435 protein-coding genes, 2 tRNA genes, 1 other RNA gene, 4 pseudogenes and 2 riboswitches (2 of these 444 cut by a window edge) are annotated in these 461373 nt (G+C 56.4%); of the genes and pseudogenes, 222 read left to right on the forward strand and 220 right to left on the reverse strand.

What is annotated here, in order from left to right; translation table 11 throughout:
• Positions 1–759, forward strand: the 3' portion of a protein-coding gene (gene umuC / locus K3169_RS04645; RefSeq protein ID WP_263270284.1) for a translesion error-prone DNA polymerase V subunit UmuC. It extends 522 nt beyond the left edge of the window; 759 of the gene's 1281 nt are visible here — the last part of the coding sequence; its start codon lies off the left edge, out of view; its stop codon occupies positions 757–759.
• Positions 760–1169: 410 nt separating this feature from the next.
• Here umuC and K3169_RS04650 read toward each other — a convergent pair whose 3' ends face one another.
• Genes K3169_RS04650 through K3169_RS04660 form a run of 3 tightly spaced genes read right to left on the reverse strand, consistent with a single transcriptional unit; the run spans position 1170 to position 3360 of the window.
• Positions 1170–2183: a YiiX/YebB-like N1pC/P60 family cysteine hydrolase gene (locus tag K3169_RS04650; RefSeq protein ID WP_263270286.1), complete on the reverse strand. Its 1014-nt coding sequence runs from the start codon at positions 2181–2183 to the stop codon at positions 1170–1172.
• Positions 2184–2198: 15 nt separating this feature from the next.
• Positions 2199–2930, reverse strand: coding sequence for a hypothetical protein (locus tag K3169_RS04655; RefSeq protein ID WP_263270287.1), 732 nt, complete (start codon positions 2928–2930; stop codon positions 2199–2201).
• 58 nt (positions 2931–2988) lie between these two features.
• Entirely contained in the window at positions 2989–3360 is a 372-nt protein-coding gene (locus K3169_RS04660) for a histone-like nucleoid-structuring protein, MvaT/MvaU family (protein ID WP_263270288.1), read from the reverse strand.
• Between the two features lie 84 nt (positions 3361–3444).
• On the opposite strand from K3169_RS04660, the gene K3169_RS04665 reads away from it, so the two are divergent.
• Entirely contained in the window at positions 3445–4452 is a 1008-nt protein-coding gene (locus tag K3169_RS04665; RefSeq protein WP_263270289.1) for a PIN domain-containing protein, read from the forward strand.
• Positions 4453–5018: 566 nt separating this feature from the next.
• Positions 5019–5408: a DUF3742 family protein gene (locus K3169_RS04670; RefSeq protein WP_263270306.1), complete on the forward strand. Its 390-nt coding sequence runs from the start codon at positions 5019–5021 to the stop codon at positions 5406–5408.
• A 51-nt stretch (positions 5409–5459) separates the two neighbouring features.
• Here K3169_RS04670 and K3169_RS04675 read toward each other — a convergent pair whose 3' ends face one another.
• From K3169_RS04675 to K3169_RS04700, 6 genes are all read right to left on the reverse strand, one after another.
• Positions 5460–6998, reverse strand: a complete 1539-nt coding sequence (locus tag K3169_RS04675) for a conjugal transfer protein TraG N-terminal domain-containing protein (protein WP_263270308.1) — start codon at positions 6996–6998, stop codon at positions 5460–5462.
• Positions 6995–7369, reverse strand: a complete 375-nt coding sequence (locus K3169_RS04680) for a hypothetical protein (RefSeq protein ID WP_263270310.1) — start codon at positions 7367–7369, stop codon at positions 6995–6997. The genes K3169_RS04675 and K3169_RS04680 overlap by 4 nt, the downstream gene beginning before the upstream one ends.
• Positions 7370–7371: 2 nt before the next feature.
• Positions 7372–8760, reverse strand: coding sequence for an integrating conjugative element protein (locus K3169_RS04685; RefSeq protein ID WP_263272218.1), 1389 nt, complete (start codon positions 8758–8760; stop codon positions 7372–7374).
• A complete protein-coding gene (locus K3169_RS04690; protein WP_263270312.1) occupies positions 8760–9698 on the reverse strand; it encodes a TIGR03756 family integrating conjugative element protein in 939 nt (312 codons plus the stop codon). Before K3169_RS04690 ends, K3169_RS04685 begins: the two co-directional genes overlap by 1 nt.
• Entirely contained in the window at positions 9695–10153 is a 459-nt protein-coding gene (locus K3169_RS04695) for a TIGR03757 family integrating conjugative element protein (RefSeq protein ID WP_263270314.1), read from the reverse strand. Before K3169_RS04695 ends, K3169_RS04690 begins: the two co-directional genes overlap by 4 nt.
• Before the next feature lie 110 nt (positions 10154–10263).
• Positions 10264–13863, reverse strand: coding sequence for an SIR2 family protein (locus tag K3169_RS04700; protein WP_263270315.1), 3600 nt, complete (start codon positions 13861–13863; stop codon positions 10264–10266).
• 277 nt (positions 13864–14140) lie between these two features.
• Between K3169_RS04700 and K3169_RS04705 the strand changes: the two genes are divergently transcribed.
• From K3169_RS04705 to K3169_RS04735, 7 genes are all read left to right on the forward strand, one after another.
• Positions 14141–14470, forward strand: a complete 330-nt coding sequence (locus K3169_RS04705) for a hypothetical protein (protein WP_263270316.1) — start codon at positions 14141–14143, stop codon at positions 14468–14470.
• Between the two features lie 663 nt (positions 14471–15133).
• A complete protein-coding gene (locus tag K3169_RS04710) occupies positions 15134–15595 on the forward strand; it encodes a hypothetical protein (protein WP_263270318.1) in 462 nt (153 codons plus the stop codon).
• An 86-nt stretch (positions 15596–15681) separates the two neighbouring features.
• Positions 15682–16080, forward strand: a complete 399-nt coding sequence (locus K3169_RS04715) for a hypothetical protein (protein ID WP_263270320.1) — start codon at positions 15682–15684, stop codon at positions 16078–16080.
• 120 nt (positions 16081–16200) lie between these two features.
• On the forward strand, positions 16201–16425 hold the full coding sequence (locus tag K3169_RS04720) for a hypothetical protein (RefSeq protein ID WP_263270322.1): 225 nt from the start codon (positions 16201–16203) through the stop codon (positions 16423–16425).
• A gap of 113 nt (positions 16426–16538) precedes the next feature.
• Complete coding sequence (locus tag K3169_RS04725) at positions 16539–16763, forward strand: hypothetical protein (RefSeq protein ID WP_263270324.1); 225 nt, start codon at positions 16539–16541, stop codon at positions 16761–16763.
• Between the two features lie 15 nt (positions 16764–16778).
• Positions 16779–17051, forward strand: coding sequence for a hypothetical protein (locus tag K3169_RS04730; RefSeq protein WP_263270326.1), 273 nt, complete (start codon positions 16779–16781; stop codon positions 17049–17051).
• Between the two features lie 90 nt (positions 17052–17141).
• Entirely contained in the window at positions 17142–18452 is a 1311-nt protein-coding gene (locus K3169_RS04735) for an acyltransferase family protein (RefSeq protein ID WP_263270328.1), read from the forward strand.
• A 72-nt stretch (positions 18453–18524) separates the two neighbouring features.
• Here K3169_RS04735 and K3169_RS04740 read toward each other — a convergent pair whose 3' ends face one another.
• The 12 genes from K3169_RS04740 to K3169_RS04795 form a co-directional block, all read right to left on the reverse strand.
• Positions 18525–19934: a DNA cytosine methyltransferase gene (locus K3169_RS04740; protein ID WP_263270330.1), complete on the reverse strand. Its 1410-nt coding sequence runs from the start codon at positions 19932–19934 to the stop codon at positions 18525–18527.
• Between the two features lie 415 nt (positions 19935–20349).
• Positions 20350–21057: a DsbA family protein gene (locus K3169_RS04745; protein ID WP_263270332.1), complete on the reverse strand. Its 708-nt coding sequence runs from the start codon at positions 21055–21057 to the stop codon at positions 20350–20352.
• The gene (locus K3169_RS04750) at positions 21054–21353 is read right to left on the reverse strand and encodes a hypothetical protein (protein ID WP_231672310.1); all 300 of its coding nucleotides are present in this window, start codon (positions 21351–21353) and stop codon (positions 21054–21056) included. Before K3169_RS04750 ends, K3169_RS04745 begins: the two co-directional genes overlap by 4 nt.
• Positions 21350–24352: a conjugative transfer ATPase gene (locus K3169_RS04755; protein ID WP_263270335.1), complete on the reverse strand. Its 3003-nt coding sequence runs from the start codon at positions 24350–24352 to the stop codon at positions 21350–21352. Before K3169_RS04755 ends, K3169_RS04750 begins: the two co-directional genes overlap by 4 nt.
• Positions 24352–24807, reverse strand: a complete 456-nt coding sequence (locus K3169_RS04760; protein WP_263270337.1) for a TIGR03751 family conjugal transfer lipoprotein — start codon at positions 24805–24807, stop codon at positions 24352–24354. Before K3169_RS04760 ends, K3169_RS04755 begins: the two co-directional genes overlap by 1 nt.
• Positions 24785–26272, reverse strand: a complete 1488-nt coding sequence (locus tag K3169_RS04765; protein WP_263270339.1) for a TIGR03752 family integrating conjugative element protein — start codon at positions 26270–26272, stop codon at positions 24785–24787. Before K3169_RS04765 ends, K3169_RS04760 begins: the two co-directional genes overlap by 23 nt.
• Entirely contained in the window at positions 26262–27185 is a 924-nt protein-coding gene (locus K3169_RS04770) for a TIGR03749 family integrating conjugative element protein (RefSeq protein WP_263270341.1), read from the reverse strand. Before K3169_RS04770 ends, K3169_RS04765 begins: the two co-directional genes overlap by 11 nt.
• The gene (locus tag K3169_RS04775) at positions 27182–27844 is read right to left on the reverse strand and encodes a PFL_4703 family integrating conjugative element protein (RefSeq protein ID WP_263270343.1); all 663 of its coding nucleotides are present in this window, start codon (positions 27842–27844) and stop codon (positions 27182–27184) included. The genes K3169_RS04770 and K3169_RS04775 overlap by 4 nt, the downstream gene beginning before the upstream one ends.
• Positions 27841–28233 (reverse strand): TIGR03750 family conjugal transfer protein, encoded by a 393-nt coding sequence (locus K3169_RS04780; protein ID WP_263270345.1) that lies wholly within the window; start codon positions 28231–28233, stop codon positions 27841–27843. The genes K3169_RS04775 and K3169_RS04780 overlap by 4 nt, the downstream gene beginning before the upstream one ends.
• A 15-nt stretch (positions 28234–28248) precedes the next feature.
• Positions 28249–28617: a TIGR03745 family integrating conjugative element membrane protein gene (locus K3169_RS04785; protein ID WP_263270347.1), complete on the reverse strand. Its 369-nt coding sequence runs from the start codon at positions 28615–28617 to the stop codon at positions 28249–28251.
• Between the two features lie 20 nt (positions 28618–28637).
• Positions 28638–28877: a TIGR03758 family integrating conjugative element protein gene (locus K3169_RS04790; protein ID WP_231672318.1), complete on the reverse strand. Its 240-nt coding sequence runs from the start codon at positions 28875–28877 to the stop codon at positions 28638–28640.
• On the reverse strand, positions 28874–29236 hold the full coding sequence (locus K3169_RS04795; protein ID WP_263270349.1) for an RAQPRD family integrative conjugative element protein: 363 nt from the start codon (positions 29234–29236) through the stop codon (positions 28874–28876). The genes K3169_RS04790 and K3169_RS04795 overlap by 4 nt, the downstream gene beginning before the upstream one ends.
• Before the next feature lie 1054 nt (positions 29237–30290).
• On the opposite strand from K3169_RS04795, the gene K3169_RS04800 reads away from it, so the two are divergent.
• Complete coding sequence (locus K3169_RS04800; protein WP_263270351.1) at positions 30291–34100, forward strand: SIR2 family NAD-dependent protein deacylase; 3810 nt, start codon at positions 30291–30293, stop codon at positions 34098–34100.
• An 83-nt stretch (positions 34101–34183) separates the two neighbouring features.
• Here K3169_RS04800 and K3169_RS04805 read toward each other — a convergent pair whose 3' ends face one another.
• The 25 genes from K3169_RS04805 to K3169_RS04925 form a co-directional block, all read right to left on the reverse strand.
• Positions 34184–34480, reverse strand: coding sequence for a DUF4177 domain-containing protein (locus tag K3169_RS04805; protein ID WP_263270353.1), 297 nt, complete (start codon positions 34478–34480; stop codon positions 34184–34186).
• A 9-nt stretch (positions 34481–34489) separates the two neighbouring features.
• On the reverse strand, positions 34490–35953 hold the full coding sequence (locus K3169_RS04810) for a UvrD-helicase domain-containing protein (protein ID WP_263270356.1): 1464 nt from the start codon (positions 35951–35953) through the stop codon (positions 34490–34492).
• 9 nt (positions 35954–35962) lie between these two features.
• Positions 35963–36712 (reverse strand): TIGR03747 family integrating conjugative element membrane protein, encoded by a 750-nt coding sequence (locus tag K3169_RS04815; protein WP_263270358.1) that lies wholly within the window; start codon positions 36710–36712, stop codon positions 35963–35965.
• 39 nt (positions 36713–36751) lie between these two features.
• Positions 36752–38911, reverse strand: a complete 2160-nt coding sequence (gene traD, locus K3169_RS04820) for a type IV conjugative transfer system coupling protein TraD (protein ID WP_231673986.1) — start codon at positions 38909–38911, stop codon at positions 36752–36754.
• 11 nt (positions 38912–38922) lie between these two features.
• On the reverse strand, positions 38923–39429 hold the full coding sequence (locus K3169_RS04825; RefSeq protein ID WP_263270361.1) for an integrating conjugative element protein: 507 nt from the start codon (positions 39427–39429) through the stop codon (positions 38923–38925).
• Complete coding sequence (locus K3169_RS04830; RefSeq protein WP_263270363.1) at positions 39426–39983, reverse strand: lytic transglycosylase domain-containing protein; 558 nt, start codon at positions 39981–39983, stop codon at positions 39426–39428. The genes K3169_RS04825 and K3169_RS04830 overlap by 4 nt, the downstream gene beginning before the upstream one ends.
• On the reverse strand, positions 39968–40714 hold the full coding sequence (locus K3169_RS04835) for a TIGR03759 family integrating conjugative element protein (protein WP_263270365.1): 747 nt from the start codon (positions 40712–40714) through the stop codon (positions 39968–39970). Before K3169_RS04835 ends, K3169_RS04830 begins: the two co-directional genes overlap by 16 nt.
• Before the next feature lie 8 nt (positions 40715–40722).
• Complete coding sequence (locus K3169_RS04840) at positions 40723–41436, reverse strand: hypothetical protein (protein ID WP_263270367.1); 714 nt, start codon at positions 41434–41436, stop codon at positions 40723–40725.
• A 324-nt stretch (positions 41437–41760) separates the two neighbouring features.
• Positions 41761–42810, reverse strand: coding sequence for a hypothetical protein (locus tag K3169_RS04845; protein ID WP_263270369.1), 1050 nt, complete (start codon positions 42808–42810; stop codon positions 41761–41763).
• A gap of 293 nt (positions 42811–43103) precedes the next feature.
• Complete coding sequence (locus K3169_RS04850) at positions 43104–43757, reverse strand: hypothetical protein (protein WP_263270371.1); 654 nt, start codon at positions 43755–43757, stop codon at positions 43104–43106.
• Positions 43747–44220 carry a hypothetical protein gene (locus tag K3169_RS04855; protein WP_263270373.1) on the reverse strand — a complete coding sequence of 158 codons (474 nt, stop codon included), beginning with the start codon at positions 44218–44220 and terminating at the stop codon, positions 43747–43749. The genes K3169_RS04850 and K3169_RS04855 overlap by 11 nt, the downstream gene beginning before the upstream one ends.
• Before the next feature lie 661 nt (positions 44221–44881).
• Positions 44882–47134 carry an SNF2-related protein gene (locus tag K3169_RS04860; RefSeq protein WP_263270375.1) on the reverse strand — a complete coding sequence of 751 codons (2253 nt, stop codon included), beginning with the start codon at positions 47132–47134 and terminating at the stop codon, positions 44882–44884.
• Positions 47135–47233: 99 nt separating this feature from the next.
• Entirely contained in the window at positions 47234–48688 is a 1455-nt protein-coding gene (locus tag K3169_RS04865) for a DUF6094 domain-containing protein (RefSeq protein ID WP_263270377.1), read from the reverse strand.
• Between the two features lie 53 nt (positions 48689–48741).
• Positions 48742–49350: a hypothetical protein gene (locus K3169_RS04870; protein WP_263270379.1), complete on the reverse strand. Its 609-nt coding sequence runs from the start codon at positions 49348–49350 to the stop codon at positions 48742–48744.
• Between the two features lie 90 nt (positions 49351–49440).
• On the reverse strand, positions 49441–50028 hold the full coding sequence (locus tag K3169_RS04875) for a DUF3275 family protein (RefSeq protein WP_263270381.1): 588 nt from the start codon (positions 50026–50028) through the stop codon (positions 49441–49443).
• 99 nt (positions 50029–50127) lie between these two features.
• On the reverse strand, positions 50128–50847 hold the full coding sequence (locus K3169_RS04880) for an ABC transporter substrate-binding protein (RefSeq protein ID WP_263270383.1): 720 nt from the start codon (positions 50845–50847) through the stop codon (positions 50128–50130).
• Between the two features lie 69 nt (positions 50848–50916).
• Positions 50917–51291, reverse strand: coding sequence for a hypothetical protein (locus tag K3169_RS04885; protein ID WP_263270385.1), 375 nt, complete (start codon positions 51289–51291; stop codon positions 50917–50919).
• Positions 51292–51410: 119 nt separating this feature from the next.
• Positions 51411–51959 (reverse strand): STY4534 family ICE replication protein, encoded by a 549-nt coding sequence (locus tag K3169_RS04890; RefSeq protein WP_263270387.1) that lies wholly within the window; start codon positions 51957–51959, stop codon positions 51411–51413.
• Positions 51960–52057: 98 nt separating this feature from the next.
• Complete coding sequence (locus K3169_RS04895; RefSeq protein ID WP_263270389.1) at positions 52058–52288, reverse strand: hypothetical protein; 231 nt, start codon at positions 52286–52288, stop codon at positions 52058–52060.
• 285 nt (positions 52289–52573) lie between these two features.
• Positions 52574–52939 (reverse strand): hypothetical protein, encoded by a 366-nt coding sequence (locus tag K3169_RS04900; protein WP_263270391.1) that lies wholly within the window; start codon positions 52937–52939, stop codon positions 52574–52576.
• Positions 52940–53094: 155 nt separating this feature from the next.
• Entirely contained in the window at positions 53095–53322 is a 228-nt protein-coding gene (locus K3169_RS04905; RefSeq protein ID WP_263270393.1) for a hypothetical protein, read from the reverse strand.
• Positions 53323–53412: 90 nt separating this feature from the next.
• Positions 53413–53751: a hypothetical protein gene (locus K3169_RS04910; RefSeq protein WP_263270394.1), complete on the reverse strand. Its 339-nt coding sequence runs from the start codon at positions 53749–53751 to the stop codon at positions 53413–53415.
• 405 nt (positions 53752–54156) lie between these two features.
• A complete protein-coding gene (locus K3169_RS04915) occupies positions 54157–54429 on the reverse strand; it encodes a hypothetical protein (RefSeq protein ID WP_263270395.1) in 273 nt (90 codons plus the stop codon).
• A 25-nt stretch (positions 54430–54454) separates the two neighbouring features.
• Entirely contained in the window at positions 54455–54673 is a 219-nt protein-coding gene (locus tag K3169_RS04920; protein WP_263270397.1) for a hypothetical protein, read from the reverse strand.
• A gap of 314 nt (positions 54674–54987) precedes the next feature.
• Positions 54988–55287, reverse strand: coding sequence for a chorismate mutase (locus tag K3169_RS04925; protein ID WP_004668039.1), 300 nt, complete (start codon positions 55285–55287; stop codon positions 54988–54990).
• Between the two features lie 192 nt (positions 55288–55479).
• Between K3169_RS04925 and K3169_RS04930 the strand changes: the two are divergent.
• Both K3169_RS04930 and K3169_RS29575 read left to right on the forward strand, forming a co-directional pair.
• Positions 55480–55688, forward strand: a pseudogene (locus K3169_RS04930) (transposase domain-containing protein); the annotation flags it as partial.
• A 54-nt stretch (positions 55689–55742) separates the two neighbouring features.
• Positions 55743–55874: pseudogene (locus K3169_RS29575) on the forward strand (N-acetyltransferase); the annotation flags it as partial.
• Here the strand turns inward: K3169_RS29575 and K3169_RS04935 are convergent.
• The 6 genes and pseudogenes from K3169_RS04935 to K3169_RS04960 all read right to left on the reverse strand — a co-directional run.
• Positions 55874–56032: pseudogene (locus tag K3169_RS04935) on the reverse strand (GFA family protein); the annotation flags it as partial. The pseudogenes K3169_RS29575 and K3169_RS04935 sit on opposite strands and share 1 nt — an antisense overlap.
• Positions 56033–56135: 103 nt before the next feature.
• Positions 56136–57719 (reverse strand): IS66 family transposase, encoded by a 1584-nt coding sequence (gene tnpC / locus K3169_RS04940; RefSeq protein WP_122324940.1) that lies wholly within the window; start codon positions 57717–57719, stop codon positions 56136–56138.
• A 61-nt stretch (positions 57720–57780) separates the two neighbouring features.
• Positions 57781–58116 (reverse strand): IS66 family insertion sequence element accessory protein TnpB, encoded by a 336-nt coding sequence (gene tnpB / locus K3169_RS04945; RefSeq protein ID WP_024669638.1) that lies wholly within the window; start codon positions 58114–58116, stop codon positions 57781–57783.
• Positions 58113–58445 carry an IS66-like element accessory protein TnpA gene (gene tnpA / locus K3169_RS04950; RefSeq protein WP_122324941.1) on the reverse strand — a complete coding sequence of 111 codons (333 nt, stop codon included), beginning with the start codon at positions 58443–58445 and terminating at the stop codon, positions 58113–58115. Before tnpA ends, tnpB begins: the two co-directional genes overlap by 4 nt.
• Before the next feature lie 107 nt (positions 58446–58552).
• A pseudogene (locus K3169_RS04955) lies at positions 58553–58678 on the reverse strand (carbon storage regulator); the annotation flags it as partial.
• Between the two features lie 100 nt (positions 58679–58778).
• A complete protein-coding gene (locus K3169_RS04960) occupies positions 58779–59282 on the reverse strand; it encodes a hypothetical protein (RefSeq protein WP_263270402.1) in 504 nt (167 codons plus the stop codon).
• A 420-nt stretch (positions 59283–59702) separates the two neighbouring features.
• Between K3169_RS04960 and K3169_RS04965 the strand changes: the two genes are divergently transcribed.
• On the forward strand, positions 59703–60746 hold the full coding sequence (locus K3169_RS04965) for a hypothetical protein (RefSeq protein WP_263270404.1): 1044 nt from the start codon (positions 59703–59705) through the stop codon (positions 60744–60746).
• A gap of 760 nt (positions 60747–61506) precedes the next feature.
• Here the strand turns inward: K3169_RS04965 and K3169_RS04970 are convergent.
• The 11 genes from K3169_RS04970 to K3169_RS05020 form a co-directional block, all read right to left on the reverse strand.
• On the reverse strand, positions 61507–63528 hold the full coding sequence (locus K3169_RS04970) for a DNA topoisomerase III (protein WP_263270406.1): 2022 nt from the start codon (positions 63526–63528) through the stop codon (positions 61507–61509).
• A gap of 98 nt (positions 63529–63626) precedes the next feature.
• The gene (gene pilM / locus K3169_RS04975) at positions 63627–64067 is read right to left on the reverse strand and encodes a type IV pilus biogenesis protein PilM (RefSeq protein WP_263270407.1); all 441 of its coding nucleotides are present in this window, start codon (positions 64065–64067) and stop codon (positions 63627–63629) included.
• Between the two features lie 113 nt (positions 64068–64180).
• Positions 64181–65509: a shufflon system plasmid conjugative transfer pilus tip adhesin PilV gene (gene pilV, locus K3169_RS04980; protein WP_317633753.1), complete on the reverse strand. Its 1329-nt coding sequence runs from the start codon at positions 65507–65509 to the stop codon at positions 64181–64183.
• The gene (locus K3169_RS04985; protein WP_263270408.1) at positions 65506–66438 is read right to left on the reverse strand and encodes an ATPase, T2SS/T4P/T4SS family; all 933 of its coding nucleotides are present in this window, start codon (positions 66436–66438) and stop codon (positions 65506–65508) included. Before K3169_RS04985 ends, pilV begins: the two co-directional genes overlap by 4 nt.
• A gap of 2 nt (positions 66439–66440) precedes the next feature.
• A complete protein-coding gene (locus K3169_RS04990) occupies positions 66441–66965 on the reverse strand; it encodes a type 4 pilus major pilin (protein ID WP_231672450.1) in 525 nt (174 codons plus the stop codon).
• A 37-nt stretch (positions 66966–67002) separates the two neighbouring features.
• On the reverse strand, positions 67003–68094 hold the full coding sequence (locus tag K3169_RS04995; RefSeq protein ID WP_263270411.1) for a type II secretion system F family protein: 1092 nt from the start codon (positions 68092–68094) through the stop codon (positions 67003–67005).
• Positions 68087–69721, reverse strand: coding sequence for a GspE/PulE family protein (locus K3169_RS05000; RefSeq protein ID WP_263270413.1), 1635 nt, complete (start codon positions 69719–69721; stop codon positions 68087–68089). The genes K3169_RS04995 and K3169_RS05000 overlap by 8 nt, the downstream gene beginning before the upstream one ends.
• Positions 69718–70320: a type IV pilus biogenesis protein PilP gene (pilP, locus tag K3169_RS05005; protein WP_263272219.1), complete on the reverse strand. Its 603-nt coding sequence runs from the start codon at positions 70318–70320 to the stop codon at positions 69718–69720. The genes K3169_RS05000 and pilP overlap by 4 nt, the downstream gene beginning before the upstream one ends.
• On the reverse strand, positions 70310–71668 hold the full coding sequence (pilO2, locus tag K3169_RS05010; RefSeq protein ID WP_263270415.1) for a type 4b pilus protein PilO2: 1359 nt from the start codon (positions 71666–71668) through the stop codon (positions 70310–70312). Before pilO2 ends, pilP begins: the two co-directional genes overlap by 11 nt.
• A 1-nt stretch (position 71669) precedes the next feature.
• The gene (locus K3169_RS05015; protein ID WP_263270417.1) at positions 71670–73403 is read right to left on the reverse strand and encodes a PilN family type IVB pilus formation outer membrane protein; all 1734 of its coding nucleotides are present in this window, start codon (positions 73401–73403) and stop codon (positions 71670–71672) included.
• Complete coding sequence (locus tag K3169_RS05020; RefSeq protein WP_263272221.1) at positions 73403–74539, reverse strand: TcpQ domain-containing protein; 1137 nt, start codon at positions 74537–74539, stop codon at positions 73403–73405. The genes K3169_RS05015 and K3169_RS05020 overlap by 1 nt, the downstream gene beginning before the upstream one ends.
• 176 nt (positions 74540–74715) lie before the next feature.
• Here K3169_RS05020 and K3169_RS05025 point away from each other — a divergent pair, with 176 nt between their 5' ends.
• Positions 74716–75246 carry a hypothetical protein gene (locus K3169_RS05025; RefSeq protein WP_263270419.1) on the forward strand — a complete coding sequence of 177 codons (531 nt, stop codon included), beginning with the start codon at positions 74716–74718 and terminating at the stop codon, positions 75244–75246.
• Between the two features lie 276 nt (positions 75247–75522).
• Here the strand turns inward: K3169_RS05025 and K3169_RS05030 are convergent, their stop codons facing one another.
• The 6 genes from K3169_RS05030 to K3169_RS05055 all read right to left on the reverse strand — a co-directional run bounded on the left by K3169_RS05030 (position 75523) and on the right by K3169_RS05055 (position 81889).
• Complete coding sequence (locus K3169_RS05030; RefSeq protein ID WP_263270421.1) at positions 75523–77478, reverse strand: DEAD/DEAH box helicase; 1956 nt, start codon at positions 77476–77478, stop codon at positions 75523–75525.
• 2 nt (positions 77479–77480) lie between these two features.
• Positions 77481–79367: a hypothetical protein gene (locus tag K3169_RS05035; protein ID WP_263270423.1), complete on the reverse strand. Its 1887-nt coding sequence runs from the start codon at positions 79365–79367 to the stop codon at positions 77481–77483.
• Positions 79368–79471: 104 nt separating this feature from the next.
• Positions 79472–79651 carry a CrpP family ICE-associated protein gene (locus tag K3169_RS05040; protein ID WP_263272223.1) on the reverse strand — a complete coding sequence of 60 codons (180 nt, stop codon included), beginning with the start codon at positions 79649–79651 and terminating at the stop codon, positions 79472–79474.
• A 423-nt stretch (positions 79652–80074) separates the two neighbouring features.
• Positions 80075–80524 carry a single-stranded DNA-binding protein gene (locus tag K3169_RS05045; RefSeq protein WP_263270425.1) on the reverse strand — a complete coding sequence of 150 codons (450 nt, stop codon included), beginning with the start codon at positions 80522–80524 and terminating at the stop codon, positions 80075–80077.
• A gap of 1 nt (position 80525) precedes the next feature.
• A complete protein-coding gene (locus tag K3169_RS05050) occupies positions 80526–81110 on the reverse strand; it encodes a DUF3158 family protein (RefSeq protein WP_263270427.1) in 585 nt (194 codons plus the stop codon).
• Complete coding sequence (locus K3169_RS05055) at positions 81107–81889, reverse strand: PFL_4669 family integrating conjugative element protein (protein WP_263270429.1); 783 nt, start codon at positions 81887–81889, stop codon at positions 81107–81109. Before K3169_RS05055 ends, K3169_RS05050 begins: the two co-directional genes overlap by 4 nt.
• 153 nt (positions 81890–82042) lie before the next feature.
• Here K3169_RS05055 and K3169_RS05060 point away from each other — a divergent pair, with 153 nt between their 5' ends.
• A complete protein-coding gene (locus tag K3169_RS05060) occupies positions 82043–82447 on the forward strand; it encodes a mucin 17-like protein (protein ID WP_263270431.1) in 405 nt (134 codons plus the stop codon).
• Positions 82448–82509: 62 nt separating this feature from the next.
• On the opposite strand, the gene K3169_RS05065 is transcribed toward K3169_RS05060, so the two are convergent.
• Genes K3169_RS05065 through K3169_RS05115 form a run of 11 tightly spaced genes read right to left on the reverse strand, consistent with a single transcriptional unit; the run spans position 82510 to position 91341 of the window.
• Positions 82510–83880, reverse strand: coding sequence for an STY4528 family pathogenicity island replication protein (locus K3169_RS05065; RefSeq protein WP_263272224.1), 1371 nt, complete (start codon positions 83878–83880; stop codon positions 82510–82512).
• Positions 83880–84623 carry a DUF2857 domain-containing protein gene (locus K3169_RS05070; protein ID WP_263270433.1) on the reverse strand — a complete coding sequence of 248 codons (744 nt, stop codon included), beginning with the start codon at positions 84621–84623 and terminating at the stop codon, positions 83880–83882. The genes K3169_RS05065 and K3169_RS05070 overlap by 1 nt, the downstream gene beginning before the upstream one ends.
• Before the next feature lie 36 nt (positions 84624–84659).
• A complete protein-coding gene (locus K3169_RS05075) occupies positions 84660–86423 on the reverse strand; it encodes a ParB family protein (RefSeq protein WP_263270435.1) in 1764 nt (587 codons plus the stop codon).
• Positions 86424–86425: 2 nt separating this feature from the next.
• Positions 86426–86740, reverse strand: coding sequence for an Arc family DNA-binding protein (locus tag K3169_RS05080; RefSeq protein WP_263270437.1), 315 nt, complete (start codon positions 86738–86740; stop codon positions 86426–86428).
• Positions 86676–86921 carry a hypothetical protein gene (locus K3169_RS05085; RefSeq protein ID WP_231672466.1) on the reverse strand — a complete coding sequence of 82 codons (246 nt, stop codon included), beginning with the start codon at positions 86919–86921 and terminating at the stop codon, positions 86676–86678. Before K3169_RS05085 ends, K3169_RS05080 begins: the two co-directional genes overlap by 65 nt.
• Positions 86918–87340 (reverse strand): hypothetical protein, encoded by a 423-nt coding sequence (locus tag K3169_RS05090; RefSeq protein WP_263270441.1) that lies wholly within the window; start codon positions 87338–87340, stop codon positions 86918–86920. The genes K3169_RS05085 and K3169_RS05090 overlap by 4 nt, the downstream gene beginning before the upstream one ends.
• A 1-nt stretch (position 87341) precedes the next feature.
• Positions 87342–87683: a hypothetical protein gene (locus K3169_RS05095; RefSeq protein ID WP_263270442.1), complete on the reverse strand. Its 342-nt coding sequence runs from the start codon at positions 87681–87683 to the stop codon at positions 87342–87344.
• Positions 87680–89026 (reverse strand): replicative DNA helicase, encoded by a 1347-nt coding sequence (dnaB, locus tag K3169_RS05100; RefSeq protein WP_263270444.1) that lies wholly within the window; start codon positions 89024–89026, stop codon positions 87680–87682. Before dnaB ends, K3169_RS05095 begins: the two co-directional genes overlap by 4 nt.
• A complete protein-coding gene (locus tag K3169_RS05105) occupies positions 89023–89727 on the reverse strand; it encodes a DUF2786 domain-containing protein (protein ID WP_263270446.1) in 705 nt (234 codons plus the stop codon). Before K3169_RS05105 ends, dnaB begins: the two co-directional genes overlap by 4 nt.
• Positions 89724–90479, reverse strand: a complete 756-nt coding sequence (locus tag K3169_RS05110) for a hypothetical protein (RefSeq protein WP_263270448.1) — start codon at positions 90477–90479, stop codon at positions 89724–89726. The genes K3169_RS05105 and K3169_RS05110 overlap by 4 nt, the downstream gene beginning before the upstream one ends.
• 1 nt (position 90480) lies before the next feature.
• On the reverse strand, positions 90481–91341 hold the full coding sequence (locus tag K3169_RS05115) for a ParA family protein (protein ID WP_263270449.1): 861 nt from the start codon (positions 91339–91341) through the stop codon (positions 90481–90483).
• A 244-nt stretch (positions 91342–91585) separates the two neighbouring features.
• Here K3169_RS05115 and K3169_RS05120 point away from each other — a divergent pair.
• From K3169_RS05120 to K3169_RS05140, 5 genes are all read left to right on the forward strand, one after another.
• A tRNA-Pro gene (locus tag K3169_RS05120) sits at positions 91586–91662 on the forward strand.
• Positions 91663–92548: 886 nt separating this feature from the next.
• Positions 92549–93412 (forward strand): alpha/beta fold hydrolase, encoded by an 864-nt coding sequence (locus tag K3169_RS05125; protein WP_027900131.1) that lies wholly within the window; start codon positions 92549–92551, stop codon positions 93410–93412.
• Positions 93413–93511: 99 nt separating this feature from the next.
• Positions 93512–94738: an efflux RND transporter periplasmic adaptor subunit gene (locus tag K3169_RS05130; protein ID WP_263270452.1), complete on the forward strand. Its 1227-nt coding sequence runs from the start codon at positions 93512–93514 to the stop codon at positions 94736–94738.
• Entirely contained in the window at positions 94735–95835 is a 1101-nt protein-coding gene (locus K3169_RS05135) for an efflux RND transporter periplasmic adaptor subunit (protein ID WP_263270453.1), read from the forward strand. Before K3169_RS05130 ends, K3169_RS05135 begins: the two co-directional genes overlap by 4 nt.
• A complete protein-coding gene (locus K3169_RS05140; protein ID WP_263270454.1) occupies positions 95832–98873 on the forward strand; it encodes an efflux RND transporter permease subunit in 3042 nt (1013 codons plus the stop codon). Before K3169_RS05135 ends, K3169_RS05140 begins: the two co-directional genes overlap by 4 nt.
• A gap of 277 nt (positions 98874–99150) precedes the next feature.
• Here K3169_RS05140 and K3169_RS05145 read toward each other — a convergent pair whose 3' ends face one another.
• Positions 99151–100545 carry an ATP-binding protein gene (locus K3169_RS05145; protein ID WP_027900128.1) on the reverse strand — a complete coding sequence of 465 codons (1395 nt, stop codon included), beginning with the start codon at positions 100543–100545 and terminating at the stop codon, positions 99151–99153.
• A complete protein-coding gene (locus K3169_RS05150; protein ID WP_099271000.1) occupies positions 100542–101204 on the reverse strand; it encodes a response regulator in 663 nt (220 codons plus the stop codon). The genes K3169_RS05145 and K3169_RS05150 overlap by 4 nt, the downstream gene beginning before the upstream one ends.
• 169 nt (positions 101205–101373) lie before the next feature.
• On the opposite strand from K3169_RS05150, the gene K3169_RS05155 reads away from it, so the two are divergent.
• The 6 genes from K3169_RS05155 (at position 101374) to mntP (ending at position 107186) form a co-directional block, all read left to right on the forward strand.
• Positions 101374–101643, forward strand: coding sequence for a PepSY domain-containing protein (locus tag K3169_RS05155; protein ID WP_263270457.1), 270 nt, complete (start codon positions 101374–101376; stop codon positions 101641–101643).
• Positions 101643–102188 (forward strand): cytochrome b/b6 domain-containing protein, encoded by a 546-nt coding sequence (locus K3169_RS05160; protein WP_099270999.1) that lies wholly within the window; start codon positions 101643–101645, stop codon positions 102186–102188. Before K3169_RS05155 ends, K3169_RS05160 begins: the two co-directional genes overlap by 1 nt.
• Before the next feature lie 38 nt (positions 102189–102226).
• Complete coding sequence (locus K3169_RS05165; RefSeq protein ID WP_263270459.1) at positions 102227–103525, forward strand: sialidase family protein; 1299 nt, start codon at positions 102227–102229, stop codon at positions 103523–103525.
• The gene (locus tag K3169_RS05170) at positions 103522–104151 is read left to right on the forward strand and encodes a hypothetical protein (protein ID WP_263270461.1); all 630 of its coding nucleotides are present in this window, start codon (positions 103522–103524) and stop codon (positions 104149–104151) included. The genes K3169_RS05165 and K3169_RS05170 overlap by 4 nt, the downstream gene beginning before the upstream one ends.
• A gap of 23 nt (positions 104152–104174) precedes the next feature.
• A complete protein-coding gene (locus tag K3169_RS05175; protein ID WP_263270462.1) occupies positions 104175–106208 on the forward strand; it encodes an LTA synthase family protein in 2034 nt (677 codons plus the stop codon).
• Positions 106209–106441: 233 nt separating this feature from the next.
• A riboswitch (yybP-ykoY riboswitch) is annotated at positions 106442–106613 on the forward strand.
• Between the two features lie 6 nt (positions 106614–106619).
• On the forward strand, positions 106620–107186 hold the full coding sequence (gene mntP, locus K3169_RS05180) for a manganese efflux pump MntP (protein WP_263270464.1): 567 nt from the start codon (positions 106620–106622) through the stop codon (positions 107184–107186).
• Between the two features lie 148 nt (positions 107187–107334).
• On the opposite strand, the gene K3169_RS05185 is transcribed toward mntP, so the two are convergent.
• From K3169_RS05185 to K3169_RS05200, 4 genes are all read right to left on the reverse strand, one after another.
• On the reverse strand, positions 107335–108840 hold the full coding sequence (locus K3169_RS05185; RefSeq protein WP_263270465.1) for a methyl-accepting chemotaxis protein: 1506 nt from the start codon (positions 108838–108840) through the stop codon (positions 107335–107337).
• A 445-nt stretch (positions 108841–109285) separates the two neighbouring features.
• Positions 109286–110584 (reverse strand): NAD(P)/FAD-dependent oxidoreductase, encoded by a 1299-nt coding sequence (locus tag K3169_RS05190; RefSeq protein WP_099270993.1) that lies wholly within the window; start codon positions 110582–110584, stop codon positions 109286–109288.
• A 282-nt stretch (positions 110585–110866) separates the two neighbouring features.
• A complete protein-coding gene (locus K3169_RS05195) occupies positions 110867–111376 on the reverse strand; it encodes an MOSC domain-containing protein (protein ID WP_122397690.1) in 510 nt (169 codons plus the stop codon).
• Positions 111373–112002 (reverse strand): DUF1780 domain-containing protein, encoded by a 630-nt coding sequence (locus tag K3169_RS05200; RefSeq protein ID WP_027902141.1) that lies wholly within the window; start codon positions 112000–112002, stop codon positions 111373–111375. The genes K3169_RS05195 and K3169_RS05200 overlap by 4 nt, the downstream gene beginning before the upstream one ends.
• Before the next feature lie 216 nt (positions 112003–112218).
• Between K3169_RS05200 and K3169_RS05205 the strand changes: the two genes are divergently transcribed.
• Positions 112219–113277 (forward strand): IS110 family transposase, encoded by a 1059-nt coding sequence (locus tag K3169_RS05205; protein WP_231678247.1) that lies wholly within the window; start codon positions 112219–112221, stop codon positions 113275–113277.
• A 649-nt stretch (positions 113278–113926) separates the two neighbouring features.
• The gene (locus K3169_RS05210; protein ID WP_027902142.1) at positions 113927–114394 is read left to right on the forward strand and encodes a hypothetical protein; all 468 of its coding nucleotides are present in this window, start codon (positions 113927–113929) and stop codon (positions 114392–114394) included.
• 37 nt (positions 114395–114431) lie between these two features.
• Here K3169_RS05210 and yacG read toward each other — a convergent pair whose 3' ends face one another.
• The 5 genes from yacG to pilB are packed head-to-tail and all read right to left on the reverse strand — an operon-like array spanning position 114432 to position 119041.
• Positions 114432–114632: a DNA gyrase inhibitor YacG gene (gene yacG, locus K3169_RS05215; protein WP_027902143.1), complete on the reverse strand. Its 201-nt coding sequence runs from the start codon at positions 114630–114632 to the stop codon at positions 114432–114434.
• Positions 114629–115252, reverse strand: a complete 624-nt coding sequence (coaE, locus tag K3169_RS05220) for a dephospho-CoA kinase (protein ID WP_263270468.1) — start codon at positions 115250–115252, stop codon at positions 114629–114631. The genes yacG and coaE overlap by 4 nt, the downstream gene beginning before the upstream one ends.
• Positions 115249–116121 (reverse strand): prepilin peptidase, encoded by an 873-nt coding sequence (locus K3169_RS05225; protein WP_263270470.1) that lies wholly within the window; start codon positions 116119–116121, stop codon positions 115249–115251. The genes coaE and K3169_RS05225 overlap by 4 nt, the downstream gene beginning before the upstream one ends.
• 2 nt (positions 116122–116123) lie before the next feature.
• The gene (locus K3169_RS05230; RefSeq protein WP_231667864.1) at positions 116124–117344 is read right to left on the reverse strand and encodes a type II secretion system F family protein; all 1221 of its coding nucleotides are present in this window, start codon (positions 117342–117344) and stop codon (positions 116124–116126) included.
• Between the two features lie 2 nt (positions 117345–117346).
• Positions 117347–119041, reverse strand: coding sequence for a type IV-A pilus assembly ATPase PilB (pilB, locus tag K3169_RS05235; protein WP_231667863.1), 1695 nt, complete (start codon positions 119039–119041; stop codon positions 117347–117349).
• 224 nt (positions 119042–119265) lie between these two features.
• On the opposite strand from pilB, the gene K3169_RS05240 reads away from it, so the two are divergent.
• Positions 119266–119697: a pilin gene (locus K3169_RS05240; RefSeq protein WP_231667862.1), complete on the forward strand. Its 432-nt coding sequence runs from the start codon at positions 119266–119268 to the stop codon at positions 119695–119697.
• A gap of 415 nt (positions 119698–120112) precedes the next feature.
• Here K3169_RS05240 and nadC read toward each other — a convergent pair whose 3' ends face one another.
• Positions 120113–120961, reverse strand: coding sequence for a carboxylating nicotinate-nucleotide diphosphorylase (nadC, locus tag K3169_RS05245; RefSeq protein ID WP_263270475.1), 849 nt, complete (start codon positions 120959–120961; stop codon positions 120113–120115).
• A gap of 358 nt (positions 120962–121319) precedes the next feature.
• On the opposite strand from nadC, the gene K3169_RS05250 reads away from it, so the two are divergent.
• The 3 genes from K3169_RS05250 (at position 121320) to ampE (ending at position 125217) form a co-directional block, all read left to right on the forward strand.
• On the forward strand, positions 121320–123572 hold the full coding sequence (locus tag K3169_RS05250) for a DUF1631 domain-containing protein (RefSeq protein WP_122708265.1): 2253 nt from the start codon (positions 121320–121322) through the stop codon (positions 123570–123572).
• A gap of 243 nt (positions 123573–123815) precedes the next feature.
• Positions 123816–124364, forward strand: a complete 549-nt coding sequence (gene ampD, locus K3169_RS05255; RefSeq protein WP_122708262.1) for a 1,6-anhydro-N-acetylmuramyl-L-alanine amidase AmpD — start codon at positions 123816–123818, stop codon at positions 124362–124364.
• 16 nt (positions 124365–124380) lie between these two features.
• On the forward strand, positions 124381–125217 hold the full coding sequence (gene ampE, locus K3169_RS05260) for a regulatory signaling modulator protein AmpE (RefSeq protein ID WP_099270982.1): 837 nt from the start codon (positions 124381–124383) through the stop codon (positions 125215–125217).
• A gap of 134 nt (positions 125218–125351) precedes the next feature.
• Here the strand turns inward: ampE and K3169_RS05265 are convergent, their stop codons facing one another.
• Both K3169_RS05265 and cra read right to left on the reverse strand, forming a co-directional pair.
• On the reverse strand, positions 125352–126137 hold the full coding sequence (locus K3169_RS05265; RefSeq protein WP_263272226.1) for a TatD family hydrolase: 786 nt from the start codon (positions 126135–126137) through the stop codon (positions 125352–125354).
• On the reverse strand, positions 126134–127129 hold the full coding sequence (gene cra, locus K3169_RS05270; protein WP_099270980.1) for a catabolite repressor/activator: 996 nt from the start codon (positions 127127–127129) through the stop codon (positions 126134–126136). The genes K3169_RS05265 and cra overlap by 4 nt, the downstream gene beginning before the upstream one ends.
• A gap of 327 nt (positions 127130–127456) precedes the next feature.
• Here cra and ptsP point away from each other — a divergent pair, with 327 nt between their 5' ends.
• From ptsP to K3169_RS05295, 5 genes are all read left to right on the forward strand, one after another.
• Entirely contained in the window at positions 127457–130318 is a 2862-nt protein-coding gene (ptsP, locus tag K3169_RS05275; protein WP_263270478.1) for a phosphoenolpyruvate--protein phosphotransferase, read from the forward strand.
• Positions 130318–131259, forward strand: coding sequence for a 1-phosphofructokinase (gene pfkB / locus K3169_RS05280; protein WP_027902208.1), 942 nt, complete (start codon positions 130318–130320; stop codon positions 131257–131259). Before ptsP ends, pfkB begins: the two co-directional genes overlap by 1 nt.
• 149 nt (positions 131260–131408) lie before the next feature.
• Entirely contained in the window at positions 131409–133139 is a 1731-nt protein-coding gene (locus tag K3169_RS05285; RefSeq protein WP_255886749.1) for a PTS fructose-like transporter subunit IIB, read from the forward strand.
• 298 nt (positions 133140–133437) lie between these two features.
• A complete protein-coding gene (locus K3169_RS05290; RefSeq protein ID WP_263270482.1) occupies positions 133438–135000 on the forward strand; it encodes an alkaline phosphatase D family protein in 1563 nt (520 codons plus the stop codon).
• 269 nt (positions 135001–135269) lie between these two features.
• Entirely contained in the window at positions 135270–136211 is a 942-nt protein-coding gene (locus tag K3169_RS05295; RefSeq protein ID WP_231675179.1) for an AEC family transporter, read from the forward strand.
• Here the strand turns inward: K3169_RS05295 and K3169_RS05300 are convergent.
• The 5 genes from K3169_RS05300 to gatC form a co-directional block, all read right to left on the reverse strand.
• On the reverse strand, positions 136208–137275 hold the full coding sequence (locus K3169_RS05300) for a calcium/sodium antiporter (protein ID WP_263272228.1): 1068 nt from the start codon (positions 137273–137275) through the stop codon (positions 136208–136210). The genes K3169_RS05295 and K3169_RS05300 overlap by 4 nt on opposite strands.
• A 29-nt stretch (positions 137276–137304) precedes the next feature.
• Positions 137305–137682, reverse strand: a complete 378-nt coding sequence (locus K3169_RS05305; protein WP_122397675.1) for a septal ring lytic transglycosylase RlpA family protein — start codon at positions 137680–137682, stop codon at positions 137305–137307.
• 150 nt (positions 137683–137832) lie between these two features.
• On the reverse strand, positions 137833–139278 hold the full coding sequence (gene gatB / locus K3169_RS05310; RefSeq protein ID WP_027902214.1) for an Asp-tRNA(Asn)/Glu-tRNA(Gln) amidotransferase subunit GatB: 1446 nt from the start codon (positions 139276–139278) through the stop codon (positions 137833–137835).
• 12 nt (positions 139279–139290) lie between these two features.
• Positions 139291–140742, reverse strand: coding sequence for an Asp-tRNA(Asn)/Glu-tRNA(Gln) amidotransferase subunit GatA (gene gatA, locus K3169_RS05315; protein ID WP_099270973.1), 1452 nt, complete (start codon positions 140740–140742; stop codon positions 139291–139293).
• Between the two features lie 15 nt (positions 140743–140757).
• Entirely contained in the window at positions 140758–141045 is a 288-nt protein-coding gene (gene gatC, locus K3169_RS05320) for an Asp-tRNA(Asn)/Glu-tRNA(Gln) amidotransferase subunit GatC (RefSeq protein ID WP_027902216.1), read from the reverse strand.
• Between the two features lie 208 nt (positions 141046–141253).
• Here gatC and mreB point away from each other — a divergent pair, with 208 nt between their 5' ends.
• From mreB to tldD, 8 genes are all read left to right on the forward strand, one after another.
• Positions 141254–142291 (forward strand): rod shape-determining protein MreB, encoded by a 1038-nt coding sequence (mreB, locus tag K3169_RS05325; RefSeq protein WP_020292894.1) that lies wholly within the window; start codon positions 141254–141256, stop codon positions 142289–142291.
• A 219-nt stretch (positions 142292–142510) separates the two neighbouring features.
• Entirely contained in the window at positions 142511–143596 is a 1086-nt protein-coding gene (gene mreC, locus K3169_RS05330) for a rod shape-determining protein MreC (RefSeq protein WP_411567044.1), read from the forward strand.
• Complete coding sequence (mreD, locus tag K3169_RS05335; protein WP_027902218.1) at positions 143589–144080, forward strand: rod shape-determining protein MreD; 492 nt, start codon at positions 143589–143591, stop codon at positions 144078–144080. Before mreC ends, mreD begins: the two co-directional genes overlap by 8 nt.
• 72 nt (positions 144081–144152) lie before the next feature.
• Complete coding sequence (locus tag K3169_RS05340; RefSeq protein ID WP_263270487.1) at positions 144153–144752, forward strand: Maf family protein; 600 nt, start codon at positions 144153–144155, stop codon at positions 144750–144752.
• On the forward strand, positions 144749–146206 hold the full coding sequence (gene rng, locus K3169_RS05345) for a ribonuclease G (protein WP_027902220.1): 1458 nt from the start codon (positions 144749–144751) through the stop codon (positions 146204–146206). Before K3169_RS05340 ends, rng begins: the two co-directional genes overlap by 4 nt.
• A gap of 177 nt (positions 146207–146383) precedes the next feature.
• On the forward strand, positions 146384–150202 hold the full coding sequence (locus K3169_RS05350) for a YhdP family protein (protein WP_263270488.1): 3819 nt from the start codon (positions 146384–146386) through the stop codon (positions 150200–150202).
• Between the two features lie 202 nt (positions 150203–150404).
• Positions 150405–151256, forward strand: coding sequence for a carbon-nitrogen hydrolase family protein (locus K3169_RS05355; protein WP_099270969.1), 852 nt, complete (start codon positions 150405–150407; stop codon positions 151254–151256).
• 2 nt (positions 151257–151258) lie between these two features.
• Complete coding sequence (gene tldD, locus K3169_RS05360; RefSeq protein ID WP_027898155.1) at positions 151259–152698, forward strand: metalloprotease TldD; 1440 nt, start codon at positions 151259–151261, stop codon at positions 152696–152698.
• Positions 152699–152748: 50 nt separating this feature from the next.
• On the opposite strand, the gene yjgA is transcribed toward tldD, so the two are convergent.
• Positions 152749–153270 carry a ribosome biogenesis factor YjgA gene (gene yjgA / locus K3169_RS05365; RefSeq protein ID WP_263270489.1) on the reverse strand — a complete coding sequence of 174 codons (522 nt, stop codon included), beginning with the start codon at positions 153268–153270 and terminating at the stop codon, positions 152749–152751.
• 107 nt (positions 153271–153377) lie between these two features.
• Between yjgA and pmbA the strand changes: the two genes are divergently transcribed.
• The 8 genes from pmbA (at position 153378) to K3169_RS05405 (ending at position 159748) form a co-directional block, all read left to right on the forward strand.
• Positions 153378–154724, forward strand: a complete 1347-nt coding sequence (gene pmbA / locus K3169_RS05370; RefSeq protein ID WP_122708235.1) for a metalloprotease PmbA — start codon at positions 153378–153380, stop codon at positions 154722–154724.
• A gap of 240 nt (positions 154725–154964) precedes the next feature.
• On the forward strand, positions 154965–155363 hold the full coding sequence (locus tag K3169_RS05375) for a hypothetical protein (protein ID WP_027897853.1): 399 nt from the start codon (positions 154965–154967) through the stop codon (positions 155361–155363).
• Positions 155356–156732 (forward strand): class II fumarate hydratase, encoded by a 1377-nt coding sequence (locus tag K3169_RS05380; RefSeq protein ID WP_099270967.1) that lies wholly within the window; start codon positions 155356–155358, stop codon positions 156730–156732. The genes K3169_RS05375 and K3169_RS05380 overlap by 8 nt, the downstream gene beginning before the upstream one ends.
• A 30-nt stretch (positions 156733–156762) precedes the next feature.
• Positions 156763–157224: a hypothetical protein gene (locus K3169_RS05385; protein ID WP_027897851.1), complete on the forward strand. Its 462-nt coding sequence runs from the start codon at positions 156763–156765 to the stop codon at positions 157222–157224.
• A gap of 1 nt (position 157225) precedes the next feature.
• Complete coding sequence (locus tag K3169_RS05390; RefSeq protein ID WP_027897850.1) at positions 157226–157837, forward strand: superoxide dismutase; 612 nt, start codon at positions 157226–157228, stop codon at positions 157835–157837.
• A gap of 29 nt (positions 157838–157866) precedes the next feature.
• Positions 157867–158751, forward strand: coding sequence for a ZIP family metal transporter (locus K3169_RS05395; RefSeq protein WP_122708233.1), 885 nt, complete (start codon positions 157867–157869; stop codon positions 158749–158751).
• Positions 158752–158839: 88 nt separating this feature from the next.
• Complete coding sequence (locus K3169_RS05400; RefSeq protein ID WP_027897848.1) at positions 158840–159184, forward strand: zinc ribbon domain-containing protein YjdM; 345 nt, start codon at positions 158840–158842, stop codon at positions 159182–159184.
• A gap of 216 nt (positions 159185–159400) precedes the next feature.
• Positions 159401–159748, forward strand: coding sequence for a type II toxin-antitoxin system RelE/ParE family toxin (locus K3169_RS05405; protein ID WP_263270490.1), 348 nt, complete (start codon positions 159401–159403; stop codon positions 159746–159748).
• Between the two features lie 2 nt (positions 159749–159750).
• Here the strand turns inward: K3169_RS05405 and K3169_RS05410 are convergent, their stop codons facing one another.
• From K3169_RS05410 to K3169_RS05460, 11 genes are all read right to left on the reverse strand, one after another.
• A complete protein-coding gene (locus tag K3169_RS05410) occupies positions 159751–160068 on the reverse strand; it encodes a helix-turn-helix domain-containing protein (protein WP_027897846.1) in 318 nt (105 codons plus the stop codon).
• A gap of 91 nt (positions 160069–160159) precedes the next feature.
• Positions 160160–160432, reverse strand: coding sequence for an HPr family phosphocarrier protein (locus K3169_RS05415; RefSeq protein WP_122394941.1), 273 nt, complete (start codon positions 160430–160432; stop codon positions 160160–160162).
• A gap of 16 nt (positions 160433–160448) precedes the next feature.
• Positions 160449–161306 (reverse strand): RNase adapter RapZ, encoded by an 858-nt coding sequence (gene rapZ / locus K3169_RS05420; protein ID WP_122394942.1) that lies wholly within the window; start codon positions 161304–161306, stop codon positions 160449–160451.
• A 2-nt stretch (positions 161307–161308) separates the two neighbouring features.
• Entirely contained in the window at positions 161309–161773 is a 465-nt protein-coding gene (gene ptsN / locus K3169_RS05425) for a PTS IIA-like nitrogen regulatory protein PtsN (protein WP_027897843.1), read from the reverse strand.
• A 12-nt stretch (positions 161774–161785) separates the two neighbouring features.
• Positions 161786–162094: a ribosome hibernation-promoting factor, HPF/YfiA family gene (gene hpf / locus K3169_RS05430; RefSeq protein ID WP_027897842.1), complete on the reverse strand. Its 309-nt coding sequence runs from the start codon at positions 162092–162094 to the stop codon at positions 161786–161788.
• 131 nt (positions 162095–162225) lie between these two features.
• Complete coding sequence (locus K3169_RS05435) at positions 162226–163719, reverse strand: RNA polymerase factor sigma-54 (RefSeq protein WP_099270963.1); 1494 nt, start codon at positions 163717–163719, stop codon at positions 162226–162228.
• A gap of 185 nt (positions 163720–163904) precedes the next feature.
• Entirely contained in the window at positions 163905–164630 is a 726-nt protein-coding gene (gene lptB, locus K3169_RS05440) for an LPS export ABC transporter ATP-binding protein (RefSeq protein WP_027897840.1), read from the reverse strand.
• Positions 164631–165176, reverse strand: a complete 546-nt coding sequence (gene lptA / locus K3169_RS05445) for a lipopolysaccharide transport periplasmic protein LptA (RefSeq protein ID WP_027897839.1) — start codon at positions 165174–165176, stop codon at positions 164631–164633.
• Positions 165163–165735 carry an LPS export ABC transporter periplasmic protein LptC gene (gene lptC, locus K3169_RS05450; protein ID WP_027897838.1) on the reverse strand — a complete coding sequence of 191 codons (573 nt, stop codon included), beginning with the start codon at positions 165733–165735 and terminating at the stop codon, positions 165163–165165. Before lptC ends, lptA begins: the two co-directional genes overlap by 14 nt.
• Before the next feature lie 13 nt (positions 165736–165748).
• Positions 165749–166273 (reverse strand): KdsC family phosphatase, encoded by a 525-nt coding sequence (locus K3169_RS05455; RefSeq protein WP_231675187.1) that lies wholly within the window; start codon positions 166271–166273, stop codon positions 165749–165751.
• Positions 166274–166286: 13 nt separating this feature from the next.
• Positions 166287–167261, reverse strand: a complete 975-nt coding sequence (locus tag K3169_RS05460) for a KpsF/GutQ family sugar-phosphate isomerase (RefSeq protein ID WP_231675188.1) — start codon at positions 167259–167261, stop codon at positions 166287–166289.
• Between the two features lie 287 nt (positions 167262–167548).
• Here K3169_RS05460 and K3169_RS05465 point away from each other — a divergent pair, with 287 nt between their 5' ends.
• From K3169_RS05465 to hisC, 10 genes are all read left to right on the forward strand, one after another.
• Positions 167549–168358 (forward strand): ATP-binding cassette domain-containing protein, encoded by an 810-nt coding sequence (locus tag K3169_RS05465; RefSeq protein WP_027897835.1) that lies wholly within the window; start codon positions 167549–167551, stop codon positions 168356–168358.
• Complete coding sequence (mlaE, locus tag K3169_RS05470) at positions 168358–169155, forward strand: lipid asymmetry maintenance ABC transporter permease subunit MlaE (RefSeq protein ID WP_027897834.1); 798 nt, start codon at positions 168358–168360, stop codon at positions 169153–169155. Before K3169_RS05465 ends, mlaE begins: the two co-directional genes overlap by 1 nt.
• On the forward strand, positions 169155–169622 hold the full coding sequence (gene mlaD / locus K3169_RS05475; RefSeq protein WP_027897833.1) for an outer membrane lipid asymmetry maintenance protein MlaD: 468 nt from the start codon (positions 169155–169157) through the stop codon (positions 169620–169622). Before mlaE ends, mlaD begins: the two co-directional genes overlap by 1 nt.
• Before the next feature lie 11 nt (positions 169623–169633).
• Positions 169634–170278 carry a phospholipid-binding protein MlaC gene (locus K3169_RS05480; RefSeq protein WP_027897832.1) on the forward strand — a complete coding sequence of 215 codons (645 nt, stop codon included), beginning with the start codon at positions 169634–169636 and terminating at the stop codon, positions 170276–170278.
• A complete protein-coding gene (locus tag K3169_RS05485) occupies positions 170275–170580 on the forward strand; it encodes a lipid asymmetry maintenance protein MlaB (protein WP_027897831.1) in 306 nt (101 codons plus the stop codon). The genes K3169_RS05480 and K3169_RS05485 overlap by 4 nt, the downstream gene beginning before the upstream one ends.
• Before the next feature lie 112 nt (positions 170581–170692).
• Positions 170693–170932 carry a BolA family protein gene (locus tag K3169_RS05490; protein ID WP_027897830.1) on the forward strand — a complete coding sequence of 80 codons (240 nt, stop codon included), beginning with the start codon at positions 170693–170695 and terminating at the stop codon, positions 170930–170932.
• 22 nt (positions 170933–170954) lie between these two features.
• A complete protein-coding gene (murA, locus tag K3169_RS05495) occupies positions 170955–172220 on the forward strand; it encodes a UDP-N-acetylglucosamine 1-carboxyvinyltransferase (RefSeq protein ID WP_027897829.1) in 1266 nt (421 codons plus the stop codon).
• A 175-nt stretch (positions 172221–172395) separates the two neighbouring features.
• Positions 172396–173031 carry an ATP phosphoribosyltransferase gene (gene hisG / locus K3169_RS05500; protein WP_027897828.1) on the forward strand — a complete coding sequence of 212 codons (636 nt, stop codon included), beginning with the start codon at positions 172396–172398 and terminating at the stop codon, positions 173029–173031.
• Positions 173032–173156: 125 nt separating this feature from the next.
• The gene (gene hisD, locus K3169_RS05505; protein ID WP_263270495.1) at positions 173157–174485 is read left to right on the forward strand and encodes a histidinol dehydrogenase; all 1329 of its coding nucleotides are present in this window, start codon (positions 173157–173159) and stop codon (positions 174483–174485) included.
• A 2-nt stretch (positions 174486–174487) separates the two neighbouring features.
• The gene (hisC, locus tag K3169_RS05510; RefSeq protein WP_263270497.1) at positions 174488–175540 is read left to right on the forward strand and encodes a histidinol-phosphate transaminase; all 1053 of its coding nucleotides are present in this window, start codon (positions 174488–174490) and stop codon (positions 175538–175540) included.
• A gap of 153 nt (positions 175541–175693) precedes the next feature.
• Here hisC and algW read toward each other — a convergent pair whose 3' ends face one another.
• Positions 175694–176857 carry a Do family serine endopeptidase AlgW gene (gene algW, locus K3169_RS05515; protein WP_027897825.1) on the reverse strand — a complete coding sequence of 388 codons (1164 nt, stop codon included), beginning with the start codon at positions 176855–176857 and terminating at the stop codon, positions 175694–175696.
• Between the two features lie 170 nt (positions 176858–177027).
• Here algW and K3169_RS05520 point away from each other — a divergent pair, with 170 nt between their 5' ends.
• From K3169_RS05520 to K3169_RS05540, 5 genes are all read left to right on the forward strand, one after another.
• Positions 177028–177786 (forward strand): Nif3-like dinuclear metal center hexameric protein, encoded by a 759-nt coding sequence (locus K3169_RS05520; protein WP_027897824.1) that lies wholly within the window; start codon positions 177028–177030, stop codon positions 177784–177786.
• A 152-nt stretch (positions 177787–177938) separates the two neighbouring features.
• The gene (cysD, locus tag K3169_RS05525) at positions 177939–178856 is read left to right on the forward strand and encodes a sulfate adenylyltransferase subunit CysD (RefSeq protein WP_099270954.1); all 918 of its coding nucleotides are present in this window, start codon (positions 177939–177941) and stop codon (positions 178854–178856) included.
• Between the two features lie 58 nt (positions 178857–178914).
• Positions 178915–179256 (forward strand): four helix bundle protein, encoded by a 342-nt coding sequence (locus K3169_RS05530; protein WP_095096900.1) that lies wholly within the window; start codon positions 178915–178917, stop codon positions 179254–179256.
• Positions 179257–179309: 53 nt separating this feature from the next.
• Positions 179310–181208 (forward strand): sulfate adenylyltransferase subunit CysN, encoded by a 1899-nt coding sequence (cysN, locus tag K3169_RS05535; protein ID WP_231675190.1) that lies wholly within the window; start codon positions 179310–179312, stop codon positions 181206–181208.
• Positions 181209–181602: 394 nt separating this feature from the next.
• Positions 181603–182091, forward strand: coding sequence for a hypothetical protein (locus tag K3169_RS05540; RefSeq protein ID WP_231675191.1), 489 nt, complete (start codon positions 181603–181605; stop codon positions 182089–182091).
• A 342-nt stretch (positions 182092–182433) separates the two neighbouring features.
• Here K3169_RS05540 and K3169_RS05545 read toward each other — a convergent pair whose 3' ends face one another.
• Positions 182434–182871 carry a YhcB family protein gene (locus tag K3169_RS05545; protein ID WP_027898485.1) on the reverse strand — a complete coding sequence of 146 codons (438 nt, stop codon included), beginning with the start codon at positions 182869–182871 and terminating at the stop codon, positions 182434–182436.
• A 145-nt stretch (positions 182872–183016) separates the two neighbouring features.
• Here K3169_RS05545 and K3169_RS05550 point away from each other — a divergent pair, with 145 nt between their 5' ends.
• The 3 genes from K3169_RS05550 (at position 183017) to zapE (ending at position 186176) form a co-directional block, all read left to right on the forward strand.
• Positions 183017–183646, forward strand: coding sequence for an alpha/beta hydrolase (locus K3169_RS05550; RefSeq protein ID WP_231675192.1), 630 nt, complete (start codon positions 183017–183019; stop codon positions 183644–183646).
• A gap of 24 nt (positions 183647–183670) precedes the next feature.
• Entirely contained in the window at positions 183671–185020 is a 1350-nt protein-coding gene (locus K3169_RS05555) for a tryptophan--tRNA ligase (RefSeq protein ID WP_263270501.1), read from the forward strand.
• Between the two features lie 61 nt (positions 185021–185081).
• Complete coding sequence (gene zapE, locus K3169_RS05560) at positions 185082–186176, forward strand: cell division protein ZapE (RefSeq protein WP_027898482.1); 1095 nt, start codon at positions 185082–185084, stop codon at positions 186174–186176.
• Positions 186177–186297: 121 nt separating this feature from the next.
• On the opposite strand, the gene K3169_RS05565 is transcribed toward zapE, so the two are convergent.
• Together K3169_RS05565 and K3169_RS05570 are read right to left on the reverse strand one after the other, a co-directional pair.
• Positions 186298–187218 (reverse strand): GlxA family transcriptional regulator, encoded by a 921-nt coding sequence (locus K3169_RS05565; protein WP_176560700.1) that lies wholly within the window; start codon positions 187216–187218, stop codon positions 186298–186300.
• 453 nt (positions 187219–187671) lie between these two features.
• Positions 187672–188709, reverse strand: a complete 1038-nt coding sequence (locus tag K3169_RS05570; RefSeq protein ID WP_122394955.1) for an NADP(H)-dependent aldo-keto reductase — start codon at positions 188707–188709, stop codon at positions 187672–187674.
• A 256-nt stretch (positions 188710–188965) separates the two neighbouring features.
• Here K3169_RS05570 and rplM point away from each other — a divergent pair, with 256 nt between their 5' ends.
• The 7 genes from rplM (at position 188966) to K3169_RS05605 (ending at position 193914) form a co-directional block, all read left to right on the forward strand.
• Positions 188966–189394, forward strand: coding sequence for a 50S ribosomal protein L13 (gene rplM / locus K3169_RS05575; RefSeq protein ID WP_027900224.1), 429 nt, complete (start codon positions 188966–188968; stop codon positions 189392–189394).
• A 14-nt stretch (positions 189395–189408) separates the two neighbouring features.
• Positions 189409–189801 (forward strand): 30S ribosomal protein S9, encoded by a 393-nt coding sequence (gene rpsI / locus K3169_RS05580; protein ID WP_002555064.1) that lies wholly within the window; start codon positions 189409–189411, stop codon positions 189799–189801.
• A 251-nt stretch (positions 189802–190052) separates the two neighbouring features.
• Positions 190053–190646 carry a ubiquinol-cytochrome c reductase iron-sulfur subunit gene (gene petA / locus K3169_RS05585; protein ID WP_099270946.1) on the forward strand — a complete coding sequence of 198 codons (594 nt, stop codon included), beginning with the start codon at positions 190053–190055 and terminating at the stop codon, positions 190644–190646.
• Positions 190646–191857 carry a cytochrome b gene (locus K3169_RS05590; RefSeq protein WP_122394956.1) on the forward strand — a complete coding sequence of 404 codons (1212 nt, stop codon included), beginning with the start codon at positions 190646–190648 and terminating at the stop codon, positions 191855–191857. The genes petA and K3169_RS05590 overlap by 1 nt, the downstream gene beginning before the upstream one ends.
• A complete protein-coding gene (locus tag K3169_RS05595; RefSeq protein WP_027900227.1) occupies positions 191857–192639 on the forward strand; it encodes a cytochrome c1 in 783 nt (260 codons plus the stop codon). The genes K3169_RS05590 and K3169_RS05595 overlap by 1 nt, the downstream gene beginning before the upstream one ends.
• A gap of 226 nt (positions 192640–192865) precedes the next feature.
• Positions 192866–193483 (forward strand): glutathione S-transferase N-terminal domain-containing protein, encoded by a 618-nt coding sequence (locus K3169_RS05600; RefSeq protein WP_027900228.1) that lies wholly within the window; start codon positions 192866–192868, stop codon positions 193481–193483.
• 17 nt (positions 193484–193500) lie between these two features.
• The gene (locus K3169_RS05605) at positions 193501–193914 is read left to right on the forward strand and encodes a ClpXP protease specificity-enhancing factor (RefSeq protein WP_027900229.1); all 414 of its coding nucleotides are present in this window, start codon (positions 193501–193503) and stop codon (positions 193912–193914) included.
• A 65-nt stretch (positions 193915–193979) separates the two neighbouring features.
• Here the strand turns inward: K3169_RS05605 and K3169_RS05610 are convergent, their stop codons facing one another.
• The 4 genes from K3169_RS05610 to K3169_RS05625 form a co-directional block, all read right to left on the reverse strand.
• The gene (locus K3169_RS05610; protein WP_099270943.1) at positions 193980–194558 is read right to left on the reverse strand and encodes a BON domain-containing protein; all 579 of its coding nucleotides are present in this window, start codon (positions 194556–194558) and stop codon (positions 193980–193982) included.
• On the reverse strand, positions 194555–195148 hold the full coding sequence (locus K3169_RS05615) for a phosphoheptose isomerase (RefSeq protein ID WP_027900231.1): 594 nt from the start codon (positions 195146–195148) through the stop codon (positions 194555–194557). The genes K3169_RS05610 and K3169_RS05615 overlap by 4 nt, the downstream gene beginning before the upstream one ends.
• 176 nt (positions 195149–195324) lie before the next feature.
• Entirely contained in the window at positions 195325–195696 is a 372-nt protein-coding gene (locus K3169_RS05620) for a YraN family protein (RefSeq protein ID WP_263270535.1), read from the reverse strand.
• Positions 195697–197511, reverse strand: coding sequence for a penicillin-binding protein activator (locus K3169_RS05625; protein WP_231675199.1), 1815 nt, complete (start codon positions 197509–197511; stop codon positions 195697–195699). It abuts the gene before it with no gap.
• Between the two features lie 283 nt (positions 197512–197794).
• Between K3169_RS05625 and rsmI the strand changes: the two genes are divergently transcribed.
• The 19 genes from rsmI (at position 197795) to K3169_RS05720 (ending at position 218499) form a co-directional block, all read left to right on the forward strand.
• Positions 197795–198667, forward strand: a complete 873-nt coding sequence (gene rsmI, locus K3169_RS05630) for a 16S rRNA (cytidine(1402)-2'-O)-methyltransferase (protein WP_263270537.1) — start codon at positions 197795–197797, stop codon at positions 198665–198667.
• 72 nt (positions 198668–198739) lie between these two features.
• Positions 198740–199098: RNase P RNA component class A (rnpB, locus tag K3169_RS05635), an RNA gene on the forward strand.
• A 307-nt stretch (positions 199099–199405) separates the two neighbouring features.
• Positions 199406–199861: a division/cell wall cluster transcriptional repressor MraZ gene (mraZ, locus tag K3169_RS05640; RefSeq protein ID WP_263270539.1), complete on the forward strand. Its 456-nt coding sequence runs from the start codon at positions 199406–199408 to the stop codon at positions 199859–199861.
• A gap of 2 nt (positions 199862–199863) precedes the next feature.
• The gene (gene rsmH, locus K3169_RS05645) at positions 199864–200805 is read left to right on the forward strand and encodes a 16S rRNA (cytosine(1402)-N(4))-methyltransferase RsmH (protein WP_080238117.1); all 942 of its coding nucleotides are present in this window, start codon (positions 199864–199866) and stop codon (positions 200803–200805) included.
• On the forward strand, positions 200802–201095 hold the full coding sequence (ftsL, locus tag K3169_RS05650) for a cell division protein FtsL (protein WP_027900236.1): 294 nt from the start codon (positions 200802–200804) through the stop codon (positions 201093–201095). The genes rsmH and ftsL overlap by 4 nt, the downstream gene beginning before the upstream one ends.
• Positions 201092–202828, forward strand: a complete 1737-nt coding sequence (locus tag K3169_RS05655) for a peptidoglycan D,D-transpeptidase FtsI family protein (protein ID WP_027900237.1) — start codon at positions 201092–201094, stop codon at positions 202826–202828. The genes ftsL and K3169_RS05655 overlap by 4 nt, the downstream gene beginning before the upstream one ends.
• Positions 202828–204291, forward strand: a complete 1464-nt coding sequence (locus K3169_RS05660; RefSeq protein ID WP_263270542.1) for a UDP-N-acetylmuramoyl-L-alanyl-D-glutamate--2,6-diaminopimelate ligase — start codon at positions 202828–202830, stop codon at positions 204289–204291. Before K3169_RS05655 ends, K3169_RS05660 begins: the two co-directional genes overlap by 1 nt.
• On the forward strand, positions 204284–205654 hold the full coding sequence (locus K3169_RS05665) for a UDP-N-acetylmuramoyl-tripeptide--D-alanyl-D-alanine ligase (protein WP_231671662.1): 1371 nt from the start codon (positions 204284–204286) through the stop codon (positions 205652–205654). The genes K3169_RS05660 and K3169_RS05665 overlap by 8 nt, the downstream gene beginning before the upstream one ends.
• Positions 205654–206736, forward strand: coding sequence for a phospho-N-acetylmuramoyl-pentapeptide-transferase (gene mraY / locus K3169_RS05670; RefSeq protein WP_027900240.1), 1083 nt, complete (start codon positions 205654–205656; stop codon positions 206734–206736). The genes K3169_RS05665 and mraY overlap by 1 nt, the downstream gene beginning before the upstream one ends.
• A gap of 5 nt (positions 206737–206741) precedes the next feature.
• Positions 206742–208088 (forward strand): UDP-N-acetylmuramoyl-L-alanine--D-glutamate ligase, encoded by a 1347-nt coding sequence (gene murD, locus K3169_RS05675; RefSeq protein WP_263270544.1) that lies wholly within the window; start codon positions 206742–206744, stop codon positions 208086–208088.
• The gene (gene ftsW, locus K3169_RS05680) at positions 208085–209299 is read left to right on the forward strand and encodes a putative lipid II flippase FtsW (RefSeq protein WP_027900242.1); all 1215 of its coding nucleotides are present in this window, start codon (positions 208085–208087) and stop codon (positions 209297–209299) included. The genes murD and ftsW overlap by 4 nt, the downstream gene beginning before the upstream one ends.
• The gene (murG, locus tag K3169_RS05685; RefSeq protein WP_231675202.1) at positions 209289–210359 is read left to right on the forward strand and encodes an undecaprenyldiphospho-muramoylpentapeptide beta-N-acetylglucosaminyltransferase; all 1071 of its coding nucleotides are present in this window, start codon (positions 209289–209291) and stop codon (positions 210357–210359) included. The genes ftsW and murG overlap by 11 nt, the downstream gene beginning before the upstream one ends.
• Positions 210352–211812 (forward strand): UDP-N-acetylmuramate--L-alanine ligase, encoded by a 1461-nt coding sequence (gene murC / locus K3169_RS05690; protein WP_231675203.1) that lies wholly within the window; start codon positions 210352–210354, stop codon positions 211810–211812. The genes murG and murC overlap by 8 nt, the downstream gene beginning before the upstream one ends.
• A complete protein-coding gene (locus tag K3169_RS05695; protein ID WP_263270546.1) occupies positions 211809–212768 on the forward strand; it encodes a D-alanine--D-alanine ligase in 960 nt (319 codons plus the stop codon). Before murC ends, K3169_RS05695 begins: the two co-directional genes overlap by 4 nt.
• A 3-nt stretch (positions 212769–212771) precedes the next feature.
• Positions 212772–213638 (forward strand): cell division protein FtsQ/DivIB, encoded by an 867-nt coding sequence (locus tag K3169_RS05700; RefSeq protein WP_027900246.1) that lies wholly within the window; start codon positions 212772–212774, stop codon positions 213636–213638.
• 14 nt (positions 213639–213652) lie between these two features.
• The gene (gene ftsA, locus K3169_RS05705; protein ID WP_027900247.1) at positions 213653–214912 is read left to right on the forward strand and encodes a cell division protein FtsA; all 1260 of its coding nucleotides are present in this window, start codon (positions 213653–213655) and stop codon (positions 214910–214912) included.
• Between the two features lie 67 nt (positions 214913–214979).
• A complete protein-coding gene (gene ftsZ / locus K3169_RS05710) occupies positions 214980–216167 on the forward strand; it encodes a cell division protein FtsZ (protein ID WP_027900248.1) in 1188 nt (395 codons plus the stop codon).
• A 112-nt stretch (positions 216168–216279) separates the two neighbouring features.
• Positions 216280–217191 (forward strand): UDP-3-O-acyl-N-acetylglucosamine deacetylase, encoded by a 912-nt coding sequence (lpxC, locus tag K3169_RS05715; RefSeq protein ID WP_027900249.1) that lies wholly within the window; start codon positions 216280–216282, stop codon positions 217189–217191.
• 351 nt (positions 217192–217542) lie between these two features.
• A complete protein-coding gene (locus K3169_RS05720; RefSeq protein WP_263270550.1) occupies positions 217543–218499 on the forward strand; it encodes an alpha/beta fold hydrolase in 957 nt (318 codons plus the stop codon).
• A 35-nt stretch (positions 218500–218534) separates the two neighbouring features.
• Here K3169_RS05720 and tatC read toward each other — a convergent pair whose 3' ends face one another.
• From tatC to tatA, 3 genes are read right to left on the reverse strand one after another with little or no spacing between them, the layout of a single operon-like run.
• Positions 218535–219302, reverse strand: coding sequence for a twin-arginine translocase subunit TatC (tatC, locus tag K3169_RS05725; protein WP_122394965.1), 768 nt, complete (start codon positions 219300–219302; stop codon positions 218535–218537).
• On the reverse strand, positions 219299–219589 hold the full coding sequence (gene tatB / locus K3169_RS05730) for a Sec-independent protein translocase protein TatB (RefSeq protein ID WP_122394966.1): 291 nt from the start codon (positions 219587–219589) through the stop codon (positions 219299–219301). The genes tatC and tatB overlap by 4 nt, the downstream gene beginning before the upstream one ends.
• Positions 219589–219798 carry a twin-arginine translocase TatA/TatE family subunit gene (gene tatA / locus K3169_RS05735; protein WP_049826930.1) on the reverse strand — a complete coding sequence of 70 codons (210 nt, stop codon included), beginning with the start codon at positions 219796–219798 and terminating at the stop codon, positions 219589–219591. The genes tatB and tatA overlap by 1 nt, the downstream gene beginning before the upstream one ends.
• Positions 219799–219958: 160 nt before the next feature.
• On the opposite strand from tatA, the gene gspK reads away from it, so the two are divergent.
• A complete protein-coding gene (gene gspK / locus K3169_RS05740) occupies positions 219959–220921 on the forward strand; it encodes a type II secretion system minor pseudopilin GspK (protein WP_231675206.1) in 963 nt (320 codons plus the stop codon).
• 51 nt (positions 220922–220972) lie between these two features.
• Here gspK and K3169_RS05745 read toward each other — a convergent pair whose 3' ends face one another.
• Positions 220973–222994, reverse strand: a complete 2022-nt coding sequence (locus K3169_RS05745; RefSeq protein WP_263270553.1) for a PhoX family protein — start codon at positions 222992–222994, stop codon at positions 220973–220975.
• Positions 222995–223226: 232 nt separating this feature from the next.
• Between K3169_RS05745 and K3169_RS05750 the strand changes: the two genes are divergently transcribed.
• The 12 genes from K3169_RS05750 to K3169_RS05805 all read left to right on the forward strand — a co-directional run bounded on the left by K3169_RS05750 (position 223227) and on the right by K3169_RS05805 (position 234008).
• Complete coding sequence (locus K3169_RS05750; RefSeq protein ID WP_099270928.1) at positions 223227–224879, forward strand: lipoprotein UxpA; 1653 nt, start codon at positions 223227–223229, stop codon at positions 224877–224879.
• Entirely contained in the window at positions 224876–225304 is a 429-nt protein-coding gene (locus K3169_RS05755) for a pilus assembly protein PilZ (RefSeq protein ID WP_411567027.1), read from the forward strand. The genes K3169_RS05750 and K3169_RS05755 overlap by 4 nt, the downstream gene beginning before the upstream one ends.
• 62 nt (positions 225305–225366) lie before the next feature.
• Positions 225367–227253 (forward strand): type II secretion system secretin GspD, encoded by a 1887-nt coding sequence (gene gspD / locus K3169_RS05760; RefSeq protein ID WP_122394984.1) that lies wholly within the window; start codon positions 225367–225369, stop codon positions 227251–227253.
• 5 nt (positions 227254–227258) lie between these two features.
• Positions 227259–228707 carry a GspE/PulE family protein gene (locus tag K3169_RS05765; RefSeq protein ID WP_122394985.1) on the forward strand — a complete coding sequence of 483 codons (1449 nt, stop codon included), beginning with the start codon at positions 227259–227261 and terminating at the stop codon, positions 228705–228707.
• 3 nt (positions 228708–228710) lie between these two features.
• The gene (gene gspF / locus K3169_RS05770) at positions 228711–229913 is read left to right on the forward strand and encodes a type II secretion system inner membrane protein GspF (RefSeq protein ID WP_231675208.1); all 1203 of its coding nucleotides are present in this window, start codon (positions 228711–228713) and stop codon (positions 229911–229913) included.
• 18 nt (positions 229914–229931) lie between these two features.
• A complete protein-coding gene (gspG, locus tag K3169_RS05775; protein WP_122394971.1) occupies positions 229932–230369 on the forward strand; it encodes a type II secretion system major pseudopilin GspG in 438 nt (145 codons plus the stop codon).
• A 2-nt stretch (positions 230370–230371) separates the two neighbouring features.
• Positions 230372–230821, forward strand: coding sequence for a type II secretion system minor pseudopilin GspH (gspH, locus tag K3169_RS05780; protein ID WP_099270926.1), 450 nt, complete (start codon positions 230372–230374; stop codon positions 230819–230821).
• Positions 230818–231183: a type II secretion system protein gene (locus tag K3169_RS05785; RefSeq protein WP_122394972.1), complete on the forward strand. Its 366-nt coding sequence runs from the start codon at positions 230818–230820 to the stop codon at positions 231181–231183. Before gspH ends, K3169_RS05785 begins: the two co-directional genes overlap by 4 nt.
• A complete protein-coding gene (locus tag K3169_RS05790; RefSeq protein ID WP_122394973.1) occupies positions 231180–231770 on the forward strand; it encodes a type II secretion system protein J in 591 nt (196 codons plus the stop codon). The genes K3169_RS05785 and K3169_RS05790 overlap by 4 nt, the downstream gene beginning before the upstream one ends.
• Positions 231771–231784: 14 nt before the next feature.
• Positions 231785–232903 carry a type II secretion system protein GspL gene (locus K3169_RS05795; RefSeq protein ID WP_147471334.1) on the forward strand — a complete coding sequence of 373 codons (1119 nt, stop codon included), beginning with the start codon at positions 231785–231787 and terminating at the stop codon, positions 232901–232903.
• Positions 232900–233337, forward strand: coding sequence for a type II secretion system protein GspM (gspM, locus tag K3169_RS05800; RefSeq protein ID WP_122394975.1), 438 nt, complete (start codon positions 232900–232902; stop codon positions 233335–233337). The genes K3169_RS05795 and gspM overlap by 4 nt, the downstream gene beginning before the upstream one ends.
• On the forward strand, positions 233334–234008 hold the full coding sequence (locus K3169_RS05805) for a type II secretion system protein N (RefSeq protein ID WP_263270559.1): 675 nt from the start codon (positions 233334–233336) through the stop codon (positions 234006–234008). The genes gspM and K3169_RS05805 overlap by 4 nt, the downstream gene beginning before the upstream one ends.
• A 528-nt stretch (positions 234009–234536) precedes the next feature.
• On the opposite strand, the gene K3169_RS05810 is transcribed toward K3169_RS05805, so the two are convergent.
• Positions 234537–234992 (reverse strand): DUF721 domain-containing protein, encoded by a 456-nt coding sequence (locus tag K3169_RS05810; RefSeq protein ID WP_027900263.1) that lies wholly within the window; start codon positions 234990–234992, stop codon positions 234537–234539.
• 307 nt (positions 234993–235299) lie between these two features.
• Here K3169_RS05810 and secA point away from each other — a divergent pair, with 307 nt between their 5' ends.
• From secA to K3169_RS05830, 4 genes are all read left to right on the forward strand, one after another.
• Positions 235300–238032 carry a preprotein translocase subunit SecA gene (gene secA, locus K3169_RS05815; protein ID WP_231675209.1) on the forward strand — a complete coding sequence of 911 codons (2733 nt, stop codon included), beginning with the start codon at positions 235300–235302 and terminating at the stop codon, positions 238030–238032.
• Positions 238033–238164: 132 nt separating this feature from the next.
• Entirely contained in the window at positions 238165–239382 is a 1218-nt protein-coding gene (gene argJ / locus K3169_RS05820) for a bifunctional glutamate N-acetyltransferase/amino-acid acetyltransferase ArgJ (protein ID WP_099270919.1), read from the forward strand.
• Between the two features lie 195 nt (positions 239383–239577).
• Positions 239578–240210, forward strand: coding sequence for a glutathione S-transferase family protein (locus tag K3169_RS05825; protein WP_027900266.1), 633 nt, complete (start codon positions 239578–239580; stop codon positions 240208–240210).
• The gene (locus K3169_RS05830) at positions 240207–241151 is read left to right on the forward strand and encodes a Nudix family hydrolase (protein WP_263270563.1); all 945 of its coding nucleotides are present in this window, start codon (positions 240207–240209) and stop codon (positions 241149–241151) included. Before K3169_RS05825 ends, K3169_RS05830 begins: the two co-directional genes overlap by 4 nt.
• 117 nt (positions 241152–241268) lie before the next feature.
• Here K3169_RS05830 and K3169_RS05835 read toward each other — a convergent pair whose 3' ends face one another.
• The 3 genes from K3169_RS05835 to K3169_RS05845 form a co-directional block, all read right to left on the reverse strand.
• Positions 241269–241844, reverse strand: a complete 576-nt coding sequence (locus K3169_RS05835; RefSeq protein ID WP_231675213.1) for a cob(I)yrinic acid a,c-diamide adenosyltransferase — start codon at positions 241842–241844, stop codon at positions 241269–241271.
• Positions 241845–241857: 13 nt separating this feature from the next.
• Positions 241858–243894, reverse strand: coding sequence for a sensor histidine kinase (locus tag K3169_RS05840; protein ID WP_027900269.1), 2037 nt, complete (start codon positions 243892–243894; stop codon positions 241858–241860).
• 76 nt (positions 243895–243970) lie between these two features.
• The gene (locus K3169_RS05845; RefSeq protein ID WP_263270566.1) at positions 243971–244891 is read right to left on the reverse strand and encodes a putative 2-dehydropantoate 2-reductase; all 921 of its coding nucleotides are present in this window, start codon (positions 244889–244891) and stop codon (positions 243971–243973) included.
• 157 nt (positions 244892–245048) lie between these two features.
• Between K3169_RS05845 and K3169_RS05850 the strand changes: the two genes are divergently transcribed.
• Positions 245049–245534 carry a YajQ family cyclic di-GMP-binding protein gene (locus K3169_RS05850; protein ID WP_122394981.1) on the forward strand — a complete coding sequence of 162 codons (486 nt, stop codon included), beginning with the start codon at positions 245049–245051 and terminating at the stop codon, positions 245532–245534.
• A 120-nt stretch (positions 245535–245654) separates the two neighbouring features.
• Positions 245655–246500: a mechanosensitive ion channel family protein gene (locus tag K3169_RS05855; protein ID WP_099270914.1), complete on the forward strand. Its 846-nt coding sequence runs from the start codon at positions 245655–245657 to the stop codon at positions 246498–246500.
• Positions 246501–246604: 104 nt separating this feature from the next.
• Here K3169_RS05855 and K3169_RS05860 read toward each other — a convergent pair whose 3' ends face one another.
• Entirely contained in the window at positions 246605–248161 is a 1557-nt protein-coding gene (locus K3169_RS05860; RefSeq protein WP_263270569.1) for an AmpG family muropeptide MFS transporter, read from the reverse strand.
• 42 nt (positions 248162–248203) lie between these two features.
• Positions 248204–248533 (reverse strand): MGMT family protein, encoded by a 330-nt coding sequence (locus K3169_RS05865; protein ID WP_122708340.1) that lies wholly within the window; start codon positions 248531–248533, stop codon positions 248204–248206.
• Between the two features lie 198 nt (positions 248534–248731).
• Here K3169_RS05865 and K3169_RS05870 point away from each other — a divergent pair, with 198 nt between their 5' ends.
• The 10 genes from K3169_RS05870 (at position 248732) to K3169_RS05915 (ending at position 258095) form a co-directional block, all read left to right on the forward strand.
• On the forward strand, positions 248732–249739 hold the full coding sequence (locus tag K3169_RS05870; protein ID WP_099270912.1) for a DUF481 domain-containing protein: 1008 nt from the start codon (positions 248732–248734) through the stop codon (positions 249737–249739).
• Between the two features lie 489 nt (positions 249740–250228).
• The gene (locus tag K3169_RS05875) at positions 250229–250960 is read left to right on the forward strand and encodes a HugZ family protein (protein WP_231666314.1); all 732 of its coding nucleotides are present in this window, start codon (positions 250229–250231) and stop codon (positions 250958–250960) included.
• A 66-nt stretch (positions 250961–251026) separates the two neighbouring features.
• The gene (locus tag K3169_RS05880) at positions 251027–251509 is read left to right on the forward strand and encodes an FxsA family protein (RefSeq protein WP_099270911.1); all 483 of its coding nucleotides are present in this window, start codon (positions 251027–251029) and stop codon (positions 251507–251509) included.
• 258 nt (positions 251510–251767) lie between these two features.
• Positions 251768–252061 (forward strand): co-chaperone GroES, encoded by a 294-nt coding sequence (locus K3169_RS05885; protein WP_020292988.1) that lies wholly within the window; start codon positions 251768–251770, stop codon positions 252059–252061.
• A gap of 51 nt (positions 252062–252112) precedes the next feature.
• Entirely contained in the window at positions 252113–253759 is a 1647-nt protein-coding gene (gene groL, locus K3169_RS05890; protein ID WP_027900278.1) for a chaperonin GroEL, read from the forward strand.
• Between the two features lie 542 nt (positions 253760–254301).
• Positions 254302–254985 (forward strand): two-component system response regulator ColR, encoded by a 684-nt coding sequence (colR, locus tag K3169_RS05895; protein WP_027900279.1) that lies wholly within the window; start codon positions 254302–254304, stop codon positions 254983–254985.
• Positions 254975–256255: a sensor histidine kinase gene (locus tag K3169_RS05900; RefSeq protein WP_099270910.1), complete on the forward strand. Its 1281-nt coding sequence runs from the start codon at positions 254975–254977 to the stop codon at positions 256253–256255. The genes colR and K3169_RS05900 overlap by 11 nt, the downstream gene beginning before the upstream one ends.
• Before the next feature lie 210 nt (positions 256256–256465).
• Positions 256466–257146: a class I SAM-dependent methyltransferase gene (locus K3169_RS05905; protein ID WP_263270576.1), complete on the forward strand. Its 681-nt coding sequence runs from the start codon at positions 256466–256468 to the stop codon at positions 257144–257146.
• Positions 257147–257151: 5 nt separating this feature from the next.
• The gene (locus K3169_RS05910) at positions 257152–257868 is read left to right on the forward strand and encodes a lipopolysaccharide kinase InaA family protein (RefSeq protein ID WP_263270578.1); all 717 of its coding nucleotides are present in this window, start codon (positions 257152–257154) and stop codon (positions 257866–257868) included.
• Positions 257868–258095, forward strand: a complete 228-nt coding sequence (locus K3169_RS05915; RefSeq protein ID WP_099270907.1) for a hypothetical protein — start codon at positions 257868–257870, stop codon at positions 258093–258095. The genes K3169_RS05910 and K3169_RS05915 overlap by 1 nt, the downstream gene beginning before the upstream one ends.
• 95 nt (positions 258096–258190) lie before the next feature.
• Here the strand turns inward: K3169_RS05915 and K3169_RS05920 are convergent, their stop codons facing one another.
• The 9 genes from K3169_RS05920 to K3169_RS05960 all read right to left on the reverse strand — a co-directional run bounded on the left by K3169_RS05920 (position 258191) and on the right by K3169_RS05960 (position 269536).
• Positions 258191–259288 (reverse strand): DUF1513 domain-containing protein, encoded by a 1098-nt coding sequence (locus K3169_RS05920; protein WP_263272232.1) that lies wholly within the window; start codon positions 259286–259288, stop codon positions 258191–258193.
• A 16-nt stretch (positions 259289–259304) separates the two neighbouring features.
• On the reverse strand, positions 259305–260369 hold the full coding sequence (locus tag K3169_RS05925) for an imelysin family protein (RefSeq protein WP_263270580.1): 1065 nt from the start codon (positions 260367–260369) through the stop codon (positions 259305–259307).
• Between the two features lie 33 nt (positions 260370–260402).
• Complete coding sequence (locus tag K3169_RS05930) at positions 260403–261830, reverse strand: di-heme oxidoredictase family protein (protein WP_263270582.1); 1428 nt, start codon at positions 261828–261830, stop codon at positions 260403–260405.
• 341 nt (positions 261831–262171) lie between these two features.
• Positions 262172–262957 (reverse strand): hypothetical protein, encoded by a 786-nt coding sequence (locus K3169_RS05935; RefSeq protein WP_263270584.1) that lies wholly within the window; start codon positions 262955–262957, stop codon positions 262172–262174.
• Positions 262958–263029: 72 nt separating this feature from the next.
• Positions 263030–263488 carry a thiol-disulfide oxidoreductase DCC family protein gene (locus K3169_RS05940; RefSeq protein ID WP_263270585.1) on the reverse strand — a complete coding sequence of 153 codons (459 nt, stop codon included), beginning with the start codon at positions 263486–263488 and terminating at the stop codon, positions 263030–263032.
• 188 nt (positions 263489–263676) lie between these two features.
• Positions 263677–265038, reverse strand: coding sequence for an imelysin family protein (locus K3169_RS05945; protein WP_027900291.1), 1362 nt, complete (start codon positions 265036–265038; stop codon positions 263677–263679).
• Between the two features lie 492 nt (positions 265039–265530).
• Positions 265531–267582, reverse strand: coding sequence for a putative bifunctional diguanylate cyclase/phosphodiesterase (locus tag K3169_RS05950; protein ID WP_255877998.1), 2052 nt, complete (start codon positions 267580–267582; stop codon positions 265531–265533).
• A gap of 304 nt (positions 267583–267886) precedes the next feature.
• A complete protein-coding gene (locus K3169_RS05955; RefSeq protein ID WP_027900293.1) occupies positions 267887–268468 on the reverse strand; it encodes a superoxide dismutase in 582 nt (193 codons plus the stop codon).
• A gap of 465 nt (positions 268469–268933) precedes the next feature.
• Positions 268934–269536 (reverse strand): LysE/ArgO family amino acid transporter, encoded by a 603-nt coding sequence (locus K3169_RS05960; RefSeq protein WP_122394644.1) that lies wholly within the window; start codon positions 269534–269536, stop codon positions 268934–268936.
• A 117-nt stretch (positions 269537–269653) separates the two neighbouring features.
• Here K3169_RS05960 and K3169_RS05965 point away from each other — a divergent pair, with 117 nt between their 5' ends.
• The 3 genes from K3169_RS05965 to K3169_RS05975 all read left to right on the forward strand — a co-directional run bounded on the left by K3169_RS05965 (position 269654) and on the right by K3169_RS05975 (position 272759).
• The gene (locus K3169_RS05965; RefSeq protein WP_263270589.1) at positions 269654–270553 is read left to right on the forward strand and encodes a LysR family transcriptional regulator ArgP; all 900 of its coding nucleotides are present in this window, start codon (positions 269654–269656) and stop codon (positions 270551–270553) included.
• A 280-nt stretch (positions 270554–270833) separates the two neighbouring features.
• Positions 270834–271826 carry an NAD-dependent epimerase/dehydratase family protein gene (locus K3169_RS05970; RefSeq protein WP_263270591.1) on the forward strand — a complete coding sequence of 331 codons (993 nt, stop codon included), beginning with the start codon at positions 270834–270836 and terminating at the stop codon, positions 271824–271826.
• A 78-nt stretch (positions 271827–271904) separates the two neighbouring features.
• Positions 271905–272759, forward strand: a complete 855-nt coding sequence (locus K3169_RS05975) for a hypothetical protein (RefSeq protein WP_027900297.1) — start codon at positions 271905–271907, stop codon at positions 272757–272759.
• A gap of 98 nt (positions 272760–272857) precedes the next feature.
• Here K3169_RS05975 and K3169_RS05980 read toward each other — a convergent pair whose 3' ends face one another.
• The 3 genes from K3169_RS05980 to K3169_RS05990 form a co-directional block, all read right to left on the reverse strand.
• Complete coding sequence (locus tag K3169_RS05980; RefSeq protein WP_263270592.1) at positions 272858–273907, reverse strand: alkene reductase; 1050 nt, start codon at positions 273905–273907, stop codon at positions 272858–272860.
• Between the two features lie 21 nt (positions 273908–273928).
• Positions 273929–275095: an MFS transporter gene (locus tag K3169_RS05985; protein ID WP_263270594.1), complete on the reverse strand. Its 1167-nt coding sequence runs from the start codon at positions 275093–275095 to the stop codon at positions 273929–273931.
• A gap of 124 nt (positions 275096–275219) precedes the next feature.
• On the reverse strand, positions 275220–275534 hold the full coding sequence (locus K3169_RS05990; RefSeq protein WP_231675224.1) for an ArsR/SmtB family transcription factor: 315 nt from the start codon (positions 275532–275534) through the stop codon (positions 275220–275222).
• A 160-nt stretch (positions 275535–275694) separates the two neighbouring features.
• Here K3169_RS05990 and K3169_RS05995 point away from each other — a divergent pair, with 160 nt between their 5' ends.
• Positions 275695–276291: an ACP phosphodiesterase gene (locus K3169_RS05995; RefSeq protein ID WP_231675225.1), complete on the forward strand. Its 597-nt coding sequence runs from the start codon at positions 275695–275697 to the stop codon at positions 276289–276291.
• Here K3169_RS05995 and K3169_RS06000 read toward each other — a convergent pair.
• Together K3169_RS06000 and olsB are read right to left on the reverse strand one after the other, a co-directional pair.
• Positions 276252–277091: a lysophospholipid acyltransferase family protein gene (locus tag K3169_RS06000; protein ID WP_263270596.1), complete on the reverse strand. Its 840-nt coding sequence runs from the start codon at positions 277089–277091 to the stop codon at positions 276252–276254. The genes K3169_RS05995 and K3169_RS06000 overlap by 40 nt on opposite strands.
• Positions 277091–277846: an L-ornithine N(alpha)-acyltransferase gene (gene olsB / locus K3169_RS06005; protein WP_263270598.1), complete on the reverse strand. Its 756-nt coding sequence runs from the start codon at positions 277844–277846 to the stop codon at positions 277091–277093. The genes K3169_RS06000 and olsB overlap by 1 nt, the downstream gene beginning before the upstream one ends.
• 459 nt (positions 277847–278305) lie before the next feature.
• Between olsB and K3169_RS06010 the strand changes: the two genes are divergently transcribed.
• The 6 genes from K3169_RS06010 to K3169_RS06035 all read left to right on the forward strand — a co-directional run bounded on the left by K3169_RS06010 (position 278306) and on the right by K3169_RS06035 (position 283095).
• Complete coding sequence (locus tag K3169_RS06010; RefSeq protein ID WP_263270600.1) at positions 278306–279361, forward strand: serine hydrolase domain-containing protein; 1056 nt, start codon at positions 278306–278308, stop codon at positions 279359–279361.
• A 130-nt stretch (positions 279362–279491) separates the two neighbouring features.
• On the forward strand, positions 279492–279824 hold the full coding sequence (locus K3169_RS06015) for an amidase (protein ID WP_231675229.1): 333 nt from the start codon (positions 279492–279494) through the stop codon (positions 279822–279824).
• 80 nt (positions 279825–279904) lie between these two features.
• Positions 279905–280486, forward strand: coding sequence for a YceI family protein (locus K3169_RS06020; protein WP_122708138.1), 582 nt, complete (start codon positions 279905–279907; stop codon positions 280484–280486).
• A 3-nt stretch (positions 280487–280489) separates the two neighbouring features.
• Positions 280490–281647, forward strand: coding sequence for a phospholipase D-like domain-containing protein (locus tag K3169_RS06025; RefSeq protein ID WP_231675230.1), 1158 nt, complete (start codon positions 280490–280492; stop codon positions 281645–281647).
• Positions 281648–282004: 357 nt separating this feature from the next.
• Complete coding sequence (locus tag K3169_RS06030) at positions 282005–282409, forward strand: antitoxin Xre-like helix-turn-helix domain-containing protein (RefSeq protein ID WP_099270889.1); 405 nt, start codon at positions 282005–282007, stop codon at positions 282407–282409.
• Positions 282403–283095: an RES family NAD+ phosphorylase gene (locus K3169_RS06035; protein WP_231675231.1), complete on the forward strand. Its 693-nt coding sequence runs from the start codon at positions 282403–282405 to the stop codon at positions 283093–283095. Before K3169_RS06030 ends, K3169_RS06035 begins: the two co-directional genes overlap by 7 nt.
• A 178-nt stretch (positions 283096–283273) precedes the next feature.
• Here the strand turns inward: K3169_RS06035 and K3169_RS06040 are convergent, their stop codons facing one another.
• Positions 283274–284797 (reverse strand): fumarate hydratase, encoded by a 1524-nt coding sequence (locus K3169_RS06040; RefSeq protein ID WP_122708130.1) that lies wholly within the window; start codon positions 284795–284797, stop codon positions 283274–283276.
• A 378-nt stretch (positions 284798–285175) separates the two neighbouring features.
• Between K3169_RS06040 and K3169_RS06045 the strand changes: the two genes are divergently transcribed.
• Together K3169_RS06045 and K3169_RS06050 are read left to right on the forward strand one after the other, a co-directional pair.
• Positions 285176–286294 carry a sensor domain-containing diguanylate cyclase gene (locus tag K3169_RS06045; RefSeq protein ID WP_231675242.1) on the forward strand — a complete coding sequence of 373 codons (1119 nt, stop codon included), beginning with the start codon at positions 285176–285178 and terminating at the stop codon, positions 286292–286294.
• Positions 286287–287225 (forward strand): iron-sulfur-binding ferredoxin reductase, encoded by a 939-nt coding sequence (locus K3169_RS06050; RefSeq protein ID WP_263270604.1) that lies wholly within the window; start codon positions 286287–286289, stop codon positions 287223–287225. The genes K3169_RS06045 and K3169_RS06050 overlap by 8 nt, the downstream gene beginning before the upstream one ends.
• A gap of 144 nt (positions 287226–287369) precedes the next feature.
• Here the strand turns inward: K3169_RS06050 and pyk are convergent, their stop codons facing one another.
• On the reverse strand, positions 287370–288821 hold the full coding sequence (gene pyk, locus K3169_RS06055; protein ID WP_027900593.1) for a pyruvate kinase: 1452 nt from the start codon (positions 288819–288821) through the stop codon (positions 287370–287372).
• Between the two features lie 176 nt (positions 288822–288997).
• Between pyk and K3169_RS06060 the strand changes: the two genes are divergently transcribed.
• The gene (locus tag K3169_RS06060) at positions 288998–289372 is read left to right on the forward strand and encodes a tetratricopeptide repeat protein (RefSeq protein WP_027900594.1); all 375 of its coding nucleotides are present in this window, start codon (positions 288998–289000) and stop codon (positions 289370–289372) included.
• Between the two features lie 234 nt (positions 289373–289606).
• Positions 289607–289966 (forward strand): PilZ domain-containing protein, encoded by a 360-nt coding sequence (locus K3169_RS06065; protein ID WP_099270879.1) that lies wholly within the window; start codon positions 289607–289609, stop codon positions 289964–289966.
• 110 nt (positions 289967–290076) lie between these two features.
• Here the strand turns inward: K3169_RS06065 and K3169_RS06070 are convergent, their stop codons facing one another.
• Genes K3169_RS06070 through K3169_RS06095 form a run of 6 tightly spaced genes read right to left on the reverse strand, consistent with a single transcriptional unit; the run spans position 290077 to position 296946 of the window.
• Entirely contained in the window at positions 290077–291408 is a 1332-nt protein-coding gene (locus K3169_RS06070; protein ID WP_263272234.1) for a DUF58 domain-containing protein, read from the reverse strand.
• An 8-nt stretch (positions 291409–291416) separates the two neighbouring features.
• Positions 291417–292478, reverse strand: coding sequence for an AAA family ATPase (locus K3169_RS06075; protein ID WP_231666323.1), 1062 nt, complete (start codon positions 292476–292478; stop codon positions 291417–291419).
• Positions 292475–293686 (reverse strand): DUF4350 domain-containing protein, encoded by a 1212-nt coding sequence (locus K3169_RS06080; RefSeq protein WP_263270608.1) that lies wholly within the window; start codon positions 293684–293686, stop codon positions 292475–292477. Before K3169_RS06080 ends, K3169_RS06075 begins: the two co-directional genes overlap by 4 nt.
• Positions 293683–295257 (reverse strand): DUF4129 domain-containing protein, encoded by a 1575-nt coding sequence (locus K3169_RS06085; protein ID WP_263270610.1) that lies wholly within the window; start codon positions 295255–295257, stop codon positions 293683–293685. Before K3169_RS06085 ends, K3169_RS06080 begins: the two co-directional genes overlap by 4 nt.
• Positions 295244–296224 carry a stage II sporulation protein M gene (locus tag K3169_RS06090; protein WP_122395841.1) on the reverse strand — a complete coding sequence of 327 codons (981 nt, stop codon included), beginning with the start codon at positions 296222–296224 and terminating at the stop codon, positions 295244–295246. Before K3169_RS06090 ends, K3169_RS06085 begins: the two co-directional genes overlap by 14 nt.
• Positions 296221–296946, reverse strand: a complete 726-nt coding sequence (locus K3169_RS06095; RefSeq protein ID WP_122395842.1) for an RDD family protein — start codon at positions 296944–296946, stop codon at positions 296221–296223. Before K3169_RS06095 ends, K3169_RS06090 begins: the two co-directional genes overlap by 4 nt.
• Positions 296947–297126: 180 nt before the next feature.
• Between K3169_RS06095 and sbcB the strand changes: the two genes are divergently transcribed.
• On the forward strand, positions 297127–298557 hold the full coding sequence (gene sbcB / locus K3169_RS06100; RefSeq protein WP_263270613.1) for an exodeoxyribonuclease I: 1431 nt from the start codon (positions 297127–297129) through the stop codon (positions 298555–298557).
• Between the two features lie 90 nt (positions 298558–298647).
• Here the strand turns inward: sbcB and mvaT are convergent, their stop codons facing one another.
• A complete protein-coding gene (gene mvaT / locus K3169_RS06105; RefSeq protein ID WP_027900603.1) occupies positions 298648–299028 on the reverse strand; it encodes a histone-like nucleoid-structuring protein MvaT in 381 nt (126 codons plus the stop codon).
• A 359-nt stretch (positions 299029–299387) separates the two neighbouring features.
• Between mvaT and purU the strand changes: the two genes are divergently transcribed.
• Together purU and K3169_RS06115 are read left to right on the forward strand one after the other, a co-directional pair.
• Complete coding sequence (purU, locus tag K3169_RS06110) at positions 299388–300239, forward strand: formyltetrahydrofolate deformylase (protein ID WP_027900605.1); 852 nt, start codon at positions 299388–299390, stop codon at positions 300237–300239.
• A gap of 191 nt (positions 300240–300430) precedes the next feature.
• Positions 300431–300616 carry a hypothetical protein gene (locus K3169_RS06115; RefSeq protein ID WP_122708115.1) on the forward strand — a complete coding sequence of 62 codons (186 nt, stop codon included), beginning with the start codon at positions 300431–300433 and terminating at the stop codon, positions 300614–300616.
• Between the two features lies 1 nt (position 300617).
• Here the strand turns inward: K3169_RS06115 and K3169_RS06120 are convergent, their stop codons facing one another.
• On the reverse strand, positions 300618–301613 hold the full coding sequence (locus K3169_RS06120) for a lysylphosphatidylglycerol synthase transmembrane domain-containing protein (protein WP_099270871.1): 996 nt from the start codon (positions 301611–301613) through the stop codon (positions 300618–300620).
• Between the two features lie 380 nt (positions 301614–301993).
• Between K3169_RS06120 and K3169_RS06125 the strand changes: the two genes are divergently transcribed.
• Positions 301994–303484 carry a helicase HerA-like domain-containing protein gene (locus K3169_RS06125; protein WP_231675239.1) on the forward strand — a complete coding sequence of 497 codons (1491 nt, stop codon included), beginning with the start codon at positions 301994–301996 and terminating at the stop codon, positions 303482–303484.
• Positions 303485–304186: 702 nt separating this feature from the next.
• On the opposite strand, the gene K3169_RS06130 is transcribed toward K3169_RS06125, so the two are convergent.
• Positions 304187–305659 carry an inorganic phosphate transporter gene (locus K3169_RS06130; protein WP_231677784.1) on the reverse strand — a complete coding sequence of 491 codons (1473 nt, stop codon included), beginning with the start codon at positions 305657–305659 and terminating at the stop codon, positions 304187–304189.
• A 232-nt stretch (positions 305660–305891) separates the two neighbouring features.
• Positions 305892–306089: a hypothetical protein gene (locus K3169_RS06135; protein ID WP_099268604.1), complete on the reverse strand. Its 198-nt coding sequence runs from the start codon at positions 306087–306089 to the stop codon at positions 305892–305894.
• Between the two features lie 886 nt (positions 306090–306975).
• Here K3169_RS06135 and pcaR point away from each other — a divergent pair.
• From pcaR to K3169_RS06160, 5 genes are all read left to right on the forward strand, one after another.
• Positions 306976–307818, forward strand: a complete 843-nt coding sequence (gene pcaR / locus K3169_RS06140; RefSeq protein ID WP_027900611.1) for a pca regulon transcriptional regulator PcaR — start codon at positions 306976–306978, stop codon at positions 307816–307818.
• A 143-nt stretch (positions 307819–307961) separates the two neighbouring features.
• Positions 307962–308819, forward strand: coding sequence for a CoA transferase subunit A (locus tag K3169_RS06145; RefSeq protein ID WP_099268603.1), 858 nt, complete (start codon positions 307962–307964; stop codon positions 308817–308819).
• Entirely contained in the window at positions 308819–309598 is a 780-nt protein-coding gene (locus tag K3169_RS06150; protein WP_027900613.1) for a CoA-transferase subunit beta, read from the forward strand. The genes K3169_RS06145 and K3169_RS06150 overlap by 1 nt, the downstream gene beginning before the upstream one ends.
• Positions 309595–310797 (forward strand): 3-oxoadipyl-CoA thiolase, encoded by a 1203-nt coding sequence (gene pcaF / locus K3169_RS06155; RefSeq protein WP_263270617.1) that lies wholly within the window; start codon positions 309595–309597, stop codon positions 310795–310797. Before K3169_RS06150 ends, pcaF begins: the two co-directional genes overlap by 4 nt.
• A 305-nt stretch (positions 310798–311102) precedes the next feature.
• Positions 311103–312392 (forward strand): MFS family transporter, encoded by a 1290-nt coding sequence (locus K3169_RS06160; protein WP_027900615.1) that lies wholly within the window; start codon positions 311103–311105, stop codon positions 312390–312392.
• A 77-nt stretch (positions 312393–312469) separates the two neighbouring features.
• On the opposite strand, the gene adeC is transcribed toward K3169_RS06160, so the two are convergent.
• Genes adeC through K3169_RS06175 form a run of 3 tightly spaced genes read right to left on the reverse strand, consistent with a single transcriptional unit; the run spans position 312470 to position 318246 of the window.
• Positions 312470–313930, reverse strand: a complete 1461-nt coding sequence (gene adeC / locus K3169_RS06165) for an AdeC/AdeK/OprM family multidrug efflux complex outer membrane factor (RefSeq protein WP_231677787.1) — start codon at positions 313928–313930, stop codon at positions 312470–312472.
• A complete protein-coding gene (locus tag K3169_RS06170) occupies positions 313927–317088 on the reverse strand; it encodes an efflux RND transporter permease subunit (protein ID WP_231666332.1) in 3162 nt (1053 codons plus the stop codon). Before K3169_RS06170 ends, adeC begins: the two co-directional genes overlap by 4 nt.
• A 3-nt stretch (positions 317089–317091) precedes the next feature.
• The gene (locus K3169_RS06175) at positions 317092–318246 is read right to left on the reverse strand and encodes an efflux RND transporter periplasmic adaptor subunit (protein ID WP_027900618.1); all 1155 of its coding nucleotides are present in this window, start codon (positions 318244–318246) and stop codon (positions 317092–317094) included.
• 249 nt (positions 318247–318495) lie between these two features.
• On the opposite strand from K3169_RS06175, the gene K3169_RS06180 reads away from it, so the two are divergent.
• The 3 genes from K3169_RS06180 (at position 318496) to K3169_RS06190 (ending at position 321490) form a co-directional block, all read left to right on the forward strand.
• A complete protein-coding gene (locus tag K3169_RS06180; RefSeq protein WP_099268598.1) occupies positions 318496–319128 on the forward strand; it encodes a TetR family transcriptional regulator in 633 nt (210 codons plus the stop codon).
• A gap of 253 nt (positions 319129–319381) precedes the next feature.
• The gene (locus K3169_RS06185) at positions 319382–320539 is read left to right on the forward strand and encodes a DUF3396 domain-containing protein (protein WP_263270622.1); all 1158 of its coding nucleotides are present in this window, start codon (positions 319382–319384) and stop codon (positions 320537–320539) included.
• A gap of 96 nt (positions 320540–320635) precedes the next feature.
• Positions 320636–321490 carry a cache domain-containing protein gene (locus K3169_RS06190; protein WP_099268596.1) on the forward strand — a complete coding sequence of 285 codons (855 nt, stop codon included), beginning with the start codon at positions 320636–320638 and terminating at the stop codon, positions 321488–321490.
• A 139-nt stretch (positions 321491–321629) separates the two neighbouring features.
• On the opposite strand, the gene K3169_RS06195 is transcribed toward K3169_RS06190, so the two are convergent.
• From K3169_RS06195 to K3169_RS06205, 3 genes are all read right to left on the reverse strand, one after another.
• Positions 321630–323147, reverse strand: a complete 1518-nt coding sequence (locus K3169_RS06195; RefSeq protein ID WP_263270625.1) for an MDR family MFS transporter — start codon at positions 323145–323147, stop codon at positions 321630–321632.
• A 126-nt stretch (positions 323148–323273) separates the two neighbouring features.
• The gene (locus K3169_RS06200) at positions 323274–323444 is read right to left on the reverse strand and encodes a hypothetical protein (protein WP_200866036.1); all 171 of its coding nucleotides are present in this window, start codon (positions 323442–323444) and stop codon (positions 323274–323276) included.
• A 358-nt stretch (positions 323445–323802) separates the two neighbouring features.
• On the reverse strand, positions 323803–324732 hold the full coding sequence (locus K3169_RS06205; RefSeq protein ID WP_231666335.1) for an AraC family transcriptional regulator: 930 nt from the start codon (positions 324730–324732) through the stop codon (positions 323803–323805).
• Positions 324733–325049: 317 nt separating this feature from the next.
• Between K3169_RS06205 and K3169_RS06210 the strand changes: the two genes are divergently transcribed.
• Together K3169_RS06210 and K3169_RS06215 are read left to right on the forward strand one after the other, a co-directional pair.
• Complete coding sequence (locus K3169_RS06210) at positions 325050–325379, forward strand: antibiotic biosynthesis monooxygenase family protein (RefSeq protein ID WP_122708100.1); 330 nt, start codon at positions 325050–325052, stop codon at positions 325377–325379.
• 52 nt (positions 325380–325431) lie between these two features.
• Complete coding sequence (locus tag K3169_RS06215; protein ID WP_263270628.1) at positions 325432–325671, forward strand: hypothetical protein; 240 nt, start codon at positions 325432–325434, stop codon at positions 325669–325671.
• Here the strand turns inward: K3169_RS06215 and K3169_RS06220 are convergent, their stop codons facing one another.
• From K3169_RS06220 to bglX, 6 genes are all read right to left on the reverse strand, one after another.
• On the reverse strand, positions 325672–326295 hold the full coding sequence (locus K3169_RS06220) for a flavin reductase family protein (RefSeq protein ID WP_027898068.1): 624 nt from the start codon (positions 326293–326295) through the stop codon (positions 325672–325674). It abuts the gene before it with no gap.
• A 140-nt stretch (positions 326296–326435) separates the two neighbouring features.
• Positions 326436–326855: a hypothetical protein gene (locus tag K3169_RS06225; protein ID WP_027898067.1), complete on the reverse strand. Its 420-nt coding sequence runs from the start codon at positions 326853–326855 to the stop codon at positions 326436–326438.
• Between the two features lie 358 nt (positions 326856–327213).
• On the reverse strand, positions 327214–328539 hold the full coding sequence (locus tag K3169_RS06230) for an MFS transporter (RefSeq protein WP_027898066.1): 1326 nt from the start codon (positions 328537–328539) through the stop codon (positions 327214–327216).
• A 449-nt stretch (positions 328540–328988) separates the two neighbouring features.
• On the reverse strand, positions 328989–330317 hold the full coding sequence (locus K3169_RS06235) for a sigma-54-dependent transcriptional regulator (RefSeq protein WP_231677790.1): 1329 nt from the start codon (positions 330315–330317) through the stop codon (positions 328989–328991).
• Positions 330311–332080, reverse strand: a complete 1770-nt coding sequence (locus tag K3169_RS06240; RefSeq protein WP_255880884.1) for an ATP-binding protein — start codon at positions 332078–332080, stop codon at positions 330311–330313. The genes K3169_RS06235 and K3169_RS06240 overlap by 7 nt, the downstream gene beginning before the upstream one ends.
• A gap of 157 nt (positions 332081–332237) precedes the next feature.
• Positions 332238–334547, reverse strand: coding sequence for a beta-glucosidase BglX (gene bglX, locus K3169_RS06245; protein WP_231670242.1), 2310 nt, complete (start codon positions 334545–334547; stop codon positions 332238–332240).
• Between the two features lie 365 nt (positions 334548–334912).
• On the opposite strand from bglX, the gene K3169_RS06250 reads away from it, so the two are divergent.
• A complete protein-coding gene (locus tag K3169_RS06250; protein WP_263270634.1) occupies positions 334913–336130 on the forward strand; it encodes a class I SAM-dependent methyltransferase in 1218 nt (405 codons plus the stop codon).
• Between the two features lie 279 nt (positions 336131–336409).
• Complete coding sequence (gene yiaY, locus K3169_RS06255; protein ID WP_263270636.1) at positions 336410–337558, forward strand: L-threonine dehydrogenase; 1149 nt, start codon at positions 336410–336412, stop codon at positions 337556–337558.
• Between the two features lie 364 nt (positions 337559–337922).
• Here yiaY and K3169_RS06260 read toward each other — a convergent pair whose 3' ends face one another.
• From K3169_RS06260 to K3169_RS06275, 4 genes are all read right to left on the reverse strand, one after another.
• A complete protein-coding gene (locus tag K3169_RS06260) occupies positions 337923–339554 on the reverse strand; it encodes a methyl-accepting chemotaxis protein (protein ID WP_099268586.1) in 1632 nt (543 codons plus the stop codon).
• A gap of 270 nt (positions 339555–339824) precedes the next feature.
• Positions 339825–340067, reverse strand: coding sequence for a pyocin activator PrtN family protein (locus K3169_RS06265; protein WP_099268585.1), 243 nt, complete (start codon positions 340065–340067; stop codon positions 339825–339827).
• Between the two features lie 290 nt (positions 340068–340357).
• Positions 340358–340609 carry a DUF1654 domain-containing protein gene (locus K3169_RS06270; RefSeq protein ID WP_164706238.1) on the reverse strand — a complete coding sequence of 84 codons (252 nt, stop codon included), beginning with the start codon at positions 340607–340609 and terminating at the stop codon, positions 340358–340360.
• A 155-nt stretch (positions 340610–340764) separates the two neighbouring features.
• The gene (locus tag K3169_RS06275) at positions 340765–341472 is read right to left on the reverse strand and encodes an XRE family transcriptional regulator (protein ID WP_027901684.1); all 708 of its coding nucleotides are present in this window, start codon (positions 341470–341472) and stop codon (positions 340765–340767) included.
• 197 nt (positions 341473–341669) lie between these two features.
• On the opposite strand from K3169_RS06275, the gene K3169_RS06280 reads away from it, so the two are divergent.
• The 20 genes from K3169_RS06280 (at position 341670) to K3169_RS06375 (ending at position 357489) form a co-directional block, all read left to right on the forward strand.
• Positions 341670–342086, forward strand: coding sequence for a hypothetical protein (locus K3169_RS06280; protein WP_263270638.1), 417 nt, complete (start codon positions 341670–341672; stop codon positions 342084–342086).
• Between the two features lie 472 nt (positions 342087–342558).
• Positions 342559–342927: a putative holin gene (locus K3169_RS06285; protein ID WP_099268581.1), complete on the forward strand. Its 369-nt coding sequence runs from the start codon at positions 342559–342561 to the stop codon at positions 342925–342927.
• Positions 342920–343213: a phage holin family protein gene (locus K3169_RS06290; protein WP_049827083.1), complete on the forward strand. Its 294-nt coding sequence runs from the start codon at positions 342920–342922 to the stop codon at positions 343211–343213. Before K3169_RS06285 ends, K3169_RS06290 begins: the two co-directional genes overlap by 8 nt.
• 132 nt (positions 343214–343345) lie before the next feature.
• Positions 343346–343936: a hypothetical protein gene (locus K3169_RS06295; RefSeq protein ID WP_263270639.1), complete on the forward strand. Its 591-nt coding sequence runs from the start codon at positions 343346–343348 to the stop codon at positions 343934–343936.
• Positions 343933–344124, forward strand: coding sequence for a DUF2635 domain-containing protein (locus tag K3169_RS06300; RefSeq protein WP_099268579.1), 192 nt, complete (start codon positions 343933–343935; stop codon positions 344122–344124). The genes K3169_RS06295 and K3169_RS06300 overlap by 4 nt, the downstream gene beginning before the upstream one ends.
• Positions 344121–345617 (forward strand): phage tail sheath C-terminal domain-containing protein, encoded by a 1497-nt coding sequence (locus tag K3169_RS06305; protein ID WP_263270640.1) that lies wholly within the window; start codon positions 344121–344123, stop codon positions 345615–345617. Before K3169_RS06300 ends, K3169_RS06305 begins: the two co-directional genes overlap by 4 nt.
• Before the next feature lie 60 nt (positions 345618–345677).
• Positions 345678–346025: a phage tail tube protein gene (locus K3169_RS06310; protein WP_087264743.1), complete on the forward strand. Its 348-nt coding sequence runs from the start codon at positions 345678–345680 to the stop codon at positions 346023–346025.
• Complete coding sequence (locus K3169_RS06315; protein WP_087264742.1) at positions 346025–346324, forward strand: phage tail assembly protein; 300 nt, start codon at positions 346025–346027, stop codon at positions 346322–346324. The genes K3169_RS06310 and K3169_RS06315 overlap by 1 nt, the downstream gene beginning before the upstream one ends.
• 129 nt (positions 346325–346453) lie before the next feature.
• A complete protein-coding gene (locus K3169_RS06320) occupies positions 346454–348601 on the forward strand; it encodes a phage tail tape measure protein (RefSeq protein ID WP_263270642.1) in 2148 nt (715 codons plus the stop codon).
• A 24-nt stretch (positions 348602–348625) separates the two neighbouring features.
• Complete coding sequence (locus K3169_RS06325; RefSeq protein ID WP_263270643.1) at positions 348626–349867, forward strand: DNA circularization protein; 1242 nt, start codon at positions 348626–348628, stop codon at positions 349865–349867.
• Positions 349868–349870: 3 nt separating this feature from the next.
• The gene (locus K3169_RS06330; RefSeq protein WP_263270644.1) at positions 349871–350914 is read left to right on the forward strand and encodes a phage baseplate assembly protein; all 1044 of its coding nucleotides are present in this window, start codon (positions 349871–349873) and stop codon (positions 350912–350914) included.
• 41 nt (positions 350915–350955) lie between these two features.
• The gene (locus K3169_RS06335; RefSeq protein WP_231677744.1) at positions 350956–351492 is read left to right on the forward strand and encodes a phage baseplate assembly protein V; all 537 of its coding nucleotides are present in this window, start codon (positions 350956–350958) and stop codon (positions 351490–351492) included.
• A gap of 8 nt (positions 351493–351500) precedes the next feature.
• Complete coding sequence (locus K3169_RS06340; RefSeq protein WP_373562210.1) at positions 351501–351896, forward strand: phage GP46 family protein; 396 nt, start codon at positions 351501–351503, stop codon at positions 351894–351896.
• Positions 351886–352929 carry a baseplate J/gp47 family protein gene (locus K3169_RS06345; RefSeq protein WP_263270646.1) on the forward strand — a complete coding sequence of 348 codons (1044 nt, stop codon included), beginning with the start codon at positions 351886–351888 and terminating at the stop codon, positions 352927–352929. Before K3169_RS06340 ends, K3169_RS06345 begins: the two co-directional genes overlap by 11 nt.
• Positions 352920–353525, forward strand: coding sequence for a YmfQ family protein (locus K3169_RS06350; protein ID WP_049827079.1), 606 nt, complete (start codon positions 352920–352922; stop codon positions 353523–353525). Before K3169_RS06345 ends, K3169_RS06350 begins: the two co-directional genes overlap by 10 nt.
• A complete protein-coding gene (locus K3169_RS06355; protein WP_263270648.1) occupies positions 353525–354628 on the forward strand; it encodes a phage tail protein in 1104 nt (367 codons plus the stop codon). The genes K3169_RS06350 and K3169_RS06355 overlap by 1 nt, the downstream gene beginning before the upstream one ends.
• Before the next feature lie 183 nt (positions 354629–354811).
• On the forward strand, positions 354812–355894 hold the full coding sequence (locus K3169_RS06360) for a phage tail protein (protein ID WP_263272235.1): 1083 nt from the start codon (positions 354812–354814) through the stop codon (positions 355892–355894).
• A gap of 8 nt (positions 355895–355902) precedes the next feature.
• The gene (locus K3169_RS06365; protein ID WP_263270650.1) at positions 355903–356472 is read left to right on the forward strand and encodes a tail fiber assembly protein; all 570 of its coding nucleotides are present in this window, start codon (positions 355903–355905) and stop codon (positions 356470–356472) included.
• A gap of 88 nt (positions 356473–356560) precedes the next feature.
• On the forward strand, positions 356561–356998 hold the full coding sequence (locus K3169_RS06370) for a cell wall hydrolase (protein WP_263270651.1): 438 nt from the start codon (positions 356561–356563) through the stop codon (positions 356996–356998).
• Positions 356995–357489 (forward strand): lysis protein, encoded by a 495-nt coding sequence (locus K3169_RS06375; protein ID WP_263270653.1) that lies wholly within the window; start codon positions 356995–356997, stop codon positions 357487–357489. The genes K3169_RS06370 and K3169_RS06375 overlap by 4 nt, the downstream gene beginning before the upstream one ends.
• A gap of 59 nt (positions 357490–357548) precedes the next feature.
• Here K3169_RS06375 and K3169_RS06380 read toward each other — a convergent pair whose 3' ends face one another.
• From K3169_RS06380 to K3169_RS06390, 3 genes are all read right to left on the reverse strand, one after another.
• On the reverse strand, positions 357549–357956 hold the full coding sequence (locus K3169_RS06380) for a type II toxin-antitoxin system HicB family antitoxin (RefSeq protein WP_122708054.1): 408 nt from the start codon (positions 357954–357956) through the stop codon (positions 357549–357551).
• Positions 357957–357978: 22 nt separating this feature from the next.
• Positions 357979–358161, reverse strand: coding sequence for a type II toxin-antitoxin system HicA family toxin (locus K3169_RS06385; RefSeq protein WP_263270654.1), 183 nt, complete (start codon positions 358159–358161; stop codon positions 357979–357981).
• Between the two features lie 561 nt (positions 358162–358722).
• Positions 358723–359544, reverse strand: a complete 822-nt coding sequence (locus tag K3169_RS06390; RefSeq protein ID WP_263270656.1) for an alpha/beta fold hydrolase — start codon at positions 359542–359544, stop codon at positions 358723–358725.
• A 646-nt stretch (positions 359545–360190) separates the two neighbouring features.
• On the opposite strand from K3169_RS06390, the gene K3169_RS06395 reads away from it, so the two are divergent.
• A complete protein-coding gene (locus tag K3169_RS06395; protein ID WP_263270657.1) occupies positions 360191–361045 on the forward strand; it encodes a suppressor of fused domain protein in 855 nt (284 codons plus the stop codon).
• Positions 361046–361339: 294 nt separating this feature from the next.
• Here the strand turns inward: K3169_RS06395 and K3169_RS06400 are convergent, their stop codons facing one another.
• Positions 361340–362230 carry a LysR family transcriptional regulator gene (locus K3169_RS06400; RefSeq protein ID WP_027901660.1) on the reverse strand — a complete coding sequence of 297 codons (891 nt, stop codon included), beginning with the start codon at positions 362228–362230 and terminating at the stop codon, positions 361340–361342.
• Between the two features lie 168 nt (positions 362231–362398).
• Between K3169_RS06400 and K3169_RS06405 the strand changes: the two genes are divergently transcribed.
• The 4 genes from K3169_RS06405 (at position 362399) to K3169_RS06420 (ending at position 367765) form a co-directional block, all read left to right on the forward strand.
• Positions 362399–363484 carry a 4-oxalomesaconate tautomerase gene (locus K3169_RS06405; protein WP_027901659.1) on the forward strand — a complete coding sequence of 362 codons (1086 nt, stop codon included), beginning with the start codon at positions 362399–362401 and terminating at the stop codon, positions 363482–363484.
• An 88-nt stretch (positions 363485–363572) separates the two neighbouring features.
• Positions 363573–364883, forward strand: coding sequence for a dicarboxylate/amino acid:cation symporter (locus K3169_RS06410; protein WP_122396277.1), 1311 nt, complete (start codon positions 363573–363575; stop codon positions 364881–364883).
• 113 nt (positions 364884–364996) lie between these two features.
• A complete protein-coding gene (locus K3169_RS06415; RefSeq protein ID WP_027901657.1) occupies positions 364997–366301 on the forward strand; it encodes a CitMHS family transporter in 1305 nt (434 codons plus the stop codon).
• 195 nt (positions 366302–366496) lie between these two features.
• A complete protein-coding gene (locus K3169_RS06420; RefSeq protein WP_406643982.1) occupies positions 366497–367765 on the forward strand; it encodes an OprD family porin in 1269 nt (422 codons plus the stop codon).
• A gap of 440 nt (positions 367766–368205) precedes the next feature.
• Here the strand turns inward: K3169_RS06420 and K3169_RS06425 are convergent, their stop codons facing one another.
• On the reverse strand, positions 368206–368997 hold the full coding sequence (locus tag K3169_RS06425; protein WP_027902427.1) for a substrate-binding domain-containing protein: 792 nt from the start codon (positions 368995–368997) through the stop codon (positions 368206–368208).
• A gap of 158 nt (positions 368998–369155) precedes the next feature.
• On the opposite strand from K3169_RS06425, the gene K3169_RS06430 reads away from it, so the two are divergent.
• From K3169_RS06430 to K3169_RS06440, 3 genes are all read left to right on the forward strand, one after another.
• Positions 369156–369833, forward strand: coding sequence for a response regulator transcription factor (locus K3169_RS06430; RefSeq protein WP_263270659.1), 678 nt, complete (start codon positions 369156–369158; stop codon positions 369831–369833).
• On the forward strand, positions 369817–371187 hold the full coding sequence (locus K3169_RS06435) for a sensor histidine kinase (protein ID WP_263270661.1): 1371 nt from the start codon (positions 369817–369819) through the stop codon (positions 371185–371187). Before K3169_RS06430 ends, K3169_RS06435 begins: the two co-directional genes overlap by 17 nt.
• A gap of 168 nt (positions 371188–371355) precedes the next feature.
• A complete protein-coding gene (locus tag K3169_RS06440; RefSeq protein ID WP_231666362.1) occupies positions 371356–372471 on the forward strand; it encodes a D-alanyl-D-alanine carboxypeptidase family protein in 1116 nt (371 codons plus the stop codon).
• A gap of 232 nt (positions 372472–372703) precedes the next feature.
• Here K3169_RS06440 and K3169_RS06445 read toward each other — a convergent pair whose 3' ends face one another.
• Positions 372704–373117, reverse strand: a complete 414-nt coding sequence (locus tag K3169_RS06445; RefSeq protein ID WP_027902431.1) for a type II toxin-antitoxin system HicB family antitoxin — start codon at positions 373115–373117, stop codon at positions 372704–372706.
• A 494-nt stretch (positions 373118–373611) separates the two neighbouring features.
• Between K3169_RS06445 and K3169_RS06450 the strand changes: the two genes are divergently transcribed.
• On the forward strand, positions 373612–374127 hold the full coding sequence (locus K3169_RS06450; RefSeq protein WP_231677756.1) for a Bro-N domain-containing protein: 516 nt from the start codon (positions 373612–373614) through the stop codon (positions 374125–374127).
• A 780-nt stretch (positions 374128–374907) separates the two neighbouring features.
• On the opposite strand, the gene K3169_RS06455 is transcribed toward K3169_RS06450, so the two are convergent.
• The 3 genes from K3169_RS06455 to K3169_RS06465 form a co-directional block, all read right to left on the reverse strand.
• Positions 374908–375393 carry an OsmC family protein gene (locus K3169_RS06455; RefSeq protein ID WP_263270664.1) on the reverse strand — a complete coding sequence of 162 codons (486 nt, stop codon included), beginning with the start codon at positions 375391–375393 and terminating at the stop codon, positions 374908–374910.
• A 102-nt stretch (positions 375394–375495) separates the two neighbouring features.
• A complete protein-coding gene (locus K3169_RS06460; protein WP_263270666.1) occupies positions 375496–376437 on the reverse strand; it encodes a hypothetical protein in 942 nt (313 codons plus the stop codon).
• Between the two features lie 119 nt (positions 376438–376556).
• Positions 376557–377924 carry a DUF1963 domain-containing protein gene (locus K3169_RS06465; protein ID WP_263270667.1) on the reverse strand — a complete coding sequence of 456 codons (1368 nt, stop codon included), beginning with the start codon at positions 377922–377924 and terminating at the stop codon, positions 376557–376559.
• A 292-nt stretch (positions 377925–378216) separates the two neighbouring features.
• Here K3169_RS06465 and K3169_RS06470 point away from each other — a divergent pair, with 292 nt between their 5' ends.
• The gene (locus tag K3169_RS06470; protein WP_263270669.1) at positions 378217–378855 is read left to right on the forward strand and encodes a hypothetical protein; all 639 of its coding nucleotides are present in this window, start codon (positions 378217–378219) and stop codon (positions 378853–378855) included.
• Positions 378856–378989: 134 nt separating this feature from the next.
• On the opposite strand, the gene K3169_RS06475 is transcribed toward K3169_RS06470, so the two are convergent.
• From K3169_RS06475 to K3169_RS06545, 15 genes are all read right to left on the reverse strand, one after another.
• Positions 378990–379063, reverse strand: a tRNA-Gly gene (locus K3169_RS06475).
• 165 nt (positions 379064–379228) lie between these two features.
• Positions 379229–380122 carry an alpha/beta fold hydrolase gene (locus K3169_RS06480; protein WP_027899747.1) on the reverse strand — a complete coding sequence of 298 codons (894 nt, stop codon included), beginning with the start codon at positions 380120–380122 and terminating at the stop codon, positions 379229–379231.
• Positions 380123–380423: 301 nt separating this feature from the next.
• Entirely contained in the window at positions 380424–381116 is a 693-nt protein-coding gene (locus K3169_RS06485) for a pseudouridine synthase (RefSeq protein WP_263270671.1), read from the reverse strand.
• Between the two features lie 341 nt (positions 381117–381457).
• On the reverse strand, positions 381458–381691 hold the full coding sequence (locus tag K3169_RS06490) for a cysteine-rich CWC family protein (protein WP_263270673.1): 234 nt from the start codon (positions 381689–381691) through the stop codon (positions 381458–381460).
• Positions 381688–383169 (reverse strand): sensor domain-containing diguanylate cyclase, encoded by a 1482-nt coding sequence (locus K3169_RS06495; protein WP_263270675.1) that lies wholly within the window; start codon positions 383167–383169, stop codon positions 381688–381690. Before K3169_RS06495 ends, K3169_RS06490 begins: the two co-directional genes overlap by 4 nt.
• 131 nt (positions 383170–383300) lie before the next feature.
• Positions 383301–386426, reverse strand: coding sequence for a dermonecrotic toxin domain-containing protein (locus K3169_RS06500; RefSeq protein WP_263270677.1), 3126 nt, complete (start codon positions 386424–386426; stop codon positions 383301–383303).
• A 75-nt stretch (positions 386427–386501) separates the two neighbouring features.
• Positions 386502–386894: a hypothetical protein gene (locus K3169_RS06505; RefSeq protein ID WP_263270678.1), complete on the reverse strand. Its 393-nt coding sequence runs from the start codon at positions 386892–386894 to the stop codon at positions 386502–386504.
• Positions 386895–386993: 99 nt separating this feature from the next.
• Complete coding sequence (gene atzF / locus K3169_RS06510) at positions 386994–388811, reverse strand: allophanate hydrolase (RefSeq protein WP_263270680.1); 1818 nt, start codon at positions 388809–388811, stop codon at positions 386994–386996.
• A 28-nt stretch (positions 388812–388839) separates the two neighbouring features.
• The gene (locus tag K3169_RS06515; protein WP_263270683.1) at positions 388840–392925 is read right to left on the reverse strand and encodes a 5-oxoprolinase/urea amidolyase family protein; all 4086 of its coding nucleotides are present in this window, start codon (positions 392923–392925) and stop codon (positions 388840–388842) included.
• 247 nt (positions 392926–393172) lie between these two features.
• Entirely contained in the window at positions 393173–393793 is a 621-nt protein-coding gene (locus K3169_RS06520; protein WP_027899752.1) for an urea amidolyase associated protein UAAP2, read from the reverse strand.
• 11 nt (positions 393794–393804) lie between these two features.
• On the reverse strand, positions 393805–394527 hold the full coding sequence (locus tag K3169_RS06525; RefSeq protein WP_122398366.1) for an urea amidolyase associated protein UAAP1: 723 nt from the start codon (positions 394525–394527) through the stop codon (positions 393805–393807).
• A gap of 12 nt (positions 394528–394539) precedes the next feature.
• A complete protein-coding gene (locus K3169_RS06530) occupies positions 394540–395313 on the reverse strand; it encodes an ABC transporter ATP-binding protein (protein ID WP_263270686.1) in 774 nt (257 codons plus the stop codon).
• Entirely contained in the window at positions 395310–396125 is an 816-nt protein-coding gene (locus K3169_RS06535; RefSeq protein ID WP_027899755.1) for an ABC transporter permease, read from the reverse strand. The genes K3169_RS06530 and K3169_RS06535 overlap by 4 nt, the downstream gene beginning before the upstream one ends.
• Positions 396126–396152: 27 nt before the next feature.
• Positions 396153–397223 (reverse strand): putative urea ABC transporter substrate-binding protein, encoded by a 1071-nt coding sequence (locus tag K3169_RS06540; RefSeq protein WP_122708026.1) that lies wholly within the window; start codon positions 397221–397223, stop codon positions 396153–396155.
• A 59-nt stretch (positions 397224–397282) separates the two neighbouring features.
• A riboswitch (guanidine-I (ykkC/yxkD leader) is annotated at positions 397283–397384 on the reverse strand.
• Between the two features lie 66 nt (positions 397385–397450).
• Positions 397451–397705 (reverse strand): hypothetical protein, encoded by a 255-nt coding sequence (locus tag K3169_RS06545; RefSeq protein ID WP_263270689.1) that lies wholly within the window; start codon positions 397703–397705, stop codon positions 397451–397453.
• Here K3169_RS06545 and K3169_RS06550 point away from each other — a divergent pair.
• Positions 397683–398183: a hypothetical protein gene (locus K3169_RS06550; RefSeq protein ID WP_231677808.1), complete on the forward strand. Its 501-nt coding sequence runs from the start codon at positions 397683–397685 to the stop codon at positions 398181–398183. The two genes, K3169_RS06545 and K3169_RS06550, sit on opposite strands and share 23 nt — an antisense overlap.
• A 99-nt stretch (positions 398184–398282) precedes the next feature.
• On the opposite strand, the gene K3169_RS06555 is transcribed toward K3169_RS06550, so the two are convergent.
• From K3169_RS06555 to K3169_RS06565, 3 genes are all read right to left on the reverse strand, one after another.
• Positions 398283–398624, reverse strand: a complete 342-nt coding sequence (locus K3169_RS06555) for a type II toxin-antitoxin system HicB family antitoxin (RefSeq protein WP_122398368.1) — start codon at positions 398622–398624, stop codon at positions 398283–398285.
• Positions 398621–398872 (reverse strand): type II toxin-antitoxin system HicA family toxin, encoded by a 252-nt coding sequence (locus tag K3169_RS06560; protein ID WP_099268543.1) that lies wholly within the window; start codon positions 398870–398872, stop codon positions 398621–398623. Before K3169_RS06560 ends, K3169_RS06555 begins: the two co-directional genes overlap by 4 nt.
• An 86-nt stretch (positions 398873–398958) precedes the next feature.
• Positions 398959–400071 (reverse strand): enoyl-CoA hydratase/isomerase family protein, encoded by a 1113-nt coding sequence (locus tag K3169_RS06565; protein WP_263270692.1) that lies wholly within the window; start codon positions 400069–400071, stop codon positions 398959–398961.
• 164 nt (positions 400072–400235) lie between these two features.
• Here K3169_RS06565 and ung point away from each other — a divergent pair, with 164 nt between their 5' ends.
• Positions 400236–400928, forward strand: a complete 693-nt coding sequence (ung, locus tag K3169_RS06570; protein WP_263270694.1) for a uracil-DNA glycosylase — start codon at positions 400236–400238, stop codon at positions 400926–400928.
• A 94-nt stretch (positions 400929–401022) separates the two neighbouring features.
• Here the strand turns inward: ung and K3169_RS06575 are convergent, their stop codons facing one another.
• The 4 genes from K3169_RS06575 to K3169_RS06590 all read right to left on the reverse strand — a co-directional run bounded on the left by K3169_RS06575 (position 401023) and on the right by K3169_RS06590 (position 405077).
• Complete coding sequence (locus K3169_RS06575) at positions 401023–402057, reverse strand: AbrB family transcriptional regulator (protein WP_263270696.1); 1035 nt, start codon at positions 402055–402057, stop codon at positions 401023–401025.
• Positions 402050–403564: a tripartite tricarboxylate transporter permease gene (locus K3169_RS06580; protein ID WP_027899762.1), complete on the reverse strand. Its 1515-nt coding sequence runs from the start codon at positions 403562–403564 to the stop codon at positions 402050–402052. The genes K3169_RS06575 and K3169_RS06580 overlap by 8 nt, the downstream gene beginning before the upstream one ends.
• 3 nt (positions 403565–403567) lie before the next feature.
• Positions 403568–404026 carry a tripartite tricarboxylate transporter TctB family protein gene (locus K3169_RS06585; RefSeq protein WP_027899763.1) on the reverse strand — a complete coding sequence of 153 codons (459 nt, stop codon included), beginning with the start codon at positions 404024–404026 and terminating at the stop codon, positions 403568–403570.
• A gap of 61 nt (positions 404027–404087) precedes the next feature.
• Complete coding sequence (locus K3169_RS06590) at positions 404088–405077, reverse strand: Bug family tripartite tricarboxylate transporter substrate binding protein (protein ID WP_164581656.1); 990 nt, start codon at positions 405075–405077, stop codon at positions 404088–404090.
• 459 nt (positions 405078–405536) lie between these two features.
• Here K3169_RS06590 and K3169_RS06595 point away from each other — a divergent pair, with 459 nt between their 5' ends.
• Together K3169_RS06595 and K3169_RS06600 are read left to right on the forward strand one after the other, a co-directional pair.
• Positions 405537–406214 (forward strand): response regulator, encoded by a 678-nt coding sequence (locus K3169_RS06595; RefSeq protein WP_027899765.1) that lies wholly within the window; start codon positions 405537–405539, stop codon positions 406212–406214.
• Positions 406201–407589, forward strand: a complete 1389-nt coding sequence (locus tag K3169_RS06600; protein ID WP_231677811.1) for a sensor histidine kinase — start codon at positions 406201–406203, stop codon at positions 407587–407589. The genes K3169_RS06595 and K3169_RS06600 overlap by 14 nt, the downstream gene beginning before the upstream one ends.
• Before the next feature lie 372 nt (positions 407590–407961).
• Here K3169_RS06600 and K3169_RS06605 read toward each other — a convergent pair whose 3' ends face one another.
• On the reverse strand, positions 407962–408783 hold the full coding sequence (locus K3169_RS06605; protein WP_027899767.1) for an HDOD domain-containing protein: 822 nt from the start codon (positions 408781–408783) through the stop codon (positions 407962–407964).
• 106 nt (positions 408784–408889) lie between these two features.
• Entirely contained in the window at positions 408890–409831 is a 942-nt protein-coding gene (locus tag K3169_RS06610; protein ID WP_263270699.1) for a YgfZ/GcvT domain-containing protein, read from the reverse strand.
• 143 nt (positions 409832–409974) lie between these two features.
• Between K3169_RS06610 and K3169_RS06615 the strand changes: the two genes are divergently transcribed.
• Positions 409975–410229: a succinate dehydrogenase assembly factor 2 gene (locus K3169_RS06615; protein ID WP_027899769.1), complete on the forward strand. Its 255-nt coding sequence runs from the start codon at positions 409975–409977 to the stop codon at positions 410227–410229.
• On the forward strand, positions 410213–410680 hold the full coding sequence (locus tag K3169_RS06620; RefSeq protein WP_263270700.1) for a protein YgfX: 468 nt from the start codon (positions 410213–410215) through the stop codon (positions 410678–410680). Before K3169_RS06615 ends, K3169_RS06620 begins: the two co-directional genes overlap by 17 nt.
• On the opposite strand, the gene nadB is transcribed toward K3169_RS06620, so the two are convergent.
• On the reverse strand, positions 410649–412265 hold the full coding sequence (nadB, locus tag K3169_RS06625) for an L-aspartate oxidase (protein ID WP_263270701.1): 1617 nt from the start codon (positions 412263–412265) through the stop codon (positions 410649–410651). The genes K3169_RS06620 and nadB overlap by 32 nt on opposite strands.
• Before the next feature lie 495 nt (positions 412266–412760).
• Between nadB and rpoE the strand changes: the two genes are divergently transcribed.
• From rpoE to pdxJ, 11 genes are all read left to right on the forward strand, one after another.
• Entirely contained in the window at positions 412761–413342 is a 582-nt protein-coding gene (gene rpoE / locus K3169_RS06630; protein WP_020288878.1) for an RNA polymerase sigma factor RpoE, read from the forward strand.
• Between the two features lie 31 nt (positions 413343–413373).
• Positions 413374–413964 carry a sigma-E factor negative regulatory protein gene (locus K3169_RS06635; RefSeq protein WP_027899772.1) on the forward strand — a complete coding sequence of 197 codons (591 nt, stop codon included), beginning with the start codon at positions 413374–413376 and terminating at the stop codon, positions 413962–413964.
• Positions 413965–413972: 8 nt separating this feature from the next.
• The gene (locus K3169_RS06640) at positions 413973–414935 is read left to right on the forward strand and encodes a MucB/RseB C-terminal domain-containing protein (RefSeq protein WP_231677064.1); all 963 of its coding nucleotides are present in this window, start codon (positions 413973–413975) and stop codon (positions 414933–414935) included.
• Positions 414936–415285: 350 nt separating this feature from the next.
• A complete protein-coding gene (locus K3169_RS06645; protein WP_373562208.1) occupies positions 415286–416674 on the forward strand; it encodes a DegQ family serine endoprotease in 1389 nt (462 codons plus the stop codon).
• Between the two features lie 170 nt (positions 416675–416844).
• Positions 416845–418641, forward strand: coding sequence for a translation elongation factor 4 (gene lepA, locus K3169_RS06650; protein ID WP_027899775.1), 1797 nt, complete (start codon positions 416845–416847; stop codon positions 418639–418641).
• A gap of 9 nt (positions 418642–418650) precedes the next feature.
• Complete coding sequence (lepB, locus tag K3169_RS06655) at positions 418651–419505, forward strand: signal peptidase I (protein WP_027899776.1); 855 nt, start codon at positions 418651–418653, stop codon at positions 419503–419505.
• Positions 419506–419619: 114 nt separating this feature from the next.
• Positions 419620–419997, forward strand: coding sequence for a DUF4845 domain-containing protein (locus tag K3169_RS06660; protein ID WP_027899777.1), 378 nt, complete (start codon positions 419620–419622; stop codon positions 419995–419997).
• Entirely contained in the window at positions 419994–420683 is a 690-nt protein-coding gene (gene rnc / locus K3169_RS06665; protein WP_027899778.1) for a ribonuclease III, read from the forward strand. The genes K3169_RS06660 and rnc overlap by 4 nt, the downstream gene beginning before the upstream one ends.
• Positions 420676–421578, forward strand: coding sequence for a GTPase Era (gene era / locus K3169_RS06670; protein WP_027899779.1), 903 nt, complete (start codon positions 420676–420678; stop codon positions 421576–421578). The genes rnc and era overlap by 8 nt, the downstream gene beginning before the upstream one ends.
• Before the next feature lie 78 nt (positions 421579–421656).
• Positions 421657–422343, forward strand: coding sequence for a DNA repair protein RecO (recO, locus tag K3169_RS06675; RefSeq protein WP_410478231.1), 687 nt, complete (start codon positions 421657–421659; stop codon positions 422341–422343).
• Positions 422344–422393: 50 nt separating this feature from the next.
• The gene (gene pdxJ / locus K3169_RS06680; protein ID WP_263270705.1) at positions 422394–423140 is read left to right on the forward strand and encodes a pyridoxine 5'-phosphate synthase; all 747 of its coding nucleotides are present in this window, start codon (positions 422394–422396) and stop codon (positions 423138–423140) included.
• Positions 423141–423264: 124 nt separating this feature from the next.
• Here the strand turns inward: pdxJ and cmoB are convergent, their stop codons facing one another.
• From cmoB to lon, 4 genes are all read right to left on the reverse strand, one after another.
• Complete coding sequence (gene cmoB, locus K3169_RS06685; protein ID WP_263270707.1) at positions 423265–424224, reverse strand: tRNA 5-methoxyuridine(34)/uridine 5-oxyacetic acid(34) synthase CmoB; 960 nt, start codon at positions 424222–424224, stop codon at positions 423265–423267.
• Positions 424221–424997 (reverse strand): carboxy-S-adenosyl-L-methionine synthase CmoA, encoded by a 777-nt coding sequence (gene cmoA, locus K3169_RS06690; RefSeq protein WP_176560598.1) that lies wholly within the window; start codon positions 424995–424997, stop codon positions 424221–424223. The genes cmoB and cmoA overlap by 4 nt, the downstream gene beginning before the upstream one ends.
• A gap of 59 nt (positions 424998–425056) precedes the next feature.
• Positions 425057–425449 (reverse strand): protease inhibitor I42 family protein, encoded by a 393-nt coding sequence (locus K3169_RS06695; protein ID WP_231677068.1) that lies wholly within the window; start codon positions 425447–425449, stop codon positions 425057–425059.
• 432 nt (positions 425450–425881) lie between these two features.
• On the reverse strand, positions 425882–428302 hold the full coding sequence (gene lon / locus K3169_RS06700) for an endopeptidase La (protein WP_099268528.1): 2421 nt from the start codon (positions 428300–428302) through the stop codon (positions 425882–425884).
• Positions 428303–428568: 266 nt separating this feature from the next.
• Between lon and K3169_RS06705 the strand changes: the two genes are divergently transcribed.
• Genes K3169_RS06705 through K3169_RS06720 form a run of 4 tightly spaced genes read left to right on the forward strand, consistent with a single transcriptional unit; the run spans position 428569 to position 432877 of the window.
• Positions 428569–429240 carry a hypothetical protein gene (locus tag K3169_RS06705; RefSeq protein WP_049826870.1) on the forward strand — a complete coding sequence of 224 codons (672 nt, stop codon included), beginning with the start codon at positions 428569–428571 and terminating at the stop codon, positions 429238–429240.
• Positions 429237–431588 carry an EAL domain-containing protein gene (locus tag K3169_RS06710; RefSeq protein WP_231677069.1) on the forward strand — a complete coding sequence of 784 codons (2352 nt, stop codon included), beginning with the start codon at positions 429237–429239 and terminating at the stop codon, positions 431586–431588. Before K3169_RS06705 ends, K3169_RS06710 begins: the two co-directional genes overlap by 4 nt.
• A 3-nt stretch (positions 431589–431591) precedes the next feature.
• Positions 431592–432455, forward strand: coding sequence for a DUF3034 family protein (locus K3169_RS06715; RefSeq protein WP_231677070.1), 864 nt, complete (start codon positions 431592–431594; stop codon positions 432453–432455).
• A 2-nt stretch (positions 432456–432457) separates the two neighbouring features.
• Complete coding sequence (locus tag K3169_RS06720) at positions 432458–432877, forward strand: group I truncated hemoglobin (protein WP_049826871.1); 420 nt, start codon at positions 432458–432460, stop codon at positions 432875–432877.
• A gap of 109 nt (positions 432878–432986) precedes the next feature.
• Here K3169_RS06720 and K3169_RS06725 read toward each other — a convergent pair whose 3' ends face one another.
• Entirely contained in the window at positions 432987–433979 is a 993-nt protein-coding gene (locus K3169_RS06725) for a GntR family transcriptional regulator (RefSeq protein WP_231677071.1), read from the reverse strand.
• 349 nt (positions 433980–434328) lie between these two features.
• On the opposite strand from K3169_RS06725, the gene K3169_RS06730 reads away from it, so the two are divergent.
• The 8 genes from K3169_RS06730 (at position 434329) to K3169_RS06765 (ending at position 442124) form a co-directional block, all read left to right on the forward strand.
• Positions 434329–435702 (forward strand): amidase, encoded by a 1374-nt coding sequence (locus K3169_RS06730; protein ID WP_263270713.1) that lies wholly within the window; start codon positions 434329–434331, stop codon positions 435700–435702.
• An 86-nt stretch (positions 435703–435788) separates the two neighbouring features.
• Entirely contained in the window at positions 435789–436670 is an 882-nt protein-coding gene (locus tag K3169_RS06735; protein ID WP_122707992.1) for a polysaccharide deacetylase family protein, read from the forward strand.
• Between the two features lie 27 nt (positions 436671–436697).
• Positions 436698–438038, forward strand: coding sequence for an MFS transporter (locus tag K3169_RS06740; protein WP_027899793.1), 1341 nt, complete (start codon positions 436698–436700; stop codon positions 438036–438038).
• Between the two features lie 10 nt (positions 438039–438048).
• Positions 438049–438810, forward strand: coding sequence for an SDR family NAD(P)-dependent oxidoreductase (locus K3169_RS06745; RefSeq protein ID WP_099267535.1), 762 nt, complete (start codon positions 438049–438051; stop codon positions 438808–438810).
• A 46-nt stretch (positions 438811–438856) separates the two neighbouring features.
• A complete protein-coding gene (locus K3169_RS06750; RefSeq protein ID WP_231677073.1) occupies positions 438857–439606 on the forward strand; it encodes an SDR family NAD(P)-dependent oxidoreductase in 750 nt (249 codons plus the stop codon).
• Positions 439607–439627: 21 nt separating this feature from the next.
• Entirely contained in the window at positions 439628–439927 is a 300-nt protein-coding gene (locus K3169_RS06755; protein ID WP_027899796.1) for a hypothetical protein, read from the forward strand.
• A complete protein-coding gene (locus K3169_RS06760; RefSeq protein WP_263270716.1) occupies positions 439924–440931 on the forward strand; it encodes a CobW family GTP-binding protein in 1008 nt (335 codons plus the stop codon). Before K3169_RS06755 ends, K3169_RS06760 begins: the two co-directional genes overlap by 4 nt.
• The gene (locus K3169_RS06765; protein ID WP_263270718.1) at positions 440928–442124 is read left to right on the forward strand and encodes a PotD/PotF family extracellular solute-binding protein; all 1197 of its coding nucleotides are present in this window, start codon (positions 440928–440930) and stop codon (positions 442122–442124) included. Before K3169_RS06760 ends, K3169_RS06765 begins: the two co-directional genes overlap by 4 nt.
• A gap of 478 nt (positions 442125–442602) precedes the next feature.
• Here K3169_RS06765 and K3169_RS06770 read toward each other — a convergent pair whose 3' ends face one another.
• Both K3169_RS06770 and K3169_RS06775 read right to left on the reverse strand, forming a co-directional pair.
• A complete protein-coding gene (locus K3169_RS06770) occupies positions 442603–445017 on the reverse strand; it encodes a glucose/quinate/shikimate family membrane-bound PQQ-dependent dehydrogenase (protein WP_027899799.1) in 2415 nt (804 codons plus the stop codon).
• Between the two features lie 131 nt (positions 445018–445148).
• A complete protein-coding gene (locus K3169_RS06775; RefSeq protein WP_231677077.1) occupies positions 445149–446531 on the reverse strand; it encodes a carbohydrate porin in 1383 nt (460 codons plus the stop codon).
• Positions 446532–447006: 475 nt separating this feature from the next.
• On the opposite strand from K3169_RS06775, the gene K3169_RS06780 reads away from it, so the two are divergent.
• Entirely contained in the window at positions 447007–447234 is a 228-nt protein-coding gene (locus K3169_RS06780) for a VF530 family DNA-binding protein (protein ID WP_027899801.1), read from the forward strand.
• Between the two features lie 38 nt (positions 447235–447272).
• The gene (locus tag K3169_RS06785) at positions 447273–447926 is read left to right on the forward strand and encodes a Pr6Pr family membrane protein (RefSeq protein WP_263270721.1); all 654 of its coding nucleotides are present in this window, start codon (positions 447273–447275) and stop codon (positions 447924–447926) included.
• A 188-nt stretch (positions 447927–448114) separates the two neighbouring features.
• Here K3169_RS06785 and K3169_RS06790 read toward each other — a convergent pair whose 3' ends face one another.
• The 3 genes from K3169_RS06790 to K3169_RS06800 all read right to left on the reverse strand — a co-directional run bounded on the left by K3169_RS06790 (position 448115) and on the right by K3169_RS06800 (position 453232).
• Positions 448115–448885, reverse strand: a complete 771-nt coding sequence (locus K3169_RS06790) for a siderophore-interacting protein (protein WP_122707978.1) — start codon at positions 448883–448885, stop codon at positions 448115–448117.
• Positions 448882–449469, reverse strand: a complete 588-nt coding sequence (locus tag K3169_RS06795) for a PadR family transcriptional regulator (RefSeq protein WP_263270723.1) — start codon at positions 449467–449469, stop codon at positions 448882–448884. Before K3169_RS06795 ends, K3169_RS06790 begins: the two co-directional genes overlap by 4 nt.
• A gap of 652 nt (positions 449470–450121) precedes the next feature.
• Entirely contained in the window at positions 450122–453232 is a 3111-nt protein-coding gene (locus K3169_RS06800; protein ID WP_263270725.1) for a biosynthetic peptidoglycan transglycosylase, read from the reverse strand.
• A 448-nt stretch (positions 453233–453680) separates the two neighbouring features.
• Between K3169_RS06800 and K3169_RS06805 the strand changes: the two genes are divergently transcribed.
• Entirely contained in the window at positions 453681–454604 is a 924-nt protein-coding gene (locus tag K3169_RS06805; protein ID WP_263270726.1) for a hypothetical protein, read from the forward strand.
• A gap of 49 nt (positions 454605–454653) precedes the next feature.
• On the opposite strand, the gene K3169_RS06810 is transcribed toward K3169_RS06805, so the two are convergent.
• The gene (locus K3169_RS06810; protein WP_231677083.1) at positions 454654–455373 is read right to left on the reverse strand and encodes a hypothetical protein; all 720 of its coding nucleotides are present in this window, start codon (positions 455371–455373) and stop codon (positions 454654–454656) included.
• Positions 455374–455753: 380 nt separating this feature from the next.
• Here K3169_RS06810 and K3169_RS06815 point away from each other — a divergent pair, with 380 nt between their 5' ends.
• Positions 455754–456638, forward strand: coding sequence for a hypothetical protein (locus K3169_RS06815; protein WP_231677084.1), 885 nt, complete (start codon positions 455754–455756; stop codon positions 456636–456638).
• Between the two features lie 51 nt (positions 456639–456689).
• Here the strand turns inward: K3169_RS06815 and K3169_RS06820 are convergent, their stop codons facing one another.
• From K3169_RS06820 to K3169_RS06835, 4 genes are all read right to left on the reverse strand, one after another.
• Positions 456690–457349, reverse strand: coding sequence for a hypothetical protein (locus K3169_RS06820; protein ID WP_231677085.1), 660 nt, complete (start codon positions 457347–457349; stop codon positions 456690–456692).
• Between the two features lie 214 nt (positions 457350–457563).
• Entirely contained in the window at positions 457564–458271 is a 708-nt protein-coding gene (locus K3169_RS06825; RefSeq protein ID WP_231677086.1) for a hypothetical protein, read from the reverse strand.
• Between the two features lie 220 nt (positions 458272–458491).
• Positions 458492–459196, reverse strand: coding sequence for a hypothetical protein (locus K3169_RS06830; protein WP_231677087.1), 705 nt, complete (start codon positions 459194–459196; stop codon positions 458492–458494).
• Positions 459197–459309: 113 nt separating this feature from the next.
• Positions 459310–460452, reverse strand: coding sequence for an OpgC domain-containing protein (locus tag K3169_RS06835; RefSeq protein ID WP_122808322.1), 1143 nt, complete (start codon positions 460450–460452; stop codon positions 459310–459312).
• Between the two features lie 302 nt (positions 460453–460754).
• Here K3169_RS06835 and K3169_RS06840 point away from each other — a divergent pair, with 302 nt between their 5' ends.
• Both K3169_RS06840 and K3169_RS06845 read left to right on the forward strand, forming a co-directional pair.
• The gene (locus tag K3169_RS06840) at positions 460755–461126 is read left to right on the forward strand and encodes a GtrA family protein (RefSeq protein ID WP_099267555.1); all 372 of its coding nucleotides are present in this window, start codon (positions 460755–460757) and stop codon (positions 461124–461126) included.
• Positions 461123–461373, forward strand: partial view of a glycosyltransferase family 2 protein gene (locus K3169_RS06845; RefSeq protein WP_263270729.1) — the 5' end (the start) only. Its footprint extends 703 nt past the window's final position; 251 of the gene's 954 nt are visible here — the first part of the coding sequence; it begins with the start codon at positions 461123–461125; its stop codon lies beyond the right edge, outside the window. The genes K3169_RS06840 and K3169_RS06845 overlap by 4 nt, the downstream gene beginning before the upstream one ends.

Below are 461373 nucleotides of genomic sequence, written 5' to 3' on the forward strand. Positions count from 1 at the left end.
CGCAACTGGGTACTGCGTAATACGGCGGTATCAGAGGTCTGGGGGGTAGGTAAGAAGATGAATGCTCACCTGGAGGCGATGAACATCCGCACCGCGATGGACCTTGCGACGGCCGACCCGCGCACTCTGCGCGACCGGTTCAGCGTTGTCATTGAAAAGACCGCACGTGAACTGGCAGGAACTTCGTGCCTGGAACTGGGCGAAGCTGCACCACCCAAGCAGGAGATCTGTTGCAGCCGAATGTTCGGAAAACGGCTAACAACCATTCAGCCTATCAAAGAGGCGGTGGCCACCTACACTCAGCGTGCTGCCGAAAAGCTCCGTTCTCAAAACTCACTGTGCAAGAAGATCCGCGTCAGCATCCGTACCGGCATGTTCAATCCGGAGGAAGCGAAGTACGCCAATGGCGCTTTGGTTGAATTGCCATACCCCACTAACGATGTGCGCTTGATGACCAGGGCGGCGACTGAGGCAGTGAGTCGTTTGTTTCGACTGGGGTTCAAATACAGCAAGGCTGAGGTTCTGTTGCTGGACCTGCGACAGCCTGGCGAATTTACGGATGACATGTTCGCAGCTTCGCAGCCAGCATCTTCGGAGAAGGTGATGGGAGTCCTGGACGAGATCAACACACGCTGGGGCAGAGGGACTTTACGAGCTGGGAGTGTTCCCTCCAATCCAGAGTGGGCTATGCGTCGCGAGCTGATGAGTCAGAGTTATACAACCAGGCTCGATCAGTTGTGGGAGGTAAAAAGTCTATAGGAGCTGTGTAAGTGTAAGGATTTAGGTGCGGGTGCACCTGGATGGGTAATTGCATGGACTTGACCACCCATTTGCATTCGAGTTGACCAGTCGTTTGCATCGGATTTGACCAGTCCGCTGGTCGCCCCTGACCGGCAGAAATCGGCCGATTCCGTTGAAAAAGTCGGATGTGGTTTTCACGGTAGAAAAGTACGCGCATGAGATTGAAATCTTGAATCGCCGTAAAGGCCTTCAGACTCAGATTTCACGTAGCTGTGCGTAAAAGAGCCGCTTTCACCGATCAGTCTTCTGGCAGTTTGAGAGAACCGACTTTTTCAATAGAATCGGCCAGAAGCTGTGACCCGAAGGTGTCTACAAACCCAGAGGCGATTTAGTGCGCCGGGATGGGCATTGAGGGATTTGACAAAAAATCACCTGCGCTGGCCGTAAACCTTGAGCATCGTCTTGGCATGCGAGATTCTTTGCCCATGCCCAAACGACAGCTTCATATACAGGTTTTTGAAAAGCGCGAAAGTCTGTAGGTGGGTTTCTATCTCAAGATCTTGATAGATTGTCATGGTTTTATTCCAGTGATTAAAATCACCATCAGCTTCGTGCGCTAGGGTAGACCTACAGTAGTCCAGAATTTCCCCCTTTCTTTCGTCACTGCTAGAGTGATAGAACTGAACCATGAGTGTAAGATCGTATCTCCATGGAAACCTTGAAGCTTCGAGCTGCCAAAAGTTTAGATAACCCGTGCTTTTGAGCGCCAAGGTAATGGCATCATCGAGCTCGGGATTTTTCTGCAACGAACTGTGTATATCGCTAACGACTCTTATTGACGAATCTATCTTCCTCAACTCATTCATGAGTTTTGAAGTTGCATCTCTAAAGAGAATAGTTGTATCGCCCTGCCTAGAGAGCATTTCAATATCATCCGGAGTCACATCCGTAACTGCATCGGGAATAAGTTCAACCAGATTAGACTTTTGAATCTGAGCAGGTGTACATGCGTCAGGATTGCAAGTAAACATAATCCCTTCACTGGCATAGGCCTTGGATACAAGGCGCGAGCAATACTGCATACCCGTTCCTTTCACGCCAGGAAGGACGACTGCACCTACTGCTCCAGCCAAGGTGTAAGGAGCTCCGTTCTCGCTACGAACGTAATCGATAATGCCCTGCATTTTTTCGGGGGAAATCTGTTGCTTTAATCGGTACGCATAGATCGCACAGCTATCATCATAAAACATTTTGTCAATGTTTCTTGCCTGTACGCCTTCGCCAGTTGAATCCATAACCGAACTATTGGCGATACATATCATTGCATGGGATATATCGCTTTTCGTGAAGAACTTAATGATCCTGCTCTGAATTTCAACTGACGTCGATAAGATGATGTCGCCTTTCTTTAACTTAGATGAGTCAATTTTTTTCATATCCATTTAACCTTTTCCGTATCATTGACAAATCGACTTCCATTCTTCTGCTAGACCAAGAAACTTCTTCATGTCGTCACGCACCATTAGCTGCCACATGAACACCTCATCTTCGACACTTCCATCAATCTCTGGTTTATCCAGCAGGTTAATAATGTCCACCATGCTTCCGAGAAGTCCTGCCCGATCAGCGCGCTCTCCGTGATCTTTTAGCCTGGCAACACAGTCGGTCACGTTCATCCAGACCGCTGCGTGATCAACACCAAGTGATACTGCTAGTTGGAGTGAGTTTGAAAACTTCGGATAACTCCACTTGGCTATGAATGTAAGCGAAAGGAACTGCCTCAAATCGGGCTTCCCTTTAAGCAGCAGCCTGGACTGAGATATTTCTTCAGGATCTAATTCATGGAATTTCCCTAGTGGCTCCGCGTGAGCCATAATCCTGTCATGGAGGAATGCTTCGACAATCGACGAAAGCAGTGTGCTCAGTATTCCTTTAGTCCTTCTCTCCAATCTCCGCCTTGGTATTAGATCTATTACAACGTAAAAGAAATATGCAGATATCAATCCTGTTAGTAAGTCCCCCACGACATCTTCAAATGCATCAGATTGAAGTGCTGAAATCAGTCGCGGCCACGACTTCATTGCGCCAGGGACATCAAACTTTATCTTCACTATTAGCAGGAGAGCGAACGCAATCCATGCTCCCCAGAACAGCCATAATTCATTTCGATCCTTCAGAAATCTAAACATCCACATCTCCACGAAAAAGGGCCCCGCAGGGCCCTGATTTGTTTGTACTCAAACAGTCTTACTGAGTGCGCCACGACTCTACAACGTCAGCGCCAAATTCGTTTTTCCACTCTTTCAATTGGCGGTGGTTGCCGCCCTTGGTCTCGACCAGCTCACCTGAGTTCGGGTTCTTGTAAATCTTAACGTCACGAGGCTTGCGAGTGCCTGCCTTGGACTCTGCAGCGGCTGGAACACGGCGAGTCGAGGCTTGTGGGTCAAGGATGGCGATAATATTACGCAAGCTGTAGCCGTACTCACCCAACAGATTACGAAGCTTCTGCTCGAACTCGATTTCGCGCTTCAGGCCATCATCATTTTTCAGGGTTTCGAGCTCGGCAAGCTGAGCTGCGAGCTGCTGCTCAAGGGCACGGAATTCTGCGAGACGAGACATTTGACGCTCCTGTAAGGTATTGGGCCATTATCCGGTGATAGTCAAGACCAAGTCTAGCAATCAGCAAGCTGAAAAGGAGCTTCAATGCATCTAGTAATGCTCGACACCTGCGTCTGGCTTGATATGTCATCACAAAAGGCCGAGCTTCCTATGCTTACCGCCTTGGAGCACCTAGTCCAGGATGATGCAATCAAGATCTTGCTGCCCGACCTGGTACGCATAGAGTATGTGCGAAACAAGGACAGGGTTATCGATGCCACACGTAAGCGCCTCGCTAACGAGTTCCGGGTGGTGAAAGGTGTGATTGAGTCATTCGGTGGTGATGGGAAAGAAGCTGCGCTCGACACCCTGGATGACGTGAATCAAAGGTTGCCAATCCTCTCTGAAGCGACTCAAGTGACGGTGAACCGTGTTCTGAAGCTGTTCGAGAACGCCATTGAATTTCAGATTTCAGATGCCTCGAAGATCAGAGCTGCAGAGCGAGCAATCGCCAAGCGGGCTCCTTTTCACAAACAGAAGAATAGCGTTGCTGATGCAGTGCTGGTTGAGGCCTTCCAAGAGTTCCGGACACAACACGCGGATGATTACGAGAGCTTCCGTTTTGTCACCCACAATTTCACCGACTTTTCTGCAAAAGATCATCGAAAACCACACGATGATTTTGCAGAAATCTTTGATAACAAAACTTCGCTGTTCTACAACTCGACCGGCCCCGCTATCGAGGACTTACTAGACCTCGAAGAATTCCATCATGAGTACAGCTTTGCCTGGGAGGACGAGACTCGTGGTCTCCAGGAAATAATGTCAGCCATGGACGAGCTGTTCGACAAGGTCTGGTACAACCGACACATGAATATGATGTACCACATCGAGGAAGGGGAAACAGAAATCGTCCCGGCAGGCACACTACGCTACGGCAATGGTGTGATCCACGAAGATGTCTTGATCAGGGCTAAGGCTGCGGCTCAACGCGTTAGAGAAAAATACGAAGATACCGGGCCTTGGAGCGACTTCGAATGGGGCATGCTTAACGGAAAGCTCTCCGCATTGCGATGGGTACTGGGTGAGGAATGGGACATGCTCGACACCTGATAAAAACGAGGGGTTGTGACATCCTCTATCGACCCAAGCATTCCTGAAAACTTCAAGAATTCCACCCCTATTTTGATGACGACGCGATGCTGTCACAAAGCGTTTTGGATAGGAGCAGAGGGACCATGGCGTAGCTACTACTTAGGGCGCTTGTCGACCCGTCAGTATTCACACGCTTTTTGCCAGCCAGCAATCCATGAGGCCGATATAGCATATGCCCCACCGATTTAAAATTCTGCCGACCGGATGAAATGGTTCGAATCCAGCCGGTCGAGGACGTGCAGTGTGCCGGTCAAGTCTCGTGCAACGCGTGGTCACGTCAAATGCAAATGACTGGTCAGTGGCAATGCAAACGGGTGGTCAAGTGGAATGCAATTCTCCACTTGGATTCCTGAGACAGCATTTCATTCGAAAACACTGTCGAACCGAAGCGCAAAATGGTTTGAAGCAACTGGCTGGCTGTTCGTCGGAAGGTTGATTTACAAGAGAAAGTAGGTTGAATATATGACGGCATAGGTCTATAAATGATGTCAGAACGACATGTTTTATTGAGTCACGAGGTGGCTATGAGCACAGGCAAAGTACAAGGCAGCGCTGCAATACGGATCGGGCAGAGCCTGGGCCGCGGTGTATCTGCAGTTTTGCGCTTGGAAGAAGCTTTGTGGTCATCGCTGAGCCGTGTCGGTATGCCTGGACTGATTGTGACCGCTGTGAAGTGGAGCGCTCGAGTGGTTATCTTCGGTGCTGGAGCGTTGCTCGCAACTTGGGGCTTGCTACAAGTTCTGGGATTGCTCGCCATAATCGCTATCGTAATGGGCATCTTTACCAGTCCTTCGATTCAGCAAGGTTCGCAGAGCGTTGACTTCGACTTGGATGCCAACAACGCAACGAAGATCGAAGTCCGTGAAGGTCTGGATGGCTACGGGACTTATGTCGGTAGCCATCGGGTCGAATAATGCACCAGGTGGCTGTTTTAAAACCAGCACCTGGCGCATTTACGTAGTTGGTCAGATCTTCCCTTTGGCAACTGACACAGCCAACTGGCCTCCTTTCCCTCCAGCTTCTTGAGCCGCGCTAGTGCCTGTAGCCAATCCGCTCATCAAGCTTCCTAGTTTCGCACCACTCCAGCCCAATGCGACCACCCAAAAGCTGGGGAGAACGATGAACATAGCCCCCATCACGAAGTCCAGCAGCAAATCTCCTTGCGCATTGCTGGCTCCAAATACCGGGTCAAAGTTGGTGTGAGGAACGTTGCTGCCGATCCCATTGCCGTAGAGGGCATCGAGAATCGTACTGTCCACCCAGCGTGCGAGCTGGAACCAAAAGTCTACGAAGATTAAGGCAAATGCTGCGAAAGTCACTGTCATCACGACTTTCAAGTCGAACGCCCCGATCACCAGCACAAACGGAATGCAAATGATGAGAGCCATCTTTAGGAAGGCCATCACCATGGGCGCTGCTTGCCTAACGCTGTCCATGGCTGGATACATCACAAGAGATCCTGCTGCCTGACCAGCTGTAGCTGCAAGGCGTGTGAAGTCATTTAGCACAGAGCCACCGACTTGACCGCCATAGTCTGAATAAACCTGTCCCTGGGTCAGTTGCTGCTTCCTCGGAGAGACCAGATCACGGATGACCGAGTCACTGACCTCGGTCTGGGTCATGAACTTTGCCCACTGAGCAAGTTTGGTCAGCAGATCTGGGCTGACTTGCTCCAGCAGCCTGGCTCTCAGGCCGATGCTCCCATCAGACCACCATTGCGTGCATGTAGGAAAGCCACCACCACCCGTGGTTTGCGGCAAGCCCGCATCGCGGGTTGAGTCATATGGCCATTTCGTTCTGGGGGTATGCGACCTGAACCCAGAGAATCCATCGCTGTAATAGCCTGCAGTCTGCAGGAAGAATTTAGAGCCGATCCAGTTGACGTCGTTGAGCTGATCATCGCTCAGGGTAGGCTGGGTCATAAACAGTTTTGCCCGGGCTCGTGCATAGCAATCGTTCGTGAAGTCAGCGACCTCTTGAGCAAGCAGCGGATCGTTGATGCGAGCTTTGTTGACTTCCATCCTGACCTGTTGCAAATCCACGCCGCAGGGAATAGCAGCTACTGAGGCTGCGGTTGCTGCTTTTGACATTGCATGCACGAAGAGCCACCAAACAGGCACTGTTGCACTTTTGCCATTCAACGTACTGAAAGAGGTTTCCCAGCCAGTATCAGTCGGATTCGAGATTGAATACTGGCATTGCTCGGAACGACTTCGGTCAAACTGGATGGTATCGATGCTGACCGTGACTAATGGCATGCATGCAAGGATGATCACAAGGATAGCTGTGTAGAATCGATTCTCGACTCGTGCCAGTGAGAGAACGCCCTTGTTGCCTTCATCAGCGCCCTCGGAGCGGGCCTTGAGCCATTCGCTTATGACAATAGCGGCGAACGGTGCCGCGAACAGTCCGCTGTCCTCAATCATGTTCCAGATGCCGCTGTTGATGATCCACCCGACGAGGGTCAGGTAGTACTCAAGGTAGTCATTCGTGTGCAAAATCATGGCAGATCCACTCCTGCTGCAGAGACCGCGCGGCGGCATTCGAACAGGAGAACGACAAAGATGGCCATTACTTCGCATCGCCTCAGGCCAGATGGAAATGGAGTCGCGGCTGAAGCCTGTCGTTTAAGCGCGCTCCTGAGCCTATACCACCCGAATCCTATCGCTGCATAGAGCGATAGCCGCCAGGCCAGCATGAAGCCGTAGTGCGCTTTTTGCCATTCGATGAATCGCTCAACATCTCCGAAATTATGAGCGATTGTCGTCATAAAAACTGTTGCTAGAACGATGGTCAGCACTATCGGCCAAGTCAACGACAGCAATGCTGTGGCGCTCCTGCGTAACCACCCCTTAATGACCGGTGAAGAGCTCATGGTCAGTTACCTTTTGTGGGGTTCTGCAGCTGCTCGAGGCGATCTGGCATAGGGTCACCTTGGAAAATGCCTTTGGAGCTGTCTTTCCTGCTTTGAGCGCGTTGTAAAATCGCGGTAGGGGAGTTGCTGGCCAGGTTGCGGCGCATCTCCAATTCAGTCTTTAGATTGTCAATTTCCTGTTGCAGGCTGCTGTTTTGCTGACTGATAGCATTCAAAGCCACATCGTTTGCTGCGATGTTCGGCTCTCGGCTGCCGGTAAACATTGTGCGTTGAAGCAGCAAGGCCTTACCAAGAACTTCAGATAACGCGACTTCTGACGCAAGACGTTTAGCAAGAAGGTCTTGGTCATGCTCAGTGCGAAGCGCTTCGACCACGCCGCGTGTCACGGGAAGTGAGTCACTACTCGCGGCAGTCAGGTTTTCTGTGGTGAGTGATTTGCTACCTGAAATCAATTCCTGGAGCGCTTTCAGTTTGGAATCGTAGGACTCTTGTATAAGCGGAGTCAGACCTACCCCGGCCGTAGACGTAGTTTGCGTACAACCCTCACAAGTGCGCTGTTGCTGCTCGCCCAAGACACGGTTTGCAAACGTTGTCGCCTCTTGTGGTGAAGACCACGTAGAGCACACCATACCGTTGTTACAGCTCGCCGGACTGATAGGTGCAGTCTCTGCAGCGGCTCGACCGTTGAGGAGGTTGTAGCCAGCGCGAGTGACATCGGCGACGACTTTGATAGGTTGTTGCCCGGACCCACCAGCCTTATTCCCACTGACCCAAGTGATACCGTCATTACCGCCTTGTTTTTCGACCTGGGCAACCGCTGATACGGCATCCGTGTTACCGCTTTTGACTGCCTGACTCATAGCCTGGCCTTCGGCAATTTTGTTCCAACCCATCTGGCCCCCAGCGACGTCTAGCATCTTGTCTGCGATTGCCCGGCAAGTTCCTTTGGAGCGATCGAAGTCCAAGCGACCTTGCAAAATACCGTTGGTGAGCAAGTTGTATAAGGCTGGATTGGCTCGCTGAATTATCAGCCCAGGGAGTGATGACACAGCAGAGGTGGCATTTGTCAGCATCGACCCCATGATCGTCTGAAATCCGGAAGTAGCGCCGTTCAACTGATTCTGCAGAGTGTTGGTCATGCTCATGTTTCCGCAGACCAAGTTGCTGTTCCAGCCCCCACCGATGCTTATGCTGTCCATGTTGCCTGCACTGCCCATGGTCACGGCGTTTCCACCTCCGACGCTGTAAAGCACGTCATCTCCAATCACACTGCCGGACGAGCTGGCATTTATCCCGGGAGTCGCGGCCAAGGCACCGTTGATAATTAGAAAGCTCAAAATCGCGAAAGGTAGAATGACGGCGCGGCGCATAATTGAAATCCTCTTGATCATCATTGAAAGTCCGTACTGCCAAGAAAGGTTTGTCCTTCCCGCTTGCAGCAGGAATAGGGTCGCCACAGCGCCCAGGCGTAGGCACCGTCGATTGCTTGCACGCGGGGTAGGAAGTTTGGGAATACCGCACAGCTCTGACTGAGGGTGGGAGTGAGCTCTTGCCACTTACCAGTAGTCGCATCAGTCTCGATCAATTGCCCCGCTGGCCAGTAGCCTGGCTTAGGCAGTGCGAGCAGAGATTGATAGACGTGGACCTGTCCGCTGCGAGTGACCACGTCGCCCACGCGCTGCGCGATTACGGCTGCTGCTTTGTAGTCGTCGGCTTGATGTATGAAACCGCTGCGTGGATAAACGCTACCCCACATATCACCTGAAAACAGACCGCCCACTTCCCGTCGTCCAGGAATGAGAGCTTCGGGATACACGGATTCGGGAACGCCATAACGCCAGGCAACCGTATCTAATGTGCTTAAAAGGTATGGCATATAGGGAGTGGCGGCGCCTGCGCAGGCATAGCCCGAGGCGCTGGCAAATTGGCTAAACGTTGCTCCGCCCGGATGACCTATGACGTCAGCGTTTTTGAATTTAGCCAGGCTATTTTCATTATTGTGGTTCGTGGTTTCGTCACCGCCGTCTTGTGCAAAGGATGTTGGTGAGCTCATTGAAGAGACTTCTACCCATGGGTTCCCCCCGGTATTTGAGTAGCTGGATATGACTGCGTCAGGAACAAAATGACGAACCTTGGTCGACGTCTTGACTTGGCATCCGTATGGAGTACAAAAAAGCCAGTAGCAGATGCCGACCACTTTGTATTCGAGACAATCAGGCGACAAGGTCGAAGCGACTATCGTGGCGGTGGTCACCGTGCCGGCGGCTGCTGGACCGATAAAGATCGAAAGTGCCAATGCCGTCCACGCTGTAGGCTTGCGCTGATTCATGGTCGCGCAACTCCTTCGCCGGGCTCGTTGCGTTCTCGCCATTCGGCAATGCGATGCTCAGCCGCGACGACGTCTGTTTCTCCGTAAACAACATACTTGCGGTCGACCACCACCGCCGGGATATTCGTCACCCCGACGCTCCAGGCGTCTACAAGGTTTTGTTGGGCGATGACCAGATCTCTTTGCAAGCGCTGCGCGTCTTTGGTCAGGAGGCGCTTTTGTATTATCGCTAAGGCTTGCTGCTGATCAGCCGGCAGTCCTTCTGAGAGCTTGGCTTCAAGCCTTTCTGTTTCGTCCAACAGAATCAGCCGAACTCGCGCCTGAGGTTCAACAGGATGGTTGCGGTCTGTCACAACCCAGGTTTCCGCGTTGGCAAAAGGAGCTAGGGCGGCCGTTAGCAGAATTAGAAGGGCCTGGCGGTAATTGGGTCTCAAACAGGGGGTGGACTGTGGCATGGGGCAGTACCTGATGGGAGTGTCAGGTACAGAAGACGAGATTGCAGAGCTGCCGTCAGCAGCAAACCGTTATCGGTATTGTTGGGGGTTGAGACTGATCGAGAACTTCATCACTCATAGCGAAGAGCCATTTGGTCAAGCCATTGCAACCGCCGATCGAGTTCGATGCTTGGCTTGGCTTTGATCATCCGCTCTAGGACCTTGGGTACCCCGTAAAGACTACTGGTGCAGCCAGGTCCGAATAGCGTCCAGAGCAATGTCAAAGTATCACTAGGAAATTTCTCAGGAGCTTCAGACGACTCGATTGCGTACAGGCTGCCACGACCATTTAGACGCGTTAGATAGGGCAGCAATTGATTAAGAGCCTCAGGAAACGCATCTGCTGACGCGATCGCAAGCTCGGCAAAATATTGCGTAAGCTCCTTTTCGTATAGCTCTCGGTCACGCGACCACCTGGCAAGTAAAGGACCTATGCTGGTGCGCCATGCCTCTGCTGGGCCGCCCTCAATCTCATGAATCCATTGCGCGAGCAAGCGTACAGCGCCCTCACGCAATGCCGGAGGGCCCTTTTTGAGCGCCAAATCCGTTTGTTCAAGTGAAATGCCCCAATGATCGGGGTCTTCTTCTTGGCGAATGATCGATAAGGCTGGTGCCATGATTTTAGCGGCGGCTGCCCTTGAGCTTCGATCCCGGCCTCCGATTTCTGTAACACCCTTTAAGATGTGCTTACAGAATACCCGGGAGGTTGTAGAAGACAGGTTTGCCTGGTTGACTAAAACTGAGCGTAGAGCCGCTGCCTCGACATATTCACCAGTAAGCGCAGCGTCGAGTAATCCGGTCACAGCTTGCCCATCGATAGATAGAACAAACGCTGCATCGCGTATTAGGACTGCGCGCGCGAACATGCCTTGGCGTCCCGTTGTCGAGGCCACAGAAATGATACCCTTCAGCAGTTCCGGCCTAATAAGACCACCCGCCTTACGGCACCATTCAATGTCAGTCAACAGCGCTTGGGTGAGACGCCCGACTGGCGAATTTATTGCGTCTTCTGCAAGTTCGCGGCTCGCATCGAAAGGTTCGCTATCATTATGTACGGCAATGGAAAACAACCTTGGCCACCAGTCCGTGAGTGCCGGAGCCGACTGCCGAGGGGTACTGAAGTAAAGGTCCGCCAATGGGTAGATTATGAGCTTTAAAAAGGATTCATTCGCAGGCTTAATCACCTCGAAAATGCTGATGACAAGTTTGCTGAGGCTTTCATCAGGGTCTCCTTGCGGAAAGGAAAGGGAACCGATGAGAGTGACCCACAGCGGGGCATTTGAAGCGTCAAGCTCAGCTCGGGCAAGCGTGTCGAAGGCCCCGCTTGGGTCAGTCCGGCAATAGACGCTCCATCCCAGTTGCTTTCTTATGTCAGGGCTATGGATGACTTGGAGGGCCACCTCTAGCCTTTCACCATCTCCAGCATCAATGATTGGCTGTGCGTCTCCGATAACTGTCTGAACGCCGTAACTATAGGACCCGAAAAAATCGCGTTCTTCCACATCACGATCCAGATATTCCCGCGCCCTCTTGATAGTGGCTAACTCAGTGGAGCCGCGTCCGGACAGCATCCCGGCAACGTTGAGCATGTTGAGTCGTAACCACACCTCTGAATCGCGTGCGTGGTCGCGCCAATCAACCTGACCCTCTTCAATTGTGTAATGTTGGTAGTAGGAATTTCCTTCAGTGAGGATGCGCTGTTCGACTTGGGTAACCAGCTCAGCATCAGCGTCGGCCGCACGGTCGCGCAATACGAGTGCGAGCTCGCGCCTGATATGCCAGAAGACATTCCGTGGGAGCGCTGTTAGCGCAGCAATTGCCTCATCTCCGCTGAAAAGCGCCTTGTCACGCAGCGAGTGTAGCCATAGCCTGCACCCCAAGAAACCGGGCAGATTACGCCACGTCGTTACCAATGAACGGGTTGTCTCTCTATCCACTTGGGTGGCAGCGGGAAGTAAGCGCGCAAGAAGCTGGACGAGAAACACAGGTCCTTCATGATGTTCGTTTTGTACGTGCGGCTCTACCGATGGCACTGAGTAGTCGTTTCTGTCGAAATATTCGTCGATTGCATCCAGGTCTACTGCTACTCCCACAACCTCCTGAAGCTTCGCCGTGGCGATTGCGATGATCACATGCGATTGCGGCACTTCGACAAGAGCGTCAATCAGTTCGCTAGCTTCGCCTTGCCCTCGTAATATCCAGCGAAATCCAAAGATATCGGCCAAGCGATTTGGAGCGCTGCCTTCAGACAATTCTCGAGCATTCAGTTTGAATACGGGGGTGATCAGCCCTACAGCGTGATGAAGATCGTTATTCAGTACAACGGATCCGCTAAGGATCTTCAGCACGGCATAGAAGTGAAGATCTATGTCCTTACGAAAGCGCTGCCGACTGGCGGCAAGGAGGCGCCAAGCTCGGTACCACAAGTCTGGTAAATCTTTGCTCTGCTCGACGTTCCTCGCGAGCGCATCGGCGAACGGCTTGTCGAACTGTTCCGACCATTTTATGGCGACCCTGAACCGATCGACCGATTGTAGGTTTCGGGCAATCCAAGCAGCCAGGATCCAAGATCCATCTGGGTCACTCCAAACCTTGCGCTCGACCAGAAAATCAAACCAGGCGACATCCTCAATCGATTTGATCGCAACCGGCCAAAGGTCTCGCCGCCCTTGAAGTAGCCATAAGATACGATCCCGTTCGGCTAGATCAGATGCATCGAAGTTTTTTACCAGAATTGTTTGAGCCCAAGCATGCCTAGTCGTTCGTGGTCGAACAACGAGTTCGGCAAGTTGATCAAGGTCACGCCACAGCGGGCTGTGATCTTGATCCCCATTCGCAGCATCGGTCGTGAATTCGTACGCAATCGGTTCGACTGCCAGTGTGCTCCAGCGAGCGTCTGGTAGCTCTCGTGCCTTGACCGGATCTAACGCATATACAGGAAGCACATCAGGGAATCGTTGCCGATCTGCTTCGAGAACATTCAGGAAATAGCGAACCGGTGCGTCGCCAGCGCTATAGCCTATGAGAACAACGGTCTTGCAGCGACACAGGTCGAACAAAAAACGAGATGCCCAACCCGAACGCATGTAGGCATCACCATAATCCGCGCTAGTTACGACGAGCGGCGTCTGCTTTAGACCGATCTGCTCGTCCGCGATACGCCCGTGGAGGTGGATGATCCCACCGAAGCCTGTGCTACCGGGCGATGGTAGGTCTTGGCCAGCAAAGCTAAGCTCCTGCGCCCGCTCGAGACCTTCCACAACCCACAATGCTTTCTCGAGCATAGTGTCAAAATTGGTTGTGATGACAGTGGGGCGGTTATCAAGGCTACGCGATAGCTTGAGAATCGTGTGGTGGTGAGCCAAATCAGCATTTTCTGAGCGCTCCCGCAGTATATTCACTACCTCTCGAGTCACATCGCCTGGATCTACGGTACGGCGACTTAACGATCCCAGCACCTCTTCGAATCTGTAACTTTCAAACGACTCGCTCTCAGATGCATTTTTTTCCAAACCAAGCCGGCCAATGCACTCTTCAACTAAACCCGAAAACAACGGGAGTTGGGGCGCGCTTATGCCCGCACCGCATAGAAAAACTACGTCGCCAGTAAGCAAAGCATCAACCAGTTGCTCGGGAAATGCTGGACCTTCTTTCGAAAAACGAAGACTCAAGATGGTGCTCTCTTGTTAAGAATTAGCAATGCTGTTTGGGGGCTCCCAAACATAAAAACGCACATGCCGTGGAAGCGATCCTCGGGCGTGCGTGCGTAGATCAAAGCAAGGTGTACATGACCATCAGCCTATAAATCATCCGAGGGGCTCAGAAGGTGGCTCTAATCCAAAGCAGGTATTTGGTAGCTAAGAAGGTGCTTGACGATGTCTTGGATTCATCTTATCGTATCCTTATGCAGCCCTTAACGGGTCCTTGTGGTTCTTGAGTACGATTGCTATGGAAAATTATGATCTTCAGTTTTTAAATGCGCGCCTTCGTTCGTTCATTGAAGCAAGCATCAGTCGGGTGGCCCATCGAGGGTTTATGACCTACGACTTTCAAATTTCCGCCGAGGAAATCCGACAGGCCACAAATCGACAACGTATGACCCAGCAGCTCATACAAGGCTATGTTGGTTTTTTTGCACGTTACAATGTATCCGCTGAATATGATTCCACCTATGCGGCCTTCAGTATCACTTTAGATTTGAATGTCTGCACTCTCACCCACGACCAAGCAGAATACCTGTCCGCTGCGATGTCGGCTTATCGTACAGAAAACGGTTAAGCCGATTGAAGAAAGGAAATGATAGATGGTAATGGCCTACCCAGTACCTGACCCATTCAAGTGCGCGGCCTCATGGTTCGCTCAGCTGGGATCTATAAACTCCAAGACTTGTGATCGGAAAATCGATCAGATGCACCACAAGTCCTGGGCCTCAAAAGCCGGGGCTGAGGACTTGACCGAGTGGCTGAATGCCTGCAGCGCTCACGCTTTTGCTTTCGGCGTAGAGGTGGCAAAAGCTAAAGCGACTGTTCAATAACTGCTAGGTAAAACCGCTATGAAACTCGCAGTACCACCCAGTGGAATTGCGGTGAACCAAAAATACACAGCACAGATTGGTCTATCCATATGCCTAAGCCTCAGCACGCAGAGCACCCCGGCGATTGCACATTTCTTGGCACCAAGGGGCGGTTCGACCTTTATTTCGGGTCCCAAGGACTCCAGGTTCCAATAGTGATCGCGCGCCGTGGAAGTGGTAATACCGATTTTCAAGAGTGGCCGATAGATCTCGCGCCGCGGTCGACGGTGTTGCAGGAGGTATTCCACCATGCCGTCAGGCTTGCGCTCCAGCAAGGTCTATTTCAACTGAAATAGGAAGGGACGCCTAGCACCAAGCAAGCCCAGCCTTCTCGCTGGGCTAAGGACGTAGAGGCACCGGAAAGGCCGGTGAACGAGGAAAATGAAAGCATGAGAGCTCGTACAATTATTGCCACATTTCCGTTCGTGATGCTAATGACAGCGCAAGTGTTTGCTGCTTCACCAAGCAACGTTTTTCTATCCGGTAAGGTTTTCAAAGACGACGAGGTAATCACTAATTTTGCCACCCCAAATGTGCTAGGCCGTACGCTGCCGGTGAAGGACCAAAGCGCAATTGGTGCTGCTGATAACAACGATCTAAGGCTTGCATTAACGCCAGAATTGTCTGACGGTAACCGTGTGAAGGTATCCATCAAAGCAAGTTGGAGCGTGGGTCCTCCATCGCAGTCAGTGTCTGGAGGAGTGCTCAACCAAGATGTTGAATTGGCTCAAGGGGAAATCAAGACCATTCCTTTTGGTGACTGTGGAAATGTAAATGAAAAGAAATCCGCCTGTTACAAACTCGTTTTGAGTGCAAGCTTGATGCGTTAGGCCACTACTTGCGACTTGAGGGAGAGGTTGATTCCTCAAGCTTCCAGCTCTACCTTCATCAGTCATTTCGAATCTTCGGTGCGATTATGTCCAAAAAAGGCGGTGTTTCGATCCCTGTTTTTGAATGCTTGTTCAACGGGTCTCATTCAATCACAAGCTTCACGAGGAGTTTCGATCAGGCTCTGTATGAGCATTTGCCTCATCTCTATGTTGTGTGCCTTTCCAAGAGCAAAGGCAAGCAAAGGCAGTTGGTTGGAGGCTTCTTCATTAAGACAAGCTATACCCATGAAGACGGAGCTGATTTTCAAAACGCTCTGGAACAGGCTGTGCATACCTCACAGAACCTGGCGAAATTCACAGGGCCAAAATTTTCAATGCTTCCGGCTCGGCTTGGGATTCAAGGTTCAGAACCTCTCTCCGAAGATGAAATGCTCAAGATTTTCAGTACCCAATATCTGAAATTCAGTACAGTTGGCAGTGCTTGAATGCTCTGGTCCTGGCTTCCATAGGAACTGTCATCCGCTGCACCACAAGCCCCGTCAACGACCGGGGTCGAAGACGAAGAAGTAGGCCAATTTAGGCACTCAGACCCAATAGGAAAGCGTATGACAATGCCGCATGAAGATACTGCTAACACTCGCCCGACACCTCGGGACGCGGATTGGGAAGCTGAGTTCGATCCTACATATCCAGATAAAACGTCGGAAGGTGGCGTCTGGCACGGCAAGCTCGATCACGAAATTATTCTCATACAGATCGAAGAGTTCAACTGGGATGAACATGAGCAATACCATCGTGGGTTGGATGAACTTAAAGGCGACGACGAGTGAGGGAAAAGTCCCGGTGATTCCACGCCCCGCAAATGTGGGGCTGAGGCAGTCTGCGGTTTGGTGATGGCTCGCATCCCGAAGCCGCTCACATAGGAACTGGAAGCAGAACAGCTATGAGCAAACGACCACGGAACAAGAATTTCTGGTGGGCAATGGCAGGAGTTCTGATTTCTATCGCAATGATGGCCGTACTCGTATTTACCCGCCTTAAAGATTGGTTCTTTGCAGCGATCTTGTTTGTCGCATTGATTAGCGGCCGATTGGGGGTGTACTTCTACAGAAAGTCTGGGGGGCGTAAAGACAGCCTAGACAAACAACGATGGTGGGATGCTTTTTGATTCAATGGAGGGAGCATGAAAAATAGTAAGCATTCGATTGGCGTTGCGGGGGTGCTCCTGGTCTGCATGTTTCCAGTTCTTATCTTGCTGTTAGCGCAGAGATACCCAAGCATGATCGAGCGCAGAATAGAATCCACCAGATTAGAAGCTGCATCGGTTTACAGAACTACGCAGCCAAAACATAGCAATGTTAAGACGCTGGAAATCATCATGCCGGATGGAAGAGCGTATGACGTGGAAACGTACCTGAATGCGCAAAAAAACGTGAATTTTGACTCAAATCCATGATGGGAAGACCCAATCAAGTTGGTGCCATGGACACTTTCGGCATGTTGTCTCAAACCAAATTTTGTAGAAGTGAATGCTTTAGGGAACTAAATGGATAAGATTTATGCGGTTCAAGCCTTCAGGGGGCTTGCAGCTTTGATGGTCGTTGCTTTTCACGGGCTGAGTATCCAAGAAAAGTACCTGCCGGGGTCAATGTTCCTGCCACAGATATTCAATCTTGGTCAAACAGGTGTAGACCTATTCTTCGTAATCAGCGGTTTCGTAATGGTTGTGGTAAGCCAAAGTAAGGTCTACTCAACTGGAGGGGTCGCTGCCTTCCTTCGCAACAGAATGTTGAGAATTTATCCGACCTATTGGGTTTACTACTTCTTGCTGCTTGTTGTTTTCTTGTCCGTGCCCGGCATAATCAATAGCTCTCAAGGTGGAGAGGTAGACTTAGTAAAATCTTTCTTTTTAGTTCCCAATGAAAAACTTCCTTTATTATTGGTTGCTTGGACGCTGACACACGAACTGTGGTTCTATATCGTGTTTGCTGGGCTTTTATTGCTCAGAAATAGGATGAGGCTGCTCGGCCTTGGGTTGTGGCTAGCTGTGATTATTCTGGCTTCAGGTTGGCAGTTCACCTCTCCGCTGTTGCGTGTGGCTTTCCACATTTTTACCGTGGAATTCATCTTGGGAGCTTTGCTTGCATATGCTTATATAACTTTGCGATCCGAGAAGCTGGGGGGTATCGTCGCGATCCTGGGTGTGGCTGTCGCTACCATACTGCTGTACTTCGGGTTTTCGGAGGTTGCGAAAGGTAATGTTGATGTGCAGTCAAATATCTCGATTTCCAGAGCAATATTTCTTGGAGGTGGTTTTTCAATACTTGTATTTTCAATGGCTATTTTTGAATCACTAAAGTGGATGAGTGTTACTTATCCCTTGCGGTTTATGGGTGATATTTCGTACTCAGTCTATTTGTCCCATGTATTGATACTAAGCTTGCTGGGTCGTGTCTGGTATGCATTAAATGCGTCTGGGACCGTTGTTTGGTTTCATGCTGCTGTATTTTGGATAGCTGCGTTTGTAAGTGTAATTATTGGTGGGTATTTGGCTTTTGCGCTGATTGAACGTCCTTTGTTAAAGGCGACTCTGTACAGATTGAAATCACGGAAAAAAGGCGATATGGAAACCAAAAATAAATGGTGTGAGTGGTTTGGCCACAATGATAAAAGCCTTGGTCCCCAAGACTACCTTTACGATAATCAGAACGAAGGTTTCGTCTGCAAGCGTTGCGACCATACTCACAACGTGAATGCCCAGTCACCGCCCATACCCCCTCCAAAAATCCGTAAGGTGATTATCATTGCCTGGATTCTTGTTGTGCTAGGTGCAGTCCTGTATGAACTCTCTAGGTAAATTAGGAACTACCGCCGTAGCCCCGCCTGTTGTTCTAAGTCCGGCGCTACCCTATGGGTAGGCCGGACGGTCTCAAGCCACCATCAAAACTGACTGGCTATGTTTTAGTCTAATCATTTGCCCAATTGCAGTCGCTATCGCTTCGAAAGCGACGTAAATGACAGATTGACCCAGTATTTCGTGGGCAATTGTGTTGGATACTCCGCTAACGATTTCAACGGGTATCGTTTTCGCTGTGGCATGTTCGATCACCGTAAGTAGCCTACTCAGTGAAAAGTTTGTCGGGTGACGGATGAACGGCTCAGTTGACCTGGCTTTAGCATAGCCACGTCCAATGCATCCACACGAGGTAGCTTCAGGTGTCAAAATTTGCCTGCGAAACCCCTTGCCGGTTGCAATGTCGCGTACTTCCTTCTGTTCCAGATAGTCATAGGATTTCCAGCTCTCGTCATGATCTGGGACATCTTCCATTAGGTCCCTCAGAGAGCCTTCCTTGGTGCGAAGTGGCAGAATTTGATCCAGTGTCAAAGTGTCAATAGCTCCCTCTGTGTAGGCCACCAAAGTCATTCTGGCGCGATTTTCAAACGCTCCGAAAACGTTTCCATCAAGGATGCACTCAAAAAGTTTGTAGCCTAGTGATCCCAGTACTGATCGGATGACATCCATGGATGTACTAGTCAGGTAGTCAGGAACGTTTTCTATGATCGCCATTACTGGATTTGTGTGACGGACAAAGTCTAGAAAGTCTATGAATAATGAACCCGCAGATGGATGTTGTTCAGCTGCGGAAAGCTTGTTTTTCGCCTTACCGGCACGTGATGCTCCTGTGCAAGGAATGCCTGCAATAACCAGATCGCATCGGGGTGTACCATCACCACGCTGGACATCGCGGACGTCGGCACAAATAGCGATTGAGTTATCTCGCCAAAGCATTCGGTTGTTGCGCAGACTGGCATCCAGATACTGCTCCTCGAGCTCGATGCCTATTCGAACGTAGGTGTCGATACCAGATCGTGCTAGTCCCGCGTGAATCGCACGATCCAGCACGCCCCCACCGTGAAATAGGCTGCACACAGCCAATGGTTCTCTAGCATTGAGCTTTTGATTCAGCCGCGCCAGGCGTTCATCTATCCGTTTATCTTTGTCCAAGGCGGTGATCAGGATCCTGCCCAGGCGAATGACTACCCTGACTTTTTCTGCGGTCTTGAAAAGACTTCGCAGCAATGCTGTTCGGATCTCGATGAGCGGTGTCGTTACGCCGTTGCGAACACGTTTCGAGACTCTGATTATCCCGGAGTTGTTTGCATCTGATGTATGCGCTGGCACCAGCTCCAACTTGGTTTTTCCGTCTCCGCGTGACAGGGAAAAGCATGACCCGATTTCGATGCCGGCATTTAGTAGCTTTTGGCCCTCAAGCCAAATCCGTGGTACGCCGCGGGCTTCCCCAATTTTTGGGGTTATGAGCAATGAGAAGGTATTCATGTGGGGTTCTCGAAGGGAACCCGGCCCAATGGGAGGATTCCCATTGGGTTGATTGAGCGATGAGTGTGCAGCCACCGACGTTAGTCAGCCGCTCGCGCTTCCGGTTGCTTTGCGAGCTTTGGGGATGGATCTACGCAAGAATTTGCGTCGGGTTCATGAGGACGTGGCCTCATTAGGTGATGAAGCTAAAGTTGCACGCCCAGGCTCTTACAAGTTCGCCATCAATGTCAAGGCGCGACATTGATCCATTAGGCCAAGTCTCCTGCAGGAACTTATGATCAAGACATGATGAAGGTGTTAATCATGGCTTCGGATGGCATCAATGCTCCGGACTTGCATCCGCAGCAGGCGAGCTAGTGAGGCTTGTTCAGAGACCGGATTGTTTGTTCTGTCCTTCTACACAAGTCGCATGCTTTCACTTATGACCGCCGCTCGCGTCCGTGCTTGCCAGCCAGTCGATAGCGGATAGCAGTAGGTCGCCGTCGGGGGCTCCCTCAAGCTTGATGGATCGCGCAGAGAGATTGTCCTTGATGACCAACGTCGGTGTGGCGGTGACGCCTTCCAGGCTGGCTTGGTGAGCCTGGCTGCGAACAGTCCGTTGGACAGAGATATTGTTCGCGGCGCATTCATCAATAGCGTTCTGTCGATCTTCAAGCCCCGGCACCTGTGGATTAACAGCAACCCCTAAACCATTCGACCGAGTGCGTTGATAAATGATTTCCAAGGCCATCCAGAACGCTTTATTTCCTCCTTCGATGCCCGCGCATTCTGCCCACCGAGCCTCATAGCCTGCCACCGGTTCGTGCATTGAAAGCGGTAGATGGTGCCACTGGAGGTTCACGTCCGGGTGCTGGTCAAGCCAGGCTTTGAGGTGCGGGAAATAGTCCTTGCAGTAGGGGCACTCGAGATCCCCATACTCGATGACGGTGAATCGAGCACCGCGGCTCCCGTAAACCCATCCCCCAGAACGTGTATTCGACAGCGGTGTCATTCCGACTTGATCATCAGCGGCTTCGGCCGGCTTGTACCCGGTGTCGTGAAGCCATGCATAGCTCCAGACTGCCAAGGCGATCGCCACTATCGAACAAGCCGCGATCTTGTGAAAACGCATGGGCCGCTTCATGCGGATGCTTCATTGTCTAGGAGCTGCTTTGTCAGCAACTCTTGGTCCAGCAGCGCAAGAAGAGCTTTCTGCGCGCTTTCGGGCTGGGGATGATGCTCAAGCCACTGGTCCAGTGCTTTGTGAAGTTGAGACTGGATCTCTCGACGATCAACCGCCACATGTTTCACGACTTGCAAATGCTCGATCAGAACCGGGGCACAGATCTTCAATGCCTGCAGGGATTCTTCCTGCGGGTCTTTGAGGATTTGGGTCAGGCTATCGATCAAATTTTGAGTCAACGCATCCATGGCTCTCATGCCAGGTTCTCCAATGCATGGGGTGTTGGGAATGTGATTTTTAATGGTTCGATACCGCGCTTTCGATCAAGGTCTGCAGCCACTTCCATTGCGGCTCCCAACTCGTCGACTCCCAAGGACTGCATCAGGTCATATCGTTGCTTCTTCTCTTCAGGCTCGGTCATGGCCAACGCCAGGTACAGACTTGGCGGGACAGCGCGAAACAGGACTTCCATTGACTTGGAAAGCACCACGCCCTCCGTGTATTTCCCGCTCTCTTTACGGGCTGAAAGCATCAAGCCTTTCTGGGCCGGTGTCAGCTCGCGGAAGCGAGAGATCTTTTCCACCTCATCAGGCGGCATATTGAGGCAGATCCACCACTCGATCATGTTGAGCATCGGCGCAGCGGCAGGGGGCAAGTCATCAATGTTCTGCGTAGCCAACCAGAACCAGGCACCGAGTTTTCGCCACATTTTGGTGATCTTGATGATGTAAGGGGAAAGCAAAGGATTCTTGGTGATGATGTGACCTTCGTCTGTCACGTTGACGAGAGGACGGCCCTTGTATTGGTCACGTTCGGCTATGTTGTTCACGGTATTGATCAGCGAGATATATGCGATCGACAACTGGGCGTTGTAACCCTCACGTGCGTAGGTCGCTAGGTCGACAATCGTCAAATCTGCTTCAGGCCATGGCGTCCCCGAACGGTTGAACATCTCCCCATCGGCACCCATGCAAAACATGTCCATGGCTTCAGCCATTTCAAGCATGCGGTTACGCCTAGACTCCGGTATGGAGGTATCCTCTCCGGCAACGCGCAGCGCGTTGCGCACATCCTCGGTCAGCACAGTGCGATTAGCGTCAGAGCATGTTTTTGCTGCAGAAAGGATGCAGTGCCGGATTACGCTCCGGTCTGCTCGCGTCAGTCGAGCGTCCTCCTTCTCCTCTCCACCGGTAATCATGAGACGGGCAACGATCTCCATCTCGCCCAGAACATCGCGTTCGTCATCGTCTTGATCAGACTTGGTACTCAGGTCCTCATCAGAGCTTTCGAGATCATCAGCGTCCAAGGTCTTGACCTGACTCGGGGTATTCACCAGGCGAATCGCATCAGCGAATGGAGCCAGGCTTACCCCTGAGTTCGGAGCCAGCTTTATTCTGTTGACCGTCAAGCCCAACTTTTTGGCGAAGTCACCAAGCAGGCCAAAGCTATTACCCGCTTCAACGATGAATAGCCGGGGTGCATAAACAGCGATGAGTTGATTGAGCAGATTATTCAACGTGGCGGACTTACCGGCCCCTGTCGGGCCAAATAGGAACATGTGCGCGTTCATCTGACGATCCAGTTTGTTGAAAGGATCGAAGGTGAGCGGAGCTCCACCGCGATTGAAAAGTGTTATGCCGGGGTGTCCTGTCCCGCTGGAGCGGCCCCACACCGGACACAGGTTTGCCACGTGCTGGACGAGCATCATCTGAACGTACCAGTCCAGAGCCCGCTTTTGATTAACGTCGAAATTCCCAGGAAGCCAGCGTAGGTAGCTGTTGAGTGGAGCAACTTCGTCGTCAGTTGCCACTGGCTCCATGCCGGCGCCAAGCAATGCGTTCGTCAATTGCATGCTGCGTTCAGTAAGCTGCGCTTCGTCGCGTCCTTTAAGATAAAACGCAATACTGCCTCGATATAGCTTGTGCTCCCGACCGATCAGCTTCCTGGCATCGGCCACCGCCTCGCGGGTTAGTGCAGAAGCTTGGTTGTCACCGACCGATTTGCGTGCCAGCTTTTCTAGGTGTCCTTCCAATACATCCTGGGGAGTGATGACCATGGTGATGGCCAGCACGGTGTCCTCAGGCATTTTGTCAAATAGTGCGTGTAAAGCGTCACCGCCCTTGCGCGTTTCGCCGGTCAGGTGGCCTGTCCGTGGTGCCTCACGCAGACGATCAAGCATGATGACTCTGTGGGGCTGGCCATCGAAGTACCACAAGCCCTTCTGGCTGTCAGACTTGGGCTCTCGATAAAAGAGTCCTTGGGCAAAGTCGTCGCCAGTTACCAGAGGCAAGTCCTCGCCTGCGTCCTCGGTCCGCTTGTTTACCAGTTGAAAAAAACGATCAAAGTCTTTGAGTGTTGTTCCCAAATGATCTGGGTGTGGGTTGAACCACTGTAGAAGCCAGTGGCGGATGTCGTAGCCGTCCATGCGCTTGCTTTTGATGCCTGCGTTTGCCAGACCGCCTGTGAAGCGCTGACAGATGTTGTCTAGATGCATGGCTGGGGTTTGACCACGAAATGCTGCATCGCCAACTGCCCGACGATATACCACCACCCGCACGCGGCGCTGTTGGCCGCGCCAAGGCAATTTTGAAACAGTCGTGTCCTCAAATAGACCACCGGGTTTGGCTATTGCATCCAGATGATGTTTGAAGAGATCCAAATACAGCTCCGTGAATGGACTGCCTTTGGCTTGTGGTCTGATGTACTCACGAAGGTTTTTTAGATAGTCGTCCCAGCTGGTCTCATCTTTTGCGTAGAACTGAACAACCCACGGCGACGTATCGAGCTCGTCGAAACTGTTCTGCAATGCGTTTTCAAGCGCATCTCGGACTTTGCGAAGCCATTCGGGGTCACGGCCTTCTGTCCCAATCGGTGTGAGCTCGAAAAAAGCTGCCAAGGATTTGCCGTCTTCGAGGAGCATTGCTCGTTCGGCTGGCAAGTATTCGGTCCATGGAAGTAAATCCACAAAGCTTGGTTTTACGTCGTAAAGCGCGGCTACGTCGGCGATAGTGGCAGGTTTCTGCTTCGGATTTTTCCAATCGCCTGGTGCAGGAATGCCTTGATCAGCCAATCGCTTGAGATATCGCTCAAGGGCTGCATCTACGTCAGATTGATCTGAAGCCGTCAGATCTGCGACAAGGGTTTCGGCTTGTTCTACGTCAGCGCTTGACCCTATGGAGAGGGACTCGCCGGGGGGAAAGTCATCAGCGGTGGAGTCGAGGCGAGTGCGGCCTTTGAGCCGTTCATAAAAATTCATCAGTAGTCCTCTACCCGCTCGCCAGGCATGGCGTACTGCACGCGCTGATAAAGAGGGAATACAGTGGTATAGCCAGGAACTGGTGCTGGATCGGACCCGGCAAGGTGTGGAAACACGTACATGACCAGGTCGGGATTGGGCAGTCGCTTGAACTGGCTGTAGATCTCGTTCTGAGCAGTGCGCGTGTAAGTCGCGCTGTCTTGCATGGGCTGGGCAGAGCGCACATCGATAGGTCGGCGCAGCTCGGCACGGGCATCGAGCAACTGTCGTCCACTGGCGCTACCTGCCGAGCCGGTTGTGCCTTGGTTCCAAATATCCGTCATAGTGTTCGGACCATGCGGCAACATCTGCTCTTTGTCTGTCGAGCATCCAGCCAACAATGCCGCTGTCAGGGAGCAATACATCAACACCCAGCGCGTTGAGCCTGCGTGATCAATCCAGGTTGGCATTGGCATGGTTCGCTCCTGTCGCGTACTTGACCTTACGGCCCTTGAGTTCGTAGTCAATTTCCAATTCTTGATCAATGTGAAGCGAGACCTGCGCCCCGGGCATGACGTAGATGGCCGCGAACGCTTGCCCATAGAGCTTGTTGACCCAGCTCGAAACGTCAGTCACCCCCTGAGTTAGGATCTTTCCCATCGCCTCGTTGCCAGACAACCCCGTGCTGCCGAGCGTCCCCGAGGCATTGGATACGTAAGATGAAGTACTACCTTCGGTCTTGATCAAAGACGCCGCTCCTGCTCCAGCTGCAGTTATCAGCGCTTGGGAACCGATATATTGCTGCGCGTTGCTGCGTCGCTCGCCGCCAATGCATGGGATTCCGTATGGGTCGCTGATCCAGCCCAGACCGCCCTGGATGGGCTGCTGATCACCGGAGTTGTTCTGATTGTTGTTCTGTTGATTGTTGCCCTGGACAGGGGCAGGTAGCGTGCGGACTGTGCCGTCGTTGAACACGAAGGTCAGACTTTTGATTTGTCCTCGCACGCATGAGAGGGTCCAGTCGCCGGAGGCCGTGCCGCTGGCCACAGCACCTGCTACGTCTGGGAGATCAATACCGTTGGCGGTCAGATTGTCTGGACCAATCAGTACCTTGAAGGGGTAGGGGTCATTAACGGTTCCGTCTACTGGAACCCGTCCAATCAAAGCTGACATGGCCACTGAGCCCATCAAGGTTGAGTTCTGAGGCAGGGTGTAGGCTCGACGTACCTTCTTCCGATCCTGTTGTTGGGCACCTATGTCATCGCGAACTGCCTGAGCGCCAGTGGTGAGAGCCATCTGCCCTCGATCCACGGAGTCTCCAAAGGATGTTGGAAAACTGTAGCCACTCGCGGGCACGCTGGTACCGGCAGTAATTGGTTTACCGTTGCTGTCCAGGGCGGTCGCGTCTTGAGGGTCAATCCAAACGATATCCGAACCGCTCGCCTCCGATTTGAACTGATTGCCATCACCAGGTTGAACGCCCAGACCGATAGGCAGATCCGAGTTTGAGGAGGTGTTCTGCCCCAGCCTGGTCAATTCGTCTATCTGCTTCCTGAGACCATCCAGCACGCTTTGCTGTTGCTGCTGGCTATCGAGTTTGAATTGATCCTGAGCGTTTTTCAGACGCTGCTCTACTGTCTGATCGATGTTAGCGAGCCGTTGTTTGAGCGCTTCGTTATCCTGTTTCACTGTCGAGTTCTGCGCGATGACGTCGGAGATCTGCTGCTTTAGCTCGCGTCCCTCAGCTACAACTGTTCGCAGAGTGTCGCTAGGCGTGTCTCCTTCCACTCCAAGTGCTTTCGCTTGCTCAGCAGTAAGTTTGGGCGCCGGTGCGTTTTCGGATTGTGGCGTGTTTACTCCTCCCAGTGTTCTGATGCCGATAAAAACCATCAGCAGAAGAAACGGGACGACCAGGTATTTGAGCAGCGGATTACTCTTCATGCTTTGCTCCCTGCGTTGCACGCGGATCTGCCGGGGCTGCAGAGAAAACTGTCGCCTGTGTCAGTCCATGGCCCCGGGTAACCAAGTACAAGGTCGTTGTGTCACTAGCATCGCCACGCGATCCAAGATATGGATGTTGGAACGCTGCTGTCACGAACTCACCCATGAGATCACGGGGATCTAGAGCGACGCGCTGCGCAGTCTGATTTTGCAACTTCACAGCAGTCACCCAGAAATCATCCAGACGCCACGCTCCAAGAGGGGTCGATCTCACCGGTAGCGTAGGAAGCAGAGTGGTCAGGTCCAGGCGGCGATCAACCTTCACCTGGCTAATGTCGTTAACAGGCTCGACGGTGCGTAGCGGGGCATAGAGCATCTGGGCTGCATAACGTGTCAGAACTACCGGGACAGGTGTTTCCCGTTTTGCCACTTCTTCTGGCTCATCGTCTTCATCGTTCGAGTGACTGGATTTTTGTTGATTCTGGGCATTGGCTTTGGTGGAGCGTGTTGCGGTCGCGCCTCCGTAACGTGGGGATGAGGTTTCACCCTCTACAATTTTCACGGGCTCCAACGCAGGTTGATCATGGGGTGCTTCAGTAGCGGCGATATCGACCAGTATGATTTCTCCGGTCTTGGCATTCTGCAGTTGGAGTCGAGTGGGTTCTATTGCTTCCTTCGGGAATAGATAGATCGCACCACCTGTGCTCTGTACCCGCAATTTTTCAGTTAATGACCGAGGCAGCCCTACACGAACATTCTGGTCAACGAAGATGATTCGTTCCTGATTGATGCGGAGAGGGATGGCCAAGGGCAATCTTTCCCATCGAAGAATCTCAACTGCTGAAGCGAGCTCGATTTTGCCCGCCACAACTATCAGTAACGCAGAGCATGTGAACATGCGCAGGAAACTCATTGGAAGACTCCCTTTTGCTGGGGGGCGTCGACATTTCCTTCGATTCGCTGCGGTGCGCCGCTATAGCAATCCCAAGCCAATCCAAATGGGTTGGTTTCTGGATCGACGTCCATTCGCACGACGTGCAGCGGGTATCGCGCGAGTGCGCGCTTGACCAATTGGCCCCCGTAATATTCGTCTGCGGTGATATCGAGCGTGACTTTCCAGTCGTCGACAGAGTTGGATATCGTCCTGATCTCAGGCGAATCTCCGTAGCCGCGCCCTGGGATTTCGTATACGCCACGAACACGTTTACGCAGCTCGCCGCTTGACCGGCGCAGTTCAAAGTCGCTCTGGAGGTATTGCTTACAAGCAGGGGTGATGTAAGCGCCCAAGCGCGTGATATTCGCCTGATAGTCCTGTTCACCATCCACAGGCCAGCGATTCATCTGCTGAAAGATGTACAAGCCGAATGTGTACACAGACTGAGGAGGGACGTCCCACCACAGTCGGGTGCTACCCGTTCGCAGATCCGGCGGAACGTGAACCGTCATATCCTTCGGCGCCCGGTACCACCCGATGCCGAGCCCTAAGGCCACCAGAGCTAGCACGACGATTGCCATCCTGAGACTCGTGATGTGCGCTCGTTGTGAGTCAGCTAGCTTTAAAAAACGGCTCATCGTTGCTCGCTCCGACGGCAAGTCCAGTTGCCTGATCGGATGACCAGATTGGCGCTGTTAAATGAAGTTGGCCCGAGCGTTGCCGCCTGCAGTTGCAACTTGCGATAGACCCAGGTCTCCGGTCGACCTCTTTTGAGACGTCGTAATACCCGGGATGCGATTAGCAACCCTAATGTCCCTCCGACGAGCGCGCATAGCACGGGCATGGACGGCGTGATCACAAAGGCGAGCGGCACGCCAATCACAAATCCCACGCCGCTACACCCAAAAACGGTCATCCACATCTCATCCGCCGTAAGACCACCAATCACCACAGGCTGGTTATTCAGGCGACTTGGCAGAAAACGCAGAGTGCCGTCCTCATGCTGGTCTTGCTGAATCTCGGTCATTGAATGGCCTACCAATTAAAGAATATTGGAGGCAGTAGTGACCAGGTAGATCACGATGCCGATCAAGCAGACGCCAACTACAGCAGTACCCCCCAAGTCAGCCCACTTTGCTTTCCCCATGTGGATATCGTGGTACACGCCCAAAGCATGTCGACCGACCATGAATATCCCGAAAGCGCAAAGGCACAAACCCAGAAGAGTAAAGCCGTCGAAAGCGTAGTTCTGGAACGTCTGCAGGAAGCTGTTCCCAGTGCCACGTGTGGGTGCCTGTGCACTCGGGAGAGCAGCAGTCGCACTACCTGGCCCAGCAGTTAGTAGCAGGGCCGAGTAAGGTCGGTGTTTCATGAAAGCCCGAGCTCGCGCGAATAGTGAAAAAAGTGGCATGTTTATCTCCTTGGAAAAATTCAGCTCAACAGCATGTAGGTCATGATCATGAACAGTAGGGCCCAGCGAACGGCTGATGCAGCCGCCGCTGCGCGATCCAGATTTCGGGTGGCCCATCCGCGATAAATGCTTAGAAATACCCAGACGCCCCATAGGATGAGGATGCCCATTGCAAGTCCGGTCCACAGCGTGTTGCTGCTCGCTGGTGTAAAGCCGGCTGCCGCTTGGAAAGCGTTGATCTGGGTCGACGACATCGTCATGGCGTGTGATCACCGCTGACGTTGTATTGGCCTGAGATCTCTAAGGGGTCGCGGGGCTGGGCTCGAGATGGAGACAGGTAGTCCTGCAGACCTCGGCGAATGCGAGCGATGTCGCTAACCAACCTGGAATAATCCAGGTGATAGCGCTGCGCCGATTCGTTTGGAAGGTCAGCGCTACGTTGTGCAACAGCCTCAAGCGCGTTGAGCTGGCGAATCATCACCTCAACGTTGGCTTGCTCGGAAGCCGTTCCGGCAGCCTGGGCATGTGTTGCTAGCACCGGGGTGCATAGGAGGACTGCGGTCAAGCAGATCTGCACGCGTGAAGACGTTGATCTGATCGCGGGGAGATTGATTTTCACGTCGCGGGCCTTGGATGCGTTAGGAATCTATGTCCACAGCATGACCAGTGACCCGACTTGATTCAGCCCCAAACCCTATTTACGTCTCAGGGGGTTTAAGTCAGTGTGTTGATGGACTTTTAAGGGTGAACAGTGTGTGACAAAAGGTCCCTGGATTCTTCAGTGCCCGAGCGCAGGATGCATTCAGCTGTGGGGCTGGTCGACTGATCGTAGAGCTGGGCTGGTAGTTTCTTTGACGTATATTCGGGAGCATGCAGTAAATGGGTCGAGAGCCAAAAAGCTTGTACAAATATTTGAGTTTTAGTGACCGGATGGTTGAGCAGCTTTATCACGGAAAGGTCTTCTACGCTGATCCTGGGACATTTAACGACCCATTAGATTGTCGGCCTGTCGTAGTCGCTGGGAACCAAACCATAGACGAGCTGCAATTGCTTTGAGATTGATGGTTCTTAGGCGTGTTCAAAAGGAGTCATCTGCTGCTCTGAAGCGCTTGAAGCTCAAAGGCGATAAGTTAGACTTGCATCGTGCTCGGCTAGGCGAGTCGGAGGTACAGGACGTTATTCTAGGCATTGAATATTCGATTAACGCTTGATCATGTCTTATGCGTTATAAACGAGCGCCACACGATATGCTCTGGCAGTTAAGCGATCTACAGCTCCCATTCATCTCCTTCACTGACTACAGGGTGTTCTTCGCTAACGACGATAAGATTTTTGCCGCGGTGCCTTAAACAACAATTCGATATTAAGCTTGATTCGGCAGCATTTCGATAAGTGATTTTGTCTATGGAGCCGGTCCACACAAAACGTTGGGTTTCAAGGCACGCCAAGTAGTAGCTAGTGTGCATGGCAAATTCTCAGGTTGTTGAATGGACGTGCTCAGCTTAGCAAAGAGTCGGGAGTGAGCTATACGGGTTCGAGTATCCTGATGGTAGGTGTTTTCAGTCTATATGAATCGCGGCATCAAACGGCCACTAATTTTGTATTGCTTGTTACGTCATTCACGGTAAGCTGCTTTATACGCCGCTTAGGCAGCCGAATCAATGGAGAGAGAAATGGCAAGCGGTCCAAACGATCAGGTTCATTATAATGCTGTACGCCGAGCCCTACTGAACGGCAATGCTGCAGTCATGGTTGGCGCGGGCTTTAGCAAAAATGCAGAAAACGGTGACGAGCTTGCAATTTGGAAAGACATTGCTCAAGAGCTTTGGCGAGAGTTGAATCCTGGAAGTGATGAATTGTCCGATTTTTCTTCTGGCGTAGTTACTCAGCTCGGAGAGCAGTATGCGAGGGTTTTTTCTAAGCCGGCGTTAGAGGAGCTGCTAAAACGTTTAATCCCTGATGAGCGCGTCGCGCCTGGTTTGCTCCATAGAAGCTTGCTGTCTCTTCCGTGGTCGGAGATTTTCACTACAAACTATGACACTTTATTAGAACGTGCCGCTGAAACTATCGTGGATAAGGCTCATTATACTGTTATGTGTCGTGAGGATATACCGCAGTCAAAAATCTTGAATCGTCGTAGGATTGTAAAGTTGCACGGATCATTTCCTTCGCAACGTCCATTTATTTTTACTGAAGAAGATTATCGTCGATATCCAGAGAATTCTGCACCATTTATAAATTTGGTGCGTCAATCCATGTTGGAGAATGTTTTTTGCTTAATTGGCTTCTCAGGAGATGATCCGAATTTTCTTTATTGGATCGGTTGGGTGCGAGACGTGCTTGATGCACACGCGCTGCCGATTTATTTGTTCGTTAATAAGGCTCCTAGTTTAGGGCAGCAAAAATTGCTTGAATCACGCAGAGTAACATTTGTGGTTTTGCCAAGCGATGATGTAGAGGAATGGGATTACGCAGCGCGTTTTGCGAAGCTGTTCGTCACCCTCAAGCAACCTCTTATCACGGATGTAGACAGGTGGGGGCGTGCTCCAGCAGCATTGGGATCTATATTCGACTTAGCTGATACTAGCCGCACTGTTTATGAGCGGGTTGTGGCGGCCACAATTATAGTTCGTGACCTGCGAAAAGGGTATCCTGGGTGGTTCATAGCTCCCTATGATGTAAGAGCCCGTTTCCGATATTGTGTCAGGGATATCCACGGAAATCTAGCTTCCCTCCAAGTGAGCGAGTATTTCGAAGCACATGCCCCCTATGTGGGAATAGCAGTGCTTGCAGAGTATTGCTGGCATCAAGAGATACTTCTGCAGTGTTTAGATGATCAACTTGCGGAACTCTCGCTGCGACTGCTTCAGCAGGTAGAGTCTAGATTATATAATGTTTCTATCGCCGAAGAAGGTGATTTGAAGGGTTTGGAGGCGCAAACACCTTATGCTTTTCAGCAGCGTTGGAAGGAATTAGCTATGGGGGTTTTGCGTTGGGCTCGTGAGACGGTACGTCAAGTTGAGTTTCAGATAGTCCTCCGATTGTTGGAAGATAATTTTTCCACTGATTTACATGTGGCCGATCAAATAACCTACGAGGATGTTTTATTCAAGCTGTATACCGGCCAGCGCGACATAGCCCAGCAGCTATTGAAGAAGTGGGATGTACGCTCACCCGACAGTTACATGCTTGTACGGAAAGGGATGCTGCTGGGTGAAGTAGGTGAGACTTCGACAGGTTTGAAGGTTGCTCTCTCTGGCTTGAAACGCTTGAGAAGTAATCAACGGTCACGCTCCAAGTCAACTCTTTACCTCTCGCAGGAAGCATGGGCGTGTCTTGCGATTGGGTATATTCAGAATGCTCAATTCAATCCTTACGACCAGCAGGCTCCTGAAGATGAGCAAGAGTTTCTTCCTGAGGTTGTCACGCAGCGACTGAGTGATTTGGCCGCAGTAGGTCACGACGTTGAAAGGGAGGTTTTACTGCTTACCGCAGACCTAAAAGCTGAAGCGCCAGCTCCATCTCAGTCTGTTACCTACACACCGCAATTCGAACTTGGCCGGTATTCCACCACTCGACACCTAGGAGGCGGTAGTGCTTACACAGCAAAGGTGCGCGCGTCTTTCTCTTGGCTAACTCTAACCGATCGAGTTGCTTTAGTTCCTAGGGTTGGTAACGCAACGTTCGACATTGACTTGTTCGGTCAAGCAGCTTGGTGGGTACAGCATGCTGACTCAATTCAACGTGTTCTTAGCGTGATGATAAGGTTACAGAATAGCTCAATGCTGGAACCGCGAAATCCAACTCAATTTATCCATTCAGCAGGTTGGCTGTCTCGTTACCAAGTCGCCAGGACACCTGAGCCACTTGCTGAAGAAATGTATTTACGTTCAATGGACTTTGTTGAGCGCATGTTTGTGCAAGGGTTTCAGTCTGATCTGGCAGAGCGAGTCATCACGTTCCATATGCAGGTTTCCTCTAGGCTCGTCATTCGTGTCACCACGGCAGGATTTGCCGCATCCCAACTTGAGAGATTGGTGAAGCTTTACAATCACGAACAGATGATATTGCGCCCAAGCCTCTGGAAAGAGGCAACAAACCTGACTTTACGCTGTTTTGAATCTTCATCACCTGGGGAGCGGCTTCAAGCACTTACGTCCATAGCATCCGTTCCTGATCTCCTCGAGTTAGGAGTACATGATCGTTTCCACGGGCGTTATTGGCTCCGATTGGACGCCTTTTACAAGCGGGAAAGTGATCTGAATATTCATAATCCATCCTCTGAGATGGAGTCAATTGTTGACAGCCTGGTCAATCGCTTGGCGGCAGGCGGTTTAATGAAGATTTCGAATTTGGTCGAACCGGAGGTTACAACTGCAAGCATTTGGCATCGCTTGTTTTGGATCAAAAATTGGGGTGGAATGTCCAAAAAACAAGTGGCAAATGTTGAGCGGATCTTGTTCGCAAACGGGGATTGGCCTGTAATTCCAGAGCGCCATCGCTGGGCAGCGTTTTTGTGGGTCGCCGGGGTACGTAAGAAGGCTTTACAAAAACGTTTTATAGATTGGATGTTCCAGCAATCGTTGGAGCATTTCTCGACAGTTTCACTGCGCAGTGATTCAGACAGTAAAGTAACTAGATCTTGGGGGATACGCGATGCAGACGAGTTTCTTATCAATCTTCGCCATTCGATTGATACATTCAAATGGTCTGAGGATGAAACAGTTAAGGCTCTCCTGATCATAAAGTCCTGGTGGGATGGGGAGTGGACGTATATTCGGCCTGAACTGGACAAGCTCGACGAAGTGAAAAAAATGTTTGTCACCCGTATGAGAGCTATTGACTCGATTCTAGCTGCTTTTATCGATATGCATTCATTCAAGGCGTTGAAAGATCCGACCCTTAACTTGTGGGTGGATGAGATGCGTACGGGTGTTGCTGTCGCAGACTCAAGCCTGTTTTGTACCGATCTTGCTTTCGCCTTCAAAGCAAATGATCAAGCTGCTTTGGCACATATCGAGGAAAAGGTACTCCTGAAATTATTCGACTCGGACCTCGCTGGTGCACATGACATTGCTAAAGTAATTTCCTACTGGGCTCGCCATGAAAATTCTAAGATATGCGATGCTCCAAATGGCTTAATATATGCGCTAGCGGGGGTCGTTTCTGGTCGGCGGATGCCTGTTTTACCTTGGGCTTTGAGTGCTGTGACTGAAATTTCAAAAACTAATCCTGACTGGATTAGTTCTAGTTGCTACGCGCTGTTGAATGTGGGGTTGAAGATCATGCTTTCGGAGTTGACATATGATGACCGACCGGATGGCACGGGTATACCAGATGACAGCGTCCCTGTGTTAAGACATGAGTGCGTAAAGCTATCTAGAGCGTTGAGTGACAGTAAGTTTTATCAGGCAGAGGATGCCTGTGGCCTCTGGCTTCGCGAAGCGATTAACGACCCTTTGCCAGACTTGAGATTTCTCTAGGGTTTTGATGGTCGTTTCTGCATGAGTGCTCATTTCTCAACCAATCCTCACCGCCCGCGACTTAAATGATGGCTAACGTTACATTACAGATGTCTTTTGAAAATGAACAAGAAGCCGATACCTAACGCGTAGCCAAAAGCCCAGCCTTGGGCGTTTTGATTGCCGACCTGGTCGTGTCCCCGATTGATTTGTTGAACGCTGACCAGCTCCCATCCTTCCCGGCCGTGTCGGTTCAACACAGCCAAGGATTCAGGGTTGCTCAAATAGCTGGCCACGTCCGGTTCGGTCGTCTCGTCCGTGGATTTGAACATCAGTACGCCGCTGGTAACGGTCTTATAGGGCAGGGGCACGAAGGTTTGGGTGTATTCAAAATTGGCCATAGGTAGCTCTCAGACGTGAGCCGCAATTACTGATCGGTTGTCTTTGAAGCGCTGCATGATGTCGATCACAAGTGAGTTGACCGCAAGGATATTCATAGCCCTGGTGACCGCGACATACAGAAGGTTCAGCTCATCGTCGCGCTTTCCTCGATCAATGTCTGGAGAAAGCGGATCTGCCGAGAAATCTTCATACAGTCCTACAAAGTCCCATTCCAAACCTTTGGCCCTGTGCGCAGTGCTCAGCGTTACAGTGGCATCGAGCTCCGAAGTGACAGATGCGCCTCGCAATTGCTCAATGCGTTGGGGCAGGTCGGGATAGTTCTCGATGATTTTGATCGAGCGCAGCATCTCAGGATCCTGAGTTGCCTTGGCGATGGCGACATACTGGTCATAATCGGCGTAGTCGGTGAGCAGTTTTCGCTGTTGGACCTGATCATTCATCGCACGGCTGAAATAGAACAGGTCCTCTAGATCTCGCAGCGAGTAACTGTCGATTCCACCAATCCATTGCATGCGGTGGTTCTGGTTGACCAAGCGCAGGGCGTTTTCGATCACTCCGCTCACAGTGCGATGCAGGTAGGTACGGTGCGGTAGATCGTCTGGCAACGTCCGTTTTACTTGAGTTGGCTGCCCCAATCCCTGCAGTGGGATTGTCTCGCCTTTGAAGGACAGAATTACGTTGGCCACGTAGGCAACCGCGGGCCCGAACCTGAAGCTCTGAGTCAGGAAATGCTTCTCTGCGTCCCTCATTGCCGAGCTGTTTAACGCATCCACCGCTCCTCTGAAACGATACAGCTGCTGATGACGGTCACCTACAGTCACCTGGGTGATTGTCTGTATCTGGACCAGATTAGCAATGACAGGGTTAACGTCTTGCCCTTCATCTAGCAAGATGGCACCAAAGCGCTGGCTCAGGTCCGGCTGGCTCATCTGGTAAAGCTTCAGATAGCCGTCGTGCGTCATGGAGACGGAGCGATCCTGGATATCGACCATCTTTTCCCAAACAATCCGGGTCAGATCCAAGGCTTTGCTCATGTATTGTTGCTGAACCGAGGTGAGCGTGCGATTGCTTTGGAATCGCACAAAGTGATCCTCCTTCAGCTCCAGGTCTTTGCTGGCCATGAATGCATTGAGCGTTGAGACAATATCCTTTGCCAGTTCCCAATCCTGGGTATTGATGGTCCTCGCGATGTCAGTCAAACGTAAATTGCCAGACTGCTTATGCTTGTACTGTGTGCCATAAACAGCATAGGCAAGGCCGTGAGCGGTTTTGCACGTCACGTTTCGAGGAAAGCGATTTTTGGCCGCGATCTCAACGGCTTTGTTATAGCAGAGGTACAACATTTTGACGGATGCGTTGTGCTTTGCATATCCGACGAGCGTCGTTGTCTTCCCGGTACCGGCGAATGCCTGAACCAGCAATTTCTTCGCAGATGAGTGGATAGCTGGCAGCTGTTCTTCTGTCCATTGCATGAGAAGCACCTAAAGGTATTTTTTAAAGCTGGAGGCAGTGATGCTGACAGCCAGGCCAAGTAGAGCTGCGCACGGCAAGAGCACAAGTAGAGGGCTCACGCTGAATGGCAGAGCCAAGTAAAGACTCCAGGGAATGATCACTAACGGCACCATCGTGGCCCGGGCTTTGTGATACAGGTAGCTGGATTCGCGACCAGCGCCGAACCGGCGAAGGTCTCGGCGCACCAGACCGTCGACAAAACCCACGAACGCCGTCATCACAAATAACGGAATAGCGAGTGTGAGAATCACCAGTCGTACACAAAAAACCAAAGCCGTGTACAGGGCGGCGAGCCCGTAATCCTGAAATTTGCTCACACCAACACCGAGCATGTAGCGCATGTCGAAACCACGCGACGGCTGACCAGTCTGGGCATAGTCAGTTGTGTGGTGAACCCATTCCTGAAGTCCCGTCTTCACCACGAGCCATTCATAAGTAGCTTCAACCAGCCAAGTCGCGGTTCTGCCAGGCTCTTGCACAACCACGCTCTGTAGAAACCCCTTCGACAACCAGCTGAGCTCATGATCGAGCATTGCACGAGCATGCAGCCAACCGGCCTCCGGCCAAAAAAAATACATACAGACCCATTCGACAATGATTGCCCCGCCTAGAGACAGAAACATTACCGCGGCGAATCTGAAGGGCAGGGTGAACAATGATCCGATGAACGTCTGTTCTTGGTCTTGTTGCTGTTTCGCACGATCGGCAACGTCTGCCATATCAGCTGTTCTCCCCCCGCTCGTTCAACGCATCGCATGTCATGCTGCGTCCTCGGCCGCTACGGCAATCTTTTTGAAGTCGTCAAGCAGATCTGCAGGCAGCGACTCGTTGAGGGTTTGATACCCAGGCGCAGCCCACCAGCCAGTGTCATCAACTTTGCCGACCTGATAGGTCTGTCGCATGCTTTCCGCCAATGCCTGCAGATCTGCTGGCATCACCTCATCAGGGTCATGCCCAGGCAGCGGCATTCTGACTTTCCACAAGTTGCCACCTTCAATCAAAGCGAAGCATTGGCCTTTGGGAAGGCCGACCACGTGCGCGGGCTCAATCATGGGAACGCTGACCTGTTGTACCTGGTCATGACTGGATGATGTGAAGGCTGTGCTGCCTGTTGCGGAATCATTCGCAGAGCTGGCCGGGGTGGATGTGAACACCTGCACCTTGGGCAGCTGATTTGTCAGCAGCTCCGCAGTGGATGTCTCACGCACTCGCAGCATGAACAGGTTGTTGAAGTTACCGATCACCTGCCCGGCTTTAGCTTTGTTGCCAATCTTGGCCTCAATGTCGCTCATTGTTTGGGTGTAGGCCGTAACCTGCATGCCAGCGCCGCCGCCCTTGTTGATCATCGGAATGAACTCCTCACCCATCAGCTCGTTGAATTCATCAGCGTGAAGGTTGATGGGCACCTTTGTTCCCGGGACAGCGCCTGGTAGGCCGTCATCGACTCCGAACTTGTAGATGTGACCTGCTACAGACACCAGGTCAGAGAACATCGAGTTGCCGACAGCAGCAGCAACTTCAGTGTCAGAAAGAGCATCCAATCCGACATAAACCACGGCTTTTTTTCGGACTACCTGCATCCAATCGAAAATAGGCCGTGGGTCGTTGACGTCCTGATAGTCAGGTGAGATGAGCTCCGCCATGCGACCGGTTGTGAGCTTTTCAAGAAGTGGAAGTAGCGAGGCGACGATCTTGTCGAAATAAGTCTTGTCGTAGCGCACGGCGCTGCGAAGTCCATCCATCACTGGATCAGCTACGCGGGTTTGGGAGAGGTATTGATCGATCGCCACCACTCGAAACGGACGGCCCTTCATGTTGAAGGGAATGTTTTTATCGTTGAGCTTGCCCTCGATGGCGACGATGGTCTCCCAAGCTTTGGGATCAAACTCATCAAAATATTTGGAGGCATATTCCTGAAATATTCCTTCGATGTTGATTACATGTTGCTGGATTTGCAGATAGTCAGGGCGCCGGCCCAATGCGACGAGAGCTCTCGCGATAATGTTCACAAAACGCCAGGCAAACTCACGAAACGCTGCAGAGTTGCCTTCGCCTGAAAGCTGACCCGCGATGCGTGTCGCGACTTCCGAGATCCTCCCGAATCGTCCCACGGCGTTGTAACGCGCGGAGTGATCTGGCCACCCTAGGTGGAATACATAAAATTCATTCAGGCGACCAGCACGTTTGCACTCCAGATACATGCGTTTGAGTAGGTCCGCATCGCCTTTAGGATCAAAGACGATTACGACCTCGTGCTGCCCATGTTTTTTACGGCGTATGTCTTGGGTGATGAACAATTCAGCCAGACGCGTTTTCCCAACACGAGTAGTGCCCAGTACTAGTGAATGGCCTACCCGCTCGCCCAAAGGGAGAGACACGTTTTCCTCAAATGGCTCAATGCCGTGCAACCGCGGCAACCCACCGACTGGGGGTAGAGGTCTAACCGGATTGATGGGCACGTCCCAAGACGTGGCTCTGGCCAAGATCCGGACGGGATAGGGTGCAAACTCCGCTCTCTCTTCAAATCGACGGGCTGCTCGGAACAAAGGTGTGGCTTCAACGTAGCTCGAGTACTTAGGTAAGTAAGTATCCATTAGCCGTTGCGTATGGCGTTGCTGCCAGCGAAAGCCAAGGCCAATAAACAGTCGTTGATTGCTCACAGGCACTTCTTTACTGGTCATCGTGTAATGAGGCAGTCGTCTGATGTTTCGTCGATAGCGCAGAACATGCCAAGCCTGTTTCAGCCGCACGAAACCTAAAGCCAGAAAGCCTGCAGACGTTACGAAGCCGAACAACGGGGTCAACGCAAACGCCCACGGCGCGAACACACAGAGAAACGCGCCTGCAGTGCACACGTACACGGTATAGAGCTCGACGGCAGGTCTAAGCAGGGATTCAATGGCGTAATCGTGAGCCATAGCCCAACCTCCTATTGCTCTATAGCAGTTGGGGTGATCAACACCGGGTAATGATTTAGGCCCAGTCGCTGAGACAGATCGTCACCGGAGGCGGGTGATACAAGCGTGTTGGGTAACCAGCTCTTGACGACGGCCAGCCGCTCTGGAGTCGCCACGTTCACGACTAGTCCTACCGCCTGCATCTGTTCGAGGAGCGCGCCGCGCTCCAGAACCCACCGGTGTGACGTTTCATCGTCTCCTATTAAGAACAAAGGTTGCAGGCCCGGGGCATTGATAACGCGGCCTTGAACGTTCCCTGGCGTCATGCGTGTTGTTCGGATCGGTAAACCCTGGGCTACGACAGGATTCAGCTGTGATGCCAGCCCGCTTGAGGTGGGTGCGGAGGGTTCAGGATTAAGAGATCGATAGTAGGGTAACGCTGAGATGCCACCTTTATCTTCAACGACTGTGAGATCTGCAGCGTGGCAAAGCACGGCCGTTAGGCAGAGCGCTGCGCCGGTAATGAATGATCGCTTCATGGGTTAGTCACCAGCATTTGGATGCCGGTAACCCGGCTGAGATGTTTGGCAAAAGCCTTTCGGTAATTGGCGGCCGGGGCACCGCCAGCAGGCCGGTGGTAGCGTCCCGCGACAGTTATCCAGTCACCGCCCAGTGCGTGTTGCTCAGCTAGAATTTGAGCGGTCACATCAAGATTTTTGTAAGGATTGAGTGAGTCGCATGGGTTTCTGGAATTAAATCTGTGCCCGTTCCAGCCCATGTTCACTTGTCCCAGTCCCACGTCTACCCGCTTGGGGCCTGCTTGAGCCAAGGCAATGATCAACGCGGTGCAGGCATCCGCCCGCGTGGCGAAACGATATCCGGCACCAGCGACGTTGAGTGTCCACGGCCACGGCACAAGCTGCCCGCGCAGTTTTGCACCACTCTCCTGCAGCGCCACCGAGTAGAGCACCTCCGATGGAATGCTGGCTGCGTGGGCAGCAAGCTGATAGGCGGGGGGAGGAAGCTCAGCTGCATGACTTGTCAGGGCACAGCAGATCACCGCAATGCCAGCCCATGTCACTGACGCAGCCATTGTCCATTCACCTCACGCACTACGGCAGGCAGTTCGCCGCCTAGGCTCAGACCAAGCCACCGCCCACCATCGTGGTTCAGAGTGATCTGCCGGGTTCTGACGTTTGCTGGATCGATGCCCGAAACAATCGCCCAGTTGCGAATTCGCTCATCGTCGTTCTGGCTACCCACCATGTACACGTCGAACGGCAGTTTCTGAGTTTGAAGGGCTTTTACCCGGGTTGAGCACTCTGGGCAGTCGTCTTTTACAAATACAGCCAAGCGGCCGTTACCCTGGTTAGCGGGGCTAGCGGCTGGCGCTTGTGAGGCCGAACTGGCGATCGGCATCATGTTGGGGTACAGGCGTCTGAATGCGTCGTCGTATGCCTGTTGGTATGCCAGCTCTTTGGCAGTACGCTGCGCCTCTGCCTTGACCTGTAGCTCAGCAAACCGGCGGCGCTCTACATCGCTACGGGCTTCGATACCCAACGCTGTGAGCGGATCTAGTCCTGGGGAGTACACCCCACGCGAGCTCTGCATTAACGTTTTATAGCGCTGCCAATCTTGGGGGGTAAGGTTCCATTCCCGGGCCAGCACCTCATCGCTGGATTGCGCTTGGCTGCCGACCAAGTTGCTCTGTTGTTCTCGGCTGTTGGACTGTGCAGAGTTTTCGTTCGCCGCGTTGGCAAGGCCCATGGGTGCTAGTAGGACGATCCCTACCATGGTGAACACTCTCATTTTGAATATCGACATATGAACCTCTAGGGACGCAGGGGCAGGATGCGAGGAGCGCCATTGATACTGAACAAAGCACGGGATTCGTCTAGGCTGCTTAGCTGCCAGTTGCTTCCTGCGACCATGTCACCGGGGCGAACGAGATTCAGCTGGCTCAGTCGAGTGCTGCCAGGGGGCGCAACGGAGAGAAAGCGTTCACCTCCGCGGTACTCGATTCCCACTATCGAAAAAGGGGCCGCAGGTTCCGGCGCTTTTGCTTGGGCCGCCACCTTCCGGGGCTGGGCTGCGGATTTTGCTTTGGGCTGTGCGACTGGCTGTGCACTGGGCGGCTTAGCGGTACGCAGCTCCTGCAACTTCACCTGCAGCTCTTCTAACCGCGCGCCCAAGACAATAACTTCTTGCACTGACGCTGCGTCTTGATCCGCATTTTGAGATGCTTGTTGGACCTGCTTTATCAGCGCATGCACCGCATCAATACGATTGGAGAGCGCCTGTTGGCTTGCCCGGAAATCATTGATCGTCACAGGCTTAAGCTGACTTACTGCGTCCAGCCGATCATCAACGCCGTTGATACGCTGCGTGATCGCGTTGACGGTATCGAGACTGGGTGACGAGTCGAAGCCCGCCCTGATCTGGTTTATTTGCAGCTGTTGATAGGCACAGACGCCGATCAGCATGATCAGCCCAAGCGCGCGTAAGACGACATTGCGGGAAAGAGAAGGGCGCAGTGGCAGCTTCATGGATGACCTCACTCAAGATGTGAGGCACAGTGGCAAAAGCCGCTTTGTGAAGCAGCAGGAAACCATTATTAGGTTGGAATGGGTTTTGATGATGGGACAGCTCCAAGGTCTTTAGAGTTATCGCAGATCAAGATCTTCAAGGGGCACCGCTTAACTCGATGGCCCGATAGCACCATCGCGCGTCTAGCACGTGCCGGAAGACTGCTTATGTTTAATCAGGACGTGCATCTTAGAGGTATCTCAGGCACACACGCCAGAATCTGAGTGCTATGTGTCATATGATCCTCTCTGCCTTTAGGTGTATGCGCATTTCGTAGGTGAACTCTATTCTTCAGAATAGAGATTCAAACCGCGCACGAGTGCCTCCTCTCTTTCCTCTCTAGTTAGCTGAGGACGCATGTCTGCGGCCGTTCCAGAAAAGTGTTCGACCCAAGGACTTATTGCAACCCAGTCCCATATAATCTCTGTCTGATTATTATTTTCAAAGTATTCCAGCCATTCGGTAAAGTAGCCGCCATCACTAATACCATTTATTTCTTGATAGGTTTTTTCACATCTTATGGAGGCGCTAACCAAAGCATTGCACCGGTCTAGGCTTAGCTGATTATTTACCGTTGGGTCGTACGTTTCGCTGCGGTTTTCCTGAAGCGTAATGAGTTTGAGAGTAATGTGAAAAAATCTCTCAGAAAATGAGGGGTGTGAACCAGCCCCGTTGTTAGTTTCTGGGATTGTACGTATTATCCAAAACAGGGCGAAAACAGTATACCGTCTGATGGCGATATCGGGAATTATCCCGCCAAAAAGCCTCTGCATTAACCTGAAAATCCCTGCTGTGGAGCACAGGTCGGCATCGTGCTCTAGAGCGCGCTGTACAGCGAGTGAACTGCCCAGTTTCCCTTCTACCTCGTGGTGATGTCTAAAAAGATGGGTAAACTCATGGCCTATTACCCATGCCAGTCCGAGTTGCGCGATCAAGTTCAGGCCTAAGATTACTGGGGCTTCCATTCCGAGCACCAAATGGGGCTGAGGCCATGGCGTATCGAGACAGTGGTCGATCATCCCGATGGTTATGATGATAACTCCGAACGGTGAAGCTTCAGCTCCTACATGCGAAGTTGTTTTGACAAAAATTTCGGGTGCCGGTGCTGCTACCCCCGAGTTTGACTTCATAAGTTCAAGGAGCTGAAGGCCAACGTCTAGCATCTCAGCTACCGCGTTTCTCCGCTCTTCCTGCAGTACACTGCTGAGATATTCATCAACAGTGAGTGTTTGGGAACTGTCAATGTCGATGAAGTTTTTCATTAATTTAATGCCTTCCAATGTAAGTTCTACACGCCCATTTGGCCATCGCTGCTTGGAGACCTTGCCAGTCATCAGTGTTCCGACCTGCGCACAGATGGGAATGGGCCTTTTTCCTTGAGCCAAAAGGGCCACCAGCTCCAGACCACTTTATCAAGTTTAACCCCACACCTGACGATTTCAAGCCGGATCAAGGGCACAACTTCTGCCCTTTAACTACCTTGAAACTGCATTCGCCCATTACCAGCTATTTGTTAGCCAGCTGTATCTGGAAATGGTCCGTCTTGGAGTTATATCATCTGTGATGGCGATCACGGAACGGTATCTCATAAGCTCTGATAGCTGCTGCTATGTTTACAGTCTTCACCTTAAATCATAGATGCTTTAAATCGGAAATAGGAGGAGAGAGTCTGTAATCTAGCTCCTCGGGGCTGAATTTCCCACATGAAACAAGCTAGGGGGAAGCTTGGGACGTTGAAGGAGCCGCAGGGGATTGCTACAAAATCTTCATTGATCTCTTGCTGTTTTAGCGGACCCCCACTGAAACTATCATGGTCGTAAGAGATTTTTAGATCACTCCACGCAGCTGCGCGCTGTGGGTTAAATAACTTGGATCGGCTTCCTACCAGTACAAAAACTGCTGCCGCTTTTTTATAGGTTTTTTTGTATGCGCACAACTTGGCAAGGTCTTTTTCTACTTCTGTTACGCTTAGGTTGTCATTTTTGAGCAGTGTCTTGATTTCAAATATGCCCCATACCCCTTCATCAGCGTTGTCGATGATAATGTCGGGTATCAAGCCCTTCAGATGTGGTTGGCCCGGCATTTCGATGTTATTGAATATTAGTTCTGCGCTTGGTAGTTTGGCTGTTAGTAATTCCACCATAATGGCCTGGACAACTGCTTCAGCAGCATGCGCATCAGGCGCTGCAGAGATTGAAGCGTTCTGGCATGCAAGCCGAAATACTATGTCAGAGTTTAGGGGGCCTGCAATAGGGGGCTCGAATGTTCGACTACGACTCATAATCAAGATCTTCAGACTTAATCTTAAAGAAATCATCTTCAGCGCCGCACTCTTGAATAACCCGCTCAAGAGATACATAGTTCCATACTGGCCGGAAGTCGTTGTCGAAACTTACGAACGCATAAGAACCTTCAGGAAACATGCCGATTCCTTTGGGGTAGTACTCGATCCAGCGACTTCGGGCTGCAATTTTTGTGAGGTTCAATTCGCGTCTTAGGCTGTACCAGTGAACTCGTTCAGTTTTGACCGCGCCAGCCTCAAAAAGCAAGCGGCATGCCTCTACGAAAATTTCTTCCACAGCGTTGGTTATGGATGTTCCTGTGTAGTTTTTGAGCTGGGCACACAAGAAAATTGATGTTCCATCAGATCTAACTCGTGCGCGCAGAAAGCAAGTTCCCTGTGACCCAAACCCAGGGAATTTAAATCGTCGGAAATCATGTTGAAAAATAGTCTTAAGCTGCATCGGCGATGATTCTCTTATATGAAGGTTAACGTTACAAAGCATCGAGATCACATTTGCTTAGTTATGCATTGAAAAAATCACTAAGTGTCCATCATAAATCAAATTTCCAATCGTGGAGCAACAGGTTACCTGATATTTTCACGTAGCCCATTTTGTCAAATCAGACCCATGCGCTTTTGACGTCGCGCAGCGAACAGGCAGATCGTGATCTTGGCTGGGAGAGGCGGTCGAGCTTTGGCTTCTGCGTGATTTTCCGCATCAAAATGGATGCCACGGGCGTGTTGGGGAGCCCGCAGTATTCGGACAAAATTGTACGTTAGGCCATCGTTTGCGGTCAGGTTTTAGCAAGGTCACAATACTTTTCAAAGACTTACGATTTTGTGTCCGCTTGAAGTACACCTCAACCGGGCGTCAGGCGGTTCACGTTTGAAGCGTCAGAGTAAGGCCATTTCCCGTATTTTCTGACGGATCGTCGTCAACTTCTATGACTTCAACCTGACAGGACGCACGCTAGCGTACGATTTTGTCCGTTTTCTCTATCGGCCCCGTGTTTGTGGATGTCCTGAGGGGATGAAATTCCGTCCAAACCATGAGAGCAGGTGGACGCAAGCGTTATGCTAGTGCTGTATAAAATAAAATGACCACCCGAAGGTGGCCATACTCAAGCGTTTATAAGTTGTCTGGCGAGGGCCATCTCTACCGAGTCACCGTCCTGGTTGAGTGAGTCAAGTCCGGAGTCTGGAACATCCCCTGAGGTGCTCTGCGATACGGCGATTTTCTTGGCCATCAGCTGCAGGCAGGTCATCTGAGAACTGCCAAGGTAGCCAAAGAACACCACTCGAACAGCGTGTTTCTGCCCGATCCTCCATGATCGGCGCGCGGCCTGCTGAAGGGTGTAGACGTTGTAACCCGTCTGCAGGAAGACGATGGTTGGGAAGTCGAGCAGATCCAGACCTGTCTTCACCAGCTCTGGGTTGGTTATCAATACGTCGACGCCTCGGTCTACCTGGTCAAGGATCCAGTCTTCGCGACGTGCGGTATCGACCGTCGCCCGAAGTACCGCAACCTTAAAGCCCCCTTGCTCAAGCACGCGCTTCAACCTAGTGGTAGTGTCTCGTTTACCTGTGTAGACGGAGTAAGCAAGGACCTTGCGACCCAAGGCTTTCTCTTTCCGACACAGATCGATCAGCGCCTCTTCCTTGGGCATCAGATCTTCTTCGGCGAAGAGTGCTGGTACGAAGGCCAGTAGCTCCCTCGTGCGTGGATGTTTGACTGTCTCAGGTCTAAAGCAGCAGTCCGGCCAGGCCAGCAACACATTGAGCACAACACCAAGCAGCGTAGTGTCCCGTCTCGCCAGAGCCTGGCGTAGTGCCAAAGTCAGGGCGCCTGCAAGCTTGTTGTAAGCAGACAGTTGATCCGGAGCCATTGGGATATCCACAAACTCTTCCTGATACGAAGGCAATACTTTCGCATCGATATCTTTGAGCTTGAGGAACACCGTGAAGGGCAGTACAAAGCGGTGAATGCCTTTAGGGCCAAAACCCGGGGCTTTCACTGTTCGAACCGAAAGTTTCTTACCTTTGGCAGTTTTGTGAGATTGATTGTCACGCTCGGTGTAAATGTCCTTCAGTACGCCATGATCACGCATGAATGACATCGCTGCTGGAGCCATGCTGCCGCGATGGTTAGGACGGTATCCGTCTTCGATCATTCGCTTAGGCAGGATCCGGAACAGGAGATAGAACAGGTCATCGGCATAACCGCCCATTAGAGTACCGGTCAGCACGAGGCTTTTACGTGCCTTGGCCGCAAGTACCCCCATGGCCTGGCCTTGAGCCGAACCACTGTTTTTGTATTCGTGACCCTCATCCACCACGAGCAGGCCAAAAAAGCCATCCGGCAAGTAACGCTTGATGAACTCAGTTGGCTGGTAGCCACCCTCACCAAACCCAAACTCAATGTTTGCCATCGCGCGCTCCATGCGTTTGGCCTGCCGATCGCTAAAGACGAAATTTCCCTGGGCGTCCATCAGGTTGATGAACTCATGGACGTTGTCCACCAGCATCGAGGCGAGAAAGTCCTCCCCGAAGTCAACCATGAGTCGCTCTGCCCGAACGGGGCCGATTGTGGGAATACGGCACATAGACTTGAGGATGATGTTCCGCCGCTCTCCTGCATCAGCTCGCCCAGGTCTCATAAGTGTCCAAAGCGGGCTTGAGCAGTGGCTACATTTACGCTGGCGTTCATCGCGATGAAAATCTTCAATCGTGATCAGGTTGCCTTCCAAATCCGAGACCACACTACCGCAGTCTGAGCATGCCGCCAGGTGTCTTCCACCCAAAGCGCGCTTTGACCAGCAAGCCAGTTTCCAGTGAAACCCCATACGCATCCGGACGCGGCCAAGAATGAAGAACTCCTGTCGGCCATCGGGTTGGGAGCCAAGGGTGTCTCTCAGCTTTAGTAGTTTTAGCAACGTGTCAGGTCCGTTGAGGACCCAGACTCGAGCGCTTGGTACGGTCTCCAGGATCTCACGGCGCCACTTGTAGACCAGGTGTGGCGGCGAAATCACCAGGGTTCGACGATATCCCTCCGCGTGCATCACGGCCGCGGTGGCGATGGCCATCATGGTTTTTCCGGTACCCATCTCTGCGTTGATGATCGCAGCTTGTTCGTTGCGGTCCAGTAACAACGCGGTCACCGCCTGAACAACCTGTGCCTGTGCTGGAAAGGGTGAGCGCTGGAGCGCCGCCATTATCGCTGTTCGTAGCTCGTTGGCCTGACCGTCATATACCGGAGGATTGGAGCGGTTGAGAGAGCCCAGCAACTCATCACCAAATTCGGCAATAAAGTCTGTTAGAGAGATGTTCAAAGCCCGATTCGATTCAGTGGGCAAGAGCTGTGTAATTTCGTTCATCGTGCGGTTCCTGTATTTAGAAAAACAGGGCATGCACGACACCCGACGGGTATGGCACATACCCTGGGTTGGTTGTATCGATGGCCCGAATGGGCAGTATCAGTAGTCGGAAGGCAGCAAGACGGTTGTCACGCTTCGGTCGGCCTCGGTGATGATCCAAAGCCGAGGCTCATCGTCGAGTTGAGTGTCATAAGCCGAGAACAGCCGATCACCATGCTGTAGTGCTAGCTTGTTAGCATCCTTGTCGTCGTCACCTAACTCACCCCAGTCACATAAGGCGTGTCGGCGAATAAAGGGTGTGAGGTTTAGCTCACCCGCTTCGACCAGATGGTGAACAGAAGCCGTTGTCACCAATTGTCCTAGTGAAAACCCTGGTGCAGTTCGGGCGGCCGGCTCGAGCGGGTCGTCAGAAGATGTTTGTGCTGAGTCGGGAGAATTCGATGTGATGGTCAAAACACGACCGAGTAGTGGTGATCCTGGGGTCAAGTCCCATGCCCGTATGACGGGAACGAAACGATCAGTCAGGATCCTCACTTCACTAACGTTGCCCTCTTCATCCTCGCTGAACTCAGCTTTGTGGGTTTTCTCTTTGTAGGTGTCGCCCTTGAGAGCCAGGACGCGTCCTGATCTAGAGTTAACAACTCCAGAGATTGCTCCCGCAGCCAGTGCGAGTGCCAGATGCCATTGGGACAGTGCCTTGACCGGAGGTCGTGGCTGCATACCGTGCTGGCTAAAGTGCAGAGTGAAGTCACTCCAGAGTCCTTTCAGGCGGTAGATTTCCTGGGAGAACTGTTCTGGTTCAAGCGTGACGCGGTAAAAATGCTGAATCTCAGTGGATGTGGGAGTAACGCTGTAACGTTCGCCCAGCCACTGCTCGGGCAGTTCTGGAGCAACTTCGGTACCACTGCCAATACTGCGCAGGTGTTCCCTTATGCCTGCCAGCTGTGAAGATCGCGCCTGATCCTGGCGTCGTACACGGATACCGAAGATCACAACTTGCTTGAATTGGTTCTCAGCTGCCGAGAAGATCCGAAGACCTGTGAAGTGGTTACACAGCCAGCCGCAAAGTTCGTCATCGAGCACATAGTGCGGTATCAGAAACACCAGCACCCCACCGTACTGCAGCAGTGATATGCATCGCTGGTAGAACAGTTTTTCCAAGCGGCGCCGTCCGGATCCTTGGTACTGCGATGCTCCGCTGTGGTCTGCGACCAAATCGCCATAGGGCGGGTTTAGCCAAAGTAGACCGAAAGCCTGGCGGGAAATCATCGTATCCATCAGATCGCTATGCAGCACCTGGTCGACCATTGAGCGGGCATGTCGTGCTCGCTCCTTGTCATATTCCACCGCATAGGTTTGAACACGATCTCTGTCCAAAGCGTGAGCTACTTCAGCAAGAGCAACACCTTCGCCAGCACAAGGATCAAAGATCCGCATGGTGCCAGCGATGGGAGGGGCCAAAGCCTGAAGTGTTCTTTCAAGGGTGATTTCATCTGTTGGGTAGTAGCCGTTCTTGGCAAAGTTTCGAGCTAGGCGCGGGAACATGAGTGCCATGGTATTTCTCCAATGCAACGAAGGGCAGCGGGCTGCCCAGTTGATGTGTAAGTTCAGGCGTCAGCCTGTGTGATTGTGAGATGGCCGTTTCGGATTAACTCGCCTAAGGCGAGCTCAAGGGCATCGATAGAGAGAGCCAGTCTCCAAACCATGACTGCACCCAATGCTCCCGCTAGAGGTGAAAGCATTCCGTAATCGATCAGCAACTGCATGACCGGCTTTCGCCAGTGCTGAAGTAGCGGAAGAGGGCACGTCGATGTAACTAGCGGCCAGAGACGTTCCAGCGGCTCATCGCCGTCATGCAGCAGGGCATAAGCAAAGTGATTAGCCATGTCCGGCGCAGCGCAGCGCCGGTCAAAAAGCCAGATGTGCAGGAGGCTGCCGAACAATGTTCCGGGGTACTGACGAGTTGTGCGTTTCTCAAGAAGATCTGGGTTCGGAAATACCGGCAGGCGATGGCCGTCCAGCATCAGGTGAAACTGCTCAATACCGCCCTCCGCTCGCCCAAGGGTCAATTTGGCGAAAAACTCCTGAAGAACGGTGTCGCGGCCCCAGGCTGAGAAGAACACCAGGTTGCGTTGTTCATCGCAGACGCAAGCGTCAACGTATAGGTCGGGAAACTCATCGATCTGGTACAGCTTCGATGGAGGTGGGTTTTGCATAGCGCCGAACTCGATAAGGGCGGCACCTGACCCAGAGGGCAAGTGCCCCCAGGGTTAATGAAGTATTACGGATGTCTAAGTCGATTAATTTTATGTTCGATTCCAGAGTTGCTGCCTGAAATCGAGGGCATAACCTATTTCAGATAGACGCTGGCATTGAGCGCGCAGTTGTTGACGGTCTACCGTCGAGTCAAGTTTGACTACATCACCCAGAGGCCATATCGCGCCAAAAAGCATTGCATCATCGGAGGCCTTGGCGGATGCCGACGGGGCGGGCATTCCAAACGGGGCGTCATCGTCAATACGATCAGGCGCAGGTCTTGTCTTTGCCGCTCGGCTCGGACGCGCATGATCATTGGGTTGATCATCATCGACTGGATCAGGGGTCTGAGCATCGATATGAGAGTTGTCGTCGAGCGACAGATTCTCAACGTCATCAAGGGTCATGCTGTCTAGGCGGGCGCGGATCTCGACAACGAGTCGTCCACCGGTGACGTAATACGAGGGGCGTATTTCAATGATCGCGAAATCACCGGCGTACTTCCCCTCTGTGTATTGCTCGAGCAGCGCGTCTTTGATGACGAACTCCCCGATAGAGGTGGTAAGCCGTCCGACATTGAAATTTCCATGTCGGCCGTTGATGGTGCGTATAGCCAGTTGGCCAGGAAGGGTGATCATGCGTGCTCCTGAAACAACGAAGACACACGTTGCCTCGCAAGGTCGTGTGCCTTGCTGTAGCGATCAGAAAATGATGGTTGTGTAGATCAGTTATTGTTTCTATGCATTTCGAGCCAATGGGAGGTTTTCAAGAACGAGAGCGCTTGAATCGAACACCAGAAATCGGACATCGGCCAAGCTCGCCAGAAAAAGCACACCTACCAAAGACTCAGGTAGGCCTGCTTCGAGCTGCTGCTGTTTAAGTTGATCGGCTGTAATGCCTTCAACTTCGAGCAGATGGTCATCAGTCCACGGCGTGCAAAAGAGCTTACAACCCACGGTGTAGCTGTCATCCAGCAAGAAACATTCGAAATTCAAGCCCGTTACCGTGCTCGACGCAGCCAATTGCTGAAGTAGATGAAAGGCATCTTCAGAAATGTGGTCCGAATTGATCTCCCACGATCGGCTGTAGTGGCCAGTATGGAATGTCAGTCGTTTGATCAGTGCTTGAGCGCTGTCTGATGTCGGGGTGTCGCCGAGGTGAATGGTTTTTCCATCCTCTGTAGCTTGTACCTCGTACAGTACATCCCTGATCAGGCCACTACTCTGGCATTGATCTATCAGATCGTCAGCTACAGCTGGGCCTCCTATTACCAAGGCGAAATTGTCATTGAAAGCACAAGGGTGAAGTTGGATTTCATGGTCTTGCAAGTGCTCCTGTGACGGATGCAATGTCTTGTAGCACGGTGGACAATCTGGTTCGTAAGTAATCAACACTACGCGTTGATAGCGTAAGTTGGTATAGCCGCGTACAAATGGGTTGGTCTGTCTTATTTGCATGTGGGTCTCCAGAATCAGAGAGGGACAAGCCCTCGGGGGGAGTGCCCCCGAGTAAGTGATATGGTCGATTTAGTTGATTGAATATTTATCTTGATCGTCATCCTCATCTGGCAGCTCTGATAAAAACTTGTGCTCCCAGATGAGAAGGTCAAGGTCATCGTGTACCCAATGAACAACCGTGCCGTTGATGTCGGCTGCAAAGCAGAGTGATCCACATTGGCTACGTACTGTTACATGCTCCGGTGAGAAACCAGACGCATGAACTGGATGGTTAAAAGCGCTCGCTGCAATCGCTTCCTCAGCTGCCGTTGTAGCCGCTGACATGAGATTACAAGGAGCCAAATCAATGCTGCAATACTGACTTGAATGGTATGGAGCTGGGACAATGCCATCAAAGGACAGTGTTCCATGAATTGTTGCGGTAAAGGACAGAGTGTTGGTCACGGTATAGAGCTCCTGAGCTCAGGGAACACCATGCCCCACAGGGTATGAGTACCCTGCAATCTTGGTAGATGATGAAAAAAAGGCGCCGAAAGGGCGCCTTGAGAGAGTGGGCTAAACGATCACGCGGCTTGACGAGCTCTGGGAGCGCGAGAGGCTTTAACCGGTTCGGCAGGTGCGTCATCTCCTTGATTCGGAGCAGAATCTTCATCGGCGCCTGAGGCAGGCGAGTCAGAAGAAGCGGCACTTGCGTCGACGGGCGGGGTAGCATCAGCAGGTTTGGCTTCGTAGGTGGTAACACCGTCCACTTTGATCCAGGCGATATACAGAAGACGACCTTTGAGGCTTACGCCGGTCTGACCCTGTTTAGGACCTTTTTCATAAGTGAAGGCATCCGCCCAAATGTCACCGATTCGAAAGGACACGAGGACCTTTTTATCAGCGTTGACAGCGTCTTGGCAGCGACGAATCAGCTTTTCAGCATCCGCACCGACCACGTTGCAATCGATGTAGGTGTACTCCACCGAGTCAGAGCTGCCTTTTAGAGCAGCGACTGTCACAGCCATGAATGGGCTACCTTTGCGAGGTTTCACTTCACGGATGCGGTTGAGATAACCAATGCCGGTGGTGTGCAGATCAAAGTACTTAGCTTCGTTGGAAGAGTTGCTCATGGTGAATCTCCAGTTTCGAATGTATCAAAGCGGAGAGACACTTCGCCCTATGGGGGAAAGTATTCCCCGCATGGTGGGTAAGGCAATTTGAATGATTGTCAGTGCATGAACCTGAACGCCGCAAGCATTACGCCTACAGCAGCAGAGAGCATGACAGCCATACGAATGGTGAGTTTGAGTTCGAGTTGAGACTCGAGCTTGTCGATGTCAGCTTTCGTCGCGAGTTGCGTTTGCATATCCGACTCCAGAGCATCTACGACTGCAGCGGCGCGGGATTCCTCGACATCAATCGAAATCAATGCTTGGTAAAGCGCAATACTGCTTTTCATGAAGGCCTCCTGATAATCACGAGACCTGCCCAAACGGGAGGGTCCCGTTGGGTAGTAGAACGTTGTGCATTCATTAATCAGAAATCTGATCAACCGTTCGCGCTTCCGAATGCTTTGCGAGCTATGGGCAAGATCAATGCGTGAAAAACGCATCGTAGTCATGAGATCCAGACTACCTCGGGCATGTTGCTGACAACGTCAGCGGTACATGTCTCAAGAATGCGAAAGGCAGTGATGCTTTGTCAAGCCCTGAAAAGAAAAAAGCCCCTAGGAAGGGGCTGTATGTCATTTTTCTGTCCAGGGATACGGGTAGTCAGGGAGACCGGGCCAAGGATTAAATGGGAGGTCTTCGTCCTCATCTAAGTGATAACGCACTTTATGGTAGTGCTCGAGCAGACCGTACTCTTGCAGAAGAGAATTGCACTCAGGAGTGAATCGGGAGGTAAGGTCCATGCAGACCAGCTTTCTAACCAACTCCTCGGCTTTATTCCAAAGATCGGTAGCTAAAAAGTAAATCGGGAAGTCGTGTGGATCGTCATCTTCTTGGAAAGTTATCGGATGATTTTTGTCAAGCCAATCAGTGAATCTTGCCTGAGATGCTACGAAACCAATCTCAAGTAGAAGCGGCAGGCGAGCAGGGTTGTGGTTCATTGTGAGTCTCCAGTTTCGAGAAGCAGAAAGCAGAGAGACACTTGACCCAAGAGGGAAAGTATTCCCCGCGTGGGTTTTGTACTAGATGTGGGCGATCAGCTTGAGAAAGTGCGCATCACGGCTGCTTGTATCAAGGGCTTCACAAGGGTTCCTTGTCAGCCATTCGCAGGTACCGGAGCATCGGACGTCACTTTTCTCCAACTGGTGCAGTCAAAGCTACGCTTGAAGGGGACATAGGGTTCGCTAGCTTGCTGGGCGCAGCGAGCATCACGTTTTACCGCTTCATTTTTGGCGTTGCTGTCGAAGTGATGGAGTTTAGCTACAGCGCCGATCACGAGGATGATCAGAGCCATCGGCAGAAGAGATCGAGTCATTTTGTTCATGGTTAAGTCCTGGCATCGAAGTGCCGGGAACCCCCCCCCATCGGGAAAGTTTCCCGACTGGGTTTGAGGCATTGGGTAGATCTGTACGGATTAGGCGATCAGTTCGTTTAACGGACCGAACCTCATACCGTCTGCCGCTTTTTGAGCAGCAATGGCAGGTTTGGCCTTGCGTTTTCGAGGTTTACGAGACGGAAGAGGACTCTCTTTCGTATTCGCTTTGAACCACATATCGAGGTCAACGCCTTTCCGAGCAATTGCTGAAGTTTGGCTGTACTCTGCCACCTGGGCATCGGTTAGCACCGGTTTAGGCAGGGCTACGAGAACTGGGGAAGTTTGGACACACGCCATGGGTGCGGGCCGGGTTGCGCGAATGATTTCGCGAACAGCCGTGCCTAAGAACACGCCGAAGTTATAGCTACGATGACTCATGATGTTTCTCCTGCAGAAGGAAATGCGGAGAAACACAACCCATAAGGGAAGTGATTCCCCGCTGGGTGAGTTGAAGCGTTGAGTGTGCATCCATCGACTGACAAACCAGTCAACCGTTCGCGCTTCCGGAAGCTTGGCGAACTTTGGGGCTGGATCAATGCGTAAACGCATCGTAGTCACGAGATCCAGGACTACCTCGGGCATGTTGCTGACAACGTCAGCAGGACATTGCTCAAGAATGGGAAAGAACCACATGAATTGTCAAGTCGATTGGGTATGAACAGGTACTCTTGCCGGTCGGACTTAAAATGGCCGATGAACACTAAAACGCGAAAAGAGCAAACCCACCCGCATTTGTTGGAGGGCTATTTTTGGCGGTGTGACTTATGAGGGTCTTAATCCTACTTAATTAGGCTCAGATCGAAGCTCTGCCCAAAAGACTATCTCACGCAGGTCGGGGACTTTGGCTGCGCTCAACAACTCGGCGGATTTCAGGCCGCTTAAGTAACCGTGACACATTCCGAGTGCCAGTAATCGCTCACGCTCGGTAGCATCGCTTCGATGAATCTGTTGGAGCATGCCGCCAAACTCCTCAATCATCACTTCAGTCGGTAACAAGGCGCTCAAGCGAGCTATGTCTTCTTCCAGCGTGAATGGGGCTGACTGTTTCTTTATCATGGAATCTGTCCTTTTTCCTTCGTAGTTAGCTAGAGTGGCACTGTCCTATGCCACCGGCCTCAATCAACATGGCTTTGACTTGCTCGTATGTGGCTGGCTCGTCCGCGTTGACCATGTAGGTGTTCGGGTCGGTGGCTGTCACCCAGTTGATGCCCACGATCAATGTGATAGGCCACCGTCGTCCTTCAAAGCAGTGCCAAACGAACTGAGCTACCGGATCAGTGATTGATGGTGAAATCGTCATGGCACTTATTTCCTACGTGGTGAGCATGGAACGCCATCGGCGCTTATGAGTGATGACAGGATTATCCCTGCCACCGGTCACGTCGCTATTAACGTCAACGCACAGGACTGCAAGTAAGCGTCTGGGCATCACATCTTGCGTGATGAAACCGGTTCCTAGTTATGCGGCAGCAACTGGCCCATCTCACTCGCCTCCAACGTCGGGAGGCGCATCAAACATCGTTTGCTGTGCTCGCCGTCGCGGCTTTTAGAGTTGAGGTACGGGGCTTAAATTCCAGCCTCGCGGAGCCTCAGTGACTGTGAAAGCCGAAGTCTTTAAAACTTCTCTTTTAAGGTTGAGTGAGTTTTCAACTCTTCTTCAATGAATGCAGAGATCATAGCTCTATATACCCGTTCCACGACATCAGGTGAGGCGCCGAAATCGGTTGCAATTCCGCGCACTTTACTGATGACCTGTTCAACCCTGGCTGGAGCGCGCACATCATCAGTGGTTTTCTTGAAACCCGCCGCCTGAGTGACGAGGTCGCCTCGCTTGGCGAGGAGTGCAACCACATCGCGATCGATGCGGTCTATGTGCTGACGAACTTCCTCAATTGATGCGCAACGTACTTCCATATAGATATCCCTTTTTAAGTAGCCGAAATGCGTCAGTATTCTGGATATGACATTAGCGAGAAGCACTCCATAAGTCCACCGCAAGGTAAGCAGCCAAAGGCCAAGGTCTCCATGTACACCGAAGCGATTACTCGGTGACCGGCGCTGTAGCGTTAACTCGACGACTCGGCCAATATTTGGGCGGGGAACTAGATCCGACCTTGGGCGTTGGGGGTTAGAACTGGCTTTTCGCAGTTTCTGCGGAGCGGCAAACAGACGTCGACGATCATGAGTTTATCCAATCCGTACGCATGAACGGACATGATCCCTATGCTTACTCCAAGGACGTTTTGACTCGTTCGCTGACACAGCGGATGAGTGAATTCGAGCAGTTGCTTTCTCATGTGTGGATGCTGAACTGAGTTATGCGAGGTAAAATTAGACTACGAATCCAGTGAACCTGAAAGATAGAAAGCATGCATACCTACTACTTCCGGCTGAGTCGTACTGAGGATGTGGCGGATTTATGCCGTATCTCGGCAGAGGCTCGTCTGCGTTACAGGACATTTCCATCTCTAGCCCATATCGCTGACACACCTGCGTTGACCCCTTGAGTCCATTTAAAATGCTCTCTCAACACCCCAGCTGTGGAGACATAAGCCGCAGCATGGGTCTTCCGACAGGTACTACAATGACAATGGCTAATTGGCGTATCAATGCTATCGATCTCATAACCTACAGCCCCACAAGCGCAGCTTCCTTTCATTTTCATCCTCCGATTTCGACACAGTGCGAAAATTATGGTCACCATCGTAAATCGAACCAACAAGCAGTGACTAGAATGCTACGCGGAGCGCATGCCTCCGGGATCACGCCCCGCGCAACCAAACCGGTTGCCAGTTGTGTGGCAGCAATTGATCGATCTCACTAGCCCGCTGTGTCGGCAGGCGCGTGAGAACGTCCTTCAGATAGGCATACGGATCATGGCCATTCAGCCGCGCAGACTGGATCAAGCTCATGATCGCTGCCGCCCGCTTGCCGCTGCGTAACGACCCTGCGAAGAGCCAATTCTTGCGTCCAAGAGCCCATGGTCGGATCTGGTTCTCGGCCCAATTGTTGTCTATGGGTACGGCCCCGTCATCAAGGTAGCGCGACAGCGCTGACCAGCGTTTCAGGCTGTAATCCAGTGCTCTGCTGATAGCTGAACCTTCGGGCACGAGATCGCGCTGGGCGATCATCCAGGCATGCAGCGCATCCATCACAGGCACAGCCTTTTCTTGCCGAATTCGACGGCGTAAATCCGGTTCCAGGTCGCGAACTTCACTTTCGATTTCGTAAAGCAACTGGATGTAGCGCAGGGCCTGCTCGGCGAGCATGCTCTTGTTGGTGGCATGCAGTTCGAAGAACTTGCGTCGCGCATGGGCCATGCAGCCGATCTCGGTCACACCGAGTTCGAAGCTGGCCTTGTAACCACCAAAATCATCGCAGACCAGCTTGCCCTTCCAGCCTTGCAGGAAGCTGCGAGCATGCTCACCGGCGCGGCTGGGGCTGAAGTCGTAAACGACTGCCGCTGTTTCGCAGAATTGGCTGGTGGCGTAGGCCCACACATAGGAGCGGTGAGTCTTCTTCGTTCCCGGCATGAGCATTTGCACGGGTGTTTCATCGGCATGAATAACCAGCTGCCCGAGCACCACGTCGCGCAGCGCATCGACCAGCGGCTGCAACTGAACCCCAGTTACACCAACCCATTGAGCCAGGGTTGAGCGTGGAATCGCCAGGCCAGCTCGACCGAAGATCGATTCCTGACGGTAAAGCGGCAGGTGGTCGGCAAACTTGGCGATCATGACGTGGGCCAGCAGGCCCGCAGTCGGAATGCCTTTATCAATAACCTGCGCCGGTACGGGCGCCTGGGTCAGCGTTTCGCAGTCATCGCAGACCCATTTGCCACGTACATGGCGTTCAACGGTAAATACGCCGGGCGTGTAGTCCAGCTTCTCGCTGACATCCTCGCCGATGCGCTTGAGAGCACAGCCACATGGACAGTAAGTGTCGTCCGGTTCGTGATGGATCAGCGTGCGTGGAAACTCAACCGGTAATGCGGTGCGCTTGGGCTTCTGCTTTTTCTCAGACGGAGTTATCACTGCCTGCAAGCTTTGAAGCTCTGCTTCAATCGCTGCGATATCGGTATCGATCAGGTCATCGAGCAGGCTGGCCTGCTCGGGATTCATTTGCTCGCTGCGTTTGGCAAATTTCAAACGCTTGAGCTGGGCGATTTCGTGGGTCAGTTTCTCGATCAGCGTTTGATCACGGTTGATCTTCTTGCCCATGGTCTCAACGGTCTTGCCCATCGTCTCAACTTGTTGGTCGAGCGTCTCGACACGCTGAATTAACTGCGCCGCCAAGGCGCGCAGTTGTTCAGGGGGCAGGTGATCGAGATTGGGTAGCGAAGTCATGGGGCCGATTTTGCCAGAGCAGGCAATTCGCGGCGATAGACCGATAGGCTAATGGTCGCGGTTAAAGCAGTGTGATCGAGCCTCCAGAGCCTGCACGTTGCCATGGCAGACCCAGCACCAATGCCTGAAGCTGCTCGGTATCGAGTTCCATTTCAGAGCCGTGGCGAATGCCAGGCCAGTGAAACTTGCCTTGGTTTAACCGGCGCGCTGCCAGCCATATCCCGAAGCCGTCATGCACTAGCACTTTAATGCGATTGGCGCGGCGGTTGGCGAACAGATAAGCACAGTGCGGCTGCGCCGCACCGAACACTGCGATCACCCTGGCCAATGCCGTCTCGGTACCGGCGCGCATGTCCATCGGCTCGGTGGCGAGCCAGATGGAGTCGATGCGAATCATCGCAGAAGGTCTCGAAGAAAGGTCGCGCAGGCAGCAGCATTTTCAGTGGGCCAGCTCACTTTTACGGTGCCGCGCGTGTGCTGTATTTCAACGCAGATGTTCGATGATGATGGGTGGGATTTTGTCCCAGCCAGCGACACGGGTAATGGAATAAATGCAGGTTGCAGCGCTGTGCTTTTCTGCGATTGCAGCCGAATCCATTTGTGGACGAGGTTTGCGTTGAGGTTATGGCTGAGGGCGACGCTGGCAATCGAAGCACCAAGCTGGGCACACTCTTGAATGACTTGGGCTTTGAAGGACTTGGAATAGGAACGGCGTGTTGGCTGCATAAATACCCACTTAAAAGGTTAGAACTGGTGTCCACTTAATTTAAGTGCACACCATGTCTTGGCTTTTCGGGGCTGGGTAGATGACTTGGCCGGACGCATACGACTGCAAGAAGCTCAGGGGCCTCAATCTGGATACGCACATCCCCAGTAGCCTCCGAAACGCTTAAGACTTGGAACTGAATCTCATCATTAATCACGATACTTTCACCTTGGCGGCGGGTCAGTATGAGCATACTTTTTCCGTTCTTCGTGGAACTGATGGTAGACGCGGTGGCTTGTAGCCTTGAATGACATCAGCCAGAAAATCCGTGCGAGCGATCCAGTCCGATCTGGTCACTTCATCATCGAATACGCATGTGAGGGCAGTTCACCCAGGTTCGAGTCCGCCAGAAAAATCCCTTCCCACGCTGAACAAATCTGAAAAAGAAATTGCAGAAGGTCGATCATATGACCATCGCTGAGGACGATTTCGAATGATGGATGAGACGATTCTGATCCTTCGATTGCACCAAAAGGGCCGAGCGCCACTCGCGTCTCCATAACCTGGCTCAACGCCGCTGTCTTCTTTCGAAGTTGAAAATGCTTAATTACATTCGCCATATCGGCGCATTCGCCTAAATAGCCTTTAGCACCAGATCGCCACGACTCGAAGGCAACAGACCCTTTTGCATGTCCCTGTTTTTGCAATACCCAGTCCCGCAGCGCGGAGTTTGTTACGCAAAAATTGAGCAAGTGATCACCCATGGACTCGAAATCTTCAGCGTGCCAGGTTCGTCCTGCTTCGCGAAAAAGCTTGAGGGCCATGTCTCTAGGTGTGCTGAAAGCGGCAAGTACCATGATCTTTTCCTACGGCTGGCCGGGGTTCAGCGAACCCACAGTTTTAAACTGAAACACCACCGGTTTCCCCGTCACGACGATCATCCCTTAAGCCTTCAATGCGGTAGATCGGAGTGTAGCTGTTCAGGCAGTTGATGTGTCCGGCCAGCCACTGACGCCACCCTTCAAGCGTCTGACGGCCCTTTCTGATGTTGCAGGGGGCACGGCGGGGATCATGTTGCCAATGGCGTGATTCGCTGGCTGCTCTGCTACGCGCTGATTTGCCAAGCGAACCACCGGTTCACAGTTGTTAGCGTGCCCCAAAAAAAAGCCGAGGATAGTCCGGCCTGATCCATGTACCTGGTGTTAACGAAAATTATTCATAGCACCTCAGATCTACTAGAGTCTGTCCGAATCCACTTTGATAAGGATGCTAGGCCCATGGCACGCAACGGAAAGCCGAAAGTTCGGGTCCCTGACCAATTCAACGTTGATGAAATCCTGAAAAATGCAGTCAGTTCTATCCAGCTAGGCGTCGAAGACTTCGTCACTAGCAGAGATAAGCCTGAGCAGGCTGCGCGCGCGCTCTCGGCGGCCAGAAATATCTATGCTGGAGTACTTCTACTCTTCAAGTACAGAATTGCATCGCTGGCGGCAACGCCTGAGGAAGCAAAAGCGCTGATCTACATCCCTGAAGCTGTACTTCCTCATATTACGGGGTCTGGCGCTATTGCATGGACTCCTACGCCGCATCCCCGTAACACGATCAACACAAATATGATCGAGGCGCGACTGAAAAGCTTGGGCATCTATCACGACTGGGCCGCCTTAAGACCGCTGCGTGATTGTAGAAATGCACTTGAACATTTGCATCCAACGCACCCTGTAAGCGGAATCCAGGCGTCTATTGCCGCATTGTTCCCCATGCTAAGCAAATTCATCACACATGAGCTCGATGAGCTGCCCGGTGCCTTGCTTGGCGACGCCTGGCACACGATGCTCGATACACATGATTTCTTTAAAAGCTGCCAAGCACAGATTCACCAGGAATGGACAGATCTCCAGTACCCGCTCGCTGCCATCGAATTCATGAGGGATTGTCGATGCAGGGCTTGCTATTCGTCACTGCTAAGACCGCTGCAGGAGGACGTGGATAACGCGGTCACCATTGATACCAGTGACTTTCGCCTTCAGTGCTATGCATGTGGTCAAGTCGAATACGTGATCCCGTATCTCGAAGGAAATTTTTCAGATTTGCACGAGGACCCTTTCAATCAATCCGATCCAGAAAAAATTCAAGAATGCAGACTGTGCCTGGTGCTGATGTACTTAACAACTGATTCGAGTTGCCACTGGTGCGGCCAAGAGACACAGTGGCCAAAATGTGTGACGTGCGAACAACCTGTGCCCGAGCACGTTACAAATGTCGGGGGGAGAATGTGCGACAGATGCGCTGAGGATGACTGGCGATATGGGCAGCAATGATATGTCAGGGAAAATAACGAAGGCATAAAAAAACGCCGAGCGAAACGGGCGGGCCCTCGCGAAAATTGAGGGGTTGATTCACAAGTTCAGTGTGCTGAAGTGCCTCGCAGAATTGCTAGACAAAAGGTCACGGAAAATGCCGGGAGTGATCGAAATGATCACTCCCGACTGCTGTGCTGTTGCATGAACTGAGGAGGGTGCCACCTGTGAGCGCTGGCTCGGCGCTGATCCCTGGGCATTGATCGCACGCTTTGCATCATCGACATCACCCGACCCGTTGTCGTGGCTGGGGCCAGTTATCAAAAGGCACGCATTCGCGCACAAAAGGAGCCCGTTTTTTCACCGGTGGGCGCCGGCAGCGAAAAGTAGCTACCTCGGAAGGTAACCTGGTCATCCAGCAGTTGAGAGATGACCAGGTTACATTCCGAGACAGTCAAAAACGTTTTAAAAAAAGAGTGGACCGCAACACCAGTGCGGCCCTTAGACGATTATGCATCGAACCTTCCATGAACTCTGTGTGCCTATGAACCCGCTTTCACGAGTTAGACGGCTGCGTGTCTGCTACTGAACAGGGAGACACAGGGAGAATTCACAACAAGATCTGTACGCCCCTCCCGATGCTTTGCGTACTTTGGGGTTGGAAAATGAAGGCAATGCCAACTTTTCCAGGGTGTCACTGATGACCGTCAGTGACCAGCGGGGTGGAACTGGTATTAGCGCCATTGTGGCACATCATTTGTAAGCCTGCTATTCCTGCCTCTCAGCTGCTTTTGGCGGTCGCCACTCGCGGCTTTAGTGACTTACCTGCTGCTTTCTTTTTAGCAGTATCAATATTGATCGTGCCTTTACATTCAGGGTATCGAATACACGCCCAGAAATTACCGGACTTACCTTTGCGTTGTGAGGTTTTCGCACTGCACAACGGGCATTTCGGGCCTTCCGGCACTTTGATCGACAATGTTGTGCCTTTGTACTGCTCAACAAGCCTTGTGATCCAGCTTGATTGCCTAGCGATGAAATCATCCAGAGTCAGGGTGCCTTGCTCAATCATAGTGAGCGCCTGCTCCCAGATCGCCGTGGTACCTGGATCTGCAACTGCTGGTGGTACAGCATCTATCAGAGAGAAGGCGGCTTCTGAAGCGCGCAGCGCGCTGCCTTTTTTGATCAGCGACCCTCGATCAATCAAGCCTTGGATAGTGCCCGCCCGGGTTGCTTCAGTTCCAATGCCAGTTGTTTCTTTGAGCTTCTGAGCCAGCCGTGGATCCTTGACTAGCTTGGCGATGGTTTTCATAGCCTTAATCAAGGTCCCCTCGGTGTAAGGCTTTGGGGGCTCCGTTTTTAACGCCTTTAACTGAAAATCTTTAAGCTCGCAGCGAGTGCCTTTTTGCAGTACTGGCAGAGTCTGGGAGCGCGATCCAGCTTCCTCGCTCTGGTCTTGGAATGAAGTGGTGAAAAGAATTTTCCAGCCTGGCTCCACGATGCGCTTACCAACAGCATGCAGTGACACTGCATTGCACTCGAAGGTGGCCACTGTTCGGTCAAACTCATGGTGAGGCAGAAATTGGGCTAGGAAGTGTGCGCGAATCAGCTCATAGACCTTTCGCTCCTTCTCTGACATAGCCGAAAGGTTGGCTGGTTCTAGCGTCGGGATGATGCCATGGTGGGGGCCGGTAATTTTTTTGTCGTTCCATGCCCGCGACCGCTGCTCAGGATCAATCAGTAGAAGAGTTTGCCCAATTGATGGGTCAGTTCGGTTGAGGGCATCGAGGACTATTGGGACCTCATCAAACATGCTCTCTGGAAGGTAACCGCAATCAGTTCTGGGATAGGTAGTCGCTTTGTGAGTTTCATAAAGGGACTGGGCAACATCCAAAGTCTCTTGAACCCCAAGTCCGAACTTAGCTGAACACAACTCCTGCAGAGTACTCAAATCGAAAGGCAGCGGTGCGACATCCCGTCCACGTTCGGTCTCTACGGAGAGAGTAGTTGCCGTCTTGCCATTTTTTAAGGCATCAAGCGCGGCAGCTGCAGCCCGCTGATCAAGACAGCGGCCATCCTCATCCGCTATGTCGTCTGCGGGCAGCCATTTCGCCAAGAACGTGTGCCCAGCGGTCCACAGCTCTACATCAAGACTCCAGAAGGGTTTGGGTACAAAGTTTGAAATTTCTCGATCCCGGTCGACCACAAGGCGAAGGGTGGGGGTTTGAACACGGCCCACCGATAGCACACCGGTATACCCGGCCTGTCGTCCAAGCAGCGTAAACAGCCGCGAGAAATTCATACCGATCAGCCAATCCGCCCTAGAGCGCCCGAGGGCCGAGAGGTACAGCGGATAAGTTTCAGCACCTTGCTTAACGCTGTTAAGCGCCTGGCGGATAGATGCCTCATTCAGAGCTGATAGCCACAGTCTTTCAACCGGGCCACGGTAGCCACAAAAATCAATGAGCTCGCGTGCGATCATTTCACCTTCGCGGTGGGCATCGGTCGCAATTACAAGCTCGGTCGCTTCCTTGAGCAGTTGCTTGACGATCTTGAACTGGCTCGCTGTTTTGGGTTTGACGATCACTTTCCACGTAGAAGGCAGAATAGGAAGCGTGTCCAGGCTCCAGTTCTTCAAGTGATCCCCATAGGCGTCCGGTGGTGCTGTTTCCAGCAAGTGCCCGATTCCCCAAGTGATCGTCACACCATTGCCCTTGATGCAGCCGTCAGCGCGTTGATTGGCACCAAGGATCTTGGCAATGTCTTTTGCCTGGCTAGGTTTCTCGCACAGATATAGGCGCATTTAACTCTCCAATAAATCAGCATCAGCTGAGTGGAGAACCGTGGCATGCTATAGAGTGGTGCACAGCAATCAATCGTTACCGAGGGGCGTGAGGGTTTCTACTGAACTGCGATAGCAGCACCGCTGGGGATGACCGACGGAACCGTTATTCCGGTTGCGCCGACAATAGGACTGATAAGCCGACCTGCTTGGACGTACCCTACCGCAACTGAAGCGTCTGTCATCTTGACCAACTCTGCAACAAGTCCTTCAGATGGGGATAAGTAGTAGGTGTAGCTAAGCCCGGAAACAACATAGCCGCTCACACCAGGTGCGTGGGCATACCAAGATGGCAGCGCCAAGGCGGTGTCTTGTACGGTACCAGTGGTTGTCTGGTTAGAACGGGCATATTCTGCAAGCGCGTTACGATAGACCAGCATGTTGCTTGCAATAGTGGACGCGCCCGCAGTTGAGGAGCTTTCTTCCGCACGTTGGCTGATGAGCCCCAGTATTCCCGATCCAATACAGATAATCAGCAACACAACCCAGTAGATAGGCATAGAGTTTGTTCCATGGAACTTGAGTTATTCAGCTGAGGCTATACAGAACAGCAATAATACTACTCGCCGCCAAGAATCCTGTTTATGTCCAGTGACATGTGGAAGCTATGTAATCATTTTATGCACATAGCTTTGCACCAATGATCGGTACCGCTTGAGAGTATTGTTTCTACGAGGGTGAATCCGGATGTAGGATTACCATTGATTTCACATGCTGCGTTACCAACTCCTGACTGCTGGCCGGTAAGAAAGCAAGCGGTGAATTCTCCCATGTAGGTGTTACGGATTCCAGACCTGTTGCCGCCTGCCGTGTAGGGGCCCCACAAAGCGAGTTTTTCTGAAGAAGCCCACAAGCCTGATTGGCAAGTCAAAATAAAGCCCTGAGAGTTCTTACTTACAAGCCCCGTTTTTTCGCATGCTGTCCCTTCAACCGCTACGCTGGCAATATCGATGAATTCTCCAACGGTGGTCCGCCCTGTGGATGTGACCGTGCCGCCACGCACGTTACCCCCCGTATAGAGGTTCTTGTCGCCGTAGACCCGCACCCAGTCCGAGTCACTCATATACCAACCACCCCCCCATTTTTCGCTGTACCAGCCTGTATTGCCTTGGGTGCGAAACCAACCCCCTGTGTAGGTTTCCCCAGATATTCGAGCTGTTGCGCCAGTCAGGTTAGCCACAGCATTTACGGAGCGTGCGTTAACGTCCCCTACAGCATTGACGTTGCCACCTACAGTCACCGTGCCTGAAGCGTTCAAGGCGGCAACATCATTGACGTTATTCCCTCCCATACTGAGTGCCGTATTCATACGGTTGAGCTCAGGTTTACCTGGAATAGCATTGCGGTAGAGGTAGTCATTGGCCAGTGTCCCATCCTGGAGGAACAAGGCACTCGCGGTATGGCCAACGCCCGGATTTATTCCGTAATTGCTCAACGCAAGTTGCCAGCCACCTCGGACACCTTGAATGATGCCGGTGTTGTTGTAAGGGATGAATCCTCCCGGCGCGCCAACGTTCTCTGCAATTTCCCTGGTTCCGATCTCGTCAATTGCCTCGCCGCCAGTTGTGATCACGATGGATTCCAGTTGGTTTACGTTGACTCTGCGGGCGAGCACCACAAACGTCTGTCCAAATGCGTTCGTGTCGCTGAAACTTGCTGGCAGGTAATTGGTGTTGCGCAACATCTGTGGGGTTATCTTCGCGGGTGTCGTCGTGCCGGCAGAAGCGTAAATCGTTGCGAAATTGTCCTTCAGATACTTGGCGGCAGCGCCTGCTACCTGCTGCTGTTGCTGGGCCGCAATCTGATAGTTTTGCGAGTCCATCTGCTTCGCCATAAGCGAGACGCCGATGGCGGACATGATTGCAAAAATGATCAGGCCGAACAGTAGCTCGATCACAACGAACCCGTGCTGCGAGGTACGTATAGGCTTGAGACAGTTCATCCCCAGATGCTCCTGTTCGATTGGTGGTCCACATCCTGTGCCAGCATCGCGATCTGATTTGATCGGATCTTCTCCCGTATACCAGGTCCGTCCTTTCCTGTGAGGGACAGGCTCTTGATCTTCAAATGTCGCATTGAACCTTGGCCTTCCAAGGCAAGAGCAATTACCGCCACCAAGCCCTGCGACAAGATTGACCGGACGTTGCTGATTTTGGGTTCGGCCAGCGTTGCTACACGTTCTATCGCTTGGGGTACGCTACCCGCATGCAACGTGGTGACGATGAACACGCCATTTATTGCCGCGCGTACTGCCTGGACAGCCGTTGCTGTGTCCCGGATCTCGCCGATTAGCATCATGTCGGCACCTGTACGAAGTCCTCTGAGCAGAGCTTCCTCATAGCCGCCGTTGCGCCTGGACACTTGCATCTGGATGCATCGTCCAGAGCCGTGAGGTCCGTTCAAGTCTGTTTCAGTCGGATCCTCTGCAGCCAGAGCGATTCCTCCGCAAGCCTTGAGTCTGGCGATAATCAGAGACGCCGCGCTTGACGTCTTGCCTGTGCCCATCTCGCCGCAGAAAATCACCAGCCCCCGGACGTGCTCGCTCAGTAAAGAGTCCACCAAATCCTCTGGAAAGCCGAGCAAATCAAATGGTCGCAGCTGTGCGTTCGATTTTCGCAGCACGAACACGGCCTGCCCGAAAGCGTCCGGAATTTGAGTGACGCGCAGGACCACTCCATTTTTTTTCAGGGAAAACTCGGGATCCTGATGCAGCTCATAATATTTGAGACATTCGGCGCGCAGCACCTGAGCATCTTCCGCCCAGCTGGCCGGAGCCTCGACACGTCGGCTATCACCTTCCAGGCCTTTAACGTCCGTGAAGTCTGGCCCCAGATAAAGGTCAACAAAAGGCGTGTCGATGATCAGGCTCATGCTCAGTAGGCCGTCCAGGCCAAGGTGTTACTGTCAGTTGAGCAGCCGCTCGTAGCAGCCGCTGAACTCACTTCGCCGCTCACGGCGGTACCGCCGTTGATTGAGGTCGAGACCTTTTGTCCACGGCCGATCTTCGTGGCCAGCGTCACACAGGCATCCTGTGGCAGACCCGCCTCAGTAACGGTGTAGGTCATGCCGTTGGCAACCACAGTGACTTGTCCGCTCCAGGCGTTGTAAAGCTTGCCGTCTGAATAGGACATATTGGGAAGTCCTCTTATCGAGTTGAGCTGGGTGATCAGGTCGGTTCCTGATGCGCCGTAGCCTGTACTGCCTTTGAGCTTGCGGGTATTGGCGATCAACTGTCCTACGTTGCCTTGCTCATTGTTGACGTCCGAACTGCCCATTGCTCCCCAACCGTTGTAGAGGGCATAGCCCATCCCGATCAGGATGACGATGAGAACGAAGAGCAGTTCAATCGAGACATACCCGATCTGGCGAGCCCGGGCTGAGTGAGTCAGTTTTTGCATGTGACTAGTCCTAGATATGTGGATAACGGTGTGGTGCTCAATGGGTCATGCCTTGGGTGGCATTGCCGGTCATGCTGTAGGCCCCGACCATGACCAGAATCATCAATAAGCCGATCAGAACCATCGATATAAGCGAAAGGGTTTTCGCGTAACGCTCCACCTGCTTGAGTGATATCTCCAGCCACCTCAGGCTGTAGCGGTGTATCGCTGCAGAAAAGCTTTGAGTAGTTGAGAGGACAATCAAAAACTGGATCGCCTCGTGATCCGGGAATCGGTAGCCGGACAAGTCCAAGGCCTCACCGAAGTTCTTACCCATCCGGACCCCGTAGTGAGCAGCTTCCAGGCGCTCACGCAGCCATGGATTAGCGCCGCGCTTGAGAGTGTCCAAGGCTTCGAGCGGATCAATGTTCGCTCTGAGCATGACCGCGATGTTCAGGAGGAAAGTAGAGCCATGTAACGCCTTGTAAATTGACCAGGGCGGTAGGATCTCCAGGCGTGTCCGCCAAGGCCCCCGAAAATAAGGGAGCGTCACCACGCTGGTAACAATCAGCATAACCACGAGGCACAGAGTCAGTAGCCCCCAGTTGGTGACGAAGCTCGCGATCATATGCAAGAGCATTGGCGCGCCTGACCAGCTCTCAGGATTGGAGGAGCGGCTCATGGCGGGCACAACACGAGTGGCCACAACATTCAGCAGGTAAGCCATGAGGCTCCAGACAAATGTTGGATACAGAGCCGTCGACATTACTAGGCTCATCACTTTCTGACGGGCCTCAATGATGCGTACACAGTCACTGAACGCCTGAATGAGGTTGCCGGATTGCTCGCCGGCACTTATCACCGCGTGCTCCTGATAGGGCACCCAGTTGAGACATGCCTGAGCCAGTGTCTTGCCTCCTGCCACTGCTCTGCCGATACCGTAGCTCGCAAGAGATATAGGGTGCTGCGTGCGACGACCTCCATCGCTGTAGATCGATCCTATACGGTCGAGCGCCACATCGAGAGGCACGCCGTTTTCCAACAGCGCGGTCATGCTCTCGTATAGGCGAATACGCTCCTGGCCTCCGAACTGCATGTTGTAGAAGCCGTTGACGAGTCCGGTCCAAGCGTCTATCCCCCGACTAAGCATGAGCGTCTGTCTCAGCCGTTTCGGGATCGAGCATATAGCTGTCGAAATCCAATGGTCCGACTACCGCTTCTGCCATGCGCGGATCGATCAGGCCGGCATTAACCTTTATGAGCGTGTGGGCAACTTTCGTGATGCCGCCCATCTGCTTGACCCAATAGTTGCGCGCGGCACTCGGGCCTTTTTTGCGGATGATTTCCATGAACCGGTGTGTGGGCAAAATCATCTCGGACACAACGGTCCTGCCGTTAACACCCATGCCTCTGCAATGGGCGCAGCCTGGGCCTACCAGATAGACTTGATCAATCTGAGTGAGCTTCTTCAATCGCTCAACTAACTGCGCGTCCAGGGTGTGGAGATGGCTGCGAGCTGGCACCCTGCAGTTGTGGCAAAGCGTTGGCAGCAGTGACTGATTGATCAGCCCAGCCATTAGTGCTGGATCAGTAATCAGGCTTTCGTCAGCACCCATGTCAATGAGGCGGGGGATGGCTGCCACTGCGTTGTTGGTATGTAGGGTGGACAACACCAGGTGCCCTGTCATACCGCCGCGTAATGCGGCTTTGGCTGATGCCAGGTCGCGAATTTCACCATACATCAGAATGTCCGGGTCCAAGCGCATGCTGTTAGTAATGGCTTCGTCCCATGTCTCATTGCTGTTGAGAGGGGACTGGTTTGCGCGCATTGGATATTCGGGAGGATCCTCAACCGTAAGGATGTGTTTGGTGCCTTTGGACTCCTCAGCAAGGAGGTTGATCTGCACCTGCAGGGACTTCGATTTCCCTGAGCCTGTTGGGCCGGTCAATAGAATCACGCCGTAAGGGAGGCTTCTCAGGCGTTTAAAAAGCAAGATCTGTTCTGGCAGAAAACCTAGATCATCTACAGACTGTTTCTGTTGGTCATCATAGATTAGTCGCAAGACCATCAACGGACCGTCGACCAAAGGTCTGGTAGCTACACGAGCGCCGAACAGTCCGAGCTGGTCGACATAGGTTCGAGCCAAGCGCGCGTCCTGACGGATCTCTGGCTGGTAGTAACCCTCGGACTTAACATCGCACATCGAGTTGTAGAGCGAAGAGCAGAGCTCGTTGCCGATCGTGCTCTGGATTTGGCCATACTCGTGCAGTAGGCCGTGCTCGCGAAAAGAGATGTGCGTGATTTCATGGCCAACGATGAAGTGCACGTCTGACGCACCCCGTGCGTGCGCGGCTCCGATGATCCGAATCACTTCCTGTTGACGTTGAGTGCTGTCTACCGAAGATCCGTCGTTTGATTTTCCCGCGTTTTGATAGATAGATCTGATATCGCTGAGTGTGCTGCTCACGACTTGGAAGGAAACACCGGCCCGGTCCAGACGATCCATGAATGCAAGGACGTAGGGGTCGTGCAGGTGCTGGGATGAAACCATCAAGTCGGCATCATCTGCCAAGGTCGCAGGTTCTATCAGAGCTACAAGCTGACGCAACTCGGCGGTGATGTTTCCCCACTGCTGGCCATCCATGGTTAGGATCCTGCCCATCATTTCTGGTTTCGGCGCGATGGTAAGGGGCGTGATGACTACGCCTGGGCGGTTGATTTGAGTCGCCGCGGGACTAGGTTCAATAATGGGCTCAATACGCTGCGCTTCACTCATCTCGGCAGCTCCTGCGCTTGATCGAGCAGCTGAGTTATGGGCGAAGGCTCACCAGACGTCATGGGTGCGAGTGCTTGCGAAGACACCTGCGGCGCGTCAAATTGCGCGATGGGAGGCCTAGTGGAAAAACCTAGAGGGAAACGGCGACCGTTATGTCCCAATACAACGCTGTCCAGAGTAATGCTGATGACCTTGTAGCCGCCCGGGAGATCTGCGCTGGCCATGGATGCATCTACTTCGAATCCAGTGGCGTAGAGCAAGGTGGCGTGCAATGCGTTATTCGCTCTGAACACCGTTTTCACCACAGGGAGCACTGTTTGAGCGGTGCTGGCCTGGGCCGGTGGGCTGAGATTGCTCTGACGAAGCTGGCCGATATTCGATGGTGGAGTTTTCGCGCCGTTAACAATGTCTTCCTGGGCTCGAGCGCGCGCCGCCTGTGCAGCGAAGAGCAGCGTTTCACTCTGTACCTGGGATAGCTCGCCAATGTTGATTCGGCTGAGGTCGGGCGTAGATTGCTCGGCGGCTACAGCTACGCCGCTTGCAGCGATCCAGATCAACAGAAGGTTCAGCAGAAAGCGTGGTTGCGTGTTAATGCACATAAAGATCACCGATGACATCCCAAGTTAATTGACCGCCTTGCAATGTGGTTTCGATTTCTCGAAGGCGCATGCCTGTGTGCTGCACCCTGTGAAGAACTGTCGCGGGGGGCAATCGGCTCGTATACCGGATCTCAAAGTGTCGATAATCCGGAGCTGGTGGAGGCGGCGGCGCAGGTTGCCCAGGCAGAGCGGGTTGTTGAGCGGGAACGACCGGGACTTCTTTGATCTTCGGCTTCAGGTCTTGGGCTTGCAGCCAAGACGTAATGCTGTCGAGCGCCCCAGTGGCTGGGGTAAGGGTGTCATCGCCCGCCAATGGCAGTTCAAGAGCGAGCTTGAGAGCGGCCATATTGCCCTCATCGTAAAAAGCCGGGGTGTCAGCAAAGTGACCCACCGTTGCGTTGCTCAATCCCAGCGAAGTACTGTTACCGGTGCGCCTGTAATTGGCCGACACCAGAACGCCGTCGCATTTGGCTGACACAAACAGCCAACCCGCGATGGCCAGAGGCAAATCGTCAATCGCACCGTTGCAGCCTTGTAGAAAGACAGGTACCGATGGCTGTTTCACCCAGGGATGCACCAGCGCTTCGATGACCACTGGAGAGTTTGTGCGTTGATTCAGCGCAGCAAGTTCCGCTTGCTTGGCTGCCTCTACAGCTAATTGAGCTTCACGTGCGATCAGCAACTGGTGCTCATGCCATTGGTGCCAGCCAATGAGGCAACCCACCACGACGGCTCCCACGGAGGCGACCTTCATCAATTCCCGACTAGACAGGCCGAATGCAAGCGGTGTTAGCTTGTATTCACGCTTCAGTTTGGAAGGATGCAGAAACGCTTGTGCGTCAAAAGGCTCGCCACCCCGATTAAACTCCGGCGGCAAAAACACTCTATCGAAACTCATTGCCCTGCCCAGCTGCTGGGCAACTTTTCGATTTATTTCCTCAGAGCTGCCTACAAGGTCAGCACCAGGGATGACCGCGCCGCGGAACACTGCAACCAGAGCGTAACGGTCCTCGGCATCCTCGATCTTCCAGGCAGCAAGCCATGAAGAACCCAACTGGCCTGCCAGCGAGGCAGCCAGCGAGTACATGCCCTTAACCGCCCCGTCATTCTGCGAGACGAAGCCTGCCTGAATAACCGATTCAGTGTGACGAATGGCGACGATGTCCATCTGCTGGACACGACCAAACTGCCGGGCTTCCTTCATGTAGCCAGTAAGGCTACCCAAGGGATGCCACAGGAGCCCTGTCACGAAAGATCGCCCGTGATAGGTAAGAATCTGGACTTTGCCGTCACTGGTAACTGGCGTGCGCGTAGCGCGCTTTCTGAGCATGGAGAGTGGGTTCGCCATGTCAGTTGGTCACAATGGGTGTGATCAGCACAACCAGAAAGCTCTGAGACGAAGTACGGGTGCGTCCACCGCCTAGCCCGAAGAACCCGGGCGACCCGGTGCCAATCTTGTCGGTGTTGTCGCTCAACTCGTCGAAGCCTGAAAGGATCAGCGTTTGACCGCTGCGCAGTCTCACTTTTGGAGATAAGCTCTTGGCGTCGTAATTAGGGATTTGGACGCTGGAGCCATTGCTGGTGAATGGCTGGAAAGTAGGCTTTGAGCTCATGTTGATGGTGATCATGAGCAGCATTTCGTCGTCATCCATGAGTCGCGGCTGCAGTGTCATGTTGAACCCAGACGTGATCGTGCCAGGCGTGATCGCCGTGCTGGAGCCCACTGATGCAGTAGTGTTGGTCTGAACTGACGGGATGTAACCTTGGACGTTACCGATCTGCAGCGGCGCTGGCTGTAGATTCAGCGTGGTCACTGATGGTGAGCGCACATTCGAGATACGTGCTTGTTCTGCAATCGCCTGAATGATTGCATTGGAGCCTGCCCATGCCGAATTGGCCGTATCCACAATTCCGACCGATCCAGAGATCGCGCTGGAACTGATACCTGGGACGGTGTTTGAGAGGGATAAGCCCCACTTTGTGCTCAGCGAGTTATAAACGGCTGACCAGTTCAAAGCCAGTTGATCGGTGTCATTCAGAGTGGCCTCAAACACCCTCACATTGAACAGCACTTGTTGAGTGATCGAGTGATTGGTCTTGGTCAGGTAAGTCTCGATGTTTGAGAGCACGTCGGGCCGGTCGGTCACCGTCAACGTACCGGTCGAGGGTGACAGATACATGCGACCTGCAGGCGAAGTGCTTAGCATGGATCGCACGTTGTTCTGGATATCGGTCAGGATCGAAGTGTTGAGTGTGACCGTCGTGCTCTGATTGCTACCCGAGTCGCCTGAAACGCCTGAGGAGCTGCTACTGGACGACGATCCGCCAGATGTTCCGCTTCCAGTGCCAGAGGATGTCGTCATTCCGGATCTAACAGTGCTTTCGATTTTCTGCACGTCTCCGAAGGCGTAAACGTCAAATACCCGCGTGTCGAAATAGCTGACTTGCACCGTTCGAGATGTGGGGTTGAATTTGTAGGAAAGTCCTAGGCGAGCGGTAACGTCATCCAGCAAGCCTGAGGCTTTGCCTGAGTAACGTAACCCACTGATCACGTTTGGCGTCAACGTGGACGCGAAGTCAAAGGAGTTGTTCTGCGAGGCTCTCACAGTACTAGGCCCGCCAGTTATGCCAGCGGGCAACAGTCCAGCTAGGCTATCGGGGTTGGGAGCCATGCTTACGGCAGGGGCATTACTGGCCTGAGTTTGCGGATTGGCGTTGAGCAAACCTGGATTCAGCGCATCTGGTGAAACCATTACAGGTATACCGCACTGGCTCGTGATGTACTGGGCAATTTCAGCTATGCCGACACTGCCTGCAGGCCTGTAGGCCACCTCACAGTCAAATTTGGTGGGGATGCCTCGTCTGGCAGTAACCGGTTGAGTAGAAACCCAAGGTTTGTCGCTGAATATCACCGTATCCCGGCGTTCCTGCTGTTGCTTGTTCCGCAGGATCGCTGCGTACTGGCCCGCCGTTTCAGCGGTTGCCTCTGCCCGCGCTGCGGCTTCATCTACACGTTGCACCGAACAGGCCGAAGCCAACAGAGCTGCGATACTCAAAGTGGTCAAACGAGTGACTGGCTTCATTATTTGCGCCTTTCCGATACGTGCAAAACGCTCTGTCCCTGTCCTTCACTGCCGTCGACGACGAAGGATCTTTTCGCGTTGTCGTACAGTGGGAAAATTTGGCTGATCGCCGAGCTGAAAGAGCCTGTGAACCTCAAGGGCGCTTCAATGGGGTAGTCCAGGTCCTCGGGTACCCAGATCACCTGCCAACCCGCACGCTTTGCCCAGTCCTCGACGGACTGACGCAATGTGCTGCCTACTGGCGCTTCCCAGTGTTGCTGGAGGGCAACAGCCGCAACGGGGGGCACCACCGGCTCAGGCTTCACCAGTCCGGGGCTGATAGAGGCCACTGCCTTGGATACTGGCGATGGTGCCGAAGGAGTTGGTGTTGTCTTCGACTTGGCAACTGCCGTTAGCTTTAGCTGAATCGGGGTGCCTTCCTTGGCTCGGGAGCTGATGGGGGCTGCTAGTTGCTTTGCGGGCTGCGTACCGCTTTTGACTGGCGGGAGTGACCCAGGCGTTGAGTCCTTGCTGAACGGTGCACCGGTCGCCGGGGCTGTGAGAACAGTCACCGGTGAGGTAGTGCTTGCTACTGAGGCTGATCCAACGCTGACGGGAAGGGAGGTTTGAGCCACCGCAGCAGGTTTTGGGGAATCCGGAAGTTGGTAGCCTGGCCGCAGTACGAAACAGACCCCACGAGTTACCTCGTTGACCTTCACTTGCCAGGCCGGCCCTGCAAGTACCTGGAGCGTATCACGCAGCGTCATTGGCCCAAGCTTGTACTGAGCAGCAGGAAGCGGCCTGGTGTACAGAATGTTGACGTGTTCGGTACTGGAGGGACAGAGCGAGTAGCCGGAGCGATCGACAACGTACTGCATCGCGTCCTGCACCGAGGGACGCATATTCCCAGGGATGCTGACATCGATGATCTGAGACATCAGATCTCGCTGTTCGGCCCCCGGTGAAGTATTGACTACGGTGTAACGGCTATACCGGACGTTCGAGGCATCTGCGCCCTTGCTACCCTGGTAGAGGTCAGGCGTCAGCAGTTCGGGATTGCGACTCTCGTCGATTCCTGAGGAAACTGCTTTCGTCTCTTGTTGAGCACAACCCGCGATCAGCGCGAGCACGGAAATAACTGACAGCTGCCTGATCATGTGTGACATGGCCCCATTTCGTGATGGTGACCAAGTTGCCAGTACAAACCAATAAGCGCAGCCTTAAACCCTAAACAGATGTGGAGGGTTTCGTGGACTCTCGAGTTCTAATTGTGAAGAAAAAGCGAACCTGTCAATCTTCGCCAATTTTAACGGATTCTCGCAAAGGACCTTGAATGCCTGCCGACCACCCAGCCCCATTTACCTATGGAGGTGTTCAGTACCATTTTGACCACCTTGAACCCATGACAATGAAGCTGACGCTGGCACAGGGCGTCGTCATATACGCCGAGATCCGTTACAAAACCCACTGCTACACCCGTGAGTTAGATCCCGGCGAACTAGCGGCGGATCTGGTTCGCCATGATGACCAGTATGGCAATGAGAGGTATTTTTGTCCGGTTCGGTACGCCCTCAGTCACCAGCTTTTTAACTGGATTGGCGCTTGGTGCTACCAACTCTGTATCTACCAGCCTAAACATGGCGAGAACTACATAATCGTGGAGACTTCAGCAGGCCAGTCCGTAAAGGTAGCCTTCAGCATCGAAAAACATGACCATATACCTACCGGCTTAATGATCTGGATTAAGACAACCCACCCGTACAACAAGTCTACGCCGGTGAAGGCAACTCGCTCCAACAGCTTTCCATTCAACACGCTTGCCAAATCCATGGCGCACAAAGGGACCAGGCCGAATAAAAAGTAAGACAGATAGCTGATTTCGAAGCAAAAAAAAGCCGCCCCTAAGGACGGCTATTCTTTGAAGCTATTCCGGGCGCTCTTTAAACCAGTGGTGTCTGGAGCCCTCTAGAGAGGTCGGCAGATAGAATTCCCACACTTGTTGGTGTGTGATCCCCGCGCACATCTATCTGCTATCAATCCTACCCCAAATAATAACTATGTCAACCAAGCGTAGCGTTTCTGATAGCAAAACGGCCAAAACTCAGCCGCTTATGGCGCTCCGAAATATTGTCAGTTTGAGTCAGGCAGTCAGTTGCGCTAAGGCAATCTGGGCCTTTTTGACGTCATCAGGCTCGATCAGATCCTGAGCAAGAGCGCGCTTGTCCATGAGCATCTGCCAAAGTTGCTGGTCAATGGTGTCTTCCGCCAGTGGGATTTTGACAACTACCATTCGCAGCTGCCCATTACGGTACGCCCTGTCTTCGGCTTGGTCCTGCAGCCCTGGTGTCCATGGCAGGCCCAGGAAAAAGACATAGTTGGCCGCTGTCAGGTTGTAACCCGTACCGGCTGCAGAACGGGTCCCGATAAATACCCGGCTGTCAGGGTCCTGCTGAAAGGCATCAATTGCTTTCTGGCGTTTTTTGGGAGAGTCACTGCCCACCAACGTTACACAGCCAATACCCATCGTGATGCAGTGATCCTGCAAAGTAGCGACGGTTTCCTGATACTCGCAAAACAGGATCATCTTGTCGTCGACGTCGAGCTCCGCCATTAGATCCACAACGATGCGTACCTTCACGCGTTCCAGCAACTGACGCAGAGCCCCCAATCGTGTAAATCGATGAGTGTCACTGCGGATGATCTGGTTGTATTCGTCACGCTCAACCTTGTTGAGGATCACTGGGACAGTCTGTCGTTGTTTGCCCTTCAGACCGGGCAGCACGTCCTTACGGCGGCGAAGCATCCAGTCTGAAATTTCGTGACGAAGGGTCTTACGAAACTCAGGACTGCCGGCGAATCGTTCGCAGAATTCATTGAGCGGCAGTTGGCCAATCGGATGCCCTGAAAGCCTGAGCAGTGTATGCAGCTCCGCCTCGCGATTGAGCACAGGCGTGCCCGTCAGCAGATAGCGATTTTGCACCTGGGCAGCGATATCGAAACCGTGGCGTGTCCAAGCGGCTGTGGGCTCTTTGAGCCTGTGGGCCTCATCGATGACCATCACAGCGAAACAGCTCGCATGCATCACGAAGTCGCCCAATCGCTCGTAGTTGACGATTATCCAGCCTGCTTGTGCATCGAATATTTGCAGGGCGATTTTAGCCTGAGGGAATACCATGAGGATCTCGCGCTGCCAGTTGATGATCAGGCTGTTGAGCACAATCACCAGCACCGGTTTGCCCTGTGCGCGAATGCCTGCGGCAATCACCGCCTGTCGAGTTTTACCCAGCCCCATGTCATCGGCCAGCAGGGCGCTGGTGCGCTGCAGCAGGTGTCGAATCCCCGCTGGCTGATGATCCATAAGCGAAAAGGCTTTAAGCGCCTTATCAATCTCCGAGTTTGTGAGCTCTGTGTTTTTGATTGAGGGAACAGAGGCGAGGTAGATGCCTGAGTCAGCTAACTCCTCTTCGGTTTTTGTCGATTCAGGAGAGTAGCCGCCAAGACTGATGCTGGTGACTTCGCGCACCGGTGATACGGATCCATCGGTCAGCAGCTCTTGCAGCGTATCCAGAATCTCGAATTGCTCCTCGGACAGGCCTAGTTCCAGGATCAGGTTGCTGCGCACCAACTCTGCCGAGCCTTGGACGCGCCATGCTTTACCCGCCGACAGATACACCCCGCGCATACGTTTGGCGATAGCAACAGCTCCAGGGTGAAAGTCGCCCGACAGTATTACGCCACCTTCTGCCAATGGTGCGAGCCGGAGCTTCATCCCCCACGTGAATGCGTCACGGTGGGTATCAGACTGAGCAGCTGTAATCCTGTCTCGGAATGATTGCCAACTTTCAATGTGTTTGCCTTCAGCGAGCTCGGCCAATTCACGATATAGCAGGTCTAGCTCATCGAGCAGCTTGGCCTTTGGAACACGCCAGAACTGATTCAACGGGTGATCAGATCGGCGTATAAAAAAACCACCTCTACGCAGCAACAGCTTGCTCGCCCCTTCGAGATAACTCAGTGAAAGCCCAAAGTCGTAACCGTCGTAGATGGCTTTGCGCAGCAGCACTGGACGTTTGTTCATCAATCGAGGCGATGACATTCTCAGAACTCCTCGGCCATGATGCTGTTGACCCAGGCGACGATCTCTTCCCCAAACCTAATGTTGAAGATCGAGTCTGTGTCAGCGTATCGCGCCATCTTCTGGGCGAGGTTAGGCCATTTCAGGTTCACTGGAATAAGGCCGCCCCTGACCGATGCAAAGAACCACTCGAAGGTTTTGAACACCAGTGACTGAGCATTCGGCGTTTCATTTTGATGGTCTCGTAGCTGCACAAGGCTCAAATTCTTGAGCGTCCATTGTCCTGTCAGATGCTCATTGCGATGCGCCCGGAGCACGAGCTCGAAGGAGGCCAGCGGGCGTCCACCAGACCTGATGGATAAGAGCCGACAGTCCCCTAAATAGGCGCGATAGTCGTAGGTGTCGATGCAATGACCCAAAGAGTTATGCTCTCGGTCCAAGTCGGCTGGGCAGCATAATTCAACGATCTGCAGGCCCGTTTCGACGCACGTGATCGGAACCCCATCCAGCAAGAGTGTCGGCCACTGGGTGAGTGAGTCTGATGGATCAGGGGGAATATCCCGCTCAAGCTTCGCCCTGATGTCCTGAAGAGCGATATGAAAAGCATCGACCAGATTGGAGAGCTGACGAAAATTCAACGAACCCAAAAACGCCTGCAGTCGACCTTTGGTGTACATGGCCGTTTCGTGTCCGGCCCTATCAAGGTTGTCGAACAGCTCCCTGAGATCTACCAGTTTTGCCGTCATGCTCGGCCATGCAGGGTCTGTCCAATCTGTAGGACAGCCAGCCAACAGATTATTCATGTCACGCAATGACTGGAGCAACTGCCACGGAATCTTTGACCGGAACAGGTAGAACGACCGCCATTGTGCTTTGGTCTTTGGGCGACGATTACCCAGCCGCGCGCCGGCTACTAGATCGTACCAGCCACCTTCGAGCCCCTCGACATTCAGACGGGTAAGCGCGCTGCCTGTATCATAAACGCGCTGTTGACCAATGTAGCGGATCGAGGACAGAGGAGCCTCCAATAGCCACGCCAACACCTGGTTCAAAGGCGTCCCACTATCAGCAGCTACTCCCGCGAATCCAGCCCCATCCCTTTTGGAATCGTAATCCTGGGATCCGCTGAACTGTTGCAGGTCGGGCCACGGACAGTTTTCAAGTAGGCCATGAGCAATTTGAGGCCAGGGCATTCCTTCGCCGATAACCAGCAATGGAATCAGTACTGGCTGTGCTCGTAACGCCTGCAGTCGACGTTGGCGGTCGCCTTGGGCCAGCCAATTATAAAGTTTGGCTGAAGGGCACTGGACTGAACGCACAGCATGTAAAAGCTCCTGATCCAGACTCTGACAAAACCTCTTGAGATTCGCACCAATACAGGTGATGTAGAACCGGTTACGTGGGCCGTAGAAGCGTTTATTCCTGCCTTCCTGGGTCGTCGCTCCTAAAGTGGCGTTTATCACCGGTTGAATACTAAGGCGTGATTCGTCCACTGCAAGGCTGCGAGCATGTTTGCAGAAAGACGTAAGTAGCGCTTCCCCACTGTCACCAGTAATCAACCTATGAGCCAACTTCAGAGCTCGGCTCGCACTCGGTGCCTGGACCGGTACCTTTTGCTTTTCTGTAAATAAAACCGCTGAGATCAACTGTCCATCGAAGTATTGCAGTTGCCTACCAAACCTTGCCACGGTTGGGCGAGGGACTGAAGTATCGCTGTGGAGCGCGACACACCAGCACCTTGTCGAGGATGTGTGATTGAGATAGTGGAGCATGAACCGCTCACGTTGCTCCGACCACACGTCGAAGTGATCTGCCCAGGTCTTGGCGACCGCGAGCTGACGCTCCGGGAAACTTTCCAATTCGTGCAGGGTGAGGGAGATACCAGGTGGGCAGTTTGCCTCGACACTCATGTAAGTACGCGCTCAAAGTGACTTGAGTCGGCACTGTCCTAGACCAGATGGGCGCTCGCCACGCATAACCGTAAACACGGAGGAGAGGGTTGAACCGTAGTGGGTCAGAACTCGAAGCTCTGCTGTTGCTCCTGGGCAAAACCCTTTAGCCATGACGCACGCATGGCTGGATGCCGGTAGGGGCATTCGTAGACGGGGATGCTTCTGCGTGCAGCTTCGGCCCCTGCGAGCATCACCGCATGGTGAGGATTATTGAAGCGACGACGATCCAAGGATTCGCGCATCGAACTAGAGTCTACGTTCACGAGCGCGGATATCCGTGTTGTAGATCGACACAACCAGAGGCGTCACGAATGAGGCAATTTTTTTCACATGGTCGAGCTGGGTTTGCCTTCGTGGAAGTTTGTTTGCGGTTTTCTCGTGCGCCGATGTCATCCAGCCATGCCCCAAGAGTTTGTTCAATTCATCACACTTTGAAGTACAGCTAACCAACGCAAGCAGAGAATGTTGAATTGAGATCAAACGATATATAAATTCCACTCACCAGGAGAATCACGAATAGTGCGTTTTTCCGGGCGGCAGGCTAATCAGTTGAAAGTCGAGAGTCGTTCATTGTAAGGCGAAAGCGCCGGTGGAGAGAGACGCAGAACCTGTTCCCTCCACCAGCAGCATCACGCAGAAGGCGCGATTTTTTCGGCCAGGGATTGCTACACAGGAATGTCGTCGTCGAAATGAGGTGGCGCGTCATTATGGTTCTGAGCAGGCTGAGCCCGGGATGCGTGTTGCGGTTGGTTTTGCGCAAGATGCACGGCTTCGACCCGGGCTGGCAGGATGCCCACACGTGATGCTTGCACCTTCAGCGCGGTGAACTCTTCCCCATCCTTGCTCCAGCTATCCATGACCGCACGGCCTTGAATCAGCACCCTCATGCCTTTCTGATAAATGCTGGCGTAGTGCTCTGCATCTTTGTGCCAGAACTCGACGTTGGCCCAGAATCCCCCCCTGTCCTCATAGCCTGTGCCATCGGCTTTCGGGATCGAGTTATCGAAGTAAATGTTGAGCCGCAGCAAGCGCCGCGGATCTTTGTTGCCATTGGCAAACTCCTTGAATTCTGGAGCTGAGCCAATATTGCCTTCCCAGTCTACTGATGTGCCCATGTTAGGACTCCTTTTGAGTGTGTGGATGATTACCGCTGGATTGTGAGATCTGTTGCAGCCGTCCTGCGTATACGGCATCTGCCTGGGCCATCTTCTCGGCGCACTCGGCGGCCTGGCGGCCGATGGTATGGACCAGACTTATCTGCATGTTCAAAGCGACGCGCTGCTGTTCCATGGAGTGCAGGTCCTCGAGCAGTGATTCGGGCGTTCTGGGGTCGGCCAATAAAACGGACCAGACATTGACGCCCATCTGGCGTGTGCCCATTTCCTGCCAGCGTAGAAAAACTGTGCCAGCGCTTGTGCGTTGCCGAACCATCCGCACAGGGAGCAGGGTGTAGGGATGTCTGTTTGCCTGGGCCAGCACTTGATCCTCGGCGAGCGCATTCAGATCGGCTTCAAGGGAACGGCATAACTCTGCCAACTGGAGCATCCCCCCCTTACCTTTAAAAGGTTTTAAAAAGCCTTTTAGGAAGGGTGCATGTTGCAGGCCGCTGAAGGCATCCTGTTGCAGGGGGACGAAGGCACACTGTTGCAGGCTGTGCCCTCCTGGAACCAGGTGCGAAGAATTGGCGGTGGTGCTGCTCACTCTTCTGACTCAGAACTAGGCACTGATGTGGACGGCTCTTGGCCCATTGAGATGAAATCATCGCTGCTGTCGTCGAGGTCGTTGTCGCTGATCGCTGTAGCCGCGGCAGTCGCCAGGGCTGGAGCAAACTTGGACTGGCGAGTGCCTTCCAGAATGTCCTGCGGGATCTCACCAAACGACGCGTACATCTCGCGTGCCAGTTCTGAGCGAGCGTTCTTTGCTGCAAAGTCCCCTCGGCTTGCGCCGGAGAATTTGTAGCGTTGGCTCAGGCCAAAGAGGCGTCGCAAAATTGCGGCGCCTTCATCGAGCCATTGGCCTTTGGCGTTGTTGTCGATCAAACCGACGTGGCTGGCCAAAAGAATGCGACGTACCAGTTCGTCATATGCGGTCAGCAGATAGACGGCTTTGAATGCCAGCGGCGTGGATAGAAAGAGGGGCAGGGTGACAGGCTGGACCGAAAGGTTCTGTCCTATGGACAGCATCGCTGGCAATGAAGCCATGACTTCGTCGAGTCTGGTATCGATATCCTTCATCTCCTGCTCGGAGGTCTCGATCTTTTCTTCAATAAGAAGCAAAAACCAATCCGAGTAGGGATCATCCTGCTCACAGCCGCGTTTGATGCGATTCAGGATGTTCGCAAAGCCGCTCAGGCCGATCATGCCTGGCTTGCCCTCGGTGCGTTGACGCCCGAACCAGAGGCGTGAGGCATGGTGGGTGTGCAGGGTCAGATTGACGCTGCTTCGCAAAGAACCAAGGTTGAGCTGAAAGTTGTCAGCCATGCAGAGCGCTTCCTTTATATGAAGTAGTTGGTAGGACGTTGCAAGACTGCCCGCGCGTGTAATCAGTGGTCAGTAACAAACCGTTTCTTTGTCGTTTAGGTTTTGGGTAGATCGGCTGCTCGAGCAACCAGAAGTGATGCCCGTGGCATCGCCTTGATAGGTGTCCGCAGTGATGCCAGTGGCATCACCCTGATCGGTGCCAGAAGTGATGCCCGTGGCATCGCCTTGATAGATGTCCGCAGTGATGCCAGTGGCATCACCCTGATCGGTGCCAGAAGTGATGCCAGTGGCATTACCTTGATCGGTGTCCTGAGTGATGCCAGTGGCATTACCTTGATCGGTGTCCTGAGTGATGCCAGTGGCATCACCTTGATCGGTGTCCTGAGTGATGCCAGTGGCATCACCTTGATCGGTGTCCTGAGTGATGCCAGTGGCATCACCCTGATCGGTGCCTGGAGTGATGCCAGTGGCATCACCTTGATCGGTGTCCTCAGTGATGCCAGTCGTATCACATTGATCAGTACCTGGAGTGATGGACGGGGCATCAATCAAACCTGAGTCCGTTTTGACGTCAGTGGCGTTAACTATATTGCCCGTAAGGTAGCGATGAGTTGGCCTACTCATCTCGGAGTTCTCGGCCGCACGAGCTGCTTGATGGTCAACATCGAGTTACGGCCCGTCAGCAATGAGGACTCGTCACGGCTTTGCGGCGATGACCTTGTGACGGCAGGCTGGGCAGGTTGGCTCGGTTGGTCACGAGGCGCGTTAGGCGGTTGTGACTGAGCTAAGGTGTCCTGCGGATTCTTTACCGCTGTCGGAGGCGCTTGCCATTGCGCATTGAATTCGCCACTTAGAGCTTTCTGCATGCAGCTCAACAGGTAGCCAAACGGGTTGTTCACGGTCCCGCTTTTGCAGCGATGTAGCCATTGATCAAGTAGCGGCTTGCGCAAGTCTGGCTGCACGCGCTGCAGAGCAGTGGTCGCACGGTCACGTTGGTCCTGGGTGAACCGCTCAAACCCTGAAGGCAGATCTGCCTGTTCGATCTGAGTCTCACGCGGTACAGAGCTTTTACATACAGATGTATTTGTATTCGTATACGTACTATATGAGTTCGGAATCCGAACCGAGCTGAATGAGGCTGATTTCAGACTGAGTTCGGATTCCGAACTCGGCTTCTCGGGATTCGCTTGGTCACGATTTTCACTGAATTCGGAATCCGAACTCAGGGAAAACGATCCGCTTTCTTCCTGAGTTCGGATTCCGAACTCAGGTTTGGAGTGGCCTTGCTCAATTGCATTTGGTGCATCGTGCCAACCTTGTTTACGCCATCTGCCCTCTATGACATCAAGCCGTGTTGGTAGCGCTCCGGTGGAATGATTCGGATCGGAAGCAAACTCTTTGAATGCTAGGTCCGCAACAGTTCTGACGGCTTTGTTGGCGTGCTCCAAGGCCTGTCCTATGAGCAGCATGTAGTCTCTGTCCAGCTCCATTGCCTCTACGCAGCCGACTGGTTCGTCATGCAAGATGTACACGTTGCCTTGTACTCGACCGCTGATGGAGTCTCGAACTCTCCGTCCAAGACTTAGCCAGCGGGTGAGCCGAAGTACAGTCAGAGCTTTGGCAACAGTCTCCCTAGAGGCGGATTTGCCAGGCACAGAACCTAGGTATGGGCGCAACTGCTCGTAGGTCGGAAAAGCTGTAATGCCATCCGAGTTGATCAGTAGCCTAAATACCTGCCACGCATTACGCTCCAGCGGTGAAAGCCGGTCATCAAGCAGCAGGCTTCGCGGCACCGTCTCATGTGGATTACCACTAAAAACGATGCCGTCATAAGTTTCTTCGATCCTGGATTCAGTGACCGGATTTTTGGAATCTGTGCCAGTGCTCTGCTGTTGGGCCAGTTTCAATTGCTGGAGCAGCAGATGATTTTGTAGTGCGCCTGCAGCGGCATTAATGGCGCCTCCCAGCGAAGACCGCCGGCTCATCTTCATCACATCCGATCGCCTTCTACCTTGCCTGCGGACTTACTTGCCTGGCTGTGAGTCGATGTTCTGCAGTTCGCGGGAGCGCTTGCTTTTGACTTTTGCCTAGATCCGTCCAGCAATAAAAGACTTGAGGATTTACGCTGCTTGCCTGTGGGATATAGATCCTGAGTCAGCCAGCCTTGAATCTTGTTCCAGACAAGCCCTAAGGTAATTGGATCAGGTAATTGGGTATGCGGCTCTTGAGGAGGGGCGTTAATTTCCTCGGTTAGCATCATGGCGATATCCAGTAAGGCAACTCCGTCGGTATGATCAACACGGTACTCATCCATCAACTGGACGAATCTATGCCATAACGGGGCGTCGTCCGGGATGTCCCGGAATCGTCCAGGCCTTCCTGGAACTCCTACCAGAACCCTCTGCAAAGAGACTTCTTGGGGCGACATGCCAAAGAACTCTTGGAGCATAGGAGTTGTGGCTCCTAGTCGAAGGGCCCGCTGCACAATGCGATTCTCTTCGTCAGTGCGCTCTTTGTTTGAAAGCAGCCGTTTTACCATGTCTGGATCAACAGCCACCCGGCACCAAGTAACTGCTGAGTTCAACAGCACGCTTTGCGAGGAGGGATGCTGGAGCAGCACCAGAATCTCTGGGTCCAACCCCATGTCCAGGCATCGCTTCACTTCACCGTTGCGCAGATGATGTAGGATTTGCGCGACCATGGCTTCATTGAGCGGATTATGTTTTTTCGACATGACTGAACTCCTGTCTTACAACGTCGGAAAAAAACCTCATGGGGTTTGCACCCCGTTCTCCATCTCCAGCTCCACGAGTCGTCGGCCTAGGCGAATAAGTCGGAAAAGTTTAACGATGCATGCATCGTCCAAGCGTCCTTGAAGTACTGCGTCGCGGTCCTCGTATCTCGGACTGCCCAACATCAACTGGCCCAGTGCTGCCGTGAACTGAAACTCGGATACGTCTAGTGGCTGTTCCGGTGACTCCTTAGTCAAAGCGATGGCGTACACACCACTGATGGACTGGAGCAGGGTCAGCGCGTGATTGGCTAGGTTGGTCAGTTCTGAATCGCCTGGAGGTTCTTGGCACAGGAAGCCAAGACCTCCTGGAACATCAATAACGCTGTCAGAACCAATGCCTGAAAGGTGAGCGATCTCGCGTGCCAACTGGGCGATCACTGGCCGTAACTCATCCGGCTGATCCAAGATGCGCTCGATGTACCAGACGTCTGAAATAGGGTGTAATCCACCAGCCTGTACCGGAATTGAAACCAGCGCGTTTGCCTTGAAGTCTGGAAGCTCCTCTCCATCGAGAGCGGCTAATTGACGTTTCACATCAAGCACGCGATCAGTGGTGGCTACCGGAGTGACGACATGGCCAGCAAGTCTTGCTGCACGTTCTTCTTCCGTTAACTCAACTCCTGGCTGCGAAGGTGTGACGTCTGTTTTGGTAATTGTTGGGCGAGGGGGCGCTGTTTTATTTTCTGGCTTCTGGTTCTCAGGGCCCGGAGCAGAGGGAGGAGGGGTACCGTTTTCTAGTGGATCATTCAGTTCTGTGACGCCAGCGGGGGCCTGAGCTGGAACGTAATTGGGCTGGATCTGATGCGCAGGCGACAAGTTGACTTGGGTGTCGATGACTGCTGCTCGTCGCGCCTGGTTCTGATTTTCACTGAGCGCAAGGAGGATCTGCTCGTAGGTGAGCCCGGTTCCCGGCTGCATATGACTGATTAGTTCATCTTGAACTCGTTCGTAGACGAACTCACTTGCATCTCCATCGAACATCGAAAGCACGTCCTGAAACAATGCATCGAAGTCTGAAGTTTGAGCGTTGCCATCCGTGTGCGTGGTCCAAGTCAGGCTCGCGGCCTTCCGAAGGGAAAGCAGGCGCTCGACCTGAGGTTTCCCTAACCCGGAATATAGCGCAGCGGGTATCACTGGTAGAAGGCAACGAACTGTTTCCTGCATTCGGCTGATGTGCGACTGGGAAACTGGGTATCCATCTTCGCGCAGCTTCCTGACCAGCTCTCTTTGTGAAATTGCCTCTCCTGCCTCTTTTTCGTAAATAGCGCGTGCGTTCTCAATGCCCACCGCTCTTTCGATGAACATCAGGGCGCCGCGTAAGTCGTTTTCGGAAAGGTGACCCGTAAGCGCGATTATCTCCCCTCGCGCACCGTCCCAAGGGCGAAACAGAACGTTGATTCTATAAAAGCGCTCATCCCCGGTTTCGCTGTACAGCTCCCGGAGGATGGACAACCTCGTGTTACCGCCATTGTTGATGGTGTACTTGCTCTCCCCGGGGCGACGGGTGACTGACGGTGGCTGGTCCAGCCCCCGCTGCCGAATTGAGTCCTTGATCTCTTGGTACTTTGCATTGGTAACGGTACGAGGGTTGTGCTCGTAAGCTTTCATCTCGTCTAACGTCAACACCATAGGTGTGTCAGCAATGGGATCTGGCAAGCGATCCACTGCGGGTCCAGATCGACTAAATGAGCCTTTGAGTAACTTCCCAGATATTTCATCTGCCGTAAGTTTGGTTGCCATGGTTATTGACCCGCCTCAGGAAGCTGGAGAACGTTGCTAGCCGGCTCACCGCCTTTGAGCAACATGTCGATCACTGCTTTCAGTCTCAGGATTTCGAGATCCTGACGCAGGCTTGAATCAATTCGATTGACGATCTCCGCGTTCATTGAGCGGTGGTTGGCTTTCGCAATTTTTCGCACGCGAGTTCGCATTCCGGTAGGAAGCCGCACGACAAACTTCTCTTCCTTATCGTCGCTGATGCACTCGATTTCTTTATTCAACATGGCTTTCTCCATCATGACTGAGGCTTTGTGCGCGGCGCAGTTGAGCGCGAGCATTAAGGCCGGCCCTGTGGTCGCTTGGTGTGAAAGAGGTGTAGATGGGGCAGCAGCCACCCTTGGTGAATTTGACGTGACCACCACGCGTGCGCTGGACTACCCAGCCCTGGGCTATAGCGAATAGGGCCAAATCCTGAAGAGCTTTTTTTGCCCCACGTAGTGGATGATTTACAGTCGTCATGATCGTGCCCTGGCATTGCTGAAAGCCGCAGAGCGAAATGGGATTTGGTAGCGACGCGCGATCGCTTCACACCGTTTGCGCGTCTGGTTGAGAGTCGTAGCTGCTGATGCTAGCGACGCACCGGCTGTGCATTGAGCTCTTAACAAGCGTGAGAGCTCGGTGTCGTTTAAAGCCTTAGCGGGGTTCTGCACTTGGACGTCTGCCGCTACTACCGATGCAGCACAACTCTTCAAGTGCGCAGCCTTTTCCGCATTTATGATGAAAGTCTGTGTACTGGATCGCTGATTGCTCTCAACTTGGTAGATGGATCCCCCGCTGCTAAGGAAGTCGGCCAATGCCTTTTCAATGCGCTGTCGGTCTTGCTCTCGGTCCAACTGAGTCGGTAGATCTTCTGCGGCGCTGTTCTGATGAAGCGTCATGTCATACACCTCCCAATCCGTTCAACTTGTTACCCGACTGGATCTCAAGGATCTCTACCTCGTGATCAACAAAAGTCTCGGTTAGCTGCTGCATGAATGCTTTGCGCGAGTTACCCGAATCCATACGAAACACAACGGTGTACTCGGAACTGCTCGGGACTTTATTGAGAGCACTGACCACCCACTCAGAGTCCACGAGTTCAAGTTGAACAATTTCACCGCTAAAGCACTTTGGGCATTCCCGCCTACCATCAGCCCCCGGCATCACTGCGTTGTTCGGGTGGTGATGTCCGCAATTGCGACACTCATGCGTAATAGAGAGGGGCTGTTTACGCTCGCTCATGCTTGAGCTCCTTGCCAAGTGCTGGCCGAGAGATTTTCAAAACGGGTGTGCTGGGGGATGAAAGCGGTTCTGACCGTGCCGAGCGAGCCATTTCTGTGCTTGCCAAGAATCAGTTCTGCTATGCCTTTGTGTTCGGTATCCGGGTGGTACACCTCATCCCGGTACACGAAAAGAATCAGGTCAGCGTCTTGTTCCAATGCGCCTGAGTCACGAAGGTCAGCGTTGATGGGGCGCTTGTTTGGGCGTCTCTCAAGCTCTCTGTTCAACTGAGAAAGCGCTACCACCGGGCAGTTAAACTCCTTGCCTAGAGCCTTGAGTGAACGGGAGATCTCACTGATTTCATTCGCCCTGTTTTCTTTACCTGGGCACTGCATCATTTGCAGGTAATCGACCATTATCAGAGCTGGCTTTCCAAATCGCCTTGCGCCCCGCCGGGCGCGGGCACGTATTGCCGATGGAGTAAGTCCCGCTTGATCGTCGATTACTAGGCGGTCCCCGTAGGCATTAATTCTGGCGACCGCCATTGAGAGCTTCGGCCAGTCCTCATCTTCAAGCTGGCCACGTATCAGCTTCTCCAGATTCAGATGTCCTAAAATGGACAGGAGTCTGTAAATAATGGCCTCGGCAGGCATCTCCAAACTGTAAAACTGGACGGTGGACTCGGTATCTTTTTGAAGCGCAGCGTCAACGAAATTGAGTGCCAGGCTGGTTTTACCCATAGACGGCCTGGCAGCAAGGATGATCAGATCAGCTGGCTGCAATCCACCGGTCAACTCGTCCAGATCTGCAAGCCCTGTAGGCACGCCAACCACCGACTCTCCGGCATTGAATCGAAGATCGATCTTGTCGACTACCTGCAGCAGCATCTGGTTGACGTCAACGAAGTCGGAAGTCTGGTGGCCTTGTCCCAAAGCAAACAGCTGCTGCTCGATGACGTCCTGCACGACGCTCGCATCCGCTTGAGGATCCGAAGCCTCCCGTGCACAGCCATACCCATGCGAAATCAAACGTCGCAGATGAGCTCGGTTGCTTACGGTGTCAGCGTATGCCTTGATGTTGGCAACGGAAGGGGTGTTCATGGCGATTTCGCCCAGGTAACCCAAGCCACCGGCTTCATCAATCTCTCGCATCGAATCGGAAACCGTGACCACGTCAAATGGTCTGTTCGACTCAGCAAGCGTGGCAATGCTCTGGAAAATTAGCCGGTGCTCACGCCTAAAGAAATCATCAGCTTTGATACGGTCTGCGATCAGGTCCCACGATTCGTTGTCGAGCATCAGGCCGCCTAGCACTGCCTGTTCCGCTTCAACCGAATGGGGAGGAGACATATCTGAAATATTCATCGTGCTCCCCCGATTCTTGCTGCAGCCGGGGGGTGTTGATCGACGCCTCTGTGTAAAGCAGCTGTAGAACCTTGCTGCCACCCTTGATGTTGAGATCTGAGGTCGTGACCCTTAACAGCGGTAGACTCAAGCTCTTTTTCGATCACGGTAGGGTGGTGCAAGCTGAGGTAAGCTCTTATCGCTTGCTGAGTTTCAGCGTTTTGCTGACCGGCGAATTTGTAAACGTTGGTGGCCACTGCATCTATCCATGCTTCGGCAAAAATCCGTCCACGTCGTCTTTTGGTGGTTGGATTGCAGCGCTTGAGCTGCGAAACGTGCTGACGACGCGCCGCTACAAGCTGCAGATGAAGCGCTGAATAGGCATAGCTGGCCAGATCCGGCGATACCCCTAAACCGATAAACTTGAAATGCCAGTCTCCAGGCCGCGCTTGGTACGCAATGCAATCGCAGTCGAAAGCGCTCGCGCATGTGCTTGCCAGACTGTGTAGCCAACTAGCAGGCGCTCTCTTCGTACCCGCAGATGCTGAGGCCTCGCAGGCGAGGTGGGCGTCCACCTCAATCTCTTCGAGCTGGTACTGCTCCATAAGCTTGCGGCCTTGCCGCAGGGCTGTCTCAGCCTCATTTGGAGAAGCACCCGTAGAGCGAGCCAAAGCGAAGCACTTGATGACTTTGTCGATTATCCGTTGTCGGTCAATACTCATGGCTGCACCTCAGGTTGTACCCCGGATGCAAGAGCCTCTTTCCAGAGCCTGAGGGTTTCATGTTCTTCAGCTGTGAGCGCGGCTGTAGCATTCTCCTCACGGACTTTCGCCTGCAGAGCGGCTAGCCGATCCTCGACGTCAGATCCATCGTCGTAAGAGATGTCATTAGTCAGTGCCTCGACGAGGTGTATACGAAGCGAGCCGAGGCAACTGACTCGGTAAGCGGTCACGCTTGTCCAACCAATCAGTTTGCTGAACGGCGTCAGTAAAGTGCTTCGGATCTGGCTATTAAGCTCGACGGTGGAGTAGAAGCTGTCATATGCCCCGATGCGGTTGAATAACAGCACCGTCCTCAGGAGCTCAAGCTTCTGGTCCAGGCTCTCAATGGGCAGAGGATATGTAGCAGCAATCAGTTGTTTCGCTCTTGCGTTTCGCGTGTCCTGCCGACGTTTGGCCGCTTTCTCGTCGCGGACACGTTTTTCCTTGGCATGCTCGACTTGAGCGTTCACTGATTCGAGCAGCTGCGCGGCCTGTGAGATGAGCTCACGGTGTTCCACGCTCAAGTAATCACCCAGTCGGCTAATCAAGCCGCGGCCCATCTTATGGCCGGAGCTTAAATTGCGGAGCTCCCGTGACGTGCTCGTAAGCTTGGTCTGAGCGGCGCGTAAGAGCGATGAGTTGTACTGCTCGTTTAGCTTGAGCATCAATTCTGGAGTAATGCCGGAAGCTTCCGTGAGATTTGTCTTCGCCATCTCATTGACCCCCTTTTACCAGGGCCTCTACGGCGGACTCAGTCATCGTTTCAAAACGTTCTGCCCATTGAGGAAAAAGCTCAATCGCAAGTTCTCGAATGACCTGAAGCGCGCTCGGCGCTCGTCGGTTGGAAGGTTTTTTGTATTCGAGCCGATGTGCCGACACGCCTGCCGTAGATCCCTCACGAAAAATTACTGACGCAGGGACTGTGCTTTTGAGGACATCGATTTCCATGTTGTCCGCGAAGGTCTTTCTGATGGCGTCATGAATTCCGCGAGCATCAACTGTCTGGTCGAGACAGTTGACTACAACCTTGATAGGAGGGACGTGCAGGCCGAGCCTTGAGTATGGACGCAGTCCTTCAAGCATTTGCAAAGTGCCACGGTTAAATTCCCGTGCGCTGAGCATGTTCGGTGGCAAGGGGGAAACAGCAAGATCTGACGCCAGTACGACCATCTCCAACATGACGCTTCGTGCGCCCTGGGTGTCAATGAGAATCAGGTCGAATTGACCTTCGAAAGCTTTCAGCAGAGAAGCCAATCGCAGACGACCGTCCGCTGCCTGAAGCAGGAGGCTAATCAACTGGTTGTTGGGGTCGTTCGATAAGACCAAGGACAGGTTCGGGATGCTTGTCCTCGATATGATTCGCTCTGGATCAGTCAGATTATGTGCGATGAGGTCGAATATGCCGCCGCTGACTTCCTGTGCCATTGGGTAATAGGAGGACAGTGAAGGCTGTACAGGGTCCATGTCGAGGAGGAGGACCCTTAAGCCGGCGTCGGCGCAGAAGCCGCCTATGTTGGCAGCCAGAGTGGTTTTACCGACACCACCTTTGGTGGACAAAAGCGAAGTTACGTGCATGATTTAAAGCCTCTAATGGGGACATTAGAGACTGCGGATTGGATCCAGAGCCTTCATCAGGAGGTTCTGCCTAAGCTGAGGGTGTGAAACCAGTTGGCTTTTAACCAATTGGTCGTAGGTTCGAATCCCACACGACCCACCATTTTTGGCCTCAGCAGCAATGCCGGGGCCGAATCTTATAGATCTGATGCCAATCGCATCAGATCGCAGACGGCTAGTTGAGGCGTCTTTAAAAAGTTTCACCCGGGGTATAGCGCAGTCCGGTAGCGCGCCTGCTTTGGGAGCAGGATGTCAGGAGTTCGAATCCCCTTACCCCGACCATCTTCACAAAAAAGCCTGATTTAAGCCTTGTGCTCAGATCGGGCTTTTTTGCGTCTGCGTTTTTTTTTGGTTTGCGACGTCACTTACGCTCCGCCTGAAGGATTGCAAATCCCGGTAGGAGGCAACTTGTTGGCGATGCGGTAGAAGGGGCGACTCGAAAACAACGCCTCGCGAGCAAGTTCGGTCTCATGTAATCGCATGCAACGACTGGATTGAAATGCATTTTCTGTAGGAGCTGCCGAAGGCTGCGAGACATTTCTTCTGATACACCGCGATCGCAGCCTTCGGCAGCTCCTACAAGTCCTGTGTTTGCCGCGAAACAGTGCGGCACCTTTTCCGTTTCAAGGTCGCGTCCCTGTCAGCTATACGCCTACTTGCGTCGCTGGACATCGCCAGCACCACGTGAAAACCCTCTTCCAAAAACGCGTCAAATTAATTGCGGCCTTTGAAGTCGGCGAGCATCAACGCGTCTAAATCAACGTTTCGGGTTGCAAGTCACAAGAAAAATCGAAAAGTTCCGCCTGAAGTTGTAACGATATGTTTCAAGAAATTGCCGATTTTGTCACATATCGGCCTCCACGAGCCATCAGAAAAATTGAAAGACATCCAGTCTCTATTGCTCTTGAAGGCCCGTGAACAATAGTTGGATCCAATGTCTGAACTCTCGTTTCCTTTCGAAAATAGCGCTTAGCCATTTTTATGACGCCAACAGGGTGTCGTTTTTTGCTCTCTTATTCGTTAACAATAGCGTTAATCGATTCAGCTTATCGATGCACCTAAAAACAAGAACTCAACGGATTTTGCCTGTAACCGGGTGAGGCTTTGGCATGGCAGCCGAAGCAGAGAACTTAAAAACTATTGGAATTACGAAAGCTAGGAGGCTGTCATGGGTGCGCAAACAAAGATTCTGGATGTCGAAGAGTTCAAGATCTATACCGAAACTTACTGGAAAAGTGATAGTGCCAAGACCGTTCTACTCGTCAATGGCGCGCTGTCGACCACCGGCTCGTTTGGTCAGACGGTGAAGTACCTGGCCCCACACTTCAATCTGGTGCTGTTCGATCTTCCGTTCTCCGGCCAGTCCAAAGCTCACAATCCTGGCGATACGATTGTGACCAAGGAAGACGAAGTCAGAATTCTTCTGAATATTATTAATCTCTACAAAATCAATTACTTGCTTTCAGTATCCTGGGGTGGCGTTTCCGCGTTGCTGGCGCTTTCCGAGTCGCCCGCGTCAGTTGAGAAAGCGATCATCAGCTCGTTCTCGCCAGTGCTCAATGAGCCGATGCTGGACTACATCGACAAGGCACAGCTCTACCTTGCCGCACGTGAAAAACGAAAAATCGGTTCGTTGCTTAACGACACCGTGGGCAAGTACCTGCCGCGACTTTTCAAACTGTATAACTACAAACACCTGATCAGCCTTGCTGAACATGAATACGGCCAGATCGACTTTCACATCAGCCAGATTCGTAAACTCAGTGCCAGTAATTACGTTGAGCGTTTCTCTTCTATCAAGATCCCAGTGTTGTTCGTCAATGGCGAGAAAGATGAATACACCACCGTTGAAGATGCCCGCAGTTTCTCCACGTACATAGCGCAAAGCAGCTTCAATGTTGTGCCCGATACCGGCCACTTTCTCGACCTTGAGAGCAAGGCCGCCTGGTTGAACTCGCAGAAAACCGTCCTGAGTTTTCTCGGTGCACAGAAAGAAATCAGTCATGCCTGGCCTGAAGCCGCGATTGCCTGAGGCGCAGAACGGCCTTCTGGCTGTTTGGTAGCGGGTCTTCGTTCTGACACCCAGTCTTCGGGTGTGGCGATACTTCACTGGGCTGTGGCTTTGTCGTTGATGAATATTTCTTGTGCTGTGCAATTGTGCGGGTGTTGTGGTGTGGCCGGAAATTCCCGGTTTTTGAATCCTGGAAGGGTTGTTCGCCAGCCTTGGCTGGCGCTGGGACTCAACGTTTTGCTGTTGCTTTCCCTCAGTGGCTGTTCTGACGATAAGCCTGTGTCGAAAACACTGGTCCGTGTGGCGGTTCAGGAAGTGGTTTCTTCCGACATCCTGACCAGCGTCGAGCTGACAGGCGATATCCAGGCGCGCAAGGTCACGGAGCAGGCTTTTCGGGTGTCCGGCAAGCTTGTGCAGCGCTTTGTCGATGTGGGCGATCGTGTGCGAGCGGGGCAGCGGTTGGCAAAGCTCGACCCGCGAGAGCAAAACACTGAACTGGCATCGGCCGATGCAGAAGTCGCCGCCAGAGAATCGCGACTGCGTTTGGCGCAAACCAATTACCAGCGTCAGCAAACGTTGCTGCCCAAGGGCTATACCAATCTCAGCGAGTATCAAAAAGCGCAGTCTGCGCTGGAGAGTGCGCGGGGCGATCTTGCCGCGCTGAAAGCGCAGCAGGCCAATGCGCGCGACCAATTGAGCTACACCGAACTGGTTGCGGTGGCCGACGGCATCATCACGGCACGTCATGCCGAAGAAGGTCAGGTGGTGCAGGCCGCCACACCTGTTTTCAGTCTTGCCCATGATGGCGAGCGAGAAGCGGTATTCGCGGCCTACGAATCGTTGCTGGAATCTGACCAGCCGGGTCGCCGCGTACGTGTTCGCGGTCTGGGCAATCCGGACCTGACGCTGTCCGGCAGGATCCGTGAGATCACTCCGATTGTCTCCTCTGCCAGCGGCACCCTTCGGGTACGAGTCGCGCTGCAAGATGCTCCCGCCAATCTTGCCCTGGGCACCGTGGTCAGCGCGAAGCTGGATTCTCAGGCCCGCAAGGCTTTCACTCTGCCATGGTCGGCTCTGAGTCGCAGTCACGGCAAACCCGCAGTCTGGCGCGTAGACGAGCAGAGCCGCGTGCGTCTGGTTGAAGTGCAGGTGTTGCGTTATGAGCAGGGTCACGTAGTCATCGCATCCGGAGTAGCAGAGGGTGACTGGGTGGTTTCCCGCGGTCTGCAGTTTTTGTATCCGGGGCAGAGAGTCGATGTCGCTGCGCGCGAGGGCCATGACAAGAATGACGACAAGAACGATGACAACAGCAACGTCATCGCTTTGGCAGCGGAGACGAGTCGATGAAGGTCACCGTCATCCGTATCCTTTTGATCTGCAAAGTCTGGTTGTTCTGCATCATTTTCATGATGGTCGCGGGCTGCCGTGACAAGCCTGTGCGCGAGGTTGTCGAGCGGCCTGTGTTGTTTATCGAAATGGTCGACGCGCAGCAGCATGTTCACGGCCGCTTTGCGGGCAGCATTCAGCCGCGCTACGAAGTTGAACTGGGTTTTCGAGTGGCAGGCCGCATTGCAACGCGTCAGGTCGAGATCGGTGACAGGGTTCGTCGGGGCGATCTTCTCGCCACCCTTGAGCCCAGCAATCAGCAAAACCAACTGCGTGCCCGGCAGGCAGAACTGAACAAGGCCCAAGCGACCTGGCAGCAATTGAGCGCAGAGCGGCAGCGCTATCAGCAACTGATCGAGCGGGGTGTGGGTGCTCAGGCGCGACTGGATCAGATGAGCGGTGATTTGCAAACCCAGGACGCCATGCTCAGTCAGGCCCGCAATGCGTTGCTGCAAGCCACTGATCATCTGTCCTACACACGTTTGCTGGCTGAGTTCGATGGCGTGGTCACTGATTGGCATGGCGAGGTCGGTCAGGTGGTTGCGACCGGTCATCCGGTCGTCAGCCTCGCCCGACCTGAAAGCCGCGAAGCCGTGGTTGATCTGCCGCTGGATCTGGTTGCCACTCTGAATCAGAGCATTCGGATTCAAGTGATTTCCCAGCTCAATCCGCAGGCTTTTGTCGCCGCCCGTGTGCGTCAGTTGTCGCCACAGATTGATCCGACGACACGCACCCAGCGTGTACGGCTGACGCTGGATTCCGTACTTGACAGTTTTCGGCTGGGTTCAACGGTGAGCATTGAGATCAGCAGTGTCGCCGATTCGTTTCGCGAACTGCCGGGCAGCGCTGTGCTGGAGCGCGAGGGCCAGGCGCGGGTGTGGGTCATTGATCCGCAGTCTGCGACCGTGAGCTCCCGCGATGTAACCATTTTGGCCCGACACGGCGCGTCGGTGCGTGTGCAGGGTGAGCTGCGTGACGGTGACAAGGTGGTCATCGCCGGAGTCAACGGTCTGAGAGCAGGACAGAGAGTTCGTATGGATCGCGAGGTCAGTTTGTGAGGGAGCGTTTTAACCTGTCTGCCTGGGGGCTTCGGCACCGCACACTGGTCTGGTACATGATGTTCGTTTCACTGCTGATGGGAAGCTGGTCGTTCATGAATCTTGGGCGTGAGGAGGATCCCTCGTTTGCCATCAAGACCATGGTTATTCAAGCTCGTTGGCCCGGTGCGACGCTGCAGGAGACCTTGCAGCAGGTCACTGACCGCATGGAAAAGAAGCTCGAGGAAATCGATGCGCTGGACTATGTGAAGAGCTACACCCTGGCCGGTGAGTCGACGCTGTTTGTCTTCCTCAAGAGCGACACGCACAGCGCTGACATTCCCGCCGCCTGGTATCAGGTGCGCAAGAAGATCATGGACATTCGGGGTGAACTGCCCGAAGGCATTCAAGGGCCTGCGTTCAACGACGAGTTCGGTGATGTCTTCGGCAGCATCTATGCGTTTACCGCCGACGGGCTTTCTTTTCGTCAGTTGCGCGACTATGTCGAGCAAGTCAGGGCGGACATCCGAAGTGTGCAGGACCTGGGCAAGATCGAGTTGTTGGGGGCGCAACGTGAAGTGATCTACCTGAACTTCTCCATGCGCAAGCTGGCGGCGCTGGGGATTGATCAGCGGCAGGTCATCGCCAGTCTGCAAGCGCAGAACGCAGTAACGCCGGCCGGTGTCATCGAATCCGGTCCGGAAAGGATTGCAGTGCGCACCAGCGGCCAGTTCACGGATGAAAGTGACCTGCAAGCCGTCAACCTGCGCTTCGGTGACCGCTTCTTTCGCCTGAGTGATCTGGCGACGGTGGAGCGCCGTTATGCCGATCCACCAAGCTCGATGTTTCGCTTCAACGGCCAGCCAGCGATTGGTCTGGCCGTGGCCATGAAGCAGGGCGGCAATATTCAGGATTTCGGCATGCGCTTGCAGCAGCGTATGGATGCGCTGACCAGTGAGCTGCCGTTGGGTATTGATGTGCATCTGGTGTCGAGTCAGGCCGAGGTGGTGGACAAGGCTATCGGCGGCTTCACGCGTGCGTTGTTCGAGGCGATTCTGATTGTGCTGGTGGTGAGCTTCCTGAGCCTGGGCATCCGTGCCGGGCTCGTCGTGGCGTGTTCAATCCCGCTGGTGTTGGCGCTGGTTTTCGTCTTCATGGAGTACAGCGGCATTACCATGCAGCGTATTTCTTTAGGGGCACTGATCATCGCGCTGGGGCTGTTGGTGGACGACGCGATGATCACCGTGGAAATGATGGTGACCCGGCTTGAGGGCGGCGACTCGTTGCAGCAGGCGGCCACGTTTGCCTACACCTCCACGGCATTCCCTATGCTGACAGGCACGTTGGTGACGGTCGCCGGTTTCGTGCCGATTGGCTTGAACTCCAGTTCGGCGGGTGAGTACGTATTCACCATGTTTGCGGTGATCGCAGTGGCGTTGCTGCTCTCATGGCTGGTGGCAGTGTTATTTGCGCCGCTGATTGGCGTGCACATCCTCAAAGTACCCAAAGCTCATCATCATTCAGGCGGCGCCTGGATGTCGGGGTTCAGGCGGGCGCTGTCAGGAGCGCTCAAGCATCGCTGGTGGGTAATCGGCTTTACCGTGCTGGTGTTCGTCGGGTCGCTGTTCGCGGGCAAGTTACTGCAAAACCAGTTTTTCCCGGATTCGGATCGTCCGGAAATTCTCGTCGATATCTACATGCCGCAGAACGGCTCCATCGACGGTACGCGTCAGGTCATGGACCGCCTCGAAGCCACGCTCAAGGACGATCCGGACGTGTTGCACTGGAGTTCTTACGTCGGCAAAGGCGCGGTGCGTTTTTACTTGCCGCTGGATCAGCAATTGAGTAATCCGTTTTATGGCCAACTGGTCATCGTCAGCCGTGGCGGGGAGGGCCGTGATCAGCTGATCGAGCGTTTGCGTCAGCGTTTTCGCGATGACTTCGTGGGCGTTGGCGGCTACGTGCAGCCGCTGAACATGGGGCCTCCGGTGGGTTGGCCTGTGCAATATCGGGTCAGCGGTCCTGACATCGAGCAAGTCCGCAGCCAGGCCATGGCTCTGGCGGCGATCCTGGATGCCAACGCTAATATCGGGCAGGTCATCTACGACTGGAACGAGCCCGGCAAAGTACTGAAGATTGATATCGCTCAAGACAAGGTGCGCCAGTTCGGCCTGTCTTCCGAAGACGTGGCGCAGATTCTCAACAGCCTGGTGTCCGGCACCAGCATCACCAAGGTTCGCGATGATACCTATCTGGTCGATCTGGTCGGGCGTGCCGAAGCCAGTGAGCGGACCTCGCTGCAAACCTTGAGCAACCTGCAGATTCCGGTGCCCGGCGGGACCAGTGTGCCATTGATGGCCTTCGCCAGTTTGAGTTACGAGCAGGAGCAACCGCTGGTCTGGCGTCGCGACCGGCTGCCGACCATTACCCTGAAAGCCAACGTACTTGGCCATCTGCAACCGGCGGCGCTGGTGCGTGAGTTGCGTCCGCAGGTCGAGGCGTTCAGTGCGGCTTTGCCCGTGCGCTATTCGGTGGCTACCGGTGGAGCGGTCGAAGCCAGCGCTCGTTCTCAGGGGCCGATTCTGAAAGTTGTGCCACTGATGCTGCTGTTGGTTGCGACCTTTCTGATGATTCAGTTGCAGAGTGTGAAGAAACTGATGCTGGTGGTCAGCGTGGTGCCGCTAGGGTTTATCGGAGTCGTTGCTGCGCTGTTGTTGACGGGGTACCCGCTGGGTTTCGTGGCGATCCTCGGGGTGCTGGCGCTGATCGGGATCATCATCCGTAACTCGGTGATTCTGGTCACGCAGATCGACGAGTTCATGGCGGCTGGAGAAGAGGCGTGGACCGCTGTGGTCAAGGCCACCGAGCATCGCTGTCGCCCGATCCTGCTGACGGCGGCGGCAGCAAGTCTGGGCATGATCCCGATAGCGCGAGAGGTATTCTGGGGGCCGATGGCCTACGCCATGATCGGCGGCATTGCGATTGCTACCGTCCTGACACTGTTTTTTCTGCCCGCGCTGTATATGGTTTGTTACGGCATCAAACCGCCTAGGGCATAGGCGATTCTTGCGGTCGCACGCAGTTGAATCTGAGCCGGGCGCAAACCCCGTAGGAGCGAATTCATTCGCGAAAATCCGGTACATTCGATGTATCTGTGTCCATCAGGAATGCCGCCTTCCCGAATGAATTCGGTCCCACGGGATCTGCATGAACCTGAGATGTGCGCAATTCCTGTGGGAGCGAATTCATTCGCGATGAGGCCGGTACATCCGCTTCAGGTTTATTGCCTGTAAGACCGCCTTCCCGAATGAATTCGGTCCTACCGTTGATCTCATTTCAGGCCGGAGCGTTCAGCTTCAGCTCTACAAGACTCCTGAGCCGCAACTGCGCACAGCACCCGCCATCAGGGCGGTTGCCGATCTGCAGGCTGCTGTCGAGTTTTTTGACGATCATCTCGACGATGGCCAGCCCCAGCCCTGCGCCGTTGCTATGGCCATTTGTGTAGAAACGCTCCAGCAAGCGCGGTGCATTTTTTTCGTCAATGCCCGGCCCGCTGTCCTCGACGCGCAGCTCGGCCTCGCCGTTTTGAGCCCGGTCGAGAATGACCCGGATCTCACTGTTGGCCGGAGCGAAGTTAAGGGCGTTGGTCAGCAGGTTCTGAAAGGCGACGGTGATGGCTGCCGGATCACTGTGCAACCGGAAGTCCTCGACGCCATCGAATACCAGCTCGACTTTTTTCTCGGCTGCCAGTGGCGTCAGTTCGGCGAGTTCCTCACGGACCAGGCTGCCCAGATCGAAAGTCTGCAGTTCATCGTGTTTTATCTTCGGCTCAAGGCGCGCCATGGTCAGCAACTGACTGGCGATGCGCGTCGCGCGATCGACGCCATGCACCAGGTAATCCAGCGCTTCTTCGCGTTGTTCAGGCAGTTGCGCCTGTTTGGCATTTTGCGCGTGGATGCGCAGGATGGTCAGCGGGGTCCTTAATTCGTGAGCGGCATCCGCTATAAAACGACGCTCTCGATCCAGCAGATTTTCGATCTGGATCAGCAGGCGATTGAGTGCGGTTTGCATAGGCTCCAGCTCTTTAGGCAGAGGTGACAGGTCCAGCGGCTCAAGGCTTTCCGGCTCGCGTCGTCGGATGACGCTGGCCATGAATTGCAGGGGACGCATCCCCCAGCCAATCGCCAGCCAGATGGCGATGGCGAGAAGCGGCACGCCAATTACCGTTGGCCAAAGGGTATGGCGAACAATGCGTTGAATCAGGTCCTGACGCACGTCATCACGCTCGCCGACCCAGATCAACAGCCCTTGCTGGGCATCGACCAGCAGGAAGCCACACCAGTCATTGCCGTCTTTGAGGAAGTCATGTGAGCCCTCGGTAGCGGGCGGGCCGTCCAGCTCCGGTGCTTCGGCGGAACGCACCAGAAGTTCGCCCGTGTTGCGCCAGATCTGGAACGTCAAACGGGTTTCATAAGGATGTGCGGCTTCACCGCCACCCACTCGACTCATGGCTTCGTCGAAAGCCTGATAAAGCCGATCAAGGTCTGTTTCGCCCGGAGGCCGTTGGCGCAGAACGCCCTGCAGCAGGCGAGCGCTTTGCGCCAGCTGTGCGTCGTACACCTCTTCGATTTCGGTGTGGCTGTCGCGTAACGCCAACCAACTGATGGTCAGGTCGCCCAACAGCAGCAGGAGCAGCACGGGGACGAGGATGCGCGCGCGAACTGAACTCATGACAAAGTCTCGATCCGGTAGCCCACACCGCGCACGGTGCGGATCAATTCAGCGGAGAGTTTTTTGCGCAGATTGTGGATCAACACCTCCAGCGTATTGCTCTCCACCTTGTCTTGCCAGCCGTAGAGCGTGGACGACAAACGCTCGCGGGTCACGACTTTACCGGGCCGGATCATCAGTTGATGGAGGAGTTGATACTCCATGGGCGTCATGGCGATTTCTACGCCGTTGAAGCTGACTTGCTGGGTCGAAGGATCGAGGCTGATTGGCCCATGCTCCAGCAACGGTTGCGCACGTCCCTGACTGCGGCGCAGCAGCGCACGAACCCGAGCCTTGAGCTCATCCACGTCGAACGGTTTGACCAGATAGTCATCGGCACCGGCGTCCAGCCCGGCAATTCGGTCCGGCGTACCGTCCCGTGCGGTCAGGATCAGGACGGGCAAAGACTGTTGTTCCGCGCGAATCTGGCGCAGCAAGTCGAGACCGTCCAGACGCGGCAGGCCAAGGTCGAGCAGCAGCAAATCAAAGCGTTCGCTGCGCAGGGCATGAAGAGCGCTCGCGCCATCTTGCAGCCAGTCCAGCGTATAGCCTTCGCTGCCGAGGGCGACGCGGATGCCCTGGCCTACGGCACGGTCATCTTCCACAAGGAGCAGGCGCATAAGGTGTTCCGTATTGGTTTCAGCCGGTGAGGGCGCACATGATGCCGCTACGCCAGCGCTTCGGGCAGAGCCTTGTGTCGGAGAAGATGTAACGGTCTGTTGCGTCCTAAGCTTTCGCTAAGCTTTGTTTCGCACAGTAGCGCCTCCTTAGTTCTTACGAGTGTCTGCCATGCGTAAAGTCCTGTTGCTGGTTCCCTTTCTCCTCGCCAGCCCGCTGGCCCTTGCCGGACCACAATGCACCACCGCCGAACGCTCCACCTGGCAGGATCAGGGCAAATTCCAGGAGCAACTCAAGGCTCAGGGTTACGAGATCAGCAAGTTCAAAGTCACTGACGGCAACTGCTACGAAATCTACGGCTTCGACAAAGAAAAGCGCAAAGTCGAGATCTACCACGATCCGGTCACCGGCAAAGCCGTGAAGACCGAGATCAAGGGCTGATGAGCCGTCCCACCCTACGCCTGTGGGACCCGCTGGTGCGGCTGTTCCACATTTCCCTGGCCGGTGTGTTCGTCGCCAACTACTTCTTCAATGAGGCTGGTGACGATTGGCATGTCTGGCTGGGTTACTACGCGGTTGCCTGGCTGGTGGTGCGTGTGGTGTGGGGTTTCATCGGACCGCGCAGTGCGCGCTGGTCCGATTTCTGGCCGACGCCTGCGCGTTTGCGTGCCCATGTGAGTTCGCTGCTCAGGCGTCAGCCGGAACATCGGCTGGGGCATTCGCCGCTGGGCGCGCTGGTCATGGTGCTGATGATGGTGATGATTTTCGGCATCGGTCTGACGGGATGGTTGATGACCGAAGTAGATGCCTTGTGGGGCGCAGACTGGCCTCAGCAGATTCATGAAACGCTGGCTGACGGCCTGGCGTGGGTGGTGTGCCTGCATATAGCGGCGGCACTGTTTGAGAGTTATCAGGTGAAGGACAACCTGCCGTTGTCAATGATCACCGGCCGACGGCGGCCTCTCGCCGACGAGTCCCGTGATTGAGTCCAGACATTTTGCCTTCGCGGTTGTGATCAATACTCATGCGACTGACTTCTTTCAATGTACCTGTCTTGAGTGCATATCTTGCGCTCGCTCTGGTTTTCCTCGGCGCATGGCTCAGCCATCCGCAGCACAGGCTGTCCGGTTTCGCCGTTGCCCCGGTCCTCACACCGGCTTCAGGCGTTGCGGCTAAAGCCAGTTATAACACCCGCTTCGCATCGTCTGACCTGGATGATTTCGTACATTCCTCGGCAGTGACCGCATTGCCTGGTGGCGACCTGATGTCGGTGTGGTTCGCGGGCACTCGTGAGGGGGCGGGCGATGTCGAAATTCGCGCCTCGCGATTCGATGCGAGCTCAGGCGAGTGGGGCGATGAGCAAGTGCTAGCGACCCGTCAGTCCACTCAGGAGGGCACCGGTAAATACATTCGCAAACTCGGTAACCCGGTGGTTGCCCTGGCACCGGACCAGCGCTTGTGGCTGTTCTATGTGTCCGTATCGGTAGGCGGCTGGGCAGGCAGTTCAGTCAACGTGATGGTCTCCGAGGACATGGGTAAGAACTGGTCGCAGCCACGGCAATTGGTCACCTCGCCGTTTCTCAATATCAGCACCTTGGTGCGTGCCGCGCCGGTATTTCACGCCGACGGTTCGATCGGCCTGCCGGTTTATCACGAGTTTCTGGGCAAGTTCGCCGAATACCTTTACCTCAGCGCCAATGGCGATGTGATCGACAAATTCCGCATCAGCCGCGGCACGAACTCTCTGCAGCCAACCGTGGTGCCGCTGGATGACAAGCGCGCGGTTGCGTTGCTTCGCTACGCCGGCAATACGCATCACAAAGTGCTCGCCAGTCGCACCGAAGATGGCGGTCAGACCTGGAGCGAGCCGCTGCCCCTTGCGCCGAGCAACCCCAACTCTTCGCTGGCGGCCGTCGGTACCCCTGGCCGCGGCTTGTTGGTTGCGCTGAACGACCTGCGCGACGGTCGTTTCAAATTGAGCCTGTACGGCACGGACGAGCAGATGGATCACTGGACCTCTGTGATCGATCTCGACAAGTCCCCCGATCCGCAGGGCAATCCATTTTCCTTTGATGCCTACAAGGAAATCATCGGCGAAGGTTTCCGGGCCTCCAGTGGTGAACGCCGTCATCCGTTGGAGGAGGCGTTCCTGAGCAACCTCGATCAGCGCGTTTGCTCACCGCAAGGCTGCGATTTCGAGTACGAGTACCCGTACTTCATCCGCAGCCCTGAAGGCATCTACCACTTGGTGTATTCGTGGAATAACACCTTCATCAAACACGTCAGCTTCAATGAAGCCTGGCTGGCGGAGCAACTGCTGTGATGTCTCTATGGCAAGCCCATCTGTTTTTCAGTCTGGCGCTGTTCCTTCTGGTTGCACCGTTGGCACCGAGTCTGAAGTCACGCCTGATTATTCTGGCTGGATTTTCAGCCTTGGGCTTTGTCAGCCTCAATGGTCTTTCGCTGGCGGCCTATGTACGCAGCTTTACCGATGATCTGGCGATCACCACCGCGATTGTCCTTGTCTGGTTCAGCTTGCAGCGCCTGGGCATGAAACTGCCAGGAGTGGCTCGACCTGGCGCCGTCGTGGTGGTTGTTTTTGCTGCCCTGGCATTGGTCCTTTACCCGGCTACTTTGGGCCTCAGCTACAGCGATCCTTATCGTCTGGGCTTTAATCCGCGGCCCCTGATCATTGCTGTTGCGGTCATCGCGTTTGGTTTGTTGTACCTGCGTAATGGCCTGGGTGTGGTGATGCTGGCAGGCGCAACACTGGCCTTCGCGGTGCGCGGCAAACCTTCGGAAAACTACTGGGACTACCTGATCGACCCGTTGCTGGCGTTGTATTGCTTTGTGGCGCTGGTAGTGATGGTCGTGCGTGGCATCTATCGTCGCTGGCGCATTCGCCAGCCATTAACGCTATCAAACGGCAAGCCGGTTTCGGGCTTGTGAGTGCGACGTTCAAGGGGATGAAAATGGGGTGGCTGCAATCACGGCGCTTGCTGTATTGGCTGGGCGTGACCGTGCTGTTTTTCGTGCTGCTGAGCGTGTTGCGGCTGGTGTTTTTCTTCGGTTTTTCCGGCGTTGATCCTGCCAGTCTGAGCACTGACAACACGGTCGCACAGACGCTGGGCATCGGCTTCCGGTTCGACTTGCGTCTGGCTTTGCTGTTGGCGTTGCCTCTCGTTGTGCTGCTGTGGATTCCTCGCTGGAACCTGCTGAACGTCAAAACGATGCGTTGGTTGGCGCGGGTGTATCTGGCGGTTGTACTGGCGTTGGTCACTCTGGTTTACATCGTCGACTTCGGGCATTACGCGTATCTGGGTGTGCGGATCAACGCGAGCGTTATGCGTTATCTGGACGACGCGCAGATTTCCCGGGACATGCTCTGGCAAACCTATCCGGTGCTGTGGATCACCGCCAGTTGGCTCGCCGGTATCGGGGTCATAATCGCGGCCTTCATCGGGTTGGAGCGGCTGACCCTTGAGCGTCAGGCCAGGCCGATCAAGCGTTGGTCCGTCGCGTTTGGCGCAGTGCTCGTGACCATGGCCACGTTGTTGGGGCTGCTGGGACGGGTTGAAAACCTCAATCTGGAAAACCCGGTACCGCTGCGCTGGAGCGATGCGTTCTTTTCCGGCAACAGTCAGGTTGCCGCGCTAGGGTTGAACCCGGTGCTTTTCCTTTATGACACGCTCAAAGTCGGGCAATCGCGTTACGACGAAGACGTGGTGCGTGAGCACTATCCAGTGGTCGCTGATTATCTGGGCGTCGATAAACCAGACCCGCAAAGCCTGACCTTCAAGCGTCAGCAAGATGTGCAGCCATACAACGTAGCTGCCACGCGGCCGCCGAACGTGGTGTTTGTCATGCTTGAGTCCTTGGGCACCAGTGCGGTGGGGGCATACGGTAATCCGCTCAACCCGACCCCAAATCTGGATCGGCTGGCTCAGCAAAGCTGGTTCTTCCGGCATTTCTATGTGCCCGTGACGGGAACGGCCAAAACTGTATGGGCAAGCATTACCGGGGTGCCCGATGTGACCCGTCAGGAAACCGCGACCCGACACCCGATGCTGACCCGGCAAAACACACTGATCAACGACTTCAAGGGCTACGAGAAGCTGTACATGATTGGCGGCAACTCCGGTTGGGCCAACATGAATGCTCTGATCCGCCGCAGCATCGTCGACATTCGACTCTATGACGAGCGTGACTGGCATTCGCCTGTGGTGGATGTCTGGGGGATTTCCGATCTGGATCTGTTCAAGGAAGGCGACCGAATCCTGCGCGCGCTGCCCAAGGACCAGCCGTTCTTCGCCTATTTGCAGACGGCAGGCAATCACCGGCCGTTTACCATTCCCAAGGAAAACGACGGTTTTGAAGTCAGCAAACTGACCCTCGAACAAGTTCAGGCAGCGGGCTCGCGCAGCGTCGAGCAATACAACGCGGTGCGCTTGCTGGACTTCAATATCGGGCGGCTGATGGAACTGGCCAAGGCTGGCGGTTACTACGAGAACACGATTTTTGTCCTGTTTGGCGACCACAACACCCGTATCAGCCAGATCCCGCACATGCCTCCGGCCTTTGAACAGTTAGGCCTGGAGAGCAACAACGTGCCGATGTTGATCCACGCACCAGGCTTGATAGGGACAAAGGTGGTGGAAGAGGCGGTCGGGTTGGCGGACTTGTTGCCCACCGTGGCAGGTATGGCGGGTATTCCGTTCAGCAATGGCGCCATGGGGCGGGATATACAGCAACCTGCGCCGGAAGGAGAGCGTGTCGTGCCATTGGTATTGCGCGAAGGTACGTTCCCGTTAATTGGTGGCGTGACCCGGCATTTCCTCTTGCAGATGGAACACGACGGCACATCCCCGACGCTGCATGACCTGGCCTCGGCAACCCCGCTGGAGGATGTTGCCGGTCAGCATCCGGAGGAGTTCAGTCGCTTGCGTGCGTTGACCCTCGGGCTGCATGAAAGCGCGCGATTGATGTTGTACCGGAATGTGCAGTGAGCCTGGGCGTGGCTATGTCATCGCTTAGTCACTGCAACTCGATTGCTTGAACTGCAATGCATTTACCCGTGGGAGCTGGGCTTGCCCGCGATAAGGTATAGGTGATCTACCTGCAGAATCGAGGTGTCCTTATCGCGGGCAAGCCCAGCTCTCACAGAGAAAGTGTTCCTCCTGTACAACCGAAAATTTGTGAAGTGTTTGACGATATTTTCATGCCCGGAACGGGTATGATGCCCACCTTCGTTGGGGAGTAGCCTGCTGCTGAGTTATCTCAGGAGCGTTCGTATCAACATTCTCGGCAGCAGCCGTGGTACGAACACCTTTTTTGGTTGGCGAGACCAGCGACATATCCATGCCTAAAGTCGGGCGTGTGGATGTGTCGTTGACTCATAGCCCGACTGGAAGTAAACCGTGAGCCCCATTTCTCTCATATTCGTTGCCCTGGCCATGTCCACGGACGCTTTTGCAGCGGCCATCGGTAAAGGCTCCAGCCTGCACAAACCCCGTTTTATCGAAGCGCTGCGCACCGGTGTTATTTTCGGTGTGATTGAAGCCATCACGCCCGTCATCGGCTGGGCGATTGGCAATGCGGCCAGCAGCTTCGTTGAAAGCTGGGACCACTGGATCGCCTTCACGCTGCTGCTGGTTCTCGGCTTGCACATGATTTACAACGGCGTGAAGCAGGACGATGAAGAGCCCGAGGAGAAAGCGGGTCAGCATTCGTTTCTGATTCTGGCCGTTACTGCTTTCGCCACCAGCATCGACGCGCTGGCCGTCGGGGTTGGCTTGGCATTTGTAGACGTGAATATTCTGGTCGCAGCGGCGGCAATCGGTCTGGCGACCATGACCATGGTCACCATTGGTGTGATGCTGGGCCGGGTATTGGGCACCATGGTCGGCAAGCGCGCCGAGATTATTGGCGGTGTGGTGCTGATACTGGTCGGCGCGACGATCTTGTATGAGCACTTGTCGGCGTAGTCAACGCGAGCATTTTGTAGGAGCTGACGAGCAGCGCGAGGCTGCGAAGCATTCATCCTGGCAGACCGCAATCGCAGCCTTCGGCAGCTCCTACAGGTCCAGTATTTGCCGCGAGACAGCGCGGCAGAAAGAGATAGCGTCTCAGCAATTACAGCTGTTTTTTCACCGCAAACGCCGCGCCCAGCGCCTCAAGCCGGTTCGCCATCGGCGAGAGGTCTTTGCTGCACTGGACGAGGGTAACGACATCCGTGGCATTGTTCTGCGCAATGGCGTGGACCGCGGTCAAGCGATCATTGATACCCACCGATGCAGCGGATTGCTGCTCAGTGGTGCCTGCGATCAGTACGTTCAGCCGGCGGATCTCCAACACATCGGCAACGGTGCTTTTCAATAGCTCAGAGCCCAGTTGACTGGCCTGTACGCAACGACCGACTTCTTCGCCGCTGGTACGCATCGAGTCCGCTGCGGTGCGGCTTTCCTTCTGCAACGATTCAACGATCTGGCGAATTTCGTCCACCGAGCCTGCTGTCTTCTGCGCCAGGCCGCGAACCTCATCGGCCACTACGGCAAATCCGCGGCCCTGCTCACCGGCGCGGGCAGCCTCAATGGCGGCATTCAGCGCCAACAAATTGGTTTGCTCGGCGATTTCACGGATTACGTTGATCACCTTGCCAATCTTTTCTGCCTGTTCGGCCAGCGACTGCACGCTCAGATTGGCGCCGCTGATGGAGGACTCCAGGTTGGCGATATCCTTGCTGGCCTGATCCACCGACTCACGACCTTTTACCAACTGATCATTGGCTTTGTTGGCACCCTGATGAGCCTGGCTGGCGTGTTGCGAGATGTCGTCCAGAGCCGTGGTAAGCGACTGCATGGCGTCGACCATACGAGTGATTTCCGCCAGTTGCTGCTGCGCGCCTTTGTCCAGCGTTTCGCCGGTGACAGAGAGCTTGCGACCCATGTCGCTCAACCCGCGGGTCTCGTGAATGACGCCGCCAACGGTGTGGGTGATTAACGTCAGGAAATCATCAAAGCGCTGTGCAGAGTGTGTGCCGGCACGATTTTCAGTGACGGCTGTTCTGTTATCCAGGCGCGTTGCCGCCTGCAGGATCTTGTCCAGCAGATCCTGGCTTTCTTTGGCCGCGCTATAGCTGTGAATGGCGAGATAAATCAGGATGGCGCTTTCCGCGACGACATAGGCCGCGTGAATGAAGATCACACCCCAGCCGCCGTGATGTTGCATCACGTACACCGGGTAGCCTTGATGTTGCAGCACATGAAACAACAGGTGGTGAACCGCGATGGTGGCCGCAGCGACAACGATGGGCAGCCAGTCCCGGTAAAACGTCAGGACGGCCAACAGCGCGAAAATCCCGAAGTGGACTTCAATGACGCCTTGGGTCTGGTTGATGTGCAGGCCCGCCATGACCATCAGGGCCACGCCCGTCAGGCAACGAAACAAGCGGGTGCCACGCAGTGTCGGGTAAAGCGCGGTCATCGCCAGAGCGGTGCCGCCACCGACCAGAATGGCCTGGCCAAAGGTCGAGTAAATAGTCGCCAGCCCCAGGGCGTAGACAAAACATATCCACAGGAGCCCTAGCATGATGCGGTCGGCTTTACGGTAATGATCAGTGAAGCGGGGCACCGTCGACATAACGCAAATCCTCAACATCCATTTCATGAAACCGCATGGACGCCGAGTATGCCTGTGTCGGTTGGACTAAAGAAGCGGAATGCCATTACTGGTGCAGTTGCTGCACACAATGGATCTGGGGGAGGGGCGCTGTCGTGCGCCAAACGCGGACCTGTGGGAGATTCTATGATCGCCTGCAATCCCGTAGGACTGGCTTTAGGCGGGAGAGCGGTATTTCTGGCGAATAATATGTGGTGAATGTCCCGACGCTCTCCCGGCTAAAGCCGGTCCTACTGAATAGCGCGGTCTATGTGGGAGCGAGGCTTGCCCGCGATGAGGCTGGACGCGACCTAAAGTGAACCGCGTCCAGCCTCATCGCGGGCAAGCCTCGCTCCCACATAGCCCAGAGTTTGCTGCGCTAATGCGCGGCATCGGAGATCAGGTAGCTACAGAAAAAGAGCGGTTATTAATGCAGCTTCATCCGCGGCTCGGTCCCTTTGCCGATACGGCTGCCGAGCATCAGCATCAGCGTGCGGAAGGTGCCGTAAAGCGCCATCTGGTGCATGCGGTACAGGGAAACGTAGAACATCCGCGCCAGCCAGCCTTCGAGCATGACGCTGCCGGTCAGGTTGCCCATCAGATTACCCACTGCCGAGAATTTCGACAGCGATATCAGCGAGCCGTAATCGGTGTATTTGTATTCCGGCAGCGACTTGCCTTCGATACGCAGCTTGAGGGATTTGACCAGCAGTGACGCTTGCTGATGCGCCGCTTGTGCGCGAGGCGGCACGTTACGGTCCGAGCCTTTCTGTGGGCAGGCTGCGCAATCGCCGAACGCGAAGATGTTTTCGTCGCGTGTGGTCTGCAGCGTTGGGAGCACTTGCAGCTGGTTGATGCGGTTGGTTTCCAGCCCGTCGATTTCCTGCAGGAAGGCCGGTGCACGAATGCCTGCCGCCCAGACCTTGAGCGTGGCCGGAATCACCAACCCACTGGCGGTGATCAGCGAGTCGGCCGTGACTTCACTCACGGCGGCATCGGTCAGCACCGTAACGCCGAGTTTCTCCAGGGTTTTATGCACCGGCCCGCCGATGCGTTCAGGCAATGCAGGCAATACCCGCGGGCCTGCTTCGATGACAGTGATGCGCAGGTTTTCCGGCTTGATCTTGCCCAATCCGTAAGCCGCGAGTTCGTGAGCCGCGTTGTGCAGTTCAGCCGCCAGCTCGACGCCAGTAGCACCTGCACCGACGATGGCCACGGTGATTTCCTGGGTGTGGTCGACTTGCCCGGCGTGAGCGCGCAGGTAGTGGTTAAGCAACTGCTGGTGGAATTTCTCAGCCTGCTTGCGCGAATCAAGGAACAAGCAGTGCTCGGCGGCGCCAAGCGTGTTGAAGTCGTTTGTGGTGCTGCCTACCGAAATCACCAGCGAGTCGTAATCCAGGCTGCGCGCAGGAACCAGTTCCAGACCGTTTTCATCCAGCGTGGCGGCCAGATGAATTTGCCGCGCCTCACGGTTCAGTCCCGTCATTTTGCCGAGCTGGAACTGAAAGTGGTTCCACTTGGCCTGAGCCACATAATTCAGCTCATCCTCATAGGAGTTGAGCGAACCTGCCGCGACTTCGTGCAGCAGCGGTTTCCAGATGTGGGTCAGGTTGGCGTCGACCAGGGTCACGCTTGCCGTGCCTTTCTTGCCCAGGGTTTTACCCAGGCGGGTCGCCAGCTCCAGACCGCCAGCGCCGCCGCCAACGATGACAATACGATGAGTCATAGGGATATCTCATAAGGTTTAAGGAATTCGGGGGGAGTGAGTTGATCCTCGCGAGCGCTGTCTTGCTGCTGCTCAGAGCGTCAGATAACTCAACAAAAGGCTCGACACGTCCAGGCCAACCACCATTGCAGCCACCCCGAAAAGGAGCAGCCAGGGACAAATGGCCGGCGCTCGACTTGGTCGTGGGGGCTTGCAGGTACTCTTCGACACATGCTTCGACACGCGTTTGGTCGTTGGGTTTCAGGCGACTGGACATGAGCGTCTCAGAAAAGGGCGCAGCGGTTATTCGGCAATCAGTTCCAGCGGTTCGACCCGCAGCGAATCGTCCAGACGAATGATGCCGCTTTGTATCACTCGCGCAGTAATTCCGCCATGCCCACGTACTGCCTGAAAGGTGCCGTGCCCAAGACGCTGTTCCAGCCGGGCGCAAGGCTGGCACCAACCGGTGGTTTCCAGAATGGCCTGACCGATCTTGAAGCGACGCCCCTTGAGGCTGAACAGATTGATACCGCTGATCACCAGATTGCGGCGCAGGTCCTGAGGCACGATGGGTTGATCTTCGGGTCGGTTCAGCAGGGAGCTGACCACCGCCAGATGCTCCCATTGAATCAACGTGACCTGCCGCGCATTGCGTGGGCCGGGGCGCGCATGGTCGCCGGTCAGGCCGGCTTCGCGACGTGCTTCCACCGCATCCAGCTCGACCATTTCGCCACGGGATTCAGGGCGTACGCCAATCCAGCGCACCCGGCCGGTTTGCGGTACGTCGGCCAATAGTTCTTGCAGAGGGCTCATAAGCTGATTCCAACATCGAAAACCACGCTGCGACCCAGGTTGGTTCGCAGAAAATCCGGAGCGCCCGGGTGGGCAAATAACACTCGGGCAAAGGTTGGGCCCACCAGTGACAAGGAACGCCAACCCTGGCGCAGGTACTCGGTGGGTGGCGGGAAATGGCTGTTCAAGTCGAGTACTTCGCGCTTGAGGCTGGCGAAGGCGATGATGTCCAGCCCACTCAGGTCGATACCGCGTTCGTTGTAGTTGGTGGCTTTTTTGCGCAGTGTGGGCCCCAGCCGTTGCAGCAGATCGCTTGCAGGAATGCGTTTGGGCTTGGCTTCGCGGCGCACCAGTTGGCTCAGGGAAAATGCGCCACGCCTGCGCGCCAGCTCCTCGCGCCACTCATCGTTGAGGCGACGGCCTTCATCCAGGACGAAGAACACTTCAAAACGCGCGTCACGAAACAGCACGTCGGGCGGTTCCTGCACGGCTGCGGTGAAGTCTTCGTGACGATGCGTAATGTTCAGGCCTTGCAGCAGACGCTCACAAACCCATCGCTCACGCTCCCACTTTCGCGCATTGGAAAGAAACGCGTTGGCTTGTTCGGCCTGGATCGTGAGCAGGCGTAGGTAGTCTGAGTCATCCATAGGCCAAGCTTAGCGTTCTAATAGCTACAACTGGAAGAAGGATTAACGGGTTAATTCTGTGGGAGATCTATGTTGCTTGTAATCCCGTAATTGGATGGACTCGCCCAAGCCGAGGCGTCAGTAGCGCCACGGTGGCATTCTTAAGAAGCCAACGACAGCGAGGGCGAGTCCATGAAAAAGCATACGATCAAAAGTAACGCTTTGTCTTCAGCCGATGTGTCGGCTTGTTCAACAGTGGCTGTAGATCTTGCCAAGAACGTATTCCAGATAGCCGGAGAAGACGCCCTTGGTCAGGTCATTTACGAAGAGCGAATCAAGTCACGCGAAGCCTTTGTAGCCTTTTTACAAAAACTGCCGTCAAGCGTGACGGTGCTGATGGAAACCGGCCCTGGCGCACAGGCTTGGGCGCAGTTGCTGCAAGCTCAGGGCAATCAGGCGCGAATTTTACCGGCGCAACATGTCGCCAATCATCGCAGCGGCGCCAAGAATGACCGCAACGATGTCCTGGCGATATTGCGCTCGGGACGAGATGTAAACATTGCTTCAGTGCCCGTCAAAAGTAACGCGCAATTGGCCATGCAGGCCCTGCATCGTGTTCGGCAAGGGTATGTAAAGCGGCGCACCGCAATGGGTAATCAGATACGTGGGTTGCTGCTGGAACAAGGCATTGCCATGGCGCAAGGGGCGGTGGCCCTAAGCCGAAATGTCCCACGCATACTGGAAGACGCAACCCAGCCATTGCCAGATATGTTGCGCGAGTTGGTCGACGAACTGCTGGGCGAATGGAGTCAGCTGGGTGAACGTATCGACGTGCTGACGGGGCGTCTGGAAGCTGCCGCGCGCGAAGACAAGACAGCAAAGCGCCTGATGACAGTACGTGGCATCGGTCCTGTCATCGCTACAGCGCTACTGGCCAAGCAAACTGAACCTGGGCGCTTCGCCAATGCACGAATGTTCGCAGCCTACTTCGGTACGGTTCCTGAGCAAAACAGCAGCGGACAAAAAGTTCGGCTGGGCAAAATTTGCAAACGCGGTGATGGCTACATTCGCAGCCTTTCAATTCAGGGAGCGCACGCTGTGTTAAGGCAGGTGCGGCCTGACTCTGAACATCCGGATGATCGCCGTTTGAGACGCTGGTTAAGCCAGCATGGTCAAAAGGGAGCCGCCGTCAGATTGGCCAACCGAAACCTGCGAATCGTCTGGGTGCTGCTGCAAAACGATCAGACCTATAGTCGCCAGCCAGCGGGTTGCCAGGAGGCGACGATGAATCATTGAAAAAACAGAGTTCTGCCACCGGGGTGCTGGGTCACCTCAACCGCTGCTTAAGAACATTGACCCTTGGTCAGACCGTCGTGGATAGATGCCTACGGTCCTACTGGCCCTTTTGAGGCCTTATCGTAATTGGCATACCGCGAGCTCACCCAATGCTGGCCAGAAGCTAACGATGCTTCCTCGAATAGGCCTTATACATAGATGCAACCGGGTAGCAGTGTTCAAAAAGCGGGTTGAAAGTAGGGGCGAGTCCATACATAGGACCGGCTTTAGCCGGGAGAGCGGTATTTCTGACGAGGAATATGTAGTGAATGTCCCGATGCCCTCCCGGCTAAAGCGGAACGCCGCCCGGCCGGTCCTACGGAATAGCTCGGTCTATGTGGGAGCGGTGCTTGCCCGCGATAAGGCTTCGGTGATCTGCCTGTCAAACCGCGGTGCCTATATCGCGGGCAAGCACCGCTCCCACAGGTTGGCCATGATTTCAAGTTCATCACCGACCTGTGGGACCGAATTCATTCGGGAAGACGGCATACCAAGCGATGTATAAGCTTCGGATGTACTGGTCCCTTCACGAATGAATTCGCTCCCACAGGTCCGCGCCCATTTCCGCTATGGTGTTGGCTTTTCCACTCCACTCAGGAGAGTTGCACCCTTGAAACTCTGGCCCATTCTGCTGTTGATCCTGTTGCCGTTTACCGCGCAGGCCATTGAAATCGGGGATCCGGTGCCGACCTGGAGTCTGTTCGACCAGTTTGATGAGCCGTATGTGATGGACCCGCAAAAGACCCAGACCATTCTGGTGGCCAGCAGCATGAGCGCGGGCAAGATCATGGAGAAGGCACTCAAAGACAAACCCAAAGGTTTTCTGGAGGCCCGGCACACGGTGTTCATCGCCAACATCGAACCCATGCCTGCGTATGTCACCAAGTTCTTTGCCGTGCCGAAAATGCGCAGGGTTTACTCGTATCGGGTAGCGCTGGACCGCGAAGCGCAGATCGCGCCGGGTTATGGCGGGGATGCAGCGGCCGTTCAGTGGTTGCAGATCAAGGATGGCAAGTTGCTGGAGCGGCAGGAATTCAACGGACCGGACGCGCTTCGCGAAGCGCTGGAGAAGCCGTGAGCCGAGCCTGATCAGGTCAGGCTCAGTCACGTATAGATCAATGCCTGTCTGGCAGATCGCCGGAAAACATTTCGTCTTCGGCATCCGGGCTGACCGGAATCGCATGTTCTTCCGACGCCCATGCGCCTAGATCGATCAGCTTGCAGCGTTCAGAGCAGAACGGCCGGGCAGGGCTGGCGGCGCTCCATTCCACGGGGGCGCCACAAGTTGGGCAATCGACGGTCATTGGTTGGCTCATGATTGGCCTCCGGACAAAGTTAAATAAAAGTGGTGCAGCCGCTGGACCTCGCTTCGCAGCCAGGCAGCGTCCCGGTCATTGACCAGCACATCATCGGCACGACTCAATCGATCTTCGCGACTGGCCTGCGCCTTGATAATCGCCTCGACTTGCTCCTGACTGGAACTGTCGCGCAGCATGGTGCGCTGGACTTGCACGTTTTGCGGGACATCGATGACCAGCACGCGTTGAGTGATTTTCCACTGGCCGGACTCGACCAGCAGGGGCGAAACCAGAATCGCGTAAGGCGAGGTGGCGCTGGCCAGGTCGCGCTGGATTTCGGTGCCGATCAGCGGGTGCAGCAGGGCTTCGAGCCAGCGGCGTTGTTCGGCATCCTCGAAAATCAAGCCGCGCAGGGCACCTCGATTCAGCGTGCCATCGGCATGCAGCACCGTCGGCCCGAAGTGTTCTGCGATGTGTGCCAGCGCCGGACGGCCAGGTTCAACCACCCAGCGCGCGGCGTGATCGGCGTCGACCACATGAATGCCCAGATCAATGAAGCACTGCGCCGCGGCGCTCTTGCCGCTACCGATGCCGCCGGTAAGGCCGAGAATCCAGGGTTTTTGAGCGGTTGGGGTCATCTGAAACCGGCAAATTGCAAATAGGAGTCGGTTATTTGACCACCCCAGAGCAAAGCGATCCAGCCTGCGATGGCCAGATAGGGACCGAAGGGGATCGGCGTGCTGGTTTCGACATTACGCAAACGCAGCATGATCAGGCCCAATATTGCCCCTACCAGCGATGAAAGCAGGATGGTCAACGGCAGGATCTGCCAACCACCCCAGGCCCCGAGCATGGCCAGCAATTTGAAGTCGCCATGGCCCATGCCTTCTTTGCCAGTGATCAGTTTGAACAGCCAGTACACCGACCACAACACCAGATAACCGGCCACTGCGCCCCAGAGCGCGTCGCTCAGGTTGGTGAACAGGCCGAACGAGTTGACGATCAGGCCCATCCACAGCAGCGGTAAGACCAGGTCGTCAGGCAGCAACTGGTGGTCGGCGTCGATCAGACTCATGGCCAGCAGGCCCCAGCTCAGTACCAGCATCGCCGCAGCAGGCCAGCCAAAACCGAAGTGCCAGGCGATGTAGCCGGACAGCAGGCCGCAGGTCAGCTCCACCAGCGGGTAACGTTTGCTGATCGGTGCTTTGCAGCTTGAGCATTTGCCACCCAGAAACAGGTAGCTGAGCACCGGCAGATTCTCCCACGGACGAATCTGATGAGCGCAATGCGGACAACGGGAGTGCGGCAGGATCAGGTTGAAGGTCTCGCTTTCAGGCTCGGCGGGCAGTTTGAGCATTTCCCGGGACTGAGCCTGCCAGTCGCGCTCCATCATGATCGGCAGGCGATAAATCAGCACATTGAGAAAGCTGCCCACCAACAAGCCAAGAATCAGTGCGGATAAAACAAAGGCCAGCGGTGAGCTGGCCAGAAAATCAACAAGCAGCATTGTCAGACTGCGCCTCCGAGTTTGAAGATCGGCAAGTACATGGCGATCACCAGACCGCCAACGATGACGCCGAGCACACCCATGATCAGCGGCTCCATCATGGCGGTCAGATTGTCGACCATGTTATCGACTTCATCCTCGTAATAGGTCGCGACCTTGTCGAGCATCGAGTCCAGTGCGCCCGACTCTTCGCCGATGGCCGTCATTTGGATGGCAAGGCTGGGGAACACGCCGGTGGCACGCATGGAGAAGTTAAGCTGCATGCCGGTGGAAACGTCCTGTTTGACCTTGTTCACCGCGTTGCGGAAGACCACGTTACCGGTTGCGCCCGCCACTGAGTCCAGCGCTTCCACCAGCGGCACACCGGCAGCGAAGGTGGTGGACAGCGTACGAGCAAAGCGCGCGACCGAAGATTTATAGATCAACGGCCCGATAACCGGGACTTTCAGCAGGCTGCGGTCGACGCTATCACGGAAATTCTGTGAGCCTTTATAGCTGCGTCGGAACAGGAAAATACTGGCAAATATCAATCCCAGGATGACCAGCCACCAGTCCTGAACGACTTTTGACAGGCCAATTACCATCAGGGTGAACGCCGGCAGCTCTGCACCAAAACCGGCGAAGATGTCCTGAAACTTAGGAACCACGAAAAGCAGCATAATCCCGGACACGATGAACGCCATAATCATCACCATGATCGGATAGGTCATGGCTTTTTTGATCTTGGCTTTGAGCTTTTCGGTCTTTTCTTTGTAAGTCGCCACGCGATCCAGCAGGGCTTCCAGCGCACCGGCTTGCTCACCGGCGTCTACAAGGTTGCAGTACAGGTCGTCGAAATATTGCGGCTTCTGCCGTAGTGCAGTGGCGAAACTGTTACCGGCTGCGACCTCGCTTTTCACTTCTTCGATCAGTTTGCGCATGTTCGGGTTTTCCGAACCTTCGGCGATGATGTCGAAGGATTGCAGCAGCGGCACCCCGGCTTTCATCATGGTTGCCATCTGCCGGGAGAAAAACGCGATATCCAGCGGTTTGATTTTCTTCCCGCTGCCACCAAAAATCGAAACCGGTTTTTTTCGCACTTTGGTCGGGTTGATGCCCTGCTTGCGAAGTTGCGCCTTGACCAGCGCCGGATTATGGCCGGTCAGTTCGCCGGTCATCTTCGCGCCTTTCTTGTCGGTGCCTTCCCACGTAAAAACGATAACTTTCGCCGCTTTGCTGGCCATGATCAGTCCTTGGTCACGCGGTTGACTTCTTCAAGGCTGGTGACGCCCTGCATGGCTTTGATCAGGCCGGAAGTGCGCAGGTCATTAAAGCCGTCCTTGCGCATCTGCACAGAAATATCCAGTGAGTTGCCTTCTTCCATGATGATGCGCTCCAGCGCCGGGGTCTTCTTGACCACTTCGTAAATCCCCACGCGGCCTTTATAGCCGCCATTGCACTGGTCGCAGCCCACCGGGGTATAGATCTTGAACGTACCGATCTTGTCTGCCGGGAAGCCTTCGCTTATCAGGGTGTCGTGAGGAATGTCCGCTTCTTTCTTGCAGTGCGGGCACAGCTTGCGCGCCAGACGCTGAGCGATGATCAGGTTGATGGCAGTAGCAATGTTGAACGCGGCCACACCCATGTGGTGCAAGCGGGTCAGGGTTTCGGCGGCGCTGTTGGTGTGCAGTGTGGACAAGACCATGTGCCCGGTTTGCGAAGCCTTGATGGCGATTTCTGCCGTTTCCAGATCGCGAATCTCACCGACCATGATCACGTCAGGATCCTGACGCAAAAAAGCCCGAAGTGCCTGGGAGAAGTCCATTCCTTGACGGGGATTGACGTTGACCTGGTTGACGCCTTCCAGGTTGATTTCAACTGGATCTTCGGCGGTGGAGATATTGATATCCACGGTGTTGAGAATATTCAGGCCGGTGTACAGCGACACGGTTTTACCCGAGCCGGTAGGGCCTGTGACCAGAATCATGCCTTGCGGTTGTTTAAGTGCTTCCAGGTACAGGGCTTTCTGCTCAGGCTCGTAGCCCAATGCATCAATGCCCATTTTTGCCGTGGTCGGATCCAGCAGACGCATCACGATCTTTTCCCCCCACAGCGTCGGCAGGGTGTTCATCCGGAAATCAATCGCCTTGGTTTTCGATATGCGCAGCTTGACCCGACCATCCTGCGGTTTGCGGCGCTCGGAAATATCCAGGCTGGCCATGACCTTCAAACGCGCTGCAATGCGGCTTGCAAGGTGGATAGGGGGCTTGGCGACTTCATGCAGAATGCCGTCCGTGCGCAAGCGAACCCGAAAGGTCTTTTCGTAGGGCTCAAAGTGCAGGTCGGACGAGCCGAGGCGGATGGCGTCCATCAGCATCTTGTTGACGAAGCGCACCACCGGCGCATCGTCGGCGTCATCCTGACCCAGTGACGTCTCTTTGACTTCCCCGCCTGACACCACCTCCAGGCTGAGATCGACGTCACCCATTTCGCCAAGAGAAGCGTTGCCATCGAAAAACTTTTCGATGGCGTCAGTGAGCTTGTCGTCTTCTACCAGAATCGCTTCGATGGCGAGCCCGGTGTTGAACTGCAGATCGGTAATGGCTTGCTGGTTGGCCGGGTCGGAGATACCGATATAAAGCTTATTGCCGCGCTTCCACAGCGGCAGGGCATGGTGCTGACGGATGAGCTTTTCACTCACCACACCTCTCGGCTGCTCTTCTTTATTAAGGCAATTAAGGTCGAGAAACGGCAGACCGAATTGGTCCGACGACATTTCCGCCAGAGCTAGGGCTTTGACCAGACGGTTTTGCACCAGATAACTGATCAGCGAAACCTTGTCGCGCCGGGCTTGCAGAAACGCCTGCTGCGTCGCTTTTTCAGTCAAAAGTTCGGCAGCTACCAATTGCTTGGCCAAACCGGTCAGGACAACGTCACTCATAAATCCACCAACCCCATACAGTCATGGGTTTATAGCCTAGTCGGGCGACGCTGCCAATGATGCAAGACAAGGTGACGTAAATTGTCCGCCAGTAATCCGGCAGGGATTTCCCGTTACGCCGTTGGTAGGAGAATTAGCAATAAAGGAGGGTTGAAGAGTATTTGGCATGACCTATGCTTTGGGACAGGCACGCAACACCTTATTGACGCACCGGAGCAGTACCAATGAAAAAAGTACAAAAAGGTTTCACGCTGATTGAGCTGATGATCGTCGTGGCTATCGTTGGCATCCTTGCTGCGGTGGCCATCCCCGCATATCAGGACTACACAATCCGCGCTCAGGTGGCAGAGTTGGTGGCGCTCGCGGATGGTGCTAAGGTCGCTGTTGCTGAGGCTTACCAGACTAATGGTGTGTTTCCAGCCACAAACGCAGCTGCGGGCTACGCTGGCGCGTCCGGTACTTACACTGCCTCTGTAGCGATTGGCGCCGCTGGTATCATTACCGCGACATCGCTCAATGCTGCGCCTGTGAATGCTGCCGTCCGCAACATGACTTTTATTCTTACGCCTGGACTCGGCACTAATAACAGCATCACTTGGACATGCCTAGCTGGTACTATCCCCGTTCAGTATCGCCCAGCCAACTGCCGCAGCTGATGGATAAGTACGCTTTCCCCTTTGCGGCTAGCTTTACTTTCAAAGACAATTTGAAATAGCTCAGCCCGGTAGAGCAGCGCACTCGTAACGCGAAGGTCGCAGGTTCGATTCCTGTTTTCGGCACCGCAGACCCAAAAAGCCCGATCCATCTGGATCGGGCTTTTGCGTTTGTGCGGTATAGCTGATGCGTGATGCCCTTGAGCAGGCTGAACCCAGGCAAAGGTTACTGACACCCCGCGGTCGCGGTGCCAACCCAAGACCCTGTAGGAGTGAGCTTGCTCGCGATGGCGTCCTGTCTGGCAGTCCCTTACTGAATTACTCACCGCCATCGCGAGCAAGCTCACTCCTACAGGGGCCGTGTTTGCTGCGCGACGGAGTTACAGATTTTGCGTCGTTGTGGGAGTCCGGGTTTACCTCAAAGACTCAACCGCATAGACAGATCCACCGCTTTCACATCCTTGGTCATCGCCCCAATCGAGATGTAATCCACGCCGGTTTCGGCAATTACCAGCAATGTATCGTCGTTAATACCGCCGCTGGCTTCCAGTTTCGCCCGGCCGGCATTGAGGCGCACGGCTTCGCGCATATCGTCCAGGCTGAGTTCGTCGAGCATGACGATGTCCGCTCCGGCGTCCAGCGCTTCGCGTAACTCGTCGAGACTTTCTACTTCGATCTCTACCGGTTTACCCGGCGCGATCTTGTGCGCGGCGGTGATGGCCTGGGCAATGCCGCCACAGGCTGCAATGTGGTTTTCCTTGATCAGGAAGGCGTCGAACAAACCAATGCGGTGGTTGTGGCAACCGCCGCAGGTTACGGCGTATTTTTGTGCGAGGCGCAGGCCTGGGAGGGTTTTGCGGGTATCGAGTAATTTGACCTGAGTATTGGCGACGATGTCAGCGTAATGCCGGGCTTTAGTTGCAACCCCTGAGAGCATTTGCAGGAAGTTAAGTGCGCTGCGCTCGCCCGTCAGCAGTGAGCGAGCCGGGCCCTCGACATGGAACAGCGGCTGATTGGGCTGCACCCGATCACCGTCCATCACCTGCCAGTGCACCGCGACCCGCGGATCCAGCTGCCGGAATACCGCATCTACCCACGCCGTTCCGGCGATAACCGCAGCGTCCCGGGAGATCACCGTGGTTTTGGCCAGGCGTTCAGCGGGAATCAATTGGGCGGTGATGTCGCCACTGCCGACGTCTTCCAGCAACGCACGACGTACGTTGGCTTCGATTTCTGCGGTGAGGGTGGCGAGTTGTAGATTCGGCATGGCGGACTCCATTCAGGTGAGCCGAGTATAAGGCACGTTGCCCACGGAACTCACTGCACCCTATCTACTGCGGGCGTTTGCCAGTCCATGAACGGATGACAGTTGGTCGGTTTTTTACATTTCATTGCGATAGAACGCGTTTTTCGCGGTCTACCTCTGCACGCGTCAATCCGCTAGCCGGAGACGAAATGTAAAGAACAAGACATCTCTGGCAGATCGGATATATTTTAAATGTTGCGACTTGTATTTGACGTCACAGGTTTGACATGTGGCGAAATGAATCGGGGGGTCGCTTCACATGCCCGGGATATGGCCCGGCTTGTGATGGGATCGATGACGTTGCCTGGCAGGTGGCTTGATGCAAAACGACGAGAATGTTGTGCCGTTAACTAAAGCTAATCCCGACCTGGCGTCTCATTCGCCCCTTGCGCGCCTGCCTGTTGTATTGCTGCAGGTTCGTGACAAGGCCGCTCAGCAACTCAAGGAAGCGTTGCAGGAACTGTTCGATAACGCCGACGACACGCTGTTTGACATGGCGGACCGTGCGCAGAGCAATTCCGAACAGAACAATTTCTTTGAAGCCATGCGCGACCTGCGTCTCAAGCGCAAAAGCATCGAGCGCGCGTTTCTCGACAAGTTTTATGACGCCTTCTTGCGCCTGGGCCAGTATCAGGTTTCCGAGCCCGTAATCGCGACGCCGGTGTCATTCGACAAACTGTCACTGGTTCATAACGACGACCTGGAAAAGACTGTGGCCGTCGATGCGATGGTCACCAAGGTGCTCAGCCGTGACGGCACTGCGCTTGCCCAGTTGACCACCCGTCTGAACCAATTGGTCACTCAGCCCCTGACCAACGAAGCCAACCCCATGGGTCCGGCGATGCTGTGTGATTACTTCCTGCAGGCCGGGCGTAGCCTTGGCGTGGGTATCAAGGTCAAGCTGATCGTGCTCAAGCTGTTTGAGAAGTATGTTCTGGCTGACACCGATGATCTGTACAGCGAGGCTAACCAGCTTTTGATCGCTACCGGCATTTTGCCTGAGCTCAAGGCGGTGCCAGCGCGTCGCTCCACTGATCGCAGTGCTCGTCCTGGCCGTAGCGTCGAGTCGTTTGCCGACCCGCTTCTGGCTCAGACCGCAGACAAACTGGACAAAGGTGTGCAGGACGCTTTCTCTGCACTGCAGGAGCTGTTGTTACAAGTGCGCGGTAATCTCGTGCCGCGTCATGAGGCCAGTGCGGAAGCCCGGCCGATTTCCAGCCAGGACCTGCTGCGTCTGTTGTCGCACATGCAGCAATATGTTCCGTCGTCGGAGATGCCGGAAGACTTCGATCTGCGCAACCAGCTGGAGCAATTGCTGACTCGTGTCAGCGTCAAGAGCGGCAAATTCCGCGTGGTGGGCGTAGGTGACGAAGACGTCATCAACCTGATCGCCATGCTGTTTGAATTCATTCTCGATGACCGCAATCTGCCGCCTTCACTGCGTGCGCTGATCGGCCGTCTGCAAATCCCGATGCTCAAAGTCGCGGTGATCGACAAGAGCTTTTTCAGCCGCGGCAGCCATCCAGCGCGGCGTCTGCTCAACGAAATCGCCTCTGCCGCATTGGGTTGGGGCGGTCGTGATGACTATCAGCGCGACTCGCTGTATGTCCGCGTCGAGCAAATCGTGCAGCGTCTGCTGAATGACTTTGTCGATGACCCAGCGATTTTCTCTGAGCTGTTGGTGGATTTTCTCGCTTTCACCAGCGATGAGCGCCGCCGTAGCGAATTGCTTGAACAGCGCACCCGTGATGCCGAAGAAGGCCGTGCGCGCGCCGAGCTGGCCCGTCAGCGGGTGCAGCAGGAATTGAATCAACGTCTGCTCGGCAAGGTGTTGCCTGAAGTGGTCGTGCGTTTGCTGCAGGAAGCCTGGAGCAAAGTATTGCTGCTGACTTGCCTCAAGCATGGCGATGATTCTCCCGAGTGGGAAGCTGGACTGGCCGCCATGGATGATCTGGTCTGGAGTGTCGAGCTGCATGAAGAGCCTGAAGCCAGGCAGCGTCTGCTGGACCTGGTGCCTGGCTTGCTGAAGGCGCTGCGTGAAGGCCTGACTAGCGCCGCGTTCGATCCGTTTGCGACCAGCGAGTTCTTCAGTCAGCTGGAAGTGCTGCATGTACAGGCGTTTCAGCATTTCTCGCGCGCTCAGGACGATGCGGCCAACGGCTCTTCCGCATCTGCTGAAGCCGAGGAATCGCACGGCCCGGCGATGATTCAGGTGGTTGAAGAGATCGTTTTGATTGCACCGGGCGAGCAGGTTTTCAACGAGCCTGTTTCGTCGCGTCTTCCGGAAGACGATGCGGGTCTGGCTCAGGTCGACAAGTTGCGTCTGGGCGGCTGGGTAGAAATTCAGGAAGACGAAGAACATAAACTGCGCTGCAAGCTGGCGGCGATCGTTGAGCCAAGCGGTCGTTATGTATTCGTTAACCGCACCGGCATGAAAGTCCTGGAAAAGACCCGTGTGGGTCTGGCCATGGAGTTCCGTCGCGGCACCATCCGCATGCTCGACGACGCGCTGCTGTTTGACCGGGCGCTGGAGTCGGTGATGGGTAACTTGCGCAAGCTCAAGGGCGCGTAGTCCGAGCCGCCACGAACCGTAGGACCGGCTTTAGCCGGGAGGACATTTGCCCGAAGCTAACGTGGTGAATGTGCCGACCCTCTCCCGGCTAAAGCCAGTCCTACGGGTTTTGTATTTCAGTCGCTCATCTGGATGCCTTAACTCCAGACTCTTCCTACCCAATCCTCATCCATTTACACCCTCCCTATTTTTTTCATAGCGGGCATACTTGTCCCTGTCGATTTATCCGTGCAAGGAACCTTCATGCAGCTCGATTGTGCAAGCGGCTGGTGCCATGGCATCCATCACTGCCCATCGCCCAACTTCAATGCGCGCCCTGCGGGTGAAATCTCTTTATTGGTGATTCACAACATCAGTTTGCCGCCTGCCCAGTTCAAGACCGGCAAGGTGCAGGCTTTTTTTCAGAATCAACTGGATGTCACCGAGCATCCGTATTTTGAAGGGATCGCAGATCTGCGCGTGTCAGCGCATTTTCTGATTGAGCGGGACGGGGAGGTGACTCAGTTCGTTTCCTGTCTGGATCGGGCCTGGCACGCAGGCGTATCGATTTTCGAGGGACGGGAAACCTGCAATGACTTTTCCGTCGGCATCGAGCTTGAGGGCACTGACGAGCAGCCGTTTACGGATGCGCAATACGCCGCCCTGATTGATTTGACCCGTCAGCTACAGTCAGCGTATCCGGCGATCAGCAGCGCACGCATTTGTGGCCATAGCGACATAGCACCGGGTCGAAAGACTGATCCGGGGCCGTTTTTTGACTGGTCGCGTTTTAAAGCGGCCTTGCAGGCTTGAAGTGAGGGACAGGTAAATGAGTTTTCTGGTGTTACTGCTGGCGGTCTTGATCGAGAAGTTTTCGGCGCTGCGTGAGCGTGTCCAGCGGGATGGTATCTGGCGGGCTGAACTGGCCAGGCTTGAAGCCAGTCCGCGGATGGCGTCGCACCCCTGGTTGATTCTTGGGCTGAGCGTGTTGCTGCCGGTCCTGCTGGTGGCATTGATTGTGGTGGTACTGGGCTCGGTCGCCAATGGCTGGCTGGCACTGCCGGTGCATCTGCTGGTGTTGATTTACAGCCTGGGACGTGGCGATCTGATTGCCGCGCTCGGGCCGTTTCGTGACGCCTGCCGCCGCGGTGATGAGCAGGCTGCGGTGCATGTTGCGGAGCGCGACATGGGTGTGCTGGCCGACAACAGCGAAGATTTGCTCAAAGGCGTGCAGGGTCACTTGTTATGGCAGGCCTATCAAAGTTTCTTTGCCGTGATTTTCTGGTACTTCCTGCTGGGGCCGGTCGCCGCTTTGGCCTACCGCTTGCTGGCCCTGGCTGCCGAGCACGGCAAGACCCCAGGCGTTGCAGAAAACGCTGCACAGCTGCGCCATGCCTTCGACTGGATTCCGGTACGTCTGCTGGCGGCAAGCTTCGCGCTGGTGGGTAACTTCGTTGCGGTCACTCGGGTGATGCTGCATGAACTGCTCAACTGGGATATCAGCGCCGCTCAGCTGATTGCCAAAGTCGGCTGCGTAGCCGGTGAAGTTCCTGCTCCGGTAGTGGGGGCCGAAGGCGTCAATAGCCTGGACGTGCTCTGGGAGTTGCTGATCCGCGCCGCGATTGTCTGGTACGCCGGGTTTGCGTTGTGGACGTTGTTGGTTTAACGATTATTTATCGACGGGCTCAAGCCTGTGGGAGCGAATTCATTCGCGAAGAGGCAGGTTCAGACGCTGATAATTTATTGCCTGAAATACCGTATTCGCGAATGAATTCGCTCCCACAGGCAGACCGTTTTCACTCAAGTCCAGGCAAATAACTCTTTAGCATTCAGGGTACTCACCTTAGCCAACTGCTCAGGCGCAATCCCCATCAAACCGGCCAGCGCTTCACAGATATCCGGCAAATGCTCCGGGCTGTTGCGCTGACCCGGATACATGGCAGGTGCCATGTCCGGCGAGTCGGTTTCCAGCACGATGCTGTCCAGCGGCAGATCGGCGATGACCCGGTGCATGCGTAACGCCTGAGGCCAGGTCGCGGCGCCGCCGAGGCCGAGTTTGAAACCCAGTTTGATGTATTCGCGAGCCTCTTCACGACTTCCGGCAAACGCATGAATAATGCCGCTGCGCTTGAGCTTGAAGCGTTTGAGGGTGGCGATCACGTCAGCGTGGCTACGACGGACATGCAACAGCGCGGGCAGGTTGAAGTCGGTGGCCAGTTGTAACTGTGCCTCGAAAACCTGCTGCTGACGCTGACGGTCCAGGCTTTCGACGTAGTAATCCAGACCGATTTCCCCCACAGCACACAACTGCGGATGACCTTGCAGGCGAGTCAGCCAGTCAGCCAGTTGATCGAGATGTTTCGGCTGATGCTCGTCGATGTACACCGGATGCAGGCCGAATGCGGCGTACAGCGAGGGATTCTCCAGCGTCAGGTCCCAGATGCGCTGCCAGTTGCGCTCATACACCCCCAGCACCACCATGCGCTCGACGCCGAGCAGTCGGCAGCGGTCAAGAACTGCTGCTCGATCTGCCTCGAAATCGCCGAAGTCCAAGTGCGTGTGGGTGTCAATGAGCGTCACATTCAGTCCTCGTGAATGCGTTGTTTGAACGTCCGCACGATGGCATGTACACCCGGCTCGTACTGATTTTTTTCAATCGCAGCCAAAGCCAGATCCAGTGCAGCGCTTGCAATCAACTGATGCTGTTGAGCCATGGCATTGACCGGCAAAGGCAGGAAGTCCAGCAATTGCGTATCACCAAAGGTGCCTAGATGAAATTGCGCCGGGTTCACGGCGCGACTTTGCAGCGCATCGAAAACACCCTGCAACAGGACGTATGAGGTGGTGATCAGCGCGTCCGGGAAATCGCCCAGTCGCTCAAAAATATCCTGCATCAATTGCTGGCCGCATTGCCGGCTGAACGCCTCGCCGTGCTCGATGATCACCGAACCTTCAAAGCCCGCCAGCGCATCCTCGAAACCGCTGGCCCGGGCACGGCTGATGCTCAGCTCGGGTCGGGCGCCAATCAGCGCGATGTGTCGGGGTTTCGTTTGCAGCAGGCTACGGGTCAGTTGCAGGCTGGCGTCGTGGTCGTCGCTGACGACTGAGCAAAAGTGTCGGGCGTCCATTTCCCGGTCGATGGCGATGACCGGCATTCCTTTATCCTGCAGCTCGCGATAGCTGTCATCGCTGGCGGGCAGGCAACTGGCAACAAACAGTGCGTCACAGCGACGGGCGCGGAATAGCTGAAGTAATTGCAGCTCGCTGACAGGGTCGTCGTCGGAGCTGGCGATCAGCAATTGGTAGCCGTGCGCCCGAGCGCCCTGTTCCAGCAGTTTGGCAATCCGCGCGTAACTGGGGTTTTCCAGGTCGGGCAGGATAAATCCCAAGGTGCGGGTGTGGCGGCTGCGCAAGCCTGCGGCCTGAGGGTTGGGGCGAAAGCCGTGCTCTTCAACAACCGCCTGAACGCGCTCGACGGTGGCATTGCTGATGCGCTGTTGTTCGGCCTTCCCGTTGATCACGTAACTGGCCGTGGTGACGGACACTCCCGCCAGACGTGCAATATCACTGAGCTTCACTCGTGATTCCTTTTGTTATGGATGCCTCATCAGAGAAGATTCTCACCGAAAGCGGCCGATCTGCACAGCAGACCATCGTCCACCCTCAATGTTCTCAGGTTTATTTGCGTTAGCCGGGCTACATTGGACCTCGTGCTCTTCAACCTGCAGAGATAATCGAGTAACGTGCGGCAACTTAGATTAAACGTTTCAGCAACTTTTTTCGTTGCTGTTGTCATAGGCATACCTTTGATCGTTTATCTGTTTCATCACCTAAGCTGTCGATCAAACCGTGATCGTCCTTAAAACAAGAATCAGGCGCGTGCCCGCGCTGTACAGGAGACAGGCATGCTCGAGCTCACTGTTGAGCAAATATCCATGGCCCAGACGGCCGCGGATAAACCCGCCGCTTTGCAACTGCTTGCTGACCTTCTGGTTGCCGATGGCCTGGTTGCCGACGGCTACCTGACCGGTTTGCAGAACCGCGAGAAACAAGGTTCGACCTTCCTCGGTCAGGGCATCGCAATCCCCCACGGAACCCCCGAAACCCGCGATCAGGTCTTTTCCACCGGCGTGCGCCTGATGCAGTTTCCCGAGGGCGTGGATTGGGGCGACGGCCACATGGTCTATCTGGCCATTGGTATCGCTGCCAAATCCGACGAGCATTTACGCCTCTTGCAACTCCTGACGCGTGCCCTTGGCGAAAACGATATTGGCGAAGCCCTGCGTCAGGCCGAGAGCCCTGAAGCGCTGCTCAAACTGTTGCAAGGCGCGCCGCAAGAGCTGGCCCTTGATAGCCAGTTGATCAGCCTTGGGGTTACCGCGGACGATTTCGAGGAGCTGGTCTGGCGTGGTGCTCGTTTGCTACGTAAGGCCGATTGCGTCGATAACGGCTTCGCTGCCGTGCTCCAGCAGGTTGAAGCTTTGTCTCTGGGTGATGGCCTGTGGTGGCTGCACAGCGAGCAGACCGTCAAACGCCCGGGCCTGGCGTTCGTCACGCCGGACAAACCGATTCGTTATCTTGGTCAGCCGCTCACCGGGTTGTTCTGCCTCGCCAGTCTGGGCGAAGCACATCAGACGTTGCTTGAGCGTTTGTGCTCCCTGCTGATTGAAGGTCGAGGCCACGAGCTGGGCCAGGCCACCAGCAACCGTGCGGTGCTTGAAGCACTCGGCGGTGAAGTGCCCGCTGAATGGCCGACCCAGCACGTGACGCTGGCTAACGCCCATGGCTTGCATGCGCGTCCGGCGAAGATGCTTGCGCAACTGGCCAAGGAGTTTGAAGGCGATATTCGCGTTCGTGTGCTGGACACCGGCGAGAGTGCGGTCTCCGCCAAAAGCTTGAGCAAGCTGCTGAGCCTGGGCGCTCGCCGTGGCCAGGTGCTGGAGTTCATTGCCGAGCCGAGTGTCGCCGCCGATGCGCTGCCTGCTTTGCTGGCTGCCGTCGAGCAAGGTCTGGGCGAAGAAGTCGAACCGCTACCGACCGCAACTTCGCCGACACCCGTTGCCGCAGTCGTTGCTCCGGAAACGCCAGCGCCGCTGGATGGTGCTCAGATCACTGCGGTCCCGGCATCGCCGGGCATCGCCATCGGCCCAGCACATATTCAGGTGCTGCAAGCTTTTGATTACCCGCTGCAGGGCGAGTCGGCGGCCATTGAGCGCGAGCGTCTGGAAAAAGCCCTGACCGAAGTGCGTCAGGACATTCAGGGTCTTATTGAGCGCAGCAAGGCCAAGGCGATTCGCGAGATTTTCATTACCCACGTCGAAATGCTCGACGACCCTGAGTTGATCAACGAAGTCATTTTGCGCCTTAAACAGGGCGAGAGCGCTGCGGCGGCTTGGGACAACGTGATCGACAGCGCGGCGCGTCAGCAGGAGCAACTGCAGGACGTGCTTCTGGCTGAGCGCGCAGCGGATTTGCGCGACGTCGGCCGTCGCGTGCTGGCGCAGATTTGTGGCATCGAAAACGTCGCTGCCCCGGACGAACCCTACATTCTGGTGATGGATGAAGTCGGCCCCTCTGATGTGGCACGACTTGATCCCGCTCAAGTGGCCGGCATTCTCACCGCGCGTGGCGGTGCCACGGCGCACAGTGCGATTGTGGCCCGCGCCTTGGGCATTCCCGCACTGGTAGGTGCCGGTGACGGCGTGCTGTTGCTCAAGCCGGGAACGGTGCTGTTGCTCGACGGCCAGAAAGGTCGCCTGACTGTGGCGCCAGATGCCGAGACATTGCAGCGTGCCGCTGAAGATCGCGACAACCGCGAACAGCGTCTGCAAGCCGCTGCTGCCAAACGCATGGAGCCTGCACTGACTGTCGACGGTCACGCGGTTGAAGTGTTCGCCAACATTGGCGACAGCGCCGGTACACCGGCTGCAGTAGAGCAGGGCGCGGAAGGTATCGGGCTGTTGCGCACCGAGTTGCTGTTCATGGCTCACTCGCAGGCACCGGACGAGGCCACTCAGGAAGCTGAATACCGCCGTGTCCTGGACGACCTGCAAGGTCGCCCGTTGGTGGTTCGTACGCTGGACGTCGGTGGCGATAAACCGCTGCCTTACTGGCCCATCGACAAAGAAGAAAACCCGTTCCTCGGTGTGCGCGGCATTCGTCTGACCCTGCAACGTCCGCAGGTCATGGAAAGCCAGCTGCGCGCCTTGTTGCGCGCTGCTGACAATCGTCCGCTGCGCATCATGTTCCCGATGGTCGGCACCGTTGAAGAATGGCGTCAGGCACGGGACATGACACTGCGTCTTCGGGAAGAAATCCCGGTTGCGGACTTGCAGATCGGCATCATGATCGAAGTGCCGTCGGCCGCGTTGCTTGCCCCCGTGCTGGCCAAAGAAGTGGACTTCTTCAGTGTCGGCACCAACGACCTGACCCAATACACCATGGCCATCGACCGCGGTCACCCGACCCTGTCTGCGCAGGCTGACGGCCTGCACCCTGCGGTGTTGCAGCTGATCGACATCACCGTGCGTGCGGCCCATGCCAATGGCAAGTGGGTTGGTATCTGCGGCGAACTGGCGGCGGATCCGTTGGCAGTGCCGGTGCTGGTCGGCCTTGGCGTGGATGAGTTGAGTGTTTCAGCGCGCAGCATCGGTGAAGTAAAGGCCTGCGTGCGTGAATTGAATTTGAGTACGGTGAAGCAACTGGCGCAGAACGCGCTGACGGTGGGCAGCGCCGCCGAAGTGCGTGCCCTTGTGGAGGCTTTGTAATGGCCAAGATACTGACCCTGACCATGAACCCCGCGCTGGACCTGACTGTGCAGTTGGGACCGTTGCAGCTCGGGCAAGTCAATCGCAGTGAAGCCATGCTCAGCCATGCGGCGGGTAAAGGTTTGAACGTTGCCCAGGTGTTGGCTGATCTGGGGCATCAAGTAACCGTCGCTGGCTTTCTCGGCGTCGACAATCAGCAACCGTTCGAGGCGTTGTTTACGCGTCGCGGCTTTGTCGATGAGTTCGTTCGGGTGCCGGGGGAAACCCGCAGCAACATCAAGCTGGCGGAGCAGAGTGGACGCATCACCGACCTGAATGGCCCCGGCCCCATGGTCAGTGAGGACGCACAGCAAGCGTTGTATGCCCGTGTTGAGCAGATCGCGACGCAGTTTGATGCCGTCGTGGTTGCGGGTAGTCTGCCGCGCGGTGTCAGCCCGGAATGGCTACACAAGTTGCTGGTCCGTCTGAAAGATCTTGGTCTGAAAGTCGCCCTGGACAGCAGTGGCCTGGCCTTGCGTGCCGGTCTCGCGGCAGGTCCGTGGTTGATCAAACCCAATACCGAAGAACTGGCCGATGCGCTGGACGCCCCGATCATTTCCATCGCCGCTCAGGCCGAAGCCGCAGCCAGCCTGCGCGCCCGAGGCATTGAGCATGTGGTGATTTCGCAGGGTTCCGAAGGTGTGCATTGGTTCAGCGCCGAGACCGCGTTGCAGTCGTTGCCGCCGAAAGTCACTGTCGCGAGCACGGTAGGTGCCGGGGATTCGCTGCTGGCGGGGATGGTGCACGGCTTGCTTAGCGGCCATCCGGCTCAGCAAACCCTGCGAACTGCTACGGCAATTGCCGCCATGGCGGTAACCCAGATCGGGTTTGGCATTACTGATAACGCACAGCTTAAAAAGCTCGAAGGCGGCGTGAACGTTCGCACTTTGGCGGAAAGATAAAGGAACCGGCCACTGCATGGTCGGTGTAGGAGCTGCCGAAGGCTGCGATCAGGTGTGTCAGACACGCCGCTTTCGCAGCCTTCGGCAGCTCCTACAGAATGCATTCCAATCAACTTGGTTATGCGCTGTTTAATAAGAGAGGCCAGGTAATGAAATTAGCCATTGTGACAGCCTGCCCGAACGGCAAGGTCAGCAGCGTTCTCAGTGCGAGGCTGCTGGATGCCGCCGCCCAGCGTATGGGCTGGAGCACCTGCGTCGAGGTCTTTGATCCGCGCAACCCGACACAGGTTTTGTCTGCTCAGGAAATTGCTGACGCCGACTGGATTCTGGTGGTCAACACCGGTGAAGTCGATCTGTCCCGCTTTGTGGGCAAGCGTCTTTTTCAAGACTCTCCCGCTCACGCGCTGCAAGACGTGGACGGCTTCCTGCATCGCGCGTCCGAGCAGGCCAAAGTCTACGAGGCATCTTCTGCCGTAGCGCCTGCAGCGACTGGCGCAGTACCGCGCATCGTTGCGGTTACCGCATGCCCGACGGGCGTTGCGCACACCTTCATGGCTGCCGAGGCTATTCAGCAGGCAGCCAAACGTCTGGGCTATGAGCTTCAGGTCGAGACGCAAGGCTCGGTGGGTGCACGTAATCCGCTCAGCGCCCAGGCGATTGCCGACGCTGACGTGGTGTTGCTGGCCGCCGATATCGAAGTGGCTACCGAGCGCTTCGCGGGCAAACGTATTTATCGCTGCGGCACCGGTATTGCCCTCAAGCAATCCGACGCCACGCTGAAAAAAGCGCTGGCTGAGGGGCAGGTGGAGTCTTCTGGCAGTGCATCGACCGCACCGGCCAAGCAGGAGAAAACCGGCGTCTACAAACACTTGCTGACGGGTGTGTCGTACATGCTGCCGATGGTGGTGGCGGGCGGTTTGCTCATCGCACTGTCGTTTGTTTTCGGCATTGAAGCTTTCAAGGAGCCAGGCACCCTGGCCGCAGTTCTGAAACAGGTGGGTGATGCTGCCTTTACGTTGATGGTGCCGTTGCTGGCCGGGTACATCGCCTACTCCATCGCCGATCGTCCAGGCCTGGCCCCGGGCATGATCGGTGGTCTGTTGGCTAGCACCCTGGGCGCAGGTTTCATTGGCGGGATCGCAGCGGGTTTCATCGCGGGCTATAGCGCCTGGGCGATCAATCGCTACGTGCGTTTACCTGCCAGCGTTGAGGCGCTCAAACCGATTCTGATTATTCCGTTGCTGGCCAGTCTGATCACCGGCCTGCTGATGATTTACGCCGTGGGCGGGCCTGTCGCAGGGTTGCTGGAAAGCCTGACAGTGTTCCTCAACAGCATGGGCACCACCAACGCCATTCTGTTGGGCGTGTTACTCGGGGCGATGATGTGTGTCGATCTGGGCGGCCCTATCAACAAAGCGTCTTATGCGTTCTCGGTAGGCTTGCTGGCGTCCCAGAGCTACGCGCCCATGGCAGCTGCGATGGCTGCGGGCATGGTTCCGCCGATTGGCATGGGCATCGCCAGCTTCATCGCCCGCCATAAATTCGCCCAGAGCGAGCGGGAAGCGGGCAAGGCCGCGTTTGTTCTGGGGCTGTGCTTCATCTCTGAAGGTGCGATTCCGTTTGCTGCGAAAGATCCGCTGCGGGTGATTCCGGCGAGTATTGCCGGTGGCGCGCTGACCGGTGCGTTGTCGATGTACTTCGGCTGCAAGCTGATGGCTCCGCATGGCGGCCTGTTCGTGATGTTGATCCCGAATGCAATTAATCATGCGCTGCTGTATCTGCTGGCAATTGTTGCGGGCAGCGTGGTGACAGGCGTGACCTACGCGTTGCTCAAGCGTCCGGAAGTGGCTGAGATGGAGGTTGCGCCAGCGCAGGCGTGATTTACACCTTGCCCTGATAATGCGACGTCCTGGTAGGAGCGAACTTGTTCGCGAGGCGATTTGACAGACTCACCGCCTCTCGCCAACAAGTTGGCTCCTACCGGTTCAGTGTTGGCCCCGCTGTCATATTTCCCCCACCGTCCCTGGTAGGAGCGAACTTGTTCGCGAGGCGATTTGACAGACACACCGCCTCTCGCCAACAAGTTGGCTCCTACCGGTTCAATGTTGGCCCAACTGTCATATTTTCCCCATCTTGCACTGCTAGCTTTCCCCTTTACCTTCAACAAGGGGACCCTCCATGACTCAGTTCGACCCGACACGTCGCCGCATCATTCAGGCAGCTGGCGCAGGCTTGCTTTTGCCCGGTCTGGCTCCAGCCGTTATCGCTTCGATTCAGGACCGGCCGAAAATCACCGACGGGGTGCAGTCCGGTGACGTGTTGGGTGATCGGGCGATGGTCTGGAGTCGCAGTGATCGACCGTCGCGCATGGTCGTGGAGTGGGACACCCGCAGCATGTTCACCAACCTGCGTCGTGCGGTCTCAGCCCTCGCTGACCAACGCACCGATTTCACCGCGCGAGTCGAGCTGAGCGGTTTGCCGACCGATCAGGCGATTTTCTACCGGGTAATGTTTGAAGATGCGCAATCAGGCGTGACCAGTGAACCCTGGTTCGGCCATCTGCGCAGCGTCCCGCAACAGCGTCGGGACCTGAGGTTTGTCTGGAGCGGCGACACGGTCGGCCAGGGTTTCGGCATCAACCCGGACATAGGCGGCATGCGTATCTATGAAGCCATGCGTCTGCGTCTGCCGGATTTCTTTATCCACAGCGGCGACACCATCTATGCGGACGGCCCGGTTCCGGCGCAGATCGTCGCGGAAGACGGACGCATCTGGCGCAACCTCACCACCGAAGCCAAGAGCAAGGTCGCGGAAACCCTCGACGAGTATCGCGGTGCTTATCGCTATAACCTGATGGATGAGAACCTGCGCCGCTTCAACGCGGAAGTGCCGCAAATCTGGCAATGGGACGACCACGAAGTGACCAATAACTGGTCGTCGAGCAAACAGCTGGATGATCGCTACAAGGTCAAGGACATCCAGTTGCTGGCTTCCCGTGGCCGACAGGCGTTTCTGGAATATGCGCCCATGCGTTTGCAGGAAGCGGATAACGGCGGGCGCATCTATCGCAAGATGAGTTACGGGCCGATGCTGGATGTGTTCGTGCTGGACATGCGCAGTTATCGGGACGGCAACGATTCAAACCTGGCGGATAAACCGGGGCCTACCACGGCTTTCCTGGGGCGTACGCAGCTGGACTGGCTGAAAAGCGGGCTCAAGAACTCCACCGCACAATGGAAAGTTATCGCAGCCGATATGCCGATTGGTCTGGGCGTACCGGATGGCGAAGTCAGCCCTGGCGTCGCGCGCTGGGAAGCCATCGCCAACGGCCAGGACGGCCCTGCGGCTGGACGCGAGCTGGAGGTCGCCGAGTTGTTGACCTATCTGCGCGCACAGAAAATCCGCGACTGCGTGTGGCTGACCGCCGATGTGCATTACTGCGCGGCGCATCACTACCAACCGGATCGGGCTGTGTTTCAGGACTTCGACCCGTTCTGGGAATTTGTTGCCGGGCCGTTGAACGCTGGCAGCTTTGGCCCTAACGCGCTGGACAAGACCTTCGGCCCTGAACTGGTCTTCCAAAAGGCCCCGCCTGCGCAAAATACCTCTCCATTTGCCGGTTTCCAGTTTTTTGGTGAAGTGAACATCGACGGCCAAAGCTCGGAGATGACCGTGACCTTGCGGGATCTGGACGGGGTGTCGGTGTTCGAGAAGAAACTGGTGCCAGCTCGGGATGCATGAAGTTAAGCAGCATCTGGATCTGTAATGAAATCTTCTGTGGGAGCCCGGCTTGCCGGCGATAAGGCCGGGCGCGATCTAAAAGTGAACCGCATCCAGCCTTATCGCCGGCAAGCCTGGCTCCCACAGGATTTGTGTCGCACATCGACTTTTGGGCAGGCACACAATCACCGTGTTTGGGTTTTGTCCGGAGCCCAGCCAGAAATTCCCTGTAACGTTCTCGTCTATGCTGGCTTATCATTAGCCACCTAACGACGGGGCAGGGTTCGACGATGCTGGACATTTTCTATCAGACCCTGGCCATCACCGCGCCGGTTTTCGCCATGCTGTTCCTGGGTGTGCTGCTCAAGCGCATCAACTGGATTGACGACAATTTCATCATGACTGCGTCGAGTCTGGTGTTTAACGTGACGATGCCCGCGCTGTTGTTTCTCGGCATTATCCACGCTGATCTGCGTGAAGCGTTGCAGCCCTCGCTGCTGGTCTTTTTCACCATCATCACTCTGGCCGGTTTCGCCTTTGCGTGGACCTGGGCGATCTGGCGCGTGCCGCTGGCAGACCGTGGCGTTTTTGTTCAGGGCGCCTTTCGTGGTAATAACGGCGTGATCGGCCTGGCGCTGGCTGCCAGCATGTACGGCGATTACGGTATCTCTCTGGGGGCGATTCTCGCCGCCCTGGTCATTCTGTTCTACAACGCGCTCTCGACCATCGTGCTCGCGGTCTACAGCCCGGTGATCAAATCCGACCCGTGGAGCCTGTTCAAAAGCGTGCTGGGCAACCCGCTAATCATCAGCATCATGCTTGCCTCGCCGTTCGCCTACTTCAAGATCGGCCTGCCGCACTGGATCGAGACGTCGGGCAATTACCTCGCGCAGATGACTCTGCCACTGGCGCTGATCTGTATCGGCGGCACGCTGTCGCTGAGTTCGCTGCATCAGAGTGGCAAGCTGGCCGTCAGCGCCAGCGTTATGAAAATGGTCACTTTGCCGGTGCTGTCTACGCTGGCAGCCTGGCTGTGTGGTTTTCGCGGTCCGGAGTTGGGGATTCTGTTCCTGTACTTCGCCAGCCCGACCGCTGCGTCCAGCTATGTCATGGCCCGGGCGGCCAATGGCAATCACGTGCTGGCGGCCGCGATCATCGTGATCACAACGCTGGCGGCCGCAGTGACCACCAATGTCGGGATTTTTATCCTGCAATGGGGCGGCTGGATCTAGTGCTGACGTCGCCACGCCCGGATGGTGTTGAAGGTAATCATCACTGCGAACACCGGCAGAACAAATTGCACCATCAGTCGCTCCAGTTTATCGGCGAGCGGCATGCCGGTGGTGAACGACACAATGTGCAACCCATACGCCAGATACAGCGACAGCAGAATTAGCCCTTCAATCCGGGTGATCCTGTAACCTGAGTAGAACAGCGGCATGCACAGCGCCGCTACCCCGAGCATCACGGGTAAGTCAAAATCCAGCGCATTGGGTGAAACAGAAAGTGGTGCTGGTGCGATCAACGCGGTGATGCCCAGCACGCCCAGCAGATTGAACAGGTTGCTGCCAATCACGTTGCCCACGGCGATGTCACGCTCGCCACGGAGCGCCGCGATTAACGAAGTGGTCAGGGCGGGCAGGGACGTACTGACTGCGATCACCGTCAAGCCGACCACCCGTTCGGACAAACCAAGGTCTATCGCGATCACCACCGATGCTGCCACCAGCAGATGACTGCCCAGTACGACGCAGGCGATGCCGGTAAACAACGCTCCGAGACGCAGCAGCACCTGGCCGGTTTTGCGCGAATGCTCCGATCCGCTTGACTGGCGATAGGCAAAGCGTTGCCCGGATTGGCGCAAAACGATCAGCAGGTAGGCCAGCAAACCCAGTAATAGAATCGCGCCATCGAGCGCGCCCAGCACGCCGTTCCAGGAAAGAGCCAGCACCAGTGCGCTGGCGACAACCATCAACGGGATCTCCAGGCGCACCAACTGCCGGGTCACCCGCAACGGAATGATCAAGGCGCACAGCCCAAGAGTGACCAGTACATTGAAGATGTTGCTGCCCACCACGCTGCCCACGGCGATGTCGGCGCTGGAAGTAAAGGCTGCTTGCAGGCCGACTGCCATTTGCGGCGCGCTGCTGCCCAGTGCGACAAATGTCAGACCGATGAACAAGGGGCGCACGCCGAGGGTGGTTGCCACACTCACCGCGGCACGCACTGAGAGTTCGGCTCCGATCAACAGCAACAGCAGGCCGCATATCCACTGAAGGACATCGGGAAACGGCAGGGATGAGAGTTCGAGAATTCGGGGCGTCCTTAGTCGCTCAGACTTTGTACACGCACGGGCGCGGTGCCACTGCGCAGCATACCGATTTGTTCGGCGGCAGCACGTGACAAATCAATCAATCGACCACGGGTGTGAGGACCGCGATCATTGATCCGGACGATCACGCTTTTGTCGTTATCCAGATTGGTGACTCTGACCCGGGTACCAAAGGGCAACTGGCGATGGGCCGCAGTGAGTCCATTCTGGTCAAAGGGTTCGCCGCTGGCGGTACGCTTGCCGTGATGCCGGGCGCCGTAATAGGAGGCGTTGCCGGTTTCGTTGTAACCGCGAGCATCGATGGTCTGATTCTGGCTGGCGCAGCCAACCAGAAAGGTGAACAGAGCTGTGGTGCCGAGAAGCCGCAGCATGGGGTGCGATCCTTGAATGCCTGGACGCAATCTGTAGGAGTGAGCTTGCTCGCGATAGCGTCAGGCCATTCGATAGATACGCTGGATGGCATACCGAATCGCGAGCAAGCTCACTCCTACAGGTCGTTGTGACTATTAGAGTTTTTTAAATCAACCTTCCAGCTTTTTCTTCAGCAGTTCATTGACCTGCTGCGGGTTGGCCTTGCCTTTCGAGACTTTCATGGCCTGACCGACGAAGAAGCCAAACATCTTGCCGCGTTTGGCTTCATCAGCAGCGCGGTACTGTTCGACCTGTTCGGCGTTGGCTGCGAGCATCTCGTCGAGCATTGACTCGATGGCACCGCTGTCAGTCACTTGCTTCAAGCCGCGTTTTTCGATGATCTCATCGGCGCTGCCTTCACCATTGGCCATTGCCTCGAAAACCATTTTCGCGATTTTGCCGGAAATGGTGTTGTCGGTGATGCGCTTGAGCATGCCGCCCAATTGCTCGGCACTGACCGGCGATTCTTCGATTTCCAGGCCTTGCTTGTTCAGCAGGCTGCCCAGCTCGACCATGACCCAGTTGGCGGCCAGCTTCGCGTCGCCGCTGATGCTGACCACTTGCTCGAAGTAGTCCGCCTGCTCGCGGCTGGAGGCCAGCACGCTAGCGTCATAGGCCGACAGGCTGAACTGACTCTGGAAGCGCTCGCGCTTCTGCGGAGGCAACTCCGGGAGCGTGGCGCGTGTTTCTTCGATGAATGAATCTTCGATCACTACTGGCAGCAGGTCCGGATCGGGGAAGTAACGGTAATCGTTGGCTTCCTCTTTGCTGCGCATGGCGCGGGTTTCGTCTTTGTTCGGGTCGTATAGACGGGTCTGTTGAATGACCTTGCCGCCATCTTCGATCAAGTCGATCTGACGCTGGATTTCGCTGTTGATCGCCTTCTCGATGAAGCGGAACGAGTTGACGTTCTTGATCTCGCAGCGCGTACCGAATTCAACCTGGCCCTTGGGACGGATCGAAACGTTACAGTCGCAACGCAGCGAGCCTTCCGCCATGTTGCCGTCGCAGATGCCCAGATAACGAACCAGTGCGTGCATGGCTTTAACGTAAGCCACTGCTTCCTTGGCCGAACGCATGTCCGGCTCGGAAACGATTTCCAGCAGCGGAGTGCCAGCGCGGTTCAGGTCGATACCGGTCATGCCGCTGAAGTCTTCGTGCAGGCTTTTGCCGGCGTCTTCTTCAAGGTGGGCGCGGGTGATGCCGACGCGTTTCACGGTGCCGTCTTCAAGGGTGATGTCCAGGTGGCCTTTGCCAACAATCGGCAATTCCATCTGGCTGATCTGATAGCCCTTGGGCAGGTCAGGGTAGAAGTAGTTTTTGCGGGCAAACACGTTGTGCTGGCCGATCTCGGCATCTACCGCCAGACCGAATTTGACAGCCATGCGCACGGCTTCTTTGTTGAGCACCGGCAAAACACCCGGCATGCCCAGATCAACCAGGCTGGCCTGCGTGTTGGGCTCGGAGCCAAACGCGATGGCGCTGCCAGAGAAAATCTTTGATTGGGTCGAAAGCTGGGTGTGAATCTCCAGCCCGATAACGACTTCCCATTGCATTGTGTTTTCTCCTTAGAAGCCGTCAGGCCTGCGCAGATGCCAATCGGTGACTTGCTGATATTGATGGGCAACGTTCAGCAGGCGGCCTTCCTGGAAATACGGGGCGAGCAATTGCACGCCTACCGGCAGACCATCGGCAAAGCCCGCAGGCATGGACAAGCCCGGCAGACCCGCGAGGTTGGCGGTGATGGTGTAGAAGTCTTCCAGGTACTCGGCGACCGGGTCGTTGGTCTTGGCGCCGATTTTCCAGGCCGGGTTAGGCGTGGTCGGGCCGAGGATCACGTCGACTTCGGCAAAAGCGCTCATGAAATCGTTCTTGATCAGGCGACGGATTTTTTGCGCCTGCAAGTAGTAGGCGTCGTAATAACCCGCTGAGAGCGCGTAGGCACCCACCAAAATCCGGCGTTGTACTTCCGGGCCAAAGCCTTCGGCGCGGGAGCGCTCGTACAGGTCTGTAAGGTCTTTTGGCTCTTCGCAGCGATGGCCGAAACGCACGCCGTCAAAGCGCGACAGGTTGGACGAAGCCTCTGCCGGAGCGATCACGTAATAAGCCGGGATGCCGTGTTGCAGGTTCGGCAGGCTGATTTCCTTGACCACGGCACCGAGCTTTTTCAGCTCTTCGACGCTGGCCATGACCATATCTGCAATGCGCGGATCGAGACCGGCGCTGAAATACTCCTTTGGAAGACCGATGCGCAGTCCCTGCAGCGAGCCGTTGAGGCTGGCGCTGTAATCTGGAACGGGTTCGTCGATGCTGGTGGAGTCCAGTGGGTCGAAACCGGCCATGCCTTGCAGCAGCAGCGCACAGTCTTCAGCGCTGCGTGCCAACGGACCGGCCTGATCGAGGCTGGACGCATAAGCGATCATGCCCCAACGGGAAACACGACCGTAGGTCGGTTTCAAGCCGGTCAGGTTGGTCAGTGCGGCCGGTTGGCGAATCGAGCCGCCGGTATCGGTGCCGGTGGCGGCAGGCAGCAGGCGCGCAGCTACTGCAGCAGCCGAACCCCCTGAGGAACCGCCCGGCACATGGTCAAGATTCCACGGGTTTTTCACCGCGCCGTAGTGGCTGGACTCGTTGGCCGATCCCATGGCGAATTCGTCCATGTTGGTCTTGCCAAGGGTCACGGTGCCCGCTGCGGCCAGCTTGGCAACAACGGTGGCGTCATATGGCGCCTTGAAGTTATCGAGCATCTTCGACGCGCAGCTGGTACGGATACCTTGCGTGCAGAACAGGTCCTTGTGAGCCAGTGGTGCGCCCAGCAATGGATTGTTTTCACCGGCAGCGCGACGTGCGTCAGCGGCCTGCGCCTGAGTGATGGCCAGGTCTTCGGTGAGGGTAATGAAGCTGTTGAGCTGTGGATCGAGCTGCGTGATACGCGCGAGCAGGACACGGGTCAATTCTTCGGAAGAAAACTTTTTATCGGCGAGTCCGCGGGCGATCTCGGCCAGAGTCATTTGATGCATTGAAGGCACATTCCCTTAGTCGATGACTTTTGGAACCAGATAAAGGCCGTCTTGGACCGCTGGTGCGATGGCTTGATAGGTGTCCCGGCGATTTCGCTCGGTAACCACATCTTCGCGCAGGCGTTGGGACGCTTCGAGGGGGTGGGCAAGGGGTTCAATACCGGTGGTATCGACCGCTTGCATCTGATCAACCAGCCCAAGAATGCTATTAAGTGCTTCGGTAGTACGCGGGACATCGGCGTCATTCAGGCGAATTCGCGCCAGATGAGCGATCTTTTCCACGTCGGAGCGATCAAGCGCCATGGGGTTCTCCAGTGGAATGCCTACGGATTGGATCCGTGTGGTAGATTGAGGAACACTATCGCATTTCTACGGTCAGAAGGCCGCGAACGTCGAGGGTCGTGCTCGGAAAAACCGCTAATTTAGCATATTGGCTCCTTGCCCAAAATCCCTGTCGTTGTTAGAGTTTGCCGCACTTTTTTACCCACGCGTTCCCTAGGGTCCCTTTCCCATGTTCAAGAAACTGCGTGGCATGTTTTCCAGCGATCTGTCTATCGACCTGGGCACTGCCAACACCCTTATTTACGTGCGTGAGCGCGGCATCGTTCTGAATGAACCATCAGTTGTGGCCATTCGGACCCACGGAAACCAGAAAAGCGTCGTTGCTGTCGGGATGGAAGCCAAGCGCATGCTCGGCCGTACCCCAGGCAACATCGCCGCTATTCGCCCAATGAAAGACGGCGTTATCGCCGACTTCAGCGTTTGCGAAAAAATGCTGCAGTACTTCATCAACAAGGTTCACGAAAACAGCTTCCTGCAGCCAAGCCCTCGGGTGTTGATCTGCGTACCGTGCAAATCCACACAGGTTGAGCGACGCGCGATTCGCGAGTCGGCCCTGGGTGCTGGTGCCCGTGAAGTGTTCCTGATCGAAGAGCCAATGGCTGCTGCCATCGGTGCCGGTCTGCCGGTCGAAGAAGCACGCGGTTCAATGGTTGTCGACATCGGTGGCGGTACTACTGAAATCGCTTTGATCTCGCTCAATGGCGTGGTTTATGCCGAATCCGTACGGGTTGGCGGCGACCGCTTCGACGAAGCGATCATCACCTACGTGCGTCGTAACTACGGCAGCCTGATCGGCGAATCCACTGCCGAGCGCATCAAGCAGGAAATCGGTACTGCCTACCCAGGTGGTGAAGTGCGTGAAGTCGACGTGCGTGGCCGTAACCTGGCTGAAGGCGTTCCACGTGCTTTCACCCTGAACTCCAACGAAGTGCTGGAAGCGTTGCAGGAATCTCTGGCAACTATCGTTCAGGCCGTGAAAAGCGCGCTGGAGCAGTCGCCTCCGGAACTGGCATCCGATATCGCCGAGCGCGGTCTGGTGTTGACCGGTGGTGGTGCCTTGCTGCGTGATCTGGACAAATTGCTGGCTCAGGAAACAGGTCTGCCGGTAATCGTTGCCGAAGATCCGCTGACCTGCGTAGCGCGTGGTGGTGGCCGTGCGCTGGAAATGATGGATAAGCACACGATGGATCTGCTCTCCAGCGAGTAACTCGCCGGCAGGACCTATCATGCATCCTTATGTGTACAGGTAGCGATTTGGCTACCTGTATGCGTTAGGCTGACGCCAAAATATGGCGTTACTTTTTCTACCTGTTCAAGCCGGTTGCATATCTCATGAATAACAACAGCCGATTGAAATCCTGCTTCGGAGGAGCGGCCTATTAAACCGCTTTTCGCAAAAGGCCCCTCATTGGGCGTGCGCCTGTTGGTGCTGGTCGTTTTATCGGTGGCGCTGATGGTCGTTGATGCGCGGTTCACCGTGCTCAAGCCCGTGCGCAGCCAGATGTCGCTGGTACTGATGCAGTCGTACTGGATCGTCGATCTGCCGCAGCGTTTGATACAGGGTGTGGCCAGCCAGTTTGGCAGCCGTACCGAACTCATCGCTGAAAACGAAAAACTCAAGACTGAAGCCTTGCTCCTTCAAGGGCGCCTGCAAAAGCTCGCGGCCCTGACCGAGCAGAACGTGCGCCTGCGCGAGTTGCTCAACTCGTCGGCACTGGTCAACGAGAAGGTTGAAGTGGCCGAACTGATCGGCATGGATCCCAATCCGTTTACCCATCGAATCATTATCAACAAAGGCGAGCGCGACGGCGTTGTCCTGGGTCAGCCAGTGCTCGACGCACGTGGCCTGATGGGGCAAGTGGTCGAGTTGATGCCCTACACCTCGCGTGTGCTGCTGCTGACCGACACGACTCACAGCATTCCAGTGCAGGTCAACCGCAACGGGCTGCGTGCGATTGCCAGCGGCACGGGTAACCCGGAGCGTCTGGAGCTGCGCCATGTCGCGGACACCGCTGACATCAAGGAAGGCGATCTGCTGGTCAGCTCCGGTCTGGGTCAGCGCTTTCCTGCCGGATATCCGGTCGCAACCGTTAAAGAAGTCATCCATGACTCCGGACAACCGTTCGCTATCGTGCGGGCCGTGCCGACAGCTGCATTGAACCGCAGCCGTTACCTGCTGCTGGTGTTCTCCGACGGTCGCTCGCCGGAAGAGCGCGCCGCCGATGCCGCGCGTGCCCAGGAGTCCATCGAGAAAGGTGTCGATCCGGCTGCCGTACCGGCGACTGCTCCTGTCAATAACGCAGCCGCTCCTGCCGGGACGACACACTCCACGCCTGCTGCCCATGGTGCTGCTGCTCCGGCTGCGGCTCCTGCCGCCGCGCCAGCTGCAACACCCGCCGCAACGCCGGCCACGCCAGCACCCAAGCCCGCCAGCAAGCCGCCTGTAAAGCCTGCCGCGACCAAGCCACCGGCCACCGCGCCTGCCGCCACTCGGGAGAGAATCGATGGCTAGTCATGCCCCGGAACGTAACGGGTGGGTCGTGTGGTTCACTTTCGTCGTCGGTTTGCTGTTGAGCGTTTCGCCGCTGCCGCAGTTCATGGAAATTTTTCGTCCGCTCTGGCTGGCGCTGCTCGTGACCTTCTGGGCGCTGTATCTGCCCCATAAGGTCGGCATGACCACCGCATGGCTGTTGGGGCTGATGGAGGACGTGTTGTACGGCACACTGCTGGGGCAGAACGCCCTGACGTTGTGTCTGATCACCTTTCTGGTGATGTCCCTGCAGCAGCGTTTGCGCATGTTCCCCATGTGGCAACAGTGTCTGATTCTGTTGGTTATCTATGGGCTGGCCCAGTTGGCCCAGCTCTGGCTCAGCGCTCTGACCGGCAATCGACAGCCGACGCTGGCGTTGGTGTTGCCTGCTCTGGTCAGTGCGTTGTTATGGCCTTGGGTCAGCTATGGCCTGCGAGGCTTGAGCAAGCGTTTGAAAATCAACTGACGCAGCATGCAGCCCCGGGTAAGCATCTCTGGCTCGGGGCCGCATCACGATCTTTGACACGGAGATGTCCCAATGCCCCCGCTTTTTCTGGCCTCTGGCTCGCCGCGCCGTCGGGAATTACTGACCCAGATTGGCGTTCGCTTCACGGTGCTCAGCGCACAGATTGACGAAACTCCCCACAGCGAAGAAACCCCGACGGCCTATGTCGAGCGTCTTGCCCGTTGCAAAGCGCAAGCCGGATTGGCGTTGCTGACCGATGATCAGGGCTGCGTGTTGGGGGCTGACACTGCTGTGGTGCTGGACGGTCATATCCTCGGCAAGCCGCTGGATGAAGCGGATGCCCGGAGCATGCTGACGGCGTTGTCAGGGCGTGAACACGAGGTGTTGACGGCGATTGCGCTGGTCAATCAACAGCGTTGCGAAACCCGCGTCGTCTCCAGTCGGGTGCGTTTTCGCTCGATCTCTACTGCAGAAATCCAGACTTACTGGGCCAGTGGCGAGCCTCAGGACAAGGCAGGCAGCTACGCTATTCAGGGCCTGGCGGCGATTTTCGTCGAGGGTTTGCACGGTAGTTATTCCGCAGTGGTGGGCTTGCCGCTATGCGAAACCGCAGAACTGCTGAGCCGTTTCGGCATACCCTGTTGGCAAGGCCAGGAAGGTGACAAGTCATGAGTGAAGAGATTCTGATCAACATCACGCCAATGGAATCACGCGTGGCAGTGGTGGAAAACGGTGTTCTGCAAGAGGTTCACGTCGAGCGGACCCAGCGTCGCGGCATCGTGGGCAACATTTATAAAGGCAAGGTTGTCAGGGTTTTGCCCGGCATGCAGGCCGCGTTCATTGATATCGGGCTGGACCGTGCAGCGTTCATTCACGCCTCGGAAATCTCCATGCGTGAAGGCTCTGCCGTCGAAACCATCAGCGCGTTGGTGCACGAAGGTCAGAGCCTCGTCGTTCAAGTCACGAAGGATCCGATTGGCAGCAAAGGCGCGCGACTAACGACGCAGCTGTCAATTCCTTCGCGCTATCTGGTGTACATGCCCAAGACGGCGCACGTCGGGATTTCTCTGAAGATCGAGGACGAGGGCGAGCGTGAGCGACTGAAAAAAGTGGTCAGCGATTGCGTTGCCCTCGAAGGCATCAAAGAGGTTGGCGGCTTTATCCTGCGTACTGCGGCCGAAGGTGCCGGGGCTGACGAAATCCTTATGGACATTCGTTATCTGCGCCGCCTCTGGGATCAGATCGGTGAGCAGATCAAGACCGTCAGCCCGCCCAATGTGATCTACGAAGATCTTGGTCTGGCGCTGCGCACGTTGCGTGATCTGGTCAGCCCGCGTATCGAGAAGATCCGCATCGACTCCCGGGAAACCTTCCAGAAAACCACGCAATTCGTGGCTGAGCTGATGCCTGAGATCGCTGACCGCCTGGAGCATTACCCTGGCGAGCGGCCTATCTTCGACCTCTACGGCGTTGAGGATGAGATCCAGAAGGCGCTTGAGCGCAAGGTTCCTCTCAAGTCCGGCGGCTATCTGGTGATCGATCCGGCCGAAGCAATGAGCACCATCGACGTCAACACTGGCGCCTTCGTCGGGCATCGCAACCTCGAAGAAACCATCTTCAAGACCAATCTGGAGGCGGCAACGGCCATTGCCCGTCAACTGCGCCTGCGTAATCTGGGCGGCATCATCATCATCGACTTCATTGACATGGAAGACGGTGAGCACCAGCGTCAGGTCCTGCGTACCCTGGAGAAACAACTGGAGCGCGATCACGCCAAGACCAACATCATCGGGATCACCGAGTTGGGGCTTGTGCAGATGACCCGCAAGCGAACCCGTGAAAGCCTTGAGCAGGTGCTGTGCGAGCCTTGTCATGCTTGCCAGGGGCGCGGCAAGCTGAAGACGCCGGAAACCGTCTGCTACGAGATATTCCGGGAAATTCTGCGTGAGGCCCGTGCCTATCAGGCGGTGGGCTACCGGGTACTGGCCAATCAGCGAGTTGTAGACCGCCTTCTGGACGAAGAGTCGGGTAATGTGGCGGAACTGGAAGCGTTCATCGGCCGCACTATTCGTTTTCAGGTAGAAACCATGTATTCACAGGAACAATACGATGTCGTGCTGCTCTGACAGTGCACCTGATAGATTGAATTGTTAACGGTGCCTCAGGGCCAGCGGCATGCATGCCGTCACAAGCAGAGAACTATGCGTGGTAAATGAGCTAACCCCTGGCAGTATCAGCACCATTAAGTGGGGCCATTTCACGCAAGCCGATTGGCGCGCATACCGTTCCGGAGGCTCGCTGAAATGGGGCGTCTGACACGTTTGGCCTCGCTCCTGACGCGCTGGGGTCTGAGTCTCTGCGCATTGGTTCTGATCCTGGCGGCTCTGTATGTCAGCGTCGGTCGTGAGCTGACGCCACTGGTCGCGGGTTACCGTGTTGAAGTCCAGAGCAAGGCGCAGGCTGCAGTCGGCATGCCCTTGGCTATCGGCAGCCTTGAAGGCAGCTGGCGTGGCTTTTCACCGGTTTTCGTCGCCAACGATGTAATGGTCGGCGAGGGCGCAAACGCTGTGCGTCTTGATGAAGTTCGCGCCGAACCTGATCTCTGGGCCAGCTTGCTGGCATGGGATGTGCGACTTTCCCACGTTGAAGTCAACGGTTTGCAGGTGATCCTCAAGGAGGATCAGGACGGTCATTGGGCGCTGCAAGGTTTGCCGGTCCAGGATGATAAAACGCTTGATCCCGAGCAGATTCTCAACCAGATGCAGGTTGTATCGCGCCTCTCTCTGCTCAACAGTCAGGTCACCCTGCAGCCTTTTGAGCAAGCACCGCTGACCCTGACTTATGTGAACATCAGTCTGGCGACGGGCAGCACCCATCAGCGTCTTGATGCGCGGTTGACACTCCCGGATGGTCAACCACTTGCCCTTAACGTTCGCTCGCGGATTCAGGCCAGCGCGTGGAAGGAGGGTGAAGCCGATATCTACCTGAGCCTGCCACAAAGCGACTGGGCGAAGTGGCTGCCCAAAACCCTGACCCGCGAATGGAAAGTATCGACCCTGAAGGCGGGTGGCGAGTTCTGGCTGAGCTGGGGCAAGGGCACTGTGCAAAGTGCTGTCGCACGCCTCAATGCGCCGACGCTGAAAGCGGCTTATGCCGAGCGAAAATCGTCGAAGATCGACAATCTGGCGCTCAACGCGTGGCTTGAACGAAACGATAGCGGCTTTGAAGTGAACCTTGGCTCTCTGGCCATGGACCTGAACGGCCAGCGCTGGGAAAGCCGCATTCAGCTTGAGCAGAAGATCGCCACCAGCGATCAGGAAGAAACCTGGCATGTTCAGGCTGACCGGCTTGATCTGACTCCGGTGACGCCTCTGTTGAAGTCTCTGGCTCCGTTGCCGGACACCTTCATGCAGGTCGTTGATAACCTCAAGGTGACGGGTGCACTGCGTAACGCACTGGTGGATTACCGCCCGCAAGCGGTGGGTGACAAGCGCCTGAGCTTCGCCGCCAATCTGGAAAACATCGGGTTTAATGCTTATCACGGTGCTCCTGGGGCGGGAAATGTCAGCGGCGCGATCAGTGGTGATCTGGGGCAGGGTGAACTGCGCCTCGACAGCGACAACTTCATGCTGCACCTGTATCCGATTTTCAAAAACGAGTGGACCTATCCCAAAGCCAATGCTCGCCTGACCTGGCGTCTGGATGACGAGACTTTCACGCTGATCGCGCCCTACATCAAAGTGCTGGGCGACGAGGGCAAGATCGCTGCGGACTTCCTGATTCGACTGCATCTGGAGCATGAGCGGGCGGATGAGGACTACATGGACCTGCGCGTGGGCATGGTCGATGGCGACGGCAGTTACACCAGCAAGTACCTGCCGGCTGTCCTCAGTCCGGATCTGGACAAGTGGCTGCGTACGGCGATCATCGGCGGCAAGGTTGACCAGGGTTTCTTCCAGTACCAGGGTTCGCTGAGCAAGAACGCGGCTGACACGGCTCGCGTTATCAGTCTGTTTTTCAAGGTGCGTGACGCGACGCTGGACTTCGAGCCCGGCTGGCCGCAGCTGACTGGCGTGGACGGCAAGGTGTATGTCGAGAACAGTGGCGTGCGTGTCAAAGCCAGCAAGGGCAAGCTGCTCAATACCGATATCAGCAAGGTACAGGTCAATATTCCCCACACTCCAGCCGGACAACCCAGCCATTTGCTGGTAGACGGCAACTTTTCCGGTCAACTGGCCGATGGCGTGAAGATTTTGCAGGAGGCGCCTATTGGTACTGCCAGTACCTTCGCGGGATGGCAGGGTACGGGGCCGCTGGATGGCAAGCTGAAGCTGGATATCCCGTTGGTCAAAGGGCAGGAACCGAAAATCGCTGTGGACTTCAGCACCCAGGGCGCACGGTTGAAACTGGCTGACCCGGCGCTGGATCTGACCCAATTGAAAGGCGAGTTTCGCTTTGATAATGCCAAGGGGTTAAGTGGTAAGGGTGTTCAGGCGCAGGCGTTTGATCGCCCTGTTACTGCGGAAATCGCTGCGGAAGGCAAGCCCGGCGCCAATCTTACTCGTGTGGTTGCCAACGGCCAGGTCACGGTAAAACGTCTGACTGAATGGTTGGGCGTTACCCAGCCGTTACCTGTTTCTGGCGATATTCCTTATCAGCTACAACTGACTCTGGGCACAGATAGCTCGTTGCGGATCAACTCCAGCCTGAAAGGCGTAGCAGTGGATTTGCCCGCACCGTTCGGCAAGTCGGCTGAAAGTAGCCTGGACAGCGAATTCCGCATGACCCTTCAGGGCGCTGAACGGCGCTTTGGTTTTGCCTACGGCAAGCTGGCCAATCTGGCTTACGCCGCGACACCGGACAAACTGGGCGACGGGCGTGGCGAGGTGTTTCTCGGCGACGGCGGCGCCATTGTCCCGGACGCCAAAGGCCTGCGTGTCAGAGGCTCACTTTCGGAACTCGATGTCGCGCCCTGGCAAGCAATGGTTAAACGTTACGCCGGTGATAATCCCGGTAGTAGCGCCAAGCAATTGGTCAATAACGTCGACCTGCAGATTGGCAAGCTGACCGCCATGGGCACCACGCTGGACAACGCCAGTGTTCAACTAAAACGCAACACCGACAACTGGGCGCTTTCGCTGGATAGCCAGCTTGCCAAGGGTACGGCGACGCTTCCTGACGTGAAGACCGCACCTATTGGCATTGACATGCTTTATGTCCGACTGCCTGCGCCTGATCCAGCCGCAGTAGTTGTAGAGAATGCACCAGACCCACTGGCCGATATCGATCCGAGCCAGATTCCGGCGCTTGATGTGAAGGTCACGCAGCTGTTTCAGGGCGAGCAGTTATTGGGCGCATGGGCCCTCAAGATTCGTCCGACGCCCACAGGTATTCGTCTGTCTGACATGGACCTGGGTCTCAAGGGCATACGTTTGAAAGGCGAGGGTGGCTGGGAAGGCACGCCGGGTTCAACCAGCAGTTGGTACCGGGGCAATGTTGAAGGCAAGAACCTCGGGGATATCCTCAAGGCATGGGGGTTTGCCCCAACGGTCACTGCCGAAAAACTCGAATTGAACGCCGATGGTCGTTGGCCCGGATCACCGGCCTGGGTGGCGCTCAAGCGTTTCTCCGGCAGCCTGGATGCCAAGCTTGAAAAAGGCCAGTTTGTCGAGGTGGAAGGCGGAGCACAGGCATTACGAGTATTTGGCCTGCTGAACTTCAACTCCATCGGCCGCCGCTTGCGTCTTGATTTCTCCGACTTGCTGGGCAAAGGGTTGAGCTACGATAGGGTCAAAGGCCTGCTGATCGCGAGCGATGGTGTTTATGTCACGCGCACGCCGATTACCCTGACGGGGCCTTCGAGCAATCTGGAGTTGAACGGGACGCTGGACATGGTCAAGGATCGAGTCGATGCCAAGCTGCTGGTGACGCTGCCGGTCACTAATAACCTTCCGATCGCTGCTTTGATTGTCGGCGCTCCCGCTATTGGCGGGGCGTTGTTCCTGGTCGATAAGCTGCTGGGCGATCGTGTCGCACGATTCGCCAGTGTTCAGTACAAGGTCGAAGGGCCCTGGAAAGAGCCGAAGATCACGTTCGACAAGCCGTTTGAAAAACCTCAATAGTTCGTCATGGAGTACAGTGGGAGCCATTACGAGGGCTACCGTCCAGACACCGCAAGACTCTGTAGGAGCTGACGAGCACCGCGAGGCTGCGATAGCGGTGTATCAGATTGACCGCTATCGCAGCCTCGCGGTGCTCGTCAGCTCCTACAGAGAAAATGCATTCCGGTTCGGGTGGGCGCGTGTTGTTTGAGGAGAGGCCGCCATGTCTTTTGCCGTGATTCAAATGGTTAGCCAGAGCGACGTGCCGGGCAATCTGGCTCAGGCCCGGCGACTGCTGGAACAAGCTGCTGCTTCTGGAGCGCGCCTGGCGGTACTGCCGGAAAACTTTGCTGCCATGGGCCGTCGCGATGTCGCGGATATCGGCCGGGCGGAAGCTTTAGGCCAGGGGCCAATCCTGCCATGGTTGAAACTGGCCGCTCGCGACCTCAAGTTATGGATAGTTGCCGGAACCATACCTTTACCGCCGATTGATAATCCTGAAGGCAAGATTACCGCGTGTTCATTGTTGATTGATGAGCATGGCGAGCACGTGGCGCGTTACGACAAGCTGCACTTGTTTGATGTGGACGTGTCAGACAGTCGTGGACGTTATCGGGAATCCGACGACTATGCTCATGGCAGCAATGTGGTGGTTGCCGACACGCCAGTGGGGCGTCTCGGTTTGACCGTATGCTACGACTTGCGCTTCCCTGAGCTGTACACCGCTCTGCGAAAGGCAGGGGCTGAATTGATTACTGCGCCGTCGGCCTTTACCGCCGTTACCGGCGCAGCGCACTGGGACATTCTGATCCGTGCGCGAGCTATTGAAACCCAGTGCTATCTGCTGGCGGCCGCGCAGGGCGGAGTTCATCCGGGACCTCGGGAAACATATGGGCATGCAGCGATCGTCGACCCCTGGGGGCGAGTCCTGGCCGAACAGGCGCAGGGCGAGGCGGTGCTGCTGGCCGAACGGGACAACGAAGAACAGGCGTCCATCAGGGCGCGGATGCCGGTGTCCAGTCACCGGCGATTTTTTACGCAGGACGCCGTGCGGCCTGTGCAGACCTCGGAGTGAATATGAGCGACTTGTCCTCTGTCAGCGAACACCTTCTGGCACCTGGTGGCTTGAACCTCGACAGCCTTCAATCGGTGTTGGGCGAGCTGGCCGGTCCAGGCATTGATGCCGCTGACCTGTATTTCCAGGGGCAGATTTCTGAGTCCTGGTCGCTGGAAGACGGCATCGTCAAAGAGGGCAGCTTCAACCTCGATCAGGGAGTTGGCGTGCGTGCCCAATCGGGTGAGAAAACCGGTTTTGCCTACAGCAATGCAATCACTCACGAAGCCCTGACCACGGCAGCTCGCGCTGCGCGCTCGATTTCCCGCGCCGGTCAGAATGGCACCGTGCAGGCTTTCACTGCACAGGACGTGGCCCAGTTGTATGCGCCGGATAACCCACTGGAAGTGATGACCCGCGCGGAGAAAGTCGAACTGCTCAAGCGGGTTGACGTTGCCACCCGTGCACTGGATACGCGTATTCAGCAGGTCACGGTGAGCATGGCGGGCGTTTGGGAACGTATTCTCGTCGCTTCCACTGATGGCAGTCTGGCGGCCGATGTGCGCCCTCTGGTGCGTTTCAACGTCAGCGTCATCGTCGAGCAGAACGGCCGTCGCGAGCGTGGCGGTCATGGCGGCGGCGGGCGTACCGATTACCGTTATTTCCTCAGCGACGACCGCGCCATGGGTTATGCCCGTGAAGCGTTGCGTCAGGCGTTGGTCAACCTCGAAGCGATTCCTGCACCGGCGGGCACGCTGCCCGTTGTTCTCGGCTCCGGCTGGTCCGGTGTCTTGCTGCACGAGGCGGTTGGTCACGGCCTGGAAGGCGATTTCAATCGCAAAGGCAGTTCGGCCTACAGTGGCCGTATGGGCGAGATGGTTGCTTCAAAGCTTTGCACCATTGTCGATGACGGCACCCTGGCTGGACGTCGCGGCTCGTTGAGCGTCGATGACGAAGGCACGCCGACTGAATGCACGACCCTGATCGAAAACGGTGTGCTCAAGGGCTACATGCAGGACAAACTCAATGCACGCCTGATGGGCGTAGCGCGTACCGGTAATGGTCGTCGTGAGTCCTATGCGCACCTGCCGATGCCACGCATGACCAATACCTACATGTTGGGTGGGCAGAGCGATCCGCAGGAAATCATTGCGTCGGTCAAGCGCGGTATCTACTGCGCCAACCTGGGTGGCGGTCAGGTAGACATCACCAGCGGCAAGTTCGTTTTCTCCACCAGCGAAGCCTATTTGATCGAAGACGGCAAAATTACTGCCCCGGTCAAGGGTGCAACGTTGATCGGTAACGGGCCGGAAGCCATGAGCAAGGTGTCGATGGTCGGTAACGATCTGTCGCTGGACAGCGGTGTCGGTACCTGCGGCAAGGATGGTCAGTCGGTTCCGGTAGGTGTGGGTCAGCCGACCCTGAAGATCGATGCGATCACGGTAGGCGGCACGGGCGGTTGAGGTTGTGAGGCCGGGGCAGACTGATGAACAGTCCGCCCCATGGTCGAGTGTTAACGCAAACCGCGTTGTTTCTCGTCCAGCTCACGGATGTACTTGAAGATTTTCCGGCTCGACGCAGGCGCCTTGTTATGGGCCAGCTCGTGTTGGGCCTGACGGATCAATGAACGCAGCTGCTGACGATCCGCTTCCGGATATTCAGCAACGAACATTTCGAGGACACCGTCATCACCAGCGATCAGGCGATCACGCCAGCGTTCCAGGCCGTGAAAACGTTCGTTGTATTGGCGAGTGGAGGCATCGAGTTGATCGAGAAGCACCAGAATGGCGTCCAGATCCTGATCGCGCATCAGCTTGCCAATGAACTGAATATGCCGTTTGCGTGCGATATGAGCCGTGTGCTTGGGCGCATCGGCCAAGGCTCTGCGCAGCGGATCGGTCAAAGGCAGCTTGTTCAGCAAATCAGGTTTGAGCGACACAAGACGCTCGCCAAGTTCAACCAGAGCATGCAGCTCGCGTTTGACCTGGGTTTTGCTTTTCTCCCCTTCGAGGGAGTCGTCGTAAGAATCAACCATGGGGGCAGTCCGCAAATAAACGCCGCCATGATAACCAGTCATGGGCCTCTTGTCCGGCCCGCTCGGTATTCGGCTCATGCCGAAAGCAGATTTTGATGGAGAAAGTCATGAGTGCATCACAAAGCGTCGGCCCACAGGCCTTGCCCGCACTGCAGGAACAAGTCGAGCAAATCATTGCCGAAGCCAGGCGTCAGGGTGCCAGTGCCTGCGAAGTCGCTGTGTCGCTGGAGCAGGGCCTGTCGACCTCGGTTCGTCAGCGCGAAGTGGAAACCGTCGAATTCAATCGTGACCAGGGTTTCGGCATTACCTTGTACGTAGGCCAGCGTAAAGGCTCGGCCAGTACCTCAGCCAGTGGTGCTGATGCAATTCGTGAGACTGTCGCCGCCGCGCTCGCCATCGCTAAACATACATCTGAGGATGAGGCGTCAGGCCTCGCTGATGCTGCGCTGATGGCCAGGGAGCAGCAGGATTTTGACCTGTTTCATGCTTGGGATATCACGCCTGAACAGGCCATCGAGAAAGCCTTGATCTGCGAAGCAGCAGCTTTTGACGCCGATAGCCGGATCAAGAATGCCGACGGCACGACGCTTAATACCCACCAGGGCTGCCGCGTGTACGGCAACAGCCACGGCTTTATTGGCGGTTATGCCTCGACCCGCCACAGCCTGAGCTGCGTGATGATCGCTGAAGGCGATGGCCAGATGCAGCGCGATTACTGGTATGACGTGAGTCGCCAGGGTGAGTTGCTGGCTGATCCGCAGAGCATCGGTCGCAAAGCTGCCGAGCGTGCAGCCAGCCGCCTGGGCGCGCGTCCAGTGCCGACGTGCGAAGTGCCGGTGTTGTTTTCGGCCGAGCTGGCCGGTGGACTGTTCGGCAGTTTCCTCGGGGCAATTTCTGGCGGCAATCTTTATCGCAAGTCGTCGTTCCTCGAGGGCTCCATCGGTCAGCGACTGTTTCCTGAATGGCTGACCATTGACGAACGGCCGCACTTGATGCGCGCCATGGGCAGTTCGGCGTTCGACGGTGATGGTCTGGCAACGTATGCCAAACCGTTCGTCGAAAATGGCGAGTTGGTTTCTTACATTCTTAGCACCTACTCTGGCCGTAAGCTGGGCTTGCCAAGCACCGCAAACGCGGGCGGCGTGCATAACCTGTTCGTCACCCACGGGACTGAAGACCAGGCAGCGCTGATCCGCCGCATGGGCCGCGGGCTGCTGGTCACCGAGTTGATGGGCAGTGGCCTGAACATGGTGACCGGTGATTATTCCCGCGGCGCGGCCGGTTTCTGGGTCGAGAACGGCGAAATCCAGTTCGCGGTGCAGGAAGTGACCATCGCCGGCAACATGCGTGACATGTTCAAGCAAATCGTTGCCGTTGGCAGTGATCTTGAGTTGCGCAGCAACATTCGCACGGGCTCTGTGTTGATCGAACGGATGACTGTCGCCGGTAGCTGATACAAAAGTTGTCCGCACCCACCTTTGTCTCTGTGGGAGCTGAGCTTGCTCGCGATAAGGCTGGATGCGATCTGAAGTGAACCGTGTCCAGCCTTATCGCGAGCAAGCTCAGCTCCCACAAAAAAACATGCCGTTCCGACGATTATTCTCCTCCCCCTCTAAATCCCTTCACCCTCTACGGTTGTTTTGATTCTCAATATCATTTAATAATGAATATCATTATCTGAATGAGCCGTGGTCATGGGTCCTGTCTTGCACGCACTTCCTGCACACCTGGAAAACTGGCGCGGGATGAGTTTTAGAATTCGTTGTGCCCTTGAGCCTGACGAACCACGGCTGATCGATCACTACCTCGCCGAAGGCCGGTATCTGGCGCGCTTCACCGCTACGCCTCAGCGAATGATTGCTGAAACCTCCTTCCGGCTGCTTATCGACACAGCTCGCGATACGGTTTTGCCCTGGCATTGGCGCTGTCTATGCGTCGATCAGGCCTGGCGTCCGCTGCGCGATCTCAAGGCCCTCATCAACTCCCCGGCCGACCAACAACGCTGGCAGGCCTACAGCTGGCAGTTGGCGACATGCCTGCTGCAGCCCTCGATCTCTCCTACTGAACTGGTGCAAGGAAATTCCGATGAGTAATACCCGTATCGAACGCGACAGCATGGGCGAATTGCAGGTCCCGGCCGAGGCCCTGTATGGCGCTCAGACCCAGCGTGCGGTGAATAACTTCCCTATCAGTAACCTGCGCATGCCAACGCAGTTCATCCGTGCACTATTGCTCGCCAAGGCTGCCGCCGCGCACGCGAACCTTGAGCTGGAGCAGATAACGGCCGCGCAGAGCGAAGCGATTGTCAGTGCCTGTCAGGAATTGCTGAGCGGCGATTACATGGCGCACTTTCCGGTGGACGTGTTTCAGACCGGTTCCGGCACCAGCACCAACATGAACGCCAACGAAGTCATCGCTACCATTGCCAGCCGCGTACTGGGCGACAAGGTCAACGCCAACGACCACGTGAATTGTGGCCAGAGCAGCAACGACATTATCCCGACCACTATTCACGTCAGTGCCGCCCTGGCGTTGCACGAGCAGCTATTACCGGCGTTGACCCATCTGGTCGACGTGATCGAGCGCAAGGCTGATGAGGTGCACCCCTTCATCAAGACCGGCCGCACACACTTGATGGACGCCATGCCGGTGCGCATGAGTCAGGTGCTGAACGGTTGGGCTCAGCAGATTCGCGCCAATATCGAACATCTCCAGGCCTTGCTGCCAAGCCTGCAGGCGTTGGCTCAGGGCGGCACCGCCGTGGGTACCGGAATCAATGCGCATCCGGAGTTTGCCAAGCGTTTCAGCAGTCATTTGAGCCGTTTGAGCAACGTGGCTTTTGTGCCCGGCAAGGATTTGTTTGCGTTGATCGGCTCCCAGGACACGGCCGTTGCTGTGTCTGGCCAGCTAAAGGGAACTGCGGTTTCGCTGATGAAAATCGCCAATGACCTGCGCTGGATGAATTCCGGTCCGCTGGCCGGGCTGGGAGAGATTGAACTGGAAGCTTTGCAGCCGGGTTCGTCGATCATGCCGGGCAAGGTTAACCCGGTGATCCCGGAAGCCACAGCCATGGTGGCGGCACAGGTCATTGGCAATGACGCGGCGATCACGGTCGCCGGGCAGTCAGGTAACTTCGAGTTGAACGTGATGCTGCCGATCATTGCGCAAAACCTGCTGAGCAGCATCGAGCTACTGGCCAACTCCAGCCGACTGCTGGCCAACAAGGCCATCGCGACCTTCAAGGTCAATGAAGCGAAGCTAAAGGAAGCCTTGTCGCGCAACCCGATTCTGGTCACTGCCCTGAACCCGATCATTGGTTACCAGAAGGCCGCCGAAATTGCCAAGACGGCCTACAAGCAGGGGCGTCCGATCATCGACGTCGCCCTTGAACACACCGACCTGCAGCGCAGCCAGCTGGAGGCATTGCTGGATCCGGAAAAACTCACTGCTGGCGGGATCTGACCCGTCGGCCATCGCTTGAGGAGTCGCGCCATGGAGCATTGGAAACGCACAATCGAAAAAGCCAATCGCTGTTTCAATCTCGGTGAGCTGGTTGACGCCCGCGAGTTGTATCTGCAGGCGCTGGCGCTGGCTCAGGTGTTGTTCGAGCGCTGGCCCAACCCTGATGAAGCGGTGGCCGCTTGCGTCATTTCCCATCACAACCTTGCCGACCTGCATTTGAGTCTGGGCCAGCCGGAGGAGAGCGCGGAGTACCTGTGCGCGATCCATCAGCACCTGTTGCGGGTCATGCAAGAGCAACGTCTGCCGCCAGCTTTGCGTCAGGCTGCGTTGCGCCATAGCAGCAAAACCTACGCCGAGCTGCTGAATTTTATCAGCGAGCACGGTGAATACCCGCGCACCCATCGCCTGTTGAACAGTGGCGGCGAGCATTCGCGCTCGTCATTACAACGCAATGCCGCAGCCACTTCCGGCCTTTTCTACGGAGTACATTGATATGCCGTTTACTTTGCCTGCCTTGCCATACGCTTACGATGCCCTGGAGCCGCACATCGATGCGCAGACCATGGAGATTCACTACAGCAAGCACCACCAGACTTACATCAATAACCTGAACGCGGCGGTTGAAGGTACTGAGTGGGCTGAGTGGCCAATCGAGAAGCTGGTGGCATCTGTCGCTCAACTCCCGGAGAAGCTGCGCCCTGCGGTCATCAACCAGGGTGGGGGGCACGCCAACCATTCGTTGTTCTGGGATGTCATGACCCCAACCGGTGGCGGCTCGCCTGACGGTGCACTGGCAAAAGCGATTGATGAGCAACTGGGTGGCTTCGAGCAATTCAAGGATGCTTTCACCAAAGCAGCACTGACACGTTTCGGCAGTGGCTGGGCGTGGCTGAGCGTGACCCCGGAGAAAAAACTGGTGGTTGAGAGCAGCGGTAACCAGGACAGTCCGCTTATGAACGGCAACACGCCAATTCTGGGGCTGGACGTCTGGGAGCACGCGTATTACCTGCGTTACCAGAACCGTCGCCCGGAATACATCAACGCGTTTTACAACGTCGTCAACTGGGCTGAAGTCGCTCGTCGTTACCAGGCCGCTCTGGTCTGATCTCCCAATAATCAGATCCAGGGCAGTTTATGCGCACGGAAATACTCACCGTCAGCAGCGGGCGGTTGTTTCGCCTGGCACTGGGATCGGTTCTGCTGTTGGCAGGTATGGCGCTTCTGGTCGCTCATGCGCTTGAGTGGCTGAATCTTGAACCGCGCCTGATGCGGGCACTTGAGGGCGGAGCGATTTGTGCTCTGGGCACCGCGTTAGGTGCCGTTCCCGTGCTGGTCATCAGGGGCATGCCTGCATCGGTGTCCGATGGTTTGCTCGGCTTCGGTGCAGGAGTGATGTTGGCGGCGACCGCGTTCTCCCTGATCGTGCCTGGCCTTGCGGCGGCTGAAAGCCTTGGATTTTCCCCGTGGGGTGCTGGCGGACTTGTCAGCCTTGGTATTTTTCTCGGGGCTGTCGGCTTGTTTGTGGTTGACCATATCGTCTCCAAAGGTTCGCCTCTGAGCGGTGGAGAACTTCCTGCAATTGCGCCGCGGATCTGGTTGTTCGTCATCGCGATCATTGCCCACAACATCCCTGAAGGCATGGCTATTGGTGTGTCCGCTGGCGGCGGTTTGCCCGACGCGGACAGTCTCGCCATGGGCATCGCGATACAGGATGTGCCCGAGGGACTGGTCATTGCGTTGGTGCTGGCGGGGGCAGGGATGTCGCGCTTCAAGGCATTTCTGATCGGCGCTGCCTCAGGTCTGGTTGAGCCGGTTTTCGCCCTGTTGTGCGCCTGGCTCGTAGCAATCGCCGAGTTGTTGTTGCCGCTAGGGCTGGCGTTTGCTGCGGGTGCCATGTTGCTGGTGGTCACTCAAGAGATCATCCCGGAGTCGCGCCGTAACGGACACGATAAAGTCGCCAGCCTCGGCTTGATTGCGGGGTTCTGCCTGATGATGGTGATGGACACAGCCCTGGCTTGAAGGGTGGGCGAGGCGGCGAAGTGACATTCGCCTCCTGCCTACGTCTAAAACCACTTATAATCCATGGTTTTTACCCTTCGACGCGAGAATGTCCGTGAGCTTACCTGCCTGCCCGAAATGCAATTCCGAATACACCTACGAAGACGGTACTCAACTGATCTGCCCGGAATGCGCGCATGAATGGTCTGCCGACGGCAGCAGCGAAGCGGCTGATGACGTCAAAGTCATCAAGGATTCGGTAGGCAATACCCTGCAAGACGGCGATACCGTCACCGTCATCAAGGACCTCAAAGTCAAAGGCTCCTCGCTGGTCGTGAAGGTTGGCACCAAGGTGAAGAACATCCGTCTGGTGGATGGCGATCACGACATCGATTGCAAGATCGACGGCATTGGCGCGATGAAGCTGAAGTCGGAGTTTGTGAAGAAGGGGTAAGGTAGTGGGCTGCTAAAGCACCTCTGAGCCAACGTCAGATGACTGAGTGTCTAAATCCGGAGTTCGAAAGGACTTCGGATTTTTCGTATCTAGCGCGCGAGTTTTGCAGACTTTTCCTTCGAGCCTCATGAGTAGAATGGTTTTCGTGTGAATGCTGGGCTTTCTGTTCGGAGAGTCTTTATTTGAGCGTAACCCAGGTCGATCTGAAGGTGTTTTTTGAGAAGGTTTGCTTTTGTAAGCGTTGCCGCTGAGCGGGAGTACAAGGATCTGCCCGATGATGTTCAGGACGAGTTTGGCAAGGATTTGCGGAGGATTCAGTTCGAGCAGGACCCGCGGCTAGCAATCAAGCAACTTACAGAGTCAGTAGGTGCTGGTGTGGTCGAGCTGATCATAAACGGCAGCCCCGCATTTCGCTGTGTCTACATTGCCAAATACGCGGACATGGTGGTCGTTTTACATTCGTTCGTGAAAACCACCAATAAGAAGACTGATCGGCACGCGATGGCCGTTGCGGAGCAGAGATTCAAGCAGTTGAAAAGTGAGTTGCGGGGGATGGGCTACTAAACTTAGGCAGATTTGGTAATGACAATCTGCGGAGATGCTTCGGCACCTGCATTCGACATGGTGAAATTGGCACGAAAGCCCAGGCAATCAAGCATGTCGATCATGGCATCAATAGTGAATTTCTCAATCTTGCCGTTCGCCAGTTCTGACACCCGTGATTGGGTCAGGTTAAGCAATTTCGCAGCTTCACTCTGCTTAAGATTCAACTGCTTCAGGCAGTTAGTGATGAATATGGATAAATCCATTTTGAGGGCCATCTTGCTGGCAGTTTCATCATCATGCGTGACATGAAATGGGCTTTCATGAAATTGGAGAGCCATAATCGCCTCGGTTTTATCTAAAATTTAAGATAAAAATCTTAGCGGCAGACAGATGGGCTGGTCAAGAAAATCTTTTGACGCGGGCGCCGCTCTACTCCCCCTCATCAAACTTGTTATTGATCAACTCAACCAGACCATCCAGCGCAGCCTGCTCCTGCTCGCCCTCGGTCGAAAGGTGAATATCCGTGCCTTTGCCAGCGGCGAGCATCATCACTGCCATGATGCTTTTGCCATCCACCATGCTTTCCGGTGAGCGACCCACGCGGATCTGGCAGGGGTACTTGCCGGCGACTCCGACGAATTTGGCGGCTGCGCGGGCGTGCAGGCCCAGCTTGTTGATAATGGTGATTTGAAGAGCGGGCATCGCAGGGGAAGTCCTTTCAGCTTATGTCGCGGTGGCGAACCTGAACGTTTTTGAGGGATTGTTGCAGGACCTGACCCAGGCGCTCGGTCAGGTACACCGAGCGGTGATGGCCGCCAGTGCAGCCAATGGCAATGGTTACATACGAGCGGTTGCTGGCAGCAAAGCGCGGCAACCACTTGTTTAGATACGCGAAGATGTCCTGAAACATCTCCTCCACATCAGGCTGTGCAGCTAGATAGTCGATAACAGGCTGATCTTTTCCCGATTGTTCTCGCAGCTCTGGCTTCCAGTAAGGATTAGGTAGGCAGCGTACGTCGAATACCAGATCGGCATCCACGGGCATACCGCGCTTGAAACCGAAAGACTCGAGCAGGAACGCGGTACCCGGCTCCGGCTTGTTCAGCAGGCGAAGCTTGAGGGTGTCGCGCAACTGGTAGAGATTCAGGTGGGTGGTGTTGATCTTCAGGTCGGCAAGATCAATGATCGGCCCCAGCAATGTGGTCTCGTCCCGAATGGCCTCGGCCAGCGAGCGGTCTGCGTTGCTCAGAGGATGACGGCGACGGGTTTCGGAGAACCGCTTGAAGAGCGTTGATTCATCCGCATCCAGGTAAAGCACATCGCACTGGATATTGCGTGAACGAACCTCTTCCAGCATCTGTGGGAAGCGGGTCAGGTGGCTGGGCAGGTTCCGTGCATCAATAGACACCGCCAACAGCGGTTCAGCCAGCTCGGTGTTGATCAGCGCGCGTTCGGCCAACTCGGGCAGCAGACCCGCCGGGAGGTTATCAACGCAGTAAAAACCGCTGTCTTCCAGGACGTCCAGCGCTGTGCTTTTGCCGGAGCCTGAGCGACCGCTCACAATGATCATGCGCATGATTAATGACCGTTTTGCTCGTCCAGTACTACCTGATAAAGGGCTTCATTGCTCGGGGCACTACGCAGGCGTTCACGCACTTCTTTGCGGTCTAGCATGCTGGCTATCTGGCGCAGCAATTCCAGGTGTGCATCGGTAGCCGCTTCCGGGACCAGCAGAACAAACAGCAGGTCAACGGGGGCGCCATCGATAGCGTCGAAATCTACAGGAGCGTTCAGGTGCAACAACGCGCTGATAGGAGATTCACACCCCTTCAAGCGACAATGCGGAATGGCGATGCCATTACCAAAGCCGGTAGAACCTAGCTTTTCACGGGCGATAAGACTCGAAAACACGTCGTCCGAATCCAGATCAGGCACTTCTTTGCCGATCAGGTTGGCAATTTGTTCGAGGACTTTTTTCTTGCTGCCGCCCGGCACGTTCACGAGTGAACGGCCGGGGGTCAGGATATTTTCTAGTCGGATCATGTTTTGGGGGTATCAGCGAGCCGTTGCACCCTGAAGGAGGCTTAGCTGTTTTTCCTTATGCTTGAGCAGTTGTCTATCCAGCTTGTCGGTCAAAAGGTCGATTGCCGCGTACATGTCATCATGTTCCGCATTGGCGACGACCTTTGAGCCGGGGATGTGCAGGGTGGCTTCGATTTTCTGCTTGAGCTTCTCGACCTCCATGATGACCTGCACATTAGTGATCTTGTCGAAGTGGCGCTCCAGTCGTCCGAGTTTTTCGGTGATGTAGTCGCGTAGGGCGTCGGTCACATCCAGTTGATGTCCACTGATGTTGACTTGCATACCGCTTTCTCCTTATTGCCAGTGCATAAAGAGGCAGGCGTTTGCCTGCCACTGGAACGCTGTGGCTAGCAACCGGGTTGTGTAGAAACCGCCTCGGGCCAACGCTCGCACGGTTGCTACGGTACCTCTCGTCACATCAGTCGCTTGCGTTCACTCGACGGCGCAATGCCAAGAGATTCGCGGTATTTGGCTACTGTGCGACGGGCTACTTGAATGCCTTGTGCCTCCAGTAAACCAGCGATCTTGCTGTCACTCAACGGCTTTTTCTGATTTTCCGCTGCAACCAGTTTTTTGATGATCGCCCGAATGGCTGTGGATGAACATTCACCGCCCTCGGAGGTGCTTACATGGCTCGAGAAGAAATATTTCAACTCGTAAATACCACGGGGGGTATGCATGAATTTCTGCGTGGTTACACGAGAAATGGTCGACTCATGCATGCCTACGGCCTCTGCAATGTCATGCAGGACCAGTGGCTTCATCGCCTCATCGCCATACTCAAGAAAGCCGCGCTGGTGCTCGACGATCTGTGTCGCCACTTTCATCAGGGTTTCATTGCGGCTCTGCAGGCTTTTGATGAACCAGCGTGCTTCTTGCAGCTGATTGCGCATGAAGGTGTTATCGGCGCTGGTATCAGCGCGGCGGACAAACCCGGCGTATTGCGGATTCACACGCAGGCGTGGGACCGATTCCTGATTGAGCTCAACCAGCCACCGCTCGTTGTCCTTGCGCACAATGACGTCCGGTACCACATACTCAGCTTCGGTGGACTCGATTTGCGAACCCGGGCGAGGGTTGAGGCTTTGCACCAGTTCGATGACCTGGCGCAGTTCATCTTCCTTGAGCTTCATGCGGCGCATGAGCTGCGAGTAGTCGCGGCTCCCCAGCAGGTCGATGTAGTCACTGACCAGGCGCTGTGCTTCGCTGAGCCAACGGGTTTTTGCAGGTAGCTGACGCAGTTGCAGCAGCAGGCATTCGCTAAGGTTGCGCGCGCCGATGCCGGCGGGTTCAAACTGCTGGATGCGGTGGAGCACGGCTTCAATCTCGTCGAGCTCGATATCAAGCTCGGGATCGAAGGCGTCGAGGATTTCTTCCAGCGTCTCGTCCAGATAACCCTGATTGTTGATGCAGTCGATCAGCGTCACGGCGATCAGGCGATCGGTGTCGGACATCGGCGCCAGATTCAACTGCCAGAGCAAATGGCTTTGCAGGCTCTCACCGGCAGAAGTGCGAGTGGTGAAGTCCCATTCGTCATCGTCGTTGCTGGGCAGGCTGCTGGCGCTGGTTTGGTAGACGTCTTCCCACGCGGTGTCGACGGGCAGCTCGTTGGGGATGCGCTCGCTCCAGTCGCCCTCCTCAAGGTTGTCCACAGTAGGCGCCGGCTCCTGATAAGTCGGCTCCTGGACATCAGGATTAGGTTTCTGCTCGACGTTGTCAGCCAGTGGATCAGCGTTGTCGAAATCGTCGCCTTCTTCCTGGCGTTCCAGCATAGGGTTCGACTCCAGTGCCTCCTGGATCTCCTGTTGGAGGTCCAGTGTCGACAATTGGAGTAAGCGGATGGCCTGTTGCAGCTGCGGCGTCATCGTCAGCTGCTGGCCCATTCTCAAGACTAGCGATGGTTTCATGGCTGGGGCTTAACACCTTATTCGCCGGCGCACATGCGCCATCCACTACCGAGCGCCTGGGCGCGTACATAAGCAAATTATATGCCTGAAACTGAAGTGTTTGCCTAGGGGATGCTGGCATTTAATAACCATCAGCACCAACAACCAGGCATGCCCGCCTTTAAAGCCGGGCACCGCAGTTCTTTTTACAGGCGGAACTCGTGACCGAGGTAGACCTCTTTCACCAACTGATTTGCGAGAATGGTTTCCGAGTCGCCTTCGGCAATTAGCTGCCCGTCATTGACGATGTAGGCTGTCTCGCAGATGTCCAGAGTTTCACGAACGTTGTGATCGGTGATCAGCACGCCGATGCCCTTGGCTTTCAGATGGTGGATGATCTGTTTGATATCGCCTACGGAAATCGGGTCCACACCTGCGAATGGTTCGTCGAGCAGGATGAATTTCGGTGAGGTAGCAAGTGCGCGTGCGATTTCTACGCGGCGGCGCTCACCACCAGACAGGCTCATGCCCATATTGTCGCGGATATGGGTGATGTGGAACTCCTGCAGCAGGCTTTCCAGCTCCTTGCGGCGTCCATCCCGGTCCAGTTCCTGACGGGTCTCGAGAATCGCCATGATGTTGTCGGCTACCGACAACTTGCGAAAGATCGAGGCTTCCTGTGGCAGGTAGCCAATACCGGCACGTGCACGGCCGTGCATGGGCTGGTGGCTTACATCCAGGTCGTCGATCAACACTCGCCCCTGATCCGCCTGAACCAGGCCGACAATCATGTAAAAGCAAGTGGTCTTGCCAGCGCCGTTAGGCCCCAGCAATCCAACGATCTGGCCGCTTTCGATGGACAGGCTCACATCGCGAACGACCTGACGGCCCTTGTAGCTCTTAGCCAAATGCTGGGCTTTCAGCGTCGCCATTTACTGGGCCTTCTGCTGGTCGGTTTTCTTTTTCGGCTGGATAACCATGTCAATACGCGGACGTGGCGTGGTCACCTTGCTGCCGCCATTGGCACGACCAGCACTGACGATCTGCTTGACCGTGTCATACACGATCTTCTCGCCTTCGGACGTGTTGCCATCATTGATGACCTTGGCCTTGTCGATCAGTACGATACGATCCTGCGCAGCGTAGTACTGGATGGTGATCGCGTAGGCTTGAACGATAGGCTTGTCTACAGACGGCTTCTGCTCGTAGTAGGCCAGGTTGCCGACCGATGTGAACACGTCGACTTCGCCTTGGGCATTACGTGTGATGGTCACTGTGTTGCCGGTGATCTTCATCGAGCCCTGGGTGATGATTACGTTGCCTTTGTAGGTAGCAACGCCTTTCTTGTCGTCGAGTTGTGCGTCGTCGGACTGAATGTGGATCGGCTGATCGCGATCAGTCGGCAGGGACCAGGCGCTCGCGCTTCCCAGTGCTGCACCCAGGCCAAGCAAAAAAGGAAGGGTTTTAACGAGCCTCATACTGTCCTCTTACATTAGATAGCAGGTCCATCCTGCCGTCGTTCAAATACGCTTTCATTCCCTTGGCCGTAGTCACACCGCCCGCGCCGTCGATTCTAACGGCTTGCTCGGTCTGCGCATATTGCTTCTGCGGGAATACGGTCATTCGACTGCTGGTAATTATGGTCGTACGTTTTTTCTCGTCGGTTCTTGCTATGCGAACCGAGTCAATCAGTTCGACTTGCTCACCACCAGGGGAAACCTCACCCGTTTTGCTCTGGATATGCCAGGGAAACAGGGTGCCACGGTACATCTGCAAGTCTGGCGTGGTCAGCATTGTCACATCGGTGGCCTTGATATGCTCGACCTTGTCGGCCGTCATTTCGTACTGCAACTTGCCATCCGGCAGATACTGCACGCTGTGAGCATTGATTGCGTAAAAGTCGATGGCGCTTTCGTCCACCGTAGCAGCCGGTTGCTCCATGAAGCTTTCCGGGCTGATGTTCCAATAGCCTGCGGCGGCCAGCAAAAATGCCAGCACACCGAGGATCAGAAACGTTCGAATTCGTTTGCTAAGCATAAATGGCTTCTGTCTATAAGTAGGCTGCGTGGGCGGCTTCAAGACTGCCTTGGGCGCTCATGATCAATTCACAGAACTCGCGCGCTGCGCCTTCGCCACCGCGCGCCAGGGTAATGCCATGGGCATGTTGCCGGACAAAAGTAGCGGCATTGGCCACCGCCATGCCCAGGCCGACACGCCGAATGACTGGCAAGTCTGGCAGATCATCACCCAGATAGGCGACCTGTTCGTAATTCAGACCGAGTTGGCCGAGTAGTTCGTCGAGAACCACCAGCTTGTCTTCACGGCCCTGATAAAGATGTTCAATACCGAGGTTCTTTGCCCGGCGTTCAACCACTGGGGTCTTGCGGCCGCTGATAATGGCCGTTGCCACGCCAGAGGCGATCAGCATTTTAATGCCTTGGCCGTCCAGCGTGTTGAAAGTCTTGAATTCGCTACCGTCCTCAAGGAAGTACAGGCGACCGTCGGTCAGTACGCCGTCGACGTCGAAGATGGCCAGTTTGATATTTTTGCCGCGTTGCAGCAGATCGGTAGTCATTTGCGCATCTCCATTACATGACGCCTGCGCGCAGCAGGTCCTGCAGGTTGAAAGCTCCGACCGGATGATCATTTTCGTCAACGACGATGAGTGAACCGATCTTGTGATCTTCCATGATTTTCAATGCTTCAGCCGCGAGCATTTCAGGGCGGGCTGTCTTGCCGTGAACGGTCATCACGTCATCGATGGTTGCCAGGCGAATATCAATCGGACGATCCAGAGTGCGGCGCAGGTCGCCGTCAGTGAATATCCCGGCCAGTCGTCCATCGGCCTCGATAACTGCGGTCATGCCCAGTCCCTTGCGGGTCATTTCCATCAGCGCGTCGCGCAGCAGAGTGCCGCGCTGTACTTGTGGCAGTTGTTCGCCGCTGTGCATGACGTGCTCGACCTTGAGCAGCAAGCGTCTGCCTAAAGCACCACCGGGATGCGAGAACGCGAAGTCTTCAGCCGTGAAACCGCGGGCTTCCAGCAGTGCTACTGCGAGAGCATCGCCCATGACCAGTGCTGCAGTTGTCGAAGAGGTAGGCGCCAGATTCAGTGGGCAGGCCTCATGCTCTACACGAGCATTGAGGTTGACGTCGGCAGCTTCAGCCAGGGTTGACTCCGGATTGCCCGTCAGGCTGATCATCTTGATGCCAAGGCGTTTGATCAGGGGCAGCAATGTAACGATTTCAGCCGTTGTTCCCGAGTTTGACAGGGCGAGGATGATGTCACCGGAAGTGATCATGCCCATGTCGCCGTGGCTGGCTTCGGCTGGGTGAACAAAAAACGAAGTGGTGCCGGTGCTCGCCAGAGTGGCGGCGATCTTTTTTCCGATGTGGCCTGATTTTCCCATGCCCACCACAACAACGCGTCCTTTGCTCGCGAGAATCATCTCGCAGGCCTTGATGAAATCCGCGTCGATATTAGGTAACAACCCCTCCACGGCTTCGATTTCAAGGCGGATGGTGCGTTGTGCTGACTGGATCAGGTCGCTGGATTGGTTCATGTGAAAATCGGTTGGCCGGTTAAAAGGCGGCGATTATAGCGGTAATGCGCGATTCCCTCACGTCTGATCGTCGAGCTTTGCGTTTAAACGTTCTGTATGACGATAGGTCGAGCTCATTTGCAGGAAGTGTCGCAAATTGTGTATGGCGATATTGATTGATCGTTTTGGCGCTTTGGCGACGCCTTGTCGCAGTGGTATAGTTCGCGGCTTGTTCCGCCCACCGAGACAGCATGTCTCCCGACAGGGACTCGGCAGCTGAACGTGAGGCTGTATCGCAAGGAGTTTAGATGAGCGCCGATAACGCCTACGCGATCGAGCTGAAGGGCGTTTCCTTCAGGCGCGGTACGCGCAGCATTTTCGATAATGTTGATATTCGTATTCCCCGCGGCAAAGTCACCGGCATCATGGGACCTTCGGGCAGTGGCAAAACTACTTTGCTGCGTTTGATGGGGGCCCAGCTACGGCCTTCTGCTGGCGAAGTGTGGGTCAACGGTCAGAACCTGCCCGCCTTGTCGCGCAGCGATTTGTTCGATGCGCGCAAGCACATGGGCGTTTTGTTCCAGAGCGGTGCACTGTTTACGGACCTGGATGTGTTCGAGAACGTTGCCTTCCCGTTGCGGGTCCATACAGAGCTGCCGGAAGAAATGATTCGTGACATTGTCCTGCTCAAGTTACAGGCAGTGGGACTGCGCGGTGCCATCGAGTTGATGCCCGACGAACTGTCAGGTGGCATGAAGCGTCGCGTGGCGCTGGCTCGTGCGATTGCCCTCGATCCCCAGATACTAATGTACGACGAGCCATTCGTGGGGCAAGATCCCATTGCAATGGGTGTGCTGGTTCGTCTGATCAAGCTGCTCAATGATGCGCTCGGTATCACCAGTGTTGTGGTCTCCCATGATCTGGACGAAACGGCGAGTATTGCTGACTACCTCTATCTTGTCGGCGACGGTCAGGTGCTGGGGCAGGGGACACCCGAAGAACTGATGGGCTCGGACAATCCGCGCATTCGTCAATTCATGACCGGCAACCCGGACGGCCCGGTGCCGTTTCACTATCCTGCGCCGGATTACCGCGAAGATCTTTTGGGGAAGCGCTGATGCGCAAGAAGTCATTAATGGAGCGAGTACGCCTTCTCGGCCGTGCCGCAATCGATATCCTGGCGGTACTCGGGCGTTCGGCGATTTTTCTGGTTCACGCCTTGCTGGGGCGGAGCTCGATTGGCGGCAGCTTTCAGTTGCTGGTCAGGCAGCTCTACTCGGTCGGTGTCATGTCCCTGGCGATCATCGTCGTATCGGGCATGTTTATCGGCATGGTGCTGTCGCTTCAGGGTTTCAGCATTCTGACCAAGTACGGTTCGGAGCAGGCAGTCGGGCAAATGGTTGCCCTTACGCTTTTGCGAGAGTTGGGGCCTGTGGTTACGGCGTTGCTGTTTGCTGGCCGTGCAGGTTCGGCATTGACCGCCGAGATCGGCAACATGAAATCGACCGAGCAGTTGTCCAGTCTGGAAATGATCGGTGTTGACCCGCTCAAGTACATCGTTGCGCCACGTCTGTGGGCCGGGTTCATTTCCCTGCCGCTGCTGGCCATGATCTTCAGCGTAGTGGGTATCTGGGGAGGCTCCTGGGTAGCGATCGACTGGCTGGGTGTCTATGAAGGCTCTTTCTGGTCAAACATGCAGAACAGCGTTTCTTTCGTTGATGATGTGATTAACGGCGTCATCAAGAGCGTCGTATTTGCGTTCGTTGTGACCTGGATTGCCGTTTTCCAGGGTTACGACTGCGAACCCACCTCAGAAGGGATCAGTCGTGCCACGACGAAAACAGTCGTGTATGCCTCCTTGGCCGTACTGGGCCTGGACTTTATTCTGACCGCCTTGATGTTTGGAGATTTCTGATGCAAAACCGCACCATCGAAACAGGTGTAGGCCTGTTCCTGCTGGCCGGGATTCTGGCTTTGCTCCTGCTTGCCCTGCGCGTCAGCGGTCTGAGCTCCAGCGCCAGCACTGATACTTATAAACTTTATGCAAATTTCGACAATATTGCCGGTTTGACTGTCAGAGCCAAGGTGAGCATGGCTGGCGTCACAATTGGCAAGGTCACGGCGATTGATCTTGATCGCGACACCTTCACAGGTCGGGTGACCATGGAAGTCCAGAAGAAGGTGAATAACCTGCCTCTCGATTCCACTGCATCGATTTTGACCGCTGGCTTGCTCGGTGAGAAATATGTGGGTATCAGCGTAGGTGGCGACGATGGGTTGCTTAAGGATGGCAGTACCATCCATGACACGCAGTCGTCGCTTGTGCTGGAAGACCTTATCGGAAAATTCCTGCTCAATACCGTGAGTAAAGACGCTAAATGAGGAGCTTTTACATGATCTCTATCGTGCGCCGTGGTCTGTTGGTGTTGCTGGCATTGTTACCAATGCTGGGGAATGCCGCCGCCACACCGTCCGCTCATGATCTGGTGGATCGCACCACCAAGGAATTGCTGAGTGATCTGGCAGCCAACAAAGAACAGTACAAAAGTAATCCGGGCGCGTTTTACGACGCGCTGAACCGCATTGTCGGTCCGGTGGTAGATGCCGATGGCATTTCCAAAAGCATCATGACCGTGAAGTACTCGCGCAACGCTTCTCCAGAGCAGATTCAGCGCTTCCAGGAAAACTTCAAGCGCAGCCTGATGCAGTTCTATGGCAACGCACTGCTTGAATACAACAACCAGGGCATCACCGTTTCGCCTGAAAAACCTGAAGGCGCCGATCGCACCAGCGTTGAAATGCAGGTCAAGGGTACCAACGGCGCGATGTATCCGGTCTCCTACACACTCGTCAAGATTGGCGGTGAGTGGAAGGTACGTAACGTGATCATTAACGGGATTAACATCGGCAAGCTGTTCCGTGATCAATTCGCCGATGCAATGCAGCGTAACGGCAACAACCTCGACCAGACGATCAACAACTGGGCGGGTGAAGTTGCCAAGGCTAAAGAGAAAGCGCCTGAAGCTGCTCCGCAATGACCGAGTCAGCCGTCAAGCTCGTTGCGCCGGGCGAGCTGCAGTTAACCGGTACGCTCGACTATTCGACCGGTCCGGCCTTGCGCAAGCAGGGTGCCGCGCTGATCAAGTCGAGCGAGTTGTCGACCGTTGTTCTGGACTGCTCCGGTGTTGAGAAGTCCAGCAGCGTTGGTCTGGCCTTGCTGCTCGCGTTCATGCGTGATGCGCGTGACGCGGGGAAAGATGTGAGCATTCGTTCCATGCCGGAAGACATGCGCAAGATCGCCCAGGTGTCCGAGTTGACTGAACTGCTTCACAATCATTGATTGTCCTTTATGAAAGCCCCTCGTCCGGGTCCTGCGTTGCGGGGTTCGCATTGAGTGGGCTTTTTTGTATGATGGCCGACCCGCGCGCGTAGGTCGCCAATCGAGGTTTTGCATGCACGCCGTAGAAGTTAAGAGCTTCCTTGAAGGGAAGCTGCCCGAGGTACAGGTCGAAGTTGAAGGCGAAGGCTGCAACTTCCAGCTGAACGTGATCAATGACGAGTTGGCTACGCTGAGCCCGGTCAAGCGTCAGCAGCAGATCTACACGCATTTGAACCCGTGGATTGCCGATGGCAGCATCCATGCGGTCACCATGAAATTTTTCAGCCGCGCTGCGTGGGCCGAGCGCACCTGAGCCACTTGGCGTCGAGACTCTAATGGATAAATTGATTATTACTGGCGGCGTTCGTCTTGATGGCGAAATCCGCATTTCCGGGGCGAAAAACTCTGCCCTGCCGATTCTTGCCGCGACCCTGTTGGCCGATGGCCCGGTAACCGTCCAGAACCTGCCGCACTTGCACGACATCACCACCATGATCGAACTGTTCGGTCGTATGGGTATCGAGCCGGTGATCGACGAAAAACTCAGCGTGGAAATCGATCCGCGCACGATCAAGACGCTGATTGCCCCGTACGAGCTGGTGAAGACCATGCGCGCCTCGATTCTGGTGCTCGGCCCTATGGTCGCCCGTTTCGGCGAAGCTGAAGTCGCGTTGCCAGGCGGTTGCGCCATCGGCTCGCGTCCAGTGGATCTGCACATTCGTGGCCTCGAAGCCATGGGCGCGATCATTGACGTCGAGGGCGGCTACATCAAGGCCAAAGCCCCTGAAGGCGGTCTGCGCGGTGCCAACTTCTTCTTTGATACCGTCAGCGTGACCGGTACCGAAAACATCATGATGGCCGCGAGCCTGGCCAACGGCCGCAGCGTTCTGCAGAACGCCGCCCGTGAACCTGAAGTCGTTGACCTGGCAAACTTCCTGATTGCCATGGGTGCGAAAATTCAAGGCGCTGGTACTGACACCATCACTATTGATGGCGTGAAGCGTCTGCACTCGGCAACCTACAAAGTCATGCCTGACCGCATCGAGACCGGCACTTATCTGGTTGCTGCTGCCGCCACCGGTGGCCGCGTCAAGGTCAAGGACACCGATCCGACCATCCTCGAAGCAGTGTTGCTGAAGCTTCAGGAAGCGGGCGCTGAAGTGACCAGCGGCGTGGACTGGATCGAGCTGAACATGCACGGCAAGCGTCCTAAAGCCGTCAATGTGCGTACTGCTCCGTATCCTGCGTTTCCGACTGACATGCAGGCGCAGTTCATCTCGCTCAACGCCATCGCTGAAGGCACGGGTGCAGTAATCGAGACCATCTTCGAAAACCGTTTCATGCACGTGTACGAAATGCACCGCATGGGCGCGCAGATTCAGGTCGAAGGCAACACGGCCATCGTGACCGGTACCGAAGTGCTCAAAGGCGCGCCAGTCATGGCTACCGATCTTCGTGCCTCGGCCAGCCTGGTTATCTCTGCACTGGTTGCCCAGGGCGATACGCTGATCGACCGCATCTACCACATAGACCGCGGTTACGAGTGCATCGAAGAGAAACTGCAGATGCTGGGCGCGAAGATTCGTCGCGTTCCGGGCTAGCAGTCATATAACTGGCGTCTGAGGCCATTTGTGGCCTCGGACGTTGGTCTTGCACGTTTCGCGGCGTGTGAATTCTGATTCGTTTCACCTCATGCCCGTTTTTATACGGCATGAGGATTTGCCCGGCGTCGATTGCGTCCGGGCAAAAGCTTCCTGATAAGGACTGACGTTTCCCATGTTGACCATCGCATTGTCCAAGGGCCGCATTCTTGATGACACCCTGCCGCTTCTTGCTGAAGCAGGCATTGTGCCGACCGAGAATCCGGACAAGAGCCGCAAGCTGATCATCCCCACGACCCAGGCCGATGTGCGCCTGTTGATCGTGCGTGCTACCGATGTGCCGACCTACGTCGAGCATGGCGCTGCTGATCTTGGCGTTGCCGGTAAAGATGTGCTGATGGAATACACCGGCCAAGGCCTGTATGAGCCATTGGACCTGCAGATTGCCAAGTGCCGTTTGATGACAGCAGGCGCAATCGGCGCTCCTGAGCCCAAAGGCCGTCTGCGCGTGGCAACCAAGTTCGTCAACGTTGCCAAGCGCTATTACGCCGAGCAAGGTCGTCAGGTCGACATCATCAAGCTGTACGGCTCCATGGAGCTGGCACCGCTGATTGGTCTGGCTGACAAGATCATCGACGTTGTTGACACTGGCAACACGCTGCGGGCCAATGGCCTGGAGCCTCAGGAGTTGATCGCGACGATCAGTTCCCGTCTGGTGGTCAACAAGGCTTCCATGAAAATGCAGCACGCCCGTATTCAGTCGCTTATCGATACCCTGCGCAATGCAGTGGAATCGCGACACCGCGGCTGACTTACTCGCGCAACCTTGAGTTGCGCCCGTCTATCCGCCTCATAGCCAGAATTCTCAGGTGCCCAAGCGGAACGACTGCTAGTTTAGGGCGCCTGAGTTTTTGCCATTCCTATGAGGCTCTCGCTATGACCGCACCGACTGCAATTCGCCGACTCAATGCTGCTGACCCGGATTTCGCGCATCATCTGGATCATCTGCTGAGCTGGGAAAGTGTGTCTGACGATTCGGTCAACCAGCGTGTCCTCGACATCATCAAAGCCGTGCGTGAGCGAGGCGATGCCGCGCTGGTCGAATTCACCGAGCGCTTCGACGGTTTGCAGGTGGCCTCCATGGCTGATCTGATTCTGCCTCGCGAGCGTCTTGAGTTGGCACTGACCCGCATCACTCCAGCCCAGCGCACAGCGTTGGAAAAAGCCGCAGATCGTGTACGCATGTACCACGAAAAACAGAAGCAGGACTCCTGGACCTACACCGAGGCCGACGGCACGGTACTTGGCCAGAAGGTTACGCCGCTGGATCGCGCCGGTCTGTATGTGCCCGGTGGCAAGGCGTCGTATCCGTCGTCGGTATTGATGAACGCTATTCCTGCCAAGGTTGCGGGTGTTGCTGAAGTCGTCATGGTCGTGCCGACCCCGCGCGGGGAAATCAACGAGCTGGTACTGGCCGCGGCCTGTATTGCCGGAGTCGACCGGGTGTTCACCATCGGTGGAGCTCAGGCGGTTGCGGCACTGGCGTACGGCACTGAAAGCGTACCGCGCGTCGACAAGGTCGTCGGCCCGGGTAACATTTACGTTGCTACAGCCAAACGCCATGTTTTTGGTCAGGTCGGGATCGACATGATCGCTGGTCCTTCCGAGATCCTCGTGGTCTGCGACGGTCAGACAGACCCGGACTGGATTGCCATGGACCTGTTCTCTCAGGCCGAGCACGATGAGGATGCCCAGGCCATTCTGGTAAGTCCAGATGAAGATTTTCTGGATCAGGTGGCAGCGAGCATTGCCAAATTGATGCCGACCCTTGAACGTGCGGACATCATCGATAAGTCGATCAATGGCCGTGGTGCGTTGATCAAGGTCGCTGATATGCAGCAGGCCATTGAAGTCGCCAACCGTATTGCTCCGGAACACCTTGAGTTGTCGGTGGCAGACCCTGAAGCCTGGTTGCCGCAGATTCGTCACGCGGGCGCGATCTTTATGGGGCGTCACACCTCCGAGGCGCTGGGCGACTATTGCGCCGGTCCAAACCACGTGTTGCCAACCTCCGGCACAGCGCGTTTTTCATCGCCGCTGGGTGTTTACGATTTTCAGAAGCGTTCGTCGATCATCTACTGCTCGCAGCAAGGTGCATCCGAACTTGGCAAGACCGCATCGGTACTGGCGCGTGGCGAATCATTGACTGCACACGCCCGCAGCGCCGAGTACCGGATCATTGATAGCGAAGGGCAGGGGAGTTGAGCATGAGTAAATTCTGGAGTCCTTTCGTCAACAGCCTGGTGCCGTATGTGCCGGGTGAACAACCTAAGCTGACCAAACTGGTCAAGCTCAACACCAATGAAAATCCTTATGGCCCTTCGCCTAAAGCTCTGGCCGCGATGCGCGCCGAGCTGACTGATGACTTGCGTCTTTATCCCGATCCGAACAGCGACCTGCTCAAGCAGGCTGTAGCGACCTATTACGGCGTGCAGACCAGCCATGTATTTTTGGGCAATGGTTCCGATGAAGTGCTGGCACACGTGTTCAATGCGTTTTTCCAGCACGGCAAGCCTTTGCTGTTTCCGGACATCAGCTACAGCTTTTATCCGGTTTACTGTGGCCTGTACGGCATTGAGTTCGACGCCATCGCGCTGGATGAGCAGTTCCAGATTTGTGTGTCGGATTACGCCAAACCTAATGGCGGGATCATTTTCCCTAATCCAAATGCGCCAACCGGTTGCGTAGTGGGGCTGGATGCTGTTGAGCAGATGCTGAAGGCGAGCCCTGATTCAGTGGTTGTGGTGGATGAGGCGTACATTGACTTTGGTGGCGAGACCGCGATCTCGCTGGTGGAGCGTTATCCGAACCTGCTGGTGACGCAGACGTTGTCCAAGTCCCGCTCGCTGGCGGGTTTGCGGGTCGGTCTGGCGATTGGACATCCTGATCTGATCGAGGCGCTGGAGCGGGTCAAGAACAGCTTCAACTCGTATCCGCTGGATCGTCTGGCAATCGTCGGTGCCGCTGCAGCCTTCGAGGACCGCGAGCACTTCGATTCCACCCGTAACAAGGTGATCGCCAGCCGGGAATTATTGACCGCTGAGCTGCAAGCCCTTGGTTTTGAAGTACTGCCATCTGCGGCCAACTTCATCTTTGCCCGTCACCCGCAACACGACGGAGCGGGCATTGCGGCGAAGCTGCGCGAGAAGGGTGTCATCGTTAGGCACTTCAAACAGGAGCGGATTGCCCAGTTCCTGCGGATCAGCATTGGTACGCCGGAGCAGAACCAGGCGTTGCTGGATGGGCTGGCGGGTCTGTAAGACCCCCATCGCAGTATCGCCGCAATCGCGGATTGCATCACACTTGTGGGAGCGAGGCTTGCCCGCGATAAAAGCACTGAGGTCTGTCTGATAAACGAGGCGGCCTTATCGCGGGCAAGCCTCGCTCCCACAGGTATCTACGCAACTCAGTGATCACTGCTCTTCAACCGGAGTAGCCGACGGCGGAGGCGGTGGGCGCAGGCCAACTTCAGCGTTGAGCTTCACTTCTTTTCCGTTGCGCATCACCTCGATGGCGATCTTGTCGCCGGGCTTGGTGCGTGCCACCTGATTCATCGAGCGACGACCATCACCCGCGGGCTCGCCGTTGATGCTCAAAATCACGTCACCCAATTGCAAACCTGCTTTCTGTGCAGGTCCATCGCGGAAGATACCTGCGACGACGATGCCTGGTCTGTCTTTCAACCCGAATGACTCGGCCAGATCCTGTGTCAGCGGCTGCACTTCAATACCCAGCCAGCCACGAATCACCTGACCATGCTCGATGATCGATTTCATGACCTCCATGGCCAGTTTGGTCGGAATCGCGAAACCGATGCCTTGAGAGCCGCCAGACTTGGAGAAAATCGCTGTGTTGATCCCGGTCAGGTTGCCATTGGCATCAACCAGTGCGCCGCCAGAGTTGCCCGGGTTGATCGCTGCGTCGGTCTGAATGAAGTCTTCATAAGTGTTCAGGCCGAGCTGGTTGCGGCCGGTGGCGCTGATAATACCCATGGTCACGGTCTGGCCGACGCCGAAAGGGTTGCCGATGGCCAGTGCAACGTCACCGATGCGGATGCTGTCGGAGCGGCCAATAGTGATGGACGGGATGTTCTTGAGATCAATCTTCAACACTGCCAGATCGGTTTCCGGATCATTGCCGATCACCCTGGCAATGGTTTCCCGACCGTCCTTCAGTGCAACGACGATTTGATCGGCACCGGTGGTGACATGATTGTTGGTCAGAATGTAGCCTTCCGGGCTCATCAGAACGCCGGAGCCGAGGCTCGACTCCATGCGTTTCTGCTTGGGCATGTTGTCGCCGAAGAAACGTCGGAACTGCGGGTCCTCGAACATCGGATTTGCCGCTTTGTTAACCATCTTTGTGGTGTAGAGATTGACCACCGCAGGTGCCGCCATGCCAACCGCATCGGCATACGTGACAGGGCCTTGCTGGACGTAGGTGGTTTGTGGCGCCTGTTGCAGGTTGACGTCGAGACTTGGCAGACCCACAAGATCCGGGAAACGCTGAATAATCAGCAGTGCGACGAGTACGCCTGCCAGCAATGGCCAACCAAAAAAGCGCAGTGCCTTGAACATTGAGCAAATCCTGAAAGTGATCCGACGCTGCGGCTTGCTGCCCAACTGCGCCATAATGGGCGGCATTATACGAGCACTTGGGGTTGTGTCTCGCAAATAAGATCGTCTGAAGTGAACCATTTCAGCAGTACGACCCTATCAGCTTCAAACCACACATTCAGGAGTCTTTTATGGCTGTTGCGCTCAGCACTCTGGTAGAAGAAGCCAACCGTTATCTCGGCAGTTCGCGTATCCAGGATTATTGCCCCAATGGCTTGCAGGTCGAAGGTCGTCCGCAGGTCATGCGCATCATCAGCGGCGTCACTGCCAGCCAGGCTTTGCTGGATGCCGCAGTGGATGCGCAGGCCGATCTGATTCTCGTGCATCACGGGTATTTCTGGAAAGGCGAGAACCCTTGCGTCGTCGGCATGAAACAGCGCCGCCTGAAAACCCTGCTCAAGCACGACATCAGCCTGCTGGCCTATCACTTGCCGCTGGATGTGCATCCGGACGTGGGTAATAACGTGCAGTTGGCGCGCCAGCTGGATATCACCGTGGAAGGCCCACTGGATCCTGATAACGCCCGCGTCGTCGGCTTGGTCGGTTCGTTGAATGAACCCATGATGCCCCGCGACTTTGCCCGTCGCGTGCAGGAAGCACTGGGGCGCGAGCCTTTGTTAATTGAAGGTGCCGATATGATTCGCCGGGTGGGTTGGTGTACCGGAGGCGGGCAGGGTTACATCGATCAGGCAATCACTGCGGGTGTCGATCTGTTCATCAGCGGCGAAGCGTCTGAGCAGACCGTTCACAGTGCCCGGGAAAACGGCATCAGCTTTATTGCCGCCGGACACCACGCAACTGAACGTTACGGGGTTCAGGCGCTGGGTGACTATCTGGCGCGGCGGTTTGCACTGGAGCACCTGTTTATCGACTGTCCGAATCCGGTTTGAATACCTAACGAGACGGTATATCCATAGAACGTTTCGATCTATTGGGGCCCCTGAATAGAAGCAGGTGCTGTGCTAGAGTGCGGCCTCGAACACGGCCCGCTGGCCGTCCCGGGCGTTGTCCGGTCAATAATGAATGCAACCCGTGAGTAACCATGGTCGATAAACTGACGCATCTTAAGCAACTGGAGGCGGAAAGCATCCACATCATCCGCGAGGTCGCCGCCGAGTTTGATAACCCGGTGATGCTGTACTCCGTCGGTAAAGACTCTGCCGTAATGCTGCACCTTGCGCGCAAGGCGTTCTTTCCGGGCAAGCTGCCATTCCCGGTGATGCATGTGGACACCCGCTGGAAATTCCAGGAAATGTACCGTTTTCGTGACCAGATGGTTAAGGAAATGGGTCTGGACCTGATCGTCCACATCAACCCGGACGGCGTGGCTCAAAACATCAGCCCGCTGACCCACGGCAGCTCCAAGCACACTGACATCATGAAGACCGAAGGTCTCAAGCAGGCCCTGGACAAGCACGGCTTCGATGCCGCGTTCGGTGGCGCGCGTCGTGATGAAGAGAAATCCCGTGCCAAAGAGCGCGTGTACTCGTTCCGCGACAGCAAGCACCGCTGGGATCCGAAGAACCAGCGTCCGGAGCTGTGGAACGTCTATAACGGCAACGTCAACAAAGGCGAGTCGATTCGCGTGTTCCCTCTGTCCAACTGGACCGAGCTGGACATCTGGCAGTACATCTATCTGGAAGGCATCCCGATTGTCCCGTTGTACTTCGCCGCCGAGCGCGATGTCATCGAGATGAACGGCACCTGGATCATGATCGACGACGAGCGTCTCCTGAATCACCTCAGCGATGAAGACAAGGCTCGCATCGTCAAGAAGAAAGTCCGCTTCCGTACACTTGGCGACTACCCGTTGACGGGCGCAGTCGAGTCCGAGGCCACCAGCCTCACTGACATCATTCAGGAAATGCTTCTGACGCGTACTTCCGAACGTCAAGGCCGGGTCATCGATCACGATGGCGCTGGTTCGATGGAAGAAAAGAAACGTCAGGGTTATTTCTAAAGAGCAGCTACAAGCCTCAAGTGGCAAGCTGCAAGTGAATCAAAAGCAGGTGATCGAAATGGATTTCGAGAAACTCTTGGTTTGGCAAAGAGCCAAGGCTTTGGCAGTCAATCTTTACAAGGAGATGGCTTCCTGTCCCGATTTGGCTTTCAGGAGTCAGATCACGCGCTCTGGGCTGTCGGTGCCGAGCAATATTGCGGAAGGTATGGAGCGTTTCACTGCGAAGGACAAATGCCGCTTTCTATCGATTGCTAAAGCATCCTGTGGCGAGCTAAGAACTCAGCTCATCATCGGCGGTGAAATTGGTTATATCGCTGAACCACTTGCAGCAGCCTGGATTATCGAAACCCGTGAGCTTTCAAAAATGCTTTGCGGGCTGATCAATAAAATTTCTGACTAGCTGTACGCCGACAAGCTTGCCGCTTGAAGCTTACAGCTTGGAGCTCGAATGAAATGAGTCACGCATCTGATTTGATCAGCGAGGACATCCTCGCCTATCTGGGCCAGCACGAACGCAAGGAAATGCTGCGCTTTCTTACCTGTGGCAACGTCGACGACGGCAAGAGCACGCTGATCGGGCGTCTGCTGCACGACTCCAAGATGATCTACGAAGATCACCTTGAAGCCATTACCCGCGATTCGAAGAAGTCCGGCACCACCGGCGAAGACGTCGATCTGGCGTTGCTGGTTGACGGCCTTCAGGCCGAGCGGGAGCAGGGCATCACGATTGATGTTGCTTACCGTTATTTCTCCACCGCCAAGCGCAAGTTCATCATTGCCGATACTCCGGGCCATGAGCAGTACACACGCAACATGGCAACCGGTGCATCGACCTGCGACCTGGCGATCATCCTGGTGGATGCCCGTTACGGCGTACAGACCCAGACCCGCCGTCACAGCTACATCGCATCGCTGCTGGGCATCAAACATATCGTTGTGGCCATCAACAAGATGGACCTCAATGGCTTCGACGAAAGCGTCTTCGAGTCGATCAAGTCCGACTACTTGAAGTTCGCCGACGGCATCGCGTTCAAACCGACCACCATGGCCTTCGTGCCGATGTCGGCTCTCAAGGGCGACAACGTGGTGAACAAGAGCGAGCGTTCGCCCTGGTACACCGGCCAGTCCTTGATGGAGATCCTCGAAACCGTCGAGATTGCCAACGACCGCAACTACACCGACATGCGTTTCCCGGTGCAGTACGTCAACCGTCCAAACCTGAACTTCCGTGGTTTCGCCGGTACGCTGGCGAGCGGTATCGTGCACAAGGGTGACGAAGTCGTCGTGCTTCCGTCGGGCAAGAGCAGTCGTGTCAAATCCATCGTCACCTTTGAAGGTGAGCTGGAGAGTGCCGGGCCGGGTCAGGCCGTCACTCTGACCATGGAAGACGAGATTGATATCTCCCGTGGTGACTTGCTGGTACACGCCGATAACGTTCCGCAAGTGGCTGATGCATTCGATGCCATGCTGGTATGGATGGCTGAAGAGCCGATGCTGCCGGGCAAGAAATACGACATCAAGCGTGCCACCAGCTATGTGCCGGGCTCGATTGCCAGCATCACCCATCGTGTCGATGTGAATACCTTGGCCGAAGGGCCTGCCAGTTCGCTGGGCCTGAATGAGATTGGTCGCGTCAAGATCAGCCTAGACTCGGCCATCGCGCTGGACGGTTACGACAGCAACCGCACCACGGGTTCGTTCATCGTAATTGACCGTTTGACCAATGGCACAGTGGCCGCGGGCATGATCATCGCCAAGCCCGTTGGCGGCGCAGGTGCCATTCATCACGGCGCTCTGGCTCACGTTGCGACTGAAGAGCGAGCTCAGCGTTTTGGTCAGCAGCCAGCCACTGTGCTGTTCAGCGGCCTGTCGGGCGCTGGCAAAAGCACCTTGGCTTATGCGGTCGAGCGCAAGCTGTTCGACATGGGACGCGCGGTTTACGTGCTGGATGGCCAGAACCTGCGTCACGACCTGAACAAAGGTCTGCCACAGGATCGCGCCGGGCGTACCGAGAACTGGCGTCGTGCCGCTCACGTTGCGCGTCAGTTCAACCAGGCGGGGCTGATTACCCTGGCTGCGTTCGTTGCGCCTGACGGCGAAGGTCGCGAGCAGGCCAAGTCTCTGATCGGTGCTGATCGCCTGCTGACCGTATACGTCCAGGCATCCCCTGCGGTTTGCCGCGAACGCGATCCACAGGGCCTGTACGCAGCCGAGGGCGATAACATCCCGGGCGAGTCCTTCCCGTACGACGTACCGCTCAATGCGGATCTGGTCATCGATACTCAAACCCTGAGTCTCGAAGACAGCGTCAAGCAAGTGCTGGACCTGCTGCGCAGTCGCGGCGCGATCTGACGATCGCTTTCTGTCACAGGAAACCCGCCAGAGATGGCGGGTTTTTTGTTTGTGCGGGGGCTCCAGAGAATCCTGTGGGAGCGAGGCTTGCCCGCGATTGAGGCGACTCGCTCCGTCAGGTATACCGCGTTATCGTTCATCGCGAGCAAGCTTGACTCCTACAGGTATCGCTTATCTCTGTAGGAGCCGAGCTTGCTCGCGATGAACGATTACGCAGTCTGTCTGAAGCCCGCTCCACAGATTTTGTATGTAGAGAGTCATGGGCACTGGCGCGGCCACTGCAAGAATAATCACGGCGTTAAGAATAATTCAGGTGCGGTATATAGTTATCGCATGTTGTAAGTCGGTGGGTGATTAGTTGAGTGCTCAATCAAGAACTTTCAAAGGTGAAAGTATGAGTATTCAGTATGGTGCGTTTAAAAATAATGGAGCTCCGGTATTGCCGCCCAATCAAAAAATGACACCGGGGCAGTTTTTACAATCGCCCAGTGGACATTTTCGTCTGGAACTGCAAAGCGATGGCAACCTGGTTATTAAAGATAGTGGCAGTGTTGTTTGGGTCGCTGATAGCAATCAGCCCTACAGTCGTACGCTCTCCCGTAAGCAACGAGGTGCTCCGTGGTTTGTCGTAAGCAACAGCGGATTCCTCTATGATCCCGCAAGATCAAGGCTGTGGACCGCGCAAAGCACTGATACGAAGGATAAGTCGTACTGGTATCACAGCCATATGTCGATGCAGGATGACGGGAATCTGGTGATTTATGATCAGCGAACTGGCAACCTTCTTTGGGCGCGTTTTGGATTCAGGCCTGGACGGCTTCCACCCAAGAAAAAGGAGACGGTCTGGTTCATGAGTTCGCCGCAAGAAATCTGGAGATTTTGAAGTTTGGCTTTCTGCCTAGCGTTGAACTGGGCAGTCAGGTCTGAGTGGGTCGATATTACACTTATGTAAAAGCTCTGGGTCTGCTCTGCTCCATAAGTAACAGTTATTTATACAATCCCCCGGCACACAACCTGATAAAAAAATCCATACTGCGAATATTTTAATTGCTTTCATGCTTCCTCCGTTTTCCAAAAAGCATAGAGGTCGCAACAAAATATATATAGCCGCTGTATTCCTGAAACTGCGTAGGAAGTTTCTCCTCCAGAATTTTTTCCCGAGGCAATGTCCACAAAAAAGCCCGCCATTCTCACGAATGGCGGGCTTTCCTGATCCAGCTTTCGCTTACGGCTTTTTCAAACCGTAATGCTCATCGAGCATGCCGGGAGCGTTGGGTGATTTTGGCGCGTAGTCTTTCGGTGCTTCATTTGTGCGCGGTGGAGTCAGGCGGTCGCGGTGGACCTGGCTGGCTTCAGGGTGCAGGGCAGCCAGCAGACGCTGACGAGTCAACTCGTCGGTAGCAAGACGGTTGGCACCTTCGGCGAGATGTTCCTGTACGTCCTGATAGCTTTGCGAAAGCTTCTGGACCAGATTGGCCGTGCTGTTGAAGTGAGTGACCACCTCGTTCTGATAGGCATCGAAACGCTCCTGAACGTCATCCAGCTGACGCTGGGTTCCATTGGGAGCAGCGTTGGGCACCAGACGTGCGACCAGAAAACCGATGACAACACCGACAACCAGGGCAATGGTCGGCAACAACCAAACTAAGAGCGACAGTTCCACGAGTCCTTCCTCTATAAACGGCTTTGCTTTACGTTAACGGCTCGAACCTGCTCTGTATACCGCGACACGCTCACGGATATGCTATTTGCAGACAATCAGCTAGACGAGTCGACCCATTGCGAGGTCACGGAGTTCCTTTTTGCTCATGCGCGAAACCCCCGTATTGATCGATGGCCCGGTGGGCCAGCTTGAAGCCCTTTACCTTGATTTGCCTGATGCTACAGGCGTGGCGTTGATCTGCCATCCTAACCCGATCCAGGGCGGCACCATGCTCAACAAGGTCGTCTCGACCCTGCAACGTACGGCTCGCGATGCGGGTTTGATTACATTGCGTTTCAATTATCGTGGCGTGGGGGCGAGCGCCGGTACGTCTGAAGCGGGCCCAGGCGAAATCGAAGATGCTCAGGCCGTCGCTCGCTGGCTGCTGGAAAAACACCCCGATCTGCCCATGACACTGTTCGGTTTTTCCTTTGGTGGTTTCGTTGCAGCCAGTCTTGCCGGCCGGCTTGAGGGCGCTGGACAGACGATTAGCCATCTGTTCATGGTCGCGCCTGCGGTCATGCGCTTGAGCGAGCAATATCCTCTGCCGCAGAACTGCCCACTGACAGTCATCCAGCCGGAGACCGACGAAGTCGTCGAGCCTGAACTGGTTTACAACTGGTCGGCAGCATTGCCGCGCCCACATGAACTGCTGAAAGTGGCAGAATGTGGACACTTTTTTCACGGCAAGCTCACTGATCTCAAAGATCTGGTTGCGCCACGCCTTTCGAACTGATGACAGCCCCATAAGCGACCTGCCATGACCACTCGTATCCTGACCGGTATCACCACCACCGGCACGCCTCACCTGGGTAACTACGCGGGCGCAATCCGCCCGGCTATCGTTGCCAGCCGCCAGAGCGATGCTGATTCGTTCTACTTCCTGGCTGACTACCACGCCTTGATCAAATGCGATGACCCGCTGCGCATTCAGCGCTCGCGTCTGGAAATCGCCGCAACCTGGCTGGCTGCTGGCCTGGATGTGGATCGCGTGACTTTCTATCGCCAGTCCGATATCCCGGAAATCACCGAGCTGACCTGGCTGCTGACCTGCGTTGCTGCCAAAGGCTTGCTCAACCGTGCTCACGCCTACAAAGCGTCCGTGGACAAGAACGTCGAAACCGGTGAAGACCCGGATGCTGGCGTCACCATGGGCTTGTACAGCTACCCGGTGTTGATGGCAGCTGACATTTTGATGTTCAACGCGCATCAGGTTCCGGTGGGTCGCGACCAGATTCAGCACGTCGAGATGGCTCGCGACATCGGCCAGCGCTTCAACCATCTTTTCGGCAAGGGCAGAGAGTTCTTCGTCATGCCTGAAGCCCTGATCGAGGAAAGCGTCGCCACGCTGCCAGGCCTCGACGGCCGTAAAATGTCGAAGAGCTACGACAACACGATTCCGTTGTTCAGCAGCGCCAAGGACATGAAGGATGCGATTTCGCGCATCGTGACTGACTCCAAAGCGCCGGGCGAAGCCAAGGACCCTGACAACTCCCATCTCTTCACGCTCTATCAGGCCTTCGCTACCCCGGAGCAGATCACAGAGTTCCGTTCCGACTTGTTGCAAGGTCTGGGTTGGGGCGAAGCGAAGAGTCGCCTGTTCACCTTGCTGGATAGTGAGCTGAGCGAAGCTCGTGAGAATTACCATCGTCTGATCGAGCGTCCGGCGGACCTGGAAGATATTCTGCTGGCTGGCGCAGAGAAAGCCCGCAAAGTCGCCACACGTTTCCTCGGCGAGTTACGTGAAGCGGTAGGCCTGCGTTCATTCCGCAGCAATGTGCAAGTGGCCGAGACCGGCAAGAAAAAAGCCGTCAAAGGTGCGCGCTTTGTCAGCTTCCGTGAAGACGATGGCAGCTTCCGTTTCCGTCTGCTGGCAGCCGATGGCGAGCAGTTGCTGTTGTCTCGCAACTTTGCTGATGGCAAGGCCGCTGGCGCAGTCAGCAAACAGCTGCAGCAGGGCAGTGAATTCGAGCTCCGTCCAGAGCATTTTGGGTTTACCCTCTGGATCAATGGTGAGCACATCGCCGAAAGTCCGCAATTCGTCGACGCTGCAGCGCGTGATGCCGCTATCGAAAGCCTCAAGCTGGCCCTTGCCCCCCAACAGGATTGATTGCCAATCTGCCGGGCCGTCGCTACAGTGACGGCCCGTTTTTGTTGCCTTGTTAGCGAATATGACCCCTCTAGAACGATACCAAGCTGATCTGAAACGCCCTGACTTCTTCCATGATGCGGCGCAGGAAACGGCTGTGCGTCACTTGCAGCGTCTCTATGACGATCTGGTTGCCGCTAACCAGAGCAAGCCGGGCATGTTCGGCAAGCTGTTTGGCAAGAAGGAACAGGCGCCGGTCAAGGGCTTGTACTTCTGGGGTGGCGTTGGCCGGGGCAAGACCTACCTGGTCGACACCTTCTTCGAAGCCCTGCCGTTCGAACAGAAAGTCCGTACCCACTTCCACCGCTTCATGAAGCGCGTGCACGAAGAGATGAAGACCCTCAAGGGTGAGAAGAACCCGCTGACCCTCATCGCCAAACGTTTTTCAGATGAAGCGCGGGTGATCTGTTTCGATGAGTTCTTCGTGTCCGACATCACCGACGCCATGATCCTCGGCACCTTGATGGAAGAACTGTTCAAGAATGGCGTGACTCTGGTCGCGACCTCGAACATCGTGCCAGACGGCCTGTACAAGGACGGCCTGCAACGTGCGCGCTTCCTGCCCGCCATCGCGCTGATCAAACAGAACACCGAAATCGTCAACGTCGACAGCGGCGTGGACTATCGCCTGCGTCACCTTGAGCAGGCTGAGCTGTTCCACTTCCCGCTGAATGAAGCCGCGCAGGAAAGTCTGCGCAAGAGCTTCAAGGCCCTTACGCCTGATTGCGCCGAGACCATCGAAAACGATGTGCTGATGATCGAGAATCGCGAAATCCGTGCACTGCGCACCTGTGATGACGTGGCCTGGTTCGACTTCCGCGAACTGTGCGACGGCCCGCGTAGCCAGAACGATTACATCGAACTGGGCAAGATCTACCACGCCGTGTTGCTCAGTGGCGTTGAGCAGATGAGCGTCACCACCGACGACATCGCCCGACGCTTCATCAACATGGTCGACGAATTCTACGACCGTAACGTCAAGCTGATCATCTCGGCTGAAGTTGAGTTGAAGGATTTGTACACCGGTGGGCGTCTGAACTTCGAGTTCCAGCGCACGTTGAGCCGGTTGCTGGAAATGCAGTCCCATGAATTCTTGTCGCGGGCGCATAAACCCTAAGTTTGGATCTGTAGGAGCGCACGAGCACCGCGAGTCCGCGATGGCGGTGAATCAAGCAGAACGCTATCGCGGCCTCGCGGTGCTCGTGCGCTCCTACGGTTGATCGTCTGATGCCGGGGGATCAAGCCGCTTGCTGAAACTGCTGCCGATACTGATTCGGCGACAACTCTGTATGTTGACGAAACAGTCGGGCGAAGAAGCTGGCGTCGTCGTATCCGACTTCATAGCTGATGGTCTTGATGCTTTTGCGCGTGCCAGACAGCAAGCCTTTGGCGGTTTCGATGCGCAGCCTTTGCAGGTAGTGCAGGGGCTTGTCTCCGGTGGCGGTCTGGAAACGGCGCATGAAGTTGCGGATGCTCATGCCGTGATTACGGGCCACATCTTCGAAGCGAAACTTGTCGGCGAAATGCTCTTCCAGCCAGTGCTGGATTTGCAGGATCACGACGTCCTGATGCAGTTTCTGCCCGCCAAAACCCATTCGGCCCGGTGCGTAGTTGCGCTGCACTTCATACAGAATGTCCCGAGCCACGGCTTGCGCGACGTTTGCACCGCAGAAGCGCTCAATCAGATAAATGTACAGGTCACAGGCTGAAGTCGTGCCGCCTGCGCAGTACAGATTGTCCGCGTCTGTCAGATGTTTCTCCTGGTTCAACAAAACATTCGGAAAACGCTCACCGAAGTCGTTGAAAAATCGCCAGTAGGTTGTCGCTTCCTTGCCATCGAGCAGGCCGGATTCTGCCAGCCAGAACACGCCGCTGGCTTCACCGCAGAGCACTGCGCCGTTGGCATGCTGTTCACGTAGCCAGGGAATGACCTGGGGGTATCGCAAGCGAAGGGCGTCGAAGTTGTCCCAGAATGCCGGGATCACGATGACATCGCTTTGATCGAGGTCGCCATCGACGGGGAGTACGACGTCGCTGAAGCTACGCACGGGCTTGCCGTCCGGGCTGACCAGTCGGGTTTCGAACGCAGGGACTCTGCCAAGGCCCAGCTGTTTGCTGTAGCGCAGAGCGGCAAGATGGAAGAAATCCTTGGCTTGCATCAATGTGGAAGCGAACACCCCGTCAATAGCCAGGATGCTGACGCGCCGCAGGGGCGCGGAGGCGTGAGTCGACATATTCTTTTATTCTTATATGGGGAAGTGGTCAGGTTACGGCTGGATCGTCTTATTTTTTTTCGGGTGTGTCCAGCGATGGAATACTGAGCAGGCTATTGGGTGATGTTGATCATGTGGGGGATTCTATGTTGGCCCGAAGTCCCTTAGGACCGGCTTTAGCCGGGAGGGCGGTATTTCTGGCGAAGAAGAATGGGTGGGTGTCCCGACGCCCTCCCGGCTAAAGCCGGTCCTACGGAATAGCGCAATTTCATGTGGGAGCGAGGCTTGGTCTGGGCGGCATTCCGACGATAAGTACGACGCGGTTTAAAGTACATCGCGTCCAGCCTTATAGCGTTCAGGCTCGCTCCCACAGGGCTGCGTTAAAGTCGAGCTGGCAGTTCAGGGCGCAGGATTCGGATGATCCTTGTGAATCGCCTCGATACCCGCCAACACCTCGTCCGACAACTTCAGCCCGAAACTGGCGATGTTGCTGTCCAGTTGCTCAAGGGTGGTCGCGCCAATGATATTGCTGGTCACGAACGGCTGGCGGGTAACGAAGGCCAGCGCCATTTGTGCTGGCTCCAGACCGTGCTCACGGGCCAGCGCCACGTAGCGGCTGCACGCTGCTTCCGATTGCGGATTGAAGTAGCGGGTGAAACGACTGTAGAGGCTCAGGCGACCTTTGGCCGGGCGAGCGCCACCTTCGTATTTGCCTGAAAGCATGCCGAACGCGAGGGGGGAGTAAGCCAGCAGTCCACATTGTTCGCGAATGGCAATTTCGGCCAGGCCCACTTCAAAGCTGCGGTTGAGCAGGTTGTAGGGATTCTGGATTGACACCGTTCGCGGCCAGCCCCGGCTTTCAGCCAACTGCAGGAATTTCATGGTGCCCCATGGCGTTTCGTTGGACAGGCCAATGTGGCGGATCTTGCCCGCTTTGACCTGCTCGTCCAGAGCTTCGAGGGTTTCTTCCAGTGGGGTGAAATCCTCGTCTTTATGGGTGTAACCCAATTTGCCGAAGAAGTTGGTGCTGCGCTCAGGCCAGTGCAGTTGATACAGATCGAGGTAATCGGTCTGCAGGCGCGCCAGGCTGGCATCGAGGGCCGCCACAATATGCTTGCGGTTGTGTTTGAGGTTGCCGTCACGAATATGCTCGATGGCATTACCAGGACCCGCGATCTTGCTGGCCAGAATCCAGTCGGCGCGGTCGCCCTGTTGCTTGAACCAGTTGCCGATGATTGTCTCGGTGGCGGTGTAGGTTTCTGCTTTTGGCGGTACCGGGTACATCTCGGCGGTATCAAGGAAATTGATACCGGCTTCTTTGGCGCGTTCGATCTGCGCAAAGGCTTCAGACTGGCTGTTTTGCTCGCCCCAGGTCATGGTGCCGAGGCAGATTGCGCTGACTTTCAGGTCGGTTCGGCCAAGTTGGCGATAGTCCATTTGCTTCTCCTCAAGTAAGAGAACCATAAAAGCAGGTTGATATTTATTTCGCAATCCGCATAATCCCGCGGCTCTTTGCAGTGGAAGTGATGCTCCATCTGCCGGAGAGACATCTTTGCCGTACCACAGATGCGCCGACCCGAGCCCTCGGCAGCGTCTGTATAACGGCTGCCTTTGACATGCTGCTTGTCAAAGTACGATCTATTCAGTAAGATCCGCCGTCTCAATTTATCAGGGCGGCCCCTGAGGCTAAATAATGAAAACTTATACTGCTAAACCGGAAACAGTTAAGCGCGAATGGTTCGTAGTCGATGCTGCTGGTCAGACCCTCGGTCGTCTGGCTACAGAAATCGCGAGCCGTCTGCGTGGTAAGCACAAAGCGGAATACACCCCGCACGTTGACACTGGTGACTACATCGTTGTTATCAACGCTGAGCAAATCCGTGTTACCGGTGCTAAAACCACCGACAAAATCTACTACTCTCACTCCGGTTTTCCGGGCGGGATCAAGTCGATCAACTTCGAAAAGCTGATCGCCAAAGCTCCTGAGCGTGTGCTCGAGACCGCGGTTAAAGGCATGCTGCCTAAGAACCCGCTGGGTCGCGACATGTACCGTAAGCTGAAAGTCTATGCGGGCACTGCACACCCTCATACTGCTCAGCAGCCCCAAGAACTGAAGTTTTAACGGAATAGTTGATTATGTCGGCGACTCAAAATTACGGCACTGGCCGTCGCAAGACCGCTACCGCACGCGTTTTCCTGCGTCCAGGTACCGGTAACATCTCCATCAACAACCGTTCGCTGGATAATTTCTTCGGCCGTGAAACTGCCCGCATGGTAGTTCGTCAGCCGCTGGAATTGACTGAGACTGTCGAGAAGTTCGACATCTACGTCACCGTGATTGGCGGTGGTGTAAGTGGTCAAGCTGGCGCAATCCGCCACGGTATCACTCGCGCTCTGATGCAGTATGACGAAACCCTGCGCGGCGCTCTGCGCAAAGCTGGCTTCGTTACACGCGACGCCCGTGAAGTTGAACGTAAGAAAGTCGGTCTGCGTAAAGCGCGTAAGCGTCCGCAGTACTCGAAGCGTTAATACGCACTTCGTTCAAGAAGAACGCCCAGCCTCCTCACGGAGCTGGGCGTTTTTTTATGCGCGTCGTATACCTGTGACAACATGACTCATTCAGCGCAGGCCCCGTATTACAAGGCTTTCAGCTTTTCGTGAAAAGTAATTCCCTTGTGGTTTGAAGGGTTTTTATCTACCATCCGGCAAAATTTGGATACATGAATTTTTAAATTAGACGCCTGATCGAACAGGCCACATAGCTGATGGGAGAGGACGGAATGAGCAATGACGGCGTGAATGCAGGCCGGCGTCGCTTCCTCGTGGCGGCCACATCTGTGGTTGGTGCAGCAGGAGCGGTGGGGGCGGCGGTCCCGTTCGTAGGGTCATGGTTTCCCAGTGCCAAGGCGAAAGCCGCAGGCGCACCGGTAAAGGTGAATATCAGCAAGATCGAACCAGGGCAGCAGATGATTGCTGAGTGGCGCGGTCAGCCAGTTTTCATTGTCCGTCGTACCGATGAAATACTGGGCAACCTCGGCAAAATTACGGGCCAGTTGTCGGACCCCGAATCCAGGGACTCGCTCCAGCCCGCTTACGTCGACCCTGTTGTACGATCCATCAAACCTGAAATCCTGCTGTTGATCGGTATTTGCACCCACTTGGGTTGCTCCCCGACTTTCCGTCCTGAAGTAGCGCCAGTCGATCTGGGCAAAGATTGGGTGGGTGGCTATTTCTGCCCTTGTCATGGCTCACATTACGACCTCGCTGGCCGCGTCTATAAATCCCAACCTGCACCTTTGAATCTGCCAGTGCCGCCGCATTCCTATGAGTCGGACAACATTATTGTCATTGGCGTCGATCAGGAGAGCGCGTGATGAGCAAGTTCATGGATTGGATCGATGCTCGCTTCCCCGCCACAAAAATGTGGGAAGACCATCTCAGCAAGTATTACGCCCCCAAAAACTTCAACTTTTTCTACTTCTTCGGTTCACTAGCCCTGCTGGTGTTGGTCAATCAGATCCTGACCGGTGTCTGGCTCACGATGAGCTACACGCCGACGGCTGAAGAGGCGTTTGCGTCTGTCGAGGGCATCATGCGTGATGTGCCTTACGGGTCGATTTTGCGTTTGCTGCATTCCACCGGTGCTTCGGCGTTCTTCATTGTCATTTATATGCACATGTTCCGCGGCCTGCTTTATGGCTCGTATCAAAAGCCTCGTGAGCTGGTGTGGATCTTCGGCATGCTGATTTATCTGGCGCTGATGGCTGAGGCGTTCATGGGGTATTTACTGCCCTGGGGGCAGATGTCGTACTGGGGCGCGCAGGTGATCATCTCGCTGTTTGGCGCCATTCCGGTTATCGGCGATGACCTGACGCAATGGATTCGCGGCGACTACCTGATCTCCGGGATTACCCTGAACCGTTTTTTTGCGCTCCACGTGATTGCGCTGCCGATCGTAGTGCTTGGCCTGGTCGTACTGCATATTCTGGCATTGCATGAAGTGGGTTCGAACAACCCCGATGGCGTCGACATCAAGAAGCACAAAGACGAAAACGGTATTCCTCTGGATGGAATTCCCTTCCACCCGTATTACACCGTGAAAGATATCGTCGGCGTTGTCGTCTTCCTTTTCGTGTTTTGCTTCATTGTGTTTTTCTTCCCTGAAATGGGCGGCTACTTCCTCGAGAAACCCAACTTCGAGATGGCAAACCCCTTCAAGACGCCAGAGCACATTGCACCTGTCTGGTATTTCACGCCGTTCTACGCGATCCTGCGCGCCGTTCCTGACAAGCTGATGGGGGTCATGGCTATGGGAGCTGCAATTGCAGTGCTGTTTGTGCTGCCCTGGCTGGACCGAAGCCCCGTCAAGTCAATGCGCTACAAAGGATGGCTGAGCAAAATCTGGCTACTGGCGTTCTGTGTGTCTTTCGTAATCCTCGGTGTGTTGGGTGTTTTGGCTCCAACGCCAGGACGCACGTTGCTGTCGCAGGTCTGCACCTTACTGTACTTCGCCTACTTCATTCTGATGCCGTTCTATACCCGGCTCGAGAAAACCAAACCGGTTCCGGAAAGGGTGACTGGCTGATGAAAAAGCTATTTGCTGTATTGATGCTTGTTGCTCTGCCAATGTTGTCCGTTGCTGCCGAGCACGGCGGTCCTGAGCTGGAAAGCATCGATATCGATGTCTCGGACAAGGCTGCCATGCAAGATGGGGCGCGCACGTTCGTCAACTATTGCATGGGCTGTCACAGCGCTAAGTTCCAGCGTTACGAGCGCGTTGCCGATGATCTGGGCATCCCTCATGAGTTGATGCTGGAAAAGCTGGTATTCACCGGTGCCAAGATCGGCGATCACATGAATATCGGTATGCAGTCAGCAGACGCGAAAGTCTGGTTTGGCGCTGCTCCGCCGGATCTGACTCTGGTGGCGCGAGTGCGCGGCACGGACTGGTTGTATGGCTACCTGCGCTCTTTCTACGAGGATCCGGCGCGTCCATTCGGGGTGAACAACACAGTCTTTCCTAATGTAGGGATGCCCAACGTGCTGGCTGGCTTGCAAGGTCGTCAGATCATCGGCTGTAAGCAGATTCAGTTGGTCGAGGAGGGCAAGAAGCAGTACGACCCCTTGACGGGCGCGCCACTGACGCACGAGGCGTGCGATCAACTGACGATTGTCCCCAATACGGGCAGCCTGAATGCAGAGCAGTTCGACGAGAAGGTCAAGAATCTGGTGACCTTCCTCGCTTATTCCGCGAACCCGACGAAGCTTCAGCATCAGCGTATCGGGATGTACGTGTTGCTGTACCTGGCTTTCTTCTTCGTCTTCGCTTACCTGCTCAAGCGTGAATACTGGAAGGACATTCACTGACCGTTTGTAACGCCAAGGCAACACTCGCGCTCTCGTGTATCCCATTTAGGCAATAAATGCAGGGCAAATGTGGTTGTGACGGCAAGATTGCAGAATTTACTACGCGTAAATGAGCTATCTTGTCGCCCGCGATGACCACTGCCCTTAATGCGGTTGTTGTCGGAGGCGTCCGAGGGCGCGTCCGTTTTTGTGTATTCGATAAATTTAACAAGCGAGGAGGACCGCCATGGGCGTGACCAATCGGTTGGCCTGTTACTCCGACCCCGCCGACCACTATTCCCACCGCGTGCGCATCGTGCTCGCCGAGAAAGGTGTCAGCGCCGAGATCATTGATGTTGTGACGGGTACCCAACCGCCGAAATTGATCGAGGTGAACCCATACGGCAGCGTACCCACCCTGGTCGATCGTGATCTGGCGCTGTACGAGTCGACTGTGGTGATGGAATATCTGGATGAGCGTTATCCGCACCCGCCGTTGCTGCCGGTTTATCCGGTCGCACGCGCCAATAGCCGCCTGCTGATCCATAGGATTCAGCGCGACTGGTGCGCTCAGGTGGACCTGATTCTGGATCCGCGCAGCAAGGAATCTGCTCGTGCGGTAGCTCGTAAGGAGCTGCGTGAAAGTCTGACCGGCGTCTCGCCATTGTTTGCCGAGAAAGCTTTTTTCCTCAGTGACGAGCAAAGTCTGGTTGACTGCTGTCTATTGCCCATACTCTGGCGTTTGCCTGTTTTGGGTATTGAATTGCCGCGGCCTGCCAAGCCGTTGCTTGATTATATGGAGCGCCAGTTTGCGCGTGAGGCATTCCAGGCAAGTCTGTCTGCTGCCGAACGTGATATGCGCTAAGGCCTAAGGAGCCGTTGATGAACTCCAGTCGCCCTTATCTGATTCGTGCTCTCTATGAGTGGATCGTGGATAACGATTGCACTCCGCATATGCTGGTCAATGCGGAGTATCCATCAGTGCAGGTCCCGCAAGGGTTTGCCAACGATGGGCAGATTGTCCTGAACGTTTCTCCGTCTGCTGTGCGTCATTTGCACATGGACAACGATGCAGTCAGTTTTGAAGGTCGCTTCGGCGGTGTCCCGCATACCCTGTATGTCCCTGTAGGGGCGATTCTGGGCATTTATGCACGGGAGAATGGTCAGGGTATGGTTTTCGAGCTGGAGCCTCCATTCGAGGACGAAGACAGCGTCGATGCGGATGATGATCTTCCACCACCGGATACCGAGCCACCGCGTCCAAGCGGCAGACCGAGTCTGAAAGTGGTCAAGTAATCAGCTTCACATGTAACAAAAAAGGCGACCTCAGGGTCGCCTTTTTCATGTGTGCGAAGTGGAAGTCAGTCGATGTACTCGAACAGCTTCACGATCTTCTGCACGCCAGACACGCTCTGTACCAGGCTGGTCGCGCGGGTGGCCTCCTGTTGCGTCACCAGGCCAAGCAGAAAGACGATGCCGTTCTCGGTCACGACTTTGATGCGCGAGCCCGGGATTGCACTGTCGGTCAGCATCTGGCTTTTGATCTTGGTGGTCAGCCAGGCGTCATTGTTGCGGGCCAGCAACGACGAAGGCGCCATGACCTGCAGCTCGTTGTTGACTTTCTTTACCCGCTGAACACCGCTGGCTTCTTTTTCGGCCAGGGCTTTGAGGTCTTCACGTGGGGTCTGGCCAGCCAATAGCACGATGCCGTTGTAGCTGGTGACGACGATGTGCGAGTTCTGATCCAGATCAGGGCTCGCCTTGGCGATGTTCACCGCTGCCTTGGTTTCAATCAGCGAGTCATCGATTTTGCTGCCGAACGTACGCGTCCCACGATCGTCTTCAATCGGGTTGTCGCGGGTAGCAGTCAGCACCGAGCTGCATCCGCTGATGCCTATGCACAGGGTCAGGGCCAGCAGGCTGAGACGATTAACGGTCATTCTTCACTCCCAAACAGTTGGCTGTCGATCAAATCGCACAAGCAATGAATCGCCAGCAGATGGACTTCTTGAATTCGTGCAGTGACTTTTGCCGGGACGCGGATCTCCACGTCCTCAGGCAAAAGCAGCGAGGCCATGCCGCCGCCGTCGCGACCCGTCAATGCTACGACAATCATTTCACGATCATGTGCGGCCTGGATCGCTTGAATTATGTTCGCCGAGTTGCCGCTGGTGGATATCGCCAGCAATACATCGCCCGGTTGGCCCAGCGCGCGGATCTGCTTGGAGAAGATCTCGTTGTAGCTGTAGTCGTTGGCAATCGACGTGATCGTCGAGCTGTCGGTTGTCAGTGCAATGGCCGGCAGGCTAGGGCGTTCACGTTCGAAGCGGTTGAGTAGCTCGGATGAGAAGTGCTGAGCATCACCCGCCGAACCGCCGTTGCCACAAGCGAGCATTTTGCCCTCGTTGAGCAGCGCATTGACCATGACCTGGCTGGCTTGCTCGATGTGGGGTGCAAGGACTTCCATCGCTTGCTGTTTGGTGTCGATGCTGGCCTGAAAAAGCTGGCGAATTCGGGATTGCATGTCCATCTGGGTGACCTTAATTAGAACGTATTGCGGCTGATCGGCTAGCGCAGAAGGGGAAGCCCTCGGCACAAGGCGTCACGGCCCGCAAAGCGGAAAGCGAAATCTATGTTGGATGGCATATTGCGTGAGTCGGCATTTCAGTTCCGGGGTCTGCCCGCATGGCGTGGACGCCAGGGGTTTCAGCTCTCGAATGCATGCTTGATCCAGTTCAAGGATGGGCCGCCACGCGGATCACCCTCAATGGCTATGACGTCGAAACGACATGCCGCATCTGCCCATTGTGTGTCGCTCTGCAGGAACAATTGTGCCGCCAGAACCAGCTTTTGCTGCTTGCGAAAATCAACGCTTTCCAACGCTCCACCCCATGTCGAATGGCGGCGGTAGCGAACTTCGACGAATACTACTGTATCCCCGTCGAGCATGACCAGATCAAGCTCACCACGTTTGCATAACCAGTTTCGTGCAATGAGCTGCAAACCGTGCCGCTGTAAATGCTGCAGGGCGCGGGTTTCAGCCTCGCGCCCTGCAGTTTGGCGGGTGTTGCCGGGCATTTACTGAGCGGTATCCGGCAGGCGCTGAATCTTGCCGTCAACGAATTCGGCCCATGGCAATTGACGTTCCACGCGGCGAGCCGGGTTGATGCTCAAGCTGCCGGACAGGCCGTCGATGCGGCTTTCAGGCATGGTTTTGAGTTGGCCCAGGCGCGGAGCAAGGCGATAGGCATCGACGCCCATAGCGTAGAGGCGGCCCAGACTGCCTGAAGCTTGAGGCCACTGGGTGACGACCTGCTGACGCAGTGGATCATTGGCGTTGAGCAACCATGGAGTTTCGCAGAAGCGCACGCCATTCAGGTCCATGTATTGCGCGTGATCGTTACTGTTGGTGAACAAGTGCGATGTGGCGTAGACCGGAACATCACCGGCGTACTGGAAGACCATGGTTGGCTTGATCTGCTGCGCCTGTTGTGGGGTCGCAGCCAGGAACATGAAATCAATGTCCTGACGGCGCGTCGGTTGGGCGGCTACTTGGGTCCCTACAGTGCTCTGCAGACGTTGCGCGCGGCCTTCGCTGTTGCGCAGCTGGAACAGGTCAGCAACTTGCTGTGCCAGTGCAACGGGTTGGTCGACGTGTTCAGCCGCAATCAGCGTGCCGCCTTTGGCTTGCCAGCTCTGGCGGAAAGCGTCCAGAACGCGGTCGCCCCATTCACCTTTCGGCACCATCGCCACAGCGCTGCGTTTGCCATCTGCCCAGGCGCGGCGTGCTACTTCACGGGCTTCGTCTTCAGCGGACAGACCGAACTGGAACAGTTGCTGAGGGCCTTCAGGGCCTGCATCACTGTAGTTCAGCGCCAATGTGGTGATAGGCAGTTGCGGGCGGGTGCTCAATTGTTTGACCAGTGGTTTTTCCAGCGGACCGACAACCAGTTGCACGCCTGCTGCTTGAGCCTCGCGATAGAAGTCATCCATAGAGGTCAGGCGCGAACTGTCGAATACCTGAATGGCCGGAGGATTCTGACCGGCCTGTTGCGCCTGATAATGCGCGGCCATGAAGCCTTCACGCAGAGCCTTGGCGACGGCTGCAAGTGGGCCTTCCTGTGGCAGCAACAGGGCGATTTTGGTCAGCGGCTCGCTGGTCAGGGCGCGCAATTGCGCAAGTGTCGCAGGCAGCTGGATAGCAGCGGGGTGCTTTGGATTCTGTGCTTTCCAGGTGTCGATAGCGGCTTGTTGCTGTTCCAGCGTGCCCGCGCCTTTGATGCTGCGCGCAAGGCTTAGCCAGCCGCCCAGATCGTCGGTCGCGTTGCTTTGCAGTTGTTCCGGAGGCAGTGCCCCAACGAGTTTCCAGATAGCGTCGTTGTTGGCGCTCAGGTCGTTGCCTTGCAGCAATGGACCCACGAAGACTCGCTCGCTGATCGCCGGGAGGATCTGGCCATCAGCTTCGAGTGCGCGAGCGCGGACGGTGTGGGTCCGAATCTGCTGTTCAACGGACAGCTCGCTCAGGCGTTGCAGGCTCGGGTGGCTCAGCGCAGTCAGTGCGGCTTTTGGCTGATTGCGACCCATCGCCAGTTCAGCATCCAGAGTCGCGGCAAACACCTGCTGGCCAGGCTTGAGCAACTCAATCTGCACTTGCGTGAGGATTTGCGCAGCGCGTCCGGGATTGTTCTGCCGGTTGGCCAGATCCGCAGCGCTGAGTCGGAGCAGTGAGGCCTGTTCCGGGGTTTTCGCGGCGGCCGCCTGATCGAGTAACTGCTCGATGCTGGCGTCAGGGGTGCGTGGAAGTTCGCCAAGGCTGGACGAAGGCGAGCTGGCGCAAGCCGCCAACAGGGCAGCAAGGCAGAGGGCAGAGAACAGCCGCAGGCAAGCGATCATGTGTATGTTCCTGATACTCGAGCAAATTAGCGGGGAATTGTACCCAAGCACTGGCATGGGTGCGACGTCGTTAGCATTTAAAGCAGTGATATAAGTCGCAGTGCCTGATTACACGAGGTAAAACGGCCTTTACGAAATGTTGCGCTGGCAGATATCGGGCGCCAATCATGACTTTTCCTCCCTTTTTCAGGTCTTCCTTGAGTCTGCGAGTCATTGGTCGCGGTCGTAGTCTGTACAATGATGACCTTCGCCCTGAAGGGTAACAAATCATGAGGTCTGCGCTTTGACTGCTCCAGTTGCTTTGAATTCCGCCGCGGGCTCGCTTTATGTAGTGGCCACGCCAATCGGCAATCTGGATGACATGAGCGTGCGGGCATTGAAGGTCTTGCGCGAGGTGGCGCTGATTGCCGCCGAGGATACGCGCCACTCATCACGATTGATGCAGCATTTCGGCATATCAACGCCATTGGCTGCGTGTCACGAGCATAACGAACGCGAAGAGGGCAGTCGGTTTATTACTCGCCTGCTGGCAGGCGATGATGTTGCGCTGATCTCCGATGCGGGGACGCCACTGATCTCTGATCCTGGGTATCACCTGGTGCGTCAGGCTCGCGCTGCGGGTATTGCAGTCGTCCCGGTGCCAGGTGCCTGCGCGTTGATTGCTGCGCTCTCGGCGGCTGGTCTGCCGTCTGATCGTTTTATTTTCGAGGGTTTCTTGCCTGCCAAGGCTGTAGGCCGTCGCGCTCGCCTGGAGTTGCTTAAAGAAGAGCCACGCACCCTGATCTTCTATGAAGCGCCGCATCGTATTCTTGAATGTCTGCAGGATCTGGAACTGGTCTTCGGTGCGCAGCGACCTGCGTTGCTGGCCCGCGAGCTGACTAAAACCTTCGAAACCCTCAAAGGCTTGCCGCTCGCTGAGCTGCGTGAATTTGTCCAAAGCGACAGCAATCAGCAGCGTGGCGAGTGTGTGGTGTTGGTGGCGGGCTGGACCGAGCCGGAAGATGAAGACGTCATCGGTAGCGAGGCGCGACGGATTCTGGATCTCCTGCTTGCAGAGATGCCGCTCAAGCGTGCCGCAGCCTTGGCAGCGGAAATTACCGGTGTGCGTAAAAATCTGCTTTATCAGGTGGCTCTGGACAAGCAAAAGGGCGAATAAATCCCTGCAACCCGAGTTCGCGACGTATTAAAGCTTGTTCTGAGGTGGCTGTGCCGCTAACCTTGTCGGCGGAGAGTCGATTGGACAGTCGCTGCCTCTTATTGTTCGCAATTAAGGGGGGGAGGAAAGTCCGGGCTCCATAGGGCGGAGTGCCAGGTAACGCCTGGGAGGCGTGAGCCTACGGAAAGTGCCACAGAAAATAACCGCCTAAGCGCTTCGGCGCCGGTAAGGGTGAAAAGGTGCGGTAAGAGCGCACCGCGCGTCTGGCAACAGTTCGTGGTCAAGGTAAACCCCACTCGGAGCAAGACCAAATAGGGTTCCTAGGCGTGGCCCGCGCTGGAACCGGGTAGGTTGCTAAAGACGTCCAGTGATGGCCGTCGTAGAGGAATGACTGTCCTCGACAGAACCCGGCTTACAGATCGACTCTCCACCTTTTTTCTCCCCTCTCGTTTCAGCTGTATTACACCCTCCGTAATACCAAAAAAATCTTAAACCTCACAAATCACTTTAAGTTCGCGCTGCAGCGGTTTGAGCTGTGTCGGAATTTTCCGTAAGACCCCTCCTGAAATTCGCGCTAACCGTCCGATATCGCTCCTAAATCCCAGTTATGTAAGGGTTTTCCTTAAGACCGTGCCTTGACTGTGTGGTGGGCGGGTTCCTATAGTGTGCGCAAGTGGCAGAAAGTGGCGCGAAGTGGGTTTTTTTAACGCAAAAAGCTAGAATTCGGAGAAAGCGCCTGTGTTTCGTGGTGCCAACGCAATCAATCTCGATGCAAAGGGCCGTCTCGCTATGCCGAGCCGGTACCGTGACGAGTTGGATTCGCGTAGCGCCGGGCAATTGATCGTGACCATTGACGCTGTAGACCCTTGCTTATGCCTTTATCCGCTCTCCGAATGGGAGCTGATCGAGTCGAAATTGCGTGAGCTCGCTACTTTCCGCGAAGAAAACCGCCGCCTGCAGCGTTTGCTGATTGGTAATGCGGTTGATCTGGAGCTGGATGGGAGTGGGCGTTTCCTGGTTCCGCCGCGTCTTCGTGAATATGCCAAATTGGATAAGCGCGTGATGTTAGTGGGCCAGCTCAATAAGTTTCAACTGTGGGACGAGGACGCCTGGAACGCTCTTGCTGATGCGGATCTGGCGGCCATTCAACAACCGGGCGCGATGCCTGATGAATTACGTGATCTGATCCTGTGACTATGAATAGCGGCTTTACCCACATCACCGTACTGCTCGACGAAGCCGTAGAGGCTCTCGCGGTGCGTGCTGATGGCTGCTATATGGACGGCACTTTCGGGCGCGGCGGACATAGCCGACTCGTATTGGAGAAGCTTGGCCCTGATGGCCGATTGCTAGGATTCGACAAAGATCCTCAAGCAATTGCCACCGGGCAAGCGCTAGCGGCCGAAGACGGCCGCTTTGTCATTGTGCAGCGCAGCTTCGCTGAACTGGGCTCGGAGGCTCAAGCACGCGGCATTGCGGGCAAGGTCAGTGGGATTCTTCTGGATCTCGGTGTTTCCTCGCCACAGCTTGATGATCCTGAGCGCGGCTTCAGCTTCATGAACGACGGCCCGCTGGATATGCGCATGGACCCGACCCGTGGCGTCAGCGCTGCCGAGTTCATCGCCACTGCACCCGTCGAAGAAATTGCCCGTGTATTCAAGGAATATGGCGAAGAGCGTTTCGCCAAGCGTATGGCTGGTGCTGTCGTTGCACGCCGTGAAGTGCAGCCTTTCGAGCGCACGGCTGATCTGGCTGAAGTACTCAAGGTCGCCAACCCGGCCTGGGAAAAAGGCAAGAATCCGGCGACACGTGCTTTTCAGGGCCTGCGCATTCATGTCAATAACGAGCTGGGCGACCTTGAAGCGGGTCTTGAAGCTGCGCTTGAAGCGCTGGAAGTGGGCGGGCGCCTGGTTGTCATCAGCTTCCACTCCCTTGAAGACCGCATCGTAAAACTGTTCATGCGCAAACTCGTCAAGGGTGAAGCGGACAATATGCCGCGCAACTTGCCGATCCAGTACAAGGCCTTTGAGCCGAAGATCAAACTCATCGGCAAAGCACAATTCGCCTCGGACGAAGAAACCAAAGCCAATCCACGCTCGCGCAGCGCTGTCATGCGTGTCGCGGAGAAGCTCAGGTGAGCCGTCAGTTCCTCAAGCCTTTACCAGGCGGCAGCTTCTTCATGCTGCTGCTGTTTCTCGCCGTCCTCGTTTCGGCGATTGGTGTTTCCTACAGTGCCCACTGGAATCGTCAGTTGCTCAATTCGCTGTACTCAGAGCTGAGCATTCGTGACAAGGCGCAGGCTGAATGGGGCCGTCTGATTCTCGAACAGAGCACCTGGACCGCCCACAGCCGTATCGAAACCCTCGCCACTGAACAACTGAAGATGCGCATCCCTAGCGCAGCGGAAGTGCGGATGGTGGCGCCATGATGAAGCTAGACGGCGCACTTTACCCATGGCGTTTTCGCGTCGTTGTCGGCTTGTTGCTGGCATTGGTCGCAGCTATTTGCTGGCGGATCATCGACCTGCAAGTGGTCGATCACACGTTCCTCAAGGAGCAGGGTGATGCGCGCAGTCTTCGGCATATTCCCATTCCGGCACACCGTGGTCTGATTACTGATCGTAATGGCGAGCCTTTGGCTGTCAGTACGCCGGTGACGACCTTGTGGGCCAACCCGAAAGAAATGCAGCTGGATAAAAGCAAGTGGGCTGTTCTGGCTACCGCGTTGGGGCAGGATCCCAAGGCCCTGGCTGAGCGCCTGGACTCGCAGGCCGGTAAGGAATTCATCTATCTGGTCCGCGGCCTGACGCCTGAGCATGGTCAGGCTGTGCTTGATCTGAAAGTGCCAGGCGTTTACGGCATTGAAGAGTTCCGCCGCTTTTATCCTGCTGGTGACGTGACCGCCCACATGGTTGGCTTCACTGACCTCGACGACCACGGTCGCGAAGGTGTCGAGCTGGCCTATGACGACTGGCTCGCGGGTGTTCCCGGGAAAAGACAGGTCATCAAGGATCGGCGAGGACGACTGATTAAAGACGTTCAGGTCACCAAAAACGCCAAGGCTGGAAAGACCGTGGCGTTGTCCATTGATCTACGCCTGCAATATCTGGCCACTCGCGAACTGCGTAATGCAATCGTCGAGAACGAAGCCAAGGCCGGCAGCATGGTCATCATGGACGTCAAGACCGGCGAAGTTTTGGCCATGGTCAACTTCCCGACTTACAACCCGAACAACCGTCGCACCATGGTTCCGGCAGCCATGCGTAACCGGGCGATCATTGACGTGTTCGAACCTGGTTCGACCATGAAGCCGATCTCCATGACCGCCGCGCTCGACAGTGGTCGCTGGAAACCGACTGACAAGGTTGAGGTTTATCCCGGCACCTTGCAGATTGGTAAATACACGATCCGCGACGTCACCAAGACTGAAGGTCCGGTTCTCGACCTGACCGGCATCCTGATCAACTCCAGTAACGTCGGCATGAGTAAGGTCGCGTTTGACGTCGGTGGCGAAGCGATCTTCCAGGCCATGCAGCGCGTGGGCCTGGGGCAGTACACCGGCCTGGGCTTCCCGGGTGAGCGTGTCGGTAACTTGCCGAATTATCGTGAGTGGCGCAAGGCTGAAACTGCAACGCTATCTTACGGCTACGGTTTGTCCGTCACGGCGCTGCAACTGGTGCACGCCTATGCGGCCATCGCCAACAACGGCCGCATCGTGCCGCTGACCATTTTGAAAAGCGACAAGCCGCCGGTAGCAACCCAGGCTATTCCGGAGCCGACCGCCAAGACCCTGCAAACCATGCTGCAGGCAGTGATTGAAGATTCTCGTGGTGTTTATCGCGCACGTGTCCCTTCGTATCACGTAGCAGGCAAGAGTGGTACGGCACGTAAAACGTCGGTCGGTACCAAGGGCTACGCAGAAAACTCCTATCGCTCGCTGTTCGCGGGGTTCGGTCCGATGAGCAATCCGCGCTACGCCGTGGTTGTCGTCATTGATGAACCAAGCAAGGGCGGCTACTACGGCGGTCTGGTATCGGCGCCTGTGTTCAGCAAGGTCATGTCCGGCACCTTGCGTCTGATGAACGTGACACCTGACAACCTCGCTCCGATTCCCGTAGAGCAGGTCAATGCAGCTCCAGTCGTTAAAGGAGGGCGTGGTTGATGTCGTCCAGCCTGAACAAGATTTTCGCCCACGCTTCCAGCGATCTGATGATTCGCGAGCTGACGCTGGACAGCCGTAAAGTGCGCGGCGGCGATTTGTTTCTCGCCGTCCCCGGTGGCCGCTCTGACGGCCGCGATCATATCGTCGACGCTCTGGCGCATGGGGCCGCAGCAGTGGCCTATGAAGTCGAAGGTGCGAAAGTACTGCCGATCACCGACGTGCCAATGATTCCGGTCAGAGGTCTTGCTGCCCAGTTGTCAGATATTGCCGGGCGTTTTTATGGTGATCCGAGCCGCAGCCTCAACATGGTTGGCGTGACGGGCACCAATGGTAAAACCAGTGTCACCCAACTGGTCGCGCAGGCACTGGATCTTCTGGGTCAGCATTGCGGCATCGTCGGCACGTTGGGTACTGGATTTTACGGTTCACTGCAAAGCGGTCGACACACCACCCCTGACCCTATCGCTGTGCAGGCGACGTTGTCTGACCTGAAGAAGGCCGGTGCACGCGCAATCGCAATCGAAGTTTCGTCTCATGGTCTTGACCAGGGGCGTGCAACCGCTCTGGCTTTTGATGTCGCCGTGTTGACCAACCTGTCCCGTGACCATCTTGACTACCACGGCACGATGGAAGCCTACGGCGCGGCCAAGGCCAAGCTGTTCGCCTGGTCTGATCTGCGTTGCCGCGTGATCAATATCGACGATGAGTTCGGTCGTACGCTGGCGGCTGAAAAGCGCGAGTCCCGGCTCATTACTTATAGCCTGGAAGATTCCAGCGCTCATCTGTATTGCCGTGATGCGAAATTCGATGACGAAGGTGTTCGCGCCACACTGGTCACGCTGCAAGGTCAACACCTGTTGCGCAGCAGTCTGCTGGGCCGGTTCAACCTGAGCAACGTACTCGGCGCAGTAGGCGCCTTGCTCGGCCTGGATTATGCCCTGGACGAAATTCTTAAAGTCCTGCCGAAGCTGGAAGGTCCGGTAGGGCGCATGCAGCGTTTGGGTGGCGGTGAAAAGCCGCTGGTGGTGGTCGACTATGCCCACACCCCTGATGCTCTGGAAAAAGTACTGACCGCTTTGCGCCCGCACGCCAAGGGCCGCTTGCTGTGCCTGTTCGGCTGCGGCGGTGATCGTGACCGCGGCAAGCGTCCGCTGATGGCGGAAGTCGTTGAGCGTCTGGCTGATGGCGTCCTTGTCACTGATGACAATCCTCGTACAGAAGCGTCAGCGCAGATATTCGATGACATTCGTCAAGGTTTCAGCGCTGCGCACAACGTTCGTTTCGTCGAAGGCCGTGGTCAGGCAATTGCCGAAATCATCGCCAGCGCTGAAGCCAGCGACGTGATTGTGCTCGCAGGCAAAGGTCACGAGGACTATCAGGAAATCAACGATCAGCGCCAGCCATTCTCCGATCTGGAAGAGGCTGCCAAGGCGTTGGCCGTATGGGGGGTGACGAATGCTTAGGCCGTTATCTCTCAGTGAATTGACCACAGTGCTCGATGCGCGTCTCGTGGGCGATGATCGTACTTTTGATGGCGTGAGCATCGACAGCCGCGCTATCAAGCCGGGTCAACTGTTCGTGGCACTGACGGGGCCGCGTTTTGACGGTCATGATTACCTGGAACAAGTCGCCGCCAAAGGCGCGGTAGGTGCATTGGTCGAGCGTGAAATCCCGGATGCCGCATTGCCGCAACTGGTGGTGCTCGATACCCGCAAGGCGCTCGCCCAACTGGGTGCGCTCAATCGCAATGCGTTTGTCGACAGACCCGTTGCAGCGATTACAGGCTCCAGCGGCAAAACCACGGTTAAAGAAATGCTCGCCAGCGTGATGCGCACTCGCGGGCCGGTTCTGGCTACCCGTGGCAACCTGAACAACGAGCTTGGCGTTCCGTTGACCCTCCTTGAACTGGCGCCTGAGTACTCGGCTGCCGTCATCGAAATGGGCGCCTCTCGTGTGGGCGAAATCGCGTTCACTGTCAGTCTGACCAAGCCTCACGTCGCGCTGATTACTAATGCGGGCACGGCTCACGTTGGCGAGTTTGGCGGGCCAGACAAAATTGTCGAAGCCAAAGGCGAAATTCTCGAAGGACTCGATAGCTTTGGCGTCGCTGTTCTTAATAAAGAAGACAAGGCTTTCCCGATCTGGGCAGCCCGCGCAGGTGATCGCCGCATCGTGAGCTTCGCGATCGCTGATCAAAGCGCCGATTTCCATGCTCAGGAACTGAGCCTTGATGCTCGGGGTTGCCCTGGCTTCATGCTGAATAGCCCACTGGGCTCGGCAGCGGTGCAGCTCAATCTGCTGGGTACGCACAATGTGGCCAATGCGTTGGCCGCGGCGGCTGCAGGTCACGCCATGGGCGTCGATCTGAACGGCATCGTCGCCGGGCTCAATGCTGTGCAGCCAGTCAAAGGTCGCACTGTTGCGCAGCTCGGTCTTAATGGCGTGCGCGTTATCGATGACACCTACAACGCGAATCCGAGCTCCATCAATGCTGCCGTAGATATTCTCACCGGTTTTTCCGGCCGTACCGTGTTGGTCCTCGGTGATATCGGCGAGCTGGGCGACTGGGCCGAACAAGGTCATCGCGACGTCGGTGCCTATGCCTCTGGCAAGGTCTCCGCGCTGTATGCCGTTGGTCCGTTGATGGCCCACGCGGTCAGTGCCTTCGGTGAGCATGCGCGCCATTTTGCCAATCAGACTGACCTGATCGCTGCGCTGGGCGCCGAACAGGATCCTCAAACCACTATTTTGATCAAGGGCTCGCGGAGCGCTGCGATGGAAAACGTCGTTGCCGCCCTCTGCGGTTCTAGCCTGGAGACACATTAATGCTGCTGCTGCTGGCCGAGTTTCTGCAACAGTTCCACAAAGGCTTCGCGGTCTTCCAATACCTGACCCTGCGCGGGATTCTCGGCGTGCTCACTGCATTGTCGCTCTCGCTGTGCCTGGGTCCCTGGATGATCCGTGCATTGCAGATGCGCCAGATTGGCCAGTCCGTTCGTAATGACGGGCCACAGTCTCACCTGTCCAAATCCGGTACGCCGACCATGGGCGGGGCGTTGATTCTGTCTTCCATCGGTATCAGCACCTTGCTCTGGGCTGACCTGAGCAACCGCTATGTCTGGGTGGTGCTGCTGGTGACATTGCTATTCGGCGGCATTGGCTGGGTGGACGATTACCGCAAGGTCATTGAAAAGAACTCTAAAGGCCTGCCGAGCCGCTGGAAGTATTTCTGGCAGTCGGTATTTGGCTTGTGCGCGGCGATCTTCCTGTACGTAACCGCGCCTTCCGCTGTGGAAACCACGCTGATTATTCCGATGTTCAAAGACGCCAGTATTGCGTTGGGCATCGGCTTTATCGTGCTGACCTACTTCGTGATCGTGGGCTCCAGTAACGCGGTCAACCTGACCGACGGCCTGGACGGTCTGGCGATTCTGCCAACGGTTCTGGTGGGTGGCGCGCTGGGCATCTTCTGCTACCTGTCAGGTAACGTGAAATTCGCTGAATACCTGCTGATCCCCTATGTACCGGGCGCGGGTGAACTGATTGTGTTCTGTGGGGCATTGATCGGTGCCGGGCTTGGCTTCCTGTGGTTCAACACCTACCCGGCTCAGGTCTTCATGGGCGATGTGGGCGCGCTGGCACTCGGTGCAGCGCTGGGCACCATTGCCGTCATCGTTCGTCAGGAAATCGTCCTGTTCATCATGGGCGGCGTGTTCGTGATGGAAACCCTGTCAGTCGTCATTCAGGTTGCATCCTTTAAATTGACCGGCCGCCGCGTTTTCCGCATGGCTCCGATCCACCACCACTTTGAACTCAAAGGCTGGCCCGAGCCGCGTGTGATCGTCCGCTTCTGGATCATTACCGTGATTCTCGTGTTGATCGGCCTTGCCACGCTGAAACTGAGGTAGAACGAGTGTCTCTTATCGCTTCAGACCATTTCCGCATCATTGTCGGCCTCGGCAAGAGCGGCATGTCCCTGGTTCGCTTTCTGGCGAGCCGGGGCGTGTCCTTCGCCGTGGCCGATACGCGGGAAAATCCACCGGAGCTGGCGACTTTGCGTCGTGACTATCCGCAGGTGGATGTGCGTTGTGGCGAACTGGACGTTGAATTCCTGTGCCGTGCCAACGAGCTTTACGTGAGCCCGGGTCTCGCACTGGCGACCCCGGCGTTGCAGCAAGCCGCTGCACGTGGTGTGAAGCTGTCCGGCGATATCGAGTTGTTTGCCCGTTACGCCAAGGCCCCGATCATTGCGATCACTGGCTCCAACGCGAAAAGCACCGTGACCACGCTGGTCGGCGAGATGGCTGCGGCGGCGGGCAAGCGCGTTGCGGTCGGCGGTAATCTGGGTACGCCCGCGCTGGATCTGCTCAGCGACGATGTCGAACTCTACGTGATGGAGCTCTCCAGCTTCCAACTGGAAACCACTGATCAGCTCGGCGCAGAAGTGGCGACCGTGCTGAACATCAGTGAAGACCACATGGACCGTTACAGCGGTTTGCCTGCTTACCATCTGGCGAAGCACCGTGTATTTCGTGGCGCTCGTCAGGTGGTGGTCAACCGTCAGGACGTCCTGACCCGGCCGTTGATTGGTGAAGGTATGCCGTGCTGGACTTTTGGCCTGAACAAACCCGACTTCCATGGCTTTGGTTTGCGCGAAGAAGACGGCGAAAAATATCTCGCCTTCCAGTTCGACAACCTGATGCCTGTACGCGAATTGAAAATCCGTGGCGCTCATAATCAGTCCAATGCTCTGGCTGCGCTTGCGCTTGGCCACGCTGTAGGTTTGCCGATGGACGCCATGCTGTCCAGCCTGCGCACTTTTGGCGGCCTGGAGCATCGTTGCCAATGGCTGCGTGAGCGCAATGGCGTGAGCTATTACGATGACTCCAAAGCCACCAACGTGGGTGCCGCACTGGCTGCCATTGAAGGCCTCGGTGCAGACATCGACGGCAAACTGGTGCTGATTGCCGGCGGTGATGGCAAGGGTGCAGATTTCAGTGGTCTGCGTGCGCCTGTTGCTGCCAACTGCCGCGCTGTGGTGCTCATCGGCCGCGACGCCGAGCTGATCGCGCAGGCGTTGGGCGATGGCGTAGAACTGATCCGGGTTGCAACGCTTGAAGACGCTGTTTTGCGCTGCGGCGATATTGCGCAGGCGGGCGACGCCGTTCTGCTGTCTCCGGCGTGCGCCAGTTTCGACATGTTCAAGAACTACGAAGAGCGCGGTCGTCTGTTCGCGCAAGCCGTGGGGGACTTGTCATGATCTTCGGTGTAATCAAGCCTTTCCCGTCCCCGATCATCAGCGGCCGTGGCATTGATGTCGACTTCCCGATGCTGGCGGGCTGCCTGGCGTTGCTGGGCCTGGGTCTGGTGATGATCACCTCTGCTTCCTCGGAAGTGGCGGCGGTGAATTCCGGCAACACCCTCTACATGATGACTCGCCATTTGATCTACATGATCATCGGCATCTTCGCCTGTGGCTTGACCATGATGATTCCGGTCGCCACCTGGCAGCGTTTGGGCTGGATGATGCTGTTGGGCGCATTTGGTCTGCTTGTCATGGTGCTGATACCGGGTGTTGGCCGTGAGGTAAACGGGTCGATGCGCTGGATCGGCTTTGGCATGTTCAACGTTCAGCCTTCGGAGATCGCCAAGGTCTTCGTGGTGATTTTCCTCGCCGGTTACCTGATTCGTCGCCAGCAGGAAGTTCGCGAAAGCTGGATGGGCTTCTTCAAGCCATTCATCGTCCTGCTGCCAATGGCCGGTCTGTTGCTCATGGAGCCGGACTTCGGTGCCACCGTCGTGATGATGGGCGCAGCGGCTGCGATGCTCTTCCTCGGTGGCGTAGGGCTATTCCGTTTCAGTCTGATGGTTGCCCTCGCGGTTGGCGCGGTGTTCGTGCTGGTTCAGGCTCAACCGTATCGGATGGCGCGTCTGATTACCTTCACCGATCCATGGTCCGACCAGTTTGGTTCCGGCTACCAGTTGACTCAAGCTCTGATCGCGTTTGGACGTGGAGAGTGGCTGGGCGTTGGTCTGGGCAACAGCGTGCAGAAGCAGTTCTATCTGCCTGAAGCCCACACTGACTTCGTGTTCTCGGTACTCGCTGAAGAACTGGGCGTAGTGGGTTCGTTGTTGACCGTCGCGCTATTCGTGTTCGTCAGTATCCGCGCCATGTACATCGGCATGTGGGCCGAGCGCGCCAAGCAGTTCTTCGGCGCTTACGTGGCTTACGGCCTGGCCTTCCTGTGGATCGGCCAGTTCCTGATCAATATCGGTGTGAACGTCGGCCTGTTGCCAACCAAGGGTCTGACCCTGCCGTTTCTCAGCTACGGCGGCAGCTCGTTGGTGATCTGCTGCGCAAGCCTGGGTCTGCTGTTGCGGATCGAGTGGGAATCGCGCAACAACATGGGCAGCGAAGAAGCGGAATTCAATGAAAGTGACTTCGCCGAGGAGCCTAATCATGGACGCTAACGTGCTGATCATGGCTGGCGGCACCGGCGGACATGTATTCCCGGCGCTGGCCTGCGCGCGCGAGTTTCAGGCCCGTGGTTACAAGGTGCATTGGCTCGGTACGCCTCGGGGCATCGAGAACGAACTGGTGCCACAGGCCGGGTTTGCTCTGCACCTGATCAACGTCACCGGTTTGCGCGGCAAGGGTCGACTTTCCTTGCTCAAGGCACCTCTGATGTTGCTCAAAGCGTTGATGCAGGCTCGTAAAGTCGTGCGTGAGCTCAAGCCGGTTTGCGTAGTGGGCTTCGGTGGTTATGTCACCGGTCCAGGCGGCCTTGCCGCGAAGCTGGGCAAAGTACCTTTGATCATTCATGAGCAGAACGCGGTTGCGGGTACTGCCAATCGCAGTCTGGCCTCGTTCGCCAGCCGTGTATGTGAGGCGTTCCCGAACACCTTCGCAGCTTCCGAAAAACGCCGCACTACGGGTAACCCGGTACGTGCCGAGCTGTTTCTGGAAACACCGCGTCAGGCGCTGGCCGGGCGCAAGGCGCGCTTGCTGGTATTGGGTGGCAGCCTCGGTGCCGAGCCACTGAACAAATTATTACCCGAGGCCCTTTCGCAGGTGCCTGCGGAGTTTCGGCCTGAAGTGTTTCATCAGGCTGGCAAGAATCACGACGAAATCACCTCAGAGCGTTATCGCGCTGCCGGTGTCGAGGCGCAGGTCGCCCCGTTCATCAAAGACATGGCCCAAGCCTATGGCTGGGCCGACCTGGTGGTCTGTCGCGCAGGCGCGCTGACCATCAGTGAATTGGCGGCGGCCGGACTGCCCTCGCTGTTGGTGCCATTGCCCCATGCGATCGACGATCACCAGTCCCGTAACGCCGACTATCTGGCTCACGAGGGCGCAGCCTTCGTCATGCCACAAGCGACAACTGACGCAGCCGATATGGCGGCGCGTCTGAAAGAGGTTTTGATGCAACCCGAACAACTCAACACAATGGCGCGCACCGCCCGCCGGCTGGCCAAGCCTGATGCAACCAATACCGTTGTAGATATCTGCCTGGAGGTGGCTAATGGTTGAGAATCAACGCGCCATGCCACAGCCGGAAATGCGCCGTATCCGTCGCATCCACTTCGTCGGTATCGGCGGCGTGGGTATGTGCGGGATTGCCGAAGTCTTGTTGAACCTGGGTTATGAAGTCTCCGGTTCCGACCTGAAGGCCTCCCCGGTGACCGAGCGCCTGGAGTCCTTTGGTGCGCACATCTTCATCGGCCATCGCGCAGAAAACACCGTCGGCGCTGACGTGCTGGTTGTTTCCAGTGCCGTGAACACTTCGAACCCGGAAGTGGCGACTGCTCTTGAACGTCGTATCCCGGTGGTGCCGCGTGCCGAGATGCTGGCTGAGCTGATGCGTTATCGCCACGGTATCGCCGTTGCCGGTACGCATGGCAAAACTACCACTACCAGCCTCATCGCTTCGGTGTTCGCGGCCGGTGGTCTGGACCCGACATTCGTGATCGGTGGTCGTCTGAACGCTGCCGGTACCAATGCGCAGCTGGGCACCAGTCGCTACCTGATTGCCGAAGCCGATGAAAGCGATGCCAGCTTCCTGCATCTGCAGCCATTGGTTGCAGTGGTCACCAACATCGACGCCGATCACATGGCGACCTATGAAGGCGACTTCAACAAGTTGAAGAAAACCTTCGTCGAGTTTCTCCACAACCTGCCTTTCTATGGTCTGGCGGTGGTGTGTATCGATGATCCGGTCGTGCGTGAAATCCTGCCACAGGTCAAGCGTCCAACCGTGACCTACGGCTTCAGCGAAACGGCCGACGTGCGCGCTATCAACGTGCGCCAGGAAGGCATGCTGACGTTCTTCACCGTATTACGTCGCGACCGTGAGCCGCTGGACGTGTCGGTGAACATGCCGGGCAACCACAACGTACTTAATTCGCTGGCAACCATCGCTATTGCTACGGATGAAGGCGTCAGTGACGAAGCCATTGTCCAGGGCCTGTCGGGCTTCCAGGGTGTTGGTCGACGTTTCCAGGTTTATGGCGAGTTGCCGGTCGAAGGTGGCAACGTCATGCTGGTTGATGACTACGGTCACCACCCTCGCGAAGTTGCTGCAGTGATCAACGCTGTTCGTGGCGGCTGGCCGGACCGTCGTCTGGTCATGGTTTATCAGCCTCACCGCTTTAGCCGGACTCGTGATCTGTACGACGATTTCGTGCAAGTACTGGCCGAGGCCAACGTGCTGTTGCTGATGGAAGTCTATCCGGCAGGCGAAGAGCCAATTCCGGGGGCGGACAGCCGCAACCTGTGCCACAGCATCCGTCAGCGTGGTCAACTGGACCCTATCTACATTGATCGCGGCGTCGAGCTGGCGCCGTTGGTCAAGCCTCTGCTGCGTGCGGGCGACATCCTGCTGTGCCAGGGCGCTGGTGATATCGGCGGGCTGGCTCCGCAATTGTTGAGAAGCCCGTTGTTCGTGGGAGCCGTCATTGCGCCTACTGAAGGGAAGCTGAAATGACTGCGCCACTGCAATCGTCCCTGCTCTCGACGCTGGAGCCGAAATCGTTCGGCCGCGTTGCCGTGCTGTTCGGTGGCAAGAGTGCTGAGCGCCCGGTTTCCCTGAAGTCCGGGCAAGCGGTGTTGCAAGCGTTGCAGAGTGCCGGTGTCGATGCATTCGGCATCGATGTCGGCGACGATTTCCTGCAGCGTCTGGTCAGTGAAAAGATTGATCGTGCGTTCATTGTCCTGCACGGACGCGGTGGCGAAGACGGCACCATGCAAGGCCTGTTGGAGTGTCTGGATATTCCTTACACCGGCAGCGGCGTGCTGGCTTCTGCGCTGGCTATGGACAAGCTGCGGACCAAGCAGGTCTGGCAGAGTCTTAGCCTGCCAACGCCTTTGCACGCAGTGCTTGGCAGTGAATCGGATTGTATTTCAGCAGCCGCGGAACTGGGCCTGCCTTTGATCGTCAAACCGGCTCATGAAGGTTCCAGTATCGGTATGGCGAAGGTGACCAGCGTCGAGGAATTGATCGTCGCGTGGAAAGCCGCCAGTACCTACGATTCGCAAGTTTTGGTTGAGCAATGGATTCAAGGTCCGGAGTTCACCATCGCATCCCTGCGTGGCCAGGTATTGCCTCCCATCGGCCTGGGCACTCCTCACAGCTTTTACGACTACGACGCCAAGTACCTGGCTGACGATACCCAGTATCGGATTCCGTGCGGGCTCGATGACACCAAGGAACAGGAACTCAAACAACTGACCGCTCGCGCGTGCGAAGCCGTTGGCGTTACCGGCTGGGCGCGTACTGATGTCATGCAGGACGCAAACGGCAAGTTCTGGCTGCTGGAAGTGAACACCGTACCGGGAATGACCGACCACAGTCTGGTGCCGATGGCGGCCCGTGCTGCAGGTCTGGATTTTCAACAACTGGTGTTGGCGATTCTGGCCGACAGCGTCCAGGCGCGAGGTTAAGTCATGAACGCGACGGCGCGTCATCAGCCTCCAGCATCCGGCCGCAAGCCGGTGCCGCGTGGTGCCAGTCGCACGGTGACCAGAGAGCCGCTTTCGGCGCGTGTGCCGAAAGCCAAAGTAGGCGGTTTCTTCAAGAAGCTGGGTTGGTTGATATTGATGGTTGCGCTGGGCTACGGCGTTTACGAGGGCGCACAGCGGTTGCTGCCTTATGCGGACCGGCCCATCACCAAGATCAACGTTCAGGGCGACCTGAGCTATATCAGCCAGCAGGCGGTGCAGCAGCGGATCGCGCCTTATGTCGCGGCGAGCTTCTTCACCATCGACCTTGCTGCCATGCGCAGCGAGCTGGAAAAGATGCCATGGATTGCTCACGCAGAAGTACGGCGTGTATGGCCGGATCAAGTAGTGATCCGTCTTGAGGAGCAACTGCCGGTGGCGCGCTGGGGTGATGAAGCTTTGCTCAACAATCAGGGCGAAGCATTTACACCACGCGAGCTGGCCAATTACGAACACCTGCCGCAATTGTTTGGCCCGCAGCGGGCCCAGCAGCAGGTGATGCAGCAGTATCAGGTGTTGAGTCAGATGTTGCGCCCAATGGGGTTTTCCATCGCTCGGCTGGAATTACGTGAACGTGGCAGCTGGTTTTTGACCACGGGGGCGGGCAGTGCGGGACCCGGTATCGAGCTGTTGCTGGGACGCGATCACCTTGTAGAAAAAATGCGCCGTTTTATCGCCATTTACGACAAAACGCTTAAAGAACAGATCACGAATATTGCGCGCGTCGATCTGCGTTACTCCAACGGCCTTGCCGTCGGGTGGCGCGAGCAGGCAGCGCCCCCGACGGACAAACCCGCCGTCGCGAAGAATTGACAAGAGGCAGGACCATGGCAAACGTGCAAAGCGGCAAAATGATCGTTGGCTTGGATATCGGCACCTCCAAGGTGGTGGCGCTGGTAGGCGAAGTCGCGGCCGATGGCACGCTGGAAATCGTCGGTATCGGTACCCATCCATCCCGCGGCCTGAAGAAGGGCGTGGTGGTGAATATCGAGTCCACCGTGCAGTCGATCCAGCGCGCAGTGGAGGAAGCCCAACTGATGGCGGGCTGCCGTATTCACTCGGCGTTCGTCGGCGTGGCGGGCAACCACATTCGCAGCCTGAACTCCCACGGCATCGTCGCGATCCGCGATCGTGAAGTCAGCTCGGCGGACCTGGAGCGTGTACTTGACGCTGCTCAGGCGGTTGCGATTCCGGCTGATCAGCGCGTGCTGCACACCTTGCCGCAGGATTACGTGATCGATAACCAGGAAGGCGTTCGCGAGCCACTGGGCATGTCGGGCGTACGTCTGGAAGCCAAAGTGCATGTGGTGACCTGCGCAGTGAACGCCGCGCAAAACATCGAGAAGTGCGTGCGTCGCTGTGGTCTGGAAATTGACGACATCATTCTGGAGCAGCTCGCTTCGGCCTATTCGGTTCTGACCGACGACGAAAAAGAGCTGGGCGTGTGTCTGGTGGATATCGGTGGCGGCACGACCGACATCGCGATCTTCACCGAGGGTGCGATTCGCCATACCGCGGTGATCCCGATTGCCGGTGATCAAGTCACCAATGACATCGCTATGGCGTTGCGTACACCGACGCAATACGCCGAAGAAATCAAGATCCGTTACGCCTGCGCCCTGGCCAAGCTGGCCGGTGCCGGTGAAACCATCAAAGTGCCAAGCGTCGGCGACCGTCCACCGCGCGAGCTGTCGCGTCAGGCGCTGGCCGAAGTGGTCGAGCCACGCTACGACGAACTGTTCACCCTGATTCAGGCGGAACTGCGTCGCAGTGGCTACGAAGATCTTATCCCGGCCGGCATAGTGCTGACCGGTGGTACCTCGAAAATGGAAGGCGCGGTCGAACTGGCCGAAGAAATCTTCCATATGCCGGTGCGCCTGGGTGTGCCGCATAGCGTCAAAGGGCTCGCAGATGTCGTGCGTAACCCGATTTATTCCACCGGTGTCGGCTTGTTGCTGTACGGCCTGCAAAAGCAGTCTGACGGTTTCTCTTTGTCTGGCATCAGTAGTAGCAGTAGCGGCTATGGAGATGAGCCTAAAGCTCCAGTGCTTGAACGCTTCAAGCGCTGGGTGCAAGGCAACTTCTAAGCCTCAAAGCAGTAATGGCAGCAGTGGGCACCAGGCAAAAAAACTAGAGAATGAAAGGAGAGGGAAAATGTTCGAACTCGTAGACAACGTCCCGCAAAGCCCGGTAATCAAAGTTATCGGTGTGGGTGGTGGTGGCGGCAACGCCGTTAATCACATGGTCAAGAGCAACATCGAAGGCGTGGAATTCATCTGCGCGAACACCGATGCTCAAGCGCTGAAAAACATCGGCGCGCGTACCATCCTGCAACTGGGCACTGGCGTTACCAAAGGTCTTGGCGCTGGCGCCAACCCTGAAGTAGGTCGTCAGGCTGCTCTGGAAGATCGTGAGCGCATTGCAGAAGTTCTGCAGGGCACCAACATGGTTTTCATCACCACTGGCATGGGCGGCGGTACCGGTACCGGTGCAGCTCCGATCATCGCTGAAGTGGCCAAGGAAATGGGCATCCTCACCGTAGCGGTGGTGACTCGTCCGTTCCCGTTCGAAGGTCGCAAGCGTATGCAGATCGCCGATGAAGGCATTCGCATGCTGTCTGAAAGCGTCGACTCGTTGATCACCATTCCTAACGAGAAGCTGCTGACCATCCTCGGTAAAGACGCCAGCCTGCTGTCGGCTTTCGCCAAGGCAGACGATGTACTGGCCGGTGCCGTTCGCGGTATCTCCGACATCATCAAGCGTCCGGGCATGATCAACGTCGACTTTGCCGACGTACGTACCGTGATGAGCGAAATGGGTATGGCGATGATGGGCACTGGCTGCGCCAGCGGTCCGAACCGTGCACGTGAAGCGACTGAAGCAGCCATTCGTAACCCGCTGCTCGAAGACGTCAATCTGCAGGGCGCTCGCGGCATCCTGGTCAACATCACTGCCGGTCCTGACCTGTCTCTGGGTGAGTACTCGGACGTGGGTAGCATCATCGAAGCGTTCGCCTCCGAGCACGCAATGGTCAAGGTCGGTACTGTTATCGATCCGGACATGCGCGACGAGCTGCACGTGACTGTGGTTGCCACAGGTCTGGGCGCGAAAATCGAGAAGCCGGTCAAGGTTATCGACAACACGCTGCAAACTGCCCAGCCGTCTCAGGCTCAGCCTGCTGCCGCTCGTCAGGAAGCCCCTTCGGTCAACTACCGCGACCTGGATCGTCCTACCGTGATGCGCAATCAGGCTCACGCAGGCGCCACAGCCGCAAAAATGAGCCCGAATGACGATCTGGATTACCTGGACATCCCGGCTTTCCTGCGTCGTCAGGCTGATTGATGAAATGTATCAGGGGTATTAGGGTGATTGGTGTTCAGCAAAGGCCGGGTCTGCTATTATCGCCAGCCTTTGTTGATACCAGTTCGCAACTTGCGCTGAAGCGGCCAATGCCATGATTAAACAACGCACCCTGAAAAATATTATCCGTGCCACAGGTGTCGGTCTGCACTCCGGGGAGAAGGTTTACCTGACCCTCAAGCCTGCACCTGTGGATACCGGTATCGTGTTCGTACGTGCTGACCTCGACCCCGTCGTGCATATTGCTGCCCGCGCGGAAAATGTCGGTGACACCACTCTGTCGACCACGCTGGTCAGCGGTGATGTCAAAGTCGACACCGTAGAACATTTGCTCTCGGCCATGGCTGGCCTGGGCATCGATAACGCTTACGTTGAACTCTCTGCCTCCGAAGTTCCAATCATGGATGGCAGCGCGGGGCCCTTCGTATTCCTGATTCAGTCGGCTGGCCTGGAAGAACAGGACGCGCCGAAAAAATTCATCCGGATCCTGCGGGAAGTCACGCTGGAAGAGGGCGGTAAACGCGCTACTTTCGTGCCTTTCGAAGGGTTCAAAGTCAGTTTTGAGATCGATTTCGATCACCCGGTCTTCCGCGATCGCACCCAAAGTGCAAGCGTGGACTTTTCCAGCACTTCCTTCGTGAAGGAAGTCAGCCGTGCCCGGACCTTCGGGTTCATGAGTGACATCGAGTACCTGCGCAAGCACAACCTCGCACTCGGCGGCAGTGTGGAAAATGCCATCGTGGTTGATAAGGATGGCGTACTGAACGAAGACGGCCTGCGTTACGAGGACGAATTCGTCAAACACAAGATTCTTGATGCAATTGGTGACCTCTACCTCCTGGGCAACAGCCTGATAGGTGAGTTCATTGGCTTCAAGTCGGGGCATGCACTGAACAACCGCCTTCTGCGTAAATTGATCGCAGAGACAGACGCTTGGGAAGTTGTGACCTTCGAAGATGCCAGTACTGCACCGATTTCTTACATGCGCCCTGTAGCGGCCGTGTAAGGTCAGCTCTACTCTCCTTCCTTTTTGATGTTTTTAAAGGCTGCCCTCGGGCGGCCTTTTTTTATTGTCAGTTTTTGTTCTCCAGGGTCCCCGTAAGCCAGGTACTTGAAGTCTGATCGTCAAACTTCGCAGCAGTATCTGCCTAGGTCCTCCTTTAGTCGGCCAGTATTTCCTCGATGCGTCCAGCTCAAAGCTTCCCCTGAGCTATTCTTTAGGAGTTGTCCTACGTGCAGCGAGGCTGTTTCTCACATTAATTCCTGAGGCCTTCGTCCAAAGTCGCTCGTTGGGTATTAGCAGCTGTGCTGCTTTTCGATACTCCTTTGAGTTGCTTATCCTGACGGAGACTAAATCATGGAATTTCCACCCCCTAAAGGGAGTTCATTACTTTCCACTCTTTCGCTATCTCTGAGCATTGGCTTGCTGTCGGGCTCGCTGCCGATTGGCGAGTCTGCGGCGAATGCCGCTTCGATGCTGGCGACCTGCGAGAGCTGCAATTTTCGAGACGGTTACGCCATTGTTAATCAGGATAAAGTGCGGTTGCATTACGTCGCGGGTGGCAAAGGACCTGCGCTTTTGCTGATTCCTGGCTGGCCCCAGACCGCATATACCTGGCACAAGATCATGCCGGAGCTGGCCCGGAAATTCACTGTCATAGCCGTTGATCCGCGAGGTTTGGGCGACTCGAACAGGCCCGTGGCCGGATACGATACGGATAATATGGGGCGCGATTTGCACGAGCTGATGCAACAGCTCGGGCATTCGACTTATCAAGTCGTCGGGCATGATGTCGGGATGTGGATTGGTTACTCGATGGCGGCTAACTATCCCGATGCCATTACGCGCATTGTGCTTTCTGAAGCGGGCATACCCGGCTTTGATCCATTACGCTCCTGGCACTTCGCTTTCAATCAACTTGTGGATCTGCCAGAAGCGCTGATTGAGGGTAAGGAACGTATCTACCTAGAATGGCTGTTCAATAGCTTTGCTTACAGGCCGAGCGATCTGGCAACCGAAGAGTATGTCCGCGCTTATTCCAAACCCGGGGCGATGCGGGCTGGTTTCGCTTATTACAGGGCTATCCCGGAAACAATCGAACAGAATAAAAAGCATGCTGCTGTGCCGCTGACAATGCCCGTGCTGACGGTGGGTGGTGAGTTCGCACGCGGCGGTGGACTCAAAGCGATGCTGGACCCGGTTGCGGCCAATGTGACTGCCCGTGTTATTAGCGGCGCGGGACATTATCCCCAGGAAGAAGCCCCTCAAGAAATGTTGAAAGTCCTGATGGAGTTTCTAGACACAAAACAGTAGTCGCTCCTTATTACAGGAGCGTCGGCCTGCTGCGTCTATAGAACCTGCGTTTCCCCCGGGATATCCGTTCGCTGCCTGGGTCTGCAAACCATCCTGCTCGCCAGCAGGCCCAGTTCGAAAAGCATCCACATAGGTACTGCGAGCATGGTCTGCGAGAACACATCTGGCGGTGTGAGCAGCATACCCACGACGAAACACCCGACGATTACGTACGGACGACTCTTGCTCAACGTGTGAACGTCTATAAAGCCTGCCCATATGACCAGGAAGGTCGCCACCGGAATCTGGAAAGCCAGCCCGAATGCCAGAAACAGCGCGAGGATGAAATCCAGATATAGACCGATGTCCGTCATCATTTCCACGCCATCGGGTGTCACGCTCGCGAAGAACCCGAACATCATTGGAAATACCAGATAGAACGCGAAGGCCATTCCTCCGTAAAACAGCGAAACACTGGCGACCATCAGGCATATTGCAGTGCGTCGTTCTTCGCGGTAAACCGCTGGAGCGATGACACCCCATACCTGATGAAGGATTATCGGCATGGCCAGGAACAAGGCAACCATCATGGTGAGCTTGAACGGCGCCATCAATGGAGAAGTCACGCTGGTGGCGATCATGCTCGCGCCTTCGGGCAGGAACGCCCTGAGTGGTGCGGATATGAACGTGTAAAGCTTTTGCGCGAACGGAAAAAGGCCGACGAACAGCAAAGCGATGACCAGGATGGATCGCAAAAGTAGCGTCCTGAACTTGCGCAAGTGCCCGGTAATACTCAGTGCCTCGCCAAATTCGAAGGTGCTCATAGCGGCTGTTGTCCGGACGCGGTTGCGCTGGGGCCAGGCATGTCCATACGCACACCCTCGCGCAGTTCCTGTTCAAGCTGACGTAACGGCTGATGGTCAAGTTCCTTGCGCAATTGTTCGGCATCCAGCTCGCGCTCCATCTGCAGCTTGATACCATTTAGCCCGCGCTTGAACTGTCCCAGCCACCGCCCCGCAGTGCTCGCTGCCTTGGGCAGGCGTTCCGGCCCAAGCACCAGCAAAGCAACCGTCCCCACCAGCAGCAGCTCGGTAAAACCAATCTCGAACATCAGTGTTTATGTTCCGTCTGGCTGGATGTCGGAGTGCTGTCGTTCAGGCAGCCTTTTTCTGTTTTGGATTCATCAGAACCCATGGATGTACGGAAGCCTTTAATTGCGTCGCCTACGTCCGCGCCGAGTCCCTTCAAACGCTTGGTGCCAAACAACATCATCACGATAAGCAGCACAATCACCAGTTGCCAGATTCCGATTCCGCCCACGAGTACGCTCCAGGTTATTGATTTTTAGATATAAACGAGCATTTTGGCGGCAGATTGTGACGAGCCGGTTAAGGTTTTGAGTTGTTTTCGAGTGCCTGCCACCTGCTTGCAACATTATCGGTGTTGACTGGCGCCTGACGTTGAACATGCAGGCTGGAAAATGAACAGCAACAAACAGCAAGGCGCGGCATTACTGATGGCGTTGCTGGTATTGGCAATGCTTGCCGCCGGGTTGACATGGATGGTCGAGCAGGGCCGCCAGGAGGTCGACAGCGTGCGTTTATTGCAACAGCGCGTACAAGCCCGATCAGTTGAAAGCGCTGCGCTGGCTTTCACCGGGCAGGCGTTAAAAGACCCGGCCTGGCGTGCCAGCCCTTTGTTCTGGCAAGCCTTGCGTGGTCAGCCGCTGAGCTACGATTTCAAGGGCGGCAAGGCAAGTATTCGGATCGTGGATCTGCATCGCTGCTTCAACGTCAACAGCCTCATAGGGCCAGAAGCTGAGCGTGCACAAAGGCAATTGAACTACCTGTTGGGTGACGATATGGCTGCCGAGCTCCTTACCCAGAGACTTGCCGACTGGCTGGATGCTGACCATCAAAGTCGCTCACAAGGTGCCGAAGACGGTGAATACCTGCGCTTGTCACCGTCACGGCTGGCAGCGAATCAAATGATGGTTGATACCAGTGAATTGAACTTACTGTTGCCTGCTGACAAAGGCCGGGAGCAACGCTATCGCAACCTGTGTGCACTGCCGGACACGTCCGGCTGGCGTCTGAATGCCAATGCGTTGAGTCTCGATGAACTGCCGTTGCTGGAGGCTATGTACGAGGGGGAAATCAGCCGTGCGCAGCTGACTCGCCTGATCAGCGCCAGGCCTGCGGGCGGTTATAGCGATGCTATTGGGTTGCGCGAAGCTATGGGAGCAATGGATGACGAGGCATTCGCAAGACTGAGCGAAGGCTTGCAGCTCAACAGCGATCAGTTTCTGTTGCAACTGGAGGTGCGGCTGGACGACCAGGTATTTCGCAGTCAATACCGAATCGAGGCGTTGGGCGTGGTGAAGTGGCACAGTCGAGTGCCGGCCCAGGCGATTGTGATCCGCGAGCGGCAAGTGGGCAGGTAGCAGACCGAGCGGGCTGCGCGCCGGGACGATCCCGGCGTGCAGCCCGCAACTTCAGACTGCCAGCTCGCCGCCATCGGCGCGTTGAATAACCACTGTGGATGCTCGTGGACGGACGGTGCCAACCGTGACGTCAGTGGCGACATCCGTGGATGGCCAGTTAGCTGGGTGCTGGATGTTAACGAACATCGTCTTGTTGTCAGGCGTGAATGTGATGCCCGTCACTTCACTGCCATTGGGGCCGACGAAGAAACGACGCAGTTCTGTCTGATTCTGGGCGTTAACCGGAATCTGCTTACCTTGGGCGTCGACAAGATTTGTCGGAATAACCGCAAGCATCTGATCGTTGGTGTAGCTGGTGAGGGTGGATTCGCCGTTGTCCGTCTGGATCCACATTATTCCCCGGCTGTCGAACGTCATGCCATCTGGACTGGCGAACTGGTTCAGTTCGGTCAGGCCAGAGCGATTGATGTCCGCTGTTCCTGCGGCGTTGGCACCGAAGACAAAAATGTCCCAGGTGAACGACACCTGACTGTCTGCGTCATGCCAGCGAATGATATGACCGTGTCGGTTGTTGATACGCGGGTTGGCCGCGTTTGCGGTGGTGCGACTGGTGTTGTTGGTCAAGGTCAGATAAACATCGCCGTTAAGCGGGTTTACTGCTGTCCATTCCGGACGATCCATCGGGGTCGCGCCCACTGCATCTGCCGCACCACGAGTGTTCAGAATGATGCCCGGCAAATCAGTGAATTTGGCCCCCAGTGTGCTGCCATCGGCGGTCGGGGTGATCACATCCAGTAATAGCCAGTCACCGCTGCCGTCTGCGTTGAAACGTGAAACATAGAGTTTGCCGCTGTCCATGTACTTGGCGCCGGTGGCCAGACGATTGCTCGGCGTGGCATCTGCCGCTTCCCAAAGGGCCGTGGAGACAAATTTGTAGAGGTATTCGTTCTGGGAATCGTCGCCCATATAGAACACTACTGGCTTGCCTACGGTGGTAAGTCCGGGCCAGCAGCCTTCGTGCCGGAAGCGCCCTAGCGCGGTACGTTTGACAGGTAGAGTCGTGCCGTCATAGGGGTCGATTTCAACGATATAACCAAAGGTGCTGGCTTCATTGCGGTAGTCGTCGACATTTGTCGCACCACTTGGCGTGATGTTGAAACGCCCAAACTCATCGTTGACCTCCGAGGCGTCACCGGCAGCAGTCTCCCAACGATAGTTGCCAGCGCTGGTGGCGACGCCGATCCGGACCTGATCAGCCGGTCGAGTACCCGTATTGACGAAGATACCGGGCCAGTTTTCTTCGCAAGTCAGGTAAGTGCCCCAAGGGGTATACCCGTTGCCACAGTTATTGTTCGTGCCTCTCGTCTGGCTGCCGTCAGTTGAGAACCTGGTTTTGACGTATTCGGTGCCTTTCATAGGGCCGGACAGGTTCATGACCGATGCGGTGGTGAAACGACGGTTCAGTGGGTCGTTTTCCACAACTTGCCAGCGGTTGCCGGTTTTGCGAACACGTATTACGCCTGCGCCGTGGGCGTTGATTTCCTTGCGTACCTCTTCGACCGGACGAACGCCGTTGACCTGCGTCGCGCCTGCAGGATGCAGGGCAGCCTGATCAATGTATTCGAAGTTGATGGCGATCAAGCCTTCAGTGGAGCTGCCATTGATCGGGAAGAAATGCATGCCGTCATGGTGCATTCCGACGGAGTTGGCCTGATCAGTGGAAGTGTTGGTTCCATCACTTTTCCATGGGGCGGCGGTGCTGTTAAGCGGAGTACCCCATGGCGCCAATACGTATGCGGTGTAACCAGCCGCAATGGTGACTGCGTCAGTGCGTGAGCCAGGGATTGAAGTAAAACCCAAGGCCAGCTTATTGACTGGATCCGGTGTAGGCGACGAGTTGTCGTCGCTACTGTCAAAGCAACCCGTCAAGCCAGTTCCTGCAATCATGGCAATGGCAGCACCCAGGCCTCCACGCATGACACTTCGGCGGCTCAGGTAAGTGTCGAGAACAGACGACATCGGTTCATTGGCGCTCAGATTGCGGTTCTGGTTATCGCCGGTATCACGACTCATTCATCAGGTCCTTTTTATGAGAGATGGTTTTGAAAAGGAACCGGGACTGTAGAAGTCGAGTGTGATGATTCGGCGGCAGTTTTATTAAGAAATCATCTAAAAAACGCTCAGGTTATTTCGAATTGTAACAGTCGATAAATGATGCGCCCGTTCAAGAAATTGCCTTCAAACTGTCATTTTTGAGCGCCAATATGCCGCCCCTGTGAAGAGTTACCCTCAGGGTGTGAGAACAATGGCATCAATGGCTCGGCGCGATGTATTGGGATGGATGACTGCGGGAGCACTTGCTCCGCTGCTGTCGGCATGCTCAAGCCTTCAGGGATCAGGCGCTGTCGCTGAAAGCAGTAGTGTGGATCTACTGTATGTGGCTGACACGCTTGATGCTCGTCAGCCGGGCCGCCCCGTGGTTCCCGCTACTCGCATCGGGCCAGCAACGCGGATTGGGCAGGCCCCGTGGATCAGTGGAGCGAACGCCCGCGTTCAGGGGGATGACCAACACGCTCTCAATAGCCTGCTTGATGCAGGCATTGGTCAGACGTTGGAAACCGGCGGCTACCCTGTATTGGCTTCGCTGTTGCAACGTTTGCGCAGTGAAGCGGGAGAAGGCAAAAGCCTCACTCTGGAAAACGGCCAATGCTGGAATGGCAGCGGCCTGGCTTATCTCACCCAAGGTCTTTCGGGCGCTCAAGGCAGCGCATTGCTCGGTACAGAGGTCCGGGTCAGCAGCGATGAGCGTCTGCTCTGGCCACAACGCTGCAGCGGTCTCTACCACCAGTTTGGTCATCCAGTATTAGGGGCCGGTCTGGCCGCCGATATCAGTCAACGGCTCGGCACTGAAGCAGTTGTCTTTTTTCGCCGAGGGGGAATCCGCATCGCCGTGGTCGGTATCACCGATCCCTATGCACGGGACCAGAAAGCCTCACTCAAACAATGGCACGATAGCTTGCAGCCCGCGCTGGATCGCGCACGGGCCGATGCTGATTTGGTCATCGCTCTTGCGGACGTGGGTACAGGGCCAGGGTTCTGGCTGGCGGAGCGCCTGGCGCAGGTAGATTTGGTGTTGTGCGCTCGCGGTCAGGATTTCTGGCCAACTCCAGTGGACATCTTGCAGGCCTCAGGCAAGCGGGTGCCGGTGGTTTTTGCCGGGACCCGGGCCAGTGGTGCATTCCGTATTCGTTGCCAGCAAGTCGCCGGGCAATGGCAGTTTGCGGCCCGCTTTCATCCCGCGGTAGCCACCAGCTTGACTGCTGGCGACCAGGTTAATGTCCAGCGCATTCGACTGATTACGCAACAGCAGCGGGCCGCTCACGCCAATTGGCTCGACCAGCCGTTGGCAAGCGCTCCGGAAAATCTGTGGCGGCGTGATGTACGCGGCGGCAGTTGGGACCGGCTGCTGCATGACGCATTGGCAGAGCGCCCGGACAGTTCAGTATTGCTACCCGGTTTGCGCTACGACAGTCCCTTGGCTCAAGGGCAGATGATTACCCGCGAACATTTGATCAGCCTGACCGCCAGCTACCCCGCGCCGGTGGTGAGTGTCTCTGCCAAACAAGTCCCGCAGGTGCTGGAAAATGCCGCTGAGCAACTGTTCGGTGAGCCATTGTTGCTGGACAACAGCCAGGACTTGCCGCGTTGGCAAGGCCAGCCATGGCAGGTCACTTACAGCGCCAGCGGAAAACGGGTCACTGGCCTGGGTGAACCTGCAGGCCAGTGCCGCACGTTTGGACTGGGCTTTGATGCACAAGCGGGCCAGCCACTATGGCAGCACGTTGAAGCCTGGCTGCGCGAGCGACCGACCGGTTGGCAAATCAGCCGCTTGCAGTTGCCGCAAATGCGCTACGTGCAAGGCCATCCCGGTTGGCACCCACGCGAGTCGGCCATTTGAGTCGCCTGAGCGGGACCAGCCAGATCGTGCTGGTGATTCTGCTTGGCTGGCTGGCGGCCCAGTGCGTACTTCAAGTCTGGCATGGACTGGCGCAACCGGTGCCGTTCAGCAGCGCCAGTGCTCCGGTTGCGCAACTGTTGAGCCAGCACTGGAAAGCCGGTCCCGTCCTGAGCAATGAGCTGCCGCTGACCACGCTCGACATCAAATATCTAGGCGGTTTCAAGGCCAGCCCGCTGAGCGCGACGGTTGTGGTGCTCAGTTTTGAGAAACGCCAACGCAGCCTCGCCCGTGGTCAGAAACTGGCCCCGGGGATCGTCCTGCATGACATCGACGAGTTGGGGCTTGTGCTTGATAACCGCGGCAAGCGCGAACGTTTGGTCTGGCCTCCTCAGCGTCCGTCTTTCGGCTTCAAGCCACAGGGATAAGCATGACTATTGATTGCCTCAAGCAACCGCTGCGTCTGGCTCTTTTGCTGTGCGCCCTGGCAATGACCGGGGCCCGCGCAGAAGAAGAACCATTGTACGAAGTCAACTTCGTTGATACCGAGCTCAGCGAGTTCATCGACAGCGTTTCACGGATCACCCACACCACGTTCATCATCGACCCGCGGGTGCAAGGCAAAGTAACAGTGCGTAGCAATGAGATGCTGGGCGGCGATGAGATCTACGATATTTTTCTCGCGCAGTTGCGTGCTCAGGGTTTTGCAGCTGTTGATTTGCCCAACGGTAGCGTCAAGATCGTCCCTGATCAGGCCGCACGTCTGGAACCGGTGCCGGTGGAGTCAAAGCCTGAAGCCGGACGGGGCAATGACGGCATGGCGACTCGGGTATTTAGCGTGCGCAATGCGGCCAGTGAACAGATGCTCAACATTCTCAGGCCATTGATCGATCCGCGCGTGGGAGTGATCACACCGTATCCGTCGGCCAATCTGCTGGTGATCACAGACTGGCGCAGCAACCTCAATCGTATCGACAGCCTGCTGGTACAGCTCGATCAAGTGAGCCAGGAGCCGCTGGAGGTTCTGCCGTTAAAGAACGCCAACGCCAATGACACGGCACAACTGGTCACCCGTTTACTGGCGCGCGAGCAGGGAGCTGACAGTGCTCAGGTAGTGGCCGACCCCCGCAGCAACGCGTTGCTGGTGCGTGGCAGTGTCGACAGTCGCGAGCGCGTGCGAGCGCTGCTCAAACAGTTGGATAAACCTCAGGACCCGCTGCACAACTCCAACACCGTGGTGATGTATCTGCGCCATGCCAACGCCTCTGAAGTGGTCAAGGTGTTACGCGGCCTGAGCCAGGAGGCGGCCGCCCCGACAGCGGGAGGGCAGGAGAGCGAAAAAGCCGCGCCGGTCAGTACCTCCGGGATTCGCATTGAATATGAGGAAGGCACCAACGCGGTGGTGATGGTCGGCCCCGACAGCGATTTGACTGCTTATCGCAGCATCGTCGAGCAACTGGACATTCGTCGTGCTCAAGTGGTGGTTGAAGCAATCATCGCGGAGGTCTCCGACACACGTGCTCAGGAGCTGGGTGTGCAATGGCTGTTTCAAGGCGACAACTTCGGTGGCGGTGCCGTTAATTTCAGCGGCGGTAATGCCGCGAGCGTCACCGCTGTCGGGGCGCTCGCGCAGGCCAATGACACGACGGGGCTAGGGCAGTTACTGTCCGGGGTGCAAGGCGTCACGGCTGGAGTTGGCAACTTGAGTGGCGGCGGGCTTAACTTCCTCGCGCTGCTTAACGCGTTGAAAAGCCAGAGTGGTTTTAACCTGTTATCGACTCCGACCCTGTTGACCCTCGACAACGCTGAGGCGTCGATACTGGTTGGTCAGGAAGTGCCCTTCGTGACCGGTTCGGTGACCCAGAACAACGCCAACCCGTACCAGACCATCGAGCGCAAGGAAGTGGGTGTGAAGCTGCGCATCAAACCGCAGATCAACATCGACAACACTGTGCGCCTGGACATTGTGCAAGAGGTCTCGTCCATCGCCGAAAGCACTTCCGCCAGCGATGTCATCACCAACAAGCGTGAGATCAAAACCAAGGTCATGGTCGAAGACAACGGCCTGGTGGTGCTCGGCGGTCTGATTGGGGATGAGTCGACCACCAGTGATCAGCGCGTGCCCTTGCTGGGTGATATTCCGGTGGTGGGCCGTTTGTTTCGCTCCGACTCCACAAGGCGGGTCAAACAGAACCTGATGGTGTTTATCCGTCCGCGCATCGTGCGCGACGGTCAGACCCTGGCGCAACTCAGCAGCGAGAAATATAGCAACCTCAAAGCCAGCACCTCGTTGGCTTTGCCCGCCCTGGCTGATGGCGACAACTTGCTGCAGCTGTTCCCGGCCAGCCGCGACCGTCTGGAACAAGGCTCATGGTGACTGCGTTGCTGCCGTATCGCGTTGCGCGGCAGACCGGTGTCGCGAAAGTCCCTGCGCCGCACGGCTGGGGATTGCTGCTGCGGGCCGGCGGCGACACCGATATTTTGCAGGAGGTTATTCGCGTCCACGGGGTGCCGAACCTCGTCGAACATTTGTCGGCGCCGGACTACGAGGCCCGGCTCGGCGCCCTGTATCAGTCTGGAGAATCGGCCACCGCCGCGTTGATTGAGGGCATCGGCGAACAGGTCGATCTGGATAGCCTGATGAGTGAGCTCCCGAAGATCGAGGACTTGCTGGAGAACGACAACGACGCCCCCGTGATTCGCTTGATCAACGGCCTGTTTGGTGAAGCCTTGCGATTGCGTGCCTCGGATATCCACGTAGAGACATTCGAGGCCACGCTGGTCATTCGTCTGCGGGTGGATGGTCATTTGCGTGAAGTATTGCGACCGCCCCGTGCTCTGTCGACGATGCTGGTCTCGCGCATAAAAGTCATGGCCCGTCTGGATATCGCTGAAAAGCGTCAACCTCAGGATGGGCGAATTACGCTGCGCTCCGGCGGGCGGGAAGTGGACATACGGGTCTCGACGTTGCCGGGGATTCACGGCGAACGTGTGGTGATGCGCGTGCTCGACAAACAGGCTAGCCTGCTCGATCTGACCAACCTCGGCATGCCGCCTGAAGTGGAGAGTGGTCTGCGCGCCTGCCTGCTGCGACCCAACGGTATCGTACTCAGCACCGGGCCGACCGGCTCGGGCAAAACCACCACCCTGTACGCCAGTCTCAACAGCCTGAACGATGGCTCCTGCAACATCCTGACCGTGGAAGATCCGGTGGAATACGCCATCACCGGCATTGGTCAAACCGCGATTAATCCGCGTGCAGGGATGACGTTTGCCAATGGATTGCGGGCCATTCTGCGTCAGGATCCAGACGTCATCATGCTCGGTGAAATCCGGGATCGGGAGACGGCGCAAATTGCAGTGCAGGCCAGCCTGACCGGCCACCTGGTACTTTCCACGCTGCACACCAACAGTGCCGTCGGCGCCGTGACCCGTCTGCGCGATATGGGCATTGAGCCTTTTCTGATCGCCTCGACCCTCAAGGGAGTGCTGGCGCAACGGTTGGTACGCCGCTTGTGTCATTGCGCTACCGCACATCCGCTGCAGCAAGCTGAGCGCAGTTTGTGGCCAGAATTGTCTGGTTTGACCGAAAGCTTTCATCCACAAGGCTGTGAAGACTGTCAGGGCAGCGGCTATGACGGGCGGATGGGGCTGTACGAATTCATTGAGCTGGATGCGGGACTGATCGCCCTGCTTTACGACGGTGCCAGCGAAGTTGCCATGCATGATTATCTGGCTGACAAGCGACAGAGTCTGGCTGCCATGGCCAGTGAATGCCTGCGACGCGGCGAGACCAGCCTCGCCGAAGTGCTGCGCGCGGTTCGGGGCTAATCCATGCCGACTTATCGCTATCAGGCCCTTGATCCCGCCGGACGTTCGCGCAAGGCCAGCATTCAGGCGGAGAACGAACGCCATGCCCGGCAATTGTTGCGTGAGCAGGGGCTGTTTGCGCGCGAGTTGCAGATTCAGGATTCGACGTCTCGCAGCCCTCGCGGGCAGCGCCTCAATTACAGCCAGTTGTGCGAACTGACGCGGCAACTGGCGACGCTGTTAAGTGCCGGCATTCCGTTGGTCGATGCCCTGGCGACGCTTGAGCGCCAGCTTGCCGAGCCTGCGATTCGCAACTTGCTCGTGGCGGTGCGCGGCGCTCTCGGCGAAGGGCACAGCCTGGCGCAAAGCCTGCGTCGTCAAGGCGGTTTGTTCAACGGTCTGTATTGCGCGTTGGTGGAAGCGGGGGAGCGTTCCGGAAAGTTGGCGCCGGTACTTGATCGCCTTGCCGAGCATCTCGAACAGGTACAGCGGCAACGACACAAGGCACGGACCGCGATGATCTACCCGGCGGTGTTGATGCTGGTTTCGCTGTTGGTCGTGGTTGGCCTGATGACATTCGTCGTGCCCAAACTCACCGAGCAGTTCAGTCATACCGGACAAGCTCTGCCACTGGTCACCCAACTGCTGATCGGCATCAGCCGCGGGCTGGTCAACGTCGGGCCCTGGCTACTGGTGCTGACTGTACTTGCCGCGCTGTCTGCCGGATATCTGCTGCGCAAGCCGCACTGGCGTTTGCGTCTTGATCGGAGCTTGCTGCGGCTGCCAAAAGTCGGGGCCTTGCTGACGGTGCTGGAGAGTGCGCGGCTCGCGCGTAGCCTGGCGATTCTGGTGGGGAGTGGAGTGCCGTTGCTTGAGGCATTGCAGGTTGCGACAGCGACGGTCAGCAATCGTGAAATACATCGCACGCTGACCATCGTTCGTGAACAAGTGGAAGGTGGTGTCAGCCTGCATCGCGCCCTGAATGCCGCCGGGCATTTCCCGCCACTGCTACTCAACATGGTTGCCAGTGGCGAGGCCAGCGGGACTTTGCCGGACATGCTCGAACGGGTCGCGGACAACCAGGAACGCGGTTTCACCCGGCACGTGGACATGCTAATGGCCTTGTTCGAACCACTGATGATTCTGGTGATGGGCGGTGTGGTGCTGTTCATCGTCCTGGCCGTGCTGTTACCGATCATGCAGCTCAATCAAGGGCTCGCTTTTTAATCCATGGAGAGTTTTCTGATGCCCCCTCTGAATCAAAAGCGCCAGCGCGGCTTCACATTGATGGAAATCATGGTGGTGATCTTCATCATTGGTTTGCTGATTGCAGTCGTTGCGCCCAGCGTGCTCGGCAATCAGGACAAGGCCATGCGCCAGAAGGTCCTGGCTGATCTGTCCACGCTGGAACAGGCCCTGGATATGTATCGTCTGGATAACTTGCGTTACCCCAGTACCGAGCAGGGACTGACCGCCCTGGTCAGCGCGCCCAAGGTCGAACCACTGCCACGCTCGTGGCGCGCCGATGGTTACATCCGGCGTCTGCCAGATGATCCTTGGGGCAACCCCTACCACTACCGTGCTCCAGGCGAGCATGGACGTATTGATATCTATTCGCTGGGGGCTGACGGCGCGTCGCATGGCGAGGGGACCGACGCTGATATCGGTAACTGGAACCTCTGATCGTGAAGTTCTCGCAAGGCTTCTCGCTGCTGGAGATGCTGGTGGTGTTGCTGATAATCGGCTTGTTCAGTGCGATGAGTGTTGCATGGCTGGACTCAGGTCAGGCACCGATGCAGCAAGCCTTGCAGCAATTGTCGGTCGAGGCGCGAATCCGCGCCGCGCAGGCCCGGCACAGCGGTCAGGTGTTGGGATTGCGCTGGAATGGTCGTCAGCCCGAATTTGTTAAGTTGCAGCAGGACCGGGACCAGACGCGCTGGGTGGTTGATCCGACTCGACTCAAGCCTTGGCCAGCGCAATTGGCGGCAGACTGGCCAGTGTCCACTGAGCCACAGGTGGTGTTCACGCCTGCCGGGGTGGCAAGGCCTGTGACGCTGAACTGGCAATGGCCCGAAGGACAGCAGCGCTGGGAATGGCGCACTGACAACAGCCTTGTTCAGGTGAGCCTGCCATGAAACGCGAGGGCGGCTTTACATTGCTGGAAGTGATGGTCGCTCTGGGTATTGCGGCCGTGATGGCGGTGATGGTCAGTCAAATGTTGCGCCAGCGCATCGCTGTTCATCAGTCGGTTCAACAGCATCGATTGGGCAGTCTATGTGCGCGTGAACTGGAAGCGCGATTTGGGGTCGAGCGGTATTGGCCGCAGATTAATCAGGTGCGTGGTGAATTGCGTCAGGGTGAGATGACCTGCTACTGGCGTCTGGATCTGGGCATGACGCGCGTGCAGAACTTGAGGCGGGGCGAACTGGTACTGTTTGCCGCTCGCGATGAGCGCGAGCCGCTCGGACATTTCACTCTGTTTCTGGTGCGGCCATGAGGCGACCGGAACATGGCCTGACCCTGGTCGAATTACTGGTGGCAATGGCGTTGACAGCCGTGCTTGGCGTGATGCTTGCCGCGTTGGTCAATGGTTGGTTGAGCGTTCGTGAGCGTCTTGCCGAACCAGGAAACGAGCCACTGGTGCTGGAGTTCTGTCTGGCGCTGGAGCGAAGGCTGGACGGCATGGTCCTGCGCCAATTGTACGAACAGCGCCTGCCACTGCCAGTGAACTGGCTGGACTGGAAGCCTGCAGCCCGGCAGCTCGACTGGGTGGCACTGACCGCCTGGCCCGACACTGACGGACAGTCGCGGTTGCAACGACAGCGGCTTGAGTTCAGCCCGGGTAAGCGCAGTCTGGAGGTCTCCACCTCGGGCGATCTTTATGCTGCCAGTGTCGCCCGATGGCAGCGCCGGGAGCGGCTGGATGACGTCGATAAGGTCCAGTTCAGTTTTTTTCAGGGAACCCGCTGGCTGGCGTTTCCTTCATCGGTCGCCCAGCAGCCCAATCGGGGTGTGCGACTCGAATTCGAGCGTCATGGAGCGCCTTATGTCTGCACCTTCAATTTGCCGGATAGCTCATTGTGATCCGGTCTGCTGCCATGTTTGACCGTTGGCTTGCTGACCGATCCGCTGCGCGACAGTGGTTGCTGGTGCGTCCGGGCCTTGATGATTCGGCACCCTGGCAATGGCGACGTTTGCCCGGAACTGAGTCAGGTAACTGGCCTGCGCCTGCACACTCAGCGCAAGAGTCCGTCGCGCTGATAATGCCCGCTGCGCATTGCAGCCATTTCCAGGTGTCTGCGCCGCCAGGACTCAAACCCTACGAATGGCCGCAGCTATTAGAGGAATCCTTGCAACAGCCTGCCGATCAGTTGCAGGTTAGCTGCCTTTCCCGGATGGCCGGGCATCTTGAATTAATCGTAGTGGAACGAGTGCTCGTCGAGCGCTGGTTGGCAGAGTGCGACGCATTGGGTCTTTCGCCCAGCCATCTATGGGCGGAAATGCAGCTATTGCCAGCGCCGGAGCCTGATCAGTTGTGGCGTTGGACACGCGCAGATGACAGTTGCCTCAAGCGTACCGATGCCAATGGTGTGCAGCGCTGGCTGCGCTGGCCTGATGTGCTGGGCGAGCTGCCCGAAGGATGGAAGCCTGTTGACCATGAAATATCCGGATCATGGCCGTCGCAGTGGGCATCACTGGATCGTCTGCCCAACCTGCTGAGCGGTGTTGGCCGTCGCAAGATGAACGCGACGCGGCGAACGCTGCCTTTCAGTCAAACCCAGCGTCGTTTGGTGGCGGCCTGCTTGTTGTTGTCGCTGTGTTGGGGGGCTTTGGCGCTAGGGCAGTTCTGGCAGCAGGTGCCTGCCTGGAAAGCGCAGGTCGAGGCAGTCACAGGTCCGGTGGCGAGCGCCCGCCAGGCGGAGCGATTGCTGTCGCGGATGCACGCCGATCAGTTGGACTGGCGAACCCGCCAACAGCAGATGGTGGAGTTGGAAAAAGCAGTAGGGCGCTGGCTCGACACTCAGCAGGGTTGGGGCGTATCCGGTAGCTACTTCGACGGGCAAAACTGGCGGGTGGTGCTCCACGGCAGTAAACCGGAGTCGGCGGCGGATCACTGGCAAGCGATCGCCCGGAATGCGGGCGCGAAGGTGAGAGTCGAGCCGGATGCAAAGACCTCGTTGTTGACCCTTCACTTCAATCTGGACGGACAGCCATGAAGGCTTTTATTGATCGGGCTTTCATGGCCTTCAGCGCCTTACCCGCCACGCGCCGTTATACCTTGCTGGCAGGGTGGGTAGTGGTGCTGACTTTACTGCTGGTGCTGATCGGTCGCCCGTTGCTGGCGTTGAGCAAGGAATTGCGGCAGTGGCCAATGCTCGCGCAGCAGGCCCGGGCGCTAACGCCCGGCATCACCTTCACCAGCGAGTACTGGCAAGCCTTGGCCAGTGCACGTGGACTGGTGTTGACGCGGGTCGAGCCGCGGGGAGAGGTCTGGCAATTGCAGGGTGAGCTGACGCGTGCCGAAGGCCTGGCGCAACTGTTGAGCAGCATCCAGGCACAGGGCGGCCGTCCTCTGCGCTGGAGCCTTGAACAGGGACATCAAAGCCTGGTGTTCAGTCTGGACGTCGGCCGGACAGGCGGTCAGCCATGAGTCGCAGATCATGGGTACTGGGAGCAGTGGTTTTTATCTCGACGCTGATGCTGAACACACCGGCTGCATTTTTGGCCAGATTTGTACCGTGGAGCCCAGCCTGGCAGCCAGTAGCTGTTACCGGCACCCTGTGGAACGGTCGCATGGACAGGCTCGGTGCGCTGGGACCGTTGGTCTGGCGTGTTCAACCCTGGTTCGGACAGGCCACTTTGAGTGCTGGTTTCCAGCAACGCATATGGGAGTTGAAGGTCAGCGGCTGGCCTTGGGCCTGGCAGGCGCAGTTTGAGCCCGTCGCCAGTCAACTGACTCCGGCAACCGGTTATCTGTTTGATGGTCAATGGCAAGGCCGGTTACAACTGAACGGTCGAGGTGCCAGGTGTCTGTCCAGTACGGGCGACCTTCAGGGGGAGGATGTGGCCCTGCTTACACCATGGACACTGGTCCTCGGTAACGCGCAGCTAAAGTTTGAATGCCGGGACGGCCTGCGGTTTTTGGTCGACGTGCAGCAAAAGGGCGAGCACCGCTTCGAGGCCCGGCTGGAGCCTGACAAGCGTCAGCTAAAGATCAGTGGCTGGGTCGAACCGGACGCAGTGGTCACGCCCCTTTTAGTGCAGGCGGGGATGCTCCAGGCAGGTGCTTCGCAATTTGAAACGGTGCTGGGCAAGCGTTGAGGACGCTGAGCTCAGGCCTTCGCAATAACGGCCTCGTAACCTCGGTGAGTTCTCATCAAACATGAAATAACTATTCGGCCTGGAATGCTTTTCAACTGTGCAGACTGTGTGAAAACTACTGCAGGCTGGGCACCTTCGGTGCTACGCGCACAATACTGCGTTAAAAACAGGCGAAAAATGCTCATTTAGAACACTAGAGTCGGACGCGACCCCGGCCGTTTTTCGCCTGTTTTGATTCGCTTTGCTCACCCTCCGGGCCAGCCTGCGGCTGTTACTCGCTCCGCTCGTTGCGCCTTGTCTTGCCGTCGCTCGCTACGTTTTCACACAGTCTGTGTAGGAGCGCGCTTGCCCGCGATTGCATCGGTTCAGGCAGCACATTTTTCGCTGACGCACCGCATCGTCTGGATGCGGCCCAGACCATGCGCGCTCCTACAGGGGCCCGTTTGCTGGGCGACAGCGCTGTGTCAGGGGCACCGGGTGAGTTCCTGCAGGATCAGGTAAGGCGTGGAAGAATAAAGCGATTCGCAATCAAGCCTTCGGTTTGGCATGCGCCGCCAAACGCTCCAGTGCGGCGCGCAGTTTCGGATCGGTAATCCCGTCAGCCGTCGCCTGAATGCTCTCGGCGGCTACCGTCGACAAGTCCATCGTATGCCCCTTCGCCCCTTGAGCCGGCGTAGGGGGTTGAACCTTGAAGACAATCCGCGTCAGGCTGGCAAACTCGTCGAAGGCGGTCAGCTGTCGCTGCAGGCGCTTTTGTTGATAGCGCAGACGCGTCGCCCAATGACCGTCGGTCACTATCAGCAGCAAACTGCCTTCGCGCCACGAAGCAACATGACAATGTTCGCGCGCAGCGGGCTGCAACTGGCTTTCAAGCAGCCGTTGCAGGTGCCCCAAACGCTGGGCGTGATGAAAAATACCCTTCAAAGGCTTCGCTTCACGCAGCAAGACTGCGGGTGCCCGAGCGGGGAGTGGACGAAACGCCATGAGCTACAACCCTGGATGACAAGTTTGTCATGTTATCAGAAAGCGCCCGCAACCCCTTGTCCCATGCGGGTTTGCCGGTTTTACCCGCAAAATCAATGGCTAACTTCTAGTCTGGACGGGTTGAACTCTCAGGAAATGACCCTATCTACAAACAGCCCCGTCACAGCGCTGTGCCAGCATCGTGGAATAACGCCACTTTCCTCACCATCGTTTCCGGGTAGAATACTCGTTCGCATGCGGCCATGAGGGCTGCACGGGCGACTCACGGGGCCGCCCTCCATTCCTATGTCTGGAAGATCCTGTCGATATGTTTGCGCCTTTGTTAAAAAAACTTTTTGGAAGCAAGAACGAGCGTGAAGTGAAGCGCATGCTCAAGACGGTACAGATCGTCAATGCCTTCGAAGAGCAAATGGTGGCCCTTTCGGACGAGCAACTCCGTGCCAAGACCGAAGAGTTCAAGGCCCGCTTAGCCAAAGGTGAGACCCTCGATCAGCTGCTTCCTGAAGCTTTCGCGGTTGCACGTGAAGCCGGTAAGCGCGTCATGGGTATGCGCCACTTTGACGTTCAGTTGATTGGCGGCATGACTCTGCACGAAGGCATGATTGCCGAAATGCGTACCGGTGAAGGTAAAACCCTGGTGGGTACACTGGCGGTTTACCTCAATGCATTGTCCGGTAAGGGCGTGCACGTGGTAACGGTCAACGACTACCTCGCTCGTCGTGACGCCAACTGGATGCGTCCACTGTACGAATTCCTCGGCCTGAGCGTTGGCATCGTCACGCCATTCCAGCCGCCAGAAGAAAAGCGTGCGGCTTACGCGTCTGACATCACCTACGGCACCAACAACGAGTTCGGTTTCGACTATCTGCGCGACAACATGGCGTTCAGCATGGACGACAAGTTCCAGCGCGAACTCAATTTTGCCGTGATCGACGAAGTGGACTCGATCCTCATCGACGAAGCGCGTACGCCGCTGATCATCTCCGGTCAGGCTGAAGACAGCTCCAAGCTGTACACCGAGATCAACCGCCTGATTCCGCGTCTCGTGCAACATATCGAAGAAGTGGAAGGCGAGGTGACCAAAGCCGGTCACTACACCGTTGACGAGAAGACCCGTCAGGTCGAGCTGAACGAAGCCGGTCACCAGTTCATCGAAGAGATGCTCACCGAAGTCGGCATGCTGGCTGAAGGCGAAAGCCTGTACTCGGCACACAACCTGGGTCTGCTGACTCACGTTTATGCTGGTCTTCGTGCGCACACGCTGTTCAATCGCAACGTCGAGTACATCGTTCAGGACGGCCAGGTTCTGTTGGTCGACGAGCACACCGGTCGTACCATGCCGGGTCGCCGTCTGTCCGAAGGCCTGCACCAGGCTATCGAAGCGAAGGAAAACCTGAATATTCAGGCCGAAAGCCAGACGCTGGCTTCGACCACGTTCCAGAACTACTTCCGTCTGTACAACAAACTGTCCGGCATGACCGGTACAGCCGACACCGAAGCGTTCGAATTCCACCAGATCTACACCTTGTCGGTCATGGTCATTCCGCCTAACAAGCCGTTGGCGCGTAAAGACTTCAACGACCTTGTGTACCTGACGGCGGAAGAGAAGTACGCCGCCATCGTGACTGACATCAAGGCCTGCCTGGCCGAGAATCGTCCGGTACTGGTTGGTACTGCGACCATCGAAACTTCCGAGCACATGTCCCGGTTGCTCAACCAGGAAGGTATCGAACACAAGGTTCTGAACGCCAAGTTCCACGAAAAAGAAGCTGAGATCATTGCTCAGGCCGGTCGTCCGGGCGCCCTGACCATCGCCACCAACATGGCCGGTCGTGGTACTGACATCCTGTTGGGCGGTAACTGGGAAGTTGAAGTTGCTGCGCTGGAAAACCCGAGCCCGGAGCAAATCGCTCAGATCAAGGCCGACTGGCAGAAACGCCATCAGCAAGTGATCGAAGCGGGCGGCCTGCACGTTATTGCTTCCGAGCGCCACGAATCGCGCCGTATCGATAACCAGCTGCGTGGTCGTGCCGGTCGTCAGGGTGATACCGGTTCAAGCCGTTTCTACCTGTCGCTGGAAGACAGCCTGATGCGCATCTTCGCTTCTGATCGAGTGAAGAACTTCATGAAAGCACTGGGCATGCAGTCCGGTGAAGCGATCGAACACCGCATGGTGACCAACGCGATCGAGAAGGCACAGCGTAAGGTTGAAGGCCGCAACTTCGATATCCGCAAGCAATTGCTCGAGTTCGACGACGTGTCCAACGAGCAGCGTAAAGTGATTTACCACATGCGTAACAGCCTGCTGGCCGCTACCAACATTGGTGACACTATCGCCGAGTTCCGCGAAGACGTACTCAACAGCCTGATCAGCCAGCACATTCCGCCGCAATCCATGCCGGAACAGTGGGACGTTGCAGGTCTGGAAGCTGCACTGGAAAGCGATTTCGGTGTGAAGCTGCCGATTCAGCAATGGCTGGACGAAGACGACCACCTGCACGAAGACACGTTGCGCGTGAAGCTCCTCGAAGAGCTGCTCGCCGCTTACAACGAGAAAGAAGAGCAGGCCAGCGCCGAAGCGTTGCGCTCGTTCGAGAAGCAGATTCTGTTGCGCGTTCTGGACGATCTCTGGAAGGACCACCTGTCCACCATGGATCACCTGCGTCACGGTATTCACCTGCGTGGCTACGCTCAGAAGAACCCGAAGCAGGAATACAAGCGCGAATCCTTTACGCTGTTCCAGGAACTGTTGGATTCGATCAAGCGCGATGCCATTCGTGTGCTGTCTCACGTTCAGGTTCGCCGCGAAGATCCGGAAGAAGAGGAAGCTCGTCTGCGTCGCGACGCCGAAGAGCTGGCGCAGCGCATGCAGTTCGAACACGCTGAAGCACCGGGCCTTGAGCAGCCAGAAGCACTGGTTGAAGAGGGCGTCGATGTCGCTACCCTTCCGGTCCGTAACGACCAGAAGCAAGGTCGCAACGAGCTGTGCTGGTGTGGTTCCGGCAAAAAGTACAAACACTGCCATGGTCAAATCGGCTGATCCTGATTTTGAACCGGTAGTGGTTTTGAAGTAACAGCACTAACGCCGCGACCGGCTTACCCGTCGCGGCGTTTTTCAATCGATTGCCGTACCGAAGCGGGCGGCGCAGATATCTTTCAAGGAGCGCACCTCATGGCTGTTGGTCTTGGTCCTTTGCCGACATTGCACCCGGTTCCCGGTTTTGAACTGGGTATTTCTTCTGCCGGTATCAAACGTCCGGGTCGCAAGGACGTTGTGGTCATGCGCTGCGCCGAAGGCTCCAGTGTGGCGGGTGTTTTCACCCTTAACGCGTTCTGCGCCGCGCCGGTCATCCTCGCCAAACAACGCGTCAACGGCCCCGTGCGTTACCTGCTGACCAACACAGGTAACGCCAACGCGGGCACCGGCGAGCCGGGTCTGGCCAACGCTGCGCGCACCTGCGCCAGACTGGCTGAGCTGACGGGCGTGGATGCCAATGCCGTGCTGCCTTATTCCACTGGTGTGATCGGCGAGCCGTTGCCTGTGGAAAAGATCGAAGGCGCACTGCAAGCCGCCCTCGATGACCTGTCTGTGGATAACTGGGCGGCTGCAGCTACCGGCATCATGACCACCGATACGCTGCCGAAAGGCGCGAGCCGTCAGTTTCAGATTGATGGCGTGACCGTCACTGTGACCGGAATCAGTAAAGGTGCAGGCATGATTCGCCCGAACATGGCAACCATGCTGGGCTACATCGCCACTGACGCCAAGGTTTCGCAAAGCGTATTGCAGGATCTGATCCGTGATGGTGCCAACAAGTCGTTCAACCGCATCACCATCGATGGCGATACGTCGACCAACGACTGCTGCATGCTGATCGCAACGGGCCAGGCTAATTTGCCGGAAGTGACTGAAGCGAAGGGGCCGCTGTTTGACGCGCTGAAAACCGCAGTATTCGACGTGTGCATGGAAGTGGCGCAGGCTATCGTCCGTGACGGCGAAGGCGCTACCAAGTTCGTGACGGTTGAAGTCAACGGCGGTGGCAATCATCAGGAATGTCTGGACGTTGGTTACGCTGTGGCTCACTCGCCATTGATCAAGACCGCACTGTTCGCCTCCGATCCTAACTGGGGCCGTATCCTGGCTGCTGTAGGCCGTGCCGGTGTTCCGGATCTTGATGTGAGCAAGATTGACGTGTTCCTGGGCTCCGTCTGCATCGCCAGCAAGGGCTGCCGCGCGACCACCTACACTGAAGAGCAAGGCTCGGCAGTGATGGCCGAAGCGGAAATCACCATTCGCATTGAGTTGGGCCGTGGTGATTGCAGCGAGACCATCTGGACTACTGACCTGTCCCACGAGTACGTGAAGATCAACGCGGAATATCGCACCTGATCTGAAGATAATCGGACCTGTGGGAGCGAATTCATTCGCGAAGTCTCTTTTGCGCTTGAATTCGCTTCCACGGACCACAGTTCTCTGTAGGAGTGAGCTTGCTCGCGATGGCGTCGATTCAGGCGCCGATCAGTTTGCAGGCAGTGTGAAGTCCCACAGAAACATGATCAGCTCGCTCTATCTGGAGAATTCCTCATGACCCTGCACCTGATCATCGGCGACAAACGCTACTCCTCCTGGTCGCTACGACCGGCGCTGGCGCTGTACATGACCGGCGCGGCGCATACCGAACAACTGATCCGCCTGGATCAGACCAACACCCGCCAGCAGATTCTCGAGCACTCGCCGTCCGGCAAAGTGCCCCTGTTGAAAACCCCGCATGGTTCAATTGCCGACTCGCTGGCGATCATCGAATACCTTGCGGAACAATTCCCTGATGCAGGTTTGTGGCCCAGCGACACGGCTGCTCGTGCGCAGGCGCGTTCGGCCTGTGCACAAATGCACAGCGGGTTCATGGGGCTGCGCTCCAACCTGCCAATGGACTTGCATCGGGACGCGGCACTGGAAGTCATCTCGGTCGAAGCTCAGAGCGACATCGAACGCATTGTTCAGCTGTGGGCTGAATGCCGTGCGGCTGCCACTGAAGACGGTCCGTTTCTGTTCGGCAAGGCCAGCGCAGCTGACGCGTTCTTTGCCCCTGTCGCGATTCGCTTGCGCACGTATCGAATCGAACTGCCTGCCGAAGCGTTGGCGTACATCGAAACCCTCTACCAATGGCCGCTGTTTCAGCGTTGGCAGAAGGGTGCTTTAGAGGAAGTCGAAGGGTGAAACGTATTCATGTAGCAGCGGCGGTTATCCGCGGCGTTGACGGCAAGATCCTTATTGCACGGCGTGCCGATACCCAGCACCAGGGTGGTTTGTGGGAGTTTCCCGGTGGCAAGGTCGAGCCGGGAGAAGCTGTCGAGGCTGCGCTTGCCCGTGAGCTTCAAGAAGAGTTGAACATCGTCGTCACACAAGCGCGGCCGCTGATCAAGATTCAGCATGATTATCCGGACAAGCAGGTGCTGCTGGACGTCTGGGAAGTGTCGGCATTTACCGGCGAGCCACATGGTGTCGAAGGGCAGCCACTGGCCTGGGTAACCCATCGCGAATTGGCTGATTATGAGTTCCCGGCGGCCAATCGGCCTATCGTCGCGGCGGCGCGCCTGCCCGGCGAATACTTGATTACGCCCGGTGAACTGGAAACCCCGCAATTGCTGCGCGGCATGCAGAAGGCTATCGCGAGCGGCGTCAAACTGGTCCAGCTACGCGCACCGAATGGCTATGACCCGCAATACCGCGATCTGGCGGTTGACGCAGTGGGCTTGTGTGCCGGTAAAGCGCAGTTGATGCTCAAGGGGCCTCTGGAGTGGCTGGGCGACTTTCCCGCTGCGGGTTGGCACCTGACGTCGGCACAACTGCGCAAACTCGCCCCGAATGGGCGTCCGTTTCCTAAGGATCGCTGGCTGGCAGCGTCCTGCCATAACGCTGAAGAGCTGGCCTTGGCCGAACTGATGGACGTCGACTTCGTCACTTTGTCACCCGTCCAGCCAACCCAGACTCACCCTGATGCTCAACCGTTGGGTTGGGAACAGGCTCAGGAGTTGATTGCCGGGTTTAGCAAACCGGTTTATCTGCTCGGCGGTGTCGGCCCTGCTGAACAGCAAAAAGCCTGGGAGAGCGGCGCGCAAGGTGTAGCGGGGATCAGAGCGTTCTGGCCTGAGGAATGACCCCCGACCTGTTGGAGCGAGGCTTGCCCGCGAAGAACTATAACTCGGTGTGCCTGATACACCCGAGCAACGACTTCGCGGGCAAGCCTCGCTCCAACACACACACTAATCGCCTGACTACGGCTTCTTGGCCGCCTCCCACAATATTTCCGCAATACCCTGCCGCTTGGCAATCAACCGCGCTGCGACAAAAAGCAGATCCGACAGCCGATTGATATACGCCAGCCCGACCCCGGTCAAAGGCTCTACAGCATTCAGATGCTGACAGCGTCTTTCGGCACCGCGGGCCAGGCTGCGGCAGACGTGGGCCTGGGCGATCAGCGCTGAGCCGCCTGGCAGAATGAAATTCTCCAGTGGCCCCAGCTCTTCATTCCATAGGTCAATAGCTGCTTCCAGTCGATCAATCTCTGCCTGATCCAGCGCCTGATAGACCGGCATCGCCAATTCACCGCCGAGATCGAACAACCGGTGCTGACACGGCGCGAGCACTTCGATTACTTCCGCGAGAGCCGGCTTTGCCGACAATTGCTCGGCCAGCCCGGCGAGGAGTAATCCAAGCTGGCTGTTGAGCGTATCAACTTCGCCGATCGCCTCGACCCGGGGGTGATCCTTCGGTACGCGTCGGCCGTCACCCAGGCCGGTTTCGCCGGTGTCGCCAGTGCGTGTGTAAATCTTTGACAAGCGAAAACCCATTCTCAATGCTCCGTTATAGCGGCGAAATGACCGCTTCAGGCACGTTCACCTGGCTGCCCGCCAAGGGCAGGCGCAAGGTGAAGCAGGTGCCCTGGCCGACAGAAGAGTGCACCTCCATCTGGCCTTTGTGATTGTTGGTGATGATGAAGTACGAAACCGACAGCCCCAGCCCGGTTCCCTGACCGATTTCCTTGGTCGTGAAGAACGGTTCGAAGGTACGTTTGCGCACTTGTTCGGTCATGCCGACGCCATTGTCTTCGACCTGAATTTCAGCCCAGGGCGGATTCAGTCTGGTACGCAGGATGATCCGCCCCGGCTCGGCATCGTCTGGACGCTGGTGAATGGCCTGTGCAGCGTTCTTCAGCAGATTCAGCAACACCTGTTCCAGTTCATTGGCCGTACCCGGCACCGGCCCCAGTTCCGGGTCAAATTGACGAATGATGGCCTGGCCCTTGAAGTCGAAACCGATGGTCAGATCGAAGTCGTTACTGGCGATCTCTACCGCCTGATCAATCAATGCCGGCAAGTCGCACGGAGCCATTTGCCGGGTGCTGAGACGACTGAAACTGAGCATGTGACTGACGATCTTCGCGGCCCGTGCGCCGGCTTGCTGAATGCCGTCGAGCAGTTTGGGTACTTCCCGGCTGACCAGATAACGATTCACTGTTTCCAGCTCAATGCCTTCGGCTTCGGCCTGCTCAATGTTTTTCTGCAGGTCGGTTGATAGCCGCCGCCTAATATTTTGCACGTTATGCAGGATCGCACCCAGCGGATTGTTGATCTCATGGGCCATACCTGCCGCAAGACCGCCGACGGAAAGCATCTTCTCGGACTGCACCATCATCTCTTCCAGCGACAACCGCTGAGTGATGTCATCGACACGAATCACCACGCCTTGCCCCGCGCCGCCAGTCAGCGGGTAGAAGGTAAGGGCATAGTGACGACGCTCTTCGTCCTTGATCCAGGTGACCCGTTCGATCTTGGTGACGCTGTGTTTCTCCACCGTCTGCTTGAGTTGTGGCAGGAAGGTTTTCATGGGCGGGAAGGCCAGGAATATCGGTTGATTCAGTGCTTCATCCAGAGGCGTGCCGGAAAGTGCGCTGGCTTCCTGATTCCACTGGGTGACATACAGCTGTTCATCCAGCGCAATCAGCGCCGAAGGCATCGAGTCGATGATGCTGTTCAGGTAGTTCTGGAACCCGGTGAGCTTCTTCTCGATCTTGCTGCGCACCTTCACCTCAAGCTCCAGCTTGCGGTTGGTGTTCCGGGTTTCTTCGGCCAGGCCCTGAGCCTGATCGTAGGCTTCCTGGGAGTCGTCCCTAGCGCGCTTGAGTTGCTGCTCTCGAGCTTCGATTCGCGACAGCATGGTGTTGAAGGCTTCAGCAAGACTGCCGATTTCATCCTTGTTGCCTGGCGCTGCGCGCAATGCGTAGCTCTCTTCCCGCGTGACCTGGCGTGAGAGCTCTTCCAACTGATAAATGGGTTCGGTGATCAGGCGCCGAATCTGCCGGGCAATGACCAGCCAGAGCAGCACGCTGAACACCAGAATGCCGAGGCTGGCAGTCAGGGTGCCGGTGTAGAACGCAGTTGGTAATTCGCTGCTGGCAACCAGCAACAGGTGGCCCGGTGCCTGACCTGCTTTCGGTACCGGGATCAACTGCGTGTTACGAAACTCGGTGATGCGCCAGCCTTCAATGTCCTTGAACCGTACCGGCAGCCTGAGCTTGTCGCCTTGTTGCAGTTGGCCGATCCGTTCGCCATTGGTGTCGTAAAGTGCGGCAGCACGTAAAGGGCCGTAATTTTTCAGCTCCTTGAGCAGCGATTCGGCATCCGCAGGTGAACTGAGTGCCTGTTCCGCGAGGTTCGGGTTGCTGATCAGGCGGCCAATGGTCTGCAGTGCCTGAGGGGCCATGGCCTCTTGGGAAATGTAATAGGCGGCGCTGATGAACGTCAGGTTGGCAACCAGCAGGACCGTGGTAAGCAAGACCAGCAAGGCTGCCAGTAGCTTCTGGCCGACCGGCAGGTTTTCCAGGCGTTGGCGCAATGGCATGGGGACGGATCACACTGGGATGAGGAATGTTCAGGGTAGCGCGCACCCCGGCCATTGGGCAAACACGTGGCCGGAGCTAGTTCGCAGGCAGCCCTCTATCCGTCAGGTGTTTTACAAGTCTGACTTTCAGTTGCTGCAAATGTGGAACCACGATGCCATGGCGCTCAGCCGTTGCGCAGGCATGACCCAGCAGATAGTTGATCTCTGTGCGGCGTCCTTGCGCGACATCCTGATGCATCGAGGAGTAATTGGCCTCTGTGGCCTGAATGACTCGCAGCACATCACTGTGCAAGTCTTCGGCCGCGTCTGGCTGTCCGCAGCGTTGAAGCAGTTCGCTCAGCTCCGCGCACAGCGTTGCAACTTCGCAGTGATGTTGCATCAAGCCACCGTTCTGGCAGTCGTGCAGTACGGTCAGTGGGTTGATCGCACAGTTCAGTGCCAGCTTGCGCCAGAGCCGGGTGAGGATATCCGGCGTCCATTCATGGGGAATGCCTGCCAGTTGCAGATCACTCAGCCACTCAGGCGGGGAAGGATCGGCAGGGTCGCCCAGCCAGTTATAACCATGCCCGGCAAACACCACGGTTCCGTCTCGTTGGCGGAACGCTCCTTCGGTGCTGGAGGCGCAGATACAACGCGCTTTCGGGACTTTTGCGGCGACCGCGTCCTGACTGCCCAGGCCGTTCTGCAGCAGGATTATTTGCGCGTCAGGTGTCAGTCGATGCGCCAGAGCCGCTACAGCCTGCTCGGCATCGTAAGCCTTGCACGCCAGCAACAGGCGTTCGATGGGCTCTTTGCCGTCGAGCGTCTGCGCGCTGATTGTCATTCGACTCTCAACACCTTGCTCAACCAGCGCCAGAGTCCCGCCATTGGCCTCGTATGCAGCCAGGCGCGCGGCTTCACGCAGAACCAATCGCACCGGTAAACCCGCTCTCGACAGTCGTACTGCCCAAAGGCTGCCCAGACTCCCGGCACCCAACACATGCCAGACGACGGCCATTAGCGGCTCACGGCGAGGCGAAGAAAACTGAGCAGGAGCGAGAAATTGGCTGTCGACATGGATGGCTCGCAGTGAACGCGGGAAAGTCTCGTTATAATAACCGGGTTTTATTCACATCAAAGACAGGCGTTTGAGCGCCATCCATTGGAGAAATGACATGCCCTCGTTCGACGTAGTGTCCGAACTGGATAAACACGAAGTCACTAACGCCGTCGACAACGCTATCAAAGAGCTGGACCGTCGCTACGACCTGAAAGGTAAAGGCGAATTCGAGTTCAAGGAAAAGGACCTGACGGTCAACCTGACTGCCGAGGCAGAGTTCCAGCTTGAAGCGATGATCGAAATCCTCAAGCTATGCCTGGTCAAGCGCAAGATCGACGTCAAATGCCTTGAAGTCAAAGACGCCTTTGCTTCGGGTAAATTGATGAAGCAGGACGCCGTTCTCAAGGAAGGCATCGACAAAGAGCTGGCGAAGAAAATCGTCGCTCACATCAAGGAAGCCAAGCTCAAGGTCCAGGCCGCCATTCAAGGCGAGCAAGTACGAGTGACCGGCAAGAAGCGTGACGACCTGCAAGAAGCCATGGCTGTCCTGCGTGCCAATGAATTTGGCATGCCGCTGCAATTCAATAACTTCCGCGACTGATTGACTGGCCTGGGCGCAGGAATTCGTTTTCCTGCGGCGCCTATGGCTTGTGCAAGGGTGTAACCATCGGGCCCGGTCTGATGGTTGCGCCGTCAGGTCGGGAAATGAGAGGAGAGAAAGATGGATTTGAATGCCGAAATGGATCATCTGGTAAAGGCCTCTCAGGCCTGGATCCCGATGATCATGGAATACGGCAGCCGTGTGCTGTTGGCGTTGGTAACCCTGACGATTGGCTGGTGGCTGATCAACCGTTTGACCACCAAAGTGGGTGCGCTACTGGCATTGCGCAATGCTGATCTCGCGCTACAAGGTTTCATCAGCAGCCTGGCCAACATCATTCTCAAGATTCTGCTAGTTGTCAGCGTTGCGTCGATGATCGGGGTTGAAACCACCTCGTTCGTGGCCGCTATCGGTGCTGCAGGTCTGGCGATTGGTCTGGCGTTGCAAGGCAGTCTGGCGAACTTCGCGGGTGGCGTGCTGATTCTGCTGTTTCGCCCGTTCCGTATCGGTGACTGGATCGAAGCCCAAGGTATCGCGGGCACTGTCGACAGTATCCAGATATTCCATACCGTGGTGCGTACCGGTGATAACAAGACAGTGATCCTGCCCAACGGCAATCTGTCCAACGGGATTATCACCAACACCAATCGCCAGCCGACCCGTAAGATCACGTTCGATGTGGGCGTGGATTACGAGGCCGATCTGAAGCAGGCGCTGCAAGTCCTGATGGATATGGCAGATGATCCTCGCATACTGCAGGACCCTGCACCGCAGGCCGTGGTGGCTGCGCTGGGTGATAGCTCGATTACTGTATCGCTTCGAGTTTGGGTCAAAACCGGTGATTTCGGCGATGTGTCGAACCGCTTCAACGCCGAGGCCCGTGACCGTCTGCGTGCTGCCAATATTGATATCCCGTTCCCGCAGCGAGTGATTCGTGTGGTTCAGGATTCAGCAGCACCGCAGTAATTAGCATATGACTTTGTAGGAGTTGCCGAAGGCTGCGAAAGCATTCTGGCTGACACGCCGCCATCGCCGCCTTCGGCAGCTCCTACAGATTCAGCGTTGCAGCCTTAAAGTTGATCTTGCGAGGGCTTCTCAGCCTCAAGCACCTCAGCCGCCTTGTCCTGGCGCGCCTCCTTGCTCCACTGCAGGATGATCATGATCAGCGTTGGCACGCCCAATAGCGCAGTGATCAGGAAGAAGTTGTGATAGCCGTACTTCTCCACCACAACCCCCGAATACCCCCCCAGCAAACGCGGCAGCAGCAACATGATCGAGCTGAGCAGCGCGTATTGTGTCGCCGAGAATTTGAGGTTGGTCAGGCTTGATAGATACGCCACGAACGCTGAGGTCGCCAATCCGGAGCTGAAGTTGTCCAGCGAAATGGTCAGCACCAACATTTTGAGGTTCGGACCCATGTCGGCCAGCATCAGGAATAGCAGGTTGGTGGCCGCCGAGGTCAGGCCGCCGATAAACAGGATCGGCATGATGCCAAAACGTACGATCAACAACCCGCCAAAGCCTGCGCCCAGCAGCGTCATGATCAGACCGAAGATCTTGCTGACACTGGCGATCTGGTCCTTGGTAAAGCCCTGATCGATGTAGAAGACGTTGGCCATGACACCCATGACCGTGTCTGACATGCGGTAAGTCGCGATCAAACCCAGCAACAGAAACGCCTGCCAGCGATAACGCAGGATGAAGTCATTGATTGGCGTCAGCACTGGAGCCAGGCCGCGTCGCCCCATTGAGGACAGGCACGCGATGGTCAGGACGGTGTAAAGGATGGCGCGCAGAAAGGCACGGTCTTCCATCAACAGGTCAGTCCAGCTGGCGTCCTGAAACAGCACGCTGGCGAAGTCCGTGTTGTAGAGCTGGGTGAACATCGCCGGAACCGACACCAGCAGCACAATCAGCACAAATACAGACGCCAGTTGGTGCACGAAACCATACCGAGCGGCCGACAGTTGAGTGCGCAGCGCCACCGGAGGCTCGCGCATGATCAGCGTAGTAATCAAGGCTGGCAGCATCAGCAGGCCGAACAGCACGTAAGTGCCGGTCCATGCCGAGTGTTTGTAGGCGAAACCCGTGGAGCCAAAACCTTCGGCAAAGTACAGCGCGCCTGCGGTGGCGAGCAGCGCCGCAACGCGGTAGCCGGACATGTAACTCGCTGCGAGGGCGGCTTGCTGAGTATCGTTGGCAATTTCCAGGCGATAGGCATCGATGGCGATGTCTTGGGTCGCGGATGAAAAAGCCACGACAACAGCGATGGCGATCAGCCAGGACAAGTGCTGCTGCGGATCGCAGAATCCCATACCGATGAGGCCCAGAATAACCAGGCTTTGGGACAATACGAGCCAGGAGCGACGCCGACCCAACTTGCCTAGCAGTGGCAGGCGCCATTGGTCGAGCAGGGGGGACCACACCCATTTAAAGGCATAGGCCAGCCCGATCAGGCTGGCATAGCCGATGGTTTCTCGAGCGACACCGGCTTCACGCAACCAGACCGACAGAGTAGAAAACACCAACATGTAGGGCATGCCCGCAGCGAATCCGAGCAATAACAGCACTAAAGTCGAAGGGCTGGCATATGCGGCGAGCGCGGCGCGCCAGGTTTTACGGGGCATGGGCTGGAGTCTGCCTCAGGTTACGAAAACAAAGGGCGCACTCTAACCGCTGTGCTCTATCGGACGCCAGCCATGACGCCGGATATCTAACCGATTGTTCTGCACAATGATGCCTTCTGCGCGTAATCGCGCGCGCTGTTCGTCGCCTGACGGTGTGCCGACGGGCAAACTGACCTTGCCGCCAGCGCCTATGACCCGATGCCACGGCAGCGACGTGCCGTCCGGCAACTGGCTCAAGGTCCGTCCGACCCAGCGCGCCGCGCGACCCAGACCCGCCAACTCCGCTAATTGCCCATAACTGACAACTTTCCCTTCCGGCACCTGATTGAGCGTAAGGTACAGCGCCGTACGCCGCGCCTGAGCCGGGTCCATACCGGCAGGATCCGATGAGTCCGGCTGCTTTTTGGTCAACGCGTTGCTCCTGTTTCTAGATAAGCGGGCCTTGGTATTTGAACTACAAGGATTTCCTGCTGTCTGTCTTTTCTGTTCCTGCGGCGGTCTTCGATTGCCTTGACGTCATCCGTTATGGATGATGCCCGATTTTCCGCTAACTGAGCCTCCTTGTTGCTTATGCTGACTAGAACTCTGCTGTTCCTCGCTGCCTCCGTTGCCACTACTCCTTTGCTCGCCGATACCGTCTGGTTGAAGAATGGCGACAAAATCACCGGCACCATCAAGCTTTTCGACGGCGGCAAGCTGGTGATTGACACCGCTTATGGCGGTTCTATTCCGGTTGACTGGAAACAGGTCAAAACGCTTGAGAGCGACCAGAAGTTGATGGTCAAGCAGGACCAGTATCAGGGCGAAATTGCCAAATCGTTGCAAGCGTCTGATGACGGCAAAGTCACGTTGACCAACGGTGACGCGCCTAAAACGGTCGAGTTGGCCAGCATCCAGCAGATTCTGAAACCCAAGCCGGTCATCACCGATCTGGTCTGGAAGGGCAATATCGATGTTGCCATGGACTTCCAGAAGGCCGAGAACGACACCGATGATTACAACGTAGCCTTCAAGACTTCGGCACGGCATGGCCAGTGGCGTCATAACGCCAAAGGCGATTACAACCGCGAGACTCAGGATGATCTGGTCAGTACCGACAACTGGAGTGCCGAGTACTCCATCGACCGCTTCCTGACCGAGAAATTTTTCTGGGATGGCCGGATCAGCTACAAGCGCGACAAGGTTGAAGACCTGAGTCGTCAGCGCGTCGTCGGTACCGGTCCTGGCTATCAGTTCTGGGATGACGAACTGGGTGCATTCAAGTTGGGCGCCTTGCTTAACCGCACTGACTACGAGTTCTCCAACGGCAGCAAGGAAAACTTCTATTCAGTCGCCGGCACCTGGGACTACAACCGCTTCCTGATCGGCAAAAAAGTTGAATTCTTCACCAATGGTGAGCTCGGCAGACCACTGAGCAACGTCGCTGACTACGCGCTGGATGCGGAAGTGGGCCTGCGCTACAAAGTCACTGACTGGGCATCGTTGAACCTCAAGGCAGAGAAGAACGTCATCAGCGGTTCCAGTGATGGCGACCTGGACAAAACCCGCTACACCGCAGGTTTTGGTGTGACCTGGTAAGCGCCTGGCAAGCCTGTTCTAAATATCTCCCGTTGCATCCCTGATTCGGCGGGAGCGTCATTATGTAGTGCGCCAAACATCCCGTGCAGACTGTGTGAAAACGTAGCGAGCGACGGCAAGACAAGGCAAAAACAGGCGAAAAAGCGGAGTCTAGGTGTTCTAAATGAGCATTTTTCGCCTGTTTTTAACGCAGTATTGCCGAGCGCAGTAGTTTTCACACAGTCTGTGTGGGAGCGAATTCATTCGCGAAAGGGCTGGTTCATCCTCAGCCGGTGTGTCGCCTGACATGCAGTCTTCCCGAATAAATTCGGTCCCACAGTCAACGCCAATCTCAGCACGAAACTTCCCCCCAAGAGCTGCAAAAAAGCTGATCGCAATAATTATTAGCTTGTCTTCCAAACCCATCCGCGTGCTCAATCAGCTGGCTATTATTCAGCTTTATTTAGGCAACCGCCGATCATCGGCGCGTTCATTGCGAGGTGTCACTGGATGAGTGTGAAGGCTATCAGGCAGGCGCGAGAGTTGTTGCTGAAGGAATACCGGGGCGTGCTGTCGACGCACTCCAAATCCATGCCGGGTTTCCCGTTTGGCTCTTCTGTTCCGTATTGTCTTGATGATCTCGGGCGACCGCTGATATTGATCAGCCGCATCGCTCAGCACACTCACAATCTGGGCAAGGACGCGAAGTGCTCATTACTGGTGGGCGAGCGCGAAGCTGACGATGTCCAGGCAACTGGGCGCGTGACGGTGATGGCTGAAGCGCAGAAGCTTGTTGATCCAGACGCCGTCGAGTCAGCTTCTCAGCGCTATTACCGTTTTTTTCCCGAATCGAAAAGCTATCACACCGCCCATGATTTCGATTTCTGGGTACTCGTGCCCGTGCGCTATCGCTTCATTGGCGGCTTTGGTGCCATTCACTGGCTCGATCATGTCGAACTGGCAAACCCGTTTGCCGGGTCCGCTGAAGCCGGCATGGTCGAGCACATGAATGCTGATCACGCCAAAGCCATTGCTCACTATGTTCAGCTCACCGGTCTGCCGCAAAATGAGGCTGCGCAGTTGGCAGGTATCGACAGCGAAGGCATGCACCTGCGCATCGGTCAGAGCCTATACTGGCTGGCATTCAATGAACCCTGTAACACACCGAAACAAGTCCGCGAAGCCTTGGTTCAGCTGGCTCACGCGGAAAAATGGCCCACTCGTGATACTCAAGAGGCTTGAATTCACGCTTTGATGACGTCACGTAGGGTCTACTGCAAGGCATTCTTGTGTTGAGGAATTCAATTGATGCGTGTTTTTCTACTGCTGTTCCTTCTTTTTCCGGTACTGGAGCTCTTCGTTCTGGTACGGGTGGGCATGTCGATAGGCTTCTTCCCGACATTCCTGATGGTGGTCGCAACCTCGCTGTTGGGCCTGTTCGTGATTCGCGTGGCCGGTTTTGCAACGGCAATGCGCGCGCGTGAAAGTCTGTCCCGCGGCGAGTTGCCCGCCCAGCAGATGCTCGAAGGTCTGATGATTGCCGTTGGTGGTGGTCTGCTGCTGTTGCCAGGTTTTATCAGCGACATTCTGGGTGTCATCTGCCTGCTGCCGATCACGCGCAAGGTGCTGGTCAATACCATGCGCAAACGTGCTGAAGAGCAGGCGATCCGCCAGCGTGCATTTGCAGAAGACATGCCGGCGAGTAACGATCCGGGGCGTCCGGGTGCGATTCATTCTCCTACGCGCGAACCTGATGTGATCGAAGGCGAGTTCGAGCATCGCGACAAATAATTCCATTCATAGCCCCACCACGCGGCACCTCAGGGTGCCGCGTGCGTTTCATGACGCAGTAACTTTCGACAAAAAAATTCTACGGCTGGCCTTGTAATCACCATGCCCGCCCTTATGTATGGGTCACCGCAAGGTTTCTGGCCTTTTTGCCAGACCGTATTCTGCGGTTCGCTCGTCGAACCGTAACCGGCAACGCCGGATGTTTAACTCGCTGGTGTAATCACCGGCGGTTTAAAAACCATAATCAGGAGATCGACAATGAAGCTTCGTCCTCTGCATGACCGCGTCGTAATCCGTCGCAGCGAAGAAGAATCCAAAACTGCTGGCGGTATCGTTCTGCCAGGTTCGGCTGCTGAAAAGCCTAACCGTGGCGAGATCCTCGCTGTGGGTACCGGCCGCGTGCTGGACAACGGTGAAGTACGTGCGCTGGCCGTGAAAGTGGGTGACAAAGTGGTGTTTGGCCCGTACTCCGGCAGCAACACTGTGAAAGTAGATGGCGAAGACCTGCTGGTGATGAGCGAGAACGAAATTCTCGCGGTCGTCGAAGCCTGAGTCACCCCACTAGTTTCCGTTACTACTCAAAGTATTTAAGGAAGATCGATCATGGCTGCTAAAGAAGTAAAATTCGGCGATTCTGGCCGTAAAAAAATGCTCGCCGGTGTCAACGTCCTGGCTGACGCAGTAAAAGCAACCCTGGGCCCAAAAGGCCGTAACGTTATTATTGAGAAGAGCTTCGGCGCTCCTCTGATCACCAAAGACGGTGTTTCGGTTGCCAAAGAAATCGAACTGAAAGACCGTTTCGAAAACATGGGCGCGCAGCTGGTCAAAGACGTTGCTTCCCGTGCTAACGATGACGCTGGTGACGGTACTACCACTGCAACCGTTCTGGCTCAGGCCATCGTCAACGAAGGCCTGAAAGCCGTCGCTGCCGGCATGAACCCGATGGACCTGAAGCGCGGCATCGACAAGGCGACCATCGCGATCGTTGCCGAGCTGAAGAAGCTGTCCAAGCCTTGCACTGACACCAAGGCCATCGCTCAGGTAGGTACTATCTCCGCGAACTCCGACAATTCCATCGGCGACATCATTGCCGAAGCCATGGAAAAAGTGACCAAAGACGGCGTTATCACCGTTGAAGAAGGCTCGGGCCTGGAAAACGAACTGTCGGTTGTTGAAGGCATGCAGTTCGACCGCGGTTACCTGTCCCCGTACTTCATCAACAAGCCAGACACCATGGTTGCCGAGCTGGACAGCCCGCTGCTCCTGCTGGTCGACAAGAAAATCTCCAACATTCGCGAAATGCTGCCTGTTCTGGAAGCAGTGGCCAAAGCCGGTCGTCCGCTGTTGATCGTTGCTGAAGACGTTGAAGGCGAAGCCCTGGCGACTCTGGTTGTGAACAACATGCGCGGTATCGTCAAAGTTGCAGCCGTCAAGGCTCCAGGTTTCGGCGACCGTCGCAAGGCAATGCTGCAGGACATCGCTGTTCTGACTGGCGGTACCGTTATCTCCGAAGAAATCGGCCTGAGCCTGGAAACCACTACCCTGGAACACCTGGGTAATGCCAAGCGCGTTGTGCTGAACAAAGAAAACACCACCATCATCGACGGTGCTGGCGTTCGCACTGACATCGACGGTCGTATCTCGCAGATCCGTCAGCAGATCGGTGACACCACTTCGGACTACGACAAAGAAAAACTGCAAGAGCGTCTGGCCAAGCTGTCCGGCGGCGTTGCAGTCATCAAAGTCGGCGCTGGTTCCGAAGTTGAAATGAAAGAGAAGAAAGCCCGCGTTGAAGACGCACTGCACGCTACTCGTGCAGCCGTTGAAGAAGGCGTGGTACCTGGCGGTGGCGTAGCGCTGGTTCGCTCGCTGCAGGCAATCTCCGAACTGAAAGGCGACAACGCCGATCAGAACGTCGGTATCGCTCTGCTGCGTCGCGCTGTAGAAGCTCCACTGCGTCAGATCGTTGCCAACTCCGGTGACGAGCCAAGCGTTGTAGTCGACAAGGTCAAGCAGGGTTCGGGTAACTTCGGTTACAACGCTGCTACCGGCGAATACGGCGACATGATTGAAATGGGTATCCTGGACCCGGCTAAAGTGACTCGCTCTGCTCTGCAGGCCGCGTCCTCTATCGCCAGCCTGATGATCACCACCGAAGCCATGATCGCTGACGCTCCGGACGACAAAGCACCAGCTGGCGGCGGCATGCCAGACATGGGCGGCATGGGTGGTATGGGCGGCATGATGTAAGCCAGTTTCACCCCCTAGCTGTACCCCATAAAAGAACCCCGCCTTGTGCGGGGTTTTTTTATGGGCAGGATCTTTGCTTTGCTTTGCTTTGCTTTGCTTTGCTTTGCTTTGCTTTGCTTTGCTTTGCTTTGCTTTGCTTTGCTTCAGCAGACCTCTGCCCCATACAAGTCTCAAGAACAACGCAAAACGAGCGTCGGAAGGCTGAGCGCAGGTGTCGTGGTGTGGGTCGCTCGGCATGGATGCCGAGCGAGCGCCGTTGGGCCAAGGATGGCCCGTCGGCGCGTGCCCACACCACGGCACCGGAGTCGAAGGTACCCCTGCGAAGCAGGGGCCGCACGTCAGCGATAAATGGTTTCCCCCCTTTGCCGAAACAAAGGGGGTCGACCGTCAGGGCGAAACCAGAACTCAGAAGCACAGAGAGTTTTTTTGCTGCCACTCAGTAGCAAAATCACTTCGCTTCACCCTTAACCCTAACTGACACTGGCTCTTGCCCCCTATAGGCCTTAAGCTGCGCCAGCCTATTTCAGATGGAGGGCGTGCACATGCGAATTCTTCTTGTAGAAGACAACCGGGATATCCTGGCCAACCTTGCCGATTATCTGGGCATGAAAGGCTATACCGTCGATTGTGCACAGGATGGCCTCTCCGGATTACATCTGGCGGCAACCGAACATTACGACCTCATCGTGCTCGACATCATGCTGCCCGGCATCGATGGCTACACCCTGTGCAAGCGACTGCGTGAAGACGCCCGCCGTGACACCCCGGTCATCATGCTGACCGCCCGTGATCAACTGGATGATCGCCTGCAAGGCTTCCGCTCCGGTGCTGATGACTACCTGCTCAAACCTTTCGCCCTGTCCGAGCTGGCTGCGCGCATCGAAGCCGTATTGCGTCGTGCTCAGGGCGGGGGGCGACGTACCTTGCAAGTTGCTGAACTGGTCTACGACCTCGATACACTGGAAGTCACTCGTGAAGGGCGTCTGCTCAAGCTCAATCCGGTTGGTCTGAAGCTGCTTGCCGTATTGATGCAGAAAAGCCCCCACGTGTTGCGTCGTGAGGTTCTGGAGGAAGCGCTGTGGGGTGATGACTGCCCCGACAGCGACAGTCTGCGCAGTCACGTTCATCAACTGCGCCAGGTAATCGACAAGCCTTTCGACAAGCCACTGCTGCAAACTGTGCACGGTGTTGGTTACCGCCTGGCCGAGGGCCGGGATGGAGTTTAAACAGAGCCTTGCCCAACGCATCATCATCGCATTCGCGTTGATGAGTGCACTGGTGGCAGGTTCCTTTGCCATGGGCATCGTCGCGACTGTCCATCTGGTAGAAGAGAAACTGATTTCAGCGGGCCTTGGCGGCGACCTGAACCGTTTGCTGCTGCTCGACAGTGTCAGCGACTGGAGTCACCGTCCGGAGCCTGATCAGCTCTTCTATTTCAGCGGCGGCCCTGGCGATTTCGATATACCCAGCGACCTCAGGCATCTTGAGCCTGGCTTTCATGAAGTGTTTCGTGGCCCGCTGTCCTATCACGCCATGATCGAAGTGGTCGACGGTCGACGTTATGCATTGCTTCAAGATCAAAGCGATTTTGAAGAGCGCGAGCGAGTGTTATTCGCCGTCGTGCTGGTGGGTTTCGTGCTTGCCTTGGGGTTGGCGGTATTTCTGGGCTGGGTGCTGGCTCGCCGGGTCATGGCGCCTGTTGTAAGACTGGCCCGGCAAGTGCGTCATCGCGATCAGTTGCTTGGTTTGGCACCTCCATTGGCGCCTGACTATGCCGCTGACGAAGTAGGAGAACTGGCCGTGGCCTTCGATGCCACGCTGGGGCGCCTGCGTCAGGCGTTGACCCGCGAGCGTATGTTCACCAGCGACGTCAGCCATGAACTGCGAACCCCATTGATGGTACTGGCCAGCTCCTGCGAGCTGTTGCTGGACAATCCAGCGCTGGATGCTCGTGCCAGAGCGCAGGTCGAGCGGATTGCCCGGGCGTGTGAGGAAATGCGTGACCTGGTCCAGACTTTCCTCATGCTGGCGCGCACCCAGCGTGAAGACGCCAACATGGTTCCCAGGGTGTCCCTGGAAAGTGTTGCCGAAGACCTGATTGCACTGTGGCGCGGCCCTATTGAAAGCAAGGGACTGCAACTGACTGTGCGCTCAGTTGGCACCAGTCAGCCCTCAGGAACTCTGTACAACTCCACTTTCCTTCATGCTGTCATGGGCAACCTGCTGCGCAATGCCCTGCATTACACCGACCAGGGCTTCATTACGTTGACGTTGCAGCAGGAAGGTTTTCTGGTGGAGGACAGCGGGGTCGGTATCCCTGAAGAAAAGCGCGAGGCCATGTTCGAGCCTTTTGTGAGGGGTAACGAACAGCGTGGTGAGGGGCTTGGATTAGGGCTCTCGCTGGTTCAGCGCATCTGTGAAAACCAGGGGTGGAGCGTCAGCTTGAGCCCGATGGAGCCCAACGGTTGCCGCTTTAGTGTGAAGCTCAAAAAGTAAGTCAGTCTGCGTCCATCAACGATATGCCTCCCCGTTTCAACTCCTGAATAACTCTGACGGTTTTGTGTTCCTTACGCCCTCAGGGGCGCTAAACCTTTGAAGTATCTGGAAACATCTGTGCAGACCTCCGACACTTTTTTCACATGGACATGACCTGACGCTGACAGCGCCCTGACTATCTTGCCGGCATCGACATGAGCAGGTGCCCCCATGAGCAAGCGAATCGAACTTGAGTTTTCACGCAAGTACAACCACGAACATGCCCAACAATATTTGCAAAAGCATAAGGACAATCTGTCGCGCCGCCTGTCTCATTGGCGCGATGAGCAATTGGCGCGTACTGCTTTGCATCGTGCGGGTGATCCGGGGTTAGTGCTTGACCTGCCTTGCGGGGCCGGGCGTTTCTGGCCACTGCTGGCTGAAAAGTCGAACCGGATGATCATTGGTGCAGACAATTCGGCTGACATGCTGAAGACCGCTTGTGCTGCTCAACCAGCAGAAGTGGTGAAAAGGGTACAACCCTTGCACACATCTGCCTTCGACATCGATCTACCCGACAACGCCGTAGACAGCATTTTCTGCATGCGGTTGCTTCACCATGTCGGTCAGGCCGATCATCGCCTCGCTCTGCTAAAGGAGTTTCAGCGTGTTACACGTGACAGTGTGATCATTTCACTCTGGGTCGATGGCAATTTCAAAGCGTGGAAACGCAAGCGCCTCGAGCAAGAGCGGCAAGCGAAGATTGGGCAATATAGTTACCAGAATCGCTTTGTGTTACCGGCCGCTACCGTCGAGGCCGAGTTTGAACAGGCTGGATTCCGTATTCAGGATCGCCTGGATTTTCTACCGATGTACGCCATGTGGCGTGTGTATTTACTGCGTAAGAGGTAAACAAGATGGGCGTACAAGTCGCTATGGAGCCCACAAACTCAAAGGAAGAGCGTTTCGATTCCTTCTGGACTCAGCATGGCGAATGGGTTGAAGAGCCCAACCAGCGTCGGGGCGGTGAGAGCGGTGTGCAACGGATAATTGCCGATGATGGCCAACTGATTTATGTCAAACGGCAGGTTGGGCATACCTATCGCAGTTGGCTGCATCCATTCGGGCGCCCGACGGTGTTGCGCGAGCGTGATGCGATTCAGGGCTTGAGCGGGCTTGATGTGAACGTGCCCAGGCTGATCTTCTGTGGCGCACAGCGAGACAAAAGCCATGAGTGGCGTGCGCTTCTGGTGACTGCGGCCCTGGACGGGTTTGTGGAGATCGAAGACTGGTACGCCGCAGGTGGACGAGAGCACCATGGCGAGGCGTTGCATGATCAACTGCTCCATGAATTGGCAGGTAATCTGGCGCGTATGCATAAGGGCCGCTGGCAGCATAGTTGCCTTTATATAAAACACATATTTGTACGCGTTGTTGGCGAAGGTGATAACGCCAAAGCCGAAGTCGCATTGCTTGATCTTGAGAAGTGCCGCCGCCGTCTGACTGCAGCGGCCGCGGCGCGCCATGACCTCAAGCAGCTACGTCGCCATTCGTCGTTCACTTCAACGGATTGGCAGAAGTTGGTCTATTTTTATCAGGCAGCGTTTGGCAGCGCTATCAAGGGTTTAGACTGATGAAACTAGAACTGGCACGAGGTTTATTTATTCTGGGTGCGCTGGCGGTGACCTCCGCTGCAATGGCCGCCTGGGTACAGCCGGGAACACAGATTTTGAGCGCTCTACATGGCGAAGGGCATTGCCCGCTGCCTCGGATCGCAAAAGCTCCCGACCTGGTGAGTCCAAGTCACGACTTGCTGTTATTGATGTTTGGGTTGGCTCAAGGCTCGGGTAGCGGGCGCTAGCCATTGGCGTTTGCTGCTTCACTGACTGAAGGCCCCTGTGATGGGGCCTCGTTGCATGTGGGCTTTAGATCAAGCTCAGCGCAGACCAGATTGCTTCAAACCAGATGCAGATGGTTGTCCCAAAGTCCGGCAGGCAGATCCAGAGGCTTTGCGAGCAGCTCGTTTTGACGACAGTCGTAAAAACGGCAACGGCCTTGTCCGGAGGTCACCACAAATCCATCCGTTACCGCGCCAACACCGGCGCAGTCGGGCAGGGCAGCGTCGAGGCGGACTGCGCCGCTGTTCAGATCCCAGATGAAAAACCGATTGCCTCGTGGCGCGGTAAGGGCCACCAGACGCAATTCGCTGTGTACAGCAACGCTGGCGGTGTAATGCCCCATCGAAGCCAGTTGCTGTTCGCTTACAGGAAACGCAACAAACGGCTGGCCCGGGCGTTTGATCGCCAGCAGCTCCGAGGACTCCTGGGCGTCTCCCATGAATTGCTGACCCGAGACGATGGTGCCGTCGCTGGCGATACCCAGGTGACGAACACTGTTCATGGATTGCGCCAGGGTTTCCTTGCTTAGTAGCGTGCCGTCGCGCTGCATCAATACCAGGCTTGGCTGCATGGCGTTCAGATTCATTTCGACGCGGCTTTCCGCTTCAGTCCGGATCCCGCCATTGGCCACCACCAATGTTTCGCCATCAGGCATCCAGGACACCTGATGCGGGCCAATACCATGGGTGGAGATTTCCCCTGTATGCACCAGACGCTCGTCCACAAACCGATACACGCCGAGTACACCGCGCCCAGGGTCGGTGGTGTCATTCTCGGTGGTGTAGAGCCATTCGCCGCTGCTGTGGATGACTGCATGGCCGTAGAAATGCCGATCAGGTTGCGAGTGGATCGTCTGTAGCAGACGTCCATCATTCAGGTCGATCAGATAACTTTCAGTGCCCGGTCTACGGGCGACGAATAGCGCCAGATTCAGCGTTGGATGATTGATGATGTCGTGGCAGCGTTGGCCGACCCGGGTTGCGAACACTTGTTGACCATCCAGACGATAACCCACGGCGTAGTGCTGGCCGTCGCCATCATCGCGAGCGGACAGCAGCAGCGGGCTTTTGCCTTTCTGTCGAAACAGCGTCCAGCCGCCCAGGGTGCAGGCACTGAGCAGCAAACTTCCGAGTGCCAAAGCCTGGCGTCGCAACATCATCTTTATCTCCCGGTCAGTCGCCGTCGTTGGCGTTGAAGCCCAGCTGGATGCCCAGAGCCTTGGCCAGTTCGCCTTCATGCAGGCGGTGTACGACATTGAGGCTGTCGTAGAAGGCATTTAACTGCTGACGACCCTCTTCACTGGCCAGCAAGTCGACGAGGGGCGGCTTGAGGTCCGACAGCAGTTTGCGACTGGCAGCGTAAGCAGCGTCGATCTTGTCTGCCAGCGGTTTCTGCTCGGCGGGCAAGAGACCACGCAAACCTTTGTTGTCGACCCCGGCCCATACCGTCTGAGCGCTGGCCAGGCTCGCTTCCAGGCTGCTCAGGGATGACTGGCTACGCCATGCGTCCGCCTGGAATGGTTGTGGCTGACCTTTGCTCTGACGACCCAGCGGTGTGCCGAGCTTTTTCTTCAGCGTGTCCAGTGCGGTGACTTGCACGCGCAGCAACTCGGCGATGGCCTCGTGAGAGTCTGCGTAGCGCTGGTTGGGGAATTTACTCAATTGCGCGAGCATGCCGTCGTTGCTGTTCCAGCGGCTGAGGATCTCTTCGGCGAGGGCTTTCTGGCGCTCACCAATCGCCATCAGCAACGGGCAATAACGGGCTTTTTGCTCGGCGTTGGCCATGTCGATGGCAGCGTCGAACAGGATGTATTCATAAGCGGACAAGCCTTGAACGACCACGCTGGATTTGGCCAACGCATCGGGGGTGATCTGCGGTTGGGCGGTCACCAGTTGTTCCACCTGACGGCCGACCAGATTTTTCTTGTCCGGCCAGAACTGCACCTGCCATGAACGATTGCCCTCGGCCAGTGGCCCGATCAGCAATGGCTGCAGCTCGGCCCAGGCCTTCTGGGCATAGAGGAAGTCAGCGCGGGCAGTGTCCAGATCAGTCTTGCCTTCGCAGAACGCCAAAGCGCTTGTCGCCAACTTGCGATCAGCATCAACCCAGCGGCTGTAGGTCGGCAGGATCACTTGCTTGGCAATCGCTGCCGAAGTGACCGCTTGCGGGTCCGAAGGCGCGCAGGCACCCAAGGCGAGCGCGGCAAGGCTGGTGAAGAGCAACTTGGGACGGAACATGTCCGGCTCCTTATAGTTTTTAAATGAAAGAAGTCATAACGAATTCAGGAACGCCAGCAATGCTGCGCGTTGCTCGGCATCGAACGCCAATACCTGACGCTGCGCGGCCTGAGCTTCACCGCCGTGCCACAGCACCGCTTCGAGCAGATCGCGGGCGCGTCCATCGTGTAAAAACTGAGTGTGGCCGCTGACGGTCTGCGTCAGACCTATGCCCCACAGAGGCGGCGTGCGCCATTCGCGCCCGGTCGCCTGAAATTCGGTGCGATTGTCAGCCAACTCGGCGCCCATGTCATGCAATAACAGGTCGCTGTAAGGACGTATCACCTGATTGGCGAGTTCCGGCTCGGCAGCATCATGGCGTGTCTTGAACTGCGGTGTATGGCATTGCTGGCAGCCAGCCTCGTAAAACAGATTCTTGCCGGCCAATACCTGCGGGTTTTCAATATTACGACGGGCAGGAACTCCCAGGTTGCGACTGTAGAACAGCACCAGCCGCAGGATATTGTCGCTGACCTCGGGCTCGCCATCCGGCCCATTGCCGTTAGGGGCCGCAAGGCAGTCGGTCTGTGTGGGCGTGCAGTCATCGAAATTGCGCAGGCTGGTGGTCAGCCCCATGTCGCCTGAAAACGCGTGCACGTTTTGTTGGTTTAGATTGGGCTGCCCGGCCTTCCAGCCAAAACGGCCCAAGGCGACAGTCTGTTGCTCATCGTCCCACACCCAGTTCGGGCGACCGGAGATGCCGTCGCCGTCTTTGTCATCGGGATCCGCATTGGCCAGAATCGCCGCATCGGGAATCGCCTCCAGCAGCCCCAGGCCAATCATTGGAGGTGCGACACGCACCGAAGCGCGGGTTTCAGGGTGCATCGGGCCGTAGCCCAGATGAGTGATGCTCAAGGTCGGCTTGCGCAGTTCGACCACAGTGCCATCGCGGAACCTGACTGGCATGGGCTCGTACTCGATGCGCACTCGGCCCTCTGGCTCAACACCCGGCACTGCCATGTCCTGCAACTGTCCGCCATAGACAGGTTCGGGCAGCACACCATTCTTCTTGATCAGTTCAGCTTGCGCCGGATCATCCGGGATCGACAGGCGCACCAGCATCGAAACGGCATTGACATCATCCTGCTCGGGAGGATGACCGCGACCGTCCTTGACGTGGCAGTTCTGGCACGCATTAGTGTTGAACAATGGCCCCAGACCGTCGCGGGCCGTTGTGGTGGAAGGTGCAATCACCCAAGGGCTGCGGAAGAAGCTGTTACCCACGCTGAAGTCCAGACGCCGCACCGGAGACAGATTCGCCGACGGCATCGAAAACGCATTCACGTCCCGCTTGTTCACCGTCGCCTTGCCACCCGCCAGCGCCTCGCCCGGCTCAGCCTGGGTGAAACGCGGGGCGTCATCGCATGCGCCCATCGTCAGAGCACTGAGCAACACAACAAAGGGACGCAACCGCGTAGCCATAACCATCCTGCAACAAGCCCGAAATCAGGGCGTGCAAGCTTAACAGCCTCGTCGTTTTTGAATAAGAGGGATTATCGTTTGCCTTGGTGGGTGCAATGTGTTGTTACGAAATCGTTGGTCATGCAGCTTTATCCAGTTTGGTTCCGAAGCTATTTTCTTCCCGAAAATATTCAGAAGGACTTTTCCCGGCCCTTAGACTTTACGCATTGCTTTGCTCTGTTCGAGCAATTTATCGCTGGGCTGCTCTTTTCTCCGATTGAGGCTTGGTCCGGGCGGAAATTATCGAAAATTATTCAGACTTTCATCTGGTTTGAACGTCGCGGAAGGGGCAACAATGGCTTTCAGGACTGAGTGCCTGAGGTGCCTTGGCCGGTAAAGATATCGCTTTCAGGATTTAGGACTTTGTCCAGAAAACTTTGGGCATCCGTATTACCTTCAGCCGTGTTGGTTTTGTAGTTGAAGTCCTGGTCTATCCAGTCCTGAAGCCTGGTTTCATAGTCGCTGGGGTATTGCGACTGCTCAATGGCGGGCAGCCCTTTGTAGTGATCAAGAACCGAGGTGTAAAAATCAGTCAGCTTGCCTGTCGCGCTGTACTCCGCGCTTCCTTGGGCCACGACTTGCTGGCGCCATACTCGCTCCTGACGGTAAGACTCCAGCCAGGCTGATTTTTTTTCGTTGACGGTGAAATCACTACTTTCGTCATAGGCGATGACAGAAAGCTGTTCTTGTGACATGCCGGCGAACGGGTTTTTTCCGCTGCCATTGAGGAATTGGGTCGCGCTTTTTGCGCGCTCCAGACGATCTGGATCGTCGCTGTCAGGAGTTTCCGCATTGTGCCGCGCTTTATTGGCGTCGTAGCTGCTGCCAACCAGTTGCTCTGTCAGTTGTCCGGCTTTCTCACCCAGTTCTTTGCGGCTGAGACTTTTGTCTCTGGCTTCTGCACGAGCAGAGGCTTCACTCAACTGGCGCGCCAGTGAGGACAGTGAGCTCGTATCGTTTGTAGTTCCGACCGTGCTCGCCAGCGAGTCGGTCGCCGTTGAGGGCACTGACAGGGTTTGGCTGACTTGAGTGCCGGACACCTTGATGTTCTGGTTCGAGGGAGTACTGGTATTGATTGAGCTGACCAAATCTGATCTCCATATCTTGAAAAATCCAGGTTCACCTCTGTCTATCGGCCACTCATCCGGGAGCTGAAACGACTAACGTTGATCAGGCGGTGACCGGTCGTGCGTCGCACGGTCGGTTTCCGGAACTGCACAAATTTTTCCCCGGCAACGGGCGCCGCCATCAGGATGAGGCAGCCACGCTAAATGCGGCCGCCAGCGGCAAAAGAGACGATAAGCAATGTTAAACATCGGCCTGGCGAACCGCCATGATAACGGTGCAGCCCATGCACCCAGGCCCGCTGCTCGCCAGCTCCAGAGCGTAGCGTCAAGGCCAGTGACCCATGTTCCGTCGTCAAACCTGGCGTGCAACGACGAATCCATTTGCGCAAGCGTGAATTCCACAGAGTCGGTATCAAAAGCTTCATCACTGATATCGACAAAACGAAGCCGATCCGGTGCAGCACGCGAACGCAGAATTTTGATTTCTCGAGCGCAGAGTGGGCATTCACCGTCAAAATAGAGCGTCAGTGGCCACTTTGTTGTCTCGTACATTGATGGGGGGCCCTGTATCGGTTTTCCACACAGTATTCCCAAACCTCCAGGCCGACAATGGGCACTTCAGTATCCCGCTCCAGCTTCAGAGATAATTAACAGCCAAAAAAAATGCCAGTCAGCAAAGCCAACTGGCATTTCATTCACCCGTTTCAAGCGTTCAGAAACAAACGCTCAGAGCTCGTTGATCAGAACTCGTGATCGGCGTTGTCCGGGTTCAGGTCGGTGATGCCGAGCTTGCCAGCGGCTTGCTCGATGGCACCGGTCTGCTTGACCAGGGCGGCGATGGCGTCGCGAACGATCTGGTTGCCTTCGGTGTTGCCCGCAGCGATCAACTGGTCGAAGTGCTGACCTTTGTTGGCTTGATCGACGAGGACTTGCAGTTTTGCCTGAGTGGCGTCCAGGTCGGCGCGCAGGGTCGCGTCGGCGGCTGGATCGGCTTTGGCTACCAGGGAAGACAGGCTTGGACCGCTGACCTTGGTGCCGTCTGTACGGGTGTATTCGCCCAGGTAAACGTTGCGGATGCCTTTACCGTTGTAGAAGTGCGAGTTGTGGGTGTTGTCGCTGAAGCAGTCGTGCTCGTCTTCGCTGGAGTTGGCTTCCAGCGCAACTTTCATGCGCTCGCCAGCCAGTTCGCCAAGGGACAGGCTGCCCATGCCGAAGAGCATTTTACGCAGGCCGCTTTCGCCGCTTTCGGCTTCCAGGCTGGCGCGATAGTTGTCGGCAACGCCCGGCTTCCAGTTATTGACCATTTCTTCCAGATCGCTGACCAGCAGGTCAGTCACTGCGGTCAGGTAAGCGCGACGACGATCGTTATGACCGCCGGTACCGCCTGCGCCTTCGATGTAATCAGAGGCTGGACGCTCGCCAGCGCCCGCTTCGTTACCGTGCAGGTCCTGGCCCCACAGCAGGAATTCGATGGCGTGGTAGCCGGTTGCAACGTTGGCTTCGGAGCCGCCCAGCTCGTTCAGGCTGGCCAGTTTCTCAGGCGTGATTTCTTTCACGTCGACCTTGTCTTCGCCGACCTGAACTTCGGTGTTGGCGATGATGTTGGCGGTTGCACCCGGGTTGCCCAGCGCGTGTTGGTAGTCCTTGGCGACGTAGTCGATCAGGCCCTCATCCAGGGGCCAGGCGTTAACCTGACCTTCCCAGTCGTCGATGATCGTGTTGCCGAAGCGGAATACTTCGGTCTGCATGTACGGCACACGAGCGGCAACCCAGGCGTCGCGCGCAGCCTTGAGGGTCTTGTCGTTCGGGGTGGCGAGGAAGTCCTTGATCGCAGTCTGCAGCGTTTTGGCACTCGATTCAGCATCGCTGAACGCGGCGTAAACCATGTTGCTGTAGTTGGCGACTACGGCCTTGGCAGCGGCGTCACTGGATTGTGCAGCAGCCGGTGCCGAAGCAGTCGCCTCAGGCGCTGGTGCAGCAGCAGGCGCTGGTGCCGGCGCGGAAGCGGTGGCTGGTGCTGCAGCTTTTTTCTCATCGCCACAGCCGGCGAGAGAAATAGCGATGGCCAGCAGACTAGCGGTTGCCAATGGCATACGAATCATGACGGAATCCTGCGTCTAGAGGGTTCAAGGCGCCAGGCGCCCAAAAAAAGCTGCAACATAATGCGAAAGATTTGCATTCGGTGTAAAGGCCTATTGCCTTTGAGGAAAGATGAGTTGGGGTAGGGTTGTAACAAAGAGTGTCAGTTTCAAGGTTGACTCATCGAGGTTCGTTGACATTGCTTCTTGGTAAGGGCGGCTACTTCGCGCTCCGTGGGAGCTAAGCCCTGTATCCCTGACACCGCGCTGTCGCTAAGCAAACGGATGACCCTGTAGGAGCCAACTTGTTGGCGAGACGTCGGACCCGCATCGTCAGAAATTCCGCTTCGCCAACAAGTTAGCTCCTACAAGGTCCGCGTTTCAAATCCATTATTGGAGTGATGTTTGATAGGAGCAGAGCTTGCTCGCGATGCAGGCAATGCGGTGCGCGAGATAAATCAGATTGTTCTTGTCGCGGGCAAGCCCGGCTCCCACAGATGGCGATACTCTGCAGCCTTATGAAACTTCCACATTGATGCGTTGTGCCTGTCTCAAATAAGCCAGCAACTCCCGAGCCGGTAGCGGCTTGCTGTACAGGTAGCCCTGACCTTCATGGCAGCCTTCGGAAATGATGTAGGCCTCCTGCTCGGTGGTCTCCACGCCCTCGGCGATCACCTGCATACCCAGACTTTTCCCCAGCTGGATAATGGCGCGCACGATGGTTGCGTCGTCATCATCATCGATCAGGTCTTGCACGAAGCTTTTGTCGATCTTGATCTTGTCCAGCGGCAGACTCTTGAGATAACTCAGGGACGAATAGCCGGTCCCGAAGTCATCAATAGCGATCAGCGCACCGGAGCGGCGCAGGCTGAGCAGATGCTGCGCGGCGGTGGTGATGTCTTCCATCAAGCCGGTTTCGGTGACTTCCAGTTCCAGGCTGCGTGGCGGCAGGCGGTAGATCTGCATCAGGTTGTTGACCACCCGTGGCAGTTCGGTGTGGTGCAACTGGACGGTCGAAAGGTTGACCGCCATGCGCAAGTCAGTGAATCCCTGATCGTGCCATTCGCGCAATTGGCGGCAAGCCTGGTCAAGCACCCATTCACCAATCGTAATGATGGAGCCGTTCTGTTCTGCCAGCGGAATGAATTGGTCTGGCGGCACCAGGCCGTGTTCCGGGTGCTGCCAACGGATCAGGGCCTCGACGCCCACCACGCGATTCTCGCGATAGCTGATCTGCGGCTGATAGACCAGAAACAGCTGGTTGCGGGGCAGGGCGTCGCGCAGGTCTTTTTCCAGCTCCCGGCGGCGACGCATTTCGCAGTCGACGCTGGCGATATAAAACTGATATCGGTTGCGCGAGCGCGACTTGGCCAGCGTCATGGTCTGTTCGGCTTTCTGCAGCAGCTTTTCAGTGCTGTCACCGTCTTCCGGGAAGAGCGTGATGCCGATGGTGGCGCGCAGACGAATTTCCTGGTCACCGAGGGCAAACGGCGCTTCCAGATCATCAAGGATGTTCTGTGCCAGCTCTGCGGCTTCATAAGGCTGCTCAATATCAGCCTGCACCATGGCGAACTGGTCGCCGCCCAGCCGCGCCAGCGCGCCAAGCCGACCGCTGTGGCCCCGCAACCGGTCTGCCAGCGCCAGCAACAATTGGTCGCCAGTCTGGTAGCTGAATTGTTCGTTGATGCTCTTGAAGTCATCCAGCCCGACGCACAACACAGCAACCCGGCGTTGAAGACGTCCGGCATCCACCAGAATCTTGTCCAGTTGCTGTTGCAGTTGCTGGCGGTTGGGCAGGCCGGTGAGGAAGTCATACTGAGCCATGCGCAGCAGGCTGATTTCAGCTTCGTGGCGCAAGTGCGTATTGCGTTCGATGGAAGCCAGCAACTGGTTGGCCGTATTGACCCAAATGCCCAGTTCGTTTTTCTCGTGGCCCTTGAGCAGCGGAAGCTGGTGTTCGCTTGGGCGATCGGGGTTGATGTTAGTCAGGTGTTCGATGATGCGCGACAGCGGCTTGGTCAGCAGCCAGTGATAGACCAGATACAACACCAGGCCCATCGCCAATGCGCGTAGCACCCCGGAGATGAAAATAATCACGGCATTGATGATGAAACCTTCGCCATAGGTGGCTGTGTCCATCGTGATGCGCAGGTCGCCGTAGTACTCGCTGTAAGGGCTGCGGCCGACCAGTTGAGTAGTGAAGCTGCGCTCCTTGCCAAGAATCAGGTCGGTCAGCCAGCGCGTTGAAGTGGCTTTCAGGGGGCGCTCTTTTTCAGCGAGCAAGGTTTCATTCGGATGGCCAATGGATGCCAGCCGCACCGCATTGTCCTGAAACAGACCTTCAATGACCTGCATGCCCATTTCCCGGTCCAGGCTGTATACGGCCTGAGTCGACGGGTCACGGAACATGTCCAGGATCCTTTCTGCATCGCTCGCTACGGCCTGGCGAGTCTTGTACGCGTCGTAGACGATCTGCGCACAACTCAACACAACGCCTACGACCAGTGCCGAGAGCAGCACCACGCGCAGAAGCTTTACTGACAGGCTGTTTTTGAGTTCCAGCTTCAAATGGCTATTCCTTAATCCGTGCCGGGTGCGTCAAGCCTTTGCAACCGTCAAAAAACAGTGGAACCAGAGCGAGATCGCTAAACGGCGATTCCTCTCCTCTTCACCTGCTCTCTTGCTCCATCCCGACCTCATCATAAAGTCAGGCATTCTCACTGTGTCGGACAAAAACCTTTGAAACTTGAACAGAATTGTAAAAACCCCAGCGGATGATATTAGTCCGCTATCGTCGGCTGACAAGACATTAAGCACATTTCATGGATGAAAAAAAACCCGGCAATGCCGGGTTTTTTGACTGGATCTGAAATCAGGCAGCGAATTGCTTCGCTACGAAGTCCCAGTTAACCAGGTTCCAGAATGCTTCAACATACTTTGGACGCAGGTTGCGGTAGTCGATGTAGTAGGCGTGTTCCCATACATCGCAGGTCAGCAGCGGGGTGTCGCCGCTGGTCATTGGGTTGCCTGCGCCGATGGTGCTGGCCAGAGCCAGGGAACCGTCAGGTTTTTTCACCAACCAGCCCCAGCCGGAACCGAAGGTGCCGATAGAGGTTTTGCTGAATTCTTCTTTGAACTTGTCGAATGAGCCGAAAGCCGCGTTGATAGCGTCAGCCAGTGCGCCAGTAGGTTCGCCGCCAGCGTTTGGTGCCAGGCATTCCCAGTAGAACGTGTGGTTCCAGACTTGAGCGGCGTTGTTGAAGATGCCACCCGAAGAAGTCTTGATGATTTCTTCCAGGGTTTTGCCTTCGAACTCGGTGCCTGGCACCAGGTTGTTCAGGTTCACCACGTAGGTGTTGTGGTGCTTGTCGTGGTGATATTCCAGTGTCTCTGCGGAAATGTGCGGTACCAGAGCATCTTTGGCGTACGGCAGCGGCGGCAATTCAAAAGCCATGGTTTATCTCCTAATCAGGTCAGTTGCGGTGAGCGCAAGGCCGATCACGGGCGGCCAGACAGAACATGCACCGGCGAGTTTGTACTCTTTGCGGCGCAGGGTCAGGATCATAGCACCGGGTCTGCCCGTTAACCACGCAACAACTGTGTGGGATAGAGGTTCCAGAGGATTTACCGAAAGGAAATGCGAGCTGATACAAGGCCCTGGTGCGTGAGGGATTCTATGTTGGCCTGCAAGCGTTGATCCCGGTGGGAGCGAATTCATTCGCGAAGAGGCCGGTACATCGAAGCTTATGTGCTGCCTGACCTACCGCTTTCCCGAATAAATTCGGTCCCACTTGAATGCGTAGAGCCTGTTGGCGGTGCTTGCCCGCGATAAACGATAACGCTGTGTGCCTTGAGGCTGCGTCTCATGTATCGCGAGCAAGCTCTGCTCCCACAGGGTTTTGCATTTAGCGTTATGGATTTACGCAGCCCTGATCAATTGAAGGGCAACGCTGAACATCATCACTGCGACCATCAGGTCCAGCAGTCGCCAGGTGGCCGGGCGCGCCAGCCAGGGGGCCAGCCATGCTGCGCCGAGCGCCAGGGTGCTGAACCACAACAGTGACGCACTGGCTGCGCCCACCACATAAGCCTCTGGCACACTTTGCTGAGCGCCAAGGGAGCCGACCAGCAACACCGTATCGAGATAAACATGGGGGTTGAGCAGGGTCACTGCCAGGGCGCTGAGCAGAACCGCCCGACGCGAGCGCAGGCCAACAACTTCACTCTTTTCCAGGCTCTGACTGGAGCAGGCCCGGCGCAACGCAAGGCTGCCGTACCAAAGCAAAAACACGACGCCGCCCCAGCGAGCAACCGCCAGCAGTGTCGGGTTTTGCGCCAGCAGGTTGGCCAGGCCAAATACGCCGGCGGCAATCAGGATCGCATCACAGACGATGCATACCATTGCTACCGGCAAATGATGTTCGCGACGCAGACTCTGCGCTAGAACAAAAGCATTCTGAGTACCGATCGCCATGATCAAACCGCCCGCCACCAGCAGGCCGTTGAGATAACTTTGCCACATGAAAAATATGCTCCACGCACTGAATAATCTGCCTGTCCGGCAGGTTTGTATGGCGATTGTGAGTGGCAAACCTGTATAAGAAAAACCAATATTACTGATCGCTCATTAGGGAAACTGATGTTCGACTACAAACTGCTTTCAGCGCTGGCAGCCGTGATTGAACAGGCAGGCTTCGAGCGTGCCGCGCAGGTATTGGGTTTGTCCCAGTCAGCAGTGTCCCAGCGGATCAAGTTGCTGGAGGCGCGGGTGGGGCAGCCGGTTCTGGTTCGCGCCACACCGCCGAGCCCGACTGACATTGGTCGTCGCCTGCTCAACCATGTGCAGCAAGTGCGGTTGCTGGAGCGTGATCTGCAAAGCCAGGTGCCCGCCTTGGACGAAGAAGGCATGCCGGAGCGCCTGCGCATCGCACTGAATGCCGACAGTCTGGCGACATGGTGGGCCGATGCGATTGGCGACTTCTGCGCGCAGAACAATCTGTTGCTGGATCTGGTTGTCGAAGACCAGGACGTGGGCCTCAAGCGCATGCGGGCAGGCGATGTCGCGGCCTGTTTGTGCGCCAGCGAACGCCCTGTTGCCGGTGCCCGCAGTCTGTTATTGGGTGCGATGCGGTACCGTGGCCTCGCCAGTCCGGCATTCATCGCGCGCCACTTTCCGGAAGGTTTCGAGGCGAAAAAACTTGCCCGTGTTCCAGCGCTGGTATTCGGCCCGGATGATTTTTTGCAGCATCGTTATCTGGCTTCACTAGGGATCGAGGGCGGGTTCGAGCATCATGTGTGCCCATCGTCCGAAGGTTTTTTACGCATGACCGAAGCCGGAGTGGCCTGGGGGCTGGTCCCGGAAATACAGGTACGCGAACAACTGCAGCGCGGCTTGCTGGTGGAGTTTGCTGAAGACAAACCGGTGGATGTGCCGCTGTACTGGCATCATTGGCGCAATGGCGGTCAATTGTTGACCCGATTGACGGAGCATCTGGCGCAGCAGGCGGGGCAGTGGCTGGTGCCGTTGGGGCTGAAGTGATTTTCAGGTTGGAATGCGTTCCTGTGGGAGCGAGGCTTGTGTAAGGCTTCAGGTTCATGATGAGCCTGTGGGACCGACCGGGGTGGCGCTTCACTTCATTCGGGAAGGCGGCATTTCAAGCGATACATCAACTGCGGATGTACCGGCCCCTTCGCGAATGAATTCGCTCCCACGGATTTGTGTTTGCAGGCCAACATAGAATCTCCCGCATGTGATCTCGATCAAGTCAGACAAGACCTGTGTTTTGAAGCAAGCAAAAAAATATCTAACGGAGCGGTAAATGAAGATTCTGGTCACCGGCGCAAGCGGCTTTATCGGCGGGCGCTTTGCGCGGTTCGCCCTCGAGCAGGGCTTTAGCGTGCGGGTCAATGGCCGACGTGCCGAAGGTGTCGCGCATCTGGTCAAGCGCGGTGCTGAATTTATCCAGGGTGACTTGATCAATCCTGATCTGGTTCGCGTGCTGTGTGACGACGTTGAAGCTGTCGTGCATTGTGCCGGTTCAGTGGGCGTCTGGGGCCGCAAGCAGGACTTCTTGCAGGGCAACGTGCAAGTCACTGAGAACATCGTTGAGGCCTGTCTGAAACAAAGGGTCAGAAGGCTGGTCCATTTGTCGTCGCCTTCAATCTACTTCGATGGCCACTCGCATCTGGACCTCAAAGAAGAACAGGTGCCCAAACGCTTCAACAACCACTACGCCGCCAGCAAATATCTGGCTGAGCAGAAGGTGTTTGGCGCGGAAGAGTTCGGACTGGAAGTGATCGCCCTGCGACCGCGTTTCGTAACCGGAGCAGGCGACACCAGCATCTTCCCGCGGCTGCTGCACATGCAACGCAAGAAGCGTCTGTCGATTGTCGGCAACGGTTTGAACAAGGTGGATTTCACCAGTGTGCACAACCTCAATCAGGCCCTGATCAGCAGTTTGCTGGCCGACAGGTCGGCGTTGGGCAAGGCCTACAACATCAGTAACGGGACGCCTGTGCCGCTGTGGGATGCCGTGAACTATGTGATGCGCCGCATGCAGCTGCCACAGGTCACGCGGTATCGATCCAGTGGCCTGGCCTATTCGGCAGCCGCGGTCAACGAGGCTGCGTGCATGCTGTGGCCGGGCCGCCCGGAGCCAACCTTGTCGCGCTTGGGGATGCAGGTCATGAGCAAGGATTTCACCCTGGATATCAGCCGCGCCCGGCATTATCTGGACTACGACCCGCAAGTCAGCCTGTGGGCGGCACTGGATGAGTTTTGCGACTGGTGGCAAACGCAACAAAGCAGGTGAGCGCTTTAGGCTGCGGCCTCAGCGGTTATACTCGCGAACTTCAAGCAGTTTTCATCACGGTTCTACACAGGGTTACTCATGCGTAACGATCCTTATGACGACGTCGATGACGTTCCGAATCTCAGCGCCAAGGACGATGACGACGATTTCGCGCCGACCACGGCGGCACGCAAACGCACAACGGTGTATTCCCGGGATACGCCTGTGGTGAAAGTCAAAGGACCGAGCACCGGACCGCTTTGGGCCTTGGTGGGTGCGTTGTTCATTGCGTTCTGCGGGTTGGGCTGGTGGAGCTTTCAGCAGATATCCCTGATGGAGCAGCAACTGGTGGCCACTCAGGAAAGCTTTGCACGCATCAGCGAAGAAGCCGCTGGCCGTTTGCAGGACATCTCCGGCAAAGTGGTTGCGACTGAATCAGTGGCGGTGGACGGAGAGGCGCTCAAGCAGCGCATCAAGCTTATCGAGGACCAGTTGGCTGACCAGGACAAACAGCAGGAAGGCACAACCGGGCAGCAGAGCCAGTTGCAGCAACGTCTGGAACAGATCACGACGCAGGCGACCCAGCTGCAGACGAGCAATACGCAACTGCAGGAACAGCTCAAAACCGTCACCACTGAGCTGGCCGCAGTGAAGGCTTCGATTCCGGATCATAAAGCGGCTCAGGGTAATCTCGATCAAGTCGATACCCAACTGAAAAGCCTCAGCGCCGATGTTGCCGCACTGAAGAAGCAGGGCAACCCGACAGCAACCATCGAGCGTCTCGAGCAGGATTTGATCGTGCTCAAAAGCGAACAGGAAAACCGTCCGGCTCCAGCGGCGGCCAGCAGCAACACTGCTGAGTTTGATGCCTTCCGTGCGCAGATGACCCGCAACATCAACACCCTGCAGAGCCAGATTCAGAACCTGTCCCAGCAGGTGAATGCGCGTCGTTAATAGTTATATCCCCCGGTAGGAGCGAACTTGTTCGCGAGGCGATCTTCCTCAGTGTTCAGGTCCAAAGCCACGCCAACAAGTTGCCTCCTGCAGATGTATTACAACGCCGGGTAATCGATATAACCCACTGGCCCTTTGCCGTAGAAGGTTTCCGGGTGCGAAGTGTTCAGCGGCGCATCTTGCTTCAAACGTGCCGGCAGGTCAGGGTTGGCAATGAACGGAACACCGAAGGCCACCGCATCGGCTGAACCATTGGCCAGCCAGGCATTGGCGCTGTCCTTGGTGAATTTCTCGTTGGCAATGTACGCACCGCCGAAAGCCTTTTTCAATTGCGGACCAATGCTGTCGCCAGCCTCATGCTCGCGGGAGCAAATGAACGCAATGCCACGTTTACCCATTTCTGCCGCAACGTAGCCGAAAGTTTCGGCCAGATTGTCGTCGCCCATGTCATGGGAGTCGGCACGCGGTGCCAGATGCAGGCCGACACGGCCCGCGCCCCAGACATCAATCGCTGCATCGACCACTTCCAGCATCAGACGCGCACGGTTTTCCAGAGAGCCGCCGTATTGATCGGTACGCTGGTTGGTGCTGCTTTGCAGGAACTGATCCAGCAGGTAACCGTTGGCACCATGGATTTCCACGCCGTCAAAGCCAGCGGCCTTGGCGTTTTCTGCGCCGGTGCGATAGGCCTCTACCACGTCAGCGATTTCTTCCAGTTCCAGCGCACGAGGTGTGACGTAGTCAGACAGCGGACGAACCAGGCTGACATGGCCTTCTGGTTTGATAGCGCTTGGTGCCACCGGGGTTTCACCGTTCAGATACGAAGGGTGGGAAATACGCCCCACATGCCACAGTTGCAGAACGATCTTGCCGCCTGCACCGTGAACAGCCTTGGTGATATTGCTCCAGCCACGGACCTGGTCGGTGGACCAGATGCCCGGAGTATCCGGGTAGCCGACGCCCATTGGCGTGACTGAAGTAGCTTCGCTGATGATCAGACCGGCTGACGCACGTTGCACGTAATACTCGGCCATCATCGCGTTCGGCACACGGCCCTCATCGGCGCGGCAGCGGGTCAACGGCGCCATGACGATGCGGTTGGCGAGCTGCAGATCGCCCATGGTGATCGGGTCAAAGATAGTAGTCATGCGTGAAACCTCTTGAATTGATCAGTTGATAGCAGGGGCCAGATCGGCGTTGCCGCCCTGGCGAAAAGTAATCAGGGTCACGATCAGCGCGAGTATCGCCAGTGCTCCAGCCGCCAACGGCACGCTGGTCAGGCCCAGGCCATGGGCAATAACGCTGCCGCCGACCCATGCGCCCAGTGCGTTGCCGACGTTGAAGGCACCGATGTTCAGGGTCGACACCAGGTTTGGCGCGGCCTTGCCGAAGGTCACGACGTTGATCTGCAAGGCAGGTACGGCAGCGAACGCGGCGGTGGCCCAGAGGAACAGGGTGATTTCGGTCGGGATCAGCGCGACGCTGGTCCAGCTCAGGGCAGTGGAGATCACAGCCATGGCAATGAACACTCCAATCAGCGTCGCGGCCAGACGACGATCAGCCAGCTTGCCGCCGATCACGTTGCCTACAGTCAGGCCCAAGCCAATCAACAGCAGCGTCCAGGTAATGCCGTTTGGCGAAACACCGGTCACTTCGCCCAGCAGCGGGGCGACGTAAGTGAACAGGGTGAACATCGAAGCCGAGAACAGCGCGGTCATGCTCAACGACAGCCAGATGCCTGCGCCTTTGAGCGAGGCGAGTTCAGCGCGCATGTCGAGCTTGAGCTCTTCGCGGTTGGTGGGCAGGAAGCGCATCAGGCCAATCAATGCAATCACACCGATGACGGTGACGGCCCAGAAGGTCGAGCGCCAGCCAGCGTATTGGCCCAGCGCAGTGCCCAGCGGCACGCCCAGCACGTTGGCCAGGGTCAGACCAGTGAACATCAACGCAACGGCCGAAGCGCGACGATTGGCAGGCACCAGGCCCGCAGCAACAACCGAACCGATACCAAAAAACGCACCGTGGCACAGCGCTGTGACCACACGGGCAAGCATCAATACGTTGTAATCGGCGGCGATGGCACACAGCAGATTACCAACGATAAAGATGCCCATCAGCGTGACCAGCGCAGCCTTGCGCGGAAGCCTGGCAGTGGCCATCGCCATGAACGGCGCACCGATCGCGACGCCCAGCGCATAGCCGGTTACCAGCCAGCCAGCACCGGGGATGGAAACCCCCAGGTCGGCAGCGACTTCGGGCAGCAAACCCATGATGACGAACTCGGTCGTCCCGATAGCGAAGGCGCTGAGCGCCAGAATAAACAGTGAAAGAGGCACTGGGCGTCTCCTGTTGATAAAGGTTTCGTTAATCCTGTAGGAGCTGCCGAAGGCTGCGATTCCCGGTGTTTCAGGAAGAAAGATTTCGCAGCCTTCGGCAGCTCCTACGGGGAATTTTCCTATTTCAAGACGGCGGACCCAGCTCCAGCTCCAGCGCTTCGACGAAGGCCGCAATCACCTCTTCGTTACGCTTGAAAAAGCTCCATTGCCCTACCTTTTTGCTGGTGATCAGGCCAGCGCGTTGCAGGGTTGCCAGGTGGGCCGAAACCGTGGACTGCGAGAGCCCGGCGCGCTGGTCGATCTGGCCCGCGCAAACGCCGTTTTCCGTCGAGTGGGTCTGGTCCGGAAAGCAACTGAGCGGGTCCTTCAGCCAGACAAGAATCTCCCGGCGAACAGGGTGGGCCAGGGCTTTTATTATTTCGTCGAGGTCGATAGGCATGTCGTTCTCAATATGGGTTTAACGCTATATCGCGATGGAGCGAACTTTATATTTGTATTTCGCGATATACAAATATGATTTTCTGCTGAGAATAGTCAGAAACGCTATATCGGGTTATATCGATATAGGCGGGAGGCGTAATTCGGCGTAGGCTTGCGCCATGAACTATCTCGCACACTTGCACCTTGGCGGCCAACGTCCGGCGCAACTCCTCGGCAGTCTGTATGGCGATTTCGTCAAAGGGCCTGTGGCCGGGCGCTTTCCCGATGATCTGGCGCAGGCGATCCAGTTGCATCGCAGCATTGATGCATTCACCGACAGTCACCCTCTGATCAAGCAAGCGATTGCGCGCTTTCCGTCCGAGCGAAGGCGTTACGCGGGCATCGTGCTGGACGTGTTTTTCGATCATTGCCTGGCCCGGGACTGGGCGCATTACGCGGATGTGCCGCTGGCTGCGTTCACGCGCAAGGTGTACGGCGTGCTGGCTGCCGAGCCGGAGTTGCCCGAACGACTGGCCAGGATCGCGCCGCACATGGCCGCTCACGACTGGCTGGGTTCCTATCAGGAGTTTGCGGTGCTGGAGCAGGTACTGGCGGGGATTTCCCGACGTTTGTCACGACCGCAAGGGTTGGCAGGTGCCATGCAGGAATTGCGCGACCTCTACCAACCCTTGAGCGCGGACTTTGCCGAGTTCTATCCGATCTTGCAGGACTTCTCTCAGGCCGCCCTGGCCGAGCGCGGGCTCTCGGCAGTCTGAACTTCTGATACTGCTTCGTCGCTTTTGGTAACCAAAGGCTCGGCAACCACAGGTGGCTCGCCAAACAGAGCGATCTGCACCGCTTGCTGCGCTTCATAAGCCAGCGCGGCGCGTTCCTTGCCTTCGGTGGCAATCGGCGTCAGCAACTGGATATGCACGTCGCCTTGTTCGTTGGCGAACAGTCGACGCAAGTGCGATAGCAAATCGTCGTCGCCGATGAAGGGCGCGATAGGGTCTGGCTGGCCGTTGCGTGAATAGTGAATCGCCACTGGTTGCAGCAACACCCCACTATCAATCGCACTCGACATCAGGCGACCATGAAATGTACGCAGGCCAGTACCGTCAGTGGTGGTGCCTTCCGGGAAAATCACCAGCGCATTATTCCGCTGCAAGTGATTGCCCATCTGCTTCTGGATCAGCTTGCTGTCACCCGAACCGCGACGGATGAACAGCGTGCCCGCTTTCAGGGCCAACCAACCAGCGACTGGCCAGGTGCGTACTTCAGCCTTGGACAGAAATGACAGCGGGGCCAACATGCCCAGCAGCGGAATGTCGGTCCAGGACACGTGATTGCTCACCCACAGCATCGGCTGACGCGGCAGCTCGCCGCTGACGGTTACGCGAAACGGCAGGGCAGCGGTCAGGCGCGCCATGAACCATCGGCTCCAGCGCTGGCGCCGGGCCATTGAATTGCCGATCTTCATACGCTCCATGCAGGCGAACGTGCCAGCAATGGTCAGCCCCAGCGCAATCACCAGCAGCACCCGTGCGACTCGGGCGTAGCCACGCAAGCGGCTCATTACACTGCTGCCTTAAAGTGGCGGGCGTAACGCGGGCACAGATCGTCACGTTTGAGCAGGATGAAGACATCGGCGACCTGGAAGTCTTCGTCCCAGCACGGTTCGCCGCAGATCTTCGCACCCAGGCGCATGTAGGCTTTAAGCAACGGCGGCATTTCGCAGATCACGTTGTTGGGCAGATCCAGGGCTGGCAGCGGGTTTTTCGGCTCGGCGCGCAGGTTCTGGTTGCACAGATAACGCTCGCGCAAGCGCTGCATGATCGCGTGGGCCTGAATGCCGCCATCCTGCATCGGGATGCTCGCGCAACCCATCAGGTAGCTGTAGGCACCTTCGTTGAGGATCTCGGCCAACTCGCTCCACAGCACGGCAATGGTGCCGCCGTTGCGGTACTCCGGGTCAACGCAGGTACGACCCAGTTCAAGGATCGGACCTTGCAGATGGCCAAGGCCATGCAGGGCAAATTCTTCTTCGCTGTAGAAGCGGCCGATGGTGTTGGCAGCCTTGTGATCCAGCAGGCGTGTCGTGGCGACCAGCTTGCCAGTGTTCAGATCCCGTACGCCGATGTGCGAGCAGTGCACATCGTAATCGTCCATATCCAGGCCTTGGTCAGCGCCTTTGAGTTTTGCATTGAATTCACCACTGAACACACTGAAGCGCAGGGCCTGTGCTTCCTGCAAGGCGTTGCTGCCGGTCAGGCGTTCTGCCTGAAGGCGGCGGTCGGATGCTGTGTCGCGAATGCGGGCGATCTGAGTCATGCGAAGTCTCCGTTAGCCTGCCCTGCAAGTGCGGGCGTTGGCTGTAATGGCCTGGCGCTGCTGTACAAACTCAGGCTAAGGAGAGGCGATGTCATGACCATGAAGGTTTGGTGATGGTTGTGTGACGCTGTTTGAGGGAACGCTGTATTTCCTGTGCAGACTGTGTGAAAACTACTGCGCTCGGCAATACTGCGTTAAAAACAGGCGAAAAATGCTCATTTAGAACACCTAGACTCCGCTTTTTCGCCTGTTTTTGCCTTGTCTTGCCGTCGCTCGCTACGTTTTCACACAGTCTGTGTGGGAGCGAATTCATTCGCGAAAGGGCCGTTGCGTTCACTGCATATCTGTCCGGCGTGATGCCGCCTTCCCGAATAAATTCGGTCCCACAGGGCTCTCACTACCTGTATCTGTCACAACCCCCTGCTAAAGTCCGGCGATTCAATTTTGAGGTGTGTCCCGATGCGGCTTGCCTGGCTGGTGCTTTTGTTTGTGGCCTTCAATGCCCATGCTGAACCCTCGGCGGCAGTGAAATCCCTTGAAAGTTACGCATTCCCGACCCGCAACGACCAAACCCGGGAGGGCATTCGCACCGACGCGTTATTGGTACTGCGTGACGGTGAGGTGGTGTACGAGCGCTATGCCGGAGTGACCACTGCCCAAACGCCACACCTCACGTGGTCCATCAGCAAAAGCATCATGGCGACAGTGCTGGGCGTAGCCTTCGGTGAAGGACGCTTCACGCTGGATGATTCCGCCGCAAAATTCTATCCGCCGTTGCGCGCTCATCCTGATATTACGATCAAACATCTGATGCAGTGGACCTCCGGCCTGGATTGGCAGGAGGACTATGAATACGCGCCTCTCAATTCTTCGGTGGTCGCCATGCTTTACACCCGTGGCCGGGACGACATGGCGCGCTTTACAGCCGAGCACCGCAGTGCCCACAAACCGGGTACGTCGTTCCTGTATTCCAGTGGCGACAGCAACATCCTTTCTGCCGCGCTGAAAGGCATGGTCGGGGAAAAGGCCTACGCGGACTATCCGTGGACTGCACTGTTCGAGCCGCTGGGAATTCGCAGCGCTGTTTGGGAGACCGACGCCAGCGGCACGTTTGTCGGTTCTTCCTACGCCTACATGACCGCACAGGATCTGGCCCGTATCGGTTTATTGATGCAACGCGGCGGGCTCTGGAATAGCCGGCAGTTAGTGCCCAAAGCCTGGGTCGACTTCGTTCTGACGCCGTTCGCCAATCCACAACCTGACGCCGAGGTTTCTGGCGGCCAGTGGTGGCTCAATCGCACCGAAAGTGGTCAAAAAGGCCCATGGCCGGATGCACCCGCTGATACCTTCGCGGCGCTGGGTCACTGGGGGCAAGCGTTGTATGTGATGCCCAGCGCCGGACTGGTGATCGTGCGCTATGCCGATGACCGGGATGGCAGTTATTCCCATGATCAATTGCTCAAGTTGGCAATCGCGGCGTTTGGCAAAGAGGGGCCAGCCGCCGTCGCGCAGTAACTAAGCATAGGACCTGTAGGAGCTCACCGAGGTTACGAGGCCAGCGATGACGGCTTACCTGACACTCCGTCATCGCTGGGCTCGTAACCTCGGTGAGCTACAGAAAACGCATTTCAATAGGGGGAGGCCAATGACCACAGGTTTTATTCGTCGTCGTCCGTTCAGCAGCCTGCTGCTATTGATATTGATTGTAATAGGCGTACTGGTCTGGCAAAACCGCGTCGCATTGGCGGCGTTTCCGAGCATCATCAGCGCTTATACCGCCAAAGAGTATTGCTCCTGTCGCTACGTCATGCTTAATTCCGCCGAGTATTGCCGTGGTTACGTCAAACAGTACGTACCGAGCAGTTTGCTCGACGACGCGGCGAATAAACGGGTAACTGCCGAAGGTCTTGGCCTCAGTAATGTGGCGACCTGGCAGGGCGAGCGACAAGGCTGTCGCTTGCTACCGTCAGCGCCTTGAAAGCCCGAATGCGAACGTAGCAGCTCGCCGGCGGTCAGACAGGCGGTACGGTTGCCCCTTAATGCGCATCTGGAGTTTGCATGCCCATCACAACCCGCCTGCTGCTGGCCTTGTTGGCGCTGACAGCGTTGCCCGCTCAGGCGAACTGGTATCTGGACAACGAATCCTCACGGCTGTCGTTCACCTCCACTAAAAACGCCAACATTGCTGAAGTGCATCGCTTTCTGACCTTGCACGGCAAAGTCGATCGTAAAGGTGCGGCCGAGCTTGAAGTCGAGCTGGAGTCAGTCAGCACCGGCATCGCCCTGCGCGATGAGCGTATTCGTGAGCAGGTTTTTAACGTCGCGAAATTTCCCAGAGCGAAAATCAATGCTCAACTCGACCTGGGCCCGATCAATGATCTGGCGCCCGGCGCGCAGCTGGAATTGCGTCTGCCGCTGGTGGTGCAACTGCATGGCAAATCCCACAGTTACCGGGCTGAACTGCTCGCCACGCGTCTTGATGAGCGACGCTTTCAGGTCGTGACCCTTGAGCCTTTAGTGGTCAATGCTCAGGATTTTGATCTGGTGCCTGGTTTCACGACACTGCGCAATGCGGCCGGGTTATCGGCGGTCAGCCTCGCGGTGCCCGTGGGTGCCGTCTTGATCTTCACGGCGCGCTGAAGTATGGCCGGGGCGATTTTTCCGTGGCGTGAGAATAACCAGTTCCAGTTGTTGATCGACGGCCCAGCGTTCTTTCCGCGCATGATTGCCGCGATTGACGGCGCTCAGCAGCAGGTCGAGCTGGAGCTTTATCTGGTCGAGGCGGGCGCGTGTGCCGAGGCGGTGGTTCGGGCTTTGGTCGATGCGGCTCAACGCGGCGTGATCGTGCGCTGCCTGTTTGATGATTTCGGTGCCCAGGCCTTCACCTTGGGGCTGAGAACGCGCCTGACCGATTCGGGCGTGATCCTCAGGTTCTACAACCGCATTAACTGGCGACGCGGGATACGTAATTTCTACCGCGACCATCGCAAACTGCTGTTGGTGGACAAAAAGCTCGCAGTGGTCGGCGGCACCGGCGTTACCGATGAGTTCTGGCAGCCTGCCGAGGACGTCAGTGAGTGGCATGAAGTGATGGTGGAAATCACCGGTCCGCTGGTCATCGACTGGCAGGCATTGTTCGACCGCCAGTTCCACGCCAACCCGCGTCGTACGGCCTGGCGCCCCGCAGAAAATTTCGGCTTGCCGCGCTTGCCGAAGGTTCCTGTTTTCGGTCACGGGCTAGGCCGTGTTGCCTATGCGGATTCCCGCCAGCACCGCGACATTCTGCAGTCGTTGGTGCGGGCACTGAACAGTGGTCACAAACGCATATGGCTGGCGACGCCGTATTTTCTGCCAACGTGGAAAGTTCGCCGCTCATTGCGCAAGGCTGCGGCCCAAGGCATTGATGTGCGACTGCTGCTTACCGGTCCGCGCACCGATCACCCTTCAGTGCGCTACGCCGGGCATCGCTACTACCCGCGCTTGCTGCGTGCGGGCGTGAAAATCTTTGAATACCAGCCGTGCTTCCTGCATTTGAAAATGGTCCTGATCGATGACTGGGTCAGCATTGGCTCATGCAATTTCGATCACTGGAACCTGCGCTTCAACCTGGAAGCCAACCTTGAAGCCCTTGACGTTGGACTGACGCGGGATGTGGTCGCCAGCTTCGAAAAAGACTTTGCGGTGAGCAAGCAAATCACCCTGGCTGAATGGAAAGCCCGGCCATTGTGGAGCCGGGTCAAACAGCGGCTTTGGGGGTGGGTGGATCGGTTGGTGGTGAACTTGCTGGATCGGCGCGGCTGAGCTGTTGCTGAAACCGTAGGACTGGCTTTAGCCGGGAGAGCGGTATTTCTGACGAGGAATATGTAGTGAATGTCCCGACGCCTCGCGGCTAAGGCCACTCCTACGGGACTGTGCAGGTTCTGTGGGAGCAGGGCTTGCCCGCGATAAGCCGAGCGCAGTGGCAGGTATATCGCTTTATCGTTCATCGCGAGCAAGCTCGGCTCCCACAGGGCTGTGGCCATTCTGGGAATCACTTGCGCCACACCTCTGGCTGGCTGGATGCGATCCAGTGGGAGCGACGTAAGGCGTAGAGATCGATTTGCATCTAGAGAGTCTTATTGCTAATGTTTGAGTCTATAGATGCAAAAGGTGTTTCTCATGTCCGCCGTCCCACAACTCCAGCCTCTTTCCAAAGAACAATGCGTTTCCGGTCTGCGCACCGCGCTGCGCATTCTCGACAAGTGGGATGCGTCCAGCGAGCAGGCGTGTCGGATTCTGCGTATCTCCCGCAGCACGTATACCCGCGCCAAGCAGACAGGCTCTGAATGGTCGGTCGGGCTGGACATGGATCAGATGCACCGCATCAGCTTCGTGCTGAACATTCATGCGGCACTGCGCACGGTTTTCGACAACCCGGACAACGTGTACGGCTTCCCGGCCATGGCCAATGACAACGAGTTTTTCAACGGTCGCAAGCCCTTGGACATCATGGCTCAGGGCGACATCGTTTCACTGTATGAAACCTTCCGCCGCGTCGACGCACTCCGGGGCGCGCAATGGTGACGCTCGACAGCCTGCCACTTCTTGCCGAGCAAGAGCAGCGGGCTTATCGGTTGGTCAATTCCAGATTCCCGCCCATCGATCTGTTCGACGATGTTGCCGATGCTGCCGAGTTTGAGGGGCTGTATCAGCTACAGGCGATGACCAATCCACGATTGCAGAATGAAATCGGGCGCATCGCGTTGATCCCGGTTGCTGAGATTCCGTTTGGCATTCCCGGCTGTTCTTACGCGGTAGGGCCGTTCACCCATGTGAATCCGGCGGGCTCGCGTTTCAGTTCAGGGGCTTTCGGGGTGCTGTATCTGGCCGATGTGATGGAAACCGCCATCGCCGAGGTGCGTCATCACCAGAACCACTATTGGTCGAGAGTGGCAGGGCTCAACTATGAGCGTTTTCTGTTTCGTGGCCTGCTCTGCACCTTCGATGAAGTAGCCAATCGCGATGCTACCGGGCTGTCACTTTCAGAGCCGATCTACGATCCTGATGAGTATTCCAGTGCTCGCCAGTTGGGCCACGCCGCCAAGCGGGCAGGGTGCCCAGGGCTGCGCTACAACTCGGTTCGCTCGCCGGGCAATCATTGCTGGGCATTGATGACACCCAGGCATGTGAAGTCGATTGTTCAGACTGCGCATTACGAAATGATCTGGAGTGGGCAGATCACCAGTGTGAGTCGGCTTTCGAATGCTTGAAGGTGTTAATGGCGCCGCGCTGTCGCGCAGAAACCATTGGACCTGTAGGAGCTGCCGAAGGCTGCGATGGCGGTGTGTCAGGATGAATGCTTCGCAGCCTTCGGCAGCTCCTACAGTAGCCCTCGAACGCTAATAAAAAACCCGCATCTCTGCAGGTTTTTTATTGAGGCCGACGTGCTTACTGCACTTCCACCGCCAGGCTGTCGCTGATCTTTTTCTGCCAGATCTGCGGGCCGGTGACGTGGACGGATTCGCCCTTGCTGTCGACTGCAACGGTAACCGGCATGTCTTTGACTTCGAACTCGTAGATCGCTTCCATGCCCAGTTCGGCAAAGGCCACGACTTTCGACTTCTTGATCGCCTGAGCCACCAGATAAGCAGCACCGCCGACCGCCATCAGGTACACGGCCTTGTGGTCCTTGATCGCTTCGATAGCGGTAGGGCCGCGTTCGGATTTGCCGATCATGCCCAACAAGCCGGTCTGATCGAGGATCTGCCGGGTAAATTTGTCCATCCGCGTGGCTGTAGTCGGGCCAGCCGGGCCAACCACTTCTTCGCGCACCGGATCAACCGGGCCAACGTAGTAGATAAAGCGACCTTTCAGATCAACCGGCAGGGTTTCGCCCTTGTTGAGCATTTCGACCATGCGCTTGTGGGCAGCATCGCGACCGGTGAGCATCTTGCCGTTGAGCAGAACGGTTTCGCCCGGCTTCCAGCTTTGCACGTCTTCCGGGGTCAGGGTGTCGAGGTTGACGCGACGGGCTGACGGGCCTGCTTCCCAGACGATTTCCGGGTAGGCGTCCAGCGGCGGGGCTTCAAGGGATGCAGGTCCGGAACCGTCGAGCACGAAATGCGCGTGGCGGGTGGCGGCACAGTTAGGAATCATGCACACCGGCAGCGAAGCGGCGTGAGTCGGGTAATCCATGATTTTCACGTCGAGCACGGTGGTCAGACCGCCCAGGCCCTGGGCACCGATGCCCAGTTGGTTGACCTTCTCGAACAGCTCCAGACGCATCTCTTCGATACGGTTGGACGGGCCGCGCTTTTTCAGCTCGTGGATGTCGATGGATTCCATCAACACTTCCTTGGCCATGACGGCGGCTTTCTCGGCAGTACCGCCGATACCAATGCCGAGCATGCCTGGCGGGCACCAGCCTGCACCCATGGTTGGAACGGTTTTCAGGACCCAGTCGACGATCGAGTCGGACGGGTTGAGCATCGCCATCTTCGATTTGTTTTCCGAACCACCGCCTTTGGCAGCCACGTCCACTTCCACGGTGTTACCCGGAACGATGGAGTAGTGGATGACGGCCGGGGTGTTGTCCTTGGTGTTTTTGCGAGCACCGGCCGGGTCGGCCAGGATCGAAGCGCGCAGAACGTTTTCCGGCAGGTTGTACGCGCGGCGCACACCTTCGTTGATCATGTCGTCCAGGCCCATGGTGGCCCCATCCCAACGCACGTCCATACCGACGCGCACAAACACGGTCACAATTCCGGTGTCCTGGCAGATCGGGCGATGGCCGGTGGCACACATGCGCGAGTTGATCAGGATCTGCGCCATGGAGTCACGGGCAGCAGGCGACTCTTCGCGCAGATACGCTTCGTGCATCGCCTGAATGAAATCCACCGGATGGTAGTAGGAAATGAATTGCAGGGCGTCGGCGACGCTCTGAATCAGGTCGTCTTGCTTGATCACGGTCATGTGGGCGCGCTCCTCTGTTTAGGACGGGAACATTCAAAAATATTGTCTGAGTCATCTGCCATGTTGCGATGTCTCATTGCTACGGCAGCATCGCTGGCTGCGACAAAAAGGCGCGGCAGTATAACCCGCAACCTCGCTGGTCCATCCATCGGTTTTGCGCCTTGCCAGGATTGGACCGCTGACTGGTTTATCCCTACTACTGCGGGATTTTTCATGCGTAAAGGCTGCAAGCCGTGTAATCCGTGTACTTGAGCTACCCCGCGTCAGTTGCAATTGAACCTATTTGAACGTATTTATCCCCCGTCGCTGGAAACTTTTTGACGCGAGTCTAAAGTTCTGGGCTTGGTGCCACTACGGGAAGGAATCCTTTTGAGCACGATGAGCAAACGGGAAATATCTCCGACCACGCAGTCCATTTTCCTGAAGCGATTTGGTTTGGCGGTGGCGACCTACGTATTGGTTTTGTTACTGAGCGGGCTGGCCATTTACGCTGGAGAGCTGCATCAACCATTGCATGTGGCGGCGATCACTTGTGTATCGGTGCTGCTCAGCCAACTGGTTTTGCTGATCGTTTTCCTCACCCGATTCAATCAGCGCTTCACTGATGCAAGCCTGACTGAATTCCAGGTAGTGCTGGCCTTGTGTTGGCTGACCTGGCTGTTGTCATGCCTGGGCGAAGCGCGCGGTGTGTTCCTGGTTATCTATGCGCCGATCCTTCTGTTCGGTCTGTTTCAGCTCACGCCCATGGTTTTCGCCCGCTGCGCCTTGCTCGTACTGCTGAGCTTCACAGGCATCAACGCGTGGGAGTTTTTCAACGGAACCCTGCAGAAACCGGGCACCGTACTTCTGCAGATCAGTGCCCTGTTCGTCATGCTGTTATGGCTCAGCCTGTTTGCCGGTTATGTGCATGCCCAGCGCCAGCGAATGCGTCAGCGTCGCTACGCCTTGCAAGCCCACCAGGACACCTTGCGCGGCATGATGGCTCAGCTTGAGGAACTGGCTGCAACCGATGAACTCACCGGCCTGTATAATCGCCGCTACTTTTTGCGCATGGCTGCCCGGGAGTTGAATCAACTCAACGATGACACTTCTCACGGGCTGGCTTTGATTGACCTTGATCACTTCAAGCGCATCAACGATAACCATGGCCATTCGGCTGGCGACCAGGTGTTGCAGGCTTTTGCAGCCCGCGCTCAGGACTGTCTGCGCGAGAGCGATGTGTTGGCGCGCTACGGTGGAGAGGAATTTGTGTTGTTGATACCGCTCTGTGACGAAAAACAACTGGTGGATTGTTGTGAGCGTGTGCGGGAGTCATTCAGCCGTGTTGAACTGGCGGCGTTACCCGGCTCAAATCTCAGCCTGTCAGTGGGGATGACCTTGCTGCAACGGGGTGACAATCTGGATGAAGCGCTACACCGCGCAGATCAGGCGCTTTATCGCGCCAAGCGTGGTGGGCGTAACCGATGTGTGGCGGGTTGGGAAAACGTTGATGCCTGAGCTGCATGTAGGCGAGCGTCACTGGACGGTCGAGGCAGGAAGCAATTTACTCGACAGCCTCAATCAGGCTGGCGTCAGGGTCCCCTATAGCTGCCGGGCCGGAAGTTGCCATGCCTGTCTGGTGCGCTGCATTAGTGGCGAACCGGCGGATGCCCTGCCTGAGGCGCTGGATGCGGGCAAGCGTCAGCAAGGCTGGCGTCTGGCCTGCCAGTGTCGGGTGATGCAGGATTTGACCGTCAAGGTATTTGATCCACAACGTGATGGGGTGCCAGCCCGGGTCGCAGAATGTGACTGGCTCAGCCCGTCGGTACTGCGTTTACGTCTGGAGCCAGAACGGCCGTTGCGTTATCGGGCTGGTCAGCATCTTGTGCTGTGGACGGATAGCGGCGTCGCGCGGCCTTATTCGCTGGCGAGCATACCCGGCGAAGATCGCTTTCTGGAGTTTCACATCGACTGTCGTCAGGCGGGCGCCTTTGCTGACGTAGCTCGCCATTTGCGTGTGGATGAGCGCATCGGGCTAGGCGAGTTGCGGGGCGGTGCTTTGCAATACGACCCGGACTGGCAGGACCGGCCGTTGTTACTGTTGGCCGCTGGAACGGGTCTCGGACCTTTGTGGGGCGTGCTTCGAGAGGCGCTTCGTCAAGAGCATCAGGGACCTGTCAGGCTTATTCATCTGGCGCGCGATGGCAGTGAACATTACCTGCGTACTGAATTGGCTGAGTTGGCAAGTACTCATGGCAGCGTTCAGGTCCAACTGGTGACGTCTGATGAACTGGACGCGACGCTGGCCGACTTGCGCATGTTGTCGCGCAAGACCATGGCGCTGGTCTGCGGCAGCCCACAAAGTGTAGAGACCTTTGCCAAGCGACTTTATCTGGCGGGTATTCCGCGTAATCAGGTGTTGGCGGATGTGTTTGTGGGGCGTGAATAAGGCATTCAAACGCGAGATGGCGCGGTGCGATAGACACCGGGGTCTCTCCTACAGAAATGCGCTGCTATTCACTCCCGGTCATCAAACACAAAAAAGCCCCGGCTCTCGCGAACCGAGGCTTTTTGTTTGCTGCGCGGGACGGTCTTAGACCAACGGATCGCCGACGTGCAGGATCTTCATGCCATTGGTGCCACCGATGGTGTGGTAGCTGTCACCCTTGGTGAGGATGACCCAATCGCCTTGCTCAACGAGACCGCGCTTGAGCAGTTCGTCTACCGCAGACTGGCTGACCTGGCCTGGTGGCAGGTTGGCCGGGTCGAACGGTACGGTGTAAACGCCACGGAACATTGCTGCGCGGGCCTGAGTACCGCGGTGCGGGGAGAACGCGTAGATCGGTACCGAGGAGCGAATGCGCGACATGATCAGCGGGGTATAACCGCTTTCAGTCAGGGCAATGATCGCTTTCACGCCAGGGAAGTGGTTGGCGGTGTACATGGCTGCCAGCGCGATGCTTTCGTCACAACGAGTGAACGAGTGACCAATGCGGTGGCTGGAGGTTTTACCTGTCGGGTGCTTCTCAGCGCCGATGCAGATACGGGCCATGGCCTGCACGGCTTCGATCGGGTAGGAACCGGCAGCACTTTCAGCGGACAACATGACGGCGTCGGTGTAGTCGAGCACGGCGTTGGCCACGTCGGACACTTCTGCGCGTGTCGGCATCGGGCTGGAGATCATCGACTCCATCATCTGTGTTGCCACGATTACCGCTTTATTGTGGCGACGAGCGTGCAGGATGATGCGTTTCTGAACACCTACCAGCTCGGCGTCACCAATTTCAACGCCCAGGTCGCCACGGGCAACCATGACCGCGTCACTGGCGCGGATCAATGCGTCCAGCACTTCATCGTTGGCCACGGCTTCGGCACGTTCGATCTTCGCCACCAGCCAGGCGGTACCGCCTGACTCGTCACGCAGCTTACGGGCGTATTCCATGTCAGCGGCATCGCGCGGGAAGGAAACGGCCAGATAGTCCAGGTCCATTTCGGCAGCGAGCTTGATGTCCTGCTTGTCTTTTTCGGTCAACGCCGGAGCGGTAAGGCCACCGCCACGGCGGTTGATGCCTTTGTGGTCAGACAATGGACCACCGATCAGCACGGTGCAGTGCAGTTCGTCGGCAGTCTGGGTGTCAACGCGCATGACCACGCGACCGTCGTCGAGCAGCAGCTCGTCGCCTACGCCGCAGTCCTTGACCAGATCCGGGTAGTCGATACCCACGATTTGCTGGTTGCCATCGGTCAGCGGGTGAACAGTGGAGAAAGTGAATTTATCACCGACTTTCAGTTCTATTTTCTTGCCGGCAAACTTGGCAATACGAATTTTCGGACCCTGCAGGTCGCCCAGCAGTGCGACGAAGCGCCCGTGCTTAGCGGCGATCTCACGGATCAGCCTGGCGCGTGCCTTGTGCTCATCCGGAGTGCCGTGAGAGAAGTTCAGACGAGCAACGTCCAGACCCGAGAGGATCAATTGTTCGATGACTTCCGGCGAGTTACTGGCAGGGCCAAGGGTGGCGACGATTTTAGTGCGGCGAACGGTCATGCATAAACTCCTTATATGAAGCGCAGCGAGAGGCTACTACTGTCTTGATCTGTAGTCATGTTTCTTTGCATTGTCGCGAGATTTTGCGAGCCGGTAACCGGCAGACGACCGGTGCCAAAAACTGCTTGAAGAAATCCTGTTTCAGGTCGATATATTGCAGAGCACAGGAGAGTCCCATGCGAATCGTGATGATTTTAGTATTGCTGGCAGCTGTCAGTGGCTGCACCCGAATGGCAATGAATTCCAATTTGAACAGCGCCTACCGGTCCTATGATCGGGGTGATTGCGAGGCTGTGATGTTGAGCCTCTCCAAGGTTGATCGTCAAAGCCGCTCGCGTCGTTACGTTCAGCCAGAAGTATCGATGTTGCGCGGGCAATGTCTGGAGCGGCAAAAACTGTTTGTTGATGCGGCCCAGACTTATCAGTTCATCATCACTCAGTACCCTTACAGTGAGTACGCATTCAGAGCAAGAGCTCGCCTGGAGACGCTGCAACAGTTGGGTCACTATCCACGCGTCCAGACTGCTCAGGTTAGCCCTGTAAAGCGTTAATTACATTCGTTTGGATCCTTTGTAATGTTTTTGAGTGGCTGTATGCCGCAATTGGTCTAGTCTTACGAAAAGCAGACGGACGTACGTGACTTGTGGCGCCTGTATCGGGTCAGAGTCTCGTTTCTGCGACGACAAACTCAAGTTTGTTCGTATTGACGGTGCCAATGCGCAGTGTTGGCTACCCCAGGAGTTTTAGCGCGGCCATGCTCAATGGCTACCTATGGCGGCTGATTTATGTTGAAAGAGCGAAGGATCGAACGGCATCAATTGCCTGGCTATCTGCGGGTGTTCAACCGCTACACCAACAAGCAATTGGGTTGTCTGGGCAACGTGTCCGAGAAGGGATTGATGCTGATCAGTGATCTGCCAATGATGGTGGGAGCTGAATTTCAATTGCGTCTGCAGGTACCTTGTGAGCGTGGAATGCCTGTCACTCTGGAGGTGACGGCGACCTGTCTGTGGTGTCACGAAGATGAAACGCCGGGTAGCTATGACTCGGGTTTCATATTGACGGAGTCACCGCCGGAGTACGCGGAACTGATTGGTGCTCTAAGGCATTACTTCAGTTTTTATCCGATGGAAGCATCGGCCTGAGAGCGACTACCTGACTGACGCTAATTGCGTAGGAGCTGCCGAAGGCTGCGAAGCGTTTTTCCAGACAGACCGGCGATCGCTATGCGACAGCGGATGTTGGTAAGGCGCTTTCATAACGCACCGGTTTTTTTCCAGTTCAAGTAGCGACTGATCAGTTCCGGCCCGAGTTCTGCCGGGCGGGAGTCCAGAACTGGAATGCCGTGTGCGCTCAAGCGGTCATGCAGTTCGGCACGGGCGTTCAGAAAGTCGATGGTTCCGCAGTACATCAACGCCTCTTCGTAAGTCTGAACGGATACGTGCCGTAAGGTATCCAGCACCTCTTCGCGCAAACTGACGATCAGAACCCTGTGTTTCTGGCCCAGCAGTTTGACCGCGGACAACAGCTCTTCGTCATCCTCATCGCGCAAGTTGGTCATCAATACCACCAGCGCGCGGCGCTTCTGGCGTGCTATCAACTGGCGAGCGGCCGCGCTGTAATCTGCGGTTCTTCGACTGCTGTTCAGGTCATAGACGCTGTTGAGCAGCACATTCAACTGGCTCGGCCCTTTAACCGCAGCAAGGTAGCGGTCCTGCTCGCTGGCAAAGGTCGACAGACCTACCGCATCGCCCTGACGCAAGGCTACATGCCCAAGCAATAGCAGGGCGTTGAGCGCGTGATCGAAGTGCGAAAGATCGCCGTCCTGGCTGCGCATGCGTCGACCACAGTCGAGCATGAAAATGATTTGTTGATCCGTTTCCTCCTGATACTCACGGGCGATGGGCGTGCGGTGGCGTGCTGTGGCTTTCCAGTCGATTTGCCTCAGGCTGTCGCCTTCACGAAACTCACGCAACTGGTTGAACTCCATGCCCAGCCCACGGCGCTGTCGCTGCCTTACGCCCATCTGGCTGAGCCAGTTTTCAACCGCCAGCAGCTGTCCTCCATAGACCCGGGCAAAATCCGGGTAGACCCGCGTACTGTCATTCAACTCCAGATAGCGACGAGCCCGCCAGAGTCCCATCGAGCTGGGCAGCTCTATTTCGCACTGGCTAAGCTTGAAAAGTCCTCGTTGCAGCGGGCGTATGCGATAGCTCAACCGGCTTTGCTGGCCCGGCCGCAGCGCCAGGGTTTGTGGCAGATGTTCTACCTCAAAGCCGTCCGGCAAATGGTCGAACACCTGCACCGTGATTTCATCCGGATAATCGTGTGTCAGCGTCAGATGCGCTTGCGCCCAACGCCCCAGCGCCAGACTCCCGCGGACTTCACGTTTGAGGCTCGGTGAAGGTTTGCGAGTAAGCCGAATGGCATCCGCCAGCGCCAGTACCAGCAATGCCAGCAGCAACGCGTAAAACAGCGTGCCAACTTCATCGGGCACCTCAATGGCCAGTGCGGACAGAACACCGAGCAGCAGTGCAATGCCCGCCAGGCCTCCCAGCCAGCCAAGCAGTGCTGTCGATGGTTTCAGCAGTTGCTTCATAGACGGGGCGCCGGAACCTGATCGAGCAATTGACTGAGGACCTGATCAACCGACAGGCCTTCGATATCCAGTTCCGGTGCCAGCCTTACCCGATGGCGCAGCACGGCCAGCGCGCAACCCTTGATGTCGTCAGGGATGACAAACTCGCCCCCGCGCAACAACGCCCGCGCCCGGCCGCCACGTACCAGTGCAATCGAGGCCCGGGGACCTGCGCCCAGGGTCAGGCCCGGCCAGCTACGGGTGGCGCGCGCCAGTCGAACGGCATAGTCCAGCACCTGATCGTCCAGCGGCAGCTCGCTCGCAATTCGCTGCAAGGCCTGTACTTCACGCGCCTGAAGCACAACGCGTAACGGTTGCACGTCGAGCATGTCGGCCCGGCTCGAGCGGGTGACCTGGCGGACCATGCTCAGCTCTTCGTCGACATCGGGGTAGTCCATGCGCAGCTTGAGCATGAAACGATCCAGCTCGGCTTCGGGCAGTGGATACGTCCCTTCCTGTTCGATGGGGTTTTGCGTCGCCAGCACCATGAACGGCTGGGCGATGGGCATGGGTTTACCCTCAAGAGTGACCTGCCGTTCCTGCATGGCCTCAAGCAGTGCGGCTTGGGTTTTGGCCGGAGCACGATTGATTTCGTCGGCCAGCAGCAGGTTGGTGAAAATCGGACCTTTACGGAGTTTGAACTGCTCGGTGTGTAGGTCATAGACCGCATGGCCGGTGACGTCGCTGGGCATCAGGTCAGGGGTGAACTGAATGCGGGCGAATTCACCTCCAAAACAACGGGCCAGCGCCCGGACCAGTAAAGTCTTGCCGAGCCCCGGCACCCCTTCGAGCAAAACATGGCCGCCACCAATCAATGCGGTCAGCACGTCATCAATAACGGCGGCTTGTCCGATCACGGCTTTTTGCAGCTCTTTGCGTAAGGCCTGGGCCAACTGGCTGGCGCGCTGACGCTGTTGCGCCTGATTGCTGGCTGCCGGTGCGGGCGTGGCTGCCGGGTCGATATTGAACTCGACGACAGGCTCGGGGCTTGTGGACGGTTCGTTGGGTAGATCGCTCATAGGGCATTCCTGATGGTTTGCAGGTGGGCAACCTGACGGGTGAAGTCGGAACTGGACATGCGCTGTGCCGGACGTGGGCGCAATGCCTGGCTGATGACACTGGTTGGCTGGCGGGTCAGGCGTGCCAGAACCTGCCATTGGTCGGCGATCACTAGCGATTCGAAGCCGGGGTGACGAATGCGGGCGCGGCGCTGAATTTCTGCCTGCAGGTTGCGCAAGAGAGTTTGCTGGCCGCCGCGACGATGCAGGAACTCGGCGCTGGCGCGCAGGTGCTCGGTGATTTGGCGACGCGCACCGACAGCAGGTGCTCGCACAGGCCCTTGGCGCATGCCTGCCCGCCAGAGTCCGACGCCGATGAGTAGCGTCAGCATTAATAGCAGCTGCGGAAAGTGACGCAGCAGCAGGCTGAACAAGTTGTCGTGTTGGTTTCTGACGACCATCGTGACTTTGCTGTCCTGGGTCAGGTACCACAGGAGCCATGCATTATCGTAATCATCGATGAATCGGTTTTTCCATAAATCGGCGTCGGTCACCACGGTGATCAGGCCTTCGCCATAGATCAACTGCAACATGTGCGTTGCGTCAGCGCTGTTGGCCCAGGACTGGGCGTGATCCTCAGGGTCTTCGAGGTGGAAGCTGGGGCCGAAGCTCATGTAAGCCGGAGCTTCTTCGTTTTCAAGATACAAACGTGTCAGGCCTGGCCAAGGCACCTTGGGTGCTTTGGGTTCAGGTGTTCGCAGCGGGATAACCGGGTTAACCGGGCTGACCGGTGAATAATCCTGCCCTTTCAGGTCTTTGGTGAGTAATTGACGAATCTGTAACCGGTCCAGCAAAAGGTCGCCGCTACGACCTTTTTTTTCATCCCAGAGTTGCTCGGCGACAAACAGCAGATGCCCGCCTGACCGCGCCCACTGCAGTACCTTGTCCGCTTGAGAAGGCGTCATGTTGTCGCGATAGTCGAGCAGCAGCAAGGTTTGGGATTCAAGCCTCGCATCGGGCAGTTTGTTGGTGGAGTCGGCTGTTTTTACGTCGATGGAGCGACTGCGTAGAAAACTTTCCGCTGCCAGCCATGGATTGGCACGGACTTCGGGGGAGGGGCCTTGATCGACCGTTTCCTCATAGCGCTCCAGATTCTTCAGCAGGTAGGCCGCAACTGCGCCCAGAACGAGCAAAGCCAGGGCGGCCAGTAACCAGCGGCGTCGGGTCATGACTGCATTTCCCGATCAAACAGGCGTCGCCAGCCATCACAAAGTTCTTGCTGTACCGGAGTTGCAGGTAGCTGGTGACCATAAGCCAGATTTTGCCAGTGCCGGGTCAGGCTTTGGCTGAAGTCATTGAGAGCCGGTTGATCAAGCGCGGCGATTCGTTGCAGGACCTGGCCTTCGGTGTCGGCGCTTTTCAGGGGCAGTTGATAGTCGACAAGCAAGCGGCTGAGCAGCGCTCGATAGAGCAACCCCAACGCTTCACGTGGCTGGTTTGGCCACAGTTGTTCCGCACTGCCTGCAATGTCAGCCGGCAGGCTTTCGGCGCTGACTTGCAGGCCAAACAATTGTTCAGGTGGGGCGCGCTGTGGTTTCTTGCGGGGAGCGCGGCGATTGACGAACGCGGCCAGCCATTTTCGGTAGCGCCAGATCACCACACCGACCAAGGCAATCACTATTCCCCACAACAAAACCTGAAAGACCTGTGCGAGGACGTTGCCGAAATGCAGTAGCCATCTCACCCAGCCATACAGCGCTGTGCTCCTGTCGTAGCTTTTTTCCTGCGTCGTTTTTGAGGCTTCAGGCAGCCGCCAGCCCGAAACGGTTTTCGGATTCTTGAACGGCGGCTGTTGCAGCACGTTTTTGATGTCCTGCCGCGCTGCTGTGCTGGTCAGTTCTTGATTGACGAGGCGCGGGCTATCGGGGCCCGCTTCGCCCTCTGCGGATAGCAAGGGAATAGGACAGCTGAAATCCTGCTGCTCAGACCATGCGGGCGGTGAGGCACTGAGCAGAGTCAGACCAAGGCCGATCATCAGCACATAGGCGCTTCCCGTCAGCCGTTGGCGCAACTGACGCAGGACCAGTTCAATGTCCCAGGCCTCCAGAACCGTGCGCCGATTCAGGTACAGGGTGAAACCGCAGGACACGTAAACCGGTCCCCACACGGTCAGGATCAGCGCATAGAAAAGATTGCTCAGGTGCTCCAGCCAGTTCAGTTGGTTGTTAAGGTCGAGCATTGTCCGCCAGGTCCAGTCGAGCTCTACCTGCTGGGGAATCAGCGCATAAAACAACACGATCATCCCGACCCACAGGCACGACTCCAGCGTACCGCCCACTGCAGTCAGGCAGCGTGCGGCGAACTGGTCCTTCTGGCTGAGCACGCCAATGCGCTGGCGGAGTGCCTCGCCGGAGAGTTGTTCCAGTTGATGCACGGGCAACGTGAAGCTGCGACTCAAGCTGAGTCGACGCCACGTCAGGCTGGCGAGAAGATTGGGGCGCAACGTTTTCAGCCAGCCTTTGAGTGCATCTTTCAGGCTGGGTGCAGGGTCGAACAACGCTTGGGACAGAATGAGAAGTGGCAAGCGTTCGTAGACGGGCTTGAGCCACCAGAACAGCAGGATCGCGGTGGTCGGATGATTCCAGAGCAACAGGCTGAGCAGCGCAAAAATCGGCAAGGTGACAATGGCCCAGCTTGCCATCAGCAGTCCGCGATGCTGCTGTGCCAGTAGCACGCCCAGGTCTATGGCTTCCCACGGCGTTCGTGGGTGGATCGCAATGCTGGCGTCAGTCAGGCGCATGGTGTGTCCTGCCTGCAAAAACCAGATAAGCGATGACTAACGTCCAGAGCACTGCACCCACTGTGTATTTGATTGCCGGCTGCGGCCAGGTCATGGAAGACCAATAGGCCTCTATGAACGCTGCAATCAAAAGGAAGAGGATGACGCCATAGATGAGTTGCACGCTGGTTTTCGCTGCAATCCGCAATGCCTCACCGCGGCGCAATGCTCCGGGGGCCAGTAATGCCCAGCCAAGTTTGAGTCCTGCGGCACCCGCCAGTGCGATGGCGGTGAGCTCAAATGCACCGTGGCCGACAACGAATGACCAGAATGTCTGACCATAGCCGATACCGGTCAAGTGCCCGGCTACAGCTCCGATCGTCAGCCCGTTGAAAAACAGGAAGAACAGGCTGCCAAGCCCGAATAGCAGACCGCTGGCGTACGTCTGAAAGGCAATCCCGATGTTGTTCATGATGTAGTAGCCAAACATCATCCAGTCATCATCGGCGGCGCGCTCCACTGCTTGACCGATGCGACTCGAATGCGGGTCGTACATGGTCTCCATCTGCCCTACCTGTCCAGGGTCCATAACGCTGTAGATCAGATCCGGGAAGCCATACACCAGCAAGCCCATAACGATAAGGCTGCCGAAGAACAGCAGGCTGGCGATGGCGATCAGACGCCATTCGGCGCGCACCAGTTGCGGGAATCCTGCCAGCACGAAACTCAGCAGTTGCGCACCGAAGGGATGACGATGCCGATACAACTGCTGATGACCACGCATGGCCAGTTGTTGCAGTGGATCAACCAGATGGCTGCTGTAGCCCCTTTCCTGAGCAACGGCCAACTGGTTACAGATACGCCGGTATTCGCGGGTGAAGGTCTCGTTCGATGAGCCTGGCGCTTTGCGTTTTTCGAGGCCGTCCAGACGCTCTGCGAAGCGCCGCCATTCAGCCTGATGACGAAGTTCGAACAGACCTTGTTTCATGTTGGCCCCAGCAAGCCGGTGGCTATGCTGTTCAGTCGCGGCACTGCCAGTGCCGGGCTTACGTTCAGCGGCGCGGCGAGAATCGATGCCAGCTCCTGGGTGCGTTCCGAGGTCAGTTCGGCTTGTCGTTCCGCGAAGCTCAGAATGGCTCGCTGCTCTTCAAGGCTCAGCACGAACGGCGCGATGATCGGTGTGGCGTGTGGCAGAACTGGACGACTCGGTGGTTTGTCTTGATAGACCACCAGAGTACCGGCGGCCAGATCGCCGAGGCGTTTGAATTGGGGGTGTTGCAGGCAACTGATAGCGCCAAGGCTGTAGCCGAACGGCAGCATATCGACGAAACGCAACAGGTTGCGGATGAGCGAGGCGGTCCAGCCGATCGGGGTCCCGTCATCGTGGATCACTCGCAGACGCATGATCTGCTTGCCGGGTGTGCGCCCCTGGTTCAGGACTTCGAACAGCACCATGTACCACCAGGTAACCAGAAACATGGAGATAGCACTGAGGCCTGCGCCAAAGGATTCGAACAGGCTGAAGACCAGCAAGAGCATGCCGATGGCTACGGCACGAATGGTGAAATCGATGGCGAAGGCCAGAGCGCGAGGGACCAGTCCTGCCGGACGCAGCAGCAGGTCGATACCTTCCGGGGTTTCCATTCGGCTGCGGGTGTCCAGCGGCGCGATTGGCGGTGCAGTCCTTGGCAAAGCGTGCGGGGAGGGCATTGTCGGAAGAGGTACGCCTGAAAACAAAACCTGATGCTAGGGACTGTTGGGTTGGTAAGCAACCGGACTGTTTCTACATGTGTTGTAAGAAAAGGTTTCTTTTAACGCACACTTAGCCTTATTCGCCTTTTACCACTCTCAAGCCCTACACTTTGCCGGTCTTTTGTTCAGGATCAGCTCGTGACTTCCACCATCTTCTGGTACGACTACGAAACCACCGGTATCAATCCGCGCAATGATCGCCCGTTGCAGATGGCGGGTATCCGTACGGATGCCGAACTCAATGAAATTGAGGCGCCGGTTAATATTCACTGCCAGCCCAGCGACGATATTCTTCCGCATCCTGCCGCATGCATGATTACGGGTATCACGCCGTCCACGCTGGCCGAGAAGGGGTTGTGCGAAGCTGATTTCATGACCCGTGTTCATGCCCAGCTTGCTGCGCCGGGCACGTGCGGAGCGGGCTACAACACTTTGCGCTTCGATGATGAAATGACGCGCTACAGCCTTTACCGGAATTTCTTTGATCCTTATGCCCGTGAGTGGCAAAGCGGAAACAGTCGCTGGGACTTGATTGATGTGGTGCGCGCTGCCTATGCACTGCGACCGGAAGGCATTGTCTGGCCGGAAGATGATGGTCGGGTAACGCTTAAGCTTGAGCGGTTGACGGCTGCTAATGGTATCGATCACGGACAGGCTCATGACGCTTTGTCTGATGTGCGGGCGACTATTGCTCTCGCGCGTCTGGTTCGTGAAAAACAGCCCCGTCTTTACGATTATCTTTTCGAGTTGCGCAGCAAGCAGAACGTCCAGCAACAGATACGGCTGATGGAACCGCTGGTTCATATCTCCGGGCGCTTTTCGGCGGCACGTCATTATCTGGGGGTTGTGCTTCCGCTGGCCTGGCATCCGCAAAATAGAAACGCACTGATTGTGTGCGATTTACATCAGGATCATTTGCCATTACTGGAGCAGGATGCACACATATTGCGACAACGGTTATATACCCGTCGCGAGGATTTGGCCGAGGGCGAACTGCCGGTCCCCCTTAAACTTTTGCATATAAATCGGTGCCCGGTGATCGCGCCGCTGAAGGTGCTGAGAGCTGAAGATCAGCAACGCTTGAATCTGGACATGACAGTGTTTAGCGAGCGAGTACGTCATCTCAATGAGGCCCAGGCGCTCTGGCAGGAAAAGCTGAACACCATTTATGCCGCTGATGACTTTGTTGCCAGTGAAGATCCCGAGCAACAACTTTATGACGGATTTATTGGTGACCGTGATCGCAGGCTTTGTGAGCAAGTGCGCAATGCAGAGCCTGAAACGTTAGGCAGCCAGGCATGGCCTTTCGATGATGCGCGTTTGCCAGAGTTATTATTTCGCTATCGGGCGCGTAATTTTGCTGAAACCTTGAATGCAGAAGAGCAACAGCGCTGGCTTGTTTTTTGTAGGACACGTCTGACGGTGCCGGAATCCGGGGCGCCTAATACCCTGCAAAGTTTTACTCAGGCACTTGTGGAACTATCCCTTAGTGCTACCCCTGCGCAGCTTGAGATATTACGTGAATGGCAGGACTACGTAGAGGCTCTGCGCCAGAGGCTGGGCCTTTGATGTAACGAGTGCGGTTTTTTTCGGGCAATAAAAAACGCCAGCTCGGCTGGCGTTTTTAGTGTAACGAGTGAAGCGGGACCTGCTCCGGGTTTAGCCCAGCAGGGTTGCCCAGCCTTCAACTTCATCACCGCCCCACTTGGCTTTCCACTCTTTCAGCGTTTTGTGGTTGCCACCTTTGGTTTCGATGACTTCGCCGTTATGCGGGTTTTTGTATTGCTTGACCTTGCGCGCGCGCTTGGTGCCGGTCGCTTTAACTGCGCCGCCGCGTGCAGATTTGCCAACTTTGGCTTCTGGATCGAGCAGAGCAATGATGTCACGCAGGGACTTCTGATATTCGCCCATCAGCGTACGCAGTTTGCCTTCAAATTCCAGCTCGGTTTGCAGTTTGTCGTCTTGGGACAGGTTCTTCAAACGCGCTTGCAGTTCTTTGATGGCTTCTTCTGTAGCGCGGTACTCGTTGATCAGAGACATGAGGCTTACCTTATGTTGAGAGGTGGGCAGGGATACAGTGAAGCAATAATAGTCATGCGCCTTGATCAAGTAAACATTAAAGAAAAGTTTTATTTGAATTATTTAGAAATATACCGCGTCCTACAGACGCTTCATAAACTAAATGGCGTAGCGCATGTGGTAAAGATAGTCGCTATTAAGGCGTTTAAATCGCAGCTTCTTAAGCGTTCGTTCAGGAATCAGCTACCGGTGTGGCAAGGTGGCGATTTCGGCATGCCAGGGTACCGGCGGCAGTCACCAATCAGTTTTACAGGACTACTGCAGTTTTCCTGCGCAGTCGCTAGAATAGCCGCCTTTGCGAAGTTCTGGAGTTTCCCCCAATGCGCACTTTTCGTCTGGTGATTTCATGCCCGGACCGTGTCGGCATCGTTGCCAAAGTCAGTAACTTTCTGGCGTCCTATAACGGCTGGATTACCGAAGCCAGCCATCACTCTGACAACCAGAGTGGCTGGTTCTTCATGCGTCATGAAATTCGTGCCGATACGCTGCCCTTTGATCTCGACGCGTTCCGCGAGGCGTTCACCCCTATCGCTGAAGAGTTTGCGATGGACTGGCGCATCACTGACTCGGCACAGAAGAAGCGCGTTGTATTGATGGCAAGTCGCGAGTCCCATTGTCTGGCGGACTTGCTGCACCGCTGGCACAGCGATGAACTGGACTGTGAAATTGCCTGCGTGATTTCCAACCACCAGGATTTGCGCAGCATGGTCGAATGGCATGGCATTCCTTATTACTACGTGCCGGTGAACCCGACGGACAAGGAGCCGGCATTTGCCGAAGTTTCACGTCTGGTTGCTCATCATCAGGCGGACGTGGTGGTGCTGGCGCGTTACATGCAGATCCTGCCGCCGCAGCTGTGCCGTGAATATGCCCATCAGGTCATCAATATTCACCACAGCTTCCTGCCTTCATTCGTCGGGGCCAAGCCTTATCACCAGGCCTCTCTGCGAGGCGTCAAGTTGATCGGCGCAACGTGTCACTATGTCACTGAAGAGCTGGATGCAGGCCCGATCATCGAGCAGGACGTGGTACGCGTCAGCCACAGCGACAGCATTGAAAACATGGTGCGTTTCGGTCGCGACGTGGAGAAGATGGTTCTGGCTCGTGGCTTGCGCTACCACCTGGAAGATCGCGTGCTGGTGCACGACAACAAGACGGTAGTGTTCGACTAAGCTGCTTTTGTGCACTCGGGATGCGACGTCGTTTCCTGGGTGTGTCGCTATGTGGGAGCGAATTTATTCGCGAAGATAATGGTGCATGCGCTGATATATTTTCAGGTCCGGCCCCTTCGCGAATGAATTCGCTCCCACAGTTAAATCGCACCTCGGCTCAAGTGTGTTAGCAAGCTTCCAGGGTAACCGTCATGACCGATCCCCTCGATAAAGCCACTTCAACAGCGCCCCCCACTCTGGGTGAGGGGTGCCTCAGTCGCTATGATCCGGATGCGTTGACGCCAGAAGACGGTGCCGATTTCGACGGCGCTGCCGAGCTTTGGCGCGCCACTCTGGCGGATAAAGACCTGCAACCAGGCGACAAATCCGACACTTGATTCAGATCTGGTTGAAGCGCATCAGTTTGTTCAGCAGTGGTCGACCGACCATCAGCAGGAAAATTGGCCCGCCCACGACCAGATAGAAGTAGTAGGTCACTGTGCGCCAGATCAGAATCGCGGCCGCTGCGGTGGATTTACCGACCATGGGTGCCAACAGCGCAGCAGATGTCAGCTCGGCAGTACCTGCGCCTCCCGGCAGCAGGCTGAACTGTCCGGCCGTCAGCGACAGCATCTGAATCAGAAACGTCCAGGCCCACTGCACATTGACGCCCAGGCCCAGCAGCGCGAGGTACAAAATGCTGTAGCGCAGCCCCCAATGCAGGCAGGTCAGCACAAACACTGCGATCAGTTTCTGACGTGGCATTTTCCAGGTTTCAGCCAGCGCATCGCGGAAATGCAAAACCTTGCGTGCCCAACGAAACCGGGTTGTGCTTTTGGTTTTGAAGCGCTTCAGCAACCGGCCGTTGAACTTGATGACCTGACGATGGAAGCGGGCGAATCCCAGAAACAGGCACAGGCTGCCCACGACGAGCACTGCGCTGAAGCCCAACAGCCATTCCATACGCTCACTGAGCGTGTGGAATAGCGCATAGAACATAATTCCTACCAACGCCACGAGGAAAAACACCAGGTCGCTAAGTTGGTCTGTGGCGAATACTGCGCTGGCTTTTGCTGGTCTGACGCCATTTCGGGCGAGCACTGCCATCAACGTCAGTGGCCCACCGCTGCCACCGGGCGTTGCGCAATAGGCAAACTCGCTGGCCATAATCAGGCCCAGGCTTTTATTGATTGTCAGCTTTTGTGCGCTATCCCCCAACAGGATCCGCATGCGTAGGGTATTCAGGCCCCAGCAGAGGATGATCATGCCGAACATCACCATCAATAGCGGGAAGGGAAAGCTGCGCAGACGCTGAAAGATATCGCCGCCGCCCAACAGCAAAGGGATCAGCACGGCTGCCAGCAAGCCAATAGCCAACCATGCAATTCGCTTCATTCTTGATGCTCTGAAGGTTGCAGCAGGTGGGCCAGCGAGATAAATGCAGTCATGGGGGTGTTTGGCCTTGCGCTGGATGATCACGGAAAAGTTTAACGTTGACCACCGATTACGGCAGATGTTCGTCAGGTGGTGTCGATAGTGTGTTGCTGACGCGCTTGCGGCTAAAGCCGCTCCTGCGAACTGCGCATACCCGGTAGGAGCGAACTTGTTCGCGAAGCGCCGGCCAAAACGATAGATGAGCATCGCCAGCCAAACCCTCGCGAACAAGTTCGCTCCTACCAGGGGTTGCATCCTTCCTTCCCTGCTATAGCGTTAAGTTTCGCACTGTTTCCTTACGCGTGGACCACACTGATACAACGATCAAGACAGGTGATGACATGTCAGACGTTCAGAACATTGTGATAGGTGCCGGTCCCGACGGGCTACCGGTGAGTCAGGCACTGCGCCTGGGGAATCGTCATGGTCTGGTGGCGGGAGCGACCGGGACCGGCAAGACGGTGACGCTGCAACGTCTGGCCGAAGCCTTCAGTGATGCCGGCGTTGCGGTGTTCGCCGCTGATATCAAGGGCGACTTGTGCGGGCTGGGCGCAGCGGGTGCACCGCAAGGCAAGATTGCCGAGCGGATTGCTGGCATGCCTTGGCTCAATCACACACCGAAAGCCTATCCGGTTACTTTGTGGGACGTTCACGGGAAGTCCGGTCATCCACTGCGCACGACGCTGAGCGAAATGGGTCCGCTGTTGCTGGGCAGCTTGCTGGAGCTGACGGACAGTCAGCAAGCCGCGCTTTACGCGGCCTTCAAAGTGGCGGACCGGGAAGGCTTGTTGCTGCTTGATATCAAGGATCTCAAAGCGTTACTCAATCATCTGCGTGACAATCCGCAGTTGCTGGGTGAAGACAGCTCGCTGATGACTACCGGTTCGAGCCAGGCCTTGCAGCGCCGACTGGCGGTGCTCGAACAGCAGGGCGCTGAGGCGTTGTTCGGGGAGCCAGCCCTGCAACTGGAAGATATCCTGAGGCCTGCGAACGATGGGCGAGGGCGTATTCATTTGCTCGACGCCAGCCGACTCGTGCATGAGGCGCCCAAGGTCTACGCGACTTTCCTGTTGTGGCTTCTTGCCGAGTTGTTCGAGCAGTTGCCGGAACGCGGTGACGCAGACAAACCGATACTGGCGTTGTTTTTCGATGAAGCGCATTTGCTGTTTGCCGACACGCCCAAGGCGTTGCAGGACAGGCTTGAGCAAGTGGTGCGGTTGATTCGCTCCAAAGGCGTGGGCGTGTATTTCGTCACCCAGTCGCCGGGTGACTTGCCTGATCAGGTACTGGCGCAATTGGGGTTACGCATCCAGCACGGCTTGCGCGCGTTTACTGCCAAAGAGCAGAAATCGTTGCGCGCCGTGGCAGACGGGTTCAGACCCAATCCGGCTATCGACACGCTGGCGGTGCTTACGCAACTCGGCATCGGCGAAGCGCTGGTCGGTACATTGCAGGACAAGGGCACTCCAGCGATGGTCCAGCAAGTGCTGGTCGCGCCGCCGCAATCAAGAATCGGGCCGTTGACCGATACCGAGCGTGTCAGTCTGATTGCCCAGTCGCCACTGGCCGCGCGCTATGACAAGCCTGTTGATCGTGAATCGGCCTATGAAATGCTTATTGCGCGAAAAGTCGCTGTATCCGAAACGGAGGCTGCGCCAACAAAGAGCGCCAAGGAGCAGGAAAGCTTCAGTGACATGGCCGGTGAGTTTCTGGGTGGTGTCGCGGGGCAGGCAATGAAAAGCGCTGTGCGCCAGGCGGCGAATCAGTTGGGGCGTCAGTTGGTGCGAGGGTTGTTGGGGTCGTTGCTGGGTGGGGGTAAGAAGCGCAGGTAGTTAATATCCGCGGAGGATATTGGCGACCGCACTGTGCGATGCACCTGTGGGATATTTTGTGTTGGCCTGCCAGGACTTCAGATCCCTGTGGGAGCGAATTCATTCGCGAAGGGGCCAGTACGTTCATAGCATCTGGGTCGTCAGGAACGCCGCCTTCCCGAATGAATTCGGTCCCACAGGATCAGCGTCAACCTGAGGCGTGCGCAACCCAGTGGGAGCGAATTCATTCGCGAAGGGGCCAGTACGTTCACAGCATCTGGGTCGTCAGGAACGCCGCCTTCCCGAATGAATTCGGTCCCACAGGATTAGCGTCAACCTGAGGCGTGCGCAACCCAGTGGGAGCGAATTCATTCGCGAAGGGGCCAGTACGTTCACAGCATCTGGGTCGTCAGGAACGCCGCCTTCCCGAATGAATTCGGTCCCACAGGATTAGCGTCAACCTGAGGCGTGCGCAACCCAGTGGGAGCGAATTCATTCGCGAATGGGCAGTACATTCACAGCATCTGGGTCGTCAGGAACGCCGCCTTCCCGAATGAATTCGGTCCCACAGGATTAGCGTCAACCTGAGGCGTGCGCAACCCAGTGGGAGCGAATTCATTCGCGAAGGGGCCAGTACATTCACAGCATATGGGTCGTTAGGAACGCCGCCTTCGCGAATGCAGTGAAACGCCATCGCGGGATTTTCCCGCGATGGCGTTTCTGTCAAGACAGCGCTTTGGACGCCAACCAGAACAGACCGGCCGACAGGGCCACCGTCGCTGGCAGGGTCAGCACCCAGGCCAGGAGGATGGTGCGCACAGTGCCGCCTTGCAGGCCGCTTTTGTTGGCGACCATGGTGCCTGCGACGCCAGAGGACAGAATGTGCGTCGTGGAAACCGGCAGGCTGAAAATGTTGGCCGCCGCAATGGCGCACGCTGTGGTGATCTGCGCCGACATGCCTTGTGCGTAAGTCATGCCTTGTTTGCCGATCTTCTCGCCAATGGTCAGCACGACGCGTTTCCAGCCGACCATGGTGCCGATACCCAACGCCAGCGCCACGGCCAGAATCACCCAGAATGGGGCGTATTCAGTGGTCGCGGTCAGGTCTTTGCGCAGTTTATCCAGATCCGATTTTTCACGTGCGCCGAGGTTTGGCAGCTTGGCGACCTTGCGTGCGGTGTCGTCCAGGCACAGCAGGTAGCGACGTACTTCGATGCGCCGCTCGGGAGTCAGAGAGTGGTAATCGGCCACGCCGGTGAGGTTGTCGAGCAGGGCAGCAATCGTCGGTTCGGTTTGCTCCGGGTTGCAGCTGGAGCTTTCCGGCAGATCACCTTTTTCCGCTTTACCCAGCGCCAGGTACTCGCCCAGGGTGCTGTTGTTGCGCTGATAGAACTGACTGAGGTGCAAGGTTGCATCACGGGTACGTTCGATCTGGTAAGTGGTGCTGTTCAAGTCCAGTACGAACTGGCTTGGCACGATACCGATCAGGACCAGCATGATCAGGCCGATACCTTTCTGACCATCGTTGGAGCCGTGCACAAAGCTTACCGCCATGGCGGAAATCACCAGCACCAGACGGTTCCAGAATGGCGGATGCTTCTTGTCGTCGAGCTTGCGACGCTGTTCAGGCGTCTTGTGCATTTTCGACAGTGGTCGCCACCATTTAAGTCCTATCAGGACCAGCGCAGCAACGAGGAAGCCCGCCAGTGGTGAGAAAACCAGCGAGGCGCCGATATCGATCGCTTTTTGCCAGTTAACCCCGTCTGCCAGCGGAATGTCGTTGATCAGCGCGTTCGCCAGACCCACGCCGAGGATCGAGCCGATCAGCGTGTGAGAACTCGATGCCGGAATACCGAAATACCAGGTGCCCAGGTTCCAGGTAATCGCCGCTGCGAGCAGCGAGAAAACCATGGCCAGGCCGTGGCCGGTGTTGACGTTGATCAGCAGTTCAACCGGGAGGAGGTGAACGATGGCATAGGCAACGCCGACCCCGCCCAGCAGCACCCCCAGGAAATTGAAGATCCCGGAGAAGAATACGGCCAGATGCGGCGGCATCGCTTTGGTGTAAATGACTGTCGCCACCGCGTTTGCGGTGTCATGAAAGCCGTTGATGAACTCGAAGGTGAGGACGAAAGCCAGGGCGAGCAGCAGGCTCACAAGTACCCAGGCATCTAGTCCGCTGAATAAATCGATCATGAAGGTTTTCTGACCCGGTCTGAAGGGGGCGGGATTATGACAGAAAAAATACAGATCGATGTGTCGACTGCCGATTGGTATCGCCGATTATCTAAATTTTATCCTCGGCGAAGCATCCCCATTGATAAGTCAAGAGGACATTGGAGCCTTTTAGCAGTCATGCAAAACAGTTGGCCGCTCTGAAAAATCTGCCCGGGCCATCAGAGGTAGCCCGGTTCGCAGAGCTGAAGGGTTATCCCTCTTCGCTCAGGTCTTTTTCCATTTTTTGCAGTTCTTGCTTGAAGGCCTGATCGAGAATGCTGGCCTTCTTGCGCCAAGGTTTGCGTTCCGGCTCTGGTTGAGCGGCGTAGGTGGTGATTTCGCCACCATAAACTTCCTTGTAGCGTTGTTCCTGGCGCTCAAGTTCCGCGCGCAGTTCATCTTTGGTCACTTTGTTACCTGATCAAGTCAAAATTAATCTGGCGTTATCGCTGAGCGGCTTGATAGTCCACACAGGGTCTTGTTCAGAGATTGCTGAAAGGCTTCCGCCAATCAAATTCTGAACCAGGCCATGATCTGAACATCCAGCGGCTCGCGGCTACGGACACCAGAAAACATAATTGTCGTAGCGACAGTCGTTTGAGTTGCGAGTGCGATGGCTACTTTGGCTGGAAATTCCTTCGCGAGCATAATGCTTTGGCAGCATTGCTGCGGTGCCTCGATCCTGTGGTATGCCTGGGCATGGCGCCCGGTACTGCAACCACTGCGAATCGTTATTACGAGCCAAGTGGCAGGTACTATCTCCAAGAACTTCCAATCAGTCAACTATATGTGCAGTTGATTATGAAAAGACTTCGGTAAAACACTTTTCTTGTACGACAGTTCCGAAGTTTCAGTGAGTGACATACGACGTAACTTTGATGTCCTCAATATTGACGGTAACAGACAGAATTCTGACGGCATAGTTCGTTGCGACATGGGGCGTATGTGCAGAACAAGCGATATTTGTGACAGAAGCACGCATGAGGAGAACACAAACCGTCGATTTGTGGCTTTTCGATATCATGCGTAGGGGGTAAGCATGCGGGAATAAAAACGGCCTCGCTTCATGGGCAAGGCCGTACCTTGGACTTCTCGTGGGTACCTGACCAGTATTTCCAAGAAGCCACTTAAGGCTATGCAAAGGTATAAGTATCTTTGCGGTGGGTCAATTGCGATTATCGGCCACTTGTTCGATAATCGCCCAAAGTGGCTCGAATGCTTTCCGCTAAAAAGTCGCGGAAAAGCGTGGAGGCTATGATTTATAAGGCCTGACAGGGTTCACCGAGGTAGTGGCAATGAATGATGAACTGCGTAATTCTTTTGCTTCGTTGGCGCCACCAATCGTGGCATCGCCCGCCAAGCGGATTCAGGCACTGACCGGCGACCCGGATTTCATGACTTCGCTGGCCAGAGGGCTGGCGGTGATTCACGCTTTTCAGGAGCGCAAACGGCATCTGACCATTGCCCAGATCAGCCATCGCACGGAAATTCCGCGAGCGGCGGTAAGGCGTTGTCTGCTGACGTTGATCAAACTTGGCTATGCAACGACGGATGGTCGAACCTATTCGCTGCTGCCGAAGGTGCTGACGCTCGGCCACGCTTATCTTTCGTCGACGCCGCTGGCGGTATCGTCTCAGCCCTATCTGGACCGGATGAGCGATCAGCTCCATGAAGCCTGCAACATGGCGACCCTGGAGGGTGAAGACATTCTGTATATCGCTCGGTCCGCCACTACGCAGCGTCTTATTTCAGTGGACCTTTCGGTCGGCGGCCGACTGCCTGCCTATTGCACGTCCATGGGCCGCATCCTGCTCTCGGCGCTGGACGATGTGACATTGCGCGAATACCTTGATCATGTGGACCTGCAGCCCAAGACCAGCCGGACGATTCGCTCGACAGAAGCGCTGTTTGAATGTCTTCAGCAAGTCCGTCAGCAGGGGTGGTGTATCGTCGATCAGGAATTGGAGCAAGGGTTGCGCTCGATTGCGGTACCGGTCTATGACGCGTCCGGTCAGGTCCTCGCAGCACTGAACGTGAGTACCAGCGCAGGCCGTGTGGCCAGAAGCGAGCTGGAACAGCGTTTCCTGCCTATCATGCTGGATGCGAGCAGAGATTTAAGTACGCAATTGTTCACCTGATAGCACACTGAATTTGTGCGATTAACGAACGAATAATCGATTATCGGATTGTTTGGCCTCAGGCCCCGGCATAACCTCAAGTCCATTCCAGCGTAGCCCATCTACGCTGTTCATTGGATGCAATTTGAGTTCGGGAGCACCTCATGGCTGAAATTCTTTCTCTACGCGACGCCGTGAAGCAATTGGTCAACGATGGCGACACCGTTGCGCTGGAAGGCTTCACCCATTTGATCCCCACGGCCGCAGGCCACGAAATCATTCGTCAGGGTAAAAAAGACCTGACGTTAGTGCGTATGACGCCGGACCTTATCTACGACCAGTTAATAGGCGCAGGGTGTGCGAAGCGTCTGATTTTCTCGTGGGGCGGTAATCCTGGAGTTGGCTCTCTGCATCGTCTGCGTGACGCCGTTGAAAAGCAGTGGCCACACTCGATGGAAATCGAAGAGCACAGCCATGCCGACCTGGCTAACGCCTATGTTGCGGGCGCATCCGGTCTGCCGTTCGCTGTCTTGCGCGCTTACGCCGGTTCCGATCTGCCCAAGGTCAATCCGCTGATCAAGACGGTAACTTGCCCATTCACCGGCGAGGTGCTCGCGGCAGTGCCCGCAGTGCGTCCTGATGTGACAGTGATTCACGCGCAGAAGGCCGATCGCAAAGGCAACGTGTTGCTGTGGGGCATCCTCGGTGTGCAGAAGGAAGCTGCGCTGGCTGCCAAACGCTGCATCGTTACTGTGGAAGAGATCGTCGACGACCTGAATGCGCCGATGAATGCCTGCGTGCTTCCGACCTGGGCACTGAGTGCGGTTTGCCATGTGCCCGGTGGCGCGCATCCGTCCTACGCCCACGGTTACTACGAGCGCGACAACCGGTTCTACCAGGCCTGGGACCCGATTGCCCGTGACCGCGAAAGTTTTAGCGCATGGATCAAGGAATACATTCAAGGCACCGCGGATTTCAGCGAATTCCAGAGCAAGTTGGCCAGCGCTTCGGAGGCAAAATAATGACTTACACCACCAGTGAAATGATGACAGTGGCAGCGGCTCGTCGTCTGCGTAACGGCGCGGTCTGCTTTGTCGGTATCGGTCTGCCTTCCAAGGCCGCGAATCTGGCGCGTCTTACGTCCTCGCCGGACGTCGTGCTGATTTACGAGTCAGGTCCGATTGGTGCCAAGCCTAGTGTGTTACCGCTGTCCATCGGCGATGGCGAACTGGCGGAAACGGCTGACACGGTTGTGTCCACCAGTGAGATCTTCCGTTACTGGCTTCAAGGTGGTCGCGTTGATGTGGGGTTTCTTGGCGCTGCCCAGGTTGATCGTTTCGGCAACATCAACACCACGGTGGTCGGTGATTACAACAACCCGAAGGTACGTCTGCCAGGCGCAGGCGGCGCGCCGGAAATTGCCGGGTCCGCCAAGCAGGTCTTGATCATCCTCAAGCAATCCGCGCGTGCTTTCGTCGACAAGCTGGATTTCATCACATCGGTTGGCCATGGCGAGGGTGGTGATTCTCGCAAGCGTCTTGGATTGCCTGGCGCAGGGCCGGTCGGGATTATTACTGACCTGTGCATCATGGAACCGGAAGAGGGCACTAACGAGTTTGTGGTGACTACCTTGCACCCCGGCGTAACCCGCGAGCAGGTTATTGCGGCCACCGGTTGGGAACTGCGTTTCGCCGAAAACGTCGAGTACTCCGCCGAGCCAAGCGAAACAGAGCTTGCCGCTCTACGTGATCTGGAAGCCCGAACCGCTAAAGCGCACGGCCAAGCACCGGGAGAAGCATGATGCGCGAAGTATTTATCTGCGATGCGATTCGTACCCCCATTGGCCGCTTTGGCGGTGGATTGGCCAGCGTTCGCGCGGATGACCTGGCCGCGGTGCCGATCAAGGCGCTGATGGAGCGAAACCCTTCGGTCAACTGGAATGAAGTGGACGAAGTCTTTTTCGGCTGCGCTAACCAGGCCGGTGAAGACAACCGCAACGTAGCGCGCATGGCTGCGTTGCTGGCTGGCCTGCCGGAGACGATTCCCGGCGTCACCCTTAACCGTCTGTGCGCCTCGGGCATGGACGCCATCGGTACGGCATTTCGGGCGATTGCTGCTGGCGAGATGGAGCTGGCGATTGCCGGTGGCGTTGAGTCGATGTCGCGCGCGCCTTTTGTAATGGGTAAAGCCGACGCTGCGTTCTCACGCAACATGAAGCTGGAAGACACCACCATTGGCTGGCGTTTCATCAATCCCTTGATGAAAGAGCAATACGGCGTCGATTCCATGCCGCAAACCGGTGACAACGTCGCCGATGATTTCAAGATTTCTCGAGCCGATCAGGACGCTTTCGCCCTGCGCAGCCAACAGCGCACTGCCGCTGCTCAGGCTGCGGGCTTTTTTAAAGAAGAAATCACTCCAGTGCGCGTTGCCCATAAAAAGGGTGAAACGTTGGTGGAGCAAGACGAACATCCACGCGCTGACACTAGCCTGGAAACCCTGGCCAAACTGAAGCCGGTCAATGGTGCGGACAAGACCGTCACCGCAGGTAATGCGTCTGGGGTCAACGACGGTGCCGCCGCGCTGATTCTGGCGTCTGCCGAAGCGGTCAAAAAGCATGGCCTGACGCCCCGGGCACGCATTCTCGGCATGGCCAGTGCCGGTGTCGCGCCGCGCGTCATGGGCATCGGCCCGGTGCCTGCGGTGCGTAAGCTGGTGGAGCGCCTTGGCCTGGCAGTAAGCGATTTTGATGTGATCGAGCTCAATGAAGCCTTTGCCAGTCAGGGCCTGGCGGTTCTCCGTGAGCTAGGGCTGGCCGATGATGCACCGCAAGTGAACCCCAACGGGGGCGCCATCGCCTTGGGTCATCCCTTGGGCATGAGCGGCGCACGGTTAGTGTTGACCGCGCTGCATCAACTGGAAAAAAGCGGTGGTCGTCGAGGTCTGGCGACCATGTGCGTCGGCGTAGGGCAGGGGCTGGCGTTGGCGATTGAGCGATAGCGGATAACCACTGCCTGAATTGAGATCTCAGGCTTCTGTGGGAGCTGGGCTTGCTCGCGATAAGGCCGGACGCGGTTCACTTCAGATTGCATCTAACCTTATCGCGGGCAAGCCCAGCTTCCACAGGAGATTGCATTTCCATGTTGGATCTTTGTTATCCCACAGGGTATTGCATTACATCCCCTAAAATCATGGCCTTCGATGGCACCTGGCCCTGCAATGGAATTCCATAAAGCTGCTTGTTGTCCCAAAACATGTTACAGCTTATGTCCTGGATGACTGTTCAGCTTTAATGGGGAAAAATAATGACAACCACGCATTACACGGGTGAAGAACGCAGCAAAAGGATCTTTGCGATTGTGGGCGCCTCCTCAGGCAATCTGGTCGAGTGGTTCGATTTCTACGTCTACGCTTTCTGCGCCATCTACTTCGCTCCGGCGTTCTTCCCGTCCGATGATCCTACCGTTCAGTTGCTCAATACCGCAGGCGTGTTCGCTGCCGGGTTCTTGATGCGGCCTATCGGTGGCTGGTTGTTTGGGCGGGTGGCTGACAAGCACGGCCGCAAGAACTCAATGATGATTGCCGTACTGATGATGTGCGGTGGCTCGTTGATGATTGCCTGTTTGCCGACCTACGCAACGATTGGCGTGTGGGCACCGGCTTTGCTGTTGCTGGCGCGACTGATTCAAGGCTTGTCGGTAGGGGGCGAGTACGGCACCACGGCGACGTACATGAGTGAAGTGGCGTTGCGCGGCCAGCGAGGCTTTTTCGCCTCGTTCCAGTACGTGACGTTGATCGGCGGGCAACTGCTGGCGGTGCTTACCGTCGTAATCATGCAACAGTTTCTCAGCACTGAAGAGCTGCGAGCCTACGGCTGGCGCATTCCGTTCGTGATCGGTGCGGTTGCAGCGGTGATCTCGCTGCTGTTGCGTCGCTCGCTTGAGGAAACCACCACTGCTGAAATGCGTCAGGACAAGGACGCCGGGAGCATCAGCGCACTGTTTCGCGATCATAAGGCTGCGTTCATCACAGTATTGGGCTACACCGCAGGCGGCTCGCTGATTTTCTACACCTTCACCACGTACATGCAGAAGTACCTGGTGAACACGGGTGGCATGGATCCCAAGACCGCCAGTTACATCATGACCGGCGCTCTGTTCCTGTACATGTGCATGCAGCCGCTGTTCGGCATGCTGGCCGACAAGATCGGTCGCCGTAACTCGATGCTGTGGTTCGGCGCTCTGGGTACGCTTTGTACGGTGCCGATCCTGATGACATTGAAAACCACGACCAGTCCTTTCCTGGCTTTTCTGCTCATCACCTGTGCGCTGGCAATCGTGAGCTTTTACACCTCCATCAGCGGTCTGGTGAAAGCCGAAATGTTCCCTCCGCAAGTTCGTGCGCTGGGAGTCGGTCTGGCGTACGCAGTGGCTAACGCGGTATTTGGTGGCTCCGCAGAATTTGTTGCACTGAGCCTGAAAAATCAGGGCATGGAGAACAATTTCTATTGGTACGTGACGATCATGATGGCCGTCGCGTTTCTGTTCAGCCTGCGCCTGCCCAAGCAACCGGCGTATCTGCATCACGATCACTGATAAATCACTTTCTCTGACTCAATAAAAAACCCACCGATGAGGTGGGTTTTTTATTGAGTCGCTTATCAGAACAGGGGTCAGAACAACTGAACTGTTGGCTTCTCTTTGTCGATCGGTTTGGCCTGTCCGGTTTGCTCATACCAACCACCGCCGAGGGCCTTGTACAGGTTGACCTCGCTGGTGAGTTGGGAGAGACGGTCGGTGATCAGCGATTGTTGTGCGCTGAACAGCGAGCGTTGAGCATCAAGGAACGTCAGGTTGCTGTCGATCCCGATCCGGTAGCGACGCTCGGCCAGACGATAGTAGTCCTGGTTGGCGTTGACGAAATCACGCTGAGCTTGCAACTGCTCGTTGTAAGTTTTGCGCGAGGCCAGGCCGTCAGAGACTTCCTGGAAGGCGGTCTGAATCGCCTTCTCGTAGTTGGCGACGCTGATCTCTTTCTGGATTTTTGAATAATCCAGGCTGGCGCGCAGGCTACCGGCGTTGAAGATCGGAATGTTGATGCTTGGCTGGAACAACCAGGTACCCGAACCGCCGTTGAACAGACCGGAAAGATCCGGGCTGATCGTACCGGCATTGGCTGTCAGGCTGATGCTGGGGAAGAACGCAGCACGGGCCGCGCCGATATTGGCATTGGCAGCCTGCAAGGTGTGCTCGGCTTGCAGAATATCCGGACGACGCTGCAGCAGGTCAGAAGGCAGGCCCGCCGGCAAAGCGCTCAACAGGTCGGCACTCAAAGGCTGAGCGGGCGGCAGATTGTCTGGCAGGTTAGTACCCAGCAACAGGGTCAGGTTGTTCTGATCCTGAGCGACCTGACGCTGGTAGCGCGCCAGAGCCACTTTGGCGCTCTCCACCGAGGTGCGTGCCTGGCTCAGATCCAGCGCCGACGAGACGCCCACTTCGTTGCTACGGGAAGTCAGACGCAGACTTTCTTCGTAGGTCTTGAGTGTTTCTTCGGTCAGCTTGAGCAGTTCTTTATCGGCCTGCCAGGTCATATAGGCATTGGCGACGTTGGCCACCAGGCTGATCTGCGTGCTGCGACGTGCTTCTTCGCTGGAGAAGTAAGTCTGCAAGGCTTGCTCGCTCAGGCTGCGAACCCTGCCGAACAAATCCAGCTCATAGGCGCTGACGCCTAGCGTTGCCGAATACTGGCTGCTGATACGCGACTCACCGGTAGTCGACAGGTCAGCGGGCAAGCGCTGGCGGCTGCCACTGCCATCGGCAGAAACAGCCGGGAACAGATCAGCACGCTGAATGCGGTACTGGGCGCGGTAGGCGTCGATGTTCAGCGCCGCGACACGCAGGTCGCGGTTGTTGACCAGCGCCGTCTGGATCAGCTGTTGCAAGGCCGGGTCATGGAAAAACTGACGCCAGCCCTGTTCGGCTGCCGCGACGTTCGCCGCTTCAGTCGGCGAGTAAGCCGGACCTTGCGGGTACTGCGCCGCGACCGGAGCCGCAGGTTGCTTGTATTCAGGGATCAGCGAGCAACCACTGAGGATGACCGCAGTGACTGCCAGGGAGATCAGGGACTTGCTCATTGGCCAGCCTCATCATGTGAGATTTGTTTCTCGTGTTCCTTGTCGTACTTGCTCTTGAACATCGACGACACGGCAACGTAGAACATTGGGACCCAGAAAATTGCCAGGACGGTGGCGGTGATCATACCGCCGATTACGCCTGTACCGATTGCGTGCTGGCTACCCGAACCGGCACCGCTGGAGATCGCCAGCGGTACTACGCCGAGGATGAACGCCATGGAGGTCATGATGATCGGGCGCAGACGCATGCGGCAGGCTTCCATCGCCGCATCCACCAGACTCTTGCCCTGTTCATGCAACTCTTTGGCAAACTCGACAATCAGGATCGCATTCTTCGCCGCCAGACCGATGGTCGTCAACAAGCCAACCTGGAAGAACACGTCGTTGGACAGGCCTCTCAGACTGGTTGCCATAAGGGCACCGATGATACCCAGCGGTACAACGAGCATGACCGCAATCGGAATCGACCAGCTTTCATACAGTGCTGCCAGACAGAGGAACACGACCAGCATCGACAGGGCATACAGCGCAGGTGCCTGAGAGCCGGACAAACGTTCTTCGAAGGACAGACCGGTGAAGGCGTAACCGATACCTGCTGGCAGTTTCTTGGCAATGGCTTCGACTTCCGCCATGGCTTGACCCGAGCTGTAACCCGGAGCCGGTGTACCGAGAACTTCCATTGCTGCTACGCCGTTATAACGCGACAGCTTCGGCGAACCGTAAATCCACTCGCCTTTGGCAATGGCAGACAGCGGCACCATGGTTCCGGCGTCATTACGCACGTACCACTTGCCCAGATCTTCAGGCGTCATGCGGCTGGCCGCTTCACCCTGCACGTACACTTTCTTCACCCGACCACGGTCGATGAAGTCGTTGACGTAGCTGCCACCCAGTGCGATGGACAAGGTCTGGTTGATGTTCGACAAAGTAATGCCCAGAGCACTGGCTTTTTCGTCATCGACGGTGAGCTGATACTGCGGCTCATCGCCCAGGCCGTTAGGGCGTACGCCTGCAAGAATCTTGCTTTGCGCCGCCATGCCGAGGAACTGGTTGCGTGCCTCAAGCAGCTTGTCGTGGCCTACACCGCCCTGGTCCTGCAGGTAAACGTCGAAACCGGTTGCGTTACCCAGTTCGAGTACCGAAGGTGGAACTACGGCGTACACCATCGCATCCCGGAAAGAGAAGAAGTGTGCCTGAGCACGCTCGGCGATCTTGAACACGGTGTTTTCCGAGTCACGCTCGCCCCACGGCTTGAGCATGACGAACGCAAGGCCCGAGCTCTGACCACGACCGGCGAAGTTGAAGCCGTTGACGCTGAACACCGAGTTCACGCCTTTGCCTTCACCGTTCTCTTTGTCGAGCAGGAAGGTACGCATATCGTCGATGACTTTCTGCGTACGCTCTGCGGACGAGCCTGCCGGGGTCTGAACCTGAGCGAAAATCACGCCCTGGTCTTCTTCCGGCAGGAACGCGCTCGGGATGCGAGTGAACAGGAAGATCATGCCCGCAACGATAAGCAGATAGACGCCGAACGCTGGCAGCTTGTGAGTCACCATACGCTTCACGCCGCGCTCATAGCTGTTTACGCCACGATCAAACGTGCGGTTGAACCAGCCGAAGAAGCCTTTTTTCGGTTGGCCGTGCTTTTCCGGATCGATCGGCTTGAGCATGGTGGCGCACAGCGCCGGGGTGAAGATCAATGCAACCAGAACCGACAGGGCCATCGCCGAAACAATGGTGATCGAGAACTGTTTATAAATAACCCCTGTAGACCCCCCGAAGAACGCCATTGGCAGCAGTACCGCCGAGAGCACCATGGCGATACCCACCAGTGCGCCCTGGATCTGCCCCATGGATTTCTTGGTCGCCTCTTTGGGCGACAAGTGCTCTTCGGCCATGACCCTCTCGACGTTTTCCACCACCACGATGGCGTCGTCCACCAGAAGTCCGATGGCCAGAATCATCCCGAACATGGTCAGGGTGTTAATCGTGAATCCGAACGCCGCAAGGATGCCGAACGTACCCAGCAGTACCACCGGAACCGTCATCGTCGTAATGACGGTGGCGCGGAAGTTTTGCAGGAACAGGTACATCACCAGGAACACCAGCACGATCGCTTCGATCAGGGTGTCAACTACGCCCGAAATCGATTCGGTCACGGTTGGGGTGGTGTCGTACGGGTAAACCACTTTCATGCCAGGCGGAAAGAAAGGTTCCAGGTTTGCGACGGTGGCGCGAATTGCCTTGGCGGTGTCCAGAGCGTTGGCGCCGGAGGCCAGTTTGATCGCCATACCGGAAGCAGGGTTGCCGTTGAACTGGGCATCAATGCTGTAGTTCTGGCCACCCAGCTCAATACGAGCCACGTCACGCAGACGTACTTGCGAACCGTCGGTGTTGACCTTGAGCAGAATGTTGCCGAATTGCTCAGGAGTTTGCAGACGCGTCTTGCCAATAATCGTAGCGTTCAGCTGAGTGCCGGGCAGGGCAGGCAGACCGCCCAGTTGGCCGGTGGCGATCTGTACGTTCTGTGCAGAAATCGCCGTGCTCACATCAACCGGTGTCATCTGGAAGTTGTTGAGCTTGGCGGGGTCCAGCCAGATACGCATGGCGTACTGTGAACCGAACACCTGGAAGTCGCCCACACCGGAGGTCCGGGAAATCGGGTCCTGGATGTTGGAAACGATGTAGTTGGACAAGTCTTCCCGGGTCAGACCGCTGCCATCTTCGGCGACCAGGCCGATAACCAGCAGGAAGTTTTTAACCGACTTGGTAACGCGCAGGCCCTGTTGCTGTACTTCTTGCGGCAGCAGCGGGGTGGCGAGGTTGAGCTTGTTCTGGACCTGAACCTGAGCGGTATCCGGGTTGGTACCCTGATTGAAGGTCACAGTGATGGTCATGCTGCCGTCGGAGTTACTGTCCGAGGAAACATAACGCAGGTTATCAATACCGTTGAGCTGTTGCTCAATGATCTGAACCACGGTGTCTTGCACAGTCTGCGCCGAAGCACCTGGGTAGGTAACCTGGATATCAATAGCTGTAGGGGCAATGGCCGGGTACTGGTTGATCGGTAGTTTCAGGATCGAAAGCGTACCCACCAACATGATCACCAGGGCTAATACCCAGGCGAAAATGGGGCGGTCGATAAAGAATTTAGACATCGGTTACTCACCTTTGCCAGTGGCGGCAGGGGCGGACTCAGCGGACTGGGCTGGCGTGAGGTTGGTCGCTTCCTTGACCGTCACTTGCGCGCCTGGCTTGACGAATTGCAGACCTTCAGTGATGACGCGATCACCCGGTTCCAGACCTTTTTCGATCAACCAGTAAGCGCCTGAAGTACGGTTGGCGATGAGTTCACGCTGCTCAACCTTGTTGTCTTTGTTGACCACCAGGGCAGATGGCTTGCCGCGCATGTCACGGGTCACGCCTTGCTGTGGAGCAAGGATGGCTTCGCTTTTCATGCCCGCCTGCAGCTGAGCGTGAACAAACATACCCGGCAACAGGGTGTGATCAGGGTTAGGGAACACCGCACGCAGGGTCACGGAGCCAGTCGCCTGGTCTACCGACACTTCGGAGAACTCCAGTTTGCCCGGCTTGCTGTATTCGCTTCCGTCTTCAAGGGTCAGCTTGACCGTTGCAGCGTTGTCACCGGCCTTCTGCAGCTTGCCGGACTCCAGGTCGCGACGCAGCTTGAGCATCTCAGTGGAAGACTGGGTCACGTCAACATAGATCGGGTCCAACTGCTGGATCGTCGCCATGGCATTGGTCTGACCGCTGGTAACCAGTGCGCCCTCAGTTACATCGGAACGCCCGATACGGCCGGAAATAGGGGCCATTACCTTGGTGTAACGCAGGTTGATCTGAGCGGTTTGCAACGTGGCCTGCGCTTCCTGGCTTGAGGACAGCGCAGTGTCGTATTCCTGACGGCTTACGGCTTGCTCGTTGACCAGTTGCTTGTAGCGATCAGCAAGAGACTTGGCCGATTGCAATGTCGCCTTGGCGCTGTTGGCCGTGGCTTCGTACAGCGCTGGATCAATCTGATACAGCTGCTGGCCGGCTTTCACGTCGGCGCCTTCCGTAAACAGGCGCTTGAGAATGATGCCGTTGACCTGTGGCCGTACTTCGGCGATGCGATAGGCCGTGGTGCGACCCGGCAGTTCCGATGTCAGGGTGTAGGGTTGAGCTTTGATGGTAACGACGCCGACCTGAGGAGGTGCAGCTGCAGGAGCTGCGGCTTCTTCCTTTTTACTGCATCCACTGAGCAGTGTTGCCAGGGCGACGGCAGTGACCAGTACGGTAACAGCTGGCTTGAATTGCATGAAGATCCTCGGGTCAGGAGCCTGGGTGCTCAAGAAAAGTGAAAGGGTGTGAAAAATTCTGGCTGGATAAGTAGTAGGCTAATGAATATACTTACATTCACGGTTGTTTGTAAATACCCAGTTCTGCGTCTGTAAGCCGCGCCTGCTGGGGATTGCAGGTTCGGGACAAGGCAATACAAATGCCGCCCGGTTTTGCTTCAGAGCCACATGATTCGTGGCGTGCGGCATTTTCAATGAGGTTTTACTGCCATGGTCCGTCGTACCAAAGAGGAAGCTCAGGTTACCCGTAGTCAGATTCTCGAGGCCGCTGAGAAAGCGTTCTACGAGAGAGGCGTTGCGCGTACGACTCTGGCGGATATCGCATCCTTGGCGGGCGTGACCCGCGGCGCAATTTACTGGCACTTCAGTAACAAGGCGGATCTGGTGCAGGCGATGCTCGACAGCATCCAGGAACCACTGGAAGAGATGGCCCTTGCAAGCGAAAGCGAGGACGAGGCCGATCCGTTGGGTTGCATGAAAAAACTGCTGATTCATTTGTTTCATGAAATTACACAGGACCCGAAAACGCGGCGCATTAATGAGATTCTGTTTCATAAATGCGAATTCACCGATGAAATGTGCGACTTTCGCCAGCAGCGTCAGGTCAACGCACTGGAGTGCAATGACCGGATCGGCCTGGCGTTGAGCAACGCCGTCCGTAAAGGGCAACTGCCTGCAGATCTGGACACCGTCCGTGCGTCCATCGCCCTTCATGCCTATATCGACGGCATGCTCGGCCAGTGGCTGCTGGTCCCTGACAGCTATTCCCTCAGCGACAGGGCCGAGAAATGGGTAGATGCCGGTCTGGACATGCTGCGCCTTAGCCCTGCACTACGCACCTGAAACTTCTGTCAGATTCCCGCCCAGCGGCTGTATCTTCAGTGAAGCAGGCCGTGACTGCCCAGTCATTTTACCCAATGCTTACAAATTGGCGTAATGCCACTATCGCTTTTGGGCATTAAAAGCGTGCGGCAGAGGCTAAATTTGTAGGATTTGAGTAGGACGCTTCTTGAAGTGTGTAGCTGATTTCCCAAATTGATTTCCCCGTATTGTTCCTCCTTGAAACTCCCTTCACTCTTGCGTCGCATTCTTGTTTATGGAAGACCGGGAGAATAAAAACGTGTTGCAAACCGTATCTGAAGCACAAGGGATTCTCGGAAGGCTCAAGTACCAGGCGGACCAGTTTCTGACCGACGCTGCACAATGCAGACCAGCCGCCCGACTCGGGCTCATGACCACGTTGTATTTTAAGCAAGGCCACACGCCGAAGACCCGGCAACGGGTCGAAGAATGTTTCACGCATTTTTACGATACGTTTCGGTCCGTACTTGATTGGCAGTCCTACCAGCGGCTTCGAAAACTGTCGCCCAGCAGTTTCTCCATTTGTAGAAGGCAGGTGCTTGATAGCTCGCCGGACGAGCCGCTGCTGTGGTCGATTTCCAGCGCCCGACCCGTGGAGGCTGCTACTCACTGCATGTCGGTGATGGCGCCGCCCGAGAGTCAGGCGGCGACCGATCATTCTTGCCTGAAAATGCTGCTGCCGTGGTCCTTATTGATGGACCGGGACGGTGCCAGGGTTTATGAGGGCTGGGTCAAATACCTGTGCAATCAGATCGAGGCCGAGCATGGTTACGGCGGGCTGGTGTGTGTTCTGCCCGGTGATGGTCTCAGGTACCTGCCATTGGAATACCGGTTGGCGCAGGACTACATCGGCCTGATGGTCGACGCCGGGCCGCACATGGAAAGCCTGCGCTTGCTGGATCGTATCAAGGGAGTCAGTTGGTACAGCATTCTGGGAAACCGTTTTGTTAGTCAGTTGGGAGGTAGCGACCGGTTGCGCAGGGTACTCAGTGCTCACAGTGATGTCGTTTTTCAAACCTATGAAAGCGGCCTGATGATTCGCGCCGGTGTTCTACCGGCGTTGGGTGGCAAGGGCGAGGGCCCTTCGAATGCCTACATGGCGGTCAATAAAGTGCTCAAGCCAATCCGGGTGCAGGACACAGGTTGCCTTCATCCATGCCCGGGTCGCGGCATCGGTTTTACCGAGCAATCTACCGCGCAGTGGTATGCACGCTTCGACGAAAAACCCATGGCCTCGGTGCGCGCAGGTCAGCCTTGCCCGCAGACCGGGCACTGGTTCAGCAGCGCCATGGCACGCTCCCGGCGTTTTTTCAACAAAGGTGACGTCATGCCTGCTTTCGAGCACCTTAAAGCCGAACGGACGCAGTGGTTCTGGACTGATGTCAGCGGCTAGCGAGATGGCGCTGACGACCCCTTTCTCATGAATGATTCTGCATTAGCAGGCGCTTGACTAAGCTTTGCGCAGACCTATAAAAAGAAGGGGCCAGTCATGCAGTTTTCGCCACGCGGTATCGGTGTTGTCCTGGGGTTTCTATGTTCTGCCTGGCTTGGTCAGGCAGGGGCTGGCGTCGAAAGCCCTGAGCAGGGGCCAGCTGCCAGAGCGCTGCTGGAGAAGGCTGTGACCCGCTATCAGGAGGCCGGTGACAAGGCATTTGCCGAGTTCAGTCGGCAGGGCGAGTTTGTTGATGGCGAGCGCTATGTGTTCGTCGTCGACACCCACGGCGTCATGCTTGCCAGCGGTGGGCCTTCAGTGGTTTTGATTGGCCGCGATGTCTCCCAGGTGCTTGAGCCCGATCTGCAAAAAGCATTCAAGGATGTGTTGCACACCCCTGAGAGCAAAGGTATCCAGCAAGCCGAGTATCGTTGGCAAAACTGGGCTGACGGCAAGGTTGAGCGCAAGAGGGTTTACTTCCAGCGGATTGGCGAGCGCATCCTTGCGGTGGGTTATTACGTGCCTCGAGCATCGCCTGAACAAGCCAGAGCGTTGCTGGATAAGGCGGTGAGCGAACTCGGTCGTGACCAGAAGGGCACTCTGACCGCAATCAACAGCCTGCGAGGAGGATTTCTGCAGGATGACCTGTACGTGTTTGTCGTCGATCTGCACAGCAAGCGTTATGTGGCGCATGGCACCAATCTGCGGCTGATCAATACCGACTTTCGCAAGGTAAAAGACCCTGAGGGCAAACCCGTTGGCGAACCGATGCTCGCGCTGATTGAAAAGCAGGACGCCGCCGAATACGAATACCGCTGGCGAAACCCGGTAACCGGCAAGGTGGAAAACAAGCATGCGTATGCGCGCAGGGTTGGGGATTACCTGGTGGCGGTGGGGTATTACAGCCAATAAGCAGTAGCTTTCACACACTCTGTGTGGAAGCGAATTCATTTGCGAAGGTGATCTGTCAGAACAGGATTTTTAACCCTTTCGCGAATGAATTTGCTCCCACAGAAAAACATCTCAGGTTAAGTGATTTGGTGTTCTTGGCTCAGCTCTCCCTGTGTTCCCTCCCTCGCAACAGGTTATCCGGCATTGCCAGTGCGGCAGCCAGGCCCAGCAGTGAGATTGCAGCGCTGACGGTCATCAGGTGGCGGAATGTTATCGACAGTTGATCGCGCAGGATTTGCAGAGCCGGGCCGCTGGCGGCGTTGAGACTGTCCATCAGCACATTGCCGGATGCGCCTTCACCACCGATTGCGCCAGCACCAGCCAGCCCGGTACCACCAAATTCGGTGCCTTGCAGCATCGCCAGCAACAGTGCCGACATCAGCGCTACACCTACCGCGCCACCCAGAGAGCGGAACAGGTTAGTGGTGCTGGTCGCCACGCCCATGTCGTGCTTCGCTACCGAGTTTTGCGTCCCCACCAGTGACGTCGGGAACTGCATACCGCTGGCGATCCCCGTCAACACCATGAACAGACTGGTCAGCAGCAACGATTGCGGGTCGGTAAACGCCATGCCGAGAATCGCCATCGGCATCAACATCGCGCCGGTGAGGATCATGGGCTTGTAGCGCCCGGTCAACGAAGTCCGACGGCCTGCAAAGAAAGCGCCCATGGGCATGCCAATCGCCAGTGGTAAAAGGTGCAGCGCGGCGCTGTCGGCACCGCCGCCGGTGACCGTCTGATAACGCAGCGGCACCAGCACGATCAGCGAAATCGCCTGGAAGCTGGTGAAGAAAATCGTGCACCAGCAGAGCACTGCGCTGCGGTTGGCGAACAGATGCATCGGCAGCAACGGTTCGACTGCACGGCGCTCGTACCAGGCGAAAAAGATCAGCGCCAGCAATGCGACACCCAGCAGTGTCAGCACCTGTTGATCCCGCCAGCTGTGGCCCTGGCCTATTTCAGTGATACCCAGCAACAGCGCAGTCAGGCCGACGATCATCAGCACCGTGCCCAGGTAATCGATGATGGGTTTGCGTTGCGGGACAGGCAGGCCAAGCAAGGTGCGTTTGGCAAACCACCAGGCGATCAAGCCCATTGGCAGATTGATCAGGAACACCCAGCGCCAGGACAGATACTGGGTCATGACCCCACCCAGTACCGGTCCGGCCACACTGGCCAGCGCATACATGCCACTGAAATAGCCCTGATAGCGGCCTCGCTCCCGGGGCGGTACCAGGTCACCAATGATCGCCTGACTGACTGAAACCATGCCGCCTGCACCAATGCCCTGAATGACCCGCGCAAGCACCAGTTGCTCCATGCTTTGCGCAATGCCGCAGAACAACGATGCCAAGGTGAAAAGCCCCAGCCCGAAGAGCATCAATTTGCGTCGGCCATACAAGTCGCCCAGCTTGCCGTAGATCGGCACGGCCACGGTAAGGGCCACCATGTAGGCGGAAATCACCCAGGCCAACAGGTCGAAATCATTGAACTGGGTTGAAATGGCAGGAATCGAGACGGCAACAATCGTCTGATCCAGAGCGCTGAGGAATACGGCCATCATCAATGCGTATAGAACGCTACGGATTGAAGGCGTGGTGTGGGGAAGACTGGTCAAGGCAGAACCTGATCGACAGTAATATCCGCCGAATGCCGACGGGGAGTGCAATCAGTCTAAGCCGATAGCTCCCTAATCGATAGCTGCCTTATGCATTTCTGGTGACTTAAACGCTTCAGCGTTATCTCATCGCAATGCGCTGAATGTTGCAGTGCTGGGGACGCAATGACCGAAGCTGCAAGTCGCGACTTGTGGCGCCTGACGAGCCAGTTCGTTGCGATAGACACCCGCTGCATACACCGCGATGACGGCACTGATACTCAAGACGGTGACGCATTTTTTTATTTTTATGTTCATGTCGCTTTCCTCGTTCCAACTACTTGGCAGTTCAGGAAGGATTAAAGCGAGTGTAGGGCAGGGGCGCTGGAGTCGTAGGACAGAATTGATCTATTGGATATGGCGTATTGCCTTAAAAGTTATAGCGTCTTTAACCATCAACCACTTTCCCCTGTAGGAGTCGGTCCCGGTGTCTCTTACCCCTCGCTGTCGCTAAGCAAATGGATAACCCGGTAGGAGCCAACTTGTTGGCGAGACGTCGGGCCTGCATCGTGAGAAATGCCGCTTCGCCAACAAGTTGGCTCCTACAGGGTCTGCGTTTCAAATCCATTATTGAAGTGATGTTTGATGGGCGGGAACGAGTGTGTGGCGAGCAGCACTAAACAGTCGCCCGCAACCGCGCCAGATCCCGAAGCGGCGGGGCGCCGAACAGGCGGCTGTATTCACGGCTGAATTGCGATGGGCTTTCGTAGCCTACCCTGTAGCCCGCCGCCGACGCGTCGAGCCCATCTGCCAGCATCAAGCGTCGTGCCTCCTGAAGCCGCAACTGCTTCTGGTACTGCAACGGACTCATTGCCGTTACGGCCTTGAAGCGATGGTGCAGGGTTGAAACGCTGAGGTTCACCTCCCTGGCCAGTTCTTCAATGCGCAAGGGCTCGGTGAAATTCTGGTTGAGCCACCGAATCGCCTGGGTCACGCGATGAGTCTGGCAGCTGGTGATGGCGATTTCGTAAAGGCGGTGACCCTGGGGGCTGCGCAAAAGGCGATAAAGGATTTCGCGTTTGATCAGCGGCGCAAGCATCGCGATGTCTTTCGGGCTGTCGAGCAAACGTGACAGACGTAGCACTGCATCCAGCAGTTGGGTGTCGATTCTTTCTATGTAAAGGCCGCGTCCGCTAGGTCGGGTCGGAACACTCATCGGCCCGGCTTCTGCGATCAGCGCATTGATATCCGCGGGGTCGATGTCCAGTCGCAAGGCCAGATTAGGATTTTCCGGCGTCGCGTGAAGGATCCTGCCGCTTAGCGGCAATGCGACAGACAGCACCAGATAGTTCAGGGGGTCGTAGGTGTAGGTCTCATCGCCGAGGCGCACTTCCTTGCTGCCGTGGGCGAACAGGCACAGTGCGGGCTGGACCAGGCTGGGCAGCGATTGCGCCGGGCTTTCATAGCGCACCATGTGCAGCGGCGAAATAGCCGTCTGGAACGAGCCTTCGGTAGGGGCGAACCGGCGAACCAGATCAGCCAGCTCGATTCGCTGCTTCTCCAGGTCCTCGCTGAGCGGTTCTTTGAGTGGCTGGAGTGGCTGCATGGGCGAGTCCTTTAATCCTTTATTGATGTGCCCAGCTTATTTTTGTGCAAGCCAAAGCACTACCCGATTCCTGCGAGATGATTGCCTGATCCTGCCAGAGTGCGTATCCCGGGCTGCTAAACCGGATCCAGGATTGCCTGGTGCTGCGTGGGAATTCTCTTTGCTGATCATCTTGCTTCTGAGGGGTTTTTCACAGCGCTGCAGGATCAGGCAAGAAGCCAACAGTAACTGACTAACGACCATTGCGCTAAGCCTCTAATCTCGGTTCCTGTCGCCGTACCCCTGATAATCATCCTGCAGACAAAGGAGCCATGACCATGCCTCAGTCATCACCCGTGAGCCATCTGGTTTTCGCCCGCGCCAGGACTGGTCAGAGCGAACAACTGGGCGAGCGCCTGCGCTGCCTGATCGAGCCTTCACGCATGGCCGACGGTTGCTTGAGCTTCGCGTTAAAGAACTCGCTGAAGGACCCTGATCTGTGGCTGATTTCCGGTTACTGGACCAGTGAAGATGCAATGAACCGCTGGCTGACCACCCCCGAGTTGCAAGTGTTCTCCGACGTTATGCAGACCTATATGGTCAGCAGCCTGGATTTCCATACTTTCGCTACGCAGGCTGAAGCCGAACAGCTGATGCAAGCGGTTTGAGCGCCGTCGGTTTAGAATCCCCTGCTTTAAGTCACAGGCAGGATCTGCACCCATGGCACGTATAGAACTCAATGGCTTCGAAGCTGTTTCCGCGGTTGTTCCGGGCGAGGGTGGCTACAGCGCCGCCATTGCAGTAAAAGGCCTGGGTGCAGGTGGTGCACCGGTATTCAACCGGGTGCTGCCAGAGCAGAAATTCAAGACCGCCCATGAAGCCGACGTTGCAGCCAGTGCCGAGCTGAACCGCTTGATCGACATCGATGCTGAGGGCGGCCTTTCATTTCAGGCTCACTGATCAGGCTTTGGGACGGTGCATCTTGAACAGCGCTTCAGGGCCTAGCTGGAAGTAATCCGCCGGGCCGCCGCCACGCAGGATCGGTTCGCCCGCTGCGGTGTCGTAGATTCCGTCCTTCAGCAGCGATTTAGCGATGTGCACCGCTACTACCTCGCCAAGAATCAACCAGCTGGGCACGACTTCCTTGTCGGCGCGCTGTAACTGGATGATCTGGGTCACCTTGCATTCGAACGAAACTGGCGTCTCCTTCACGCGCGGCACCGCCACGATTTGCGATGCCAGTGGCGTCAGGTTCGCCAGTTCGAATTCGCTGACATCCGCAGCAACGGGCGCGCAGCTCTGATTCATGGCTTCGGCCAGCGAACGCGTGGCCAGATTCCAGACAAACTCGCCGGTCTGCTCGATGTTATTAAGGCTGTCTTTGCGGCCAACGCTGCAAAAGCCAATGATCGGGGGGATGTAGTTGAAGGCGTTGAAAAAGCTGTACGGCGCCAGGTTCAGCTTGCCGTCAGCATCCTGCGAAGAAATCCAACCGATAGGGCGGGGGCCCACGATGGCGTTGAACGGGTCGTGAGGCAGGCCGTGGCCGAGAGAAGGTTCGTAAGAGTAGATATCGTCTGACATGGGCTAATCCTGTTGGCCTGCGCGGCGCATGAAAAGATGCGTCTATAGTGCCTGACAATTTATAGCGCCTGACAGTTTCGCGTGGTTCAAAAACGATTAAGCCCGGCACTGGGCCGGGCTAAAGGGAACACGTCGAGCTGTTATACCCGACGGTTTGCACCTACGCGGTCTGCGCCATCAGCGGCCAGACGATTAGCACCCACATGGTCAGCGCCGTCGGAGGTCAGACGATTTGCGCCAACACGGTCAGCACCGTCTTCAGCCAGACGATTAGCACCTACATGGTCTGCGCCATCAGCGGCTTGGCGATTAGGACCTACGCGATCAGCACCGTCTTCAGCCAAACGATCTGCGCCGATCTGGTCAGTGTTGACGGCGGCCTGACGGATGCTGCCAACGTTAGTGTGTACGGAACCGCCTTCAGCAACTGTCAGCGTCGAAGACTGCTCGATTGCATTAGTGTGATCGTTGCCTGGCAGGCTAGGCATTTGTGGTGAAGCGAAAGCGCTCGAAGCCAGAACAGAGAAGGCAAGACCAAAAATCAGTTTGTTGGTTTTCATGATTGTTACTCCAGTAATCGAATGGGTTGTCAGTTCGGTATGGAGTGAATGCTACGCGCCTGAAATTTATTCAGAAGTGAATAGCAGTGCTAACGACCATCGCTATAAATGATAGTAGGCCGTAAGGCGCGATTTTCGGGCTTTGCAGGACTGCTTGCCTCGGAGTGGTGCAATTCTCTGAAAAACTTTGTAATAAACCCACTTGACAAAATCATATAGTCATTATTATTGCCATTTTTGTAGGGTTTTTAGCCAGGGATTGCACTGATATCGTTAGTGTTAGTTGCGAGTCGCTCTCATTAAAAAGGGCAGACACACTGAATGTGGCTGCCCTTCATCATTACCGCTGATATGAATCTCAGTCAGTTTCAATCCGCGAGTGCTTGCGGGTGTCCTTCATGAACACATAAACCAGCAGCGAACAGGCGATACAGGCGGTGACGTACCAGTAGTAGCCGGTTTCCATGCCAATACTCTTGAACCAAAGCGCTATGTACTCAGCGGTGCCGCCAAAGATCGAGACGGTCAGTGCGTAGGGCAAACCTACACCCAGGGCGCGAATCTCGGTCGGGAACAGCTCGGCTTTTACCACTGCGTTAATCGAGGTGTAGCCACTGACGATGATCAGCGCCGCCATGATCAGGAAGAACGCACCCCACCAGGACTGGATCGTGTGCAAGGTGGTCAGGATCGGCACCGTGCACAACGTACCCATCACACCGAAGGCGATCAGGATTGGCCGACGACCGATCTTATCGGATAGAGCCCCCACCAGCGGTTGAATCACCATGAACAGAAACAACGTGGCAGCCGAGATAGTGGTGGAGTCGCTGATGCTCATGCCGACCGTGTTCACCAGATACTTCTGCATGTACGTGGTGTAGGTGTAGAAAGCCAGTGTACCGCCCATGGTCAGGCCGACCACGGTCATCAGCTCCTTGGGGTGGCGCATCAAGGTGCGCATCAGGCTTTCTTTTGGCTTTTCCTTCTTGGCGCGGGTGAACGATTCAGTCTCTTCCATGCCACGACGCAGGAACAGCGCAACCACCGCACAGAGTGCGCCGATCACGAACGGCACGCGCCAGCCCCACGAGTACAGTTGCTCGGTGGTGAGCGTCTGTTGCAGCACGATCAGCACGGCCAGTGCGATGAGCTGGCCGGAAATCAGCGTCACATACTGAAAGCTGGAGAAGAAGCCACGGCGTTCCTTGGTTGCCATTTCACTGAGGTAGGTCGCCGAAGTGCCGTACTCGCCACCGACTGAAAGACCCTGCAGCAAGCGGGCAAATACCAGAAGGATCGGAGCCCCGACGCCGATGACTTCATAGCCCGGGGTCAATGCGATGATCAGGGAGCCAAAACACATCAGCAGTACAGACGCCATCAGCGCTGCCTTACGGCCCTTACGGTCGGCGTACAGACCCATCAGCCAGCCGCCAATCGGGCGCATCAGGAAGCCTACGGCGAAGATGGCAGCGGTGTTGAGCAGTTGTGCGGTGGTGTCGCCCTTGGGGAAAAAGGACTTGGCGAAGTACAGGGAGAAAGCAGCGTAGACGTACCAGTCATACCACTCGACCATGTTGCCGACCGAGCCGCTGAAAATGGATTTGAGACGGGTTGAGGTGGTTTTTTCGGCCGCTGGAGCGTTGGCCGACCCTTTGGAAGCAGAGTTGGGAATGTCCATCATATTCCTTGTTATTCATTGTTTTTGGAATGGCACGTCAATGCGCGCCTTGATATGGCTATAGCAGGAGCTGTGCCATATGAGGAAAGGCCGGTTTAGAGGGGGTGAGATATGAGCGGTGAGCGGAAATCCGCTTACTGATGGTGTTGGGGTGAGCGGAAAATTGCCGATTTGTGAGTCGCTTAATCTTTTTTGAGATCACTATGCCGTCGGCAGTTAGCTGGATATTGGACCTGGAGCTAACGAGCAACGTGATGTAGCGATTTACACTTTACCTGGTACTCCGCCGGGATCTTTGTGGGAGCCGAGCTTGCTCGCGATAAACGATAACGCGGAACGGCTTATAGGTGCGTCTCATGCATCGCGGGCAAGCCTCGCTCCCACAGGGGATGGGTTCAATCTAGAAGATTGCATTTAGTTCGACAGTAGCCGCATCAGCCCGGGCAGATCTACTCGACAAACATCTCGCGCAATAACCCATGCCTTTGCATCTTCTCATTCAAGGTGCGGCGTGGCAGTTGCAGTTCTTCGAGCACTGCTTTGATATCCCCTTTGTGACGGGCCAGCGCGGCACGCAGGCATTGCGCTTCAAAGGCTTCCTGTTGAGCTGCGAGGGATTGTCCTGGATCGGTCTGCACTGTTGGCGACGACGTCAGGCCGAGAATCTGCCGTTCGGCCGCGTTGGCCAGCTCGCGAACGTTGCCGGGCCAGTCATGACTCAGCAACTGGCCTAACTGTGCGCCACTGAGCTCAGGGGCAGTGCGGCCCAGACGTTGCGCAGCCGCACTGGCGAAATGCGCGAACAGCAGGGGAATGTCTTCACGCCGTTCGCGCAGTGGCGGCAGGCGCAACTCGGCCACCGTCAGCCGATAAGCCAGGTCTTCGCGAAAGCGTCCGGCACGGGCTTCTTCCAGCAGATCGGGTTTGGTGGCCGCGACAATACGCAGATCGACGTCAATGGCCTTGTTCGAACCCAACCGCTCCAGCTTCTTGTCTTGCAGAACGCGCAGCAGCTTGACCTGTTGAGCCAGCGGCATGCTTTCTATCTCGTCAAGAAACAGCGTGCCGCCATCCGCGTACTCAAGCTTGCCGATGCGTTTGCCCTGGGCTCCGGTAAACGCGCCGCTCTCGTGGCCGAACAGTTCGGCCTCAAATAACTGCTCCGGAATTGCCGCACAGTTGAGCGCCACAAAAGGCTTGTTTGCCCGAGGGCCAAAGTCATGCAGGCAGCGCGCGACCATTTCCTTGCCGCTGCCGGTTTCACCGCGAATGACCACGTTGACCGGCAGTTGCGACAAGTCCAGCACCTGACGCCGCAAGGTTTGCAGGCCGGGGGAAACGCCCAGCAGCGTGGTCTCCAGTTGAGTCCGGGTGTCAGCCTGTTCGTGCAGGCGGCGGTTTTCCAGAATCAGCTCGCGTTTTTCCAGCGCGCGGCGCAGATTGCGCAGCAGTACTTCGGGGCTGAAGGGTTTTTCGAGAAAGTCATAGGCACCTTCGCGCATGGCATCCACCGCCATAGGCACATCGCCGTGGCCGGTCAGCAGAATCACCGGCAGGTCGGCATCGATTGCCTGCAAACGGCTCAACAGCTCCATACCGTTCATGCCCGGCATGCGCACATCGCTGAGAATCACGCCGGGGAAATGTTCGGGCAAATTCGCCAGGCAGTCTTCGGCGCGGCTATAGACCTGAACATTGAAACTGGACAGGCTCAGCCATTGCTCCACGGCTTCGCGAATCGGGGCTTCGTCGTCGACCACAATCACTGAGTTCAACATGCGGGATCAGGCTCCAGATAGTCATTGGGCAGGCTGAACCAGAACCGCGCGCCATCGTTCTGATTTTCGGCGCTCAACCGTCCACCCAATTCGTGGACGATGGCATAGGACACGGCAAGCCCCAATCCCAAACCATCGCCAACAGGTTTGGTGGTGAAAAATGGATCGAAAATGTTTGCCAGATGCTCCTCGGCAATACCGCCGCCGCTGTCCGTCACGCTGATAAGCCAGCGCGTCTGCTCTGAATGAATACGGATTTCGAGGCGTTTGACGGGCTTGTCGCGGATGGCGTCCAACGCGTTGCGCAGCAGATTTATCAGCACCTGCTCAAGCCGAATGGCATCGCCGCGCACCCAGGCCGGTCTGGTCAGGTTCAGGACGCAATCAACATGCTCGTCGCGCAGTCGCGAGTCCAGCAGCAACAAAGCCTGATCAACCACCGCCGCCAGATCCAGTCGTTCGCGCAAACCTCCCGGGCTTTTGCGGGCGAAGGTTTTCAAGTGGCCGGTCAGTGCCTTCATCCGTATCAACTGTTGATCAAGAGGCTCCAGCGCTTTGTAAGCATCGTCAATTCGCCCATGATCCAGCAGCAGGCGCAGGGTAGCCAATTGCATGCTTTGTGCAGTGAGGGGCTGATTGATTTCGTGGGCCAATGCCGCAGACATTTGCCCCAGCGCGGCAAGCTTGGTCGATTGCACCAGACCTTCCTGCGCAGTGCGCAGATCCCTGGTGCGCTCCTGCACCTGACGTTCCAGTTCGTCACGGCTGTTTTCACGCAGCCGCGCCAGCCGCCAGCGTTGATAGAGAAACAATCCGAGAAACACCAGCGTCAGCCAGGTGCCCGCGGCGGCCAGTGCTGCGTTTCGGGCGTCCTCGCTGGCCAGTTGCGGTTTGCGCAACAGGTGCAGGGTCCAGTCTTCGGCGGGTAATGGCATGGACTGCCACAGGTAATCAGCCTCGCCCTCCGGACCCTGCACGCGAGTCAGGTGGCTTTGCTTGTTGAATTCGCGCAGCTCAGTACGTTGCAGCGGCGACAGCGGTTGTTTGTCGTATTGGCGAGTCGCGGACAGCTCGGCGCGATCTTGCGCGGCGATGGGCAGCAGTTCGCGATAACGCCAGTGCGGCTGGCTGGCGATAAAGACGATGCCCTTGGCGTCGCTGACCAGCAACAGGTCGTCGCCCTTGGCCCATTCGTGCTCAAGGTCGGGAAACTCCAACTTCACCACCATGGCACCCATGAACTCCCCCGCATCGCCTGTCACCGCGTGGGACAGGAAATAACCGGGGATGCCGCTGGTCACGCCGACCGCGTAAAAGCGTCCAACGCCTGTGGCTTTGGTTTGCTGGAAATACGGGCGAAAGGCGTAGTTGTGGCCGACGTAACTGGTCGGCAGCCGCCAGTTGCTGGCGCCGATGGCCAGGCCATTGCGGTCCATCAACTCCAAGGTCGAGGATTGCGCCGCGCCGTTGATTTTCTCCAGTTTGCGGTTCAGGGCATCCTGGGAAACGGCAGTGATCGGGCCATTCAAGGCAGCGCGCAGTTCCGGGTCGAGTGCGAGAACCGCAGGCAATGCCCGGTAGCGTTCAATGAGGGTATGCAGGGTGTTGGCGTAAAGTGAAAGCTGATCCTGTGCCCGCGCAGCATCTTGTTCTACGCCATGACGCTGCGCCTGACGCATGGCCAAACCCGCCGACACAGCAGCGCCCGCCAGGATCAGCAGGACATACAGGGTTATGCGCAGGGATCGGGAAATGGAGGGCATGAGCGGGGCAGCCGGGATTTGCGCATTAGCTGGTTTGGAATGCTAACTCCTGTGGGAGCGAGGCTTGCCCGCGATAAGGCTGGACGCGATATACCTGATATCTGCGGCGTCTTTATCGCGGGCAAGCCTCGCTCCCACAAGGGGAAGGCCGCGGTGATCACAACAAATTAAAGCTCGTCTCTTTAACCGTCGCAGAATCCAGGCCAATCATGAGCTTGAACTCACCCGCTTCGGCAGCGTATTTCAACTGCGGGTTAAAGAACTTCAAGTCTTCTTCTGTGAGGGTGAAGGTCACGACTTTCTCTTCGCCCGCTTTCAGCATGATTTTCTCGAAGCCTTTGAGCTCTTTGACCGGGCGGCTGATGGACGCTGCAACATCACGCAGGTACAGCTGAACCACGGTTTCGCCCGCGACCTTGCCCGTGTTCTTCACGGTCACGCTGGCGGTCAGCTTGCCTTTGCGTGGCAGGTCCTTGGCAGACAGGGTGATATCGGACACATCGAACTGTGTGTAGCTCAGGCCAAAACCAAACGGGAACAGCGGGCCGTTGGTTTCTTCGAAGTAATGCGACGTGTAGTTGCCAGGTTTTTCTGTCGAGTACGGACGACCGGTGTTCAGGTGCGCGTAGTAGACCGGCAGTTGACCTATCGAGCGCGGGAAAGACATCGCCAGCTTGCCGGACGGGTTGTAGTCGCCAAACAGCACGTCAGCCACGGCGTTGCCGCCTTCGGTGCCCGGGAACCAGGTTTCCAGGATCGCGTCGGCTTGCTCGACTTCGTCGACCAGTACCAGCGGACGGCCATTCATCAACACCAGTACCAGCGGTTTGCCGGTGGCTTTCAGTGCCTTGATCAATGCCTGCTGTGTGGCAGGGATATTCAGGCTGCTGCGACTGGCGGATTCGTGTGACATGCCGCGAGATTCGCCCACGACTGCGACGATGACGTCGGCCTGTTCAGCCGTTTTCACCGCTTCGTCGAGCATTTCCTGAGCCGGGCGTGGATCTACTTCAACTTCGTGCTCGATGAAGTTCAGGTAGTTGAGGATGTGTTCGTTATCGCTGATGTTGGAACCACGGGCGTAAAGCAGTTTTGCCTTGTCGCCGACAGCATTGGCCAGACCGTCATACACGGTGACCGACTGATTCGGACGACCCGCTGCAGACCAGCTGCCGAGCATGTCCAGCTGACTTTTGGCCAGGCTGCCGATCACGGCGATGGTGCCTTGCTTCTTCAGCGGCAACGTTTCGTTCTGGTTTTTCAGCAATACCAGCGTCTTGCGGGCAACGTCACGCGCTTCTGTGCGGTGCAGACGGTCTTCAGAGTAAGTGTCAGCCGGGTCTTGAGCGGCATCGCCGATACGCAGGTACGGGTTGGCGAACAGGCCCATGTCGTATTTGGCACCCAGCACTTCGCGGACCGCGCTGTCGATTTCCTTCACGGACACTTCGCCGCTCTTGACCAGACCTGGCAGCTCTTCGCCATAGGCCTTGTCGTTCATGCTCAGATCAACGCCGGCCTTGATAGCCAGCTTCGCGGCTTCGCGGTAATCCTTCGCGACCCCATGATCGATCAGTTCCTTGATCGCACCGTGGTCGCTGATGGTCACGCCCTTGAAGCCCCAATCCTTGCGCAACAGGTCTTGCAGCAGCCACTTGTTGGAGGTAGCCGGTACACCATTGATCGAGTTGAGCGCGATCATCACACCGCCAGCCCCGGCATCAATACCGGCGCGATACGGCGGCAGGTAATCCTGATACATCCGGGTCGGACTCATGTCCACGGTGTTGTAGTCCCGGCCGCCTTCCACTGCGCCATACAGAGCGAAGTGTTTGACGGCGGCCATGATGCTGTCGGCAGACGCGACATTTGCGCCCTGGAACGACTTGACCATTTCTTTCGAGATGCGCGAAACCAGATACGTATCTTCGCCGAAACCTTCGGAGCTACGACCCCAGCGTGGGTCGCGGGAGATATCCACCATCGGGGCGAACGTCATGTCCAGACCGTCGGCGCTGGCTTCGATAGCCGAAATGCGGCCGGTCTCGGCTATGGCGGCCATGTCCCAGCTGGCGGCCATGCCAAGGCTGATCGGGAAAATAGTCCGATGGCCGTGGATGACGTCATAAGCAAAGAACATTGGAATCTTCAGACGGCTTTTGGCGACAGCAGCTTCCTGAAGCGGGCGGTTTTCCGAGCGGGTAATGGAGTTGAACGTTCCGCCAATGCGGCCCGCAGCAATTTCCTTGAGAATCATCGGCTGCGGCATGTCCTGGGCGATGCTGATCAAGCGCAACTGACCGATCTTTTCGTCGAGGGTCATTTGCTTCATCAAGTTCGCGATGAAGGCGTTTTTTGCTTGCAGCGTGGCCTGGCTATTGGCAGCCGGGGCGTTGACATTGTTCGCAGCCAACGCTGGCTGACTGGCCAGACCGACCAGAAGACCGAGTAAACACAGCTTATTCATGAATGATTTCTCAAGGCTTGCCCGCAACTCGCATTAAATAACAGGCAGCCATATTTTATGGGTTTAGACCTTTGGTAGTTCTTATCGGCCAGGACTGCAGATTGTCACAGTAATTATCAGCGCACTTATGTATCTGTGAGCGCATGTTTCGATAGCCCGACGCAGGCCACGGATTATGCAGGGGAACTTCCGTTTTGGCTAAAGCCACGTCATCGATTCGGAATCAAAAAGTAACAAACAGTGCGGGGCTCGACAATCCGGGCTCACTCTTGCAAAGCGGCGTTTCATCAATTAATCCAACCTCCGACGTCTTAACCCCCTAAAATAGCCATCTTTGCTATCAGTTCGTCCCGAGGCGTTTTTAGATGTCAGTCACCGCTACTTCCACCCAGCCCGCGCAGGATCATCGTGCGCAGTTTTTGAGTCTGCTGGAAAACAGTCTTTCCCAGAACTCGTTCATCAAGCTGGTGCTGGCCAAATACGTAGGCGACGAAGCCGAGTTGCAGCGGGTGATCATCAAAGCGTTGACGGTCAAGGATCAGCCTTGCCTGTCTTTCGTTTATCGCTACAAAACCCGGGACATCACTAAGAACTTCCCGTTGGTCGAAGCGGTGCAGGTCATCGCGCAACTGTTGCCCGAGTCTTTCAAGAACGCGCATTTGCTGTCGTTGAGCGATGAGGTCCAGCTGGAGTTCGGCAAAAAAGGCAAGAGCACGCTGTTCAAGAGCAAGGCCCAGCAGGAGCGCGAAGCACCGGCTGCGGGCCATGACCGTGAGAAGAAACGTTATCTGGAATTGACCCGCCCGTTTTTGACTGATTTGGGCGTGACCAACAAGCAGCATGAACTGATCCCGTCCATGTCACGCAAGTGGAAACAGATCAACAAGTTCATTGAAGTGTTTTCCCACGCCCTGACGTCCTCACCGCTCAAGCTGGATCAGCCAATAAAAGTGGCGGATTTCGGTTCAGGCAAGGGGTATTTGACGTTCGCGATTCACGATTACCTGCGCAACACTTTGCAGGCTGAAGGGCAGGTGACAGGTGTCGAGCTGCGCGAGGACATGGTGACGCTGTGCAATAACGCCGCGGCTCGCCTTGAACATCCGGGCCTGAAGTTCGAGTGTGGCGACGTACGCAGTGTCGCGCCCAGCGCACTGGACGTGATGATCGCCCTGCATGCCTGCGACATCGCCACGGATTACGCGATTCATATGGGCATCCGTTCCGGTGCGTCGATCATCATGTGCTCACCGTGCTGCCATAAGCAGATTCGCCTGCAGATTCAGAGCCCGACGTTGCTGCGGCCGATGCTGCAATACGGCCTGCACATGGGCCAGCAAGCTGAAATGGTCACCGACAGCCTGCGCGCGCTGCTGCTGGAAGCCTGTGGTTACGAAACCAAAGTGTTCGAATTCATCTCGTTGGAGCACACCAACAAGAACAAGATGATCCTGGCCGTCAAACGCGCCGAGCCGCTCAAGTCCACCGAGATACTGGCAAAAATCCAGGAACTGAAAGAGTTCTACGGTATTCAGGAGCAGTGCCTGGAAACGTTGCTGCAGGCGGATGGGTTTATCAACTGAGTAAATACGGCCACATTCGGACTGGCGTGCCTAATCCTGTGGGAGCGAATTCATTCGCGAATGCTGAATTACATCCGTTAGATTTCTGTTGGATGTATGACCGCCTTCGCGAATGAATTCGCTCCCACGGATTTGTGTTTGCAGGCCAACATAAAATCTCCCACAGGTCGGAATCACTTTGAGCCTTTCAATTCATTGAGCCAGATCAATTCCCCCTTCCTCGGCGCGCGCATGCTGTAAGCATTCCCCACGCGCAGGCGATCACGCCGAGGTTCCATCATGAGCAGCACCTTTTTCATTCCCGCCGTGAACATCATGGGCCTTGGCTGTCTCGACGAAGCCATGCAGGCGATCCGTAAATACGGTTTTCTCAAAGCACTGATTGTCACCGACGCAGGTCTGGCCAAGGCAGGCCTGGCGACTCAGATCGCCGGGCTGCTGGTCGAGCAGGGCATTGACTCAGTGGTGTTCGATGGCGCCAAACCCAACCCGACCGTAAGCAACGTCGAAAGCGGTCTGGCCATATTGCGTGAGCGCCAATGCGATTTCGTGATCTCACTGGGTGGCGGCTCGCCCCACGATTGCGCCAAAGGCATCGCGTTGTGCGCCACTAACGGTGGGCATATCAGTGACTACGAAGGCGTGGACCGTTCGAAGCACCCGCAATTGCCGCTTATCGCCATCAATACCACTGCGGGCACGGCCAGTGAGATGACCCGCTTTTGCATCATCACTGATGAGGTGCGCCACGTAAAAATGGCCATCGTCGATCGCAACGTTACACCGCTGCTGTCCGTCAATGACCCGGCAATGATGGCGAAGATGCCAAAGTCGCTGACCGCTGCTACCGGTATGGATGCGCTGACTCATGCCATCGAGGCGTATGTGTCGACCGCCGCCACGCCGATCACCGATGCCTGCGCTCTGAAGGCTATGTCACTGATCGCCGGTTATCTGCGCCGTGCAGTGGACGATGGCTCAGACATGGAAGCACGAGAAAATATGGCGTATGCGCAGTTCCTTGCAGGCATGGCGTTCAACAATGCGTCCCTGGGCTTTGTGCATGCCATGGCCCACCAGCTCGGTGGTTTCTATGACTTGCCCCATGGCGTTTGCAATGCAGTCTTGCTGCCTCATGTGCAGAGTTTCAATGCCGCGGTCTGCCCAGCGCGCCTGACGGATGTGGCGCATGCCATGGGGGCCGACATTCGCGGCCTGGCGCCGGAGCAGGGCGCCCGTGCGGCGATTGATGCGATTCGCACGTTGGCGGGTTCCATCGACATTCCGCCGGGGCTGACTGCCTTGGGCGTCAAGGAAGAAGACTTCCCGGTCCTGGCAGCCAACGCGTTGAAAGACGCTTGTGGGCTGACCAATCCGCGTCCGGCTGACCAGGCGCAGATAGAAGACATCTTCCGCCGCGCACTGTGATTTTCGTCTGCGCATTGGCGTGCCGTTGCAGGTTTACATGCGACGGCTGGATTTACCGCAGATAGTGGTGGGGAAAGGTGGGGGGCACAGAGGCTTGATTTGAAATGCTGTTTTTGTGGGAGTCGCCCCGGTGTCCCTGACACCACGCTGTCGCGCAGCAAACACGGACCCTGTAGGAGCGCGCTTGCCCGCGATTCGGCCTGTCAGTCGATGAATATATTGCCTGTGCTGACGCGATCGCGGGCAAGCGCGCTCCTACAGATGAAAAAGTACTCCAAATCAAATAGTTGTAGTTTGTTTGATAGGAGCAGGGGAATGCATTCCTGCTACTGGAACAGGCATGCTTGCTACAGAAAAATCACCCTCACATCTTGAAGCGTAGCGCTAACTGATTCAGGCCCACCGCCAGTTGCGACAGCTCGCTGCTGGCCGCAGAGGTCTGGTTGGCTCCGGCCGAGGTCTGCAGGGACAGGTCGCGGATGCTGGTCAGGTTGCGGTCAACTTCCCGGGCGACTTGCGCCTGCTCCTCAGTGGCCGAGGCAATACTCATATTGCGTTCGTTGATCTGCACAATAGCGGCAGTGATTTCCTTCAGCGCCAGGCCAGCCGCTTCGGCAACATCAAGGCTGGCGCGTGCGCGCTCACTGCTATGGCCCATGGCGCTGACCGCTTTACCGGCACCGTCCTGAATCGAGGCGATCATTTTTTCGATTTCGGCAGTGGACTGCTGAGTACGATGGGCCAGTGCCCGAACTTCGTCGGCCACCACCGCAAAGCCACGACCGGCTTCGCCCGCTCGTGCCGCTTCGATAGCGGCGTTGAGGGCGAGCAGATTGGTCTGGTCGGCGATGCCACGAATCACATCCAGCACGCCGCTGATGCCCTGCACTTGTACCGCCAGCCCGTCGATTTCAACCGCAGTGACGCCGACTGCCTGATGCAGCTCATTGATCACGCTCACGGTTTCGCCAACTCGCTTACTGCCATTTTCTGCAGACTGGCTGGAGTCGCGTGCGGCTGTTGAGGCCAGCGATGCATTGCGTGCGACTTCTTCGACGGCCGCGCTCATCTGGTTGATGGCCGTGGCAGCCTGATTGATTTCATCGTTCTGACGCTGTACGCCGCGCAATGAATCTTCAGTGACAGCGGTCATTTCTTCGGAAGTTGATGCCAGTTGCGATGACGAATCGCTCAGTTCACCCAGTGTACGACGCAGGTTTTGTTGCATCACCGACAAGGCTTGCAGCAGGCGGCCCGGTTCATCCTTGCCGTCTACATCGATTGGCTTGCTAAGGTCGTTGGCAGCAATTTGCTGAGCAACGGCCAATGCCTTGGCAATGGGGGCAACCAGACTGCGGGTGAACAGTGCAGCCAGGCCGAGGGTCGCAATCAGCGCCACGATAATGGCGATGATGGTGACGTTGCGAGATTGAGAATAGGTCTGGTCGGCAATGGCATCGGACTCGGCCATCTTGAGGTCGGCCAGGCGCGAAACTTCGGTGATGTCCTTGCTCAACTGTTCCGCAGCCTGAGTCATCTCACCCGTGGCGTTGGTCATTGCGTTGATCAGGTCTTCACGCTTCTGGGCGACCGCGTCCAGAAAGCGCGCATGCACGGCAAGGTATGCCATCAGGTTGCGCTCCATGCTGCTGAACGCTTTCTGGCCAGCCTCCGTGATCAACAGAGGTTTCAGCTTGCGCACGTCTGTTTCCAGGCCGGTACGTGCCTGGCTGATGCGATCAAGCTGGCGCTTGGCTCCTTCTGCGTCTGATGCTGCTCGCAGGCCGGTGTTGCCCAGGCGGATGGTCACCAGATCGGTCTTGATCTGCTCAATGGTCTGAACGGTCGGCAATACGTTGTCCTGCAGTGCCTCTCGTGATTCTTTCAGGCCAACTGACTGCTGTAATGAGAACAGGCCCAGAGCGGTGATCAGTAAGGCAAAAAAGCCAAAACAGAGCAGCGATCGGGGGGCAATGTTGAGATTTCTCAGATTCATGCGAATAGCCTGTCGAGAGAGGAAACGTTAGTAACCTATCGACGTTTAACGTTTCAGCTTTAGGCCACTTAGCTGATTATTTTGAAATATCCAGTAATAAGCAGAAAAAAGTCTTAAATATCAGCAGTATTGGTTAAGAGCATTGATTTAGACATGTCGTGCTAGCTGATCGCCTGCATGACTTTTGCTGGAAACGCAGATGTGGGTCACCAGTCTTTGCTTTGCAAGAATGAAATCAATGCCGCTGTCGGACAGCGGCATTCGCAAGGGTCATGCAGCCTGTAATTGATCTTGAGCATCCAGATAGTCCGCGAGATTGTGCAGGTACACCACTGGCTGTCCTTTGCTGGAACCGCCCAGCCGTGTGACTTTCAGGGCAATTGCGCCACTGCTGATCTTGCGCATCAGATACCGGTCGCTCGATATGTGGGAGAAATATCGCTCTCGAACGGCGCTCAGAGTCGGGCAAGGCGTGGCAAATTCGGACCGCAGTTGATTGAGTGTCTGGCTCATGCCGCGTCGCCTCCCCAAGGTTTGAATTCATGTGCACTGGCTGGTTTGCACGACTCACGTCGTTTTTTCGGGGTGATGATCAGAAGCAGGCCGACTTGCTGTTGGATAGCCCGAACCGCCTCAGGACTCGAAGCTGCTGCCGGATGCAGGTACACCTGGCAGCGAGGGTGGTGTTTTGAAATTTTCATGACTCGTACTCGGTAATGAATGGGTACGAGATTAAATTAGCAATGGCTAAATATTTATACAATAGCATTTGCTAAATATTTCTATTCCTCTGAAGGGATTGCTCAATCTTGAGCCGGTACGTCCCAGAACACGCGGACGGATCCGTCTTCCTGAACGTTTGCATAGACACCGTCGGTCTCGGTGATGGCATCAATGATCTGATCCCAGTCTTGCTGGGACTCATCCGGGGCCTTGTAGACCAGCGCTGCGTGCTCCTTACGAGCGGCGGGGGAGGTGATGACTTTCTGAAGGCGTGCCCCAAGCAGTTCAAGCGACGTAGGGGGGGCAAGGGCTCTGGTTTGCGTCTTGGACATGTGGTCCTCCTTGGCGTTATGTATATACATACAGTAAATATCGATGAGCTGAACGGCAAGAGAAAAAGAGTACGTGTGTACTCTTTTTTGGCTCGCCCATAAAAAAGCCCGCATCGGCGGGCGCATTCATCGGCCTGGTTCAAAGGCTCAGTGGCTCAAAGCTTCCTGGCATTCCACACGAGCAACACTCGCGCCTGAATATGGATTTTCTCCAGATCAGCGCCGTCGATCATGATCGGGGGGTAAACAGGATTGTCCGAGATCATCCGCAGCGCGCCTCCGGTCATTCGCTGCAGGCGCTTGATGAACAGATCGCCGTCCAGGGTGAATACATACACCGCATCAGTGCGGATTTCGGTAATTCCCCGGTCTACCAGCAACGAGTCGCCATCGCGAAAGGTGCCTTCCATGCTGTCGCCATCACCGGTGATGATCGCCAGATTTTCAAGGCTGGAGTACGGCACTCCCTGGGTTTTCAACCAGTCGAGGTGGACCGTCATCTCGCGAATGACTTCGACCTGATTTTCCGGCACCAGACCGTGGCCCATCGAAGCGGCGACGTTGAGGTGCGGGATGGTGATGAACCCCAAGGACTCCATGACTCTTTTGGTGTCCACGGGAGCCACTGTTTTAGGTGCTGCCCCCTCGAGCAGATCATTGGTATCTGGAGAAACCAGCGTGCCTGCGGGCAGATCAATCTTGCCCTCTAGGGTGGCGGCAGCCTTTTCCCCCAGCTTTCGATGGCCGTTCAGCAATTGCGATAAATAAGACGCGTCCAGACCGAACTGGTTGGCGAAGTCTTTTTGGGTGAGGCCAGCCATAGCATGGCGAAGGGCTCTAAGGCGTTGTTCGTAAATATCCATGGCTTAATCATCGCTTTGCGTTAGCAGACAGTAAATTACATTTTGCTATTGATGTAAATATTAGCGGTTGCTAATCTTTTTGCTCATCCCACAGGTTGCGACGGTTTGCCTGACTTCGGTCAGGTCGGCGGGTTGCGCTTCGGGTTTTTCACAATGCCTGCTGTGGCGGACATTGAGCTGAATGGCGAGGGGAAAAAATGATCAAGGAAATCGAAAAGCTGATGGTGCATTGGGGCGAGCAAACCCGCGAGCGAGGTCTGGGTGGTGGTCTGGGCAGCCAGTTGGGTGCATTGATTGAATGGGGCGGGGCACCACCGCGCAGCACGCCGGGGTCTCGCATCCTGGATAGCGGCGGCACGGGCATGGACACCATCGCCACCGCAATAGATCGCGCCGTCGCGCAATTGCAGCGCACACCGGGTCAGGCAGCTTTGGCCAGACTGGCAACGCAACGTTACTGCGAGCTTGTTCCGGTCCGCGAACAGATGCGCACTGCAGGAATTGCCGAAGGGGCTGACCGAACCTATCGCAACTGGGTGCAGCGGTTGCATGAGCAGGTGATGTCGATTGTGATGGCGAGTACGAGTAAGCGTGGCGTGCCGTCCAGCACGTGACGCATGCAAGCCCTGAGTTGAAATTTACTTCCTGTAGGAGCGCACGAGCAACGCGAGGCCGCGATTGCGGTGTGTCAGGCAGAACGCAATCGCGGCCTCGCGTTGCTCGTGCGCTCCTACAGATCCTTTGTTTACTTCGCGACAGCGCTTTGTCATGGACACAAGGCGTGCTCCTACAAGACATCCCCTTGCCAAGCTCCTCAAACGACGACTTGGCAACCATTCGTCGAGCGACTTTGTCGTGTTGTGGTCACATTCCTGTCGCGTTCCAGTCGCATCTTGACCACCCCAAAATCGCCTCTTCCCATGCTTTCCGGTGGCAGGTACAAAGGCGGCACGATCTGAGATTTACGCCTGAGGCAGCAGCGGCAGGCAGGCTTTTCAGCCACGTCATCAGGCCTTTTACAGACAGTCACCCACCCCGCTTCGGCGGGGTTTCTTTTTCCCCCGGGAATAGCAATGGAGTATGAGCATGGCCGAGCCAGCGAGCACGGCCGCATCTGTCGTGGTCGCTGGTGCGGCCGGTGCGGGTTTCGCAGGATTGTTGACAGGCATCGATACGCTGGCCGCCATCGGCGCATTTGCGGGTGCATTGGTGTTCTTTACCACCACAGAAGAAATGCCGGTCTGGAAGCGGATGGTTTTTCTGATGGTGTCATTTGTAATGGGTTATTTGTTCGCCCCCGCTTTAGTGGACTTCGAATTCTGGGGGATTCGCCCTTTCAAGTATTCAGGGCCCGCCGCATTCGGGGCATCCGTGCTGGTGGTCACTGTGGCGCTGGCAGCCATCAAACGGCGCGGCAGATTAGAGACCGGGCAGCCTGGAGGTCATGATGGATAAGCCTCTGATTAGCGCACTGCTCACCCAGGTGACGTTCTGGTTATGCATGGGCCTGTTCGTACGGCTCTTCACGTTTCGCCGCAAGGGCGCACGGTTTCGCCGCAACATGAGCTGTCTGGCCTGGCTGGTGATGGTCAGCGCTGGCACGGTGATGGTTTACATCTGCAAAGGCATGCTGGTCATGCCGGTTCAGGCCTGGCCGCTGGTCATGATCCTGGCGGTATTTGTCGGCTCTGTATACCAGAGCAACGGCAATCTGGCGCAAGTCTGGAAGATCGGAGAGTGAGCTTGATGCCTGCACGCCAATAGCTTCTGAGAGCCCGCATTCGGCGGGTTTTTGAGCCACTTTTTATCAGCACTGCAAAGCCCCGTTCCCGGGGCTTTGTCGTGTCTGGAGTTCTGAAACAGGAGTTCTGAGATGAACGTAACAACTTTGATTGCACAGATAAGCGAGCGCTGCCCCGGTTTTCAGGGCCGGGTCGCCGGTGGTCTGCAGTGGGACAGCGCCCGCACCGACGACCAGCTTGCGATGCCCGCGGCTTATGTCCTGACGGCGGGCGATACCGCACAGGAATCCACCACCAACGTGGTCCGGCACCTCGTTCGTGAGCAATACCTGATCAACGTTGCGCTGGCTAACCGTGATCAATACGGCCAGGCCGCGACTCAGGAACTTCACAGCATTCGCGTTCAGCTATGGGCTGTTCTGGTGGGTTTTCAGCCTGAGGATGAAGACGATCCGTTGCAGTACAGCGGTAGCTCGATGTTGCTGATCGACGATAACCGTGTGGTTTACCAGTTCCGCTTTTTCACCGAGTTCATGCTGGGTCGCAGTGACCCGGCCGGGGCTCCAGAAACGTGGCAGGAGCAGGTCAACGATGGCCTGCCACTGCTTGAGGGAGTCGATATGGATATCGACTTCATTGACCCGATGGTCGACCGAAACCTGACAGAGCGCGGCCCGGATGGCCGCTTCGAACTTCAAACCCGTGAGGATATACCCCAGTGAAACGAGTGCATGTGAAACCTGCCGAAGGCCGGGCTGTTCCGGATCCGGCCCGGGGCGGCGAACTGCTGTCCGTCGAGGGCTACGAAGTACCGCTGACTGCCTACTGGCAGCGACGGATCAATGATGCTGACGTAATTGTGGGTACGGCTTCAGCCCTGCCCAAAGCAAAAGGGAGTGCCGCCAAATGACTGTAGGTTTCAGCCAGATTCCATCCGATCTTCGTGTACCTCTGTTCTACGCCGAGCTTGATAACTCAATGGCCAACAGCGGTGCTTCCAGTCTGCGACGCCTGATCATCGGTCAGGTCAACGACGATGCAACCAGTGAAGACATCGGCCGCCTGGTGCTGATCTCGCGCAGCACCGAAGCGCGTGCCATTGGCGGCGCTGGTTCGATGTTGTGGGCCATGCATGCAGCGCATCGCAAGATCGATGTTGCGGGCGAGGTCTGGTGCCTGCCACTCAAGATCGAGTCCGGCACCAATGCGCAAGGCAAGGTCACGCTGACCGGTACCGCCACCGCGGCCGGCCTGCTGAACTTGTATGTGGGCGGCGTTCGGGTGCGAGCTATCGTGCCTGAACTGGCCACGGCCGCTGAAGCAGCTGCTGCGTTGCTGAGCGCTATCAACGCGGCCACCGATCTGCCGGTGACGGCTACCACCGAAGCGGGCGTCGTCACGCTGGCCAGCAAGTTCAAAGGCGAGCTGGGCAACGATATCCAGTTGAGCTTCAACCGACTGGGTGCTGCCAATGGCGAGCAACTGCCAGCCGGTCTGGAAGTCGTTGTGGCCGCGATGGCCGGTGGTGTCGGTACACCTGAAATGGCCGCGGCACTGGCCGCTCTGGGCGACGAGCCGTTCGAGTTCATCAGTCAGCCATGGACGGACGCCGCAACGCTGGATTACTGGAAATCCACCATGGACTTCACCTCGGGCCGCTGGTCCTGGGCGAAGCAGATTTACGGTCGGGTTTACAGTGCAAAACGCGGCACGCTGGGTGCTTTGGTAGCTGCGGGCAAGCTGCGCAATGACCCATCGGTGTCTATCGGCGCCATGGAAAAAAGCATTCCGCAACCAGTATGGGAAGTCGCCGCACAGTTCAGCGCACGCACTGCGGTGTTCATCAGCGCCGATCCTGCATGCCCGACGCAATCGGGTGAGTTGGGGGCCATCGAGCCTGCAGCGGTCAGTGACCGTTTCATGCTGGATGAATACCAGTCGTTGCTCGGCAGCGGCATCGCCACGTTCGAGTATTCGGGCAGTGCGATGCGCATCCAGCGGGCGATCACCACGTATCAGCGTAACGCGTACAACCAGCCGGATGACTCGTACCTGGACAGCGAGCCGCTGCACCAGTCGGCGTATGTACTGCGTTTCCTGCGTACCCGCATCACCAGCAAATACGGTCGCCATAAACTGGCGAACGACGGCACCAAGTTCGGCCCCGGCCAGCGCATGGTGACCCCGAAGGTGATTCGCGGTGAGCTGATCGCAGCTTATGGTGAGCTGGTGCGTCTGGGGATTGTCGAGAATATCGACGCCTTCAAGGACAACCTGATTGTTGAGCGCGACGCGACTAATCCGAATCGCCTGAACGTGTTGTATCCGCCGGATCTGGTCAATCAACTGCGCGTGTTCGCGCTGTTGTATCAGTTCCGTCTGCAGTATTCCGACGCGGCCTGAGCCGCTTAATCAAACGTCATTCCAAGCCCGCCCTGTGCGGGCTTTTTCGTGGAGATTCACATGGGTCAGAAAGTTGCGGGTACTTGCTACATCAAGGTCGACGGCGAACAGCTGGTTATCACGGGCGCGGTAGAAGTACCGATGTCCCGGGTCAAGCGCGAAACCGTCGTGGTCGGCTACTTCAAGGAAAACGAAGTGACGCCGTTCATCAAGGTTGACGCGATTCGTACCGTCGATTTCCCTCGGGCAAAAATCGAAACCGGCACCAACATGACGGTCACCGCCGAGTTCAACGACGGCACCACTTACGTGCTCAGCGGCGCGTACGCAGTAGATGACATGACCAGTACCAGTGAGGACGGCAAGGTCAGCCTCAAATTTGAAGGCATCTCGGGGGACTGGCAGTGATGAGTAAAGAGACCTTTACCCTGGCCGTCGCCATCAAGGCGCACGGTCAGGAGCTCACCGAGTTGCACCTGCGTCGCCCGACGGCTGAGGAGTGTCGGGCGATCAAAGTGCTGCCTTACACCCTTTCCGACTCGTCGATGCCGGTTGCGGATATCGAAGCAGCCTGCAAATACATCGCGGTGTGCGCAGCCATTCCGGCGGGATCAGTCAACCAACTGGACCTGGCGGACCTGAACAGCCTGGTGTGGAAAATCATCGGTTTTTTCCTGCAGAGCGCTTCGGTGGCGTCTCCGACCTGATCGGCATGGTGTACGACCTCGCTTACTTCTGGAGGTCGGACCCTGAGGTGCTCATGGGAAGACCTTTGGATGTAATTCTGGAAAGCGAGTGGCATGCCTTTCGAATTCTCGAAGAGCAACGGGGGAATAATGGCTAATAACATTCAAGTCATGGTGGTCATGACCGGCGTCGACAAGCTGTCGCCCCAGCTCAAAAACGCGCAGAAAGAAATCTCGACCTTGAGTAAATCCTTGAGCGCCTTGGGCAATATTCCCTTCATGGATACTTTGACCGGCAAGGAGGGGCTGATGAAGCCCTTCGTTGATGGCGCGAAAGCCGCTATTGCCTTTGAAAGCTCTATGGCCAGAGTCAGGCGGGTGGTTGATTTTCAGACGCCTGAGCAATTCAAGGCGATGAGCAAGGATGTGCTCGACCTGTCGGAAAAGCTGCCGGTGTCCGCTGCGGGCATCGCGCAAGTGTTTGCGCTGGGCGGACAATCGGGCGTTGCCCGCGAAGAACTGAAAACGTTTGCCGAAGATGCCTTGAAGATGGGCATGGCTTTCGATCAGACCGGGGAACAGTCCGGCGCTATGATGGCGCGGTGGCGGACAGACTTCAAACTGAACCAGACTGAAGTGGTGGCGCTGGCGGATCAGATCACTCAACTGGGCCGGGCCGGTGGCGTGGACACGGGGAAAGTTTCCCGCATCGTCACTGCCGCAGGCACGTCCGGGTTAAGTGCGGGGCAGACCGCCGCGATGGGCGCTGTTTTCGCTCGAAGCGGCATGTCTGAAGAGGCTGCGGCGACCAGCATGCGCAACTTCACGCAAACGCTTACAGCGGGCGTCCTCGCTACCGAGGGCCAGCAGCAAGCGTTCAAGGCTTTGGGACTGGATGCGCAGGCGGTATCCCAAGGCATGTCCGCGGATGCGGAGGGTACGATCAGTAATGTGCTGACCAAGCTGAATGCGCTGGAGAGGGGCAAACAGAGCGCGATGCTGTCCCAGTTGTTCGGTGACTCATCCGCTGCTCCGCTGGTGAACGGTCTCGATGCGCTGTCCCGTAACTTTCAACTGGTTGGCAACAGCCAGAAATATGCCGGCTCTATGCAGGAGGTTTATGCAGCGCGCGCGTCGACAACCGAGAGTGCGCTGCAGTTGATGAATAACCAGACGACGCGATTGGGCGTCGCGATTGGCACGGCACTGTTGCCGCCGGTCAATGATTTCCTCGGTACGATCGGACCTTTGATCAGCAAGGTCTCGGCGTTTACCGAGGCCAATCCCGGGCTTGTCAGAAGCATCGCCGGAGCAGCGGCGGGGTTTACGGTTTTGCGTTTGGCGGTGGTGGCAGGCACGGTCGCGATGGCGGTCATGCGTGGCGTCTCAGCGATGTTCCCGGTCGCTCTGGTCATTCAAGGCATTGCCGTTGCTGCTGGTTTGTTGATTGCCAACTGGTCATCGGTTGCGGCGTTTTTCAAGGCGGTCTGGACGACGATTCAGGCAGCAGCAATGATGGCCTGGGAAGGGATAAAGACGATTTTTTCCTGGTCGCCACTAGGCGCAATTATCGAGAACTGGGAGCCGCTGAAGGCTTATTTCAGTGCGCTTTGGGATGTGGTCAAGGCGGTAACGTCCCCGTTCATGAACTTCCTCAGCGGTATTTTTGACTGGCCACCTGTGGCCAGAGTCATTGAGCTCTGGGCGCCTGTCGCGGACATTTTCGGTACGATTTGGAGTGGGGTGACGGAACTCACCTCAAGGTTTACCGGGTTTCTGGCCAGCGTCTTTGACTGGTCTCCGTTGGAGCTGATCAAGAAACACTGGGAGCCGGTAGCCACCTGGTTTCACGAGCTCTGGGGAGAAGTGAAAACCATTGTCGAACCCATGATGGGGTTGTTTGGTGGCGGGCTGATCAAGGGCGCTACCGATGAGTTGAGTCAGTTCGCCGCCGATCAGCGTAAGGCCAACGCAGGCGTCGGCGGCGGTACTGGCCAGTTCCTGAAAGCCAATGCCGCCCAGCTCGTCCGCGACGAACAGGCACAGCGCAACCTCACTCAAGGCGGCGCATCAGTCGATTCACTTTTGCGCTCAACTGAAGCCGGTGCGCCCGGCAGCCTGATCATGGCCGGGTCGCTCAATCAGCAGGCGGCGGCCAACAACCGCATGAACCTGCAAGGCGCGTTGACCGTGCAGTTCCAGAACGCGCCACCGGGCACCACCGTTGGCGAGGCTCAAACCAATCAGCCGGGCTTCTCGATATCGCAAAGGGGCGTTCGCAGCCTCTCGCAGCAGTAGCCTCTCGAAATAAAGGACAGCGACATGAGCAAGACTTGGCGGGATGACCTGCAGTCGGCCTCGTTCCGTGGTGTCGGCTTTTGGGTCGACAGTGACACTACGGTAGTGGGGCGGCGTACGCAGTTGCATGAATATCCCCAGCGTGATCGGCCTTTGGTCGAAGACATGGGGCGCAAAACCCGGGCGATCACCTTCGAGGCGTTTGTCATTGGAGACGATTGCTTCGTACAGCGCGACAACCTGTTGCACGCCCTTGATCAACCCGGCTCAGGGGAGTTGATTCACCCCTGGTTCGGGCGCATGACCGTGACTGCAACTGAGGGGTGTCAGGTCAAGCAGGCGCGAGCCGAAGGGGGTATCGCCAGATTCTCCCTGTCGTTTGTGGAAGCGGGTGAAAAAGGTTACCCCGTCGGGGTAGCCAACACGGCCAGGCTGCTCGAAATGGAAAACCGGAGTTTTCTGGATTCGGCATTGACCCGATACAAGAACGCGATGGCTTTGGTCAACAAAGCGCGGATCAGCATGACCGCCCTGCAGAACGGCATTGCCGGAGTGCAGTTGGCGATTCAGCACGAGTTCAGTCAGTTGACCGGCTTTGTCAGTTCGGCGGCTTCGCTGGCGGACACACTGGCCAATTTTCCGGAGAACCTGTCAACGATGCTGGGCGCGCAATTCTCCAGCATGACCGGCGAGTTTGATCGCTTCAAAACCTCGCAACGCCAGGCCATGACCAAGGTGGAAACGGTGCTCGGGCTGGTGAGTCCGGCAACGGCTGCGGGAGGCGCGGCCACGGTCGCAGCCGTGACTGCTACACGTGAGTTGGTTCGCGATGTGGTGCTGGCGGATGCTCTCCGTCTGGCCTCGGCCATGCCAGTGGTTGCGGCGCCTTCGGCATTGCCGGGAGTGCCCAGTCTGGAGCAGCAGGTTGCCACCCCGGTGGTACGGCCCGAAGTACCGGTTGCAGCCGACATCACGCAATTGCGTGACGCTCTCAGTGATGTGCTTTGGCAAGCGGCGCTGCTGGCTGATCACGAGCACTTCGAGCGCATCGAAGCGGTTCGCAAACGTACGAGGGAGCACCTGACCGCTGTTGCGCGTTCAGGAGTCAATCTTGTCGACGTGTCGCCCAAAGAATCAGTGCCTGCTGTGGTGCTGGCGTTCCGGCATTTTGCGGACGCTACGCGCGGTGATGAAATCGTCGCGCGCAACAGCATTCCTCACCCAGGCTTTTTGCCGGCAGCGATCCTTCAAGTCGCTCAGGAGTAACCCATGGACTTGCAAAACGTCGTCACGCTCAGCGTCGACGGCAGGGATTACCGTGGCTGGAAAACAGTCAGTATCACTGCCGGTATCGAGCAGCAGGCGCGGACTTTTACTTTGTGCGTCTCTTGGCGCTGGCCGGGCGAGGACATGGAAGTTCCGGTCAAGCAAGGCGCTCCCTGCGAAATTCGGATTGGTGCGGACCTTGTGCTGACGGGGCACGTTTATTCGACCCCGATCAGCTATGACGCTAACAGCGTAACGCGTTCTGTGGCCGGGCGTTCGCTCACTGCGGATCTGGTCGACTGCGCCGCAACGGGCTCCTCCAGTCAATGGAAAAAACAGAGTGTGCAGGTCATCGTTCAGGCGTTGGCCGCGCCCTATGGCGTCGAGGTTCTCAGCGAGGTCGCCAAGACGTTCCCGGTAAAGGAACACGTTATTACGCCGGGCGAAACCGTGTTCGAGTCCATCGACAAGTTACTCACGCTTTCCCGTTTGTTTTCCACAGATGACGGTAAGGGGCATTTAGTGATTGTTGCTCCCGGTAGCAGCGGTCGGGCTGTTGACCGTCTGGAACTCGGAAAGAATATTCTCAGCGGCTCTGCGCAAAAGGACTATTCCGCGGTGTTCTCTGAATACCTGGTGACCGGACAGCGCAAGCGCGAGGACGGAGAACCGGCCGACAAAGCGGCGCAGGTCAAGGCCACGGCCTTGGACGGCATTCCACCTCGCAAGCGGCTCAAGCACATTCATGAGCAGAACCAGTTGACCCAGGAACTCGCTCAATCTCGCGCCGACTGGGAGCGCGCCAGCCGCAAGGGCAAGGCGCTGACCCGCACCTACAAGATTCAGGGCTGGCGGCAATCGAATGGCGATCTTTGGCGGGAAAACATGATCGTGCGCATCGTCGATCGGTTGCTGGGCGATGACCAGGACATGCTGATCAGCCAGATCCAGTACGACCTGGGGGAAAGCGGCACCACCGCTGAACTCACGGTCGCACCTATCGAAGCGTTTCTGCCTGAACCCAAAGGCTTAAGCAAAGCCACGTAAACCATCGTTCACCCACTTTTTACTTACTGGAGGCCTTCGACATGAGAGAGCTGCTGAACACGCTCGTCCGCGGAGTCGTCAATCTGGTCAACCCGGCCGGGGCGATTCAGTCCCTGCAAATGACCTTGACCGCCGACGAGGTAAAGGACGGTCTCGAACACTTCGAGCCGTATGGCTACACCTCCAACCCCCATCCCGGTGCTGAGGGCCTGACCGCTTTTATCGGCGGTGATCGGTCACACGGCGTGGTGATCTGTGTTTCAGATCGCCGCTTTCGTATGACCGGTCTGAAGAACGGCGAAGTGGCGCTGCACACCGATGAGGGGGATTTCATCCATTTCAAACGCAATCGCGTCATCGAATTGCAGACGCTGACCTTACAGATCAATGCCACTGATTCTGTGGATCTGAACACCACAAACTTCAGCGTCAAGGCAAGCGGCGGAGTGACGTTCGACACACCGCTGATCAGCACCACCGGGCGCATCGAGTCGTCGGGCGATCAGGTCGCTGCGGGCGTCAGCCTGGTCACGCACGTGCATGAAGGCTCGGACAAAAAACCAGTGCCGGGAGGCTAGCCATGAGCGTGATCAATGAAGCAACTACCGAGCTGGCCTGGCGTCGCGCGGCAATCATCAGCCTGCTGACATGGCGGCGGGCCGGGGTGGACGACAAGCTGGACGACCCGGAGCGCTACGGCTGGTGGGGCGACAGTTTTCCCACGGTCACCGATGACCAGATCGGCTCGCGGCTGTACCTGCTGCGCCGCCGCACGCTCACCGCGCAGACCGAACGCGATGCCCAGGATTACGCCCGTGAAGCACTGCAATGGATGCTCGATGACGGCCGGGTTTCCGCCGTGCTCATCGACATCACGCGCGGTGCCGAGCGGCTCGACATGCGGGTGAGGCTGGCCTTGACGGGCGGCGCCACAGTGGAAATTTATCTCGATAATTTATGGCTGGTGATCAATGCCGTTTAAAACTCCCTCTCTACCCGAACTGATCAGCCGCGCCCGGAGCGATCTGGCCGGTTCCAGCGCGCTGCTGCAGTCCGATGCCGAGGTGCTGTCGCGCATCAATGGTGCCGCTTCCTATGGTCGCTACGGGCATCAACACTACATCGCCGCGCAAATCCTGCCCGACACCGCCGATGAAGAAAACCTGCTGCGCATGGCCCGGCTGCGGCTCAGGCGCAGCTATCTGCCCGCAGTGAGTTCAGCGGGCACTGCCAGTTTCACCGGTGTGGCGGGCGCGGTGCTGGATGCCGGGACATTGCTGCAACGTGAAGGCGATGGTGCGCTGTTCAAGGTGTCTCTGTCGGTCACGCTCACGGCGTTGAGCGGTTCGGTAAAACTGGAAGCCGTGATGCCAGGCATTCTGGGCAATACGTCGGCCGCGACTCGCTTGACCACCGTTTCGCCGGTGGCCGGTGTCGCCGATACCTTCTTGGTGCTTGAGCCCGGTCTGACCGGCGGCACCGAGCAGGAAAGCCTCGAGGCATTACGGGCCAAGGTCATGCGTTCCTACGCGGTAGTGCCCCATGGCGGCAATCAAAGTGACTACGTGACCTGGGCGCTGGAAGTGCCCGGCGTGACGCGGGCCTGGGTGCGCAGGCACTGGATGGGGCCGGGCACGGTTGGCGTGTTCGTAGTGCGCGACGGCGATATCGATCCGATTCCCAACGCCGAGCAACTGCGACGCGTTTACGACTACATCGAATCGATGCGCCCGGTGACTGCGGAAGTACGAGTGTTCGCGCCGGTCGAGTTGCCGATCCAGTACGAAATCAAACTGACTCCGGACAGCGGCGCCATTCGTGCCGCCGTGGAAGACGCACTGATTGACCTGCACAGCCGCGAGGCCGATCTCGGCGTCGTGTTGCTCGGCAGCCATATCGCCGAAGCCATCAGCGGCGCGGCGGGCGAAAAGGATCACACCCTGTTCGCCCCACTCGGCAACGTACAGCCAGGCGCCAATGAGTTGCCCACCTTTGGAGGCATCTTATGGCGATAAGAACCGCCGCTGCGTACTACGCGCAGCTCAAGGCACTGCTGCCTCCCGGTCCCGCATGGGATGCAGAGCGGGTGCCGGAAATTCATCAACTGCTCGAAGCCGGATCACTCGAACTGGCCCGCGAAGACTTGCGTCTTTCTGACTTGCTGGGTGAAAGCGATCCAGACCGGGTACGCGAACTGGTCCCTGACTGGGAGCACGTCATGGGTCTTCCCGATCCCTGTCTGGGCGTGAACCCCACCTTCGAAGACCGACAACTGGCCGTCCGCCGTCGCCTGACAGAAGTGGGCGGGCAGTCACCCGCGTTCTTCGTGCAACTGGCGATTTCGGTGGGGTATCTGCAAGCGACCGTCACCGAATATCGCACGCCGCGCTTCGGTAATGCTCGCTTCGGTAAAGCTCGTTTTGGCACTTGGTCAGCACAGTACATGTGGACCCTCAACACCGGCCCGCGCCTGAGGTTGGGCCGTCGTTTCAACACCAGCCATTGGGGCGAGCGTTTCGGCGTAAACCCCAGCAGCGCTTTCGAATGCGTCATCCGCCGCGCAGTCCCTGCGCACGCGCACGAGTTTATAAATTACGGGGTAAATGAATAATGGATTTTCCAAAAAGCGTGCCCAACGTCGGGCTGGTAGATGGCCGTTTTGTGGACGAAAGCAATGTCACCGGCCAGGTGGGATCATTGATCACGGCGGACTGGGGCAATGCCATGACGTCGGAAATTATCAACGTTATTGAGGCGGCGGAGTTGGTGCCGACCGAGGGGCAGAATGATCAGTTGGTAGGGGCAATACGTGAAGTGTTGTCCCGTGAAATCGATAAAAGAGCCCTTACTAAAGCTGCACTCTTTAGATTGTCTGCATCAGCAACCTTGGTGCCTGCAGATCTGGGACTCGTTATTCTTGACGCGTCTTCTTCTGCCCTAACCGTGACACTGCCAGCATCAAATGCAGCACTGGGTGTTCGTGATGTGGTCTTACGCCGAATCGATAACACCAGTAACCGCCTTAAGGTGCAGGCTGCCGGTGCTGACAAAATCAAACTACATACTCACCTGAATGAAACGGGCTATCCGTTTTTTGTGCTGATGGGGGCGGGAGATTGGTGGCACTTGCGCAGCGATGGCGCGGGTAACTGGTGGCCAGTTGGTCGATGCGATGAAACGCCGCTGGGCAGGATTGTTTTTGATACTAGTACGGTACTCACGCCCGGCGGCTATGGCTCCATGTCAGGTGTTGTGTTCGTGCGGTCGGAATGGCCTTGGCTTTGGGATCATGCTCAACAATCTGGGATGCTGACCACTGATGCTGCTCGTGTCGGTTTAGAGGGTTGCTGGACCTCCGGCGATGGCGCATCTACGTTTCGAGGGCCTGAGTGCCGAGGCGATTTTCTCCGGGTGCTGGATGAGAGTCGAGGGGTTGACCCTGGCAGGGTTCTTGGTAGCTGGCAGAAAGGTAGTCTTTCCGCGCTGGATATCAATATTCCGGGTGTACAGGGAGTTTGTAGCAACTTGCCTGATGCTGCGGCCTCGCGACTTCGTCTCGGATATGACGGCGGGGATGCTTCGCTGTACGCCGGTTCGGTTCTTGCCGGTGCGAATCCGGGAGTTACCTGGCCAATTCCTGGTGCGGCAGAAGTCTCGTACGGTGTGACCAGACCACGCAACGTTGCTTATCCGGGACGTATCAAGATTATTTAATATCTCTAGTGTCGGGATTGTTAAAGTTGAGATTCTGAAGGGTAATACGTCTTCTAATATTTAGAACTTCCTAAAAGAGAGGGGGCTCGCCTTGGAGAGCGGGGAAGGCGTAAGTTGTTTAATTGTTTGGCAAAGATTATTAACGATTTGTGCTGAACGTTTATGAAACTATCGGGTGGTATTATGGATTTTCCGAAAAGCATGCCAGGCATCGGACTGGTTAATGGTCAGTTTGCGGATGAAGATATTACGACTGGTCAAGTAGGGTCATATATCCCCAGTTCTTGGGGGAATGCAGTAACGCGGGAGATCCTCAATGTTATTGAAGATGCAGAGCTTGAACCAGATGAGGGCAATAATACTCAGCTTTCAATCGCCATTAATAAGATAGCGTTCCGCTCACAGAGTGTAGTTCGTTATTTGTCTTCTTCGAAAACGCTCCTGCCTGTTGATTTGGGATTGGTAGTGATAAATGCTGAGTCGTCAGCAGTTAGCATTACGTTGCCTCCTTCCAATTCATCAATTGGTGTTCGTGATGTGATTTTGCGTCGTTCAGACAACACCGGTAATCGACTCAACGTGATGGTGACCGGTAATGACAAAATCAGACTGCATACGCACTTAAATGCGGCCGGCTATCCATTTTTCGTATTGATGGGGGCTGGTGACTGGTGGCACTTGCGTAGTGATGGTTTCGGTAGTTGGTGGCCGGTAGGCCGCAACGACCCCACACCCTTAGGCCGAATAGTGTTTGATACCACTGGTGGATTCCCTCCCGGAGGTTACGGGCCTATTTCCGGATCGGTTTTTATTCGCTCCGAATGGCCATGGCTTTGGGATCATGCCCAGCAATCTGGCTGCCTTGTTACTGAAGCCGCTCGATTGGGAAATGAGGGTGGCTGGACATCCGGCGATGGCGCTCTTACGTTCAGAGGCCCAGAGGGACGCGGCGACTTCCTCAGGGTGCTTGATGAGAGTCGTGGGGTTGATTCAGGTCGAGTGGCTGGCAGCTGGCAGAAGGGGACGTTTCATAACGTCGGTGCGCTGCCATGGACTGATAGCGTTACCGACTTTGCTAACGTGACTGGAGCTACAGCCCATATTGAGCTAGGGCTGGATGATACCAGCCTCTCACTTTACCCAGCGGCGAGGGCCGGAAACGGGGGAGGCGAAAACGGCTTGGCAGTGCCTAGCCGGAATGATCTTAGCTTCGGGATTATGCGCCCCCGTAACATTGCCTATCCAGGCCGAATCAAACTCATTTGAGGTTTATCATGACTGCAATCTATCTGATTGATGCGGCCGGTGCTCTAGCGGGGCCTATAATGTTGCCTGTTGTTCCGGGTATCGGAATACAAATCCCGAGTAATGCAATTGAGCTTCCGAAAGCACCACCAACTCCTGAAATTGGTCATATTCTCGCGGTCATCAATGGCGAAGTGATTGCCGTTTCGGATAATCGGGGAGAGGTTTTTTCTACAACCACAGGGATCCAGGAGGAATGGACAGCACTCGGTGAGTTGCCGGAAGGTTATACAACTGAACCAAGACCCGATTCCTTTCATGTTTGGCGTGACGGTGGATGGCATTTGGATGAGGAGGCACTAACAGCGTCTAAAGTGGCTGAAATGCTTACCTCGCGCGATGATAAGTTGAGGCTATCTACCTTGCGTATTGCACCTCTTCAGGATGCTCATGATCTGGGTGAGTCAACCGAAACCGAGGAGTCTTTGCTCATTAGCTGGAAGCGCTATCGCATTGCTCTGAATCGCATTGAGCAACAACCGGGTTACCCGGCTGATGTTGATTGGCCGATGCCACCCGATGCCCTCGATTCTGAATAAGCCCCGCATTGCCGGGGCTTTTTTGTGTGCACTTAAAGCCCCAAAAAAAATACCCGCTCCGGCGGTTTTTTTTCGCTCGGAGAAAACCATGGCAATAACAGAAACAGACCGCGACACCCTCGCCCGCACACTCTGGGGCGAGGCGCGTGGTGAAGGCCTGGCGGGGATGATCGCCGTCGGCTGGACCATCCGTAACCGGGTGGAAATGGATTTGCACAATGATGGTAAACCGGACTGGTGGGGGGAGGGCTATGAGGGGGTATGCCGGGCGCCTTATCAGTTCAGTTGCTGGAACCGTAATGATCCGAACTATCCCTTTTTGAGCGGCAGGAAACCTATTCCTGGCGCGCAGTTCGCGCTGGCTTCGCAGGCTGCTTCGGCGGTCATCGCAGGCGAGCACTCTGATCCCACTGGCGGCGCGACTCATTACTACGCCACCACCCTGCTCAAGGCTCCAGCATGGGCGTCGATGGCCAAGCGGACACTCAAGCTTGGCCGTCACATTTTCTTCAGGGATGTGCCATGAGCGCGCTCTTCAAATGGATCCCCCTATGGGGCTGGATAGTCCTCGCGCTGCTGATATCCAGTACTTACCTGGCTTTAAGACTGGCCACTGTAACGGCCGACCGCGACGTCGTTTCACTGGAACGTGATGCCGAACGACAGAAGGTCCGCCAGCTCACAGCCGCCAATGAGTCACGCAAAAAAACCCAGAAGCTGCTGCTTGATCTGGACACCCGTCATACACAGGAACAGGCCCTCGCCGATGAAAAAAATGATGCCATGCTTGCTGCTGTCGCTACTGGTGCTCGGCGGGTGTACGTCAACGCCCTTTGCCCCGCAGTGCGAACCGCCACCCGCGCCACCGGCCAGCCTGATGAAGAAAGTCGAGCCCAACTTGACCCGGCGGTTGCAGAAAGAATTCTCCATACCGGCGTCGACGGGGATGACGCCATCCGCCAATTGAGTGCGTTGCAGGAGTATGTTGAGACGGTGTGTCTGGGGCGTGCCGGTTAATTGATCCTTGTGTTTTTTGTGCGTGCTTCACAGAGCCGCGATTCGCGCTTAACGCCGGCTCAGTGTTCGCACCGCAATTCCTTAAGTGCCGCAGCCGCCAGGAAGCCAGAGCGTGATGCATAGCGATGATCGTTTTTCACGCGATCATCAATGCGCATCAACAAGTTCTCTGGGAGTGTTGCGTTGAATCGCACTGCTTTGCCGAAATAGGGCGTCACGTCAAACTCAACCACTGCCCAGATCCCGCCTGCGTAATCCGGATTTGCGATATGAACATCGATGGCCTTAGGCGACGGCAATGGATGGCCATCTTCGACGAGACCTTCGAAGTGAAGTGAAAGCGCCTCCTGGACGTTATCCAGTGCCTCGATCACGGAGCTTCCGGCTGAGAAGCAACCAGGCACATCCGGGACTATCACTCCGTAGTCAGAATCGGCATCTTTATGCAGGACGACTGTGAATTTCATATGTTCGTACCTATCTCGCGAATCATTTCAGGCCCGACTGTTTCAGGATGCTATTGATCGTTTTGATCGGGATATCTGAATCGGGATGCTTAACGGTGACCCTGCCGGGTTTGGTTGCATGTTTGTACTGCCTGTAGCTTCCCTTCGAAGCGACCAGATACCACCCGTCATCCTCGATTGCTTTGATCATCTCTCTGCTGCGCATCGGCTCATCCCTTAGCTTAGTCGCGGTGTGTATTGTACACACTATTTTTTTGAGTCCGTGAAGCATGCTGATGGCGCGGTTTATCCAATTAAATGATGGGCAAAGAACCTACCGGAAAAGATGCTCATCTTTCGTTTATGGCTGAGGAGTTTCGATGTTTTTGTGCGTCTGAATATGAGCGCGTTCCGCCTCACATGGCAGCAGGATCTGGACGATGAGTGAGCTTGCTGCGCTGAAAAATCAGGCTTGAATTCGGGAGGCGAGGGAGCCAGAAAGAGCGCATGACGCTGGATAGGGTAGGAGCGAACTTGTTCGCGAGGGGGTGGTACATCCGCACACTGTGTATCACCTGACATAGAGCCCTCCCGAATGAATTCGGTCCTACCGAGGCTGGTCAGAAAGAGCGCATGACGCTGGATGGGGTAGGAGCGAACTTGTTCGCGAGGGGCATCCATCCGCACCCGGTGTATAGCCTGAAATACAGCCAGGCATTTCACCCTGTAAGTGCTCACCTCGTAACCTCGATGAGCACCTACAGCATTGGGTTTAACTCAAGAACCATCAGCCCTTGATAAACGCCAACAGATCTTCGTTGATGACTTCCGGATGCGTCGTGCACATACCGTGCGGGTAGCCTTTGTAGACTTTCAGCGTGCCGTTTTTGACTAGCTTGATAGCCAGCTCGGCTGAATCAGCAATCGGCACGATCTGGTCATCATCGCCGTGCATGATTAGCACCGGTACGGTGATTTTTTTCAGGTCTTCGGTGAAGTCGGTTTCCGAGAAGGCCTTGATACAGTCGTAATGGGCTTTGGCGCCGCCCATCATGCCCTGGCGCCACCAGTTGTCTTTGGCGCCTTCGGATACCTTGGCGCCGTCGCGGTTGTAGCCGTAGAACGGGATCGGCACTTCTTTGTAGAACTGGGCACGATTGGCTGCCAGCGCTGCGCGGAAGCCGTCGAATACGTCAATCGGCAGACCGCCTGGATTCTTTTCGGACTTGACCATGATCGGTGGCACTGCGCCGATCAATACCGCTTTGGCCACGCGTCCAGCGCCGTGTTGCGCAACATAGCGAGCGACTTCACCGCCGCCAGTGGAGTGGCCGATGTGTATGGCGTCCTTGAGTTTCAGGTGAGTCACCAGCGCTGATACATCGGCAGCGTAGGTGTCCATTTCGTTGCCAGTAGCAGTCTGGGTCGAGCGACCATGACCACGGCGGTCGTGAGCGATCACGCGGTAGCCCTTGGACAGGAAGAACAGCATCTGCGCATCCCAGTCATCCGAACTGAGCGGCCAGCCGTGGTGGAAAACGATGGGCTGACCGGTGCCCCAGTCCTTGTAGAAAATTTCAGTGCCGTCGCTGGTCGTGAAACTTGTCATGTCGTTATGTCCTTTTCCAGTGGGGGCTGAGGTGGCCGCTTGAGCGGCGCTGTTGCTGCCCAGCGCCATTGCCGAGAGTGAGCCTACGGCCAGCGCTGTGGCGCTAACTTTGAGTACTTGCCTGCGTGAACTCGTTGGAGAATCGGTTTGGGTGTTGTGAGTATCTGACACAGAACCTCCAGCTCTCGGCATTGCACGAGAGTCAGCTAAAGACGTTAGCTCAACTTATGAGCGGTAATAGAGTCAGTTACGAATGCCTGAAAGATCCCATGGCTCACAGGGCATTCGCAGTTGCCTCATTGATATGTACCGCTGGTTTCGGATGGGGGCCCATGCCCCCCATATAAAGCCTATTTCTGGAGGCTGAGCTCATTCCGTCGCCATGATCGGGTAGTAGTGGAGTTGAGCGCGTATTGCGAAATACCGATGTAACGTATGTGCTGTTGTCTGCTGCAGCGGTACGCCTGCAACGTAGCGTTGCCGTGCGGAACGGGAGTAAAGCTTTACTGCTCAGGTTTCCTCCGCTGTTGACCCCGCAACCTTCTTTTGTTTGCGCGTTCCAAGCGTTTCAGGGGCACTGAGTGGATTTTGTGCTTCGCCTCACTGGTCCCGGACCAAATAGCGATCCCCATCCAAAGGAGTGCACATGAATTTCTTCAAGAAACTGTTCGGCTCAATGAAAAAGTCAGAGCCAGAGAGCACTCAGTCCGCCAGGCAGCCCGTAAAGCCAACTGAACCTGAGATTTTCGACGAGCCCATTCAAACCGAGGCCGACCAGACTGAAGCCGACGCTGCGAATATGGCTGCTCGTTCAGCGAGCGAAGAGTGCCTTGATCGTCACTGGGCATCGGTCGGTATCGTCGAAAAAGATGTCATTGCCCACATCATCAGCCCCAGTTTCACAGGCGGACCGTATTGGCCTTCAACTCGTCAGGCTTATCGAATAGTCCGACGTGGCAATTCCATCATTCTTGCCACGGAAGGTCTGTCAGATCCGTTTGATGACCCTGAAGGAATGGGCAATGGGTTCGAGATGGAGCTGTTTCTGGAGACATCTGATATTCCCGAGCATGCATATGGCGCGCCGGGAGACGTTGACCCTTTCACACGCAGTTGGGTCTTTGAAGTGATCCAGACTGTTGCGGCAACAGTCGCCAATGCTGGCGGCGTTACTCATCAGTTGGACCAGTACGGTGTGCTCTCGCTGGAGTTGCCCGGGGTCAGCCTTTCGCATCACATCGGTGATCAGGTGCCCAGGCATTTTGTGACCGAGGACGATGCGGTCGGAGTTCTGCTGGGCGCCCCTGAACCGGATTTCAATACTCGTCTTGAAGACATGCCACTGTCTCCGGTGCGTTTGGTGCCGGTGGTTTTAATCACGGCTTCGGAGCTTGCATACGTGCGTTCAGGCGGCGGCGGAGCACGTCTGGATCTTGTCGGCCGGTTGAATGCGGCAGGTATCGGGCATAAAAGCAGTCTTAATCGTGAAAGCGTGGTGTGAAGCTGCGTGACGATGCTGATCGCGTCTGTCAAAAACACACAACTAACTGATTTGTAGTGTTTTTCCTGTAGGGGGCGCACTGTCTACGACACCGCTCTGTCTCGCGGCAAACATGGACCCTGCAGGAGTGAGCTTGCTCGCGATAATGGTAGGCCTGTTGAAAAATTATCGTCTGGTCCGACGCTATCGCGAGCAAGCTCACTCCTACAGAAAAAGGATTCCAAATCAGATGAGTGCATTTATTGATAAGCGCCGTGCTTCTGTTTACGGACTCTAACCGAGCCGTGCTCGGCATCACTGCGGCCACTGCTCCAGCAGCATGGCGACGAATTTTTCTGCTGCTGGAGACAGCGAGGCACCGCGCCGCGATACCAGGCCCAGTGTCCTGTCGACCACTGGATCAACCAGCGGCACGCTGACCAACGTCGGGTGACCTTCGGCCGGCATCGCCAGACTTGGCATGGCTGAAATGCCCAAACCTGCCTCGACCATCCCCAGTGAGGTCGACAAATGCTGCACCTCATAAAACCATTTGGGCCGCCAGCTCAAACCCGCCAGCGCATGGTCAAGAATCATCCGGTTGCCGCTCAGTCTTCCCACACCAATAAGGCGATATTCGCTGAGTTCGATCCAGGACACAGACTCGCGTTTTGCCAGTTCATGGTCGCGTCGGCAAGCGAGAACGAAGGGCTCTTTGACTAGCGGTACGAACTCGATATCCGGATGCTGTCCGCTCATCATGTTGATGCCGAAATCTGCTTCCCCACGCAGCACTGCTTCCAGGCCTTCATTGGCGCTGAGGTCCAGTAAGCGGATGCGGATTTTTGGATAGCGTTCGTTATACAGGCGAATCACCGAAGGCAAAAAGTAGAACGCAGCGGTAGGAATGCAGGCGAGGGTTACCTGGCCGATTTGTCGTTCTGCCAGCTCGCGGATGTTCAGAATCGAATCTTCAAAATCATCCAGTAGACGTCGCGCCTTGGGGAAAAAATCGCGACCCACGCTGGTCAGGCTGACCCTGCGCGTAGTGCGATCCAGCAACGACGTCCCCAATCCCTGTTCGAGCTTCTTTATGCGCCGGGTCAACGCCGGTTGAGAAATGTGCAGCACTTCGGCAGCTTCATGGAAGCTACCAAGTTCGGCGATTTTCACGAACGATCGGATATCTTGCAGCTCATATTCCACTTTTATTCTCCTGTCAGTGGTTAGCGATGGGCAGTTTCATAGGTTAGGTTATTATTTACCAAAGTGGAATAATCGCTACGATCTTTGCATTGGATAAGGCAAAACATCCGTGGGACTCTTGCTTTCAACACATCAATTACCCCAATTGATCAACAAGAGTCTGCAAATATGCAACCGATTCCCTGCGTCCTGATGCGCGGCGGCACCTCCAAGGGGCCGGTTTTTCTTGCCAGTGATTTGCCTGTCTCCACTGCTGAGCGTGATGAGCTTCTGTTGGCACTGATGGGCTCCGGCCATGAGCTGGAGATCGACGGTATTGGCGGCGGCAGTCCACAGACCAGCAAGGTGGCGATTGTCAGCCCTTCGCCCCACGAAGACGCCGATGTCGATTACCTGTTCGTGCAAGTCATGGTTTCGCAGCGCCGTGTTGATACCGCGCCCAACTGCGGCAACATGCTCTGCGCTGTCGGCCCGTTTGCGGTGGAGCAGGGGTTGGTCAAGGCGAGCGGTGACGTGACTCAGGTGCGGATTCGTAACCTCAATACCGGCACGTTCGTTTGCGCTGACGTCAACACCCCAGGCGGTCAGGTCAGCTACGAAGGCCAGACCAGTATCGATGGCGTGCCAGGTTCGGCAGCCCCCGTACAACTGACGTTCCTTGATGCAGCGGGTAGCAAGACCGGCAAACTGTTCCCAACGGGTCAACAGACTGACATCCTTGATGGCGTGCCGGTGACCTGCATCGACATGGCAATGCCGATGGTCATCATCGAAGCCTCGCTGCTGGGTAAACGTGGTGACGAAACGCCTGCGGAGCTGGACGCTGACAAGGAATTCCTGCGCAAACTCGAAGCCCTGCGTCTGCGCGCAGGTATGGCGATGGGGTTGGGCGATGTCAGCGATAAAGTGATCCCCAAGCCCGTACTGGTTTCGAAGCCCGATGCGGGCGGGACCCTCAAGGTTCGTTACTTCATGCCGCATAACTGCCATAAGGCTTTGGCCATTACCGGTTCGATCGGCTTGGCCACTGCTTGCGTCAGTGACGGCACCGTGGTCGCGAAGTTGCTCGGAATTGGCAGCGAGTCACCGCGCTTGCAGCAGGTCCGGATCGAACACCCGAGCGGCTCGATTCAGGTCGCGCTGGCTTACGTGGGGGAAAACGGGCAAACGATTCGTGCCTCGGTTGTGCGCACCGCACGTCGCCTGTTTTCCGGTGAGGTTTATGCGCCTGCCGCGCAACGCCTGGCGGGTTGAAGTTTAGTTTGAGTTACACCGTGCTCTGCCTGATATGACATGAAATTCAGTACCGCATCAGAACAACACCAATAATGGGTGATGCATCATGAAAATCGCAAAATCGCTCTACTTTCAGATTATCTGCGCCGTGGTTCTCGGTGTCCTGGTTGGACATATCTGGGGGCAACAAGCCGTAGCGCTCAAGCCTCTGGGTGACGCGTTCATCAAGCTCATCAAGATGATGATCGCGCCGGTGGTGTTCTGCACCATCGTCACCGGTATTGCCGGGATGAGTGACAAGCGGTCGCTCGGGCGATTGATGAGCAAGACCATGCTGCTGTTTCTGGTGCTTACCGTGATCAGCCTGTTCATCGGCCTGGTGGCGGTCTACGTGCTCAAGCCGGGCGTAGGCATGAACATCGACCCGAGCAAGTTGAGCACGGCAGGATTGAGCCAGTACACCGAGTCCGCCGCGAAACTGGGCGTCGTCGATTTTTTCATGCACATCATTCCTGACACTTTCATCGGTGCGTTCAACAAGGGTGAAGTGTTGCCGGTGTTGTTCATCGCGGTGCTGTCCGGATTCGCCTTGTCGTCACTGGGCGAGCGCGGCAAGCCAGTACTCAATGTGCTTGAGTCGGCTTCGCACATGGTGTTCAAGATTTTCTCGTACCTGATGCGCTTTGCCCCGATCGGTGCTTTTGGTGCACTGGCCTTCACCGTTGGCCAGTACGGCATTACGTCGCTGGGCTCGCTGGCCAAGCTGATCATGACGCTGTACATCGCCTGCGGGTTCTTTGTCTTTATCGTGCTGGGCGGTATCTGCCGCGCCAACGGCTTCAGCCTGTGGAAGCTGCTGCGTTATTTCCGCGAAGAGTTTCTGGTGGTACTGGGCACCTCGTCCACTGAGCCGGTCATGCCGCGCATGCTCGAAAAACTTCAGGCACTGGGCTGCAAGAAAGGCGTGGTGGGTCTGGTGCTTCCAACCGGGTACTCGTTCAACCTGGACGGCACGGCGATTTACCTGTCACTGGCTGCCGTTTTCATCGCTCAGGCCTGCAACATCGAGCTGAGCATGACCCAGACCCTGACCATGCTGGCGATCATGTTGCTGTCATCCAAAGGTGCGGCGGGCGTGACCGGCAGTGGTTTTGTCGCATTGGCCTCGACCCTGACCGTTATTCACGATATTCCCCTGGCGGGCCTGGCGCTGCTGATCGGCATCGACCGCTTCATGTCCGAAGCGCGTGCACTGACCAGCCTGGCCAGCAACGCGGTCGCCACCGTGGTGATTTCTCTGTCGGAGAACGCCTGTGACCGTCAGGTCCTGATGCAAAGGCTCGATGGCAAAGCTGCGATGCCCAGCCCCGATGTTGCTCCATGGGAGAGCGCTGCGCCGGTGGCTGAACGCACCTGATCACCCCTTAATTCAATCGATCTTTGTACGAGCGGGTCGAGCACCGTTTACACGGTGCCCGACCAGCCCGGCGGCGTTCGTTTGTCCATAAATAACAACAAGAGAATAACCATATGCTTGCCTTCCTTGGCCTCGCCATGGTCGTGGTGTTCACCTACCTGATCATGTCCAAACGTCTGTCTCCCATCGTGGCGTTGACGATCGTTCCGATCGTGTTTGCAGTCATTGGCGGCTTTGGCGGCACCACCGGCAAGATGATGCTTGATGGCCTGAAAATGGTCGCGCCGTCCGCAGCATTGCTGCTGTTTGCGATCCTGTTTTTTGGCTTGATGATTGATTCCGGACTGTTCGATCCACTGATTCGCAAGATCCTCAAACGCGTGAACGGCGACCCGATGAAAATCGCGGTGGGCACCGCGTTGTTGTCGCTGACCGTGGCCCTTGATGGCGACGGCACCACCACTTACATGATCACCTGCGCGGCGATGCTGCCGCTGTACAAACGCATCGGCATGAACCCGATGATCCTCGGTATCGTGGCGATGCTTTCATTGAGTATCATGAGCGGCATGACTCCCTGGGGCGGCCCGGCCACACGAGCCATTGCTGCGCTGGGGCTGGACGCCGGTGAGTACTTCATCCCGTTGCTGCCTACCATGATCGGCGGCGCAGCATGGGTAGTTTTTACTGCCTTTTGGCTGGGGCGCGCCGAGCGTAAACGTATCGGCAACGTCGACCTGCAAAGTGGCGGCGGTAACTGCTACATCGAGGCGATTCTCGGTGATACCCCGCACAAGCGTCCCAAGCTGGCCTACGTCAATCTGGCGCTGGTTGTTGCCGTGATGATCGCCTTGGTCATGGGCCTGATGCACTCGGCGGTTCTGTTCCTGATCGGTTTTGTGCTGGCGCTGATGATCAACTATCCGCAACTGGATATTCAGAAAGAACGCATCCTGGCCCACTCCGGCAATGCCATGACTGTGGTGCTGCTGGTTTTCGCGGCCGGTATTTTCGCCGGGATTTTCTCGGGCACCAAAATGGTCGACGCGCTGGCGCAAACCCTGGTGGCCTGGATTCCGCCGGAGTGGGGCCACCTGTTCCCGCTGGTGGTCGCACTGACCAGCATGCCGCTGACCTTTGTATTGTCCAACGATGCTTACTACTTCGGCGTGGTGCCAATCCTCGCCAATGCTGCAGCGGCGTATGGCATCAGCCCGCTGGAGATCGCCAGGGCGTCGATTCTGGGGCAGCCGGTGCATCTGATGAGTCCGCTGGTGGCTTCGACGCTGCTGCTGATGGGCATGATCGACCGCGATATCGGCGACTTTCAGAAAGCGACGGTGAAGTGGGCGGTGCTGACCTCTTTGGTGGTCACGGCTCTGGCGCTGCTGACCGGTGCGCTGACGTTGTTTGTTTGATTTAAACAACTGAAATGCATTTTCTGTAGGAGCTGCCGAAGGCTGCGAAAGCGATCATCCTGACACACCGCTTTCGCAGCCTTCGGCAGCTCCTACAACAACTCTGTTTGCAGCCACTTATGACTGAACCAACCACACGCCCCGAACAGGGCGTGCGGATCACTGCATCTCCAATAACAACAATGAGTATTAAGCATGAGTATGTTTTCCAAGCGTGGAACTACAACTTTTATAAAGAGCGCGCCGCTGTTGACCCTGTTGCCGTGGGCGGGTGTGGAAGCCGCAGGGTTTATCGAAGACAGCAAGCTGAAGCTGCAACTGCGCAACGTTTATTTCAACGAGAACTTCCGTGACGAAAACGGCCTGAGCGCTCGTGCTGCCAGAACTGCCAAAAGTGAACGCACCGAATGGGCGCAGGGTTTTCTGCTCGACTACCAGTCCGGTTTTACTCAAGGCACATTGGGCTTTGGCATCGACGCGCTGGGCCTGTGGGGCGTCAAGCTCGATTCAGGCAAGGGCCGCAGCGGCACTGGCTTGCTGCCCGTGCATGACGATGGCCGTGCGGCCGATGAGTTCGCGAGTCTCGGCGCGGCGGCGAAAGTGCGTCTGGCCAAGACCACGCTGAAGTACGGCACGCTGTTGCCCAAAACGCCGGTGCTTATTTATAACGATGCGCGCCTGTTGCCTCAGACCTACCAGGGCACTCAATTCACCAGCACCGACATCGACAACCTGACCCTGACGGGCGGTCACCTGGATCAATTCAAACTTCGCGATTCGTCGGACAGCCGCTCCATCATTCCCGACGGATTCACCGGCCGAGGTTCGGACTTCTCGTACGTGGGTGGCGATTACAAACTCGGTAAAAGCATCAAGCTCAGTTACTTCTACGGTGAACTGGAAAATTTTTACCGCCAGCAATTTGCATCGATCCAGCATGATTTGCCGTTGGGATCCGGCGTGCTGACCAGCGACCTGCGTTACTTTAACAGCGTCGATGCCGGAACGGGACGTGGCGGCAAAATCGATAACGACATGCTCAGCGGGCAATTGACCTATGCACTGGCCGGGCACAGTTTTGGCGGCGGTTATCAGACCTTGAGCGGCGATGCGGGCTTGCCCTATATCAGTGGCGCTACTGTGTATTCGTTCAGCAACGTCGGGATCGGCAAGTTCATCGAGGAGGATGAAAAGACCTGGATGCTCAGCTATGGCTATGACTTCGCCCGCGTAGGTGTGCCGGGTCTGACATTCTCGACGCGCTACCTGAGTGGCGACAACGGCAAGTCGGGCGCTGCGCAATTGAAGGAATGGGAACGCGACGCGGAGCTGGCTTATGTGCTGCAAGGCGGGACGTTGAAAGGGCTGGGAGTGAAACTGCGTAACTACGTGTACCGCTCGGACTTTGCCCGAGGCCGTGACAGCAACCGGATCTACATCACCTATGACATAGCGCTTTGGTGACCGGTCCCATTTATCGAAACAAAATTCGAATCATGGTATGGAGACGGTTTTACGTGGGGGATTCTAGGTTGGTCTGCAAGCCCTAATCCCTGTGCAGACTGTGTGAAAACTACTGCGCTCGGCAACACTGCGTTAAAAACAGGCGAAAAATGCTCATTTAGAACACCTAGACTCCGCTTTTTCGCCTGTTTTTGCCTTGTCTTGCCGTCGCTCGCTACGTTTTCACACAGTCTGTGTGGGAGCGAATTCATTCGCGAAGGGGCCGATACATTCGCAGCTTATGTATCGCTTTAACACCGCCTTCCCGAATGAATTCGGTCCCACCTGGAATCGTATTTGCCGCGAGACAGCGCCGTGTCAGAGGCACGGGGTGATCTTCAATCGAACACAATGCAATCCCCGTAGGAGCAACCGGGGTGGCGCTCCTACAGGTTTCCGGTTTACCGGGTTGTCACCGGCTTCAAACCGCTGTCTTCAATGGCTTTAGCGCCTTCCTTGGAGGCCATGTATTTCAGCAGTGCCTGAGCTTCTTTTGCGTGTTCAGTGGACCGAGTAACGGCACCCGAATAAAGCGTCATCTGCTGCGCTTGATCCGGGATCAGGCCAACAATGTCTATGCCTTCAACAGGCTTGAGTTCACTGAGCTGCTGAAAGCCAAGTTGCGCTTCCTTGCGGGCGACAACGGCACCCACGGGTTCGGCAGGAATCATCCGCGCCTTGGCAGTAAAGTCAGCGCCAAGGGTCATTTTCGGGAACAGAATGCGCGAGAGGTAAACGCCGCTGGCGCTATCGGAGTAAGCGATGGACTTGCTGTCGAGCAGCGCCTTGCGAAACGCGTCCATGGTGGAAATATCAGGCTTGGTCTCGCCCTTGCGCACGGCCATGGCGATGTAGGATTTGCCCAGATCGACGCGGCTGGCTTTATCGACCTGGTCCTGCGCGACAAGTTTATCCAGAGCAGAACCGACCATCAGCACAACGTCTGCCGGTTCCTTTCGATCCAGCCGGTTAGGAATGGCCTGAGGTGTTTTCCCCATGGAAGGCGACGCTTCAATGTTCAGCTTCACGCCCGTGGCTTTCTCGTAGTCCGGCGCGATCCCCTGAACGGCACCCATGATGCCGCCGGAGCTCAGAACAGTCAGAGTGGTCGGCGTGGGCACTGGCGCTGCATGGGCCGCGAAGGCTGTAAGCAGTGCACATGAAAAGGCGAGGGGCGTGAGCAAGCGTGGCATGGCAGGGGACTCGTTGAAGAAAAACGCGACACTAAGCCCCACACCCACGCTGAAAAAGTTACCCTGCGTTAATAAATATTTAGTTTACCCACCGTGACCAACTCCCTAGGCTCGCGGTTCTTCAACGCCGCATACGCGGACTGTCAGCGGGGAAAATCATGAATCAGGCGCTGGTCATCGAAGATGATGAGGTGACCGCACAATCCATCGCCACCGAGCTGCAGGCTCATGGTTTTGACGTGCAACGAGCCAGCACCGGGCGTGACGGGCTGGCCATGGCAATCGCGGGCAGCTATGACGCGATTACCCTGGACCGAATGCTGCCGGACTTCGATGGTCTGACTATCGTCACCACATTGCGTAGCCTCGGCATTCGCACACCGGTATTGATGATCAGCGCGTTATCCGACGTTGACGAGCGCGTCAGAGGGTTGCGCTGCGGTGGTGATGATTACCTGACCAAACCGTTCTCGATGGTCGAAATGGTTGCGCGCCTGGAAGTGCTGTTACGACGGCCGACCGCCGATTCGCAGATCCATCAGCTTACTGTCGGCAACCTGACCCTCGACCTGATCGAGAACAGCGTGTCGCGCTCCGGCGAGCGCATCACTTTGCTCCCCACCGAATTCAAATTGCTCACCTACCTGATGCGCCATGCCGGGCAACAAGTGACGCGCACCATGCTGTTTGAAGAGGTCTGGGGTTATCACTTCGACCCCGGCACCAACATCATTGATGTGCACATGGGCCGCTTGCGCAAAAAGATCGAAGGGCCAGGCGCGCCGCTGATCCACACTATTCGCGGGTCGGGGTACGTACTTGGCACCCAGAACTGAGCGCTGGCGCTCAAGCAACAGTCGGCTGATCGGCCTTTACGCACTGTTCTTTGTGGCGTGGGGCGCGGTGTTCACCGGCGTTCTGTACTGGAAGATCTCCGATTACCTCGGCACTGTGGCCGAGCGCACGCTGATGCAGCGTGCGCACTATTACCAGAAAATCGATGACGCCAGCCTGCTTGATGAATTGCAGGGCAGTGAGGCGTATTCCATTCCCGGCATTGATGCCTATGGGTTGTTTGAAGGCAACGGGCAGTACATCGCCGGCAACCTGTTGAAGCTGCGGTCCAGCTTGCCGGACGACGGTCGTGTGCATTACCTGAAACGCGGTTTGCGAATCGCGGACACGGTGAGCGAAACGCGCAGCAGTCACGCCTTTCTGCAGCGTCGCAATGACGGCCGGATACTGGTGCTGGCCCGTGACGGCGGTTCCATCTCGGCGGTCGCAGGAATCATCGGTCAGGCGCTGTTCTGGGGCTTGTCTCTGACGTTGATACCCGGTTTGATCGGTTGGCAATTACTGAGACGCAGGCCGTTGCGCCGGGTCGAAAGGCTGCAGCGCAGTACCGAGCGGATCGTCTCCGGCAACCTGTCAGAGCGGCTGCCCCTGTCGCCCGCACGGGATGAACTGGACATGCTGGCCAGCGCCGTCAACACCATGCTCGAACATATCGAACGGCTACTGCACGAGGTCAAAAGCGTCTGCGATGGCATCGCCCATGACCTGCGCACCCCGTTGACGCGTCTGCGTGCGCGGCTTTATCAATTGCAGCAATTGCCCATGACCGATGCTCATGCATCAAGCCTCAGCCTGGCCCTGGAAGAGAGCGAAGCGATCATGTTTCGTTTTCAGGGGTTGCTGAGGATTTCCGAGCTGGAAGACACCCGACGGCGATTGGCCTTTGCGTCATTCCAGCCCGACGTATTGTTGCGCCAGGCCCACGAGTTTTACGAACCCATGGCGCAGGAAAAAGGTCAGGTGCTTGCGCTTGAGCTGGGTGCTGATTTACCCGTCATGAAAGGTGATCAGGCGCTGCTGTTTGAGGCGCTGACGAATCTGCTGGATAACGCGATCAAGTTCACCGCCCCGGGCGGGCGTCTTTGTCTGCGGGCCAATGTGGTGGGCGACAGTCTGCGCATTGAGGTGGTTGACGACGGTCCGGGGATCCCCGAAGCCGAACGGGAAAGCGTGTTGCGCCGGTTGTATCGCGGCGATGCCAGCCGTCAGCAACCGGGTTACGGGCTCGGTCTTTCGCTAGTGGCTGCGGTCGTGCGCTTGCACGCTTTTACCTTGCAGATTCAAGCCTCTGACTCAGGCGGTACACGGGTTGTGATCGACTGTCCGCGAACCTGACTAACCTATTGGTGCGCTTAAACTTTTCTTAACTTTGCTTAATTTGAGACAGGGCAGGTCATCACCTACTTTGGCGGACCTTCTGCCAATCTGGACCCGCTTCCTGTGAAACCACTGTTATTGCGGATCAGCCTGATCTCTGTTTGTGCCCTGTGGGCGAACGTCGGCATGGCCGCTCCCACGCCGGGCGCCATGATTCCTTCCCCGCCCCAGTTGTCAGCGAGCGCCTGGGTGTTGATGGACGCCAGTACTGGCCATGTCATCGTTGAACACGACGCAGACGAGCGTCTTCCTCCCGCCAGCCTGACGAAGCTGATGACCGTGTACGTGGCCACCCGGGATATTCAGGCCGGGCAATTGAAACCGGACGAGCTGGTCACCGTCAGTGAAAACGCCTGGCGCACCGAAGGCTCCAGAATGTTCCTGGATCCGGGCAGCACCGTCAGCGTTCATGACTTGCTGCAGGGCATCGTCATCGATTCCGGCAACGACGCCAGTGTCGCGCTGGCCGAACACATAGCGGGCAGCACCGACAGCTTCGCAAGTTTGATGAACAAAACAGCGCAAAGCCTCGGGCTGAGCAACACGCACTTCGATAACCCGACAGGCCTGCCAGAGCCCGACCATTACTCGTCCGCTCACGACATGGCGATGCTGGCCCAGTCCATCATCAACGACGAGTCGGCGTACTATCCGTTGTACAAGAAAAAGCACTTCACCTGGAACGGTATTCGACAACCCAATCGCAACTTGCTGCTCTGGCGTGACAAAACCGTTGACGGCCTCAAGACCGGGCACACCGAGGCGGCGGGTTACTGCATGGTGACCTCTGCCGTGCGGGATGGTCGACGCCTGATCACTGCGGTGTTCGGCTCAAGTTCAACGCTGGCCCGTGCGACGGATACCGAGAAACTCCTGACCTATGGTTTCCGGTTTTACGAGAACCAGACCTTCGAGAAAGCGCTTCAGCCGTTGAGCCATCCGAGAGTCTGGAAGGGCACTGAAAATACCCTTGCCGTGGGCGTTCTAGACGACATCACGCTGACAACGCCCAAGGGTTCGCACAAGCCTGAAACCCGCGTCCACATCGATGCCCCGCTGATTGCCCCTGTGGATAAAGGAGCAGTGGTCGGCAGCATTGACGTATTTGATGGCGAGCAGAAACTGGCAACCCGGCCGTTGATCGCTTTGGAAGGTGTTGAGGCAGGAAGCTGGTGGACCCGCTGGACGGATGCGGTGCGGTTGCTGTTTCACGGGTGGTTTGCGGGGTTCGCAGAGGATTGAAGTCTATTTTTGTAGAAGGCAATTTGTTGGCGAGGCGGCATACCTGACGATCCGCCTCGCTAGCAACATGCAAACTACTGGGTTGAAATGCATTTTCTGTAGGAGCTGCCGAAGGCTGCGAAACATTTATCCTGACACACCGCGATCGCAGCCTTCGGCAGCTCCTACAGAAAACGGTGCAGTCAGGTATTTACGATGCGCCTAACGGTTCGCTGGTGTAACGTTTAGCGTCTTAACCTCGCACCTCATGCAAAACCCTGAGCGCTGCCGAAGCCAAAAAGCCCGAGCGGCTTTTCTCTTCCGGATGATGCTTCACGTATTCATCAATCCGGGTCAGCAAGTGTGCTGGAAGGGTGATGTTGAGCTTCTCGGACTTGCCCATGTATTTGGTGATATCAATGTCCACCAACGCCCATGTGCAGCCTTTGTATTCCGGGTTTTGCGCGTGTACGGTTACTTTCTGAGCGGTCGGAATAGCCGAACCATCCTCAGCCAGAATCTCCAGATGACCCTCAATGGCTTCGCGAGCCATCGCCATGGCGTCGTCCAGGTCGTCACCGGCAGAGAAGCAGCCGGGAATATCTGGAACCTCAACACCCCACGCATGCTGCTCATCACCGGGAAGAATTGCGATGGGATAAAGCACTGTTTAGTCCTCCTTGGGACTGGATGGAACCCCGCTCACCAAAGCGAGGCTTGCTTCAATAGGCTGCTTGCTGTCTTGGTCAATCCAGGCATTGGTTGAATGCTTGAAATGGTGGTGACTATAACCACTAAATCTAATTTAGGGATGCGCGCTGCTCATTGGCATCGAGTTCTGCTGCTTGTCCCCAGTAGACACTGCTGGTTCGATGTCCCGGTTTTTACATTTCTTGTCTTGCCGGGCACGGGGCGTGCGCCGTAACCTCCGCGGCTGCTGAATAACTCAGCACTGGATTTGGCGATCCGGCTAGCAATGATGTATAGCGTGTACCATTCGGAAGCGGGCATTTATTGCCCGCGATCCGCTATGGCGGTTGTACGTGGGAGACTTTCGGGTCTGCCGGTTCTTTGCTCCGGTTCGCCAACCTGCGTACAACTGCCACCCTATCCGTTTGGCGACGGTAGCTGGCAGTCTAACCAGCAAAGAGAAATAGACTGATGCCGACAACTGAAACGACGCCTTTCATCCCAACCCTATTCACCCGCCAAACCCTCACGCTCCACGCGCTCATGCTGGAAAACCAGGCCTGGTTCTGTGCCCGCGATCTGGGCCGTTTGATGGGCCTGTTCATCGACGAACGCAAAACCCGCAAGCTCGGACGTGACGAGTGTCGCACTTTGTCGCTGCACTGCTATGGCTCGACTCAGGACACCTTGATGGTCAACGAGTCCGGCGCATACGCATTACTGATTTATCACCCCTCCGCGCAAAATCGTGAACTGCGCGAATGGCTGACGCTGCAGGTCGTGCCTGTGCTGCGTGACGTGCAGAATCCCGGCCGCACCGAACGTCCGATCCTCGGCGTGCTGGATTGGGACGGTGCCTCGATGAACCTGCTGCACTGGCAGGACGAGTCGTGGATTCGCCTGCGAGACATGCCCAACATCCTGCTCCACGAAACCCGCGAGAAACGCCCGTGGTGGAGAAGGGCGACGCGGTTTTTGTCGATGTAATCAGAGGTTGTAAACACCAAACCAGTGGGAGCGAATTCATTCGCGAAAGCGGTGTGTCAGACGCAAATATTTTGCAGAGCGGACCCCTTCGCGAATAAATTCGCTCCCACGGAAAAGGGTGCGCTCAGGCACTTATGCTGAGTGTGATAGCCCGCTGGCGGATTTACATGTCCTTGCGACGCCACTCCCTGTGGGAATTCATTCGCGAAAGCGGTGTGTCAGACGCAAATATTTTGCAGACCGGACGCCTTCGCGAATGAATTCGCTCCCACGGAAAAGGGTGCGCTCAGGCACTTATGCTGAGTGTGATAGCCCGCTGGCGGATTTACATGTCCTTGCGACGCCACTCCCTGTGGGAATTCATTCGCGAAAGCGGTGTGTCAGACGCAAATATTTTGCAGACCGGACGCCTTCGCGAATAAATTCGCTCCCACGGAAAAGGGTGCGCTCAGGCACTTATGCTGAGTGTGATAGCCCGCTGGCGGATTTACATGTCCTTGCGACGCCACTCCCTGTGGGAGCGAATTCATTCGAGAAAGCGGTGTGTCAGACGCAAATATTTTGCAGACCGGACGCCTTCGCGAATAAATTCGCTCCCACGGAAAAGGGTGCGCTCAGGCACTTATGCTGAGTGTGATAGCCCGCTGGCGGAATGACATGTCCTTGCGACGCCACTTCTTGTGGGAGCGAATTCATTCGCGAAAGCGGTGTGTCAGACGCAAATATTTTGCAGACCGGACGCCTTCGCGAATAAATTCGCTCCCACGGGGAACGGTGTGTTCAGGCATTCTCTGCAGTGGTCGATATGACTGGCGCATGACTGACCGGGAAATTCACCGAGCGCGCGATGAAGCATTTCTCATGAGCTGTCTTGTGCAGGGCGTGAGCGCCTTCGATATCGGAGCCCGGAGCCAGAGTGACCTTCGGCTTCAATACAACCGAGGTGAACTGCCCCGCGCCATCACTTTCCTCGACCATTGTGCCTTCTGCTTTGTCCTCATACTCAAGCACCACAATCCCGGCCCCGGCACAAAGCCCGAGGTACCAGAGTTTGTGGCATGCCGATAAAGAGGCGAGAAGCAATTCCTCCGGATTCCAGCGTTTTGGGTCGCCCCGGAAACTTGGGTCGGAAGAGCCTTCAATGGATGCCTTACCTTCAGCCTGAATGACATGTGACCGGCTGTAACCGCGATAGGACGATGTTCCTGTGCCTTCGTTGCCAGTCCAGGTTATCTGGACTTCGTAGCGGTGTGTCTTGTCTGCCATTGAATACTCCCTGGGATGAGGCGTGCGGGAGAGATGTTAACTCGAAGGCTTATCTTTGCATCAGGCTTTTGAGGTTGAAATGCATTCCTCGCGGGAGCGGATTTACTTGTCCTGGGTCACGAAGCGGTCGTCGGCCGTGCATTCAGCGGGCCGCTTTTCCGGACAGGGCCACAGGCGCGCCGGGACGGTATCGACGCTTTTGAAGTTATCACCTTCCCACACCAGAAAGCCGGCATGGACCATTCTTCCGCTGTCGAACGCACGGTCTGCGTCAGGCTGAAGTGGCTGTTCAGGGTCGAACTCCATCACCCAGCGGGCCGCCGGAGTCTGATCGAGGCGGGTATCGTCCAGAAACAGCTGACTTCCTCCCTTAGTTTGATAGCGGTTATACAGGTCGACTCCCAAGGCATCTTGAGGGCGCTGGATCGTAGCGGTGACGTCTTTGGCCTGTCCATTGGTGATGAGATAGGCCCGCAAGCCGCTGCTCAGGCGTTGAGTGCCCGCTTGAGCACAGCGATGACGCAACGCTTTGGCGGCTTCTTCTGTCAGATCGTCGACCGGCGCCTTACAGCTGACGCTTACGTTGACCAGATAGCCCGTCACGCCAGCAGACTCGACCTGAAAGCTGCGTGCCCATACGTAATAGGAGGCGCCTGGCTGACGGGTGCTAGTGATTCTGATGTCAGGGCGGGAAGGGAGGCGGGGGATCTCGACAACGTAGCTGGTCTTTTTCCCCAGTAATTGCTTAAGCGTCGATTGGGGTACTTGCAGTCCTGCTCCGGGTAGCGATAGCAAAGCGTCGATTAGTTGCTGTGGAATCGGCCGGTAACTGCCAGTCGTGGCCGTACGGTTATTGAGACTTGCGGTGCCCGGCAGCGATGGGGCGGGATCGCGATTGAGCTTGTCTGCCGGGCTGGGTTCGGTATCTGTGCTCTTCTGTGGCGTAAGTGCTTCTGACGGAGTCGCAGGTGCTTGTTGAGCACAAGCACTGAGTGCGGACATCAGCAAGGCCAGGCAGATTATGGCGCGAGAGACAGTTTGCATCTGTGGCCTCCGGTGTTGTCACCCATGGCGCTTGGGAAATCGATGAAAGTGATCACGATGGATTCATGCCGAAAGATGCGGTTGCTGCGCGAGCACCAAGAGAACGTCTGATAATCGACTCAATGTGACTCTACCACCGCTGCCACACGATCAAAGTTCTGAACCGCCAGATCCTCCCTGGCGATCCAGAAAGTCGCTTGGCCGCAATCGCCAAACCTGAGGTCGATGGCAGGATCCCAGGCGAGCTGCAGCAGGCATACCGGCTCGCCCTCGATATCAGGCATGGCGCCCTGCAAAAGCGGAACATGCCCCAACATCTGATGGACTCTGGCCCTGGCACAGTCCCTTCGTCCATCGGCATGCTTGCGATAACTTTCCTCATACGGCAAGTGCTCGCCTTCAACGTCACGATAGAGCGGTAATGGAATCAACCGGGCGGTGTCAGGTGAGCCAGCGACGTACGCAATAGAGGCCAGCAGACCTTTCGTGAAGACTTCCCCCATTCTTGCATCGGTGATCGTGGTGCCTTCATTCTCGTCGCCGATCTGTCCAATGATCCAGTTTCGGAAGGCCTCCCTCGTGGCCTCATCAGGGACGTTATCCCAGCCAATTCGACTGGCGTGCTCCACCCAGTCCAGCACATCCTGATCAGCCACAAAACTGCGTGTTTCCTTGATTCGGGAATTCCCTGCGATCCGCGCCAGGCGATCTATCATGATACCCACCTGGGGGAAATCAAGCTGATAGCGCAGCCACTGGGCAGGGAACTTCCAGGATTGGGACAGCGGCCGCTCCCAACGGAAAATAGCGTTGGCGTTGGGCATTAGCCCGGTCGCCGCCACGGCTGCTCCCAGGCTCAGTTCTGACCATCGCTGGTGGTAGGCCGCCAGTGCAGGCCTCGAGCTGCCTTCCGGCGTTGGCATGTCGTATGGCCAAGTGTCCATCCGCCGTGCTACCAATGGCCATTGCGCATGGAGGCGCGGCCCACTCTCACCAGGTAGCAGCCACCCCGGTTCCGTGTGTGGGCTGTCCGCTTTATTCACGTCCTGAATCGGACGCAGATGTTCCGGCGCCTGGCGCTCGGGCTGTTCCGCTGGCACATTCGGCGCGTACAGCACCCGCACACGTTCCTGGGGAGGATCTGTGTCCCAGATCTGTTCTTCGTCGTTTACAGCGAAGAAAAACAACATGCCCTGCGTTGGCATCAGCGACTCGACGCGTGGCAACTCCGCGCAGTCGATCTGAGCGAGAAAATGCATGGGCGTCGACTCACCGTAACTTACCCCTATGGGCCATTCAAAAGTCTGCGGCAATTGCGGCAGACCGCCTAACCGACTGCGCACTTTGGGAAATGCGGTGGGTGGATAGACCCGTTGCAGCACGATGCCGGTTTTGCGGTGCTTCTGGAAATAAGCCTCAAGCTCGGCTTCCGCCCGGTGGTCGCGCAGGCTCGCGTCATAAGGGGACTGTGTTGTTTGCGCTTCCATTTCCTGAACCTCTACGTTGCACGCCACTTGGGCAGTACCGGGTGCGATGCCGTGAGCATTAACAACGACAAGAAAAAATGGCGCGGGACCTTTTTTATCACCGTATTTAGCAAACTCAGCCCTTGTCCTGGAAGTTAAAACATAATTGAAAGGTTGATGAGTTTCGATAGCACAGGTGTGCTATTGAAATGCTGGAGGTCTTGGGCGATCTTCTGCTGATTACTATTGCAAATACTCGGCGCTGGGTTTGATTTGAGGGACTGTAGGGCACTTGAATCGTAAGGGTTGGCCCATGAATTTAACAAAGCAGGTAGCTCCGTATCGCCAAGCGCGCAGAAGCTTCATCAATCGCTGCGCTGACGTGTTGTGGGCCGGTGTGTTGCTGGCCTTTATCGCGACTGCACAGCCCCAGGCCACTTACGCATCTCCTGATGCCACTGCGCAGCCCGTGCCGGAGATGACCTCTGAGGAACTGGCGCAACGCATCGTGCGGTTGACGCTTTCGATACATGGCAAACAGGACATGGCGCGTTTACAGGTCGAGAAAAAGTTTGGCGTGACGTTGAAACACAACGCCACCGATCCGCAGGAGTTCTGGATTTCAGGCGAACTGGTCGGCGGTATGCGCTACTCACTGGAATCAATATCGGACGCAAAAGGCCAACCTGTCAGTCGGCTGGACTTCAACTTTCCACTGGGTGCTGTTGCGCCTGATCAGGCAGCCTGCACACAAACCATCGGGCTATATCGCCAGTCGCTGGTTGATGGAGGTTTCACGGCAGAGTGGGTCGGCTCGCCGCGTCGCGGGACTCCTGCCAGATGGCACTTCGAACGTGGAAATGTGGTGGTGACGGTTTTGGTCAGTGCTGACGCACACAAGGAAGATGCGCAGGCCTGTGTGTCGCACTTTATGGTTTTGGCTTTATCGTAGGCGGGGCAAGTATTACTGACGAAAAAGGCGTGTTTGGGAGCGGCAAACGCCAGGCGCGAGTCGGATGCGATTTTTTTACGCAGGCGGGAAGGTAAAGATGCGTCGCAAGAAAGGCCCAGAAGCCTTGAAAGAAATGGAGCGGGTGGAGGGAATCGAACCCTCAACTAAAGCTTGGGAAGCTTTCGTTTTACCACTAAACTACACCCGCTCTGAAGCGGCTGACTTTGTACCAGAATGGCCCGCTGAATTGAAGCGATAATTTCTCTCCCCTGTTTTTATTACCTTGAAAACCAGTCCCGAACGGAGCCCATCCGCGCTTGTCTGTGCGTGCTGCACGGGCGGATGGGGTCCCTTGCTCGGTCGTGCGTCGGGTTCAGAGGGCGAAGGCATGTACGGTTTGGGCCTGTCGGTAGTGGTAGGTTGATCGGCTGCTGGACTCGGGCTTTGGTGTAAGAAAGTCCATCAGGGCGTCACGCGAATCCCGGCACGCGGATTTGTGTTCCATGTCCAGAAAGTGCCCGGTGCTCTGAATGGTGCTGAAGGTGCTGTGCTGGACTGCCTGGGCGAACAAGCGGGCGTCGGTGGCGGCGGTGTACTCGTCCCACTCGCCGTTAAGAAACAACACGGGCACGTTGATGTTCTGCGCGACTGTCAGGTAGTTCGCGGTATCCAGGGTCAGTACGTCGTTGATGTGAAAGTGCATCTGGTCGTATTCGTGGGTGTCCAGGTTACTCACGTGCCGATGATTGAAGCGCTTGAACAACGGCGGCAGGTGTTTGCCGATGGTGCTGTTGACCAGGTTGCCGACTTCGTAGCGGTCATGGACGCTGAGGTGGGTGATGCCGCGCTCCAGGTAATCACGCATGTGTACGTTGATCACGGGGGAGAACGAGCTGATTACAGCCTTTTCGATGCGCTTGGGTCGGTGGGACAGAGCAACCAGCGTGGCCGCGCCACCCCACGAGAACGACATGACGTGTTCAGCGTTGAAATGGTCAATCAGCTCCAGCAGGATTTGACCTTCCAGCTCTTTGCTCAACGGCCTTTCATTCAGGTTGTGGGGTTTGGATTTGCCGGCGTAGGGCTGATCGTAGAGCACCACGTTGAATTGTGGGTGCAGGTTGCGCACGGTCTGGGCGAACGATGCCGTTGTGGCCAGTGAGCCGTTGACCATGATGATGGTCTTTTCGGCAGCTTCTGCCCGATAGAACTCCGTGTAAACCCGAAACTGTCCCTGTATATCAAGCACAGCGATTTCTGGCCTCATAGGTGTGTCTCCTGACGTAAACAAGATGTGCGCGCAAACAACGTTGCACGAATTTCGTGACAGGTAGGCATTGCCTTGCAAAGGGGCCCTTGTCGATCCGAAACGATCTTGCCGACAGGTTTTATTATTGGCGGGCGATTTGCCGTGAGCGTTGGCTCGGGGCGGCAAAAGGTTTCTTGGAATGCGTAGATGACTCGCCAGTCACATGTGGACTGACGATTGGATTCAAGCAGTGGATCCGCTAACCCGCAAGTGCCGTTCGTAGTTTGTTTCGCCGGACTGCCCAGCGGTAGGGAAAGACTTATACGCCCTGAATTTCCGAAGGCTCTAGCACACGGTATTGGCCTGGCTTCAACTCCGGGTCGAGGCTCAGATGGGCCATGCTTTCACGATGCAGGCGCAGCACTTTGTTGTCGAAATGGCCGAACATGCGTTTGATCTGATGATAGCGGCCCTCAACGATGCTCAATCTTGCGCAACGGGGGCCGAGTATCGCCAGCTGTGCGGGTTGGGTGGTGAGGTCTTCGAAGGCGAAGTACAGGCCTTGGGCAAAAGTCTGCACATAGCGCTCGTCGATGACTTGTTCGGTTTCGACGTAGTAAACCTTCGGCAGCTTGGTCTGGGGTTGGGTCAGACGTCGTGACCACTGGCCGTCGTTGGTGAGCAGCATCAGCCCGGTGGTATTGAAATCCAGTCGTCCGGCGATGTGCAGTTCGTGCTTGTCGGGCTCGTGCAGCAAGTCCAGCACGGTGGGGTGTTGCGGATCGGTGGTGGCGCTGACGCAGCCCTGAGGTTTGTGCAACATGAAGTAGCGCGCAGGCTTGCCGACTTGCAGGACCTCATCGTCGAACTCCACCCGGCTGAACTCGCGCACCGCGTGATGCGGATCGCTGACCCGTTGCCCGTCCACTTTGACCCGTCCGCCGATCAACGCCAGACGGACGTCCTTGCGATTGAAGCGCGGCAGGTTGCTGAGGAAACGGTCGAGGCGCATGGCGATTTTGGTGTGATGGTGAGGAGGACAGGTATGTTACCTGTTCCCGCGCAAGATCCATTAGGTCGAGCGAGTGCTGGCGCTGATTCGGGACAATTCTTGTAGGCGCTGCCGAAGGCTGCGACGGTGTTTTTTCTGAAACTCCGCAATTCGCAGCCTTCGTCAGCTCCTACAGATTTAGCACCAGCCATCGCGAATGAAATCTCCCACGGTTCTGCGAGATTCGTAGGACCGGATTTAGCCGGGAGGAGGGCAGGACAGTCGCCAAATTTTCTTTGTAAGAAATGCCGTCCTCCCGGCTAAAGCCAGTCCTACAACGTCAAAAGCATCTTCCAAAGGCTTCAGTCGGGGCAAGGATCAGTCTTGTCCGAAAGCGCATCACTGATCCCCGCACAGCGTGGGCACAGGCAGGCTTTGTTACGCAGTTCTTCCGGCAGGGCCTGGATCACCGCAGGGTCAATGCTCACTGAAAAACACCAGCACGCCTGATCCGCCGTGCGCGGGTCGGCCAGGGTGCAAGCGTTGCTTGCGCCGCAGGCCGGGCAGATTTGTGGAGTACTGGCTGAGGTGTTCATGGTGCCCTTGGCGTCTCCGTGCAAATCTGGTTGCGACCGTTTTGCTTGGCGCGATACAGCGCGCTGTCTGCGCGGGCGATCAGGCTTTGCAGCGTATCGTCGGGCTGCAACCGGCTCAAGCCGATGCTGACCGTCACATACAGCGGTTCGCCGGAGAACGTGTAACGGTGCTGTTCGGCCAGCAGCCGAATTTTTTCCGCGACATCATGGGCATCAACGGTATCAGTGCCCTTGAGCAAGATGATGAACTCTTCGCCGCCCCAACGACAAATGATGTCTGACTGACGCAAGCAGCTTTTCAGGTCTTCAGCAAAACCGGCCAGCACTTCATCCCCGGCCAGATGCCCGTGGGTGTCGTTAAGTCGCTTGAAGTGGTCCAGGTCCAGCAGCATGGCTGTGAGTGGGCGAGCATCGCGCTGAGCATCCTTGAGGGTCTTGACCGCCCACAGATTGAAGCCGCGACGGTTCGGCAGGCCGGTCAGGCTATCGAGGGTCGCCTGGGCTTCAATTCGGTACTGGAAGCGGTTGACCACCAGATTCAGCAGGTAAACCACTATGAGCGTGATCACCAGACAGATAAGCAGGTTCAGGTACAGCGAGTGGCGTATGTCACTCAGTGCAGATTCCTCTTCCTTGTCGACGAACAGGTACCAGTTCAGTTCCGGTATGTAACGTACGTTGAGGAAGTGTTCCTTGCCGTTGACCCTGTGCTCGTAAGTGCCGCTGAGCGGTTTGGGCATTTTGCTCAGCAAGTCGGCCATGCTCGGCAACTGACTGAGTGACTCGCCAATTGCTGCGCCCTGTGGACCTCCGCTTTCGCCGGTCAATACGATGCGGCCGAAGGCATCGACAAAATAAACGCTGCGCTCATAGCGCTGTTGGTAGCGGTCGATCAGTTTGATGACGGCATCCACGGTCAGCCCGACGCCGGTGGCACCAATGAATTTGTTGTTGTAGTCGAAGACTTTGTAGTTGATGAAAAACGTCAGGTTGTCCTTGTTGGCCATGTCCGGATCGACGTTGATCTCGTACGGAGCTTCCATGTCCCGGACGCGGTAATACCAGACGTCTCGCGGCTCCCGGGCGTCGATTTTCTTCAGGATGCCTTTGGCCTGGTAATACGTCAGGCTGCTGTCGGACACGAAAAACGTGGTGAACGCCCCGTAGTGGTCCATCACTTCTTTGAGATAACGAGTGATCTGCTGCGTATTGCGCTCGCCTTCCACAACCCAGTCACGCATGAACGTGTCGCGGGCCATCATCGAAGAGATCAATACGGGGCGAACCAGATCTTTCTGGATTTCCGAATACACGGTGTCGGACGTCAGCGGCAGCTCGGTATTGATGATGTTGTCGCGAATGGACTCGCGCGACGAGTAATAGCTGAGCAGCGAAGTTGCCAGGAAACCACAGCCCAGCACGATCACCAGCGTAAATAAAAGCGAGCGTTGCGAAGGGCGAGCAGAGCGAAAAGCCATAACGTGTCCGATTGTTTTGCCTGTCCGTTGACGCAGGCATGCTAGCCCGCCGGTATTCTTTACGCTATGGCGAAGTTGAATGTTTTCGGCGATGTTGAACTCATGCTTACCGAAAATCTGTAATTCCCCACTCATGGGACTCTGTACACAGGGGCGATGCGAAGCAATGACTTGAGCGCTGAGCAGCGACAATGCAGCAGCAGAATCCTGTCGTAATGAATGCCGGCTTCAGACAGTGCGTTGAACATTTGCTCCAGAGCAGGGGGTGTCATGCCGAAGCGGTTTCTGACCGTCAGTACGTCCATGGGAGTGGGGGCTGACAGCGTATTTCTGAACGGCGACTGATTGGAGTTGCGCACGACATGGCTAATGTCCTGATAGCTTTCGCCGTAAGGGCTCTGGAATTTTGACAGGGTGTAGTTCTTTATCATTCCCGGCCGGGCAGTGCCTGCCAGCAGTTTGTCGGTCAGCTCATAGGCCTGACTCAGGGAACTTGCGGGTGCTGTCTGCTGCGTATCGAGGAGAGCGAAAGGGCTCACTTGCTTGCTGACTACCCGATGGAGTCTGGGGTCGACCAGCTCGTATCCATGCGGCGCGTAGACTTGCAGCTCCGTGCCGTTGGGGATGGCTGCATTTTTGCTCCAGGGCATGTAATAACCGTGGCTACTGACCACCAGTGTTCGCGCTTGTCGGGTTTCGGCGGTCCACAGCAGAAACTGTCGTTTCAGCTTCCAGGCTTTGACCGCCAGCGTGGAAAACGCAGGGTGACCAGGAATATTCCAGACTTTCAGTACGGCATCCGTATGGAAGAACTGCTCAAAGCGGGTTTTCCGGTCAGGCATCGAACGGTTAAGCCAGATACCGAAGCTTTTAGTACTGGATGCTGATGCAAGCGCAGGACGTAAAACGGGCTTGACCGGCGTCGCCAGCTTACGCAGAGCATGGGTCAGTCTAGGCATGGAGGGCGGCAGTTGTAGTAGTCCCAGCGACAGAGCACTGAGCAATGCCTGTTGTTTCTCGGCATAACGTGCACCTGGCAAGTTCGCCGAGCCGATATTCAAAGCTGCGATACCGAGTTCGGTTGCCAGAGAAGCAATCAACGCGGGCGTCAGCAGTACCGACATAGGCGCTATCAGAAACTGCAACTGTTGAAGCAGGCGTGTCCAGTAGCGAAGTGATACTTCCCGGGAGGTGACAACGGTGTCATCCGCGTTCCAGAGCGCGTTCTGCCTGAGCATATCCGCGATGTGGGCGAACGGTGACCCTGTGATGCGCTGCTCCTTCAGTTCCTGCGCCAGAGCTTTGCGTGTGTCGTGATTGAGCAATACATCAGTCCAGGGACGCAACAAGGACACCGGTTCACTGGGTGCCTGCTCTCCTGCCCAGACTTTCAGGATGTACGTGAGCCGCTCATGGTGGCGCACGGGGACGTAATGACGAACGCTATCTCGCCACGTCTGGCTGTGTGCTGCATGGCGTAGATAGCGGTTAAGTTCGTCCTCGCTAGCGAATTCTATAAACGCTTTGAGTATGCCCGCCTGATAAAGCACCCGTTGCGCTCTGCCGGGAAGGCTTAGTACCAGAAGGCTCGGGCAGTATTGTTCGGTCGGCCCGTCAAACAGGGAGTGCTGTAGATAGACACCGGGTATGGTCCATTCAACCCGCGCGCCCCGGGTTCTGATGTTCAGTTGCTCAAGCGCTTTGATGATCAGATCGAACCCCTCACGCTGCAAGGTGCCATGCTTGAAGCATCGCAATGCCTGGTTCACGAACTGACTTTGCAAGGTCGCCTCGATGGCGGCCTTGTGCTGCGCCCAGAACTCATCGATTTCCTGGTGCATCACGTTCAGAAAGTTGATCTCACGAATGACATTTTCAATGGCCTGAACGTCCATGGGCAGCTCTTGGCGAGCGTCCCATTTGCCTGTTCCGGTCACGTCGAGGTAGACCGCGTTACGGCCTCCGTTATCGATATAACCGGCTGGGGATGCGACGCGGTAATTGCCCACCAGTGCTTCGCTCAGGCTGATGGGCTTTTCATCCGGGACCTGAATGTCGATAGCAGGATGCCGGGCGTCGCCAAGCGGGGTGGTGGAGTGGCCCCGCAGGTAACGAATGAACACCTGATCGGGGTTCACTACCCACTGATGTTTTTCTCTTAGCGCCTTGGCCATGATTCTGGCGGCAGTGGCCAAGGGAACCGGAATCTGCTGCAGAACATCGGGGTGCGATTGCCATATATCTACTGCGCCGAGCAGGCTCAGGCTACGCTCTATGCTTTTGAAGGGATGAGGTTGAGCGCTGATGCCGACCTGCGTCTCGATATACTCCAGAGAGCGTGTTTCCTGAGCCGCGGTAATGGCTGAAAAAATATCTCCGTCGATTTCCGAAAGGCTGGCTGGCCCGGAGTAGTCATGCAAGCCGGGGAGGGTCTTCAGGGCTTCAACGAACTTTCTACCCATGTGCGTTGGCTCATTGCTGATGTACTCCACTGGCGCATTTCGACCTCCCGGCATGTGGATAAAGCAATGCGATGTGTTGTTGGACCGTATCTGAAAAGCGTCGGGTAGATCCTGTTCGTTGATCGACAGCAGGTGCGCAGTAGCGCGCGACCCTCGGGCGGGGATTTCCAGGCAAGCTGCCGAGTCCGGAAACGCCTCCAGACCCAAGGCCTCCAGGGCGAGCTCATAGCCTTCGCGAGTAATCTGCTTACGAGCGTATTGCCGAGCCAGTTTGTCCAGAAAAGACAGCTTGGCCAATGCCCGGTAAGTATCCCGGTGCCTGGCCCAGAAACTTTCCATCAGTGCGGAGTAGTCGAAGAACCAGCGGCTATTGATGATCAGGTTGAGCGCAGCCTGTGCGGTAAGGGCAGGGGTTGATTCATCCAGCGGCTTGTCTGTGAAGGTGTGCTGCAGAAGTACGCGCATCATCTCGCCATTAAAGGACAGCACGCCGATGTCGGTGAGCGTCATGCGCCGCGAATATCGCGCGCGGCCCTGATTGTTGACCTCGGGATTGGTTTCAGTGCGAAAGTTGATGCTGAGCTTGTCGGGGGACAGGGCTTTGCCGGTGGTCTGTTGCAGCAGGTGCCGCAACTGCTCGCGTATGTAAGCGCGGAGGGTAGGAGGGTAATCCATGTCCAGCTGGGTGGCTTTGAGCAGCAGCGTCGATTGGGCGATGAGTTTGAAGCCGGGACTTTGCCTCAGGTTTTCCAGACGCTTGCGATGAGGGTCTGTGTGGGGTGTTTGATCGTTCATAAAAAAGCCGACTTGGTGAGTTGAAGGCTCACTATGTCGGCTGGTTTTTTGGGATTGGGCTAATTATGTATGGGACTAATCACAAGACTTGTAATTCATTCGCGAATGCGTTTTTCCTGTAAAAAAATCTGCGTCTGACACACCGCTTTCGCGAATAAATTCGCTCCTGGCGGGATGTGCGTTCAGTGCGTAAACACCTGTTTTTCGTGGCAGCGAATTCATTCGCGAATGCGTTTTTCCTGTAAAAAAATCTGCGTCTAACACACCGCTTTCGCGAATAAATTCGCTCCTACCGGGATGTGCGTTCAGCGCGTAAACACCTGTTTTTCGTGGGAGCGAATTCATTCGTGAAGGCGTTTTTCCTGTAAAAAAATCTGCGTCTGACACACTGCCTTCGCGAATAAATTCGCTCCTGGCGGGAGGTGCGTTCAGTGCGTAAACACCTGTTTTTCGTGGGAGCGAATTCATTCGCGAATGCGGTTTTCCTGCAAAAAATCTGCGTCTGACACACCGCTTTCGCGAATTAATTCGCTTCCACCGGGGGGTGTGTTCCAAGCCTGTTTAGCTCTATTTATCAGCCTGCAGATAAGCCCTCCAGCCACCCAGATGGCTGATTTTTTTTGCGCCCTCCAGCCCATAAGCTTCGCAGATAAACCCGCACTCCCAGCGGCCATCAGCCAGTTGCAATTTGCCTAAACCCAGTGGCGCCGGAATACCGGTGAGGAATGAGCCCAGTTCGCGGCTTGGCAGTTCCCAGACTTCCACTTCGATGGCGACTCCACTTTGGTCCACCCGGACCATGCCCGGCCGGAAGGGCGGGCCGCCTGCGAGTGCATACAGCTGGTAGTCCGGCGAACTGTGTGTGGTTTCGACCAGGCGAGCACCGCGCTGTTTGAGTTGCCAGTTCAGCGCCAGGCCATCCAGATGCGCGCCGCACACCACCACGCGGGTCATGTCATTACGGGCGACGGTGGCCGGTTTGTTCAGTTGCGTTTTCAGGGGGCCAATCAATTGCAATCCGGTGTGACGTTGCAGAGCGTCGGCCACACTCAGCAAATACTGATCAGTAAACACCCGGCCAAACAGCGTCACGCCCCAAGGCAGTCCGTTGTTCATGAACGCGCTCGGTACGGCAATGGCGGCATAGTCCAGCAGGTTGACGAAGTTGGTGTAGTAGCCCAGGTCCGAATTGCGCAATACCGGTTCGGCTTGCAGCTCGGCGTTGGTCACCGGACGGGGAATGCTTGGCGTTACGACGAAGTCCAGATCTTCCATGGCCTTGTCGCAGATCGCCTTGAGCGCTTGCAGGCGGTATTGGGCGCGGAATGTTTCCACGCCACTGACAGCAGGGGCCTTGGCCAGCACCGCTTTTATCACTGGCAAAACGGCGTCGGGATTGCTTTCCAACAGTTCGCCCGCAACGCTGTAGCGCTCGGCGACCCACGGCCCTTCGTACAGCAGGCGCGCGGCTTCAAGGAACGGTGACAAGTCCAGAGTGACGGCTTGGCCACCCAGCGCGGTCAGGTGGTCAACGGCGTCGCTAAATAGTTGCGGACCCTGGGTGCAACCGAAGAACTCCAGATCCTCTGCGCGTGGAACGCCGAAGCGGAAGGGACGTGGCACACCGAATGCCGAAGCATCGTTCCACAGCGGGTTGCTGCGGCTGTATTCGTCACGCGCATCGAGTCTGGCGGTCAGGCTCAGCAACTGGCTGGCTTCGCGAGCGGTGGCGGTGAAAGTCGTCACGCAATCCAGCGTGCGGCAGGCCGGTACGACGCCTGCGGTGGAGATCAGACCTTTACTGGCCTTCATGCCCACCAGATTGTTCAGCGCAGCGGGTACCCGGCCCGAGCCTGCTGTGTCGGTGCCCAGCGAGAAACTGCTGACGCCCAGCGCGACGGCGAGTGACGAACCCGAGCTGGAGCCGCCCGAGGGATATTCTTTGAGCACGCTGTTCGGGCAGGCGCCAAAGGGCGAGCGGCTGCCGTTCAAACCCGTGGCGAACTGATCCAGATTGGTTTTGCCCATGGGGATCGCCCCCAGCGCTAAAAGCTGTTCGACGATCGTCGCCGAATGTTCCGGGGTGTATGCATACGCCACGCAAGCCGCTGTGGTGGGAATGCCCGCCAGATCAATGTTGTCCTTGATCGCGAAAGGGATGCCGTAAAGCGGCAGGTCCTTGATATCACGACCCTCCAGTGCGGCGAGGTAGGGCTCCAGTTCGTTCGGAGTCAGCAGGTGAATGAACAGGTGATATTCGGGGTTCAACGCAGCGGCTTTTTCCCGCAAGGCAAGGATCAATTGACGGGGTGTCAGGTTGCCGAATTCATAGGCCGCACGGACTGAATCAAGGCGCAGGTCGTGCAACGTTACTTCAAGGCTCATAGAAGAATTCCATCAAAAAGTAAAAGGATCAGTCGGCTTGCAGCACGACGACACGCTGACCTGCACGCACTGCCGAACCGGGCTGGACGCGCACCTCGCGGACCACGCCGGAGGTCGGTGCCAGCAGCGGAATTTCCATCTTCATCGACTCCAGAATCACCAATGTCTCACCTGCCTCGACACGCTGGCCGACATCGACCTGCACCTGCCAGAGGTTACCGGCGATATGACTGTCGACGCTGTGCTCTCCAGCGTTGAGCGGTGCCTCTTCGGTCAATGGCGAGACGGCTTCTTCGCTTTCGAAATTGGCCTGACCGCTGGCGATCCAGCGTTCACGTTCAGCGTTGAACGCCGCTTGTTGCTGGCTGCGGAATGCGGCGATGCCTTCGGCTTCGCGATTCAGGAATGCCTGATAGTCGGCGAGGTTCAGCGTGCTGTGTTCGATCTCCAGGTCATAACGGCCCAGCGGGAAATCACGACGGATGCGCAGCAGTTCTTCAGCGCTGACCGGGTAGAAGCGGATCTGATCGAAGAAGCGCAGTAACCATGGTTTGCCGTCGAAGGCGGCGACTTCGCGGTAGCGATTCCACATCTGCAAGGTGCGCCCCACAAACTGATAACCACCGGGGCCTTCCATGCCGTACACGCACATGTACGCACCGCCGATGCCCACCGAGTTTTCGGCGGTCCAGGTGCGAGCCGGGTTGTATTTTGTGGTGACCAGTCGATGGCGCGGATCCAGTGGCGTGGCAACCGGTGCGCCCAGGTACACGTCGCCCAGGCCCATGACCAGATAGCTGGCCTCGAACACGGAGCGCTGTACTTCATCGAGGTTGGGCAGGTCGTTTATGCGCCTGATGAACTCCAGATTGCTCGGGCACCAAGGGGCGTCTTTGCGCACGGTAGTCATGTATTTTTCGATGGCGAGCTGACAGGCCGGATCATCCCAGGACAACGGCAGATGGACGATGCGCGAAGGGACTTGCAGGTCTTTGGCCGCGCAGACGGCGTCCCATTCGCCAGCGACGATATCGAGCAGTTGCGCCATCGGTAGTTGTTCTGGCTGGTAATGCACTTGCAGTGAGCGAATGCCCGGCGTCAGGTCGATTACGCCTTGCAGATGCTTGGCTTCCAGCGCCTGCATCAAGGCATGGCCGCGGAAGCGCAAGACCAGATCCAGCTCAGGTGCGCCGATCTCCAGCAACAGGTGGGTATCGCCGGAGAGGCGGGCGACCAGGCGGGTGTCGTCTGCGCCAATATCCAGAACGATGGGTGACGTCAATTCTGCTGGAGCGATGCTCGCTTCCAAAGGTGTCAGATCAGGCACCGCGTCGCCTGCTTCGCGAATGAATTCGCTCCCACCGGACTGCGCTGCACCGCCGGCCCCCTGTAGGAGCGAACTTGCCCGCGATGAAGGTAGTTCAGACGCAGAAGATGCATCGGATGCACCAGCCTCATCGCGAATGAATTCGCTCCCACCGGACTGCGCTGCGCCGCTGTCCCCCTGTAGGAGCGCGCTTGCCCGCGATGAAGGTAGTTCAGACGCAGAAGATGCATCGGATGCACCGGCCTCATCGCGAATGAATTCGCTCCCACTGGAATGTGCTGCACCGCCGTCCCCCTGTAGGAGCGCGCTTGCCCGCGATGAAGGCATTCCAGACGCAGAAGATGCATCGGATGCAACGGCCTCATCGCGAATGAATTCGCTCCCACCGGACTGCGCTGCGCCGCCGTCCCCCTGTAGGAGCGCGCTTGCCCGCGATGAGGGCATTCCAGACGCAGAAGATGCATCGGATGCAACGGCCTCATCGCGAATGAATTCGCTCCTACCGATAAATCTGCGTGCCTGTTCAAGGCTCACCGCATGAAACATCACCTTGTCCCCAGCCTTGAGCTGGCCCAGTTGCCAAAGGTCGGCTTCAATGATCGTCACCGGGCAAACAAAGCCGCCCAGGCTTGGGCCATCAGGACCTAGAATCACCGGCATATCACCGGTGAAATCCACTGCGCCAATCGCATACGGGTTGTCATGAATGTTCGATGGATGCAGTCCCGCCTCTCCGCCATCGGCCCGGACCCATTCCGGCTTCGGCCCGATCAGGCGCACGCCGGTGCGGCTGGAGTTGAAGTGCACTTCCCACTGGGTGGCGAAGAGCGTCTGCATGTAATTTTCGGTGAAGTATTCAGGTGCCCCATGCGGGCCATAGATCACACGGATATGGCGCACGCTCGGCAAGTCCTCCAGTTGCTCTGAAGGGACCTGCTGCCCGGCGCTGCGATCAATCAGCGGCGCTATATGCAGCACGTCGCCCGCCCGCAAAGCGCGCCCGCCATGCCCACCAAACTGGCCGAGGGTGAAGGTGCTTTTGCTGCCCAGATAATCCGGCACATCCAGCCCGCCACGTACACACAGATAACTGCGCGCACCGGCCCCGGCAATCGTGCCCAGCGCCAGTTGTGAACCGGCGGGCACGAACACTGCTGTGTTCATTGGCTGCGGCTGACCGTCCAGCGTCAGCGGAATAACGGCGCCAGTCACCGCGATCACCGCGTCGGTATTGAAGCGCAGCAACGGGCCGCTCATGGTGATTTCCAGCGCAGCGCAACCTTCGGCATTGCCCAACAAACCGTTGCCCAAACGCAAAGCACGGCTGTCCATCGGACCGGACGGCGGTACGCCTACCGCCCAGTAACCCAGACGCCCCGGATAATCCTGCACGCTGGTTTGGGTACCGCCACTGAGCACTTCAAAGGTATCGGCCTGATAGACCAGACCTTCCAGGCAGCGAGTCCATGGCTGGCCACTGGCGAACGGTACGTCGGCGATAATCTGCCGCAGGTAATCGCGATTGGTCTCCACGCCATACAGGCGGGTTTCGCTCAAGGCATTGGCCAGTCCATCGCTGGCCAACTGGCGATTGGGGGCCCAACTGATCACCTTGGCGATCATCGGATCGAAGAACGGCGGGATTTCGCAGCCTGCTTCTACCCAGGTATCGATGCGCAAGCTTTTGCCATCCACAGCCGGGAAGTTCACCGCCGTCAGTAAGCCAGGGCAGGGCTGAAAATCCCGGCCTGGATCTTCGGCGTACAATCGCGCCTGAATGGCGTGGCCGCTGGGCTTGAGTGCGGCTTGCAGTTCCGACAACGGCGGTAGGTCACCGGCTGCCAGTTGCACCATCCAGCTGACCAGATCTACACCCCAGACTTGCTCGGTGACGCCGTGCTCGACTTGCAGGCGGGTGTTCACTTCAAGGAAATAGAAGCGCTGATCGTCGCTGTCGAAAACAAACTCCACAGTTCCTGCGCTGCGATAGTTAACGGCTTTGGCAAGTTTGATCGCCGCCATGCACAGCGCTTCACCCATGCCGTCGGGCAAGTTTGGCGCAGGGGTTTCTTCGAGGACTTTCTGGTTACGCCGCTGTACGGAACAGTCACGCACGCCAAGGGCCAGCACTTCACCGCAACCGTCGCCGAAGACCTGCACTTCAAGGTGCCGGGCGCGCTGGATGTACTTCTCGATGAATACGCCGGAGTCGCTGAAGTTATTCTGTCCGAGGCGTTTAACGGCTTCGAAGGATTCGCTCAGTTCTGCGGCAGTGCGGCAGACGCGCATGCCAATCCCGCCACCACCCGCGGTGCTTTTCAGCATCACCGGGTAGCCGATGATTTCAGCCGCGCTCAGGGCAGCTTCGACGCTGTCGAGTAGCTCGGTGCCTTCGAGCATTGGTACACCGTGCTTCTTCGCCAGCGCACGAGCGGTGTGCTTGAGGCCGAAGACCCGCAGTTGCTCGGGCGTTGGGCCCACGAAAGCGATCCCTGCGTCTTCACAAGCCTGAGCAAAGGCCGCGTTTTCCGAAAGAAAACCGTAACCGGGATGGATGGCTTTAGCGCCACTGGTTTTGGCGATGGCGAGGATTTTGTCCACCGCCAGATAGGTACCGGCTGCGCCGCCTTCACCCAGGCTGTGGGCTTCGTCGGCTTCCAGCAGGTGCAGGCTGGCAGCGTCCGCTTCGGAATACACTGCGACGCCTTTGACGTGCAGTGCACGCAAGGTTCGCAGGATGCGGCAGGCAATGGCGCCGCGGTTGGCAATCAGCAGTTTGTCGAACATGGCTTGAACCCCGGAAGTCGATCAGCTCGACCTCAAACTGGGAAGCGGGCCGTCCCGCTATTGATGTGTCTGCACGAGGGTCGTCCGTCGTGGTGTGTTCAGGTGCTGCAAAATCTGGATTGCAATGGAGATTCCTTGTGGGAGCAGAGCTTGCTCGCGATAAGGCTAGACTCGGTTCACTTTGGATCGCGTCCAGCCTTATCGCGAGCAAGCTCTGCTCCCACAGGTATACATGCAGCCGGAGAGATCAATTCCAGACGTGCAATTCAGCCGGTGTCGGGTTGTAGCCGTTGCACGGGTTATTCAACTGCGGGCAGTTGGAGATCAGCACGATCACGTCCATTTCTGCGCGCAGTTCCACGTACTTGCCGGGGGCGGAAATGCCGTCTTCAAAGGTCAGCCCGCCATCAGCGGTGACCGGCACGTTCATGAAGAAGTTGATGTTTGGCCCGATGTCGCCTTTGCCCAGGCGACCATCGTGGGCACAGGCGCGCAGGTAGTTGTCGCGGCAGCTGTGCATGTGGCGTTTTTCCAGGGCGTAACGCACGGTGTTGCTCTCTTGCGCGCAGGCACCGCCGAGGGTGTCGTGGCGACCACAGGTGTCATCGACGATGGTCAGCATCGGCTTGCCGAGATTGGAATACAGCACGCTGCCCGTGGTCAGATAAACGCTGCCTTGACGGCGCAATGTGCGCTGTACGTCATAGCGCTCACGAGGGTTGGCAAGGCTGAAGAACAGCGTATCGATTGCCTGGTTGCCCTCCAGATCGAGGATGCGCAGGGTTTGCCCGGCCTTGAGCTCGGTCAGCGACGGCTCGCCTGCCGGGATGTGAGTAGTGGTGGTCGGGATGTTGGAATGCAGACTCATGACAATGCTCCTCAGGCGAACAGGCGGTCGGTGTTGATGAAACCGCGCTCGTTTTCCGGGCGGGACGTACGGCAGTGTTCGGCGACGCTGGCGTCGGCTTTCATCCAGCTCAACTGGACCGGTTGTGGCGCGTATTCCGGGTTCGGGTCCATGGGGTGTTGCAGGGCGGTGAGCACGACCAGCGTGTCCATCGGTGCGTACAGCTCGATGTAGTCACCCGCTTTGGAGTTGTTCGGCACGAAGTGCAGTTTGCCTGCGTCGTCAACGCTGACGCGGCTGAACAGGTTCAGTGTCATCAGCAGATCGGACAGCCCCAGGCCCCACTTGCCCAGCTCGACCAGCAGGTTATCGACGCCGTTGCGGAAGAAGCCATTGCGCAGTTCCTGATAGCGGCCCTGGCCGTACTTTTCCGCAACTTCATCGGCGCAGAGCACGCCGCCGATGCTGTCGCTCCAGCCGCAGGTGTCAGCCGTAATCGCTGTCAATACGCGGCCCATGTCCGAATACAGGCAGTGGCCGCTGGTGAGCTTGGCGGTGTGTTGGCACTTGAGGCTGTCGGGCAGATTCAACCGCTCGGTTTTTTCGTGAGCGTTTAGCATCGTCAGGCTGACGTTGGCATTGCCATTCAAATCGGTCAGGCGCAGCAGCTCACCGCGCTTGAGGATGAACGAACGATGGCCGCCACCGGGCAGCAGTTCTTCGGCAAAGACCGGGAATAACGTGTTTGTGGTCATGAGCAATGTCCTTTAAGCCTGTTGCAGCGAATCAAGCGCGGCGCGTGCGGCGCGTGCGGCGCGGCGGTCGCTGTTCAGGGGGATGTCGTAAGTGATGCGCGCGCCATAAGCGCCGGGTGCGTGAGGGTCGATGCGCACTTTGTCGAAAACCAACAGACGAGTGCCGAGGTTGAAGCCTTCGGACAGGTCGTGAGTGACCATGAACACGGTCAGTTGGGTCTCGCGCCACAGCTCCAGCAACAAGGCGTGCATGTCTTTGCGAATGCCAGGGTCGAGCGCGCCGAACGGTTCGTCGAGCAGCAGCACCCTGGGTTTCATGATCAGCGCTTGAGCAATGGCCAGCCGTTGTTGCATGCCGCCGGAAAGCTGCGCGGGGTATTTATCCAGCGCGTGACCAAGGCCGACTTTGTGCAGCAGTTGCGCAGCCTGTTCCCGGGCTTCGCGCTTGGCTTTACCAAACAATCGACCAAGGAATGCCGAGCGTGGGAGCTCAAGACCCAGCGCGACGTTGTCCAGTACTGAAAGATGCGGGAACACCGAATAGCGCTGGAACACCACGCCGCGACTGGCATCCGGCTCGCTCGCCAGTGCCTTGCCGTCCAGGGTGATGCTGCCTTTGCTGGCGACTTCCTGGCCCAGCAACAGGCGCAGAAAGGTCGACTTGCCGCAGCCCGAAGCGCCCACCAGTGTGCAGAACTCGCCTTCGGCTACGCTCAGATTCAGGCCTTCCAGCACCACCAGGTCGTCGTATTGCTGCCAGACGTTATTGACTGAAATGAAGCTCATCCGCGTGCCCCCTCATACCAGGGAAAGGCTTTACGGGTCAGCGCCTTGAGACCCCAATCCATGAGCCAGGCCAGCAGGGTGATCCAGACCACATAGGGAAGAATCACGTCCATGGCCAGGTAACGCCGAACCAGAAAGATCCGATAGCCAAGGCCATCGGTGGAGGCGATGGCTTCAGCGGCGATCAGGAACAACCAGGCCGAGCCCAGCACCAGTCGCAGAGCGATCAGCAGGCGTGGCAGCAATTGCGGCAGGATCACCCGCAGGATCAGCGTCCAAGTTGATGCGCCCAACGTCTGCGCCTTGATCAGCAACTCGACGGGAATTTCCCGGGCGCGCTGCTCAAGGTCGCGGGCCAGAATCGGGGTGATGCCGATCACGATCAGCATCACTTTCGACAGCTCGCCCAACCCGAAGACAATGAACAGGATCGGCAGAATCGCCAGCGGTGGCACCATCGATAGCACCGTCAGTAAGGGCGACAACGGTGCGCCGAACAACGGCAGAATCCCCGAGGCAATGCCCAGGCACAGGCCCAGCAAGGCGCTGATACCCAAGCCGATAGCCAGACGTTGCAGACTGGAACCGGTGTCCTGCCACAGCAGATAGCCGCCGCTGCGTTGGTCCTCGGTGAAGGCCATGCGTTTTACTGCATCGGCCATCTGAACCGCACTGGGCAACAGCTTGTCGTTGGGGTTTTCCGTCAGCCGGGTTGCCGAGCCCGTGAAATAGGCGAACAGCAGCAAGGCGAACGGCAGGAGCACCAGGATCAGGCGGCTGGCGCGATCCGGGCGGCGATTTATCAAGCGCATGGCAATGACCTTTCAGCGGGACCCGGATTACAACTTGCCGTCGGCAGCCATCTGCACGTAACTCGGATCGAAGTGCAGCTTCTGGTTGGCCTTGTCACCGGAGGTCACGCCATTGGCGAAGGTCATGCCCACCGCGCTGGAGTCTTTGGCGCCTTCACCGAGCAGGCCATGCTCGAAGGAGAAGTTGGCGACTTTGCGCATGGTGTCCGGCAGCTGTTTGCTGGTGGCGAACTCAAGCGCTTCCTTGGGAGTGGCGAACAGTTTGGTGGTGTCCAGTTGCGCCTGGAAACCGGCCAGATCGGTGCCGGAAGCTTTGGCCATGTGCTCAAGAGCGGCTTTGCTCTGGGCGTTTTTCGCGTTCATCAGTGCGACCACTTCAAACCATGCGCCTGTAAGGGCTTTGCCCAGTGCCGGGTTGTCTTTCAGGGTCTGGGTGTTGACCACCATCATGTCCATGATCTCGCCAGGAATCTGGCTGGAGTTGAACACTTCAGTCACGCCGGGCTTGGCTTTGATGTCGGCCAGCATCGGGTTCCAGGTGGTGACGGCTTGCACGTCATCAGTGTTGAAAGCCGCAGAGATATCCGCATCGGACGTGTTGACCACTTTCAGGTCTTTTTCTGCAAGATCGACGCTGTCCAGCGCGCGGGCCAGCAGGTAGTGGGAAACGGAAAGCTCTACCAGGTTGACGTCCATGCCTTTGAGGTCGGCAACTTTCTTGCCGGTGCCCTTGATCACAATGCCATCGTTGCCGTTGGAGAAGTCGCTGACTACCAGCGCGGTGCTTTCTACGCCGCCCGCAGCCGGGATGGTCAGCGCGTCCATGTTGGTCATGGTGCAGCCATCGAACTGGCCAGCGGTGTATTGGTTGATGGATTCGACGTAGTCGTTGAGCTGGGTGACATCGATTTTGATGTCGTACTTTTTCGCCCATTTATCGACGATGCCTTGAGTGCCTGCGTATTCCCAAGGCATCCAGCCGGCATAAATCGTCCAGCAAACATTGAATTCTTTTTTAACGGCGGCGTGTGCCGGGGAGAGGATCGATGCAGCGATGAGGCCTGCGGTGAGCAGACCTAATAGACGGGACTTTTGCATGTTTACCTCCAGTAGCGAAAGAAAGGCGATCAGGAGCAACGCGACACCACTGGTGTCCTGTCTCCCGGGCTTTTATCCCGCCGTGTAACCTCTACTGGAGGTCGCCAACTCTTGGACCAGCCACTCGCCAAAGGCGAGCCGGAACCCTAGTCAGCTATTGCAAATTGTGGTGCCGCGAACCTGAGTTGACTCCTGCACACGGTTTGTTAAGCGATAGTTGTGCCAAGTCATGGAAAGGCCCGCACGCCGTGGCTGACAGCGATTCTGATGATTACTACGCTGATGCGTTTTGCTGTGACATGGTGCGCGAGCGCACCGCGATGGGGCGGCAGCTCGTCAGGTGACAGGCGGATCAGGGCACTGGAGGGTCTTTTTAATGTCTTATTTTCGTCTGTTGCAGTTTGATAGACGCCGACCAGCGTCGCTGGTGCGTGCACTACCGCGGTCCAGGAGGCCGCCATGTATCGACGAACCTTGCTCATCGTTTTGCTGACCCTGAGTCTCGCAGGTTGTTACACCGACTCAGGCTACTATTCCTCCCGGGTGACGGAGTTACCGACCACTTACGGAACCAGTGTTTACTCTTACGACAATGGCTACAGCTCTAATTACTATCAGGAGCAGCGCATCTATGTAGCGCCTCAGCCTCGCTACTATTCAGTGCCACAGGTGCGTTATTACTCACCTCCGCCGGTGCGGTACTACGCGCCGCCTCCATTACCACGGTATTACCAGCCAGGCCGTCCGCCCGGCTACGGTTGGGGTGACAACCGTTATCGCGGCAACTCCGGGTACCGAAATTCGCCGCGTAATGACTTTCGCGGCAATCCAGGCCGACCCGGTCCTTCGTGGGGAAATGGTCATGGTGATGGCAGAGGCCACGGCGGTCCCGGCAGGGGCGGTGGACGAGGTGACGGTCGAGGCGGTCGCGGTGGCGATGGTCGAGGCGGGCATCGGTAGGTGAATCAAAAGCGGCGTTCCATTGGGGCGCCGTTTTTCTGTCTGATATGTACCTTCGGACTATCGGCTCATCACGTTTATCAACCTGCAGCTTTATAGTCACGCATGGTGACTCAGATATTCTCGAAGCGCTTTACGTGTCAGGTCATTAAGTGAAATTTTATCGCGGGTCGCGGCAACGCTGGCTGCCAAATGCAGGTCATGCCCGACCCTGACATTGAACGAGCCTTTGCAGGGCAATTCCGGGTCTTGCCCGAGAGTTGAGCAAGTATCCAGATAGTCATCTACCGCGTTACGAAAGGATTGAGATAGCTCCGCCACGGTTTCGCCTTCATAGTTCACCAGTGCGCGTATGAACTGAAGTTTTCCGAACAGGCAGTTATCTTCAGGGCTGGCTTCAATTGAACCGTAATAGCCCCGGTGCTGTAACAGCGTACTCATGAAATCAGACCTCCCGCTTTCAGATGCTCGATAACCTGTCGTTTAACGTATGCCTTTATCTCATTGCCTGGATGGGGGCGATGCAGGTTTATCATCGCTTGAGCATTGCCGTTATCAAATTTGACGCGGCTGCCATCACCCTCGATTTGCTTGTAGCCGAAACCTTTCAACAGCGCGACCAGTTCTGGCCAGCTAAATCCCGATTGCCTGTTCAGTAGCTTGGCGAGCAGCTTTTCTTGCTTGGACATCCGGCCTCCATTCCGTGCGACTGATTCTAGTCGCACGCGGAAAAGAGGTCAAACGGAGCTTGGCCCGGTGATGTCGAGCAAAAAATTCAATATGCCGACAAATCCGCCAACGGATGCCGTCCTTCCCACGCCTTGCTGAAGTGCGCATCGATTACCGCCAGCGGAATCGTCGCGACGTCCTGCCAATGCCAGTGGGGCGTGTTGTCTTTGTCGATGAGCCGCGCACGCACGCCCTCGCTGAACTCCGGATGGCGGCAGCAATTGAGGCTGATGGCGTATTCCATTTGCAGCACTTCAGCCAGCGACATGTGGCGGGAGCGCTGGATTTGTTCCCAGACGAGGTGTGCAGTGAGCGGGCAGCCGTGGGTCAGGTTTTTTGCGGCGCGGGCCAGCAGTACGTCATCGCTGTGCTGCAAGTGGCTGATCGCATTCCACGCGCAGGGCAGGTTGCCGACGTCGAGCAATTCGTCGATCTGCCCTCGGCGTGGCAACCATTGCGCCTCTGGCAATCGACCAAGGGCTTCGTGTTGCAGGGCCTTGAGCAGGCTATTGAGCTGGATTGAGGTTTGCTCCTGCCAGTTCAATTGCTGCAGGCCTTCGATCAAATCCTCCTGTTGCTCATCAAGCATGAAGCGATCAGCCAGATCCAGATCCAGAGCGTCATGCGCATTGATGTGAGCGCCAGTCAGTCCCAGAAACAGGCCGAGCTTGCCGGGTAGACGTGACAGGAACCAACTGGCGCCAACGTCCGGAAACAGCCCTATGCTGATTTCCGGCATGGCCAGCCGACTGCTCGGCGTCACAATCCGCGTGCTTGCGCCTTGCAACAGACCCATGCCGCCACCGAGCACGTAGCCGTGGCCCCAGCAGATCAGGGGTTTGGGATAAGTGTGCAGGCTGTAGTCGAGTCGATACTCGGCGGCGAAGAAGTTGGCGGCCAGGGGTGGAACTTCGCCGGGGTGTTCACGACACTGATCAACCAGCGAGCGGACGTCGCCACCGGCACAGAACGCCTTCGCGCCCTTGCCGCGCAGCAGAACGCAGACGATTTTTTCATCGCTGGCCCAGGCATCGAGCCGTTCTTGCAGGTCGAGGATCATGGGCAGCGATAGCGCGTTCAACGATTGTTCGGCGTCCAGAGTGGCAATGCCGATGCGTGCGCCATCCTGAGCCGGGAATTCTTCAAATTGCAGATTCATCGTGACCTCTCGAGGGCAATGCATGTATCCAACACAGGTGTGATAGTCCTGCGTCGGGTTAAGTTGCATGAGGTTCAGTGTAGGAAAAGGTTGGGTGCGACGAGCTGATTTGACATTGGCGGCCAGCTTTCCTAGTGTCCGCGCATTGATTTCAGGGTGTGACCATGACAAGCGACGACCGCATCAAACTTGACCCCAGCTGGAAGCAGGCACTGCGTGAGGAGTTCGAAAAGCCTTACATGGGCCAGTTGCGTGAGTTCCTGCGCCAGGAACATGCAGAAGGCAAGGAAATCTATCCGCCCGGGCCGCTGATCTTCAATGCGTTGAATTCGACGCCGCTGGACAAGGTCAAGGTGGTAATACTGGGTCAGGATCCGTATCACGGCCCCGGTCAGGCTCACGGCTTGTGCTTTTCGGTCCAGCCGGGCGTGCCTGCGCCACCTTCGCTGGTCAACATCTATAAAGAGTTGAAGCGTGACCTGAACATTGATATCCCTCGCCACGGCCACTTGCAATCCTGGGCCGATCAAGGGGTCTTGATGCTCAATACCACGCTGACCGTAGAGCGCGCCAATGCTGCGTCCCACGCCGGCAAAGGCTGGCAGCATTTCACCGATAAGGTCATCGAGACGGTCAGCGCCCAGCAGCCGCATCTGGTGTTCATGTTGTGGGGCGCCCATGCGCAGAGCAAACAGAAACTGGTCGATGCCACCAAACACCTTGTGCTGACGTCGGTGCATCCTTCGCCGCTTTCGGCCTATAAAGGCTTTCTGGGGTGTGGGCATTTCAGCAGGGCGAACAAGTATCTTGAGCAGAACGGTATGGCGCCGATTGAGTGGCGATTGCCGCAGGATTGATGAGATCACATCTTTTGCAGGAGCTGCCGAAGGCTGCGAAGGCGGTGTGACATGGAAATCGTTTCGCAGCCTTCGGCAGCTCCTGCATAAAACGCTAATCTCCAGCCCGTCGATTCCAATACCGAAAAATCGGCTCGGCCAAAAACAGTACAAACAACAATCTCATTACCTGCATCGCAGTCACCAAGGGTACTGATAGCTGCAGGACTTCGGCTGTTAGGCTCATTTCCGCAATGCCGCCAGGCATCATTCCCAGGGTCAACGAGCGCAAGTCGAGATGAGTCGCGGTGCTCAGGGCGAAAGCGGCGAGGGCTGCGATAAACATGGTCAGGGCAGTGCCGAGCAGTGTCCGGGCTATAAATGACGGTGCGCGGCGAAAGAACTGGCGATTGAAGTGGCAACCTAGCCCGCTGCCGATCAACCACTGACCGGTCTGGCTGCTGCCGTCCGGCAGGCCAATATGCAGATCGAAGCTGACGCTGATGGCCGCACTGACCAGTAAAGGCCCGAACAACCAGGGATTGGGCTGCTTCAACCGTTGCCAGAGCCAGGCCACCGCCGCACCCAGCGGGAACAATACCGCCAGCCACAGCCAGTTGACGCTTCCAGCGTGAACAATCGGCGTGCCTTCACCCATCAGGTATTTGAAGATTGCCGGAACGCAAAGTACCACCGTCAGTACCCGCAGGCTTTGCCCGGCGGCGACGCTACTGAGGATGGCGCCATTGCGTGAACCGAGGTTGACCATTTCCCCCGAGCCACCGGGCATGCTGGAAAAGAACGCCGTTGCGCGGTCTTCTCCGGTACGAAGCATGAGCCACACACCCACCACACTGGAAATACTGGTGATCAGTGCCGCGAAAAAAATAAGCCCGAAGTGCGCCAGGACTTGCTCGATCACCACCGGGGTGAAGTGCAAGCCAATACCAATGCCGACAATCCATTGGCCGCATTTGCGGCCGCCGGGTATTTCGGCCAGTTGCCAGGGTGTCAGGCACCGAACGAGGATGATCGCCAACAGCGAGCCGACCATCCAGGGAAGAGGCCAGCCGACCTGGCTGGCGAGGTAACCGCCAGCCAGGCCGACCAGCGGTGTTGCCCACCAGCTTTTGAAAGGTCTATCAGACACTGGTCGCTGCACTGCGTTGGGCATTGCGCTTGCGCCAGATACGGATAACCGGGAACAGCAGCATGACGATGGTCAGCGCCCAGACGCCCATGGTGATCGGGCTGGACCACAGAATCTCCATCGCACCGTTGGAAATCGACAGTGCGCGACGCAGGTTCTGCTCCATCAAACCGCCCAGGATGAAGCCCAGCAGGATTGGCGACAGCGGGAAATCCAGCTTGCGCAGGATGTAACCGAAGATGCCGATGCCGACCATCAGGAACAGGTCGAAGGTGGTGGCATGCACAGCATAGACGCCGATCCCGGTGATGATTGCAATCACAGGCACCAGTGCCCAGTTTGGCACATTGAGGATGCGCGTGAAGATGCGGATCATCGGAATGTTGAGGATCACCAGCATGATGTTGGCGATGAACAACGAAGCGATAAGGCCCCAGACGATGTCCGGTTGCTGTTGGAACAGCATGGGCCCCGGTGTGATGTTGTACAGCGACAATGCGCCGATCATCACCGCTGTGGTGCCCGAACCTGGAACCCCCAGTGTCAGCATGGGCACCAGAGCGCCGCACGCTGAAGCACCAATAGCCGTTTCAGGGGCGGCCAGACCGCGCATGTCGCCTTGGCCGAACTTGCCACTGGCACCGGCAATACGCTTCTCGGTCATGTACGCCACTGCGCTGGCCAGTGTTGCACCGGCACCCGGCAGTACGCCCATGATGAAACCCAGCAAGCCGCAGCGAATGTTCACCACGAACACCGAGCCCGCTTCCTTGAGGTTGAACATCATGCGGCCGGTGGCTTTTACCGCTTCCTGACCACGGTGGGTTTTTTCCAGCAGCAAGAGAATTTCGCTGATGGAAAACAGACCCAGTACCAACACCACAAACTGGATACCGTCAGTCAGGTGGATGTTGTCACCGGTGAAGCGGTATACGCCGCTGTTGGCATCGATCCCGACGGCCGACAGGAACAGACCGATCAAGGCTGCAATAAAGGTTTTGACGGGCCGGTCACCCGCCATGCCTCCAAGGCAGACAATGGCAAACACCATCAGCACGAAGTATTCCGCAGGTCCAAAGGCTATCGCCCATTTCGCCAGTAGCGGGGCGAACAGCACCATGCCGCAGGTGGCGATAAAGGCACCAATGAATGAGCTCCATGCCGACAATGACAGGGCGACGCCTGCCAGGCCTTGACGGGCCATTGGGTAGCCGTCGAGGGTAGTCATGACGGTCGATGCTTCGCCCGGAATGTTCAGCAGGATCGAGCTGATTCGGCCGCCGTATTCACAGCCCAGATAAACTGCTGCCAACAGGATCAGCGCCGATTCCGGCGGCAGGCCCAGGGCAAAGGCAATCGGGATCAACAACGCAACACCGTTGATCGGGCCCAGGCCCGGGAGCAGCCCGACCACCGTGCCGATCAGGGTTCCGGACAGTGCGGTAATGAGGTTGTAAGGAGTCAGTGCAACGCCGAAGCCCTGGCCCAGATAGCTGAAAGTATCCATTTATTAGTTCTCCAGAACGTCGAGCAGGCCCAGGGGCAACGGTACGTCCATGGCTTTATCGAAAAGCAGGTAAAGACCGACGCTCATCAGAATCACCACGATCACGCTGGGTACCCAGCGGCCGCCATACAGGCGTGCCATGGGGATGCCGATCAGAATGCTGCTGAGGATGAAGCCCAGTGGTTCGAAGGTGCCGGCAAAAATCAGCAGCAAGGCCACGCATGCGACAATCTTGACGATGGTGTCGCGATCCAGCGCGGGCTCTTCTTCGGTGTGCACAATGGCGGCCGGGCGGAACAGCATGTAAAGCAAGGCCAGGCTCATCAACCCCAGCATCAGCAGGGGAAAAGCCCGGGGACCAACCGGCTCGTAGGAGAACGGCGCCTGATAGGGCCAGGCCATGACTGCCAGACCGGCGCAAACCAGCAGCAGTACAGCGGCAAAAATACGTTGGATCACCATGGTGAAAGCTCCCGGGTTGCGCTGCCGCGCAGGCAGCTGCAACCACTAGTCAGTCAATCGATCACTGAATCAGGCCGAATTCCTTGGCCAGGGTCTTGTAGTCAGCAACCTGCTTCTTCACGTAGGTGTCCAGCTCGGCACCGGTCATGGCGAAGGGGAACAGTTCACGCTGATCACGCAGCTTGGCGAACTCTTCCGAAGCCAGCAGTTTGTCGAACGCGGCTTTCCACCAGTCGTACTCTGCGTCGGTGACTTTTGGCCCCAGGTAGAAGCCGCGAACCACGGGCCAGACGATGTCGTAGCCTTGCTCTTTGGCGGTCGGAATGTTCTTCATTTCCGGCTCATCCAGACGCTTCTCGGAGAACACGGCCAGCAGGCGCATGTCGCCACTGAGGATGTGCGGCATGGAGTCGGAAATGTCAGTACTGCCCACCTGGATGTGGCCGCCGAGCAGTGCAGTAGCGATTTCACCGCCGCCTTCGAGGGCGACATAACGCAAGTCGCGCGGGTTGATCCCGGCAGCCTTGGCGATCAGTGCGGTTTGCATCCAGTCCTGGCTACCGACTGTGCCGCCGGAGCCGATCACGACTTTGCTTGGGTCAGCCTTGAGCGCCTTGACCAGATCGTCGAGGGTTTTGTAAGGCGAATCGCTCTTCACTGCGATGGCGCCGTAGCTGGTTCCCACTGCGGCCAGCCAGCGCACAGCGCCCTCATCAAAGCGGCCGAACTTGCCTTGCGCCAGATTCAACAGCGAACCGCTTGACCACGCCACCAACGTGCCCGCATCAGCAGGACGCTGTGCTACAACCGCGTTATAAGCCACAGCACCGACACCACCGGGCATGTAGGTCACACGCATCGGTTTGGTAAGGATTTTCTCGTTGATCAGTGCGCTCTGGACCAGTTTGCAGGTCAGGTCGAAGCCGCCACCGGGCGAGGCCGGGGCGATACATTCAGGGCGCTTGGGTTCGTCGGCCGCGAACAGTTGCGTGGCGAGCATCATGCAGCCAGCAGCCAGTGCGAAGCGACGCAAGGATAAAGTCATGGTCAGTCTCCAGATTTTTGTTTTTGGGGGTGGAACGGGTGTTCGATCCGGTTTTACAGACGGCCACAAGGGGGCACGCCAGTAAGCGGCTTCATCGCAGTGAATGAATATCGAAAGGCAACGAGAATGCGCCCGCAATGAAATGCGTGCAGCGGCCGGTCAAGGCGAAAGCGTCAGGATAGGAATTGCAGGCGGGCGAGATGGCCCTGGACATTGGCTGTGTCATGGTCGACTCCATTCTTGTTCTTATTGTGAAAGCACATCATGGTGCTTTTCTTTACGGCCGCTGAAACGGCGCGTTTTGTCGCTAAACATCCCGATGCTAAACACCGAAACTTTCATAAACCTTTCAGCTACCTTTCAATGACCATATAAATTGCGTTTAGAGCTGTTTCAATACTTCACAGCATGTAACGCGCCTGTAAACTCCGGGCTCCACAAAAGCCACGCACTCAGGAGAAGTCGATGCGTGTTCTTCTCGTCGAAGATCATCTGCAATTAGCCGAAAGCGTTGCCCAGGCCCTTAAAGGGGCCGGGTTGACCGTCGATGTATTGCACGATGGTGTGGCGGCTGATCTGGCGTTGAGCAGCGAAGAATATGCTGCGGTGATTCTGGATGTCGGCCTGCCACGCATGGATGGCTTTGAAGTACTGGCGCGGCTGCGCGGGAGGGGCAAGAATCTGCCTGTCCTGATGCTGACTGCGCGCAGTGACGTGAAGGATCGCGTTCATGGCCTCAATCTCGGGGCTGACGATTATCTGGCCAAACCGTTTGAGCTTTCCGAGCTGGAAGCCCGGGTCAAAGCCTTGCTGCGCCGCAGCGTGCTGGGTGGCGAACGGCAGCAGCGTTGCGGTGTGCTGGCTTACGATCTGGATACCCGACGATTCACTCTGGGCGATGAGTTGCTGACCCTTACCTCTCGGGAGCAGGCAGTGCTTGAAGCGCTGATTGCCCGGCCGGGACGTGTGATGAGCAAGGAACAGGTGGCTTCCCAGGTGTTTGGCCTGGATGAAGAAGCCAGCGCCGATGCTATCGAAATCTACGTGCATCGACTGCGTAAAAAACTCGACGGCCATCCGGTGGCGATCGTGACCTTCCGCGGCCTTGGCTATTTGCTGGAAAGCCGCGATGAGCAGCCATAACAGCCTGCGCTGGCGGTTGCTGTGGAATCTGGGCGTATTGCTCACCGTCCTGATGCTGGCCAGCGGGCTCAGCGCTTACTGGAATGGCCGGGAAGCAGCTGACATCGCTTACGACCGAACCTTGCTGGCATCGGCGCGAACGATTGCTGCGGGTGTTTCCCAGCGTGATGGAACCCTGAGCGCCGATGTGCCTTATATCGCTCTGGACACCTTCGCTTACGACAGCGCGGGTCGCATCTATTACCAGGTCAATGACATCAACCGTAAGCTGATTTCCGGCTATGAAAATCTGCCGCCTCCGCCTCCCGGTACGTTGCGCACCGATGATTACCCGGCGCTGGCGAGCTTCTATACCGCTCGCTATCAAGGACAATCGGTGCGAGTGGTCAGTCTGCTCAAGCCGGTCAGCGAGCCAAACATGAACGGCATGGCCGAGATTCGTGTTGCCGAGACCGAAGAAGCCCGGGTCAGCATGGCGCGCAGTTTGATGGCCGACACGCTGTTGCGTCTGGGCATGCTGGGTGCCGGTGCGTTACTGCTCGTGTGGTTCACGGTCAGTGCTGCGTTGCGGCCTCTGGAGCGCTTGCGTACTGAAGTCGAATCACGTCAGCCCGATGATTTGCGTGCCTTGCCTTTGGTTGAGGTTCAGCACGAGCTGCATCCACTGGTTAACGCGCTCAACCACTTTACCGAGCGTCTGCGTCAACAATTCGAGCGACAGGCACAATTTATCGCTGATGCCGCCCATGAGTTGCGTACCCCTTTGGCAGCGCTTAAAGCACGGGTCGAGCTGGGGCTGCGTGATCCAGAACCCGCACATTGGCGCACGACGCTTGAAGCGGCGGCACAGGGCACTGATCGCCTGACTCATCTGGCCAATCAGTTGTTGTCGCTGGCACGCATTGAGAATGGTGCGCGCGCGATTGCGGAGGGTGGGGCGCAGACACTGGATCTGAGTCAGTTGGCTCGCGAACTGGGCATGGCGATGGCGCCGCTGGCCCACGCTCACGGCGTTTCCCTCGCCCTTGAAGCGGATGAGCCGGTGTGGTTGCGGGGTGAGCCGACACTGCTTAACGAGTTGCTGAGCAACCTTATCGATAACGCGCTGGCGCACACGCCTTCAGGCGGTAACGTGATCCTGCGGGTCAGTGCGCCGGGCGTACTTGAGGTTGAGGATGATGGCCCGGGCATTCCCGAGGCTGAACGCAGTCGCGTCTTTGAGCGCTTCTACCGCAGCCGTCAGCAGGGCAAGGGGTCAGGTCTTGGATTGGCGATTGTCGGCGAGATATGCCGCGCGCATCTGGCGCAGATCAGTCTTCATGACGGCGCTGCAGGTGGGTTGAAGGTGCGGGTGAGTTTTATAGCGGCGCAGTAGACCTGGCCATTTGCAAATCTGTGGGAGTGGGCGGCATTCCGGCTTGCCCGCGATAAACGATAACGCGGTATGTCTCCAGGCTGCGTCTCATGCATCGCGGGCAAGCCACGCTCCCACATAGACCGCGCTATTCCGTAGGACCGGCCGGGCGGCGTTCCGCTTTAGCTGGGAGGAAGTCCGAATGTTCGCTAAATTTTCTTTAGCGACATACCGCTCTCCCGGCTAAAGCGGAACGCCGCCCGGCCGGTCCTACAAGATCAAGAACTCGCTTGCAGGCAACATAGAATCTCCCACAGGTTTGATGTGATCCCGCGATCGGATGAGCGTGAAGTCCGGCACCTCTTACCTGTCAGGCATCCCGGTATCGCGTTCCTAGTAAAGCATCATCTTCGCTTCATCCATTTCGGCACCCAAAGTTCCGCCGCTCATGTCCAGCCCCAGTTGATGAAACGCCGGAAGGCTGCTCAACTCGATCTGGCTGTAAGGGTGGCTGGTGCCCTGATAGATGTGTACGGTCGCGATTTGCACCAGATCGATGTAATCCGCTGATTGCGATACGCGGGTGAAGTCCTGGAAGCTTCCGGGGACGGAGGCCAGCATGTCCGGAAAATCCCACGAGCGCAGAAGTCGTTCGCCGATGACCGGGTGGATGGACTCGATCACATGGTTGAGGCTGACCGGATCAGCCAGCAGTTCGAAGTGATCTTCGGCGTAGGTCAGGATCGGCAGTACGCCGATCAGATGGATCAACCCGGCGAGCGTTGCCTTGTCGGGCTTGAGTGACGGGCGACGATAGCTCAGCGCATAGCTGATGCCTGCTACCTGCAGGCTTTGTTTCCATATCTCGCGCAACTTGCGTTCAACCACTTCAGACTTGGCGTGGAACATTTGCTCCACCACCAGCCCAATGGCCAGGTTGCAGGTGTAGTTGACACCCAGGCGTGTAATCGCCGTATTAACGTCGCTGACTTCAAAGTTCGGGCGCAGCAGGGGGCTGTTCACCACCTTGATCAAGCGTGCTGAAAGCGCGGTATCGCTGCCAATTACCCGGCTCAGCTCGGCGACGCTGATTTCGGTATTTTCGGCCGCCAGGCGAATCTTTAATGCTACTTCCGGAAGGGTAGGCAAGAACAGGGCGTCTCTATCAATCGCCTTGATCAAGTTCCTTTGCACCTCTTCAGCCATCTCGCTCATGTCGCATCTCGTAGACGTTTGGGTAGTCCCGTGCCTCTTCTTACCCAGGGTGCGAGGAGGCGGGACAGATATGCAGACATTTCCAGCGTGAAGGTGTTCGTCAGGTTCAGCGCTGTGTCTCGAGTTTGCTGTCCAGCGTGTACGGCAACTCAGCCAGTTTCAGGGCTGGGCCTTCCGGTGAGCCGAGCTGGATCTGGGCATTTTCCACCGCATCGGCCTGAAGCACCGCCAGCAGTTCGATGCCGGTTTCAGCCTTGGCCGCCAGGACGACGTTGCCGACGGCGCTGGCATGTACCGGGGAGAACAATGCCGCGCCTGGCTCTGGAAGTTCCTGGTCAGCAAGCGTCAAACGATAAAGGCGGCGTTTGAGCTTGCCGAGATACTGCATGCGCGCAACGATTTCCTGGCCTGTGTAGCAGCCTTTTTTGAAGCTCACACCGCCAACCGCCTGCAGGTTGACCATTTGCGGGATGAACTCTTCGCGGGTAGCACCGAACACCTGGCCGATACCGGCGCGGATCTGACCCAGCTGCCAATCGTTAAGCGTGCCTTCGTTCAGTTGCGCCGCCAGACGTGATTGAACGTCACTGGCGTGATCGGCGCGCACCCATAATTCGGCCCGGGATGGGGAGACCCGAATTGCAATCAGGTCGTTGGCGCGGACTACCGAGTCAGTCTCTTGCGCGAGATCAAGGCCGAGATTGACCAGAGCACCGTCGCCGTTATGCAGGCCAAATCGCACCCAGGAGGCGCTTTCATCGGTCAGCTTCGACTTGGAGAACACGGCGTATTTCTTCAGATCAGCCAGTTGTGGCTCGATCAGTTCACTGGCCATGGCAAGCAGGCAGCCATCGCCTTCGAGCAGAATGCGAAAGCTCGATTGCATGCGGCCCTTTTGCGTGCAGCGTGCACCCAGAGTGGCTTTGGTGTCACTCAGGTAATCGAGGTTGCAGGTCAATTGGCCCTGCAGGAATTTGCTGGCATCGACGCCGCGGACGGCGAGAACACCTTCATGGGAAAGCGGGCAGTAGAAAGCTGTATCGGCCATGAGTCATCGCAACGGAAAAAAGTCTGGGGCACATGATAGTGCCGAGTCCGGAGAATAGGTACATGAAAACTACTGCGACCATTGCGAGGTTCGCTCATGTGGCCTGCGGTTGTATACTCGCCGCCTATTTTGAGGAGCGCTCCATGGTCGAAGACGTCGAACTCAACCGCCTTTACTGGCACAGCCGCCGCGGCATGCTTGAACTGGATGTGCTGCTGGTACCGTTTGTCCGGGAAGTTTACCCGACGCTCAATGATGTCGACCGCGATCTGTATCGCCGCCTGCTGACCTGTGAAGACCAGGACATGTTTGGCTGGTTCATGCAGCGTGGCGAATCCGAAGATGCAGAGCTGCAGCGCATGGTTCGCATGATTCTGGATCGTGTCCAGCCAAAGTGACCGTTTTGAATGCCACTGGCGTGCCTCGCGTGCACTGTTGGTGGCGTATGGCATTGCGCAACTTCTGGCGCTGATCGCTCTTTATATGCTCGCCGTGCCAGGTTGGGTGTTGGCGCTAGGCCTGGTGCTGTGCGCAGCCCATGGCATTTATGTGTTATCCGGCTCAATTCTGCTGACTAGCGCCACTGCCTTTACCGGGCTGCGGCGCAATGCTGAGGGCTGGCAGTTGTGGAATCAGCGTGATGGCTGGCAGTCCGTGCAGATGTGCCGCGACAGCATGGCGCTGCCTCTGATCGTCGTGCTGCGCTTTCGCCTCGCGGATGAAAGTCGCAGCAGATGGCGAATGACGCGTGGTCTGTGTATCCCTCGCGACGCAATGGAGCCGGATATTCACCGGCGCCTGCGGCTGCGACTGAAATTCAGCCGACGTAGGTGGGCGGCACCAGAATAGTGTCGCGTGCTTCGGGCAGCATGTCTGGATAGTCCAGCGTGTAATGGAGGCCGCGAGACTCTTTGCGCTCCATGGCTGACCTGATCATCAGTTCGGCGACCTGCGCAAGATTCCTGAGTTCGATAAGGTCTCTGCTGACTTTGTAGTTGCTGTAGAACTCATCGATTTCGTCAAGCAGCAGGCGCACCCGGTGTTGAGCGCGCTGCAAACGCTTGTTGGTTCTTACGATCCCCACGTAATCCCACATGAAGCGCCGCAGCTCATCCCAGTTGTGAGCGATGATCACGTCTTCGTCGGAGTCGGTCACCTGGCTGGCATCCCACATCGGCAAAGGCGCAACGTCCGGGATCTGCGGCAGTTGTTCGAGAATGTCTGCCGCCGCCGAGCGGGCGTAAACGAAGCACTCAAGCAGCGAGTTACTTGCCATGCGATTGGCGCCGTGTAAACCCGTGCAGCTGGTTTCGCCAATCGCGTACAGGTTTGGTACGTCGGTACGACCGCGATAATCCACAATCACGCCGCCACAGGTGTAATGCGCGGCGGGTACCACCGGGATCGGCTGGCGGGTGATGTCGATGGCGAATTCCAGGCAACGTTCATAGACCGTCGGGAAATGACTCTTGATGAAGGCTTCAGGTTTGTGGCTGATGTCCAGATAGACGCAGTCGATACCAAGGCGCTTCATCTCGTGGTCGATGGCGCGCGCAACGATGTCTCGAGGGGCCAGTTCTGCGCGGGGATCGAAGCGTTGCATGAAGCGTTCGCCGTTGGGCAGTTTGAGGTGGGCGCCTTCACCACGTAGCGCTTCAGTTACCAGGAAGCTTTTGGCCAGCGGGTGATAGAGGCAGGTAGGATGAAACTGGTTGAATTCCAGATTGGCTACCCGGCAACCAGACCGCCAGGCCATGGCGATGCCATCACCGCACGCGCCATCCGGGTTGCTGGTGTAGAGGTAGACTTTGGCTGCGCCGCCGGACGCGAGGACAGTGAAGCGTGCACCATAAGTGTCGACTTCGCCGCTGCTGCGATTAAGTACATAGGCGCCGAGGCAGCGTTGTCCTTCCTGGCCAAGGCGGCGTTCAGTGATCAGGTCGATGGCTACCCTCTGTTCGAGTAATTCGATATTGGGCCGTGAGCTGGCCTGCTCCAGCAATGTCGTGAAAATTGCTGCGCCAGTGGCATCTGCTGCGTGAATAATGCGCCGATGACTGTGACCGCCTTCACGGGTCAGATGGAATTCGAAACCGTTGTCTTCAGGGCTTGAATGATCCTCGCGAGTGAAGGGGACGCCTTGATCGATAAGCCACTGAATGGCTTCGCGACTGTGTTCGACGGTAAAACGCACCGCGTCTTCATTGCACAGTCCGCCGCCTGCATCGAGCGTGTCCGCCACATGGGATTGCACCGTGTCGCTTTGGTCGAGAACCGCTGCCACGCCACCCTGAGCCCAGAATGTAGAGCCATTGGCCAGCTCACCCTTGCTTAGAACCGCAATCCGTAAATGAGCGGGTAATGTCAGTGCGAGGCTCAAGCCTGCTGCGCCGCTGCCGATCACTAGTACGTCGTGTTGAAAATGTTTGCTCATCTATGAATTCCGCACGCTGCGGCCACTAGTATAAGTAAGGGTGTAGCGGCACAATAGCCGCGCCTTTATGGCAATGTGGAACTATGAAGGGCCCGGATTGTGCTCCAGTCCGTGTCTGAATGCATACCGTTTAGCGTCAGTTGGGTCGTAGATTGCTGAATACTGCGGCTATCTTCCTACGTACGGAGTGTTATTGGTCTCACAACTGCTATCGAACTTCGGGAACTTTTTATGATCACTCGGGTTCAATAGCTGGTTGCCTGTAGAGGGACGGCGTCGGCTTTGAGTGGGCTGATCAAGCTATCACCAGCGAATTCGACGACTAGATTATTCGCGCAGCCGACATGGTTCGAGCTGCGTTTTTCCGTGCGGACCATTGAGCGTCCACAGGAAACTTGCCTGGAGGGGAGAACTTTTGCGAGATGCCCGAGTCTATGTATGCAAGCCGACAGACTGGCTGGTACAGCGCTCCTTCAAGCTTTATGAGGAGTGTTCATGCTAACCCAGGAAGAAGATCAGCAGCTGGTCGAGCGCGTTCAGCGTGGCGACAAGCGAGCTTTTGATCTGTTGGTGCTGAAGTATCAGCACAAGATTCTCGGGTTGATCGTGCGTTTCGTGCACGACACCCATGAAGCTCAAGACGTAGCGCAAGAGGCTTTTATCAAGGCTTATCGTGCGCTCGGAAACTTTCGCGGTGACAGCGCCTTTTATACGTGGCTGTACCGCATCGCCATTAACACGGCGAAGAACTATCTGGTGTCGCGCGGTCGGCGACCACCTGATAGCGATGTAAGGTCTGAAGACGCGGAGTTCTACGATGGCGATCACGGCCTCAAGGACATCGAGTCGCCGGAGCGTGCATTGTTAAGGGATGAGATCGAGGGAACTGTCCATCGAACTATCCAGCTTCTCCCGGAAGATTTACGTACTGCCCTAACTTTACGTGAGTTCGACGGTCTGAGTTACGAAGACATTGCCAGCGTCATGCAATGTCCGGTGGGTACCGTACGTTCTCGGATTTTCCGGGCTCGGGAAGCCATCGATAAAGCCCTGCAGCCGTTGTTGCAGGAATCCTGAGACAGCGGCGATAGCCAAGAGAGGAACCGCCATGAGTCGTGAAGCCCTGCAGGAATCGCTGTCCGCAGTGATGGATAACGAAGCGGACGAACTGGAATTACGTCGGGTACTGAATGCCATTGACGATGCGGATACACGCGCCACATGGTCGCGTTATCAGATTGCTCGTGCAGCGATGCACAAAGAGCTGTTGATCCCTCACTTGGATATCACAGCTGCAGTTTCTGCCGCGATCGCCGACGAAGTCAGCCCATTGAAAGCTGCTCGTGGTCCATGGCGCAGCCTGGGTCGTCTGGCAGTTGCAGCGTCGGTTACCGTAGCGGTACTGGCTGGTGTGCGCTTGTACAACCAGGATGACATCGCCGGTGCACAGCTTGCTCAACAGGCTCCACAGCCTGCCAGCATGTCTGTACCGCAAGTGAAAGGTCCGGCTGTACTGGCTGGCTACACTGAGAGCAGCGAGCCTGCGCAAGGGCCGATGGTCAATGGTGTTTTGCAAGGTCAGTCCGGTCAGGATCAACGTCTGCCAGGTTACCTGCGTCAACATGCTCAGCAAGCTGCGTTGAAAGGCACTGAAAGCGCTCTGCCTTACGCACGTGCTGCAAGCCTGGAAAACCGTTAAGGAGGATCATGCGCGCCATTCCTCTATTGCCTTTGTTGCTTGGTGGATGGCTTGTCCTCCCCGCTCACGCCGATGAAGCGCAAGATTCGCTAAAGCGTCTTGCGCAGGCTGAGCAGCAGCAAAGCTTTCAAGGTACCTTCGTTTACGAACGAAACGGTAGTTTCTCCACTCACCGAATCTGGCATCGGGTCACCGATGGCAAGGTTCGTGAGCGTTTGCTTCAGCTGGACGGTTCTGCTCAGGAAGTGTTGCGCGTAGACGGGGTAACCCAATGCGTCAGCGGCACTCTCGAAGCTGGAGTGTCTAATGTCCCCGATTCTGCAGTTCATGCATACGATGCTAAAAAGCTCTCTGCCTGGTACGACATGAAAGTTGTCGGTACCTCGCGTGTGGCGGGCCGTGCAGCAAAAATCATTGCCTTGAGCCCCAAAGATCAGCATCGCTACGGCATCGAACTACACCTCGATGATGAAACCGGTTTGCCTCTCAAATCGTTGTTGTTGAGCGAAAAAGGGCAACTACTGGAGCGTTTTCAATTCACCGAATTCGATACTGCCAGCGTCCCTGATGATCATGCGTTGCAAGCCAGTGCTGATTGCAAAGCAGTGGACGTCGCCAAGTCCAGGCCTGAAGCTTCGAAAAATCCGGCACCTTGGCATCTGGAGTGGATGCCGCCTGGTTTTGAACTCAGCAGCAGTGCAGTCCGTAAAGACCCGGCTACCAGCGTCCAGGTCAGTAACCTGATGTATGACGACGGTATTGCCCGGTTTTCGGTTTTCGTAGAGCCAATCAGTGGCGCTGTGGTGACTGATACGCGTACCCAGCTTGGTCCTACGGTGGCCGTGTCTCGTCGATTGACGACACCTAAAGGCGATGTGTTGGTGACGGTGGTCGGTGAAGTGCCCATCGGTACCGCTGAGCGAGTGGCGCTTTCGCTACGCAGCACTGATCTGCAAGCCAGCAAGAAGTAGGTCGTAAAAGTGCTGGTTCGAGCCCAAGATGTAGAAGGTTTCATCTTGGGCTCGGCAAGCCGCACAGCAAGCCTTTGCAGGATTTCTGGTCAGTTCGCCGAAATGTTTGGTGAGGTTTCCAGGTTGCAAAAACTCTCGTTTTTTTCTATAGGTCACAGCCTTGCAGCTCTGGCCTTTGTTGTTTCCGGGTCAGGGAAATGGCTGCTGGGAATATGCACTCGGTCGAGTGCCATGGACGCAGGCTCATTGGGCCTTTCGGTCTGTACTGCTTAACTCTGCTCGTTGTGAACGGGAGCCGTATGTCTATACCAAGCTTGAAATCCTATCTTTCACTATTTGCTGCCGTGCTGATGCTCGGGCAAGTCGTCTCCGCTCAGGCCGAGTCGCTGCCGGACTTCACCACGCTCGTAGAGCAAGCCTCGCCGGCCGTCGTGAATATCAGTACCCGGCAGAAAATGCCCGAGCGTTCGGTCGCCCAGAATCAAATGCCTGACCTTGAAGGCCTGCCGCCGATGTTGCGCGAGTTTCTTGAGCGCAGCGTTCCGCCTGGCTCCCGTCCGCCTGGTTCGGGTCGTGGAGATCGTCAGCGTGAAGCGCAATCTCTAGGCTCCGGGTTCATTATCTCGGCTGATGGTTATGTGTTGACCAATAACCACGTGATCGACGGCGCTGACGAGATTCTGGTTCGTCTGTCCGATCGCAGCGAACTCAAAGCCAAGCTGGTTGGCACTGATCCACGTACTGACGTGGCGGTATTGAAGATCGAAGGCAAAGACCTGCCAACCGTCAAACTCGGCAACTCCGAGAAACTGAAGGTCGGCGAGTGGGTGCTGGCGATCGGTTCGCCGTTCGGTTTTGACCATTCCGTGACCAAAGGTATCGTCAGCGCCAAGGGCCGTAGTCTGCCTAACGACACATACGTGCCGTTCATCCAGACCGACGTGGCGATCAACCCGGGTAACTCCGGTGGTCCGCTGTTCAACATGGCGGGCGAGGTGGTCGGCATCAACTCGCAGATTTTCACTCGCTCCGGTGGCTTCATGGGGCTGTCGTTCGCGATTCCTATCGATGTAGCGCTGGATGTTGCCAATCAGATCAAGGCCAGCGGCAAGGTAAACCGTGGCTGGTTGGGGGTTGTGATTCAAGAGGTCAACAAAGACCTGGCTGAATCCTTCGGTCTGGACAAGCCTGCCGGTGCACTGGTTGCGCAAGTCCTCGACAATGGTCCGGCTGCGAAGGGTGGCCTGCAGGTGGGCGACGTGATCCTGAGTGCCAATGGCACGCCTATCGTGATGTCGGCTGATTTGCCGCACCTGATTGGCAATCTCAAAGATGGCAGCAAGGCTGAGCTGGGTATTATTCGCGACGGTAAACGCCAGACCCTGAACGTCACCGTAGGTGCGTTGCCTGACGAAGGTCAGGAAATGGGCGCCGGGGATGCTGCTGGCGCCGAGCGCAGCAGCAATCGTCTGGGTGTATCGGTTGTGGACTTGACCGCTGAGCAGCAGAAGACGCTTGAACTCAAGGGTGGTGTCGTCATCAAGGAAGTGACCGACGGTCCGGCGGCTCTCATCGGCTTGCAGGCTGGCGATGTGATTACCCACTTGAACAATCAGGCAATCAGCTCGGCGAAGAACTTCACCGAAATTGCCAAAGGCTTGCCGAAGAATCGCTCGGTTTCCATGCGCGTACTGCGTCAGGGGCGTGCGAGCTTCATCACCTTCAAGCTGGCTGAATAGTCGGGTCGATCAGCGAAAAGGGCGGTGCTTACCGCCCTTTTTTGTGCGTGGTGTGCGCTCTAATGTTGATCCTGTCGCCGCTGAACGTGACGCCCAAGCGTTAGTTCAGGTACAATTCCCGGCTATTTTTCGGCGGGCAATCTGCCTGCAACCTTTTTGAGTGTTGATCCGTGAGTGATTTGAGTCATATCCGTAATTTCTCCATCATCGCCCACATTGACCATGGCAAGTCGACGCTGGCCGACCGCTTCATTCAAATGTGCGGCGGCTTGTCCGAGCGTGAAATGGAAGCTCAGGTACTTGACTCCATGGATCTCGAGCGTGAGCGCGGGATCACCATCAAGGCCCACAGCGTTACGCTGCACTACAAGGCCAATGACGGTAAAACCTACCAGCTGAACTTCATCGACACCCCGGGTCACGTCGACTTCACCTATGAAGTCAGCCGTTCCCTGGCCGCGTGCGAAGGTGCGTTGCTGGTTGTGGATGCCGGTCAAGGCGTTGAGGCACAGTCTGTTGCCAACTGCTACACCGCCATCGAGCAGGGCCTTGAGGTCATGCCGGTCCTGAACAAGATGGACTTGCCGCAGGCCGATCCGGACCGCGTCAAGGACGAAATCGAGAAGATCATCGGCATTGACGCCACCGATGCCGTGGCGTGCAGCGCCAAGAGCGGCATGGGCGTTGCTGAGGTACTGGAGCGTCTGGTTCACACCATTCCTGCACCTACCGGCAACATCGAAGATCCGCTGCAAGCGTTGATCATCGACTCGTGGTTCGACAATTATCTGGGTGTTGTCTCCCTGGTGCGTGTCCGTCACGGCCGGGTGAGGAAGGGCGACAAGATTCTTGTGAAGTCCACCGGCAAGATGCACCTGGTCGACAGCGTGGGCGTTTTCAGCCCCAAGCACACCGCCACCGTTGACCTGAAAGCCGGCGAAGTAGGCTTCATCATCGCCGGCATCAAAGACATTCACGGCGCGCCGGTCGGTGACACGCTGACGTTGAGCACCACGCCGGATGTTGAAGTCCTGCCCGGTTTCAAACGCATTCAGCCGCAGGTTTACGCCGGTCTGTTCCCGGTCAGCTCCGATGACTTTGAAGACTTCCGCGAAGCGCTGCAAAAGCTGACGCTGAATGACTCCTCCTTGCAGTATTCGCCAGAAAGCTCTGACGCACTGGGCTTCGGCTTCCGTTGCGGCTTCCTCGGCATGCTGCACATGGAGATCATCCAGGAGCGTCTGGAGCGCGAGTACGATCTGGACCTGATCACCACAGCGCCGACGGTTATCTTCGAGCTTTTGCTCAAGACCGGTGAAACGATTTACGTCGATAACCCATCCAAGCTGCCAGACCTTTCGGCTGTCGAAGACATGCGCGAACCTATCGTTCGGGCAAATATTCTTGTGCCGCAGGAACACCTTGGTAACGTCATTACTCTGTGTATCGAGAAGCGTGGTGTTCAGCACGACATGCTGTTCCTTGGTACCCAGGTGCAAGTGACCTACGATTTGCCGATGAACGAAGTGGTTCTGGACTTCTTCGACCGTCTCAAATCGGTAAGCCGTGGTTATGCATCGCTGGACTATCATTTCGACCGTTATCAGTCCGCGAATCTGGTGAAGCTGGACGTCCTGATCAACGCCGAGAAGGTCGATGCGCTGGCGCTGATCGTGCACCGTGACAACGCGGCTTACAAAGGCCGCGCGTTGACCGAGAAAATGAAAGAGCTGATTCCTCGGCAGATGTTCGACGTAGCGATTCAGGCTGCCATTGGCGGTCAGATCATTGCGCGTACCACCGTCAAGGCACTCAGAAAGAACGTATTGGCCAAATGTTACGGCGGCGACGTCAGCCGGAAACGTAAATTGCTTGAGAAGCAAAAGGCCGGTAAGAAACGCATGAAGCAGGTCGGCAACGTGGAAATTCCACAAGAAGCTTTCCTTGCAGTGCTCAGGTTGGAATAGTCAGGTCCTATGTCACTAAATTTCCCGCTGTTGCTGGTCATCGCTGTATTCGTCTGCGGTTTGCTGGCGTTGCTTGATCTGGTCATCCTGGCTCCTCGTCGCCGGACTGCCATCACAACGTATCAAGGCAGTGTCAGCCAGCCGGATGTTGCGGTGGTAGAGCGCCTGAACAAGGAACCTTTGCTGGTTGAATACGGCAAATCGTTCTTCCCGGTGCTGTTCATCGTCCTGGTGCTGCGTTCGTTTCTGGTCGAGCCGTTTCAGATACCCTCCGGGTCGATGATTCCGACGCTGCGGGTAGGTGATTTCATCCTGGTGAACAAGTTCTCTTACGGGATTCGCTTGCCGGTCATCGATGAGAAAGTGATCTCGATCGGCGAACCGAAACACGGTGACGTTATGGTGTTCCGCTACCCGAGCGACCCGAGCGTCAACTACATCAAGCGTGTAATCGGTTTACCGGGTGACCGGATCCGCTACACCGGTGACAAGAAGCTTTTCATCAACGGTGAGCTGGTTGCCAAGCAATTGATCGGTACTGAGCCCGGAACCCTGGGCAGTGCAGAGCTGTACAGCGAGAAGCTGGGTGAAGTCGAGCATCAGATCCGTCAGGAAATGACTCGTTACCGTGCGCAGCCTGACCACGAGTGGACAGTGCCGGCCGGCCATTACTTCATGATGGGCGACAACCGCGACAACTCCAACGACAGCCGCTACTGGGATGATCCCAATATTCCCAAGGATGAGCTGGGTATGGTTCCGGACAAGAACATCGTCGGCAAAGCCTTTGCCGTATGGATGAGCTGGCCTGAGCCAAAACTGAGTCACTTCCCTAACTTCTCGCGGGTTGGGTTGATAAAGTAATCAATACGGCGCTGTTTTCTACAGCGCCGTATGTCATTTGGGTTGCTCGAAAAAGGTGCTGCGACTGGTGGGAACATCTGCGAGTGCGGTGACGAGCTATCCTTGGAGTCGTACATGACGTTCGCCGGTTCGCAAAAGGGATGGTCGTTTACAGGAGTATTGCTGGCGGCAGCGCTGGGGATTTTCGCACTGAGTGTGGCTTTCAAGCTGGTCCCGCATTACCTGGATAACAGGGAGATGAAGAAAATCATTAATGCGGTCGACAGCAACCCTGCTCTGGAAATCACTACGATCAGCGATTTTTACAGCTATGTCGGGAAGAATATGCAGGTCAACAGTATTCGGGATGTGGATTTGAACAAGGCGTTAAGCGTGACGGTAGTGAACAACAGGTTCGTTGCCCATTTGAAATATGAACAACGTGAACCATTGATCCGCAACATTGATCTGGTGGTCATGTTCGACGACACCATCAGCGTGGGTAAACCGTGAGCGTTTCCTTGAGTCGCCTGGAGCGTCAGCTCGGCTATACCTTCAAGGATCAGGAACTGATGGTCCTGGCCCTGACTCACCGTAGCTTCGCCGGTCGCAATAATGAGCGTCTGGAGTTCCTCGGTGATGCCATTCTGAACTTCGTTGCGGGTGAAGCGCTGTTTGACCGCTTCCCGCAGGCACGTGAAGGCCAGTTGTCGCGTCTGCGAGCGCGTCTGGTGAAAGGCGAAACCCTGGCCTTGCTGGCCCGCGGTTTTGATCTGGGTGAGTACCTGCGCCTCGGGTCTGGCGAATTGAAGAGCGGCGGCTTCCGTCGTGAGTCGATTCTGGCCGACGCCCTTGAGGCGCTGATTGGTGCGATTTATCTGGATGCAGGCATGGAGATGGCTCGCGAACGCGTGCTGGCCTGGCTGACCACGGAGTTCGACAGCCTGACGCTGGTCGACACCAACAAAGATCCAAAAACCCGATTGCAAGAGTTTCTGCAGTCGCGTGCCTGTGAGCTGCCGCGTTACGAAGTGGTGGATATCCAGGGCGAACCGCATTGCCGGACATTTTTTGTCGAATGCGAGATCACCTTATTGAATGAAAAAAGCCGGGGTCAGGGTGTCAGCCGTCGTATTGCCGAACAGGTAGCAGCGGCCGCAGCACTCATTGCCCTTGGCGTGGAGAACGGCCATGACTGATTCAACCGCAACACGCTGTGGCTACGTTGCCATCGTCGGCCGCCCGAACGTGGGCAAATCCACGCTGCTCAACCACATTCTTGGTCAGAAGCTGGCGATTACCTCGCGCAAGCCGCAGACCACTCGCCACAACATGCTGGGCATCAAGACCGAAGGCGCTGTGCAGGCCATCTACGTCGATACACCGGGCATGCACAAGAATGGCGAGAAGGCGCTTAATCGCTACATGAACAAGACGGCCTCGGCTGCGTTGAAAGACGTTGATGTTGTCATCTTCGTGGTTGACCGTACCCGCTGGACCGACGAAGACCAGATGGTTCTCGAACGCGTGCAGTATGTTCAGGGCCCACTGATCCTGGCGATCAACAAGACCGACCGTATCGAGGACAAGGCTGAGCTGATGCCGCATCTGGAGTGGCTGCAAGGCCAGCTGCCGAATGCGTCCATCGTGCCGATTTCCGCGCAACACGGGCACAATCTTGACGCGCTGGAAAGTTTGATTGCTTCGCACCTGCCGGAAAACGATCACTTCTTCCCGGAAGACCAGATCACCGACCGCAGCAGCCGCTTCCTCGCCGCCGAGCTGGTCCGTGAGAAGATCATGCGCCAGTTGGGTGCCGAGCTGCCTTACCAGATCACCGTGGAAATCGAAGAATTCAAGCAGCAGGGCAAAACCCTGCATATCCATGCCTTGATTCTTGTTGAGCGTGACGGCCAGAAGAAAATCATCATTGGCGACAAGGGCGATCGCATCAAGCGTATCGGCACTGAAGCGCGCCGCGACATGGAGTTGCTGTTCGACTCCAAGGTCATGCTCAACCTTTGGGTCAAAGTCAAAGGCGGCTGGTCCGATGACGAACGCGCCCTGCGTTCGCTTGGCTACGGCGACCTGTAAATCCTGATCTGTCCGGTACTGCCCGTGCGGCGGTACCGGATTGCCTGAACGCCTTCGCTTCTCTCGAGCCGCCCTGAAATGATCAGCGTGCCAGTCGGCCAACCTGCTTACGTGTTGCACAGCCGGGCGTACCGTGAAAACAGCGCGCTGGTGGACTTCCTCACGCCTCAAGGTCGCTTGCGTGCAGTGCTGCGCAGTGCGCGCGGCAAGGCGGGGACATTGGCGCGGCCGTTTGTCCCGCTGGAAGTGGAATTCCGTGGCCGTGGCGAGCTGAAAAATGTCGGGCGTATGGAAAGCTCCGGCGTCGCCAGCTGGATGGTAGGTGATGCATTGTTCAGCGGGCTTTACCTCAACGAACTGCTGATCCGCCTGTTGCCTGCCGAAGACCCCCATCCCGCCGTGTTCGATCACTACGCCGCAACGTTGCAAGCCCTGGCAGAGGGGCGACCGCTGGAGCCATTGCTGCGCTCCTTCGAATGGCGTCTGCTGGATGATCTGGGCTACGGCTTCGCGCTGGATGTCGACATCAATGGCGAACCACTGGATGCCAAGGGCATGTATCGGCTGCAAGTGGATGCGGGGCTTGAACAGGTGTATCTGTTACAGCCAGGATTGTTCAATGGCACCGAATTGCTGGCTATGGCGCAAGCCGACTGGAGTGCTCCGGGTGCTTTGTCCGCTGCCAAGCGACTGATGCGTCAGGCGCTGGCTGTGCATCTGGGCGGCCGCCCATTGGTCAGTCGCGAACTGTTTCGCAAGCCGTAACCAGGCTTTATGCTCACCGACCTGTTTCGATCATATTTCAGGAGACACCCGTGACTCACAGCACTCGCATCCTTCTTGGCGTAAACATCGACCATGTTGCCACCTTGCGTCAGGCCCGCGGTACGCGTTACCCGGATCCGGTCAAGGCCGCGCTGGACGCTGAAGAGGCGGGTGCAGATGGCATCACCGTGCATTTGCGTGAAGACCGTCGTCACATTCAGGAGCGCGACGTTCTGCTGCTCAAGGATGTGTTGCAGACCCGCATGAACTTCGAAATGGGCGTTACCGATGAGATGCTCGCGTTTGCCGAGCGCATTCGTCCGGCTCACGTTTGCCTTGTACCGGAAACACGTCAGGAGCTCACCACTGAGGGCGGTCTGGACGTTGCAGGGCAAGAAGCCCGGATCAAGGCCGCAGTGGAGCGCCTGAGCAAGATTGGCTGTGAGGTGTCGCTGTTTATCGATGCCGATGAGCAACAGATTGCCGCTTCCAGGCGTGTAGGCGCTCCGGCTATCGAGTTACATACTGGCCGCTATGCAGATGCTCAAACGCCTACTGAAGTCGCTGAAGAGCTGCAGCGGATTGCTGATGGCGTGGCTTTTGGCTGGAGCGAAGGCTTGATCGTCAATGCCGGTCACGGCCTGCATTACCACAACGTTGAAGCCGTGGCGGCGATCAAGGGCATCAACGAACTTAACATCGGCCACGCATTGGTGGCCCATGCGCTGTTCGTGGGTTTCAAGGCTGCTGTGGCAGAGATGAAAGCGTTGATTGTGGCGGCTGCGCACAAGGCCTGATTTGAGTGAGGTCTGTGGGAGCCGAGCTTGCTCGCGATAAGGGCGACGCGGTTTGCCTGATGTTCTGCGCCGTCCCAATCGCGAGCAAGCTCGGCTCCCACAGGTTATCAGTGGTACATGATCTTTACGGCTTTCGCCCCACAATCACCGCGCGCATCGGCGCTGGCAGGCCTTCCACGGTTTTACTGTGATCGTCCGGGTCAAGGAAGTCGCTCAGCGATTGGTAGCGCATCCACTCCGTACCGCGTTGTTCCTCAACAGTGGTCACGCTGACATCCACGCAACGCACATCCACGAAGCCTGCGCGGCGTAGCCACAATTCGAGGGCGGGCACAGAAGGCAGGAACCACACGTTTCGCATCTGTGAGTAACGGTCTTCCGGGACCAGCACCTGATGCACGTCGCCTTCCACCACCATGGTTTCGAGCACCAGTTCGCCACCTTTGACCAGACAATCCTTGAGCGCCAGCAAGTGATCAATGGGCGACTTGCGGTGATACAACACGCCCATGGAAAACACTGTGTCGAAGCCTTCCAGACGCGGGGGCAGGTCCTCCAGGGCAAACGGCAGATGCCACGCCGGTAAGTCGGGCAGGTATTTCTGCATGGCCTGGAACTGACAGAAAAACAGCCAGTTCGGATCGACACCGATCACACTGTCAGCCCCGGCACCCAGCATGCGCCATTGGTAGTAGCCGTTGCCACAACCCACATCCAGCACGCGCTTGCCCTTGAGGTTCAGGTGCGGCGAGACACGCGACCACTTCCAGTCTGAACGCCACTCGGTATCAATGTGCACGCCGAATACATCGAACGGGCCTTTGCGCCAGGGAGATAGCCCCATCAAAGCTGTACGGGTTTGTGTCCGGGTCTCATCGTCGCAATCGACGTCGAGGGTAAAGCTATTGTCGAGTTCGACACGCGACGGTATCAAATCCGGCAGCGCATTGAGAGCACCTTGCCAGCGCTCCAGATCGCCATGACCCTTGGCCATTTTCGTGTCGAGTTGAGCCTGCAGGCCGTTGGCCCATTCAGCCAGAGGAGTGCCCGCCAGACGGCGGACCAGTGGGGCAAGATCAATCATGGCAGGGCAATCAACGAGGCAAAGTTAAGGCACTGGAACCACGGCACCACCTTGGAAAAGCCCGCGTCGAGCAGGCGTTGGCGGTGTTCTTCGAGGCTGTCGGGTTTCATCACGTTTTCGATCGCGCTGCGCTTCTGGGCGATTTCCAGCTCGCTGTAGCCGTTGGCACGCTTGAACGCGATGTGCAGGTCGGTGAGCAACGCATGCTCTTGCTCATCATTGAAACGGAGCTTTTCGGACAGAATCAGCGCGCCGCCAGGGATCAGTGCCTGACGAATACGGCTCAGCAAAGCCAGGCGCTGCTCGGGGGCGATGAATTGCAGCGTGAAATTGAGTGCGACCACCGAAGCAGGCTGAAACTCAAGGGCCAGAATGTCGCCATCAATCACTTGTACCGGCAGCAACTCCTGAAACATCGAGTCCTGCGCATTCAGGTATTCCCGGCAGCGCTCGACCATCGCGGCCGAGTTATCCACCGCGATCACTTTGCACCCTTCGACCCGCACATGGCGGCGCAAGGCTTGCGTGACAGCGCCGAGTGAACTGCCCAGGTCATACAGCACGCTGTTGGGTTGGGCGAATTGCGCGGAGAGCACGCCAAGGTTTTCGACAATCGTCGGATAGCCGGGCACCGAACGCTTGATCATGTCCGGGAAGACCCGCACCACGTCTTCGTTGAAGGCGAAGTCCGGCACCTGGGCAAGGGGCTGGGCGAAAATGCGGTCGGGTTCTTTGCTCACGGTGGTTCCGGCGGGGGCTGAAAAGTGCGGCATTTTAGCCAAATCCGCGCCTCGGCTGAAACCTCATCTCATCGAACGACAGCAAAACCTCTTCAGTTGACGGTAATGGTGCAGTCGAAGGTCTGTTCCGGTGGTACTTCCGGGGCCCAAGGCTGTTGATAAATCATCAGCAGGCGACCGGTTCCGGCAGTCGACGCCTGATAGCGCCACACCGATTGGCCGGCGCTACCTACCATGTTCTTGTCACCTGAGTTGTTATAAACCTCAGGGCCGAGACTGCGCAGAATTGATGACGCAGCGTCCTGGACCTGCCAGCGATAACCGGTGGTGGGCGAGCTGGGCAAACTCAGTATCAACGTCTGGCCCGTTTTGAGGGGCAGTGGGCAGTCGCTTTGATCTTCGAGGGTGACGATATGTTTGGGTTGCTGCGCACAGGCAGTGAGCAGCGACAGGCTTAGCAGGGCTAGCAGACGGGCAGTGGGCATGGTGGCTCCGGTCTTCAAACGAGACCGGAGCATAACCGATGAATTATGGGTGTGGGAGAGAGTTAGCTTGTTGGCGAGAGGGTTTGACGCGGTGGGACAGGTTTGACGCCTCGCGAACAAGTTCGCTCCTACCGGTTAGTGACGTGTCCGGTAGGAGGTAACTTGTTGCCGAGAAGTTTGACGCGGTGTGCCAGGTTTGACGCCTCGCGAACAAGTTCGCTTCTACCGGGTAGTGACGTGTCCGGTAGGAGGTAACTTGTTGCCGAGAGGTTTGACGCGCTGGTTCAGGTCTGACGCCTCGCGAACAAGTTCGCTCCTACCGGGTAGTGACGTGTCCGGTAGGAGGTAACTTGTTGCCGAGAGTTGACGCGGTGGTTCAGATCTGACGCCTCGCGAACAAGTTCGCTCCTACCGGGTAGCGCGGTGTCAGGGTCAGAACAACACCTTCGCCACATCCGCAAAGCGTTTGGCGAAGTGCACAGTAATCCCTTCCTTCAGATAGTCCGGCAGCTCCTCGAAGTTGCCGCGGTTAGGCTCTGGCAGGATCAATTCATTGATCTTCTGCCGACGCGCCGCGATGACTTTCTCTCGCACGCCGCCAATCGGCAGTACATGCCCGGTCAGCGTCAGTTCGCCGGTCATTGCCACGCCTTTCTTCGGTGCCTGGTTGCGAGCCAGAGACAGCAGAGCGCTGGCCATGGTCACGCCTGCACTAGGGCCATCTTTTGGGGTGGCGCCTTCGGGAACGTGCAGATGCACGAATGCTTCGTCAAAGAAGGTCGGATCGCCGCCAAATTGCTTGAGATTCGAACTGACGTAGCTGTAAGCAATTTCTGCCGACTCTTTCATTACCTCACCCAGTTGCCCCGTGAGTTTAAAACCACGGTTGAGAGTATGAATCCGCGTTGCTTCGATCGGCAGGGTCGCGCCGCCCATGCTGGTCCAGGCCAGACCGGTGATAACGCCGGTACCCGCCAGTACTTGCTCGTTACGAAAGACTGGCATGCCGAGCGAGGCTTCCAGATCTTTCGGGCCAACCTTGATCGTCGACTTGGGCGCGTCGATCAATTTCACCACTGCCTTGCGCACGACTTTGCTCAGTTGTTTTTCCAACTGCCGGACACCCGCCTCCCGCGCATAACCTTCAATGATCGAACGCAGAGCCGTGTCGCTGATGCTCAGGCTGCCCTTGGACACGCCAGCCTTTTCCAGTTGCTTGGGCCACAGGTGACGCTTGGCAATGGCCATTTTTTCTTCGGTGATGTAACCCGACAGGCGAATCACTTCCATCCTGTCCAGCAGAGGGCCGGGAATCGAGTCCAGGGTGTTGGCGGTGCAGACGAACAGCACTTTCGACAGATCCAGACGCAAGTCCAGGTAGTGATCGAGGAATTCAACGTTCTGTTCGGGATCGAGGGTTTCCAGTAGCGCCGAAGCCGGGTCGCCTTGGAAGCTCTGGCCCATCTTGTCGATTTCATCGAGCATGATGACCGGGTTCATCACCTCCATATCCTTGAGCGCCTGCACCAGCTTGCCGGGTTGAGCGCCAATGTAGGTGCGGCGATGGCCCTTGATCTCGGCCTCGTCGCGCATGCCGCCGACACTGAAGCGATAGAAAGGTCGGCCTAGCGATTCGGCAATCGAACGGCCGACACTGGTCTTGCCGACGCCCGGCGGGCCCACCAGCAACACGATCGAACCACTGATCTCGCCTTTGTAGGCACCAACCGCAAGGAATTCGAGGATCCGGGTCTTGATGTCGTCCAGACCCGCGTGGTGCTGGTCCAGCACTTTGCGGGCGTGCTTGAGGTCCAGTTTGTCTTTACCGAAGACACCCCACGGCACCGAGCTGGCCCAGTCCAGATAGTTACGGGTGACCGCATATTCCGGGGAGCCGGTTTCCAGCACTTTGAGTTTGTTGATTTCTTCATCGATGCGTTTGCGGGCCTGGGCGGGCAAGGTTTTGCCTTCCAGACGGGCCTCGAACTGCTCGATGTCCGCACTGCGGTCGTCTTTGCTCAGGCCCAGCTCCTGCTGGATGACCTTGAGCTGTTCCTTGAGGAAGAACTCGCGCTGGTGTTCACCGATCTTGCGGTTCACCTCCGCGGAGATTTCCTTTTGCAGACGCGCGACTTCGACTTCCTTGCGCAGCATGGGCAAGACTTTTTCCATGCGTTTGAGCATCGGAACGCAGTCGAGGACCTGCTGCAACTCGACACCGGTCGCTGAAGTCAGCGCAGCGGCGAAGTCAGTCAGCGGCGACGGATCGTTAGGGCTGAAGCGGTTGAGGTAGTTTTTCAGCTCTTCGCTGTAAAGCGGGTTGAGCGGCAGCAGCTCCTTGATGGCGTTGATCAAGGCCATGCCATAGGCCTTGACCTCGTCGGTTGGCTCATTGGGCTGATGCGGATATTCGACCTCCACCAGATACGGCGGACGATGATGCTTTAACCAGGTCTTGATCCGAACCCTGCTCAGGCCCTGGGCGACAAATTGCAGTTTGCCGTTTTCACGGCTGGCGTGGTGCACCTTGACCAGCGTGCCGTACTCCGGCAAAGCCCCGGTATTGAAGTGCCGTGGATCTTCCGGCGGCGTGTCCATGAAGAAAAGCGCCAGCGAGTGATGATCAGACTTGCTGACCAGCTCCAGCGTCTCAGCCCAGGGCTCTTCGTTGACAATCACCGGCAATACTTGAGCCGGGAAGAAGGGGCGGTTGTGAATCGGGATGATATAGACCTTGTCCGGCAGGTTCTGCCCAGGCAATGCGAGCGAGGTGCTGGTGGAGCTCAGTGTCACTTCGGGCTCGGCTTCTACGTCGTCTGACAAATCTTGTGAGTCTGCTTGCTGGTCGCTCATGGGGCACCTGCACAATTGAACATGGTGCTTAGATGGGGCAGTCGCGCTCAGGTTTCAATGGCTTCTGTCGATAGCCTATTGAGAGGAAGGAAAAACAAGCCATTCAGGGCACAGTAACAACCTTTCGTCGATTACTGAACGGTGATGGCTAAATGCCTCTTCTCGGCGCGTGATCTTCTGTCTGACCGCAGCTACTCTGCGAACAAGACCCTTCGTTGCCAAGGCTGGCGTTGTTTTATCCGGCTTTGCCGATGTGGATTTAGCTTATGAATAAATTTGCTTCGCTGTTCGTTTTGATCGGCTGTTGGGCGTTCGCAGTGGCTGCTCCGGCGGCCACGCTGACTGCTCGCGTCGTCGATCAAGAGGGAAAGCCCCTGCCAAACGCTGTCCTCACCCTGCAAGGGCCGCCGGGCAAGACTGCGGTCGTGCTCAAGGCGAACATGGACCAGCGTGATCAGGAGTTTGCGCCGCGGGTATTGGCCGTGCACAGCAACACTGAAGTCAAATTCCCCAACAGCGATAACATTCGCCATCAGGTTTATTCCTTTTCTCCGGCCAAGCGCTTTGAACTGCGCCTTTACAGCGGCACGCCTTCCGATCCGCTGCTGTTCGACAAGCCGGGCGTAGTGGTGCTGGGCTGCAACATTCATGACTGGATGGTGGGCTACATCTATGTGACCGATGAGCCCTGGTTCGCGGTCAGTGATGCCAATGGTGTCGTGAAGTTCGAGGATATGTCGGCCGGGCATTATTCGGCGACCCTGTGGCACCCCAAGACCATTGATATGCAGCCGACCAGTGGCGGCGACTTTGAGGTGCCTGCCGCGGGGCTGAGCAAGGACTTCAGGCTGAAAGTGGAGCCAGGAGAAGAAGAGAAATCCTCGGCGCCTGCTCCTGACGCGTTCGGCGATGCGTTTCATAAAGCGGCCCACCAATGAACCTGCGCACCAGCTTTCAGGCGCGAATTGCCTGCGTGCTTATCGCGTTGCTGCTGGTTGTGGTGGTCGCGGTGTTTCTCGCCGTCAAGGCTGCAACCGGGGATGCGGTCAGATCCCAGGCGCAGACCCAGCTGGAGGTGGGGACTCGTGTGTTCGCCGACGTCATGGATATGCGTGGCAAGCGTCTGCGTGACGGCGTGCAACTGGTTTCGGCCGACTTCGGCTTTCGTGATGCGGTCGCCAGTTCTGATGCATTGACTATTCGTTCCGTGTTGCTCAACCACGGCAGCCGGATCAATGCCAACGACATGTTTCTGCTGGGCATGGACGGCACCGTAATAGCCAGCACCATGCCGGGCATTGTTGAGGGCAGCAAATTCCCGTTTGACCAGACCTTGCGCGATGCTCGTCGTAAAGGTCAGTCGACGGTGATAGTCCCGGGTGGCGGCGTGCCGCATCTGCTGGTCGAAAGCACCGTCCTTGCACCACTGCCCATCGGCCGTGTCGTCATGGGTTTCAGCATGGACGCCGAGCTTGCCCAGTCTCTGCGCTCGCTCAGCGGCCTGGAAGTTTCGTTCCTTACTGTCGAGAACGGTAAGCCCGGACGCTTGATCAGCACGCAACCGGCAGAGCTGGATGATAGCCTGATAGCGCTGATGCTCAATCCTGCTGAAGATCATATGCACACCACCGAGCATGGTGGCCTGAGTTTCCTCAGTCAGACGATGGTGCTGGACAGTATCGACGGGAGTCAGGAGCAAGTGTTCGCGCTGCTGCAAAGCCCGATGGATAAAGCCATGTTGGCGTTCGCGCCTCTGGACGAAAAAATCTTCTGGATTTCGATCATCGCGCTGCTGGCTTCGTTGATCGGTACGCTGGGCCTGGCGCGCAGTGTTTCACAACCGGTTCAGGTGTTGGCCGAGGCTGCCAGACGTATTGGCGAGGGCGATTACAAAACACCCGTCACACTGGCCCGCAGCGATGAGTTGGGTCAGTTGGCCTCTGCCATCAATACGATGCAGCAAGGCATTGCCGTTCGCGAAGATCAACTGGCACACAACGCACTGCATGATCCGCTGACCGGCTTACCCAATCGCGCACTTGCCATGGAGCGCCTGAGCACTTCCATCACGGCTCAGCGCTCCATGACCTTGTTGTATTTGAGTATCGATAACTATCTGGCGATCAGCGATTCGTGTGGCTCAGCAGGTGTCGACCAATTGATGCAACAGATCGGCAAGCGCTTGCAGGATATCTTGCAGCCTGGTGACACGCTTGCGCGGCTGACGGCCAATGAATTTCTGGTGTTGCTCGACCACACTGGTAGTGACGGTGCGGTGGGGCGGGCCGACCAGCTGCAACGCATGTTGGGTCAACCTCAACAGGTGGACAGCAATGATGTGACGCTGGAATGCAGTATTGGCATTGCCAGCTATCCCGAGCAGGGTGATTCCTCTGAAGAGCTACTCAAACGCGCCGCCATCGCGCGTCAGGATGCCGTGAATCTGCCAGGCCGTTTGCAGGTCTATCAGGACGGTCGCGATCTTGCTCACCAGCGTCAGATCAGCCTGATTCGCGACCTGCGGCATGCCGCGAAAAAAGGTGAGCTGCTGCTGCATTACCAGCCCAAGCTGGATATTCGGCAAGGGACGGTGCATCAGGCTGAAGCCCTGTTGCGCTGGACACATCCGCAGTTCGGTAATGTCTCACCTGCCGAGTTCATCGTGCTGGCCGAGCGCACGGGTAGCATTCAGTTGCTGACCAACTGGGTCATCGAAGAGTGCATGCGCCAGTTGGCAGAATGGAGCAGGCGAGGCCTGCATTTGCAGGTGTCGGTCAACATCTCTGCCGATGACCTGCACGGTGACCACCTCGTGGACCGCGTCATAAAACTGCTCAAGTTATACGGCGTGCCAGCGGAACAACTCATTTTCGAAATCACCGAAAGCGCCATCATGCGCGAGCCTGCGCAGGCACTGATCGTACTTAACCGCTTGCGCGATCTTGGCATCAGCCTGTCGGTGGATGACTTCGGCACCGGTTATTCGTCACTGGCACATCTCAAGCGTATGCCGGTGCAGGAATTGAAAATTGACCAATCGTTCATTCGCAACCTGGATGAGACCAGCGAGGACGCGGTGATCGTGCGTTCTACCATTGAGATGAGCCACAACCTGGGGCTAAAGGTGGTCGCGGAGGGCGTCGAGTACGAACACAGTCTCAAGTTGCTGGAGCGTTGGCACTGCGACACGGCTCAGGGCTATCTAATCAGCCGTCCGTTGCCCGCCGTCGCCTTCGAAGCCTGGATGGCCAAGTCCCTGTTTTCACCCGGCCTGGTGGTTAATTGAGTTATGACCCACAAATTTTTGATCGTCCTGGGGTGCGCGTTGTGCGCTGTTACGCAATGTGTGGCTGCTGACAATGGTCGTTTAATCGCCACGGGTGGGGCGTCGAGCATTGAGGGCGCCGCTGGCGGCGGGATTATTCCGTGGGCCGTGCTGACCGGCTATGGCGAGCAGGGCGAGTGGGGTTCCAGCGTTTTTGCAACCCATGTCGACCTGCCGGATTACACCCTGGATGTAGCTGGCATGTCGGTCGCTTACGGCAATCGCGTCGAACTGTCCTACGCTCACCAGCGCTTTGACCTGGGCACGTTGCAGAAGGATCTGAGCTTGCCTGAAGATAACGTGACTCAGGACATCTTCGGCCTGAAAGTGCGCCTGTTCGGCGACCTGATCTACGACACCCTGCCGCAGGTCTCCCTCGGGATTGAATACAAACACCAGAATGATTTCCTGATCCCCAGCCTCATCGGCGCCAAACGCGATGCGGATGTCGAAGGCTACCTGACTGCCAGTCGCCTGTTCATGGGGGCTGCGTTCGGCTACAACCTGGTGGTCAACGGTGGCGTACGTTACAGCCGCGCCAATGAAACCGGTCTGCTGGGTTTCGGCGGTGATCGTCGCGATACGCGTAGCGTGCTCAAGGAAGGTTCGGTCGCCGTGTTGCTCAACCCGCGCTGGGCAGTGGGTGTGGAATATCGTGAGAAACCGGACAACCTTTCTTTTGCTGGTGAAAGTGATTGGGCTGATCTGTTCGTGGGTTATTTCCCCAACAAACATCTCTCCGTGGTGCTTGCTTACGCGAAGCTGGGAGAAATCGCGACGCTGGAAAACCAGAACGGGGCTTATCTGTCCATTCAGGGGAGTTTCTGATCATGCGTCTGCTCAGCTTTTTTCTGATTGTTTTGCTGGTTGGTTGTGCCCAACAACCGCCTAAAGACGACAGCCTCTATCAAGGCCTTGGACAGCGCGCCGGGATTCAGCGAATTGTTGAGGGCTTGCTCATCACGTCGGTAAAAGATGAGCGCATCGGCGAGCACTTCAAGAAGATCGATATCGTGCGTTTGCGTGACAAGCTGGTTGAGCAGCTGTGTGTCGAAGCGGGTGGCCCGTGTAAGTACACCGGTGACACTATGGCTGAAGCCCATAAGGGCCAGAAGCTGACGCGCAGTGATTTCAATGCTCTGGTTGAAAACCTGATCAAGGCCATGGATGCCGAAGGTATTTCGGTGCCAAACCAGAATCGTTTGATTGCCCGGCTGGCCCCGATGCGCGCAGAAGTGATCGAGAAGTAGGGGCGGGCGGTGTTGGAGCGAGGCTTGCCCGCGAACCTGCCGACCTGATCCGTCTGGTCCCCCGCATTATCGCTCTTCGCGGGCAAGCCCGGTTCCAACAGGCTGACACTCAACTTAAACGCGTCAAATACCCGGGCACTTCCTGTTCAGGCAATACCGACAGCACTTTCAGTCGTTGCAGCATGCGCTGTCGTGCGCGCAGCAAGTGCTCCTTGAGGTTCAGTGCGGCGGCGTCGAATGCACCATGCAGCAGCAGTTCGATAATCAGGCGATGTTCAGCCAGCATCGCCTCGTCGGCACCGATGCCCAGTAATCGGTAGAAGATCCGGCTGATGATCATCGGACTTTGCCCTTGGCGAATCAACGTAGCAATCTTGCGATTATGCAGGCCTGACAGGCAATGCTGGTGCAGGTCTTCCTCGATGCGTTCGATATCTTCAAGGCTGCAGTGTTCCGCGTTTTGCGCCTGAACGACCCGTTCAAGCATGGCTTCCAGCGTTTCGCGACTCAGGCCCGGTGCTGTCTGGCGCAACGCTTCGGGCTCCAGGCAGGCGCGCAGTTCGTAGTCTTCGGTCACTTCGCGCGCCGTCAGCGGGCCGGCCAGCCATTGCGAGTAGGGTTCCTTTTCCACCAGCCCGCGATCACGCAAGCGCATCAGTGCTTCACGCACCACGGCGCGGCTGACGCCGTAATGCTCTGCAGCGTCTTTTTCGTCCAGCCGGTAGTGCCCGAAGGCCATGCAGCTTGAAAGCGCCGCGCTGATTTCGTCGTAAATGCGCTCGCCCAGCGGACGGGTATCCACCAGCTCTTCACTGCTATCCAGGCCAAACTGTTTATGACTGAGGGTCAGGCGCAGTGGCTCAACCTCAATGCCTTGTGGATTGACCAGATACCCACGGCCGTCAAACCGGCAGATCAGTCCCTCGTCATGCAGCAGATTGAGTGCTTTGCGCACCGGCACGCGGCTGGTGCCGAAAAGGTCGGCCAGCGGCGCTTCGAGCAGTACCAGACCGGTGCTCGCCGCCCCGCTGACAATGGCTTCGCGTAACACTTCCCGGATCGTGGCATAGCGTGAGGCCGTGCGCGAATCGTCTCCTGACATCGGTTTCCTGAGCTTCTCTAATGATCGACGGCGGATTCTCGCACAGAAGTCCATTTGTCACCTCGAGCTACGTGCGATGCACATTCATAGGGCTCACTGTTACTAATGTGCACCTAAACGTACCTTTTATAAAATGTACATTTTTTGCAGTGAGGATACGTTTTGCCGGGGAGCTCCCCCAAAACACAATCATCCATCGCGTTGAAAGGGCTCTGGCATAACCATTTGCTGTGGTTTAGAAAGTTTTGACGCTGGCAACGCTGGTGAGCTGACGTATGTTTGGCATGGAATCTGCCTCCATTAAATGTACATTTTATTAATAAGTACATTTAATGGGTGCGGCATGCCGATGATCAACAGTTCTAGCCAATGCAGGGCTATGGATGCCAGTGCAATGGCCGAGGGATATGCTTCGGGTCGCAATGATCCGGTGCAGGCCCTCGAACTGGCGCTTGAACAAGCCCTGTCCGCTGATCACGTGTTTATCTCCCTGAGCGTCGAACGTGCACGCCGTGAGGCCCATGCATCTGCGGCTCGTTGGCGGGCGGGGCAGCCTCTAAGCCCCTTCGATGGAGTACCCGTTGCCTGGAAAGACCTGTTTGATGTCGCTGGCACCGTCACCAGCGCCGGTGCCGCCGTGCGTAATAACCTTGGGGCCGCGTTGCTGGATGCACCCACCACCGGCCTTCTGGCGCGGGCGGGCCTGGTCAGTGTGGGGAAAACCAACCTCAGTGAGTTTGCGTATTCGGGGTTGGGCCTCAACCCGCATTTTGGTACGCCGATCAATCCGTACAGCGATGATCAACCTCGCATTGCGGGTGGATCGTCTTCCGGTTCGGCGGTCGCGGTCGCCGCGGGCATTGTGCCTATCGCCATGGGGACCGACACCGCAGGCTCGATCCGCATTCCGGCCGCTTTCAATGGCTTGGTAGGGTTTCGCAGCACCACTCGGCGCTACAGTCGGGACGGCATTTTTCCCTTGGCCCATACGCTGGACAGCGTCGGCCCGCTGACCCGCAGCGTACGCGACGTCATCGTTATTGATGATGTGCTGCGTGCTCGTAGCAAGCCGACTTCTCTGGTGCCGCGCAGTCTGGTCGGGCAGCGTTTCTGGGTTGATGAGACGGTTTTGCAGGACGAACGTGTCGAACCCGCGGTGCGCAATAACCTGTTGCAGGCGGTGGCGCGGTTGCATGAAGCCGGTGCGCTGGTGGAGATGCGGCCATGTGCAGCCTTCCAGGCCACCTTGCAGCTGATTCAACAGCACGGCTGGCTGGGCGCTGCGGAGGCTTTTGCTTTGCATCAGAACCTGCTCGACAGCGATGCCGCCAGCCAGCTCGATCCTCGGGTGCGCATGCGCCTTGAGACGGCCCGGCACATGCCCGCCAGTCAACTACTCAAGCTATATAGCGCCCGTGAGCAACTGCAGGAGCAAATCAGCCTGGAGCTTGACGGCGCTTTTCTGCTGACTCCAAGCGTGGCCCATGTGGCCCTGCCGCTGGCGCCTTTGCTGGCGGACGACGAGCTGTTTTTCCAGACCAATCTGGCCACCTTGCGCCTGACCATGCCTGGCAGCCTGCTGAACATGCCGGGTATTTCCTTGCCCAGCGGTCATGACGAACGCGGGTTGCCAACAGGGCTGTTGCTCAGCGCGCCAGCGGGGGAAGACGCACGTTTGTTGCGCGCCGCGCTGGCCGTCGAAGCGGCAATGGCCGAGGCCTGATTGACCTCGAACAGTAAAGCACTGGAACCCGGCACCCAGTGATGAATGCGTTAGCGCCGGTCTGATCAACAAGCAGGAGTAGCAAAATGGCTAAAGAAATCTTGTGTGCATTTGGCGTCGATGTTGATGCGGTAGCGGGTTGGCTGGGTTCCTACGGCGGTGAGGATTCTCCGGATGACATCTCCCGTGGCTTGTTCGCGGGTGAAGTGGGTGCGCCGCGTCTGCTCAAACTGTTCGAGCGTTACGGCTTGCGCACCACCTGGTTCATTCCCGGCCACTCCATGGAAACCTTCCCCGAGCAAATGAAGGCCGTTGTCGATGCCGGTCATGAAGTCGGTGTGCACGGTTACAGCCACGAAAACCCGATTGCGATGACCCCGGAGCAGGAAGAGATCGTCCTCGACAAGTCCATCGAGCTGATCACGCAAATGACCGGCAAGCGTCCGACCGGTTACGTCGCACCCTGGTGGGAATTCAGCAACGTCACCAATGAGTTGCTACTCAAAAAAGGCATCAAGTACGACCACAGCCTGATGCACAACGATTTCCATCCGTACTACGTCCGGGTCGGAGACAAGTGGACCAGGATCGATTACAGCCAGCATCCCGATACGTGGATGAAACCGTTGGTGCGCGGTGAAGAAACCGATCTGGTGGAGATCCCGGCCAACTGGTACCTCGATGACCTGCCGCCCATGATGTTCATCAAGAAAGCCCCCAACAGCCATGGCTTCGTCAACCCCCGCCATCTGGAAGAAATGTGGCGCGACCAGTTCGACTGGGTCTATCGCGAGCACGAGCACGCGGTGTTCACCATGACTATCCACCCGGATGTCTCTGGTCGCCCGCAGGTGCTGTTGATGCTGGAGCGTTTGATCGAACACATCCAGAGCCATGAGGGCGTCAAGTTCGTCACCTTCGACGAAATCGCCGACGACTTTGTCCGCCGTAACCCACGTAACCGCTGATTCATTGCCCTGTGCGAGGCGTCACTCATGTCCATTTACAGCAAGCTTGACCTGACTGGCTGGAAACCCCAGCAACTGACTCCAGACCAGGTGCGATTTGCCACCTGGATCGCGTTCTTCGCCTGGGTCTTTGCGGTGTACGACTTCATTCTGTTCGGCACGCTGTTGCCGGAAATCGGTCGGCATTTTGCGTGGAGCGAAGTAGAGCAGGCCGAGATTGCGACCTGGGTGGCGGTCGGGACCGCAGTGGTCGCCCTGGCCATCGGGCCGCTGGTAGATCGCCTGGGTCGACGCATGGGCATTATCTTCACCGTCAGCGGTTCGGCGATCTGTTCGGCGCTGACCGCGATCGGAGGTTCGTGGGGGAAATCGCCGTTAATCCTGATTCGTTCTCTGGGTGGCCTGGGCTATGCGGAAGAAACGGTCAACGCTACTTACCTGAGTGAAATCTACGCGGCCTCCGATGACCCGCGTCTGGCTAAACGTCGCGGCTTTATTTACAGCCTGGTGCAAGGTGGCTGGCCAGTTGGGGCGTTGATTGCTGCGGGATTGACTGCGGTGCTGTTGCCCATCATCGGCTGGCAGGGCTGCTTCGTTTTTGCGGCGATCCCGGCCATCGTCATCGCGATTCTGGCGCGCAAACTCAAGGAGAGTCCGCAGTTCCAGATCCATCAGCGCATCACTCAACTGCGCAAAGCCGGAGATGTGAGCCAGGCTCAAGCCGTGGCGCTGACCTATGGAGTGGATTACGAAGAGCACCGCACTGCAGGTCTGGCCGCAGCGTTTCGTGGCACATCGCGCCGTGCAACCCTGGTGATTGGTGCGGCCATTCTGCTCAACTGGGCAGCGATTCAGGTGTTCAGCGTGCTCGGTACGTCAGTGATCGTCAGTGTGCATCACGTCTCTTTCGAGAACTCGCTGATCATTCTGGTGTTATCCAATCTGGTGGGGTACTGCGGTTACCTGAGCCATGGCTGGATGGGCGACAAGATTGGTCGCCGTAACGTGATCGGCCTGGGCTGGATGCTGGGTGGACTGTCGTTTGCTGCGATGCTCTACGGCCCAAGTAACATGCCCGTCGTGATCGGTCTTTACAGCCTGGGTCTGTTCTTCCTGATCGGTCCTTACTCAGCCGCGTTGTTCTTCATCAGCGAAAGCTTCCCGACCAGTATCCGCGCTACTGGCGGCGCGATCATTCACGCCATGGGGCCCATCGGCGCAGTGGTTGCAGGTTTTGGTGCCACCTCGGTGCTGAGCGCAGGCGGCAACTGGCAAACTTCTGCCTTGTACTTCGGCGCGCTGCCTTGCTTCCTCTCCGGTGCGTTGATGTTTGCCGCCCGCCACGTGCGTCCCGAAACCGTGAAATGAGGAATTGCACATGACCCGTAAAGTCGCAGTGATCACCGGTGCCGCCAGCGGCATCGGGCAGGCGCTGGCCGTAGCGTTCGCGCAAAAAGGCGTTGCAGTGGTTGGCGGTTTTTATCCCGCCGATCCTCACGATCCTCAGGAAACCATTCGTTTGGTGGAAGCAGTGGGGGGCGAGTGTCTGATGGCGGCACTGGACGTCACCAGCACGCAATCAGTGGATGCACTGGCCGATCAGGCGCTTGAGGTCTTCGGCCGCATCGACTACGCCGTGGCTAACGCAGGCCTGCTGCGCCGCGCTCCGCTGCTGGAAATGACAGACGAGCTCTGGAACGAGATGCTCGATGTGGATCTGACCGGCGTCATGCGCACCTTCCGCGCCGCGGCCAGGCACATGGGAGAAGGCGGCGCTTTGGTGGCGATTTCGTCTATAGCAGGCGGCGTTTACGGCTGGCAGGACCATGCTCACTACGCAGCCGCGAAGGCTGGCGTGCCAGGGCTGTGTCGATCACTGGCGGTGGAGTTGGCTGGCCGTGGTATTCGCTGCAATGCGGTGATTCCCGGATTGATCGAGACGCCGCAATCCCTGGACAGCAAAAACTCCCTGGGCCCGGAAGGTCTCGCTCAGGCAGCCAAAGCTATCCCGCTCGGCCGTGTGGGGCGGGCTGATGAAGTCGCCTCACTGGTGCGTTTCCTGTGCAGCGATGAAGCCAGTTACCTGACCGGACAAAGCATTGTGATTGATGGAGGGCTGACGGTGCGTTGGCCGGAATAGTTCGTTGACCCTCGCTCCCCGTAGGAGCTGAATAAGGAACTCCCGTATGCAACAACTGATCGACAAACGCGCTGTCATCACGGGCGCAGGCAGCGGAATTGGTGCAGCCATTGCCCGTGCCTATGCACTCGAAGGCGCAATATTGGTGCTGGGTGATCGTGATCCGCTAAGCCTGGCGCAAGTCGCCCAGGAGTGCCGACAACTGGGTGCGCAGGTGCGCGAGTGCGTGGCCGATGTGGGCAGCGTCGAAGGCGCGCAAGCCAGTGTCGATGCCTGCGTCGAGCATTTTGGGGGCATCGACATTCTGGTCAATAACGCTGGCATGCTCACTCAGGCGCGCTGTGTCGATTTGAGCATCGACATGTGGAACGACATGTTGCGTGTAGACCTGACCAGTGTATTCGTGGCGAGTCAGCGGGCACTGCCGCACATGCTGGGCCAAGGGTGGGGGCGCATCATCAACGTCGCCTCGCAGCTGGGTATAAAGGGCGGCGCTGAACTCACTCATTACGCTGCGGCCAAGGCTGGAGTGTTAGGTTTTACCAAATCGCTGGCGCTGGAAGTGGCCAAGGACAACGTGCTGGTCAACGCCATTGCCCCTGGCCCGATTGAAACGCCATTGGTGTCGGGCATCAGCAGCGCCTGGAAAACGGCCAAGGCTGCCGAGTTACCGCTGGGGCGCTTCGGTCTACCGGCAGAGGTCGCGCCGGTAGCGGTGCTTCTGGCCAGTGAGCCGGGAGGCAATCTGTTTGTCGGTCAGACATTGGGGCCGAACTCTGGCGATGTGATGCCGTAGTCAGTCAATGAGGATCACCTGATGTGTGGATTGTGTGGCCTGCTGGGCGAAGACGTGCATTGGAGCGACCCGTTGGGTGGTGAGTTGCCCCGACGTCGTGAGCGCTTGCGGCGTATCGCGGCGATCAACAGAGTGGTGGCGCCATTTCGCCTCAGGGTTGAGGACTTTCAGGGCTCGTCGTACCTGTTGCTCGGTGCCACCGGCAAGCAGGCACTGGCGTCGGGCCTCGATCAACTGTGGGAGAAGGCCGAATTACTGATTGGTCGCCAGCTGGACCCGCTTGACCCCGTCGTGCTGGATCATTTGCAGAGGTCATCATGAGCATCGCGTTGAACGTTATCACCGGCTTCCTCGGCAGCGGCAAGACGACCTTGCTCAAACGACTGCTGCAGGACGAAAACCTCGGTGATACCGCGTTGCTGATCAATGAGTTCGGCGACGTGGGGATCGATCATCTGCTGGTCGAGGAGGTCGCGCCGGACACCGTATTGCTGCCGAGTGGCTGTGTCTGTTGCTCCATTCGCGGCGAACTGAAGGAAGCGCTGCTGGGCCTGCTTGCCCGACGCGCAAGAGGTGAGATCCCGCCGTTTCGCCGGGTGATTCTGGAAACCACAGGCCTTGCTGACCCGGCCCCGATCCTCGCGACCCTGAGCAACGATCCGCAACTGCGCGGGCGTTTTCATGTGGGCCTGATCGTGACCCTGGTAGACGCCTGTCACGCCACTTTGCAGGAACGTTTGCACCCGGAGTGGCTGGCGCAAGTCGCGGCGGCGGATCGTTTGTTGCTGAGCAAGACGGATGTGGTGGATGAGCCATCGCTGACTGAGTTGCGAACACATCTACAGGCCCTGAATTTCTCCGCGCTCATGATGGATACCGCGCAGGTCCACAGCGGCGATCAGTTATTACTGGGCGAAGGCGTGCGCGATGCAGAGCCTGCTCAGGAGGTGGCGCGCTGGAAGCTCCATCAAGTGCAATCCAGAGCGTCACGGCATGGTGATGCGCAAGTGTGCTGCCTGAGGTTCGAGCAGCCGCTGGACTGGGTCGGTTTCGGGGTCTGGCTGTCGATGATGTTAAGATGCCATGGCGAACGAATCCTTCGAGTCAAGGGACTTCTCAACGTGAATGCCAGCCAGGCGCCTATCGTGATTCATGGTGTGCTGCATTGCCTGCATGCACCCGTGCACCTGTCGGCCTGGCCGGGGGACGATCACAGTTCGCGACTGGTGTTCATTCTGCGCGGTCTTGACCCTGAGCGGTTGCGTCGTTCGTTTGATGTGTTTGCCCGCAGCTTCGCTCCGGCTATCAGCGAGACGACGGCATGACCATTACGCTACGCGTCCTGGGTACATCGGTTACCTTGCTTGAATCTATCCGTGAGCGTGCCGAGCAGGAACTGGGTATTCGCCTGGTGTACCAGATGCATGACGTGCAGACCGCGCAACGCATCGCGGTGATGCAGCCCGAGAGTTACGACCTCTACGATCAATGGTTTCACAACGTCGACTTTGTGTGGCCGGCGCGTGCCATCCAGCCCATCGATACCCGGCGCATCGCTCTCTGGCATGAGATCAATGACTTGCCCAAGCGCGGCCGGTTGCGGCCTGCTGACCGGCTCGGCAGTGGCAGCGTCCCCAGCGAGCGGCTGTTCGTGCAGCATGACGGCACGCTGGGCAGTACGGTGAGCGAGCGCATCAGCATGCTGCCGCTAACGCACAATGCCGACAGTTTTGCCTATCGCCCGGAGCGGGTGCCCGCCGGGCTGGACAGTGCCCATGAAAGCTGGGGCTGGCTGCTTGATCCCGCTTGGGGTGGCCGTATCGCCCTGCAAAGCGATGCGGCCATTGGTGCGCTGGATGCAGCACTGGCGGTACAGGGCGCAGGACTGGCGCAGTTCAAAGACATCGGCAACATGAGTATCGAGGACATCGACACGCTCGCCGATGTCCTGGTGCGTAAACAACAGGGAGGGCATTTCGGCGCGTTCTGGTCAGATGATGAAGAGGCCGCAGAGTTGATGCTTAGCCCGACTATCGATATTCAAAGCCTGTGGTCGCCGACTCTGGTGCGGCTGCATCGCGCTGGCGTGAAGTATCGCGTGGCGGTACCCCGTGAAGGTTATCGCGGCTGGTTCGGCGGTTTGTCGTTGTCGCGGCATGCCAAGGGACCTGTACTCGATGCTGCCTATGCGTATCTCAACTGGTGGCTGTCCGGCTGGCCGGGGGCAATCATGGCGCGCCAGGGTTATTACATCGGCAATCCGGCACGCAGCCGCGACCACCTGAGCGCGGCAGAATGGGATTACTGGTACGCCGGCCTGCCAGCCCGTGAGCAACTGCTCGGTAGCGACGGCCTGCCCCTGATCGATGCCGGAGAGATACGTGATGGCGGCTCATATGAGCAGCGCATGAGCCATATTGCAGTGTGGAACTCGGTGATGGATGAGCACAATTATCTGGTCAGACGCTGGAGCGATATTTTACGGGCGGGGAACAAGGCTGGCGTTAAGTTGCGGTAGCTAAAGGGGTCTCGATTCTTTACTCGAACGAAGTTCTTGGAGGCCGAGCCTGCTCGCGATAAGGACAATGCTGTCTGCCCGTGAAATCACTGCGCCTGATTCGCGGGCAAGCCTCGCTCCAACCGATTCACCGTATTCCTCTGTAGCGACCCTATGTCCATGGCACCGTGCTTTCTATCAGCAAACCGGGTCTGTAGGAGCGCGCTTGCCCGCGATTGCGTCAGCACAGACGATATATTTATCGTCTGACAGACCGAACCGCGGGCAAGCGCGCTCCTACAGATAAAAATAGTTATAAATCATTTGGTTGCGTGTTTTTCACAGGGGCCGGGCTTGCCCGCGAAGAACGATAACGTGGTCCAACTGCCAAACCTCTGTGGGATTACGCCGGGCAACACTTTCAGGCAAGGTCGAAAATCTGCCACAAAAAAAGCGGCTATCCTTCGATAGCCGCCTTTTTCATTACCTCAGCGAACCATCAATCCGGCAGTTTGAACGCCATCACGTAGTCGCCTTGCTTAGTACCCAGCGAGCCATGGCCGCCAGCGACGACGAGCACGTATTGCTTGCCGTCCTTGCCGGTGTAGGTCATCGGCGTGGTTTGCGCACCTGCTGGCAGGCGGCCTTCCCACAGTTGCTTGCCGTTACGAACATCGTAAGCGCGCAGGTACTGGTCAAGCGTGCCGCTGAGGAAGGCAACGCCACCGGCTGTGGTGAACGTGCCGCCCAGGCTTGGAACGCCCATGCTCAATGGGATCGGAACCGGCGAGCTGTCACGCACGGTGCCGTTTTTGTGTTTCCAGATGGTCTGATGGTTGGTCAGATCCACTGCCGCCACATAACCCCACGCGGGTGCCTGGCAAGGCAGACCCATCGGCGACAGCAACGCTTCGAGGATCACGCCGTATGGCGCGCCTTTGTTTGGCTGCACACCTTCGGTTTCGCTCTTGCGGCCAGGACCACCTTCAACTTCTGCCGCAGGCACGAGCTTGGAACGGAACGCCATGTAGCTCGGGTTGACGAAGGCGATCTGACGCACGGGGTCAACCGAGATGCCGCCCCAGTCGAACACGCCGAAGTTACCAGGATAAACAATCGAACCTTGCAGCGATGGCGGGGTGAACGGGCCATCGTAACGCAGGGATTTGAAGTCGATCCGGCACAGCGCCTGATCGAACGGCGTCACGCCCCACATGTCGCGCTCTTTGAGCGGTGGCGGCATGAAGTTCAGGTCGGATTTAGGTTGGGTTGGCGAAGTGTGATCGCCTGCTACCGCACCGCCTGGGACCGGTACTTCATTAATCGGTACGATCGGTTTGCCAGTGCTGCGATCCAGCACGTAGATGCTGCCTTGCTTGGTCGAAACCAGCACGGCTGGCTTGATGCCGTCAGCGGTTTTCATGTCCATCAGCGTCGGCTGGCCACCGACATCCATGTCCCAGAGGTCATGGTGAGTGAGCTGCATGCTCCAGCGGACTTTGCCTGACGCGATGTCCAGGGCCACGATGCTGGCGCTGTATTTCTCCGACTCTTCAGTACGGTCACCGCCCCACTGATCCGGAGTCTGGTTACCCATTGGCAGGTAAAGCATGCCGAGTTTTTCATCGACGGCGAACATCGACCACATGTTGGGCGAGTTACGTGTGTAGGACTTACCCTCTGCAAGCGGAGTCGTATCGTCCGGGTTGCCGCTGTCCCAGTTCCACACCAGACGGCCTGTGTGAACGTCATACGCACGGATCACGCCCGAAGGTTCGTCGGTGGAAACGTTGTCGGTCACGTGGCCGCCGATCACTACAAGGTCCTTGGTCACAGCAGGTGGTGACGTAGAGTAGTAACCACCTGCGGCGAACGTGCCGATGTTGGCGCTCAGATCGACTGCGCCTTTGTTGCCGAAATCCTCGCAGACTTTGCCGGTGTCGGCGTTCAGCGCGATCAGACGGGTGTCAGCAGTCGGCAGGAAGATGCGACGCGGGCAAGCATTGCTTCCGGCGGAAGCGACGGCCGGTGTTGCCGGACTTTGCGCCGGGGCTGCGGCATAGGCCGAGTCATCGTGGTACGACACACCACGGCAGGTCATGTGTGCCCAGCCTTTGAAGTTGGCAGCATTCTGAGTGCTGATCTTCGGATCGTAGCGCCAGATTTCCTTGCCGGTGTCCGGGTCAAGTGCAATCACCTGGCTATGCGGCGTACAGACGTACAGCATGCCGTTGACTTTGAGCGGCGTGTTCTCGGCGGTGGTCTCGCCCGGATCGTTCGGGCCGGGAATATCGCCCGTGCGATAAGTCCAGGCAGGCACCAGCTTACTGGCGTTATCCGGAGTGATCTGCGCCAGTGGCGAGTAACGGTCACCAAAAGCGGTGCGACCGTAGGACTGCCAGTCGCCGTCAGGCATGGCGGGTGCGGCGCTGGTTGTACCTGCGGTGTCGCGATTCAACTCGCCTTTGAGTTCACCAGGGTTGGTGAACTGGCTTGCCAATGCTGTGAGGCCTGCCAGTACCACGGCAACTGCCAATGCGCCGACGCCTTTACCGCCAGGCTGACCCCGCAGGACCGGGCGGCGGAACCATGGCAACAACATCACCAGACCCAGGGCAAACCACAGTGCCAGACGCGGCACGAGTTGCCACCAGTCCAGACCCACTTCCCACAATGCCCAGACGGTGCTGGCAAACAGAATCAGCGCATACAAGCCGAAAGCCGCACGGCGTCCAGTGACAAGCAAGATACCCGTCACCGCGAAGCCGATGCCCGCCAGTACGTAATACGGCGAACCGTCTACTTGCAGCAGCTGGACGCCTAAGGCCAACAGGGCAAGCCCCATCAGCAGTATCACCAGCCCGAGCAATGTCGGCAGCAGGCGATTTTTACTCAAAGCACCGTCAGTGCTCATAGTGTGAATCTCCAAGGACAGATTTAAGTGATGAAGCTTTGTTATTCGCGCAGGACTCGTTGAAGAAATTCCTGCAATACTTTGAAACTAGTTGTTGAGACGAACTAATGACAGCAGAAATCAGCCGTCGGTCAGAACGATGACTGAATTTTCAGGCCTGCCACCAACGCATCGTCCACTTTGTCGACGCCACCGGGATGGCGAATGAACTGCAGATTCGGCCGTACTGTCAGCCAGTTGGTCAGGTGTACGCCGTAATACAGCTCGGCGTTGTATTCGGTGTCCTGCAACGGCGTGAAGGCTGGATCGTTGTAGTCGTTGACCGCTGCCGCCTGATTGCGTGCATTCGCATCCTTGCGGTAGGCCGGATTGACGTGGATGCGTGAGACTGCAAAACCGATATCGTCTTTGGGGCGGGCATCAAACGGGCCTTTATAGAACGCACCAACGGCGACGTAGTTGTCGACCAGGTTGGTTTTCTTGTCGTGCATCGTGCCGTTGGCGAAGATGCTCAAGCCGCGACTTTGATCGTCGTCCCGACTAGTCACCTGCTGCAGCAGGTTCAACCACATGCCGTGTTTGCTCGAAGCACTGCGATAAGTGCCGTCGGTGAGCGCTGCCGACTGGCCATTGCTGCTTTTGTAAACGTCCTGGCTGTCGGCGGTGCTGTAGTAGTAACCGGCGCGATACTCGCCTGGCAGACCGTTCACCTTGGGCGACCAAACCAGTTCAACCGGCAGGACCGCCCCTTGTGTGCCACTGCCGCTCAGCTTGAAGCCGTTGTCGTTTTCCAGGTTCGAAGGGTTCTGCTCGAATGCGCCGATCTGGGCGAAAAATTCCGGAGCGATCTGGTACTTGATGCGCATCGCCCACTGGCTTACCGGCCAGTTATAGACGGTGCCGCCGTCCCAGTTACCGACTTGAGAGCCGCACAGTGAGAGGTTCTGGAAGTCGCAGGGGAAGCTGCCGAAATCCTCGCCCTGATTGAATCGGCCGAGCTTGACGCTCAAGGCCTGATCAAAGAATTTTTGCTGGTACCACAGCTGTGTCAGGCGGGTAACGCTGCCACGGCCCCAGACTTCCTGGGACGAAGACAGCGTACCTGTGCGCGGGTCACTGACGCGGTCGTTGCTGATGTTGTCGCCATTGCGGTTGGTCACGGTCAACTGAAACTCGGCATCCTGCCAGCCGAGGATCTTCTGCAGATCGAGATGCGCGCCCAGAGCGTATTGATCGCTGTAGCGGAACGCGTTGTCGTGGCTGTAACCACCGTGCAGGTTGGAACCCATCTCTGCGGTGTAATCGAGTTTGAAGTCATAGCCTTGCTGTGACAGCTCGGTACGTTTGCCTGCCCAGTCGCCCAGCATCCAGGGCGATTCACTGTCGAATGCGGGTGCAGCCTGAGCGCAACTGGCCAGACCGGCAACGGCAAGTCCACAGAGCCTTACGGCGATGCTCAAGTTTGAAGGGAAGGGCAGGGCAAAAGCCAAAAAACGTCTCGGGTTGGCGGACATGGGTATCGTTCTTTTGAGTTATTCAGAAAGGCATGCGGCGCTATGCCGCGGCTTTGCAACGTATTTAGAGGTTGCAAAATCGGTTCAGCTGGCAGGTTGTAATGATAGGGGGCTATCGAGTTTGTAAAAAGCAACAAAACTGACATGGATCATTGCGGGGATTGCAACAGTGGGGATGGATATCTGTTGGAGCGAGGCTTGCCCGCGAAGAACCCCTCACGCGGTATCTCGGTAACATCGAGGCAACCCATTCGCGGGTAAGCCTCGCTCCAACAGGTTCTGCGTCATTCCACTATCGGCGCTGTGTTTCGGGCAAATAGCGGAGCTTTTCGGAAGCGTCCTACACTCCTCATAGGCGGAAGCTGACTGCCAAAACAAAGACTTCGCACGCTAAGCTCTTCCCGCTGTCTGAAGGCTCGGCTAAGGTGCGCAGCTTCCGGGAAGTGCCCCCATCCATTGAGCTTGAAGGTTTTGCATGAATACACCCCACTCCAACCCTTTGCACGGCGTAACGCTGGAACAGATTCTCAACGCACTGGTTGAGCATTACGAGTGGTCTGGCCTGGCTGAGCGCATTGATATTCGCTGCTTCAAGAGCGATCCAAGCATCAAGTCCAGCCTGACGTTTCTGCGCAAGACGCCTTGGGCCAGGGAGAAGGTCGAGGCGTTGTACGTAAAGTTGCACCGCAGCAAAGGCTGGTAATTTCGCCCGGTTCCAAGGCTGGGCTCCAAGGAAAAACGATGTACTTCCAATACATGAAAAGTGCGCAAGGACAGCGCTGTTACACGATGATTGCCGCCTGCCTCGGGTGGTCAGGACTGGCCATTCAGCTTTACCTTGTTTTCATTGCGCGCTGGGCCGATGACGCCAGTCTGATAGGTGGGCTGGTGCGGTTTTTCAGCTTTTTTACCGTGTGGAGCAACACGCTGGTAGCGGTGGTACTGACCTGCGCGCTGACCGCCAGAACCTCGGCTGCGCATCGCTTCTTCCAGCACCCGGTCGTGTGCAGCGGGATTGCAGCCAGCATTGTTTTGGTCGGACTCGCGTACAACATATTGCTGCGCCACCTCTGGCACCCGGAAGGTTGGCAGTTTGTGGCTGACGAGTTACTGCACGACGTCATGCCGTTGGCTTTTCTGCTGTATTGGTGGCTGTACGTACCCAAGGGACTGTTGCGGCTTGAGCATGTGTTGCTGTGGATTCTCTACCCGGTGATCTACTTTTCGTACGTGCTGCTGCGTGGCAGCTCGATTGGCGACTACATGTACCCATTCATCAACGTCGGCAATATTGGCTATGTGCAGGCGTTTACCAATGCGGGTGGAGTGCTGATCGGTTTTATCGTGATTTCGCTGGTGCTGCTTGGTGTGGACAGGTTACGCGCCAGACGCTGAATTTGTAGGAGCTGCCCCGGTGTCTATTGCACCGAACAGTCTCGCGGCAAACACAGGACCTGTAGGAGCTGCCGAAGGCTGCGATCGCGGTTTATCAGTAGAAATGCTTCGCAGCCTTCGGCAGCTCCTACAGAAAAAGCATTCCAAATCAGATAGCAGTAGTTTGTCTGATGAAAGCTACTTGTTCATCAACCCTCGTCACTCCCATCCAGCCGCCAGTACCCCGCAGCCTTGACGAACTCTTCCTCCAGCCCGAACTCACCGAGCAGTACCCGGCGCAGTTTGCGCGACAGCAGCGATTCGGTTGCGATCCAGGCGTACAGCTTGCCTTCAGGCATTTCCAGGCGGCGGGTGACGTCCACCAGATCCTGTTCGCCACGCACGATCCAGATCACGTCGACCTGTGCTTTGCTGTCAAAAACCTGCTGCTCACCCGAGTCTGCAACTTCAACGACGACCAGCGCACTGCGATTGGCTGGCAACTCCTCAAGACGCCGGGCAATAGCGGGCAGGGCGGTTTCATCGCCGATGAGCAGATAACTGTCGAAGATATCCGGCACTATCATCGAACCCCGCGGCCCGGCGATATTCAGAAACTGCCCCGGTTGGGCCTGTGCCGCCCAGGTCGCCGCAGGGCCTTCGCCATGCAATACGAAATCGATATCCAGTTCACCACTGACCGCGTCGTAGCGGCGCGGGGTGTAGTCACGCATGACGGGTTTTGGCCCGTCGCTTGGGGCGCCCGGAATGAAGTTATCCAGCGCGGCCTGTTCTTCGGGGGTGGTGGCGAAAATCAATTTCACATGGTCATCGGGTCCCAGGCTGATGAAGCCGTTCAGGTCTGGACCATGCAAGGTAATCCGGCGCATTTTGGGTGTAATGTCCGTCACTCGCAGCACTTCAAGCTTGCGGCGTTTGATCTCATGGCTGACACGATGAATGGATTGCTGTGAATTCATACCGGCTTCTCCGAGGTGAAGTGGGGGCCATCGACGATGGCTTTGGCGGTGTTGTTGAGCAGGTCGCGAACCCGGAGGATTTCTTCGGGGCTCCAGCGACCATGGTGCAGTTGCAAGGCGTGGCGCAGGTTATGCACGGCCTCATGGATTTCCGCAGGACGATCATGACCGCGCAACGAGCGCTTGCTGACGTCGATACGCATCCTTACGCCATCCATAGCGACTTTCTGCTCGGCCAATGAGGCGCGACCTGCGTCAGTGACGGCATAGTGTTTTTTGCCACCTTGAGCGTCGCCTTTAATCAGCTCACTTTCTTCAAGGAAGGTCAGGGTCGGATAGATCACCCCTGGGCTTGGGCTGTAGGCACCGTCAAACATGCCTTCGATCTGGCGGATCAGGTCGTAGCCATGGCAGGGCTGCTCGGCAATCAACGCAAGCAGCAGCAATTTCAGATCGCCCGGGGCGAACACCCGAGGTCCGCGGCCGCCACGTTCCCGCCCGGGCCGTTTTTCAAAACCGTCTCGCCCATCGCCGTGCTCGCGGTGAGGCGGACGATGGTCGTTGTCGTGAGGGTCATCACGCATTTCTTCATCTCCTGTTACGCGTTAGATATACCTTAAGATATATCTTAATAATTATGCAAAGGGATAAAGACGAACGGTTCTCGTTTGCGGTTTTGAGAAAATTTATGGAAATGGTTGTAGCTCACGAGCAACGTGTGGCGCGGTGTTGTCGGTCTGACGCCTTCGCGAACAAGTTCGCTCCTACCGAGTGGCGTGGGTTGTGTAGGAGGTAACTTGTTGCCGAAAGGGTTAACGCGGTGGTGCTGGTCTGGCGCCTTCGCGAACAAGTTCGCTCCTACCGAGTGTCGCGGTGTTGGGTAGGAGGTAACTTGTTGCCGAAAGGGTTAACGCGGTGGTGCTGGTCTGACGCCTTCGCGAACAAGTTCGCTCCTACCGTGTGGCGCGGTGTTGGGTAGGAGGTAACTTGTTGCCGAAAGGGTTAAAACGGTGGTGCTGGTCTGGCGCCTTCGCGAACAAGTTCGCTCCTACCGTGTGGCGCGGTGTTGGGTAGGAGGTAACTTGTTGCCGAAAAGGGTTAACGCGGTGGTGCCGGTCTGACGCCTTCGCGAACAAGTTCGCTCCTACCGTGTGGCGCGGTGTTGGGTAGGAGGTAACTTGTTGCCGAAAGGGTTAACGCGGTGTGCCGGTCTGACGCCCCTCGCGAACAAGTTCGCTACAGTTGCGTTCTGATGGTCGGCTGGCAGAGCGTATGGCCACCCGGCTCCAGATACGGATTCAGAATCGGTGCCATGCCCTTGAGCACTTGCACGGGTAAGGCCGAGGTAAACCGAAAGCCCTCTGCAGCCCGACCCGGCACGAATGCGGTCAAGGTGCCGAAGTGGTTGTCGCCCAGATAGAACACGAAAGTGGCTGTCCGGTTGATCGCTCGGGAACTGAGGATGCGTCCGCCCGCACCGATGCTTTCGATACGGTTGTCGCCAGTCCCGGTCTTGCCGCCCATGGCGAGGATCGAGCCGTCCTGCAATTTGAAACTGCCGTGCACCCGCTTGGCGGTCCCGCCGTCGACCACTTGCGACAACGCTTCGCGCATGGCTGCGGCGACCTCAGATGGCAACACACGCTGACCCAATTCCGGATTATTGGCGAGGCGGGTTTCGTAAGGCGTGTCGGCAGCAAAGTGCAGGCTGTCGATGCGCAGTATCGGCAAGCGAATACCGTCGTTCTGGATGATGCCGATCAACTCGGCCAGCGCGGCGGGGCGGTCGCCGGAACTACCGATGGCGGTGGCCAGCGAAGGCACCAGATGATCAAACGGATAGCCGACACGCTGCCAGCGTTGATGGATATCGAGAAAGGCCTCGACCTCCATCATCGTCCGGATCCGGCTGTCCCGTGCGCTCTTGTGCCGACTCTTGAACAGCCAGCCGTACACTTCCTGACGTTCATGTTGGCTGGCAGCAACAGCGTCCTTGAACTGCGCATCCGGGTGTTGCAGCAAGTAACCCACTAACCACAGGTCCAGCGGGTGAGCCTTGGCGATGTAGCCCTGATCCGGCAGGTTGTACTTGCCCGGCCCGTAGTTTTCATACAAATCCGCCAGACGTTTCTCGCTCAGCTTCGGCCCGGCCTTTTCTTCGGTCATGTGCGCACGGATGAAGGCATTGAAGTTGGCCTGATTGGCACCCGGCAACAGGTAACGATGCACAGCCGCCAGCCTTATCGGCGTTGCATTGATACCGTCCAGAAATGTATCGAGCCGCTCCTGAGTGGTTTTGTCCTTGTAACGTTTCCAGAAACGCAGCAGGAATACCGACCCTTCACGGTCAGCGAAGCGACTCAGGTACTCCTGACGACGCGGGTCATCGTCATCCTTGAGCAGCTCGGCGCTATTGTTCGGCCCTTGATAAGTGCTGTAACGCACCACGTCACGCATCAACCGAATGAACGGCAGGTTGATCGACTCGCGCAGTGACTCACGCAGCGTTGGCAGGCGACTGTCGTCTTCCTTGCGGAAGTTGTTGAAGTGATGCATGCCGCCACCGGTGAAAAAGCTCTCTGCCGGGCTCGCCGAGTAGCGACGGTCCAGCGCCGCCGAGAGCATTTTCGACAGGTCACGATCCTTGTTTTGCATCAGATAATCCAGCGCCCAGCGGGTCAGCCGATCCTGATCGGCGACCGGCTCCTTGCCCAGTGCGCTGACGCTTTGCGCGGCGTAACGATCATGCAGTTCGGCGATGATCTCCAGATAGGTCGTCATCACCCGCATTTTCGCGGTGGAGCCCAGTTCCAGCTTGCTGCCTTCGTTGATGTCGAAAGGCTGGTCGGTGCTGTCCGTCTGGACCCTTACCCGTGATCCATCGGGGCCGCGCTCGAACAGCGTAAAGCTGTAGCGCACCTGGGTTGTGCTGACGGGCGTCAACAGGCGCTCGCCCATCAATCCAACCTGTGCAGCGAAGGCCGGGTCCGCCAGATCTTTCAGGTACTGGCTGACGCTGTTTTGCAGCTCGCTTTGCAGCGTGCTGGTTGCCGAAAGATCAAGGCGATCAAGATCGTAAAGCGGACGATTGAGCAGTCCGGAAAGTCGGCTGCGGGCGACGCTGATACCTTTATTGGTCTCGATGGGCTGAATCGTCGGTTGCTCCGCCCAGTTACGGTAATTCAACGTTGCTTCCAGCGCGGCATTGGCCAATGCGCTACTGATCACCTGATTTTGCGCCAGCAGACGAATGTGGCTGTCAGTCAGTTCCGCCAGCTCGGCGCGACCTTTCGCCAGATAGTGAGAAGGTCGCCGCTGGGCGATGACCAAAGACAGCACTTCGCGTAACGCCAGCCCCTGAGCGGCGATGCTTTGCGGGTCACTGGCGGTAGACGCGAGCAACTGATTGGTCTTCACGAAGTCCGCGCCATACCAGACTCGCAAACCTTCAGCCATCCCGTGCACTTCGCCATGGCCCGGCACTGCCGACAGCGGCACACTGTTCAGGTAATCACGAACAACGCGTTGACGTGCTTCTAAGGTTTGCTGGCCAGGTTGATAGGCGCGCACGCTGGCGGAAATCATCTGCCGAAGTTTTTCAGAACCTGACAGCGTAAGACCGTCAGGAGAGTGTCGATACTTCTCCAGTTGAGTCGCCAGCGTGCTGCCTCCTGCCGACTGCCCCGGCAAGCCGAGCAACTTCGCCACTTGAGAAATTGCTGCCTTTGCAAAGCGCGGCCAGTCCACTGCCGGGTTGGCCATTGGCTGTTGTGGATCAAGCAAATCCCGGTTTTCGATGAACAGCAGGCTGTGCACCAGCAGCGGCGGGATCGCGGCAAAGCTTGGGTAAAACTGCTGCGGGTAACGGAATTGATAGACGTCGACACCGCGGCAATCGGTGATCGACAGTCCAGCCTGAATCTTCTCTTCATAGGGCACGAAGAAGCCACGCTTTGCGTAGGCCAGCAAGTCGGGGGAAAACCTTACCTGTTCGGTAATCAAATAGTCGCGCTTGAGCAGACGCGGCAGAAACTCGTTCAGTGAGGAGTAGCCCAGACGTTTATCGAAGGGGCCGTCACCGGGGTAAAGCATCGAATCACTGGGGCCTGCATGCATCGAGTAGCTCAGGTTCGCCGCAAAGCGGCTGAACTCAAGCGCCTGCAAGCGCGAGCTGCGTGACTCGATTACCATCGCCACGGCCAGCGCGCCAATCCCCAAGAGCAGCAAAACCCAGATGACGCGCCACACATAGCTTTTGCGGCGAGGGGGTTTTGGCATGGGAGCTCGGTCGCGACTGTCTGCGGTAATCACAGTCTCTTTGGTATCTGCATGCCTTAAAACGCCCATTTCGATTGGCCCGGTTAAACCTGTTAATCGCACCTGACTCAAGCTTAGTCGCTGACCGGGATTGCGGGAAAAATTGTCTAGGGCTGTAGGACGCTTCCTGAGCAGCGGCGGGCTGCTTACCATTCCATGGCGTGCTCAGGCCGCAGGTCCATCAGCGGCTCATCAGGTTTATCGGCAAGCCCCGGGATTTGATAAACCCTGGATTCCATGAATTTTCGATACGCCCGTGTTTGCTCATCCTAAAACGTTTAATGCGTCGATAATCAGTTGGATTTGTAAGTTGAGTCGATGATTTATGTAGGAAATTCCCTCAAATATAAGAGTCAAGTAGGAAGGATCTGATTTTGGTTGTTGATTATTGACTCGTATTTTAAACGGTGATTACGTCCGGTTTGTCAGTTGCAAAAGCGTCTGGCTAAAAATTTTAATAATTATCAGGATGATAGAGATGCGCGAGAATAAAAGATTGAGGGTGGCGCAGTTGTGCGTGCCGTTGTTCGTGATGTCTTCGTTTGGGTTTCAGGCTCAGGCCGAATCTAACGACCATGAACAATTTGATACTCAGCTTGATACTGCGATGGCTGCGGTGTCTGTGCCAGGGTTTGATACTTCCAGTTGTAAGATGCAGCCGGATCAGATTAACGATATAGATGGCTTTCTTGAAAGCAAATCCGACGTTCGTTGCTATGTTTTTACTTCTATTCGTGGGCAGAAAGTTTTGCTTGCAGCCATTGCTGAGGAGCCTGAACCGTCTTGGCAGGTCGAATATTATGATGGTGTGTGGAAGACAAAAAATAACACGAGTGCGCTCGATCTACCTGGTTTGAAGCCTGGAGATCAAGTAGTCATGAGGGTTTCCTACAAACAAGACAAACCTTACCAGCGGACGGAATACAAAGTGGCCTTTGGATCGTACCCGGTCCTCAAGGATGCTTCACTGAACGCTCCACCTGTCAGGAACCGTGTTCCTGTCGCCGACTCTGGATGGGTAGCTGGTTTGCAAACTCATGGTACGTTAACGTTCGAAGCAACATTTACCGATACCACAGGGATTCCATTGAAAGGCGCGTCAGCCAGTTTGCCGATTTATCTAAACCTGAAGTCTAAAGACCCAGAAGTGACGCAGTCCGCGCTGTCCGACGAGCGTGGAATCGCCACCGCGACATTCACGCTTAACAAATGTTACGGCGGAGAACTGGCCGCTCAGCGCAATGATGCTGGTGGAACCCATCATTGGGTATCTACTTACAATGTCGGGCGTTGGTTCGTATTCGACAAGCTTATTGGCGCAGAGAGTAAGGACAGTGAGTCGAAAAAAATGGCTGGCTTTGCTCATATCTGCACCCAGACTTTGAACAGAGGTAGAATCTAAAAATTTCCGGCTATCAGGGGCAGATAGTACATCTGCCCCTTTTTTCTCATCAGACTTCTACGTCGATCCTGTTTCGATTATTTGTATGGGTGCGATCATTTTCCTTTGGTTGTCCGAAAATATTAAGCTTGCCCGTGGTGTCTGCGAGCAGCGCGGCGTAATTTACCAAAGAGCTGAAATGTTTGTAGGAGAAGGGTTCCTCTTCTTCAGGACGTTTTAAAAAGCTTACATAGCTAATGATCGTTTCGGCGTGAGCCGTGATGAGCTCTCTGAGTGGTTCATAGTCCTGCATGGCCTCTGTCAAGAAAGCAGTTTCAAGGTCGCTCAACAAATCAGAATTTAAAACTTTGACCTTTCCACTTGCATCGACTGTGAAGTTAAAGGGTGTAGCTGATAGCGCCGGGAAGTCTTTAGCAATTTTCTGTCTGAAGTTTTGCAGTTCAACGCCGATGTTCTCAATCAGGCTGCTGGCATTAGAAGCTAATGTATCCATTTGGTCACTGCGACATCCCCAGCAACACTCATCCTTCTTAAGGGGAGCCCATCCTCTGTCGAGTGGGTCTGTTTCTCGTGTAAATACGATATCTCTAAATATAGGCCCCACCATAAACGGGTTGCAATTCAATATCTTCAGTGTGGTGTTCTCGCTTTCGTCGGAGGATATTAATCTTGTATACCTAATCGCAGATGTCGCCAGGACTTGCTCCACCTTAGGCTGATCAATTGCTGAAATTTTCAAAGGGGTCGACGCATTGGCATTGATGTTCACGAGTTTCCCTCTCCGTGTTGTAGGTCTCCCTCGGTGTAACGGCCATGTCCGAAAAAACTTGGCCTGATAATGTTGTGGGAAACTTCCGAGAAGGGCTTCTATTGCGACGCTGTTCCCAAATATTGGCTGCATTTACGGGTTTTTGGTCGGCGGAGACTAAAATATTGAGCAAGTCGTGATTTTTTCAGTGTTAGACGTAAGAACTGGTAAGTGTTAATTGTGAGAGATGTACTACAAATAAAATTAAAAGTAGGAAGCGTCTGATTTTTAAACAGCCTTGTTGACTCGAGTTTAAAGCAGTGATTACGTCCGGTTTGTCAGTGCTTAGACCACTTGGCATAAAACGAATTAAAACTATTGAGTCAATTTAGGAGTTTCAGATGCTTAAAAATAAAAAGCTGCTTTTGGGTATGGTTGTGTCCGCTGTTATTTCTGCGGGGTCTCATTCTGCATGGGCACAAACCGTCCCAGGGGGGAGTGCTACACAAACTGCCTCAGCACTGGTAATGGAAGAGCCAGTATTCAATGTGTTGACGGATAAGGTTCACACTGTTAGCACGCGCTTAAACAGCGCTGTCTCCGAGCACTACTACGGTTTTACCGCTGTGAGAGGGCAGGATGTAATACTGAACCTGCAGAGTCAGCAACATATCAAGGTCGAACGGCATGTAGGCGGGGCATGGACGTTGGTCACCGTTAAAGGTATCAGTGTCCTCAAAAACCTGAAGCCGGGTGAGGAGATCATCATCAGGGTGACGCATATTCAGGCTGCGGCTTTTAATGGTGGGCAATATTCCCTGATATTCGGCTCCTATCCGGTGTTGAAGGATTTTGATCTAAAGCCCGAGGAAAATGTGTTACGGATTCCGTATGGCTATAGCGACCCTGTCTGGCTGCCCGGTCAAGCTCATAAGCAGGCCAAAGCTATGGCGCAATTTACTGACACAACAGGTGCGCCGTTGGAGGGGGCGATCGTAGGTTATGGACTAAAATTCGGCGGGGGCTATCGAAAAGATATAAGTGGGGGCCTTGTGTCGGACGTCGAAGGCAAAGCGTCGGGGCTTGTGGAGATCGGGCCATGCCAAGGCGGGGATCAGGCTAGGGATTTTGTTGATTATAGTCAGGGCTACAATAATACATGGAGGACGAACTATCGTGTAGGCGAATATTATTACTTGAATTTCCTGGCAGGGGGCGACCTTTCTGAGGAATACAAATTCGGACATATTTGTCATCAGCGTCTGATTAGCAGTAGACGATCCTGAGTCCATAGAATAGCGGCCTGTCAGATATTTCTGGCAGGCCGTTTTTCTTAACTATGCATAAGTGTCAAGCAAGGGGCGCGCGCGTTTTTCCGCGTTCTCTAAAATCTGCCTAGTAAATAAACTATCGAGAGATGCCCCCATGCCTCCCCATTTTTTATTAAGTATATCTCCATAATCGACAGTGTTCTGAAAGTTCTCACTATTGAGGTTAAATCTCCCACCAAATCTTTGGGTGTCTTTTTCTACCAATTGGATCAATAGTTTGGAATGCTTGTAGACGTGGTGCTTGATGTCCTTGAATGTATTGATTTCCTCAGTTAGCCAGGATTTATCAGCCTCGCCCAATTTCCCTGAGTCCAATATTTTTATTTTCGAGTTCTCATCCAGCGTGAATCCGAATCCTGCTGAAGCGATATCAGGGCGCAGGTCTCTAAGGCGTTCGTAAAACTCACCGTACTGCCGGCAAATGTCGATTTGCCTGAGTGCAGCGTCAATGGTCAAGCAAGCAAGTTCTAAAACGTCATCTTTGCACTCCGTCGAGACGTGCTCAAGTGAATTTTCGGTTTGCAGAGGCTCTGCCTTATATTTTTGGTGATCTACGACATCGCTATGTTCCGTATTTTTTGTGCGCTCGGCGGAGCGTTCCTGCTCGTTGATGATCGAAGCGGGTGGTTGAAGATGGTTGAGTCTCATTGCGGAGTTGATATTCACGAATGCATCCTTTCAGTAGTTCCATATTTCTTTAACGGCCAGTGAGTAAAAACGTGTACTGAGAAGGTTGTAGGAAACTTTTTGGAGGGGGTTATAGTGAGAGGCTGTTCTCAGATTGACCTTTAACTCCAGACTATCGATAGCGACATATAGACTGCAAAATTATTCACAGAAAAAACTCCTGTCCCGCCTTGCGGCGGGCAGCGTCGTTTCGCTATGCGTACGTATTGATTCGCGGTTCTGACCTCATCGGAGCATGGCTCTTTACCATATATAGAGCTCTTTCATAAAAGTCCCGTTGCGAGGTATTAAGGATATCTCTGTAGTCAATGACCGATTGGAAGTTGTGCCTGTTCAGGTTGTACTTGCCACCAAAGTCCTGGCTGTGATCCACTATCGCCATCAGCGCTTTGGAGTGATCGTGAACAGTATTTCTGAAGTCTTTGAATTTGTTGATTTCGTTGGTCAACCACAGTTTGTCCGCTTCATCTAATGGCTGTCGCCCGTCAAGTATCTTTATGTTTGCGTTTTCGTCGAGTGTGAAGCCATAATTTGTCGAGACAATGTCGGGTCGTAGGTCTTTAATGTATTCGGAGAATTTTTCAAATTTAGAGTTTATTTCGGTCAGTTTTCCGGATGATTCAGAAACAATTTCGAGTAAATACATTCCATCCTTACACATTTCCATAAGTGGATCATCAAAACTTAGCTTTAACCAAGGCGCCTCCTCATAGACGTAATGCTCGACTTCTTCCGCCTTTCCGGAGGCTTTTGCGCCTGGGTCCAGCGCGAGTTTCTCCACGCTATTGGTCTTGCCATCCACCAGGGTGTCCACTTGTGTGGTGGGTATTCCCATATCTTTGAATTTGCCAGGCACCCATGAGCTAAGGTTGCTGACGATCCCTGCAGAATTAATATTCACGATTGCTTCCTCTCAATTGTCTTACCCTTCCTTTAACGACAAGGGGAGTAAAACTTGTCCTGACAAGGTTGTAGGAAATTTCCTGAGGAGATTGTTTTGATACACTGTTCTCATAAATGAGTTTATTTGTTCGTGGTGCCGCGCCTTGAGAATTTTATGACTATTGTCAGAAGAAGAAAGCGAGGGCCCCAAGCATTCCCCGGCGGGCACCTCCGTCATGCTAAGCGTACGTATTGATTCGCGGTTCTGACCTCATGGGTGTATAGCTGCTCACCATTTTTAAAGATCTGCCATGAAAGTCACGGTTTGAGGTGTTAAGGATGTCCCTGTAGTCAATGGTCGTTTGAAAGTTATGCCTGTTCAAGTTGTACTTGCCGAAATCCCTTCTGTGATCCACGAGCGCCATCAGCGCTTTGGAGTGGGCATGGACCGAACTTCTGAAATCTTTAAACTTGTTAATTTCGTCGGTCAACCACAGTTTGTCCGCCTCACTTAATGGCTGTCGTCCGTCCAGTATCTTGATGTTTGCGTTTTCGTCCAGGGTGAAACTGTAGTTTGTCGAGAAAATGTCTGGTCGGAGGTCGTTAAGGCGCTTGGAGAATTCTTTAAATGATGAATTTATCTTGTCAAGTTTGTGGGATGATTCTAAGGTTATATTGATTAGGTATATCCCTTCCTTACACAGTTCCATAACGGGATCATCAAACTTTAGCTTTAGCCATGGCGCTTCCTCATAGACGTAATGCTCAATTTCTTCCACCTTCTGGGACGCTTTTGCGGCTGTGTGCAGTGCGAATTTCTCCACGCTATCCGTCTTGCCAACCACCAGGGTGTCCACCTCTGTGATCGGCTTTTCAATACCCCTGACCTTACCAGGCACCACCGAATAAAGGTTGCTGACGCTCGCTGCAGAATTGATTTCCAAAATGACTTCCTCTTGAGTTTCCTTACCTCTTTCTTAGCGGCCAATTAAGGAAAAACTTGGCCTGATAAAGGTGTAGGAAACTTCTGAGAGGAGGCCTTATTGTGACGCTGGTCTCAAACTGCGACCGCATTTGCTGGTTTTGGTCGGCCGAGGCGTTTGTTCAGGTCAAGCCAGGCGGCCATCAGCATCATCAGCCCGAGGCCGAGGAGGGCAGTGCAGACTTGCATTGGCCAGGTATCACCGGCCAGTGCGTTGATCATGTCGGCCATTGGCGCGAGCAAGACGCCCAGGCAGAAGATCTCCAGCGAGTAGCGCCCCATGCGGCAGGCTTGTTGCGCGGGCCAGCTTTGCACCCATGTGTTTTGTGCGGGTAACAGTTTGGCGACGCAATACGCCAAGGCCAGAAAGTGCAGCAAACGCAGTGGACCCAGATCGGTCTTGTTGATCGGGTAGAGCCCATCGGCGACGAACTGCGGCATCAGGACCGGATGCAGTACCGGGAATTTCCACGAGAATGCCATGACCGCCGCAACTAACAGATACATCGCAGAGATCATGAACAGTGGCTGTCTGGTCAGAGGCCGCGGTTCGATATCGGTTGAGGGTTTAGCTTCGGAAGTCAGTGCACACGCGCCGCCAAGTACGAACAATAATTGCCAGGCCACCGGGTTGAAGTACCAGACGCCACCGCCTTCATATGCCGAAATATTCCAGCCCAGCAGGGGCACCATCAGATACAGCCCAATCGACAAACCTACCGTCAGGGTCATGTTGCGCAACATCATTGGCAGAATAAGCGGCAAGGCCAGCAATAGCAGGATGTAGAGCGGAAGCGGGTCGGTCAGGTTGGGCTTGAAGCGCAATAGCAGTTGATCGGCCAAGGCTTGCTGCGGGTCAGCGACAAAATGTTGCAGGCCCATTTCCTGAATCATGTCGCGGGTTTCTACGTAATGATTGGCAACGAAAACAATGCCCATCAGCAGCGTCAGTAGAAAGATGTGCACGACATAGAGCACCCAGGTGCGACGCAGAATTCGTACGGTGGAAACAACAAAGCCGTCACGTCGGGCAATACGGCCGTAGGCAAGGATGGCAGCGTAACCCGCCAGGAAGACGAAAATTTCCGCAGCGTCACTGAAGCCGAAGTTGCGTACGGTCAATTGGGCAAGGGGGTTGTCAGGCACGTGATCCCAAAAAATGAAGATCAGCGCCAGGCCCCGAAAGAAGTCGATGCGCAGGTCGCGTCCGTTAGTCATAACGGTAGGCTCTTTAATGTTGTAAGGGATAAAGATCAGCCGCGAGGGCTCTAGGTTCCGCGCCGCCGGTCACTCAAGGTGGCCTAGCTTGTCCGGCGGCGCGGCAGGGTGGAGGATTTTCAGTGCAAATGCAAAGGCAGGCTAATTACAGAATGTCTCGATACCGTCAGGTGCCTGGAGAGGGCCTCCGACCATTGGTCATACGCCATTGATGGTGGTGACCTTTAATTAGTTTGTCATCCAGTGGTGCTGTCGGTTGTCAGGGAAGCCGGTAAGTGATGTGAAGCCAGGGTGATGCCCGCATGACACCTGATCTAAGAGGATTTTCACGCTATCTGTTGATAGGCATCTGCAACACTGTTATCCATTGGACGGTGTTTCTTGTCTTGTGCCTGGGTTGGTTCGCCCCTCAATCTTTGGGCAATCTGGTCGGCTTTGTTGTAGCTGCTTCTTTCTCGTTTTACGCCAATGCTCTTTATACCTTCAGCGCTCGATTGTCATGGTCGGGCTATCTGCTTTTCATGTTCTTCATGGGGGCGATGAGCTTTATTGTTGGCCATATATCGGATGGGCAAGGGACACCTCTGCTGGTGACGCTTGTTGTTTCTTCAGGGCTTAGCTTGAGCCTTGGCTATTGCTGCTCCAGGTATCTGATTTTCAGGAGGCACCCTTGAAAATCTCCCTGATAGCGCCGGTTTTCAACGAAGCGTTGGCTATTCCACTATTTTACCAAGCTGTCAGGCAGGAACCCTGGTTGCACGGAAACACCGTGCAGATTGTCTTTATCAATGACGGCAGCACCGATCAAACCGAACAGGTAGTTCGGGCACTGATTGCGGGTGATGACGAAGTGCTGCTGATAAACCTGTCCCGGAACTTTGGCAAAGAAGCCGCCCTTCTCGCTGGCCTCGAATACGCCAG

Origin of the sequence: Pseudomonas phytophila (assembly GCF_025643095.1) — a bacterium.
In the GTDB taxonomy this organism is placed as follows: Bacteria; Pseudomonadota; Gammaproteobacteria; order Pseudomonadales; family Pseudomonadaceae; genus Aquipseudomonas; species Aquipseudomonas quasicaspiana.

Excerpts from the sequence above, each read along its gene's own strand:
- K3169_RS04650 (WP_263270286.1), bottom strand. The coding sequence starts at position 2,183 with ATGGATATGAAAAAAATTGACTCATCTAAGTTAAAGAAAGGCGACATC.
- K3169_RS04655 (WP_263270287.1), bottom strand. The coding sequence starts at position 2,930 with ATGTTTAGATTTCTGAAGGATCGAAATGAATTATGGCTGTTCTGGGGA.
- K3169_RS04660 (WP_263270288.1), bottom strand. The coding sequence starts at position 3,360 with ATGTCTCGTCTCGCAGAATTCCGTGCCCTTGAGCAGCAGCTCGCAGCT.
- K3169_RS04665 (WP_263270289.1), top strand. The coding sequence starts at position 3,445 with ATGCATCTAGTAATGCTCGACACCTGCGTCTGGCTTGATATGTCATCA.
- K3169_RS04670 (WP_263270306.1), top strand. The coding sequence starts at position 5,019 with ATGAGCACAGGCAAAGTACAAGGCAGCGCTGCAATACGGATCGGGCAG.
- K3169_RS04675 (WP_263270308.1), bottom strand. The coding sequence starts at position 6,998 with ATGATTTTGCACACGAATGACTACCTTGAGTACTACCTGACCCTCGTC.
- K3169_RS04680 (WP_263270310.1), bottom strand. The coding sequence starts at position 7,369 with ATGAGCTCTTCACCGGTCATTAAGGGGTGGTTACGCAGGAGCGCCACA.
- K3169_RS04685 (WP_263272218.1), bottom strand. The coding sequence starts at position 8,760 with ATGATCAAGAGGATTTCAATTATGCGCCGCGCCGTCATTCTACCTTTC.
- K3169_RS04690 (WP_263270312.1), bottom strand. The coding sequence starts at position 9,698 with ATGAATCAGCGCAAGCCTACAGCGTGGACGGCATTGGCACTTTCGATC.
- K3169_RS04695 (WP_263270314.1), bottom strand. The coding sequence starts at position 10,153 with ATGCCACAGTCCACCCCCTGTTTGAGACCCAATTACCGCCAGGCCCTT.
- K3169_RS04705 (WP_263270316.1), top strand. The coding sequence starts at position 14,141 with ATGGAAAATTATGATCTTCAGTTTTTAAATGCGCGCCTTCGTTCGTTC.
- K3169_RS04715 (WP_263270320.1), top strand. The coding sequence starts at position 15,682 with ATGTCCAAAAAAGGCGGTGTTTCGATCCCTGTTTTTGAATGCTTGTTC.
- K3169_RS04720 (WP_263270322.1), top strand. The coding sequence starts at position 16,201 with ATGACAATGCCGCATGAAGATACTGCTAACACTCGCCCGACACCTCGG.
- K3169_RS04725 (WP_263270324.1), top strand. The coding sequence starts at position 16,539 with ATGAGCAAACGACCACGGAACAAGAATTTCTGGTGGGCAATGGCAGGA.
- K3169_RS04730 (WP_263270326.1), top strand. The coding sequence starts at position 16,779 with ATGAAAAATAGTAAGCATTCGATTGGCGTTGCGGGGGTGCTCCTGGTC.
- K3169_RS04735 (WP_263270328.1), top strand. The coding sequence starts at position 17,142 with ATGGATAAGATTTATGCGGTTCAAGCCTTCAGGGGGCTTGCAGCTTTG.
- K3169_RS04740 (WP_263270330.1), bottom strand. The coding sequence starts at position 19,934 with ATGAATACCTTCTCATTGCTCATAACCCCAAAAATTGGGGAAGCCCGC.
- K3169_RS04745 (WP_263270332.1), bottom strand. The coding sequence starts at position 21,057 with ATGAAGCGGCCCATGCGTTTTCACAAGATCGCGGCTTGTTCGATAGTG.
- K3169_RS04750 (WP_231672310.1), bottom strand. The coding sequence starts at position 21,353 with ATGAGAGCCATGGATGCGTTGACTCAAAATTTGATCGATAGCCTGACC.
- K3169_RS04755 (WP_263270335.1), bottom strand. The coding sequence starts at position 24,352 with ATGAATTTTTATGAACGGCTCAAAGGCCGCACTCGCCTCGACTCCACC.
- K3169_RS04760 (WP_263270337.1), bottom strand. The coding sequence starts at position 24,807 with ATGCCAATGCCAACCTGGATTGATCACGCAGGCTCAACGCGCTGGGTG.
- K3169_RS04765 (WP_263270339.1), bottom strand. The coding sequence starts at position 26,272 with ATGAAGAGTAATCCGCTGCTCAAATACCTGGTCGTCCCGTTTCTTCTG.
- K3169_RS04770 (WP_263270341.1), bottom strand. The coding sequence starts at position 27,185 with ATGAGTTTCCTGCGCATGTTCACATGCTCTGCGTTACTGATAGTTGTG.
- K3169_RS04775 (WP_263270343.1), bottom strand. The coding sequence starts at position 27,844 with ATGAGCCGTTTTTTAAAGCTAGCTGACTCACAACGAGCGCACATCACG.
- K3169_RS04780 (WP_263270345.1), bottom strand. The coding sequence starts at position 28,233 with ATGACCGAGATTCAGCAAGACCAGCATGAGGACGGCACTCTGCGTTTT.
- K3169_RS04785 (WP_263270347.1), bottom strand. The coding sequence starts at position 28,617 with ATGCCACTTTTTTCACTATTCGCGCGAGCTCGGGCTTTCATGAAACAC.
- K3169_RS04790 (WP_231672318.1), bottom strand. The coding sequence starts at position 28,877 with ATGACGATGTCGTCGACCCAGATCAACGCTTTCCAAGCGGCAGCCGGC.
- K3169_RS04800 (WP_263270351.1), top strand. The coding sequence starts at position 30,291 with ATGGCAAGCGGTCCAAACGATCAGGTTCATTATAATGCTGTACGCCGA.
- K3169_RS04805 (WP_263270353.1), bottom strand. The coding sequence starts at position 34,480 with ATGGCCAATTTTGAATACACCCAAACCTTCGTGCCCCTGCCCTATAAG.
- K3169_RS04810 (WP_263270356.1), bottom strand. The coding sequence starts at position 35,953 with ATGCAATGGACAGAAGAACAGCTGCCAGCTATCCACTCATCTGCGAAG.
- K3169_RS04815 (WP_263270358.1), bottom strand. The coding sequence starts at position 36,712 with ATGGCAGACGTTGCCGATCGTGCGAAACAGCAACAAGACCAAGAACAG.
- traD (WP_231673986.1), bottom strand. The coding sequence starts at position 38,911 with ATGGCTCACGATTACGCCATTGAATCCCTGCTTAGACCTGCCGTCGAG.
- K3169_RS04825 (WP_263270361.1), bottom strand. The coding sequence starts at position 39,429 with ATGAAGCGATCATTCATTACCGGCGCAGCGCTCTGCCTAACGGCCGTG.
- K3169_RS04830 (WP_263270363.1), bottom strand. The coding sequence starts at position 39,983 with ATGGCTGCGTCAGTGACATGGGCTGGCATTGCGGTGATCTGCTGTGCC.
- K3169_RS04835 (WP_263270365.1), bottom strand. The coding sequence starts at position 40,714 with ATGTCGATATTCAAAATGAGAGTGTTCACCATGGTAGGGATCGTCCTA.
- K3169_RS04840 (WP_263270367.1), bottom strand. The coding sequence starts at position 41,436 with ATGAAGCTGCCACTGCGCCCTTCTCTTTCCCGCAATGTCGTCTTACGC.
- K3169_RS04845 (WP_263270369.1), bottom strand. The coding sequence starts at position 42,810 with ATGACTGGCAAGGTCTCCAAGCAGCGATGGCCAAATGGGCGTGTAGAA.
- K3169_RS04850 (WP_263270371.1), bottom strand. The coding sequence starts at position 43,757 with ATGAGTCGTAGTCGAACATTCGAGCCCCCTATTGCAGGCCCCCTAAAC.
- K3169_RS04855 (WP_263270373.1), bottom strand. The coding sequence starts at position 44,220 with ATGCAGCTTAAGACTATTTTTCAACATGATTTCCGACGATTTAAATTC.
- K3169_RS04860 (WP_263270375.1), bottom strand. The coding sequence starts at position 47,134 with ATGAACGAAATTACACAGCTCTTGCCCACTGAATCGAATCGGGCTTTG.
- K3169_RS04865 (WP_263270377.1), bottom strand. The coding sequence starts at position 48,688 with ATGGCACTCATGTTCCCGCGCCTAGCTCGAAACTTTGCCAAGAACGGC.
- K3169_RS04870 (WP_263270379.1), bottom strand. The coding sequence starts at position 49,350 with ATGCAAAACCCACCTCCATCGAAGCTGTACCAGATCGATGAGTTTCCC.
- K3169_RS04875 (WP_263270381.1), bottom strand. The coding sequence starts at position 50,028 with ATGATCACCCTTCCTGGCCAACTGGCTATACGCACCATCAACGGCCGA.
- K3169_RS04880 (WP_263270383.1), bottom strand. The coding sequence starts at position 50,847 with ATGCAAATAAGACAGACCAACCCATTTGTACGCGGCTATACCAACTTA.
- K3169_RS04890 (WP_263270387.1), bottom strand. The coding sequence starts at position 51,959 with ATGAGCAACTCTTCCAACGAAGCTAAGTACTTTGATCTGCACACCACC.
- K3169_RS04895 (WP_263270389.1), bottom strand. The coding sequence starts at position 52,288 with ATGAAAAGCAGTATTGCGCTTTACCAAGCATTGATTTCGATTGATGTC.
- K3169_RS04900 (WP_263270391.1), bottom strand. The coding sequence starts at position 52,939 with ATGAACCACAACCCTGCTCGCCTGCCGCTTCTACTTGAGATTGGTTTC.
- K3169_RS04905 (WP_263270393.1), bottom strand. The coding sequence starts at position 53,322 with ATGAACAAAATGACTCGATCTCTTCTGCCGATGGCTCTGATCATCCTC.
- K3169_RS04910 (WP_263270394.1), bottom strand. The coding sequence starts at position 53,751 with ATGAGTCATCGTAGCTATAACTTCGGCGTGTTCTTAGGCACGGCTGTT.
- K3169_RS04915 (WP_263270395.1), bottom strand. The coding sequence starts at position 54,429 with ATGATAAAGAAACAGTCAGCCCCATTCACGCTGGAAGAAGACATAGCT.
- K3169_RS04920 (WP_263270397.1), bottom strand. The coding sequence starts at position 54,673 with ATGACGATTTCACCATCAATCACTGATCCGGTAGCTCAGTTCGTTTGG.
- K3169_RS04925 (WP_004668039.1), bottom strand. The coding sequence starts at position 55,287 with ATGGAAGTACGTTGCGCATCAATTGAGGAAGTTCGTCAGCACATAGAC.
- tnpC (WP_122324940.1), bottom strand. The coding sequence starts at position 57,719 with ATGACTTCGCTACCCAATCTCGATCACCTGCCCCCTGAACAACTGCGC.
- tnpB (WP_024669638.1), bottom strand. The coding sequence starts at position 58,116 with ATGATTCGCATCGACTCCATCTGGCTCGCCACCGAGCCGATGGACATG.
- tnpA (WP_122324941.1), bottom strand. The coding sequence starts at position 58,445 with ATGCAGCCAACACGCCGTTCCTATTCCAAGTCCTTCAAAGCCCAAGTC.
- K3169_RS04960 (WP_263270402.1), bottom strand. The coding sequence starts at position 59,282 with ATGGTACTTGCCGCTTTCAGCACACCTAGAGACATGGCCCTCAAGCTT.
- K3169_RS04965 (WP_263270404.1), top strand. The coding sequence starts at position 59,703 with ATGGCACGCAACGGAAAGCCGAAAGTTCGGGTCCCTGACCAATTCAAC.
- K3169_RS04970 (WP_263270406.1), bottom strand. The coding sequence starts at position 63,528 with ATGCGCCTATATCTGTGCGAGAAACCTAGCCAGGCAAAAGACATTGCC.
- pilM (WP_263270407.1), bottom strand. The coding sequence starts at position 64,067 with ATGCCTATCTACTGGGTTGTGTTGCTGATTATCTGTATTGGATCGGGA.
- pilV (WP_317633753.1), bottom strand. The coding sequence starts at position 65,509 with ATGAACTGTCTCAAGCCTATACGTACCTCGCAGCACGGGTTCGTTGTG.
- K3169_RS04985 (WP_263270408.1), bottom strand. The coding sequence starts at position 66,438 with ATGAGCCTGATCATCGACACGCCTTTTGTTGACCTTTATCTGGGGCCA.
- K3169_RS04990 (WP_231672450.1), bottom strand. The coding sequence starts at position 66,965 with ATGCAAAAACTGACTCACTCAGCCCGGGCTCGCCAGATCGGGTATGTC.
- K3169_RS04995 (WP_263270411.1), bottom strand. The coding sequence starts at position 68,094 with ATGCTTAGTCGGGGGATAGACGCTTGGACCGGACTCGTCAACGGCTTC.
- K3169_RS05000 (WP_263270413.1), bottom strand. The coding sequence starts at position 69,721 with ATGAGTGAAGCGCAGCGTATTGAGCCCATTATTGAACCTAGTCCCGCG.
- pilP (WP_263272219.1), bottom strand. The coding sequence starts at position 70,320 with ATGTGCATTAACACGCAACCACGCTTTCTGCTGAACCTTCTGTTGATC.
- pilO2 (WP_263270415.1), bottom strand. The coding sequence starts at position 71,668 with ATGGCGAACCCACTCTCCATGCTCAGAAAGCGCGCTACGCGCACGCCA.
- K3169_RS05015 (WP_263270417.1), bottom strand. The coding sequence starts at position 73,403 with ATGAAGCCAGTCACTCGTTTGACCACTTTGAGTATCGCAGCTCTGTTG.
- K3169_RS05020 (WP_263272221.1), bottom strand. The coding sequence starts at position 74,539 with ATGATCAGGCAGCTGTCAGTTATTTCCGTGCTCGCGCTGATCGCGGGT.
- K3169_RS05025 (WP_263270419.1), top strand. The coding sequence starts at position 74,716 with ATGCCTGCCGACCACCCAGCCCCATTTACCTATGGAGGTGTTCAGTAC.
- K3169_RS05030 (WP_263270421.1), bottom strand. The coding sequence starts at position 77,478 with ATGTCATCGCCTCGATTGATGAACAAACGTCCAGTGCTGCTGCGCAAA.
- K3169_RS05035 (WP_263270423.1), bottom strand. The coding sequence starts at position 79,367 with ATGAGTGTCGAGGCAAACTGCCCACCTGGTATCTCCCTCACCCTGCAC.
- K3169_RS05040 (WP_263272223.1), bottom strand. The coding sequence starts at position 79,651 with ATGCGCGAATCCTTGGATCGTCGTCGCTTCAATAATCCTCACCATGCG.
- K3169_RS05045 (WP_263270425.1), bottom strand. The coding sequence starts at position 80,524 with ATGGGCACATCAGTAGACTGGGAAGGCAATATTGGCTCAGCTCCAGAA.
- K3169_RS05055 (WP_263270429.1), bottom strand. The coding sequence starts at position 81,889 with ATGGCTGACAACTTTCAGCTCAACCTTGGTTCTTTGCGAAGCAGCGTC.
- K3169_RS05065 (WP_263272224.1), bottom strand. The coding sequence starts at position 83,880 with ATGAAGATGAGCCGGCGGTCTTCGCTGGGAGGCGCCATTAATGCCGCT.
- K3169_RS05070 (WP_263270433.1), bottom strand. The coding sequence starts at position 84,623 with ATGTCGAAAAAACATAATCCGCTCAATGAAGCCATGGTCGCGCAAATC.
- K3169_RS05075 (WP_263270435.1), bottom strand. The coding sequence starts at position 86,423 with ATGGCAACCAAACTTACGGCAGATGAAATATCTGGGAAGTTACTCAAA.
- K3169_RS05080 (WP_263270437.1), bottom strand. The coding sequence starts at position 86,740 with ATGCTCGCGCTCAACTGCGCCGCGCACAAAGCCTCAGTCATGATGGAG.
- K3169_RS05085 (WP_231672466.1), bottom strand. The coding sequence starts at position 86,921 with ATGACGACTGTAAATCATCCACTACGTGGGGCAAAAAAAGCTCTTCAG.
- K3169_RS05090 (WP_263270441.1), bottom strand. The coding sequence starts at position 87,340 with ATGACGCTTCATCAGAACAGCGCCGCAGAAGATCTACCGACTCAGTTG.
- K3169_RS05095 (WP_263270442.1), bottom strand. The coding sequence starts at position 87,683 with ATGAGCGAGCGTAAACAGCCCCTCTCTATTACGCATGAGTGTCGCAAT.
- dnaB (WP_263270444.1), bottom strand. The coding sequence starts at position 89,026 with ATGAATATTTCAGATATGTCTCCTCCCCATTCGGTTGAAGCGGAACAG.
- K3169_RS05105 (WP_263270446.1), bottom strand. The coding sequence starts at position 89,727 with ATGAGTATTGACCGACAACGGATAATCGACAAAGTCATCAAGTGCTTC.
- K3169_RS05110 (WP_263270448.1), bottom strand. The coding sequence starts at position 90,479 with ATGGCGAAGACAAATCTCACGGAAGCTTCCGGCATTACTCCAGAATTG.
- K3169_RS05115 (WP_263270449.1), bottom strand. The coding sequence starts at position 91,341 with ATGCACGTAACTTCGCTTTTGTCCACCAAAGGTGGTGTCGGTAAAACC.
- K3169_RS05125 (WP_027900131.1), top strand. The coding sequence starts at position 92,549 with ATGGGTGCGCAAACAAAGATTCTGGATGTCGAAGAGTTCAAGATCTAT.
- K3169_RS05130 (WP_263270452.1), top strand. The coding sequence starts at position 93,512 with ATGAATATTTCTTGTGCTGTGCAATTGTGCGGGTGTTGTGGTGTGGCC.
- K3169_RS05135 (WP_263270453.1), top strand. The coding sequence starts at position 94,735 with ATGAAGGTCACCGTCATCCGTATCCTTTTGATCTGCAAAGTCTGGTTG.
- K3169_RS05145 (WP_027900128.1), bottom strand. The coding sequence starts at position 100,545 with ATGAGTTCAGTTCGCGCGCGCATCCTCGTCCCCGTGCTGCTCCTGCTG.
- K3169_RS05150 (WP_099271000.1), bottom strand. The coding sequence starts at position 101,204 with ATGCGCCTGCTCCTTGTGGAAGATGACCGTGCCGTAGGCCAGGGCATC.
- K3169_RS05155 (WP_263270457.1), top strand. The coding sequence starts at position 101,374 with ATGCGTAAAGTCCTGTTGCTGGTTCCCTTTCTCCTCGCCAGCCCGCTG.
- K3169_RS05160 (WP_099270999.1), top strand. The coding sequence starts at position 101,643 with ATGAGCCGTCCCACCCTACGCCTGTGGGACCCGCTGGTGCGGCTGTTC.
- K3169_RS05165 (WP_263270459.1), top strand. The coding sequence starts at position 102,227 with ATGCGACTGACTTCTTTCAATGTACCTGTCTTGAGTGCATATCTTGCG.
- K3169_RS05175 (WP_263270462.1), top strand. The coding sequence starts at position 104,175 with ATGGGGTGGCTGCAATCACGGCGCTTGCTGTATTGGCTGGGCGTGACC.
- K3169_RS05185 (WP_263270465.1), bottom strand. The coding sequence starts at position 108,840 with ATGTCGACGGTGCCCCGCTTCACTGATCATTACCGTAAAGCCGACCGC.
- K3169_RS05190 (WP_099270993.1), bottom strand. The coding sequence starts at position 110,584 with ATGACTCATCGTATTGTCATCGTTGGCGGCGGCGCTGGCGGTCTGGAG.
- K3169_RS05195 (WP_122397690.1), bottom strand. The coding sequence starts at position 111,376 with ATGAGCCCTCTGCAAGAACTATTGGCCGACGTACCGCAAACCGGCCGG.
- K3169_RS05200 (WP_027902141.1), bottom strand. The coding sequence starts at position 112,002 with ATGGATGACTCAGACTACCTACGCCTGCTCACGATCCAGGCCGAACAA.
- yacG (WP_027902143.1), bottom strand. The coding sequence starts at position 114,632 with ATGAGCCAACCAATGACCGTCGATTGCCCAACTTGTGGCGCCCCCGTG.
- coaE (WP_263270468.1), bottom strand. The coding sequence starts at position 115,252 with ATGACCCCAACCGCTCAAAAACCCTGGATTCTCGGCCTTACCGGCGGC.
- K3169_RS05225 (WP_263270470.1), bottom strand. The coding sequence starts at position 116,121 with ATGCTGCTTGTTGATTTTCTGGCCAGCTCACCGCTGGCCTTTGTTTTA.
- K3169_RS05230 (WP_231667864.1), bottom strand. The coding sequence starts at position 117,344 with ATGGCCAGCAAAGCGGCGAAAGTTATCGTTTTTACGTGGGAAGGCACC.
- pilB (WP_231667863.1), bottom strand. The coding sequence starts at position 119,041 with ATGAGTGACGTTGTCCTGACCGGTTTGGCCAAGCAATTGGTAGCTGCC.
- K3169_RS05240 (WP_231667862.1), top strand. The coding sequence starts at position 119,266 with ATGAAAAAAGTACAAAAAGGTTTCACGCTGATTGAGCTGATGATCGTC.
- nadC (WP_263270475.1), bottom strand. The coding sequence starts at position 120,961 with ATGCCGAATCTACAACTCGCCACCCTCACCGCAGAAATCGAAGCCAAC.
- K3169_RS05250 (WP_122708265.1), top strand. The coding sequence starts at position 121,320 with ATGCAAAACGACGAGAATGTTGTGCCGTTAACTAAAGCTAATCCCGAC.
- ampD (WP_122708262.1), top strand. The coding sequence starts at position 123,816 with ATGCAGCTCGATTGTGCAAGCGGCTGGTGCCATGGCATCCATCACTGC.
- ampE (WP_099270982.1), top strand. The coding sequence starts at position 124,381 with ATGAGTTTTCTGGTGTTACTGCTGGCGGTCTTGATCGAGAAGTTTTCG.
- ptsP (WP_263270478.1), top strand. The coding sequence starts at position 127,457 with ATGCTCGAGCTCACTGTTGAGCAAATATCCATGGCCCAGACGGCCGCG.
- pfkB (WP_027902208.1), top strand. The coding sequence starts at position 130,318 with ATGGCCAAGATACTGACCCTGACCATGAACCCCGCGCTGGACCTGACT.
- K3169_RS05285 (WP_255886749.1), top strand. The coding sequence starts at position 131,409 with ATGAAATTAGCCATTGTGACAGCCTGCCCGAACGGCAAGGTCAGCAGC.
- K3169_RS05290 (WP_263270482.1), top strand. The coding sequence starts at position 133,438 with ATGACTCAGTTCGACCCGACACGTCGCCGCATCATTCAGGCAGCTGGC.
- K3169_RS05295 (WP_231675179.1), top strand. The coding sequence starts at position 135,270 with ATGCTGGACATTTTCTATCAGACCCTGGCCATCACCGCGCCGGTTTTC.
- K3169_RS05305 (WP_122397675.1), bottom strand. The coding sequence starts at position 137,682 with ATGCTGCGGCTTCTCGGCACCACAGCTCTGTTCACCTTTCTGGTTGGC.
- gatB (WP_027902214.1), bottom strand. The coding sequence starts at position 139,278 with ATGCAATGGGAAGTCGTTATCGGGCTGGAGATTCACACCCAGCTTTCG.
- gatA (WP_099270973.1), bottom strand. The coding sequence starts at position 140,742 with ATGCATCAAATGACTCTGGCCGAGATCGCCCGCGGACTCGCCGATAAA.
- gatC (WP_027902216.1), bottom strand. The coding sequence starts at position 141,045 with ATGGCGCTTGATCGCTCCGACGTGGAAAAGATCGCTCATCTGGCGCGA.
- mreB (WP_020292894.1), top strand. The coding sequence starts at position 141,254 with ATGTTCAAGAAACTGCGTGGCATGTTTTCCAGCGATCTGTCTATCGAC.
- mreD (WP_027902218.1), top strand. The coding sequence starts at position 143,589 with ATGGCTAGTCATGCCCCGGAACGTAACGGGTGGGTCGTGTGGTTCACT.
- K3169_RS05340 (WP_263270487.1), top strand. The coding sequence starts at position 144,153 with ATGCCCCCGCTTTTTCTGGCCTCTGGCTCGCCGCGCCGTCGGGAATTA.
- rng (WP_027902220.1), top strand. The coding sequence starts at position 144,749 with ATGAGTGAAGAGATTCTGATCAACATCACGCCAATGGAATCACGCGTG.
- K3169_RS05350 (WP_263270488.1), top strand. The coding sequence starts at position 146,384 with ATGGGGCGTCTGACACGTTTGGCCTCGCTCCTGACGCGCTGGGGTCTG.
- K3169_RS05355 (WP_099270969.1), top strand. The coding sequence starts at position 150,405 with ATGTCTTTTGCCGTGATTCAAATGGTTAGCCAGAGCGACGTGCCGGGC.
- tldD (WP_027898155.1), top strand. The coding sequence starts at position 151,259 with ATGAGCGACTTGTCCTCTGTCAGCGAACACCTTCTGGCACCTGGTGGC.
- yjgA (WP_263270489.1), bottom strand. The coding sequence starts at position 153,270 with ATGGTTGATTCTTACGACGACTCCCTCGAAGGGGAGAAAAGCAAAACC.
- pmbA (WP_122708235.1), top strand. The coding sequence starts at position 153,378 with ATGAGTGCATCACAAAGCGTCGGCCCACAGGCCTTGCCCGCACTGCAG.
- K3169_RS05375 (WP_027897853.1), top strand. The coding sequence starts at position 154,965 with ATGGGTCCTGTCTTGCACGCACTTCCTGCACACCTGGAAAACTGGCGC.
- K3169_RS05380 (WP_099270967.1), top strand. The coding sequence starts at position 155,356 with ATGAGTAATACCCGTATCGAACGCGACAGCATGGGCGAATTGCAGGTC.
- K3169_RS05385 (WP_027897851.1), top strand. The coding sequence starts at position 156,763 with ATGGAGCATTGGAAACGCACAATCGAAAAAGCCAATCGCTGTTTCAAT.
- K3169_RS05390 (WP_027897850.1), top strand. The coding sequence starts at position 157,226 with ATGCCGTTTACTTTGCCTGCCTTGCCATACGCTTACGATGCCCTGGAG.
- K3169_RS05395 (WP_122708233.1), top strand. The coding sequence starts at position 157,867 with ATGCGCACGGAAATACTCACCGTCAGCAGCGGGCGGTTGTTTCGCCTG.
- K3169_RS05400 (WP_027897848.1), top strand. The coding sequence starts at position 158,840 with ATGTCCGTGAGCTTACCTGCCTGCCCGAAATGCAATTCCGAATACACC.
- K3169_RS05410 (WP_027897846.1), bottom strand. The coding sequence starts at position 160,068 with ATGGCTCTCCAATTTCATGAAAGCCCATTTCATGTCACGCATGATGAT.
- K3169_RS05415 (WP_122394941.1), bottom strand. The coding sequence starts at position 160,432 with ATGCCCGCTCTTCAAATCACCATTATCAACAAGCTGGGCCTGCACGCC.
- rapZ (WP_122394942.1), bottom strand. The coding sequence starts at position 161,306 with ATGCGCATGATCATTGTGAGCGGTCGCTCAGGCTCCGGCAAAAGCACA.
- ptsN (WP_027897843.1), bottom strand. The coding sequence starts at position 161,773 with ATGATCCGACTAGAAAATATCCTGACCCCCGGCCGTTCACTCGTGAAC.
- hpf (WP_027897842.1), bottom strand. The coding sequence starts at position 162,094 with ATGCAAGTCAACATCAGTGGACATCAACTGGATGTGACCGACGCCCTA.
- K3169_RS05435 (WP_099270963.1), bottom strand. The coding sequence starts at position 163,719 with ATGAAACCATCGCTAGTCTTGAGAATGGGCCAGCAGCTGACGATGACG.
- lptB (WP_027897840.1), bottom strand. The coding sequence starts at position 164,630 with ATGGCGACGCTGAAAGCCCAGCATTTGGCTAAGAGCTACAAGGGCCGT.
- lptA (WP_027897839.1), bottom strand. The coding sequence starts at position 165,176 with ATGAGGCTCGTTAAAACCCTTCCTTTTTTGCTTGGCCTGGGTGCAGCA.
- lptC (WP_027897838.1), bottom strand. The coding sequence starts at position 165,735 with ATGCTTAGCAAACGAATTCGAACGTTTCTGATCCTCGGTGTGCTGGCA.
- K3169_RS05455 (WP_231675187.1), bottom strand. The coding sequence starts at position 166,273 with ATGACTACCGATCTGCTGCAACGCGGCAAAAATATCAAACTGGCCATC.
- K3169_RS05460 (WP_231675188.1), bottom strand. The coding sequence starts at position 167,261 with ATGAACCAATCCAGCGACCTGATCCAGTCAGCACAACGCACCATCCGC.
- K3169_RS05465 (WP_027897835.1), top strand. The coding sequence starts at position 167,549 with ATGAGCGCCGATAACGCCTACGCGATCGAGCTGAAGGGCGTTTCCTTC.
- mlaE (WP_027897834.1), top strand. The coding sequence starts at position 168,358 with ATGCGCAAGAAGTCATTAATGGAGCGAGTACGCCTTCTCGGCCGTGCC.
- mlaD (WP_027897833.1), top strand. The coding sequence starts at position 169,155 with ATGCAAAACCGCACCATCGAAACAGGTGTAGGCCTGTTCCTGCTGGCC.
- K3169_RS05480 (WP_027897832.1), top strand. The coding sequence starts at position 169,634 with ATGATCTCTATCGTGCGCCGTGGTCTGTTGGTGTTGCTGGCATTGTTA.
- K3169_RS05485 (WP_027897831.1), top strand. The coding sequence starts at position 170,275 with ATGACCGAGTCAGCCGTCAAGCTCGTTGCGCCGGGCGAGCTGCAGTTA.
- K3169_RS05490 (WP_027897830.1), top strand. The coding sequence starts at position 170,693 with ATGCACGCCGTAGAAGTTAAGAGCTTCCTTGAAGGGAAGCTGCCCGAG.
- murA (WP_027897829.1), top strand. The coding sequence starts at position 170,955 with ATGGATAAATTGATTATTACTGGCGGCGTTCGTCTTGATGGCGAAATC.
- hisG (WP_027897828.1), top strand. The coding sequence starts at position 172,396 with ATGTTGACCATCGCATTGTCCAAGGGCCGCATTCTTGATGACACCCTG.
- hisD (WP_263270495.1), top strand. The coding sequence starts at position 173,157 with ATGACCGCACCGACTGCAATTCGCCGACTCAATGCTGCTGACCCGGAT.
- hisC (WP_263270497.1), top strand. The coding sequence starts at position 174,488 with ATGAGTAAATTCTGGAGTCCTTTCGTCAACAGCCTGGTGCCGTATGTG.
- algW (WP_027897825.1), bottom strand. The coding sequence starts at position 176,857 with ATGTTCAAGGCACTGCGCTTTTTTGGTTGGCCATTGCTGGCAGGCGTA.
- K3169_RS05520 (WP_027897824.1), top strand. The coding sequence starts at position 177,028 with ATGGCTGTTGCGCTCAGCACTCTGGTAGAAGAAGCCAACCGTTATCTC.
- cysD (WP_099270954.1), top strand. The coding sequence starts at position 177,939 with ATGGTCGATAAACTGACGCATCTTAAGCAACTGGAGGCGGAAAGCATC.
- K3169_RS05530 (WP_095096900.1), top strand. The coding sequence starts at position 178,915 with ATGGATTTCGAGAAACTCTTGGTTTGGCAAAGAGCCAAGGCTTTGGCA.
- cysN (WP_231675190.1), top strand. The coding sequence starts at position 179,310 with ATGAGTCACGCATCTGATTTGATCAGCGAGGACATCCTCGCCTATCTG.
- K3169_RS05540 (WP_231675191.1), top strand. The coding sequence starts at position 181,603 with ATGAGTATTCAGTATGGTGCGTTTAAAAATAATGGAGCTCCGGTATTG.
- K3169_RS05550 (WP_231675192.1), top strand. The coding sequence starts at position 183,017 with ATGCGCGAAACCCCCGTATTGATCGATGGCCCGGTGGGCCAGCTTGAA.
- K3169_RS05555 (WP_263270501.1), top strand. The coding sequence starts at position 183,671 with ATGACCACTCGTATCCTGACCGGTATCACCACCACCGGCACGCCTCAC.
- zapE (WP_027898482.1), top strand. The coding sequence starts at position 185,082 with ATGACCCCTCTAGAACGATACCAAGCTGATCTGAAACGCCCTGACTTC.
- K3169_RS05565 (WP_176560700.1), bottom strand. The coding sequence starts at position 187,218 with ATGCAAGCCAAGGATTTCTTCCATCTTGCCGCTCTGCGCTACAGCAAA.
- K3169_RS05570 (WP_122394955.1), bottom strand. The coding sequence starts at position 188,709 with ATGGACTATCGCCAACTTGGCCGAACCGACCTGAAAGTCAGCGCAATC.
- rplM (WP_027900224.1), top strand. The coding sequence starts at position 188,966 with ATGAAAACTTATACTGCTAAACCGGAAACAGTTAAGCGCGAATGGTTC.
- rpsI (WP_002555064.1), top strand. The coding sequence starts at position 189,409 with ATGTCGGCGACTCAAAATTACGGCACTGGCCGTCGCAAGACCGCTACC.
- petA (WP_099270946.1), top strand. The coding sequence starts at position 190,053 with ATGAGCAATGACGGCGTGAATGCAGGCCGGCGTCGCTTCCTCGTGGCG.
- K3169_RS05590 (WP_122394956.1), top strand. The coding sequence starts at position 190,646 with ATGAGCAAGTTCATGGATTGGATCGATGCTCGCTTCCCCGCCACAAAA.
- K3169_RS05595 (WP_027900227.1), top strand. The coding sequence starts at position 191,857 with ATGAAAAAGCTATTTGCTGTATTGATGCTTGTTGCTCTGCCAATGTTG.
- K3169_RS05600 (WP_027900228.1), top strand. The coding sequence starts at position 192,866 with ATGGGCGTGACCAATCGGTTGGCCTGTTACTCCGACCCCGCCGACCAC.
- K3169_RS05605 (WP_027900229.1), top strand. The coding sequence starts at position 193,501 with ATGAACTCCAGTCGCCCTTATCTGATTCGTGCTCTCTATGAGTGGATC.
- K3169_RS05610 (WP_099270943.1), bottom strand. The coding sequence starts at position 194,558 with ATGACCGTTAATCGTCTCAGCCTGCTGGCCCTGACCCTGTGCATAGGC.
- K3169_RS05615 (WP_027900231.1), bottom strand. The coding sequence starts at position 195,148 with ATGGACATGCAATCCCGAATTCGCCAGCTTTTTCAGGCCAGCATCGAC.
- K3169_RS05620 (WP_263270535.1), bottom strand. The coding sequence starts at position 195,696 with ATGCCCGGCAACACCCGCCAAACTGCAGGGCGCGAGGCTGAAACCCGC.
- K3169_RS05625 (WP_231675199.1), bottom strand. The coding sequence starts at position 197,511 with ATGATCGCTTGCCTGCGGCTGTTCTCTGCCCTCTGCCTTGCTGCCCTG.
- rsmH (WP_080238117.1), top strand. The coding sequence starts at position 199,864 with ATGAATAGCGGCTTTACCCACATCACCGTACTGCTCGACGAAGCCGTA.
- K3169_RS05655 (WP_027900237.1), top strand. The coding sequence starts at position 201,092 with ATGATGAAGCTAGACGGCGCACTTTACCCATGGCGTTTTCGCGTCGTT.
- K3169_RS05660 (WP_263270542.1), top strand. The coding sequence starts at position 202,828 with ATGTCGTCCAGCCTGAACAAGATTTTCGCCCACGCTTCCAGCGATCTG.
- K3169_RS05665 (WP_231671662.1), top strand. The coding sequence starts at position 204,284 with ATGCTTAGGCCGTTATCTCTCAGTGAATTGACCACAGTGCTCGATGCG.
- mraY (WP_027900240.1), top strand. The coding sequence starts at position 205,654 with ATGCTGCTGCTGCTGGCCGAGTTTCTGCAACAGTTCCACAAAGGCTTC.
- ftsW (WP_027900242.1), top strand. The coding sequence starts at position 208,085 with ATGATCTTCGGTGTAATCAAGCCTTTCCCGTCCCCGATCATCAGCGGC.
- murG (WP_231675202.1), top strand. The coding sequence starts at position 209,289 with ATGGACGCTAACGTGCTGATCATGGCTGGCGGCACCGGCGGACATGTA.
- murC (WP_231675203.1), top strand. The coding sequence starts at position 210,352 with ATGGTTGAGAATCAACGCGCCATGCCACAGCCGGAAATGCGCCGTATC.
- K3169_RS05695 (WP_263270546.1), top strand. The coding sequence starts at position 211,809 with ATGACTGCGCCACTGCAATCGTCCCTGCTCTCGACGCTGGAGCCGAAA.
- K3169_RS05700 (WP_027900246.1), top strand. The coding sequence starts at position 212,772 with ATGAACGCGACGGCGCGTCATCAGCCTCCAGCATCCGGCCGCAAGCCG.
- ftsA (WP_027900247.1), top strand. The coding sequence starts at position 213,653 with ATGGCAAACGTGCAAAGCGGCAAAATGATCGTTGGCTTGGATATCGGC.
- ftsZ (WP_027900248.1), top strand. The coding sequence starts at position 214,980 with ATGTTCGAACTCGTAGACAACGTCCCGCAAAGCCCGGTAATCAAAGTT.
- lpxC (WP_027900249.1), top strand. The coding sequence starts at position 216,280 with ATGATTAAACAACGCACCCTGAAAAATATTATCCGTGCCACAGGTGTC.
- K3169_RS05720 (WP_263270550.1), top strand. The coding sequence starts at position 217,543 with ATGGAATTTCCACCCCCTAAAGGGAGTTCATTACTTTCCACTCTTTCG.
- tatC (WP_122394965.1), bottom strand. The coding sequence starts at position 219,302 with ATGAGCACCTTCGAATTTGGCGAGGCACTGAGTATTACCGGGCACTTG.
- tatB (WP_122394966.1), bottom strand. The coding sequence starts at position 219,589 with ATGTTCGAGATTGGTTTTACCGAGCTGCTGCTGGTGGGGACGGTTGCT.
- gspK (WP_231675206.1), top strand. The coding sequence starts at position 219,959 with ATGAACAGCAACAAACAGCAAGGCGCGGCATTACTGATGGCGTTGCTG.
- K3169_RS05745 (WP_263270553.1), bottom strand. The coding sequence starts at position 222,994 with ATGAGTCGTGATACCGGCGATAACCAGAACCGCAATCTGAGCGCCAAT.
- K3169_RS05750 (WP_099270928.1), top strand. The coding sequence starts at position 223,227 with ATGGCATCAATGGCTCGGCGCGATGTATTGGGATGGATGACTGCGGGA.
- gspD (WP_122394984.1), top strand. The coding sequence starts at position 225,367 with ATGACCGGGGCCCGCGCAGAAGAAGAACCATTGTACGAAGTCAACTTC.
- gspF (WP_231675208.1), top strand. The coding sequence starts at position 228,711 with ATGCCGACTTATCGCTATCAGGCCCTTGATCCCGCCGGACGTTCGCGC.
- gspG (WP_122394971.1), top strand. The coding sequence starts at position 229,932 with ATGCCCCCTCTGAATCAAAAGCGCCAGCGCGGCTTCACATTGATGGAA.
- K3169_RS05785 (WP_122394972.1), top strand. The coding sequence starts at position 230,818 with ATGAAACGCGAGGGCGGCTTTACATTGCTGGAAGTGATGGTCGCTCTG.
- K3169_RS05790 (WP_122394973.1), top strand. The coding sequence starts at position 231,180 with ATGAGGCGACCGGAACATGGCCTGACCCTGGTCGAATTACTGGTGGCA.
- K3169_RS05795 (WP_147471334.1), top strand. The coding sequence starts at position 231,785 with ATGTTTGACCGTTGGCTTGCTGACCGATCCGCTGCGCGACAGTGGTTG.
- gspM (WP_122394975.1), top strand. The coding sequence starts at position 232,900 with ATGAAGGCTTTTATTGATCGGGCTTTCATGGCCTTCAGCGCCTTACCC.
- K3169_RS05805 (WP_263270559.1), top strand. The coding sequence starts at position 233,334 with ATGAGTCGCAGATCATGGGTACTGGGAGCAGTGGTTTTTATCTCGACG.
- K3169_RS05810 (WP_027900263.1), bottom strand. The coding sequence starts at position 234,992 with ATGGCGTTTCGTCCACTCCCCGCTCGGGCACCCGCAGTCTTGCTGCGT.
- secA (WP_231675209.1), top strand. The coding sequence starts at position 235,300 with ATGTTTGCGCCTTTGTTAAAAAAACTTTTTGGAAGCAAGAACGAGCGT.
- argJ (WP_099270919.1), top strand. The coding sequence starts at position 238,165 with ATGGCTGTTGGTCTTGGTCCTTTGCCGACATTGCACCCGGTTCCCGGT.
- K3169_RS05825 (WP_027900266.1), top strand. The coding sequence starts at position 239,578 with ATGACCCTGCACCTGATCATCGGCGACAAACGCTACTCCTCCTGGTCG.
- K3169_RS05835 (WP_231675213.1), bottom strand. The coding sequence starts at position 241,844 with ATGGGTTTTCGCTTGTCAAAGATTTACACACGCACTGGCGACACCGGC.
- K3169_RS05840 (WP_027900269.1), bottom strand. The coding sequence starts at position 243,894 with ATGCCATTGCGCCAACGCCTGGAAAACCTGCCGGTCGGCCAGAAGCTA.
- K3169_RS05845 (WP_263270566.1), bottom strand. The coding sequence starts at position 244,891 with ATGGCCGTCGTCTGGCATGTGTTGGGTGCCGGGAGTCTGGGCAGCCTT.
- K3169_RS05850 (WP_122394981.1), top strand. The coding sequence starts at position 245,049 with ATGCCCTCGTTCGACGTAGTGTCCGAACTGGATAAACACGAAGTCACT.
- K3169_RS05855 (WP_099270914.1), top strand. The coding sequence starts at position 245,655 with ATGGATTTGAATGCCGAAATGGATCATCTGGTAAAGGCCTCTCAGGCC.
- K3169_RS05860 (WP_263270569.1), bottom strand. The coding sequence starts at position 248,161 with ATGCCCCGTAAAACCTGGCGCGCCGCGCTCGCCGCATATGCCAGCCCT.
- K3169_RS05865 (WP_122708340.1), bottom strand. The coding sequence starts at position 248,533 with ATGGACCCGGCTCAGGCGCGGCGTACGGCGCTGTACCTTACGCTCAAT.
- K3169_RS05870 (WP_099270912.1), top strand. The coding sequence starts at position 248,732 with ATGCTGACTAGAACTCTGCTGTTCCTCGCTGCCTCCGTTGCCACTACT.
- K3169_RS05875 (WP_231666314.1), top strand. The coding sequence starts at position 250,229 with ATGAGTGTGAAGGCTATCAGGCAGGCGCGAGAGTTGTTGCTGAAGGAA.
- K3169_RS05880 (WP_099270911.1), top strand. The coding sequence starts at position 251,027 with ATGCGTGTTTTTCTACTGCTGTTCCTTCTTTTTCCGGTACTGGAGCTC.
- K3169_RS05885 (WP_020292988.1), top strand. The coding sequence starts at position 251,768 with ATGAAGCTTCGTCCTCTGCATGACCGCGTCGTAATCCGTCGCAGCGAA.
- groL (WP_027900278.1), top strand. The coding sequence starts at position 252,113 with ATGGCTGCTAAAGAAGTAAAATTCGGCGATTCTGGCCGTAAAAAAATG.
- colR (WP_027900279.1), top strand. The coding sequence starts at position 254,302 with ATGCGAATTCTTCTTGTAGAAGACAACCGGGATATCCTGGCCAACCTT.
- K3169_RS05900 (WP_099270910.1), top strand. The coding sequence starts at position 254,975 with ATGGAGTTTAAACAGAGCCTTGCCCAACGCATCATCATCGCATTCGCG.
- K3169_RS05905 (WP_263270576.1), top strand. The coding sequence starts at position 256,466 with ATGAGCAAGCGAATCGAACTTGAGTTTTCACGCAAGTACAACCACGAA.
- K3169_RS05910 (WP_263270578.1), top strand. The coding sequence starts at position 257,152 with ATGGGCGTACAAGTCGCTATGGAGCCCACAAACTCAAAGGAAGAGCGT.
- K3169_RS05915 (WP_099270907.1), top strand. The coding sequence starts at position 257,868 with ATGAAACTAGAACTGGCACGAGGTTTATTTATTCTGGGTGCGCTGGCG.
- K3169_RS05920 (WP_263272232.1), bottom strand. The coding sequence starts at position 259,288 with ATGTTGCGACGCCAGGCTTTGGCACTCGGAAGTTTGCTGCTCAGTGCC.
- K3169_RS05925 (WP_263270580.1), bottom strand. The coding sequence starts at position 260,369 with ATGTTCCGTCCCAAGTTGCTCTTCACCAGCCTTGCCGCGCTCGCCTTG.
- K3169_RS05930 (WP_263270582.1), bottom strand. The coding sequence starts at position 261,830 with ATGGCTACGCGGTTGCGTCCCTTTGTTGTGTTGCTCAGTGCTCTGACG.
- K3169_RS05940 (WP_263270585.1), bottom strand. The coding sequence starts at position 263,488 with ATGTACGAGACAACAAAGTGGCCACTGACGCTCTATTTTGACGGTGAA.
- K3169_RS05945 (WP_027900291.1), bottom strand. The coding sequence starts at position 265,038 with ATGATTCGTATGCCATTGGCAACCGCTAGTCTGCTGGCCATCGCTATT.
- K3169_RS05955 (WP_027900293.1), bottom strand. The coding sequence starts at position 268,468 with ATGGCTTTTGAATTGCCGCCGCTGCCGTACGCCAAAGATGCTCTGGTA.
- K3169_RS05960 (WP_122394644.1), bottom strand. The coding sequence starts at position 269,536 with ATGTGGCAAAGTTATCTCAACGGCCTGCTGGTGGCGGGCGGTTTGATC.
- K3169_RS05965 (WP_263270589.1), top strand. The coding sequence starts at position 269,654 with ATGTTCGACTACAAACTGCTTTCAGCGCTGGCAGCCGTGATTGAACAG.
- K3169_RS05970 (WP_263270591.1), top strand. The coding sequence starts at position 270,834 with ATGAAGATTCTGGTCACCGGCGCAAGCGGCTTTATCGGCGGGCGCTTT.
- K3169_RS05975 (WP_027900297.1), top strand. The coding sequence starts at position 271,905 with ATGCGTAACGATCCTTATGACGACGTCGATGACGTTCCGAATCTCAGC.
- K3169_RS05980 (WP_263270592.1), bottom strand. The coding sequence starts at position 273,907 with ATGACTACTATCTTTGACCCGATCACCATGGGCGATCTGCAGCTCGCC.
- K3169_RS05990 (WP_231675224.1), bottom strand. The coding sequence starts at position 275,534 with ATGCCTATCGACCTCGACGAAATAATAAAAGCCCTGGCCCACCCTGTT.
- K3169_RS05995 (WP_231675225.1), top strand. The coding sequence starts at position 275,695 with ATGAACTATCTCGCACACTTGCACCTTGGCGGCCAACGTCCGGCGCAA.
- K3169_RS06000 (WP_263270596.1), bottom strand. The coding sequence starts at position 277,091 with ATGAGCCGCTTGCGTGGCTACGCCCGAGTCGCACGGGTGCTGCTGGTG.
- olsB (WP_263270598.1), bottom strand. The coding sequence starts at position 277,846 with ATGACTCAGATCGCCCGCATTCGCGACACAGCATCCGACCGCCGCCTT.
- K3169_RS06010 (WP_263270600.1), top strand. The coding sequence starts at position 278,306 with ATGCGGCTTGCCTGGCTGGTGCTTTTGTTTGTGGCCTTCAATGCCCAT.
- K3169_RS06015 (WP_231675229.1), top strand. The coding sequence starts at position 279,492 with ATGACCACAGGTTTTATTCGTCGTCGTCCGTTCAGCAGCCTGCTGCTA.
- K3169_RS06020 (WP_122708138.1), top strand. The coding sequence starts at position 279,905 with ATGCCCATCACAACCCGCCTGCTGCTGGCCTTGTTGGCGCTGACAGCG.
- K3169_RS06025 (WP_231675230.1), top strand. The coding sequence starts at position 280,490 with ATGGCCGGGGCGATTTTTCCGTGGCGTGAGAATAACCAGTTCCAGTTG.
- K3169_RS06030 (WP_099270889.1), top strand. The coding sequence starts at position 282,005 with ATGTCCGCCGTCCCACAACTCCAGCCTCTTTCCAAAGAACAATGCGTT.
- K3169_RS06035 (WP_231675231.1), top strand. The coding sequence starts at position 282,403 with ATGGTGACGCTCGACAGCCTGCCACTTCTTGCCGAGCAAGAGCAGCGG.
- K3169_RS06040 (WP_122708130.1), bottom strand. The coding sequence starts at position 284,797 with ATGACCGTGATCAAGCAAGACGACCTGATTCAGAGCGTCGCCGACGCC.
- K3169_RS06045 (WP_231675242.1), top strand. The coding sequence starts at position 285,176 with ATGAGCAAACGGGAAATATCTCCGACCACGCAGTCCATTTTCCTGAAG.
- K3169_RS06050 (WP_263270604.1), top strand. The coding sequence starts at position 286,287 with ATGCCTGAGCTGCATGTAGGCGAGCGTCACTGGACGGTCGAGGCAGGA.
- pyk (WP_027900593.1), bottom strand. The coding sequence starts at position 288,821 with ATGACCGTTCGCCGCACTAAAATCGTCGCCACCCTTGGCCCTGCCAGT.
- K3169_RS06060 (WP_027900594.1), top strand. The coding sequence starts at position 288,998 with ATGCGAATCGTGATGATTTTAGTATTGCTGGCAGCTGTCAGTGGCTGC.
- K3169_RS06065 (WP_099270879.1), top strand. The coding sequence starts at position 289,607 with ATGTTGAAAGAGCGAAGGATCGAACGGCATCAATTGCCTGGCTATCTG.
- K3169_RS06075 (WP_231666323.1), bottom strand. The coding sequence starts at position 292,478 with ATGAGCGATCTACCCAACGAACCGTCCACAAGCCCCGAGCCTGTCGTC.
- K3169_RS06080 (WP_263270608.1), bottom strand. The coding sequence starts at position 293,686 with ATGACCCGACGCCGCTGGTTACTGGCCGCCCTGGCTTTGCTCGTTCTG.
- K3169_RS06085 (WP_263270610.1), bottom strand. The coding sequence starts at position 295,257 with ATGCGCCTGACTGACGCCAGCATTGCGATCCACCCACGAACGCCGTGG.
- K3169_RS06090 (WP_122395841.1), bottom strand. The coding sequence starts at position 296,224 with ATGAAACAAGGTCTGTTCGAACTTCGTCATCAGGCTGAATGGCGGCGC.
- K3169_RS06095 (WP_122395842.1), bottom strand. The coding sequence starts at position 296,946 with ATGCCCTCCCCGCACGCTTTGCCAAGGACTGCACCGCCAATCGCGCCG.
- mvaT (WP_027900603.1), bottom strand. The coding sequence starts at position 299,028 with ATGTCTCTGATCAACGAGTACCGCGCTACAGAAGAAGCCATCAAAGAA.
- purU (WP_027900605.1), top strand. The coding sequence starts at position 299,388 with ATGCGCACTTTTCGTCTGGTGATTTCATGCCCGGACCGTGTCGGCATC.
- K3169_RS06115 (WP_122708115.1), top strand. The coding sequence starts at position 300,431 with ATGACCGATCCCCTCGATAAAGCCACTTCAACAGCGCCCCCCACTCTG.
- K3169_RS06120 (WP_099270871.1), bottom strand. The coding sequence starts at position 301,613 with ATGAAGCGAATTGCATGGTTGGCTATTGGCTTGCTGGCAGCCGTGCTG.
- K3169_RS06125 (WP_231675239.1), top strand. The coding sequence starts at position 301,994 with ATGTCAGACGTTCAGAACATTGTGATAGGTGCCGGTCCCGACGGGCTA.
- K3169_RS06130 (WP_231677784.1), bottom strand. The coding sequence starts at position 305,659 with ATGATCGATTTATTCAGCGGACTAGATGCCTGGGTACTTGTGAGCCTG.
- pcaR (WP_027900611.1), top strand. The coding sequence starts at position 306,976 with ATGAATGATGAACTGCGTAATTCTTTTGCTTCGTTGGCGCCACCAATC.
- K3169_RS06145 (WP_099268603.1), top strand. The coding sequence starts at position 307,962 with ATGGCTGAAATTCTTTCTCTACGCGACGCCGTGAAGCAATTGGTCAAC.
- K3169_RS06150 (WP_027900613.1), top strand. The coding sequence starts at position 308,819 with ATGACTTACACCACCAGTGAAATGATGACAGTGGCAGCGGCTCGTCGT.
- pcaF (WP_263270617.1), top strand. The coding sequence starts at position 309,595 with ATGATGCGCGAAGTATTTATCTGCGATGCGATTCGTACCCCCATTGGC.
- K3169_RS06160 (WP_027900615.1), top strand. The coding sequence starts at position 311,103 with ATGACAACCACGCATTACACGGGTGAAGAACGCAGCAAAAGGATCTTT.
- adeC (WP_231677787.1), bottom strand. The coding sequence starts at position 313,930 with ATGAGCAAGTCCCTGATCTCCCTGGCAGTCACTGCGGTCATCCTCAGT.
- K3169_RS06170 (WP_231666332.1), bottom strand. The coding sequence starts at position 317,088 with ATGTCTAAATTCTTTATCGACCGCCCCATTTTCGCCTGGGTATTAGCC.
- K3169_RS06175 (WP_027900618.1), bottom strand. The coding sequence starts at position 318,246 with ATGCAATTCAAGCCAGCTGTTACCGTACTGGTCACTGCCGTCGCCCTG.
- K3169_RS06180 (WP_099268598.1), top strand. The coding sequence starts at position 318,496 with ATGGTCCGTCGTACCAAAGAGGAAGCTCAGGTTACCCGTAGTCAGATT.
- K3169_RS06185 (WP_263270622.1), top strand. The coding sequence starts at position 319,382 with ATGGAAGACCGGGAGAATAAAAACGTGTTGCAAACCGTATCTGAAGCA.
- K3169_RS06190 (WP_099268596.1), top strand. The coding sequence starts at position 320,636 with ATGCAGTTTTCGCCACGCGGTATCGGTGTTGTCCTGGGGTTTCTATGT.
- K3169_RS06200 (WP_200866036.1), bottom strand. The coding sequence starts at position 323,444 with ATGAACATAAAAATAAAAAAATGCGTCACCGTCTTGAGTATCAGTGCC.
- K3169_RS06205 (WP_231666335.1), bottom strand. The coding sequence starts at position 324,732 with ATGCAGCCACTCCAGCCACTCAAAGAACCGCTCAGCGAGGACCTGGAG.
- K3169_RS06210 (WP_122708100.1), top strand. The coding sequence starts at position 325,050 with ATGCCTCAGTCATCACCCGTGAGCCATCTGGTTTTCGCCCGCGCCAGG.
- K3169_RS06215 (WP_263270628.1), top strand. The coding sequence starts at position 325,432 with ATGGCACGTATAGAACTCAATGGCTTCGAAGCTGTTTCCGCGGTTGTT.
- K3169_RS06220 (WP_027898068.1), bottom strand. The coding sequence starts at position 326,295 with ATGTCAGACGATATCTACTCTTACGAACCTTCTCTCGGCCACGGCCTG.
- K3169_RS06225 (WP_027898067.1), bottom strand. The coding sequence starts at position 326,855 with ATGAAAACCAACAAACTGATTTTTGGTCTTGCCTTCTCTGTTCTGGCT.
- K3169_RS06230 (WP_027898066.1), bottom strand. The coding sequence starts at position 328,539 with ATGGACATTCCCAACTCTGCTTCCAAAGGGTCGGCCAACGCTCCAGCG.
- K3169_RS06235 (WP_231677790.1), bottom strand. The coding sequence starts at position 330,317 with ATGTTGAACTCAGTGATTGTGGTCGACGACGAAGCCCCGATTCGCGAA.
- K3169_RS06240 (WP_255880884.1), bottom strand. The coding sequence starts at position 332,080 with ATGCCCTCCATTTCCCGATCCCTGCGCATAACCCTGTATGTCCTGCTG.
- bglX (WP_231670242.1), bottom strand. The coding sequence starts at position 334,547 with ATGAATAAGCTGTGTTTACTCGGTCTTCTGGTCGGTCTGGCCAGTCAG.
- K3169_RS06250 (WP_263270634.1), top strand. The coding sequence starts at position 334,913 with ATGTCAGTCACCGCTACTTCCACCCAGCCCGCGCAGGATCATCGTGCG.
- yiaY (WP_263270636.1), top strand. The coding sequence starts at position 336,410 with ATGAGCAGCACCTTTTTCATTCCCGCCGTGAACATCATGGGCCTTGGC.
- K3169_RS06260 (WP_099268586.1), bottom strand. The coding sequence starts at position 339,554 with ATGAATCTGAGAAATCTCAACATTGCCCCCCGATCGCTGCTCTGTTTT.
- K3169_RS06265 (WP_099268585.1), bottom strand. The coding sequence starts at position 340,067 with ATGAGCCAGACACTCAATCAACTGCGGTCCGAATTTGCCACGCCTTGC.
- K3169_RS06270 (WP_164706238.1), bottom strand. The coding sequence starts at position 340,609 with ATGTCCAAGACGCAAACCAGAGCCCTTGCCCCCCCTACGTCGCTTGAA.
- K3169_RS06275 (WP_027901684.1), bottom strand. The coding sequence starts at position 341,472 with ATGGATATTTACGAACAACGCCTTAGAGCCCTTCGCCATGCTATGGCT.
- K3169_RS06280 (WP_263270638.1), top strand. The coding sequence starts at position 341,670 with ATGATCAAGGAAATCGAAAAGCTGATGGTGCATTGGGGCGAGCAAACC.
- K3169_RS06285 (WP_099268581.1), top strand. The coding sequence starts at position 342,559 with ATGGCCGAGCCAGCGAGCACGGCCGCATCTGTCGTGGTCGCTGGTGCG.
- K3169_RS06290 (WP_049827083.1), top strand. The coding sequence starts at position 342,920 with ATGGATAAGCCTCTGATTAGCGCACTGCTCACCCAGGTGACGTTCTGG.
- K3169_RS06295 (WP_263270639.1), top strand. The coding sequence starts at position 343,346 with ATGAACGTAACAACTTTGATTGCACAGATAAGCGAGCGCTGCCCCGGT.
- K3169_RS06305 (WP_263270640.1), top strand. The coding sequence starts at position 344,121 with ATGACTGTAGGTTTCAGCCAGATTCCATCCGATCTTCGTGTACCTCTG.
- K3169_RS06310 (WP_087264743.1), top strand. The coding sequence starts at position 345,678 with ATGGGTCAGAAAGTTGCGGGTACTTGCTACATCAAGGTCGACGGCGAA.
- K3169_RS06315 (WP_087264742.1), top strand. The coding sequence starts at position 346,025 with ATGAGTAAAGAGACCTTTACCCTGGCCGTCGCCATCAAGGCGCACGGT.
- K3169_RS06320 (WP_263270642.1), top strand. The coding sequence starts at position 346,454 with ATGGCTAATAACATTCAAGTCATGGTGGTCATGACCGGCGTCGACAAG.
- K3169_RS06325 (WP_263270643.1), top strand. The coding sequence starts at position 348,626 with ATGAGCAAGACTTGGCGGGATGACCTGCAGTCGGCCTCGTTCCGTGGT.
- K3169_RS06330 (WP_263270644.1), top strand. The coding sequence starts at position 349,871 with ATGGACTTGCAAAACGTCGTCACGCTCAGCGTCGACGGCAGGGATTAC.
- K3169_RS06335 (WP_231677744.1), top strand. The coding sequence starts at position 350,956 with ATGAGAGAGCTGCTGAACACGCTCGTCCGCGGAGTCGTCAATCTGGTC.
- K3169_RS06345 (WP_263270646.1), top strand. The coding sequence starts at position 351,886 with ATGCCGTTTAAAACTCCCTCTCTACCCGAACTGATCAGCCGCGCCCGG.
- K3169_RS06350 (WP_049827079.1), top strand. The coding sequence starts at position 352,920 with ATGGCGATAAGAACCGCCGCTGCGTACTACGCGCAGCTCAAGGCACTG.
- K3169_RS06355 (WP_263270648.1), top strand. The coding sequence starts at position 353,525 with ATGGATTTTCCAAAAAGCGTGCCCAACGTCGGGCTGGTAGATGGCCGT.
- K3169_RS06360 (WP_263272235.1), top strand. The coding sequence starts at position 354,812 with ATGGATTTTCCGAAAAGCATGCCAGGCATCGGACTGGTTAATGGTCAG.
- K3169_RS06365 (WP_263270650.1), top strand. The coding sequence starts at position 355,903 with ATGACTGCAATCTATCTGATTGATGCGGCCGGTGCTCTAGCGGGGCCT.
- K3169_RS06370 (WP_263270651.1), top strand. The coding sequence starts at position 356,561 with ATGGCAATAACAGAAACAGACCGCGACACCCTCGCCCGCACACTCTGG.
- K3169_RS06375 (WP_263270653.1), top strand. The coding sequence starts at position 356,995 with ATGAGCGCGCTCTTCAAATGGATCCCCCTATGGGGCTGGATAGTCCTC.
- K3169_RS06380 (WP_122708054.1), bottom strand. The coding sequence starts at position 357,956 with ATGAAATTCACAGTCGTCCTGCATAAAGATGCCGATTCTGACTACGGA.
- K3169_RS06385 (WP_263270654.1), bottom strand. The coding sequence starts at position 358,161 with ATGCGCAGCAGAGAGATGATCAAAGCAATCGAGGATGACGGGTGGTAT.
- K3169_RS06390 (WP_263270656.1), bottom strand. The coding sequence starts at position 359,544 with ATGACAAGTTTCACGACCAGCGACGGCACTGAAATTTTCTACAAGGAC.
- K3169_RS06395 (WP_263270657.1), top strand. The coding sequence starts at position 360,191 with ATGAATTTCTTCAAGAAACTGTTCGGCTCAATGAAAAAGTCAGAGCCA.
- K3169_RS06405 (WP_027901659.1), top strand. The coding sequence starts at position 362,399 with ATGCAACCGATTCCCTGCGTCCTGATGCGCGGCGGCACCTCCAAGGGG.
- K3169_RS06410 (WP_122396277.1), top strand. The coding sequence starts at position 363,573 with ATGAAAATCGCAAAATCGCTCTACTTTCAGATTATCTGCGCCGTGGTT.
- K3169_RS06415 (WP_027901657.1), top strand. The coding sequence starts at position 364,997 with ATGCTTGCCTTCCTTGGCCTCGCCATGGTCGTGGTGTTCACCTACCTG.
- K3169_RS06420 (WP_406643982.1), top strand. The coding sequence starts at position 366,497 with ATGAGTATGTTTTCCAAGCGTGGAACTACAACTTTTATAAAGAGCGCG.
- K3169_RS06425 (WP_027902427.1), bottom strand. The coding sequence starts at position 368,997 with ATGCCACGCTTGCTCACGCCCCTCGCCTTTTCATGTGCACTGCTTACA.
- K3169_RS06430 (WP_263270659.1), top strand. The coding sequence starts at position 369,156 with ATGAATCAGGCGCTGGTCATCGAAGATGATGAGGTGACCGCACAATCC.
- K3169_RS06440 (WP_231666362.1), top strand. The coding sequence starts at position 371,356 with ATGGCCGCTCCCACGCCGGGCGCCATGATTCCTTCCCCGCCCCAGTTG.
- K3169_RS06450 (WP_231677756.1), top strand. The coding sequence starts at position 373,612 with ATGCCGACAACTGAAACGACGCCTTTCATCCCAACCCTATTCACCCGC.
- K3169_RS06455 (WP_263270664.1), bottom strand. The coding sequence starts at position 375,393 with ATGGCAGACAAGACACACCGCTACGAAGTCCAGATAACCTGGACTGGC.
- K3169_RS06460 (WP_263270666.1), bottom strand. The coding sequence starts at position 376,437 with ATGCAAACTGTCTCTCGCGCCATAATCTGCCTGGCCTTGCTGATGTCC.
- K3169_RS06465 (WP_263270667.1), bottom strand. The coding sequence starts at position 377,924 with ATGGAAGCGCAAACAACACAGTCCCCTTATGACGCGAGCCTGCGCGAC.
- K3169_RS06470 (WP_263270669.1), top strand. The coding sequence starts at position 378,217 with ATGAATTTAACAAAGCAGGTAGCTCCGTATCGCCAAGCGCGCAGAAGC.
- K3169_RS06480 (WP_027899747.1), bottom strand. The coding sequence starts at position 380,122 with ATGAGGCCAGAAATCGCTGTGCTTGATATACAGGGACAGTTTCGGGTT.
- K3169_RS06485 (WP_263270671.1), bottom strand. The coding sequence starts at position 381,116 with ATGCGCCTCGACCGTTTCCTCAGCAACCTGCCGCGCTTCAATCGCAAG.
- K3169_RS06490 (WP_263270673.1), bottom strand. The coding sequence starts at position 381,691 with ATGAACACCTCAGCCAGTACTCCACAAATCTGCCCGGCCTGCGGCGCA.
- K3169_RS06495 (WP_263270675.1), bottom strand. The coding sequence starts at position 383,169 with ATGGCTTTTCGCTCTGCTCGCCCTTCGCAACGCTCGCTTTTATTTACG.
- K3169_RS06500 (WP_263270677.1), bottom strand. The coding sequence starts at position 386,426 with ATGAACGATCAAACACCCCACACAGACCCTCATCGCAAGCGTCTGGAA.
- K3169_RS06505 (WP_263270678.1), bottom strand. The coding sequence starts at position 386,894 with ATGAATTCGCTCCCACGAAAAACAGGTGTTTACGCACTGAACGCACCT.
- atzF (WP_263270680.1), bottom strand. The coding sequence starts at position 388,811 with ATGAGCCTTGAAGTAACGTTGCACGACCTGCGCCTTGATTCAGTCCGT.
- K3169_RS06515 (WP_263270683.1), bottom strand. The coding sequence starts at position 392,925 with ATGTTCGACAAACTGCTGATTGCCAACCGCGGCGCCATTGCCTGCCGC.
- K3169_RS06520 (WP_027899752.1), bottom strand. The coding sequence starts at position 393,793 with ATGAGTCTGCATTCCAACATCCCGACCACCACTACTCACATCCCGGCA.
- K3169_RS06525 (WP_122398366.1), bottom strand. The coding sequence starts at position 394,527 with ATGACCACAAACACGTTATTCCCGGTCTTTGCCGAAGAACTGCTGCCC.
- K3169_RS06530 (WP_263270686.1), bottom strand. The coding sequence starts at position 395,313 with ATGAGCTTCATTTCAGTCAATAACGTCTGGCAGCAATACGACGACCTG.
- K3169_RS06535 (WP_027899755.1), bottom strand. The coding sequence starts at position 396,125 with ATGCGCTTGATAAATCGCCGCCCGGATCGCGCCAGCCGCCTGATCCTG.
- K3169_RS06540 (WP_122708026.1), bottom strand. The coding sequence starts at position 397,223 with ATGCAAAAGTCCCGTCTATTAGGTCTGCTCACCGCAGGCCTCATCGCT.
- K3169_RS06550 (WP_231677808.1), top strand. The coding sequence starts at position 397,683 with ATGTATCGACGAACCTTGCTCATCGTTTTGCTGACCCTGAGTCTCGCA.
- K3169_RS06545 (WP_263270689.1), bottom strand. The coding sequence starts at position 397,705 with ATGAGCAAGGTTCGTCGATACATGGCGGCCTCCTGGACCGCGGTAGTG.
- K3169_RS06555 (WP_122398368.1), bottom strand. The coding sequence starts at position 398,624 with ATGAGTACGCTGTTACAGCACCGGGGCTATTACGGTTCAATTGAAGCC.
- K3169_RS06560 (WP_099268543.1), bottom strand. The coding sequence starts at position 398,872 with ATGTCCAAGCAAGAAAAGCTGCTCGCCAAGCTACTGAACAGGCAATCG.
- K3169_RS06565 (WP_263270692.1), bottom strand. The coding sequence starts at position 400,071 with ATGAATCTGCAATTTGAAGAATTCCCGGCTCAGGATGGCGCACGCATC.
- ung (WP_263270694.1), top strand. The coding sequence starts at position 400,236 with ATGACAAGCGACGACCGCATCAAACTTGACCCCAGCTGGAAGCAGGCA.
- K3169_RS06580 (WP_027899762.1), bottom strand. The coding sequence starts at position 403,564 with ATGGATACTTTCAGCTATCTGGGCCAGGGCTTCGGCGTTGCACTGACT.
- K3169_RS06585 (WP_027899763.1), bottom strand. The coding sequence starts at position 404,026 with ATGGTGATCCAACGTATTTTTGCCGCTGTACTGCTGCTGGTTTGCGCC.
- K3169_RS06595 (WP_027899765.1), top strand. The coding sequence starts at position 405,537 with ATGCGTGTTCTTCTCGTCGAAGATCATCTGCAATTAGCCGAAAGCGTT.
- K3169_RS06600 (WP_231677811.1), top strand. The coding sequence starts at position 406,201 with ATGAGCAGCCATAACAGCCTGCGCTGGCGGTTGCTGTGGAATCTGGGC.
- K3169_RS06605 (WP_027899767.1), bottom strand. The coding sequence starts at position 408,783 with ATGAGCGAGATGGCTGAAGAGGTGCAAAGGAACTTGATCAAGGCGATT.
- K3169_RS06610 (WP_263270699.1), bottom strand. The coding sequence starts at position 409,831 with ATGGCCGATACAGCTTTCTACTGCCCGCTTTCCCATGAAGGTGTTCTC.
- K3169_RS06615 (WP_027899769.1), top strand. The coding sequence starts at position 409,975 with ATGGTCGAAGACGTCGAACTCAACCGCCTTTACTGGCACAGCCGCCGC.
- nadB (WP_263270701.1), bottom strand. The coding sequence starts at position 412,265 with ATGAGCAAACATTTTCAACACGACGTACTAGTGATCGGCAGCGGCGCA.
- rpoE (WP_020288878.1), top strand. The coding sequence starts at position 412,761 with ATGCTAACCCAGGAAGAAGATCAGCAGCTGGTCGAGCGCGTTCAGCGT.
- K3169_RS06635 (WP_027899772.1), top strand. The coding sequence starts at position 413,374 with ATGAGTCGTGAAGCCCTGCAGGAATCGCTGTCCGCAGTGATGGATAAC.
- K3169_RS06640 (WP_231677064.1), top strand. The coding sequence starts at position 413,973 with ATGCGCGCCATTCCTCTATTGCCTTTGTTGCTTGGTGGATGGCTTGTC.
- K3169_RS06645 (WP_373562208.1), top strand. The coding sequence starts at position 415,286 with ATGCTCGGGCAAGTCGTCTCCGCTCAGGCCGAGTCGCTGCCGGACTTC.
- lepB (WP_027899776.1), top strand. The coding sequence starts at position 418,651 with ATGTCACTAAATTTCCCGCTGTTGCTGGTCATCGCTGTATTCGTCTGC.
- K3169_RS06660 (WP_027899777.1), top strand. The coding sequence starts at position 419,620 with ATGACGTTCGCCGGTTCGCAAAAGGGATGGTCGTTTACAGGAGTATTG.
- era (WP_027899779.1), top strand. The coding sequence starts at position 420,676 with ATGACTGATTCAACCGCAACACGCTGTGGCTACGTTGCCATCGTCGGC.
- recO (WP_410478231.1), top strand. The coding sequence starts at position 421,657 with ATGATCAGCGTGCCAGTCGGCCAACCTGCTTACGTGTTGCACAGCCGG.
- cmoB (WP_263270707.1), bottom strand. The coding sequence starts at position 424,224 with ATGATTGATCTTGCCCCACTGGTCCGCCGTCTGGCGGGCACTCCTCTG.
- cmoA (WP_176560598.1), bottom strand. The coding sequence starts at position 424,997 with ATGCCGCACTTTTCAGCCCCCGCCGGAACCACCGTGAGCAAAGAACCC.
- K3169_RS06695 (WP_231677068.1), bottom strand. The coding sequence starts at position 425,449 with ATGCCCACTGCCCGTCTGCTAGCCCTGCTAAGCCTGTCGCTGCTCACT.
- lon (WP_099268528.1), bottom strand. The coding sequence starts at position 428,302 with ATGAGCGACCAGCAAGCAGACTCACAAGATTTGTCAGACGACGTAGAA.
- K3169_RS06705 (WP_049826870.1), top strand. The coding sequence starts at position 428,569 with ATGAATAAATTTGCTTCGCTGTTCGTTTTGATCGGCTGTTGGGCGTTC.
- K3169_RS06710 (WP_231677069.1), top strand. The coding sequence starts at position 429,237 with ATGAACCTGCGCACCAGCTTTCAGGCGCGAATTGCCTGCGTGCTTATC.
- K3169_RS06715 (WP_231677070.1), top strand. The coding sequence starts at position 431,592 with ATGACCCACAAATTTTTGATCGTCCTGGGGTGCGCGTTGTGCGCTGTT.
- K3169_RS06720 (WP_049826871.1), top strand. The coding sequence starts at position 432,458 with ATGCGTCTGCTCAGCTTTTTTCTGATTGTTTTGCTGGTTGGTTGTGCC.
- K3169_RS06725 (WP_231677071.1), bottom strand. The coding sequence starts at position 433,979 with ATGTCAGGAGACGATTCGCGCACGGCCTCACGCTATGCCACGATCCGG.
- K3169_RS06730 (WP_263270713.1), top strand. The coding sequence starts at position 434,329 with ATGATCAACAGTTCTAGCCAATGCAGGGCTATGGATGCCAGTGCAATG.
- K3169_RS06735 (WP_122707992.1), top strand. The coding sequence starts at position 435,789 with ATGGCTAAAGAAATCTTGTGTGCATTTGGCGTCGATGTTGATGCGGTA.
- K3169_RS06740 (WP_027899793.1), top strand. The coding sequence starts at position 436,698 with ATGTCCATTTACAGCAAGCTTGACCTGACTGGCTGGAAACCCCAGCAA.
- K3169_RS06745 (WP_099267535.1), top strand. The coding sequence starts at position 438,049 with ATGACCCGTAAAGTCGCAGTGATCACCGGTGCCGCCAGCGGCATCGGG.
- K3169_RS06750 (WP_231677073.1), top strand. The coding sequence starts at position 438,857 with ATGCAACAACTGATCGACAAACGCGCTGTCATCACGGGCGCAGGCAGC.
- K3169_RS06755 (WP_027899796.1), top strand. The coding sequence starts at position 439,628 with ATGTGTGGATTGTGTGGCCTGCTGGGCGAAGACGTGCATTGGAGCGAC.
- K3169_RS06760 (WP_263270716.1), top strand. The coding sequence starts at position 439,924 with ATGAGCATCGCGTTGAACGTTATCACCGGCTTCCTCGGCAGCGGCAAG.
- K3169_RS06765 (WP_263270718.1), top strand. The coding sequence starts at position 440,928 with ATGACCATTACGCTACGCGTCCTGGGTACATCGGTTACCTTGCTTGAA.
- K3169_RS06770 (WP_027899799.1), bottom strand. The coding sequence starts at position 445,017 with ATGAGCACTGACGGTGCTTTGAGTAAAAATCGCCTGCTGCCGACATTG.
- K3169_RS06775 (WP_231677077.1), bottom strand. The coding sequence starts at position 446,531 with ATGTCCGCCAACCCGAGACGTTTTTTGGCTTTTGCCCTGCCCTTCCCT.
- K3169_RS06780 (WP_027899801.1), top strand. The coding sequence starts at position 447,007 with ATGAATACACCCCACTCCAACCCTTTGCACGGCGTAACGCTGGAACAG.
- K3169_RS06785 (WP_263270721.1), top strand. The coding sequence starts at position 447,273 with ATGTACTTCCAATACATGAAAAGTGCGCAAGGACAGCGCTGTTACACG.
- K3169_RS06790 (WP_122707978.1), bottom strand. The coding sequence starts at position 448,885 with ATGAATTCACAGCAATCCATTCATCGTGTCAGCCATGAGATCAAACGC.
- K3169_RS06795 (WP_263270723.1), bottom strand. The coding sequence starts at position 449,469 with ATGCGTGATGACCCTCACGACAACGACCATCGTCCGCCTCACCGCGAG.
- K3169_RS06800 (WP_263270725.1), bottom strand. The coding sequence starts at position 453,232 with ATGGGCGTTTTAAGGCATGCAGATACCAAAGAGACTGTGATTACCGCA.
- K3169_RS06805 (WP_263270726.1), top strand. The coding sequence starts at position 453,681 with ATGCGCGAGAATAAAAGATTGAGGGTGGCGCAGTTGTGCGTGCCGTTG.
- K3169_RS06815 (WP_231677084.1), top strand. The coding sequence starts at position 455,754 with ATGCTTAAAAATAAAAAGCTGCTTTTGGGTATGGTTGTGTCCGCTGTT.
- K3169_RS06835 (WP_122808322.1), bottom strand. The coding sequence starts at position 460,452 with ATGACTAACGGACGCGACCTGCGCATCGACTTCTTTCGGGGCCTGGCG.
- K3169_RS06840 (WP_099267555.1), top strand. The coding sequence starts at position 460,755 with ATGACACCTGATCTAAGAGGATTTTCACGCTATCTGTTGATAGGCATC.